Below are 443619 nucleotides of genomic sequence, written 5' to 3'. Positions count from 1 at the left end.
AGCGGTCGCCGAGCCGGCCGAGGCGGAGGCGATCCGGCCGGCGATATCCTGCGCGGCCCGCATCGGGCTTTGTTCGCTCCTCATGCCGCCGGCGAGCTGCTGTGCGATCTTGCGCCCCATCAGCGGCAGGTTGCGCAACGGGCCTATTTTCGCGGGCGACTGCGGAACGCGATCGGCGACCGGCGCGACCAGCGCGGCCGAGGCAGCCGCGGCAACGGTCGGAGCGGCTGCCCGAAGGCCGGCCGCGAACTGCTCGCCCACCTTCAGCCCGGCCGCGAAGGTGGCGATGGCGTTGACGGTGCTCTCGATCTGGCGCGCCGTGGCTTCGATTGCCTGCTCGGCCTTCTTCCCGCCCTGCTCCATGCCCTTGGCAAGGTCGTCGCCGGCTTTCTGCCCGCCGGGGCGGAGCTTGATCCCGAAATTCTCGCGATGGTCGAAGTCCGGATCAGCCGCGGCCCCGAACAGGAAACGCTTCCAGAGCGGCGGGCGCTTCTTCTCGCGCTCGGCCTCCATTGTCGCCGAAGAACTGCCGATGCTTTCCCGGCCGGTGCCCTTGCCGTAGCGGTCCGCGAGCCAGCGGGCAGAGCCCGGCTCGGCGGGCAGGTTGTCGGCACGCCAGTCGGGCGTTGGCAGCCCGCCCCTGGTGATGCCGAGAAAGCCGCTATGGCGGCCGACCGAGGTGCGGCTCTTGCCGGACTGGTAAAGCTCGCGGGCGCGGCGTTGCTGTTCCAGATCGTTGACCGGGTCGAAGATGGTTCCGATCTCGCCCTTACCGTATTTGGTAAGCGCTGCGTCCCACGCCTTTCCGGTAAGAGCATAGCGCTTGGGCATGCCGACGCCGTCCTTCTCCAACTCCGCCTGGTAGCGCTTGAAGAATTCGTCGCGGGTGTTTTTCTCTATCCTGCGATCGCCGTTTGAGACCTTGCCAACGCCCTCGCGCCTCGCATCGCCATCCTCCATGGCCTGCGACACGCCGTTCATGGCCTCGGTGATTTTCGGAAGGAAGGTGCCGGCAATCCGCTCGGCCTTGTCGGCGATATTGCTCGACAGCCGGTTCCAGGCCTCCGTCGCATTGTCCGTCGCGTTCTTGAAGTCGCGCATGACCGTGCCGCCGGCATTACCGTAGCGGCCGATCGCGGCTTCCAGCTGCGGGATCTGGCCGATGAGAGCCGAGAGCGCGGCATTCGCCTGCACGTCCGGCATCAGTTCCTTCAGCTTGAAGGTGTCTCCCTTGGTGACGTCGCGGATCTTCTTGAGGATTTCGAGGACAGGCGATACGCCCTTCTTGTTGGCGTCGGAAAAGACCTTCTCGACGTTGATGCCCATCTTCTTGGCGTTCTTGATGAAGTCGCCGGAGGTGAACTTGTCGAGCATGTTCTCGAAGTTCGTAGCGGCCTCGTCGGAGGTGCCGGCGGTTGAGCGTATGGCCTGGGCCATCGCCGCGAACCCGCGGACGCCGGAAAGGCCCTGCTCGCCGAGCTTGGCCATCTTGGCGAAGATCGACGGCGCATTGCGCGCCATGTCGCGAACTTCGAACTGGCCCTCCTTGCCGGCAAGCGCCATGGCGTCGAACGCCTGCATCATCTCGCCGGCGCTGACCTTCATGTTGTTCTGAAGCGCGACGGCCGTCTTGCCGGCGTCGGTCGTTTCGGCCCGCGTCGCCTTGGCGAAGGTCAGCACGTCATCGGTCATGGCGGCCGCGTCGTCTCCGCCAAGGCCGCCCGCCATCAGCTCGCCGAAGACACCGTAGGCGCCCTTGGTGCCGACGCCGCGGCGCACGCCGGCGGGCTTCAGGATCTTGTCGTAGAGCGCGGCCTTCTCGTCGGAATATTCGCCGAGCACCTGGAGCTGGTCGCGCTCGTATTCGATCGCGGCGGCGAGCTGGAGCGATTCCTTGGCGATCAGGCCCGCGCCGGCCGCGCCGCCGACGCCGAGGCCAAGCCCGCCGATGAAGGCGGCGCCGACGCCGCGCATGCCGGCGAGCCCGCCGCCGGCGACGACCATCGAGCTGGCCGCCGCATGCTGCCTCTGGCTCCTGGCAAGGCGATCGGTCTGGCGCTCCAGCGCCATCGCCTCGACCTTCTGCCGGCGCATCGCCTCCGTCGAACGATGAATGGCGTGGGTGGCGCGCTGCTCGTTGGCGATGATCCGGCCGGAGCTGTTGCCAAGACGCTCGTTCGCGCGGGCAAGGCCGGAGGCCTCCCGCTCGGCGCCGTCTGCCGCGCGCCCGAGATCACGAAGGGAGCGTTCGCTCGCCTTGGCCTTGTCCAGGCCCTTCGCGAGAAACTCGATGATGACGGACGCTTTCATCGGCCCTTAAACACCTCTTCCAAGAACCGTCAAAAGGGCCTTGAGGGAGCCCCCCTGTGCCTCGCGCCGGGCGGCGGCCGTGATGGCGAAGAAGCGGAGCCGATCGAGCGGAAACCGCCTCAGGTCAGCGAAGGAGAACGGATAGACCGACGCGATCTCCTCGATGACCGCTAGGAGGGCTGCCCCGCCGCGCCGGCCGTCGAAGGGTCCTCGACGTCGTCACCGTCGCCTTCGCTCTTCTCGCCCTCCCACTGCCTGTCGTACCAGCGCGAGACCTTGACGATGTCGGCGGGACGAAGCTTGCGGATCAGGGCGAAGGGAACGTCGGCGCAGATCGCCGCGACCTGGGCTTCCAGTTCCGCGCGGCTGGCGTTCTCGCGCACCAGGGCGGCGGCGTCGAAATAGTCGCCCGCCTCCATCTCGCGCAGCGTGATCGCGGTGAACGTCTGGTCGCCGTATTCGACCTTGCGCGAGAACGTAATGGTTTCCGTCGCCATGGTCAGCGCCTCCCGATCGCGCGGCTGCTTTCAGAAAGCAGGTTGCCGGAGCCATCGGCGAAGATGCCGCTCTCCGGATCGTGGTGCAGCTCCAGCACACCGTTGCGGAAACGGCGGTAATTGACGATGAAGAGCGGGATCTTGACGCCCTCCAGGCGCTTGCGGTCCCACTCCGGGAACTCGATGTCCATGGTCGCAAGCATGCGGATGGTGATTGCGGACGTGGTCTGCAACCGCGTGTCGAACAGCTCGCGTCGGAAGATGAAGGACTGCGGCGCCTTGACGCTGAGGCCGAAGGCGCGCATCGCGTCGAGGTCATAGGTGTACATGGTGAGGGTCGCCGTCTGCTCTTCGAGCATCATCGGCGCCGAGATCTCCCCCGACATGCCGCCGCCGGCGATCTTCTCCCGGATCCACTTGAAATCCGGCTCCTTGAAGCTGGCATTCTCGGCGAACTTGCCCTTGCCGTCGATAAATGCCGACCAGGCGCGGCCCAGATCCTTCATGATGGCCCCCTTTAAGCCGCAGCCGCAAGATCGCGGACAACGTCTTCGACAAACACGTCGAAGAACTTCTTATTCCGGCGGCTGCCGGTGATGATCGCGTGCATGGGCGGGGTTTCCTCCGCTTCCATTTCGAAGCGGACGACGCCGCGGCGGAGCTGGCCATTGACGTTGAGCTCCGGCAGGAAGAAGGCGCGGCCGTCGATGATCGCGCCGGCGTTCTTGAACTCCAGCAGCTTGTCATCGAGGGAGGAGATCGCCTCGACGACGGCGTGGGCCTGCATCGGCGCATCGACGACGGGCGCGAACCCGGCCGCGACCATCTCTTCAAGCGCATAACGGGTACGCACGACGTTGGAGAACATCCAGTCGTCGTCGTTGGCGGCGGTGAGCCCGCCCCAGTAGCGCCAGCCGCCCTCGCGCACGATGGTGTTGATGCGGTTCTCGTTGAGAAGGGTCGCCTCCGTGTCCGGGTCGGAATAATCGAAGGTGATCGGCCGCTCTGTGCCGACGATGCCGCCGATGACGGAGTTGGACCAGGAGACCCAGAAGCCGGCCGGCTTCTTCGCCGCGACATCGCCATCGCGCATGATCTTGAGGCCGAGGCCGGCGACGAATGCTTCCGCCGGCTGGATTACATTGAGGCCGGTATCCGGATCGGGCGCAAGAACGCGCGGCGCGATCAGATCGAGGGCCATGGAACTGAAGTCTTCGCGCGCGGCGAGGGCTGCGGTCTTGTCGGTCGGCAGACCGACGAGCATGCGTGAGCGCTGGCGCTCCAGCCACGGGACCATGGCCGCAACGAGCGGGTTTGCCGCACTGCTGATGCGCTGCTGGGTGAAGCCTGGCGCCAGGTAGGTCTTCGGTTTGAAGCCGCATTCGGACTTGGCATGCTTGAAGGCATGCCATCCGGTCGCCGATCCGGCGGAGCCGACCATGTTGGCGATGGTGGCCTCGGCGTCCTCGCCCTCGGTGACGCGAACGACGGCAATGCGCGGCAGATAGGTCCCGCCGGCGGCGGCCACGATGTTGTTGATCTGGTCGCGCAGGGTGCCCGTCGCGCCGAGCGCCTCGATCTGCGCGGGATCGCCGATCAGGCCGATGGGCTGGTTGAGCGGGAACGCCCCGGCGTCGGCGGCGGGCGCCGTGCCGAGCACGCCGAACGTGGCCTGCTCGATGGTGGTGAAGCTGACGGAACCTTCCGGGACGCTCTCGACGAAAGAGCCGTGCTTGTATCCAAGTGCCGTCAACGCGGCCTCCTGCGCTGGATTGCGGTATCACCGCAATCCTTGCAGGCTGGAAAGCCGGAAACTAAGGGTCCGGAACCGGACCTTCAGCCCGCCACGAACGCGCCGGAGTTGACGTACCGCGTGGCTACCCCGAGGCCCGCGTCGCTACGTCTTTGCGCATAGGTGAGGTTGGTCGTCGACCCGATGACCTGGTATTCGAAGACCGTGCCATGCACGATCGATCCAAAAGGCGAGGTGAAGGCGCCGTCAAGGAAATTGCCCGTCAGGATGCTTTGCGTGTTCGACGAACCGGCATCCACGAAAGGACGTGGCACGTTACGGATCGTGTTGCCGGAGCCCCTCGCGGCGCCGGCCTGCCACGTCACCCCCCCCTGGTCGGTGTACGGCTTGACCTTGATCCCGATCTGATCGGTGACTGCCTGGTCAAGCATCTCCAGATAATTGTCGGAGAGTTGAGTGTTGCGCGAGCCATTAAGGACTATGAACGCCCGGTCGAGCCCGAGCGACACAACCGTCCCGGCCCCAATCTCGCTGTATCCGACATCCTCGATTGAGTTGCCGACAAGACGGCCCTTGGTGCCGCCCGTGATCTGGATCGCAGTCTCGCCGCATCGCTTGAAATAGCTTCCCAGCACGTGCAGCCTCTGGCCGGCGCCGGTATCGGCAAGGCCACCCTCCGGGCCTACATCGGCCGTCGCCACACCATAACAGCAATCATAGATGCTGGCGCCCTGGATGGTGGCAAGATAGCCGCGCCGCTTGAAGACAAAACCCACCGCGCAGTGCTCGATAAAGGTTCCGTCGAGCAGATACGTGCCGCCGCCGTCTGGATCGGGGTTGCTCTGATCGTTGCCGCCGCCCGCGTAAATCCCAGCGTCCCCGAAGCCCCGGATGCGACCGCCGCGGCACTGGAAATTCCAGACATTGATCGGCTCGATGCCGCTATCTCCGCCTGTGCCTCCATTCGTGTACAGCTGCCCCCCGTAAAGATCGGGGTCATTTATGATGACGTCGCGATAGTTGCGCAGATTGATCGCGCTCGGCTGCCGGGCGCCGCCACCGCCGGTTTGGTTGCCGCGAGAGCAATCTATGCGCGGAGCGTTGAGGGTGATCCGCCCGTCATGGCGATTGACGCCAGGCCCGCCATAGAGAGAGATCAGCGGATGCTCGAATCCCGGCGTGCCGCGCAGCGTGGCCTCTGGATGCCACTCGATCTCGATGCTGCCGCGGAAAAGCTGTGACGATTGCGGCGTGCCTGACGACATATACATGCCGGCAGGAAACTTTAGCGCACCGCCGCCTTTCTCCGCCACCTCGGTGATTGCGGCCTCCAGCGCCGCCTTGTTGTCGCCCCGGCCGTTGCTGCTTGCGCCGTGCAGCATCTTGCCGAGCGTAATTGTCCTGGATAGATACGCGAAGTTGGTTGCATTGGCGTCTGGCAGGTAACCGGACGCAACAATTCGTCTCAGCGATATGTCATCTACCGAGCCGGCAAACTCACCCGTGCCGTCCCGGAGGGCAAAGAATGTGTTGCCGGCGGCGGCCGTCATGCGCTCTGTGTATGTACCATCTGCGCTGCGCAACGTGCCGGATACGACCGTGCCGCCGCCGAAAACCGGGTACACCCCACCATCCGCCACGCCCGACAGCGTGAACCTGACCTCATACTCGGCGCCCGCCACGAGGGCGACCGTCTGGGCGAGGTCCCGCGGACTGCCCGCGTCGGCGGACGCCTGTTCGCCGGAAATTGTCCAGCCTGGGCCTTTTATCCAGTCATCGTCCCACTCAAAACCGCCATTGAGCAGCAGCTCTCGCTGGTGGATGTCGGAGCGGTGCAAATCGACGGAAATCCCGTCCATATCGTCGCCCGGCGCCGCGTTGCCGGTGGCGGTTACGACGCTCACATTACCTGGAACGTTGATGCCGGCAAGCGCCGCCCTCGTCTTGGGGTACATGTCTGACGGCTGTAGCGCAGTGGCGGCGGCGCCCACGAGGGCAGTTGCTTGATTTGCCGCACTGATAGCAACCCCTGCGGCACCAGCCGCGGCGACCTTGTCGTCATGGACGACGGTCCTGTCCCCGGAAACGGCATCCCTGTCGCTCGCGATCTGATCACGTATCGTGCCGAGTGACGCCAGCATCCCTCCTTCGGCGATCGACGAGAGCAGACCGACCTGGACATAGCTGTCGCCATGCGGACCAACGCTCCCGACATTGCTGACGATCTCGACCGAGAGCACGCTCGTTTCAGGGTCCCAGGCGAGCACGCGGGCGATGGCGATATCATCGACCGATCCGCGATGGCCGATCAGCACGGCCGGGGCTGGCGACCAGCCGACCGGGCCCGAGACGATGAGGTGCAGGGCGACCAGCGGCGCCGGCGCGAAGGCCACCGGGCCGTTGACGTCCGCCGTCGTATAGTCGCCGGCGCGCAACGCCTCGACGATCTCGTTGGCGTCGGTGAAGAGCGCCGAGAAGTTATTCGTGATCTGACCGACAAGGCTGTCCACGGCCTCGATCTGCCCGCTCTGAAGCGCCGAGATCATCTGCGCGGCAGCGGCATTCTGCTCGTACAGCTGGTCGAGCGCCCGCTTGAGGTTGGCGAGCAGCGGCGCATCGCGCTGCTCAAGAAGCTGTGAAGGGCTTGCCATGGCGCTATTCAACCACCTTCGAGAACACCTCGATCAGCGACAGCGGCACGGCGATGTTGTTCGTCGCGCCGGTGATGTGCACCTGGTAGAGGTTGTTGTTCGGATCGACGGTCATCTCCCATTCGAGATCGACCGCGTTGTTGCCGGGCACCGGCGTGACCTTCGCGGGACCATCGGCGGCGACCTCGGTCGTCAGCGCCGTTCCGTGCTTCACGACGGCGGTGAGCGTGTGGCGCGCCGCATCGTAGCCCGCAACCCGCGCCCGGACCTGGACCTTCGACCAGGTCGGGCCGGTCGGAACGCTGCGTGGAACCGAAACGTAACGAAGATCGTCATCGGCGCGGAAGACCGTCAGCTCGGAGTTGCCGAGATCGAGCACCGGCATCACCCACTCGTTCCCCGTGAGATAGACACGGAAGTCGTAGGTCGAGCCTGTGCCATTGCCGAAGATCTGATCGTCCTCTGTCTCCACCATGCCCTCGTCGCCGGGAAGCTGCGCCATGGTCTTCCAGGCGCCGCCCGTGAAGGGCTGGAACTGGGCGACGGCGTTGTCCGGCAGGATCGCCGGGCAGTTGATGTCCGCGCCCTCGATGCCGCCGGAAAGCGACAGGTTGTTGAGGCGGATATCCATGGTCGTGGCGCGGAACTGGCAGTATTCCACGGCATGCGCCATGTCCTGGGTGATGCTACCGATGAAGAAATTACCATCGGTGCTCTCGAAGTAGTTGCCGCCCAAGAACCGATCGCCGCTCGCCATCGCGATCGTCACGTTGCCGGACGTCGACGTCAGGAAGCCGACGCCGCCGCGCGCGACGTGCGCCGGCGCGGGGAAGGCAAACCGCGTCATCGTGTCGGCGTTGCCCTGTGTGTACTTTTTGAAGGCCGTGGCGGCGACCGTGACGGACTGGATGACCTGCGTCGGATCGGGCGAGCCGTCCGCGCGCAGCTTGCAAAGGGCGACGGTAACCTCTGCGCCGGCTGCCCAGTTGAGGATCCCAAGACGGATCGCGGGGATGAACCGCTCCTGCGCCTGGAGCCAGGTCTGCGCCTTGATGACGCCCTGGATCGTCGCCGTCGTCTTCAGCCAGACGTCATAGGCGTGGATGAAGCGGTCGACGATCAGGCGGCGGCGGTAGAAACGCACCCAGTCGCGGTAACGATCCGCATAAAAGCCGTAGGGGTAAGCGAGCGCCTCGCCCTGGCGGGCGAAGACGCGATAGACGATGTCGGCGTCCGACAAAAGCTTGTTGAAAAGCAGCGGCTGGAGGTAGTGGAAATACCGGCCGTAGCGGACGCGAAGGCGCGTGAGCGCGATCTTGGTAAGCGTCATCGTCTGGGTCACTGTCCCGCCGAGCGGTGCGCTCATGCCGGTCGAATGGACGGCATAGCCGACGACGGGATCGTAGGCCGGGAACAGCAAGCCCGCATTGGCATGCATGAGCCGGGTGTCGTTCGGGTTCCAAAGCGACAGGGCGCGCTTGTCCTCGGCGGCATAGGGAAGCTGGAAGCCTTCGCTGACGCGCCCCTTGAAGTCGATATGATCGGCGGCGACCTCCGCCGCGCTGGCGAAGCGGTCGAGCGCATAAGGCGCGCCGGCGTCTCCGATCGAATTGATGTCCTTCAGCGTGGCCACGTCATAGATGACGGCCTCGATCGTGGCGTGACTGACCGAATTGCGAAGGCCCGACTGCAGCGCGACCAGCTCGTTGCGCAGCGCCTGGATTTCCCCGATAAAGATATCCATCAGGGCGGCAAGCGCCTGCTGGTCGATATCGAGCTCGTTGACGGAACGGATGCGCCAGGGCCAGAGCATGGCCGGCTCCCCCACAATACCGTCGACATCGAGGACGATGCGGCAGAAGGGAACGACATTGGCCGGAATGACCGGGTCGAGTTCCTGCGTTGAGAGGCCCGACGCCAGCTTCGCCACCTCGATGACGTTCTGCGCGTACGGAGAGACGGTGACGACGACGTCCTGGGTGACGGAACCGCCGTCGCCATCGGGTACCTCCACGGTCTTGTCGCGCCCGACCGCCGGCGCCGGGCGATCGTCGATACCCTGGGCCGCGAGCACGACCACGCGGCGCTGGCCGGCGACCAGTGGCTTCTCGTCGATGAGGCTGACGTTGCGGGGGTCGGCAAGGACATATTGCCGACCGCCGACATAGGCGGACCCGGCGGCGACCTGGACGGCGTTCTGCCCGTCCTTCACCGTCGTCAGGTTCCGGTAGCGAAGGTCACCGAGCCAGTCGGCAATCACCTTTTCCGCGCCCTTCTGCGGAAACCTGCTCAGGTTGTCGACGTCCTCGACCCGGAAATGTTCGTCCTGGCTGATCGTCACGCGGTTGTACATTGCTATCTCCTTGGAAGGGACTTGAGCGCGCCGATGCGCGTGGATGCAGTGATGGTGTCGAGGTCGGCGACCGTAAGCTCGCGCACGACATTGAAGTTGACGAACACGCGGTCCCGGGCGACCTGTGCGGTCGCGATCGCCGAGAGGACGTCATCGATCTTGCCCTTCGGATCGACGACGATGCGGCGGCCGGAGAAGGGAAAGCCCCTGCGCACGGGCCGGGCAAGGAGAACGGACAGCTCTTTCGTGTAGCGCTCGCGCGGCAGGCGATGGCGGCCGACCGCGCCGGTGCGCGGCCGCGATCCGGACGGCCCGGTGCCATCGGCGACACGCAGCGCCAGATACCAGTCTTCCCGGCCGGGAGATGGCGCGAGGGCGCCGGTGACCGGCGTGCGCCCGACGATCTGCCGCCAGGCGCGATGCGGCCGCGTGATCGCCACCTTGCGTGGAACCGCCTCGACGGGCACGAGAGACGGCACGCCTGGCCGGAGGTGGAAAGGATCGGCGACCGAAGGCCGCCAGTCGAAGGAGAAGACCCGGCGCGAGGACGGCGATGCGGCGATGCGGCATGCGATCGCGCCGTTGGCGGCAAGCACGGGCCGCGCCGCACGCGGGATCGAGATCCGCTCGATCTCGGAGAGAACCACGCCATCCGGCCCCCTGGTCTCGCCGGAGACGACGAGCGGCACGACGCGGGCGCCCCTGCGCAGCTCGGCGCGGCGCGCGCGCTCCATCTGTCCGCCGCGGCAGGCCGGGTGCCGCCCGAGCGCGCCGCCGAGCGGCGGCGTGCGGGAGGGGCGCGGGCCGAGTGGATAAATGCGGATCTCCGGAAGGCTCGTGACCCATCGCTCGTAGGCCTCGCGCGTCGGGCCGGCGCCGATGACGAAGCCATCGCGCGGAACATGCCAGGAGATCAGCTCCGCATCGGCATAGGCGCAGGCCATGCGGTCGGCCGGGATCGAGCCCTTCAGTCGATGGAACGCCGGCTGTTCCAGGGTCACCTGGCGCTGGCGATGCTCGGGCCACTCGTCGCGCCAGTAATCGGCCGACCAGCCCCAGGCGAGGTGCGGCAAGGCATCGACCGGTATCCGTAGCGCATCCGCCATGCGCGCGATCGGATCGTCCAGATCGCCCGCGAGCATCCCGAGGGCGGCGGCGGCGCGCTGCGGAACGGTCGAGGACTGGACGGGCAGAAGATGGAGATCCGGCGGCAAGGGACTCGTCACGGCATCACCTCGACGACGACGTCATCGACGACGAGGCGGATGGCGGCCTCCGGTCGCGGCAGGACATTGTCGGCAAGGCCGACGAGGGACACGGTCACCACCGGCGGCACATGGGCGGCGGCATAGAGGGCGTCGAGATAGAGGCCGGCATTGATCCGGTGCAGGGAGGCGGCGAAGGCGTCGAGCTTGGCACGGGCGGCGGCGCGCACCGGCGCCGGGTCGGGACCGCGCGGAATGGAGAGGCGGACGGTGACGTGGCGCTCCTCGAGCTCAGCCGGCAGGACGGTGAGGATATCTGTCGACTGCGTTGCGCCCTCCGGCTCGAACGCCCGGATGATGGCGGCGAGCACCGCATCCGCGACGGCGCCGGTCTCATTGCGGCCGAGCAGGCGAAGCTCGATGCGCCCGCCGCCGCGGCGGATCGGACGAACGTCCTTTATCGCCTCCTTAAAGGCGGTTCGAACGCGGAAAATATAGCCGCCATGGGTGATGCCGAGATCCGCCATCGCTTCCGGGGCGAGCTGGCCGCGCGCCCGGTATTCGTCGTCGCTCTCTCCTGGAAGGCGAGGCGTGCGATGGTAGGTGGTGAGGATATGGTCGAGGGCCGTGTCATCGGCATAGGCGAGCAGCATGGACTGTGCGTCCTCATTGTGCTCCTGCGCCTTCAGGGTGAGCCGAAGGGCCCAGACCTGGCAGATCTTCTGGAAGCTGTCGCCCTCGAAGACGCCGCGCCAGGCGGGCAAGGCTTCTTTCAGAGCCGCGACGAACCCGGCGATCTCCGCCTCGGCATCGAGGGGACGAACGACCTGCGGCGGCGCAAGGCTGGAAATATCGAGCGTCGTCGTCATGCCGCCGCCCTCAACCGTTCAAGCGCGATCTCGTGGCTTTGCCCGGAGAAGAGATCGTCGAAATGACAAAGGACGCCGTATTGGCCGTCCCGGCCGGCTGTGATCTGCGAGGCATGGGTGAAGCGCACCACCGGCTCGCCCGTCTCAAGATCACGGATCGTGTCCGTAGCCGCGGCGATGTCGGCGAGCAGCGCGAGGATCTCGGCACGGTTGCCCGGGGCGTCGATATAGTTCGGCACGTCGGAGCCGTACCAGCGGCGCAACACGCGAAGCCCGACGCGGGTGCCGAAGACGTCGATCAGCAGGCCCTCGACATAGGGCCAGCCCTCGACGATCTCGAACGTGTCCCGGTCAAGGCCGCGCGGGATCCGCATGGTCAGGCTCCCTCGCCGTCGGCGCCGGCGCCGGGCTTGCCGCGGCGCGTCTTCGGCGTGCCGGCCACGGCAAGACGGATCTCACCGGACAGAAGCGGATACTTCGCCTCCTTGTCGGTGAGGTCGATCGTGGCGCCGGCGCCCTTCGGCTGGCGCGCCGGGAAGGTATCGGTGAGGATCTCGTAGGTCTTCTTTTCCATGGGGCTTCCTTCAGCTTGCGCCCGCGGGCGGACCCGAAAGGCCGCCGCCAGGCATGACATTGGTGTGCTGGTGGTCGTGGCCGACATTGACGCCATTGTTGTAGATGCGGCCGCCATTGACGTTCAGGTCGCCACCGACAAGGTCCAGCCCGCCTGGGTAAAGCCGCACCGCGGTGGCGTTGGCCGTCATGATCAGCTCGCCATCGGCGGCCTGCTCGGGCGACATGTTCTCATTGCTGAAGCCGCCGAGGATCACGCGGGACGCCTGGCTCAGTTCGCCATCCGGTGAAATCACCGTCACGCGCTCGCCGATCGACGGCCGCGAAATCGTCTTCACCGCGCCGGAGCGTTCCGAATACTCGATCCACGGCGTCGCGACAGGCGAGCCTTCCGGCCCGACATCGACCTTCAGCTTGCGCGGATCGTCCGGATGATGCTCGATGACCTTGCCTTCGCGCATCGTGTTGAGCTGGCGGCGCTTCAGTTCGCGGATCTCGATCTGCTGGCGCAGGAGCTGGCGCACGAGGAAAGAATTCGATGCCCGGGCTTCGCTCATGGCAGGATCTCCGCCGGGTCGAAGTCATCGGGAAAGACGACCTCGACGTCCTCTTCGGCGCCGGCGCGGGCGTAGTCCTCGCCGATGATGAGGCGGATCTTGAAGAGGACCGCCCAGAGCGCGATGCCGTCACTGTCCAGTTCGTCGCCATCGGCGATGTCGATCGACAGTTCCTCGGCAAGTCCGACGCCCGGCAGGAGCGGCCAGTCCCTGTCCTCGTCGGGCGCGCCGGGGATGATGCGCGCGAGCGTCGTCTCGACCTTCAGCGCCAGCGCGATCGCCATGTCCTGACTGTCGATCAGCTCGCCCTCGCAGACGATGACCGCCGCCGCGAAGGGCACGACAAGCACGCGCTCGCCGCTCGGCAGGTCTTCGGTCGAAAGCTTGCCGAACAGGCCGATCCGCAGCGCGGGCGAGAAGACGATCAGCTTGCGGATGTCCTCGACGCTCATCCGGCCGCGATGCCGGCCGACGTCGCGGAACTCGGGATGGGCGGCTTCGAGCAGAACGACCAGGCGCTTGTTGATCTCAGCCAGCATCGCCGGCCTCCCGCAGTATGAAGGCTTCGGTGAAGGAGACGATCTCCGCTGCATTGGCGCCGGAAATGCCGACATACGGACGCGCCGGCATCGTCACGCTCTTGGCCATGAAGAACTCGCCGCCGCTACTGAAGGCGAGCGCGTTCTTGTTCTTGGGGATGATCTTGCCGCCGTGCTGGTGGATGCCGGCATAGACGAGGTTGGAACCGACTTCGACGGAGCGGCCCGACACCTCGTGATGAATGCTGTCATCGAGGGCGCCGGACTGGAACAGGATCGACGTGCCTTCCCGGTTCGGCTTCCAGGCCTCGCCGCCGGGCGAGGTCTTTTCGGACCGGATACGCCTCTGGGTCTGCGAGGCGACGATGCCGCCGAGCTCTTCGAGATATTGCGGAACATCCGGATCGGCGATCCTCGCAATGACCTTCGCGGCCTCCTCGAACCCGCTGACGACGATCCTCACGGCCATCTCAGATGATCTCCGTCTTGCGGTTGAAGAACCGCTCGCGGGAAATGACGTAGACATCGTTCGAACCGGAGGCGCCCGGCATGCCGGTATCCGGGTTCGAGGCCGGCTCGTTGCCGGCAAGCGTGACCTCGCCCCGGGCGACCTGCTGGAAGAGTTTCAGCGCGTCCTCGTAGCGCTGGCGCAGTTCCGTCGTGCCGGTCAAGCGGTCGCGCGACAGCATGTAGATCGCCACGTCGATGACGGCCGAGACCAGGAAGTCCGGCGGGTTCGTCAAGGGCACGGCGTATTTCTTGTCGACATAGGAGTTGGCAAGGCTGGTCGCCTTGGTCAGCACGCTGTTGAGGGCAGCGTCATTGCGCACCCGCGTATTGTCCCGATCGGAGAGCTTCAGGACGGAGGCCACCCCGAATGCCAGCTCCATGTCTTCGATCGTCGCATACTGGGTCACGGGGTGGTTCCTCAAGAAGAAGTGCGGGAGGCGGGCTGAGCCCCTACGTTCGAACGTCCCCTATCCGGCGACAGGCCGGGTCGATGGGTGCTGACGGCCTCGCGAGCCGGACCAGGCCTCCCTCTCGGGTATTCCTATCGAACCGGGCGGAGGTCTTTCTCGCCCTCGAGGAGCTTCATCTGGTCCGGCGTCAGATCGTCGACGTCGACCGTGACGGGCTCGCCGGCCGGGAAGCGGATGCCCGCGCGGCGGATGCCGTTGACGGACATGAGCTTGATCGTGCGGCGTTCCTTGCGGTCTTCGCCCGCAGCGCCGGCGTCCGGGTTGGTGTTCGGTTCAGTCGGGGCTTTCGCCATGTCGTTTCTCCTTTGCGGGTCTCGGGAAACGGGTGCGGCACCCGTTTCCGGAAACCCGCCGGCGGCGGGAGGCTGCCGCCAGCGGAATGCACGCCGCTCGCGGCGCCAGGATCACGGCAGCCAGGGCACGACCAGGACTTCGACCTTCTTGTAGTTCGGGTTGTCCGAGCCGTTGGCGAGGCGCTGAAGGTTCAGGATCTCGTCGGCCTTGGTCATGTTGCTCGGGCCACAGACGAGAAGGTCCGGCACGACGCCGAGGGGTTTGCCGCCGTCGCGCTTGAACTGCATCATCGCGAGATACGCCGCTTCGAAGTTGGCCTTGTCGAGCGTGGCCTTCGAACCGAACGCCATCTGCCAGAAGCCGTAGCCGGCCGCGCCGCGGGCACGGGTGCCATAGCGGAACTCGTCGCGGTTGAAGACATCGTCGGATGTCTCCGGGTTATCCTTGATGATCAACTCGGCCTTCTCGCGATCCTGGTAGATGAACGGCTTCAGGCTGCGCTTGGTGCAAAGCAGGTACCAGGGCGCGGAAGAGCCGGACTGCATGTTCGAGACCGACTGCTCGACGCCGTCAGCATCGACGACCGGATGGTCCGTGTCGAAGAAATACTGGCCGTCGTAGCACTTCGACGTGAACCCGCCGGGCAGCGCCTCCTGATAAATCAGTTCCTCGGGCAGGCGCGCGGCATTCTCGCCCATCATGGCAATGGCCGGGGTGTAGGTGCCGTACTGGTCGTCGGAGATGGCATCGCGGATGACGGCGACAGTCTCCTCGTATTTCTTGTTCTTGAGCTGGTAGGCTTCGCTGTCGAGGTTCTTGACGAAGCGCTCGCCGATCCACTCGCGCATGCCCGAGGTCTGCTTCATCCAGCCGTAGGTCTCGATCAGCGTCGAGGACGGAATGACGGTCGTGATGCGCAGATAGGTCTGCTCGACGCCGGCAAAGGCGTTGCGGAACGCCGTCTTGAAGCCGGTGTTGAGGATGGTGAGGTTGGTCTTGTTGATGATCATCGGACGGTTCTCGTGTTGATGGTGAAGGTTCCGGCCGATCAGCCGATGCGGACCCAGACGCCGCCGGCATCGACGTCGTGGCACTTGCCGGCGACGGACTGGGTGTTGCCGCCGGCATTGGTCGCCGAGACGGTTTCGTCGTCGACGATGTAGACGTCCTTGCCGATCGAGGCGGCGGTCACCGGATCGCCGGACGAATTCTTCAGGTAGAAGGTGCCGCGCCGGACCTTGACGCGGATGGCGTTCGCGGCGCCGGCGGAATTGTCGGCGGTCTCCTGGGCAAGGCCGAGCGCCACCAGGCCGGTCGCCGTGCGGCCGGGCGCGGCAACGCCCGCGTCGTTGACGGCGATGGTGCCCTGCCAGATGCGGGTTGCAGCCTTGACGCCGATCTCAAGATCTTCGCCCTGGCGGGTGATGGTGTTGCGCGGTCCTGCGGCGGCCATGCGGAAAGTCCTTTCGAGATGGCGCCGCTATCGACGCCGTTGCGGGTTCGGGCTCGGCGGCGCTCAGGCGCCGTCGCGGGTCTTCTTGGCGTCTTCTTCGGAGATGCCCATCCGGCGGAGCACTTCGACCTCCTCGCTGGAGAAGGCCGCGCCCTTGCCGGTTTCGGCCGCGCGCGCCGTCGCGTCCTCGCCCGGCTTGACGATCGGCGACAGGCGGGACAGGCGCTCCTGGTACTTTTCCACGCCGATCGCGCGGCAAAGCTCCAGCTCGCTCTCCTTCACGGCCGGGATGACCTTGCCTTCGGCAATGGCCGTCTCGACGGCCGAGGTGACGGCGCGGTCGGTGTCGGCCTTCTTCAGCGTCTCGATCTCGGTCTTCTGCTGCGAGCACAGCGCGACGACGGCATCGTGATCCTTGCGCGCGACGAACAGCTCCGGGTCCGGCTTCTCGGCCTTGCGGGTGAGCAGTTCGACACTGGTCTTGTCCGCATTGATCTTCGAGAGGATCTCCGCCTCGGTGGCGTCTTCCTTCAGGCCGAGCGCAAGCGCGATGGTTTTCATGTCCTGGTCCTTTTCGGTTGGGTCACGGCGCAGGAGCGCCGGCAGAAAGAGGGCGGGGTCGTTGGTCAGCGCCACCGACGAGATGCGCACGACGTTGCGGCTGGTGTCCGGATGCACGACCGGTGAGATGTAGCGGTAGGCCTTGCGCTCGACCGCCTCGCGGCCTTCCTGGTTCCAGTCGACCTTGCCCCACAGGGCGCCCTCGCGGACCTCGACATCCTTCACCCAGGCGACGGCCGGCGCGGACAGACCCTCCGGCGCGCGCAGGTGCGTGGCGTGCTCATAGTCGACGGGCATGTCCTTGCGGTCGGCGCGGAAGGCGCTGACCACGACATCGGGCGTGCGGTTGGAAAAGGTGCGGCCGTCGCGGGCGACGATATCGCCGGCCGGGACGAGCAGGATCCAATCCGGCGCGGTGGCGCTGTCCGGCAGGAGCTGCGAGCAGAGAATGGCGGCGAGGGCGTTGTGCATGCCGGCGAGATGACAGCATCGCGCCGCAAATTCTAACGGTCCGAAATCGGACCTTCCAATCGAGGTGAAAGGGAAGGAGATGCCGGGCAATATGAGCGGATCGGCGCAAGGGAAACTAGCCGTCCCGCAAAGCCCATGCAAGTGGCCCCCCTCTCACACGTTCATCATCAAATTTGAAGCCGTTTTGAAGGCCGTGGGCGCGTTTTCGCCCCGTGGTCGCTGTCTCGGGGCGGCGGGGCGTCTCTCGCGCGCCCAGCGCCCGTCCCTGCAACTGTCACTCCGGCCGCGTCTCGTCCGCTTCGTTCAGGCCGACCAGGCGGAGAAGACCGTTCGCCGCCCGACCTATCGACGCCGTCCATGACCGGCCGCGAAGACGGTGCCAGAACCGACGAAGGCCGCCCGGCTGTTTCGTCTCCGCGCCCTCGTCGATCATGCGCTGCACCTCGCCATAGGGGGCAAGCTCGCCGTCGCCGATCGCGTGGTTGCTCACAGCGACGATCGCGCTCGCCGCGTCGAGATCGGCGGCAAGCCGCGGTGCGACCGCGACCGGCAGGTCCACCGCCTCGGCCATGCGGCGATAGGCTTCGGGCGCCCGGCTCTCCCAGAAATCCGCGATCGCCTTGCGGGCGACGGGTTCGGGCGCGTCTTTAAGCCGGCTTTCAAAGCCTTGCATGAGGGTTTGCGCGCGCGCCTTGCCCGGATTGGTGTGCCAGCCCGGATCGACCCCCTCGGGGATCATGGTGATTTCGCCCGTGCGCTTGTTGCGGAATTCCTTCCAAACGATCTCCGGATCGGGCGACACGCCACCCAGCTCGTCGCACTCGAACTGCGTTATCTGCCGGAGCCGGCACTTGCAGCCCCAGCCATTTGGACAGAAGTGCGTATCCCAAAAGGGATGATCGACGGGCAGTTTCGTCCCAGCGAGCGCCACGTGATGGGGCCGGTGGTTCTCGCTGGGGCCTAGCTCATAGATGAAGTAGGGCAAGGCCCGTTTGGTGCGCTGGGCTCGCTCCCATTGCCCGGCCGCATAGGCCGACCTGGTATTAGCCCAATAGATCGTCTGAAGCCGGCGCGGGCTGCCAAGTTGGACGATCTTCTCCTCGCCCGTCACGGGATCGACCATCGGCTTCTTGCCCCACCAGCCGAGCGCGACCAGGCGTGGTGTCAGATCCTGGCGAAACTGCTCGAAAGGAATACCGTCCCGGACCGCGCGCTCGACGTCGTCGCGAATCGCCTTGAGGATGTCCATCTCCGTGGCCTTGGCCACGGTAAAGGCGTGGGCATGCTCCTCGGCCCATACGTCCTGCCAATGAAACGACGGCAGGAAACCTTTGCCCTCAAGGTAGGCCATGGCCTCCGGCGGCGGATTGCGGCGCCGTGGGTTCTCAACCATCGCGCCCGCCGCCCATGATCCGCGCAACGAAGCTGGCTGCGGCAAGGCGGGCTCCGAGACCGGCTTCCCCGATGTTCAGCGTCTCCAATGCCTTCAGGAACGACGGGAAGTCGGAGGCGCCGGCGGCCGCGCGTTGGATCGCGTCCATGAGCGGAGAAAGCTGCTCTTCCCATTCCGCTGTCATCTCCTCGGCAAAGCCTTCGGTGATGTCGTCGGCCGCGATCGAGAGCGGCGAGGCCGCCTTGTCGAACAGCCGGCGCAACGCCTCCGCTGCATCCTTCGGCGCCGGCTCCTTCGGCGGCTCCTCCTTCTTCACGCCGCCCAGCACTTCCTCGCCGTCGACCGGATCTCGCCAGCCGAGCTTCTCGCGCACCGGCCCGGCCGGGACCGTGCCGCCCATGTCGACGAAGGTCTTCGTCGCCTCCATCAGAAGCTTGATATCTTCCGGATCGGGAACCGGAAACGTCACCTGGGGCGCGTCCACGTCGGCGCCGTGGTTGAAGGCAACGAACGGATCGACCACGTCGCGCTGCACCGTCGCTGCCATGTCGTCGCCATCGGCACGCAGGATCAGAAGGCGGATATCGTCATGGACATTCGCCTGGGCTTCGGACGAGCCGTCGTCGGACGTCATCGTCTGGCCGAGGATCAGCTTGGCGAACTGGTCGTCGAGATATTCGGCCATGCCCTTGAAGGCGTTCTCGCCCGCCGCACCGGCCTTGGTCTCGATGAACTCCAGGAGCATGCTCTCCGGAATGATGCAGCCGCCATCGGCCGCGACATTCGCAACGGCCTTCAGCAGCGCCCGCTTGTCCGCATCCGAGGCGTTCGGCCCGTATTTGCCGACGCGGAAGGGCATGCCGTAAATTTCCAGGAAGGACATCCAGTCCTTCAGGCTGAAGCTTTTCAGCATGAAGATCCAGCACGCGGTGCGGGCAAGGCCCTGGCGGATCGGCAGGCCGGAAAGCAGCGTCGGGATATGCACGACATACTTCGCCTGGGGAAGCTCGACGCCTTCGAAGACGCCGTCATGGCGCAGCCGCAATTCCCGCCCGGTGATGCGGTCGAACTGGAAATGCCGCTGGTCGCGCTGGACGATGCGCGGCAACGTCCAGGACGAGCCGTCCATCCGCCAGCGGTTTTCGGCAACGGCGAAGCCCTTCGCGATGCCGTCGGCCAGGTGCATCATCGTGCTGCGAAACGCCGTCGTGCCGAGCATGCGCTGCACGCTGGTGGCGATGTCCTTGTCCCGCGTGCTCTTGCTGGCCGCCTCGACGACGGGGGAAAGGTTGCGGATGGCAAGCTTGCGCTGGGCGAGCGCCATCCGATATTGCGGCTCCCGCTCCTCCATCTCCTCGGCAAGGGTGAGGTAGTCACGGAAGTCGCCGCCCGGATCGCCGCTTTCCTTCAGGATACGGGCAAGCCTGGCCGGCGTGAGGCCGGATGCGACCTGCTCGTTCCAGATCGAGCGGACGCCGGTCAGCGTCGGCGCGCTCTGCTCCTCGAGGAGCACCTGTTTCTGCGGAGCGCGCAGAGGGTTGCCGTAGCGGTCGATAAGCGTCATCACCAAAGTCCTCCGCGGCCGAACGGCGAAGCGTCCTCGCTCCGGTCGCGTTCGGAAAAGTCACCGTCGTCCAGGCTTCCGATACTCTGGTAAGCGTATTCCATCTCTGGCGTGGCCGCCGCGTGTATGCCGAGGAAGGCCGCCCATGTGCGGTCAGCGTGGTCGTCGTCGCGATCGGCGATGAACCGCGGAGCGCCGGTCGCGGAGGCTACCTTGCGCAGCTTGTGGAGATCGGAGCGCAGCGGGAGGTTGCCCTCGGGGATGCGAACCTTCCGATCCTCGAAGGCCTCCTTCCCATCCGTCGCCATGACCAGCTTGTTTGGTCCGGTGAAAAGGACGCCCTCGATGCGCGAGCCGTATCGGCGCTGCGCATCCTCAACGACCTTTTCCCCCATGCCCGTCTGGTCGATGCAGGCGCGGCCGACGCGGTACTTGCGCATGACCTCGTCGAATGCCATGTCCATTTCGAGGAACGTCGCGCGCTTCTGCTCGATGATCTCCCGGCACCACAGGACGTCGCCGATCAACTCCCAGACCCAGATGACGTGCAGGTCGCGCCGGCGGCCGATATCGCGGCCGACAAAACAGGGGTTCCCCTGGTACAATGACGGATCGCCGGCATGTTCGTCTTCGACCGAATTGATGAGATCGTAGGACAGCCAGGCGCTGGCCTCATCGAGCCACTGGAGCTCGAACTCCTGCGCCCAGAGATCATCATCGGCAAGGCCCGCCCGTAGCTCGTCGATATTGCGGGGCAAACCATCAGCAACCGCCTTGTAGATATCGACGACGTGACGCGACCAGGTGTCGTCGTTCGCGGTCATCAGCTCGTAGAACTTGTTGCCCTTGCCTTTCGGGGTCGATGTGACGCGGATTTTCCAGCCCTTTGAAATGACGGGAAACAGGGCGCCCCAGATTTCCTTGCTGTCCTTGTGAATGGCGAACTCGTCAAGGAAGACATTCCGGGAGAAGCCGCGAGCGGTGTCAGGGTTTGCCGGCAACGCCAGGATGCTGTTGCCATGAGGAAGGATCACTTCCATGGCCTTGTGCGTCCCACTCTCGCCTTTCCAGTCGAATTCGTTCTCCTCAAAGACGAGGCCGTACGCCTTGGCATGCGGCTTGATGGCCTCGTTGATCGCCTCGCGCGCCTGGCGCTCGCCGCGAGACAGGATTACCCATGGCGATCGGCGGCCCTGGGCGGCGGCAACATAGCCGTCGTCCACGATCTCCAGGCCGGTCGTGAATGTCTTGCCGGTCTGGCGGGAGAACATGCCGATCTTGAAGCGCGGCCGGTCGAGGAACCACTTGCGCTGATAGGGGTAAAGCGGAACGGCGGGTTTCATTCCTCGAAGATCCCGTAGATTTCTTCGCGGATCTTCTTGATGACGGCGAGGCCGTCCGGCTTCTCACCCTCTACACCGGCGACACCGACAGCAGCATCGACGGCCTTGAGAAGCTTGGTCTTCGCCTCGTCCTCGGCCTTGCGGCGGTGCTCGGCAGAATGCCGCTGGGCGATGATGGTATCCTTGTAGGCGCGCGCCAGCTCCATCGCGCTCTTGCTGTCGGCCTCGTCCCTGTCCAGGAGATCGTCGATAAGCGTTTTCAAAAATTCGCCGAGCACGACATCGTTTCGGCCGATCTCCTCGGGCGTGAGCTTTTCTGCGATGCCGGCATAGATATAGCGGCGTTCCTCCAGCTGCATGGCGCGTTTCGCGAGCCTCGCCGAACGGCGGTAGAACGCCGACTTCGAGATTGGAGGAATGCCCTTCACCTCAAGCCGGTCGTTCAGTTCGAAGAGGATGTCGGCCGTCGAGCGGCGGCGCTCGTTAAGCTGGCCGACCGCCCAGATCACATCGTCCTGTGCCTCCTCGGGCAGCAGCTCCAGACTGTTGAGCCGACCACGGCCACGGCGATCCTCCGCCATGTCACGCCCTCGCGGACGGGGACTGAACGCCCGAAATGGAGGCGAGCCCCTGAAGGAAGAGGTCGCCGCGTTCCGTCAGCCGTGCGATCGCGACCGACCCGGCCGGGATCACATCGACGGCGCCCATATCGCGCAGGAAAATGTACTGGCTTTCGACCCATTCGCGCGGCTTGTCGATGAGGAAGCTGCGAAGGAGATAACGCCGCATCGCCTCGGACGTCAGCGATCGGTTCGGTTGGAGCCTCAGCTCCTTCAGGATGATGAGCCGGGCTTCTTCCTGGATAATGTTCTCGATGCTCATTTCTTGGCCTGCTCCAGCAGATATTCCTGCAAACGATGATTGGTCGCCGCGATCGGCCGGAGCCGTTCGTCCATCGTGTCGAGCCGGCCGGCGATGCGCTCCATGCTGATCTGGAGATTGTGGGCGGTCTCCCGGTCAGGCAGGTGTTTCATCTCGCTCTCGACCGTCTGGATGCGACGATCGTGCTCGACGAGCTTCAGCTCCACCTTGGTGACGCGCTCCTCCAGCTTTCGCTCTCCGGACGAAATGATGGCCTTGAGCTGGGTGCCAAGCGCGATGATGGACAGGGCGGCGCCGATCCACGGCATGAGTATCGACAGGTCCATCAACGGTCTTCTCCGGCAGCATCGACGGCCGCGACCGCAGCCGCCCGCCTCGTTTCACATGTCAAAAGCGCCGCGCGGTCGGCGCCCCATTTAACGGTGACCTCGCCCGAGGTCATGTCCCGGTCGGGCAGCGCCACGGGCTGGGCGCATTTCTGGCGTGCGCTGTCCGGAATAGTCGCCTTGACCTCGACGATTCGCACGACGGGCTTGGGCTCAGTGTGGGAGCAGGCGGACGCGATCACGGCCGAGGCCGCAAGCATCGCCATGAGGCAGGGCCGCATTCGCAGTCTCCAGGCTGGCAAGTTGATCTTCGACCGCCCGGATACGGGCGTTTGCGTTGGTCTCGATGGCGAGCGCCGCTTTCGCCTGGTCGGCGATGCGGCGGTTGGCCTCGGCGTTGCCGCGCTCGATCTCGGCGGTCCAATAGGCGTCCCGCTTCTCGATCGCGGCCTGCTTGGCGCGCTCGATCATCGTGTCGAGCCTGTCCAGAACGAGCCAGGCGGCGATCAGGAGACCGACGAGCAGCGCGAGCCCTACCAGGACCCGCGCTGCCCACCCTTGCAGTGCGGCCATCATTGAACCTCTCCCGCCGGTTCGTCGCGAGCGCGATACGGTGGCTCGACGCTGGCCGGGGCTCGATCCTGCATCGCCCGAAAGTCCATCGACCCCGTGTAGCGATGGATGCCGAGCATGGCGGCAATGAGCAGGATCATCGAAGGGATCGTGATGCCGGCAAGATCCACCGCCTCGCGAGATCCGCGAAGCCCGCCGACGACGAGGAGGAGGATGACCAGCCAGCCGAGGCCGAAGGAAAACCAGATCTGCCGCTTCGTGGTGTTGTAGGCCGGGCCGTCCTTCATGCCTCGTCCTTCGTCACCGGCACGCCTTTTGCCGACAGGTGCACGCGCCCGCCGATCGGGTTGCCGCCGGTCTTCGGATACCGGATCGCGACCAGGCGCGACCGCTCGATGCGCGTGATGGAAACACTGTTGCTCTGGTTGCCGCCGAGCACATGGTAGTGCGTGGCGTCCTCGCCGACATAAAGGCCGACATGCCCGCCACCCGGCCGCTTGAAGACGAGGATCGCGCCGACAGAGGGCGCGGGAAGCGAAATCCCGAAGGTCCGCCAGTTGAGCGCGCCGAGCGGATTGGAGGGCAGCGCCTCCTGGGGCAGGGTCACCGCAACCCAGGCGGCGACGGCGAGGCCGCACCATGGGATGTCGTCGTCGGTATAGAAGCTCGCCACCCAGCCGCCGAGGCGCCGCGCCCAGGACATGATGGTCGAATTCGAACCGCGGCCGGCGATCTCGCGCAGGCCGAGATAGCGGCGGGCCTCGCGCATCCAGATGGGTTCTGCCGGCGGCGCGGGCGCGATCAGCAACGTGGCGTTCGGCGCCGCCGACGTACGGCGCAGGGCAGCGACCGTGGCTTCGTTCGCCGTGCCGGTGATTTTAAGCCCCTCGGCCGCCTGGAAACGCTTGAGGCCCTCGATCATCATGCGGCCGGGCGCATCGTCCGCCTTGCCGGCATAGGCGCCATGGGCGAGCAGGCGCGTGATGACCCACTTGTCGAAGGTGATGGTGCTCAATGGAAACGCCCCCGGATCAGAAGAAAGCGCCGGAAATCGGTCCGGCGATCTGGGGGCACAATGCTGCCGGAGGTGGCGCAGTCGAATGGTCCGATTTCGGACCCTCAGTCCTCGCTCTCGCCGAAAAGGTCAAGTTGCTTCGGCGAGGGGCGTCCGATCTTGCGGCGCTGGTCCGTAACGGTCGACCGGGCAACCCCGAGCGTGCGGGTGATGCGGGCGATCGACCAGCCCTGCATGGTCATCTCCGTGATGGCGCGGCGACGACGGCGCATTTGTCCGCCAAGCGCAGGCGGGATGTCAAGGTAGCTGTCGGCGTAGCGTTTCACCAGTCTCCCTGCCGCTTCTTCACCGACCAGCTCAACGAGCCAATGACCTTCCTTCAGGTTCTTAGGGATGAAGATGCGGTGGCAGGCCTTCTCCCGGCCGAGCAACAACGCCGCACGCTCGCCGGCGACGTCCGCGATCTCGTTGAGAAGCGGAGAAAACCATGCACGTTCGGGAAGCTGCTCGCTCATCCGTCAACGTCTCCCAAGCCGAAGCGCTGTCTCGATCTCGATCTGGCGGGCAGTGAGGACCTTGAGGCGCTCCTCACGCTTGATCCGCGTGTGGGCATCGACACCGCCGCGCTGAAGACGCTTCAAGAGGTCCTCGCGCTCCTCTCGAATGGCGTTCAAGGTTTCCGTCTCGAAGAGGGGAAGGTGCGCGGCCGTGCCCATCACTTCGTGTCCTCCGGCCGGGCGGGCCACCGGGCTTTCAGGACGGTGACGACGACGGTTCCGGCTTCCCGTTCGGCGAGCACGAACTTGACGCGCTCGACGATGACTGTTGTCGCCCGCAGCTCGGCGCCGGTGGCGCACCGGCTGGCGATGTGCCGGCGCACGGCCTCCACGTCGAGGCCATGCGCACGCTCCAGATAGCGCAGGATGGCATGGTCGCTGACGTGGAGGGGCGTGGTCATGGCGTGCCGGCCTTCCTGGCGCCGCGCACGCGCGGGCCGAGCGCCTTCATCACGGCCTGCCAATCCCGGTCTGTCAGTTCGACGAGCATGGTGACGCGCCGCCCGATCGCAGCCGCAACCGCTTCGTCGAACCCCTTACGCACCATCAGGCTCGCGTCGGGCCGGATGATCCGCCACTGCGCCCAAGCCATCTTGGCGACATCGCTGGCCAGCCAATCGCAGCCCAGGTCCGTTCCGAACTGGACGCCGGCATCGCGCTTCATGCGCGCCTTCAGGGCCTCTATCACGGCGCGCGCATCGTCCGCATGGTGGACGAAGCGAATGCCGTCCAGATCCGTCTGGCGCTTCACGAAACCGATCAGCGCGGCGTCATCGCGATCCGGCACCACGCCAAGGTGCCATGCGGCGATCCACATGGCCTGGAGCTTTTTCGCATACCGGCCGGTGAGTTTGGCCGCGCCGTTCGCCCGGCGCTCGGCCGGCCTGAAACCGAGGCGGCGCAGTTCGGTGAGGACGGCGCTCTCCTGGTCGGCCGACATGAGCGACAGGCGGGACTGGCCGGTGACGCGGGCATAGAGCGCGCGCTTGTCGTCATCCTCGGTAATGCCGAGCTCGCGAAAGCCGGCATGGATGGCCTTGACGGACGAGGTCATGTGTCGCTCTCCCTCTGGTCCTCAAGCTGCAGCATCGGGGCCGGCAGGGCGAGCTGCGATTTCCTGGCGGCGGGCCGGGTGGCTTTCGGAGCAGGTTTCGCGGCTTCCCGCTGCTCGCGATCGATCTCGTCGAGCTGGCGCAGCAAGGAGGCCAGGTCGTACCGGTCGGATGCCTCCAGCTCGATCTTGATCGTCGCCTTCGCGCCCTTGGTCACGGCGGAATAGGATATCAGGCGCACGGCACCGTCGAAGTAGATCCCGGTCATCGGCTGTACCTCCCGAGGAGGACGCCAACAGCCACCTGAAGGCGGCGCCAGATACCGGCGCCGGATGGCAAGGAAACCGACATGACGAGCACGCCATCAACCGAGCCGGTCGTGCCGATCGCGCGCAGGTGCGCGGACGCATCCTGGTAATCGGTCGCGTGGACGTTGACGCCATATTCAAGTCCGCGATGGCGATAGGTGCAGACGAACTCCTTTGCGGCCTCAGCCATGATCGCCTCCGGCCTGGAAGGCTCCACTTGTTGCTGTGGTGGCGTTTTCCCGCGCCTCCTCGATCTCCAAGAGGCGTTCGGCCCCCTCGTAGGAGAAATCGGCCTCGATCAAGCGCGCATTGGAGCGCGTGACCATGGCGTCTTCAAAGCAAGGTGTCAGGTCCGCCTCTTCCTTGAGGCGAGAGATGATGCGCAAGCGCTCGGCGAAGATGGCTTTGGCGATGATGATCGTCAGGTTGTCCGAGACAGATGATCTGGCAAAGTTGGCGTGCGCTTCGGATGCCGCCTGCATGATGTCAGCGGGTATCGCGTCACTCATCGGCCTGACCTTTCGATTTGTTGGCGGCGGTATCGCCATAGCGGAAGGTGTCGATCGGGCCTCCGGTGGGCTCGCCGGTTTGCAGGTCGACAGTAGGAGATCCTTCCAGGCAGGCCGCATGGCAGATGCCCATCTCGATATCCGTCGCGCAGATATTGTCATCGAGAAGCGGCTCGGCGCAGATCGGACAGGTGTCTACGTCGGGATGGTCAATCATCGGCCTGACCTTTCGTGGCGCCGGGTCGCCCCTATTGCCAGGGCCTCTTCAATCGCGAGACGCAGGGCCTCACGAATGTCGGTGTGTGTACCGCGCGCCATGATCCACGACCCCGCTGGCCGCTTGAACCGAATTTCGGCGTACTGACCACCACCGAAACCGTAATCAACCCTTACCTCACCTAACTTGCTTGCCTCCTCCCACAGCCCGTCGAGTGTTTCGATTTTGAAGGCGGCACTTCTTGCTTGCATATTGAGAATTTGCATGGCGTTTGCCTCTTTACTGCTGGATCAGATTGTCTTTAACCACCGCACGACCGTCATGCGTCGCCTCCGGATGATTTGATGGGGGAGCCGACCGGTGCGGCCGGCATCGGCTGCCAAAACACGGGCGCTTCGTTGATGTCCTCCACGGGACTATCGCCCCATTCGTCCATCTTCGTTCCCGCCCACCACCATGTGCCGCCGTAAGCGGCAGCGTCGAAGTAGGCGGCGCTGACAACATACTGGTTGAACAGGTCCGCGAGCGGGCAAGCTATAAGGACTTCGCGCCCGTCTTTCGGCGCAGTGTCGATCGGTTGCCACGCTGGTGCGATGACGCCCGCCTTCCAGAGGTTCCACAAGATCGCGATCGCCTTCCCGTCCGCCCGGTTGTTGTAGTTCCCGGTCTCCCCGTGATGGCATTGCGTAAGATCGTTGTAGGTCTCCAGAAAATAGCGACCGTCATCATTCAGGCATTCTTCGGAGACCTTGTCGCGGAGCGCTACAAGAGCAGCGATATGTACATGGACGTCCGTCACAGCCCGGCCTCCTCAAGCAGTTCGGCCGCGCGCTCCGAAAGGTCCGGACGGAAGAAGCCGAGGCGAAGATCAAGGGGAGAGCTATAGCCACCCGGCTCATCCCGGCCGGTCACCAGCGGCGTGTCGACGCACGCCGCAAGGCACTCCGCCAGCCGGCGCTCCAGCGTGGCGACGATGGGAATGTCCGCCCCCATCTCCCCATCGATGGCGCGGTCGAGATCCTCACCGCCGATAATCAGGTTGGCATGGATGATGCCGGCGAAGACACCGCCGGCGGCGATATCGACGGCCCGGAACTGCCGGTTCCGGATATGTCGATAGCGCGCGGCGTCCTTGACGAGCTGCTCGTGCAGTTCGTCATGGCAGCGCGAGCAGATGTCTTCGTCCTGCCAGCAGAGCGGCTGGCCGTCGATTTTGATCCCGGGTTCGATGTTCGTGATGCCGCATTCACGGCAGCGGTAATCGGCTGTCATGTTCATTGCAGCCGCTCCCAAAGACGGTGAGCGATATCGGTCAGGTCGATGTCCGTAAGGGAGTGGCACCCGCATTCGCACGGCATCACCACAACGGCGTAGACCCGGCCCTTGCGCTCCAAGACGGTGCAGCCCTGCCGCTCGGCTTCCTCACGGATGCCGTCAAGCAGGTGCGCTTCGGTTGAAAACTGCCTCATGCTCCACCTGCCTGGCGCACGGCATCGGCGCGCGCCTCCTTGTTGAGCTGCGCAGCGGCGACGTAGGACGCGGCCGGGCAGACGTTCATCGGGATGATTTCGCCGTTGAGGTCGACCTGGAACTCGGCGGAGCACCGGTAGACGCAAATGGCGACCGGCGAGCCCTTGCCGCCGATCGTCTCGACACGGCCGGCGCCACAAACCGGGCACCGGGATTGCGAGAGCAGCTTGTCTGCGCGGACGATGCCGAGGGCGCGGGTCATGCCGCACCTGCCTTCCGCTGCTCGGCGGCGTGCTGTCCGCGCGCAAGCTTCAGGACGGTCGGGCCGATCTCGTTGATCGTCTCGGCATACAGCGTGCCCTCCTGGATCCAGCCCCAGCTACTCTCGTAGCTGGTGACCGGCGAGGGATGATAATGCCGTACGCAAACCTCGTACCGAACGATGAAGCCCGAGCGAGAGCGAAGGATCAGGGCATTCGCCCACTCGGCCGCGTCTTCCACCATGACGCCCTTCAACTCGGGAAGAGCGTCGAAGAGCGGATCGTTCGGATCGTCGGTATCCTCCCAAAGGCTGGTGAACCAATCCGGCGGGCTCTCCGGGTCGCCGATCATGCCGATCGGATAAATCCCGATGACCCGGGCCTCTTCCTCGAAAAGGGCGTGGTTGTAGCTGGCGTGGCTCATAGCTAGCGTCCCTCTTCGAGAGCTTCGTCCAAGGTGCGGCCGAGGGCGGGCAGTTCCTCATCCCGAAGGCGATCGCACTCGGCGACGACGGTCTGATCGACGTCGTCATAGGTCGAGGCGATTTCCTGAAGGATCAGTTCGATCTGGCCCATCCTGGCCATGCAAAAGGCATGAGCACGCTTGGACGTCCATTTGCCGCTCAGACGGCGTGACCCGAGTTTCCTGCGGTGTTTGGCCATCGTCCCGCCCTCACGCCTTCGCCAGGTCGATGGTCACGGCCTGCCAGGGCTCCTCCAGCGAGGAGCGCGTGTAGAACCGGACATATTCCTTTGAGCCGGTCACGCGTATGGAGGCACGGATGGCCTCCATGGCGCGGTTCCACCGGGCATCCTCGATCTCCAGGCGCAGTAACATGAACAGCTCGGCCTTGTTGATCTGGCCTTCCTTGTCGGTGTTGAAGGCCCTCGTGACGATCGACTGGATTTCCGGCCGGCTATCGGCCGACCATTCGTTCAGGCATTCGTCGATGAGGGTCTTGGCGATCTGGAGCTGCGGCCCGAAATCGATCTGGTCGGCTACCTGCACCTGGACGCGCATCAGGCCGTCGAAGGACTGATAGGTCTTGTTACCCTTCTTCCCGCCGATCGACGCGCCGTACTCCTGGGCAAGAAGCGCGTCGAAGCTGGAGATATCGCCCATGGTGTGATCGCGGAAGCGCGTGATCTGCGCGCTGAGATCAACGGCATAGGCGATGACCTTGCGGACCATCTCGTCTTCGAGCTTGTCCGCAGCCTTGATGTTGGCGACAGGCACCAGGTTGCCCTTGGCGTCATGCATGTATTCGCGGCCGTTCACCAGCGTGACGCCGGCTTCGGGCTTCTCTTCAAGGATGACTGTGTCCATGGTCATGGTCCTTCAGATTTTCGGGGAGAGGGCCCGGAAGGCGGTCACGTTGTCGCCACTGGCGACATCCGTGATGTCCGCCGCCGCCTTCCGGTTTCGGAGATCGTCGCGCCCGGCCGACAGGCGATGTTCGAGGATGCGGTTTTCCTCCTCGACTTCCTGGGCGAGCGCGACGGCCGTGTTGATTTTGTCGGTGATCTGCCGGGCCTCGCCGAATGGTACGGCTCGGCCGGTCAGGGAGCTTCGCTGGAGGACCGTGGCGACGGTCCTCCTCAGCTCTTTAAGATGGTCCGAGAGAAGGCGGTCGACGTTCACGACTTCCTCCCCTTGTCGGGATCGAACTTGACCACGGTGCTGGTAACGCCCTGGTCAAGCGCTGCCGCGATCTCGCGTTCCACCATGGTGCGAACGGACATCCCCGCTTCGTCGAACCGGTGAATGGCAAGCTCCTGTTCCATCAGGGTGGCGAGCTTCTGAGTGGCAGCAAGCTGGGTGACGACGGTATGCGCCAGAGAGGAGGGCATCGCCTTTCCCTCGGCCGTGTAGGGAAGGATCACCCTGATCACGTCGAAGATCGCGGTACTCAGTGTGGTGTCGCGCAGGGCAGAGATCATGCCAGCTCTCCCATGTCGCGATTGCGCCATGCGGCTGTCAGGTACTTCAGGGAAATATCCTCACCGGCGCCGAGAGCCTGCATCGCGGCTGCGCGGACAGTTCGGTCGATATTGCGCAAGGCGCCCGGCTTCGATGCGACGCCGATGAGGAACTTGACGCAATCGGCGTCTTCGATCCCCCATGCGTCGATCAGGAGGCGCGCATCTCCAACTGGATCGCGCTCTGAACGCAAACGCCGATCGAAGCGGGTCACGACCTGGGCACGGCTGGCGATCGAACCGCGATCCTTGAGGAACGCGGCGCCGGTGTCCTCGTTGCCGATCAGGGTAATGCCGCAGTTATAGTTGTCGACGAAGTGACGAAGCTGGTTGATCGCGTCGGGCACAAGGTTCTGTGCCTCGTCGATGATCAACAGGGTGCCGTCGCCGATACGTTGCAACTTCCTGCCGATGGCACGAACCAGACGCGCAGGATTATGTTCATGAACATCCAGCTCCGTCGCCAGCTCGACGAGGAGGCCATGAACGGTCTTCGTATGCGGGCTGACCGTCGCCATCCATGTATGAGGGCGGGTCGCGACGAAGTGGCGAGCGGCCGTGGTCTTACCGGCTCCCGATGGAAGCACAACCATGGTGAAGCCGGACGAGAGCTGCGAATAGAGCAGGACGTTGAAGATTTCAGCGCCGGTCGCGGTGCGAATGAACTTCGGCGAAACCGGAAGCGTGGCGGCAATCCCGGCACTCTCCTCCAGGGCATCGAGCCAATTGCTGATGTCATCGTTGGGGTTTTCGAGGAGGCCCGGATAATTCCCGTTCGACCACTGGTTAAAGGTGCCGTCTTTCACTCCGGAGCGCCGGGAGACTTCCGCTTTGTTCCAACCATGCTCTCTGGCCACGTCGATGACGCGGGAGAGGAGCTTGCGCCACCGTTCCACCTCGGCAGGGCCGTGCTTGTCCACGAACGCCTGTGTCGGCGTCGGGAAATTCCATTCGGGAATTGTGTTGATCGGCTTTTTCATCTAGGGTTCCTTTGCTTTGATTGTTGCGGGCCTCGTGCCCGCTATTTTTTTTGGGAACCGAACGCACTACTACTCGGCTCTATGCTTTCGACCGGACGCTGTACTCACCGGTCGATTTCCTTTCGGAAATGGCAGGATGGCGGCATCGCCGCCGGCAAGCCGGGCAAGGCCCCGGCTGAAGTTGTCTTCGAACTGCTGTTCGTCGATTTCGTCGACGGCGGTTGCGGGGGCGGCCTGCTGGCGCGTTATGAGACGCGTCACCTTCGGCCGCGTCGGCTTTGCCTTCGTCGCTTGGTCGCTTTCGCCACGGCCCATCAACTCCTTCAGCTGCAGATCGCTGAGGCGGCGGGCCGCGTCCTTCTGGACCTTGAGGGATTTGGCGAAATCGCTCTTCGCGCGCGCCGTCTCACGCGCCGCTGCCTGGCAATCGAACCCGGTCTTGTCGATGCAGGCCGCCTCGCAGATAAGACGCCCCTGCGGGTCATAGACCTTTACCGTTCCATGCAGATCGGACGGATCGAAGCGCACGGTCAGCTTCTTGCCGACCCACTGGTTCAACTCACGCGACCAGTAACGATTGCCAAAGAGGTGCACGGCACCATTCGGCTTGCGGGCCTTGATCGTTTCGGCCGTGAGCATCCAGAGCGAGCGCTGAATCGGACTTGCGAAACGGGGAGCGTTCAAGGGCTCGGCGAGGCTGGCGGCGAATGTCGCGTCGAAGCTCCGGCCCTTCGCTGTCTCCGTCTTGCGACCCTCGCGCGCATTGTGTTCGGCAATCCGGTCGGCGACATGTGTTTCGAGCTGGTCGAGCGGGACGGCCCATTCGCCGTAGTTTTCCGGCTTGTGCTCCGGGCTGCGACCGGTATAGGCCCCAGCCATGTCAGGATGCTTGGAGATTTCCTCGGCAAGGTCGCCCCAGCCGCGCTCGATCGGCTTCGACTGGCCGGAATAGGGTTTGACGAAGCGACCGTCGATGCCGAGCGTTTTCAAGAGGCCGGCGACCTCGTCTTCCGTGATCTTGAAACGGTTTCGCCGCTTCGCCCTGCCGGAGATTTTCTTGGACGCGAAGGCCTTGCCGTTGTCCATATAGAGGCGCTTGGGGATGCCATGGTCCTCGACCATGCGGCCGATTATGGTGCGAACGGCTTCCCAGGTCTCCGCCTCGGCAAGGGTCCAGGAGAGGATTTTCCGCGAATAGAGGTCCTGTGTCGCCATCAGGTAGACGCGCGTCGGCTTGTCCCGGCCCGGCAGCATGACATGCAGGTCGAGCTTGTGCCCGTCCGTGTTGGCGTATTCCATCGCCGCGAGATGGGCGACGGAGCGCTGTTGCGCGGGCAGGAGCTTCATCGCCTCTTCCTTGCCCTTGCGGGCGAGGATCTGCACGGCACGCGGGACCTTGATGTCCATGTGGCGGCGCAATGTCCGCTCGGCCGGAATGGGTGCCCATCCCTTTTTCTTGGCGACCTCCTTCATGCGACGATAGCAGGAGGAGAACTTGGGACCTTCCGGGCGAAGATAATCCGAAGCCAGCACGTCCCAGGCGTCGGGATGGCATTCCGCGGTCTTGATATCCTCGCCGTTCGCCGTGGCACTATCGGGAGCAAGGGCGGCAAGCCAGTCCTGGCGCGGCTTTCCCTCCACCTTCTGCCGCCATTCGTATAGCGAGCTGCGTGCGACGTCGAACTTGGTCTCGCAATAGCGCGCGGCCTGGGCGGCATTGATGCCTGCCGCTCGCATGCTCTCCCATGTGGTCAAAACATCCAGCCGCTTCTGGCACACGGCACGCTGGTCATCGGTGAGCGCTTCGAACCGCCTCCAAAGCAGGTTCGAAGCAGCCGTCTGCGGGATGTTCGGTGCGGCCTCGATGAAGGCAAGCTTCGATCGAGCGGCATCGGAAAGCAGAGAGACATGGTATTGGAACCCTCCGCCGCCTTCGCGGCCGGTAAGCTTCCGGCATCGCGAGGCATCCATTCGCCATCCCTCGCGGAAAACCACCTTGTCGAAGCCCTTGACGGTCGCGGGCAGGCCGGGCAGCTGCGCGGCGGCAAGCTCGGCGAGGCTGAACCACTCCTTCATGCGCGACCGCCCTTCTTCTCTGCCATCCAGGCGCGAATGTCGGCTTCGTTTTCGCGGCAGAACATCAGCGTGGCGCGCACCGCGTGGATGCGCTCCATCAGCATTTCTGCCTCGGCCTGCTTCATCCGGCCGGACTGCACTTCGCGGGGATAGACCCGTTCGCGCATCGCGATTTCCCGGTCGATCTCGGCGATCTGGCCGATGATGGAGATCTTGCCGGCCATCAGCCTTCACCCCGCCGAATGCGGACGGGCGTCGCCGTCAGTTTGCGGATTTCCGCGCCGATGGCGCGTTGCTCCTGGCGAAGGCGCTCGATTTCGGCAAGGCGCGCTTCGTCGCCCTGCAAGAGCAGGAGGCCGTCTTCCGAAACAATGACGTCCCAAAGCCAGACGGCGCCGGTGGCGCGCACAAAGGCCTTGAAGCGCACAAGGCTGATATCGTGCCCTTCCTTGCTTTCCGCCGTATAGGCGTCGAGCGAGGCCTTCGAGATCGAAGGCAGGCCGAGATAGGTCGCCATGCGCGCGGCGATCGTCGGGCGATCACAAGGGCACTCCCGAATGGCGCGCGCCATTTCGCGGCGAAGGCGGCTGCGAAAGCGGGCAATGTCTATGCGCTCGACGGGCGTCCGGCTCGGGAAGACCGGCTCGGCGAAGAAATCGGCCTGGGCGGGGTCTGGCTTCGTCATGCCGCTTCCGCCTCACGCTTGATGCTGGCCATCAGATTGCCAAGGCCCGCGTCCTGGTCGACACCGATATGGACGAGGAACTCCTGCCGTGTCTGTTCGCTCGCCCCGTCCCAGGCGGCGATCAGCTTGGCCAGCAATGCCGCCTGAGGATCGACGGCGGGCTTTTCCGGCTTCAGCCAGGAGAGCGCCAGCTTCAGATCCGGCTTTTCCTTCAGCGCGGCGGCAATGCGCAACTGGTCGTCGGCGGGCAGCTTCGCCAGCTTCAGGAGCTTCGACTGGTCGGTCTCGGCCTCGGTGCCTCGCACCGCCGCCCGCAGGGTCGGATGCAGGTTCTGGCCGATACGGGTCACATTAAAATATGTGCGCCTGCCGAAGCCGAGCCGCTCTTGGACGTGCTCTGACAGGTCGCGGCCAGGGGCGAAGACAAAAGTGCAATCGTTGCACTTTTCAGCGGAGTATTGTCCACGCTCGATCTTGCCGTGCTGCTTTTCCCAAAGCTCGCGGTATTTCATCACGAAGATTGCGCGGTCGAGCGCACTCAGCTCGTTGCGATAGAGGTTCTCGGCGATCTCCATCATCTGCGCCTCGGGGCCATCTGCCTCGACAACGAGCGCGTCCAGTTCCTCCCACCCGATGATATCGGCCGCGGCGCAGCGATGCCCGCCGACGATCAGGCTGAAGGGTGTCGCGCCCTTGTTCTTCGCCGGCGTGCGGCGCACCGTGATCGGCGATATCTGCCCGCGCGCCTCGAACGACGCGCCGATGGCGGCGGCCATGTCCATGTCCACCGGCCGCAGGCGGTCCCCACGGTAGAGGTCTTTCAGCTTCAGTCGGATAAGTTCGGCCATGCCTATGCGGCCTCCGCGTCTTCGGCGAGCGCCGTCATGAAATTGTCCTTGGCCCGCGCGGAAATCCGCTCGTAGGCCCGTTCGAAGACTGGCTCATACCGCCGCTGGTCGACCGTTCGGATCGACTGCAGCACCATGGCGCGGCCGACGCCGAGCAGCTTGGTCAACCGGCGGCGTGGGATACCGAACTCGTTGTTCAGGATGTGGATCGTGATCTGCCGGGCGAGCTTCGCATCGAACATCTCGACCGGCGGATTGATGAGATACCGGATCGGCAGGTGGTTGAAGTGCGACCGGCTGGCGCGGAAAGCGGCGCTGACCATGGCGGCCAGGCGCTCGTCTTCGGAATAGGGATTACGCATGACAAAAACTCCCTTTGGTTGTGCCGCACGACTCATGACAAGCTGGCGGTGCCAGGCGGGGAGGCAACCCGGCCTGGCACCTGTCATCCCCACGCGCGCGAACCACATGGAGACGATCGAAATGGACGAGGAAACGGACGAGCTGATCCTGGCGACGCAATCCATGTGCGACGGGCAGAACATGGCGATAGCGGCTATTGCTCTCGCGCTCATAGACAAGGGCGCTATTGACCGGGTGAGGCTGTTCGACATCATCGAAAGCCTCCACGGGATTTTGGCGGCTGATTATGTCGGCGCCCTTGGCGATATTGGTGACGCAGAGGTTGGCCTGTCGCGTCTGCGCGCATGGCTAGACGCTTCTGACTGGAAAGAGGGGAAGGTTGTGGAAGAGCTCCACAAACTAGAAGGCGCAGAGTTTCTCCGCAGCCAGCTGAAACTAGCAAATTCGAAACGTAGGAAGCCACCACCGAAGCAGGGAACTGATTGAAGGGGTCGAAATCGGAGACGTTCCCCATCACATCGCCCTCTGCAGCACGATAGCGAGTACCGCGAAGAGTGCCGCAAACGGCACCCCGCAAAGCAGCAACAGTTCCGCGCGCCGGCAGAACGCCGAGTGCGAAGGCACAAAAAGGACCACGTCGATTTTGGACGTGCTTTTCGCCCTATCGGCGCGCGCCGTCATCCGCGATTGTTCGGGTGTGGCGTCGGCGGAGCGGGTCTGACGGCCGGAACCGACGCAGGTTCTGCGGCACAAACCGCGAAAGGCCAGAGCAGCGTTCTTGTTGGCGCCACGCATCATGCCGCTGCCCCGCAGTCGGCCGCCTGCGCCTGGCGGCGCTCCCGCATCGTCGAGCGCTGATAGTTTTCCGCCGGCTGTGGTGATTTGCGGTGGCCGTCCGCATGATAGCGGGAGCGCCAGAGCAGGTGCGGGCGGCTCTGCAGGGCCGCCGCGATGGCACGCTCGCCGGCGGCGTTCGGCTCGCGAAGCGTCGTTCCCGCTGTGCCGCGCGGCAGATTGTAGAGGCGATCGACGTCGAGAAGGGAAAAGCCCGCAAGCGAAAGCTTGCTTTTGACACGATGAGCCTCTTCAAGGCGCGCGGCCGCGGCCTTGTCCGCATGACGGTCAGGGTGCATAAAAGTTCCTCGGTTTGAACGGGGAGGCTCTGCAAAGCCTCCTTTTTCAAGGGTGATTTGGTCCGTATTTATGGGAAAGGAGTATCGCAAAAAATTGCGATGGTAAATAGCTCCATCACAAAATTATGCGATACTGAGATCGCGTGGGAACCTTCGACTACGACGCAGTCTTCAGGCGCATCCTCAGTAAGAATTCCTGGGGAACCGAAGGGGAGTTAGCCAAAAAACTGGGTGTGGCCCCCAATACCTGGACGGCATATAAGAAAGGCAAGACATCGTTCGGGCTTCATGAGATCGCAAAAATTTGCGATACACTAGGAGTGGCGCCGCGTTGGCTTCTATTGGGAGAGGACGAGAAGGGGCAGGCCTCCCTCTACGACCGCGTTGAGCGCATCGTTTTAGAAGAGCATCTCGCGGCCAAGATAAAGCTGCCAGCAACGGCGTTGGCGAAGACCGCTTCCTACTATCTGGCTGGGCTAGAAGAGCGCTTGATCTCTAAGGACGATTGCGAGGAGGTCGATTTGCGATTGCGTCTTCTTCACAAGGAAGTTCGCATTGCTATCGAGAATGCACGTAGCGAGCCGGGCAAAGGGAAACACTCGGCTTGATGCTTGTTCAAGTCGACCACCCTATGCCTGTTCCTTAATGGGACGTTAAATTTGTGCGGCATGTTCTCAACCTGAAACTGTATGTGTGGTAAATCCGATTGATTAACGCGTATCACTGATGGAGGCGGTAAATGGGCTCGGGGGCGGTTTGGCTTGGCTTTGCAATGGTAAACTTCAGCCTATTCGGGGCGGCACTCGCGCGACGCTTCGGTAGGAACCCATGGGGATGGGGAATTCTCTGCCTGCTGCTCGCACTTCCGGGGATTGGGATACTTTGCATAGCGGGTCGCACTCAAGGGGCAAAGGATGCCAAACGCGATGACGCGGATAGCTGGCGCTGGTCCGCTTTGAAACTCGTTGATGAGGATATTAGGGCTGCGGCTGAGACTGCGGCTACCGTTAACCGCGAGCATCTTCTCTCGCAGGTCTACCTCGCTGCCGGGGATCGAAAATACCTGGATGCGGCTTTGCGCTTCGCCTTGGACGACGCCGCCGCCGCGAAGGCTGCGCGGGAGAGCCGACGAGGGCAGAGGAAATACTCCAACCAGATCGCGAACGCGCAATCGTGATCTGGCCGTTCTCCGGGGCCGATGGTAGGAACCTCAAGGCCCCTGAAAATACCGCGATTTTTCAAGGTTCCCCTATTTATTTCAATGATTTGGCATCGTTTGCGGCGCAAGGTTCCGCCTCAGGAGGAACCTCGAATTGGATTTTTCCGCATTTCCGGGGAGCCGCCGCCTTCGCCAGGCGCGCACGCCCCGCCACCGCCACTCTAGATTTTTCAATGGTTTGAAGAGGCTTCGAAGGCTTCTCGGCCGTTTTTGAGGCAGCGCTTGAAGCCAAGCCCGCTTTCACCCATACTTCGCACGCTCAAGGGTGTTTCCACCGAGCCAGCTGTCAAAAACGCTCCGCGCCCTGATCCGCCGTGCTCCCGCCGAAGCCCCTGATTTTTCGGCCTTTCTCGCCAGTTCCCGGCTATTCCCGGATATTCCCGCCTCGTCCGGATATATGTGTCGGACAACAACGGCTTCAATAGGGTCCATGGAAATCTATTGCTGTCCACTGACAGCCGCAATTTTTGGTGGTATCTTTCCGAGAAAATATCCCTATAAATCAATCTGATAGAAAACTTCGAAATTTACGCGGGATTTGAACCCGCAACCGTTGAAAATGCGAAAATCACCGAGGCGGAATGGTCGTCATTGGCTGTGGCCGGAGTTCGGTAGAAGAGTTGACGGGTGTATCAAAGTCAACCGACGGTCCCTGATCTGACAAAACGAGAGCGTCCTCATCTCGTCTTTCCACAGCCAGTTGTAGGGATCGTTTCGTCGAGAACAGCGGGGGCGGAGTATCTCTGATCAGGGAGGTCGCCTGCGTTCTGTCGGCTTGTATGAGGACAGCGACGAGAGTCTGCGAACAGATCATGCAAGGCAGCTTGCAGTTTCAGCTAGCAATACGGATAATGGTGAGACACCTTATCTAGTTGATAAGGCTAATCCGCTGTAGGCATGTCCGCCTTCCCACCGAGACAGGAACGTTGGTTCTGACTCTTTCAAGAGCCTAACCACAACGGCTGACTATCGCTTCGCATTTTCCTGGTTGATGGCGGAGTGTTGCAACGCATACCCGCATGATTGTCGCTAGGGCGATCCAATGAGAAGGCCGGGATCTTGCGATCCCGGCCTTCCGGCAGGCGTCACTTGGATCCCGGGGGAGGGAGACCTAGTGGGCCATGGCGATCTGTCCCTGCATGCTGAGCCCGTTGAGGGCGGCGTTCATGGCGATGGCGGTGACCGCGCCCATGATGACGGGGGAGTGGAACACCACCTGCGACCAGTCCGGCATGAACTGGAAGAAGTCCGGCTTGACGATGGTGATCATCGCCATGGCGACGCTCAAGCCCACCACCATGAAGTTGTTGAAGGTCGTGTCGAAGTCGATCTTCTGCAGGGTCTTCATGCCGACGACGACCAGCGTGCCGAACATCACGAACCCCGCGCCGCCGACCACGGGCTTGGGCAGCGAGGCGATGGCCGTCGCCAGCACCGGCGACAGGCCGAGCACGATGAGGAACCCGCCGGCCAGCGCTACGGTCCAGCGGCTGCGCATGCCCGTGATGTTCACCAGCGCGACGTTTTCCGAGAAGGCGGTATAGGGGAACGAGTTCAGCATGCCGCCGAGCATCGTCGACAGGCCGTCGGCCCGAAGCAGGTCGGCGATGGTGCGCTCCGTCGCGGGCCGGCCGACCATCTCGCCGACGGCGATCGTGTCGCCGACGGATTCCACCCACGTGATGGCGACGACGAGGCACATCGTCAGGACGGGCACGAGATGGAAGGTCGGCATTCCGAAGTGGAAGGGCGTGACGATTGCGACCGGCGCCGCATCCTTGACCGCGCTGAAATCGAGCATGCCCATAACGGCGGCGAAGACGACCCCGACGACCAGGCCGAGGAAGACCGAAATGTTCTTCACGAAGCCGCGGCCGAACATGTTCAGGAGAACGATGACGGCGAGCACGAGGAAGGCGAGGCCGATATAGGCGGGCCGGCCCGCATCCGGCATGAAACCGCCCGCGGCATATTGGATCGCGACCGGCAGCAGGCTGAGCCCCATCACCGTCAGCACCGCGCCGACGACGACGGGCGGGAAGGCCCTGACGATGTAGCGGCCGCGCGGCGCCATGAAGATGGCGAAGAGCCCCGCCGCGATGACCGCGCCGTAGACGGCCTGCAGGCCGGCATTGGGGCCATCCGCAAGGATTGCCGGATTGTTGCCGATGGCGATGACCGGCGAGATCGCGGCGAAGGTGATGCCCTGCATCAGCGGCATGCGCACGCCGAAGCGCCAGAAGCCGACGGTCTGGATCAACGTGGCGAGGCCGCAGGTGATGAGGTCGGCCTGGATCAGATAGGCGATCTGGGCCTGCGTGAGGTTGAGGGCGCCGCCGATGATGAAGGGTACGGCAATGGCGCCGGTATACATGACGAGCACGTGCTGGAGCGCGAACACCGCCATGCGGGCGGCAGGATCTCATCGACGGGATGGACATGCCGTGCAGTCTCGTTGGCGCCGGCCGCAGCCGCGCCATGGTCCGCTTGTCGGGACATGGGCTGAACTCCTGAAGGGAAAGGAAAGGGCGACGGCGTCCGGCGTTTACCAGAAGCCTTCGTGGGCTTTCGCGATCTCTCCTTCAAGCGTCGGAACGGGGCCGACGACCGCCACCCGGCGCTGCCCGGCGTCGAAAATGTGCTCGCAGGGCATGTCCATTGTCAGGTTTTCCGGATTGTCGCCGGTCAGTTCCGCAAGGTGTTTTTCCGTCATGCCGTAGACGAGCCGGCCGATGCCTGCCCAATAGGTGCCGCCCGCGCACATGCGGCACGGCTCCACCGAGGTGACGAGCGTGCATTCGGCGAGGAATTCCGGCGAATAGGCCTTGGCGGCGTCGCGCGCGAGGTTCATCTCCGCGTGGCTGGCGCCCTTGTCGTCCTTGAACGTGTTGTCGGAGATCAGGAGCACCGCTCCATCCGGCCCCGCCAGTAGCACGCCGAATGGGTGGTTGCCCGCCGCCCGGCTTTCCTCCGCGATCTTCATCGTCTCGCGCAGATTGCGCAGGTCGATGTCCGTTGCCTGTCCCTTGTTCTGTCTGTCGAGCATTCGTCACTCCTCCTGAACGCTTAAAACTCCCGGGATCAGAGTGCGCGAGAAGGGGGCTTGCGCCAATTTGAATGAATTGCGCATAGCGTGCGAAAAAACTGCACAGGGAGATTGTTGTGTCAGCGTTTTCGCGGGAGTTCTTCACCTTCGTGGAAGTGGCGCGCGAGCGCTCCATCCGCCGCGCAGCGGAAAAGCTCAATCTTTCGGCCTCCGCCCTCAGCCGCCAGATGTAGATCCTCGAACAGACTTTCGGTGCGCGATTGTTCGTGCGCATGCCGCAGGGCGTGCAATTGACGGAACAGGGGCAGGCGCTGCTGGCGCAGGCCGAGCGTTGGCTGGATGACGAAAGCGCGCTGCAGGCCGGTGGCAACGCGGCCGGCACGCTGCGGCTCGGCGTCATGGAATGCCTTGTGCCCTACATTCTGCCGGGGCTGGAGGCGGAGACGGGGCCGTCCACGCTGAAGGTCTCGGTGGGGGATACCGGCACGCTGGTCAGCCAGCTCTGCCGCAACGAGATCGATGCGCTCCTCGCCTTCAACGTGCCGCGCCTGCCCGAGCTTCGGGTCTATGACGAGCGGAGCTACAACCTCGGAGTGGTCTATGCACTGGCACTTGCGCCCTCGGGCAAGCCGCCGCTCCGCATCGAAAACTGCCTCGGCCGGCCGCTCTGCTTGCCCAATACCAGCCTTTCAGTCTGGCCGCGGCTCGATGCGGAGGTCTACCGCATTCATGCCGAGCCGCATATCGCGCTGAGGAGCAATTCCATCGCCCTCATCATGGAATATGTCGCGGCAGGCAAGGGCATCAGCTTCCTAACCTGACTGGACGCGGCGGCGGGCGTCGCCGAGGGGCGCTTCCTGTTCGCGCGGCTCGCAAACCGCCGCCTGTCGGAAAAGCTCTATCTCTGCGCGGCGGCCAATGCCCCGCCCAGGCCCTTCCAGGCGGCGCGCACCCGCGCGCTCTTCCGCCGCGTTCCTCAGTCCCCGCAAACGGAGTCTGGAAGCAGTGAGAGCTTTCTCGAGGGTGAACATGGCCTTCACCAACGCAACGAGTTGTGACCTATCGGGCTAACCGTCCTTATCCCATCAACGCCTTTAAGGGTATAGATAAGAATCTAGACGTGCGCCGCGTGACGCGGCGCGCATTATGATTAGAGGCTGCTGCCACTTTTTCAGCGACGTCAGTCGGAACCCATTTCGACAAGAGGTCCTTGTTCTCTGCGAGGAAGTGTTTCGCGCCTTCTTCACCCGCAGCTTGGTTTTCCGTTTGCCACGCCAAGAGCTTACTGACAGTTTCGTTGCTCCAGCCGCGCGTGATGAAATACGCCATAACCTCCGGGCTCGTCCAGTCTGCGAACGCCTTTGTCTGTGCGATCGATGTCAGTCGGCACGATGGAGCTTCGCGGAAGCCGCGGATCGTGCCCCTGGCTTCCTCATCCGTTCGAAACCTTTCCGGTCTCGATGGCTCGTGAGGAGGGCCGCATGGAGCGTTCAGATCGACACGGCACTTCCTCCTTCTGATCGACGATAGCGGTGCTGAAGGAGAGGGGTGATCGCGTCGTCTTTCTGTGAACCATCAACATAATCGCTTTTCGCCTGGTTCCTTTCAGCCTAGGTTGCCGGGGAAAGGCCATGGAATCCATGGACTTTCGTGCGATTCTGCCTGGGGAGGACACATGAACCCGACTGAGCCCGTCTACGGGACGGTGACGCTGCTGCTGATCGCGGCGGCCGCCGTTGCGCTGCTTCTTCTGCTCATCCTGCGGTTCCGCCTGCATGCTTTCGTCGCGCTCGTGCTGGTCAGCCTGCTGACCGCGCTGGTCACGGGCATCTCCTTCCAGGACGTGGTTCCGACGCTCTTGCAGGGCTTCGGCTCGACGCTCGCCTCGGTCGCGCTCCTGGTCGGCTTCGGCGCGATGATCGGGCGGATGCTGGAGGTTTCAGGCGGCGCGCAGGTGCTTGCCGACCGGCTGATCGGGCAATTCGGCCATGATCGCGCGCCTTTCGCACTCGGCGTTGCCTCGCTGCTGTTCGGCTTTCCGATCTTCTTCGACGCTGGTCTCGTGGTGATGCTGCCGATCATCTTCAGCGTCGCCCATCGTTTCGGCGGCTCGGTGCTGCTTTATGCTCTGCCATCGGCGGGTGCCTTCGCGGTCATGCACGCCTTCCTGCCGCCCCACCCGGGTCCGGTCGCCGCGGGCGAACTGCTGGGAGCCGATATCGGCCTTCTGGTGCTGGTCGGCCTCGTCGTCGCCCTGCCGACCTGGTATCTGGGCAGCTATCTCTTCGGCCTTTGGGCCGGCAAGCGTTTCGAGCTGCCGGTGCCGGAACTTCTCGGTTCGCTCAGCGAGACGGCGCACGACCGCGAACCGCCGTCCTTCGGCAAGGTGATGCTCGTGCTCCTGCTGCCGCTGGCGCTGATCTTCCTCAATACCGGCCTCGGCACGCTGGTGAGCGCCAAGGTGATCGACGGCGATGCTTTGTGGGTGAGCATCCTGCGCATGGCCGGGCAGACGCCGGTCGCGCTACTCATCACCGTGCTCGTCGGCATGTGGATGCTCAGCGGTCAGCGTACGCTCAAGGACATGGAAAAATTGATGGATGGGGCCCTCGGACCGGTTTGCGCCATCATCCTGGTGACCGGGGCCGGCGGCATGTTCGGCGGCGTGCTGCGCGCAAGCGGCATCGGCCAGGCACTCGCCGGCAGCCTGGAGGCGGTCGGCATGCCGCTGATCGTCGCCGCCTTCCTCATCTCCACCGCGCTGCGCGTGGCGCAGGGCTCGGCCACCGTGGCGTTGACCACGACGGCGGGCTTGCTCGCGCCCACCGTCGCCGCGACGACGGGGCTGAGCTCCTTCGACCTGTGCTTCCTCGTCATCGCCATCGCCTGCGGCGCGACGGTGCTCAGCCATGTCAACGATTCCGGCTTCTGGCTGGTCGGCCGCTTCCTCCAGATGGACGAACGGACCACGCTCCAGACCTGGACGGTGATGGAAACCCTGCTCGGCGTCATCGGCTTCGCCTTCGCCCTTGTCGGATGGTGGATACTATGAGCGGAGAGCTGCACCATATCGTGGTGATGGGCGTTTCCGGCAGCGGCAAGACCACCGTCGGGGAGGCGCTTGCCGAAAGGCTCGGCTGGCGTTTCATCGAGGGCGACAGCTTCCATCCGCCGGAGAACGTGGCCAAGATGTCGGCCGGGATTCCGCTCGACGACAACGATCGTGCTCCATGGCTGAAGGCGCTGGCGGCGGAGATTGCCAGGGATGAGGCGGCCGGCCGGCCCTCCGTGGTCGGATGCTCCGCGCTGAAGCGCGCCTATCGCAATATCCTGCGCAGCGGAGCGCCACGGGTGCGCTTCGTGCATGTCCACGGTGATCGCGCCGTGCTGGCCGATCGGCTTTCGCACCGCGCCGGGCACTTCTTCCCTGCCTCCCTGCTCGACTCGCAGCTTGCTGCGCTCGAACCGCTTGGCCCGGATGAGGACGGCGTGATCGTCGACGTGGCGCTTTCGACCACTGAACAGATCGACCTCGCAATGCGGGAGCTCGGCTACTGACACGGCTTCGGCAGGCTGAGTGAGCGGTGGGGCAACCTTTATATAGAACCCATCTCCACCGCGACACGGCGCAATTGCTCCAGAAACATTGACTGTAGCCCGCTCGGCAACCAGTTCTCGCGCATGGTGATGCCGATCGTGCGCATTCCGAGCCGTTGCCGCACATCTTCGCTGACGGGGATGCAATGCAAGAGCCCCTCCCGTTCTTCGACGGCGATCTGGCGGCGGGAGAGCATGGACAGGCGGTCGCTTTCCATGATGATGGCGCGGGTGAGAACAAGGGAGCTTGTTTCTATGCTGGTTCGCGGGGGTGAGGGGCATTTCTCGAAGAGGGCATCGAATGCGGCGCGAATGGGAGTTCCGGGCCGCTGCGCGACCCATTCCTGCCATGCGAGGTCGTCCAACGATGCGCCTCTCGCGCCGCTGGACAGAAGAGGATGGTTCGTCCGGCCCACGATGGCATACGGATCGTCGAACAGGGCTTCGGTCTTCAGGCCCGAAAGTTCGCTTCCCGAGCGCAGCGCACCGATCAGGATGTCGCTTGCCCCCATCCGCAACTGCTGGGACAGGAGCTCGTAGGAACCGTCCACCACTTCGATCTTCGCGTTCGGATGGGCGGCCAGCAAGGAGTTGATCGCCCGGCCGAGCAGCAGCGTGCGGGCAAGCGGCAGGCTGGCGATCTTGATCCGGCCTTCCATGCGGCCCTCGAGCTCGCGCAGCTCATCGACCGCCTGCTCAAGTTCGGTCAGTGCCACGCGCCAGCGCATCGCGAGGCGGCGGCCGATCGCGTTCGGGGCCACGCCGCTCGGGCCGCGCATGAGGATCGCCCTGCCCACATTGGCCTGCAGCTCGTGAAGCGTCCGGTGCAGCGCCCCCGGCGAGCCGCCTCCGCTGCGGGCCGCTTCGGTGATCGAGCCGCTGGCGGCCAGCGTGATCAGCGCCTCGATCTGGCGAAAGGTGATGCGGACCATGCCCTTCGAGATCAGGGCAGGATCGCGCTGGGAACTCTGGCCCAGTGCCTCGGCCAAGGCCGAGGACAGCTGCTCTTCCATGCGGCGCAGCCGGGCGAGAAGCACCTCGCCCGCGGCCGTCGGCTCGCTGCCGGCGGCGTAACGGTTCAGAAGCCTGGCGCCGAAGCGCTGCTCGATGCCGGCGAGCGCAACGGAGACGGAAGGCTGCGAGACGTTCAGCCCGGCCGCCGCCCTGTTGAGGCTGCCGCTCTCGCAGACCTGCATGAAGAGCCGAAGATGACGGATATTGAGACCTGAAACGTTCATGGCGTTCGGAATCTAATTCAAAAAAAACTATAACACGCTTCGGCTTTGGTATTAGCATCGGAACACCGGTTGATGCCAGTCTCCGCGCTGTAAAGTGGAGGAGCATGGATATGCATCAGAAGACCGGGCTTGTTGTCAGCGCCCATTCCGCCGATTTCGTCTGGCGGGCCGGCGGCGCAATCGCGGCCCACGCAAAGCAGGGTTACGCCGTCACCGTTGTCTGCCTTTCGTTCGGGGAACGGGGCGAATCGGCCAAGCTCTGGCGCAAGCCGGGCATGATGCTCGACGTGGTGAAGGCCGACCGTCGCCGTGAGGCGGAAAACGCTGCAAAGGCGCTCGGTGTCCACGATATCCAGTTCTACGATCTCGGCGATTATCCCATGCAGGTCACGCCGGAGGCATTCGACAGGCTAGTGGATCTCTATCGCGCCGTCCGGCCGGAATTCATGCTGACCCATTCGCGTCAGGATCCCTACAACTTCGATCACCCGATGGCGACCGAGTTTGCGCAGCATGCGCGCGTCATCGCCCAGGCGCATGGCCACAAGTCGGGGGAGCCCGTCCTTGGTGCGCCGCCGGTCTATCTCTTCGAGCCGCACCAGCCGGAACAGTGCAACTGGAAGCCAAATTTCCTTCTCGATATCAGCGATGTCTGGGAGAGGAAGCTGGCGGCGATCAAATGCATGGAAGGGCAGGAGCATCTTTGGGAATATTATACCCGGGTCGCTCTCCAGCGCGGCGTTCAGGCTTCGCGCAACTCCGACTACAAGATCACCTATGGCGAAGCCTATGAGGCCGTCTTCCCGCATGTCACCGGCACGCTGGGGCATGGAGCACTGGCATGAACGTCGTGCACCGGAACATTGATCGGGCGCCGCTCGATGTCGTCAACGCGCTGTCGGAATGCGGTGTCGCGACCGTACACGAGGCCATGGGGCGCGTCGGGCTGATGCAGTCCCATATGCGGCCGATCTGGCGCGGCGCGCGGGTCGCCGGCACGGCGGTGACGGTCTCGATCCCGCCGGCGGACAACTGGATGATCCATGTGGCGGTGGAACAGTGCCGGGAGGGCGACATTCTCGTGGTCGCCCCGACCTCGCTGTGCGATGCCGGCTATTTCGGTGAATTGCTCGCGACATCGCTCAAGGTGCGCGGCGTGCGTGGCCTGGTGATCGAAGCCGGCGTGCGGGACATCGCCGAGCTTGAGGAGATGGGCTTTCCCGTCTGGTCGCGTTTCGTCTCCGCGCAGGGCACGGTCAAGGCGACGCTCGGCTCCGTCAATGTTCCGATCGTGTGCGCCGGCGCCGCCATCGCGCCTGGCGATGTCATCATAGCGGACGATGACGGCGTGATGGTCGTGCCGAAGGCCGAGGCGCAAACCGCGCTTGAGGCATCACGGGCAAGGCTGGACAAGGAGCGGCAGACCCGGGCACGGCTCGCCGCAGGCGAGCTGGGCCTGGATATCTACAGGATGCGGGAGGCTTTGGCCGCAAAGGGGCTGACCTACATCGATTGATCGAAGGCCGGGAAGGTGGAGGAACCTTTCCCGCACGGGAGGACGAATGACCACGATTGCTTTCATCGGCTTCGGCGAGGCGGCACAGTCCATCGCCGGCGGCCTTGGTGGCCGAAATGCCGCGCGGCTTGCCGCCTATGACCTGCGCTTCAAGGATCCGGCAGCCTCTGCCGTCCTGCGCGATATCGCAGCGCAACGCGGCGTGGAGCCGCTTGACGATATTGCCGGCATTGCTTCGGCGGATGTTGTGCTGTCGCTCGTCGTCGGTGCGGCGACCAGGGCCGTTGCCACATCGGCGGCGCCGCATCTTTCGGAGCAGGCGATCTTCATCGATCTCAATTCCGTCGGTCCGGATACCAAGGCGCTCGCCGCCAGGGAAATAGCGGCCGGCAAGGGAAGCTTCGTCGAGGGCGCCGTCATGGCCCGCGTGCCGCCCTATGCGGAGAAGGTGCCGATCCTGGTTGCCGGCAAACGCGCGGGCGAGATCGCCGACCGCCTCAATGCGCTCGGCATGAACCTTGAGGCCGTCGGGGATACGCCCGGCCAGGCCTCGTCGCTCAAGATGATCCGGTCGGTGATGATCAAGGGCGTGGAAGCGCTGCTGATCGAGGCGCTTTCCTCGGCGGAGCGCGCCGGCGTCACCGAGCGCATCCTGGATTCCGTCGGAGAAACCTTTCCCGGGCTCGACTGGCGCCAGGTCGCGGACTACTACCTGTCGCGAACTTTCGAACACGGTGCGCGTCGCGTGACCGAGATGACCGAGGCGGCCGAGACGATCGAATCCTTCGGTCTGAAGGCACCCATGTCGCGGGCCGCCTGCGAGACCATAGCTGCCGCCCATGCGGCGATGAAGGATCAGGGCCTTGCCGTGACGGACGGATATCGCGGTTTCGTGCCCGTGCTGGCACGCCGCCTGGCAGGGGATCTCTGAGATGGACGGCATTCTTCAGTCGCTCGGCGTCATCTTCAGCTTCTCCGGCCTGGCGGTCCTCATCGCCGGGGCGTTGCTCGGCATCGTCATCGGCGCCTTGCCGGGCCTCGGCCCGTCGATCGGGCTGAGCCTTCTCATCCCCTTCACCTACAATCTCGGCCCCGAGCTCAGCATGCTGATGATGATCTCGCTCTACACTTCGGCCGAGTATGGCGGGTCGATCAGCGCGATCCTGCTCTCGACACCCGGCACGGCGGCCGCTGCCGCCACCGCCATCGACGGCTACGCCATGGCGCGCAAGGGCAAGGCGAACGAGGCCATATCGATCTCGCTAACCGCGTCCACGGTGGGCGGTGTCTTCGGTGGTCTGGCCCTGCTGTTGCTGGCGATGCCGCTGGCGGCGCTTGCCCTCAGGTTCGGCCCGGCCGGCTATTTCGCGGTCGGCGTGTTCGGCCTCACGTCGGTTGCCGCGCTGTCCGGCGGCTCGCTGGTCAAGGGTCTCGTCTGCGCGGCCTTCGGCCTCGCGCTTGCGACGATCGGCATCGATCCCATCGCCGGCACGCCGCGTTTCACCTTCGGCCTGTTCGAGCTTTATGAAGGCGTGCCGTTCCTCGCCGCGCTCATCGGTCTCTTCGCCGTGTCGGAGGCGCTGGTGATGATCGAAACCCGCGTGGCGGCAGCCCCTGTCATCAAGGACAAGGTCGGCCACGTCTTCATGTCCGGCGCGCTGTGGAAGGAAACCTGGCGCTCCATGCTGTCGGGTTCGGTCATCGGCACCCTGCTCGGCATCCTGCCCGGCGTCGGTGGCAACATCGCCTGTTGGGTCGCCCGCGATTATGCCCGGGCGCGTGATCCCCACCCCGAGGAATATGGCCACGGCTCCGCAAACGGCATCGCCGCGCCCGAGGCCTCCAACAATGCGACCGTCGGCGGTGCGCTCGTCCCGCTGCTCGCGCTTGGCGTGCCGGGGTCTCCGACGACCGCCATCATGGTCGGCGCCCTCATCATGCACGGCCTTCATCCCGGCCCGCAGCTCTTCACGGAAGCACCCTCGCTGGTCTATGCGATCCTCTTCGGCACGATCATCGCCTCCCTGGTGCAATACGCCGCGGGCTCGCTGTTCCTGCCGCTGATGGCGCGGGTGATGCGCCTGCCGGATGCGGTCATCGCCGTCGGCATCATGGCCTTTGCGGTGCTCGGCGCCTTCGCCATCCGCAACCTGATGTTCGACGTCTATCTGATGCTCGGCTTCGGCGTTGTCGGCTATCTCATGAAGAAGCTGCGTTTCCCGGTCGCCCCGATCATCCTGGCGATGGTGCTCGGCTACCTCGTGGAGTCCAACTATCGCACGGCGCTGGTCTCCTCGCAGGGCGACTACATGATTTTCATCACCGACCCGGTCAGCCTGCTGTTCCTCGTCCTCAGCCTCGTCAGCCTGCTGACGCCGCTTTGGCGCCGGCTCCAGGCCCGGCGCATGCGCCGGATCGAGGAAGCAGAAGGCGACGTCGCCCGCTAGGCAAGAATTCAACTGGAGGAGAAAAAGATATGACGATTAACAGAAGAACATTCGGCGCACGCCTGGCAGGCGCTGCCCTGGGAGTGGCGCTCGCCCTTTCGAGCGTCGCCCTGCCGGCCCCGGCCATGGCGGCGGATTTCCCGGAAAAGACGGTGACGCTGGTGGTCTGGGCGGGTGCTGGAGGCGCGCTCGATACCTATGGCCGCAAGCTTGCGGAACTTCTGGAAAAGGAGTCCGGCTGGACCGTCAAGGTCGACAATCGGCCGGGCGGCAGCGGTGCGGTCGGCGTTTCCCAGATCATGACCCAGCCGGCGGATGGCTACAACATCCTGGTGTTCACCGGCACGCTGACCTTCGGCATCGCCCAGGGCCTCATTCCCTTCGAGCTCAAGGACTTCCGCATGCTGCGCGCCATGCAGTCGGAGCCGTCCTCGCTGGCCGTGCTGTCCGACAGTCCGTTCAAGTCGGTCGACGACTTCGTCAAGTACATGAAGGAGAACCCGAGCGGGCTGAAGGTCGGCGGCCATGCGCCCGGCGGCTTCCACCAGTACATGCTGTACCAGCTGATGAAGGCGGGCGGCTTCGAAAGCGGCTGGATTCCGCACGACGCCTCCGGCAAGGTGACGCTCGCCCTGCTCGGCAAGCATATCGATGCCGCCATGATGACACCGTCGACCGGCCTTGCGCAGGTGAAGAACGGCGAGATCAAGCTGCTCGGCATTTCCACCGACAAGCGCAGCGAATTCCTGCCCGACGTTCCGACCTTCAAGGAACTGGGCTACGACATCGAAGGCGCCGTGTGGCGCGGCATCGCCGTGAAGGCCGGAACGCCCGATGACGTGGCCGCCGCCATTCAGGCTGCGGTGGACAAGGTCACGGCTTCCGAGGACTGGGAGAAGTTCCAGACCGAGCAGTTCCAGGACAGCCCGGACTGGAAGGAGGAGGAGTTCACCAGAAGGGCGGAGAGCGACCTCACCAACCAGCTCGAATTCCTCAAGGCGAACGGACTGGCGCAATGACAGGCCACGCTTCAGCCGTTTCGGGCTCCGGTCTCTCCCCCGCCTCAGGGGGAGGGAAACCCCGCAAACATTTCTGGCAGAACCTCATCGCGGCCTGTGTTTCGCTGGGCTGGAATGCGAGCTTCTTTGCCATGAGCCTCGCGCTTCCGGCCGGGCACTCGCGGGGGGATGTGGGCCCGGGTGCGCTCCCGATGGAGATTGCCATCTTCGGCATGGTCGTTTCGGCGATCTACTTCGTGCAGGTGCTGCGTGGCCATGCTCTCGGTGGCGCGGACGAAAAGGTGGATGTGGCGCGTGTCGCGTGCCTGCTCGGTCTTTTTGTCGCCGTGGCGCTCAGCGCGAACTGGATCGGCCTGGCGCTCGGTCTCGGCGTCGGCTCCGGCGTTGCGACCTTGCTCTTTCCGGGAACGAGGCCGCTGGTGCGCGCGGTCGCAACCGGCATCGGTTTCTGGGCGATTGCCTATGTGCTGTTCGGCATGCTGCTCGAGCTTCCGCTGCCCTGACCTGAAACGCTATCGATTGGAGTGAACGACATGACCGCGGATGGCATCCCGTGCATGATGATGAGGGGCGGCACGTCGAAGGGCGCTTATTTTCTCGCTGACGATCTGCCTGCCGATCCTGCGGAGCGGGACCGGCTGCTGCTGCGTATCATGGGCTCGCCGGATCCGCGCCAGATCGACGGCATCGGCGGGGCCGATCCGCTGACGAGCAAGGTCGCCGTCATACGGGCATCGGCCCGGCCGGGCTTCGACGTAGACTTCCTCTTCCTCCAGGTCTTCGTCGACCAGGCGCTGGTGAGCGATAGCCAGAACTGCGGCAATATCCTTGCCGGGGTCGGAGCCTTTGCGGTCGAGCGGGGTCTCGTCCGGCCGGCCGAAGGCGAAACGTCCATTCGTATCTATATGGAAAACACCGCGCAGTCGGCCGTCGCGCGCATAACGACCCGCAACGGTCGCCCGGTCTATGCGGGCGAGGCGCGTATCGATGGTGTGCCGACACCTGCGGCCCCCGTTTACCTCACCTTCACCGATGCCGCCGGTTCGAGCTGCGGTGCGCTGCTGCCGACCGGGTCTGCGGCAACGGAGATCGAGGGTATCGCCTGCACGCTGATCGACAACGGCATGCCGGTCGTCGTGATGCGCGCGGCGGATTTCGGCCTGACCGGCTATGAAAGCCGCGAGGAGCTGGAGGCGAACGATGCCGTCAAGGCGCGTATCGAACGCATCCGGCTCATTGCCGGTCCATTGATGAACCTCGGTGACGTCGCGAAGAAGTCCGTGCCCAAGATGACGCTCGTCGCCCCGCCGACGGCGAGCGGGGCCATCATGACGCGCAGCTTCATTCCCCACCGCGTCCATGCCTCCATTGGCGTCTTCGGAGCGCTGAGCGTAGCGACCGCGTGCATGTTTCCGGAAAGCCCGGCGGCGTCATTAGCTTCCTTGCCGGCCGGTGAAGACAAGAGCGTCTCCGTCGAGCATCCGACAGGCAGAATGGACATTCTCCTGCGGCTTGACAGCAACGCACCTGACGGGTTGGGGGAGTGCTCTTTCCTGCGAACGGCCAGAAAGCTGTTCGACGGACGGGTATTCACCGAATAAAGCCCACCTTCAGGACGAAACCCCGCTATACAGCTCGGCATAACTCTCGCGCAGCACGTTCTTCTGCACCTTGCCCATCGTGTTGCGCGGCAGGTCCTCGACGAAGAGCACGCGCTTGGGCTGCTTGTAGCGCGCCAGCCGGTCCTTCAGCCCGTCGAGCACCGCCTGCTCGTCGATGGCCGCGCCCTTCTGGCGCACCACGACGGCCGTCACGCCCTCGCCGAAATCGGGATGGGGCACGCCGATGACCGCGCTCTCGACGATGCCGGGCATGCCGTCGATCTCGGTTTCCACCTCCTTCGGATAGATGTTGTAGCCGCCGGAAATGACGAGGTCCTTGCCGCGTCCGACGATGTGCACGTAGCCGCGCGCGTCGATCAGGCCGAGATCGCCGGTGATGAAGAAGCCGTCCGCACGGAACTCCGCCGCCGTCTTCTCCGGCATGCGCCAGTAGCCCTTGAAGACGTTCGGCCCCTTCACCTCGATCATGCCGGTCTCGCCGTCCGGCAGGGGCCTGCCGGTCTCCGGCTCGGTGACGCGCAGCGACACGCCGGGCAGCGGGAAGCCCACCGTGCCGGCAATGCGATCGCCATCATAGGGGTTGGAGGTGTTCATGTTGGTCTCGGTCATGCCATAGCGCTCCAGGATGGCATGGCCGGTCTTTTCCGAGAAGCTGCGATGGGTTTCGGCGAGCAGCGGCGCGGAGCCGGAGACGAAGAGCCGCATGCCGGCCGTTGCCGCCGGCGTCAGGCCGGGATGCTGCACGAGGCGGACATAGAAGGTCGGCACGCCCATCATCACGGTGGCCTCCGCCATCAGGCGCAACACCTCGTCGGCATCGAACTTCGGCAGCAGGTACATCGACGAACCGGACAGCAGCGTGACGTTCGAGGCGACGAACAGGCCGTGCGTGTGGAAGATCGGCAGGGCATGGATCAGCCGGTCGGCGCGGGTGAAGCGCCAGTGGTCGCGAAGGGCGAGCGCGTTGGACAGCAGGTTGTCGTGCGTCAGCATCGCGCCCTTGGAGCGGCCTGTCGTGCCGGAGGTGTAGAGGATCGCTGCAAGATCGTCCGGGCCGCGCTCCGCGTCGAGGAAATCGGTCTCCTCGTCCGCCGCAAGCTCCAGCAGTGAGCCGCCGCCCGCTTCGTCCAACGTTTCGACATGGGCGCCGTATTTGCCGGCGATGAGGCTGACGCCCTCGCGGGCACCCGGCGAGACGACGACGAGGCGAGGTTCGGCATCGCCGATAAAATAGTCGAGTTCCGCCAGCGTATAGGCGGTGTTGAGCGGCAGGTAGACGGCGCCGGCCCTGACGCAGGCGAGATAGAGCATCAGCGCCTCGGGGCTCTTTTCCACCTGCACGGCAACCCGATCGCCGGGGCGTACGCCGAGCGTATCGAGAGCGCCCGCCAGCCGTCCCGATAGCGTCAGCATGTCGCCATAGGTCCATCGACGGCCGTCGCCCGTCTCGATGAAGATCGCCTCCGGCGTCGCCGCCGCGCGGATCGCGTCGAAAAGATGATTGCTCATGCGCTCAACTCCCTGCTCCCCTTCTTCTTCTCGTCGCGGTCCTCCGTGCCGCCGCCGACCAGCGGCACGAGACTGCGGCCGCCGCGGTCGGTCGGCACGAGACGCCGGATGGTAGGGGTCGTCACCACCTCGTTGCGGCCGGCGAAGGCTTCGTGGTTGGTCTCGATGTCGTCGAGCTTGTAAAGGTAGTTCACCATCAGCCCGTGCGCCTGGCGCATCGCGCGACCGGAGCGGTCGGCGAGGAAATTGATGCGCTCCAGCCGGGCGCCGTTGCCGAGATGGAAGCGGGCGACGGGATCGACGATGCGTCCTTTTGCATCGCGTGCCCTGAGAAAGTACCACGCGGCCGCGGCGGTCATGGTCGGCTGGACGGTTGCCGCGATTTCCTCGTCGTCGGCCCAGCCCTCGGTGTCGAGCACGGCAAGCCTGGCCTTTTCCGCATCGCCGAACGCGTCCGACGCCTCCGCGCGCCGTTCACGCGCGAGCCACGCAGCGAAGCCAGGTACCGGGGAAAGCGTGACGAACGTGTCGAGTTTCGGCAGGTCGCGGCGCAGATCCTCCACCACCTGCTTGATGAGGAAGTTGCCGAAGGAGATGCCCCGCAGGCCCTCCTGGCAATTCGAGATGGAATAGAAAACGGCCGTCGTGGCATCGGCGGCCCTGATGGGAGCCCGATCTTCGCGCAGGAGTTCGTCGATGCGTGAAGGCATATCCCGCGTCAGCGCCACTTCCACGAAGATCAGCGGCTCGTCCGGCAATTGCGGGTGGAAGAAGGCGAAGCAGCGCCGGTCCTCCGGCGCGAGACGTCGCCTCAGCTCGTCCCACCCGCCGATATGGTGCACCGCTTCATAGCGGATGATCTTCTCCAGGATGTCCGCCGGCGTCGACCAGCTTATCGGGCGGAGCACGAGGAACCCGCGGTTGAACCAGGAGCCGAAGAGGTGAGCGAAATCGGCATCGACGGCCTCGAGGTCGCGATCCTCCTCCTTGAGCTTGAGGAGCACCTCGCGCATTGCGACGAGCGTCGCGATGCCGTTCGGCGCAAGGTTCAGCCGCCGGATCAGTTCCTGGCGCCGCGGTTCGGCGGCGACATGGAGCTCCAGAAGCGCTTTCGGGCTCTGGCTCGCCCGGTAGGTGTCGATCGCCGCCTCCAGCCGGTCGGTCTTCGGCCCGAAGCGGGCAAGCAGCATCCGCATGAACTCGCGCTGCTTTTCGGTGTCGAAGGTCCGCCAGCGGTCGAGGATGTCCTTGGCGAGCGCCATGCCGGAGGCCTCGCCGCGGCTCGACAGCAGCGTCTCGCAGTGCGCCTCGATCGCGGCGAGCGGATCGAGCGTGTCCTCGCGCGCGCCGAAGGACAGGAAACGCCGTCCCCGCTCGGTGATCGTCTGCAGCATGTCGCTGAACAGGGATGCGGTGTTCATTGGACGGCTCCCAGCATCTGGTTCGGCAGCCAGGTGGCGATGTCGGGGAAGATGCAGAGAATGACGATCGCCAGGAACATGACCAGTACGTATGGAAGCGAGCCCCAGAGGATGTCCTTGGTCGGAATGGTCGGGGCGATCGCATTGATAACGAAGAGGTTGAGCCCGATCGGCGGGGTGATGAGGCCGACCTCCATGTTGATCGTCAGCACGATCGCGAACCAGTAGGGGTCGAAACCGGCCTGGGTGACGATGGGAAAGAGCATCGGCGCGGTCATGACGATGACGGCGACGGGCGGCAGGAACATGCCGCAGACCAAGAGGAAGATGTTGATGATGAACATCAGCACCCAGCGGTTGACCTCAAGGTCGGCGATGGCGGCCGCGACCGTCTGGGTGATGAAGAGGGAGGACAGGGCGAAGGCGAAGAGTTCCGCCGCCGCCATGATCATCATGATCATCACGCTTTCGCGCATGGCCGAGCCGAAGATGCCGGCGACCGGCTTTAGCCGAAACAGGCGATAGGCGACGATCACGACGACAAGCGTAAGGAACGCGCCCGCGCCTGCCGCCTCCGAGGGCGTCGCGATACCGCCGTAAAGCACGTAGAGCGTGCCGGCGATGATCAGGAGGAAGGGCAGGATGCGCGGCAGGCGGGAAAGACGCTCCTGCATCGTGTAGCGGATCGCACGGGCGTCGAATTCGTAGCCTTTCCGCTTGCAGTCGATGACGGCCCAGATCATGAACATGACGGTGAGCATGATGCCGGGGATGACGCCGGCCATGAACAGACGCCCGATCGATGTCTCCGTCGCGATGCCGTAGACGATGAGCGTGACGGAGGGCGGGATCAGGATGCCCAGCGTTCCGCCGGCGGCGATGGACCCGGTGGCGACCGAGGTCGGGTAACCGCGCCGGAGCATCTCCGGAATGCCCATCTTGCCGATGGCCGCGCAGGTGGCCGGCGACGAGCCGGTCATGCCGGAAAAGATGGCGCAGGCGCCGATGTTCGACAGCACCAGCCCGCCCGGAATGCGGTTCAGCCAACGGTCGAGCGCCGTATAGAGATCCGAGCCGGCCGGCGAGGAGGCGACCGCTGCCCCCATCAGCACGAACATCGGTATGGAAACATAGGCAAGGTTGGCGATACCCGAGAACATCGTGTCGCCCAACACGTAGAAGATGGCGGCGCCGCTCTGCAGATAGAGCGCGAGGAAGGCGGCGAGCCCCAGCGCGAAGGCGATCGGCATACCGGTTGCGAGCAGCGCGAAAAGGCAGACGATGATCATCAGGCCGGCGAGGGTAGGGCTCATCGCGGGAACTCCTTGGGAAGGGGCAGGTCGTCGCCGGTGCCGGCCGCCTGTTGCCCGGCAATCGGGGCATGGGTGCCGGCCGGCGCCGCCCCCGTGGTCAGCAGGATGAGGATCTGCGCCACATATTGCAGGCAGAGCACCGCGAAGCCGGCCGGCAATGCCGAGAGCGGTATCCAGAGCGGCGGCGCCCAGACACTCGAATGGCGCCAGTTACCGAGCCATGCCTCGTGGAACTGGACCCAGGTCGCCGCGAGCATGATAATGCAGAAGGCGAGCCCCAGAACGCTCGCCGTCAGGCGCATGCCGGCGCGGGTGCGCTCGCCGACGAGCATCTCCACGACGTCGACACCGACATGACCGCCCTTCATCAGCACATAGGGTGCGCCGAGGAACATCGCGGCCGTGGCGGAGAACACGACGAAGTCGGTCTGCCAGATCGTCGGCATGCGGAAGATGTAGCGCAGCAGGATCATCTGGCAGACTACCAGCATGGCCGCGACGATGAGGAGCGTGGCGATGAGGGCCAGCCCGCGCGACAACGCGCCGACCGCCCGGATATAGGCGTTGACCATCTGAGATCCCCTTGTTGGCCTGAGGAACGGGCAGCAGGTGTCTGACCTGCCGCCCGTTGACAAATCCGGCCTATTCGACGGCCAGTGCCTTCTCGATCAGCTTGTCGCCGTTCGGCACATTGGCGGCAAAGTTCTTGTACGAGGACTGTCTGGCGACTTCGAGCCAGGCATCGTAATCCGCCTTCGACATCTCGACCACCTCGACGCCCGCCTTCTTGTAGGCGTCGATCATGATCTGGTCGCCCTTGCGGACCTCCTCGTTGAAATAGGCCTCCGCCTTTTCTCCCGCCGCAAGGATCGCCTTCTGCTGTGCCTCCGTCAGGCCCTCAAAGACCCGCTTGGAGATGAGCACCGGCTCGTACATGAACCAGAGCGCGTTTTCGCCGGGCGCCGTCAGGCATTTGGCGTGCTCGAACAGGCGGTAGGAAACGAAGCTCGCCGACGAGGTATTTGCCGCGTCGAGCACGCCTGTCTGCATGCCGGTATAGATTTCGGACGAGGGCATGGACGAGATCGAGGCGCCAGCCGCCACCAGCATCTCCTCGAAGGCGGGCCCGGCAGCGCGGATGACCTGCCCCTTGATCGTCTCGGGCGTCGTGATGCAGCCTTGCTTGGAAGCGAAGGCGCCGGACAGCCACGCATCGGCGATCACCATCGCACCGGCATTTTCGATGATCGCCTTGATGTCCTTCATGAAGTCGGAATCGTTGAGGCGCATCGCGCGGTCGAAGTTGCCGACGAGACCCGGCATCAGCGTCGCCGAGAATTCCGGATGCCGGCCGGACGCATAGTCCAGCGGGAAGGATGTCATGTCGAGCAGGCCGCGCGTCACGGCGTTCCACTGGTCGTTCGGCTTGTAGAGCGAAGAGCCGGGAAACACCTGGATCTCAAGGTCGACATTTGCGGCCGCCACATCGCGGGCGATCATCTGCACCATCTCGTCGCGGATGTCGCCCTTGCCGCCGGGAAACTGGTGGGATGCCTTCAGGATCGTCTGCGCGGATGCCGAGCCGGCCAGAAGCGCGGCCGACACGCACAGCATATGTGCGAATCTTCTCATTTTATCCTCCCTGATATTCCGGCCCTCCCGCCGGATTGGTATAGAGTGTGCCTTGGTATTGCACACCATGTCAATATTTTTGTATACAAGATAGGCGAGTTTGCATATCTCGCTCTGCATGAGGGATGAAAATGGCCGGCAACACGTTTCACAAGCTGCGTGACGAAATCGAGAACGGCATCGTCACGGGGGAGTTCGAGCCTGGTGAACGGCTTGACGAGGTGCAGCTTGCGACCCGCTATGGCGTATCGCGCACGCCCATACGCGAGGCGTTGATGCAGCTTGGCGCGATCGGCCTCGTCGAGATCCGCCCGCGGCGCGGCGCGGTGGTGGTCGATCCCGCGCCGGATCGCGTCTTCGAGATGTTCGAGGTCATGGCGGAGATGGAGGGCATGGCAGGCGCGCTGGCCGCGCGCAGGCATACGGAGGACGACCATGTTGCATTGGTCCAGGCCCATGCGCAATGCGAGGAGGCGGCCACCAGCGAGGATACCGATCGCTACTACTACGAGAACGAGACGTTCCACCGGGCGATCTATGCGGCAAGCCATTCCGGCTTTCTGGAGGAGCAATGCGTCGCCCTTCATCGCCGGCTGAGGCCATATCGGCGCCTTCAGTTGCGCGTGCGGAACCGGATGAAGATGTCGCTGAAGGAGCATGGCGAGATCGTTGCCGCGATTCTCGCAGGGGACGCGGAGGCTGCTCGTGCGCTGCTGCGCGGCCATGTCGCCGTGCAGGGAGACCGTTTCAGCGACCTCGTCGCCTCGCTGGGCAAGCGGGAAGGGAAAAGGCTATCGCTCGGATAGGCCGTTATCGTGGTTGCTGGTGGTGAGGGGACGTATTCGCTCGCGAGGATACGGCCGAAGCGCTTGACTTGCCGGAAGCACCACGGCATTGGATTCCCTATCGGCAGCAAGCTTGATGTCATGCGTGATTCGGTCCGGCGACATGGACCGCAGCGCCCGCCGAAACACACCGGAAATCACAAGGCGTTTTGATGGAAACTCGTCTGCGTGGCCGCTTGCGGCCTGAAGGGTCTGTTCGCGTGACGGCGATGGGACTGTTCCTCTTTCTCGGCCTGGCGGGGCCTGGTTTTGCCGCGGGATGCGGCCAGCCCTTGGAACCCGGCCGGATGGATTTCACGGTGAAGACCGGCGGCTTCGAACGGCCGGCACTGGCGCACATCCCGACCGCCTATGACGGCAAGACGAGGCTTGCGGTCGTCTTCGACTTTCACGGCAGCAATTCCGGCCCGGCAGGCCAGTTCCGCCGGAGTGGCTGGAACACCGTCGCCGAGCACGAGGGGTTCGTCGCGATCGCGTTGCAGGGCAGTCTCGACGGTGAGTACGAGGGTACCCATGCCTGGAATGTGCCGGGCGTAACGCATGGCGGAAACCTTGATGACGAGCGCTACATCAAGGATGCGGTCAAGACGGTCAAGGAGACGTTCTGTGTCGACCCGACCCGCATCTACGCCTCCGGCTATTCGGGCGGCGGGCGCATGCTGTCCCAGTACATCTGCAACGGCCATTCGGAATTTGCCGCCGCCGGCTTCGTCATGGGCTTGCGTGCCGGCTATCCCGTCGAGCGTGATGGTGTTTGGCAGCCGGATATCGCAAGCTGCAAGCCCGGCAACCCGATCTCGATCATCGCGTTCTCAGGCATGAAGGATGTCACCAATCCTTTCCTGGGCGGCGGCAAATCCTATTGGCAATATGGCGGCGAGGCGGCGCTGAAGCGCTGGGCGGAACTCGACAAGTGCGAAGGCAAGGGCAACCTCGTCACTGACGCGGCGATGACGGCCTTGTCATTCAAGGCCTGCGCCGGTGGCGCGCGCATTACGTCCTATCTGCTCAAGGATAACACCCATGCCTGGCCGTCGAGCAGCGTGCTGTTCCGAACCTTCGACGCGAACGGCAAGGTGACCTCGGAGCGCGATGCGACGGGCCGCATGTGGGAATTCTTCAAGAACACGCGCTCGCCGGAAGAAACGCCCCTGACGGCAGGGGAGGCGGCGGGACGGGCCGGCTGAGCCGCGAAGCGCCTGAGGCGGTGATGTCGCCATCATCAGACTTCGCAAATTACAAATCCGCTGTCCAAGTCTGAAATCTACAGCCGGACGACACCGACGGTTGGAAAATCACTTCCGGTTTGTTAGAAGGCGCATGGGTGTCTCTCGCATGGTGCGGGAAGGCAGGTTTCTTGCGTTGGTCGGGCCGCCACGCGGAGAGACCGTACCATGAAACGCACCACGCCTGCGCAGAAGCGCCCCCGTGCCCAGATTCTCACCGAACGTGCGCTCGCATCCCTTGAACGCTTCCTGCATATCGAGGCGGTCAGTGGAGCTGTCTTGCTGGTCGCGGCGGCGGTAGCCCTCATCTGGGCGAACTCGCCGCTATCGGAAAGCTATCACCACCTCTGGCACATGTCCCTCTCGGTTGGCGTGGGCGAGCTGGTTTTCGATCGCCCTCTCCATTTCTGGATCAACGACGCGCTGATGACCGTGTTCTTCCTCGTGGTTGGCATGGAGATCCGGCGGGAGATCCACGAGGGCGCGCTGAGCGATCTGCGGCAGGCGTCTCTGCCCATCGGCAGCCATAGGCGGTGTAGTCGTGCCGGCGTTGGTCTATCTGGCCCTGAACGGTTCCGGCCCGCAGGCGCAAGGCTGGGCCATTCCGACGGCCACGGACATCGCCTTCGCCGTCGGCGTTCTGGCGCTGCTCGGCAAATCCATACCGGGCAATGTGCGTGTGTTCCTGCTGACGCTGGCGATCATCGACGACGTCATTGCCGTCCTCATCATTGCCTTCTTCTATTCCGGCGGTTTGGAATATGGCGGCTTTGCCGTAGCCGCCCTCGGCATCGTCATGGTGTTCGCTCTCCAGGGAATGGGCGTTGGGTCGGCTTATGTCTATGTGTTGCCGGGAGCGATCATCTGGTCCGGCCTGCTGATGACCGGCGCACATCCGACGCTGGCAGGGGTCGTACTGGGGTTGATGACGCCGGTTACGTCCGTGCGCCTGCGTGAAAACCCGCTGGATGCCCTGTCGCGCATCGCCACCGAGCTCCTCGGGCTGGAGCAGAATGGAAAAACCGACCATATGAGCGGCCCACTCAAGGAACTGCGCCGCGCCCAGCGCGAACTCCTTCCGCCCGTCGTGCGCGTGCAGGCGGCCCTGCATCCCTGGGTGGCCTACGGGGTGATGCCGCTGTTCGCGCTGGCGAATGCCGGGGTCAGCTTCGCCGGCGTCGATCTCTCGGGCGGTGCCCCGCTATGGGTGATGATCGGCGTCGGCATCGCCCTGATCGCGGGCAAGCCGCTGGGCGTCGCTTCCGTAAGCTGGCTGCTGGTGCGCCTCGGCCTGTGCCGCTTGCCCCCCGGCATGGGTTGGGGCGGCGTCTGGCTCATCGGGTTGCTGGCCGGCATCGGCTTCACCATGTCCATCTTCGTCTCGATGCTGGCCTTCACCGACGAGGATATGCTCGCCGCCGCGAAACTTGGCGTTCTTGCGGGCTCCTTCGTTTCGGCGCTGCTGGGGCTCGGATGGGGCGTCCTCTACGCCCGGGGCATGGCGCCGAAGGATATGGCCGGCAGCGGCAATCCGGCGGGATATCCCTGATCGGCCGTTCACCAGGCGGACACGGCGTCGCCCTTCCATGGGACTTCTTTATATGCGGAAAATCTAATGGATAAGCAGCTAGCGAGAGCGGAGCGCCTGGCAACGATCGCGGCGAACATCGCCTGCGTCATCGTCACGCTTCTTCTCATCTTCCCGCTCGTCGCCCACTTTGTCTGATCGGCCAGCGCGGCCCGGTGTCATGTCCGGGACCAGATCGAATGCTCGATCTTGCCCTTCAGTTCCGGATAGGCTTCGGGATCGAAGCGCGGCTCGCCCGTCTTCTTCTGGTCGAAATAGTCCTTCGTCAGCTTGGCGACGGTGCCGGAAAGCAGCAGGATGGCGATCAGGTTGACCGACGCCATCAGACCCATCGCCGCGTCGGCCATGTTGAACACGACGGCCACTGTCGTATAGGCGCCCCAGATCACCATGAGCAGGACGGCGACCCTGAGACCGCTGATCGCGCCCTTGTTGTCGAGCTTGAGGAAAACCATCGCATTCTCCGAATAGGCGTAGTTGCCGATGATGGAGGTGAAGGCGAAGAAGAAGATGGCGATGGCGATGAAGTAGCGGCCGGCCTCACCGATATGAGCGACCATGGCCTCCTGCGTCAGCGGCGTCCCGGTGAGTTCCGAGCCGGGCGTCATGACGCCGGAAAGCAGGATCATGACGCCTGTCGCCGTGCAGATCAGGATCGTATCGATGAAGACGCCGAGCGCCTGTACGAAACCCTGGCTGGACGGGTGATGCGGGGAGGGGGTGGCGACCGCCGCGATGTTCGGCGCCGACCCCATGCCGGCCTCGTTGGAGAAAAGGCCGCGCTTGACGCCGTTGAGCATGGCTCCGGCGATACCGCCCGCCGCTTGCTCGATGCCGAAGGCGCTCTTGACGATCAGCGCAAGCACAGCGGGCACCTCGGTGATGTTGGCGACGACCACGTAGAGGGCCATGCCGAGATAGGCGACGGCCATGAACGGGACGACATATTCCGCCACCTGGGCGATCTGCCGGATGCCGCCGAAGATCACGATGCCCGTCAGCACCGCGAGCGCAACGCCGACCCAGATCTTGTCGATGCCGAAGGCGCCCTGCATGGCGTCGGCGATGGAGTTCGCCTGGACCGCGTTGAAGACCAGGCCGAAGGCGATGATGAGGCAGACCGAGAAGATCACGCCCGCCCAAGGCGCGTTAAGTCCCCGGGAAATATAGAAGGCCGGACCGCCGCGATATTGGCCATTGTGGTCCGTGATCTTGTAGAGTTGCGCGAGCGTGCTTTCGGAATAGGCGGTCGCCATGCCGACCGCCGCGACGACCCACATCCAGAACAATGCGCCGGGACCGCCAAGGAAGAGGGCGACCGCGACGCCGGCAAGATTGCCTGTGCCGACCCGGGACGCGAGGCTGGTGCACAGCGCCTGGAATGGCGTGATGCCGCTGGCGTCGCTGGCCGGCGCCCGCATCACCGACCGGAACAGTTCGGGGAAATGCCGGAACTGGATGAAGCCCAGCCGCAGCGTGAAATAGATGCCGACGGCGATCAGCCCATAGATGAGGACATAGCCCCAGAAGATCGTGTTCAGGAAGTCGATGACGGCATTCAGAACGGTCACGGCGGCCCTCTTCGATAGGAATGCTCATTGCGTCCGCCGACAACCAAGCGCCGCAGCGCCGTGGTTGTCCCGGTGACCGGATCGTTGCACGGGAGTTGTGAAACCGCAAGTTTGAAGGCGGCGCTTCAGCGCGCCGTGGCCGCCTCTTCCTTGCGCCCCGCGAACCAGTTGGCCAGCAGTGCGCCCGAGATGTTGTGCCAGACGCTGAAGATGGCACTGGGAACGGCGGCGATCGGCGAGAAATACGCGGTCGCCAGCGCCGCGCCGAGACCGGAATTCTGCATGCCGACCTCGATGGCGATCGCCTTGCGCTTGGCAAGCGACAGTCCTGTGGCTTTCGCCGCGAAGAAGCCGAGCAGGTAACCGAGGCCGTTGTGAAGGACGACGACGGCAAAGATCATCAGACCGGACTGGACAATCGACGCCTTCGACGCGCCGACGACGGCAGAAACGATGAGGACGATACCGACGACGCTGACGAGCGGCAGCGCCGGCACCGCCGCCTTGACGACGCCGGGCAGCAGTTTCTGAAGGAGCGCGCCGAGCGCGAGCGGGACAAGAATGACCTTGACGATGCTGAGGAACATGGCCCAGCCGTCGACGGGCAGGTACTGGCTGGCGAACAGCCAGACGAGGAAGGGCGTGATGAGCGGCGCGGCCAGCGTCGTGACCGACGTGCAGGCGACCGACAGCGCGACGTCGCCCTTCGACAGGTACGTCATGACATTCGACGATGTGCCGCCCGGGCAGCAGCCGACGAGGATGACGCCGGCTGCGACCTCGGGCGGCATCGGGATGATCCGCGTCAGCAGGACGGCGAGAAGAGGCATGATGAGGAATTGGCCGAGCACGCCGATGGCGACATCGAAGGGACGCTTCACCACCTCGCGGAAATCGTCCACCGACAACGTCAGGCCCATCCCGAACATGATGATCGCCAGAAGCGTGACGATCCAAGGAGCGAACTGCTTGAAGGTGTCGGGGAAAAAGAAGCCGAGGACCGCGAAGAGGATGACCCAGCCGGCGAAGGTCTTGCCGACGAAGGCCGAAACGGATGCCAGTGCTTTCACTATGCTTGCTCCAACAAAAAATGTCTGCCGCGGGTCTATAGACACCGGCCTTTCTGTCAAGCGGGCAATCGTGGCTTAGACGGAGCCGAATCTCTAAATCCGTTAGTTCGGAAGCTCGTTCGACAGGCGAAAACGATCGCTTACAAAACCGGTTGATCTCTCTTCCCCAGGATGGGAAAGCAGGTATCCGGAACCGGTGAGGAGTGCATGTTCGAACTCAGCCAACTCAGATGCTTTGTTGCCGTCGCGCGCGAGCTCAATTTCCGGCGCGCGGCCGAGCACCTTCATATGACGCAGCCGCCGCTGAGCCGGCAAATCCAGCTGTTGGAAGACGATCTCAATGTCAAATTGTTCGAGCGCACGAGTCGGTCGGTGCGCCTGACGGCTGCTGGCAGGTCGTTCTTCGTCGAGGCGCAGGATTTGCTGAAGCGCGCCGAGGCGGCTTCCCTGACCGCGCGCCAGGCCGAGGCCGGCCAGCATGGCAGCATTTCGTTTGGGTTCATTCCTGTTGCAGCCTTCGACATCATGCCGCGGATCATCAAGGCCATTGGTGCCAAGGCGCCCGGCGTGAATCTTCTGCTGCACGAAATGTTGACGATCGAACAGATCGAGGCACTGACCGCAGGACGGACGGACCTCGGCGTGATTCGCCTGCCGCGCGAGAAAGAGCGTCTGGAGCTGCAATGCATCCAGCGGGAGCGCTTTGTTGTCGCCCTGCATGCAGATCATCCGCTGGAGAAGAGAGCTAAGATCGGGATCGAAGATCTCGATGGGCAGCCTTTCGTGATGTATTCGCCGGCGGACGGCTGGTACACGTACGAGATTCTTGCGCCGCTCTTCACCTATGCACAGGTGCGTCCGAAGTTCGTGCAGTATCTCGGCCAGACCCACACCATTCTCGCCCTCGTGAGCGCCGGTGTCGGCTGTGCGCTTGTGCCGCGCTCTTCCCAGGTCATCCGCCTGCCCAATATCGTCTTCCGGGCGATCGATCTTCCTGAAGAAGCATGCGTCGAAGTGTACCTTGCCTGGCGTCGCGGCAATGACAGCCCCATTGTCGAAATGGCGAGAAACATCATCGCCGAGAATGCGGCGATCGACGTTTAGATCTTGCCGTGGGTTAGCGCTGATCTGATACAAGTTGGGTATCGATCAATCCTCGAATGCGATTGGACGCGTATCGATCAGGGTGAAATGATCCTGCGCAGTCCAGCAGCATTCCAGGGAGAGAGCATGACCAGCCACGTCAAGGAAAGCGATGTCGCCAAGGCATCTTTGACCACCGGCACGATCGACAGGGTCGAAATCACCACGTTTACCGTGGATATCAAGAACTTCGCCCGGAACTACAAATCGAACGTCGTCGGCGGCTCGATGGTCTATACACCTGGCGCCGTCTACACGCGGCCTGTTCTTCTCGTCCGGATCTTCACGTCCGACGGTCTTGTCGGCGAATATGCGAATTTCGCGACGACCGGTACGGTGGACCAGGCTGTTGTCGCCGCCAAGGTCGCGGTGGGCAACCGCTGGCACGAGCGCGAGCTCATCTGGCGTACCGCTCGCCGTGCCGGCCGGCCGTCCAATTCCTACGGCCTCAGCTTCGTCGACAATGCGCTCTGGGATCTTGCCGGCAAGGCCTATAACGCCAGCCTGTCGCAACTCCTCGGCGGTTTCCGCGAGGCGATCCCGGCCTATGCGTCCTGCCACAATGGTGACCGCCTCGACAATCTCCCCGACAAGGAGGCCGTCGCCGACTTCTTCCTCGGCCTGAAGGAGAAGGGCTGGAAGGGCTTCAAGATGCACAGCTGGCACGAGGGCAACAAGTGGGAGGAGGCGGAGAACGTCGCCTATATGCGCGAGAAGCTCGGCGAGCGCACGGAACTGATGCTCGACCCGGCCTGCGTCTTCGATTCCATCAGCGACGCGATCTTCGTCGGCAGGGCCTGCGAGGAGGCGGGCTTCCGCTGGTTCGAGGATCCACTGCGTCCCCTCGGCGTCGGTATCCATCAGCATAGAGCGTTGCGCGAGGCCCTCAACATTCCGATCCTCCAGACGGAGCATGTGACAGGTCCGGAGGCGAAGGCCGACTTTCTGCTGGCCGGCGGCACGGACATCCTGCGCGCTGACGTGCATTACGATCTCGGCGTCACCGGCTGCCTCAAGACGATCCGCTTTGCCGAATCCCTCGGTGTATCGGTCGAAATGCATGGCCCGAGCCCGGTCCACCGTCACCTTGTCGCCGCCATGCAGAGCACGACCATGTATGAATGCGCGAACGTTTCGCCCGCCATGGACGACCCCTCACCGGAGATCTACACCTGCGGCTATAGCGACAATGTCAATTCCATCGGCAAGGACGGTACACTGACAGTGCCGAACCGACCGGGGATCGGCGTCGAATACGATGCCGACTTGATCAAGCGGAATCATCAGGCGACTGAAACAATAGCCGCGGGCTGACCGGGGTGGGCCTCTGCCCCGGCAAACGGGACGGAGGTATCAAACGCATATGTCGCGTGGCGCGGGTCAATATCATGGCCGAGCGGGCGCCGACGGGACGGAGGAGGCGTCCATCATGAACGCAATCAGCAGGCCTTCGAGCCGGATAGTCGAACAGGCTGCGACGTCCCCGCTCGTGGAGGTCAACAACGTTACCCTTCGCTATAAGACACAGGAGATGATGATCACGGCCACCAAGGGCGTGACTTTCAACGTCAATCGTAGCGATCGTTTTATCCTGCTCGGGCCGTCCGGCTGCGGCAAATCCACCTTGCTGAAGGCAGTCGGCGGCTATCTGCAGCCGGACGAGGGCACGATCACCATCAACGGCCGCAAGGTTACCCAGCCCGGCGCCGACCGCATGATGGTCTTCCAGGAGTTCGACCAGCTTCTTCCCTGGAGGACGGTCCTCGGCAATGTGATGTTCCCGTTGCTGAACGCCGCGAAGCTTTCCGCCCGCGAAGCAGAAGAGAAGGCACGTCACTATATCGAAAAGGTCGGTCTCAGCCGCGTCGCCGATGCCTATCCGCACACGCTTTCCGGCGGCATGAAACAGCGCGTTGCGATTGCACGCGGCATGGCGATGGAGCCGGACGTCTTGCTTATGGACGAACCCTTCGCCGCGCTCGACGCCCTGACCCGGCGCACCTGCCAAGACGAGTTGCTGCGGTTGTGGGACGATACGAAGTTCACGGTTCTCTTTGTCACCCACTCGATCGGCGAGGCCATCAAGATCGGTAACCGTATCCTGCTCCTGTCGCCGCATCCGGGCCGCGTGAAGGCGGAGGTCTGCGACGTCGACAAGATCAATGTCTCGGACGGTTCGGCGGCGAAACTCGAAGCCGAAATCCACGAATTGCTGTTTGCCGGGGAGGAACATTGATATGCAGCCGACCATCATCATGCGCCCGGATATCCCTGACGCGACCGGCAAGGTCGACTTGCAGGTGCGCCTTTCCGGCCTGGAACTATTCTGGTCGCACGGCGCCGTGCGCAAGACCTTCATCCTGCTGGTGCTGGCCGCCGTCTGGGAAATCTATGCGCGCGTGCTCGGAAATCCGCTGCTTTTTCCGACCCTGACCGATACGCTCATCTCGCTTTGGTCCTCAGTCCTGAACGGCGTGCTCTTCGAGCGGACCTGGGCCTCCTTGAAGATCCTCGTTCTGGGCTACGGCGTCGGCGTGCTTCTGGCCTCCGCCTTGACGATCCTCGCGATCAACACGCGCCTCGGCACGGACCTCCTGGAGACGCTGACGGCGACGTTCAATCCGCTTCCTGCGATCGCGCTCCTACCGCTCGCCCTTATCTGGTTCGGTCTCGGGATCGGCAGCCTCGTCTTCGTGCTCGTGCATTCCGTCATGTGGGCGGTCGCGCTCAACACGCATTCGGGTTTCCGCAGCGTCTCGCCGACGATCCGCATGGTCGGGTGCAACTATGAGCTCAAGGGACTACGCTACGTCTTCAAGATTCTGGTGCCCGCTGCCTTTCCGACGATCCTGACGGGCTTGAAGATCGGCTGGGCGTTCGCCTGGCGTACCCTGATTGCCGCCGAGCTGGTGTTCGGTGTGTCGTCCGGCCAGGGCGGGCTTGGCTGGTACATTTTCGAGAACCGCAACATTCTCGACATTCCCGCGGTTTTCGCCGGGCTGCTGATGGTCATCGTCATCGGCCTCGTGATCGAAAACCTGATCTTCAAGACCATCGAACGCAGCACCATCCAGAAATGGGGCGTGCAAAACTGACCTGTGGGAAAGAGGCAGGTCCACCAAAGGAGGAAAGACAGTGAAACTCAAGACCGTAGGCGTCATCGCCGGCTTGCTGGCCGCGGTGACCAGCAGCGCTCTGGCCCAGGATGTGCGCTTCGCCAAGCAACTGCAGATGAACAACCTGCCGTCCATGGTGATGGAGGAGCAGAAGCTTTTCGAGAAGCACGCCGCGGAACTCGGCCAGCCCGACCTCAAGGCGCAGTGGATCACCTTCGCGAACGGCGGCGCGACCACGGATGCCCTGATCTCAGGCAATGTTGAGTTCGTCTCGGCGGGCCTGACCAACTTCGGCATCCTGTGGGCGCGCACGAAGGGCAACGTCAAGGGCGTTGCGGGCGTCGCGGGCATCTCGCTGCCGCTCCTGACGCGCAATCCCGATGTGAAATCATTGAAGGATTTCACCGAGAACGACCGTATTGCCGTGCCGACAGTGAAGGTCTCCAACCAGGCGGTAATGCTCTCCATGGCGCTCGAGAAGCTCTACGGCGAGGAAGGGCGCACGAAGCTCGATGCCCAGACGGTGCAGCTTTCCCACTCGGATTCCCTGCAGGCGCTCCTGAACCCGCAACACGAGGTCAATACGCATTTCTCGACACCGCCTTACTCGGTTCTGGAACTGCGCGATCCCAAGGTGCACAAGGTGTTTGACAGCGCCGAGCTGTCCGATACGCCGCTCGTCAGCAACATCATGTTCACGACCACGGCCTTCCACGACGCGAATCCGGTGGCGGTCAAGGCGCTGATCGCGGCGCTGGATGAGGCCAACGACTTCATCAACAAGGACAAGAAGGCCGCGGCCGAGCTTTATCTGCGCGTCAGCGGCGACAAGCTGAGCGTGGAAGAGGTCCTGCAGGTATTGGACGAGAAAGGCTCGGTGTTTTCGGCGACCCCGCAAGGCACGTTGCCGGTGGTCCAGTTCATGCATCGCGCCGGCATCATCCCGATCGGACCCGAAAAGTGGGAAGACCTTTATTTCCCCGAGATCACCGCGCGTCAGGGCAGCTGACGGGCCTTCGATGAAGCTTTTTCCGGGCGGAGCGCAGTCTCCGCCCTTTTTTGTGCGCTCTCGAAATTGATGCAAATTCTGTATTGATCGAGTGGCTTTATGAAATGGACCTTTATCAATCGACCTCCTAGCATCCCCTTCAGTCCAGATTAAATGCAGGAAACAGGGAGGTTTGCATGGGCGTCCAATTCGATCTCGCCAAGGCTCTGACGGGCATATCGGGCATTCTCGTCACGCCGTTCGACGGCGAGGATGAGGTTGCGCCGCAGCGCCTGAAGCCGATCATCGACCGGGCGATCGCGGCCGGCGTGCACATCCTCGTCTCGAACGGCAATACCGGCGAATTCTACGCGCTGACGGCCGACGAGGCCGAAACCATGATTCGGGCGGCCGCAGAGCTGGTCGACGGCCGCATTCCGCTGCTGGCGGGCATCGGCCGCTCGATCAAGGACGCCTGCCGCCTGGCGAAGACCTCGGCCGAAGCGGGCGCCGCCGCGCTGATGATCCACCAGCCGCCGGACCCCTTCGTCGCGCCGCGCGGCATCGTCGACTATGTCCGACGGGTGCACGAGGCGAGCGGCGGCCTGCCGCTCATCCTCTATCTGCGCAACGACCTCATCGGCCTGAGGGCGATCCAGGACATCTGCAATCTCGAAGGTGTCATCGGCGTCAAATGGGCGACGCCAAACCCGATGAAACTGGCCGAGGCGATCCACAACACGCCCTCGCATATCGTCTGGGTCGGCGGGCTTGCAGAAACCTGGGCACCGCCGCTCTACGCGGTCGGCGCGCGCGGCTTCACCTCCGGCCTGATCAACGTCTGGCCGGAGCACTCCGTCGCCATTCACCGGGCGCTCGACGCCGGCCGTTACGACGAGGCCGGGGCGCTGATCCAGCGCATGGGCGCCTTCGAGGAGGTGCGCGCGCAGGAGATGAACGGCACCAATGTCACCGGCGTCAAAACCGCGCTGCAGATGATGGGGCACGACTGCGGCCCGACACGCGCGCCGTCCGCCTGGCCCCTCACGGCCGCGCAAAGCGAGATGCTCTCGTCTCTGCTGACGACGGAAAAGCTGATTGGAACATTCCGCAAGGCGGCCTGACCGCCTGATGCCCGCGCCGGGGAGGGCGCGGGCCTTAATTTCAATCCATGGGAGGAACGCATGCCGAAAGGAAAGACATATCTTGCCGCGGGCATTTCGGGGCTGCTGGCGGTCGCCGGCCTTTTCACGCAGGCGCATGCCGCGAACGACACCGTGACGGTGGTGCTGCCGGAGGAGCCGCCGTCGCTGGAGCCGTGCGAATCCAAGCATTCCAGCGTCGGCCGCGTGCTGGTCCAGAACATCACCGAGCCGCTCACCGTCATCGACCCGCAGACCGGCGAGGTGAAGCCGGAGCTCGCGACCAGTTGGGAGCAGACCGCGCCCGACACATGGCGCTTCCACCTGTGCGAAGGCGTGACGTTCTCCGACGGTGCGCCCTTCGATGCGAAGGCCGTCGCCGCCTCGATCGACCGCCTGCAGCGCGGTGACATGACCTGCAACACCAAGCAGCAGACCCTTGGCGGCGTCGATATCCAGACGACGGTCGTCAGCGACCATGTGGTCGACTTCAAGACCAGCAAGCCGATCCCGATCTTCCCCACGATGATGACCGTGGTGCAGATGAGCTCGCCCAACATGACGCTGGAGGGCGCGAGCCGCAATCCGATCGGCACAGGCCCCTATGTCCTGACGGCCTGGAACGCCGGCACGGACATCACGGTAGAACGGCGGGAAAACTATTGGGGCGAAAATCCGGTCGTGTCCGGGGCGCGCTACGTGTGGCGTTCGGAATCAGCGCTGCGCGCGGCCATGGTCGCGACGAGCGAAGCCGATCTCACGCCCATCATCTCCGTCGCCGATGCCGACAATCCCGAAACGGATCTCGCCTATCCGAACGGCGAGACGACGCGGCTTCGCATCAGCACGACTGTGCCGCCGCTCGACGACAGGCGCGTGCGGCTGGCGCTCAACCTTGCGATCGACCGCGAAGGTCTGAAGGTGCTGTTCGGCGAGGAGGCGAAGCTTGCCGAGCAGCTCGTCGGCCCGAACGTCAACGGGTTCAACCCGGATATCAAGCCCTTCCCCTACGATCCGGAGAAGGCCAGGCAGCTTCTCGCCGAGGCCAAGGCGGACGGCGTGCCGGTCGACAAGGAGATCACCATCATCGGCCGCAACGAAATCTATGTGAATGCCGGCGAGGCGCTCGAGGCCATGCAGGCCATGTGGAGCGAGATCGGCCTCAACACGAAGATCCGCATGTTCGATACGGGCAATTGGCTGCGCTACCAGAACCGGCCCTTCCCGGAGCCGGACATGGCGAACCTCCACCAGGACCAGCACGACAATCTTCTCGGCGACGCCACCTTCACGGCCTTCAACAAGTATCATTCCGAAGGCGTCAATTCGGCGGTCTACGACAAGCGCGTCGACGACCTGATCGCCAAGGCCGAGCCGGCCACCGATGAGACCCGCACGAAAGCCTTCCAGGAGGCCTTCAGGATTCTCCACGACGACATCGTGGCCGACGTCTACATGTACCACATGATCGGCTACACGAGGGTCAATCCGCGCCTTGATTGGCGCCCGTCGCTGGCGACCAACAGCGAGATCGACCTGTCGGAAATCCGCTTCCGGGCCAGCGAATAGCACCTTCATGATGCGGCCCTGCCGGGGCCGCATCCTCACGTACCCTCCAGATCAAGGAAGAGGTCATGAGATTCTTCAAGCGTTCACTCTTCACCCTCCTGTCGATGGCCGGCCTCCTGCTGCTTGTCTTCTTCCTGTCGCGCATGACTGGCGATCCCTCCTACCTGTTCCTGCCGCTCGATGCGTCGCCGGCCGACCGCGAGGCCTTTTCGCGGCTCCACGGCTTTGACGATCCGGTCTACGCCCAGTTCGGGCGCTATGTGGTCGATCTCCTGCATCTCGATTTCGGTAGGTCGCTCAGCCAGCAGCGCTCCGCCATGGACATCGCGCTGGAAGCTTTCCCGCACACGCTGAAGCTCGTATCGATGGCGCTCGCCATCGCCTTTGCCGGGGCGATCCTGTGCGGCTCGCTCGCCGCGCGCAGGCCCGGCGGCGTTTTCGACCGCCTGATCAGCGTGCTCTCCCTGACAGGAGCCAGCACGCCCGATTTCTGGGTGGCGATCATCCTCGTCCTGATTTTCGCCGTCAGCCTCGGCTGGCTGCCGACCTCCGGCGTCGGCGGGCCGGCCTACTGGATCATGCCGCTCTTCGTGCTCGCGCTCCGGCCCTTCGGCCTGCTCGGCCAGGTCGTGCGCGGCTCGATGATCGGCGCGCTCTCCTCGCCCTATATAAAGACTGCTTATGCGAAAGGCGCCAGCCAGGCCAAGATCGTCTTCGTGCATGCGCTGCGCAATTCGATGCTGCCGGTGATCACCGTTGCCGGCGACCTTGCCGCCAATCTCCTGAACGGGGCTGTCATCGTCGAGACCGTGTTCGGCTGGCCGGGCATCGGGCGGCTGATGATCGATGCGATCATGCAGCGCGATTTCGCCGTCATCCAGGCGTCAATCCTCGTCACGGCCTGCGCGATCCTCATCCTGAACATCCTGCTCGACATCGCCTATGTCGTCCTCGATCCTCGCGTGAGGCACGCATGACCTATCTTGCCGAAGGCACCAAGACGATGGACTCCAGCCCGCGCCGTTCGGGACTCGCAACGGTCCTCGCGCTGCTGTGGGCGGACAAGTTCGCGACGCTTGCCGCGCTCTTCCTTCTCCTGCTTACGGTCACCTGCCTCGTCGGGCCGTCGCTGGTGGGGGACGCGGCGGGTGGTATCAACTTTGCCGGCCGCAACACGCCGCCGCAGTTCGGCAAGGGCTTTCTCTACATTCTCGGCGGCGACAATCTCGGCCGCAGCCTGCTCGCCCGCATCATGGTCGGTGCGCAGGCCACGATGGGGGTCGCGGTGGCCGCGGTCGTCACGTCGCTCGCCGTCGGGGCCCTGCTCGGGCTTATCGCCGGCTATCGCGGCGGGCTGGTGAGCGACGTGATCATGCGATTGACCGACATGATCATGAGCTTCCCGTCGCTGCTGACGGCACTGGTCGTTCTCTACGTGCTCGGCCCGAGCGTCGGCAATCTCGTCATCGTGCTCGCAATCACGCGCATTCCCGTCTATCTGCGCACGACGCGCGCCGAGGTCATGGAGGCGCGAAGCCGGGTCTTCGTCACGGCGGCCATCGCCATGGGAGCAAGCCCCGCGCGCGTGCTCTTACGGCATATCGTGCCGATCGTGCTGCCGACGTTGCTGACCATCGCCGCCGTCGACTTCGCCACCGTCATCATCACCGAATCCGGCCTCAGCTTCCTCGGGCTTGGAATCCAGGCTCCTGATTTCACCTGGGGCTCGATGGTTGCGACGGGCCGCAACTATATCGCAAGCGCCTGGTGGCTGTCGTTCTGGCCCGGCCTTGCCATCACGCTCACCGCGCTTTCGCTCAACATCCTGGCGAGCTGGTTGCGCATCGTGACCGATCCGCAGCAGCGCTGGCGGCTGGAAGGAGGACGAAAAGATGACTGAACCGCACACCCCCTTGCTGGCGATCGAAGGCCTCAAGGTGCAGTTCTCCGGCCCGCGCGGCGTGGTGAAGGCCGTCGATGGCATCAGCCTCACGGTCGAGTGCGGCGAGACGCTGGCGATCCTCGGAGAGTCGGGATCCGGCAAGAGCGTCAGCGCCTCGGTCGTGATGAACATCCTCGACATGCCGCCCGGCCGCATCACCGCCGGAAGCGTGCGCTTCGAGGGCAGGGACCTGCTCGCGATGTCCCCGGCGGAGCGGCGCAAGATCAACGGTTCCGAGATCGCCATCATCTTCCAGGATCCGCTTGCCCATCTCAATCCCGTCTACAGCGCCGGCTGGCAGATCGCGGAGGTCTTCCACATTCATGGACGGGCCGGCGATGCCACCGAAGCCAGGGAAAAGGCGATCGCCCTCATGGAGCGCGTCGGTATCCCCAATGCGCGCAGTCGGGCGGACCAATATCCGCACCAGTTCTCGGGCGGCCAGCGCCAGCGCGTGATGATCGCCATGGCGCTGGCGCTCTCGCCGAAGCTTATCATCGCGGACGAGCCGACGACAGCGCTCGACGTCACCGTCCAGCGCCAGATCCTCGACCTCCTGAAGGATCTCCAGCGAGAGATGGGCATGGGCCTCATCCTCATCACCCACGACCTCACCGTCGCCGGTCTCATGGCCGACAGGGTTGCGATCATCAAGGACGGCACGATCGTCGAGAGCGGCGGGATCCGCGACGTCCTCACGGTGCCGAAAGCCGCCTATACGCGCCAGCTTCTCGAAGCGATCCCGCATGTGGAAAAGACGCGGCGGAGCGGCGAGGAGGGCGAGCTGCGCCCGCCGCTTCTCGTCGCCCGCGACCTCACCAAGGAATACCAGCTTTCGAGGGGTCTCGTCGGAGGCTCGGCCGGCACGCTGCGCGCTGTCGACCGCGTCAGTTTCACCCTGCGTGAGAAGCAGACGCTCGGCATCGTCGGCGAATCCGGCTCCGGCAAATCGACCATCGCGCGCCTGCTGATGCGCCTCACCGATCCGAGCTCCGGCTCGGTGCACTACCGCGACAGGAACCTGTTCTCGCTGCGCGGGGCCGAGCTGCGCGCCTTCCGGCGCGACGTGCAGATGGTGTTCCAGGACCCCTACGGCTCGCTCAACCCGAAGATGACGGTCGCCGACATCATCGCCGAGCCCCTGGCCATCCACCGGGATATCCTGCCAAGGGCGCAGTGGCGCGACCGCGTCCGGGAGCTGCTCGGCCTCGTCGGCCTCAAGCCGGAGCATGCGGAGCGCTATCCGCATCAGTTTTCCGGCGGCCAAAGGCAGCGCATCGCCATCGCCCGGGCGCTCGCCTCCGAGCCACGCATCGTCATCTGCGACGAGGCGGTGTCGGCGCTTGACGTCTCCATCCAGGCGCAGATCATCACGCTGCTTGCCGACCTCAGGGACAAGCTCGACCTGTCCTACATCTTCATTACGCACGACCTGCCGGTCGTCCGCAGCTTCGCCGACGAGATCATGGTGATGAAGGCCGGCGCTGTGGTCGAACACGGGCGGACCGACGACCTCTTCCTGCGGCCACGGGACGACTATACCCGCAAGCTGCTCGGCGCAGGCGAGATTCCGGCCTGGATGCAGCGGATCGAGACGGCGGGCCGTCCCGGCGCCCCGCGCGCAGAGACAAGGAATACACCATGAAAATCGTGAACGTGGAAACGGTTCGCGCCGACGTCATACGCCTGCTGACGGCTGCCGGTCTCAGGGCGGATCTTGCCGGGGACATGAGCCACATCATGGTCGAGAGCGACCTCATGGGGCACAGGACCCATGGCCTTGCCATGCTGCCCACTTATCTGGAACGGCTCGAAAAGGACCTCATCCGCAAGGACGGCGACATCACCGTCGTCCGGGAGACCGCCTCGACGCTCAACTGGCAGGCGCATCGCCTGCCGGGAGCGGCCATCGTGTGTAGGGCGCTGCGCTCGCTGTACGACAAGGCGGAACGCGAGCCCGTCGTCACCGCGAGCGTCGCCAATTGCTCGCATATCGGCAGCCTGCAAGCCTATCTGGAGGAGCCGGCGCGACGCGGCTATCTTTGCCTGATGATGGTGACGGATCCCGGCGTCGCTTCCGTCGCGCCCTTCGGCGGGCGCGATCCGGTGCTGACCTCCAACCCGATTGCCGCAGCCATCCCGACGCAGGGCGATCCCATCCTCATCGACCAGTGCACGTCTCTCGTCTCCAACGCCCAGGTCCAGAGCGCGGACAGGAGCAGGCCGCTTCCCGGGCGCTGGGTGGTCGATAACAAGGGCCGCCCGACGGACGACCCGAATGCGCTGACGGCCGACCCGCCGGGTACGATCATGCCGCTCGGCGGCGAGGATTTCGGCTACAAGGGTTTCGGTTTCGGCATCATGGTGGAAGCCTTCGCGTTGGCGCTCTCCGGCCACGGGCGGCTGACGCCGAAGCAACGTGGCGCCCAGGGCGTCTTCCTTCAGCTGATCGATCCGGCCGCCTTCTGCGGCGCGGAGGCATTTCTCGCCGAAACGACCGATTTCGTGCGGCGCTGCAAGACGAGCCGTCCAGCGGAAGGGGCAAAAGGAATCCGGCTCCCCGGCGAGCGCGCCATGTCGGAGAAGCGCCGTCAGCTGCAAGGCGGTCTGGAAATCGCGGACGAGCTGTTCGAGCGCCTTGTCGCATTGGCGAGCGCCCGCGGCATCGACGCCTTTGCGGACGTCCGCTTTTCTGCCTGAACGTCAGCCTTTCAGCGGCCTGAAGATCATTCGAGGACCTTGCATGACGCTCCACCAGAACCTGATTGCCGGCGAATGGGTCGGCACGGACGCGATCCGGAACATCAACCCGTCGAACACGGATGACGTGGTGGGAGAATATGCCCGCGCCTCCGCCGAGGACACCAGGGCGGCGATCGCGGCGGCGAAGGCCGCGTTTCCGGCCTGGTCGCGCTCCGGCATCCTGGAGCGCCATGCGATCCTCAGGAAGACCGCCGACGAGATTTTGGCCCGCAAGGACGAGCTCGGCCGGCTGCTCTCGCGCGAGGAGGGCAAGACGCTGGCCGAAGGCATCGGCGAGACGGTGCGTGCCGGCCAGATCTTCGATTTCTTCGCCGGTGAATGCCTGCGCCTTGCCGGCGAGGTGCTGCCCTCTGTCCGTCCGAACATCGGCGTCGAGATCACCCGCGAGCCGGTCGGCGTCGTCGGCATCATCACGCCCTGGAATTTCCCGATCGCCATCCCGGCCTGGAAGATCGCGCCGGCGCTCGCCTATGGCAACACGGTCGTCTTCAAGCCCGCCGAGCTGGTGCCCGGCTGTTCCTGGGCTATCGTCGACATCCTCGTGCGTGCCGGCCTGCCGAAGGGCGTCCTCAACCTCGTCATGGGCAAGGGCTCCGTCGTCGGCCAGACCATGCTCGACAGTCCCGATGTCAACGCCATCACCTTCACGGGGTCCACCGGCACCGGAAAACGCGTCGCGCTCGCCTCCGTCGAACATAACCGCAAGTACCAGCTCGAAATGGGCGGCAAGAATCCGTTCGTCGTGCTCGATGATGCGGACCTTTCCGTCGCCGTGGAAGCCGCCGTCAACTCGGCCTTCTTCTCCACCGGCCAGCGCTGCACCGCCTCCTCGCGCGTCATCGTGACGGAGGGTATCCACGACAGATTCGTCGCCGCCGTCGGCGAGCGGCTGAAGAGCGTCGTCGTCGATGATGCCCTGAAAGCCGGCACGCATATCGGCCCGGTCGTCGACGAGAGCCAGCTCAAGCAGGACACGGACTATATCGAGATCGGCCGGCAGGAAGGCGCAAGGCTCGCCTTCGGCGGCGAGCGCCTGAAGCGGGACACGCCCGGCTTCTACCTCGCGCCGGCGCTCTTTACCGAGGCGACGAACGACATGCGCATTTCGCGCGAGGAGATCTTCGGCCCGGTCGCCGCGGTCATCCGCGTCAAGGACTATGAGGAAGCGCTCGCCGTCGCCAACGACACGCCTTTCGGCCTGTCCTCCGGCATCGCCACGACGAGCCTCAAGCATGCGACGCATTTCAAGCGCAATGCGGAGGCCGGCATGGTCATGGTCAACCTGCCGACGGCGGGCGTCGATTTCCATGTGCCCTTCGGCGGGCGCAAGGGCTCGTCCCATGGCCCGCGCGAGCAGGGCCGCTATGCCAGCGAATTCTACACAACCGTCAAGACCGCCTACACCCTGGCGTGAGACAAAGGCCGGCCGGCACGGGGGCCAAGTTTTCCCCTGCCTTAAGCCGGGTTGCTGGAAACTGCTGGATGCAGCATTCTCTGCTTCGCCAGCCGGATTTCTCGTTTGTCGGCACTTTCGAACGCATCGTCGTGTTGATGGTTTCCCATCACGAACAGGCTTTGTGTGGTGGAACCTTCGCTTACTATCAAGGCGCGGTCGGAGGAGGAGATCCACCGCCCGGAGGATGTGCAAACAGCCTGCATCTGTCATCAGAGGCCAAGCTCTCGCATGAGACTTGCTGCTTGCTTTCCACGGCGTTGCAAAACAAGGAGGAGCGCATGCTGTATATTCTCAGATATTTTCGCCAGATATGTCGCGCCGGACGAAGCGGCGGGATTGGTGCCGTCCTTTCCCTCCTGCTGCTGGCACTTTTGCCGGCTTCTGCCCTTCAGGCCTCAGCGCAGACGCTGGAGGCCGTCAAGAGCGCCGGCAAGCTCAGGGTCGGCGTGCAGGCCGCGAACATGCCGTGGGGATTTGCGGATGAAAGCGGAGCTCTGGTCGGGTACGATATTGACGTCGCCCGGCTCCTGGCAAACGAGATCGGCGTCGACCTGGAACTCGTCCCCGTAACCGGGCAGAGCCGGATTGCGCAATTGGTCACCGGCAAGGTGGACATCCTCTTCGCTGTGCTGGGGATGTTCCCGGACCGGGCGGAAGTCCTGCAGTTCACGAAGCCCTATGCGGGCCTGTCTTATTGGGTCATCGGTCCGAAAGACAGGGAGATCAAGGATTTTCCCGATCTTTCCGGCCTGAAGATCTCCGCTTCGAAGGCGTCGGCCGAGGAAAAGATCATTACCGAGAAAGCACCGGCCGACGCGTCGATCGTGAGATACGATGACCCGCAGAGCTCCATCCTGGCACTCATGTCGGGCCAAGCGGACGTCATCGTTGGAAACAGCACCTACATAGGCAACTTTACCCGCATGGGACGGACAGAGTTTGAAAACAAGATCAAGCTGGGTTCGCAGTATCAGGGCGGCGGCATCCGCAAGAACGACAAGGAGTTCCTCGATTTCGTGAACGGCTTCCTCGACAAGGCGATGGCGAACGGCGAGCTCGAGAAAATCAGCCAGAAATGGCTGCTCGAACCGCTGCCCGAATTCCCGGAGAGCATCGACGGCATCTCCTGGAAAATCGACTGAGAACGACACGCGACATCGAAGGTGAGGGCATGAATAGCGCTGAAACGACTGCCGTATCGATCCAAGGTCTGAACAAGTACTATGGATACTTTCATGCCCTCAAAGATGTCACCCTTACCGTCAGAAGCGGCGAGCGGATCGTGGTCTGCGGTCCGTCCGGCTCGGGCAAGTCGACGCTCATCCGATGCATCAACTGCTTGGAGGAAATCCAGGGCGGAACCATCACCGTCAACGGCACGCGCCTCGACGGGACCAGCGAGCAGGTGAAGCGCATCCGGTCCGAGGCCGGCATGGTCTTCCAGCAGTTCAACCTTTTCCCCCACATGACCGTCCTGCAGAACTGTACCCTGGCGCCCCGCCGGGTGCGAGGCCTGTCGCGCCAGAGCGCGAATGCGGTCGCGCAGCAATATCTCCAGCGCGTGCGCGTGGCGGACCAGGCAAGCAAATATCCGGCACAGCTTTCCGGCGGCCAGCAGCAGCGGGTGGCAATCGCGCGTGCGCTCTGCATGTCTCCCAAGCTGATCCTGTTCGACGAGCCGACGTCGGCGCTCGATCCGGAAATGGTGAAGGAGGTTCTCGATACGATGACGGAGCTGGCCAGCGAAGGCATGACCATGATCTGCGTGACCCACGAGATGGGCTTCGCCCGCAAGGTCGCCGACCGGGTGATCTTCATGGACGGCGGGCGGATCGTCGAGGAGAAGCCTCCGGCCGCGTTTTTCGACAATCCTGAACATGACAGGACGAAGGCCTTTCTTGCACAGATCCTTTCGTGAGCGAGCAAGCGGATGCAATACGATTTCGATTTCTCGGTTGTCCTCGACCAGGCCGACAGGCTCCTGCTGGGATGTCTTTGGACCCTTGGTCTTTCGTTCCTTGCGATGTGCGTCGGCATCGTCGCCGCCATATTGATCCTCCTGCTCAGGATGTCGAAGGTCGGCGTCCTCGCGTTCCTTGCAGGCGCCTATGTCCAGTTGTTCCGCAACACGCCGTTTCTCGTGCAGATCTACTTCATCTATTTCGGCTTCCCCGCGATGGGCGTGCGCTTCGATTCCAACACCGCGGCGCTGATCGCGCTATCGGCGAACTTCGCCGCCTATTCGTCCGAGATCATTCGAGGCGGCATCACATCGATACCGCGGGGCCAGACCGAGGCCGGTCTGGCTCTGGGTCTCGGGAACCTGGAAACGTTCTTCTACATCGTCCTCAAGCCGGCCGTGCGAAAGGTCTACCCGGCGCTGGTGAGCCAGTTCGTCCTCCTGATGCTGATGACGAGCGTCGCTTCTTCCGTCGGCGCGACCGAGCTGACCTATTTCGGCCAGGAGATCGAGTATTCGACCTATAGAAGCTTCGAGGTCTATTTCACGCTTTCCGCGATATATCTCTCGATGGCATTGCTGTTGTCCTTCGCTCTCTCGCGCGTCGACAAGTTCATTTTCAGATATCCCGTCTAAGGAGAAGGCTGTGGTTCGAGACCTGGTTCTGAACGACCTGTGGCTCATTCTGGAAGGCGCCAAGTGGACGGTGTATATATCGGTCGTTGCCTTCGTCTGCGGAGGGTTGATCGGGGTTGTCGTCGCCGCCTGCCGCGCCTCGAGCATTCCGGCCGTCGCGCGTGCCGCACAGGCCTATATCGAGGTGTTCAGGGGAACGCCTCTCCTGATGCAGCTCTTCATCGCGTTCTACGGGCTTCCAATCATCGGAATGAACCCCAGCCCCTGGACGTCGATCGTCATCGCCTTCACCTTCCATGCCAGCGCCTTTCTCGGCGAGATATGGCGGGGCGCCATCCAGTCCGTTCCGCGCGGCCAGTCGGAGGCCGCGCTCGCCCTGGGTTTGGGCTATGTCGACCGGATGTGGTACGTCATCTTTCCGCAGGCGATCCGGATCTCGCTGCCGGGCACCGTCGGCTTTCTGGTGACGTTCATCAAGGGCACGTCGCTGTGCACCATCGTCGGCTTCACGGAACTCAGCCGCGCAGGCGTCATCGTCTCCAACGCGACCATGCAGCCGCTTCTGGTCTTCGGCGGCGTGGCGGCACTCTATTTCGCGATCTGTTGGCCGTTGTCCATTGCAAGCGCCAGCCTGGAGAAACGGTATCTCGCAGCCGGGTGACCGGCGCCGCAGGCATTCTAGCCGGAAAGGGCCGAACCGACGTTTTCAGGGCTGAAGACCGTGAAGGGGACGATCGTGCTTGCGGGGATCGATCCGATATATCCGAGCTCGCCGAGGATCGTGTCGATCGCTACGCGAAGCTGGAGCTCGGGATTCTGGTCGATCGCCAGCGTCATGATTCCGCGCGCCAGGAGATCGCGCGACTGATCGGTCAATTCATGGCCGATGAAGAGCGTCTTGCCGACGCAGTTGGATTTCGCCAGTTCGCTGCCGAGTTCGCCCGAGCCGCCCCCGGTGCTGTAGACGATGAGCGGCGGGCCTTTCTCGATCAGATAGCGTCCGAACGTGTGCAATATATGCGCCCGTTCGATGGGACCCTCGATCAGGGCCGATACGGCAAGGCGCGGCGCGTGCTGCGCCAGTGCGGTTTCGAAGCCGCGTAGCCGTTGCTGGTGCACGCGATATTCAGGCCCTCTGTAGAGGACGACGACGGATCCAGGTTCGCTGGTCATCCGCGCGGCGAAGTACCCCGCGGTGCGCCCGGCCGCATGGTTGTCGATGCCCGTATGCGCGAGGCGGCCGGAGTCGGGCATGTCGTTCACGAAGGTCACGACGGGACGGCCGCTGTCGGAGGCGCGCCTGACAGCTTCGACCGTCTTGGGCATTTCTGACGCGTAGAGGACAAAGGCGTCCGCCGTGGAGTTCTGGAACTGGGCAGCGACATCCGTCGGGCTGTCCGGATCGGCGAAGATGCGATGCAGCGTCACTTCGCGATCCAGCGTGGATGCGATCTGAAGCACTGCCTCGTTGACGCGGCGGAAGAATTGCGTGACCGGCGGCGGGAAGATAACTGCGATGCGCAGGCTTCGCCGGTAGGGATTGGGCAGCCGGCGGGCAAGGTGAAGCTGCTGGGCCGCGAGAATGACTTTCCGGGCGGTTTCGGGCTTCACGCCTCCCCGTTCGTTCAGCACGCGATCGACCGTTGCGATCCCGACGCCGGCAAGCCGAGCGACGTCGTCCAGTCTGCTCGGCTTGGTCTTTCGCGTTGGCTCGCGCATGCGCATGCTGACCTGGTTCAAGACTAGTCTCAGGCGAAGCCTATGACAGGGTGCACCTTCCTGCCAGCGTTTAATCCGCCATGTGGACCTGGTATTTCACATCGCCGTGCGGCAGGAAGGTCGAGTAATAGCCCATGATTTCCTCGATCCCGCCCTGGTCGGTCGGGCGGGGCCAGAACACGCCGGCCGGCCCGTTACACGGCAACAGCGACACGGCTCCCATCACTTCGGCGGCCTCGCCGCGCGTGAGCGCACGCCCCGACACGCGCAGTTCAACTTCCCTCACGGCGGCGGGATCGGTTCCCCAGTCGAACAACGCGTTGAAACCGATATAGTCGAAGCGAAGGCGATCCTCCGAGAAGCCGTGCCTGTCCATGAGCTGTCTCCGGCAGATCTCGGCCGCGAGCTTCGCCTTTTCCACGGCGCCGACACCGCCGAAGAGAAGGCGGCCGACGCCGATATAGCCTTCGCGCACGGCGAGCCCGACCTTCACCGTATCCGTCTTCGGCTTGCCGCCCGTGCCTTCGATGCGAACGCGATCCGGCCCGACCTGTGTGATCCGCGTGGTGGTGAAGTCGACGATGGCGTCCGCATGAATGTAGCGGGCGGGGTCGCCGATCTCATAGACGAGCTGCTCCCTGCAGGTCTGCTCGTTGATCACGCCCCCGGTGCCCTCCACCTTCGTGATGACGGCGCTGCCATCGGCCTCGACTTCGAGAATGGGAAAGCCGAGGCGGTCGAGGCCCTCGACATCCTTGCGCCCCGGATCGGCATAGCATCCGCCCGATATCTGCGCGGAGCATTCGACGAGATGGCCGAGGCCCAGTCCGCGGCCCATCTTTTCCCAGTCGTCGAAGAACCAGCCGAATTCGTGGATCATCGCCGCCAAGTACTGCTCGGAATCGCCGGCGCGCGGCGTGATGACGATGTCGGCGCCCGCCGCGAGCGCGGCGACGATTTCTCTCGCGCCACCATAGGCGACCGCGCCGAGGAAGGCGTTGCCGAAGGCGGAAAGCGGCGCATTCGTATCGGCGATGGTCGGGTTCTCCTGCCGCAACTGATCGGTGACGTCGCCGCCGCTGACATAAGCCACCTTCAAATGCCCGTATCCCAGCTCGCGGCAGACCTTCATGATGGCGCCGGCGGCACCCTTGGGATCGAGAATGCCCGCATTGGCGATGATCCTGGTTCCGCGGCCCACGCATGCCGGGAGGACCTTCCTGAGCTTTGCTTCGAAGAGGATGTCGTAGCCGGGAATGCCGTTTTCACGGCGCGTATATGCCTTGCTCAGGGCGACCTCGGACTGGCAGTCGAAGACGAGGTAGTCCAGGTCGCCCTTTTCCGCCAGGGTCTGCGCGCCATAAACATCGTCGCCCTCATGTGCGGAGCCTGCTCCGATACGGATGGTTTTCGACGAGCCCATATTTTCCTCCATATGCTCCGGGCGCTCAGACCCGCCCTCGTGACACGGCAAAAGCTATTGCCCGTGCTGCAGGCTTGCACGCCATTTTACGATGGGAATCAATCAAGCAATAAGGGTCAGGCGAGGATGGAAACCCATCAAAACACGAGATGCCAATCCGTCTCGAAGCCCCTATGGATTGCGTCATCAGCAGTGGCGCGACGCCAGAGGAGGAAGAATGAGCCAAGCACCGCATCGCGTTGTCCTTCGCGATATTTGTCATGCCCGCTCCGGCGACAAGGGCAACTCCGCCAATGTGGGAATAGCCTGCTTCGACGCGCGCGATTATGAATGGCTGGAAAGGAACCTCAGCGCGGCCGCGGTCAAGGCCTTCATGAAAAGCATCGTGAAGGGCAGCGTCGAGCGCTACGAGCTTCCGAATGTCGCCGCATTGAATTTCATGCTCCACGACGCCCTTGGCGGCGGCGCGAGCCGCACCTTGCAGCTCGATATCCATGGCAAGGGCTTCAGCTCGATCCTTCTGAGCATGGAGCTGACGGCCGACGACCGTCCCCCCAGCCTTCGCGAGGCTCGCTAGGAACCGCACCAGGCCTCCTCAGGCTGCGGTCCATGAAGAGAGGCGGCTCCCGGCCGCCTCTCTTTTCCTTTCGTGAAACCTCTTGAATGTCCGGGTCGGCGCCAGCTTACCGCGATGCGTATTCCGCCTCGTTGGCTTTGGTCACCAGTTCGAAGGGCACCCAGTATACAGGCTCGACGGCTTCGCCCTTCACCATCCGGGTGACGGCGTCTACCGCCTTTTCACCCTGTCCCTTGGCGTTGTGGAAGACGGTGATGTCGAGGTTCCCCTCGGCCATCTGATGGAGCGCTTCGCCCGTTCCGTCGATGCCGGCGAAGACGATGGACTTCGGATCGGCGCCTGCGGCGATCGTTGCGAGGATCGCGCCGATCGCCATTTCGTCGTTGTTGGCGATCACTCCGTCGACATGCTCACCCGAGGACAGGATGTTGGTCATGATGTCGCTTGCCTGCTGGCGCTGATAGTTCGCGCTCGGCTTCTGGATGACCTCGATGTCGGGATACTTGGCCAGCACCGTGTCGATGCCGCCAGTGCGCACGGTCGTCGTGTTCACGGCGAGTTCGCCCTGGAAGATCACGACGCGCCCCTTGCCGTTGAGTTGCTTTGCGAATTCCTCCGCCTGCATGACGCCGGACGTCCGCTCGTCGGAGCCGACATAGATGACGTTCTGCGGCAGATCCTGGTCCGGCTTGCGGGCGACATAGATCAGCGGGATGCCGGCCGCCTGCGCCGCGGCTGTCATCGGCTGTGTCGCCGACGTATCGACGGGCGAGACGATGAGGGCCTTCACGCCGGAGGCGATGAGGTTGTTCACCTGGTCGGCCTGCTTGCTGACGTCGCCCTGGGCGTCTTCCGCCTGGACGCCGAAGCCGGCCTTCTCGGCATTGGACGCGATGCTGTTGCGAAGGTTGGTGAGCCAGACGTCGTCGAAATAGGGCATCGACACGCCGATGTCGTCGGCGCGCGCAGCAAGGGTGGAACAGAACAGGGTCGTGACGGCCGCGGCAGCGAACGCCACCTTGCGCAGGTTTAGCATTTCTCCTCCTTCGGCAGGCCTCCTCGCCTACCAATTGTCAAAAACAGGATCAGCTAAAGCGCGATCTCGGAGAAAAGCAATCAGTCTGATATTTTTCGTTTCAGGACGTCTCCAATTCACGGGAGAGACTGTATCATGATGTATCAGAAAATGCTCTCCGCGGTGGAAGACACGAAGGGCAGGATGATTTCCGCGCGTCCGCGGTCGGTTCGATCGGCGTCGCTCGCCTCCAGCATGGCGGCGACGAGCTTTTCCGCGAGATCGGCCATGGGATGGCTCAGCGCGACCGCGAGGCTTCCGTCCATGAGGGCCTGCCGTGTTTCGTCGTTCAATTCGCAACTGATGAGGTGCGGTGTCTTCCCGTCCGCTTCCCGGATGGCCCTGATGGCTCCCCGGATGCCCCCGCCCGTCACGTAGATCGCCGTCAGGTTTGGGTGCCGGCGCAGGAGGTCCGAGGTCGCATCGTAGGCGCCGAGGTCGGTCTCGTGGGTCGTGACCGCCTCAAGGACTTTCAGGGACCGCGCGTGTTCGCGCAGATAGGAGCGGAAGCCCATTTCCCGCTGCTCCTGGCACACGTGCCGGTGCGTTCCCATGAGGATCGCGACCTCGTTTCCCTTGCGCTGCAGGTTGTCGGCGAACCAGGCCGCGGCCCTGCCGAATTTCCGGTTGTCCAGTCCGACATAGCCCGCCCGGCCGCTGGAGCTTATGTCCGATACCGCCGTGAATACGGCGACACCCCTGTCCGCCAGTTCGTCGACAGCGCGGTTGACGAGAGGATGATCTGCGGAGGTGATGGCGATGGCGTCGAATGCCTCGCCCAGTTTTCGCAGGGTATTGGCGATGATGAGAGGGTCGAGGTCCTCGATATGCTCGACATGGGCGACGACGCGGCTATCGGCGCGGGCGCCGCTCGCCTCCCGGAAGCGCATGCCGAGTTCCTTGTGAAAGGGCATGCTCTCCTGCTGGACGATCATTCCGAGACGCTTGACCGGAAGGTCCCCCTTCAGATGGCTGCGGATGGTCGCCGTGCCGTAGAAGCCGACATTCTCCGCGACGGAGAGGACATGTTGCATCATGTCGCCGCGGACCTGTCGTCCGGACAGCACGCGGTTGACGGTCGATACGCTGACGCCGGCCTCCCTGGCCAGCTCGGCGATTGTGACGCGCTTCATCTTGAAACTTTCTGAAACAAATAAATCGCGTGTTTGGCATGCATTGAGCCGAAAAGTATCACGCAGGTTGCTCTCTTGGCAATGCGCTGCAAATATTGACCGACATCAATTGGAGGAGCTGCAATCATGCTGTTCAAGAAGCGGCCGGAAAAGTACGGGCTTTCAAGGGCTTTCGACGCCAATTCGGACCTCGAGGTCGCCGATCCGTCTCAAGACGAATGGTGGACATTCGACATCAAGCGGAAGGAGCTGAAGCTTCTGATGAAGCGTGAAGACCGCCGCCCCCTGATCAACTATCTCACCTGGCTGGTGCTCCTTGTCGGTTCCGGCGTGCTGGCCTACCAGACACTCGGCACGTGGTGGGCGATCGGCGCCTTTCTGCTCTACGGCACCATCTACGGCTCGTGCGATCCGCGCTCCCACGATCTCGGGCACGGCGCGACGTTCAAGTCCCGCTGGCTCAACGCGATCTTCTGCAATCTCTGCCTCTTCATGACCATGAAAGAGCCGATCGACTGGCGCTGGCGGCATACGCGCCACCATACCGACACCATCCATGTCGGCCAAGATCCCGAAATCCTGGTGACGCGACCCGCCGACCTCCTGAAGGTAGCGGCCGACTTCTTCTTCCTGGTGCAGGCAAAGGGAGAGCTCAAGGGCATCGTCCTGCACGCGCTCGGCATCGTCACCAGCGATGCGAGGTTCTACGTGCCGCGCAGCGAATGGCGCAAGATGTTCTGGTCGAGCCGCTTCTATCTCGCCTGCATGCTGGGCGTCGCCGGCTATTGCGTCGCGGCGCAGACTATCGTGCCGCTGCTCTTCATCTGGGGGCCGCGCTTCTATGCCAACGGGTTCTATTTCTTCGGCTTCCTGACGCAGCATGCGGGGCTTGCGGAAGATTCCTACGATCATCGCCAGAACACCCGCACGTTCCGGATGAACCCGTTTGCCGAGTTCCTTTACGCCAACCTCAATTTCCATATCGAGCATCACGTCTATCCGTCGATCCCCTACTACAACCTTCCTGTGCTGCACGGCATGGTGAAGGACCAGCTGCCCCATACCTACGGCAGTCTCTTCGAGGTTATGCGCGAGGTTCTGCCGGCGGTCTGGAGACAGGCGCACGATCCCGGCTATTTCGTTGTCCGCAAGGTGCCGGGCGGCGCGCGGCAGGGCGACGACGGGATGTTTGCGAGCGGCGTCGCGGCGGCCGAATGAGATCTCAAGGGAGAGAGTGCATGTCCGAGAGCTGGATCAAAGTCTGCGCGGCCGACGATATCGATGAGGAGGATGTCATCCGCTTCGATGCGGCCGGCCGCACCTATGCCGTCTACCGCAGCCCCGACGACGACTATTTTGCGACCGACGGCCTGTGCACGCATGAGCGCATCCATCTTGCCGATGGGCTTGTCATGGGCGACATCGTCGAATGTCCCAAGCACAACGGCCGCTTCAACTACAAGACGGGCGAGGCGAAGGGCGCGCCGGTCTGTGTCAATCTCAGGACCTATCCGGCAAAGGTCGTCGATGGCGATGTCTATATCGCCGCGGACGAGTAGGGGCGCTTATGATCTTCAAGGAACATGTGCGCTGGGAGATGTTGAGGCCGGAGGAGTTCCTCGCCCGGCAGAACGCCAGGCCTGTCGTCTATCTGCCGATGGGGCTATGCGAGCCGCATGGTCACGTGGCGCCGTTCGGGCTGGACACGATCAAGGCGGACTGGCTTTGCGACATGGCGGCGGAGCGGTTCGGCGGTATCGTCGCCCCCACCATGGCCTATCATGTCCACGAGGTCGGCTATCACGCCCCGTGGCTGCGCGAGGTGATGGGCGGGGTCAATCCGCGGCTGGCGGCCCTGCCGGCGCATCTCCTCCTGGAAACGCTGTTCTACCAGTTTCGCGCTTTCCACAATGCAGGCTTCTCGGGGGTCGTCGTCATCAGCGGGCATCATGGAAGCCAGGAGGATTTGCGCATGGTGGCCGAGGCTTTTTCCGCCGCCTTCCCGATCGATCATTTCGTCCAGACGGATCCGGAACTGGTGGCAGGTGCTTTCACGGGAGACCATGCCGGTCGCTACGAGCTTTCGCAGTTGCTGCATATCCGCCCGGACCTGGTCTCCATGGATCGCGCCGATCGGATTGGGACGAGCCCGCTGGGGCGGTTCGCGCAAAATCCCGATGTGGCGGAGGCGAGTGCCGAGGAGGGCAAGGCCATTCTGGAACTGTCGTTGCAGGCAATCGGCGAGGCGGTGGGCGCTTTCAGCCTGCGGCTATCCGGCGAGTTCATTCCGATGAAGAGGGCCGGGGCGGTATGGGATACCGTCGCCATGCGTTGTGCGGTCTGGGCAACGGCAGGGTAATCCGTGTTCCGTGGCGATCAGGAAGAGGGTGTCTGGTTCGTGGCGGTCGACTTCCTGACGATCAGTTCCGGAACGACGAGGCCGTGCGTCGCGGACGTCTTTTTCCGGTGATGCTCTCGGACGGGGAGAAGAGGGCCTGCGAGGCGACCTGATGCACGGGTTGCCGCACGGTTGTCAGTCGGATGACCGCCATCGCCGAAAGAGCATGTCGTCATAGCCGATGATGGAGGTGTCGTCGGGCGCGCGGTAACCGGTTGTCGAAGTGAGGTGGCCAATACGCTCCACCGATACGGCCTCGTCGCCAATCAGTGGGATTTCCTCGTCGAAGAATTTCGGTGATACAAGGAATGCGTCCTCGCGGACGGGTATTTCCATGAACCCCGCCGTCGATCAACCGATTGATCGCACCGCCGAACTTTCAGCAAGGGGCGGCGGAATGCTGTTACCTCCGCCGACGGTGTCTGTAACCGCCCGGCTTGCATGAAGGATTTCCGGTGCCACCCATGCGGCGACGTCCGGTTTGCGTTCGATGAACCCGTGGCGGGCAAGCCGGTCTATTTGGATTTCCAGGAGTTCGAGCCGGTCAGCGTCGAGACTAGGCGTGATGGCCGCCTCGAGGTTCGCGCCATAGATAGACCTTGCGAATTCTGGAGACGCGCCGGTTTCCTTGCTGACAACAGCGATGATCTTATCCTGGTTCGCACTCGCCCAGGTGGCGGCGCGGAGCGTTTCGGTCATGAACCGAGTGATGATTTCAGGTCGCCTGTCGAGTAGCTCTGCATGAACCGTGATCGGTCGCGGCGTTCCGTTGTTGACGCGGTCGCGGATCGGCAGGGCGTCGATGTCGACAAGGATCGAGAGTCCCAGCCGATACGCCGCTTCGCGTGCCGCTGCACCCTTGACGTAGGCGGCATCGGCGTCGCCGGCGGTCACCTGGTCGAGAGCAGGCCACTCCTTGATCTTGAGGTCGCGTCGTAGCCTGCCGGGCGGAACAGTCTGCGAAAGCGGGGTCTCCACAACCGTGACGTCATCAAAGTCGAGACCGATATGCCGAAAGGCCGCTTCGAAACCGCCGAGCGCCATGGCGCGCGCATGGCTGGCATTCCTGCGAGCGGCAAAGGATGGAATGGCAATGCGCGCGCCACGCAGGTCTTTAGGTCCTTGCAGGCGGGCGGGGTCGGCCACGATGGCCTGGCCCTCGTCGATGAACGTCAGGCCGAGGAGGCGGGTCGGAGCGCCTTCCGCCCGTGCGACGATTGCCGGCACGCTGCCGCCTTCGCGAATGAGCGACGGCAGTGAATGATCGTAGTGGGAGAGCGCGATATCCAGCGGCGCTTCCTGAAGGATGCCGAGCCCGACATCGAGTCCCGCAAGCGTATCGGCAAGCCATCCCTGGTTGAGCGCGATACCGCTGGCGGTCGGCACCTGGCACCGTGTATACCAGATTTTCTCGTGCGCCGTATTCATCGGCGGCCGCCGCCTGAATCGGCGGCGATATGCCAGTGCAGCAGCCTGTTCTCGATCGACAGGAATCCGTAGTTCAACGCATATCCCACCACTGCCACGGTTACGGCGCCGGCATACATTCTCGCAATGTCCAGCGTCTGCTGGGCGTTTAGAATGTAGTAGCCGATGCCGCTGTTTCCAGCGATCATGCCGGCCGCGATGGCAATGACGAAGGAGCCTGCGAGCGCCAGCCGCAGGCCGACAAAAATCTGGGGTGCTGCGGCCGGCAGCACGATCTCGTAGATCGTCCGCCACCAGGAAAGCTTGAAGGTGGAGGCCGTATCGCGAAGTGCGGCTGAGACGCCTCTTGCGCCGGAATAGGTGGCGATCAGAATCGGGATCGTGGCCGAGACGAGAATGGCGATGACGTTCATTTCCCGACCGAGACCGGCATAAAGAATGATGACCGGGATGAAGACGATCGTCGGAACTGGGCGGAGCAGTTCGATGATCGGTTCAACCAGCGCATAAATGAGCTTGATCCGTGCCATCATAACGCCGATTGCAACGCCTAACACGGCAGAAAGCACGTAGCCGTAGACCATCGACGTCATCGTGTCGACGAGCTGGAACCCCAACTGCCCAACTGTCATTTCCGTCCACCAGGCAGCTCCGATCCGCGAAGGAGCGGGGAGGCCGGGTGAGGGGTTTTGGGCGGCGATGATCTCCCAGATGCCGACGAGAATGAGAAGGAGCAGCCAGCCGAGCGCTCGGTTGTCGAGCGGGACCACGCGTTTGTGGCGCTTATTGGGTTTTCCAACACTGTCAGTTGCCGGAAGTGCGATGCTGGTTGGTACCGTCATGCGGCCTCCGCGGATTTTAGCGGCGGCTTCGCGAGAACGCTTTCGAGAAGCGTGCGCCTGTATTCGAGGTAGCGCGGATGTTCCCGTGTCTCGATCTGCCGGCGTGGGCGGGGAAGCGAGACTGGAATCTCGGCAGCTAGCCCCCTTCCGTTTGGGCTGAGTACGAGGATGCGATCCGCCATGTAGATGGCTTCGTCGATATCGTGGGTGACAAGGATCGCCGTGAAGCCGAACTTCTGCCAGAGATCGAGCATCAAATCCTGGAGTGTCGCGCGGCTCAGTGCATCAACGGATCCGAAGGCTTCGTCGAGCAGAATGATCTCGGGTCGCGACGCGATGGCCCGCGCAATGGCAACACGCTGCTGCATGCCGCCCGACAACTCGCGCGGGTAGCGGTCGCGCGCATGGGAGAGGCCGACATCCCCGATGATCTCGTCGACGGATACCTTGAACTTGCGGGAGGATTGAACGGCATGGCGTTCGCCGAACAGCACGTTTTGCCGCACCGTCAGCCAAGGCAACAGCGATTGTGAATAATCCTGGGCGACAAAGCGGACCTGCGCCGGCGGCTCGGAGACGACGCGATTGCCCACGCGGACGGTTCCGGCGCTCGCCACTGTCAGGCCGCCGATGGCGCGCAGCAGCGTTGATTTTCCCGAGCCGGAGCGGCCGACTAGCGCAAGGAACTCTCCGCCTTCTATCCGTGTCGTGATGTCGGCGAGTGCATCGACCGTTCCATGCTTGCCGACATAGCGGACGGAAAGCCCTTTCACCTCTATTGCAGGCGGGGCGATCAGAATGGGCTCAACAATGGAGCTGTCATTGGCCATAGTGGCGCCTTTCAGAGCGTCGGAACGGTTGCCGTCTTGTAGAGAAGCGGCTCGACGTCGATGACCTGCTTGATCACGCCCTTGTCATGGGCGATCGTCAGCCATTCCTTGAGTGCTGCCAGATCGACTGCGCCGGACTGGGCTGCGTTGTTGTCGTCCATGCGCTTGATGACGCCCGGGACTTCCTTCTCCAGGGCGAAGAGATCGACCTTGTCGTATTTGAGCGAGATATTCGCCTTCTCCTCTGCGCTATAAGCATTGTAGCGCTTGGCACCTTCGCGCGCGGCGCGGACGAACTTTTCGGCCAGTTCCGGGTTTGCCGCGATCCACTGGCTGGTCGCGAAGAAGCCGGCGGTACTTGTCTTTTCCGGGATTTGTTGCCACGGGCGGCCTTCCAGCGGCTTGACGCCATATTGCTGCTCCCACTGGGCGACATTCGGATCTGATGCAATGGATGCATCGATTTGGCCCGAAGCGAGTGCCGCGCCGACCGTTTCACGCTGGTTGATTATCACATATTCGACGGATGCCGGATCGACGCCAAAATGCTCCAGATAAAGCCGGACCCGGAGGCGCGACTGCGCATGCGCCGCGGTGCCGATCTTCTTGCCGACGAGGTCAGCCGGTTTCTCGATCCCGCTTTTCGGACCCGCGATGATGTAATCCGAATTCCCTCTGCCATTGGCAGCCTGCAGGAAGGTGAGGTCGAAGCCATTTTCGCGCGCGCCGACCCAAGCGAAAAGATCGGCATAGCCGATCTCAAGTGAACCGCCGACGGTTGCGGCAAGAATGTTCGGACCGCCTGCCAGGGTCACAATCTCGACATCGATGCCGTCCTTCTGAAACAGCCCTTCCTCTATCGCCGTCTTGATGCCGGGGATCGCGCCGAACGGGGCTCCGATGCGCAGCTTGTCGGCGGCAGACGCCGAGACAGGTGCAGTGAAGGTGCTCAGCGCCAGCACCATTGCGGCAAGCATTGCGCGGCGATTGAAAAGAGCCTTGAACATGGTTTGTCTCGAACTTTCCAAATGGGTCAGCCGGCGGCTGCGGCATTGATCCGCGCCTCCGATGGGGTTGAGCTGGTCTGCCATGCATAGGGTGCGCTCTGGGCGTGCGGCTGCTGCCAGCTATTGTCGAGCGGGAGGAGGGGCATGACCTGATCGGCGAACCGGTGGGCCTCCTCGAGGAAGGGGTTTCCTGAGAGGATGAAGGACTCAACGCCGAGGTTTCTGTATTCGATGAGGCGGGCGGCGACTGATTCCGGACCGCCGACCACAGCGATGCCCGGACCGTTGCGCAGCAGGCCGAAGCCGGACCAGAGGTTGGGGTAGATTTCCAGATCCCTAGCATGCCTCGGCCGGGTTCCCTGATGGAAGGCCGCCTGACGGACCTGACCGATGGCGTCCTGTTTGCTATTGCTCGCCTGCACTTTGGCGATGGCGTCGTCGGACGCGCTGTCCAGCATCTCCTGGGCAGCCTGCCAGGCCTTCTCGTCGGTATCGCGCAGGATGACGTTCAGCCGGATGCCGAAACCCAGCTTTCGTCGATATTTCGCGGCGCGAGCCGTGACGTCCTTGACGGTGGCGGCGGTTTCCGGTGGCGGCTCGCCCCAGGTGAGGTATTTGTCGACGTGCTTGGCCGCGACATCCATGGCGATATCGGACGAGCCGCCGAACCAGAGAGGAGGATAAGGCTTCTGCAGCGACGGAAATTCTGCCTTTGCGCCTTTAACCTTCAGGAACTCGCCATCGAAATCCACGGTCTCGCCCGACATGGTCCGGCGATAAATTTCGAGGAACTCGTCGCAGCGGCGATAGCGATCGTCATGGGCGAGGTGGATGCCGGCAGGCGCCAGGCTCGTATGGCCGTTGACGATGTTAAGCAGGAGACGGCCACCGATATTCTGATCGAGCGTCGTCGTCAGCTTGACGAGTTGGCTCGGGGTGAAGACCGATGGGTGGATGGCAAGGAGAAAGCGCATCCGGCGCGTCTGGGCTGCGAGACTTGCCGCCGTGATGAAGGGATCGAGGCCGCCGCTTGGTTGTGTCGCAAAGAGCGCGCCCGAATAGCCGCGCGCATCGATCGACGTGACCAGGGCTCGCAGATAATCGAGATCGACCGGACGCGTCCATTTCGGATCCCAGGGATACCGGCCATCACGGCCGACGACGTACCAGAGAATATCCATCAGATGTCCTTACTTCGACAGGATCGGTTGCGAGCCGCCGAGTGCCGCAGCACGGATGAAGATGCCGGCCGCCTCATCGATCGTGACGGCAAGCTGCGCCGCCTTTTCAGGGGTCTCGTCGAACACGAGCACGCCATGGTTTGCGAGGAGGGCGGCGCGAGTCTCGGGATGCTCGGCCAGGAAACTATCGAGCACGGAAACGAGGCCACCGGAATTCCGGTCGCCATAGGGGCTGACCGGTATCGGCACTGTTTGGCCACGAGTGAGGAGCGGTTCGTAATGGAGCGGAATAGGCTTCTGTGCGACGGCGAACGCCGTGGCATTTAGGGAATGGGTATGGATCACGGAGCCGACGCCCGGCCGCTTATAGGCATGGGTGTGCATGGAGATGACCGATCGCACGCCTTTGCCAAGCTTGCCACTGACGAACTCGCCCTCGAGCGTGACGATGCCGAAATCCTCTTCGGTGATGTCCTTGGGCAGGCCTCGTGCCGTAACCAGGACATGGTCGGGTGTATCCGTCAGTCGGACGCTGGCATTGGCCGAACGTCCATTCGTAAGAATGCCACTGATGTGAAGGAAATGAATGGCGTCGAGAAGCTGCTGGCGCAGCACGCGACCTTGCGGTCCCAACTCTAACCTGCTCCCCTCGATTGATGAAATATCCTTGCCAAATCCGATTGCGCTTACACCCGCCATCATAAATCTCCCATAATATATAAAAAAGGTAGATTTACTATTGTTAAGGCGCAAGGGCGCCGAGTCTAGGATTACAAGCGTCGGGGAAACATCGTTCTAAACTTCGTCGGTAATGAGGATGGAAACAAAGCAAAAACGGATCTCGGACGCAAACACGACATCGCCGTTGGCTGCATTCAACGAGGCTCTGGGCGCTCGGCATGGAGATGGAACAGCGGTCCGACAGTCGCCTGCCGAGCTTTCGGTCGGCCGCACCATGTTCATCATCGCCCCCCACCTCACCAACGTCGTGGCCTGCTAAGGCCATGTGGTAAACCACCGGTCGTTTGGCATCGAACCGGCTCGGATGTGGCATAGGAAAGCGTCATCGATTGCGCCGAGCGTCGCCGTGGCCCCCCAGTTCCAGTTCTCCCCGTCCTTCGCGCGGCATGACAATGCTCATGACCAGCGAGCGAATGACGTTCGCCGCCTCCCGGCGCTCGCTGTCGTCGGTCTGCAAGTGTCGTGCTCCCCTGATTGTCCGCGTTTATAAGTTAGCCCTGTTCGAGTTTGGTCCTGTCTGGACCGGGTTGCGAACTCATAAGAGGTCAAGCCGCTGAGGCTCGTGTGGGGGCGGTTCGGGTTGTAGTCGTTTCTCCAGTCTTCGATAATCTCTCCGGCATGGCGGTAGCTGGTGAAGAGCTGCTCGTTGAGTCATGCAGGGATACCAGTCCTGAGTGCGATCCTGTCCAGTTCACGGCCGACACGCTGGCGGGACAGCGAGTTGTCGACTGTCTCCATCTCCGGAGAACAGACTAACCTCAAACCGAGGACATTTCAGGGGAGCACGTCAGAGCCATTGGCTCAGACGTCCAAGTCCTTGCCCCATAGACAAGAAAATAGCGCAGAAGCGGCCGCCTCTGCGCTGTCTTCAACCGGTTGCGATAATTCTGTCCGGCCTTAGCGACCGTTGCCCGTGACGGCAGAGCGGATGTGGGAGCGGGAGATGCCCAGATCCTGAAGGGCGCGGTCGTCCAGGGCGCCGAGCTCATGGACGGCGCGGCGGTCGGCGGCATATTTCTTGAGCTTTGCGAAGAGGTTCATGATCAACTCCTTTTGTTGAACAATATATAGACGCCTTCCTGACCGATGAACATGCACATGCCTGCAGCGTAGGCATGCCCCAATTGCATGACACTGAAAAAGAACGCGACTCCTAAAGTTTGCTATCGCGAAACGCTATGGCGGCAGAATGGAGTTGTGTTGGCCAAGGCCCCGTGCATGACCCTACTCTGACCGGAGTTGGCGACTGGCTGACCAAAAGAGCCGGGAAAACGGCCTTTGATCGTGCGGTATGGACCGGACGAGGATATCCGAACCAGGAGTGGGAACATGACACACACGCTTACCCGCAGAATGCTTTGCCTTTCCACCGCCCTCCTCACCGTGGCCGCCCTCGCGCCGGGTCTTGCCGGCGAGGCGAAGGCCGATGAGGCGCCGATCAAGCTCGGCATCGTCGCGCCGATGAGCGGTCCGAACGCCCGCTACGGCGCCTTCTCGATGCACGGCGCGGAACTGGCCGTGAAGGAGATCAACGATGCCGGCGGCGTCAACGGCCACAAGATCGAGCTCTACAATGCCGACAGCCAGGGCACGCCCGTCGAGGGTGTCTCGGCGACGCGCCGGCTGATCGACCAGGACGAGGTGGACTTCGTCATCGGTGACGTCTCCAGCTCCGTGACGCTCGCCATGCAGCCGGTCGCGGAAGATGCCGGCGTGCTGCTCTTGAACGCCGCCTCCTCCAACCCGAAGATCACCTACGGCGCCGGCGTCGGCGGCTTCAAGTGGACCTACCGCAACTATCCGACCGACGAGAACCGCGCCTATGTCGTGGCGAAATACGCCGCCGAGGAACGCGGCTTCACCAAGTTCGCCGTACTGTCCGTCGATAGCGACTACGGCCGCTCGGCCATCGAGTTCACCAAGAAATACCTGCCCGAGTTCAAGGGCGAGATCCTTTCGGAAGACTATTACAAGGAAGGCGAGGTCGACTTCCGCAGCGTGCTGGCGAAGATCCGCGACGGCGGGGCTCAGGCGATCATCATGTACGGCCTTGCCGACACGACGCCGATCATCGCCCGCCAGATGGTCGAGCTCGGCCTTGCCGGTAAGGTGACGCTGGTCGGCAACGGCGAGTTCAACACCGAAAAGACCATCGCCTCCGCGCCGACGGCGCTTGAGGGTGCCGTCGAGGCCGCCGCCTGGCTGCCGGCCTGGGATTCGCCGGAAAGCAAGGCCTTCGTCGAAAAGTTCACCACGACTTACAATGAAGCGCCGAACAACCATGCCTATGTCCACTGGGACACGGTGAACCTGCTCGCCGCTGCTGTGCGCGAGGCCGGCAGCGTCGAGCGCGAGGCGGTGCGTGACGCGCTGTCGAAGATCAAGTACAAGAGCCCCGTCGGCGAGGTGACCTTCGACGACCACAACCAGGCCCGCCTGCCGATGATCCTGTTGCAGATCGAGGACGGCAAGCCGAGCATCAAGGGCGCCTTCACGGCCGATATCCAGTATCCTGCCAACTGAGCCGGTCGGGAGGACAGGCCCATGGTCTCGACCCTTATCGAGCAGATCGTCAACGGCATCGTGACCGGTTCGGTCTATGCCATCGTCGCGGTCGGCATGACGATGATCTTCGGCGTGCTCAGGGCGATCAACTTCGCCCACGGCGAATATTACATGCTCGGCACCTTCGGGGCCTGGTTCGCCATCGATTACCTTGGCCTCTCCTACGAGGCCTCGATCGTCGTCGGCATCCTCTCGACCATCGTCATCGCCTATGTGGTGGGGCAGCTCGTGATGCGCCGCATGGTGGGGGCCCCGGCGGAATCCGGGGTGCTCGCCACGCTCGGCATCGCGCTCGTGCTTCAGAACACCGTCATCCTCGTCTTCGGCGGCGGCTACAAGTTCTTCTCCGGCGGCTATATCGAGCCCGTCTCGATCCTCGGCTTCTCGCTCGCCGAGCAGCGCGTGCTCATCCTCGTCGTCTGCCTCCTGGTCTTCATCGGGCTGGAGCTGATGGTGACGCACAGCCGCATGGGCAAGGCGATGCGGGCGGTGTCGCAGAATGTCGAATGCTGCGAGGTGGTCGGCATCGACGTGCCGCAGGTGGTGCTGCGCACCTTCATCCTCGGCGCGGCGCTGGCGGCGCTCTCGGGCGTCCTCACCGCGCCGGTGAACGTCAGCGTCTATGGCGGCATGGGCGAGCTCATCACCTTCAAGACGCTGCCGATCATCATCATGGGGGGCCTCGGCAATGTGCGCGGTACCTTCTTCGCCGCCATGATCCTCGGCATCGCCGAAAGCCTCGTCGCCACCTATGTCGGCCTGCAATACCGCGACACGGTGGGGTTTGCGACGCTGATCCTGATGCTGATGTGGCGGCCGCACGGACTGTTCTCGACGCAGGCGCGCTTCTAGGGGCAGTCAGCCGAAGCGGAAAACGCTTCGGCCGCTCCGGGCGTGAAACTCCTCTCGAACTTTTGGGGACCCGACATGTCTCTCACGCAAACCAGCGAACGGGCGCGCCGGCGCGATTATCGCATCCCGCTCGGCATCCTGCTCTTCTCCGTGGCGCTCGCCGCGCCCTTCATCGGCAGTCGCTATGTCGTCCATGCGCTGATCATCGCGCTCGTCTTCATGCTGCCGGCGCACGGGCTGAACCTGCTCGTCGGCTATACCGGCCTGCTCTCGCTCGCCCAGGCCGCCTTCTTCGGCATCGGCGCCTATGCGGCGGGGCTGCTCGCCATCACCTACGGCACGCCCTTCTACGTCAACGCGATCGTCGCGGGCCTTGCGGCCGGCCTGGTGGCGCTGCCGCTCGGCGTGCCGGCGCTGAGGCTCCGGTCCACCTCCTTCGTCATGTGTACGCTCGGCTTCGTCATCATCGGCCAGGCCATCGCCAAGAACTGGATCTCGGTGACGCGCGGCGACATGGGGCTTTCCGGCATCCCGAAACCCTATTTCGAGCTCGGCCCGCTCTCCTTCACCGTGGGCGGCACCACCGGCTTCTACTACCTGGCGCTCGCCATCGGCATTCTCGCGACGCTCGCGGTCTTCGCCGTCGTCCGCTCGCCGGCGGGCCGCAACATGGTGGCGATCCGCGAGAACGAGACGCTGGCCGAATCCCTCGGCGTGCCGACCTGGCACTACAAGCTGATCGTCTTCATGCTGAGCGCTGTCTTTGCCGGCGTCGGCGGCAGCCTCTATGCGCATTACCTCACGGTGGTGAGCCCGCTCACCTTCCAGATGTACTATTCCACCACCATGCTGATCATCGTGCTCGGCGGCGGGGCGGGCATGATCTCCGGCACCATCTTCGGCAGCCTGCTCTTCGTCGGCCTCACCGAGGCGCTGCGCATCACGCCGGAACTGCGCATGATCGCCTACGGCCTCTGCCTGCTGGTGCTGGTCTTCTGGTTCAAGCAGGGTTTCGCGCCGGTCATCAACCGGGTGTGGAACGCCATCGGAGGCGCGAAATGACGGCCCATCTTCCGCTTCTCGACATCAGGAACCTCACCAAGAGCTACGGCGCGGTGAAAGCCGTCAACGATGTCAGCATGCATATCGACCGCGGCGAGATCGCCGGGCTGATCGGGCCGAACGGTTCGGGCAAGTCGACCTTCTTCGATTGCAGCACGGGCCTTGCCCGGCCGGATTCCGGCACGGTCGTGCTCGACGGGCAGGACATCACCGGCTGGTCGCTGAACCGCATCGCGCGGGAGGGCCGCATGCTGCGCTCCTTCCAGAAGACCGTGACCTTCCGCTCGCTGGACGTCGAGGAGAACCTCATCATCGCCGGCCAGATGTTCACCTTCCCGTCGATCTGGTCGACCTTCAGCCTGGGAAAACTCTCCCGCCAGCGCATCGCCGGCCTGCGCGAGCGCGCCCGGGAACTCATCAAGATGGCCGGCCTCTGGGACGTGCGCCACCAGCCGGCGGGCAACCTGTCCGGCGGCCAGCAGAAGCTGATCCAGTTCGCCTCCATGCTGATGCCGGAGCCCAAGCTCATCCTGCTCGACGAGCCGATGGCCGGCATCAACCCGAAGATCATCGAGCGGGTGGTGGAGACCATCCTTTACGCCAACACCTCGCTCGGCGTCAGCTTCCTCGTCATCGAGCACAATATCGACGTGGTCACCAGCATCTGCCGGCGCGTCATCGTGCTCGACCAAGGGCAGAAGCTGGTCGAGGGACTGCCGCAGGACATCATCCAGGACCAGCGCGTGAGGGAGGCCTATCTTGGCGGCTGAGACGAACCTTTCGATCGCCGGCCTTCGCGCCGGTTACGGCAATCTCGACATCCTCAACGGCGTCGACCTCGACGTGCCGGCCGGCCAGTTCGTCGCGCTGATGGGGCCGAACGGGGCGGGGAAATCGACGCTCCTCAAGACGCTCTACGGCATGACCACCATCAAGGGCGGCAGCATAAACTGGCGCGGCAAGGACATCGCCGGCTACAGGTCGCGGGCGATCCTCGGCGAGGGCATTTCCTTCGTGCCGCAGGGGCGCTGCAATTTTCCGGTGATGACGGTCGACGAGAACCTCCAGATGGCGGCCTACACCATCCGCGACGAGAAGGTGAGGGCCGAGCGGGACTATGTCTACGACCTCTTCCCGATCCTCAAGAAGCGCCGCACCACGCTGGCGGGCAACATGTCCGGCGGCGAGCAGCAGCTTCTCGAAGTGGCGATGGCGGTGCTCCAGCGCCCGAAGGTGCTGCTGGTCGACGAGCCCTCGGTCGGCCTCTCGCCCGCCGCCATCGGCATCGTCTTCGACGAGCTTCTGCGCCTGCACGCCTCCGGCCAGACCATTTTGCTCGTCGAGCAGAACACCAAGAAGGCCATGGAGGTCGCCGAGCGGGCGGTCATCCTGCGGCTCGGCAAGGTGATCTGGGACGGGCGGCCGGCCGACATCACCCATGACGAACTCGGCGAACTCTTCCTGACGGGCAAGATGCGCGGGGAAGCCGAGGCGCCGCACTGATCCACCAATCGAGGTCATTCCCATGAGCACGTTCACCCCCGCCTCCCGCGTTTCGCGCATCAAGGTCTCGCCCAGCTCCGCCGCGTCGGCCCGGGCGCGCGACCTGAAGGCGGCCGGCCGCGACATCGTCGACATGACCGTCGGCGAGCCGGATTTCGACACGCCCGACGACGTGAAGGCCGCCGCCCATGCCGCCATCGACCGCGGCGAGACGAAATACACCGCCGTCAACGGCACGCCCGCCCTGCGCAAGGCGATCATCGGCGACTTCAAGCGCCGCCTCGGCCTCGACTATGCGGAAAACGAGATCTGCGTCGGCGGCGGGGCGAAGCAGATCCTCTTCCTCGCGCTGATGGCGAGCGTCGAGAACGGCGCGGAGGTCGTCGTGCCCGCGCCCTACTGGGTGTCCTATCCGGACATGGTGATCGCCAATGACGGCACGCCGGTCATCGTCGAATGCCCCGAGGCGCAGGGCTTCAAGCTGACGCCCGCGGCGCTGGAGGCGGCGATCACGCCCAAGACGCTCTGGCTGATCCTCAACGCCCCCTCCAATCCGACGGGAGCCGCCTATTCGCGCGCCGAGCTGGAGGCGCTCGGCGCCGTCCTCCTGCGCCATCCCCAGGTGTTCGTCCTGTCGGACGATATCTACGATCAGGTCTGGTTCCGCGACGAGCCGATGACGACGCTCGCCGCCGCCGTCCCCGCCCTGAAGGACCGCGTCCTGCTGACCAACGGCGTCTCCAAATCCTACGCCATGACCGGCTGGCGCATCGGCTACGCCGCCGGCCCCGCACCGCTGATCGCCGCGATCAACAAGCTCCAGTCGCAGATGTCTTCCTGCCCGTCCTCCGTCAGCCAGGCCGCCGCGGCTTATGCGCTGACGGCCGACCAGGCTTTCGTGCGCGACAGCGTCGCGGTCTACAAGGAGCGCCGCGACTATGCCTGCGCCCGGCTTAACGCCATACCGGGCCTCTCCTGCACCGTGCCGGACGGCGCCTTCTACCTCTTCCCCAACTGCGCCGGGGTGATCGGCAAGCGCACGTCCGAGGGCAAGGCCATCGAGACGGACCTCGATTTCGTGCTCTACCTCCTCGATGGCGTCGGCGTCGCCGCCCTGCAAGGCGCCGCCTACGGCCTCTCGCCTCATTTCCGGCTGTCGATCGCCACGTCGATGGAGGCAATCCGGGAGGCGTGCGATCGTATCGAGAGGGCTGTTGCGGCGCTCCGTTGAGGATCGTGCGGGGCAATTGCCCCTCATCCGGCCTGCCGGCCTCCTTCTCCCCGTAAACGGGGAGAAGGGATATGCCACGCCGGTTTCCCTAACTCGATATCCTTGCGTGGGGCACGTCCCCTCTCCCCGCTTGCGGGGAGAGGGTTAGGGTGAGGGGCAAAACGACCTCAAGGCCCGGCAGGGCAGAGGGGGTGATCCCCGAACCACAAGCAACTGGCCCTTGCGCCCCTCCCGCCCGAGCGCTTAGGGTCCGGCAAAGGGAGAGGCCATGAGCGTCGATTTCCGCAAGCTGAAGAGTTTCGTCAAGATCGTCGACACGGGGAGCGTTTCCCGGGCGGCGGCGATCCTGCGCACGGCCCAGCCGGCGCTGTCCCAGCAGATCGCCTCGCTCGAAACCCATTTCAAGCACAAGCTGCTGATCCGCAGCAATGTCGGCATCGCGCCGACCGAGGCGGGGCTGATCCTCTACCGTCACGCCCAGCTCATGCTGAAGCAGTTGGACCAGGCGCAGATCGACATCGACCAGGCGGCGAAATCGGTCGCCGGCCGCGTCTCCATCGGCCTTGCCACCTACTCCACCTCCAGCGCGCTTTCGCTTCCCCTGCTGAAGGAAATGCGGGCGCGCCATCCGCACATCATCTTGCATGTCAACGACAGTTTCGGCCATATCCTCTCCGAGCTGATCATGACCGGCAAGATGGACATGGCGCTGATCTACGCCACCAATCCCATCAAGGGCGTGACGCTCCAGCCGCTGTTCCGCGAGGAGATGTTCCTCGTCTCCCCGCCCGGCACGCAGTTCCCCGCCGAGCCCAGCCGCCCCCTGCCGCTCGCCGCGCTTCAGGACGTGCCCCTGCTGCTCCCCAGCAAGGCGCACCTGCTCCGCCGCCTCATCGACGACGCGCTGGCCCGCGCCCGGGTCTCGCCCGAGGTCATCTCCGAGATCGAATCCGTCCCCGCGCTCAGCGCCGCCGTGCTCGACGGCCTCGGCTCCACCATCCTGCCGGCCTCCGTCGTGACCGAGACCTCCGGCTTTGCCGGCGCGGAGGTGCGGGCGCTGACCAAGCCGGTGATCGACGCCACCATATCGCTCTGCGTCTCCGACCACCTGCCGCTGTCGGAGCCGGCGATCGCCGCCCGCTCGGTGCTGCTTGAGATCGTTTCGCGGCTGATGAGTAGTCATCATCAGGGGATTCGGCCGGTTTAAGCATCGGCCGTCCTGCTCCGCCACACCCCCCTCTGCCCTGCCGGGCATCTCCCCCTCAAGGGGGAGATTGGATGGAGCGCCGTTTCGCCCATCTTTGACGTTGCTGATGGAGCAGGGTTTTCGCTTCTTGCCGATCTCCCCCCTTGAGGGGGAGATGCCCGGCAGGGCAGAGGGGGGTGTGGCGGAGCAGGACGGCCATAACCAAACCCTATGGCGGCAGACGGTAGTTGTGTTGGCCAAGGCGCGCTTCCGTCTCCTACCCTTCGGGGCAGCAACGGGTTCGAAATCCGAACCGTCCGACCGCGCTCCGAGGGAAACATGGCAAAACTGGCTTTCGACACTGGCGGGACCTTCACCGACTTCGCCCTTCTCGACGACAAGGGCGACCTCCATCTCCACAAGGTGCTGAGCACGCCGCACAACCCGGCCGAGGCCGTGGTGCAGGGTGTCACGGAACTGCTCGACCTGCACGGCGGGTCGATCGACATTGCCGGCCTCCAGGTGCTCGGCGCGACCACGGTCGTCACCAATGCCGTCCTGGAGCGCAAGGGCGTCGAGACCGGCTTCGTCACCACCGCCGGTTTCCAGGACATGCTGCGCATCCGCAACGAGGGGCGCTACGACCTCTACGACCTCAACATCAAATATCCCGACCCGCTGGTCGCCCGTGCCAATTGCCATGGCGCGGAGGAGCGCATCGCCGCCGACGGCGCGGTGATGACCGCGCTTTCCGAAGAGAGCGTGCGCGAGATCGCCGGCCGGCTGCGCGAGGGGGGCATCCGCTCCGTCGCCGTCTGCCTGCTGCATGCCTATAAATATCCGCAGCACGAGAAGCGCGTCGCCGCCCTCCTGCGCGAGGAGGACCCAGACATCTTCGTCTCGCTCTCCTCGGAGGTCTGCCCGGAGATGCGCGAGTTCGACCGCGCCTCCACCACCGTCGTCAACGCCTATACCCGCCCGCAGATGGCCGGCCATGTCGCCCATCTCCAGCGCGAATTCGCCGCGAAGGGCATCGACCGGCAGGTGCTGTGGATGACCTCCTCCGGTGGCCTCGTGCCGAGCCGTCGCGCGGCGGAACTCCCCGTCCGCCTGATCGAATCCGGCCCGGCGGCCGGCGCGGTGGCGGCGGCGGAGTTCGGGCGCATCGCCGGGGAGGAAAGCGTCCTCTCCTTCGACATGGGCGGCACGACGGCAAAGCTCTGCCTCATCCCGAACGGCGAGCCGACGGTCGGGACCGACCTTGAGGTCGCGCATTATCACCGCTTCCGCAAGGGCTCCGGCTATCCGCTGAAGATCCAGTCGATCCAGATGATCGAGATCGGCGCGGGCGGCGGCTCGATCGCGGCGAAGAACCCGCTCGGCCTGCTCGATGTCGGTCCGCGCTCGGCGGGCGCCGCGCCCGGCCCCGCCGCCTACCAGCGCGGCGGCACGGAACCGACCGTCACCGATGCCGACATCCTGCTCGGCTACATGGGCACGGGCTCCTTCGTCGGCGGCTCGTTCAAGGTCTCGAGGGAGGCGGCGCAGGAGGCGATGGCCAAGCTCGCGACAGCGCTGAACGTCTCCGTGGAGCGTTGCGCCTGGGGCATCCACGATCTCGTCAACGAATCGATGAGCAAGGCGGCGGCGATGCATGCCACCGACCTCGGCGTCGATCCGCGCTCGCTGCCCATGGTCGCCTTCGGCGGCGCGGGGCCGGTGCATGCCTACGGCATCGCCCGCAAGCTCGGCATCAAGCGGGTGATCTGCCCGACGGGCGCGGGCGTCACCTCGGCCATCGGCCTGCTCATCGCGCCGGTCGCGGTCGATCTTTCGGTCAGCCATCCGATGGCGGTCGATAGCTGGGACATGGACGCGATGAACGCCATCCTCGACGATCTCGCCGGCCAGGGCGCGGAGGTCGTCTCGGCGGCGGGCGTCGAGAAGGCGACGATCAGCAACCGCTATACCGTCGACATGCGCCATGTCGGGCAGGGGCACGAGATCACCGTCGCCCTGCCGGACCGCGGCCTGCCGCTGGACGCGTTCCGCCGCCAGCTCCTCGACAATTTCTTCAAGCTCTATCGCGAGCTGTTCGGCCGCACCGTCGCCGCGCCCGTCGAGGCGATCACCTGGCGGCTGCGCGCGAGCGGCGAGACGGACCAGGTCACGCGCCCGCACCGCACCGAGGTGGCGGACGCACAGAAGGGCAGCCGCCCGGTCTATTTCCCGGAGATCGGGACCTATACGGAAACGCCGGTCTACGACCATTACAAGCTGCCGGTCGGCACGGCGGTCAAGGGACCGGCCATCGTCGAGCAGCGCGAATCGACCGCGGTCGTCGGCCCGGCCGGCACCTTCCACGTGGATGCCAGCGGCAACCTCGTCATCAACATCGATTAAGGGGACGGCAGATGACCAGGACCGCTACCGATTTCAACGATCCGATCAATCTCCAGGTGATGTGGAACCGCCTGATCTTCATCGCCGACCAGGCCGATACCGTGCTCGGCAAGACGGCCTTCTCGCCCATCGTGCGCGAGAACCACGACTATGTGACCGTGCTGATGGACAGCAAGGGCAGGGCACTTGCCCAGTGCACCTGGTCGATCCCCGTCTTCATCACCTCGCTGCCCGTCGCCGCGCAGAAATACTTTTTGCCGAAATTCCCGGTCGAGACCCTGCAGGAAGGCGACGTGCTCGCCACCAACGATCCGGAGATCGGCACGGGCCACCTGCCGGACGTGACGATGATCACGCCGATCTTCAAGAACGGCAAGGTCGTCGCCTATGCCGGTTCCATCGCACATCTCCCCGATATCGGCGGCGCGCCGCTGCATTCGGAGGCGAGCGACATCTTCGAGGAGGGCATCCGCTTCCCCATCGTCAAGCTGCTCAAGGCCGGCGTGCCGAACGAGGATGTCTTCGACATCATCGCAGCCTCCGTGCGCCTGCCGACGGAGGTGAAGGGCGACCTCGAATCGATGATCGCCGCCAACAATGTCATGGGCCGGGAACTGGTGAAGTTCCTCGACGAATACGGGCTCGACGACATCGACGGGCTCGCCGAGGCGATCCATTCCCGCTCCGAGGCGCAGACGCGCAAGGCGATCCGCGAATGGCCGAACGGCACCTATTCGGCCGAGGTGCTGCTCGACGGCTACGATACGGATGTGAAGCTCTGCGCCTCCGTCATCGTCAGGGACGACTCGATCCATGTCGACTACGCCGGCACCTCGGACCAGGTGCTGCATTCGATCAATTGCCGCACCAATTACCGCTATGCCCATTCGGTCTATGCGCTGAAATGCCTGCTCGATCCGGAAACGCCGAACAACGAGGGCTGCATCGTGCCGATCACCGACGAGGCGCCGCTCGGCTCGATCCTCAATCCGCAGCAATGGACGGCGGGCAATTCGCGCAACCTGATCGGCCATGTCATCCCCTCGTTGATCTTCAGGGCTTTGGAGAAGGTCGTGCCGGAAAAGGTGATGGGCGACAGCGGCGGCGCGCCGATCTGGGCGGCCAATTGCGTCGGCCAGCGCGACGACGGCTCGCAATACGGCTCCGTGCAGAATTTCCACGGCGGGCAGGGTGCGCGGGCGGAATTCGACGGGCTCGACACGCTGAGCTTCCCGTCGAACTGCAAGGTGACGGCGGTGGAGATGTTCGAGATCGCCGTGCCGGTGCTGACCGAGCGCAAGGAACTGATCGCCGACTCGGGCGGGGCGGGAAAACATCGCGGCGGGCTCGGCCAGCGCGTCGTGCTGCGCAATATCGGCCGCAACCCGATGAGCATCTACCTCGCCTCCGAGCGCGTGCGCCATCCCTGCTTCGGCGTGGTGGAGGGCGAGAGCGGCACGCCCGGCAAGGTGATGAAGGAAGGCCGGAAGCAGTTTCCCAAGGGCAAGGTCGTGCTGAAGACCGGCGAGCGGCTGGAGGTCGAGACCCCTGGCGGCGGCGGCTGGGGCCGGGCGGCCGAGCGCAGCGCCGATCTCGTCGCGCAGGATCTCGCTGAAGGACTGGTCACGCCGGAAGCGGCGTGCACCCGCTACGGCTATAAGGAACGGGCGGCGGTGGAATAAAGCAATTCCAGCAAAAGTGCGCAGCGGTTTTGCGTCCGGAATTGCGTAAGAACTTCAGGAGGACGACATGGGATTGCTCGACGGAAAGATTGCGCTCGTCACCGGTGCGGGAACGGGCATCGGCAAGGAGACGGCATTGCTGCTGGCCGGCGAGAGCGCCCATGTGGTGCTGACCGGCCGGCGCGCCGGGCCGCTGGAGGACGTGGCGGCCGAGATCGCCGCGCGCGGCGGCAAGACGGCGGTGCGCCCGCTCGACATCGCCTCCCGGGAGGAGATCTTTTCCGCCGTCGAATGGGTGCGCGACACGCTCGGCCCCGTCGATATCCTCGTCAACAATGCCGGCAGCGCCAGTAAGGTGCTGAACGCCCGCTTCCTCAGCGAGGAGGAGTGGAATTCCACGGTCACCGTCAACCTCACCGCCGTCTTCAACCTCACCCAGGCGGTGCTGGAGGACATGATCGCCAGGGGCGGGGGAACGATCATCACCGTCTCCTCGCTCGCCGTGGTCAATCCGAACCTCCTCGGCGGGGCGGCCTATGGCGCGGCCAAGGCAGGCGTGAAGAACTTCATGACCTTCCTGCATAACACTTATCGCAACCAGGGCATCCGCGCGACGACGATCCTGCCCGGCGAGACCGACACGCCGATCATGGACAACCGCGCCCGCCCGCCGCTCGACAGCGAGCGCGCGGTGATGCTGAACCCGCACGATGTCGCCCGCGCCATCCTGCTCTGCGCCAGCCTGCAAAAGGGCGCGATGATCCCCGAGCTGCACATCTGTCCGACATTCATGCGCGACACCTCCGCCGATATCGAGACCGCGCGCTGGGTCGGCGCCCCGGCCGATACGCCGGACCTTCCCAAGGAGAAACGCCGATGAACGGCGCGAAACTGCGCGCGCGGCTTGCCGCCGGCGAGGCCGTCACCATGTATACCCCGCACCACGCCTCCTCGGGCCTTGCCGCCCGGCTGGTGGAGCTCGGGGCGGACAGCGTCTTTGTCGATTGCGAGCACGGCACCTGGAGTTTTGAGGACGTGCGCACGACGGCGCAGATCGTCCGCTCCGTCGGTGGCGCGGCGATCGTGCGCCCGCAGTCGCATGAGCGCCCGCTGATCATCCGCTACCTCAATGCCGGGGCGGACGGCATCATGGTGCCGATGGTCGACACGGCGGAGGAGGCCCTCGCCATCGTGGAGGCGGTGCGCTACGCCCTGCCGGCCGACCATGAAAAGCGCCTCGTGGTCGCGATGATCGAGACGGTGCGCGCCATCGATAGTCTCGAAGCCATGCTCGCCGTCGGGGGCATCGACGTCTTCTTCATCGGACCCGGCGACCTGTCGCAGGACATGGGCTTTGCGCCCGCCCCGCCTTTCGGCGAGCCGCGCCCGGCGGTGGTGACGGAAAAGGTCGCCGAGGCGGTGCAAAAAATCCGCGCCGCCGGCAAGGTGGCCGGCACGCTCGCCACGCTCGATGAAATCCCACACTGGCGCGAGCGAGGAGTGCAGTTCTTCTACGTCCACTCCGATCCGTTCCTGCGCCGCGGCCTGGCCGCGGTAAAGAGCGCCCTTGCCAGCGCCTGATCCTGCGTGAACACGAAATCCGGCGACCACATTCTCTTGAGAATCCCCGTGAGCAAGATCGAGCTGTTGCAGGTTGGGCCGTACCCAGCCTGGGACGAGGAGCGCTTGAATGCCAACTTCATCATACACCGCGTAGCCGATGGGTGTTCGCTGGTACATCAAATGGTGCTCTGTACTCCACCGTCGCGTTGAAAGTGGCACGCGAAAACGTATTGTTGGCAGCTTGGAATGTTATGAATTTCTAATATTTTGAAATATTTACACGAATCGCAGCTGATATGAGCGCTTCCTCCGCCACCAGCCGGCTTTCTGCTTTCCGGCAAGCGTATTCTTCTTATGCAATTTCGCGGTACGAGACATCATTCTTCGTGGACGTCGATGTGGCGACCAGCGCGAGTTCTGCCGGGGCAGTGTTACGGCGTAGCTGTTTCTTCCGATATGGCCTGAAAAGCGCGGCAGCTTCGGAGCGGTGGGTGGACATTGTGGAATGATGTGGTGGTTGTCGGCGGGGTGTCGCCGCACGGCACTTCAGGATTGGCTGGTTTCGCAATGGCGCTCGGCGAGCTTGCCGGAAAGGTGGTAGGCCTCTGTCTGAGCTTCCGCTTGCGCCGTGGTGTATGCGCCGTCAATCATGCTGGCGCGTTGCTTGATACGACAGGGTAAAAATTCCTTTTGGAAGCGGCTGCACGTCGCAAATCGCAATGGCGGTATGTGTATTTTTCGGAATGCCGCCATATATTAGCGATGATTCAAAAAATGTATTTCCCCGATTATTTCAATAAGAATCGCAATCTTCCAAAAAATCCTCCAAGAGAGGACTTATGTTTTCTTGCCAAGTAAATAACTTTTTCAATGTCTGTCTTGTTTGAAAGAAATTTTCCGAAGACCCTGTAATCGTCCCCGTATATCTCTTCCAGCTTTTTTATCAGTTCTCCCGTCAATTCGCTTCTGTCTGCCGGTGGTCCTCCCATTTGCTTGCGCGGGAGTTTTTTCTGCTCGCCTGTAAGGGTCGAAAAGAAAGCCTCTATCTGTTGCGAATCGGAGATATTAAAAATGAGGTTGTAGTATTTTTCATCTTTTCCAAGAAAGTCTGTAAGAGGGTCTGTGTGAATCGAAATGGATTTGCTTACGTTTCTGTATTCTGAAAGTCTATCAACGAATTCCTGAAGTGTTGGCGTCTTTCTGAGACCGAGAGAAGCCATCCTTTCGGCGATATTTTCGCCTTCCAACTCCTTGTGGTGCATCACCCTGTTTCGCCAGGCGGAAACGACCCTGTCCACCGGGTCTCGGACGATCGCTATTCTGAAGAATTTCTGATAGTCGTCGGGATTGATCGTCGAAAATTTGGGCGTCTTATACTCTTTATGAATATGCCGGATAGCCCCGGTCGCCTCATCCTTGATGGTTGTAAATCCCTCTCCAGTCTTGATGCTGTGGAGGAGATGCTTCATTGAAGTATTCGCTGCCTTCGGGACGGGGAAATAAGCAACTTTTATTTTATCCACTGTAACGACCAAGGCAGTCTCCTCAAAACTCAGTATGTCGGCTCGCTCTTTCAAGCGAATGGTCAGGCGCAATTTCCCGTGGCGCTTTCTTGATTCAGGAGAACTGTAGTATGAATCGTTCCCTGTATCCAGAAAGCTTGTGATAATTTTGCGTAGTTGACTAGATTAGTAGAATATTCCTGGTGCAGACTTGGCTGGCGGTGCTGCGAGCTGGCGAGCCTTGCGGTTGCTGTCCGGGGTCCTGAGCGAGGCCGGGGCGGCGTCCTCATATCCTGCTAACCATATCTTTATGAGATCGTCGCACTGTCCGGCCAGGAGACCGGGTATGGCGAAGAAGACGAGCAGGCGGAAAAAGACATCGGCACCACGGCGATCCGCGGCCACGCGGCGCGGCGGCATGGTGCACTGGTATTTGCTGGGCGCGGCGGTGATCGGAGGCATTCTCTACATGGACAACCGCCTGCCGGGGCCCGAAACGTCGGCGACGGGGATCAAGACGGCCTCGATCGAGCGCAAGGAAAAGACGGCCGAGCGCGAGGCGGTGCTGGCGCGGCCGAAGCAGCGGCCGGCCGAAAAGGCCGTGGAGCAGGCGCTGCCGATGCCGGAAAAGCTGCCGGCATTCTCGGGCAAATGGTTCATCTGCACGACGCAGACCGATTATTGCGTGCTCGACGGCAGCACCATCCTCTATGCCGGCCGCAAGGTGCGGCTTGCCGATGTCGACACGCCGGCAATCGCCGGCGCGCGCTGCGATGCGGAGCGCCTGCGCGGGGGCGATGCGAAGCTCCGACTGCGCGAGATCCTCAACGAGGGCGATGTCACGCTGGTGGCCAAGGGCGAGGCGTCCGGCAAGGCTGGCGCGGCGCCGCATCTTGTTATGCGCGGCGGGCAGTCGGTCGGCCAGCGGCTGGTCGCGGAAGGGCTTGCGAGGCCCTGGACGGGCAAGCATCAATCCTGGTGCGGTTGACGGATTTGGCCTTGCGCAACCTGTGCCTTTCCGGCACAAGCCAGACGCAAGCCTGCGTCCCTATGCTTTCCGTTAACCGGGATGGTGCCGGCTGGAAAGGGACAATGACATGTCGAACGACCTTGAGCGCTACAGCGATCCGGACAATGCAACGGTCGCGCTCTTTCTCCTCGAAAACGATGCGGATGAGCTGACGGACATCCTCGTGGCCGCGCTGGACGAAGCTTTCCGCATCCTCGGCGACGAGGCCCCGCCCGCGACGGTGCACTGATCGCCGACACGAAAGAGGGGCCTTTGAGGCCCCTCTCGCTTTTGGGCCATCCGCTACAATACTTACCCTGCGGCGACGACCTGGCGCTGCACGCCGAGGCCGGCAATGGAGACTTCCATGCGGTCGCCGGGCTTCAGGTAACGCGGCGGCTTCATGCCCATGCCGACGCCGGGCGGCGTGCCGGTTGTGATGACGTCGCCGGGCTCCAGCGCCATGAACTGAGAGATGTAATGCACGAGGAAAGGCACCTTGAAGACCATGGTGCTCGATGAGCCGTTCTGCACCAGTTCGCCGTTGACGCTGAGCGTCATGGCAAGATCGGCGGTATCCACCTCGTCCGTGGTGACCAGCCAGGGGCCGATCGGGCCGAAGGTCGGGCACCCCTTGCCCTTGGTCCACTGGCCGCCGCGCTCCAGCTGGTAGGCGCGTTCGGAAATGTCGTTGCAGACACAGTAGCCGGCGACATAGTCGAGGGCATCGGCCTCCGAGACATAGGAGGCGCGCTCGCCGATGACGACGGCAAGCTCCACTTCCCAGTCGGTCTTTTCCGAACCGCGCGGGATGAGGATCGTGTCGTCGGGACCGACGACGCAGGAGGGGGCCTTGTTGAACAGCACCGGCTCGCTCGGCACGGCCATGCCGCTTTCGGCCGCATGGTCCGCATAGTTGAGGCCGACGGCGATGAAATTGCCGACGCGGCCGACGCAGGCGCCGAAGCGGCTGCCTTCCGGCGCGAGCGGCAGGCTCTTCGGATCGACGGCGGCAAGGCGCTTCAGGCCCTCGCGGCCGAGCACGTCGCCGGCGATATCCGGCACCAGGCCGGAAAGGTCGCGGACCTTGCCGTCCGCATCGATCAGTCCGGGCTTTTCCGCGCCCGCCGCGCCAAAGCGTACCAGTTTCATGAGAACCTCCGTTGGATGCCACCGATTTCGGTTGCGCGCACCATTCCCCTGGTTTTACATCAAGTCAATGATTTTCGAAAATCCAGCGATCTTTATAAATTCGGCGAGGCGTGATGGAGCAGAAGAAGGCAGGTGGGCGCACCCTGGCGGGAGACGCCTATGAGGCGATCCGGCAGGCGATCCGCACGGGCGCGGTCAAGCCCGGCGACCGGCTGCGCTTTGCCGATCTCCAGGTGCTGTGCGGCATGAGCGTGACGCCGGTGCGCGAGGCGCTGGCGCGGCTGACGGCGGAGGGGTTCACGGTGCTGGACGACCACCGCGGCTACAGCGTCGCGCGCCTGTCGCTGGAGGAGTTGCGCGACATCACGGCGACGCGGCAGCTCTGCGAGGGGGAGGCGCTGCGGCTTTCGGTGCTGCGGGGGGACGCCGACTGGGAGGGGAGGGTGATCGCCGCCCATCACCTGATGGCGCGCATCCCGCAGGCGCGCGAGGATATCCCGTCGGCGATGCGTGAGGACTGGGAGGCGCGGCATGCCGCCTTCCATGCCGCGCTCATTTCGGCCTGCGGCTCGCCGGCCCTCCTGGAAATCTGCGAGAAGCTGTTTTCGCGCGCCGACCGCTATCGGCGCCTGTCGGTCAGCCTGCTCGGCACCGCTCGGGACGTTGCGGGGGAACATCGCCGGCTGATGGAACTGGCGCTTGCGCGGGATGCCGAGGGCGCGGCCGCGGCATTGCGCGACCATTACGGCCGGACCGCGGCGGCGCTCGAGGGCTTTTTTGCGGTCTAGAACCTTTCTTCTGGTGCGGCCCCGTGTTCAGGACAGCGGAATAAAGACGGGAGCGGCAGGCCTCGGCCTGCCGCTCCCGTTCGTGTCCGACACCGGGTAAGACCCGGATGAAGCGTTTTGCCTTACTTGCTGGCGACGGTCGCCGAGCCGATTTCCGCACCGCCGCCGATCGCCACGTTCAGGGCGACATAGTCGCGGGCGAGCTGGCGGATCGCGGAGGCGAGCGACAGGCGGGCCGAGGCGACGTTGCGCTCGGCATCGAGCACGTCGAGGATGGTGCTGGCGCCGCCGCGATAGCTTTCGCGGGCAAGGTTCAGCGTCTGCTCATAGGAATTGACGACCTTGCGCAGCGCGGCGACCGTCTGGCCGTCGCGGATCAGCGCCGTCTGTGCGTTTTCCACTTCCTCGACGGCGTTGAGAACCGTCGACTTCCAGGTCAGGTACTGCTGCTCGGCTTCCGAACGGGCGATCTTGACCCGTGCCTTCAGCGAGCCGCCGTTGAAGATCGGCAGCGACAGCGTCGGGCCGAAGGACCAGCTCGTCAGGTTGCCGGTGGCGGCGCTGGTGAAGTTGCGCGTCGCGCCGATCGAGCCGCCGAGCTCGATGCTCGGATAGAGATCGGCCTCGGCCACGCCGATCTGCGCGGTTGCCGCCTGCAGGCGCCGCTCGGCCGCGCGGATGTCCGGACGGTTGCGGATGAGGTCCGCCGGAATGCCGGTGCGCGTCGCATAGCGCGGCATCGGCTGGGCCGCGCCCTTGATCAGGCTGGAGGTGATCGTGCTGGCCGGCAGGCCGAGCAGGGTCGCGATATGGTTCGCCGACTGGTGGAAGCCGGTTTCAAGCGCGGGCAGCTCGGCCAGCGTCTGGTTGACGAGGCCTTCGGTCTGCAGCACGTCGAGGCTCGAGGCGGCGCCCGCCTCCTTGATCTCGTTGGTCAGCTTCAGCGTCTCGCGGCGCGATTCCAGGTTCTTTCGGTTGAGCGCCAGCGCTTCCTGGTAGTAGCGCGCATTGACGTAGCTCGACACGAGGTCGGAGAGATAGGCGAGGCGCGCGACGTTGACATCGTCATAGGCGGCGTCGAGCGAGGCGTTGGCGGCTTCCTTCGAGCGGCGGTACTGGCCGAAGAAGTCGAGCAGCCAGGAGGCGCTCGCACCGGCAGTCAGCGACTTCGAGGAAGATGAATCGCGGCCCGAGGTGCGGCGCAGGTAGTCGCCGTCCTGGCCGCTTGCCGAGGCTTCCGCCGAAGCGCCGATGCTCGGCAGCGCGCCGGCGCCGGCGACGATGACATTCGCCTCGGCCGCCGTGATGCGCTCCAGGGCCTGCAGCACGGTGAGGTTTTCGGCCATGCCCTGATGGACGAGATCGTTGAGGCGCTTGTCGCGGAAGGATTCCCACCACGGATTGAGCGTCACGTTCTCGCCGCTCGTGGCCTTGCTTTCGGAAAACTTGGCAGGAAGGGCGGTGTCGGGCTTCTGATAGTCGGGGCCGACGACGCAGCCGGACAGGAGAAGCATGCTCAACGGAAAAAGCGTCCTGGTGAAATTCATGGGCCTACCCTGCCAGCGCTCGTGGCGTACTTATTAACAGAACAAAATCGAGATTCACTCTTTATTCATGTTTGGAGGGAAGATCGAGCCTTCCCCTAAAAAAAGAATGGTCCCACAGCGTTTTTTCCCCGCTTCATTCGGAGGGTGTGTCCGCCAGGCAACTGGAGCATTTGCCCAGGGCTCCCGTCTTTGCTCGTCACGCGCAAGCGGGTGGTTGTGGCTGCGCGATCAGGTTGCGCCACGGCATTTCCCCGGAATCCTCGTCTTCGCGACATATTTTCCTGAAAAATGCTACGAGCGCGAACATTATTTTCTGATTCGAATTGTCACACAAATCCGGCAGTAATTTATTCCAAAATTCTGCGGATTCCATTGACAAGGAAGGAAGAGCCGCTTATGTGTTGGAGCATCGCATGAGGACCGAATGCGTTTTATCCCGGTCCACTCTGACGCGTCCATTTTAGAGCGTCAGCGCCAACAAGAGGGAGTGTGTCATGTACGATATCAACTGCATCGCCTCCGTGCGTGTGGCGTACTCCTGTCGTGAAACGATTACAGGGAAAGCGCATACGGCCCTCTGCCGAATGTGATCTGACGTCCCTCTTCGATTTTAGCGCAAGATTTGAATGAGCTGTGCCTTCGGTGCGGCAGGAGTTGTTATGCAAAAGCAGGTTATCGAAATCGGTGGTGAGGCCGTCGGCGTCGTCGTTCCCGATGAGGATCGGCTGAAGTTCGTGGCTGTCAAATATTCCGTGTGGGATCTGGATTCCCAGCGCTTCTCCTCGGCAGACGAGGCGCGTGTGGCGATCCGCCGTCTCCTCAACGATCCGTCCGCCTCCACGCGGGCGATGTCGCCGGCCCGTATCGCGGCCGCCTGAGCCTAATCCAGATGATCCGGTGTCCCTGGCACCGGGATCCACCGGCCCCGCCCGCCAGCGGGGCCGGTTTCGTTTTGTGGACAGTGCATTCACCGGGCGGCGGCTGGCGCGGGGCGCCGAATGCTGGTTGTGTAGCCCGCGAAAGGAGGTGCCCCATGGTTAGCGGCATCCATCATATCACGGCGATTACCCGGAAGATCCAGGCGAACGTCGATTTCTACGTGGGCTTTCTCGGCCTGCGCCTCGTCAAGCGCACGGCGGGTTACGAGGACGCCGACCAGCTTCACCTCATCTATGGCGATGCGGCGGCCAGCCCCGGCTCGCTGGTCACCTTCCTTGCCTGGGAGGACGGGTCGCCCGGTCGCGTCGGCCTTGGCCAGCCCGCCGAGATCGCCCTTGCCATCAAGCCGGAGGCGATCGGCTTCTGGCTGACGCGCGCGCTGACGCAGAACATCGCGACGAGCGGTCCGGCGCAGGAGTTCGGCGAACCCGTGCTCCGGCTGAAGGATCCGGACGGCATCATCGTCAAGCTCGTCGGCGAGGCCGATGTGGACGGCCCGGCGCCCCATGTCACGAAGGACATTGCGGCGGCCGATGCCGTCCAGCGCATCCGCGGCGCGACGATCTTCTCTGAGAAGCCGGCCGAGACGGCAGCCTTCATCGCCGGTCATTTCGGCTATCGGACGGTGGCGGCGGCGAACGGCATTACCCGGCTCTCGGGCGAAGCGGCCGACGTGCTCGACATTCGCGATGCGAGCGGCTTCTGGACGTCCGCGCCCGGCACCGGCACGATCGACCATGTCGCGCTGCGCGCGCCGGACCGCTCCGCCGTGGAGGCGCTCGCCGACCGGCTTGCCAGCGAAGAGGCGGGCGAGACCAACATGCACGACCGGAAGTACTTCTATTCGCTCTATGTGCGCGAACCCGGTGGGGCGCTGCTCGAATATGCGACGGACGGCCCCGGCATGACGGTGGATGAACCGCTGGAGGCGCTTGGCGAGAAACTGTTCGTGCCCAGGCATTTTCGCGCCGACCCGGAGGATGTCCGGGCGCGGCTTCCCCAGTTCTCCCTGCCGGGAGAAGAGCGCATGAGCGAGCGGGACCTGCCCTTCATCCACCGGGTGCACCGGCCGGAAACCCCTGATGGCGCCGCCATCGTGCTCCTGCACGGCACCGGCGGCAACGAGGCGAGCCTTCTGCCTTTCGGGACGAAGCTCGCGCCCGATGCCGTGCTGCTCAGCCCGCGTGGCCGCAGTCTCGACGAGGGCTATCCGCGCTTCTTTCGCCGGCTGACCGTGACGACCTTCGACCAGAGGGACATTGCGGATGAGGCGGAAGCCTTCGCGGCCTTCATGGAAGGGGCGAACGCGGCCTACGGGCTCGACCCGGACAGGACGCTGTTCGTCGGCTATTCGAACGGCGCGAACATGATCGGCGCGATCATGCTGCTGCATCCCGGCATCATCCGCAACGCGGTACTGCTGCGCGGCATGAACGTGCTGGAAACCGTGCCGGAGGCGGACCTTTCGGGGGCGGACGTGCTGATGCTCACCGGTCGGTCGGATCCCTACGGCGCCTATGCCGGCGAACTCGAGGCACATCTGAAGGCGGCCGGCGCATCGGTCGAGAACCGGCTGCTTGCCGCCGGTCACGACATCGGCCCGGCGGACCTGGAAGCCGCCAAGGCCTACCGGGAACGCATCCTCGGCTGAAGCCGGGGCAAACGAAAAGGGGCGCGTCGCGGGACGCGCCCCTTCTTTCTATCGCTTGTATTCCGTCACGAAGGCCGAGAAGCCGGCGATGAAATCACCGAGCTTCTTTTCCGTTGCCTTGTCGGCGATCCGGCCGTCCTCGATGACGCTGCCGGCGCGCGAGACCAGAAGCTTGGCGCCGAACCAGGGCACGGTGCCGAGCGTGCGCATGACGGGCAGCCAGGCCTCCTGCGACAAAAGCGTGCCGAAATTGCCGGGCGAGGCGCCGGTGATGGCGAAGGGCTTGCCGCCGAAGACGCGGGCGATGTCGGAGGAGGGGCGGCTCATCCAGTCGATGGCGTTCTTGAAGACGCCGGGAATGCCGTTGTTGTATTCCGGCGTGAAGAGAACGACGCCGTCCGCCGCCGCCACGAGGTCCTTCAGCCGCGTCACCGCTTCCGGAAGGCCCGCTTCTGCCTCCACGTCGGCGTCATAAAGGGGAATGCCGTGGATCGAGCCTTCGGTGATCGTCACACCTTCGGGCGCCATGGCGAGGGCGGCGCGCAGCAGCGCCGTGTTGTAGGAACCCTTGCGCAGGCTCCCCGAGATTGCCACCAGTTTCGTCATCCCGACTCTCCTTTCCAAAACATGGGCATAAAAAACCCCGGCGGACGGTTTGTCACGCCGGGGTTTCTTCGGTTTCAGACGAGGGGCTTCAGCCGGGCCTCGATCTGCGCGCGGCGCGGTTCGAGGAAGGGCGGCAGCGACAGGCTCTCGCCCAGCGTTTCAAGCGGCTCGTCCACGGCGAAACCGGGGCCGTCCGTGGCGATCTCGAACAGGATGCCGTTCGGCTCGCGGAAATAGAGCGAGCGGAAGTAGAAGCGCTCGACCTCGCCGCTGGAGGGCAGGCGGAAGCCGCGCAGGCGCTCCGTCCAGGCATGCAGCGCTTCCTCGTCCGGCGCGCGGAAGGCGACGTGGTGCACGGCGCCGGCACCCTGGTGGGCGACCGGCAGGTCCGGTTCGACGGCAACATGCAGTTCGGCCGCCGGGCCGCCTTCGCCCATCGAGAAGACATGCACGTCGCCCGCGCCGTCCGGATTGGGATAGGTCGCGGTTTCCCGCATGTTCATCACCTGGGCCAGCACGGCTTCGGTGTTGCGGATATCCGGCACGCTGAGCGTTATAGGGCCGAGGCCCTTGATCTGGTGCTCGGCCGGAACCGGGCTTCTAGCCCAGGGATTGGCAGGCGCGCCGGCATCGTCGGCGACAAGGCGGAAACGCTGCCCCTCGCCGTCCTCGAAATCGAGGCTGGCGCGGCCGCCGACATCACGGATCTCGCCGGCTTTGACCTTCATCTCGCCGAAGCGGGCCTTCCACCATTCGAGCGTCGCAAGGCTGGCGACGCGCAGGCCGGTGCGCGAGACGCTGTGCGTGCCGCGCCGCTCGTGGCCGACCGGCCAGTCGAAGAAGGTGAGGTCCGTGCCGGGCGAGGCGAGGCCGTCGGCGTAGAAGAGGTGGTAAGCGCTGGTGTCGTCCTGGTTGACGGTCTTCTTGACGAGGCGCAGGCCGAGGACCTGCGTGTAGAAGCGCAGGTTCTCCGGCGCGTTCGCGGTGATCGCCGTCAGATGGTGGATGCCTGTGAGCTGCAGGGTCATGATGAAGCTCCTCTCCCCGAAGACAGTCCGGGATATCTGTGCCGCCCCGTTGCGAGGCCTTGCGTTGAGGCGAATATCGCCCTTCGCGGGCGGTGCGGGAAGATCGGGGCGGACGAACGGATCGTTCACTTATCCTGAACGGCAACCTCCATTGCCGCACCTGCCGGCCGGCGGGCGAGGCCGGGTTCGATCGCTTCGTTCAAATTTTATCCTTTCATAAACCAGCATTCGCTTACGCTGCCGGCCTGCGAAATGACTTCGTCTCTGTTTCGCCGCGTCCGCCGGCATGTTCCGCCATTTGTGATGACTGCCGCTGCGGACTTTCCCGCGCGGATGGGAGGAGACGTCATGCTGCCGAAGACTGCGACTGCCCGAAACATGCTCGCCATCGTGGCGGCCGGCGTTGCCACGACCGTTGCGACGGCGGGCGTTCTGCTCTTTCTGTCCTATCGTGCCGTGGAGGAGCGTTCCATCTCGGAAATGGTCAACGCGGCGGAGGCGAGCGCCGGCGAGGTGGAGACCTATTTCGCACAGGTCAAGGCGCTGAGCTGGAACATGCGCTCGGCGCTCTATGCCGTGAAGGCGACGGACGCCCCGAGCCGCGAGACGATGAACGGCATCTTCGACCGCCTGATGGCCGACAATCCCTTCGCGCTCGGCGTCAGCACCGGCTGGGAGCCGGATGCCTTCGACGGCAAGGATGCGCACTATGTGAACCAGCCCGGACACGACGCCACGGGCCGCTACATTCCCTATTTCGTCCGCAACGAGGGCAAGGTCGACATGGTCGCGCTCGTCGATTACGACAAGCCCGGCCCCGGCGACTACTACCAGGTGCCGAAAGCCACGGGCAAGGACCTGCTGACGGAGCCCTACAGCTATGTCATCGGCGGCAAGAACGTGCTGATGACCTCCTTCATGGTGCCGCTCGCCTTCGACGGCGCCTTCAAGGGCGTCACCGGCGTCGATATCGCGCTCGATGCGCTCGCCGCCGACATGGCGAAGCTGAAGCCGCTCGGCGAAGGCTATGTCGCGCTGCTCAGCCAGGGCGGCAGCATCGTCAGCTACCCGGACGCGGCCTTGCTCGGCAAGGCGCTTGGCGATTCCGGCCTCGACGCGGCGGCCTGGCAGGCGTTGATCGCCAATCCGGAAAAGGCCATGGAAATCACCGATGCCAACGGCCTCACCTCCGTGGCGGTCGCCGTGCCCGTGCCGCTGGTGCCGGGCACGACTTGGTACACGGTGGTCGCGGTGCCGAAATCGGTGCTCTTTGCCAATCTGTCGGCGCTTGCCGTCACCTCGATCATCGTGATCGCCATCGCGGCCGGCCTGATGATCGCCATCGGCTGGCTGCTTGCCGCCCGCTTCCGCAAGCGTCTGGAAACCGTCATCGTCGCGACGAGCGAGATCGCGCAGGGTCGCACGGACGTCGATCTCAGCGAATCCGAGCGCAAGGACGAGATCGGCGAAATGGCCCGTTCGCTTGCCGTGCTGCGCGATGCCACGCTCGCCAAGATCCGGCTCGAAGGCGAGGCAGAGCAGAACCGCGCGCTTTCGGAAGACGAGCGCCGCCAGCGTGCCGAGGAAGCGGACGAGCGCGAGCGCCAGACACGCATCGCCGTCGAGGCGCTCGCCGACGGCCTCCAGAAGCTGGCCGACGGCGACATGACGCATCGCATCGAGCATGCCTTTGCCGGCTCGCTCGATCGCGTCCGCCACGATTTCAACGCCTCGGTGGAAAAGCTGCAATCGGCGCTGCGCTCCGTCGGCAGCAACGCCAATGCCATCCAGGCCGGTTCCGCGGAAATCCGCTCGGCCTCCGACGATCTTGCCAAGCGCACCGAGCAGCAGGCGGCCTCCGTCGAGGAGACCGCGGCGGCGCTGGAGGAGATCACGACCTCGCTCAAGGACGCCACGAAGCGGGCGGAGGATGCCGGCCAGCTCGTCGAGCGGACCCGCCTCGGCGCCGAAAAATCAGGCGAAGTGGTGCAGCGCGCCGTGAATGCGATGAGCGGCATCGAGAATTCCTCGCGGGAAATCTCAAACATCATCGGCGTGATCGACGAGATCGCCTTCCAGACGAACCTTCTGGCGCTGAATGCCGGCGTCGAGGCGGCGCGGGCGGGCGAGGCGGGCAAGGGCTTTGCGGTCGTCGCGCAGGAAGTGCGCGAGCTCGCCCAGCGTTCCGCCAACGCCGCCAAGGAGATCAAGGCGCTCATCACCAAGTCGGGCGAACAGGTGCATCTCGGCGTGGCGCTGGTCGGCGAGACGGGCTCGGCGCTGACGGAGATCGTCGACCAGGTACAGGAGATCGACCAGAACGTCGCGGCGATCGTGCGCTCGGCGCGCGAGCAGTCGACGGGCCTCAACGAGATCAGCGCGGCGGTGAATTCCATTGATCAGGGCACGCAGAAGAACGCGGCCATGGTGGAGGAGCAGACGGCGGCAAGCCATGCGCTGGCGACCGAGGCCGCCGCGCTCAACAGCCTGATCGCGCAGTTCCGCCTCGGCACCGGCACGACCGTTCGCCCGGTGGTCGCCTCGGCTGCCGAACATCGCCCGGCCGCCTCCGGCGCGCGGGCGCTCGGCAACACGCTGGCCCGCGCCTTCGGCGGCGGACAGGCGGCTTCGGCCAATGCGGCGGCGCAGGACTGGGAAGAGTTCTGAGCCTTCCCGATGCACCATCCCGAAAGGCGGCCCGGTAGGACGGGCCGCCTTTTTGTTGGATGAAAAAGGCGCACAACGTTTGTGCGTTGCACACAAATTGGCCATGCCGGCATGGCTGCGCGCCCCTAATTTTAATTAGGTATATCTTTAGTAATATGAAATCATTTTTGTATTTCGCGCGTCTATCGATCTGGCACGCTTTCTGCTTTCTCTTCTGCAGGTCCAGAGGGGGCCGAAAGAGAAGCGTCCAACGAATGACGCTCCGATAAAGCCGCCGTGCAGCCCAGTGGGAACCGGAAAGGTTTCGCGGCCGCCGGCGGCTTTCTTGTCTGCGCGGGGACGGCCGCTGCCGTTAGTGCGCTGAAAAATATGATTTATCATATTCCTCTATCAAGTAATCTTCCCGGGTTGGCTTTTTTGCCGGACTCCGCCACACTCGCCCGCGGCAAGATCGCGTCTCGCAAAGGACGCGGCTTGCCAGTCAGATCTTCGCGATATAATGAGGACCCACACTAAATGGGTTTTCTGCAACGGTGGAGACGGCAATGAACTCAGCGGGAAACAGGGCAGGCGGGGTTCTGCTGGCGGCGTTGGCGTTTTCTGCCGCCGCCTGGCCGGCTTGGGCCGACAGCGCGGCGCGGCCGGTGCACACCGCCGCCGTGCATTTCGAAGAACGCGAGCAGACGGTCACCATAACCGGGGAAGTGGTCGCACGAGTGGAGACGGACCTTTCCTTCCGCGTCGGGGGCCGCATCACCGGCTGGTTCGTCGATGTCGGCGGCGCGGTCAAGGAAGGCCAGGTGCTGGCGCGGCTCGATCCGGAGGAACAGAACGCCGATGTCGAGGCGGCGGAAGCCGGGGTACGCGCGGCGGAAGCGCAGCTCAAGCTCGCCCGCGCCAATTTCGACCGCCAGAAATCCCTTCTGAGCGATGGCATCAGCACCCGCCGCGATTTCGACGACGCCGAAACGGCGCTGCGCACGGCGGAAAGCGCCCGCGAAGCGGCGATCGCCCAGCGCGACACGGCGAAGGAGGTGCTGTCCTATACCGAACTGCGCGCGCCCGCCGATGGCATCGTCACCGCGCGCCTTGCCGAGACGGGGCAGGTGGCGCAGGCGGCGCAGACCATGTTCACCATTGCCGATACCGGCCCGCGCGACGCGGTCTTCGATGTCTACGAATCGCTGTTCTTCGCCCAGCCGGCGGAGGACGGCGTGGTCGTCACCCTACTCAGCGACGACAGGGTGCGCACGACCGGCAATGTGCGCGAGGTCTCGCCGACGATCGATGCGCAGACCGGCACGGTGCGCGTCAAGATCGCCATGGACCGCACGCCGCCGGAAATGACGCTCGGCTCCTCGGTCGTCGGCGTCGGTGCGCTGGCGCCGCGCCGGGTGGCGGTGGTGCCCTGGCAGGCGCTGTCGGCGGGCCTTGACGGCAAGCCGGCGCTGTGGATCGTCGACAAGGCGAACAGCACGGTGGACCTGCGCCCGGTCGAGGTGCTCTCCTTCGAGACGGGCGCCGCGCTGCTTTCGGGCGGCATCGAGGAGGGGGAGACCTACGTCGCCGACGGCACGAAGCTGCTCCGGCCCGGCCAGACCGTCAGCGCGATCGAAGGAACCGCCCGATGAGAAGACCCGTCCTGTTCGCAACGGTCGCCATCGCCGCCGCGGCGCTGGCCGGCTGCAAGAAGGAAGAGGAAGCCGCCGCGCCGCCGCGCCCGGTCCTCTCCATGGTGGTCGCCCCGACGGCGCTGCCCGGCACGCGCTTTGCCGGCACGGTGCAGGCGAAGGTGCAGGCCGCGCTCGGCTCGCGTGTTTCCGGCCGCCTCGTCTCGCGCACCGTCCATGTCGGTGATCTCGTGAAGAAGGGTGACGAACTCGCCGTGCTCGATGCGACGGCCTATGAGCTGGCCGTGCGCTCGGCCCGGGCCGAGCTTTCCAGCGCCGAGGCGACGCTTTCGAGTGCGATCGCCACCGAGGAGCGGCAGAAGACGCTGCTCCAGTCGAACGCCGCGGCGAGGGCCGCCGTCGAGAGCGCCGAGCAATCGCGCGAGGCGGCCGATGCCGGCCTGACGCGGGCGAAGACGGCGCTCGTCAAGGCGGAGGAACAGCTTTCCTATACCCGCATCCTCGCCGAATTCGACGGTGTCGTCGTGGCCACCGGCGCCGAGGTGGGGCAGACCGTCTCGCCCGGCGAGGCGATCGTCACGGTTGCGCGGCCCGACGAGCGCGATGCCGTGGTCGACATTCCGGAGACGGCGGAGGCCATCGCGCTCGGCAGCCGCTTCACCGTGTCCCTGCAGATCAATCCCGACGTCACGGTGAAGGGCGCGGTGCGCGAGGTCGCGCCGTCGGCCGATGCCGTCACGCGCACGCGGCGGGTGAAGATCGCGCTGGAAAACCCGCCGGATACGGTCCGCCTCGGCACGACCATCACCGCCGAGCTCGAGGGGCCGGACCTCACCGCCATCATGATCCCGCAGACCGCCGTGCTTCAGAAGGACGGCAAGCCGCATGTCTGGCGGGTCGATGGGGAGAAGGGCGAGGTGCATCTGGTGCCGATCGAGACCGGTCCTGCCGTGGGCCGCGCCCTTCAGGTCGCGGGCGGGCTGAAAGCCGGCGACCGCATCGCCACCGCCGGGGTGAACAGCCTCGAAGAGGGCCAGAAAATCAAGGTTGAAGACGAGGCAGGCCTATGAAGAAGTTCAACCTTTCGGACTGGGCGCTCGATCACGCATCGCTCGTCTGGTACTTCATGATCGTCTTCGCGCTGCTCGGCTTCTTCACCTACCAGAATCTCGGCCGCGAGGAGGATCCCTCCTTCACCATCAAGACGATGACGATCAGCGCCGCCTGGCCCGGCGCCTCCGTGGAGGAGACGACGCTGCAGGTGACCGAGCGCATCGAGCGCAAGCTGGAGGAGCTGGAATCGCTCGATTTCACCCGCAGCATCACGACGCCCGGCCAGACGCTGATCTTCGTCAACTTGAAGCCGACGACCCGCGCGCGCGACGTCGCCCCCACCTGGGTGACCGTGCGCAACATGATCAACGACATCAGGGGCGAGTTCCCGTCCGGCGTCGTCGGCCCGGCCTTCAACGATCGTTTCGGCGACGTCTTCGGCAATATCTACGCCTTCACCGCCGATGGCCTCTCGCCGCGCCAGCTGCGCGACTATGTCGAGGATGCCCGCCGGCGCATCCTCACCGTGCCCAATATCGGCAAGGTCGACCTCGTCGGCGCGCAGGACGAGGTGATCTATCTCGAATTCTCGACGCGCCAGCTTGCCGCGCTCGGCATTTCCACCCAGCAGGTGGTGTCCACGCTGCAGGCGCAGAATGCCGTGGCGCCCTCCGGCGTGGTGCAGGCCGGCGGCGAGCGCGTCAGCGTGCGTGTCGGCGGGCAGTTCAGCTCGGAGGCGAGCCTGCGCGACGTCAACCTGCGCGTCAACAACCGCTTCTTCCGCCTCAGCGATATCGCCACGATCACCCGCGGCTACGAGGACCCGCCATCGGCGCTCTTCCGCTTCAACGGCGAACAGGCCATAGGCCTTGCCATCGGCATGAAGCAGGGCTCGAACCTTCTCGAATTCGGCGCGGCGGTGGAAAGGGAGATAGAGCTGCTTTCCCATGAACTGCCGGTCGGCGTCGACGTGCACCTCGTCTCCGACCAGCCGAAGGTGGTCGAGGAGGCGGTGTCGGGCTTCACGCGGGCGCTGTTCGAGGCCGTCGTCATCGTGCTCGCGGTCAGTTTCGTCAGCCTCGGCATCCGCGCCGGCCTCGTCGTGGCGCTGTCGATCCCGCTGACGCTCGCGATCACCTTCGTCTTCATGTATTACGACGGCATATCGCTGCAGCGCATCTCGCTCGGCGCGCTCATCATCGCGCTCGGCCTGCTCGTCGACGATGCGATGATTGCCGTCGAGATGATGGTGGCGCGGCTGGAAATGGGCGATTCGCTCAGGAAAGCGGCGACCTATGTCTATACGTCCACCGCCTTCCCCATGCTCACCGGCACGCTGGTGACGGTGGCGGGTTTCATCCCGATCGGCCTCAACAACAGCGCGGCCGGCGAGTTCACCTTCAGCCTCTTCGTCGTCATCGCCATCTCGCTCGTCGTCTCGTGGGTCGTCGCGGTCATCTTCGCGCCGCTGCTCGGCGTGACGATCCTGCCGAAGACGATGAAGAAGCATCACGAGGAAAAGGGCTGGTTCGCCCGCAGCTTCGCGCGCCTGCTCGATGTCTGCATGCACTGGAAATGGACGACCATCGTCGCGACCGTGCTGGTCTTCGGCGTATCGGTATTCGCTATGCGCTTCGTGCAGGAACAGTTCTTCCCGTCTTCAGACCGACCGGAGCTCATCATCGACTGGTCGCTGCCGCAGAATGCCTCGATCGCCGAGACCAATGCGCAGATCGCCAGGCTGGAAGAGGAGAAGCTCAAGGGCAACCCGGATATCGAACGCTGGTCCTCCTATGTCGGGCAGGGCGCGGTGCGCTTCCTCCTGTCCTTCGACGTGCAGCCGCCGTCGCCCGCCTTCGGCCAGACCGTCATCGTCAGCAAGGACCTGGAGGCGCGCGACCGCCTCAGGGCCGATCTCCAGGCCTATCTGCGCGAGACCTTCGTCGGCACGGATGCGCTGGTGAAGCTGCTCGACATCGGCCCGCCGGTCGGTCGGCCGATCCAGTACCGCGTCAGCGGCCCGGATATCCAGGAGGTGCGCAAGCAGGCGCTCGCCTTCGGCGAACTCATCGGCAAGGACACCCGGCTCGGGGATGTCGTCTACGATTGGAACGAGCCGGCCCGCGTGGTGAAAGTCGACGTGCTGCAGGACAAGGCCCGCCAGCTCGGCGTCACCTCGCAGGACATCGCCTCCGCCCTGAACGGCGTCGTCGGCGGCACGACCGTCACCCAGATCCGCGACGACGTCTACCTGATCGACGTCATCGGCCGGGCGCGGGCCGCCGAGCGCGAATCCATCGAGACGCTGCGCCAGCTCCAGCTGCCGACGGCCAACGGCACCTCCGTGCCGCTCGCCGCGGTGGCGAACTTCCGCTACGAGATGGAACAGCCGGTCGTCTGGCGCCGCTCGCGCCAGCCGACCATCACCGTCAAGGCCAGCATCACCGGCGGCGTGCAGCCGGCGACGATCGTCTCGCAGCTGGAAAAGGACGTTGCCGCCTTCCAGGCGCAGATGCCTTCCGGCTACGAGGTCGCGGTCGGCGGAACGGTGGAGGAAAGCGCCGATAGCCAGGCGCCGATCGTCGCGGTCGTGCCGCTCATGCTGTTTGCCATGGCGACGATCCTGATGCTCCAGCTCCAGAGTTTCTCGCGGCTCTTCCTCGTCTTCGCCGTGGCGCCGCTGGCGCTCATCGGGGTGGTCATCGCGTTGCTCGGCAGCGGGGCGCCGCTCGGCTTCGTCGCCATTCTCGGCGTGCTGGCGCTGATCGGCATCCTCATCCGCAACTCGGTCATCCTCGTCGTGCAGATCGAGGACCTGAGGCGCGAGGGCATGCATGCCTGGACGGCCGTGCGCGAGGCGACGGAACACCGCATGCGGCCGATCATGCTGACGGCGGCGGCGGCCAGCCTCGCGCTCATCCCCATTTCGCGCGAGGTGTTCTGGGGGCCGATGGCCTATGCCATGATGGGCGGCATCATCGTCGGCACGGTGCTGACCCTGCTCTTCCTGCCGGCGCTCTATATCGCCTGGTTCCGCATCAAGCCGGAAGAAGCGGAAGAGGCGGCGCCAGCACCCGAGCCGATCGAGGCGGCGTGACGCCGGCCGAGCCTGCGCGGCGGGACCGCCCCGCGCAGGCGCAGGGAAAGGGCTCATATTTTTGCCCGTCTCACCCGCCGCCGCTTTGAGCGACAGGCTGCTTCCGAAGGGCTGGAGCCTTGGCAAGGCGTAGGCAGGCTGGGCGATCGCAGGCCCGTTCGTTGCGGGGCGGATGGAGGAAAGTTGCGTTCTTTTTGCCGCACCCTCCCTGAAAAAAGCTGGTGGAAAAAGTTGATTTTCAATGCCAAAGCGCCAGCCGGCTTTTCAGAGCGTAACGAATGTGCAAGGAACTTGCTCCATGGTGTCGGCGAGGGCCGCAGGGGTGTGCCGGTTTGGGACAAGGTTTGGTCATGGGACTTGACGAGACATTGGAACTGCATGCCTATGGCGCCTTGTCGCAGCAGGCGACCGGCTTTTGCCCCATGCCTTGTGCGGCATGGTCGAAGGGAAATGCTACGTGATGATCGCAATTGAAGATGGGTGCAGGCCGCGCAGGCTTTCGAGCGCATGGGCGCGGGTTCTTGCGGCGGGCACCCTGTTGACGCTGGCCGGCTGCATGGTTCCGAGCGACGGGCCGCTGACCCACGAGGTCCTTTCGGCCGGCGCGGACGGCAAGTCCTACGACATTCCCCAGACCAAGCTGGTCTTCGACGTCGTGAGCATCGACCAGCGCGTCGCCGGCCGCGTCAGCGCGGGCAAGCGCCCCGGTCTTTCCAGCACCTTCGGCTTCGGCGGCGGAGGCGGCACGCCGGTCATCGGCGTCGGTGACCGGCTGGAGGTCACGATCTTCGAGGCGGGCCCGGATGGCCTGTTCTCCACCACCGAGCGCAAGTCGACGTCGATCCCCGTCGTCGTGCAGCCGGACGGCCATGGCCAGATCCCCTATGTCGGCTCCGTGCGCTTTGCCGGCATGACGATCGATTCGGCCCGCGCGACGATCGTCGATGCGCTGAAGGCCAAGGCGGTGGAGCCGGATGTCATCGTCTCGCTTGCGACCAATGCCTCGCGCACGGTGTCGATCCAGGGCGACGTGAACCGGTCTGGCATCCTGCCGCTCGGGCTGAGCGGGCAGCATCTCAGCGAGGTGATCGCCCTTGCCGGCGGCGCGTCCAAGCCGCCCTACGACACCTATGTGAGCCTGAAGCGCGGCGGCCGGACGCGCAGCGTGCTGCTGCAGTCGCTGATCGACAATCCGAAGGACGACATCTACGTCAAGCCGGACGACCAGATCTATGTGAGCTACGACCCGCAGACCTTCGCGGCGCTCGGCCAGACGGGCAAGACGGGCAAGATCCCGTTCAACGCGGCCAGGCTGAGCCTGGTGGAGGCGGCGGCGCTGGCCGGCGGCGGCAATGTGACGACGGCGGACCCGAAGGGCTATTTCGTCTTCCGCTACGAGGACGAGGGCGTCTACCGCAGCGTTGTCGGCGACGACCGGTTCCGTGACCTGATCGCGCGCGGCATGATGCCGGACGGGGAGGGACGCTATCCGATCGTCTACCGGCTCGATCTGGCGGCGACGCAGAGCTATATCGTGGCGCAGACTTTCCCGGTGCGGAACAAGGACGTGGTCTATCTGGCGCGTCATATGGCGACGGACCTTGCGAAGTTCCTGACGATCGTTTCCAGCGGAGCGAGCGCGGCCTACAACATCCAGCGCACCGCGGACCTGCTCTGACAGGTCCCTGGTCCGCTTGACGCGGTGATGCCGGCGCCACTCGCGGCCGGTCTGCCGGCGGCAGACGGTGCGCGGGCTTGCCGGAATTGCTCTCGAGGACTGCATGGCCGGCCAGGCACGCAAAACCTATGCGCTTCTTTCCTTCGGTCTCTGGCAGCAACGGGCGGATATCGCGCGTCTGCTCGATGCCGAGATCGTCGCCTGGCCCTTTGCGCTGCCCGGCCGGATCGACGGGTTCATCGGCTGGGGGCGCCGGTCGTCCGGCCGTCGCGCTGTGCGCCTTGCGGCGCGCAGCGGCAAGGAGGCCATCACCCTTGAGGACGGGTTCCTGCGCGGCTTTGCGGCGGGGCGGGGGGAACCGAGCCATTCCTATGTGATCGACCGGGAGGGCATCTATTTCGATGCGCTCCAGCCGAGCGACCTCGACCGGCTGCTGTCGCAACCGGTGACCGATGCCGCTGCGCTCGGCCGCGCCGGCCGGCTGATGGCGCAACTGCGCGGCGCGCGCCTGTCGAAATACAACAACAGCCCGGTGATGACGCCGACGGCGGCCGGCGTGCCGCACGGCCGGCCTTTCGTCCTGCTTGTCGATCAGGTGGCCGGCGATGCCTCCATTGCCGGGGCCGGGGCGAGCGCGTCAAGCTTCCGCGCCATGCTGGAACATGCGGTCGCCCACCATCCGGGGAAGATGCTGGTCGTGCGCACCCATCCGGCGGCGGGCGACCGCAGCCTCTTGCGGCAGGCGGCAAACGCCATCGGGGCCGAGATCGTGGTGCCCGCGCGCATGAATCCCTGGCCGCTGCTGGAGGAGGCCGACTGCGTCTATACGGTGTCGAGCCAGCTCGGCTTCGAGGCGCTGATGGCGGAGCGGCCCGTCCATTGTTTCGGGACGACCTATTATTCCGGCCGCGGTCTCACCGTCGACCATGGGCGCCTGTCGCCCGCCCGCCCGCCCGCCTCGCTCGAACAGATTTTCCACGCGGCCTATATCGACTATTCGCACTACCTCGACCTGCACACGCGCGCGCCTTGCACGCCGGAGCGGGCGGTGGAACAGGCGATCACGGTGCGCGACCAGCGTGCGCGCATCGAGCGCAAGGTGTTCACCGCCGGCTTCTCGCCGTGGAAGCGCATGGCGATGACCCCCTTCCTGAAGGGCATGGCAGGCGATCCGGTCCATGCCCGCTCGCTCGAGGCCGCGGCGGCGGCGGCACGCGCGGCGAACGGCGTCGTCGCGCTCTGGGGAAGCGATGCGGCGATGCCAGCCGACGTGCCGGCGATACGTCTCGAAGACGGGTTCATCCGCTCCCGCGGGCTGGGGGTCAACCTCGCCATGCCGTCCTCGGTCGCGCTCGACGGGGCGCATGTCTATTACGACGCGCGGGGTGAAAGCCGGCTGGAGGCGCTGATCGCGCATGGCACGGTCGACGAGGGGCTGCGGCGGCGGGCGCGCGATCTCGTGCGCCTGCTGGTCGAGCGCGGCGTGTCCAAATACAATCTCGGGACAGCTGCCGACCTGCCGGCGGTTGCCGGCGGGCGGATGAAAATCCTGGTGCCGGGGCAGGTGGAGAAGGACGCCTCCATTCGCTACGGCTCCCCCGCGGTGCGCTCCAATGCCGATCTCGTGCGCGCCGTGCGCGCGCTCTTTCCCGATGCCTTCGTCGTCTACAAGGCGCATCCGGACGTCGTGTCCGGCGTGCGCGACGGCGGCGCCGAGCCGCAGGAGGCCGATCTCATCGTTCGCAGCGGCGACATCCTGCAATGGATCGGCTGGGCCGACCGGGTCGAGACGATGACCTCGCTGGCCGGCTTCGAGGCGTTGTTGCGCGGCAAGGCCGTAGGCGTGCATGGGGCACCGTTCTATGCCGGCTGGGGTCTGACGGACGATCGCCTGCCCATTCCACGCCGCGTGCGCCGCATCGACCTTGAGTCGCTGGTGGCCGCAAGTCTCATCTGCTATCCGCTTTATATCCATCCCCTCAGTGGCTTACCGTGCCGGCCGGAGGATTTGGTTGAGGAAATTTCGGGTGCCGCCATGAAATCGCCCGGAGTCGGACGGAAGGTCTTTTTGTGTGCGGCGCAACAAATCAACCGTGTTGGGGTGTTGCTTCGCGACTCGCGGTTGCGGTAAAAGGCGGCCAGAAAAATGGGAACGGGGCCGAGTCGCCATCTTGAGCGCAGCGGTCATTCGTGTGCCGGGGGATCGGCGACAAAATCGGGGAGTATGGCAGATGCGGTTGCTAAAACGGCGCCTTTGTGCGAATACCATTCCATCCAGCAGCATAATTTGAGTTGAGCCGACCTGTCATGAGCGTACAGCATGATACCGATTTGAAGGCGGGTCGCTCCGACGCCGAAGGCGCTGCTTCCGCGCGTGGGTCCCGGCTGATCAATCTGGCGTTGCGCCGCAAGCTTTCCAAGCGCTTCCCCTCCAAGAGCGCGCCGCGCGTGCTTTTTCTGCAGGGGCCGGTCGGTCCTTTCTTCCGCAAGGCCCAGGCGCTGCTCAATGACAGCGGTTTCGATGCCTGGCGCATCTGTTTCAACGCCGGCGACCGGCTTTTCGCCCGGGGCGGCAAGATCCTGCATTTCTCCGGCACGGCCGATGTCTGGCGGGACTGGTTCACCGAAATCGTCGGCGAACATGGCTTCGACCATGTCGTGCTCTTCGGCTGCGAGCGCGAGGTCCACAAGATCGCGATCGAGCAATGTGCCACGCTCAATATTCCCGTCCTCAGCCTGGAGGAGGGATATATCCGTCCCGGCTTCGTGACGATGGAGGTCGGCGGCAACAACTGGCGCTCGCCGCTCGCGGGTCTTCTGCCTTCCGGCAATGACGAGGAGAAGCGCCGGGAGCGGCCGCGCGGGACGAATTTCCCGTCGTCCTTCGGTGCCATGGCGACCTATGCCTTCATCTATTTTTCGGTGCGCGGGGTCTTTTCGACGCTGAGCGAACGCAAGCTCTTCCACAAGCACAAGCGTTCGCTGGCACCCGAGGCCTTCTACTGGATCAAGAACTACTACCGGAAGTTCCGCAATCTCGGCAGCAATTACCGCACCATGGAGCGGCTGCTCGAGCACCATGACAAGAAGTACTACATCGTGCCGCTGCAGGTGCACGACGACAGCCAGCTCGGCGCGGCCGCGAGCGGCTGGAACAATCAGAAGCTCATTCTGAAGACCATCGTTTCCTTCGCGCGAAACGCGCCGCCGACGCACCAGCTGGTGTTCAAGATCCATCCCATGGAGCGCGGGCACAGCCAGGACAAGCAGTTCATCCGCCAGGTCGGCGTGCTCAACAATGTCTCCGAGCGCATCCACATCCTCGACAGCGGTTCGCTGGGCCTGATGACGCGGCATGCCGCGGGCATGGTGACGATCAACAGCACCTCCGGCCTCTCGGCGCTCCAGCACGGCATTCCGCTTGCCGTTCTCGGCCAGGCCTTCTACCGGCATCCCTCGCTCGCCTTCTGCGTCAACAAGGGTATCGAGCTGGATAGTTTCTGGTCGTCCGGCCATGTCGCGCCGACGGTGCAGCGACGCGACTACCTGAACTGGATCGCCCGGGAATGCCTGCATCCCGGCGACTACTACGCCTATGAGGGCATCGAGATCGCGGTGAATTCGCTGCTGGAAAAGCTCCGGGCCATGGATGCTGCGGGCCGCGTGGTGGAGCTGCCCGACGTGTCCAACGTCATGCCGCTGCTGGCGCAATCGCAGTAAGGGCGGCACGCCTCTTTCAGGACGGCCCGTGCACTCCCGACGGGCGCGCGGGGCACTGCCCGTACCTTTAGGGGATCAGGCGGACCGGCGCTGGCTGGCGGAGGTGCGAAGGATTTCCTCGTGCACCTCGATCGCTTCCTCGATGTCGTTGTAGAAGGTGAGCTGGCCGTTGTTCATGACGCCGCCGATGTCGCAGAACGAGCGCAACAGGCCGGAGGAGTGGGAGACGAGCAACAGGGTGGCGTTCTCGCGCCGCTCGTCGAAGACGTCCTTGCACTTCTGCTTGAAGGTGGAGTCCCCGACGGCGATCACCTCGTCGATCAGGTAATATTCGAAGCCGATCGCCATGCAGATGCCGAAGGAGAGGCGCGCCTTCATGCCCGCCGAATAGGTCTTCACCGGCATGTCGAGATAGGGGCCGAGTTCGGAGAAATCGGCGACGAAATCCAGAACCTTGTTGCGGTTCTTGCCGTAGATGTCGGCGATGAAGCGGGTGTTCTGCGCGCCCGTCAGCTTGCTGTGCACGCCGCCCCTGAAGCCCAGCGGCCAGGAGATCTTGCCCTCGCGCAGGATGCGTCCGGAATCGGGCATGTCCGCGCCGGAGATCAGGCTCATCAGCGTGGACTTGCCGGCGCCGTTGCGGCCGAGAATGCCGATATTGGTGCCGGGCCGGAAGGCGGCCGTGAACCGGTCGAGAATCACCTTCTTGCCGCCGCCGGGGCGAGGGAAGGCCTTGCTGACATTGTCGAAGATGATCATCAGTCTATGATCTTTCGGCGGAAGAGGCGTTCCAGCACGAGCGCGGCCGTGAGCAGCGCGGTGGAAAGCCCGAGCAGGTAAGACTTGCTCAGCAGCGCGTGATAATCGAGATAGGTCGAGGTGCGGAACCATTCGACGCAGTGCAGGAACGGGTTCCACCACAGCACGGCCTGGAAGCCGGGCGGCATTTCCGCCGGCATGAAGAAGACGCCGGACAACAGCATCAGCGGCATGCTCAGCATGCTGAGGAAGGTGTCGTAGCGCGGCACGAGCGCGCTCATCGTCGCGTTGAACGCGGCGAAGGAGAAGGCGAAGTAGAGGATCGCGGCCATGCCCTCGGCGAATTCGCCGGGATAGACGATGACGTCACGGTCGAGCGAGATCGCAAGCCCGACCATGAACAGGCTGCAGATAATCAGCCAGATCGTCGTCTCCAGCAGGAACGTCGCCACCAGCGTATCGAGCGGCCTGACCAGCGGATAGGTCAGCATCGGCTGGTTGCTGATGATGGCGCGCTCCGTCTTGCGCGATATGCCGCGCGTCATGCGGAAGCCGAAGACACCGGCCAGGATGAACAGCAGCGCATTGTCGCCGAAGGGGACATGGGCCTTCAACTGCGTGTGGATCAGGAGAAAGATGCCGACATAGGCGGCGGGCTCGATGAGGATCCAGATGAAGCCCAGCCGGCTTTCCCCGAAGCGCGTCACCGCGCTGCGCACGACGAGCGCGGAAATGACCCGCGCGTTTTCGCGCAGCGCATAGCTTAGGGGTTTTTCAGCGAGTAGAGCCATTCCGCCACTCTCTCCTCATCGCGATCAGATCGCGTGATCCTTCACGGACCGGAAGGCGAAGTAACCGATGAGCCAAAGGCACGACGCCGCGGCGAGCATGATGAGCGTGTTGATCGCGCCCAGCGGATAGAGGGCGATTTCCGGCTCGCGCGGCTGCACGTAGACGGCGAAGTAACGCTCCTGCTTCTGCGCCTCCTGCATGGCCGTTTCCAATGCGGCGAGGGAGGTCGTATAGGCCTTGACGGCGAACTCCTGCTCGACGCTGAGCTCGGTGAACCGGTCGATCATTTCGGGCAGGGCCCGGCCGGCGTCCAAGCCGCTGCGCGTCGTCTTGTTGCTGGCGTCGTTATCGTTCTCGCCGTCGCCGCTGATACGCTTCTTCTGTTCGACCAGCTGGTTTTCCAGGGCAACGATCTGCCGCTCGATGACGCGGGCGGAGGGCGCGTCCTTGCTGACCGAATCGACCAGCGCCTTGTAGCGGGTGCGAAGCGAGGCCAGCTCCTGTTCGAGCGAGCTGATGATCGTCGCTTCCATGGTCGCGACCGCCGTCGGATCGACGGCCTGTTCGGAGATGCGCAGGTCGGTGATCTGGCCGCGGATGTTGCGCAGCCGCTCTTCCGAGCGTGCGACCTGTACGTTGGCCACCTCGATGAACTGCCGGCGCGACTTTTCCGAAAGCGTGTTGACCAGGTTTTCCGAGACCGTGAGGACCGCGTCGGCCACCTGTTTCGCATCCGACGGCGAGAAGGCGAAGACGCGCATCGTCACGTTGCCGGTCGTGGAGTTGTAGCTGACATTGACCATGTCCCGCCAATAGTCGCGGAACTCGTCGAGCGGGCGGCTCTCGTTCTCGCGATAGAGGAAATCGATGTTCGGGCGGGAATAGACGGTGCGGATGTCGACGCCGGTCTGCTCCTGGATGTCCGGCAGGATCTGGGAAGACTGGATGTAGTCGGCGACCACATAGGAATCACCCGACTGCGCGCTCGATCCGACGAGCGCGGTGAGGCCAAGGGCGTTCAGCGAGGAGGAGTTCGAGCCGCGCACCGAGAATTGCGTCTCGACGACATATTGCGGGCTGGCGATGAAGATATAGTAGAGGCCCGTCAGGATCGTCGGCAGGATCGCCGCCAGCACGAAGGAGATGATCGGCCAGGGAAGCTGCCGCTTCTGCTTGGGCATCGCGGGCAGGGTCAGGACGGTGCTGACGAGGTCGGCGGGCTTGCGCGCGCGTATTTCGGCCCGCGAGCCGAGATTCTCGTCGTCATCGATAGCCGGATTGACGGGGCGCTTGACCGCACCCTGCTTGATCTTCACGACTTTCTGTTCCGCAGCGCGCTGGCGGGCGCGGCGCTTGGCGATTTCGAGCAGGCTGCTCGTATTGTCGGCGACGTGGGTCGGGGTCTCCGCCAGGAGGGGCGCTTTCTCATCTTTCACGTCGGCTCACTCTTTCCAACAGCAAACGGGGTCGTCGCCTAAATGCTTGTCGCCGCAACTTATTCGAAATTGCCTTTACAGACAATAAAAATGCCGCGGCCGGGAAGGCCGCCCGCAGGGCGAACGGGAGCGGAACATCCCGCCCTTTCCGGTCGACGCGCATTCCTCGTCGAGCAATCTGGTCATTTTGTGGTCGTCGCCGGTCCCTTGCTCCAGTCGGTGCTCGAGGCGATGAAGTTCGGGTTGGCGAAATCCGCGTCGTGTGCCTGGCGGGTCTTGCCGTAGAGGAGGGGCGCGCCGTCGAGCGTGCGTGTCTGTCCGCCGGCGGCGCGCAGCACCGCGTCGCCGGCAGCCGTGTCCCATTCCATGGTGCGGCCGAAGCGCGGATAGACGTCTGCAAGTCCTTCTGCCACAAGGCAGAATTTCAGCGAGGAGCCGATCGCCGTGCAGGCGTCGATGCCGTGGTCGTCGAGAAAGCGGGTCGTTTCGGGCGTGGCATGCGAGCGGCTGGCGACGGCCGTCAACGCGCTGCCGCAGCTGCGGCAGCCGATGGACTGCCGCTTTGCGATGGTGGCCTCACGGCTCACCTCGAAGCGTTCCGCCCGCTCGCCGTCCGCGATGAAGCCGGTCGAGAGCGCGGGCGCGTAGACGATGCCCGCGACCGGAGCCCCGTCGCGGATCAGGGCGATGTTGACGGTGAATTCGCTGCGCCCGGCGATGAACTCCTTCGTGCCGTCGAGCGGATCGACGAGGAAGAAGACGCCGCCGGAAATATCCGGCACGCGGCCGGCCGCGACAGCCTCCTCGGCGATGACGGGAACCTCCGGAAAATGGCGCGCAAGCGCGGCGAGGATCAGCCGTTCGGCCTCCTCGTCCGCGGCGGTGACCGGCGACCGGTCCGCCTTGTACTGGACATCGGCCCCTGCCTCGTGGATGGCCATGATGGCGGCGCCGGCGGCCAGTGCCGCGCTCTCCAAGACTTGCCTGAGTTCCATTCCGTTCGCCTGCATGCTGTCGTCGTCCTGCCGTTTCTGCGCATGCCTTAGCCGCGGGACGGCCTGAAAGCAAATGCCCTGCCTGCTCCTGCCGCCACATCATGGCGGCAGCATGTGGAAAGTCGCCGGCCCGGATGCGACAAGATGACGCCGGACTTGCCGTTTGTGCTGCATATGCGAATGTGGGGCGACTGATCCGGGATTTCGCATGCGCTACTCCGCCCTTTCGATCTTCAAGCAAGCCCTTGCCGGCAACCTCGGCTGGAAGCCCGCCTGGCGGGAACCGCAACCGAAGCCGCATTATGACGTGATCATCGTCGGCGGCGGCGGGCATGGCCTTGCGACGGCCTATTACCTTGCCCGGGAATTCGGCATCCGCAACGTCGCCGTGGTGGAGAAGGGCTATCTCGGCTCCGGCAATGTCGGGCGCAACACGACCATCGTGCGCTCCAACTACATGCTGCCCGGCAACGAGCCGTTCTACGAGTTCTCGCTGAAACTGTGGGAAGGACTGGAGCGGGAGCTGAACTACAATGTCATGCTGTCGCAGCGCGGCATCATCAGCCTCTATCACAATGACGGCCAGCGCGATCACTATGTCCGGCGCGGCAATGCCATGATGATGGAGGGCGTGGCGGCCGAGCAGCTCGATCGCGAGACGCTGAAGAAGATGCTGCCCTTCCTCAATTTCGACCATGCGCGCTTCCCGATCATCGGCGGCCTCCTGCAGCGGCGCGCCGGCACGGCGCGGCACGATGCCGTGGCCTGGGGGTTTGCGCGCGGCGCGGACCGGCTCGGCGTCGATCTCATCCAGAACTGCGAGGTCACCGGCATCCGCCGGGAAGACGGCATCGTCACCGGCGTCGAGACGACGAAGGGCTTCATCGGCTGCAACAGGCTGGCGCTCGCGGCGGCCGGCAACACCTCCCGCGTCGGCGAAATGGCGGGGCTGAAGCTGCCGATCGAGAGCCATGTGCTGCAGGCCTTCGTCACCGAAGGGCTGAAACCCTGCATCGATCACGTCATCACCTATGGCGCGGGGCACTTCTACATCTCGCAGTCCGACAAGGGCGGCCTCGTCTTCGGCGCGGAGATCGACGGCTATTCCTCCTATGCCCAGCGCGGCAACCTTGCGACCGCCGAGCATGTCATGGAGGAGGGGGTGACGATGATCCCCGGCCTTTCCCGCGTCAGGGTGCTGCGCGCCTGGGGCGGCGTCATGGACATGTCGATGGACGGCTCGCCGATCATCGACCGCACGCCGATCGACAACCTCTATCTCAACTGCGGCTGGTGCTACGGCGGCTTCAAGGCGACGCCCGCCTCCGGCTTCTGCTTTGCGCATCTCATCGCCAAGGGGGAGAGCCACCATGTGGCGCGCGCGCTCAGGCTCGATCGTTTCGAGCGCGGTTTCCCCATCGACGAGGCGGGTGCCGGCACCCAGCCGAACCTGCATTGAGGATGCCATGGCGAGCCTGATTTCCTGTCCCCATTGCGGGGTGCGGCCCAAGGAAGAGTTTTCGATCCGCGGCGATGCGACGCCGGTCCGTCCGGCGCCCATGGCCTCGGACGAGGCGTGGAACGACTATGTCCATGTCCGTGCCAATCCGCGCGGGCGCATCCGCGAGCACTGGCAGCATGTCGCCGGCTGCCGGCGCTGGCTGGTGGTCGAGCGGGACAACTTTACCCATGAGGTGTTTTCCGTGACGGATGCCGCCACGGCGCGGGGAGGCGTGCGATGACCGCCTATCGCCTTCCCTCCGGCGGCCTCATCGACCGCAGCAACACCATCGGCTTCACCTTCGACGGGGCGAGCCTTTCCGGCCATGCCGGCGATACGCTCGCCTCGGCCTTGCTTGCCAACGACCGGCTGCTCGTCGGACGCAGCTTCAAGTACCATCGCCCGCGCGGCATCGTGACGGCCGGGCCGGCGGAGCCCAACGCGCTGGTCACCATCGGCACGGGCGCGCGGCGCGATCCGAACACGAGGGCGACCGTCGCCGAGCTCTACGACGGCCTTGCCGCCACCAGCCAGAACCGCTGGCCGAGTCTTGCCTTCGATATCGGCGCGGTGAACGATCGCCTGTCGCGCTTCCTGTCCGCCGGCTTCTACTACAAGACCTTCATGTGGCCCGCCGCCTTCTGGGAAAAGGTCTATGAACCGCTGATCCGCCGCGCCGCCGGCCTCGGCCGTACGGACCTTCCGCGCGATCCGGACGCCTATGAGAAGAGCTGGGCGCATTGCGACCTTTTCGTCGTCGGCTCCGGCCCGGCGGGGCTCGCCGCGGCGCTGGTCGCCGCCCGCTCGGGCCTGCGCGTCATCCTCGTCGAACAGGATTTCGCCCTCGGCGGGGCTCTTCTCTCGGAGACGACAAAGCTCGACGGCGAGGCGCCGTACATCTTCTCCCGGCACGCGATCGACGAACTGCACGGCCATCCCGGCGTTACGCTGCTGCCGCGCACCACGGTCTTCGGCTGGTACGACGACAATGTCTTCGGTGCCGTCGAGCGGGTGCAGAAGCACAGTGCCACGATCGATGCGGCACGGCCGGTCGAGCGCCTGTGGCGCATCGTGGCGAAGCACGCGATCCTCGCCACCGGCGCGGAGGAACGGCCGCTGGTCTTCGGCGGTAATGATCGTCCCGGCATAATGATGGCGAGCGCCGCCAGCACCTATGCCAACCGCTTCGGCGTCGCCGCCGGCCGGTCGGTGACGATCTTCACCAACGGCTCGTCCGGCTACCGCACGGCTGCGGACCTTTCCGCCCGGGGCGTGGAGATCGCGGCGCTGATCGACAGTCGCGCGGATGCGTCGGATTTTGCACCCGATGGCGTGCGGGTGGTGCGTGGCGGCGGCATCGTCGATACGAAGGGGCGCCAGCGCGTCCGCGCCGTCATTGCCGATCGCGGCGGCTTCGAGGAGATGATCGCCTGCGATGCCGTGGCCATGTCCGGCGGCTGGAGCCCGGTCATCCACCTTGCCTGCCAGCGCGGCGGCAGGCCGGTCTGGTCGCAGGCCCTGCAGGCGTTCCTCGCGCCGGAGGGCGGCGACGGCCTCGTCATGGCCGGCGCCGCGGCGGGGCACTCCCGGCTTTCCGAATGTCTCGACGATGGCGCGCGCAAGGCTTCGGCCATCGTGGAAGCGCTCGGCCGGCCCGTCGCCGGTTTCGAGCGTCCCGTCGTCGGCGAGGAGGTCGATCCGTCCTTCACGGCGCTCTGGCATGTGCCGGGCGCCAGATCCAAGGCCTTCGTCGACTTCCAGAACGACGTGCACGGCAAGGATCTCGGCCTTGCCCTTCGCGAGGGCTTCGGCCATGTCGAGCATGCCAAGCGCTACACGACGAGCGGCATGGCGACAGACCAGGGCAAGCTCGGCAACGTCAATGCCATCGGCATCCTCGCCGCGATGCGCGGCGTCAGCCCCGCCGAGGTCGGCACCACCACCTTCCGGCCGTTCTATACGCCCGTCTCCTTCGGTGCGCTCGCCGGCTCGTCGCGCGACGAACATGCCATGCCCGTCCGCCGCTCGCCGCTGCACGGCTGGGCGGCGCGGCACGGCGCGGTCTTCATCGATGCCGGGCTCTGGTATCGCTCCTCCTGGTTCCCGAAGGCGGGGGAGAAGACCTGGCGGGAAAGCGTCGACCGCGAGGTCCGCACCGTGCGCGAGCATGCCGGTCTCTGCGATGTCTCGACCCTCGGCAAGATCGAGGTCTTCGGGCCGGATGCCGCCGAGTTCCTGAACCGGCTCTATTGCAATCCCGTGCTGAAGCTTCCCGTCGGCAAGGCCCGCTACGGGCTGATGCTGCGCGAGGACGGCATGGTCTATGACGACGGCACGGTGAGCCGGCTGGGCGAGACGCATTTCCTCGTCACGACCACGACGGCAATGGCCGCCGGCGTGCTCTCCCATATGGAGTTTGCCGCGCAGGCGCTCTGGCCGGAGCTTCGCGTGCGCTTCCTGTCGGTCTCCGACCAATGGGCGCAGATGTCGATCGCCGGGCCGAAGGCGCGCACGATCCTGCAGGCCGTCGTCGAGGACGATCTCTTGAATGCGGCCTTCCCGTTCCTTGCCGCCCGCGAGGTGCGCCTGAAGGGCAGCCTCAAGGCGCGGCTCTTCCGCATCTCCTTCTCGGGCGAGCTTGCCTATGAGCTGGCGGTGCCGGCGGGCTATGGCGAAGCGGTGGCCGACGCGCTGATGCGGGCGGGCGAACCGCAGGGCCTCTGCGCCTATGGCGTCGAGGCGCTGAACGTGCTGCGCATCGAGAAGGGCCATGTCACCCATGCCGAGCTCGATGGCCGCGTGACGCCGGACGATGCCGGCCTCGGCCGCATGATGGGCACCAGCAAGCCGGATTTCATCGGCAAGCGGCTCTCCACCCGCTTCGGCCTGACGGCCGCCGACCGCGCCCAGCTCGTCGGCCTGAAGGCACTGGAGGCGGACAAGGACATGCGCGCCGGCGCGCATCTTCTCAAGGACGGTGCCAAGCCCTCGACGGTCAACGACCAGGGCTGGGTCAGCTCCGTCTGCTTCTCGCCGACGCTCGGCACCCATATCGCCCTTGCCTTCCTGAAGTCGGGCCGCGAGCGCTATGGCGAGAAGATTATCGTGTGGGACCGGTTGCGGGGCGTGGAGACAGTTGCCGAAGTCTGCGATCCGGTCTTCGTCGATCCGGAAAACCGCAGGCTGATGGCGTGAGGTGAAGGCTATGGCTTACGACTATCAGGCAGTGCATGCGCTGGACGGCACGATCGGGGCGGTCCCCGGTCAGCGGGCCAACCACCTCGCCGTCCACCGCGCGACGGCCACTGCCGTGGTGCTGGCGGCGCCCGGCCATGGCGCCGAAGCAGCCGGCATTCTCGTCGCAGACGGCGCGTTCGAGGCCCGCTTCTGCGGCCCGGGCGAATGGCTGGTGCTGTCGGAGGTTCATGCGCCCGAAACGCTCGCCGCCGAACTGGCCATCCGGCTCAGCGCCTTCGCCTTCGTGGTCGACCAGAGCCATGGCCGCGTCGCGCTGACGCTGTCCGGGCCCGACGCGGCGCGCATCCTCGCGAACGGCATCGCCGTCGATCTTCATCCCGAGGCCTTTGCCGTCGGGCGCGCGGCGACCATGCTGTGCAACCATCTTTCGGTCAATCTCGCCCGCACCGGCATCGACCGTTTCGATCTCGTGGTGATGCGCAGCTTTGCCGAGGCGCTGGTCGCCGATCTCAAGGTCATGGCGCGCAGCCATGATCTCTCCGTCGATTTCGCCACCCGCTGACAAAAACCATCCGGAGCGACATGGCGCTTCGCACCTCGGGCTTGCCGGGCGTCGGGGGAACCCAATAGGCTGCATTCCGCGCCGCATCGAATTCCCTTCAACCCGGAAAAGCCGGAGTTTTCATGAAGAGCCATGCAAGGGTCGTCGTTATCGGGGGCGGCGTCGTCGGCTGCTCCGTCCTCTATCACCTCACGAAATTCGGCTGGACCGATGTCGTGCTCGTCGAGCGCTCGGAGCTGACCTCCGGCTCGACCTGGCATGCGGCCGGCGGCATGCACACGATCAACGGCGATCCGAACGTCGCCAAGCTGCAGAAATACACCGTGGAGCTCTATAAAGAGATCCAGGACTATTCCGGCCAGGATATCGGCCTGCACATGACCTCGGGCATGATGCTGGCATCCACCAAGGATCGCTTCGACTGGATGAAGTCGATCCTCGCCAAGGGGCGCTATATGGGCCTCGATGCGCATCTCCTCACGCCGAAGGAGGCGCACGACCTGATGCCGCTGCTCGATCCCGACCAGTTCGTCGGCGCGGTATTCGATCCCGTCGAGGGCCATCTCGATCCCTATGGCACGACGCATGCCTATGCCAAGTCGGCAAAGAGGAACGGCGCGGAGATCTATCTCCACACCAAGGTGGAAGACCTCGTGCAGCGCGAGGACGGCAGCTGGCGCGTCATCACCGACAAGGGCGAGATCGTCGCCGAGCATGTCGTCAATTGCGGCGGCCTCTGGGCGCGCGAGATCGGCCGCATGGTCGGCCTCGAACTGCCTGTCCTTGCCATGGAGCACATGTATCTCATCACCGAGGACATGCCCGAGGTCATCGAATTCAACCGGACGCATGGCAAGGAGCTGATGCACTGCGTCGACTTCGACGGGGAGACCTATCTGCGCCAGGAGCGCAACGGCATGCTGATGGGCACCTATGAAAAGGCCTGCCGGCCCTGGTCGCCGCTCACCACGCCGTGGGATTTCGGCCACGAACTGCTGGAAGAGGACATTGCGCGAATCACCCCGGAGCTGGAGGTCGGTTTCCGGCACTTCCCGGCCTTCAACAGGGCCGGTATCAGGAAGATCATCAACGGCCCCTTCACCTTCTCGCCGGACGGCAACCCGCTCGTCGGGCCCGTGCGCGGCATGACGAACTTCTGGTCCGCCTGCGCCGTCATGGCCGGCTTCAGCCAGGGCGGCGGCGTGGGCCTGGCGCTTGCCAACTGGATGATCGACGGCGATCCCGGCTTCGACGTCTTCGCCATGGATGTCGCGCGCTACGGCGACTACGCGACGCTCGCCTACACCAATGCAAAGGTGCGGGAAAACTACTCGCGCCGCTTCTCCATCCGCTATCCCAACGAGGAGCTGCCGGCCGGCCGGCCGCTGCAGACGACGCCGATCTACGACAGGCTGAAGGCGGCCGGTGCCGTCTTCGGGGCGTCCTATGGCCTGGAGCAGCCGCTGTGGTTCGCGCCTGATGGCGTGGAGGACCGGTTCTCCTGGCGCCGCTCGACGGATTTCGAGACCGTCGGCGCGGAAGCCCGCGCGGTGCGCGAGGGCGTCGGCCTGATGGAGACCTCGGGCTTTGCGAAATATGCGGTGAGGGGCAGGGGCGCGGCGGCCTGGCTCGACCGGCTGCTCGCCTGCCGGCTGCCGGAACCGGGGCGCATGACGCTTGCGCCCATGCTGAAGGACGACGGAAAGCTCATCGGCGATTTCACGCTCGCCAAGCTCGGCGAGGGGGACTTCCTGCTGATCGGCTCGGGCATCGCCGAGGACTACCATATGCGCTGGTTCGAGACGCACCTGCCGCGGGATGGTTCCGTCACGCTGGAGGCGCTGAACCTCTCCCTCGTCGGCCTTGCCATCGCGGGGCCGAAGGCGCGCGAGGTGCTGGCGAAGCTGACGCACCGGGATGTTTCGACCGAGGCCTTCCCCTTCATGGCGGTACGCCGGATGGATCTCGGCATGGCGCCGGCCATCGTCGGGCGCGTCAGCTATACGGGCGATCTCGGCTACGAGATCTGGATGAAGCCGCAGTACCAGCGTTATCTCTACGACCTCATCCTCGAAGCCGGGGCCGAATTCGGCATCCGCCTGTTCGGCCTCAGGGCGCTCAATGCCCTGCGCCTCGAAAAGTCCTACGGCAGCTGGTCGCGCGAATATCGCCCGCTCTATGGTCCGGTCGAGGCGGGGCTGGAGCGATTCGTGGCGGTCGGCAAGGCGGCCGACTTCATCGGCAGGGAAGCGGCAAGGGCAGAGCGGGAAACGGGCGGTGCGCTGCGGCTGCGCACCTTCGTCGTCGCGGCAACGGATGCCGACGTCATCGGCGACGAGCCGATCTATCTCGACGGTGCGGTGCGCGGCTGGGTGACCTCGGGGGGCTATGCCCATGCCGCCGGCCTTTCGGTCGCGGTCGGCTATGTGCCGAAGGAGATCGCCGATCTCGAAACCGGCTGGTCGATCGAGCTTCTCGGCGAGATGCTGCCGGCGCGTCTGCAGGCCGAGCCGCTGTTCGATCCGTCCGGTGCGCGCATGCGCGGCTGATTTGTCCCGGCCCGTTGGGCGGTGCTCCGGATCGGGGCATCGCCGTTTGTGACTTTCGTGCATCTTTCTGGGCAAAAGCGCCGATTTTCCTGCCGATTTTTTGATTTGCGTGGCGTCAAATGCGCCATTTAACCGTCCTTGCTAAAGAAATTGTCGATCCCGGCTTTTTGGGCTTCCCTTTTGTATCGAAAGCGGTATGGAATCCCGACTGTCTAACAAGCTCGAAAAAGAGCGGCAAGAACAAGAGATGCGGCCCTCAGGAACCGCATCCGGGGGATAGCAAATGGAATATTTCGTCCAGCAGCTCGTCAATGGGCTGACGCTTGGATCTATTTATGGTTTGATAGCCATCGGCTACACCATGGTTTACGGCATCATCGGCATGATCAATTTCGCCCACGGCGATATCTTCATGCTGGGTGGATTCGCCGCTCTCATCATCTTCCTCGTCCTCACCAGCGTGTTCGTCGGCCTTCCGGTCGTCCTCCTGCTGCTGGTCATGATCGCCGCGGCCATGCTCACCGCATCGCTGTGGAACTGGACGATCGAGAAGGTGGCCTACCGGCCCTTGCGCGGCTCGTTCCGCCTGGCGCCGCTGATCACCGCAATCGGCATGTCGATCGCGCTGTCGAACTTCATCCAGGTCACGCAGGGTCCGCGCAACAAGCCGATCCCGCCGCTGGTGTCATCGGTCTACAACGTCTTCGGCATCTCGATCTCGTTGAAACAGCTGATCATCATGCTCCTGACGGTCATCCTGCTGACGACCTTCTGGTACATCGTCAACAAGACCTCGCTCGGCCGCGCCCAGCGCGCGACGGAACAGGATCGCAAGATGGCGGCACTGCTCGGCATCGACGTCGACCGGACGATCTCGGTGACCTTCATCATGGGCGCCTCTCTCGCCGCCGTCGCCGGCACCATGTACCTGATGTATTACGGCGTGACCGTCTTCACCGACGGCTTCATTCCGGGCGTCAAGGCCTTCACGGCTGCGGTTCTCGGCGGTATCGGCTCGCTTCCGGGCGCCGTGCTCGGCGGCCTGCTCATCGGCCTCATCGAGAGCCTTTGGTCCGCCTACTTCACCATCGACTACAAGGACGTCGCGACGTTCTCCATCCTCGCCATCGTCCTGATCTTCAAGCCGTCCGGCATTCTCGGACGACCGGAAGTCGAGAAGGTTTGATCCATGTCCAACATTTCGAACACTCATGAGCGCGCCGGCGGGAACCTGACGGCGCAGGCTCTGCGCGAGGGCTTTTTCGCCGGCCTCGTCGCGCTCGGCCTCTTCGTCCTCTTCGTCGGTCTCGAGACCACGCAGAACATCCGCAACGAGCTCGTGCTGAACCAGCGCTGGGGGCTGCTCACGATCTTCGTGATCGTTGCCGCCGTCGGCCGCTTCCTCTCGGTCGCCTATCTGCGGCCCTGGCTTGCCGCCCGCAAGGCAGCCGCCGCGGCCAAGCCGGCGGAAGGCGAGGAAAGCTTCTTCAAGCGCAATTTCAGCAAGATCGCCATCGTCGCGCTGATCTTCTACCCGCCGATCATGGTCATGCTCTTCGGCGTGCAGGGCTCGCTGAAATGGGTCGACAATTTCGGCATCCAGATCCTCATCTACGTGATGCTGGCCTGGGGCCTGAACATCGTCGTCGGCCTTGCCGGCCTGCTCGATCTCGGCTACGTCGCCTTCTATGCGGTCGGCGCCTATTCCTATGCGCTCCTTTCGCAGCAGTTCGGCTTCTCCTTCTGGATCCTGCTGCCGCTCGCCGGCATCCTTGCCGCCTTCTGGGGCATGATCCTCGGCTTCCCGGTGCTGCGCCTGAAGGGCGACTATCTCGCCATCGTGACGCTGGCCTTCGGTGAGATCATCCGTCTTGTCCTCATCAACTGGACGGAAGTGACCCGCGGCACCTTCGGCGTCTCCGGCATTCCCAAGGCCTCGGTCTTCGGCATCTGGTCGTTCGACGTCAGCGCGCCGAACAACTTCGCCAAGGCCTTCGACCTGCCGATGTCCTCGGCCTACTACAAGATCTTCCTCTTCTATCTCATCCTGGCGCTGGCGCTGCTCACCGCCTATGTGACGATCCGCCTGCGCCGCATGCCGATCGGCCGCGCCTGGGAAGCGCTGCGCGAGGACGAGATCGCCTGCCGTTCGCTCGGCATCAACACGGTGACGACCAAGCTGACGGCCTTCTCCATCGGCGCGATGTTCGGCGGCTTCGCCGGCTCCTTCTTTGCCGTGCGCCAGGGCTTCGTCTCGCCGGAAAGCTTCGTCTTCCTCGAATCGGCGATTATCCTCGCCATCGTGGTCCTCGGCGGCATGGGCTCGCTCGTCGGCATCGCCGTCGCGGCGGCTGTGATGGTCGGCGGCACCGAGCTCTTGCGCGAGATGACCTTCCTGAAGCAGATCTTCGGGCCCGACTTCACGCCGGAACTCTACCGCATGCTGATCTTCGGCCTCGCCATGGTCACCGTCATGGTCTGGAAGCCGCGCGGCTTCGTCGGAAGCCGTGAGCCGACCGCCTTCCTCAGGGAGCGCAAGGCGGTCTCCGGCAGCTTCACCAAGGAAGGGCACGGCTGATGGCCCTCGGTGCGAACACGGTAGCGACGAACACGATGACGAACGATCCCATCCTCAAGGTCGAGCATCTGTCGATGCGCTTCGGTGGCCTCATGGCCATCAACGATCTGTCCTTCGAAGCGCAGCGCGGCGAGATCACGGCCCTCATCGGCCCGAACGGCGCCGGCAAGACCACGGTCTTCAACTGCGTCACCGGCTTCTACAAGCCGACCATGGGCATGATCACCATGCGCCAGAAGGCGGGCAAGGAGTTCCTTCTGGAACGCATGGCCGACTTCGAGATCACCCGCGACGCGAAGGTGGCGCGCACCTTCCAGAACATCCGGCTCTTCTCGGGCCTGACGGTGCTGGAAAACCTGCTCGTCGCCCAGCACAACATGCTGATGAAGGCCTCCGGCTATACGATCCTCGGCCTGCTCGGCTTGCCGGCCTACAAGCACGCCTCGGCGGAATCGATCGAGATCGCCAAGCACTGGCTGGAAAAGGCGCATCTCATCGAGCGCGCGGACGATCCGGCCGGCGACCTGCCCTATGGCGCGCAGCGGCGTCTCGAAATCGCCCGCGCCATGTGCACGGGGCCGGAATTCCTGTGCCTCGACGAACCGGCGGCCGGCCTCAACCCGCGCGAGTCGCTCGCGCTCAACGAACTCCTGCGTTCCATCCGCAAGGACAGCGGCACGTCGATCCTGCTCATCGAGCACGACATGTCGGTCGTCATGGAGATCTCCGACCATGTGGTCGTGCTCGAATACGGGCAGAAGATCTCGGACGGCACGCCGGACCATGTGAAGAACGATCCGAAGGTTATCGCGGCCTATCTCGGCGTTGAAGATGATGAGGTCGAAGAGGTGATCGAGGAAATCGAGGTGATCGCGGAGAGCGAAGGCACTGAAGGAGGATCGCACTGATGAGCGATACACTTCTCAGCGTTCAGGGCGTGCAGACCTATTACGGCAATATCCGCGCGCTGGCCGGGGTCGATGTCGAGGTGAAGAAGGGCGAGATCGTCTCGCTGATCGGCGCGAACGGCGCCGGCAAGTCGACCCTGATGATGACGATCTGCGGCAGCCCGCAGGCCCGTACGGGCACCGTCACCTTCGACGGCGAGGACATCACCCGTCTGCCGACGCATCTCATCGCGCGCCGCCGCATCGCGCAGTCGCCGGAAGGACGCCGCATCTTCCCGCGCATGACGGTCTATGAAAATCTCCAGATGGGCGCGAGCCTCGACAATCTGAAGTATTTCAACGAGGACGTGGAAAAGATCTTCACGCTCTTCCCGCGCCTCAAGGAACGCCAGAGCCAGCGCGGCGGCACGCTTTCGGGCGGCGAGCAGCAGATGCTCTCCATCGGCCGCGCGCTGATGGCGCGTCCGAAGCTCCTGCTGCTCGACGAACCCTCGCTCGGCCTTGCGCCGCTGATCGTCAAGGGCATCTTCGACGCGATCAAGAAGCTCAACCAGAACGAGGGCCTCACCGTGTTCCTCGTCGAGCAGAACGCCTTCGCCGCACTCAAACTCTCCGACCGGGCCTATGTGATGGTCAACGGGCAGGTGACGATGAGCGGTTCGGGCAAGGAACTTCTGGCCAACCCGGAAGTGCGTGCCGCCTATCTCGAAGGCGGCCGGCACTGAGGATGGTCCCGCGCAGGACCCGCAAGGATCCTGCGCCGATCCTGGGATTTACGGCGACCGTCGCGCATCCTGAACGACGCACGGTGCTGTAAGGGGAGTATGTGTTATGCAAGGAATTCTCTACGAAGAACCGTCGATCTGGCAGTTCCTGTTCATCACCGTCATCATGGGCGGCTGGACGGCCTGGCGCACCGGCAAGAGCGTTGCCGAGAACTGGCAGAGCTACGCCACGCTGGTCATCTACGTGCTTCTGCTCGGCGGGGCGATCCGCTTCATCCACCATGCGCTGTTCCACGGCACCATGCTGACGGTGCAATACTATGTCGTGGACACGGTCGTGCTTTTGTTGTTTGCTACGCTCGGCTACCGCTACTACCGCACGCGGCAGATGACCAACAACTACTACTGGCTCTATGAAAAGGCATCGCCCTTTTCCTGGAAAGCCAAATAGCCAGAGGGAAGCCCGCGGCCGGCCTCCGGTCGCGGTATAACGATATCGGCGCAATGATGCGGGTGTTGCGACCGGTTGAAACGAGCCCGCTTTTAAATTTGGGAGTAACAATATGAAGAAGTCTCTCATGTCGGCTGTTGCTTTGGCTGCAATGGTCGCCTTCAGCGGCAGCGCCTGGGCCGACATCCTGATCGGCGTCGGCGGCCCGCTGACCGGTCCGAACGCCGCCTTCGGCGCGCAGCTCCAGAAGGGTGCCGAGCAGGCTGCTGCCGACATCAACGCAGCCGGCGGCATCAATGGCGAGCAGGTCAAGATCGTGCTCGGCGACGACGTTTCCGACCCGAAGCAGGGCGTTTCGGTCGCCAACAAGTTCGTTGCCGACGGCGTGAAGTTCGTGGTTGGCCACTTCAACTCGGGCGTCTCCATCCCGGCTTCGGAAATCTATGCCGAAAACGGCGTGCTGCAGGTCTCCCCGGCCTCGACCAACCCGACCTACACGGAGCGCGGCCTGTGGAATACGTTCCGCGTGTGCGGTCGTGACGACCAGCAGGGTGCCGTTGCCGGCGCCTTCATCGCGGCGAACTTCAAGGACGCCAAGGTTGCCGTCCTGCATGACAAGACGCCGTACGGCCAGGGCCTTGCCGACGAAACCAAGAAGGCGACGAACGAAGCCGGCATCACCGAAGCCATCTACGAAGGCGTCAATGTCGGCGACAAGGACTTCTCCGCTCTCATCGCCAAGATGAAGGAAGCCGGCGTAACGGTCGTCTATTGGGGCGGTCTGCACACCGAGTTCGGCCTCATCGAGCGTCAGGCCGCCGACCAGGGCCTGAAGGCCCAGTTCATCTCGGGCGACGGTATCGTCTCGAACGAACTGGCCTCGATCGCCGGCGACGCCGTCGACGGCACGCTGATGACCTTCGCTCCGGATCCGCGCAAGAACCCGGCCGCCAAGGACCTCGTCGAGAAGTTCCGCGCTGCCGGCTTCGAGCCGGAAGCCTACACGCTCTATGCTTACGCAGCCGTTCAGGTTATCGCTGAAGGTGCCAAGGCTGCCGGCGGCGTAGACCCGCAGGCCATTGCCGAAGCCATCAAGTCCAAGGGCCCGTTCCAGACCGCCATCGGCGAACTCGGCTTCGACGAAAAGGGCGACATCACCCGTCCGGACTACGTCCTCTACACCTGGAAGAAGGGTGAAGACGGCAAGTACACCTACGTGCAGAACGAGTAGTCGTTCTGCCGGAACGGGCGGCGCATTGCACGCCGCCCGGCCGCCTGACCTTGAGCCCGGCCTTCGCGCCGGGCTTTTTTGTCGCCGACGGGGCGCGGCGGCGGCGTGGCCCCGGCTGGGGACTTGCGCGGCAAGGCGCCCTGGTGGAACCTGCAGCAAAGGGGATCGGGCGCTGCCTCCCCATGTCCCGACATCCGGTACTGACTGTCATGAACGTCTATGCGAAATCTGGTCATGAAGAGGAGGCGCCTTCCGGGCGCCTTCAGCGCGCGCGCGGGCATGGGCGGCTTGCTGCGAAGGCTTCCGCCGCCGGCACGCGGCTCGACGTGCTCTTCCAGGAGGGCTGCGCCAAGATCCGCCTGCCGAAGACCTTCGACGGCACGATGGAGGCGGTGCTGATCAACACGGCCGGCGGGCTCACTGGCGGGGACCGCATCGCTTGGGAGCTCGAGGCCCGTGGCGGAACGCGCCTGACGGCGACGACACAGGCCTGCGAGCGGGCCTACAAGGCGCAGGCATCCACGGCGACGGTCGAGACCCGCATTGCCGTCGGCGCGGGCGCGCGGGTCGACTGGCTGCCGCAGGAGACAATTCTTTTCGACCAGGCTGCGCTCGAGCGCCGGCTGGAGGTGGACCTTGCCGGAGACGCCACGTTCCTTGCGGTCGAGGCCATCCTCCTCGGCCGCAAGGCGATGGGCGAGCGCATGGAGACGGGCCTTTTCCGCGATCGCTGGCGCATCCGCCGCGCCGGACGGCTGATCCATGCGGAGGAAACGGCGCTTGCCGGCAGCGTCGCGGCGCTGGCGGACGAGGCGGCGGTGCTGGCCGGCGCCCGTGCCTTTGCCACCGTGCTCTTTTGCGGCCGCGCTGCCGAGGCGCATGTGGAGCCGCTGCGCCGGCTGCTGGCGGACGGGGAGGGCGGTGCCAGCCAGTGGCAGGACAAGCTCGTCCTGCGCCTCGTCGCGCCCGACGGCTTTGCGCTGAGAAAAAAGCTCATCCCGATCATTTCGCACTTGCGTGGCGGCGCGGGCGTACCGAAAGTCTGGACTCTCTGATCCGCGCGGTTTCGCGCCGGGTTCCTGTTTTGCGTATGTCGTGCGCGCAAAACCCCTGCTTAGTATCGCACGATAGGAATCAAGCGATGGACCGCCCATGAACCTGACCCCCCGCGAAAAGGACAAACTGCTGATCGCCATGGCGGCGATCGTGGCGCGCAAGCGGCTGGAGCGCGGCGTGAAGCTCAACCATCCCGAGGCGATCGCGCTGATCACCGATTTCGTCGTCGAGGGCGCGCGTGACGGCCGCGCCGTCGCCGAGCTGATGGAGGCGGGTGCCCATGTGCTGACGCGCGACCAGGTGATGGAGGGCATCCCCGAGATGATCCACGACATTCAGGTCGAGGCGACCTTTCCCGACGGCACGAAGCTCGTGACCGTGCACGAACCGATCAGGTGAGACCATGCTGGACCTTCGACCGAACTGCGAATGCTGCGACCGCGACCTGCCGCCGGAAAGCAAGGAGGCGATGGTCTGCACGTTCGAATGCACCTTCTGCGCCGATTGCGTGGCGGGCGTCCTGGGCGGCAGCTGCCCGAATTGCGGCGGTGAATTCGTGCGCCGGCCGGTCCGGCCCGCGGCGCTGCTCGCAAAATATCCGGCATCCACCAGGCGGGTCCTGAAAGCCGAAGGCTGCGGACCGGCCGCGGCAGCATGAGGAAGGCACCATGATCCCCGGTGAAGTCATTGCCGCTCCAGGCGATATCGAACTCAATGCCGGCCTGCCGGTCACCACCCTTGACGTTTCCAATACCGGTGACAGGCCGATCCAGGTCGGCAGCCACTACCATTTCTACGAGACCAATCCGGGCCTCGCCTTCGACCGGGAGAAGACGCGGGGCCTGCGCCTCGATATCCCTGCCGGCACGGCGGTGCGCTTCGAGCCGGGGCAGACCCGCACGGTCCATCTCATCCCCTTTGCGGGCAAGCGCGAAATCTACGGTTTCCGCCAGAACGTTATGGGGAAGCTCTGACATGATGACGCGCTCCCGCCTCATGCTCGCCGCGACGTTTCTTCTGCTTTCCGCCCCGCTGGCCGTCGCGCAGGATGGCGAGCCTGAGGTCGATTGCGAAAACGCACAGGCGCAGATCGAGATGAACATCTGCGCCGACCGCGACTACCAGGCTGCCGACGGCGAGCTGAATGCCGCCTACAAGGCGGCCATGGCCGCGGCGCGCGAGATGGACGAACAGGCCGGGGAGATGGGCGAGCACTATGTCGGCGCTGTCGACGCGCTGAAGCGCGCCCAGCGCGCCTGGATCGGCTACCGGGATGGCCAGTGCGAACTGGCCGGCTTCGAGGCGCGCGGCGGCTCGATGGAGCCGATGCTGGTCTCCGGCTGCCTTGCCGATCTGACGCGCAAGCGCACGGCCGAACTGAAGGCCGTCTCCGCCATCTCCGGAAACTGAGGAGGCTGGCTGTGTCACGCAGGATCATCATCGTCGGAAACGGTCCCGTGCCCGAAGGGGTCGCGGAAGCTATCGATGCCGCCGATGTCGTGATCCGCTTCAACGACTGCCGCTCCATGGGGCGTGGCGGTGAAAGGACCGACATCGTCGCCGTCTGTAACACCGGTCGCCCGGCCCTGGCGATGCTCGGCGGCGGACGGTGGAAGACGAGCGCCGCCGTGCGGCAGGCGCGCGAGATCTGGTGCGTGCGGACGGCGGAGATGTTCGCCGCCATGCGCCCGGCGCTTGCCGCGCGCCATCCCGATCTCGACGATTTCTGTGACGACTACACGCTCGGCTTCGAGACGTTCGCGCGCGCCACCGGCCGGCGGCTCGCTGTGATCCCGGATGCGGTGCATCACGCGCTCGATGCCGCCTTGGCCGCTTTCGATCCGCCGCCCTATGTGGTGCCGAGCTCCGGGCTGATCGTCATTGCCCATGTGCTCGACACCGCCGCGAAGGCGGGCGGGCGCGTTTCCATCGCCGGTTTCGGTCATGAGGGCTGGCAGTGGCACCCCTTTGCCGCGGAACGGCGCTGGGTGGACGCCCAGGTCGCCGCCGGCCGTCTCGATCGCCTGGAGCATGTCCGGTGAACTCCGGTTCGCGGGAAATGCCCGAGGGTTTTTATCGCATTGTCCGGCGCCGGAGCGATGTCGCCCCGGCCGGCAAGGCTCCAGACCATCTGAACAAGACTCCTGCCTCCCGGGGAAGCTGACCATGTCCTACAGAATGTCCCGCGCCGCCTATGCCAACATGTTCGGCCCGACCGTCGGCGACAGGGTGCGCCTTGCCGATACCGAGCTCTTCGCCGAGGTGGAGAAGGACTTCACCACCTATGGCGACGAGGTGAAGTTCGGCGGCGGCAAGGTCATCCGCGACGGCATGGGCCAGAGCCAGGCGACGCGTGTCGAAGGGGCCGTCGATACAGTCATCACCAACGCGCTGGTCATCGACCATGCCGGCATCTTCAAGGCCGATGTGGGCCTGAAGGACGGCCGCATCGCCGCCCTCGGCAAGGCGGGCAACCCGGATACGCAGCCCGGCGTCACCATCGTCGTCGGTCCCTCGACGGAGGTGATCGCGGGCGAAGGCAAGATCCTCACGGCGGGCGGCATGGATGCCCATATCCACTATATCTGCCCGCAGCAGATCGAGGAGGCGCTGGCGGGCGGCATCACCATGATGCTCGGCGGCGGCACCGGCCCGGCGCATGGCACGCTTGCCACCACCTGCACCGGCGCCTGGCATATCGAGCGCATGATCGAGAGCTTCGATGCCTTTCCGATGAACCTGGCACTCGCCGGCAAGGGCAATGCCTCGCTGCCGGCGGCCATCGAGGAAATGGTGAAGGCCGGCGCTTCCGCGCTGAAGCTGCACGAGGACTGGGGCACGACGCCGGCGGCGATCGACTGCTGCCTTTCCGTCGCGGACGACTACGACGTGCAGGTGATGATCCATACGGACACGCTGAACGAAAGCGGCTTCGTCGAGGACACGATGGCCGCCATCAGGGGCCGCACCATCCATGCCTTCCACACCGAGGGAGCAGGCGGCGGGCATGCGCCGGACATCATCAAGGTCTGCGGCCATGCCAACGTCATCCCGTCCTCGACCAACCCGACGCGGCCCTACACGGTCAACACGATCGCCGAGCATCTCGACATGCTGATGGTCTGCCATCACCTGTCGTCGTCGATCCCGGAAGACATCGCCTTTGCCGAGAGCCGCATCCGCAAGGAGACCATCGCGGCGGAGGACATCCTGCACGATATCGGCGCCTTTTCGATCATCTCCTCCGACAGCCAGGCGATGGGCCGTGTCGGCGAGGTGGCAATCCGCACCTGGCAGACAGCCGACAAAATGAAGCGCCAGCGCGGCCGCCTTGCCGGCGAGACGGGAGAGAACGACAACCTGCGCATCCGCCGCTATATCGCGAAATACACGATCAACCCGGCGATCGCCCATGGCCTCAGCCACGAGATCGGCTCGATCGAGGTCGGAAAGCGGGCAGACCTCGTGCTGTGGAACCCGGCCTTCTTCGGCGTGAAGCCGGACATGGTGCTGCTCGGCGGGGTGATCGCGATGGCGCCGATGGGCGATCCGAACGCCTCGATCCCGACACCGCAGCCGGTGCACTACCGCCCGATGTTCGGCGCCTTCGGCAAGATGCGCACCAATTCCTCCGTCACCTTCGTCTCGCAGGCGGCGATCGATCTCGGCCTGCGCGAGCGGCTCGGCGTCGCCAAGCAGCTCCTGCCGGTGCGCAACACGCGGGCCATCTCCAAGGCCTCGATGGTGCTGAACGACCTGACGCCGCATATCGAGGTGGACCCGGAGACCTACGAGGTGCGGGCGGACGGCGAACTGCTGACCTGCGAGCCCGCGACCGTGCTGCCCATGGCGCAGCGCTACTTCCTTTTCTAAGCGGCCGCCCGCCACGCGTCTTTCCGCAAATCCCTTAACGGAAGTTTCAAAACGGGACAGTTAAACTTCTAGCGAAGGCATTAGCTGAATCTGAAAGAAAGTGCCGTAGGGTCTCCTTGTTCATTGTGGAGAGTTTTATGCGTGGCAGGCTGGCCCTTTGGCTGAGGGCCCAGTGGGAGGCGGGTGTCTTCCAGACGCGGGCCGATATTTCGATGTTCGTGCTGAACACCGTGCTGGTGGCCATCACGCTCGCCACCGCGGCCTATCTGATGGTCGCGGCCATCCTCGCGAATTTTCACCTTCTCCCCTATCCCTTTGCCTCCGCCCTCGGTTTCGGCACGTCCACGGCGGTGCTGATCGCGGCGAGCGTATCGGCCCTGATTGCCTGGCTCCTGGGAATAGCGATCCACGGAATGGCTCTGTCGCGCGCCGAGTTCGAGCGGCTCAGCCGGCTGGATTCTCTTTCGGGCCTCCTCAACCGGCGGGCCTTCGTCGAAGACATGGCGGAGAAAAGGGTTAACGGTTTCTTCGTGCTGTTCGATGTCGACCGGTTCAGGCTCGTCAACGATACGCATGGCCATGCGGTGGGGGACGCGGTCATCGTCGCCATCGCGGAGGAGCTGGAGCGGGTGTTCGCGTCCCCGCATCTCGTCGGGCGTTTCGGCGGCGAGGAGTTTGCCGTCTTCATCGAGAACGACGATCGCGGGGATTGCAGCCTTCTGGTGGAGGAGGCACGTCGTTCCGTGGCCGCGCGCCGGGTCGAGACCGACAGGGGGCCGATCGGCGTCACGCTGTCGGCCGGCATTGCCGACCGGCCCGTGGGCCGGCGGTTCGAGGCGGTCTTCGAGGCGGCGGACCGGGCGCTCTATCTCGCCAAGTCGCTCGGCCGCGACCGGACGATCCATGAGGACGAGGGCGAGGGGCTGCTGGAGCCGAGCCGCCGTGTCGCGGCCGGCGGACGCCGGCGCTGATGGCGCCCCTACGTCAAATGACGTAGGGCGGTGCTTCGGCGGTTTCCTTCACGGGACAAACATGCTTTTGTCGGCGGGACTTGATCCACCGAGACCAGAGGCCGCCTCTTGCCCTATCGCTCCACGGAAATCCTGCCGCGCGGAACCGGCGGAATTCGCACGCCCATCGATGCCGTCGTTCTGGCGCACGACCAGCGCCATGTGCGCCGCAAGCTCCTGCACATGCGCAGCGACGATATCGTGATGCTCGATCTCAAGGAGCCGGTGCAGCTTGCCCATGGCGACCTCCTGCTCACCGAAGCGGGCGAGGTGATCGAGGTCATCGCCGCCGAGGAGGAGCTCCATGAGGTGACGCCGAAGGATCGCCTGCATCTCGTCGAGCTTGCCTGGCACCTCGGCAACCGGCACTTGCCGGCGCAGATCGAGGATGCCCGCATCCTCATCCTGCGCGACCATGTCATCCGGGACATGCTGACCGGGCTCGGCGCCGCGGTGCGGGATGTCGTCGAACCCTTCCATCCGCTGCGTGGCGCCTATCACGGCACGGGACACGGCCATCACCATCACGGCCATGGCTGACACGGCGTCGCCCGCGGCCCCGCTGCGCCTGATGACCTGGCTCTCGCCAGCCTTTCCGGTCGGCGCCTTCTCCTATTCCGGCGGCCTGGAACAGGTGGTGAGCGACGGGGATGTCGAGGATGCGCAGACCCTTGGCGCCTGGCTTTCGAGCCTTCTTGCGCATGGCAATCTCTGGAACGACGCGGTGCTTTTTGCCGAGGCACATCGGGCCTGCGGGGATGCGGCGCGGCTGGCGGCGGTCGCTGAACTCGCGGCGGCGCTGTCGGGCTCGGCGGAGCGGCATCGCGAGACCATGCTGCAGGGCGAGGCCTTCCTCGCCGCCGCGGCGAGCTGGCCGCATCCGGTGCTGGCGGCGCTCGGCGGCGCAGCCGCCTATCCGGTGGCCGTCGGCGCCGTTTCGGGCGGCCACGGCATTACGGCCGAGGCGGCGCTCGCCGCTTATCTGCACGCCGTTGCCTCGAACCTCGTCTCGGTCGCCATCCGCTGCGGCGTCATCGGCCAGCGGGACGGCGTGGCGCTGCTGGCGGAGCTGGAAGGATGGGTCCTCACGCTCGCCACGGCCGCGGCCCGCTCGACGCTCGACGATCTCGGTTCGGCCGCCATCCGGGCGGATATCGCCAGCCTGCGGCACGAGACGCTGGCGACGCGGCTGTTCCGCTCATGACGGCGCTTGCGGCTGCGTGCAACGCGGCACAGATTTCCAATAAAGGGGTGGCGGCGTTCCAAGCCGGTCATCCCGGATCTTCCGGAGGCTTCCCATGACATCGAAGAACGGTCCCCTACGCGTCGGCATCGGCGGCCCCGTCGGCTCGGGCAAGACGGCGCTCACCGAAAAGCTCTGCAAGGCGATGCGCGAGCATTTTTCCGTCGCGGTCGTCACCAACGACATCTACACGAAGGAGGACGCCGAGGCGCTGGTGCGCATGCAGGCGCTCTCCTCGGACCGCATCGTCGGCGTGGAGACGGGCGGCTGCCCGCACACGGCGATCCGCGAGGACGCCTCGATCAATCTCCAGGCCATTGCCGACCTCAACCGGCGGTTCCCCGATCTGGATGTTGTCTTCATCGAATCGGGCGGCGACAATCTGGCCGCCACCTTCTCACCGGATCTTGCGGACCTGACGATCTATGTCATCTCGGTCTGCCAGGGGGAGGAAATCCCGCGCAAGGGCGGGCCGGGCATCACGCGCTCAGACCTGCTGGTCATCAACAAGAAGGACCTCGCCCCCCATGTCGGGGCCGATCTCGATGTCATGCAGCGCGATGCCGAACGCATGCGGGCCGCCAGGCCCTTCGTCTTTTCCGATATGAAGCGAGGGGAGGGCGTCGGACGCATCGTCGACTTCCTGCGCGTCGAGGGCGGGCTCTGATCCCGCCCCGGCGAGGGTACGTCAGATCCGGCGCAGGGCCTCCGGGTCGCCGATATGGACGAGGCGGCCGCGGACATTGACGCTGTGGCCCCGCAGCATGGAGAAGGCGCGTGACAGCGCCTCGGGCGCCAGTCCCAGCTTTCCGGCAAGCAGGCTCTTCTGGTAGGGCAGGCGGAAGCTGGTGGCCTTGTCCTCCGCCGGGCACTGGGCGAGCAGGTAGCGCGCCACGCGCTGCGGTGCGGTGTGCAGGCGATCGTCGGCAAGGCTGGCGAAGGCCCGCGCCAACTGGCCGGAAAGCGCGTTGGCGAGCGCCATCGCCAGGTCCGGCCGCCGCCCGGCGATGTCGCGCACGCGCTTCAGGTCGAAACGGGCGATGAGGGAGGGCTCGGCCGCCTGTGCGGTCGCCCCGTAGCGGCCGCCGTCGAGCACGACGCTGGCGCCGATCAGGTCGCCGGGACCGTAGAGCTCCACATCCGCCTCCCGGCCGTCCGGGTCCAGCTTGTAGACGCGCACATAGCCGGAGAGAACGGAATGCAGCATGTCCGCCGGCTCACCCTCGCGAAACAGCATCTGGCGCGCCGGCAGGTTGCCGATGGCCGCTATCTCCATCATCGCCGCCACGCTCTCCACGCCAAGGGCGGACAGGAGGCCGGAATTCAGCAGGGTTTCCCGTTCCCGGGCACCGGGTTTCATCAGCCTGTTCATCGATCTCACTCCATGCTCCCGCAGGCATCATCGGTCTTCGATGGGGAGAACGATAGTCGAGGAAGGGGAAGTCTTATTTGATTTCGATCAATGAACGCGAAAACGGCCGGCTCGACACCTGTCGAGCCGGCCGTTTGTTTCGTCCTGCGGCTATTCCGCGGCCAAGGGCGAGTGGTGCACGACGCTGAACGGCTTTCGCTCGCCGTTTTTCTTCTCGAGCGTCTCGATGCGCTTTTCGAGATCGGCGACATCGCGGCTCGTCTGGTCGGCAAGGCGGGTCAGGGCTTCCGGCTCCATCGCCAGCAACTCATCGTCCTTCTTGCCGACGAAGCGGCCGAACGTCCAGGCGAGCAGGCGGGAAAGGTCGTCCATGATGAGGAAGAAGGACGGCACGACGACGAGCGAGAGCACCGTCGAGACGATGATGCCGCCGATGACGGCGATCGCCATGGGCGAGCGGAAGGAGCCGCCTTCGCCGACGCCGAGCGCCGAGGGCAGCATGCCCGCCGACATGGCGATGGAGGTCATGACGATGGGGCGGGCGCGCTTGCGGCCGGCCTCGATCATCGCATGCACCCGCTCCATGCCGTGGTGCATCATCTCGATGGCGAAGTCGACGAGCAGGATAGCGTTCTTCGTCACGATGCCCATCAGCATCAGGATGCCGATGAGGACGGGCATGGACAGCGCGTTCTGCGTCAGGATCAGCCCGGCCGCCACGCCGCCGATCGCGAGCGGCAGCGAGAAGATGATGGTGAAGGGCTGGATCACGTCCTTGAAGAGCAGAATCAGCACCATCAGCACGAGCAGCAGGCCGAGCAGCATGGCGTTGGCGAAGGACTGCTGCATCTCGCCCTGGATTTCCGTGTCGCCGCTTTCGGCGAGCTGCACGGTCGGCGGCATGTCGATGCCGCTGGCGATCTCCTTGAAGCGGGCTGTCGCCGTGTCCAGCGCGACGCCGGGCTTGAGGTCGGAGCCGATCGAGACGACGCGGTTGCGGTTGTGCCGCTTGATGGAGCTCGGGCCTTCCGAATAGTCGATATCGGCCACGCTCGACAGCGGCACGAACTGTCCGCCCGCCGTCTGGATCTTCAGGTTGCGGATTGCGCCGAGATCGGCACGGAAGTCGCGGTCGACCTGCACGCGGATCGGGATCAGCCGGTCGTCGAGCGAAACCTTGCTGAGCTGGGAATCGATGTCGCCGATGGTGGCGACCCGCACGATCTCCGAGATCTGCGCCGTGGTGATGCCGAGGCGGGCCATCTGTTCGTCGCGCGGGCGGATCTGCAGTTCCGGCCGCGGCAGCGAGCCTTCGGAGCTGACATTGGCCAGAACCGGATCGGCGCGCAGCTTCGATTCCAGCACGGCGACGGTGGCGTTCAGGTCCGCCTCGTTGTTGGAGAGCAGGTTGAAGGCAAGGTCCCGTTCGCCGCGGTCGTTGAGCTTGATGACGCGGACATCAGGGATTTCGCGCATCGTCGCGAAGATGTCCTTCTCGATTTCCCACTGCGGACGCAGGCGCCCGTGCGCCTCCATTTTCGGCAGGTACTGGCCGATCAGCGGAATGCGGCCGGCGACGTCGTTGACCAGCTTGTAGGTGAGCGAATGCTCCAGCTTGTCGAGGATGACGGTCACCGAGGCGCGGCGCAGTTCCAGGTCGCCCTTCGGCGAGGAGCCACCGAGCACGAAGACGCTTTCCACCCCGTCGATGTCCTTGACCCGCTCGAAGATCTGCGTCGTCGTACGGTCGGTATCTTCAAGCATGGCATCCGGCGGCAGTTCCACGGAGAGCACGACGCGGGAAGCGTCTTCCGGCGGAAGGAAGCTGCCGGGCACGGTCGAAAGCAGGGCGACGGAGCCGATCAGGAAGCCGATGGCCGCCAGAAGCGTCGCGTAACGGGCGTACCACTTGCTCGTCGTCTTGCTGACGAGCCAAGTGTAGCCGCGCATGAAGGCGCCTTCCTTCTCCTCGCCGTGGCCGTCCGCATCGCCGGAGCGCATGAGATAGGCTGCCATGACAGGTGTGATGAGGCGCGCCACCGCAAGGGAGAAGAACACCGCCACCGCGACCGTCAGGCCGAACTGGATGAAGTACTGGCCAGGAATGCCGGGCATGAAGGAGACCGGCACGAAGACCGCGATAATGGTGAAGGTCGTGGCGATGACGGCGAGGCCGATTTCATCCGCCGCCTCGATCGCCGCCTTGTAGGGCGATTTGCCCATGCGGATGTGCCGGGCGATGTTCTCGATCTCCACGATCGCGTCGTCGACGAGGATGCCGGTCGCCAGCGTCAGCGCCAGGAATGAGACGAGGTTCAGCGAGAAGCCGAGCATGTCCATGACGAAGAAGGTGGGGATCGCCGAAAGCGGCAGCGCCACCGCCGAGATCAGCGTCGCCCGCCAGTTGCGCAGGAAGAGTAGCACCACGGCGACGGCGAGCAGCGCGCCTTCCAGGAGTGTGTGGAGCGCGGCCTCGTAGTTGCCGTAGGTGAAGTAAACCGCGTCGTCGACGATCTGGATCGAGACGTCCGGATACTGCGCGCGCACTTTTTCCAGCGATTTGGCGACGGACTCGGCGACCGTCACTTCGCTGGCGCCCTTCGAGCGGAAGACGGCGAAGGTGACGACCGGGTTGCCGTTGAAGCGTGAGAAGGAGCGCGGCTCCTGGTAGGTGTCCGTGACGTTGCCGAGTTCGGAAAGCCGCACGAAGCGGCCGTTCGGCAGCGCGATCATCGTGCTGGTCAGCTTTTCGACGGAGCGGGCGTCGCCGAGCGTGCGGATCGCCTGTTCTGCCCCGGCGATCTGGCCGCGGCCGGAGCCGACGTCGGCGTTCATGTTGCGGATCTGGCGGTTCACATCGGCGGCGGAAATGCCGAAAGATTCCAGCTTGTCCGGGTTGAGGTCGATGCGCACCTCGCGATCGGCGCCGCCGAAGCGATCGATCTTGCCGATGCCGGGCTGGCCCTGCAGCGCCCGCTTGATCTTGTCGTCGACGAACCAGGACAGCTCTTCCAGCGTCATGTTCGGCGAGGAGACGGCAAACGTCTGGATCGCCTGGCCTTCCACATCGATCTTTGTGACGACCGGCTCCTCGATGGAGGCCGGCAGGTCGCTGCGGATGCGGTCGATGGCGTCCTTGACGTCCTGGAGCGCTTGGTTTGTCGGCTTCTCGATCTCGAAGAGCACGGATGTGAGGGAATTGCCGTCGGTGACGGTCGACATGATGTCGTCGACGCCCTCGATACCGGCAACCGCGTCCTCGATCTCCTTGGTGACCTGCACCTCAAGCTCGGCCGGGGCGGCGCCGCTCTGGTCGACATTGATGGCGATGACCGGCACGTCGATGTTCGGGAAGCGCGTGATCGGAAGGGCGTAGAAGGATTGGATGCCGACATACATCAGCAGGAAAAACGCGAGCAGCGGCGCAATCGGATTGCGAATGGACCAAGCTGAAAAATTCATGTCCCCAAAGTCCTCGATAAGAGACCAGACGTTTCCGTATGTTTCGGCGCAGTTCCGCGGCGCAAGCCAAGCTGCGCCCTTGCCGATCCTGCTCCAGGCATCCAGCCCAATCCCGGATCGCCCGCCATGCGACCGGGCGCCCCAGCCCGGCATTGCCTCCCGCCTTGCGCGGAAGCGGCCCCGCTGCGGCGGAGCCCTCCTGTCATTTCGTCGCCGAGGCCTGCACGGCATGCACCGGATTGATGCGGTCGCCCTCGCGGACATAGGCACCGGCCTTGGCGACCACCTCGTCGCCGGCCGCAAGGCCGCTGACGATCTCGATCACCTGGCCGTCCTGGATGCCGGTTTCGACCGGCACCAGCTTGACCACGCCGTCCTCGACCTTGCGGGCGACCGTCTTGCCGCCGGCTGTCGTGACGGCGGAGAGCGGCAGCACGACGCCTTCCTTTTCCTCGACGACGATTTGCGCGCTGGCGAACATGCCGGCGCGTGCCTTGCCGGGTTCGTCGAAGCGGATATAGACGCGGCCGAGGCGGCTTTGCGGGTCGAGCGTCGGCTCGACGAGGCGGATCGTGCCGGTAAGCGTGGCGGCCCCGCCGGCGAGCGTGACGGTCGCCTTCTGGTCCGGGGCGAGCTTGAGGATGCCGTCCTCGGAAACGTCGGCCTTCAGCTCGATCTCGCCGTCGCGAATGACGGTGAAGAGCGGTGCTGCCGCGCCGCTCGCGATCGCGCCGATCTTGGCCGTGCGGGCGGAGACGATGCCGGCGACCGGCGACTTCACCGCGGTGCGGGCAAGCTTCAGGTCGATGTCGTCGATCTGCGACTGGGCGACCTTGATGTCGGCCTGCGAAACGGCGATCGCCTGCTCGGCGGAATTGACGCGGGCGAGCGCCGCATCCGCGGCGGCAACGGCCTGGTCGGCGGCGGCCTGCGACTGCGAGCCGGACTTGACGAGCCGCTGGGCCCGGTCGCGGACGCGCACGGCCTCATCGGCATTGGCCTTGGCCTCGACGAGCTGGGCCTCAATCTGGGCGAGGGCGGCATTCGCCTTGGCAAGCGAGGCTTCGGTCTGGCTCTTCTGCAGCACCAGCGCATCGTCGTTCAGCGTGGCGAGCGTGCCGCCCGCCTCGACCCGGTCGCCGACATCGGCGGCAAGCGTGCGGATGGAGAGGCCGTCGACGAGCGGGGTGACATAGACGTCTTCAACCGCCTGGACCGAGCCGGTCGCAACCACGCGATCGACCAGCGTGCGCGTTTCAGCGGCGGTGACGACGATTGCCGGGAGGTTTTGCGCCTGCTGCTTGTCGGCCTCGCCCTCCGCCGGATCGGCGGCAAGAGCGAAAAGCGGCGTCACCGTCAAGAATGTCGCGACGGAAAAAGAGAGAACTTTCCTGCGTCCAGAAGCCATAGGCCGAACTTTCCCAAAAGCATGACTTTATGATCTCGGCCCGGGCGCTGTTCTTGAGGTTCTTGCCGGACCCTATTTCCTAGCAATATGGCGGACACGGAACGGCTCCCCGGCTCCTCCACGCTCCCGCTGTGCGGTCTATGTAGTCGGCGCGCCCTGTCCTTGCAAGAGGCAACGAAATGGTGCCTCATTATTTTATGCGTTTGGCATTTCGATGGCAATCGTGACGGACTGTCGCAACCGGGCCGCGATCTCGCGGCCCTCGAAACGAAACATGCGGGGCCTGAGGCCCCGCATGTCGCGCGATCAGGCGGGAGGACTACTTCAGCGCTTCGTCGGTGATCTCGTGCGTCCAGGCGCCTTCCGGCTCCTTGGAGATGACCGGATCGGAACCGCCGGCGAGCAGCGAGGCGACGGTGCGCTTGTAGTCCGCCTCGTCGAGCGCGCCGTTAGAACCGGCCGTCAGCTTGGCGATCTCGCCCATCATGCGCTTCTGGTGGGCTTCGGTCTGGGCGCCGGTCGAATCGTTTTCGAGAACGATGTCGGCGGCTTCGTCCGGGTTCTCCTCGGCATATTTCCAGCCCTTCATGGAGGCGCGCACGAACTTGACCATCTTCTCCTTGAAGGCGGCGTCCTTGAGCTTGTCCTCCAGCACGTAGAGGCCGTCCTCCAGCGTGGCCACACCCTGGTCCTCGTACTTGAAGGTGACGAGATCCTCCGGCTTGATGCCCGCATCGAGGACCTGGCCGTACTCATTGTAGGTCATGGTGGAGATGCAGGCGGCCTGCTTCTGGATCAGCGGATCGACGTTGAAGCCCTGCTTCAGCACGGTCACGCCGTCCGGTCCGCCGTCGGTCGGGATCTTCAGGTGGCTCATCCAGGAGAGGAAGGGATATTCGTTGCCGAAGAACCAGACGCCAAGCGTCTTGCCCTTGAAGTCCTCCGGCCCCTTGACGCCGGATTCCTTCAAACAGGTCAGCATCATGCCCGAGGACTTGAAGGGCTGGGCGATGTTGACGAGCGGCACGCCCTTTTCGCGGGTGGCAAGGGCGGACGGCATCCAGTCGACGATGACGTCGGCGCCGCCGCCGGCGATCACCTGGGCGGGCGCGATGTCCGGTCCGCCCGGCTTGATTTCCACGTCGAGGCCTTCTTCCTCGTAAAAACCCTTGTCCTTCGCGACGTAGTAGCCGGCGAACTGGGCCTGGGTCACCCATTTCAGCTGGAGCGTCACCTTGTCGGCGGCCTCGGCCTGGAACGCGGCAAGCGAGAAGGCGCTTGCCAAAAGGAGCGATGCGATCTTCGTTTTCATGTCAGTTCCCTCTTTTCTTTATTTTACGCCTGCCCACCGCGGACAGACGGATGCCAGAACGTGACGGCCCGCTCGACGAGCGCGACGATCCCGTAGAAGGCGGAGCCAGCCACCGCGGCGACCGCGATTTCGGCCCAGACCATGTCGACATTCATGCGGCCCACTTCCGTGGAAATCCGGAAGCCCATGCCGACGATGGGCGTTCCGAAGAATTCGGCAACGATCGCACCGATCAGCGCGAGCGTGGAATTGATCTTGAGCGCGTTGAAGATGAAGGGCCAGGCGGCGGGAAGGCGCAGCTTGACGAGTGTCTGGAACCAGTCGGCAGCGTAGGTGCGCATCAGGTCGCGCTCCATGTGGCTCGTCGCGGCAAGGCCGGAGACGGTATTCACCAGCATGGGGAAGAAGGTCATGATGACGACGACGGCGACCTTCGACTGCCAGTCGAAGCCGAACCACATGACCATGATGGGCGCGACGCCGATGACCGGCAGTGCCGAGACGAAATTGCCGAGCGGCAGCAGGCCCTTCTGCAGGAAGGGCGAGCGGTCGATGAGGATCGCGACGAGGAAGCCGAGGCCGCAGCCGAGCGCATAGCCGACGAGCACGGATTTGAGGAACGTCTGGCGGAAATCCGCCCAGAGCGTCGGCACGGAGCTGATCAGCCGTGCCCAGATCGTGCTCGGCGGCGGCAGCAGCACGGAGGGGATGCTGAAGCCCCTGACGATGCCTTCCCAGATGACGAGGATGGTGACGCCGAAGACCAGCGGCACGGCGAGGCGCGCGGCGCGATCCATGGCCGGGCTCGCGAATTTCCGGCGGACGAGCCATTCGTTGAAGGCCCAGGCGGCGAGCCAGAAGACGATGGCGGATATCAGGATCGAAAGGTTCATGCCCGCGCCCCCATGCGTTTGAGGACGAGGCTGTGCGCGAAGCCGACGACGATGACGAGCAGCGCCGCCACTGCCGCCGCCATGAAGAGTGCCGCCCAGATCTGCACCGTCTGGCCGTAATAGGAGCCGGCGAGCAGGCGCGCGCCGAGGCCGGCGACGGCGCCGGTCGGCAGTTCGCCGACAATGGCGCCGACGAGCGAGATGGCGATCGCCACCTTCAGCGAGGTGAAGAGGTATGGCATGGAGGCGGGCCAGCGCAGCTTCCAGAAGGTCTGCGCGGAGGACGCGTTGTAGGTGTGCATGAGATCGAGCTGGATCTGCTCCGGGCTGCGCAGCCCCTTCACCATGCCGACGACCACCGGGAAGAAGGAGAGATAGGTCGAGATCAGCGCCTTAGGCATCAGGCCGGATATGCCGACCGCATTCAGCACGACGATGATCATCGGCGCGATGGCGAGGATGGGAATCGTCTGGCTGGCGATGACCCAGGGCATCAGCGAGCGGTCCATCGCCCGGTTGTGCACGATGGCGATGGCCAGCAGGATGCCGAGCGCCGCACCCATGGCAAAGCCGAGCAGCGTCGCCGACAGCGTGATCCAGGCATGGTAGACGAGGCTGCGCCGGGAGGTGACCGCCTTGTTGACGGTCGTGTCCCAGAGTTCGGCGAAGACCTGGTGCGGCGCGGGCAATACCGGCCGCTCCTGCGCCATTGTCTTCGGCAGCAGCTCCATGAAGCCGATCGTTCCGCCCGCGCGCGCCGCCTGGTCGCGCTCGAAGGGGGCGTTCAGCACGACGACGAAGACGTACCAGACGGCGACGAGCGCGACGAGGACGGTGCCGATCGGCAGCAGGCGGTCGCGAAGGAAGCTGGCCTTGCCCATGGCTCAGCTCCTTGCCGGGGCGGGCATGAGCATCAGCCCCATCGCCAGGATGCCGAGACCGACGCCGGCAAGCTGGGTGCTGTTGAGGCGTTCGCCGAAGAAGAAAAAGGCGATGACGTTGATCAGCAGCAGCTGGGTGATGGCGGACAGCGAAATGGCAATGCCGAGCCCCCCTTCGCGCATCAGCTTCAGCATCATCAGGTTGCCGACGATGTAGAGCGCCATGGAGAAGAGCAGGTAGAGGATGTTCGTCGTGCCGATATAGGCACGCGATGCGGTCGCCGCACCGATGAAGACGGTGGTCGCGCCGAAGAGCCAGAGCATGTAGGAGAGCTTCATCAGGCGTGCTCCTCGTAGCTGTGGCCGGCGCGCAGGCCCTCGCGCACCCGGTGGGCGATCTCGAGGAATTGCGGGGTTTCGCGGATGCCGAGCGGGCGCTCCTTCGGCAGGGGCGATTCGATCACGTCGGTGACGCGGCCGGGGCGGGGGCTCATGACGACGATCTTCGTCGAGAGGTAGACGGCCTCGGGGATCGAGTGGGTGACGAAGCAGATCGTCTTCCGCGTGGCGGCCCAGAGTTTCAGCAACTGTTCGTTGAGATGGTCGCGCACGATCTCGTCGAGGGCGCCGAAGGGCTCGTCCATCAGCAGCAGGTCGGCGTCGAAGGCGAGCGCGCGGGCGATCGATGCGCGCTGCTGCATGCCGCCGGAGAGCTGCCAGGGATATTTCTTGCCGAAGCCGGAAAGATTGACGAGGTCGAGCGTGCGCTCGATGCGCGCCTCTTGGTCCGCCTTCGAATAGCCCATGATCTCCAGCGGCAGGGCGATGTTCTTCTCGATGGTGCGCCAGGGATAGAGTGCGGCGGCCTGGAAGACATAACCGTAGGCGCGGCGCCTGCGCGCCTCTTCCGGCGTCATGCCGTTGACGGTGATGGTGCCGGAGGTCGGCCTCTCCAGATCCGCGATAACGCGCAAGAAGGTCGTCTTGCCGCAGCCGGAAGGGCCGATGAAGGAGACGAAATCGCCCTTTTCGACGGAAAGGTCGACGCCCGTCAGCGCGGTGACCGGGCCATCGGCGGTCTGGAAGGTGAGGCCGAGGCCCTTGGCGGACACGACGGTGCTGGAGGCTGTTGCATGGGACATGGCGGTCATCTTTCGGCGCGGGTTGCGGCAGACTGCATGTCCATTCTCAGCATTGCAATCGGCATTGTCTGCAGTATCACTTTGGGCACGGAATTCTCACGCTGGAACCGGGGGAAGAGACGATGGCGGTGGAGACGAAGGCCGAATGCCGGGTGGTTCGCCCGGGCAGCACCTATGGCGGAAAACAGGGGTTCAGCTATTTCGAGGGCATCGCCCGCGAGAGCGTTGGCGCCTCCGGCATCTGCATGCATCTCCTGACGATCCCGCCGGGCGGGCGGGCGAAGGCGCACATGCACGAGAGCCACGAGACGGCGATCTACATGCTCTCCGGCGAGGCGCATACCTGGTACGGCGCGCGGCTGGAGAATCACGTGATCGTCAAGGCGGGCGAGATGTTCTACATCCCCGCCGGCGTGCCGCACCTGCCGGCCAATCTCTCCGGCGAACCCGCCTCGGCGGTCATCGCCAGGACAGATCCCCACGAGCAGGAGAGCGTGGTGCTTCTGCCGCATCTCGAGGCGCTGGTTGTGATTTAGGCGGCGGGGGAACGCACCTCCCTCTGTCCCGCCGGACGTCTCCCCCTCAAGGGAGGAAATCGAAAGGCCGGTCCGTTTCCCCGGATCGTACAGGCATCGCTCGCGGCAAGAGCGCATCCTGGTTTGAGGTATGATCAGCGCTCCCAGCCGATCTCCCCCCTTGAGGGAGAGATGTCCGGCAGGACAGAGGGGGGTGAATGCTGTTCGCAGGCTCCTCACGTCTTGCACCGCATCAGCGGCCCCCAGCGCGTGCCATCGGGAAAGCTCACGGTGTAGCCGCCGCCGTCGGGCGTCAGCGTCAGCTCGTAGGGCGTGGCCTCCTCGTATCCTTCCTCATGGCATTCGGCGGCGACCTTCGTCGCGCCGCCCACCCGATTGCCTTCGCCCTTGAACGCGCAATAGGAGGCGGCGGTGGTGACGCCATCCTTGTTCAACAGGAAGAAGAAATCGGCGCCGGAGGATTCGCCCGTCTCGGCGTAGCGGCAGCCTTCCGCGTCGCCATAGCTGCCATCGACGATGTCGGCCGCCGCCCCTGCCGGACCGGCGAGAACCATGCCGAGGAGAAGGGCGAGGCGGCCGGCGCGGATCATACGCCGCTCGCCGGAATGCCGCTGCGCTCCACCTTGCGCGGCGCGGTGATCTCCTTCCAGGTCGACAGCGCCTTGTTGACGGCCGCAAACGGCTCGCGCTTGACGAACTGGCCGTGGCCCTCGCGGGTCTTCACGGTGCTCTCCTCGATCGCGACCACGCCGCGCGTCAGGGTATAGCGCGGCAGGCCAGTCACCTCCTTGCCCTCGAAGACGTTGTAGTCGATCGAGGATTGCTGGTTCTTGGCGGAGATGGTCTTGGAACGCTTCGGGTCCCACACGACGATATCCGCATCCGCGCCGACGAGGATCGCGCCCTTCCTCGGATAGACGTTGAGGATCTTGGCGATGTTGGTGGAGGTGACCGCGACGAACTCGTTCATCGTCAGCCGGCCGGTGTTGACGCCGTTGGTCCAGAGCATCGGCATGCGGTCTTCCAGGCCCCCGGTGCCGTTCGGGATCTTGCGGAAATCGCCGGCGCCGGTTCGCTTCTGGTCGGTCGTGAAGGCGCAGTGGTCGGTCGCCACCACCTGCAGCGAGCCCGCGGCGAGGCCGGCCCAGAGCGAATCCTGATGCTGCTTGTTGCGGAAGGGCGGGCTCATGACGCGGCGGGCGGCGTGGTCCCAGTCCTTGTTGAAATATTCGCTCTCGTCCAGCGTCAGGTGCTGGATCAGCGGTTCGCCATAGACGCGCATGCCGCTCTGCCGGGCGCGGCGGATGGCTTCGTGCGCCTGTTCGCAGGAGGTGTGCACGACATAAAGCGGCGCGCCCGCCATGTCGGCGATGATGATGGCGCGGTTCGTCGCCTCGCCCTCGACGGAGGGCGGGCGGGAATAGGCGTGGCCTTCCGGCCCGTTGTTGCCCTCGTCCATCAGCTTCTGCTGCATGGCGGCGACGACATCGCCGTTTTCCGCATGGACGAGCGGCAGCGCGCCGAGCGCGGCGCAGCGCTGGAACGAGGCGAACATCTCGTCGTCGTTCACCATCAGCGCGCCCTTGTAGGCCATGAAATGCTTGAAGGTGTTGATGCCCTTCTCCTCGACGACGGCCTTCATCTCGTCGAAGACCTGTTCGCCCCACCAGGTGACGGACATGTGGAAGGAATAGTCGCAATTGGCGCGGGTCGACTTGTTGTCCCAGCGCTTCAGCGCGTCGAGCAGCGACTGGCCCGGATCGGGCAGGCAGAAATCGACAACCATGGTCGTGCCGCCGGCAAGGCCGGCCCGCGTACCGCTCTCGAAATCATCGGCCGAATAGGTGCCCATGAAGGGCATTTCGAGATGCACATGCGGATCGATGCCGCCCGGCATGACATAACAGCCCGCCGCATCCAGCATCTCGTCGCCGGAAAGGTCCGGGCCGATCTCGACGATCCTGCCACCGTCGATCTTTACGTCGGCCTTGTAGGTGAGGTCCGCGGTAACGACGGTTCCGCCCTTGATGACTGTGCTCATTGCGCTGTCCTCTACTGCTTGGTGGAAATGGTGACAGTGCGTGTGTCGACATCCCATTCGTATTCAGTTTCTCCGACACCCTGCTGAAGCAGGCGCGCTTCGATCTCCTCATCGAGGCCACCATCAAGATATTGCACCCACAATGCTTCTGCGGCGTCCTCAGCTTTGGGGCCGGTGAAGACAAAGGTAACGGACTTGCCTGCCATGCTGATTCTCCCGATGACGTCAGGCTGACCCGAAGAGGGTGCCCGGTTCCTTATATCGCGTCGATTGGCTGGATTCGCAGGTCTTGCCCGCGAACCGGGTTCACTCCGCAATCCCCGCCGTCTCGATCACCGCATGGAGCAAGACATCGGCCCCGGCGGCGGCCCATTCCCTGGAAATGTCCTCCGCCTCGTTGTGCGAAAGGCCGCCCACGCAGGGGCACATGATCATCGTCGCCGGCGCCACCCTGGCGGCCCAGCAGGCGTCGTGGCCGGCGCCGGAGATGATGTCCCTATGGCTGTAGCCGAGGTCCTCGGCCGCCTTGCGGACGGTGGCGACCAGCGTCGGGTCGAAGGTGACGGGGTCGAAATGGCCAACCGGCTCGACGGAACAGCCGACGCCGAGCGCCTCGCAGATCTTCGGCGCCTCCGCCTCGATGCGGGCGCGCATGCCGTCGAGCTTGGCCTGGTCCGGCGAGCGGATGTCGACGGTGAAGACGACCTTGCCGGGCAGCACGTTGCGCGAGTTCGGCGAGAAGAACACCTGGCCGACGCCGCCGACGGCGCCCGGCTGGTTCTCCATCGCGACGGTCTGCACCATTTCGAGGATGCGGGCCATGGCGAGCCCGGCATTGACGCGCATGGTCATCGGCGTCGAGCCGGTATGCGCCTCGCGGCCGGTCAGCGTGAATTCCAGCCACCACAGGCCCTGGCAGTGGGTGACGACGCCGATGTCCTTGCCTTCCGCCTCGAGGATCGGCCCCTGTTCGATGTGATATTCGAAATAGGCGTGCATTTTCCGCGCGCCGACCTCTTCGTCGCCCACCCAGCCGATGCGCTGCAGTTCCTCGCCGAAGGTTTTTCCCTCCGGGTCCTTGCGGCCATAGGCGTAATCCTGCGTATGCACGCCGGCGAAGACGCCGGAGGCGAGCATGGCGGGTGCGAAGCGCGCGCCTTCCTCGTTCGTCCAGTTGGTGACGACGATCGGATGCTTCGTGCGGATGCCGAGATCGTTCAGCGAGCGCACGACCTCCAGGCCCGCCAGCACGCCGAGCACGCCGTCATATTTGCCGCCGGTCGGCTGCGTATCGAGATGCGAGCCGACATAGACGGGCAGGGCGTCGGGATCCGTGCCTTCGCGCGTCATGAACATGTTGCCCATCGTGTCGACGCCCATGGTAAGGCCCGCGCCGTCGCACCAGGCCTGGAACAGGCGGCGGCCCTCGGCGTCCGAATCGGTCAGCGTCTGGCGATTATTGCCGCCGGCAATGCCGGGGCCGATCTTCGCCATGTCCATGAGGGAATCCCACAGGCGGTCCGCGTTGACACGCATGTTCTCGCCGGGTGCGGCCATGTCTATGCTCCCATGTCATCGGGCTTTTGCAGCCCATTTTCGTTCCCGCCGGCTGGCGGCGCCCTTGTTGTTTTGCGCCTTCCGATCAGCAGTTGCCTTTGCGCGATAACTGACTGATAATTTGACCGGTTGGTAAACATTACAGCTTCCGTTGCGGCACTCAAGCCGAAAAACCAAAAACTTGGGCTGCACCCAAGAAAATGGCGGCTGGTTAAACTGGTGAATTTGGCGGCACTTTTCCCGGCGACGGGGAGGCCGAGGGGGCACGATGGCATTACCAAGGGCGGCGAGGACACAGCGGCGCACGCGCATCCAGGAGGCGAAGGAGGAGCAGATCCTCGAGGCGGCGCTGGAGGTCTTCTCGCTGCACGGGTTTCGCGGTGCCACCGTCGACCAGATCGCCGAGGTCGCCGGCATGTCCAAGCCGAACCTGCTCTACTATTTCCGCACCAAGGAGGCGATGCACCGGGCGCTGATCACCCGGGTGCTGGACACCTGGCTCGACCCCTTGCGCGAATTCGATGCGGAGGGCAATCCGGTGTCGGAGATCCGCAGCTATATCCGGCGCAAGCTGGAGATGGCGCGGGATTTTCCGCGCGAGAGCCGGTTGTTCGCCAATGAAATCCTGCAGGGCGCGCCCAACATCGAGGACGAGCTGAAGGGGCCGCTGAAATCGCTCGTCGACGAGAAGGCGGAAGTCATCCGCACCTGGGCGAAGGCGGGCAAGATCGCCAAATGCGACCCGTACCACCTGATCTTCTCGATCTGGTCGACCACCCAGCACTATGCCGATTTCGACGTGCAGGTGCGCGCCGTGCTGGGGCAGAACCAGGCCGGCGAGGGGCGGTTCGAGGATGCGGCGCGTTTCCTTGAGCAGCTTTTCCTAACCGGCCTCAATGTCAGCGAGCAGCCGGCGTAGATTTCGACTTGGCCGGCTCCGCCTTGGGCTGGCCGAAGAGGCTGGCGGCGATCTGCTCGCGTTCGCGCCACAGGGCCGGCAGGGCGAGAAGCGCAATGCAGACGACGGCGATCGACGTCTTGGTGAGCTGCGAGAGTTCCGGCGTGCGCCCGTCCGCATAATAGACCGCGTAGACGATGGCGACGTGCCAGACATAGACCTGCAGCGAATGGCGGCCGAGCAGACGCAGGAAGCGCAGGGTGAAGACGCCGGTAACGATGCCCGCGAGCTTGCGGACCCACAGGTTGTGGTGCTTCGGCCCGGCGATTAGCAGCCAGGCGAGGCCGGTCGCGACGGCCGCGAAGTTCAGGAGGTAGACCGGACCGAAATCGGCGCGGATCTCCATGGTCGCGAACTTGTCGAGCACGGATTGCGGCAACAGGTCCCAGGCCGTGACGATGCGCAGCGGCAGGAAGAACAGGCAGATGGCGAGCGCGACCTTCGGCAGCCGCGTCTTTTCCGGAGAGAAGATGCGGTTCCAGTCGATCCTGTCCTGCGCGGTCAGCGCGCCGATGACCAGGGCCGAGAAGAACACGATCTGCCAGCCCAGCATGTTGAAGCTTGCGCGGATGCCCTGGTCGTCGGAGCCGGTGAACAGCGTGTTCAGGGGATCGGTGACGAAGCGTTGCAGGCCGAGCTGCGCGGCCATCCAGACGATCAGCGAACCGGCCAGCACCTGCGCCCACTTTCCCTTCAGGCAGAGCCAGACGAGCGGCGGGGCGAACAGCATGTAGACGATGTATTGCGGCAGGATGTCCATGAATGTCGGCTGGAACAGGAAGGTGGCGATCGCCGCCAGCCGCAGCGGCTGGTCGAAATTCGTATAGCCGAGCCAGTTGTACCAGAGCCGGTAGGCGTCGGGCAGGAACATCTGCACGACGAGTACTGCCATGACCGTGCCCATGGCGTAGCGGTAGAGCTCGAAGGCGCGGTTGCGAATGAGCTGGCGGCCGGTGTCATAACCGTATTTCAGCATCTTGCGGGCATAGACCATGCCGATGAGCAGGCCGGAGAGGAACACGAAGCCCTGGGCGTCCTCCACGAAGGCGAACTGGCGATGGTTCACTTCCATCATCCAGTAGCCGCCGACAAAGACGAGGTGATTGATCAGCATGAAAACGAGGAAGTAGCCCCGCATGCCGTCGATAATCTCAAATCGCTTCAAAATATGCGCTCCGCCGATACTCAAGATACGCCCCAACGGGATGGCAACGCATGAGGCGGCGGATCGTTCCAGGAAAAATCAATCCGGCAGCCACGCCATCAGCGCCAGGCCGCAGGCGGTGACGAGGGCGCCGGCCAGCACCGGCGGGCTTGCCCAGCCATGGCCGAGAATCCCTTCGAGCAGGATGATGAAGCTCGGCGTCAGGTAGCCGTAGCCGAGCACCTTGGAGGCGGGCAGGCGCATCGAGGCATATTGCAGCAGCAGGAAGGTGCCGGCCGTGGTGACGACAGCGAGATAGGTGACCGCGGCGTAGACGGCGACGGGCAGGGCGGAAAAATCCGTTTCGATGAGGCCGCCTATGCCGGGCGGCACCAGCCAGAGCGTCGCGCCCACCGTCACCCAGAAGCCGAAGGCGACGGCCGGCTCGCCCCGGTCGAAGCGGCGGATCAGCGGCACGTAGAGCGCATGGCAGATGACGCCGACGAAAAAGATCATCTCACCGGCGCCGATGTCGAAGGCGAGGATGGCGTCGATATTGCCGCGGAAGATGACCCAGACCGCGCCGGCGGCGGCGATGAGGAGGCCGGCGAGCACGCCGGGCCGGGTCCTTTGCCCGAGCACCGGCAGCGCGAAGCCGGCGCTCAGGAGCGGCATCAGCGTGAAGACCGCGCCGGTGGCGACGGGGCTGGTGAATTCCAGCGCCATGAACATGGTGAGCATGTAGACGGCGATCAGACCGCCGAGCAGCAGGAAGCGCCAGGCCTGCTTCGGCAGGGCCATCGGAATCCGGAAGGCGCCGAAGGCGAGCGCCGCCATCACGACGACGGTCAGGATATAGCGCCAGAGCATCAGCGGCTCGGCCTCCATGGCGCGCGCCGCAAGCCCCCCGAAGGAGAACGAACCGGCGATCAGCACCGCAAAGAGCAGCATGGCGAGGTGGCCCTTCAGCTTTTCGCGGCCTTTGGCGTGAATGGAAAGGCCTGCCGGGGCCGGCATACGCTTCGTCAAGAAAATCATCCTATTGTCTGCGGCGCGGCATGCTCATAGAGCATTTCCGGCAAGTGTGCGCAGCGGTCTTGTGTCCGCAAGTGCGAAAAATCGGGGTGCGCCGCTCCCACAGGAAAGCCGCAATCGCCGCCCATAGGCCGGCGGCACGTGAGAGGACATTGCATGACGACGGCCATCGGCTTCAAGGACACGGACCGCAAGACGAGCGAACTGCTTGAGGACATCATCCAGTCGATCAAGGGCGAGCACATCACGCTGCGCGACCTGCTTGCGATGATGGGCGAAAGCGGCCTGCTGCTGCTCTGCGCCTTCCTGTCTCTGCCGTTCCTCTTTCCGGTCTCGATCCCCGGCGTCTCCACCGTTTTCGGCGCCGGCATCGTGCTGATCAGCGCGGCGATCACGCTCAACCGGCTGCCCTGGCTGCCCGGCAAGGTTGCCGACCGGCGGCTCGAGAGCGGCAAGCTCCGGCCCGTGCTGGAGCGCGGGGTGACGTTCCTGCGCAAGATCGACCGGTTCTTCAAGCCGCGCATGACGGCGCTCACGACCGGCGCGCTGATGAACCGCGTCAACGGGCTGGTGCTGATGGGGGCGGGGCTGCTGCTCATGGCGCCGCTCGGGCTCATTCCCTTCTCCAACACGCTTCCCGGCGTCGCCATCCTCCTGCTCGCCGCCGGCATTTCGCAGCGCGACGGGCTGGTGGTGCTTGCGGGCTACGTGATGGTGGCGCTGACGATCGTCTATTTCGCCGCGCTTGCGTTTCTGGCCTATAGCGCGGGGCAGAGTTTTCATTTCTTCGGGTGAGATTGGGCTCGGGCGCCGCGCTTTTCTCCGATAATCCGCCACCCTTTCCTCTTCCGTCATCCTCGGGCTTGACCCGAGGATCCACGCGTCACGGCACCGTGTTGCATTGTGGCATTGGATCCTCGGGTCAAGCCCGAGGATGACGGAGAGTGTGGGTCGACCAGAGAGGATGGTCCTCCGGAACGGTCGCGCCAGGAACAGAGGCCGGCAACGCGACGCCGGATATAGAGGCCGGCGCTTCGGGGCTGTTGCCAAGCGCCGGCCATGGCTCAAACCTTCCCTTACTCCGCCGCCTGCCGCGCCATCGGGTTGTTCGGGTGGGTCGTCCAGTTGGCGTAGTTCGGATCGACCGGCTTGCCGGTGCGCTGATCCAGGACGCCGGGCTCCAGGCCCACCATGGTGATGCAGTTCTCCACCGGGCAGACGTTGACGCAGAGGTTGCAGCCGACGCACTCGTCCTCCATCACCTCGAAATGCCTGATGCCGTCGACGAACTGCGTGATCGCCTGGTGCGAGGTGTCCTCGCAGGCGATGTGGCAGCGACCGCACTTGATGCAGGCGTCCTGGTCGATATGGGCTTTGGCGATGTAGTTGAGGTTGAGGTACTGCCAGTCCGTGACGTTGGGCACCGCGCGGGCGATGATGTCGTCGAGGCTGCGGTGGCCCTTGGCATCCATCCAGCTGGAGAGCCCGGTGATCATCTCCTGCACGATCTTGAAGCCGTAGGTCATCGCCGCCGTGCAGACCTGCACGTTGCCGGCGCCGAGCGCCAGGAACTCCGCCGCGTCGCGCCAGGTGGTGATGCCGCCGATGCCCGAGATCGGCAGGCCGTAGGTTTCCGGATCGCGGGCGATCTCGGCGACCATGTTGAGGGCGATGGGTTTGACCGCCGGGCCGCAATAACCGCCATGGGTGCCCTTGCCGCCGACCGTCGGGTTCGGTGCGAAACTGTCGAGGTCGACGGAGACGATCGAGTTGATCGTGTTGATCAGCGATACGGCGTCGGTGCCGCCTGCCTTGGCGGCACGGGCCGGCTTGCGGATGTCGGTGATGTTCGGCGTCAGCTTGGTGATGACCGGCATGCGGGTGTACTGCTTGCACCAGCGCACGACCATCTCGATATATTCCGGCACCTGGCCGACCGCCGCGCCCATGCCGCGCTCGGACATGCCGTGCGGACAGCCGAAATTGAGCTCGATGCCGTCCGCGCCGGTCTCTTCCACCAGCGGCAGGATCGCCTTCCAGCTCTCCTCCTCGCAGGGCACCATGATGGAGGCGATCAGCGCCCGGTCCGGCCAGTTCATCTTGACCTGCTTCATCTCGCGCAGGTTGGTGTAGAGGTCGCGGTCGGTGATCAGTTCGATATTGTTGAGGCCGAGCAGGCGGCGGTCGGCGCCCCAGATCGCGCCGTAGCGCGGGCCGTTGACGTTGACGACCGGCGGGCCTTCCTCGCCGAGCGTCTTCCAGACCACGCCGCCCCAGCCCGCCTTGAAGGCGCGCTCGACATTGTAGGCCTTGTCGGTCGGCGGCGCGGAGGCGAGCCAGAAGGGGTTGGGCGACTTGATGCCGACGAAATTGTTGCGAAGATCAGCCATGTCTCATCCTCCCCTTCAAGCGACGGCAACGGCGGGCTGCGCACCGGCGGCCAGCATGCGGTTGATGGAATCGGCCGCATCGCGCCCTTGCGCGACCGAGGTGACCGTCAGGTCCTCGCCGGCCTTCACGCAGTCGCCTCCCGCCCAGACATTGGCGATGGACGTGCGGCCTTCCGCGTCGATGGCGATGCGGTTGCCGGCCATGGCGAGCGAACCGAGGCCGCCAGCCTCGAAGGTCTGGCCGATGGCCTTGAAGATCTGGTCGGCGGCCAGCACCCCGGTCTCGCCGGTGCCTGTCAGCTTGCCGTCCCGCATCTCGGTATATTCCACCTCGATGCCGGCGACATGGCCGTCTCTTGCGATGACGCGCTTCGGCTGCAGCCAGTGGCGGATCATCACGCCCTTGGAGGCCGCAAGGTCCTGCTCGAATTCCGAGGCGTTCATGTGCTCCTTGCCGCGGCGGTAGCAGATGGTCACCTCTTCCGCGCCGAGCAGCTTTGCCTGCACGGCGGCGTCGATCGCCGTCATGCCGCCGCCGATGACGACGACGCGCCGGCCGACCGGGATGGTCGCCTTGTCCGTCGCCTGGCGCAGCTCGGCGATGAAATCGACCGCGTCGACGACGCCGGGCAGGTTCTCACCCTCCGCGCCGAGCGCGTTGACCCCGGCAAGGCCCATGCCGAGGAAGACGGCGTCGAAATTGGCGGTGAGGTCGGCAAGCGTGAAGTCGCGGCCGAGCTTCAGGCCGTTCTTCACCTCGATGCCGCCGATGGACAGCACGTAGTCGACTTCCGCCTGGGCGAAATCATCGACCGCCTTGTAGGTGGCGATGCCGTATTCGTTGAGGCCGCCGGCCTTTTCGCGTGCCTCGAAGATCACGACGTCATGGCCGTTCATGGCGAGGCGGTGGGCGCAGGCGAGGCCCGCCGGGCCGGCTCCGACGACCGCCACGGCCTTGCCCGTGCGGGCGGCGCGCTCGTAGAAATGCTTGTTTTCCGTCATCGCGACATCGGTCGCGTAGCGCTGCAGGCGGCCGATCTCCACCGGCCGGTGCTCGGCGGTGTTGCGCACGCAGGCCTGCTCGCAGAGCGTCTCGGTGGGACAGACACGGGCGCACATGCCGCCCAGAATGTTCTGGTCGAAGATGGTCTTGGCCGAGCCGATCGGGTTGCCCGTCGAGATCTGGCGGATGAACATCGGAATGTCGATGGAGGTGGGACAGGCCGTCATGCACGGCGCGTCGTAGCAGAAGTAACAGCGGTCGGCGGCGACCAGGGCCTCGTGATCGTCGAGGCGAGGATGAAGGTCGGAAAAGTTCGTCTCGTATTCGGCAGGCGCAAGACGCCCCCGATGGATCCCAGATTGCGTCGTTCCCATAATTATCTCCCATTCGCGTGGGCTTTTTCAATGAGAGAACGGTAACCCAGCTTTATTTTTTTATCAAACGGTAAAATTTCAAAAGAAAGGCTGGTTTTTCAGGGCTTCCAGCGAAAATAAACATGAGAATTATGGTTATGTTTTCCTGCCGCTCTCCGGAGTGCTGTTCCGGCTGCGCCATCAGATGGCGTTTGACAGGTCGCCGGAAAAGATGCAGCAAATCGTCTGGAACAGCAGGGGAAAACCATGGCGAAGCGGGCGGAAACCACCGGGCGGCTGGACGATGCGGCAAGGGCCGGCTGGCTCTACTATGTCGCGGGCCGTACGCAGGACGAGATCGCCGCCGCCATGGGCATCTCCCGCCAGTCGGCGCAGCGCCTCGTCTCGCTCGCCGTCGCCGAGCGGCTGATCAAGGTGCGGCTCGACCACCCGATCGCCGAATGCCTGGAGCTTGGCGAGGAACTGAAGAAGAAGTTCGGCCTCGTGCATGTCGATATCGTGCCGAGCGATCCGGGCTCCACCTCCACGACGATCGGCATTGCGGAGGCAGGTGCGGCGGAGATCGAGCGCTGGCTGAAGAAATCCGAGCCGATCGTGCTCGCCGTCGGCACGGGGCGCACGCTGAAGGCGGCGATCGACCAGCTTCCGGCGATGGAATGTCCGCAGCACCGCATCATGTCGCTGACCGGCAATATCGGGCCGGACGGTTCGGCGGCCTACTACAACGTCATCTTCTCCATGGCCGATGCGGTGAAGGCCCGGCATTATCCGATGCCGCTGCCGGTTCTCGTCTCCTCCACGGAGGAGCGCGACCTCCTGCACAAGCAGAGCCTCGTGCAATCGACGCTGCAACTCGGCCGCGAGGCGGATGTCGCCTTCGTCGGCATCGGCGAGCTCGGCGCGGATGCGCCGCTCTGCCTCGACGGGTTCCTCGATCCGGAGGAGATGGCCCGTCTGATGGAGGAGGGGGCCGCCGGCGAGATCTGCGGCTGGATGTTCGACCGGGACGGCAGGCTGCTCGAAGGCAGCATCAACGAGCGCGTCGCCTCCGTGCCGCTGCCGCCGCGCGAGACCACCACCGTCATCGGCCTTGCCAAGGGCAAGCGCAAGTATGCGGCGCTTCTGGCGGCGCTTCGCGGGCGCATGATCAACGGCGTCATCACCGACGAGGCCACCGCCCGCCACCTGCTTTCGGCCTGATCCGAGCCGCCTTCCCGGTAAAAATTCTCCATGAGATTCAACGGCCGTTGCTCTGCTTTGTGCGGTGCAGCAACGATTGGCCGTTGACTTGTTGCGGCAATATGCGAGTAATTGCCCATGAGCAAAGCAAATGCTCAATACCTTTCTGGGAGGAAGATAATGTATTTGAAGACCCTTTTGCTGGGCACCTGCTCGGCTGCGCTCCTGTGCGGTTTCGCCAATGCCGAAACGCTCACCATCGCCACCGTCAACAATGGCGACATGATCCGCATGCAGGGGCTGACGGACGATTTCACGGCCAAGAACCCCGATATCGAGCTGAACTGGGTGACGCTCGAGGAAAACGTTCTGCGCGAGCGCGTCACGACCGACATCGCGACGAAGGGCGGCCAGTACGACATCATGACGATCGGCACCTATGAGGTTCCGATCTGGACCAAGCAGGGCTGGCTCGTGGCGCTCGACAATCTCGGCGCCGACTACGACGTCGACGACCTGCTGCCGGCCATCCGCGCCGGTCTGACGGGCGAGGACGGCAAGCTCTACGCCGCGCCGTTCTACGGCGAATCCTCCTTCGTCATGTACCGCAAGGACCTGATGGAGAAGGCCGGGCTCACCATGCCCGACGCGCCGACCTGGGAGTTCATCGCCGACGCCGCCCGCAAGATGACCGACCGCACGGCCGGCATCAACGGCATCTGCCTTCGCGGCAAGGCCGGCTGGGGCGAGAACATGGCCTTCCTGACGGCGACGGCGAACGCCTTCGGCGCCCGCTGGTTCGACGAGAACTGGAAGCCGCAGTTCGACCAGCCGGAATGGAAGAACACGCTCGACTTCTACGTCAAGCTGATGAACGATGCCGGCCCGCAGGGCGCGTCCTCGAACGGCTTCAACGAGAACCTGGCGCTGTTCCAGCAGGGCAATTGCGGCATGTGGATCGACGCCACGGTCGCCGCCTCCTTCGTCTCGAACCCGAAGGAATCGACGGTCGCCGACAAGGTCGGTTATGCCCTCGCCCCCGATACGGGCCTCGGCAAGCGCGGCAACTGGCTCTGGGCCTGGAACCTCGCCATTCCCGCAGGCACGCAGAAGGCCGAGGCGGCGGAAAAGTTCATCGCCTGGGCGACCAGCAAGGACTACACCAAGCTCGTCGCGGAGAAGGAAGGCTGGGCGAACGTTCCTCCGGGCACACGCTCCTCGCTCTATGCGAATGCGGACTATGAGGCGGCCGCGCCCTTCGCCAAGATGACGCTCGACTCGATCAACGCCGCCGATCCGAAGAACCCGGCCGTCAAGCCGGTGCCCTATGTCGGCGTGCAGTTCGTGGCGATCCCGGAATTCCAGGGTCTCGGCACGACGGTCGGCCAGCTCTTCTCGGCCGCGCTCGCCGGCCAGATGTCGGTCGACGACGCGCTCGCCCAGGCCCAGCAGGTCACGACACGCGAAATGACCCGCGCCGGCTACATCAAGTAATCATCTCCTCCCCAAGGACAGGCTGCCCGGACGCGCTCCGGGCAGCCGATGAGACGAGTGCTGATCCGGGTCCGCCCCTCATCCCCCTGCCGGGACCTTCTCCCCGCAGGCGGGGAGAAGGAGGAAAACGGCGCGCCCATCGTTCCTCGCCCCGTTTACGGGGAGAGGATGCCGGCAGGCAGGTGAGGGGCGGCTGCGCCATAAATTCGTAAAGCGATTGTACAGGCCGGCCATGCCGGCTTTCGGGAGGATGAAAGCATGGCGACGGAGAACACGCGTGGTTTGGCGCGGTTGATGTTGGCGCCCTCAGTCGGGCTGCTTCTGGTGTGGATGATCGTTCCGCTGGCGATGACGCTGTGGTTCTCGTTCCAGAACTACAACCTGTTGAACCCGGCCAATGTCAGCTGGGCGGGGCTGTTCAACTATCAGTATTTCTACACCGACCCGGCCTTCTTCCAGTCGATCTGGAACACGCTCCTGATCGTCGGCGGGGTGCTGCTGATCACCGTCGTCGGCGGCATCGCGATTGCGCTGCTGCTCGACCAGCCGATGTGGGGCCAGGGCATCGTGCGCATCATGATCATCTCGCCCTTCTTCGTCATGCCGCCGGTGGCCGCGCTGGTGTGGAAGAACATGATCATGCATCCGGGCTACGGCGTGCTGGCGGACATCAACCGCGCCGTCGGCCTGCAGCCGGTCGACTGGTTCGCGCAGTATCCGCTGTTCTCGATCATCATCATCGTCGCCTGGCAATGGCTGCCGTTCGCCACCCTCATCCTCTTGACCGCGCTGCAATCGCTCGACGGCGAGCAGAAGGAGGCGGCGGAGATGGACGGGGCCGGCTTCGTCTCCCGCTTCGTCTACCTGACGCTGCCGCATCTTTCCCGCTCGATCACCGTCGTCATCCTGATCCAGACGATCTTCCTGCTCGGCGTCTATGCGGAGATCCTCGTCACCACCAACGGCGGGCCGGGCTATGCCTCGACCAACCTGCCGTTCCTGATCTACCGCACGGCGCTGCTCGGCTACGACGTCGGCGGCGCCTCGGCCGGCGGCATCATCGCCGTCATCCTCGCCAACATCGTCGCCTTCTTCCTGATGCGCGCCGTCGGCAAGAACCTGGACAAGTAGTTTACCGCCGTTCCGGACGGAACACCGCTCCGCACGGTCCCGGAACAGCCTTTAGGGAGGACAAGACCATGGCCAGAGCCGTCTCGACAAGACGAACCGCCGTCTTCACCATCGCCGCCTGGATCATCGCGCTGATCCTCTTCTTCCCGATCCTCTATACGATCATCACCTCGTTCAAGTCCGAGACCGAGGCGATCCAGGGCTTCGACATCCTGCCGTCGGGCACGGTGGAGAGCTACGCGGCCGTGCAGGCGCAGAGCAACTACTTCAAGTTCTTCCTGAACTCGGTGATCATCTCGGTCGGCTCGACGCTGCTGGCGCTCTTGATCGCCGTGCCGGCGGCCTGGTCGATGGCCTTCTCGCCGACGAGAAGGACCAAGGACATCCTGATGTGGATGCTGTCGACCAAGATGATGCCGGCCGTCGCCGTGCTGGTGCCGATCTACCTGATCTTCCGCGACACGGGCCTGCTCGACAGCCGCGTGGGGCTCACCGTCATGCTGACGCTGATCAACCTGCCGATCGTCATCTGGATGCTCTACACCTATTTCCGCGAGATCCCCGGCGAGATCCTGGAGGCCGCGCGCATGGACGGGGCGTCGCTGTGGGGCGAGATCGTCTACGTGCTGACCCCGATGGCGGTGCCGGGCATTGCGTCCACCATGCTGCTCAACATCATCCTCGCCTGGAACGAGGCCTTCTGGACGATCCGGCTGACGACGACGAACGCCGCGCCGCTGACCGCCTTCATCGCCTCGTTCTCCAGCCCGCAGGGTCTGTTCTGGGCCAAGCTCTCGGCGGCCTCGACGCTCGCCATCGCCCCGATCCTGATCATGGGCTGGTTCAGCCAGAAACAGCTTGTCCGCGGCCTCACCTTCGGCGCCGTGAAGTAACGAAACAGACGGGAGGGACCATCATGGGCAAGATCATCCTTAAAAAGGTCAACAAGAGCTTTGGCGCCACGCAGGTCATTCCGGGCATCGACCTGACGATCGAGGACGGCGAGTTCGTCGTCTTCGTCGGCCCGTCGGGCTGCGGCAAGTCCACGCTGCTGCGCCTCATCGCGGGCCTGGAGGACACGACGAGCGGCACGATCGAGATCGACGGCAAGGACGTGACATCGGCCGCGCCCGCCAGGCGCGGGCTCGCCATGGTGTTCCAGTCCTATGCGCTCTATCCGCACATGACGGTGAAGAACAACATCGCCTTCCCCCTGAAGATGGCCAAGACCGATCCGGCCGTCATCGAGAAGAAGGTGGCGGAAGCGGCGCGCGTCTTGAACCTGACCAACTATCTCGAACGCCGCCCGGGCCAGCTGTCCGGCGGCCAGCGCCAGCGCGTGGCGATCGGCCGGGCGATCGTGCGCGAGCCCTCGGCCTTCCTGTTCGACGAGCCGCTCTCCAACCTCGACGCGGCGCTGCGCGGCACGATGCGGCTGGAGATCTCCGAGCTGCACCACCAGCTGAAGACGACGATGATCTACGTCACCCACGACCAGGTGGAGGCGATGACCATGGCCGACAAGATCGTCGTGCTGAACGCCGGCAACATCGAGCAGGTCGGCTCGCCGCTCGATCTCTACAACAAGCCGGACAACCTGTTCGTCGCCGGCTTCATCGGCTCGCCGCGCATGAACTTCGTCAAGGGCGAGGCGGCCAGGCCCTGGAACGCCCCGACCGTCGGCATAAGGCCGGAGCATATCCGCCTGTCCAAGGAGGGCGGCACCTGGAAGGGCGTCGTCGGCGTCGCCGAGCATCTCGGCTCCGACACCTTCCTGCACGTCAATGCCGAGGCCATCGGCATGGTCACCGTGCGCGCCGGCGGCGACTTCCCCGTAACACACGGCGACACCGTCTTCCTAACGCCAGACGAAACGCGAATCCATCGCTTCGACCAAAACGGGAACGCCAGCCGATGAAACGGCTCGCGGGCAAAAGCGCGCTGATCACCGGGTCGGCGCGCGGCATCGGCCGCAGCTTCGCGGAGGCCTATATGCGCGAGGGCGCGCGGGTCGCCATCGCCGACATCGACATCGGGCGGGCGCAGGCGACGGCAGGCGAGATCGGGCCGGCCGCCTACGCGGTCGAGATGGACGTGACACGGCAGGCGTCGATCGATGCGGCCATCGCGACCTGCGTTAAGGAGGCCGGCGGCATCGACATCCTCGTTAACAACGCCGCGCTGTTCGACCTCGCGCCGATCGTCGAGATCACGCGGGAGAGCTACGACAGGCTGTTCTCGATCAACGTCGCCGGCACGCTCTTCACCCTCCAGGCGGCGGCAAGGCAGATGATCGCGCAAGGGCGCGGCGGCAAGATTATCAACATGGCGAGCCAGGCCGGGCGGCGCGGCGAGGCGCTGGTCGCCGTCTATTGCGCGACGAAGGCGGCGGTCATCAGCCTCACCCAGTCGGCGGGGCTGGACCTCATCAAGCACGGCATCAACGTCAATGCGATCGCGCCCGGCGTGGTCGACGGCGAACACTGGGACGGCGTCGACGCGCTCTTTGCGAAATACGAGAACCGGCCGCTCGGCGAGAAGAAGCGGCTGGTCGGCGCAGAAGTGCCCTTCGGCCGCATGGGAACGGCGGACGACCTGACGGGAATGGCGATCTTCCTCGCCTCGCAGGAGAGCAACTATATCGTCGCGCAGACCTACAATGTCGACGGCGGCAACTGGATGAGCTGAGGCCCGCCACGCGGACCTCGCCTCGCAATAGACCGGACAACCGGAAGGAATGGACCATGACCACGAAACTGTCGCTCGCCACCCTCGATGCGGTCGAAAAGACCGCAGGCGTTCCGGCCTATGGACGCGGCGACCTTGCCGCGGGCATCGTGCATTTCGGCGTCGGCAATTTCCACCGGGCGCACCAGGCGGTCTATCTCGACGACCTCTTCAATCTCGGCCTCGATCATGACTGGGCGATCATCGGCGCCGGCGTGCTGCCGTCCGACGCGGCGATGCGCGACAAGCTGGCCGGCCAGGACTTCTTGACCACCGTCGTCGAGCAGGACAACAACCGCTCCGGCGCGCGCGTCACCGGCGCGATGATCGGCTACCTCGCGCCCGGCAATGCGGCGACGACCATCGCCCAGCTGGCGGACCCGGCGATCCGCATCGTCTCTCTGACCATCACCGAAGGCGGCTATTTCATCAATCCCGCTTCCGGCGTCTTCGATCCGGCCCATCCGGCGATCGCCGCCGATGCCGCCCAGCCGGCGGAACCCAAAACGGTCTTCGGCCTCATCCTCGCCGGCCTCAAGGCACGCAAGGACAAGGGCATTGCGCCCTACACCGTCATGTCCTGCGACAACATTCCGGGCAATGGCGAGGTGACGCATGCGGCGGTCTCCGGCCTCGCCCGTCTTTCCGATCCCGATCTCGCCGACTGGATCGACGCCAATGTGGCCTTCCCGAACGGCATGGTCGACCGCATCACGCCGGCGACGGGCCCGCGCGAGATCGGCATCGTGGCGGAGGAGTACGGCATCGACGATGCCTGGCCGGTCTTCTGCGAGGAGTTCAAGCAGTGGGTGCTGGAGGATCATTTTCCGCAAGGCCGCCCGGCGCTGGAAAAGGTCGGCGTGCAGTTCGTGCCCAATGTCGCGCCCTATGAGCACATGAAGATCCGCATCCTCAATGGCGGCCATGCGGCGATCGCCTATCCGGCGGCGCTGCTCGATATCCATTTCGTGCACGAGGCGATGGAGGATCCCGACATCCGCGCCTTCCTTGCCAAGCTCGAGCGCGAGGAAATCATCCCCGTCATCCCGCCCGTGCCGGATACGAACCTCAACGACTATTTCTCGCTGATCGAACGCCGCTTCTCCAACCCCAAGATCGCCGACACGATCCCGCGGCTCGCGCAGGACGGCTCCAACCGCCAGCCGAAATTCATCCTGCCCTCCACCGCCGACCGGCTGTCGCGCGGCGAGGACGTCATCGGCCTCTCGCTCGTCTCGGCGCTGTGGTGCCACTATCTCGCCGGCACAACGGACAGCGGCAAGGACATCGCCTTCAACGATCCCAATATCGAGCGCGTCCGCGCGGCGGCGACGGCGGCCAAGAGCGACCCGGGCGCCTTCCTCGCCCTGAAGGACATCTTCGGCACGGTTGCCGCGTCCGACCTCTTCGCCGGGCGGTTTGCCCATGCGCTCCGGTCCCTCCAGCAGAAGGGCACGCGGTCGACGCTGAAGGCCTATCTGGACGACAGGCTGGTGAATTGAGGAAATCCCCACACATCCGGGGCTTTCCAACGAAGGGAGCAGACAGTACCACGGGGGCCTGACAATGGAACGGGACGTCATGGCCGCCAAACAGACAGAACTGGTGATCTTCGATTGCGACGGCGTGCTCGTCGACAGCGAGCCGATCTCGATTGCGGTGCTGGTCGAGGCGCTGGCCGCGGCGGGCGTCGCGATGAGCGCAGAGGAGGCCCATGAGCGTTTCCTCGGCCGCAGCCTGAAGAGCATGTCGGAAATCCTGCATGCCGATTACGGCCTGGCGATCGATGCGGCCTTTCTGGAAGCGATGCGAAAAGTGCTCTACGAGCGGTTCCGCACCGAGCTGCAGCCTATCGACGGCATTGCCGAAACGGTGGACGGGCTCGGCATCGCCCATTGCGTGGCCTCCTCCAGCCAGCTCGAGCGTATCCGCCTGTCGCTTTCCGTCACTGGCCTTATCGACAGGTTCGAGCCGAACATCTTCAGCGCCAGCATGGTCGCGCGCGGCAAGCCGGCGCCCGATCTCTTCCTGCATGCCAGCGCGGCCATGGGCGTCGCGCCCGGCCATTGCGTGGTGGTGGAGGACAGCCCGGCCGGTATCACGGCGGCGAAATCCGCCGGCATGCGGGTGGTCGCCTTCACCGGCGGCTCCCATGCGCGCACGCCGCGCCACCGCGACGCGCTGCTGAGCCTCGGCCCCGATGCCCTGTTTGACGACATGCGGGAATTGTTACAGTTTGTCCGCAAGGAAGAGGCCGGCGGGAAAGAGCATTGATGCGCGATCTGATCGTTGCGGTGGACATCGGCACGGGCAGTGCCCGGGCCGGCGTATTCGACCGGAGCGGCACTCTGCTGGGACGCTCCGAACATCCGATCGCCCTGCGCCGGCCCAGCGTGAACCACGCCGAGCATGATTCGGAGAACATCTGGCAGGCGGCCTGCACGGCGATCCGGGCGGCCCGTGCGCTTGCGGGCGTCGAGGCGGACCGTATCGCCGCGCTCGGCATCGACGCGACCTGCTCGCTCGTCGTCAGGGATACGGCGGGGCGGCCGCTGGCCGTCTCCGGCGGCGAGGAGGCCCGCTGGGACACGATCGCCTGGTTCGATCACCGCGCGCTGGAGGAGGCCGACCTCTGCACGGCGACGGAGCATCCGGCGCTGCTCCATTCCGGGCGTATCATGTCGCCGGAAATGGAAATGCCCAAGCTGATGTGGCTGAAGCGCCACCGGCCGGAACAATGGGTGAAAACGGGCCATGTCTTCGATCTCGCCGATTTCATGGCGTGGCGGGCGACGGGCGTGAATGCCCGCTCGCGCTGCACGATGACGGCGAAATGGAACTATCTCTCCCATGAAAAACAGCCGTGGAACGACGGTTTCCTGAAGGCGATCGGCCTTGAGGACCTGCGCGAACGCGGCGCGCTGCCGCAGGAGACGCTGGCGGTCGGCGCGGCTGTCGGGCGCCTTGCGCCGGAAGCGGCCGCGGAGCTTGGCCTTGATACCGGCTGCGTGGCGGCGGCCGGCCTCATCGATGCCTATGCCGGCACGCTCGGCGTGCTCGGGCCCTTTGCCGGCGCACCGGAGGCGCTGGAGCGGCAGCTCGCCCTCATCGGCGGCACGTCGAGCTGCATCGTCGCCTTCTCGCGCGAGAAGCGGTTCGGGTTCGGCATGTGGGGCCCCTACTACGAGGCGGTGCTGCCGGGCTGGTGGCTGGTCGAGGGCGGCCAGTCCGCGACGGGGGCGCTGCTCGACCATATCGTGCGCACGCACAGCGCGGGCGGCGAGCCTTCGGCGGCGAACCATGCGCGCATCGTCGCGCGCATTCGCGAAATGCAGGCGGAGGAGGGCGAGGCGTTCGCCGCGCGGCTGCATGTTCTGCCGGATTTTCACGGCAACCGCTCGCCGCTGGCCGATCCGCATGCGCTCGGCGTGATCAGCGGCCTTTCGCTCGATGCCTCCTTCGATGGGCTCTGCCGCCTCTACTGGCGGACCTCGGTCGCCATCGCGCTCGGCATCCGCCACATCCTCGAAAAGCTCGGCGCCGGCGGCTATCCGCTCGATACGCTGCATGTCACCGGCGGTCATGTGCGCAATCCGCTGCTGATGCAGCTCTACCGGGATGTCACCGGCTGCCGGGTCGTGGTGCCGGAGACCGGCGATGCGGTGCTGCTCGGGACGGCGATGGCGGCGGCAGTTGCCGGCGGGCTCCATGCCGATCTGCCGGCCGCGGGACGGCAGATGTATCCGGGGAGCAGCACCCTTCTTCCCGATCCCGCCCGCAAGGCCGGTTATGACCGGGATTATCGCCGGTTCCTCGCACTCCACCGGCACAGGGCCGAGCTGGAAGCGATCGACTGACGGCGGCGTGAAAAAAATTCCGACCGGCTGGAACCAAATCGTGCGCTGCGGGTTTTCCTTGCGTCACCGGTCAGCGCATATCCCCCAAATGCGAGGCCCTCGACCGGTGATCGACCACGATACCGTGTCCCCCTCCGGTCCGTGGATACTCAAGCAGCCAGTGTCTCCCAGACGCTGGCTGTTTTCTTTGGCGCGTGAGAAGTCCGGGCGAGAAACCCGAGGGTGGCGAGAGTGCGTCCTGCTGCCCCAGAATCCAGATAAATAAAGGCGGCGGTGGGCGTGCCTCCCACCGACCCAGAATCCAGTTAAATAAAGGCGGCGGTGGGCGTGCCTCCCACCGCCGCCGGCCGCGCCGCCGCTGCGGCCGTCCGGGAGCGAGATCAGGCCGCGGCGCGCGCTTGCGGGGTGAAGAGGAGAGCCTGGTTGATGAGTACTTTCACCTGCTCCGGATTGAACGGTTTGGAAACGAGGAAGGCCGGTTCCGGCCGCTCGCCGGTGAGCAGCCGCTCGGGATAGGCGGTGATGAAGATCACGGGAATGTCCGTGCGGGCGAGGATGGAATTGACCGCATCGATGCCGGAGCTTCCGTCGGCGAGCTTCACGTCGGCGAGGACGAGGCCGGGCCGGCTGTCGCTCCAGAGCATTTCGGCCTCGGCCTGCGTGCGGGCGATGCCGGTGACGCGATGGCCCATGCCGTTGACCATGTGGGCAAGGTCGAGGGCGATCAGCGGTTCATCCTCGATGATCATGATGCCGGTCTCCGCCTGTGCCGCGATTTCCGCGAAGGCGGCGTTGAGAAGGGCGCGGATGGCGCTCACCTCCGCGTCGAGGATTTCCGCCGTCTTCTCGACCGTAAAGCCTTCGACCGTCGCCAGCAGCAACGCCTGGCGGCCGAGCGGGGGCACGCCGGAAAGGTCGAACGGGGCCTCGGTGCCGGGCGTGATGGCGACGGTGCTGCGGCTCACCGAAACGGGCAGGGAGGAAATGATGCGGCTGAGAAGGCCGAAGAGCTTCGCCTTGTCGTCCTCGCCCTCCGGCATGACGGAGGGGTCGATGAGAATGGTTTCGAGGGTGGCTGCCACATAGGCGTCGCCGGAAGGCTGCGTTCCGGTGAGGGCGCGGGCATAGCGGCGAAGCGCCGGAAGGTGCGGCCCGATACGGTCGGAAATCGGCATGAGGGTCCCCTGTTTAGAAATTGTTGCAATGGCAGTTGACGGTTTGAACGCGGAAGCCAAATTAAGGTTCCGGTGCCGGGAACTTTTTTTGACGCCGGGCATTTTCACGCCGAATTCGTCGCAAGGCGCAGATGAAAGATGAGAGTGGCACTGTGAACAGCGTGGACAAGAAAAGAGGCGGGAAGCGATCCCCCGCGAGCGAAGACCCTAATGCGCAGATTGCGATGAAGCTTCGCGCCTTCTACCATCAGGTACAGGATGAGGCGCTTCCCCAAAGGTTCCTGGATCTTCTCGAGAAACTGGATGCTGTGGAAAGCCGCGTCCAACGGGCCGAGTGAGGATACGATGGATCAGGAACAGACGACGTTCAAGCGGGAACTGCTGGCAGTCCTGCCGAGCTTGCGTGCCTTCGCCATTTCGCTGATTGGCCGGCACGACCAGGCCGACGATCTCGTGCAGGACACGATCATGAAGGCCTGGGCCAAGCAGGAACAGTTCGAGATGGGCACGAACATGAAGGCCTGGCTCTTCACGATCCTGCGCAACGAGCTTTACAGCAAGATGCGCAAGCGCGGCCGCGAGGTGCAGGATTCGGACGGCCTCTTCACGGAGAACATGGCGCAGCATCCCTCGCAGTACGGCTCGCTCGACATGCAGGATTTCAAGAAGGCGCTGGAAAAGCTGCCGGACGAGCAGCGTGAGGCGATCATTCTCGTCGGCGCTTCCGGTTTTTCCTACGAGGAGGCGGCCGAAATCTGCGGCTGCGCGCTCGGCACGATCAAGAGCCGCGTCAACCGCGCCCGCCAGCGCCTGCAGGAGCTCTTGCAGGTGAGCGGGGAAAGCGACTATGGCCCGGATGCGGTTTCGGCGCCGATCACGTCGCGCGCCTTCGCATCCTGACGGAACACCCGCCGCCCGCGATCCTGCGGGCGGCGGGATAAATTGAGGGGGATTGGGGCGAAGAGCGTCCACCGGCGAAAGCCAAGGGTGAAACCGGGCGCGGAATCGCATACCGAAGGCGCATGAAGGACAACGTTCTGACATTATCGTCCGATGTTGCAGCGGTTCTGGACGCTCCAGGCCGCCTGGCGGCGCTCGACGCCGCGGTGCCGGTCTTTCTCGGCCCCGATCCCGATTTCGACGACATCGCCGGCCTCGCGGCGGGGCTCTTTTCCGCGCCGATCTCTCTTGTCACCATTCTCGGTCGTACGGATCAATGGTTCCTTTCGCGTCAAGGCACGCCGGAAATCCGTGCGCCGTCGGAAGATTCCTTCTGCGCGCGCATGATTGCCGAAAGCGCGTCGGAGCCGCTTGTCATCGCCGACGCATGCAAGGATGCGCGTTTTGCCCGGCTGCCGAGCGTCAATGGCGAGCCGCACCTTCGCTTTTATGCCGGGGCACCGATCATCGTGGACGGCCAGCCGATCGGCACGGTCTGCGTCTTCGACGTCAGGCCGCGCGGACGCACCGCCCCGGACCTCGTGCTGCGGCTGAGGCAACTGGCCTCGCTTGCCGGTTCGCTCATCACGCTGAAGGATGAGGCCCGGCGGCGCATGCTGGCCGCCGAGGCGCTTTCGCGTGACGAGAAGCGCCATGCCCTGGCGCTCGATGCGGCGAATGTCGCAAGCTGGCTGTGGGATCTTTCGACGGGCATGGTCTCCGGCAACGAGACCTTCTATCGCATGCTCGGCGTCAAGCCGGCCAGGCCCATGCGGGCGCGCAAGTTCTTCACCGCCGTGCATCCGGGAGACCGCAAGGTCACCATCGGCCGCCTGCGCGATGCGCTCGCCTCGGGCAAGGAATATGACGGTCTCTTCCGGGCCGCCAAATCCGGCCGCTGGCTGCTCGGACGCGGGCGGGTGCACGAATGGGATTCAGACGGGCGGCCGACGGTGTTCCTCGGAATCAATGTCGATGTCACGGACGGGCAGCTTGCCTCCGAACGCACGCGGCTCCTGCTGCGCGAGCTCAACCACCGGGTCAAGAACACGCTGGCCATGCTGCAGTCGCTCGCCCGACAGACCCTGCGCCAGACGAGCGATCCGGTCGAGTTCATGGATGCCTTCGCCGGCCGCCTGCAATCCCTCTCCGAGGCGCATGGCCTGCTCAGCGACCACGAATGGGGCGTCATCCACCTGAAGATGCTGCTGCAGAAGCAGATCATGCCCTATGCGATCGACTATGACAGCCAGATCGAGATCCACAAGGACGAGGTGGAGCTGGGACCGGACCAGGCGGTCGGCCTCGGCCTCGTCCTGCACGAGCTTGCCACCAATGCCCGCAAATATGGCGCGCTGTCGGTGCGCTCGGGCAAGGTGGTGATCACCGCCCGCGTGGTGAAGGAAGACGACCAGCGCGTGCTCAACATGACCTGGCACGAGGTCGGCGGCCCGCCGGTCAAGCCGGACGGGCGGCGCGGCTTCGGCTCGGTGCTGATCGAGCGCAGCCTCGACAAGGTCCTCGGCAGCAGCGTGCATGTCGAGTATCTGCCGAAGGGCGTGACGGCGGTCATCCGCATGCCGCTCTGAGCGGCATGCCCTTTCGCGAATATCGGGAAGATCAGTCGTCGTCGCGGCGGGATTTCGGCGCGAGCAGGAAGCCGAGGGCGAGCGCGACGGCGGTCGCGGCAAAGGGCTTCTTCATGGCGACGGTTGTGGCTGCCGCCATCAGGTCGCGGCGCGCGGCCAGCTGCTGGCGGCGGATGCGGCGCAGTTCGCGCTCCCGCTTGTTGCGCATGGCGACGACCGCCAGCACGATAAGGGCGAGCAGCAGGAAGCCGCCGGCGAGGCCGAAGAGCGCCGGCACGGTGCCATAGCGCTGGGCGAGCAGCACGGCGGTGGCGACAACGCCGAGACCATAGGCGGTGACCAGCAGAAGGCCGATCGCAGCGCCGGCGATCGCATTGCGCTTGGCGACGTCCATCGTCTCGTCGACACGGTCGGTGACGCGGGTGACGAGGTTTTGCAGGAGAATGGCCCCCAGTGAAAGCATGCCTTTGACGCTCCGCATAGGAAGGGACGCCGGCCGGCGTCCCGGGATCGTGGGAGGATGGGATCAGCGCCGCAGGAGGGCGGCGAGGAGGAATCCGGCAGCGGCTGCGACACCGAGCGTCGCGAGCGGATGCTCCTTCACCGCCTTGCGGGCGCGGCGGCCGGAATCGCGATAGCGTTCCTGGAACTCGGCAAGGATGTCCTCGCCGGCGGCGATCATGTCGCGGATGTCGCCTTCGGCGCGATCCTTCAGGTCGTGCGCGGCTTCGCTCGCCTGGGCCCTTGCGGCGCGGGCCTTCTTGCGGATGCCGCTTGCCCCGCTCGTGGCGTCGTCGGCGAGCAGCTTGGCGAGGGAGGCGATCTCCGCGCGCAGGTCCGCGATCTGCTCCTCGACGGCCTGGGCTTCGTCATGAAGCCCGTTGCGAAGGCTCTTGCTGCGCGATGAAAACAGTCCGGTGGCCATGCCGTTTCTCCTTTTGCGGTCGCCCGCGGATGCGCGGGCCGAACAGCGCTCCACCCCCTTGGCGGAACGGTTTTTCCGTGCAGACAACGGCGACGGGAGCAAAAGGTTCCGTAAGACGCTGGAAAATCAGGCCGAAGCGGTGTGCGGCAGAACGAAGGGCACGCCGGTCGCGGGCACGCCGTTGATGCGCATGCGGCAGCCGAACACCGCCTCCATCGCATCGTCGGTCATCACCTCGGCGGGCCGGCCGGCGCGTTCGATGCGGCCGCTCTTCATCATCACCATGTGGTCGGCGAACATGGCGGTGAGGTTGAGGTCGTGCATGACGGCGATCACGCCGCCGCCGCCTTCGCAGTAGCGCCGGGCGAGGGTCATGATCGTCAGCTGGTGGCGGATGTCGAGGGCGGAGACCGGTTCGTCCAGCATCAGGAAGCAGGGCTCGCCGTCGAGCACGGGTTCCCAGATCTGCGAGAGCACGCGGGCGAGCTGCACGCGCTGCTGCTCGCCGCCGGAAAGCTCCTGGTAGAAGCGGCCGGCAAAGCCCGCGAGATCGACGGCGGCGAGCGCCTCCGCGGTGATCGCGTCGATGCGTTCGGCATGGCGGTTCGGGCCGACGGTGAGGCCGAGGCGGACGATCTCGCGCACGGTGAAGGGAAAGGCGATGGTGGCGGCCTGCGGCAGCACGGCGCGCTTGACGGCGAGCTGCCAGGGCTCCAGCGAGGCCAGCGCGTGGCCGTTGATGCTGATCTCGCCCTTGCTGGGCAGTTCACCGGCGACCGCCTTCATCATGGTCGTCTTGCCGGAACCGTTCGGGCCGACGATGGCGGTCAGCTGGCCGGCCCTGGCCTCCAGCGACACGCCGTGCACGATTGTCTTGCCCGAAAGGCTGACCGTGAGGTTTCTTGCGGTGATCATGATCTTACCAGCCGTTCCTCGTGCGGTCGCGCAGCAGCACCCAGAGGAAGAACGGCGCGCCGGCCAGCGCCGTGATGATGCCGATCGGCAGTTCGGCGGGCGCCACGATGGTGCGGGCCAGCATGTCGGCACCGAGCATCAGCACGCCGCCGAAAAGGGCCGAGGCCGGCAGCAGGTAGCGGTGATCCGGGCCGATGACGATGCGCAGGAGATGCGGCACGACGATGCCGACGAAGCCGATGCCGCCGCTGACGGCGACCGAGGCGCCGACCGCAGCGGCGACGGAGACGACGGCGATGTATTTCAGCCGCTGCACCTTGACGCCCATATGGAAGGCGGCCGCCTCGCCGAGGGTGATGGCATTGAGCCCGCGCGACAGGAACGGCACGACGAGAAGCGCGAGCAGGATGATCGGCCCGGCGGCGAAGAGCTTCGCCCAGGTCATGCCGGAAAGCGAGCCGAGGCTCCAGAAGGTGATGTCGCGCAGCTGCTTGTCGTCGGCCATGTAGATGAGGATGCCGGTGATGGCGGCGGCGAGCGCGGAAATCGCGATGCCGGCGAGCAGCATGGTGGCGACGGAGGTCTGGCCGCCGCGCGTGGCGATGCGGTAGAGCAGCAGCGTCGTCAGAAGACCGCCGGCGAAGGCGGCGAGCGGCAGGGCGAAGGCGCCGAGCGCGATCATCACGCCCGCCGGCAGGCTCGCGCCGAGCACGATCATCAGCACCGCGCCGAGGGCGGAGCCGGAGGAGATGCCGACGAGGGCGGGATCGGCGAGCGGGTTGCGGAAGAGGCCCTGCATGACCGCGCCGGACATGGCGAGCGCCGCGCCGATGAGGAAGCCGAGCAGGGCGCGCGGCATGCGGATGTCGAAGACGATGATGCGGTCGCGCACGCTGAGCGCCGTGTCCTCCGCGCCGCTCAAGAGCGCGCCGATGACGTTGATGGCCGAGGCGTCGGAGGCGCCGGTGGCGATCGACAGGGCGAGCGCGACGGCCGAGACGACGACAAGGGCGACGAGCGTCAGGCGCGCCATCGCCGTGCGGTCGCCGGCCGCCCGGGACTGAACGGAGCGCATCAGGAAGGAACCGCGTGCGTCCTTGCCGCGCACGGCGTCATTGAGAGACATTGCCATAAAGTTCTTTGTTGAGGTCGCGGATGGCCGAGGCGGTGCGCGGGCCGAAGCCGAGCAGATGCAGGCTGTTCGTGCGCAGGACCGCCTTGCTGGCGGCGGCCGGCGTCACCGAGATCGCCGGATGGGCGAGGATTTCCTCGTCGCTGCTGCCGGCGCCGGGGCGCGTCATGACCATGACGACATCGGGCCGCGCCTTGATGATCGCCTCGTCGCTCAGCGGCTTGTAGCCTTCGAAGGCGCCCTCCGTCGCGTTGATCGCGCCGGCAAGACTGATGATGCCGTCGGCTGCCGTGTGGCTGCCGGCCGCCATGACCCTGCCGTTCTGGAAGCTGAGGATGAACAGCACGCGCTTGCGCTCGCTTTCCGGCCGCTTGGCGGCATCGGCAACGGCCGCGTCGAGATCGGCGGCGACCGTCGTCTCCAGCTCCTTCGCCTTGTCCGCCACGCCGAGGAACTTTCCGACGACGTCGATCTTCTTGAGGATCGCCGCGCGGTCATAGCCTTCCGGCACGATCTCGAAGGGGATGCCGGCGCTCTTCAGGACGGCGAGCGCATCCGGCGGGCCGCTGCCCTCGACGGCGAGGATCGCCGTCGGGTTGACGGCGATGACGCCTTCCGGCGACAACTGGCGCATATAGCCGACATCGGGGAGCTTCAGCGCTTCCTCGGGGAAGGTGCTGGTCGAGTCGCGGGCAACGAGGCGGTCGCCTTCGCCGAGCGCGTAGACGATCTCCGTCACCGCGCCGCCGATGGCCACCAGCTTCGAGCTGTCGACCTGCTGCATCTCCTGGGCGACGGCCTTGCGGATGAAGCCGTTCGAGCCCGTCGCCGCGAGCGGCAGGAGCAGGGGGGCGGAGAGGGCGAACACGGTGAGGGCCACTTCCCACGGGCGGGCGCGGCGGAAATCGAAGCTCTTGCTCATGATCGTGGTCCTTCGCGGGTAACCGGCGCGCCCCTGCAAAACACGGGAACGCGCCACTCGTCTTTATCTGCGGCGGTCTCAGGCCGCGACGCTGTCGGGGCGCGGCAGGCTGTCGAGGATCTCGCGCCAGTCGGCGCGCTCCGCCATGCCTTCCTTGCGCTTGCCGAAGAACTGGATGATCATCTCGCCGCTGGCGTCATAGGCCTCCAGCGAGGTGACGTGGCCGTCGACGGTCGGCTTGCGCACCACCCAGCACTCGGCGATGTGGTCCATGCGCAGGTGCATGTGGAAGGTCGGGTCCATGACGTTGAGCCAGGGGCCCATCGGCTGGATGTTCTTCACCGGGCCGGTGTGAATCTGGATCGTGCCGTGATTGCCGACGAAGCACATGATGTCGGCGTCGCGCTCGGCGGCCGCGCGCATCAGGTGGCCGACGGCATCGGCGGCGACCTGCCGGGCGAAATCCTCGCCGACGCTGCGCACCGCGTCCTGGCGGCCGATCTTCAGCTTCTTCAGCATGCCGAAGAACTGGTGGGTGTCGGTCATCGCCGCCCAGTTCTCACGCAGGGCCGCCACGTCCACCGGTCCGGTCTCCTCGACCTTCTCGGACAGGACCTCGACGAAGTCCTGCGACTGGTCTTCCAGGCGGAAGTCGGCGACGATGGCCTCGTAGGCTTGAAGGTTGGAGGCGGGGCGCAGGTGCACCTTGTGCACGGCGACGCCCGCCTTGTCGAAGAACTGGAGGCTGCGGCGCATCTGTTCCCCGTCCGTCTTGGTCACGGCAAAGCCATGCGCCCAGGTGCCGGGGAAGATGCGCAGGTCGATGTTCTCGCCGAGCACGATCGAGGCGTGCTTGCCGGTGTTGATCTTCTCGAAGACGCCGATCTTCTCGTGCACCACGCTCTCGTTGCGGGTCAGCGCCATGACCTCGCCGAGCGCTTCCGAACGCTCGAGGAAGCGGTTGGCGTCGCCGTCGATGCGCACCGCCGTCAGCCCCACCTCGGCCGCGACGAGCGCGGCTTCCGAAATGCCGAGCGTGGCTGCGATATCGCGCTCGCGCATCTTCGGGTTCTCGGCGCGGAAGGCGCGGATTTCGGCGGGGGTCGGTCGGGTCGTGTTGGTCATGGGCTCGGCCTTGATCGAGTTTCCTGTCGCCTGCTCCGGTCCCGGTAAATTTTGTTGGAGGAACAGGGGTTTGACGCGGATTTTGCGTTTACTATCTTGACTTCATTACTCATATTTATCTATGCACGCAATACCGGTACGATAAAGTCATGTTAATTCTGGCACTCACCGGTTAGACTGACCGCGGCCGTCGTTCTCGGCCGACAGCAAATCGATATGAAACAGGCGAGTTCATGACCGTACGCACCCTTCTTCTTTCCGCGATGCTTTCTGCTGCCGCCATCACCAGTGCCGCAGGCCAGGAGGCCGCAGCGTCCAGGGGACTGGACGTGGAACTGAACGCCCTTGCAGGCTCGCAGAAGGGCTGCCTCTTCACCTTCGTCGCCGCCAACGGTTTCGCGCAGGACGTCTCGAAGGTCTCCTTCGAATTCGTCATCTTCAACGACAAGGGCACGGTCGAGCGCCTGGCGCTGCTCGATTTCCGCGACCTGCCGGCGGGCAAGTCCAAGGTGCGCCAGTTCGACGTGCCGGGCATCAAGTGCGAGACGGTGAAGAACCTCCTGATCAACGACGCGCCGGTCTGCGAGGGCGAGGGCATCGAGAAGGGGCGCTGCATGGACGGCATCGTGACGCGCAGCAAGGCAACGGCCGGCCTCGAAGGTTGAGTATCGGGTAACGCGGCGCATGAGGTGCCGCGACGCATGAAACGGAATGACGGGTGATATCATGTCTGGAAGCAAGTGGCTCTGGCTCGGCGCGGGGACCCTTTCCCTGCTGGCGCATGCCACCGCGGCCGCGATCCTCACCATGGCGCCTGCGCCGGAGGAAGATCAGGCGCTGATCGCCGGCGGTGTCGTCGCGGAAGTGGCCATGCTCGGCAACGGCGCCTTCGAGGCGGTGGAATCCGGCAATCCCGAAGACACGATCACGCCCGAGACGATCCAGCCCGACGTTACCGAGCCGGTGCCGCAGGAAGTGGCGGAAATCCAGCCGACCGAAATCGAGCCGGAAGTGACCGAGGTGATGACGCCGACGGATCCGATCACCTCCGAGCCGGTCGAGGAACTCGTCGTGCCGTCGTCCGAAGTGGAGATCGCCGCGATTCCGGTTCCGGAAATCAAGCCGGAGATCCAGCCGGACGAAGAGATCAAGCCGGTTCCGGAAGTGAAGAAGGAAGAGCCGGTCAAGAAGGTCGAGCGCAAGAAGCCGAAGGAAAAGCCGGTCCGCAAGGCCGGCGAGAAGGGCAAGGCGAAGCAGAACGCCACCCGTGGCGAGGTCGACGGCTCGGTGGACGTGAAGTCCGCGGCGGTCGGCGGCCAGAAGAAGGGCAATTCGTCGGTGGCCGGCAACGCGGCCGTCACGAACTATCCGGGCAAGGTGCGCAACAAGATCAACCGCGCCAAGCGGCGCGTCTCGGGCGGCGACCGCGGTAGCGTGGTGGTGAGCTTCACCGTCAGCGCCAGCGGGGCGGCGAGCGGCATCCGCGTCGCGCGCAGCTCGGGCATCGCGGCGCTCGACAGGGCGGCGGTCGATTCGGTGCAGCGCGCGGCGCCCTTCGCCAAGATTCCCGAGGCTGCCGGAAAATCCTCCTGGGCCTTCAACGTGCCGATCGTCTTCAACTGAGGCGCGCATTCCCGTCGTGATCCATCCGGCGGGGATTTTTTGCACGAAAATATGACTTTCATAGTCATGTTTATACTTTACTCTGAAAATCAAGTTTTGTAGGTTGCCCCTCGAACTGAGGCTCCGCCGACGCGGAGTGCCAAAGGGGACCATGCATGAACTATGTGACTGCAGGCCGCGCCGAAGCGGTCTTGAAATCGATGATCGCCGAGCGTGACCGGCGCATTGCGGACCTGGAGCGCCAGGTCGCAGCACTCAAGAAGCAGATTGCGACACCGCAGGAGACGACGGCGGCGGTCGCGCCGGCCGCGGCCCCGCGGGTCGAGATACGGGCGCCGCAGGCGCCCCGCAGCGTGGAAGTCACCAAGATCAAGCGCCGGACCGGCGAAGCGGAGAGGAAGGCGATGCGCGAGAAGCACAGGCAGCAGCAGGCCCGCCAGCAGACGGAAACGGCTGACAAGGCGGATGGCAAGGCGGGCCTCGAGGGGCGCAGCTTCCTCTATGTCGGCGGCCGGGACTGCCAGGTGGCGCATCTGCGCCAGATCGCCAGTTCCTATGGCGCCAACCTCATCCACCATGACGGCGGCCTGCGCGAGGCGGTTTCCCGCATCGACAACGTCCTGCCCTCGGTCGACTGCGTCTTCTGCCCCATCGACTGTATCAGCCATGATGCCTGCATCCGCGTGAAGACGGGCTGCAAGAAGTGGGAGAAGGCCTTCGTGCCGCTGCGCAACGGCAGCAAATCCTCCTTCGAGCGCGCCCTGCAGAGCATGAGCCAGGGAGAGACCACCCAGTGAATGAAGAAAGACCCGACGCCTTCATGATGATCGGCCTGCACAAGCTGGCCGCCCAGAACGGCGACGGCCTTGTGCCGGAACTCTATGCCCTCCTGACGCGCCGGGCGGATATGCTGGAAAGCGAGAATGTCACGGAATTCCCGCTGGCAAGCGCCCGCCCGCCGGCGCGCACTGCAAGCTTCGAGGGCACGCCGGCTCTTGAAGCGCGCAACGACAATGTCGTAGCCTTCCCGCAGCCGCGCCGCCTGCGGCGGGATTCGCTCTGACAGGACGCCTTTCCGGCAAACGTGCAAAGTGGCTTGCATCCGGGATCGCGGTCGAAAAGGATAGGTCTTTCCATGTTCTTTGCCATGAACCGCTTCCGGATCGCCATCGGTCACGAAGAGGCCTTCGAGGCTATCTGGAAGGGGCGCGATTCGAGCCTTGACGAGATGCCGGGCTTCCAGTCCTTCCATCTCCTCAGGGGCGACACCAATGCGGAAGAGGGCTTCACCCTCTTCGCCTCCCATTCGGTCTGGTCGAGCAAGGACGACTTCATCGCCTGGACCAAATCGGAAAACTTCCGGCAGGCGCACAAGAACGCCGCGGCCGACAAGGGCATCTATCTCGGCCCGCCGAAATTCGAAGGCTTCAGCGTCGTCGAGGGCGCATGAGCGGGATCGATGATCCCGACCGCATCGAGGTGCTGCCGGTCCTGCCGTCGCTCGATATCGACGAGACACGGGGCTTCTACACGACGCTGCTGGGCTTCGGCGAGGTCGTGTACCGGGCGGACGACTACCTGATCGTCCGACGCCCCGGCATGGAGCTGCATTTCTGGCGCACCGACGACCGGACGCTCTGCGAGCGCACCTCCGTCTATTTGCGCGGCGGCGGCATTGGCGAGCTTCATCGCGAGTTCAGCGCCCGGAATGTGCCGACGCTGTCGGCGATGACGGTGCGGCCGTGGAACATGGAAGAGTTCCACATCCACGATCCGCACGGCAATCTCCTGCGTTTCGGGCGCATTCCGAAGCGCTGATCTCAGTGTTCCCTGCGCGGCGGCAGGAAGGCGCCGAGCGCCACCGCCAGCCACCCTGCCATCATGGTGACGCCGCCGGTCGGGGCGGACATGGGAAAGAGACCGTGCCCTGCGAAATGACGCAGGACGAGATCGCCGGCAAAGAGCGCGGTGCCGAGCGCAAGCAGCAGGGACGCAAGCGCCGCCGTGCGCAGGCCTGGCCAGGCGGCATGAAGCGCCACCAGCGCCGGGGCATGGGCAAGGCACATGGCGGAGGCGCCGGCCATCAGGCGCGGATCGCTGCCATGCGAGGCTGCGGCGGCGGTGATGACGCCTGTCAGCCCCATCAGGCCGGCAACGAGGAGGCTCGCGGAGCGGAGCGAAAACGACATCGGGCTATTCCTGGTTCTGCATGTGATGGGCGAGCCGCGTGACGGGCTCCAGGATGATGGCGCGCAGGCCTTCGCTCGGCACGGTCTCCTCCAGCGCGCGGATGAAACAGAGCAGCCATTCGTCGCGCTCGGCCGGGCCGATCGGCGCCACGAAATGGCGGCGGCGCAGCATGGGATGGCCGCGCTTTTCCGTGTAGAGCGGCGGCCCGCCGAGCCATCCCGTCAGGTATTCGTAGAGTTTTTCCTCGCTGCCGGAAAGGTCCGGCGGGTGGATCGCGCGGCAGCGCGCGGCTTCCGGCAATGTGTCCATCAGCACGTAGAAGCGGTGCGTCAGCGCCCTGACGGCCGTATCGCCGCCGATCGCCTCGTAAAGGGTGATCGTCTCGCCCTGACGCTGCTGGTTGTCGGTCGTGTCCGTCATGGGTCTCTCCCGTTTCCCCGGTCTTACCGCCCGCATCCGCGGCAGGCAATGCCGGCTATTCGCCTGCGACGAAGCGCGCCGTCCCCCGCATTTTCAGCGTGATTGACAAGAAACCGTCTAGACGGTATGTTTATGGTATGAGCAAGGCCCACCACCGCAAGAAGCACCCGGAAGCCGTCCGCCAGCAATTGCTGGAGGTCGCGGCGAAACTGTCGCTGGAGAAGGGGCCGGCGAGCGTGACGCTCGACGCGGTCTCCCAGGCGGCGGGTGTCAGCAAGGGTGGCCTTTTGCACCATTTCCCGAACAAGCTGTCGCTGCTCGACGGCCTGTTCACCGATCTGACGGACAAGTTCGACCGGGCGATCGCCGACAGGATGCGGGACGACCCGGAGCCGAAGGGCCGCTTTACCCGCGCCTATATCTCGGTCTTCTTCCTGCCGGAGGGGCTGGCCGACGGCGAGAAGTGGAAGGTGCTGACCGTCGCGCTCATTTCCGAGCCGCACCTGCGCGAGCGCTGGCGACAATGGGTGGAGCGATACCTTGCGGAAAATGTCGGCACGGATTCCGCGCTCGACGCCATGCTGGTGCGCTACGCCGTGGACGGTCTCTGGCTTGCCGATCTTCTCGGCTCGCCGACCATGGATGCGCCAACCCGCGCCGCCATGCTGGACCGGCTCTTGGCGCTGACGCGCTCCTGATCCCCGATACGATTTGCGCCCGCGGGCGCCAGAGAAACGCCATGAACCTCACCTCCGTCTACGCCGCCCTCGTCGTCGCCATCGTCTTCGAAGTGCTGGGCACCTCGGCCATGCAGGCCGCGCAGCATTTCACGCGGGTCGTGCCGACCGCCATGATGGTGGTCTGCTACGCCATCGCCTTCTTCTTCCTGTCCTGGAGCCTGCGCTATGTGCCGGTCGGCATCACCTATGCCATCTGGAGCGGGCTCGGCATCGTGCTGATCTCGTTCGTCGGCTATTTCGTCTTCGGCCAGAAGCTCGATCTTGCCGCCGTTCTCGGCCTCGGCCTCATCATTGCCGGCGTGCTTGTGCTGAACCTTTTCTCCAAATCGACATTCCACTGAAAGACGACGGGAATCGACAAGACCCCCGCTTGCCAAGAATCGGGTCTGTCTCTATCGGTTCCGCCGAATTGAAAGCGGTTTCAATTTTTGGCTCAGAGGAACGGCACATGGCAATACGCACCATCGTATGGGGTGAGAACATCCACGAGCAGACCAACGAGATCGTGCGTTCGATCTATCCGCACGGCATGCACACCACCATTGCCGAAGCGCTGAACCGGGACCCGGCGATCAGCGCCGGCACGGCGACGCTGCAGGAAGCCGAGCACGGCCTTGCCGAGGCGCGGCTTGCCGAGACGGATGTGCTCGTCTGGTGGGGGCACAAGGACCATGGCGCCGTCAGCGATGACGTCGTCGAGCGCGTGGCGAGACGGGTCTGGGAAGGCATGGGCCTCATCGTCCTCCATTCCGGCCATTTCTCGAAGATCTTCAAGCGGCTGATGGGCACGCCCTGTGCCCTGAAATGGCGGGAGGCCGGCGAGCGCGAGCGCCTCTGGGTCATCAATCCGCGCCATCCGATCGCCGAGGGTCTCGGCGAGAACTTCGTGCTGGAAAACGAGGAGATGTATGGCGAGCAGTTCTCCGTGCCGGAGCCGCTGGAGACGGTGTTCATCTCCTGGTTCGCCGGCGGCGAGGTTTTCCGGTCCGGCATGACCTGGCGCCGCGGCGCCGGCAACATCTTCTATTTCCGCCCGGGCCACGAGACCTATCCGACCTATCACGATGCCACCGTGCAGAAGGTGCTCGCCAATGGCGTGAAATGGGCCTTCAACCCGCAGGGCACCTACACGGCGATCCATGACGCACCGAACGTGCCGGTCGAAAAGGCGCTGGAGCCGATCGTCGAGCGCGGCCCAAAACTGCATGAAGCCGGCGAAGCCGGATATCGCTGAGGAAACAATGCGCCTGCTCGTTCTTGGAACCGGCGGCATGGCCAATACCCATGCCCAGCACTTTGCCGCGATCGATGGCGTCGACCTGGTCGGCGCCGTCGATGTGGACCCCCTGCGCGCCAAGGCCTTTGCCGACACGCACGGCATTCCCAACGTCTTCACCTCGCTGGAGGACGCCATCGCCTGGAACGGCTTCGATGCCGCCACCAACGTGACGCCCGACCGCGCCCATCACCCGACCACCCTGGCGCTGCTCGCGGCGGGCAAGCATGTGATGTGCGAGAAGCCGCTGGCGGAAAACTATGCCAAGGCGGACGAGATGGCGCGCGCCGCCGAGGCCTCGGGTCTCGTCACCATGGTGAACCTCACCTACCGCAACGTGGCGCCCCTGCAGAAGGCGCGGGCGATGGTGCTGGCCGGCGAACTCGGCCATGTGCGCCATGTCGAGGCCTCCTACCTGCAAAGCTGGCTCGTCTCCAAGGCCTGGGGTAACTGGGCGACGGAAAGCCAGTGGCTCTGGCGGCTTTCCACCCGGCACGGCTCGAACGGCGTGCTCGGGGATGTCGGCATCCACATCCTCGATTTCGCCAGCTATGGCGCGGCGAGCGATGTGGAGCATGTCTTCGCGCGGCTGCGGGCCTTCGACAAGGCGCCGGACAACCGGATCGGCGAATACGACCTCGACGCCAATGACAGCTTCACCATGACCGTCGATTTTTCCAACGGCGCGCTCGGCGTCATCCATGCGAGCCGCTGGGCGACCGGCCACCTCAACGAGCTGCGCCTGCGCATGCATGGCGACAGGGGCGCCCTGGAGGTCATCCACACACCCGCAGGGTCGCGCCTGCGCGGGTGCCTCGGGGAGGATGTCGAGCAGGCCGTCTGGCGCGAGCTCGATGCCGGCACCGTGCCGACCAACTACGAGCGCTTCGCCGCCGCCGTGATGGCGGGCCGGCAGGTCGAGCCCGGCTTCCGCCATGCGGCCGAGCTGCAGAAGGTTCTGGACCTTGCGATCGAGACCGAAAGGGAACGCCGCGAGTTGAAGGTCTGACCTCAGGCCGGGGCGGGGCCGGTCGAGCCGCGAATGCGGAAATCGACGGGCCAGATCTCCTGCAGCGCCTCCGGCGCCTCGCCCTGCAACAGCCGCAGGACCATGTCGCCGATGCGTTCGCCCGCCGCGCGGATCGGCGATTGCGTCGTCGTGACGGATGGCACGAGGTTGTCCGGGCTGAGATAGGGGAAGACGTCGTCATGCGCGATGAGCGAGACATCCGCACCCACGGCAAGCCCCGCAATGCGGATCGCCCGCATGGCGCCCAGCGCCGACATCATCGAACCGGCAATGACCGCCGTCGGCGGCGCGGGGAGGGCGAGGAAAGCCTGCATTAGCCGGAAGCCGGTCTCGTCCGTGAATTCGCCATGGCCGACAAGGGCCGGATCGAGGATGAGGCCGCGTGCCTCGAGCGTCGTCCGGTACCCGCTGCTCCGGTCCTGCGCATAGGTGCTGGTCGTGTCGCCGTTGATGAGCGCGATGCGCCGGTGGCCGAGATCGGCAAGATAGCCCGCCGCCGTCTCGATCGCCCCGAAATTGTCGATGTCGAGAAAGGCGAAGGAGCGTTCCGCCGTGCTGCGCCCGTGCACGATGAAGGGTAGCGCCAAGGTCTGCAAAAGAGCGATGCGGGCATCCGCGCAGGCCGGCGTGTGGACGACCACCGCGTCCACCCGCTTGCTGGCGGCCAGCCGGCGATAGGCGGCGGCCTCTTCCGCCTCCGTCTCGACGGTCGATACGAGAATGTCGATGCCGTCCTCCTGCAGCCGGGTCGAGAGCCCGCCCATGAATTCACTGGAATGCGGCCCGAAGCGCCCGCCGCCCTGGAAGACCATGCCGATCGCGCCGGCCCGGCCGGTCGCCAGTCGCTGCGCGCTGATGTTCGGCCGGTAGCCGAGCTTTTCCGCCGCTTCCAGCACGCGTCGCCGTGTCTCGGGCCGCACCTCCGGATAGCCGCTCATCGCCCGGCTGACGGTGGTCTGCGAAAGGCCGATGCGGGCCGCAAATTCCTTGAGGTTCATCCTTCGTCCCTGGGCGCGGCCGGTCTGTTCCGGGCCTTTATGGCCCCTCCGGCACGCGGCGGCAAGCTGGGGCTTATATCCCGGTGAAGCCGGACCTTGCACGCCGACCGTCCGCTATGGTTGTGGGGTTGGGCTTGAATTCCCAGAATGACACGCTAAAGTGAAAATATTAACGACAGGGTTGTGGCGGGGCGAGCGTCACTCCAGGATTTTGATGTTTCCGTGATGGCGGCCGAGGCGGCCATTGCACTTCTTTCCGGGCGGGACGGTCCGGAAGACATTTGGCGATGATTTTCGGGGGAATGTCATGCAGGCGGGCTCGGACTTGCCGGCTGCAACGGGTTCGTCTGCGCGATTGGATCTGCAGCCTCAAAATCTCGGTGCACAGAATCTCGGCACACCCGCGCGTGGGTGGCTCTGGCGGACGCGGCGGGCGCGGGTCCGGGGACGTACGGGCGCGCCGCTCGTCTATTCCAGGGGGGAGAGCGGTCGCCGCCCGTCCTACCTGCGCGTCCTGGAGCGGCTTTTCGGCGCGCGCCGGGCCGGTTTGCGCGCCGTGCTTCTGTCGCGTGCGCCCGTTCTGTTCCTGATGGTGGAGGAGGCCTTCCTGCTCTATGTCGCGGTCAGCCTGCTGCGGGCCCTCACCGGGCGGCGGACGGCGGGCCTGCTGTTGCGGCCGATGCCGCTGTCGGTCTCGTCCCGCCGGTCCTGTCGCTGGAAACGCGCCGTCCTCCGGTGGCTGAAGCGTTTCCGCGCCATCCATACATTGACCATCCTTCCCTTCAGCGTGTTCCCTGCCTTTTCCACGATCGCGAAAGGCTGGATCTACGATTTCCAGCTCTGGGACCTGACGGACGAGGAGCGGGAGGCGGTGGAACTGCTGCGCAGCGAGCGGCAGCCGGGTGCGCGCCTGGTTCTGACGGCGATCGGCACGCAGAGCCGACGCAAGGGTTTCGACCTTTTCACCGACAGTTATGTGCGCGTTGCCGCCCTCAGGACGCGCTTCCAGTTCATTTCCTGCGGCAGGATCGAGCAGGCTGTCGACGACTATGCGGCGGCCTTCCGCGAGGCGGGCGGCGTTGCGGTGAACCGCAGCGTCTCGGATGCCGAACTGCTCGGAGCCTATGCCGCGAGCGATGCGATCTGGTGCTTCTATCCGCCCATCGGCGACCACGCCTCGGGCGTTCTCGGTCGGGCCGCGCAGCTCGGCATCCCGGCCGTCGTGCGCTACGGTTCCGTTGCCCATCGCCTGTGCATCGTCGAGAACATCCCGCATGTGCCGATGATGGCGGACGGGATCGCGGAGCGGCTGGCCGGCCCGCTGCCGCCGAGGGACGAAGCCCGCGGCCGCCTGGCCGCCGACCGGTTCGCCCGGCAGAGCGAGGCCACGCTGCGCGCCGCCCTCGGCCTTGCGGGCACGGACCCGCCGGCGCAGCCGCAAGCCTGACCCACAGGCGACGGCGAGCGAGGTTTTCGACTGCGGACGCGTCCGTCGGAAGAGATCACATGGACACCCTTCTCGGCGAGGGCAAGACGCACCGGCCGATGGAGCTGGTGCCGATATCGACTGACAAGGGTAGACTTCTGTAGCGTGTCGTCAATTGCAGGGCTTCAGCAGGCAATGCCCCGCAGAACGACGGCAAATACTACAGGTCGGCGCCCGGGATCGCCTGCATGAGCTGGCGCGAATAGGCTTCCTGCGGGTTGTGGAAGATCTGCATCGGCGTGCCGGCCTCGACCACGCGGCCACGGTTCATCACGATCACCTGGTCGCAGATCTGGCTGGCGACGCGCAGGTCATGGGTGATGAAGATCATGGCGAGGTGCTTTTCCGCCTGCACCTCGGCGAGCAGTTGCAGGATCTGCGCCTGGATGGAGACGTCGAGCGCCGAGACGGCCTCGTCGGCGACGATGATCTGCGGATCGAACATCAGGGCACGCGCTATGCCGACGCGCTGGCGCTGGCCGCCGGAGAACTCGTGCGGATAGCGCTCGAAGGCGGCGGCGCCGAGCCCGACACGCTCCAGCAGGCCGAGCGCCCGGCGATGGGCCTCCTTCCGGTCGAGCCCATGGGCGACCGGACCCACCGTCAGGGACGTGCCGATGGTAAGGCGCGGATTGAGCGAGGCGAAGGGATCCTGGAAGATCATCTGGATGCGGGGCCGGAGCTGACGGAACGCGGCCTCGCCCATCGGCCTTATGTCGCGACCGCCGAGCAGGATTTCGCCGGCATCCGCCTCCACGAGCTTCATGAGCACCTTGCCCATCGAGGACTTCCCGGATCCGCTTTCCCCGACGACGCCCAGCGTCTCGCCGCGGTGAAGCGTGAAGGAGACGTCCTCGACGGCCGGAACGACCCGCACCTTGCCGAAAAGGCCGGCATGGCTGCGATAGGTCTTGCTGAGGCCGCGCACCTCCAGAACGGTTTCGCCCGCCTTCACCTCGTTCTCCGCCTCACGCAGGCGGGGTACCGCGGCGATCAGCCGGCGTGTGTAGGGATGCTGCGGATCGCGCAGCACCGCATCGGCGGTGCCTTCCTCCACCACATGCCCTTTTTCCATCACCACGACCCGGTCGGCGATGTCGGCCACCACGCCGAAGTCGTGGGTGATGAACATGACGCTCGTGTTCTTCTTCGCCTGCAGCCGACGGATCAGGTCGAGGATCTGCGCCTGGATGGTCACGTCGAGCGCCGTCGTCGGTTCATCGGCGATCAGGATGTCGGGATCGAGGGCCAGCGCGATGGCGATCATCACGCGCTGACGCTGGCCGCCGGAAAGACGGAAGGGATATTGCTTGCGGATCAGCGGGGGATCGGGAAGCCCGACCTCGGTGACGAGCTCCAGCACGCGACGTTCCCGCTCGGCGCGGTTCGTCACGCCGTGGGCGACGAAAACCTCGTCGATCTGCTCCTCGATGGTCATCAGCGGATTGAGCGCCGAAAGCGGATCCTGGAAGATCATCGAGATCGCCTTGCCGCGCAGTTGGCGGCGCTCTGCCTCCGGCATGGCGATGAGGTCGCGCCCCTTGTAGAGGATTTCCCCGCCTGTCACCCGCATGGCGGGCGGCAGCAGGCCCATGACCGTGCTGGCGGTCACCGACTTGCCGGAGCCGCTTTCGCCGACGACGCAGAGAATCTCGCCCTGCCTGAGATCGAGCGAGACGCCCTCCACCGCATGACTGCGTTCCATGTTCCGCGGAAGGCTCACGTCGAGCGAGCGGACTGCGAGAATCGTTCCGGCCGGATTGCGGTGAAGGTCTGTCATGGGGCTCCCCTTCGTTAGGCGGGTCAGGGCTTGGGTACGACCATCGCGAATTTGCGGAAGGGGGTGAGCACGTCCAGCCAGGCTGTCTCTCCCTTCGGAACGACCACGATCGTACCCGGCCCGATGCGCCGTTTCTCACCGTCGCCGATGCGGCAATCGGCTTCGCCCTCGATCACCACGAAGGTCTCCTCCAGCGCGCGGGCGGGGTAGGGATAGATGCCGGGCTCGGCGATCCAGACGGCAGCCTTGACCGCAGCCGCGCTGTCGCCCTCGTCCTCCCAGATCATGCGCCGATAGGATTGCGCGCCGTTTTCCGCCACGGCCGCCTCAGTGCGGCCGGTATCGTCTTTCACGTTCCAGTAGATCGACATGGTTCGTCCTCCTTCTCAAGAATGCGGCGGCAGCTCCACGCCGCCCCGCTTGCTCATGAAATTGTCGACCGCGCGCATCTCGCGCAGCTTGTAGCTCGGGCCGTAGTCCATCCACCACGGCGCACGATGCAGGGGCTCGACCTTGAGGTCGAGATCCTGTTCCGGCGTGCCGATCGCCCAGTCCGCAAGGATGCCGCCGAGCATGGTGCCTGTCGGCACGCCCCGGCCGGAAAGGCCGGTGAGGGCCACGACGCCCGGCGCAAGGCCGTAGAGCCGGGGAACGGTGCGGTACTGCATGTCCAGCTCGCCGAACCAGAAGTAGTCCCAGCGCACCGCCTCGGTCAGCTGCGGGTGCAGCCATTTCAGCCGGTCGGTCATGACCGTCTTCGAATAGGCGATGTCGCGGCCGCGCGGCCCCCTGAGGAACATGGAGGCGACGATGCGGTTGTCGGCGGTCCATTTGTAGCAGTAGAAGTCGCCGCGTCCGTCGATCATGGTCGTGTTCTGCGGCAGCACCGTTTCGCGGGCACGATCGGACAGCGGATTGGTGGCGCAGACATAGACCGGCATGATGCGGTAGCTCTTGTCGAGATCGGGCCAGCCCTCCACCGTATAGGCGCCGGTGGCGAAGATGACCTTGTCTGCGATGACATGGCCCGCTTCGCCGACCACCTTCCACTTGCCGCCGGTCTTCTCGCAGCGTTTCGCCGGCGACCGGGTATAGAGCGTGGCGCCCTCGCTGATCGCCGCCGCCGCAAGGCCGCGGGCATATTTCAGCGGGTGGATGTGTGCGCCTTCCTCGTGCAGCCAGCCGCCGTAAAGGCGCGGGCTGCCGGTGATGCGCGTTATCTCGTCCCGGTCGAGCATGCGGGTGCGCGCGCCCACGGCGTTGTAGCTTTCGGTCTTGTGTTCGAGGGGCGGCAGGTGGCCGGGGCGCATCGCGCCGATGACGAGGCCGTTCTGCACCCATTCGCAGTCGATGCCGTAGTGCTGGATATAGTCCGCGGCGCGATCGGCGGCGCGCGTCTGGCGGTGGATGAGGCGTTCCGCCCAGGGCTGGCCGAGAAGCGAACGGATCTTGTCCAGCGAATAGTAGGAGAAGGTGGGGCTGCAATGGCCGGCATTACGGCCCGATCCGCCATAGCCGGCTTCCTCGCGCTCGAGGATGGCGACCGAAACGCCCTTGCGCCGAAGCTCTATGGCGGTGGTGAGCCCCGTATAGCCGGCCCCGACGATGCAGACGTCGACGACCTTCTCGCCGGCAAGCCGTTCGGTTTCCGGCGGTGGCGGCGCGGAAGCGAACCAGTAGGATTGGTCGAAGGGGGAAAACTTGGTCATCCTGTCACCCATTGTGTGAACGAACGTCGAGGGCGTCGCGCAGGCCGTCGCCGATGAAGTTGAAACCCGTGACGGCGATGGTGATGGCAAGGCCGGGCACGATGGCGAGCCAAGGAGCGGCCGCCAGATACTGCTGCGCGCCGTTGAGCATGTTGCCCCAGCTCGGCAGCGGCGGCTGGATGCCGTAGCCGAGGAAGGAGATATAGGCCTCCATCAGGATCGACCGCGCCACGGTCAGCGTTGCCGCGACGACGATCGGCCCCATCACGTTCGGCAGGATCTCGCGGAACATGATCCAGCCGTTCGACAGGCCCAGCATGCGCGCGGCCATGACGAATTCCCGCTCGCGCAACGACTTGACCTCCGCCTCCACGATGCGTGCCACCTCCATCCAGCTCGTGAAGGCGATGATGAGCGTGATCGTCATCGGGCTCGGCTTGATGAAGGCGGCGAGCGTCAGCAGCAGGAAGACCGAGGGGAAGGACAAGAAGGCATCGACGAGGCGCATCAGGACCGTTCCCGTCCAGCCGCCGCGATAGCCGGCGACGACGCCGACCACCGTGCCGATGACCGTGGAGATCACCATGGCGAGGAAACCGACCGTCATGGAAACCTGCCCGGCATGGAACAGCCGCGCGGCGATATCGCGGCCAAGCGGGTCCGTTCCGAAGATATGGGCGCCCGTCAGGGGCGGCGCGAAACGGGCGCGCAGGTCGATATAGAGCTCGTCGAAGGGCAGAAGATGCGGTCCGAGGAAGCAGGCGACCGTCAATCCGAGCACCATGAACAGGCCGAGCAGTGCCAGCGGGTTGCGCGCGAAGCGGCGGACGGCACGATTGTCGCGAAAGCGGCGGCGGAGAGTGGGGGATGAAGAAGCGGCTGTCATTTTCACGCCTCCTATTCAAGACGAATGCGCGGATCGACGAAGGCGACCAGCAGATCGGCGAGGAGATTGCCGATAAGAACGAGGATGGCCGAGAACATGAGGAGCCCCATCACGACCGGATAATCGTTGTAGCCGAGGCTATCGAGGAAGAGCCGCCCCATGCCGGGCCATGTGAAGACCGTCTCCGTCACGAGTGCGCCGCCAAGCAGCGTCGGCAATTGCATGCCGGCGAGGGTGATCATCGGCAGAAGGGCGTTGCCGACGATATGCTTCATGAGGATGCGGCGCGGCGGCAGGCCCTTGGCGCGGGCGGTGCGTACGAAATCCTGGTTGATGACCTCCAGCGTGGCCGTCCGCATGTAGCGGGCCCAGATCGCCACGTTGACGAGCGCGAGCACGCAGGCGGGCATCACCAGATGCACGAGGATGTCCGAAAAGGAACCGTCGCCGACGGTGTACATGTTGCCCGCCGGCAGCCAGCCCAGCCTCAGCGAGAAAAGGAAGATCGCCACCAGACCCACCCAGAAGGTCGGGATCGAGAGGGCGACGAAGCACGCGACCGTCATCGCGTAGTCGAAGGCGGAGCCCTGCCGGATCGCGCTGCGGATGCCGATCCAGCCCCCGATCAGCATCGACAGGAAGGTCGAAGCTCCCATGAGCAGCAGTGTGGCGAAGAGATGGCTGTTGATCACCTCCAGGACGGGGCGGTTGTCGCGAAAGCTCCGGCCCCAGTCGCCCTGCACCAGCTTCCACAGCCAGTCGAGATATTGCACCGGCAGCGGCCTGTTGAGTCCCATCTGCTCGGCGATGCGGTCCAGCGCCTCCTTCGTCATGCCGGGTGTCAGCGCGAATTGCGAGAGCGGGCCGCCGGGGGCGAGGTTGAGCACCATGAAGCCGATGAGCGAGACGAGCAGCAGGAGGACGATGCTCTGCCAAAGCCTGCCGATCAGAAATCGGGCCATTTTCCGGTTCCTTGCAGTGAATGCGGGCCCTGGGCGAGATGGACGTCCTTGCTGCAGGGCGGTGCAGACCGGGGTGGGGACACCCACCCCGGATCCGGTGGAAACGGACGTTACGCCCAGCGCCAGCTGCGCACGTTCCAGGTGTCGATGCGGTTGTTGATGTTCGCTTCGACGCCCTGGATGCCGGTCTTGTAGCCGCGGATGTTGGCGTACTGGAAGATCGGCAGGAACGGCAGGTCTTGCCGCATGATCTCCTGGATGCGCTGGTAGATCGGCAGCCGTTCTTCGGGGCTGACGAGCGCGCCGCCCTTCTTGAGCAGCTCGTCCACCTCGGGGTTCTCGTAGACCCAGGTGTTCTGGCCGTTGCCGCCCTTGGCCGGGGAGGAGGTCGAGAGGAAGTAGTCGGACGTGTCCGGGTCGGGACCGGTCAGGCAACTGAGGCCCGCCAGCGCCATGTCGAACTGCGAGAGCATCCAGTGGTCGCCCCACATGACGGCCGGCGGCAGGTTGCCGATCTGCATGTCGACGCCGATCTCGCGGAAGGACTGCTGGAGGAACTGCTGCGCCTGCTCGCGCAGATGGTTGCCCGAGGTCGTCGAGCAGGTAAAGGCAAGCCGGACGCCGTCCTTTTCGCGAATGCCGTCCGAACCCGGCTTCCAGCCGGCCTCGTCGAGCAGCGCCCGCGCCTTGTCGAGGTTGTATTCCTGCACCGGCAGGTTGGCGTTGTAGTAGTAGGATTCGCGCGGCATGTAGCTTTCGGTCGCCTGCGGCACGCCGTAGTAGAGCGCATCGATGATCGTCTGCTTGTCCACGGCGTAATAGAGCGCCTCCCGCACGGCGCGCTCCTTGAACTGCGGCCGCTGGAGATTGAAGCTGAGGCCTTCGAAGAACGGTGCCCCGAAGACCTCCACCACGCGGTCGGGCAGGGTCTTCGCCTCCTCGTAGTTGTCGGGCGAGATCCACTGCAGCGCCAGCACGTCGATGTCGCCGGTCTTGAGCTGCGTATAGAGCACGGTGATATCGGGAATGTATTTCAGCACGAGCCGTTCGAGATAGGGCCCGTCGCCGAAGTAGCCGGGATTGGCCTCCAGCTCGATATGGTCGCCCGCCACGCGCTGCTTCCACTTGTAGGCGCCAGTGCCGATCGGGGCGTTGTTGAAAGGCGCATTGTTCGGGTCGGCGCCCTCGAAGCCGTGCTTGGGCACGATGAAGGTCGAGGCGAGGATCGCGGTATAGGGTGCAAACGCGCTTTCCATGCGCCAGCTGATTTCCGTCGGCGAGACGACGGTTATGTCGCGCACGAGGCTGTGGCCCGTGCGGCGCCAGCTGCGGAAATCCGGATTGACCAGCAGCTCGAGCGTGAACTTCACGTCCTCGGCCGTGAACGGCGTGCCGTCATGCCATGTCACATCGTCGCGCAGCGTCACCTTCCAGGTCAGGCCATCGGCGGAAACACCGCCATTTTCCACCGTCGGCACTTCCTTGGCGAGCAGCGGATAGAAATTGCCCTTGGCATCGACGTCGAACAGCGGATCGAAGATCGCGAAATGCACGCCCTCGTCGACCTCGATATGCAGGAGATGCGGATTGAAGACCGTCGGCTCCTGCGAGAAGCCGACGACGATCTGCCCCTTCGGCGTATCTTGGGCCCTTGCCGCTCCCATGCCGAGAACGGAGGGGGCCATGACGGCGAGACCGGCGGCGCCGAAGAACTTCAGGCTCTGGCGGCGGGTAAACTGGAAATCCCTTTCAGACATGTCATTCTCCCGGTGGTGTGAATGTTGACGTTCCCTTGTCGGCCGTTCCGGCTTCTTGTTGGTTCAGTATCCGGCGAGCAGTTCGATCTTCGAACCGTCGACGAAGCGCTCGATCCTGAATTCCCTGGGGTCCACGACGGGCTTGCGCCCGAGCACGAGATCGGCTGCGAGCCGGCCCGCGCCGGGGCCGATGCCGAAGCCATGGCCGGAAAAGCCCGTCGCGATGAAGAAGCCCGGAATTGCCGCCACGCCCGAAATGACGGGGATGGCGTCGGGCGTGGCGTCGATATAGCCGGCCCAGCGCTGCGCGACCTTTGCCGAGGCGAGAGCCGGGAAGGCCCTGCGCGCCGAGGCCATGGCCATGTCGGCCAGCTTGCGGCTGGGCTTGGGGTCGAGCACGCGGCAATATTCGAAGGGGCTCGGCTCGTCGAGATCCCAGCGACGGGGCATGCGCGCCTCGTCGAAGAAGCGCCAGCCGGCCCGCAGCATCAGCGAGCGCCACTCCGCGCGCAATGCCGGCACGAAGTCGCGCGCATAGCAGAAGGACGCCGGCACGATGTCGACGATGTTGCCGAGGCCCGAGGCGATGGTGTAGCCGCCGTCCTGCCGCTTGCGGATGGCGAAGTCGCCCGCCCACATCGCCTGTTCGGGGCCGGCATCGTGCGGCTCGGTGCGCAGGACCGAGTTCTTCACCTTCAATTGCGGCAGGTGGATGCCGGCATCGAGGCTGCGGGTGAACATCTCCGACCAGGCGCCGCCCGCCAGCACCACGGCGCCGCAGCGGATCGTGCCTCGCTCGGTCACGACCGCCGAGATCGCGCCGCCGGAGGTTTCGATGCCCCGCACGGCGCATTCCGTGAGGATATGGGCGCCGCATTCGCGGGCGCGCTCGGCAATCGCGGGGGCTGCCTTCTGCGGCTCGGCCCGGCCGTCGTCGGCGCAATAGAGCGCGGCCGGCGGGCGAAGGCGCGATTGCGGAAACATCGCCGCGAAGTCCGCGCCGGTGAGCATCCGGCAATCCACGCCGAGGCCATCGAGATGCTTCAGCCATTTCTCGTAGAAGGCCTGCTCGGCCCCGTTCTCGGCATTGAAGATGATCCCGGCCCGCGCATAGCCCGTGTCCCGCCCGGTCCGCGCATTCAGGCCCTGCCAGATGCGCTGGGCTTCCAGCACCAGCGGGATTTCCCGCGGGTCGCGCCGCGCCACGCGCACCCAGCCCCAGTTGCGGCTGGACTGTTCGTGGCCGATGCCGCCTTTTTCGCACAAGGCCACGCGCTGGCCTGCCTCGGCAAGCTCCAGCGCGGTCGAAACGCCGATGATGCCGCCGCCGATGACGACCACATCGACCTCCGCAGGCAGTTCGGTGTCGCCATGGACGGGTACGACGAAGGGACCGGGCATCAGAAGAATTCCTCGGCTTGGCAGTTGACGGCGAATTCGGCAACACTCGCCTCGTTGGGCAGGTCGATCAGCATGGAGACGATGCGGGCAAGGTCTTCGGGCTTCGTCATGGCCTCGGCCGGCCGGCCCGAGAGCGAAAGCCCCATATCGGTGGCGACGAAACCGGGGCAGACCGCGGTGGCGCGGATGCCGACGTCGAAACCCGCATGGCGAATGCCGTGCGCAAGCGCCACGGCCGCGAATTTCGACATGGAATAACTTCCCGAAAGGGCCGATTTCACGCGTTTTCCGGAGAGGGAGGCGACGATGACGACACGTCCCCGTCCACTGGCACGCAAATCCTGCCAGGCGGCCCGCACAAGCCGGCGGGGCGCGAAGGCATTGACCTCCATCATCGCAGCGACCTCGTCGTCCTCGGCTTCGATGACCGATTTCGGCACCATGATGCCCGCATTGGCGACGATGCAGCCGACCGGGCCGAAGCTCGCGCGGGTTTGTGCAAGCCATCGCGCCTCTTCATTGCCGGCCGCCGCATCGTAGGCGCAGGCAAGGACGCTCTCCGCCGGCAGCGACGACGCCCAGTCCGGCATCCTGCCTCCGCGCACGCCGAGGGAAACCTTCCAGCCTTCCGAAACGAGGCGGGACGCGACCGCCGCTCCGATGCCCCGGCTCGCGCCCGAGACCATCGCCACACCCTTGCTCATTCTCCCACCTCGCGCAGCCGGTTGAAGGCTTTCCGGAATATGTTCACGACGATGTCGTGCTCTTCCCGTGTCATCAGGCCGGCGAAGAACTCGTCGGAATGCGCGACGATGAGCGTCTCGACCTTGTTCGCAAGCGCGGCCCCTTCCGGGGTCACGAAAAGCTCCTGGGCGCGCTTGTCGTCCGCCGCGCTGCGACGGGTGACGAGTTTCGCGCGCCGCAGCTCATCAACGGTTTTGACGGTGATCGACTTGTCTATGCCGAGAAGGGTGGAGATCGTGGTCGGCCGGATGCCGGCGTGGCGGGCAATCAGCAGGAGCGAGGAGATCGTGCCCTTTCGCCCCGTAAAGCCAAGGGGCGCGAGCCGGTCGTCGAGATGCCGGCTGACGGCGATCTCAAAGACGCGGACATAGAAGCTCAGCAGGCCGTCGAGCACGCCCAGATCGACCTGGGCCGCCAGTTCCTGACTTTTGCGCGTGCTCATCGACGGCAACCCCGCTGCTTTCCATGCGTGGAATTTCGAGGTCAGGCTAGACATAATGGTTGAATTATTCAACTAATTTTTTCGAACGGCTTCAGCCGGGCCGGTGGAAGGCCTCAATGTCTGCGATGCCTCTGTGATGTCGACCATTCCCCGCGCGAATACCGATCCGCCGACGATCACGAGGCGGAGACGATCGCCGATGGCCGGAAGCGCGGCATGGACGGAATGCCCGCCGCTACCGCAGCACGTTGTCGCGCGGCAGGATCGGTTCGGGCAGGTCCGCATGCCCGAGGACCGATAGCATCTCCCGCTCCACGGTGCGCTGCATCGCCTCCAGCGGCAGGGCATTGGGGTCGAGGCCGAACGGGTCCTCCAGCTGGTGGCCGAGCGCTTCGAGACCGAAGAACGTATAGGCGACGAGAAGCACCGGAAGCAGCGTCCACCAGTCCAGCGAGCCGGCCAGCGCGAAGGGCAGCATCAGGCAGAAGACCAGCGCCGTTCGGTGGAGCAGCAATGAATAGGCGAAGGGAACGGGCGTCAGCGCGATGCGCTCGCATCCCCCCTGGACCTTTGCGAGCGCCGCGAGCTGCCCCTCCAGCACCGAATAGTGGATCTCGCCGATCCGATGCTCGCGCACCAGCGCGAGACAGTGCCGGCCGATGCCGTCGAGGACGTCGTTGGTGGGGTTGGGGCTTTGGTCATCGACGTCGGTATCATGCCAGCGGCGGATGGCGGCCGGCTCGTCCTCGCCGCGGAGCCGTGCGACGAGGCCCGCCGTGAAGGCGCACAGACGATGGAGGAGGAAGCGGCGGTCGTCATCGCCAAGAGCCGCCGTCTGCCGCGCAAAGGACCGGCAGGCGATGATGAGCTCGCCCCAGAGGATCCGGCCCTCCCACCAGCGCGCATAACACGCATTGTTGCGGAAGCTCATGAAGACGGAAAGCGCGATGCCGGTCAGCGTGAAGGGAATGGCGCTGATCCTCGCGAAGATCCCGGGATGTTCCCGCGCGGCGAAGATCGCGATGACCGAGAGGACCGTCATCGCCACGAGGTGCCAGGCGATCCTCGGCAAGATGGAGCCGTTGATCGCGAAAATGATGTCTTTGAAGCTCGGTTTTGAACGCAGGATCATTGGAGTGTCGGCAAGATGGGACAGCGCGGCGGCGTGCACGCCTCTTCCCCCTTAGCAGGATGCGTGCCAGCGGCGAGGGCTGAGCAAACTCAACGGCTTGGCTGTGGCAATTGCGCGGCTTTGGACAGTTTGTCCATGGTGGCTCGGACAAATTGTCTATTGATTTCAATAGTATAACATGGTTTACTTGATTTCTGTCGCATCCGGAGAGTGTCCGCCATGGCCGATGGAAAGCCGCAATACAAGACCTACAACCATCCGGCCGGTGGATGGGGCGCCGCTGCCGCGACCGCCAAGGTGCTGATGGAGCAGAGCGTCATCACCAAGGGGTCGCGCGCGCTCCTGGCGATGAACCAGCCGGGCGGCTTCAAGTGTCCGAGCTGCGCCTTTCCGGATGCCGATTGCAAGAAGACGCTGGAATTCTGCGAGAACGGCGCCAAGGCGCTCGCCTACGAGGCGACGAAGTTCCGCGTCACGCCGGAGTTCTTCCAGAAATACACCGTCACCGAATTGATGGCGCAGTCCGACTACTGGCTGGAGATGCAGGGGCGCCTTACCGAGCCGATGCGCTACGACGGGGCGAGCGACCGGTATGTGCCGTGCAGCTGGGACGAGGCCTTCACGATGATCGGGCGGCACCTCCGGGCATTGTCGAGCCCGCACGAGGCGGAGTTCTACACGTCCGGCCGCACGCCGAACGAGGCGGCCTTCCTCTATTCGATCTTCGTGCGCGCGTTCGGCACCAACAACTTCCCAGACTGTTCCAACATGTGCCACGAGCCGACGAGCCGCGGCCTGCCGCCGGCCATCGGCGTGGGCAAGGGCACGGTCGTGCTGGAGGATTTCGAGCATGCCGAGGCGATCTTCGTCATCGGCCAGAACACCGGCACCAATTCGCCGCGCATGATGACCAACCTGGTCGAGGCCCGCAAGCGCGGCGCGCCCATCGTCGCGGTCAATCCCATGCCGGAGCGCGCGCTGATCCGCTTCACCGAACCGCAGGACGTCGTGCAGATGGCGACCTTCGGCTCGACGCCGATCGCCAGCGAGTTCGTGCATATCAGGATCGGCGGGGACCTTGCCCTCATCAAGGGCATGATGAAGGTGATGTTCGAGCGCGAGGCGGCCGGCGAAAGGGTGCTCGATGCGGATTTCATCGCGAAGCACACGGTTGGCATCGAGGCGATCCGCGCGGACGCGCTGGCGCAGGACTGGGCCGAGATCGTCCGCGTCTCGAGGCTCGACGAGGCGCAGATCCGCCGGTGCGCGGAAATCTACATCCGTTCGCGCGCCACCATCATCTGCTACGGCATGGGCCTCACCCAGCACCAGCAGGGCTCGCGCCTTCTGCAGCAGGTGTCGAACCTGCTGCTCCTGCGCGGCAACTACGGCAAGCCGGGCGCCGGCATCGCGCCGATCCGCGGCCATTCCAATGTGCAGGGCGACCGCACCGTCGGCATCGACGAAAAGCCCTCGCAGGACTATCTGGACCGCGTGCGCGACGTCTTCGGCTTCGAGCCGCCGCGCGGGCACGGGCACCATACGGTCGAATCCGTCGAGGCGATGGAGAACGGCACGGCCAAGGTCTTCATCGGCATGGGCGGCAATTTCGTCCGGGCGATCCCGGATACGGACCGGTCCTACGCCGCCATGCGCAAGCTGGCGCTGACGGTGGGCATCGCCACCAAGCTCAATCGCGGCCATCTGGTGCACGGGCGCGATGCGCTGATCCTACCGGTCGTCGCCCGCTCGGAATGGATCCGCACGGCGGCGGGCGAGCAGTTCGTCACCATCGAGGACGCCATGGCGAACGTCACGGCCTCGCGCGGCGTCTTGACGCCGGCAAGCCCCCATGTGCTGCCGGAGGTCGAGATCGTCTGTCGCATGGCGATGGCCACGCTGCCGGACAGCAAGGTGCCCTGGGCAAGCTACATCGACAACTACGATCTCATCCGTGACAAGATCGCCGAGGTCTATCCCGAAATCTATGCGGGCTTTTCCGAGCGCATCAAGAATCCGAAGGGGTTCCACCTCGACATCCCGCCGCGCCGGCTCGTCTGGCCGACGGAGAACGGCAAGGCGAATTTCCTGCTGCTGCCGGGGCTGGAGGTGAACGATGTCGTCGACGATCCTGCCATGCTGCGGCTCGCCACGGTGCGCTCGCACGACCAGTTCAACACGACCATCTACAGCAACAACGACCGCTATCGCGGCGTCTACAACGACCGCATGGTGCTGTTCATGAACGCCGAGGACCTCGCGGAACGGGGCCTTGCCTCCGGCGCGCGGATCACGCTCGAAACCATCAGCACGGACGGCATGGCGCGGCGCGTCGACGGCCTGACGGCGCTCGACTATCCGATGCCCCGCGGGGCGGTCGCCGGCTACTATCCGGAACTCAACCCCTTGCTGCCGCTCGATTATTACGACCGGATCAGCGGCACGCCGGCGGCAAAGTCCATACCGGTGCGGGTGGTCGCCGGATAGAAGGCGGGTCTGAACGATTATCGAGATGCAGGGCACCGCCCGCCGCCCCGGCGGGCGAGGGCGGAGCCTTGCCGGAAAGAGAGGCAAGGGCAGTGTTCGATGGGCTCGATCCGGTGGTGCTGGCGCGCGCGCAATTCGCGTTCACCGTCTCCTTTCATTTCATCTTCCCGGCCTTTTCCATCGGCCTTGCCAGCTATCTCATGGTGCTGGAGGGCCTTTGGCTGAAGACCGGCAAGGGTGTCTACGCCAACCTCTACCGCTACTGGCTGAAGATTTTCGCCGTCGTCTTCGGCATGGGGGTCGTCTCCGGCGTGGTCATGTCCTACCAGTTCGGCACCAACTGGTCCGTCTTCTCGCACAAGGCGGGGCCGGTGATCGGGCCGCTGATGGCCTATGAGGTGATGACGGCCTTCTTCCTGGAGGCGGGCTTTCTCGGCGTCATGCTCTTCGGCATGAACAAGGTCGGCAAGGGCCTGCATTTCTTCGCGACATCGATGGTGGCCCTCGGCACGCTGATCTCGGCCACCTGGATCATCGCCGTCAACAGCTGGATGCAGACGCCGGCCGGCTTCGCCATCAACGACAAGGGCCAGTTCATTCCGGCGGGCTCGTGGTTCGATATCGTCTTCACGGCCAGCTTTCCGTTCCGCCTCGTCCACACGGTCATCGCCGCATACCTGACCACGGCCTTTGCGGTCGGTGCCGTCGGCGCCTGGCATCTGCTCAGGGATCGGGCCAATCCGGGGGCACGAAAAATGTTCTCGATGGCGATGTGGATGGCCGCGCTCGTCGCGCCGGTCCAGATCCTTGCCGGCGACGCGCACGGCCTCAACACGCTGGAGCACCAGCCTGTCAAGGTGCTGGCGATGGAAGGCGATTATCGCCCGAGCCCGAATGGCGCGCCGCTCATCCTCTTCGGCTGGCCCGACAGCGAGGCCGCGGACGTGCGCTATGAGGTGTCGATCCCCCATCTCGGATCGCTCATCCTCAAGCACGATCCGTTCGCGCCGCTGCCGGGCCTCACGGATTTCCCGCGTGACCAGTGGCCGCCGGTGCCGATCGTCTTCTGGTCGTTCCGGTTGATGGTGGGCCTCGGCTTCGCCATGCTGGGCATCGGCCTGTGGAGCCTTTTCGCGCGCTACCGCCGGCAGCTCTACGACTGGCCGTGGCTGCACCGCGCCGCCGTCCTCATGGGGCCGTCCGGCTTCGTCGCGGTCATCGCCGGCTGGGTGACGACGGAGGTCGGCCGCCAGCCCTTCACCGTCTACGGCCTGTTGCGCACGGCCGAATCCCATTCGCCGCTCGCTGCGCCCGCCGTCGCCGTTTCGCTGATCGCCTTCGTGATCGTCTATTTCGCCGCCTTCGGCGCAGGCACCTACTATCTCCTGCGCCTGATGGCCAAACCGCCGGAGCCGGGCGAGAGCGAACCGCAGAAGGTGCCGCAGCGCGCAGCGGGCATCACGCCCGCTTCGGGTGTCGCCGCCCGCACGGTGGGCAGGGAGTAAGCGCCATGGAAAGCCTCGACCTCACGCTCGTCTGGGCGGGCATCATCGGTTTTGCCGTCATGGCCTATGTGGTCATGGACGGCTTCGACCTCGGCATCGGCATCCTGTTTCCCACGTTCCAGGTGGGCGAGGAGCGTGACCAGGCGATGAATTCCATCGCGCCGGTCTGGGACGGCAACGAGACCTGGCTGGTGATGGGCGGCGGCGGGCTCTTCGCGGCCTTTCCGCTCGCCTATGCCATCGTGCTGCCGGCGACCTATCCGCTGATCATCGCCATGCTGCTCGGCCTGATCTTCCGTGGCGTCGCCTTCGAATTCCGCTGGCGTGATCCGCGCCACCGCCCGGTCTGGGATGTCGCCTTCAGCCTCGGCTCGGTCGTCGCGGCTCTTGCGCAGGGCATGACGCTCGGCGCCATCCTCCAGGGGATAACGGTGGAGAACGACGCCTATGCCGGTGGCTGGCTGGACTGGCTGAGCCCGTTCAGCGTGCTGACCGGCCTTGCCGTGGTTGCCGGCTATGCGCTGCTGGGCGCCACCTGGCTGGTCTGGAAGACGGAGGGGTCGAGCCTTCGCCATGCGCAGACGATGGCGTGGAGGCTCGGCATCATGACGCTGGTTGCGCTTGCCGCCGTCAGCGCCGCCACGCCCTACCTCCACTACGAATACTGGCGGCGCTGGTTCGAGATGCCGGGCGTGTTGCTGACCGCGCAGGTGCCGCTGCTTGTCGTCATCACCGCGGCCACCCTCTTCTGGAGCCTTCGAAGCGGGCATGAGCGGCTTCCCTTCCTGATGGCGCTGGCGCTCTTCCTGCTTGGTTTCGTCGGGCTCGGCATCAGCCTCTACCCCTATGTCGTGCCGCCGGCCGTGACGATCCGCGATGCGGCCGCGCCGACGGAAAGCCTGCGCTTCATGCTGGGCGGCGCGCTTGTCATCATCCCTCTGATCCTGACCTATACCGGTTGGGCCTACTGGGTGTTCCGCGGTAAGGTCGGCACCCACGGATATCACTGATGCCGACCGTGCGGCAGGTCGGCTGGATGCTGTTGATCTGGCTGTCGAGCGTCGCCGTGCTCCGCCTCGTCGCCGCAATCCTGCGGTTCTGGCTACGGGCCTGACGGCCGGCGGCAGAGGAGGAACGGATTTGAACGCAGCACTTTCCGATCCGCGCCCGCCGGCACCGCATGCCGCCCATGCCTCGGTCTATGCGGCACTGGCCGGCAATGTGGCCGTGGCCGTCACCAAGCTCGTCGCCGCCGTGCTCACGGGCAGCGCGGCGATGTTCGGCGAGCCGGCATCCGGCCGGTAGCCATCAACGATGAAGAGCGAGGAGAAGATCATGAGCAAACCCGCAACTCCGAACGACGTGGAAACGGAGACACCCCGCGACGAACCCGGCGAAGCCGCCGTCGAGGCCGCCGTGCGGCTGGAAGCGGAGGTCGCCGACCTCAAGGACCGCCTGCTGCGGGCGCTCGCGGAGACGGAGAACCTGCGCCGCCGCGCCGAGCGCGATGTCAGCGATGCGCGGCAATATGCCGTCAGCAAGTTCGCGGCCGACCTCGTCGGCGTCGCCGACAATCTGGAGCGGGCGCTGGCCAGCGTGCCGGCGGAGGCAAGGCGAGGCTCGGCCGTGCTGAAGACGCTTGCCGATGGCGTCGCGCTGACCGGCAAGGACCTGATGCAGGTTTTCGAGAAACACGGCATTCGCCGGATCGAACCGCTCGGCGAGCGGTTCGATCCCCACCTCCATGAGGCCCTGTTCGAGGTGGCCGATCCCTCGGTGCCGAGCGGCACCGTCAGCACGGTCGTCTCGCCGGGCTATGCCATCGGCTCGCGCCCGTTGCGGGCCGCGAAGGTGGGGGTCGCGCGGGGGCGGTCCGGCGGCGGCGGGTGGCGGCTAGGCATTTCGGGCAAAGTGCGAGGCAGCCTTGGACGATGATCAGGACAGGGCGGTGGAAGCGGCCGCCTACAGGTCGAGCGGCGACGGTTTCGCGCGGAGAGTCGATGCGGGCGAAAAGAGGTTCGGCCAGGATGCGAAAGCCGGCATTGCCGAGCAGAACCCGTTCGGTTCCGGCAGGCTCGGCTTGCGAGCGCAGGATGGTCTGCGCCTCCCTGAGCCCCATCTTGGCTGTGCATGGCGCTGCCGCGCGCCACTTTCCGAGCATCGTCATCTGCTGTCCTTGCTGTCTGCCATGCCGGAAGGTCACCGCACACGGCCCTCCCGGCGAACGGACTGCAACAAACGTGCCATGCGGCCGCGATTGCGAAATCAACGGTTTGTGCGTCGAGGCGGTCCCCACGCCGACAGATTGTCCCGCGAAAGGCGGACAGCTTGTCTGCGATGGTGGCCTTCCTTCTCTTAAATGATTGAATTTTCGCGGCTTGCGAACTGGCATGGGCATTGCTGAGAAAACGGATGGCGACGGCATCCGCCGACCGGAAGAGCAACAGCAAGGAGGAGTTCGCAATGGCAAAGGTCATCGGTATCGATCTGGGGACAACCAATTCCTGCGTGGCGGTCATGGACGGTAAGGCGGCGCGTATCATCGAGAATTCGGAAGGCGCGCGCACGACCCCGTCGATCGTCGCCTTCACCAGCGACGGGGAGCGGCTCGTCGGGCAGCCGGCCCGCCGGCAGGCCGTGACCAATCCAACGAACACGATCTTCGCCGTCAAGCGCCTGATCGGCCGGCGCTATGACGATCCGACCGTGACCAAGGACCAGGGGCTGGTGCCCTACAAGATCGTCAAGGCGGGCAATGGCGATGCCTGGGTGGAGGCGGAAGGCAAGCCCTACTCGCCCTCGCAGATCTCGGCGATGATCCTGCAGAAGATGAAGGAGACCGCGGAAGCCAATCTCGGCGAGGCGGTGACGCAGGCGGTCATCACGGTTCCCGCCTATTTCAACGACGCCCAGCGCCAGGCGACCAAGGATGCGGGGAAGATCGCGGGCCTGGAGGTGCTGCGCATCATCAACGAGCCGACGGCCGCCGCGCTCGCCTATGGCCTCGAGAAGAAGAAGCAGGCCAAGATCGCCGTCTACGACCTCGGCGGCGGCACCTTCGACATTTCCATCCTCGACATCGGCGACGGGGTCTTCGAGGTCAAGTCCACCAATGGCGATACCTTCCTCGGCGGCGAGGATTTCGACATGCGCTTGGTCGAGTACATCGCCGACGAATTCAGGAAGGACCAGGGCATCGACCTCCGCAAGGACAAGCTCGCCCTCCAGCGCCTGAAGGAAGCGGCGGAAAAGGCGAAGATCGAGCTGTCCTCCTCCACGCAGACCGAGGTCAACCTGCCGTTCATCACCGCGGACGCGTCGGGGCCGAAGCACCTTCAGGTGAAGATCACCCGCTCGAAATTCGAAGCGCTGGTGGAGGACCTCGTGCAGCGGACCATCGAGCCCTGCCTCAATGCGCTGAAGGACGCGGGCCTCGACGCCAAGGATGTCGCCGAGGTGGTGCTGGTCGGCGGCATGACGCGTATGCCGAAGATCCAGGAGACCGTGCAGAAGATCTTCGGCAAGGAACCGCACAAGGGCGTCAACCCGGACGAGGTGGTCGCTGTCGGCGCGGCCATCCAGGCGGGCGTGCTCCAGGGCGATGTCAAGGATGTGCTGCTGCTCGACGTGACGCCGCTCTCGCTCGGCCTCGAAACGCTCGGCGGCGTCTTCACCCGTCTCATCGAGCGCAACACCACGGTGCCGGCGAAGAAGAGCCAGACCTTCTCCACCGCCGAGGACAACCAGAGCGCCGTGACGATCCGTGTCTTCCAGGGCGAGCGCGAGATGGCGGCCGACAACAAGATGCTCGGCCAGTTCGACCTGATGGGCATCGCGCCCGCCCCGCGCGGCGTGCCGCAGATCGAGGTGACCTTCGACATCGACGCCAACGGTATCGTCAACGTTTCGGCGAAGGACAAGGGCACCGGCAAGGAGCAGCGCATCCAGATCCAGGCCTCCGGCGGCCTTTCCGAGGCGGATATCGAGCGCATGGTCAAGGATGCCGAGACGCATGCGGCCGAGGATCGCAAGCGCAAGGAGGTCGTCGAGGCGCGGAACGTCGCCGAAGCCGTGCTGCATACGGCCGAAAAGGCGCTTGCCGAAGAGGGGACGGCCGCCGCCCCTGCGGATCGCCAGGCGGTCGAAGCCGCGGCGGTGGCCGTGCGCGATGCGCTGGGCGGCGAGGATGCGGCCGCGATCCGCGAGAAGGCGGAGGCCTTGCAGGAGAAGGTCTCGGCGCTCGCCCAGTTTTCCGCGTCCGCCGGTGCGGCGTCGTCGGCCCCGGCGGAGGACGGCGTCGTCGATGCGGAGTTCAGCGAGGTTCCCGACGACGAGCGCAAATGAGGATGATGGGGGAAATTCGGCGGCGGGGCAGTCTGCCTCGTTGCCGGAAGCCCGCCATGGCCTAATTATGATCGACACAACCCGCATTTGGAGCCGGTCGTGACAAGTCCCTATGATGTTCTCGGCGTTTTGCCCGGCGCGACGGCGGCCGAGATCCAGAGTGCGTATCGCAAGCTTGCCAAGAAGCTGCACCCGGACCTCAATCCGGGCGACAAGGCGGCGGAAGACAAGTTCAAGGAGGTCGCCGCGGCCTATGACCTCTTGGGCGATGCGGACAAGCGCAAGCGCTTCGACGCGGGCGAGATCGACGCCGCCGGCGCCGAGCGCCCGCCGCGCCAGGGCTATTACCGCGACTATGCCGGCGGGCCGGCGGACCATCCCTATGCGGATGCCTCGGCCTATGCCGACTTCATGGACGGCGACGACATCTTCGCCGACCTCCTGCGCCGCAGCCAGAAGGGGCGGGCGAACCGGCGCGGCGCGGACCTGCACTACCGGCTGGAGATCGCCTTCGCCGATTCCATCGCCGGGGCGACGCGGCGCATCACGCTGCCGGACGGCGGCACGCTGGACGTGAAGATCCCGCCGGGCCTGGTCAGCGGCCAGGTGATCCGGCTGAAGGGCAAGGGGGCGCCGGGCGGCGGCGGGGCGGGCGATGCGCTGATCGAGGTGGAGGTGCTGGCCGATCCGCGCTTCACGCGGGAGGGCGACGACATCACGCTCGAGCTGCCGGTCTCGCTGGGCGAGGCGGTTCTGGGCGGCCGGGTGCGGGTTCCGACGGCCACGGGCGCGGTGACGATGACGGTTCCGAAGGGCTCGAACACGGGCACGACGCTGCGGCTGAAGGGCAAGGGGGCGCCGCGCCGGGGCGGGGGCTTCGGCGACCAGCTGGTGCGTCTGAAGGTGGTTCTGCCGAGCCCGCCGGACCCGGCGCTGGAGGCCTTCGTGGCCGGCTGGGCGAAGGGGCAGGCGTTCAATCCGCGTGAGGAGGCGTGATCATGGCGATGAGCAAGGAGGCGTTCCTGGAGAGCGCCGGGCTGAAGGGGCAGGTTGTGGACGTGTGGATCGCGCAGGAATGGCTGGTGCCCGAGCAGACGCCGTCGGGCCCGCGGTTCCGGGAGATCGACATCGCCCGGGCACGTCTGATCCTGGAGCTGCGCGCGGGCCTCGGCGCGAACGATGCCGGCATCGACGTCATCCTGCACCTGATGGACCAGCTGCACGGCATGCGCCAGGCGCTCGACGCCCTGCGAAGGCACGTCGGCGAGACCGGGGACTGACGGCGGAAACGGAAAGGACGGGACGATGGGGCAGAACAGAAGCGCGGCGGAGCCGCCCGGCCTTGCGGAGTTCGGGCCATGGCTGGCCCAGGCCGCGATCCTCATCGTCGACGACGAGCCCGGCATCTGCAACTTCCTGATCAAGACGCTGCGGCCGCGCTGCCGGCTGATCGATGTCGCCGCCAATACGGTGGAGGCGTCCCGCAAGCTCGACGAGCAGAATTTCGACGTCGTGATCATGGACAACATCATGCCCGGCCAGACCGGTCTCGAATGGCTGGCCGAGCAGCGCGCCATCGGCTTCTTCGCCGATGTCATCCTGATGACGGCCTATGCCGACCTCGACACGGCCATCGATGCGCTGCGGGCCGGCGTGGTGGATTTCATCCTGAAGCCTTTCCGCTCGAACCAGCTGCTCAACGCCATTGCCCGCTGCCTGGACCGCAAGCGGCTGCAGCGCGAGAACGACGTGCTGCGCCACGAACTGACCTCGCCGTCGCACCAGCTTCTCCTGCGCAACAAGCTTCTCGGCGGGTCCAAGGCCATCCAGCACATCCGGGAGACGATTGCCCGTATCGCGCCGCTGCCGACATCCGTTCTCCTGACCGGCCAGTCGGGCACCGGCAAGGAGGTGGCGGCGCGCTCGCTGCATATGCTGTCCGACCGGGCCGACAAGCTCTTCGTGCCGATCAACTGCGGCGCGATTCCGGCGGACATGATCGAGAGCGAACTGTTCGGCCACCTCAAGGGCGCCTTCACGGGCGCCAGCCGCAGCCGTGAAGGCCTGATGCTGCATGCGCATGGCGGCACGGTGTTTCTCGACGAGGTCGGGGAGCTGCCCCTGCCGCTGCAGACCAAGCTGCTGCGCGTCCTCGAAGACCGGCGCGTGCGGCCGGTCGGCTCGGAGCGGGAGGTTCCCTTCGATGCCCGCTTCATCTTCGCCACCAACGCCGATCTCGCCAAGCGCGTGGAGGCAGGCACCTTCCGGGCGGACCTCTATTTCCGCATCAATGTCATCCAGATCCATCTTCCGCCCCTGCGCGACCGGGGCGAGGACGTACTGGAACTGGCGGACATGTTCATGCGGGAACTCTCCCAGCAGCTCGGCATGCCGCCCGTTCGCATCGACGAAAAGGCGGAAGCCGCGATGCTCCGCTACGACTGGCCCGGCAATATTCGCGAGCTGCGCAACCTGATCGAGCGCAGCGTCATCCTCGGCGGCTTTCCCGCCAGCATCGGGCCTGTCGCGGCCGATGACGACCAGCCGCGCAGCGAGAACCTTGCCGACATGGAGCGGCGGCATATCCTTGCCGTGCTGCGGGAGGCGCGGGGCGACCGGGAGGAGGCGGCCCGGCGCCTCGGCATTTCGCGCAAGACCATCGATCGAAAATATGCAAGCTGGTATGGCTGAGGCGAGCGAAAAATCAGGCTTCTTCCGGCGGTCGGTGCGCTACCGCCTGCTGGCGATCGCGCTGGTTCCGATGCTGGTCGTCCTGCCGGTCCTGCTCGCCATCGGCATCGACCGGTGGAACGATCGTTTCGACGCGGTGACGATCGCGAAGGTGAACGACGACCTGACGATCGCACGCCAATATCTTTCCCGTATTCTGGAAAACACCGAAAACAGGCTGGTCGCCATCGGAGAATCCGAGCGCTTCCGCCAGCTGCTGCGCGCCGGGAACGAGTCGGACCGGGCGTTTCCGGTCTATCTCGAGGCGACCGCGCAGCGCGGCGGGTTCGATTTCTTGTATGTGGTTGCCGACGATGGCGAGATCCTTGCCGGCGACAAGGCGGCGACGCCCGCAACGCTGCGCTGGGACTGGCCCGTGGTGGTTTCGGCGCTTGCCGGCCGGTCGAGGACGGCGATCGACGTGTTCGCCGGTTCGGAGCTTTCGGCGCTCTCCCCGCAACTGGCGGAGAGGGCGCGCGTCGAGATCGTGCCCGTGGTGCGTGACGGCGCGCCGGGCGGCCTCGTCGAGACGCGCGGGCTCGTTCTCCAATCGGCCGCCACGCTGCTTTTGCCGGACGGGCGGCGCGCCGCGCTCGTCGGCGGCATCCTGCTCAACCGCAACCTCGGTTTCGTCGATGCGATCAACGATCTCATCTATCACGGTTCCACGCAGCCCGACGGCACGCAGGGCACCGCCACGCTCTTTCTCGACGATATACGCGTCAGCACGAATGTACGCCTGTTCGGTGATCGGCGCGCCATCGGCACCCGCGTTTCCGAAGAGGTGCGCAGCACGGTGCTGGACCAGGGCAAGACCTGGCTCGACAGTGCCTTCGTCGTCAACGACTGGTATGTGTCGGCCTATGAGCCGATCGTGGACAGCTACGGCCGCCGGGTGGGCATGCTCTACGCTGGCTTCGTCGAGGCGCCCTTCGCCAAGGTGAAACACGAGACATGGCTGACGATGGGCGTCGCTTTCCTGCCTGCCGTCCTCGCCACGGTGCCGCTCTTCCTCATCTGGGCCCGCACCATCTTCAGGCCGCTCGAACGCATGAAGGAGACCATCGCGCGGGTCGAGGACGGGGACCTTGCGGCGCGGACCGGGGCGGTCGAAAACCGCGACGAGATCGGTCTCGTGGCGAGCGAGCTGGACAGGCTCCTCGACGGCATCCAGACGCGTGACGCGGAGCTTCGCCTGTGGAACGACGAGCTCAGCCAACGGGCGGAGCAGCGGGCGCTCGAACTGCGCGATACCGCCGCGCGCCTGGAGACGACGACGCGCCAGCTCGTCATGTCGGAGAAGCTCGCCGCCATCGGCGAGATCACGGCCGGCGTCGCCCACGAGATCAACAACCCGATCGCCGTCATGCAGGGCAACCTCGAAATCATCCGTGACATGATGGGGCCGGGCGCCGAGGAGGCGAAGACGGAGTTTCGCCTGATCAACCAGCAGATGAACCGCATCACCGAGATCGTCACCAAGCTCTTGCAATTCGCCAAGCCGCAGGAATATGCCGGCTTCACCGAGGACTATGCCCCCGCCGATGTCATTTCCGACACTCTGCCGCTGGTGCAGCACCTCCTGAAGAAGACGATGATCACCGTCGAGCGCGAGGACCGCGCGCTGCGCCTGATCCGGATGAGCCGGACGGAGCTTCAGCAGGTTCTCGTCAACCTGATCGTCAATGCCATCCATGCCATGCCGCGGGGCGGGCGCCTTGGACTGCGCACCGTCGATGCCGCGCATGGCGGCGTGGACGGCGTCGAGATCGAGGTGAGCGATACCGGCGCGGGCATGACGCCGGACGTGATGGGCAGGATCTTCGATCCCTTCTTCACCACCAAATCCCGGGAAGGCACCGGCCTCGGCCTTTCGATCAGCCAGATGCTGATGTCGCAGCACGGCGGCAAGATCACGGTCCGCAGCCAGCCCGGCGAAGGCACGACCTTCAAGGTCTGGCTGCCGGCGACAGAGGATGATTTCTGACGGGAATGCCGGACAGAATGTCCGCGGGCTTTTCGACACTCTGTCTTGAGCGGCTGCCAATCTGCAGCGCAAGCCCTTGATTTCTCTCGTCATGAAGACTGGCATGCCCGTTGCAATTCCTTTCCCGAGGCAGGACGGCGGCAGGCCGGCCCCATGGGAGAGGTGATCGATGGACGTCGAGAAATTTACCGATCGCGCGCGCGGCTTCATTCAGTCGGCACAGTCGCTGGCCACGCGCGAGGGCAACCAGCAATTCACCAGCCTGCATCTGCTCAAGGTTCTTCTGGACGACGAGGAGGGGCTGGTCTCGGGCCTCGTCGAACGGGCCGGCGGCAGCGCGCGCGCCCTTCTTGCGGTGACGGAGACGGAGCTGGCGAAGCTGCCGAAGGTCACGGGCGGCTCGGGCCAGGTCTATCTGGCCTCGGAGGCCGCCCGGCTGCTGTCCGCGGCGGAAAAGCTGGCACAGAAGGCCGGCGACAGCTTCGTCACGGTCGAGCGCCTGTTCCAGGCCATGCTGGAGGACAGGCAGAGCGACGCAGGCAAGCTTCTGGAACGCAGCGGGCTCGACGCGGCGCTCCTCGCCGCCGCCATCGACAAGCTGCGCAAGGGCCGCACCGCCGACAATGCCTCGGCCGAAAACGCCTATGACGCGCTGAAGAAATATGCCCGTGACCTCACGCGCGCCGCCCGCGACGGCAAGCTCGACCCGGTGATCGGCCGCGACGAGGAAATCCGCCGCACCATCCAGGTCCTCTCCCGCCGCACGAAGAACAACCCGGTTCTGATCGGCGAGCCGGGCGTCGGCAAGACGGCCATCGTGGAAGGGCTGGCGCTGCGCATCGTCAACGGTGACGTGCCGGAAAGCCTCAAGGACAAGGCCCTGATGGCGCTCGACATGGGGGCCTTGATCGCCGGCGCGAAATATCGCGGCGAGTTCGAGGAGCGCCTGAAGGCCGTGCTGCAGGAGGTGACCTCCGCGGCCGGCGGCATCATCCTTTTCATCGACGAGATGCATACCCTGATCGGTGCCGGCAAGACGGACGGCGCGATGGACGCCTCCAACCTCCTGAAGCCGGCGCTGGCGCGTGGCGAGCTGCATTGCGTGGGGGCGACGACGCTCGACGAATATCGCAAGCATGTGGAGAAGGATCCGGCGCTCGCCCGCCGTTTCCAGCCGGTCTTCGTGCCCGAGCCAACGGTGGAGGACACGATCTCCATCCTGCGCGGCCTCAAGGAGAAATACGAGCTGCACCACGGCGTGCGCATCGCCGATTCCGCCCTCGTCGCCGCCGCCGCGCTCTCCAACCGCTACATCACCGACCGCTTCCTGCCGGACAAGGCCATCGACCTGATGGACGAGGCGGCGGCGCGGCTGAAGATGCAGGTCGATTCCAAGCCGGACGAGCTGGATTCCCTCGACCGCGAGATCATCCGCGCCAAGATCGAGCAGGAGGCCTTGAAGAAGGAGCACGACGCAGGTTCGAAAAGCCGGCTGAAGGCGCTGGACACGGAACTGGCGGACATGGAGCGCCGCTCGGCCGATCTCACCTCGAAATGGCAGGCGGAAAAGGGCAAGCTGTCCGACGCCCAGAGATTGAAGGGCGAGCTCGAGAACCTGCGCACGGAACTCGCCAACGCCCAGCGCAAGGGCGAATTCCAGCGGGCGGGGGAGCTTGCCTACAGCACGATCCCGGAGATCGAAAAGAAGCTCGCGGCCATCGAGGAGGGCGAACATTCCTCCGCCGGTGAAACGGTGACCGCCGACAATATCGCCGAGGTGGTCTCGCGCTGGACGGGCGTGCCGGTCGACCGGATGCTGGAGGGCGAGAGGGAAAAGCTGCTGCACATGGAAGAGACGCTGCGCAGGCGCGTCGTCGGGCAGGCGCAGGCGGTACGTGCCGTCTCCACCGCCGTGCGCCGGTCGCGCGCCGGCCTCCAGGATCCGAACCGGCCGATCGGATCCTTCATGTTCCTCGGCCCGACGGGCGTCGGCAAGACCGAGCTTGCCAAGGCGCTCGCGGCCTTCCTCTTCGACGACGACACCGCGATGCTGCGCATCGACATGTCGGAATTCATGGAGAAACACTCCGTCGCAAGGCTGATCGGCGCGCCACCCGGCTATGTCGGCTATGACGAAGGCGGCGTGCTGACGGAGGCCGTTCGCCGCCGTCCCTATCAGGTCATCCTCTTCGACGAGATCGAGAAGGCCCATCCCGACACGTTCAACATCCTGCTCCAGGTGCTGGATGACGGCCGGCTGACCGACGGGCAGGGCAGGACGGTCGATTTCCGCAACACGCTCATCATCATGACCTCCAACATCGGCGCGGAATTCCTCCTCAACCAGCCGGAGGGGGAAAAGACCAGCGCCGTGCGCGATGAGGTCATGACGATGGTCCGGGCGCATTTCCGGCCGGAGTTCCTGAACCGCATCGATGCCGTGATCCTCTTTCACCGTCTGCAGAAGAGCGACATGGGCAAGATCGTCGACATCCAGTTCGCGCGCCTCGCCCGCATGCTGGAAGAGCGCAAGATCGCGGTCACCCTCGATGACGCCGGCCGCGACTGGCTGGCGGAAAAGGGCTGGGATCCGGCCTACGGCGCCCGTCCCTTGAAACGGGCGATCCAACGCTATGTACAAGATCCGTTGGCGGAAATGATCCTCGCCGGCGAGGTGCGCGACGGAACGAGCGTTCGCGTTTCCGCCGCCGATGGCGATATCACCTTCAATGGCAGGAAGCCTGAATTCGTCGATGAAGACGAATTCGACATGGTCTGAACATCATCCGAAAGGGAGAAATGGCATGAGCGACAAGGTTCGGGAAAACATGGAAGTCATTGGCGCCGACGGCGTGCATGTGGGCACGGTCGACCGCGTGGAAGGCAACCGCATCAAGCTGAAGAAGAGCGACAGTTTCGGCCATCACGAAGGCCACCACCACTACATCGAGATGGGCTTCGTGGCCGGCGTCGAGGGCGACAAGGTGCGCCTGTCGGCCAATGCCAATATCGCCGTGACGCTGGAAGAGGAAAAATCCGGCCGTCCGGTCGACCTCTGACCAGCTCCGGGGCGGCTTTCCTCCGGCCGCCCCGTTTTCTCCAGCACAGGGCGCCCTCATGGAAAACTACGATCTCTACCTGAATCCTCAAAAGCCGGCGATCGGCCTTTATGTGCGCACCGGCGCCGGCCTGCCCGACATTGCCGATGCGAAGGACTGGATTTTCGATGGCACGGTGGAAAAAGACTCGCTACCTTCCGATGTGGTGAAGGCGGTCGAGGCAAACGGACACGCCTTCCGCGACATGGATTGAGCCGGCTTTCCAGCCGGCTTCGTCTCTTCCCGCCATTGCCGAACAGGTTGCCCATGAATGCAGTCCTCCCTTCCGTCGTCCCGCAGCCGGTCGCGGCGCGGCTGACGCGCGCAGCCATCTTTCTGGTCGTCACGCTCGGGTCCGGCCGGGAGGCCGAGACTGCGGTTCGAGCGCTCTGCGCCGATCTGTCCGGCCTTTTGCGGGCGGTTGGTTTCCGCGATCTGGAGGGCGGGCTCTCCTGCGTCTTCGGCATCGGCTCGGATGCCTGGGACCGGCTGTTCGGCGCGCCGCGCCCGAAGGAGCTGCATCCCTTCCGCGAAATCCGCGGCCAGCACCATGCGGTCGCCACGCCCGGCGATCTTCTGTTCCACATCCGCGCCGCGCGCATGGATCTCTGTTTCGAGCTGGCGAGCCAGATCATGAGCCGCCTGACCGGCTTCGTTTCGACGGAAGACGAGGTGCACGGCTTCAACTATTTTGACGACCGCGACCTGATCGGCTTCGTCGACGGCACGGAAAACCCGGTCGACGGCGCTGCCGTGGCGGCCACGATCATCGGCGACGAGGACCCGGATTTTGCCGGCGGCAGCTATGTGATCGTGCAGAAATACCTGCATGACCTCGCCGCCTGGAACCGTGTGCCCGTTTGCGAACAGGAGAGGATCATCGGCCGGGAAAAGCTTTCTGACATCGAACTCTCCGATGCCGCCAAGCCGAGTTACGCGCACAACGCGCTCACCACGATCGAGGAGAATGGCGAGCAGCTGGAGATCCTCCGCGACAACATGCCGTTCGGCAGCGTCGGCAAGGGCGAGTTCGGCACCTATTTCATCGGCTATGCGCGCTCGCCGCGGCGGATCGAGATGATGCTGGAGAACATGTTCATCGGCCGTCCGCCGGGCAATTACGACCGGCTGCTCGATTTCAGCCGCGCGGTCACCGGCACGCTGTTCTTCATTCCCTCCGCCTCCTTCCTCGACGCGGTCCTGCCCGATGGCGTTGCGGCGCCCGCGGCGGCTGCGCCGGCGGCGGCGGACCCGCCACCCTCGCGCCGCGGCGACGGATCGCTCGGCATCGGCTCTCTCCGGAAAGGGGCTTCTCATGAATAACCTGCACCGTGCACTTGCACCCGTCTCCGAGGCCGCCTGGGCGGAAATCGAGGAAGAGGCGGCGCGCACGCTCAAGCGCCACCTCGCCGCCCGCCGGGTGGTCGACATGGTCGGCCCCTCAGGCTCCGGCCTTTCGGCGGTCGGCACGGGCCATGTGATGCCGATCGCGCCGCCTGCCGAAGGCGTGCAGTCGGTGAAACGCGAGGTCAAGGCGCTGGTCGAGCTTCGCGTGCCCTTCCAGCTTTCGCGCAGCGCCATCGACGACGTGGAGCGCGGCGCGCTCGACAGCGACTGGTCGCCGGTCAAGGAGGCGATGCGCACGATCGCCTTTGCCGAGGACCGCGCCGTGTTCGACGGCTATGCCGCCGCCGGCATCAAGGGTATCCGCGCGGCCGCGAGCAATCCCGCCGTGCCGCTGCCGGCCGGCGTGAAGCGCTATTCCGATGCGGTGGCGCGGGCGGTCGGCCAGCTTCGCCTTGCCGGCGTGCAGGGGCCGTATGCGCTGGTGCTCGGCAGCGACGCCTATATCGCCGCGAGCGGCGGCAGCGACGATGGCTATCCGGTCTTCCACCATATCGAGCGGATCGTCGACGGCGGGATCGTCTGGGCGCCGGCCATCGAAGGCGGCCTCGTCCTGTCGCTGCGCGGCGGCGATTTCGAGCTGACCGTCGGGCAGGATTTCTCCATCGGCTATCTCGGCCATTCGGCCACGACCGTCGACCTCTATGTGCAGGAAAGCCTGATCTTCCGCACGCTGACGACCGAAGCGGCGGTGGCGCTGGTGCCGGAGTGAGGCGGAACGGCAGGAAAGGAGGACGGAGTGAGCAGGCGATTTGCAGTCGGTGACCATGTCACCTGGAATTCGGAGGCCGGCCGGGTGTCGGGCACCATCATCGCCGTCCATACCGAAGACTTCGACTACAAGGGCCACACCCACCGGGCATCGCCCGATGATCCGCAATATGAGATCAAGAGCGACAAGACCGACCACATCGCCGCACACAAGGGCGGCGCTCTCAGTCTCGTCGAGGGCGAATGGAGCACGTCATGACCCTCGTGACGACCCGTCAACTGACGCAGGACATCCAGGCGAAAGCCGGTCTGCTGACCGACCGCGCCGGCCTGGTGCCCCAATCGGCGGACCAGCCGATGGATGCCGGCGACCTCCTGGTCTATCTTTCCGGGACGTCCATGCCCATGGCGGCTTTTCTGAGGGCGCACGGTCTTTTCGCCGACGGGGAGGGGCTGCATTTCGATCCCGCGCAGTTCGCCGAGACCCGTGAGACCGCCGAGACGGTGATCCGCGAATACGAGGCCGGCAACCGGCAAGGCGCGTGGAAACGCTTCGACCTTTCCGAAGACGAGGACGCCGCCGGCAACGGCACCTATCTTCTCATCGTGCTCGCCGCGCTCGATCTTCTCTATGGGCATGCCCCTTGAGGGATGGGCCGGCCATCCCTCACGCCGGCCTGTCGGGGCCATCCCGCTGCCCGTCTCGTGCGATATCGGCGCTGCGGTGGGAGAAAAAGGCGCCGAACATGCCGGCCACGGTCGCGACCACGGTGATCGCATAGATATCGATCAGCAGGCACAGCACCTTTCCGGGCACGGTGACGGGGTTTGCCATGGCGGAGGAGAGCGTCGTCAACTGCGAGGTGGTGAAGAACAACGCATCCCAGAAGGTATGGATGTCCGTTTGCGAATGGTTTCTCTCCAGAAGGAAAAGAAGGCCGCTCGCGACGATGTCGACGAGGAAGGTCAGCGCGAGGGCGGCGCTCAGCCTGTCGCGCAGGTGGGAGTGCGGGATGCTGCTGGCGCGGACCAGCGCCCGGATATCGTCAACGATACGACGCAATGCGCGCATGGGTGGTCTCGCCTTTCCCAGGGGTTTTCGGGATGGTACGGGATCGGTGAAGGGAATGCGACGGGTGGAGGCGCAATATGGTGTTCATGGCCGTGCACATTCTCGTTGTCGCGGTTGCTGCCGCGCATATCCTCTTGCGTCCGCACCGGCAGCCGGAATCGCGCGCCGCCTGGCTCGTCCTCGTCCTGACGCTGCCCTATCTCGGCGCGCTGGCTTATCTTCTCGTCGGGCGGACGAATGTCGGGCGCAAGCGTGTGGAACGGCTGAAGGCGGCGTTCCTTGGCCTGCCGCGGCCACAGGATGCGCCGGGCTGGCATGCTGCGCCGCGGACGCCGGACAGGCACGAGGCGCTCTTCGCCGTCGGCCGGTCGATCAGCGGCTACCTGCCGGTAGGCGGCAACAGTGCCCGCCTGATGGAGGACTCGAACGCCGCCATCGATGCGATGGTCGCGGATATCGACGCGGCGAGCGACCATGTCCATCTCCTGTTCTACATCTGGCTTGCCGACCGCAACGGCACGAAGGTGGCGGAGGCGGTGCAGCGTGCCGCGCGGCGCGGGGTTGCCTGCCGGGTCCTCGTCGACGATCTGGGTTCGCGCGATCTCGTGCGGGGCCCGCTCTGGCGGGACATGGCGGCGGCGGGGGCGGATGTCCGCCGGGCGCTGGTGATCGGCAACCCGCTCCTGCGCGCGCTTACCGGCCGCATCGATCTGCGCAACCACCGCAAGATCGCGGTCATCGACAACCGCATCACCTATTGCGGGAGCCAGAACTGCGCCGATCCCGAGTTCCTGCCCAAGAGGAAATTCGCCCCCTGGGTCGATGTGCTGATGCGGTTCGAGGGTCCGGTGGTGCGGCAGAACCAGCATCTCTTCGCCAGTGACTGGATGGGCAACGGCGGTGGCGATATCAGTGATCTCCTGCGCCGGCCGATGGAAGCGGTGAAGCCCGGTTTCACCGCGCAGGTGATCGCCACCGGCCCCACCTTCCGCAACTCGGCCATGCCGGAAATGTTCGAGACCCTCATCTATGCGGCGAAGCGCTCGCTGTTTATCACGACGCCCTACTATGTGCCGGACGCGGCGATGCAGGCGGCGCTCTGCGCCTGCGCCAACCGGGGTGTCGACACCACCCTCGTTTTCCCCGCGCGCAACGACGACTTCGCCGTGGCGGCGGCAAGCCGCAGCTATTATTCCGACCTTCTCCATGCGGGGGTGAAGATCTTCGAATACGAAGCCGGGCTGCTTCACGCCAAGACGCTGACCATGGACGGGGAAATCACGCTGATCGGTTCGGCCAACATGGACCGGCGCAGCTTCGACCTCAACTACGAGAACAACGTCCTCGTCGAGGACGCGGACCTGACGGCGACGCTGCGTGCCCGGCAGGAGACCTATCTCACGCAATGCCTGCGGATCCTGCCGGAGGAGGTCGGCTCCTGGGGCATCGGGCGGCGCCTGTGGAACAATGCCCTCGCGATCGTCGGGCCGCTACTGTAGCCGTGATCCCCCGCCATGAATAACGTTCCTTCTCCCCCTGCCGTCGGCTTGCGCGGGCGGCTCCATCCTGGGCGAGCATGACGTCGAGGCGATGCGGCTTCGGCTGTAAATGTTCTGGCCGCGATCACGCCTATTGATTATCGGGCAAAACCTGCATAATTTGCTTAGCATGTTAAATATGCTGGTGTGGCGCGGCCGCTTTCAGCATGAAATCAGGCATTCGTCTGCTCGAGGAGGAGCAGGCGGGGAGGCCGGATCCAAGGAGGAGAGAATGGAATTCACCAGGCGAACGTTCATGGCGACCGCGGGGATTGCGCTTGCCGCCCCGGCTGTCCTGAAGTCCACCATCGCACGCGCTCAGGAGGCCGTCACGCTCAGGCTGCACCACTTCCTGCCGCCGGCCGCCAATGTCCACCAGCACCTGCTGATGCCCTGGGCCAAGACGCTGGCCGACGAGAGCGACGGCAAGCTCACGGTCGAGATCTTCCCGGCCATGCAGCTCGGCGGAAAGCCGCCGCAGCTCTATGACCAGGCGGTCAACGGCGTCGTCGACATCGTCTGGACCCTGCCGGGCAACACGCCCGGCCGGTTCCCCTCGACAGAGGTCTTCGAACTGCCGTTCGTCGCCGCGCAGAAGGCGTCGGTCAACGCGCCGGCCTGCGAGGAATATTCCCAGGCCCATGTCGTTCCGGGGGTGACGGATACCAAGATCCTCTGCTTCTGGGCCCATGACCACGGCCTGATCCACAGCAACACGGAAATCAGGACGAAGGAAGACCTTGCCGGACTGAAGCTGCGCAACCCGACCCGCCTGGCCGGCGAAGCGCTTGGCGCGCTCGGCGCAACACCGGTCGGTATGCCGATCCCGCAGATTCCGGACGCGCTGGCGCAGCGCGCCATCGACGGCTGCGTCGTGCCGTGGGAGGTTGTGCCCTCGCTCAAGATCGACGAGTTGACCTCGTATCATCTGGAAATACCGGGCACGCCGACGCTCTATACCGCGACCTTCTTCCTGGCGATGAACAGGGCGCGGTACGAGGGCCTTGCCCCCGAACTGCGCGAGATCCTGGACCGCAACAGCGGCCTTGCCTTCGCAAACGCCGCCGGTGAAATGTGGGACAGGGTTGGCGCCGAGGTTCGCGCCAAGGTCGAGGCCGGCGGCAAGAACAAGGTCACCACGATCAGCGAGGAGGAAAAGGCGCGCTGGCTCGAAGCCACGGCGCCGGTTCGCGACACGTGGGTCGCCGACATGAAGGCGAAGGGGCTCGACGGCGAGGCGCTTCTCAAGGCTGCGCAGGACGCGATCCAGAAATACGCCAAGGCCTGACCAGGACCGCCGGGACGGTGCCCTGGCCGTTCCGGCGCATCTCTCCACGATCGCTATGGAGCCTTTCATGGAAAAGGTCGAACAACCGCGCCCGGATCATCGAGCGGGCTGGGTCGAGCGCCTGGCCGGCATGCTGGCCGTGGCCGGCGGCATTCTCATCTGCTTTGCGGCCGTGCTGGTGACGGTCAGCGTCGCCGGACGCCGGCTGTTCAACAAGCCGATCCCGGGAGACTACGAGCTGGTCGAGATCAGCGTCGGAACCGCCGTTTTCGCCTTTCTGGCCTATACGGCTGCCAAGAGCGGCCACATCGCCGTCGATACCTTCACGCTCAAATTGCGATCGCGCTTGAATGCCGTTGTCGATGGGCTCTGGAACCTCCTGCTGGCGGGTTTCCTCGGCTTCTTCTCCTGGGGGCTCCTGGCCGGAGGGTTGAGCGCACGCGCCTATGGCGAAACGCTGATCCAGATCGCCTGGCCGGTCTGGCCCGTCTATGTCACCTGCTCCCTTCTCGCCGCGCTCGCCTGCCTGATCACGCTCGCGGTCGCCTTTCGCAAGCTTGGAGGCGGCAGATGAGCGGATTCTCCATCGCGCTGCTCGGGTTCGGCGCCATGCTGCTGCTGATCGCGGCGCGCATGCCCATCGCCCTGGCCATGCTGGTGGTCGGCGCTGCCGGCTATGCATGGCTGTCGAGCCCCCACGCCCTGATCTACTATCTGCAGACCAACGCCTACAGCCAGTTCGCCAGCTATACGCTGTCGGTCATTCCGCTGTTCGTGCTGATGGGGGCGCTGGCGGAGCGCTCCGGTATCGCGGCAACGCTCCTGCGCGCGGCGGAACACAGCCTTGGCCGCCTGAGGGGCGGCATGCCGATGGCTGTGATTGCCGCCTGCGCCGGCTTCGGCGCCATCTGCGGTTCGTCGGTCGCCACCACCGCCACGTTCGGAAGGGCGGCATTGCCGGAACTGCGCCGGGCGAACGTGAATCCGGGCTTCGGCACGGGCACCATCGCGGCCGGCGGCACGCTGGGCATCCTCATTCCGCCATCGGTCATCCTCGTCATCTATGCCATTACCGCCGAGCAGAACATCGCCAAGCTTTTCCAGGCGGCCCTGATCCCCGGGCTCATCGCGGTGGCGTTCTACATCGTCGCGATCGCCGTTGCCGTTCGGCGCAATCCCGAGCTGGCGCCGCCGATCGAATTCGCGCCGCCGGCAGCCACTCCGCGCCCCGCATGGACCCGCCCCGCGGGCGCCGTGCTGGTTCTCCTTGCTGCGGGCGCCTGGCTTGCGGGATATCTCGGCGCGGTCGGCGGGGTGCTGCTGGCGATCCTCGGCCTGCTCATGGTCCTTGCCGATTTCGCCGTCGTTCCGGCGGCGGCCATCGCGGTGGTCGTCGTCGGCGGCATCTACGGCCAGGTGTTCACGCCGACCGAGGGAGCGGCCGTCGGAGCCGCCATCATGCTGGCGGTCGGCATTGCGCAGAGGCGCCTCGACCTGGAGGACATCCGGCACAGCTTCCTCCAGACGGCGGAAACGACCGGCATGATCTTCCTCATCCTGCTTGGGGCGGAGGTCTTCGGCGCATTCCTGGCGCTGACCCAGATGCCGATGACGCTCGCTTCGATGATCGGCGAATCGTCCCTGCCGCCCTATGCCGTCATCTGCGGCATGATGCTGGCCTATATCGTCCTCGGCGCGGTGATGGACGAACTGGCCATGATCCTGCTGACCCTGCCGGTCTTCATGCCGGTCGTGCTCTCGCTCGACTTCGGCATGCCGACCGAGGACGTTGCAATCTGGTTCGGCATACTGGTGCTCGTCGTCGTCGGTATCGGCCTCACCGCGCCGCCGATTGGCCTCAACGTCTTCATCATCAACAAAATCGCCCGGGACGTTCCGATCGTGAGCACCTATCGCGGGGTATTCCCCTTCGTCATCGCGGACTCCGTCCGTCTTGTCGTTCTCCTCGCCTTTCCGGCGATCTCACTGTGGCTGGTGCATCTGCTGAACTGACGCGAGGGCGGCCCGCCGCCTTGCCGCCGGCGCCGGTGTATTGTGGCGCCGCTGCCGGCGCCATGACTTCACTCGGCGGCGATTGGCACGGTTGCCGCGCGCAGCGGGGCAAACCGCATCCCCAGCTTGCCGATCAACTCCCGATCCTGCCAGGCCGCCGGATTTTCCGTTGTCAGCAACACGTCGCCGACGAAGATGGAGTTCGCCCCCGCGACGAAACACAACGCCTGGAGTTCCTGGCTCATGCCTGTCCGGCCGGCCGACAGGCGAACTACGCTGCGCGGCATCAGGATCCGTGCCAGGGCGACCGCCCGGACGAGGGCGAACGGGTCCACGGGTTTTGCCCGTTTCTCAACCGGCGTGTTGCGGATCTCGTTCCAGAGATTGATGGGGACGCTGTCGGGATGGACGGGCAAGGTCGCCAGCGTCACGAGCATGGAGATGCGGTCGGCGGCCTCTTCCCCCATGCCGAGGATGCCGCCACAACAAACCTTGATCCCGCCCTTGCGCACGCGATCGACGGTTTCCAGGCGATCTTCCATCGTCCGGGTGGTGGCGATCTCGCCGTAATATTCGGGCGAGGTATCGATATTGTGGTTGTAGAAATCGAGCCCCGCTGCTCTGAGGCGCTCCACCTGTTCGGGCGAAAGCATTCCGAGGGTCATGCAGGTTTGCAGCCCCATCTCCCGGACCCCCTTGATCATGGCGCAGAGCTTGTCCATGTCGCGGTCCTTCGGGCTTCGCCAGGCCGCGCCCATGCAGAATCTCTGTGCCCCGGAAGCCTTGGCCCGCCGGGCCGATCGCAGCACCTTGTCCAGTTCCATCAGCTTGGTCGCCTTGACGCCCGTATCGTTGTGGATGCTTTGTGAACAGTATCCGCAATCTTCCGGGCAGCCTCCCGTCTTGATCGACAACAGGCTTGCGGTCTCGATGGCCGTTGGATCGAAATTGCGTCGGTGCATGTCCTGCGCACGATACATGATCTCGGGGAAGGGCAGGTCGTGGATGGCCTGCGCCTCTTCAATGGTCCAATCGGTGCGGATCATCGCGCAGCCCCGCTGCGCAGGCTGCGCCAGCCGCAGATCATGGCTGTGCCGAGACCGACCTTCAGCAGATCCGCCAGAAGGAAGGGGGCAAGGCCCGTCGCGACGAGGGATTTTGAGGGCACGAACCCGGCAAGCCAGGAAAGCCCGGCCGCGTAGACAAGGCAGAGGCCGGCAAGCATGGCCAGGGCGATGCGGAGAGCGCCGCCATCCCGGGCGAGCCGGCCGGTGAGCCAGCTTGCCGCCAGGTATCCGAGAAGGTAGCCGCCGGTCGGCCCCAGCAGATAGGCCGCTCCAACGCCCCTTGCGGGAGACCCGGAGAACACGGGGAAGCCGGCGAGCCCCGCACCGAGATAGGCCGCCATTGCCGCCAGGCCGAGGCGCGGCCCAAGGATGACCGACAGCGACAGCACCGCGAGCGTGTGCAGCGTCATGGGAACGGGCCAGAACGGAATCTGCACCTTGGCGCTGGCTGCAATCAGGGCTGCCGCCCCGATCACAAGCCCGCAAGCGCGCAGAAGATCGATGGGGACGATATTGGCCGGCGAGGATCGGTGCATGATGTCATTCCTGCTGTTACGGATAATCTATAACAACGAGAAAATTCCACCGGTCGCAATGCAGATTATAGATAATCAGCCAAGAAGCTTTTCAGCGACCTGGGTTTCCACGCTCGGCCGCGCGCCGGCGCCACGCCCCATCCAACCCACATGGCGCGCCAGCACATCGCAGGCGGCGTTCACCTGCCCGCCGCGCAGGGCCGCGAGGATCGCGCGGTGGTCGTAGTCGGTGCGGGCCTCCCAGTCCGAGCGCCAGGCCGCAAACAGGAAACGGGCGCTGGCGAGATGAAGATCGTCGATCGCGGCCATCAATCGCGGCATGCCGCAGGGAGCAAGGATCATGCGGTGGAATGCGCGGTTGGCCTCTTCCCACTGCCGCACATTCTGCGCGTTTTCGGCCCTCACGGTTGCATTTTCCGCCTCCAGCAGCAGTTCCCGGGTCAGTTTCGGGGCGGCATTCTTCAAGGCGAGCGCTTCCAGCGACGCGCGCATCTGCGCGACCTCGCGCAGCTCCGCCACGTCGAAGGAGGTGACGCGGACGCCCTTGTGGGGCTCGCTTGAAGCCAGCCCCCTGGCCTCAAGGCGCCGGAAGGCTTCACGCACCGGCACATGGCTTGCCCCGAATTCTTCGGCAACATGGTCCTGGCGCAGGCGCGATCCGGGTTGTATCCGGCCCGAGATTATCCGCTCGGCAAGCGTTGCCTCGATTGTTATCGCGAGTGTCTTGTCGGTCTTGCTCATGGATTATAGATAATCTGACAATCCATCGGTCGGCAAGGACGCTTCGGTCGCGGTCGGCGGGTGCCGCCTTGCCTTGCCCTCGCTACGCAACTCCATGCTGACCGCGGCAGTGCCGGGTGAGTTCTCATTGCAAATCAACACGATTGCCGTTCGGTGCGTAAGGCGTGCCGGTTTGGCTGTGTTTTGTTGATTTTCTGCATATTGACAATTTCCACAAAACCAACATAAATCCACATAACTGGAGACGAAGGTCGTGGATTTCTCGGTTCTTGCACTCAGATCGGCAATTGCTTCAGGCAGCCTCACCTCCGAGGCGCTCGTGCAGGAAAGCCTGGAGCGCATCCGGCGATTGAACCCGGTCGTCAACGCCTTCAGCCAGGTCTACGAAAGGGAGGCCCTGGAGGAGGCGCGCGCCTGCGACCGGGAGAGGGCGCAAGGGCGCCTGCGCGGCCCGCTGCACGGCATCCCCATGGGGGTGAAGGACCTCTTCTTCGTGGCGGACCGGCTCTGTCAGCGTGGCTCGGCGGCCTACAGGAATTTCGCTCCCAAGGCGACGGCACCGATTGTCCAGCGGATGATCGATGCCGGATCAATCATGATCGGCAAGACGACGACGACGGAGATGGGCTGGTCCGGATCCGGCTGCTCGGAGTTCTACGGGCCGACCCGCAATCCCTGGAACCTGGATTTGACGAGTGGCGGCTCGAGTTCCGGTTCCGGTGCGGCGCTCGCCGCGCGGATGGTTCCCTTCACGCTGGGGTCCGACGGCGGCGGTTCCGTGCGCATCCCGGCAGCCTTTTGTGGAATTTTCGCCATGAAGGGTTCGCTGGGACGCGTACCGGCCTGGCCGTGGAGCGCAACGGAAATGCTCTCCCATGCCGGTCCGATGAGCCTTTCGGCGAAGGATAGCGCCCTCCTGTTCAACATCCTCAAGGGGCCGGATCCGCGCGACCATCAGGCGCTGCCCGATGACGGCGTCGACTACACCGCACCGCGATCCCTCGGGTCGTTGCGCATCGGTTTCGTCCCGAGCCTGTTCGGCTTTTCCGTCGCGCCCGAAGTCGAGCGGGTGGTGCGGGACGCCGTTGCGACCCTCTCCACGGCGCTCGGCATCGACATCCGCCCGGTCGTGCTCGACTGGCAGGACCCGATCGGGATTTTCGAAACGCTTTGGGTCGCCGGCCGTGGCGTCGCCTATGGCGCGCAGGCGGACCTCTCGGCTTTCGGGAGCGGTTTTCGCGGTCTCGTCGAGGCTTCGGCGCGCTACGATCTCGCCGATTATCTTGCGGCCGCAAAGGCGCGCGCCGAATTCGCCGGCAGCGTCCACGCGCTTTTCGAGGATATCGACCTCCTGCTCATGCCAACCGTGCCGGTCGAGCCCTTCGCCGCCGACCGCGAGGCGCCGGAAGGGTTCACGTCGCCGTCCGAGGTACTGGCCTGGACGGGTTGGACGCCTTTTACCTATCCCTTCAACCTGTCGGGCAACCCGGCGGCCTCGCTGCCCTGCGGGCTGACGGCGAATGGCCTGCCGGTCGGCCTTCAGGTCGTTGGCCGGCGGCATGCCGATGCGCTTGTGATGGCCTTCTGCCAGCAGGCCGAAGACCATCTTTTCCAAAATAAAATACCTCCGCTTGTCGTTGCTGGCGGCAAAGCGGGGTGGGGAACACCCAGCAATCCAACTGCGGAGATATCGTCATGCAATTCAACAGGAGAGCATTCCTAAAGAGTTCCGCGCTCGCTGGCGTCGCCGTCGGCCTTCCGGTCCTCAACACCGCCTTTTTCGTCGATCCGGCGCATGCCGCCGAGGGCAAGGTCCTCAATTTCATGTCGGCGGAGAACCTGACCGGCAATTGGGACCCGTCCTCGCACACCACGCTCGCCCAGATCAATCTGGAGAGCTTCGTCTTCGGTTATCTCACCCGCGCGCCGATGCGGCCGGACAATCCGGACGAACTGGTGATGGAACTGGCGACCGACATGAAGCTCGTCGACGAGCATACGCTGGAGTTCACGCTGCGCGAGGGCGTGACCTTCCATGACGGCAAGCCCTTCACCGCCGAAGACGTGAAGGCGACCTTCGAATATGCCAGCCAGCCCGACCGGCCGGCGGCGTGGTATCCCGGCCCCTGCGAGGTCGAGGTGGTGAGCGATCATGTCGCCCGCATCAAGACCGACAAGGCCGGCTACCCGGCGAGCCTCTTCTGGTTCCTGTCGGCCTTCCTGCCGATCATGTCCGCAAAGGATGTCGCCGATCCGAAGACGCTGTCCTCGCGTCCGAATGGCACCGGCGCCTTCAAGTTCGCCCGCCAGGACGGCAACACGACGGTGCTGGAGGCCTTTGACGGCTTCTATCTCGGCAAACCGGCCATTCCCGGCATCAATTTCAGCTTCGTCGGCGATGCGACCACCCGCACGCTGGCGCTGCTCAACGGGGAGGCGGACCTCATCGAGCGTCTTGAGGCCGAGCAGGTCCAGACCATCGAGGAGACCGGCGGCTACACGCTGAACAAGGCTGTGTCCGTCGAGAACAAATATCTCTGGTTCCGCTGCTCCAAGCCGCCCTTCGACGATCCGCGCGTGCGCAAGGCGGCCGCCCATGCCATCGACCGCGCCGTGCTGCTCGACATTCTCGGCGTCTCCGGCCACGCGTCCAAGGCGTGGATATCGCCGGTGAAGTTCGGCTATGTCGATACGCCGAACTATCCGGAATACGATCCGGAGGAAAGCCAGCGGCTTCTGGCCGAAGCCGGCTTCCCAAAGGGCGAGGGCCTGCCCGAACTCGAATACATCACCTCGGTCGGCTTCTATCCGAAGACCAAGGAATATGGCGAGGTCATCACGGCGATGCTCCAGGAACAGGGTTTCCCCGTGAAGCTCAATGTCATGGAGGTCGCGGCCTGGAACGAGCGGCTCTATGACCGGCCGGGCGGCGGGCCGGGTCACATGATCGACTGCGGCTGGTCGACGGGCTCGCCGGAACCGGACCTCGTGCTGCGCACGCATTTCCATTCGAGCTCGAAGCGCATCTGCGGCATCGAGGACAAGGATTTGGATGCGGTTCTCGACAAGGAGCGCAACACGCTCGATCCGGCGGAGCGCAAGGCGGTGATCCAGAACGAGGTGATGCCGATGCTGGCGGACAAGGTGCCGGCGCTATCGCTGTTCACCTCGGTCTTCATCCACGCCATGCGCGACGGGCTGGACGGCATGTACTTCTACCCGAACGGCATGATGGACGCGAACAAGGCGACCCTGGCCTGATGGCAAGCGGCGGCCGCCGTCGAGGGCGGCCGCTTCCATACCGATCAGCGCAAGGGAAACCGCATGTTCGTCCTGTCGTTCCTGTTGAGACGGCTCCTGCAGGGGGCGCTCATTATCCTGCTCGTGACCTTCATCATCTTCACGCTGCTGCGTGTGGTGCCGGGCGATCCGGCACGCCTCATCGTCGGCGGCATGGCGCCCGACGAGGTGGTGGTGATGAAAGCGAAGGAACTCGGCCTCGACCGACCCATTCCCGTGCAGTTCGTCTCCTATCTCGGCGATCTCATGACCGGCGATCTCGGCACCTCCTTCGTGCGCCCGAAAAGCGGCGCCAGCCTTGGCGGCTCGTCTTTCGACGATGCGACGCGCGAGGAGCGCGCCAAGGTGCTGGATCTCATCCTCGCGACCCTGCCGATGACGCTCCAGCTTGCGGCCGTGGCGCTGGCACTCGCCTTGCTCGTGGCCGTGCCGCTCGGCACATTGGGCGGGCTCTATCCGGGGCGATGGCCGGACAAGCTGGCGCTGGCGATCGGCTCCATCTGCGTGTCGACGCCGAATTTCTGGCTCGGCATCGTGCTGACGCTGTTCCTGTCGGTGAAGCTGAAACTGCTTCCGGCCATCGGCTATCGCGGCTTCAGCTACACCATCCTGCCGGCGATCGTGCTCGCGGTGGAGATCGTGCCGTTCATCCTGCGCACGCTCACCGTCTCGGTGGCGCAGGTGATGCGCGAGGATTTCATCCAGCTCGCGCCGATCCGCGGCCTTTCGCGCAGCCGCACGATCTTCTCCCATGCGCTGGGCAATTCGGCGATCCCGCTCATCAACCTGCTCGGCGTGCAGCTTGGCATGCTGCTCGGCGGGGTCCTCGTCATCGAGTTCATCTTCGATTATCCCGGCCTTGGCCTCCTGACGATCAATGCCGTGCTGCAACGCGATTTCCCGCTCATCCAGGGCATCGCGATCTTCATTTCCGTGATGTTCGTGATGATCAACGTTCTCGTCGATCTCATCGCGATGACCATCGATCCGAGACTGGAGTACTGACGTGGCCGATATCGCCCATGAGAATGTCGCCCCGCGCCCCGCGGCCAAACGGGGCGTCACGCCCACCCGGCGCATGCTCCAGATCGCCGCGGCGCGCACGGATTTCCGCATCGGCCTCGTCGGCTTTACCCTGCTCGTCGGCCTTGCGATCCTGCTGCCGCTGGTGAGCCCGGTCGATCCGATCAAGATCGCCTACGGTTCCAAGCTGCTGCCGCCGTTCCCGGCGGAGGGCTGGAAGTGGCCCTACCTGCTCGGCACGGACCAGCTCGGCCGCGACGTGCTGATGCGCTGTCTGGTGGGCCTGCGCTATTCGCTGCTGATCGGCATCACCACCGTCGTCCTGATGTTCGTCGTCGGCTGCAGCCTCGGGCTCTATGCCGGGTTTCGCGGCGGCTGGGTCGATGCCGTCATCATGCGGCTCACCGATGCGCAGCTTTCGATCCCGATGATCATCCTCGCCATCACCATTCTCGGCGTTTCCCGCCCGACGGTGCCGGCGATCATCCTCGTGCTGGGGCTTTCCGGCTGGCCGCTCTATGCCCGCGTCGCCCGCTCCGTGGCGCTCGGCGAGCGCAGCCGCGGCTATGTGCTCGGCGAGCGGGTGCTCGGGGCTTCGGACCTGCGCATCATGCTGCTCTTCGTCGCGCCGGTCGTTCTGCCGCCCATCGCCTTCGTCGCGGTGCTCGACATCGCCCGCATGATGATCTTCGAATCCATTCTCGGCTTTCTCGGCCTCGGCGTGCAGCCGCCGACCCCAACCTTCGGCAATGTCATCGCCGATGCGCGAAAATACCTTCTGAACGCCTGGTGGATCGCCACCATGCCCGGCGTCTTCATGCTGGTTTCGCTCACCTGCCTCAACCTGATGGGATCGGCGCTGGAGCGCGCGCGCAATGCCGTGCTGCGGGGAGAAGCGTGATGGCCGGTCCCATTCTCGCCGTCTCCAATCTCAGCGTCGATCTCGAGCGTGAAGGGCGCAGCCGGCGCGTCGTCGACGATGTCAGCTTCGCCCTGGCACCCGGCGAAGTGCTCGGCCTCGTCGGCGAGGCCGGCTCCGGCAAGTCGGTGCTTGCCCGTGCGCTGGTGCGCGCCGTCTCCACGCCCTTGGAGATAACCGCCGGCAAGGTCGTCTTCGAGGGCAAGGACATCCTGTCGCTGCCGCCGCGCGCGCTCTCCGCCATCCGCGGCAACCGCATCGGTTTCATCGGCGCCAATCCCATGGGGTCGCTCGATCCCCGTCTGCCGATCGGCCAGCAGATCGTCGAGAAGCTGCGCTGCGTGCGGCCCGGGATCGGCCGGGCCGAGGCGCGCGACAAGGTGCTCGACCTGCTCGCCCGCGTGCGCATCCCTTCGCCGGGCGCCCGTTTCCACGAGGCGCCGTTCCAGTTCTCCGGCGGCATGATGCAGCGGGTGATGATCGTCGACGCGCTTGTTTCCGATCCGTCGCTGGTCATCGCCGACAACATCACCCAGCCGCTCGACGTGACGGTGGCCGCGCAGATCATCCGTCTCATCGACGGGCTGCGGCAAAGCCTCGATACCGCTTTCCTCTTCATCTCGTCGTCGCTGCCGGTGGTGGCGCAGATCGCCGAGCGCACGCTCGTCATGCAGCGCGGCCGCATCGTGGAGGAGGGGCGCACGGCGGAGCTCGCCGCACGTCCCCGCCAGTCCTATACGCGTGCCCTCATCTCGCGCATCCCCTCGATCTGGAAGGATGTGACGGCCCCGGCGGCGCAGGAAGGCGAGGCGGTGCTGACCGTCGACAACGTCATGCGCTCCTACCTCGTGCGCCGGCGAGGCTCCTTCAACGCCTATAACGAGGTGAAGGCGGTGCGCGACGTCTCCTTCACCGTGAAGGCCGGCGAGAATTTCGGCATCGTGGGCGAAAGCGGCTGCGGCAAATCCACCTTGACCCGCCTCCTCGCCTGGCTGGAGCAGCCGGACGGCGGCCGCATCGCCTTCCTCGGCAAGGACCTTTCGCACCTTTCCGCCCGCTCGCTGACGGAAATGCGCCGGTCCTTCCAGCTGCTTCTGCAGGACCCCTACGGTTCGCTGCCGTCAGGCATGCCGCTCCAGCGCATGATCGAGGAGCCTTTGCTCATTCACGGCATCGGCCGGGCGGAGGCGGGGAAACGGGCGCAGGAGGCGATGGCCGAGGTGGGGCTCGACATGGAGCTTGCCGACCGGCTGCCGGTGGGTCTGAGCGCCGGCCAGCGCCAGCGCATCAACATCGCCCGCGCGCTGGTGCTGAAGCCGCGCCTCCTCATCCTCGACGAGACGCTGTCGGCGCTCGACCAGGTGGAGCAGGCCGAGCTTCTGGACCTCTTCAACCGGCTTCAGGCAACACACGGATTTTCCTATGTGTTCATTTCGCACGACCTCGCGCTCGTGCGCCGGATGTGCCACCGTATCGCCGTCATGTATCTCGGGCGCATCGTGGAACTGGCAGACAACAGCACGCTTTTCGAACAGCCGCACCACCCCTATACCCGGGCGCTGCTGAGCGCCATGCCGACGCTGGAGGACAACCGTTTTCCGCGCCCGCGCTACCTGCTCGACGGCGAGCCGCCAAGCCCGATCGATCTGCCGCTCGGCTGTTCGTTCCGCTCGCGCTGCCCGCGCGCGCAAGGCGACTGCGCGAAAACCGACCCGCCGCTGCTGGCTCTTGCCGGCGGCAACTACGCCGCCTGCCTGCACCGGCACGCGGCGCCGCATGAGGAGGAAGCCGTTCATGTCGAGTGAGATCCGCAAGGAGGTCATCCTGGAGCGCCTGGACCGCGATCAGCGCGTCAGCGTGCTCGAGCTTTCGGCCGAATTCGGCGTTTCCGGCGAAACGATCCGGCGCGACCTCAAGGATCTGGAGGCCGAGGGCGCCGTGCGGCGCGTGCATGGCGGCGCCATTCCGGCGGGCCGCACCGCCGACACGCCGATCACCGAGCGCATCAAGCTGAATGCGCTGGAGAAGGACGAGGTCGCAGGCCTTGCGCGCGATCTCATCGTCGACGACTGCGTCATCTTCCTCGACACCGGCACGACGACGCTGGCGCTCGCCCGCCGGCTCGTCGGGTTCAAGAAACTCAGGCTCTACACCAACTCCCTGCGCATCGCGCAGGCGGCCTGCGAACATTTCGGCGTTCAGGTGCTGATGACGCCCGGGCACCTGCGCCCGGTGGAGCAGGATCTCGTCGGCTACGACACGATCGCCTATATCCAGCAGTTCCATTTCGACATGGTGTTCATGGGCGCGGCCGCCGTGAATGCCGGTTACGGCTTCATGGACTTCGAGGAGGACGAGGCGCGCATCCGCCAGGTACTGCTGAAGCAGACGTCGCGAAGCGTGATGCTTGCCGATCACTCCAAGTTCGGCAAGGTCGGCAATGTCATCACCGCGCCCTTCGGCCGGGTTCATACGCTGGTGACGGACCGCCGCCCTCCGCCCGCTCTCGTCACGGCTGTCCAGGCCGAGGGACTGGAGATCATCCATGGATAGCGCAGCGGCTATGGCCGGCTCCGATCTGGCGACGATTTTCGACCGGATGTCCGCGATCGGCGCGCGTCCCGGGGCTGGGATCACGCGGCTGGCGGCGAGCGCCGAGGATGGCGCGGCGCGCCGCCTCTTTGCCGACTGGATGTCGAGGGGCGGCGCCCGCATCGCGCAGGATGCGATCGGCAACCAGTTCGCCTGTTTCGACTGGGCGGGTGAGGGGGCTTCCTGGGTCTTCGCCGGGTCGCATCTCGACACCCAGCCGCGCGGCGGCCGCTTCGACGGAACGCTCGGCGTGCTCGCGGCCGGCTGCGCGGCACTCGATCTCGATGCGGAAATCCGTGCTGGCAGCTTTCGTCCAAGCCGCAATCTCGCCGTCGTCAACTGGACGAACGAGGAGGGTGCGCGCTACCAGCCGAGCCTCACCGGCAGCGGCGTCTTTTCGGGTGCCCTGCCGCTGGACGATGCGCTTGCTCTCCAGGACGGGGCCGGCATTGCGCTCCGCGACGCCCTCGACGCGATCGGCGTGGCCTGCGAAACCGGAAGCGTTCCGCCTCGCCCCGAAGCCTATGTCGAATTGCATGTCGAGCAGGGCCGGGTCCTGACGGAGGCCGAGCGGCGGATCGGCGTCGTCGAGGGGACCTGGGCGGCTCGCAAGATCACTGCGGCCTGGATCGGCCGCGCCGCCCACACGGGACCGACACCCATGGCGGACCGGCGCGATGCGCTTCTCGCCGCCGCGCGGGGCATTACGGCCTTCGAGGCCATTGTCGCCGCGCATCATCCCCACCTCCATCGCTCGGCTGCGCGCCTCGTCATCGAGCCGAATTCGCCGAACGTCGTGGTCGAGCGCGCGACGGTCTGGTTCGAACTGCGCGGTATCGACGTCGCCGAACTCGACATCGCTGGCCGGGCGGTGATCGCGGCCTTCGAAAAGGCGGCGCGCGAAACCGGCACACGGCTGGAGATTGCCGCCGATGGGCTGCGCGCGCCCGCCAGCATGGACGACCGTCTGGCGGCGCTTGCCGGCGACATGGCGCGCGCCTGCGGTTTCGAGCCCCTGGCCATGCGCTCGGTCGCCGGGCACGACGCCGTCGCATTGCAAAATGCCGGCATTCCCTCGGCCCTGATCTTCATTCCGAGCGTCGACGGCATCGCGCACCATCCCGACGAACTGACCCATCCGGAGGATATGAAGGCGGGTCTCAAGGTTCTGACAGCACTGTTGCGACGGCTTGCCGAGGGAGGATTTCATGCAGAACGATGAGGCGATCCTGCCCGCACTCGCAGCCGTCGGCCTGTCTGGCGCGGTGCTTTCTCCGCCGGTCGGGGGCGTTGTTTCTCCCATTCACCGGGCCGTCGAGAACATCTGCCTTTTCGCCACGGCGCCCGGCCGGCCGCCGGTCTTCCTCAAGCACCGTCACGACGACATGGCCGATTTCATCGCGCTGGACCGCGTTGCGGAGGCCAGCCGCAAGGCGGGAGAGCTCGGTATCGCGCCCCGGCTGCTGCATGCTGATCCCGCACGCGGTGTCCTCGTCTTCGAGGCGCTGGGCGAGGAATGGGCATGGGGCCGTGCGAATGTGCTTCGCCGTCCCGCGGTGCTCGAAAACCTGCTTGCCGCCAAGCGCCGCTTCCAGGAGGCTGCACCGCTCGCCGAAGACCGCAGCGTGTTCGATCTCGTCGCCGCCTATCGAAGGCTTGCCGAAGCGCCCGGCGTGATCCTGCCCGCGCCGGTGCGGACCGTTGCAGCGGCCGTCGAGCGGATTGGCGCGGCGATCGCGGCGGCCGGCGTCGATCTCGTCGCCTGCCATGCCGATGGCGCGTCTTCGAACGTGATGGTCGGGCCGCAAGACGCTGTCCGGCTGGTCGATTTCGAATGGGCGCGACAGGCGGACCCCGCCCATGATCTTGGAACCGTGCTTGCCGAACTGCTTCCCTTCGATGGCGAGGCGCTGCTGGCGATCGAGATCGCGACCGGAAAGCCGGATGGGCAGACCCTTGCCCGCGCACGCCTCTATGGCGCGGCGGACGATCTGATGTGGGCGCTATGGGGCTTCGTCAGTGCGGCGCGCTCGCCGCGAAAGCACGTCGAGTTCTTCAAATATGCCGAATGGCGGCTGCTCAGGGCGCGGACCGTGATCGAGGGGCCGCGCTTCGAAACGTGGCTGAAACAGGTCTGAGGGAGGGGTGGATGCGACGCAGCCTGGGTGAAGGCGTATCTCCGGCGGAGCGGGCGATCGAGGCCGCCATTCTCGCCGTCGCGGATTGGCGGGAGCGGCCGGTTTCCTACGAGCCGGTGCCCGGCGGCATCAGCAATCCGAACTGGCGGGTGCATGTCGATGGCGCGCCGCACAGCTTCTTCGTCAAGATCCCGGGCGAAGGCACGGAGATGTTCATCGACCGCCGAACGGCGAACGAGGCCGGCCGCAAGGCGCATGCCGCCGGCGTCGGCGCGCGCATCATCGATTTCTTCCCCGAGACCGGCGTGGAGGTCAGCGAGTTCGTCGAGGGGCTGCGCACATCCACCAATGCCGACTTTCTCGATCCGGTCGTGCGCTTCAACGGCCTGCGCGCCCTGAAGGCTTTCAACGACAGCACGCCGCTCTCCCAGCGCAAGACGACCTTCGACATGATCGACGAGCATTTCGAGCAGGCCCTGGCGCTGGGCGGCGAGTTTCCCGGCGATTTCGGCTGGCTCAATGCGCGCTACCGCGAGGCGCGGCAGGCGCTGGAAGCGTCCGGCCTCGATCTCGCCCCCTGCATGAACGATACGCTCGCCGGGAATTTCCTGCTCCATGCCGACCAGCGGGTCATGCTCGTCGATTTCGAATATGCCTCGACCAACGACCGGGCGGCCGAACTTGCCCTGTGGTTCAGCGAAATGTGCTTCTCGCCGGAGGTGGAGGCGGAAATGATCGAGGAATATTACGGCCGCCTCGATCCGGCTCTCCTGGCGCGGGTCTCTTTGTTCAAGGCGCTGGTCGATCTGAAATGGTCGACCTGGGCGATGGTGCAGAACCGGATCTCCCGCCTCGATTTCGATTTCTTCAAATACGGCTTCTGGAAGCACATGCGGGCGCGCTTCGTGATGAGCGATCCGCGTTGGGCGGAATGGTTGAAGGCCGTTTGAGGAAGGCTAGGCGATGTGCTGCCGCCGTTTCGAGTCCGTTCAAGGGCTTTAGGCCGAATGCCGCAGCATCAGTTCCGACTTCAGCAAGATCTGCTCCTTGCCCAATGCAGGGTGGTCCGCTTCGTCAAGTTTGTGCAGCAGGAGCTGGATCGCGAGCCGGCCGATCTCGTCGTAGTTCTGGGCGACGGTGGTGAGCGGGGGGCAGGCGTATTGGGAGAGGGGATGGTCGTCGTGGCCGGCGATGCGCAGGTCATAGTCGGCGCCGTGGCCGACCTTCAGGCCCTTTTGCCAGGCGGCGGCGATGACGCCGAAAGCGAGGCGGTCGTTGGCGCACAGGATGGTGCGGCTCTTGAGCGCGGCCGGCTTTTCGAGCAGGCGGCTCGCTTCCTCGAAGGCGAAGCGTTCGAAATCCCAGCTCGCGGCTTCCGAGACCGGCAGGACATGCGGCTCCATGCCGAGGCGCGCCATGGCTTCGAGATAGGCGGTCTCGCGGGTGAGCGCGTTGGTATTGACATGCGGCATGCCCAGATAGCAGGGCGGCTCGCCGGAGCGGCAGAGGTAGTCGACGATGAGGCCGAAGCTCTGGCGGTTGTCCGTGCCGACGAAGGCGGAGGTCTCGTCGAGCGGGGAGTCGACATAGACGAGGGGGATGGACTGGCCGAGCTGCTCCAGCGTCTTCGGCCGCGCGGCCGATCCGAGCGGAGCTATGATGGCGCCGGCGACGTTCATCGACTTGAACGTCTTGATCGCGTTGTCCTCGATATCGGCGCGGCCATCCGCCGAAAGCACGAAGGCGTGGAAGCCGGCCTCGTTGGCGATGAGCTCGATGCGCCGCGTCAGCGCCATGTAGAAGGGGTCGATCGAGGTCGGCACGACGATGCCGATGATGTTGCTGCGACGGCGGTTGAGGTTGACGGCGAAGATGTTCGGCCGGAAGCCGGACTTTTTCAGCGCCTCCTCGATGGCGTCCCGCGTCTTCTTGCGAACGGAGGAGGGGTCGTTGAAATATTTCGACACCGTGGGCCGGGACAGGCCGACGAACTCGGAAAAATCCTCCATTGTTCTGATCGACTTGGCCAAGCGGTGCTCCTGCGGTTCCGGTGTTCGCCTTCTTAGCCGGCCTCATTTCGCGGGAAAAGCCGAAATCGAGGCCGGCTATCGGCGGTTCGGTGATCAGTCGGCGGCGAACTGCACCTTCATCGTCGCGGGGTCCGTCGGCTTCCTCGTGAAGAAGGGCAGAACCTCTTCCAGCGCCAGCCGATGCGATACGAGCCGCGCCATCCCGCCGTCATCCTTCTTCAGGATATCGAGCGCATCGGGAATGTTGCGGTTCAGCGAATGGGAACCGGCAAGCCTCAGCTGGCGGCGGAAGATCTCGAAGGGCGCCACGGAGATGCGGGCATCCGGGGCGCAGACGCCGAAGACAAGCGCCGTGCCGCCGTCGGCGAGAAGATCGATCATGCCTTCGACGACGCTGGCAATGCCCGTGGCGTCGGCGACGAAGTCGTAGCTTCGCCGTTTGGCTGCAAGCTCGGCGGAGCCGGAGACGATGCCGCCGAGGCCGAGACCGACGGCGAAGGCGAGCCGGCTCTCGTTGATATCGGCGACCGTCACGGTCTCGACGCCCTCCGCTCTCAGCGACAGCGCAAGGAGCAGCCCGATCGGCCCGGCGCCGATGACGAGCGCGTCCTTCGGCAGCGGTGCGCCGCCGCGTATGCCCGCGCTGTTGAGGCCGTTCACCACGCAGGCGAGCGGCTCGGCAAGGGCCGCGACGGAAAAAGGCAGGTCGCCGATGCCGTGCAACTGGTCGGCGCGCACGATGCTGTATTCGGCAAAGCCGCCATTGTGCGAAACGCCATAGGCCTTCAGGTCGCGGCAGAGGTTCGTCAGGCCCTTGCGGCAGGCGGGGCAGGTGCCGCAGGGCAGGTTCGGATCGACGGCGACGCGCGCGCCGACCTGGAGGCCGGTGACGTCAGCGGCGACGGCCTCCACGATGCCGGCATATTCATGGCCCGGCACGAGCGGAAAGGCGCCGTCGCCGTAGCGGGCATGCAGCACGTCGATATCCGTGTGGCAGAGGCCGGCCGCCTTGACCTTGACGAGGGCATGGCCGGCCGGAACATCGCCGACCCCGAGATCGGCGAGCCTTGCCTCGCCCTTGGCGGTGAACTGGATCGCTTTCATGCGGTTCGCCATGGCTCAGCTCATCCAGTTGCCGCCGTCGACATTGTATGTCTGGGCGAGAATGTAGTCGCTGTCGCTGGAGGCGAGGAAGACGGCGAGGCCCTTGATGTCGTCGGGCGTGGCGAAGCGGCCGATCGGCACGGATTTCGCCACGGCAGCCTTCTTCTCGCCGGGCTTCAGGCCTTCCCATTCGGCGAATTTGGCGTCGACGATGTCCCAGTGTTCGCCATCCACCACCCCGGGGGCGATCGCATTGACGTTGATGCCGTATTTGACGAGGGCGAGCGCTGCCGACTGGGTTGCCGAAATGATCGCGGCCTTGGAGGCGCAGTAGAGCGTCACCAGCGCCTCGCCGCGCCGGCCGGCCTGGCTCGCCATGTTGATGATCTTGCCGCCGCGCCCGCGGGCGATCATCACGTTGGCGACGGCCTTCATGGTGAAGAGCGGGCCTTTCAAGTTGACGTCGAAGACACGGTCGTAGCTCTCCTCGGTGATCGCCTGGATCGGCGCCATGTCGAAGATCGCGGCATTGTTGACGAGGATGTCGATGCCGCCGAAATCGGCGTCGATCTTGCCGACGACCGCATCGATGTCCTGAAGGTTGGTGACGTCGATCCTGATGGCTGTCGCGGCCGGGCCGATCGCCGCCGCCGCTTCCTCGGCGCGGGCGAGATTGATGTCGGCGATGACGACCTTGGCGCCCTCGGCCACGAAGGCTTCGGCAAAGCCGAGGCCGATGCCGCGTGCGCCGCCGGTGATGAGCGCGACCTTGTCCTTGAGTTTCATGTCTCTTCTCCATGCGTTGCGGGGCAAAGCCGGTGCCGCGAAATGCGTTCGTTGGAAATGTTCGTCGTGCGGGAAACCCGGCACCGGAGTGCCGGGTCCTCCTGGGAGGGCCTGCGGGCCAAACCCGCAGGCGGGAGCCTTACTTGATGTAGCCGGCGCGGGTCATGTCGCGCTCGACCTGGACCTGGGCGGCATCGAGTGCCGCATCGACCGTCTGCTGGCCGGCAAGGGCCGCGCTGACCTGCTGGCCGACGAAGGTGCCGATCGCCTGGAACTCCGGAATGGCGACGAACTGCACGCCGGTATAGGGCACCGGATCCTTGGTGGGCTTCGACGGGTCGGCCGAGAGGATGGCCTGAAGCACGGTTTCCGCGAAGGGGGCCGCCTTCTGGTACTCCGGCAGCGCGTAGGTCGACTTGCGCGTGCCGGGCGGCACGGCGACCCAGCCTTCGCTCTCGCCGACCAGCTTCACATAGTCCTTGGAGGTCGCCCATTTGAGGAACGACTTGGCGACTTCGGCCTTCTGCGTGGTCGCTGGAATGGCAAGGTTCCATGACCAGGACCAGCTCGATCCGTTCGCTGTCTCGGCGATCGGCGCGCGCGTGAAGGCGATCTTGTCGGCGACCTGGCTCTGCTTGGGGTCGTAGACGCGGCCGGCGGCCGACGTCGCGTCGATCCACATGGCGCAGTGGCCCGTCGCAAAGAGCGTCTGGTTCTCGTTGAAGCCGTTGGCGGTGGCCCCCTGCGGGCCGTAGTCCGAAAGCAGCGCGACATAGTCGGTGATCGCCTTCTTCCACGGCTCGGAATTGAGCTGAGGCTTCCAATCCATGTCGAACCAGCGGCCGCCATAGGCGTTCACCATGGTGCCGACAAACGCCATGTTCTCGCCCCAGCCCGGCTTGCCGCGCAGGCAGATGCCATATTGCTGCTTGGACTTGTCGGTCAGCTTGGCGGCGAATTCCTTGATCTGTTCGTAGGTCGGCTGTTCCGGCATGGTAAGGCCGGCGGCATCGAACAGGTCCTTGCGGTAAAGCGTGAACGAGCTTTCCGTATAGAAGGGGACGGCATAGAGCTTGCCGTCGACCGTCAGGCCCGCCTTGATCGGCTCCAGCAGGTCCGCATAGTCGTAGTCATCGCCGAGGTCGTCGACCGGCGCCAGCCAGCCCTGCCTGCCCCAGATCGGCGCCTCGTAGCCGCCGATGGTCATGATGTCGAACTGGCCGCCCCTGGTGGCGATGTCGGTGGTCACGCGCTCGCGCAGCACGTTCTCCTCGAGCACGATCCAGTTGATCTTGTTTCCGGTTTCCTTTTCCCAGGCGCCGGAAAGCTTCTGCATGATGATCATGTCGCCGTTGTTCACGGTGGCGATGCTGATTTCCTCGGCCTGTGCGAGGCCGGTCAGCAATCCAAGGCCGATGGCGGACGACGATAGAATGCGGGTCATGTTCCTCATGGGTCCGTTCCTCCTTTACGGATGTTTACGCATAAAATGCCATGCGTAAAGTTTTTATGTGGTGAAACAGCCATTGTTGTCAAGCGACAAATTTTGCGATTGCGATGGTGCAATGGCGAGGATTTCCGGTAATGCGCTGTAATAAAAGGGAATTAATATGAAGCTGCAGATTTTCTCTCCAGCCTTCTTGAGGAGTTGCAATCGAATTTCACATAAATAAATTTACGTACGTAAAAAATTGTTGACTTTTGCAGGGCCGATCCGCTATCACCAATGGGAAATGATCGCGGTATGCTTTCGGGCTCCGTCGCAGGGAGGGTGCATTGATGAGAGTGAGCGCAGTGGCGCCGGAAGGCCTGGGGCCGACGGTGACGGTCGGTGAGATCCTGGTGGAGATCATGGCGACGACGGTCGGGGCGGGGTTCCTTGCGCCGCAGCCGCTCGTCGGGCCGTTTGCGAGCGGCGCGCCGGCGATCTTCATCGATCAGGTGGCGCGGTTCGGCGGTGCGGCGGGCATTGTGGCGGCGGTCGGCGCCGATGACTTCGGCACGCTCAACGTGGAGCGGCTGCGCGCCGATGGCGTCGACGTGTCGGCCATCGCGGTCATTCCCGGCAAGCCGACCGGCAGTGCCTTCGTGCGCTATCGGGCGGATGGCTCGCGGGATTTCGTCTACAATATCGCCCATTCCGCGGCCGGCGACACGACGATGACGAACGCGGCGCGCGCGCTCATCGCCCGTGCCGGCCATGTCCACGTCATGGGGTCCGCTTTCGCAATCCGCGGCATCGGCGACCTCCTTCTCGAGGCGGTCGCTTCGGTCAGGGCGCGAGGCGGCTCGGTCTCCTTCGATCCGAACATCCGCAAGGAGCTGGCGCAGGACGGCGAGGGCCGCAAGCTCGTCGATGACATGCTGGCTGTCACCGATCTCCTGCTGCCCTCCGGAGACGAATTGCTCGTCGCGGCCGGCGAGGCGACGGAAGAGGCCGCGGTGGAACGCCTGCTCGGCCTCGGCATCGGCGAGGTCGTGCTGAAGCGCGGCAGCGCCGGTTCCAGCCATTTCAGCCGGGATTCCGGCCGTATCGATTGCCCGGCTTTTGCCGTGGAGGAGATCGATCCGACGGGCGCGGGCGACTGTTTCGGAGCCACCTATCTCACCGGCCGCCGCGCTGGCCTTCTGCCCGCTCACGCGCTGCTTTACGCCAATGCCGCCGGGGCGTGCGCGGTCAACCGGCAGGGGCCGATGGAAGGCGTGTCCAGCCGGCAGGCGCTCGATCAATTCATTGCGGCTGCCGGCCGGGAGGCGGGGGCATGAGCCGCTTCCTCACGGGCCTGGCCGCGGCCCGCCGCGCGGGCCGTCCCTATGGCATCGCCTCTGTCTGCTCCGCGCACCCGACCGTGCTGCGTGCCGCGTTGCGCCGGGCGGCGAAGGGCGAGGGGCCGGTGCTGATCGAAGCGACCTGCAACCAGGTCAACCAGTTCGGCGGCTATACCGGCATGACGCCCGCCGATTTCATCGCTTTCGTAGAAGTGATTGCCGCCGAGGAAGGCGTTGCGCGGGACAAGATCATCTTCGGTGGTGATCATCTCGGGCCCAATCCCTGGCGCAGGGGGCAGGCTTCGGTCGCGCTCGAAAAAGCGGCCGGCATGGTGGAGGCCTATGTCGCGGCCGGCTTCACGAAAATCCATCTCGACGCCTCGATGGGCTGCGCCGGCGAGCCGGCCGCCCTGGACGACCGTACCGTTGCCGAACGTGCCGCGGCTCTTTGCGCCGTCGCGGAGGAAACCGCCCGGCGCGGGAACCTGCCCGCTCCCGTCTATATCCTCGGCACGGAGGTGCCTGTGCCCGGCGGTGCCGACCATGCGCTGGCGACGGTCGAGCCGACCGCGCCCGACGCTGCGCGGGAGACGATCGCCGTGCACCGTGCCGCTTTCGGTAAGGCAGGGCTTTCCGATGCCTTCGCGCGGGTCATCGCCTTCGTCGTGCAGCCCGGCGTGGAGTTCGGCAGCGACAATGTCGTCGCCTACGATCCGCCGCGCGCCGCGGCCCTCAGCACCCTGCTCGACGAGGAGCCGGCGCTGGTCTTCGAGGCGCATTCCACCGATTACCAGACGGAAGAGGCGTTGGCCGCGCTGGTCGGCGATGGTTTTCCCATCCTGAAGGTCGGGCCGGGCCTCACCTTTGCCTACCGCGAGGCGCTCTATGCGCTCGATCTCGTCGCCTCGGACATCGTGCCCGGCTATGGCGACCGACCGCTGGCGCGGGCGATGGAAGCCTTGATGGTCGATGTGCCCGGGTCCTGGAGCGGCTATTACCACGGCGATGAGACTGCGCTCAGGATCCAGCGCCATTTCAGCTACAGCGACCGCATCCGCTACTACTGGACGCGGCCGGAGGCGGAGGCCGCCGTTGCGGCCCTGCTGTCGGCGCTTTCCGGCGTTCGCATTCCCGAAACGGTGCTGCACCAGTATCTGCCCACGATCGTGCCACAGGAGGCCGATCGCGCGGAAGACATCCTGATCGCCGCGGTGGATCGCGTTCTGGCGATCTATGACGGCGCGGCCGCCAATCGGCCGTGACGGAGAAAAGCGCGCGGCAGGAAGAGGCCGCCGCGTGAGGAATGGGAGGAATTTCATGGCGACGGAGAACACGCGTGGTTTGGCGCGGTTGATGTTGGCGCCCTCAGTCGGGCTGCTTCTGGTGTGGATGATCGTTCCGCTGGCGATGACGCTGTGGTTCTCGTTCCAGAACTACAACCTGTTGAACCCGGCCAATGTCAGCTGGGCGGGGCTGTTCAACTATCAGTATTTCTACACCGACCCGGCCTTCTTCCAGTCGATCTGGAACACGCTCCTGATCGTCGGCGGGGTGCTGCTGATCACCGTCGTCGGCGGCATCGCGATTGCGCTGCTGCTCGACCAGCCGATGTGGGGCCAGGGCATCGTGCGCATCATGATCATCTCGCCCTTCTTCGTCATGCCGCCGGTGGCCGCGCTGGTGTGGAAGAACATGATCATGCATCCGGGCTACGGCGTGCTGGCGGACATCAACCGCGCCGTCGGCCTGCAGCCGGTCGACTGGTTCGCGCAGTATCCGCTGTTCTCGATCATCATCATCGTCGCCTGGCAATGGCTGCCGTTCGCCACCCTCATCCTCTTGACCGCGCTGCAATCGCTCGACGGCGAGCAGAAGGAGGCGGCGGAGATGGACGGGGCCGGCTTCGTCTCCCGCTTCGTCTACCTGACGCTGCCGCATCTTTCCCGCTCGATCACCGTCGTCATCCTGATCCAGACGATCTTCCTGCTCGGCGTCTATGCGGAGATCCTCGTCACCACCAACGGCGGGCCGGGCTATGCCTCGACCAACCTGCCGTTCCTGATCTACCGCACGGCGCTGCTCGGCTACGACGTCGGCGGCGCCTCGGCCGGCGGCATCATCGCCGTCATCCTCGCCAACATCGTCGCCTTCTTCCTGATGCGCGCCGTCGGCAAGAACCTGGACAAGTAGTTTACCGCCGTTCCGGACGGAACACCGCTCCGCACGGTCCCGGAACAGCCTTTAGGGAGGACAAGACCATGGCCAGAGCCGTCTCGACAAGACGAACCGCCGTCTTCACCATCGCCGCCTGGATCATCGCGCTGATCCTCTTCTTCCCGATCCTCTATACGATCATCACCTCGTTCAAGTCCGAGACCGAGGCGATCCAGGGCTTCGACATCCTGCCGTCGGGCACGGTGGAGAGCTACGCGGCCGTGCAGGCGCAGAGCAACTACTTCAAGTTCTTCCTGAACTCGGTGATCATCTCGGTCGGCTCGACGCTGCTGGCGCTCTTGATCGCCGTGCCGGCGGCCTGGTCGATGGCCTTCTCGCCGACGAGAAGGACCAAGGACATCCTGATGTGGATGCTGTCGACCAAGATGATGCCGGCCGTCGCCGTGCTGGTGCCGATCTACCTGATCTTCCGCGACACGGGCCTGCTCGACAGCCGCGTGGGGCTCACCGTCATGCTGACGCTGATCAACCTGCCGATCGTCATCTGGATGCTCTACACCTATTTCCGCGAGATCCCCGGCGAGATCCTGGAGGCCGCGCGCATGGACGGGGCGTCGCTGTGGGGCGAGATCGTCTACGTGCTGACCCCGATGGCGGTGCCGGGCATTGCGTCCACCATGCTGCTCAACATCATCCTCGCCTGGAACGAGGCCTTCTGGACGATCCGGCTGACGACGACGAACGCCGCGCCGCTGACCGCCTTCATCGCCTCGTTCTCCAGCCCGCAGGGTCTGTTCTGGGCCAAGCTCTCGGCGGCCTCGACGCTCGCCATCGCCCCGATCCTGATCATGGGCTGGTTCAGCCAGAAACAGCTTGTCCGCGGCCTCACCTTCGGCGCCGTGAAGTAACGAAACAGACGGGAGGGACCATCATGGGCAAGATCATCCTTAAAAAGGTCAACAAGAGCTTTGGCGCCACGCAGGTCATTCCGGGCATCGACCTGACGATCGAGGACGGCGAGTTCGTCGTCTTCGTCGGCCCGTCGGGCTGCGGCAAGTCCACGCTGCTGCGCCTCATCGCGGGCCTGGAGGACACGACGAGCGGCACGATCGAGATCGACGGCAAGGACGTGACATCGGCCGCGCCCGCCAGGCGCGGGCTCGCCATGGTGTTCCAGTCCTATGCGCTCTATCCGCACATGACGGTGAAGAACAACATCGCCTTCCCCCTGAAGATGGCCAAGACCGATCCGGCCGTCATCGAGAAGAAGGTGGCGGAAGCGGCGCGCGTCTTGAACCTGACCAACTATCTCGAACGCCGCCCGGGCCAGCTGTCCGGCGGCCAGCGCCAGCGCGTGGCGATCGGCCGGGCGATCGTGCGCGAGCCCTCGGCCTTCCTGTTCGACGAGCCGCTCTCCAACCTCGACGCGGCGCTGCGCGGCACGATGCGGCTGGAGATCTCCGAGCTGCACCACCAGCTGAAGACGACGATGATCTACGTCACCCACGACCAGGTGGAGGCGATGACCATGGCCGACAAGATCGTCGTGCTGAACGCCGGCAACATCGAGCAGGTCGGCTCGCCGCTCGATCTCTACAACAAGCCGGACAACCTGTTCGTCGCCGGCTTCATCGGCTCGCCGCGCATGAACTTCGTCAAGGGCGAGGCGGCCAGGCCCTGGAACGCCCCGACCGTCGGCATAAGGCCGGAGCATATCCGCCTGTCCAAGGAGGGCGGCACCTGGAAGGGCGTCGTCGGCGTCGCCGAGCATCTCGGCTCCGACACCTTCCTGCACGTCAATGCCGAGGCCATCGGCATGGTCACCGTGCGCGCCGGCGGCGACTTCCCCGTAACACACGGCGACACCGTCTTCCTAACGCCAGACGAAACGCGAATCCATCGCTTCGACCAAAACGGGAACGCCAGCCGATGAAACGGCTGCGCGGCTTGCTCGCTCAGAGGCCGAGGGCGTGGCGCTGCCGTGATCAGCCCTCGGCAACGACGAGTTCGGCGACGGTGCTCTCGAGCGCGGCGAAGCCGGGACGCTCGCGTGCCTTGGAATCGACGACCACGTAGTCGATCTCGCCCGTCGGGCAGACACATTTCCGGCTGGTCACGCCGATTTTCGCATGATCGGCAAGAATGGTGATCTTGGCCGCCTGGCGCGCCATCGCCTCCGCGATCTCGGCTCCGTGAAGCTGATAATAGGTCGCGCCGGAGGCGGCATCGATGCCGAGCGGCGAGAGCAGGGCCATGTCCGCATGATAGCTGTAGATATCGGCAACCGTGGCGCCGCCCCAGGTTTCCAGCGGATCGCGCTTGACCGGTCCGCGCAGGAGCTGCACGCGGATGCCGTTCTCCTGGCTGTTCGGCACCTGTGCAAGTCGCGTGGCCGCCTCCAGGGAGTTGGTGACGACCGTGAGATCCGTGAGGCCGGTCGGGCCCGCCAGGACCTCCGCCATGATCGTCGTCGTCGAGCCGGCGTCCAGGAAGATGGTCTGGTGGCTTTTCAATAGCCGGAGCGCGGCGACGCAGAGCGCGCGCTTTTCATGCAGCCGCTGCGTGATGCGGACGCTGAACTCCATATCCTCGGTTTCGACCGGAACCGCGCCGCCGCGGATGCGACGCAATATTCCAGATTGTTCCATATCGATCAGATCGCGCCGTACAGTTTGACGCGAAACGCCAAAACTCTCTACGATTCGATCGATCGAAACCTGGCCGAACGATGTCAGCATAGCCCGGATCTTCTGGTGTCGTTCCTCTTGCCACATGGTTTTTTCCCGTTGCTGCGCAGACCTGTCGTTTTGTCCATTATCCTCCTTCGTTCATCGCACGCAAATTACAGATTGACGCATTTGCTACATTATGCAACATTCCCCGCTAGAAGAGCGAATGAACGTTCGCGGTGTGGAAAATCGGGAGAAGGAGCCAGGATGTCGACGGGCGGGAATACATTGAACGATGCGGCGCTCGACCGCTTGGCAGCCTTTGCCGGGGTTCTCGCCGACGAAAGCCGGCGGATGCTTCTCGACGTGATGGGGCAGCAGCGCGCCATCGAGATGAAGCCCGACCGCAGCTTCGTGACCGATATGGACCTGGCGATCGAGCGGCGGCTGCGCGAGCTGATCACCGAGGCCTATCCCGACCATGGCGTAATCGGCGAGGAGCAGGGCGGCGCATCGGTCGATTCCGAGTTCGTCTGGGTGCTCGATCCGATCGACGGCACGGCGCCGTTCATCGCCGGCATGCCGGTCTTCGGCACGCTGATCGCGCTGATGCACAATGGCCGTCCCGTCATCGGCATCATCGACCAACCGTCGGGCGGCAATCGCTGGGTCGGCGTCGAAGGGCGGCAGACGCTTTTGAACGGCGCGCCCTGCAGGACGCGCGGCTGCCCCGACCTCGGCAGCGCGATGCTCTCCGTCTGCAATCCGGATTTCTTCCATCTTTCCGAGCACCCGGCGCTCAACGCGCTGCGCGAGGCGACGGCCTGGCGCATCTATGGCGGCGCGTGCCTCAGCTTCGGCCTGCTCGCCTCCGGCCGGACCGACGTGCACATCGACACCCAGTTCAAGATCCACGACCTTGCGCCCTATACGCCGATCATCGCGGGTGCGGGCGGTGTCGTCACCGATTGGGACGGAAAGCCGATCACGCTTGAAAGCGGCCCTCGTATCCTGGCCGCCGGCGATCCGGCCCGCCACCGCGATGCGCTGGCGCTCGTTCAGGCCGCGATGGGCTGACGGACGGAAAAGGGGAGGAGGACGAGATGGGAATCAAGATTGAGAACCTCGGTGTGACCTACGGAAATCACCGGGTCATCGAGGGGCTGTCGCTGGCGATCGAGCCCGGCTCGTTCTTCACGCTGCTCGGCCCGTCCGGTTGCGGCAAGACCACGCTCCTGCGTACCATAGCCGGCTTCATCGACGCTTCCGCCGGGAGGATACTGTTCGGCGGGTCGGATGTGACGCGGCTTCCCGCCCATCGTCGCAACATCGGCATGGTCTTTCAGGATTACGCGCTGTTTCCCGACAAGACCGTCAACGACAACGTCGCCTATGGCCTGCGCGCCCGCGGCGAGGAGGGCGCCACGATGCGGCGCAAGATCGGCGAGGCGCTGGAGCGGGTCGGCCTCGGCCATCTTGGCGAGCGCCATCCGGCGGCCCTTTCCGGCGGCCAGCGCCAGCGCGTGGCGCTTGCCCGCGCGCTGGTCATCCAGCCGCAGGTGCTGCTGATGGACGAGCCGCTGTCGAACCTCGACGCCAAGCTGCGCCTGCAGGTGCGCGGCACGATCACCGAACTGCAGCGCGAGGCCGGCATCACCACCGTCTTCGTCACCCACGACCAGGAGGAGGCGCTCGCCATGTCCGACCGGATCGGCGTGATGAAGAGCGGGAAGCTGGAGCAGGTCGGCACGCCGTCGCAGATCTACCGCGAATCCGTCAGTGCCTATGTTGCCGATTTCGTCGGCGCGGCGAACACGATCGAGATCGACGCGCCGGCCGGAACCGCGGGGCAAGGCACCGCCAGCATCCGCCTTGCCGGCCATGCCATGGCGGCGCGTGTTCCCGCACCGCTCACCGGGCCGAAGGCGATGTTCGTCGCGCGGCCGGAGGATATTTCGCTCGCCCCGCGCGGCGAGGGCGGCGGCAACCGCGTGGCGGGCACCGTCACCGGCCGGCAATATCTCGGCGGCAAGACCAGCTATGTGGTCGAGATCGGCGAGGGCATCACTCTTGCCGTCGAGACCCATGGCGACGGCCACGACCGCCACGTGCCGGGCGCGGCCGTCGACCTCGGCTTCGATCCGCAAAAGACCCTGGTGCTGGCATCATGAGCGGCGCGTCCGGAACCCGCGCGGTCTGGTGGTGGCTGTCGCTTGCCATGCTCGTCGTCATGGCCGTCTTCCTGCTCTATCCGCTGCTCAACATCCTGACCGGCAGCTTCGGCAGCGGCGGGCGCAACGGCTGGGCGCAGCTCCTTGCCGACACGACCTATCTGGAGGCGATCGGCAACACGCTCATCCTCGCCACCGCGGTGACGCTGCTGTCGGTCCTCATCGGCGTGCCGCTCGCCTATCTCGCCTCGCGCTACAGCTTCCCGGGCAAATCGGCGCTTGCCCTGCTGCCGCTGATCACGCTGGTCCTCCCGGAGGTCATCACGGCGCAGACCTGGCTGATGCTGCTCGGCAACAACGGGGTAATCACCCGCGCGCTGCGCGCCTATGACATCGCGCTGCCGAGCTTCTACGGCTGGAACGGGCTGATCGTCTCGCTGACCTTCACCTACTACGCCTATGTCTATATCAGCACGCTCGCCGCCGTGCGCGGCTTCGACGTGCAGCTCGAGGAGGCCGCGCAAAGCCTCGGCACCTCGCCGGTCAAGTCGCGCCTCAAGGTTCTGGTGCCGGTCATCCTGCCCTCGGTCATGGCCGGCGCGCTCCTGGTCTTCACCATGGTCATGGGCAATTTCGGCACCTCGTCGATCCTCGGCGGACCGGTCAAGCTGCTCTCGGTCATGACGTACCAGGCGGCCGTCGCCGAAGGCGGCAGCGACCCGGTCATGCAGAGCACGCTGGCGAGCGTCGCCGTCGGCCTCATCGTCATCGTGCTGTTCTGCCAGCGCTGGATCCTGTCACGCGGCCGCTATCAGGTGGTACAGGGCCGCAGCGCCCGGCCGGTTCCGCTCGCCGGCGGGCAGGCCCTGCTGCTCGGCGGGGCGGCGGGGGCGGTGGTCGTCATCTCGCTGATGCCGCTCGTCATGCTGGTCGCCGGCGCCTTCACCCAGGCCCGCGGCCCGGTCATGGCCTGGGGCGAATGGACCTTCGCCAATTTCGAGCGCCTGCTTCTCACCAATCCCGCGCCGATCCTCAACACGCTTCTCTATGCCGGCACGGCAACGGTCATCGGCATGATGGCAAGCACCATCATCAGCTACATGATCGTCAAGAAGCGCAACACCTTCACGCCGCTGCTCGACTATCTCGGCACCTTGCCGCTGGCCCTTTCGGGCACCGCGATCGGCATCGGCCTCGCCATGTCCTTCAACGGCGGCTGGCTGCCGCTGACGGGGACCGGCGCGATCATCGTGCTCGCCTATGTCATCCGCCGCCTGCCGTTCGCCATGCGCAACGCCTCCTCGACGCTCTACAACATCCCCGATTCCATCGAGGAGGCGTCGATCAGCCTCGGCGTGCCGCCGGTGCCGAGCTTCTTCAAGGTGGTGCTGCCGCTGATGCTGCCGGCCATCGCCTCGGCCATGGTGCTGACCTGGGCTGTCACGGTCTCCGAACTCTCGACGTCGATCATCGTCTATTCCGGCGGCCGCGAGACCATGCCGATCCAGATCTACAAGCTGATCGACAGCAACCTGATGGCCTCGGCCTCGGCGATGGGCGTGCTGCTTCTGGCGGTGATCCTCATCCCGATCGTCATCGCGACGAAGGTGTTCAAGGTGGAGCTGTTCTCGTCTGGCTGAGCCGCGGCCCCGCGCCCGCATACCCGAATTCATGCGCCCGTGGACGACTGCCCCGCGGCCGGAGCCAACCCTAAAGGCAGCCAGAAAGAGGATGGAACGACATGACCTTCACGATTTCCCGACGCGGCGTGCTTGCCGGCCTTGCAGCGGCGATGCTGCCGAAAATCGCCTTCTCCCAGTCGGCCTCCGGCACGGTCGTCGTCTATACGCCCAATCCGGCGCAGGTGGTGGACGCCGTCACCGAGGGCCTGCGCCAGATCGAGCCGGGCATCTCGCTCAGCACCATCACCGGCGGCAGCGGGCAGCTTCTGCGGCGTATCGAGGCCGAGGCGGCCAGCCCGCAGGCCGACGTGTTCTGGAGCTCGAGCGAGAACACGCTCGGTGCCTTCCGCCAGCTGTTCGAGCCCTACCGCTCGAAGGAACTGTCGGCGATCCCCGAGACGCTGCACCAGAAGGAAGACCTGTGGAGCGCGACGATCACCCATGTCGTGGTCGCCATGGTCAACGGCAATCTCCTCGGCGATATCCCGGCGCCGAAGCGCTGGGAGGATTTCCTCGATCCGAAGTGGAAGGGCAAGGTGGCGATCGCCGACCCGAACAACAGCTCGACCGCCTATACGATCCTCTGGGGCATCGAGCAGCTGATGGGCAAGGAATTCTTGGAGAAACTCGCCGGCAACGTGCTGGTCAACAGCTCCGCCTCGTCGATCCTGCGTGGCGTGGCACAGGGCGAGTTCGTCGCCGGCCTTACCTTCGAGGCGAACGCCTATGCCTATGTCGCCGGCGGCCAGGCAGAGATCGCGCTGGTCTATCCGGAGGAAGGCACCTTCACCTCGCCGGAATTCATGGCCCTCATCAAGGGCGCGCCGAATGCCGATCTCGGCCGCCGCACCATGGATGCCCTGCTTTCCAAGGACATGCAGATCGCGCTGCTCGAAAACACCTTCCGCCGCCCGAGCCGCAGCGACATCGTGGTGAGCGACCATGTGGACCTGCCGGCCCTCGACAAGATCAAGATCTTCGCAACCAACGAGGCCGAAGCCGCCGCCGGGCGCAGCGATTTCCTGGCCCGCTGGCAGGGATATGTGCAGGGCGCGAAGTAAAAGCGAACTGGAATGATCAGGATGTCCGCGTACTAGCCCTACCCGGACGGCCGGGCGAGGTCGGTCTTGGACCGCCTCGCCCGGCTTTTTTGGTGTTTTGGCCGGGGCGGGCGCAAAAGCACAGGCTCAGCCGACCTGACCCGCCTTCCGCATGCCGTCGAGGCGCCGCGCCTCCGTCGGGCTGATGCCGAAATGCGCGCGGAAGCGGATGGAGAAGTGCGAAGGCCCGGAAAAGCCGGTGGCGAGCGCGATGTCGATCAGCGGCCGTTTCGGGTCCTCGGCCATCATGCGGCGGGCACTCTCCAGGCGCAGGCGCAGGTAGATGGCGCTGGGCGACGTGCCGAGGCATTCGAGAAAAAGCCGTTCCAGCTGGCGCCGCGAAAGGCCGATGAGCGTCGCAAGCGCGCTGACCGGCAGAATGTCCTCCAGATGCTGCTCCATCAGGCGGAGCGCCTGGTGCACGCGGCGGTCGCCGATCTCGATGCCGAGCGGTTTTCGCGCCTGGGCCTCGGTCGCTTCGCGCCGGTTGGAGATCTGCAGGATTTCCGTGGCGTTCCGTTCGGCGCTCTCGCCGACATGGCGCCGCACGAGCGCGGCGGCGAGGTCGGCCGAGGCGCTTCCCCCCGCGCATGTCGCAATCCTGCCGTCCAGATTGAAGATCTGCTCGCTCGTCGCGTTCAGATGCGGGAAGCGCTGCGTGAACGCCTTGTGGTGCAGCCAGCTGACACAGCTGGTGTGGTTCTTCAAGAGCCCGGCTTCGGCCAGGAGGAAGCTCCCCGTGCACAGGCCGACAAGGCCGACGCCGGCCTGTCCGGCCTTGCGGAGATAGGCGATCGCCGCGGCATCAAGCGGCTCCTCGACCTCGAGCAGGCCGCCGACAACGACGATATGGGTGTATTTGCGCGGATCGATCAGCTCGGTGGTAGACGCGACCTGCACCCCGCAGCTCGATGTCGCAAATCCGCGGGCATGCGAGAGCACGTCCCAGCTGCAACGGATCTTGCGCGAGCCGTCCTCGTCGTCGGCCGCCAGGCGCAAGGTATCGACGAAGAGCGCCATGGCCGACAGGGTGAAGCGCCTCGCAAGGATGAAGCCTATCCGCAAGGCCGGCGGGTTCTGGGCGGCTTTGGTCATCGGTGCGTTTCCTTCGCGGCGGCGGTGCTATTCCCGGCGCGCCTGCCATTCGCGCCATTTGAGATAGAGGTTCGCGCCGATCCCGGCGAAGGGCGGGGGGGCGAGCCTGGCCGGCTCTTCTTCGGCAAGGAAATGGGCCGAGATGTCCGAAGGCCTGCCGGCAACGAGGTCGGCCACGGCGATGCCCATCAGTGTGCTGCGGACCGTTCCAAGGCCGTTGCAGCCGCAGGCCGCGTAGAGGCCCGGCTCCAGCTCGCCCATCACGGAGACGCCGTTCCATGTCAGGCACAGATGCCCGGCCCAGCTGTATTCCATCGGCACGCCGGCAAGGGCGGGGAACCGGTCGGCGAACTTCTTGCGGTGGGTGCGGGCCGTGCGGGCGAGGGCGGCTTCGGACGGCACCATGCCGGGCAGGAATGTGGCGCAGGTGCGCGTGACGATGCGGTTGCCGCCCTGCGCGGTATCGATGCGGCGCATGGTCGTGCCCATCGGGTCGGAGGGCGTGATGCCCCAGCGCGGCTGGCCGCCGAGCCTGGCCAGCGTGCTGCGGTCGAGGTCCGCGGTCATCGAGGCGTAGAGGAAGATATGCATCAGCCGGCCGCGCTTGAAGCCGAAGCTTTCGAGATGGCCGTTGTTGGCAAGGATGACCCTGGCGGCGGAGACCGTGCCGCGGGGCGTCGTCAGCGCCCAGCCTTGCCCGCTCCGGGCGATGCGCGCCACCGGGGACCCCTCGAAAACGCCGACGCCGGCCTTGCGCAGGCCGGCGCCGACGGCGCGGATGTAGCCGGCCGGCTGGATCATGACGGTGCCTGGCGTATAGAGGCCGGAGCGATAGTGCCGGCTGCCGGTCACCTCCAGCATGGCCGTCTCGTCGAGCATCTCGCTCGCTTCGCCGAGGTGCCTGAGATGGGTGGCGTAGCTGGCGTTCAGCGCATGGGCCTTGCTGCTCGCCGCGCCGTTTATCTTGCCGGCCGGATCGAAGAATGCCGGGTCGATGCCGTATTCCTCGACGGCCGAGCGGGCAAAGGCGATGGCCCTGCGGTTGAGCGCGATGGTCTTCTGGTCGGCGCTCATCTCCTTGCCGGAATAGTCCTCCGAGGAGACGTCGTGCGGCAGGTCGATCATGAAGCCGGAATTGCGGCCCGACGCGCCTTCCGCAAGCCGTCCCGCATCGAGGACGGCGATCCGGATTTTCGAGTCGATCTGGCGTAGCCGCCGTGCGGCGGAGAGGCCGGCAAAGCCGCTGCCGACAATGGCGACGTCGACGGCAAGGTCACCCTCGAGCCTTTCCGGTGGCGGCTGGTCGGGAAGGATCGCGCTCCAGGCTGCCGGCCCGCGATGGACCGGCAGCCTTTCGGCCGTAAGATTGATCAAGACACGGCCTCGTCGACGTCGTCGGTGAGGTCGATCCAGATCGTCTTGATGCGCGTGTACTGGTCATGCGCGTGGATGCCGTTGTCGCGGCCGCCGAAACCGGACGACTTGAAGCCGCCGAACGGCGTCGTGATGTCGCCTTCGCCGAAGCAGTTGACCGTCACCGTGCCGGCGCGGATGGCGCGTGCCCCGCGGATCGCCCGCTTGGCATTGGCGGTGTAGATCGAGGCGGCGAGGCCGTACTCGGTGTCGTTGGCAAGCGCGATCGCCTCGTCATAGCTCTCGACGGTCAGCACCGTGAGGACCGGGCCGAAGATTTCCTCGCGCACGACCTTGGCGTCGCGGTCGGCGACGTCGATGATCGTCGGCTCGACGAAACCGTCCCTGGCCTTGCCGCCGAGCACGATCTTCTGGCCCTTTTCGAGATAGGAGGCGACCTTCTCGAAATGTGCCTTGGAGACGAGCGCGCCGACGCGGCTTTCCGGGTCGAGCGGATCGCCCATCGGCCATTCCCGGGCATGCGCCACCATGCGCTTCAACAGTTCGTCCTTGATGCCGCGCTGGACGATCAGGCGCGAGGAGGCCGAGCAGTTCTCGCCCATGTTCCAGAAGGCGCCGTTGACGAGGTGGGCGGCGACGCGGTCGAGGTTCTCCGCATCGTCGAGCACCACGGCCGGGTTCTTGCCGCCCATTTCGAGGGTGACTTCCTTGAGGTTGGACTCGGCCGAATAGCGGGGGAAGCGGCGGCCGGTCTCGGTGGAGCCGGTGAAGGACACCATGTCGACGTCCATGTGCCTGCCGAGCGGTTCGCCCACATCGGCGCCGCCGCCGGGCAGCACGTTGAACACGCCGGCGGGGATGCCGGCCTCCATGGCGAGCTCCGCCACCCGCAGCGCCGTCAGCGGCGTTTCCTTGGCCGGCTTGACGATGACGGAGTTGCCCGCCGCCAGCGCCGGGCCGATCTTCCAGGCGAGCATGAGGAGCGGGAAGTTCCAGGGCAGCACGAGGCCGACCACGCCGACCGGCTCGCGCACCACCATGGCGATATGGTTGTCGGAGGCGGGCGAGACCTGGTCGTAGATCTTGTCGATGAGTTCGGCATGCCAGGTCAGGCAATGGATGGTTTCCGGAACGTCGACATTCTCGCAATCATAGATCGTCTTGCCGCTGTCGAGGCTTTCCAGCACCGCAAGCTCGCGGGCATTGCGCTTCAGGAGCCTGGTGAAGCGGAGGAGGATTTCCTTGCGCGCCGTCGGATGCAGACGCGACCAGCGGCCGTCCTCGAAGGCGTCTCGCGCCTTGGCGACGGCGAAGTCGACATCCTCCGGGCCGCAGGACGCGACCCTGGCCAGTACCGCGCCCGTCGCCGGATTGCTCGTTTCGAAGGTCTTGCCCGAGATCGCCGGCCGGAAGGCGCCGTCGATGAAGGCCTGGGTCGGGAAGTCGAGGCCGGCGGCAATCGCCTTGTATTCGTCGTGTGTCAGAAGATCGCCCATGTTCACGCCTCCGCTTCGATCTGTGCAATCGTGCGCTTTACGACGCGCACCACCTGTTCCAGTTGCCGCATGTCATCCTTGTTCAGGGGTTTGAGCGGCGGGCGCGGCGGGCCGGCGGTAAAGCCGTTCATCTCGCAGCCGTACTTGATGCACTGGATGAACTTGCCGCCCTGTTCGAGCACGCGCATCAGCGGCATCAGCGCCGACATGATGCGCCGGCCCTTCGTGAAGTTTCTTTCGACGACGCAGGCCCTGTAAAGCGCGATATGTTCCGCCGGCAGGAAGTTGGAACCGCCGCAGACCCAGCTCCTCGCGCCCCAGGCGAAGAATTCCAGTGCCTGGTCGTCCATGCCGCAGGACATCTGGATATGCGGGTAGTCGCGGGCCAGCAGGTGCACGCGATTGATGTCGCCGGAGCTTTCCTTGATCGCACAGAAATTCCGGCTGCGGCCGACGCGGTCGAGGAATTCCTCGCCCATGTCGATGCCCATGCGTCCGGGATAGTTGTAGAGCATGATCGGCAGATCGGCGGCGCGGTCGATGGCGAGCGCGTTCAACGCGTTTTCCCGCTCGGTCGGCACGGAGTAGGGCGGTGAGCCGACGAGGATGGCGGCCGCGCCGATCTTCGCCGCGGTCTCGGCCATGGCGATGGAATCCTCCAGTCGGATGGCGACGGTGCCCACCACGAGCGGCACGCGATCGCCGATCACCTCTTTCGCGAACCTGGCCATCTCCACGCGCTCGTCCATCGACTGGGCGTAATACTCGCCCGTCGAGCCGCCATTGATGAGGCCGTGCACGCCGGATGCGATCAGGTGCTCGATCATGCGGGCAAACGCGTCCCGGTCGATCGACCCGTCGTCGCGATGCGGCGTTATCACCGGCGTGTAGATGCCGTCGAATTCCATGAAGTCCTCCTGGGATTGTCGGTTCGATAGCCGAGCCGGAAGTTTCCGTTTTCATCGGCCCCATCGAAGTAGACATACTGTAGCTCAATAGAAGACATAATGTCTACAATAAAAATACTCAGCTTGAGCGCAGCTTCCGGAACCCGCGCGGACGCGTGCGTTCCGGCGCCAAGGCTTTGGACTTTCTGGAGAACCGGTCAGCGCAGGCCGAGTTCGCGATGCGAGCGGCGCAGCTTCGCCGGCGTGATGTGGTAGGTGCGCCGGAACCAGTTCACGAGGTGGGCGCAGTCCGTGAAGCCGCATTCATAGGCGATCTGGGCAATGGAGCGATCGCTGTTCAGCACCATCCATTTCGCCGCCTTCAGCCGCATCTGGCGCCAGTACTGGCTGGGCGCGACCTGCAGGTGTTTCCGGAACAGGCGGGACAGTTCACGCTCCGACGTGCCGACGCTTGCGGCGATCTCGGCGACGGAACAGAGTTCGTACATTTTCTGGCGCATCAGGCCGATGGCGTTGGCCACGCGACGATCCTCGCATTTGAGGCCGATATCCTGCTCCTCGACCGCCGCGTCCTTCTCGAAGCCCTGATCGCCGAGAAGATAATGAAAGGCCTTGTGGGCGCGGGATTCGCCGCAGGCATTGGCGACGAGATACATGGCGAGTCTGATCGAGGCCAGGCCGCCGGGGCAGGTGATGACGCCGCCGTCGACCACGACCGGCCGGTCCGTGACGGGAATGACATCCGGAAAGGTCTGGCGCAGCACGCCCGCCAGCGCGAAATGCACCGCACACCGTTTGCCGGAGAGAAGGCCTGCCTCCGCCAGCACGAAGCTTCCCGAGCAGTTGCCGGCGACGGGAACGCCCATGCGTGCGGCGGAAAGCACGAAGTCGTAGAGCTCCGGCGGGATCCGGTGGTCGCCATGAAGGATGCCGCCATGCACGACGATGACGTCATAGTCGCGCGGGTCGCCATAGGTCCGGCCGGGCGTCAACGCCAGTCCGCAGCTCGCGCGCACGGGATCGAGCGTGTGCGACAACAGATGCCAGTCGCAATAGATCCGTCGGCTGTAGTCGCTTTCGTCCCCGGCCAGCCGCAGGAAATCGGTGAAGCAGCCGAGCGGCATCAGCGTGAAGTTCGGGGTGGCGACGATGCCGATCCGGAGCGGCGCCGTGATGTCCGGTGGCGGCTTGCTCGGTCCCAGAGGGGCGTAATCACGCTGCAAGACGGGTCTCCGCGCCATCGAAATTGTCCTAAACGTACAATACGGCGCCGATGAAGGCAAATAGCATTGATTTGCGTTGGTAAGGGAAGGGGAGGTCCAGTGCCGAAGCACCGGAATGGCCGTTCCCGCCCCGCCGAGCAGATCCATCAAAAAATGCGAACAGGGGAACAGGATGAACAAGCTTCTCGCACTTTCGACGGTCGTTCTGGCCGTCGGTTTCGCCCACGGCGCCCATGCCGACTGCGGCACGGTCACGGTGGCGAACATGAACTGGCAAAGCGGTGAACTTCTCGCACATGTCGACAAATTCATCCTGGAGCAGGGCTTCGGCTGTCAGGTCGAATTCGTGCCCGGCGACACCGTGCCGACGATCACCTCCATGGTCGAAAAAGGCCAGCCCGACATTGCTGGCGAGTCCTGGGTGGACCTCGTTCCGGAAATCGTCAAGCGTGGCGTCGACGAGCGCAGGATTGTAAATATCGGACCGGCACTTTCGGATGGCGGCATCCAGGGCTGGTACATTCCGAAGTTCATCGTCGACGCCCATCCCGACATCAGGACGGTCGACGACGCCTTCGCCCGTCCCGAGCTTTTCCCGGCGCCGGAGAATGCCGCGCGGGGCGCGGTGTTCAACGGCCCGCAGGGCTCCGGCGGCTCGGTCGTCAGCGCGCAGCTTTTCAAGGCCTATGGCGGCGAGGCCAAGGGTTTCGACCTCGTCGATCCCGGCACGCAGGCCGGTCTCGACGGTGCAATGGCCAAGGCCTACGAGCGCAAGGAAGGCTGGATGGGCTATTACTGGTCGCCGACGGCATTGCTCGGGAAATACGAGATGGTGCGCCTCGATGCCGGCGTGGCCCACGATGCGGCCGAATGGAAGCGCTGCAACACCGTCGCCGATTGTCCCGATCCGAAGAAGAACGAATGGCCGAAGGACAATGTCGTGACACTCGTCTCGCAGCGTCTCGTCGATAGTGGAAATGCCGGCGTGATCGATTATCTTCGCAAGAGGTCGTGGGACAACCAGACCGTCAGCGCGGTGATGTCATGGATGACCGATACGCAGGCGAGCGGCGAGGATGGCGCGGCGCATTTCTTCAAGGAGCACCCGGACCTCTGGAAATCCTGGCTGAGCGCCGACGTCGCGGACAAGATTGCCGCCGCCCTCTGAACTTCCGGCGCGGGTCTTTCGAGGCCCGCGCCACTGCATTGTGCCCCGCAGCAGCTTTCCAGGATCCAAGATGACGCCCTCCTTTCCCAAGACCTTTTCCGAAATCAAGCTCGCCGGCCATACGCTGCGCAACAGGATCGTCTTCGGCGCGCACACGGCCAACATGTCCGTCAACGGACTGCCGAGCGAACAGACGATCGCCTACTATGTCGAGCGGGCGATCGGCGGCGCGGCGATGATCGTCGTCGAGCCGATGCCGGTGCATCCGGCGACCGTGCTGACGCGCGGCAATTTCCGCACCTGCGACGATTCCGTCATCCCCGCCTTCAGCAGGCTGACGGAAAGCGTGAAGCGGCATGGTGCGGTCGTGCTCCAGCAGCTCTATCACGTCGGCAGCCATGGTGATTCCGACCTGTCCTTCCATGCGCACTGGTCGCCCTCCGGCGGGCCGAGCTACCACGACAGCGACGGCTCCCATGCGATGACGGAGGCCGAGATCGAAGAGACCATCGAAGCCTTCGTCAGTGCGGCGCGGCGCTGCCAGGCGGCGGGTTTCGACGGCGTGGAGGTCTGGGCGGCCTATGGCGGCCTGCTCGACCAGTTCTGGACGCCGTTCTACAACAGGCGCGAGGACAGATGGGGCGGCAGCCTGGAAAACCGGACGCGGTTCTCGCGCGAGATCCTGAGCCGCATCCGGCGGCTCTGCGGCCCGGATTTCATCGTCGGCCTGACCGTCAGCGACGAGCCGGGCTGTCCCACGGCGCTCACCCGCGACCAGATCACGGAGATCGTCGCCGGTCTGGATGCGGACAGGCTGATCGATTACGTCACCTGCGGGTCCGGCGGCTATTTCGACTATGGCAGCCTGATGCCGACCTTCCTCTATCCCGAACGGCTCGGGATCGAGCTTTCGGCACGCCTGAAGAAGGTCGTCAGCCATGCCCTGGTCACGGCCGAAAGCCATATCCGCACGCCTGACAATGCGGAGATCACGCTGGGCGAGGGATCGGCGGACCTCGTTTCCATCGTGCGCGGCCAGATCGCCGATCCGCATCTCGCCAACAAGGCGCGCAGCGGCACGCCGGAAGATATCCGCGGCTGTCTTTCCTGCAACCAGATGTGCTGGGGGCGGCGGTCGCGGGACTACTGGATCAGCTGTCTCATCAACCCCTCGGTCGGGCGGGAGGCCGAGTGGGGCGGCGATCGCTTCGAGCGCGTGGCGGACCCGCAATCCGTGCTGGTCGTCGGCGGCGGGCCGGCGGGGCTGGAGGCCGCGCGGGCCGCGGCGGAAAAGGGCCATCGCGTCGTGCTGGCGGAAGCCGCCGACAGGCTCGGCGGCGCCTTCCGCCTCGCCGGCGAACAGCCGCGGCGCGCGCAGATCCTCGACCTCATCGGCTGGTACGAGACCCGGTTCGCAAAGCTCGGCGTCGAGGTCCGACTGAACAGCTATCTGGAAGGCGGAGACGTCTCGGCGATCGGCGCCGATGTCGTCATCCTCGCCACCGGCTCCCTGCCGCTTGAGAGCGGCTTCCAGAAAGCCCGGCCGGACCATCCGTCGCTCGCGGGTGTTGAGCGCGGCAACGTGTTCTCCGCCGAAAGCGTCATGGCCCGCCAGGCTCGGCTCGGCCGCCGCGTCGTGGTCCTGGACGAGACCGGTGGCTGGAAGGGCTGCGGTACGGCCTGGAAGCTTGCCGAGCAGGGCCACGCGGTGACGTTCGTGACGCCCGATGCGCTGGTCGGCAAGGAACTCCAGCGCACCGCCGCCGACGTTCCCCTGCGGCGCACGCTGAGCCGGCTCGGCGTTCAGTTCCGCACGGAGACGAGCATCGAGAGCTGGCAGGGCAATGCCGCGACACTCGTCTCGCACCTCACCGGCAGGAACGAGACGATCGAGGCCGACAGCCTCGTCTTCTCCACGACGAATGTCGCGGCGAACTGGCTGGCGCTGGAACTGGCGGAATTGGGCATTCCCTTCGTCGAGATCGGCGACGGTGTCGCGCCGCGCCAGGCGCCCTATGCCTTCTACGAGGGCCGGCGTGCCGGCATGGCGATCCCCTCTGCCGCAGCGGGCGGGCAGGAGGTTCGCGTGGCCTGATCGAACGTATGATGACCGCCCGGCGGGCGGTCATCTCCTTTGCGATTCAGCGCGCCGCATTCACCATGGCGCCGGCGAGCTGCCGGACGGTCACCACGCCGAGCGTTTCGCCGCTCGAGGAGACGACGACGCCCTCGTCGGCAACCTCGCGGGAGAGGACCCGAAGGGTGTCTTCGACCGTCGTTCCGCTCACGACCGTCGGCTTGCCCGATGCCTGTACCGCACCTGGCGTCATCACCGCTTCGACATGCACCACCCGTCCGCGGTTCACTTCCTTGACGAAGTTGGCGACATAGTCGTCGGCGGGACGCAGCACGATATCCTGGCTGGTGCCCTGCTGGATGACCTCGCCGTCGCGCAGGATGGCGATCTGGTCGCCGAGGCGCAGCGCCTCGTCGAGGTCGTGGGTGATGAACACGATGGTCTTCCTGATCTCCTTCTGCAGGTCGAGCAGCACGGTCTGCATGTCCGTCCGGATCAGCGGATCGAGCGCCGAATAGGCCTCGTCCATCAAAAGGACCGGCGCATCGTTGGCGAGCGCCCGGGCAAGGCCCACGCGCTGCTGCATGCCGCCGGAGAGCTGGTTGGGGTATTTTTCCTCGAACCCCCTTAGGCCGACGCGTTCGAGCCAGCGCATGGCCGTGTCGAGGCTCTTCTGGCGCGGCATGCCCTGAATCTCCAGCCCGAAGATCGTGTTGTCGAGCACGGTGCGGTGGGGCAGCAGCGCGAATTTCTGGAACACCATCGCCGTCTGGTGGCGGCGGAATTCCCTGAGTTCGGCCTCCTGCATCGTCACCACGTCCACGCCATCGACCAGGACCTCGCCGGCCGTCGGATCGATCAGCCGGTTGATGTGGCGGATCAGCGTCGACTTGCCGGAGCCGGAGAGGCCCATGATCACCTGGATCGAGCCCGAGGGCATTTCGATGTTGATGTCGCTGAGGCCGAGCACATGGCCGTATCTGGCGTTGAGCTCCGCCTTGGTGAGGCCGTTCTTGACGGCCTCGATATGGGCGCCCGCATTGGGGCCGAAGATCTTGTAGAGGTTGCGGATCTTAATGCCGCCGAAGGCGTGCTCAGCCATGGACGATCTCCCGGTGCTTCTGCAGGCGCTTGCCATAGGCCTGGCTGACGCGATCGAACATGATGGCGATGCCGACGATGGCGAGGCCGTTGAAGATGCCGAGCGTGAAGTACTGGTTGGCGATGGCCTTGAGCACCGGCTGGCCGAGGCCCTGCACGCCGATCATGGAAGCGATGACCACCATGGCGAGCGCCATCATGATCGTCTGGTTGATGCCGGCCATGATGGTGGGAAGGGCCAATGGCAGTTGCACCTTGAAGAGCTTCTGGCGGTTGTCCGCGCCGAAGGCGTCGGCGGCTTCGAGAACATCCTTGTCGACGAGGCGGATGCCGAGGTCGGTGAGGCGGATCATCGGCGGGATGGCGTAGATGACGACGGCGATCAGCCCCGGCACCTTGCCGATGCCGAGCAGCATGACGACGGGGATGAGATAGACGAAGCTCGGCATGGTCTGCATGACGTCGAGGACCGGGTTGACGACGCGCTGCATCCTGTCGGAGCGTGCCATGAGGATGCCGATCGGGATGCCGATGGCGATCGACAGCACCGTGCAGACGAAGATCATGGAGATCGTCCGCATCGTATCGTCCCACATGTCGAAATAGCCGATGATCATGAGGGTCGCGAGACAACCGGCGGTGATGCGCAGGCTGCGCGTCGCAGCATAGGCGATGGCGAGGATCAGCAGCGTGATGATGGGCCAGGGCGTCTTCAGCATGAAGCGCTCCGAGGCGATGAGGAAATGCTGAAGGGGCGAGAAGAAGCCCTCGATGATATCGCCATAGCTGCGGGTGAAGCCGCGAAAGCCATCGTCGATGGCCTTTTTCAGGTCCCGCAGCGAATTGTCGTCCATGTGCGGGAATTTGAAAAACCAGTCCATTCCGTTCCCCTTTTCCAAAGAGCCGACCTCGTGTGTTCTTCTTGTTCTGCCGGCAGGATTGGTGCGACGCGCAGGCCCGCATCGCACCGATTTTCGCGGGGGGCGGCCGTCGCTCGCCCCCAAGGCATGGCCTAGAGCGCAGCTTCGATCTTTTCGGCGGCTTCCGGGGAGACCCAGGCCTTCCACATGTCCTTGTTCTCTTCGAGGAAGTGCTTTGCGCCGTCTTCGCCGCTTGCCTGGTTGTCGGTCATCCAGGCCATCAGCTTGTTGACCGTGTCGTTCGACCAGGAGCGCTTCGCCAGATAGTCCATGACCTCGGGACCGGCCGTTTCGGAGAAGGATTTTGCCACGAGCGTCACGACCTTGTCGGCCGGCCAGTCGTTGGTCTTCGGATCCGGGCAATCGGCGACGGTGTTGCAACGCTTCCACTCGGCCGCGTCATAGGGCACGCCATGGCCGAGCTTCACCATCTCGTATTTGCCGAGGAGGGCGGTCGGCTCCCAGTAATAGCCGGCCCAGCCTTCCTTGCGCTCATAGGCCTTGGCGATCGAGCCGTCGAGGCCGGCGGCCGAGCCGGTATCGACCAGCGTGAAGTTCGCCGCCTCCGCGTCATAGGCCTTGAAAAGCTGTGCGGTGACGACCGTGCCGCCCCAGCCCTGCGGACCGTTGTAGATCGCGCCCTTGCTGGAATCTTCCGGGTCCGGGAAGAGTTCGGGATGCTTCAGCACATCCTGGATCGTCTTGATGTCGGGATGGGCGTCGGCGAGATATTTCGGAATGAACCAGCCCTGGACGCCGCCGTCGGGAAGCGGCGAGCCGACCTGCACGATGCGGCCTTCATCCGTGCCCTTCTTGACCACGTCGGGCAAGAGGTCGATCCAGGCTTCCGGCGCGATATCCGGCTCGCCTTTCTCTGCCATGGAGGTGATGGTCGGGACCGTGTCGCCGATGGTGATCTCGGCATTGCAGCCGTAGCCTTCGTTGAGGATGATCTTGTCGAGGTTGGAGAGCACTTCGGCGCTCTGCCAGTTCATGCTGGCGATGGTGATGTCGCCGCATTCGGCGGCGCTGGCCAGCGATGCGCCGGCGACGGTGCCCAGGAGCAATGCGGTTGATGCAAGCAGAATTTTCATTTGCGTTCCCTTTGTGTTAGCGGCGAAGCTGAGATGCGCCGGAGCGCCGCGACATCCGGCCTGATGGTGAACTTTTTCGATGGATCGCGCCGCGCCCGGCAGGCGCTTCGGGATCACTCCGCGCCGGCCCTCCATTCCTTGAAGGCCAGGTTCGCCTTCGCGCCGATGGTCCTGAACGGCTGCATCGGGAGCGGTCTGGGTGCCTCGAAGCGTGCGAAGATTTCCGTGAGCCGCGATTTCCGGCCGAGCATCAGGTCGGCCGCGGCGATGCCGTTGGCGGTCGCCTTCGTCGCGCCCACGCCGTTGCAGCCGCATGCCGCGAAGATGCCGCGCTCGATCTCGCCGAAGGCGGGCACGGCGTTCCATGTGAGCGCCATCGCCCCGCCCCAGCGATATTCCATCGGGACGTCTGCAAGCGCGGGAAAGCGCGCGCTGTACTTCTGGTCATGCTTCGCGGCGGCACGTCGAAGCGTCCCGTTTCCGGCCTCGATGCCCGCGTGATAGGTGTAGCGGGAGCGCACGAGGATGCGGTCGCCGCGCTCTCCCGCGATACGGCGGACCGTCGTTCCCATCGGCAGCGCCGGCGTGGCCGCCCAGTTCCTCTGTCCGCGAAGGCGGCCGGGATCGAACGCGCGCGTCATCGATGCCCATGTGAACACGTGGAGAAGGCGGCTTTCGAAGAAGCCGAAGCTTTCCGCGTGGCCGTTGTTTGCCAGGATGATCCTGCCCGTGCTGATAGCGCCGTGCGGCGTCGTCACGGTCCATTCGCCACCGCCGCCTTCGATCCGCACCGCGGGCGAATTCTCATAGACCGTGACCGGATCACGCAGGCTGTCGGCCAGTCCGCGAATATAGGCAGCGGGCTGGACCATCACCGTTCCCGGCATGAAGAGGCCGGACGTATAGGTCTCGACACCCGTTATATCGGCGATCCCGCGCGCATCGAGCAGCTGATGCCTTTCTCCGAGCGCCGCCAGGCCTTCCGCGTATTTGACCAGATGCCGATCGCCCTCGTCGCTGATGGCGACGCTGTAGCGTCCGCATGGATCGAAGATCGTGCGTTCCCAGCGCTGCTCCTCGGCGACGGCACTTGCCAGCGCAATCGCGGTGCGGCTGATCTCGATGGCCTCGCGGTTCTTGGCGATCGTGTCGCCACCATAGTCCTCGGAAGAGACGTCGTGCGGCAGGTCGATGATGAAGCCGGAGTTGCGACCGGCGGCCGCGTCCCCGATGACGCCGGCCTCGAGCACCGCGACCCGCAGGGAGCGATCGATATCCCCTACCCTGCGCGCGGCGGAGAGGCCCGCGAAGCCGCCACCGATGATCACCACATCGGCGGTGGAGCGACCCGCGAGCCGGGGCTTCGCCTGGCGGGGAGGGAGCATCGCCACCCATCCGGAGACGCCCGTGTTCGTCGGGAGCCTCGATGCGGCAAAGACCTTTTTCGCGGGACGGCTCACGGCTCAGGCTTCGCGTTCGACGAGGGTGCCGAGCGCCGTGCGGAGAATGTCGATCCGCTCGGGCGACAGGGCCCTGAGCGGCTTGCGCGGTGCGCCCGCGCCATAGCCGGTGAGTTCGGCGGCGGCGTAGACGGACTGCACGTAGTCGCCTTCCCAGATCAGGGACATGGCGGGCTCGAGGACCGTCCAGATCGCGCGTGCCTTCGACCAGTCGCCGGCCATTGCGGCTGCAACGAGGGCAAGTGCGGTGCGCGGCGCGAAGTTCGCACCACCCCAGATCAGGCCGCTCGCGCCGGACCAGAGCGCGAAGGGCACGAGATTGTCGGCGCCGTTCATGACGGGCAGGCCGGTGCGGATGAGGGATGCCTGCCTGCCGAGGTCGCCGCTGCTGTCCTTGACGGCGCAGAAGTTCGGGATCGCGCACAAGTCCGCAAGCAACGACGGCGTGACCGTGACGCCCACCGCATGGGGAACGTTGTAGCCGATGACCGGCAGTCCGGCGGCTGCGACCTCCGTATAGAAATCGATGATGCCCTGGTCGTCGGTCGGCCCCTCGAAGAAGGGCGGAAGCACCATGACGCCGTCAGCGCCGCAATCGGCCGCATGCTTCGTCCGGGCGACGACGTCGTCCGTCAGAAGGGCGGAGGTCTGGACGATGAGCTTTGCACGTCCGTTGATGATCTTCGATCCGCGCCGCACGAGTTCGTCCGACTCTTCCCGCGAAAGATAGACATGCATGCCGGTGCCGGAGCTGAGGACGAAGCCAGGCACGCCCAGCGCCAGGTAGCGTTCGAGGTTCTGTTCCAGCCGCGCATGGTCGATGCGGCCCTCGGCGTCGAAGGGCGTGGCAATGGCAAGGTTCAGGCCCGCAAAGGGGAAGTCGGTCATGGCAGCAGGTCCGCGGTTCGACGGGATCGGATGAGGCCGTCGGTGCGTAACGCACCGACGGCTCCGGGTGTCATGCAGGGCTATCTTTGAAAGACAATAAGTAGACAATTGATAGACTGTCAATAGGCATGATGCTAGCATGCCCGCGCAATTCGCTTCGAATGGCTTGTGAAGGAGGCCGTACGCCGGCTTGCGCCCGGCGAAAACCGCGGTGCCCGCATTGACCCGCCTATCGATTGTAGACAGATTGCCGCTCAAAGGAGTTCGACATGGCCACAGAGCAAATCCCGACCGAGGCAGGCGCCGGGGTCGACCGCAAGACCGCCCTCAGTTCGAGCCTGCGCCATCGCATCCTGACGATGCAGATCGCGCCGGGCTCGGTTCTGGACGAGATCGCGCTCAGCGAGGAATTCGGCCTTTCACGGCCGCCGGTTCGCGAAGCCATGCGGCAGCTTGCCGGCGAGGGCTTCATCGAGCTTGAGGCCAATCGTCCCGCGCGCGTGACCTCCATGAGCTATCAGTCGCTGCGTGACTTCTTCCTGGTGGCGCCGCTCATCTATGCCGCGACCACGCGGCTTGCCGCGGAAACCGCGACGAAAGCGGATATTGCGGGTCTTCGGGAAATCCAGGCCAGTTTCCGCCAGTCCGTCGAAGGCGACGATATCGATGGCCGCGTCTTCTACAACGACCAGTTCCATCTGCGCATCGGCGAGGTCGCGAACAATCCCTACCTGCTGCCGAGCCTGCGCCGGCTGCTGATCGATCACGCGCGGATCGGAAAGATCTTCTACCGTCCCGCCAATGCGCAGATGCAGGACAATCTGGAAGAGGCCTGCCGCCAGCACGACGACATCATCGATGCCATCGCCCATCACGATGCCGACCGCGCCGAAGCGCTGGTGCGCGCCCATCTCGATCTGTCGCGCAAGAACATGGCAATGTATGCCGCCCCGGAAGGCATGCAAGTCGCCATCGGCGTCTAGACAGCCGAGCGTCCTTCGCTGTGTCTGTGCATCAGGCAGAAGTGGCGCACCCGGCAGGATTCGAACCTGCGACCTTTGGAATCGGAAAATTAAGCTAGCGACTTTTCGCGAGTTTTCCAGAATTTTCTATAATGCTCTATAGCATTGATTTTCCGTCATTTTCGCTGATTTTGATTTTTCCTGTCTACTCTCGCCTCTTCCCCACTTTCCCATTTCGTGGTGAGTATTTGGTGAGTAGCAGGAAAAGTACAAAGGTCAAGGCACATGCCGAAGCTCACGAAAACGATGGTCGAGACCGCCGAACCGAAGGCGAAGCAATACAGCTTGTGGTGCGGCGAATTGGCTGGCTTCGGTGTTTATGTGAACCCGACAGGAAGCCGCACGTATTTCGTCGACTATCGCAACGCGGACGGCGAGCGCCGGCGAATGACGATCGGCCGGCACGGCAAGATCACGACGGAAGAAGCCCGCAAGCTTGCGATCGCCTCACTCGGCAGCACGGTTCGCGGTGAGGATCCACAAAAGGACCGGACGACGAGGCGCAAGTCGCTGACCGTGAAACAGCTCTGCGAGCAGTATATGGAAGCCGCCCGAAAGGGGGTGATCCTGGGCAAGGGCGGGAAGCCGAAAAAGGCCACGACGATCTATGTCGATCAGGGCCGCATCAACCGGCATATCGTTCCGCTGCTAGGCTCGAAGCTGGTTATCGACCTGACGACGCCGATGGTCACGAAGATGATGCGGGATGTCACCAACGGCAAAACTGCGACGACAGAGAAAACGGCGAAGCTTAGGGGGAAGGCGGTTGTCGAAGGCGGGCCGGGAACCGCGAGGCAAACCGTGTCGCTTATGAGCGGCATTCTCTCCTACGCCGTTTCGGAAGGCATCATCGACCAAAATCCGGCGCGCGGCATCAAAAAGCCGGCAGTCGGAAAACGCGATCGTCGACTGTCACCTGATGAGTATCGTGCGCTTGGCACGGCGCTGGCGACAGCCGAGGCAGAAGCCGAGTTGCCGCAAGCCATAGCCGGAACTTGGCTGATCGCTCTGACCGGGTGCCGGTTCGGCGAGGTACAGGCGTTGAAATGGTCGGAAGTCGATTTCGACGGCAAGGCATTGCGCCTGGAGGATTCCAAGACCGGCGCGTCGGTTCGGCCGCTGTCGCAAGCAGCTATCGAGGTGCTGGAGAAGATCGATCGAACGTCCGACAATATCTATGTGCTGCCGGCGGCGCGGAAGACAAAAGGGCACTATGGGTCTCTCGACACCGCCGTGGACAGGATTGTCGCGCGGGCGGAATTGACTGGTGTCACGTCACACACCTTGCGGCATTCATTCGCCAGCGTCGGCGACGATCTCGGCTTCACCGAAAACACGATCGGCGCGATCATCGGACACAAAGGCCAGACGGTCACGTCGCGATACATTCACAAGCTCGATAGCGTTCTGATCGCTGCCGCCAACAAGATCGGCGGCGAGGTTCACCGGCAGATGACCGGCATTGAGGCAACCGTTGTCCAAATGCCATTGAAAAAATCGCGAAAACGCTAAGGGGAGGCACCGCCAAAACCCCCAAAAATAGGATCGGGGGTGCTGGCAGTGCGGAAAACGCGAAAAGCCCCACCATAAGGTAGGGCTTTTCCGAACACACGACGGCCCCGCAAGCTTGTTATCGCCGACGCGAGACCCGCTGCTTCATTTAAGAAGCAGTCTCCAAGCCCGATGCCGAAGCAGAGCGGGAACGCGTATTGATATACGCACTCATAGGTGAATCGTCAATGAACCGAGGCCCAAACCATGCAGGACGGCCTTACGAATTTCTATAAGTTGAGCTGCGCTAATTCTGCCGGTTCGAAAGCGCCTGCCGCCGCCGCCAGGCGCGCGGCCGTCCCTAAAGCGATCAAGACGTGAAAGTGAAACAGTCGAGACCATATCGCATTTTGCCCACATGGTCGGTTCATCGAAAGGATACGGCAAAGGCACCGCCAAAGTGAAATTGCAGTGGTGCGGTTCCTCCGGATCGGGCGGCGTGGTGCTGAGAGGGACCACCGCAACCAGATCGGCGCGTCGTCGCAGTCTCGGTGAAACAATAACAACAGGCCGTAGCTTCACCATTTCTGGAGAAACGAAGCCGGTGCCGTAATCACAAAGGACGATCTCACCAGGTGATGGATAGTACGCAAGAGCCATAAAGATGAAACGAATCTCTGCTGCGAAAAATTGCGCGAAGATAGTCACCATCGAGCATCTTTTCCAAGCAGAATCCGGGATCGCGCTTCGGAAAGCGGCAGTTATTGGAGTTTTCCCCTTTTCACCGCATCGGCCATCTGCGCTATAGCTTCATCCAGAGCATCAACGGTTTCCAGCACTTCGCGGCCGGCTGTCGTCAGCTTCGCCCAAAACTGCTTGTCCCATCCTTCATACCATTCTACCCATCCGCGCAATGACATGCGCCGGCAGATGTCCTTATCGCTACCTGGTATATCGTTGATGGGGACACCTACGCTGTCTTCGACCGGCGCATCATTCAAGCTTCGCAGCAAGTCGATCTGCGCGGCAGTGACGCGAACCACGATTTGTTCGGTGCGATAGTTGTCGGCCTGGAGCGCCTTGCCCTCGTCCGTCAGCACGGCTTCTAGCTTCGACCGACCTTTCGGCTTCATGTCGGCGAGGCCGAGCTTTCGCAGCTCTTCGAAAGCAACCAGGTCACGATATTCCAGCTTGGCATAGGGCAATGCTCCGGCGGAGGTGATCTTCTCCATCACCTCGATCTGCGCCGGGGTGAGCTTGTGCCAAGGAAAGGGCTTGCGCGTCATCTCGCCCGGCGCGGAAACCTTCCGCGATCCATGACCTTCCAGCCGAATCCGGTCAGGCGATAGCCCTTCCTCATTCCTATGGACTGGTATCGGTCGGAAGTAGGGCCGCTCTCGGCAAGCCCCATCTTCACCAAGCGTTCGGCTACGACTTCGCCGAGATTGCCACGTTTGGCAAGCGGCTCCAAATCGCGCAAGGCATTGGCGAGTTGACCGACGCCGCGCCATTCGTTGGCATCGAGCGCCGTGTTCGCGAGGAAGTATTCATCGTCTTCCGTCATTAGGCTTCCGCGATTTCTTCAATCTGTTCTGCTGTAAGTTCGTGGCTGCCGCCGCGAAGCTGCCAGGCTTCGTGCATGCGACGATACCGATTCAGCGAGAAACTGCTGTGTGAATTGTCGGGAAGGTCTTTGAGTTCTTCCCATCTTCCAAGTGTGCGTCGAAGAAAGCGAGCGAACCCGTAATGTCCGCCGTCATCATTTCCGTCGAAGCCCGCGAATTCGGCTGAAGAGCTTTTCGGGGTATATCCTAGACGAATGCAAGAATGCTTTATTGCCCGGAACATACTTAGTATGTCGATAACCTCGCCGGAAACCTCCGGTTTGAGGGTTTCCGCGTAAATCGATGGGTTGATCTCAGGATACCACTGCTCATAACCGTGTGAGAGGATTTCTTGATTTGTCTCGTATTCTTTCGTGTCGTCCGGATTGATCCGCTTGAGGATTTCATACTGGTTCCACAAAGTAAGACGTTCAGCCCAAGTAAGCATTCTACCTCCCTTTCTTCAACCGGACGCCCGGCCCTTCGCCATTCTCGTCAACGAATATCACGCCGGCTGTTTCCAGGGCAGCCTTAATCGCGGCAAGGTTGTTGTGTGTAGGCACGCGCCGCCCTTTCTCAAAGTCACGGATTGTCGAGAGCCCAAGATGCGCCGCCTGCGCAAGCTGATCTTGTGACCATTCGATAAGGCCACGTCCGGCCCGAGATTGTGCAGGTGTAATCATGTCCAGCCTTATAACTGCCTCACGCATTTTCGTCCATAGTCAACGAATACTGTTGACTGTTAACCCTAACCAATGATATCCGTCGATTATTGACGATATTCGTTGAAGGAAAAATCATGATGCCGAACAACGTCGTTCAGGCTGCCGCCGAAGGCATGCCTATTCTCACCCGCCGCAAGGCACTTGGACTGATGGCCGCTATATCGGTGCCGCCGGCCGCTGTCGTCGCGGCTGCCGCAACCGAGCCGAAGACGCCGAGTATCGACGAGTTTCTCGCTAAGGCTCTGCCATCGGAGAAGGTGCGCTACCATTCCAATGCACTGTTGGACGCAATGGCTGAAATGCACCCTGATCAAGCCGGCTGGCGGGTTCAGATCGATCACGAATACACATTCGCCATCGTCACTTCCCGCCGTAAGGTTGGGAAAGTCTACGCCGTGGTCGATGATGGTTCACCGCTTCTGGCCGACGACGTTACCGGCACGACCGCTTTCGCGAATTGGGAAAGGGACCGGGTATGACCATCGATCCCTATAAGAAGGGTCCGTTTCGCCAGGTCGCCGACATGGAAGTTCCGCTCGCGACAATCCACGACATGCTGCGCGGCCTGGCCTTGTTGGCCGAGGGCATGGATGAGGACTATGCTAGCGTCGTTCAACGGATTGCCTGGTATGCGCTCGATCAGTGCCGAGCCGCTGAGAAGCTGCGCGGCGAGCTGTTTCACCTCACGCACCCTAACAGAGACCACTTCGAAAAAGAGGGTTGGCCGTCATGACCAGCTCAAGCGTTTACGCATTCCGCCGATTGCAGTTGGAAGCCCGGATCGAGGAAATGATTGCTTTGCTCGATGTTCTCGACGGTGATGCCGATCTTGAAGACGGCGGGGATACAGAACCGAACGGCGACGAACTTGACCATAACGGTGACGAGGCCGACCACGGCGGCGGCGAAGACGAATGGCGCTGACCAGCCGCACAGTGCCCTTGACTTTAAGTTTCATTGAAACTAATTATGGCTTCAATGAAACTTAAAGGGTATTGTTATGAATGATCTAGTTTCCAGAGCGCTCGCGCATTTCAAAGAACATTGGCATATCGGCATGGCCGGTACGTCCGATGCGGCAAACTTGCTAGACATAAATCCAAATACCTTGAAAACACGATTGGCGCGCGGCCAAGCGTTGGTTTTGCGCGACCCCAACGGCCTGCAGCGTTCGACGCTTACATTCACGGGCTTTCACCTAATATACAATCTTCTGTCCGATCGGCTGCTTCGGTACGGCTTCGCCAGTGACCACGACGAGACAACAATGGCGCACCTGCCATACGTCTATGCTGAGTGGGTCCACGAACACGTCTTATCCTCCCCCCATCGAATCGAAGCTATCCTCCGCTTTCGAAAAGAGGCTGACGGGGGAACACAGAACATGGTTTTTGAAGATGGGAACGTGGAGGATTGGACCGGTGATGCCGCACTAATCGTTCCGATAGGGACAATGGTCGTCCGCTTGGCTGCAACCGTTCTAATGCGAACCGGCAACCCTCAAATTTTTGAGCAAAACCGCCCATGACGGCCATCAAATGCGTAAAACACATTAGCTGTTGCGCGCCATGGAAAATCTGATAAATAGAGTCTACTGATTTTTACGCATTAGACTTGGCGGTAAGACAATGGCAAATTCCAAGCAGTTGGCAAAAGCGATCTCAGAGGTGCTCGGCGTCCCCTTAAAGACCATTGAGCAAATCGACCGCGTGCTGTCGGAGGCTGGTCTTCGTCATGTTGGAGGGCGGGGACCTTTTGCCGCAAAAATGCAGGCGAGTGACGCAGCCAATCTTTTGATTGCTGTGGCCGCTGCCCCGGTTTCCGGAGCGTTCGTGAAAGATGCAGCTAGGAACTGCCGGCACTATATGAGCCTTACCGTATCGAGGAATGACGCCAAGCCTTGGTTTAACGGAAACTCCCGCATCCCTCAAATTGCTGCCTTGCCGCCGATGCACTCGGTTGCGGATTTTTTGACGGCTGCGATCGAGGCAGCAATTTCGGGTGATTTGCAGGAAGCGCTTACGATTTCTTACAGCAGTGGAATCAAGCAAATTCTTCCCCGCGCGGTCGAATTCCAGTTTTGGGGGCCGCTCCCTCAAGTTCGGATCAGCCTAAGCCAGCCAGAGGTAGAGCAGGAACCGGAAACGCACGAGCGGAAAATCTATATCGATGATTCGCCGCAGGTCGATACGAAAAATGACCCCGATTGGACGAAGAAAATCCATGCCTGGTCGGATGAGCTTTGCAAGAAGTATGGGCCACATGGAGACCTTGAGCAAATCCGCATTTTGACGGTCACCAGCATCTTGGCCGTAGCCAGGTGTTTGAATGAAGGCAGCGCCCCTAAGCCGGGCACTGAGGAATGAATGCGAGATGGAAGGCCGATCGCCTTTCATAGACTAATAGGAGAATGAGCATGAATAGCGGAATTCAACCTGCTTCGGCGGGAACGGCGGAGCTTTGCCTTCCGACCGCTCTGCGTGCCAAGGTTCGTTATCGTTCGGACGAGGCTTCCACTTATCTCGGCACCGTCCACGGTCTGACTGTCGCGATGCGGACGCTCGACAAATATCGTTCGGTGGGCGGCGGGCCGCGCTTCCAGAAGTTCAATCGCTCGGCGCTCTATCACCGTGACGATCTTGACGCCTGGGCGCTTGAAAAGCTCGGCGACACCAAAGCCAGCACCAGCGAGTAGGCGTCGGAGATGATGGACGCCCCCAGCTTCGAATGGATCGATGCGGATACCCTCATCTGGTTGAGCCGGCAGGGCGTGGATGCTTTGCGCCTTGCCGAAATGCTGCCGATCCGTTCAGCGAAAGGTCGCCGGGCTGTTAATGGTTATTTCGAAGAAGGCGGTGCCGGCAGATCGTTCCTCGTTTTTGAGGAAGCCGAAGATCTGATCTTCTGGCAGCCCGAAACCGGCGAGCTGGCGACCTGGAACAATCGCGCTTTCGCACTTGGCGAAGCTGCGATCGACAATGCGGCGACATATGCCTTTGGCGCCAATCTCAACATTCTTCCCGATCCACTAACTTGGATGCGGTCAGGTCGAGATGGAATTGTTGTTCTCGACTGGCGTTTCGCCTTCGACAAACTTCGCGACGTGCCGCGCATCGCAGTCGCAGAACAGCTTCTCCCGACCTACCGAAAGTTTATGAAGCCGCGCCGGATGCCTTCCGTATCCGTCATTCCGGCGAAAGAAAGGATGGCTGCATGAACGCGCCGACCGCAATTCCATTGGAAGAATTTGAACGGTCGCGTCGGGCCGCGCCTGAATGGAAACGGCCGGTGCCGATCAAGACCAGCTTGCCGGCCGTAGAGCCGTTCGTGCCGGAAATGCTCCCGGAAGTGCTGCGCGCCTATGTCTTCGACGTAGCCGACCGCCAGCAGTCCGTTCCCGATTTTGTCGCCGTAGCCGCGTTGACCGGCATTGCCGCTGTCGTCGGCAACCGCATCCGTGTCGCGCCGAAACAGAATGACGATTGGATCGAGGTGCCTAACCTTTGGGGCGCTATCATCGGCCCGCCGAGCGCTATGAAGTCACCGGCCATGCAATCCGCTCTAGGTCCGATCTATGCCATTCAGGATGACATGCGGAAGGAATGGCAGAGCGATCTCGATGCGGCCGATATCGATGATGTGCTGACCAACCTCGATGCCAAAGAAGCGAAAAAGAAGGCTGAGAAGGCATTGAAGGCCGGAGATCGCGATGCCGCCCGCGCCATCCTTGCAGACGTGACAAAAGGCGATGACGACGAACCGCCATGCCCGCGCATCGTTGTCAACGACGCGACCGTTGAAAAGTTGGGCGAGCTGCTGAACGAAAACCCACGTGGGCTGCTGTTGATCCGTGACGAACTTCCCGGCTTCCTGTCGAGAATGGAAAGTGAGGAATATGCCGGGGAGCGGGCTTTCTATCTCGAAAGTTTCAACGGCTCCGGTCGCTTCACCTATGACCGCATCGGCCGTGGCACCGTCCATATAGAAAACTGCACCTTGAGCATCATAGGCGGCGTCCAGCCTTCACGTATCGCGCCGATCGTGCGCGGTGCTATCACAGGCACCAGCAACGATGGCCTTATTCAGCGCCTTCAGCTCGCCGTCTGGCCCGATCCGCGAGCGTCTTGGAAGTGGGTTGACCGCCATCCTGATCGTGCTGCCCGCGAGGCGTTTGAGAAGGTCTTTCGCGATCTGCACGAACTGGAACTTGGTAGGCCCGACGAACCAGCCGTGTTCCGCTTATCTGACAATGCGCAGGATATCTTCCGCCAGTGGATGGAGGAAATCCAGACGGAAGCGCGTGGCGGTAAGTTGTCGCCGGTTCTGGAAGCGCACCTGCTGAAGATGCCGAAGACTGTCGCCAGCCTGGCGCTTATCTTCGAATTGGTTGACGGCGGACGGTTCGAGGTTCGGGAACACGCCATGCTTCGCGCGCTTGCCTGGGCGGATTATCTTCGCAGCCATGCGAACCGGCTGTATTCGTCGGGCAATACCATGATCGAAGATGGCGCTCGGCTTATCCTCGAACGTCGCCACCAGTTGCCGGAAGAATTCACCGCCCGCGATATTTACAAAAAGGATTGGGCCGGTCTGTCGGATCGGGAAGTTGCCACAATGGCGATCGAGCTTCTTGTTTCCACCCATCATTGCCATGAGGTCGAAAAGTCTTCCGGGTCAAACCGAGGTCGGCCGACCGAGACTTACCGATGGAATCCGATACTCCGGGAGGCGTGAGATGGGTCGATGGCTTCAAGCTCTGCAAAATCACGAAAACGCTGAAAGCGATCACCCCCAAAAACCCCAAAAATCCCCTGAACCTATTATTGGGGGTTTTGGGGGTGCTTGTTCCGGCCATATCGAGAAAATTTCCGAAGACCCCGAAGTATTATTGGGGGTTTTGGGGGTGCCTGTTTCTGGCGAATATGAAAATTTTTCTGGATCAGTCACGCAAGATGCGCAGCCCAAGACCGATGCCGAGTTGTATATCGACGCCCTTCGCATCATCGGCCCATGCGGTTATGGAGGGGTCGGATCATTCCTTGGTTGGGGGATGACGCGGGCGGGACAAGTCGAGGAAGAGGTTCGTAAGGCTGGCCTGATTCGCTACGATCGCACCGGCCGAGCGACTGTTGTCGAGGCTGGCAAGCCGCCATTCTGATCGCGCGAAAATTCGGGAAAACACCCGAAAACACCAGCAAACTTAACTTCTTAGCTGTCGTTCCCCGCGCGCGTAACTTGCCGCATCATGTGTCCGAAAACAAAGCACGGCACACATGTTCAACTGGTTCAAGAAATCCTCGATCGAAGCAAAGTCGCTGACGAACCCGACAGATGACGAGATGGTCATACTGACGGGCGGTGTCGTCGGCGGTGTTTCGCTGTCTATCGCCTTGACGGTGCCGGCGGTGCAGTCGGCGATCAGGATTATCAGCGAGGCGGCGGCTTCCCTCGATATCGCGGTGATGCGGATCAACGATGATGGCAGCGAGGAGAAGGATACCTCGCATCAGGTTTCCCGCCTCTTGGCCGACCAGCCGAACGAATGGACCAGCACTTTCGAATTGATCCGCGATCTTGTCGCCACGGCTCTTACCCAGGATCGTGGCGGTGTCGCTTTCGTGAATCGTGTCGGTGACGAGGTGCGGGAAATCATCCGCTACGAACCGAGCTATGTGACGGTGGACTTCTCTGCCGATGGCCGGCAGGAACCGAGCTACCGGATCGCCAATCGTCCGATCCCCGCCAGCGACATCATTCATCTTCGCTCGCCGTTCGGCCGGTCGCCGCTCGCGCTCGCGGCCGACGCCATCAACACGGCGAAGATCATGGAAACCCATGCTGGCAATCTCTTCCGCAATGGTGCGCGCCCGTCCGGCGTTATCGAGTTTCCGAAGTCCCTTGGTGATGAGGGACTGAAGAAAATGAAGGCCGGCTGGAAGAACGCCCACGAAGGGCCGGAGAACAGCGGTCGAACCGCCATTCTTTGGGATGGAGCGAGCTTCAGGCCGATCACGCTGACCAGCGTTGATGCGCAGTTTCTTGAACTACGCGGCTTCCAGATCCTTGAAATCGCCCGCGCATTTCGCATCCCGCCGCCGATGCTCTACGACTTGAGCCGCGCGACCTGGAGCAATGGCGAACAGCAGGGCAAGGAATTCTTGTCTTATTCGCTGGAACCGTGGCTGAAGGTGCTGGAAGGCGCGATGCGTCGTGCGTTGTTCTCTGCCGAAGACCGTCCCCGCTACCGTATCGTATTCGATCGCGACGACCTGACCCGCGCCGACCTGACCGCACGCGCGACGGCTATTTCCTCGCTGATCTCCGCGAAGGTCATCAATCCGAACGAGGGGCGGGAATGGCTCGGTCTCGCGCCGTACATCGGCGGGGAGGCATTTTCCAATCCACATATCACGACCGGCGACAAGCCATCCGATCCGGTCAAGGAGACCGATAATGGATAGGCTGTATGTCGAGACGAAAATCCTTGCGGACGATGCCGGCGCTATCTCTGGCCTGGCATGGAAGTTTGGCGTTGCCGATCGCATCGGCGACTGGATCGAGCCGGGTGCGTTCAAAAGCGCAAAGCTGCCGATCCCGATGCTGTTCGGTCACGACATGAACGATCCCGTCGGCACCTGGGATATCGCGACCGAAAAGGCTGACGGCCTGCATATCTCCGGCAAGCTGCTGGTCGATGACGTGGCGCGCGCTCGCGAAGTCCGCGCCCTTGTTCAGTCCGGTGCCGTGCGGGGCTTATCGATCGGTTTTATCACCAAGCAGGCCAAGGCCCGTTCCGGTGGTGGCCGCACCATCAAATCCCTTGAACTTCTGGAAGCGTCCCTTGTGACCATTCCCATGCATCCCGGCGCGCGCGTCACCAGCGCGAAGTCGGCAGTCGAGGCGATCCGCATCGCGGAAGCCATCAACCGGGCGGCAGCCCATTTCGCAGCGAGGTAATCATGCGACACGATAAGAACCTGGCGGCGAGCGCTGCCATCATCCTGAAGGGCGAAGAGGACGATCCGGCCGGCATCGTCACCAAGGCGCTCGACGACATGCAGAAGGCGATCGATGATCGTCTGAAGGCGATCGAGACCAAGACGGCCGAAAGCGAAAAGCTCGGCGATCGGATCAAGGCGCTTGAGACGAAGGCGAACCGTCCCAGTGCCGACGACGGCAAGGCTGACAGTGCGGAAGAACTCAAGGCATGGGTTACGTACCTGCGCAAGGGCCAGCAGGCCGATGACGTGACGCTGAAGGCTCTGACCGTCGCCAACGATCAGCAGGCCGGCTATCTCGCACCAGCCGAGGTATCCAGCGAGTTCATTCGCGACCTGACCGAAATCAGCCCGATCCGGCAGCATGCCAGCGTGCGGTCCTCCGCAGCGCCTTCGGTCAAGTATCCGAAGCGCACCGGCATCACCAATGCCAAGTGGGAAGGCGAGATCGAGGAAGCCGAGCAAAGCACGGTCACGTTCGGCCAGACCGAGATCGTGGCGAAGCGGCTGACGACCTATGTCGATATCTCCAACTCCCTGCTGATGGGCAGCGAAGGGGCGGCAGAAACGGAAGTCCGCCTGGCGTTCGCCGAAGACTTCGCTATGAAGGAAGGGCGGGCATTCGTTGCCGGCGATGGCTTCAAGGAACCGGAAGGCATCCTGTCGAGCACGGCCATCCAGCAGGTGCTCAACGGCCACGCGACGAACATCAGCGCCGATGCCCTGATCTCGCTGATGTATGCCCTGCCGGCGGTTTACCGTAATCGCGGTGTCTGGGTGCTCAACGGCACGTCGCTCGCTGCGATCCGCAAGCTCAAGGATGGACAGGGCAATTTCCTGTGGCAGCCGTCCTTCCAGGCAGGCCAGCCGGAAACCATCCTTGGCCGTCCGGTGGCTGAAGCGGTGGACATGCCCGACATCGAGGCGAATGCCTTCCCGATCGCATTCGGCGATCTCGGCACCGGCTATCGCATCATCGATCGCATGCAACTCGGCACCCTCACCGATCCCTACACGCAGGCCACGCGGGCAATCACCCGCATTCACGGCACGCGCTGGGTCGGCGGTGGTGTCGTCCAGCCGAACGCAATCCGCAAGCTCAAGATGGCAACGTCCTAAAGGAGGCAAGACCATGCGAGATATCGTTTCCAACATCGGCCTTGTCACGGCCATCGCTCCGGCGGTCTATACCGCCGACAACACGCCGCCCGCGCTCGATCTTCTCGGCTTCGGCAGCGCCATGCTTTCGATCCATGTCGGTGTGGGTGGCATCACATTCACCGGCACGAACAAGATCGAGTTCGTTCTGACGCATAGCGAGGACGGCACGACCTTCGATCCCGTCACTGACGACGACGTTCAAGGCGTGGCTGGCACGACCGGCGGCATCGTCCTCGCCCTCAAGGCGGCGCATGCCGATCCGAGCGTTACCAAGGTGGGCTATGTCGGCAATCGTCGTTACCTGAAGCTGTTGGCGGATTTTAGCGGCACGCACGGCACCGGCACGCCGATCGCGGCAACGCTGGTCAAGGGCAATCCGTCTCAGGCACCGGTCACGTAATCAGCGGGGCGTTCATTGACGGTGCTGCGGTCCATCGAACAACGGAAAGTCACCTGCCAGCCCCCAGTCGGCAATGCCGGCGAGTGCGAGGTTCAAGGTGGCATAGGTCGCGAACACCAGCCGTCTCCTTTCCGGCCAAGGGTTCATCGGCAGCCGCGCTCGGCACGCCAAGGGAGGGATGCTTCGGCGTCTCTCCCTCAACTCAAGGAAACAATCATGCCTATGAAAGCCCCTCGCATCTGTGGTTGCGGTCATCGGATTGCATCTGGTGCGGCCTGCCCATGCGAACAGAGACGAGCCAAGGAACGCAAGACGCGTCACGACGCCAATCGACCGAGCGCAAGAGCGCGTGGCTATACGGCCGAATGGTATCGGGAGAGCCGAGCATTCTTGACCGTGAACCCACAATGCCGGCGATGCGGCAAGCCTGCGACCCTTGTGCATCATGTCGTCGCGCACCGTGGCGATCAGCGTCTCTTCTGGGATCGATCGAACTGGATGCCATGCTGCCAGCCTTGCCACGATGGACCGATCCAGAGCGCCGAGAAGAAAGGCCGGGGGGTGGCTCAGAACTTTGGTCGATCCACCAGGACCGGCGTGGGTAGGACAACGCGAGATTTGCCCGAAACAGGGTTTTTTACTGACGCGACGGATGAGGACTTCCGATGATTGCCGATTTGACCATCCTGAAGGAACAGCTTCGTGTCGATTTTGACGACGATGACGCCACGATCGGGCGCAAGATTGCCGCTGCGCAAGACCTCATCGAGCGACACCTGGGCTTCAAGATTGAGGATGAGTTCGGCGGTGCCGGCCAAGAGGAAATTCCGCCCGCCCTTGTCGAGGCCGTGTGCCAGCTTGTCGGTCATTGGTTCGAAAATCGGGAAGCGGTGATCGTTGGAGTCAATGCGCAGGAATTGCCGCTGAATGTGCGCGATATCATCCGCGAATATCGAAATTGGAGCTGGTGATGCGCGCCGGGGCAATCGATCGCCGGATTACCATCCAACGCTATTCCGTGGTCGGTGACGACGGTATGGGCAACCAGATCACGGAATGGGCTGATCTGGCGACGGTGTGGGCCAAGGTTCGGCAGGAAGGCGGTCGCGAGTTTTTTGCTCAAGCAGCCATACAGGCCGAACGGCGAGTGATCTTCACCATTCGCTGGATGGAAGTCTGGGTGATCGATCGCATTCAATATGACGGCATCGAATACAACATTAAGGAAGTGCGCGAGCTTGGCCGGCAGGCTGGCGTCGAGCTTCATGCGGTAGGTTGATTATGCGAGGCACGAAACCTCATCTGGTCATCGACAATGACGCCGTGCGGACGGCTCCGGCGGCACCTGCTTGGCTTTCGAAAGAGGCTAAGGCCGAATGGAAGCGCGTCATGCCGATCCTGGTCGAACGGAAAATCCTGACCGTTGCGGACCTCGCCAGCTTCGAAAACTACTGCGTGGCGATCGGCACGGTGCGCGAGATGGAGCGAACGCTTCAGTCTGCCGGCTATACCTATGAGACTGAGGGCGGGGCAATCAAGCGTCACCCGGCCGTCGCGATCCAGTCGGATGCCATGACGCGCGCTCGATTGCTCGCTGCCGAACTTGGTTTAACGCCAGTGTCGCGGTCGCGGCCGGCCATCAGGGATGATGACGATGCTGATTCCCTCTTGGATTGATGACGGCTCCGAGATCCCCGATCCCTTCGGCTATGGCGAGCGTGCCGTTCAATGGCTGCGCCGGCTGAAGCATCCGAAGAACCCGGCACCGGGCCGGCCGTTCCAGCTTGATCCCTGGCAGGAAAGGATCATTCGCAAGCTGTATGGGCCGCGCCACGAAGACGGATCGAGGATCGTGCGCCGCCTGGTGCTGCTCTTGCCACGCGGAAATCGTAAGACAAGCCTTTGCGCCGCAATTACCCTGCTACACCTGATGGGACCGGAGCGGCTTCCCGGCGGCCTGACCGTCTCGGCGGCATCGGCGCACGAACAGGCGATGGAGCTGTTCAACGAAGCCGCAATGATCGTCCAGCACGACAAGCGGCTGGAAAAACACCTTGCAGTGCGGGAATACACATCCTCGATCAGCTTCCGCAAAGAGCGATCCCGCTACATCGCTGTCGCATCTGATGGCAAGGTTCAGCACGGCAAGACGCCGAACGTCGTCATTGCCGACGAACTGCACGCCTGGGAGGGGCGAGCCGGACAGCGCCAATGGGAGGCACTTGATTCGGCGCTGGTGAAGGTGCCGGGAACGCTGTTGATCGTCGCCACGACCAGCGGACGCGGGCAGGAGAACCTTGCGTGGAAGACGGTGGAATACGCGATCAAGGTTCAGAAGGGCGAGATCGATGATCCGGCCACCCTGCCGGTGATTTTTATGGCCGAAGAGGGCGACGACTGGCAGGCGGAAGAAACGTGGTTCGCCACCAATCCCGGTATGCGCCACGGCTATCCCGATCTCGAAAGCTACCGCGACAAGGCACGCAAGGCGATCAACAGCCCATCCGATCGTGACAGCTTCCTGCAATACAATCTCAATCGGTGGCTGGATCACTCGGCATCGCCGTTCGTGGAAATGTCGGTTTACGACGAAGGGCGCGGTGAGGTGCCGCTTGATGACTTTGAAGCCGAACAGACGCCGTGCTGGCTTGGTGTGGACCTGTCGAGCAACTCGGACCTGACGGCCGTCGTTGCTGCCTGGGGCAATGCCGAAGATGGCTATGCGGTCCATCCCTGGTTCTTCTGCCCTGAAGACAATCTGCGGCGCCGCGCCGATCGCGATGGTGTTCCCTATCCGGCATGGGCGGAACAAGGGCTGATCCTGCCGACACCTGGCAACGTGGTGGATTTCCGTCTGGTGGAAGACCAGATCAGGGAACTATGCGCCCGTTTCAATGTGCGCGAGATCGCGTTCGATCCGCATCTGGCGCGCAATACGTTGAACAACCTGCTGGAAGACGGCCTGCCGGCTGTCGAGATGCGGCAAGGCTGGGTGACGATGGCACCAGCTATCAAGGAACTGGAACGCGCAATTGTCGGTCGCCGCTTCAGGCATGGCGGGCATCCGATCTTGCGCTGGCATTTCGACAATATCGCCGTCGAGACCGACAAGGCCGGCAACCGGGCATTCCACAAGGGAAAGTCGAAAGATCGTATCGACGGTGCCGTCGCGTGTGCAATGGCTGTTGCCCGCGCCGCCGCTGGGGAGGGCGCGACCACATACGATCGGGAAGACTGGTCCGACGACATGGCTTACTTCTGATCGCGCTGATGGTGAGTATTTGGTGAGTGAGCGTTGAGCGCTCAGCTTGCGACTTCTACAAGTCATTGAAAAGATTGGCGCACCCGACAGGATTCGAACCTGTGACCTTTGGAATCGGAATCCAACACTCTATCCAGCTGAGCTACGGGTGCTTGCCTAGGCGATGACTCGCCTGTCCGATGAGAGGGTTCTTAGCCTAGCTGGGGGCGGGCTTCAATCGGGAAAATGCAGAAAGGGCAATCTGTTCTGGCGGGCTGTGCGCTTTGGGCCGCCTGGGATAGGAAGCCGCCGGGGGGCCGGCGGCTTTCGGTCGTCCTCGTCAGGCGGTCTGCATGGCGCCGGGGCCGGGGATGGCTTTTTCCGGGACCTTGCCGAGGATGATCATGCCCAGCACCTCGTCCTTCGTCACGTCCTCGGTGCGGGCGTGGCCGACGACCTGGCCGTTCTTCATCACCGAGACGCGGTCGGCGAGGTCGAAGACGTCGTGGATGTCGTGGCTGATCAGGAAGATGCCGATGCCTTCCTTCTTCAACTGCTTGATCAGTTCGCCGACCTGCGCCGTCTCCTGGGGGCCGAGGGCGGCGGTGGGCTCGTCCATGATCAGGATGCGGGCGTTGAAGAGGATCGCCCTTGCGATGGCCACCGACTGGCGCTGGCCGCCGGAAAGCGCCTTCACCGGCTCCTTGAAGCGCTGGAAATTGGGGTTCAGGCGGCCCATCACCTCGCGGGTCTTCGCCTCCATCGCCACGTCGTCGAGGGTGCCCCAGGGGGTCCTGAGCTCGCGGCCGAGATAGAGGTTGGCGGCGGCGTCGACATTGTCGGCGACGGCGAGCGTCTGGTAGATCGTCTCGATGCCGTATTTCTTGGCGTCGCGCGGATTGTTGATGTCGGCGGGCTCGCCGTTGATCAGGATCTCGCCGCCATCGCGCTTGTAGGCGCCGGAGAGGATTTTGATCAGCGTCGACTTGCCGGCGCCGTTGTGGCCGAGCAGGGCGACGACCTCGCCTGGATACAGATCGACCGAGGCATTGTCGACGGCGTGGATGCCGCCGAAGGAGATGGAGATGTTCTTCATCTCCACGAGGGGCGTACGGGTGTCCGTCATTTTATGGGCTCCTCTTACTTGGCGCGGGCGCGGTAGACCGTGTCGAGCCAGACGGCGACGACAAGGACCATGCCGACCACGATGCGCTGGAACGGGGTGTCGATGCCGACCAGCACCATGCCCGATTGCAGCGATTGCATGACGAGGGCGCCGAGCATGGCGCCTGCGATTGTGCCCATGCCGCCGGCAAGCGAGGTGCCGCCGATGACGGCCGCGGCGATGGTGTAAAGTTCGTCGAGTTCGCCCTGCGCGTTGGTCGCGGCGTTGAGGCGGGCGGTGGAGATCGCCGCGGCGATGGCGCAGAGCATGCCCATCAGCGCGAAGATCTTGACCGTCACCCAGCGGGTCTTGATGCCGGCGAGTTCCGCCGCCTCCGGGTTGCCGCCGAGCGCGAAGACATAGCGGCCGAAGCGCAGGCGCGTCGAGATGAAGGTCATGACGATGCCGACCACGATGGCGATCAGCACGGGAATGGCGATGCCGTGCGGGATGAAAAGGCCGCCTTCCGGCCAGGCGATGCCGTTGGCGTCGGCGTATCTGCGGGCGATGGCGACGGGCCAGGGATAGCTGTTGACGACCGCGATGGCGCCGAGCACGAGGGCGCAGCCGACGGTGGTCAGGAAATATTCGGCCCACATGGGGCGCAGCGGAAAGCCGAAGCGCTTGCGCTGCTTGCGGGAGTTGGCGATCGTCGCGACGATGGCGATGCAGGCGATGACGCCGACGATCCAGCTGGCGGTGGCGCCGATCGAGCCTTCCGTGCCGCCGCCCATCAGGCGGAAGGTCGCGTCCATCGGGGCGACCGTGCGCCCGCTCGTCACGAACCAGGTGGCGCCGCGCCAGACGAGCAGGCCGCCGAGCGTGACGATGAAGGAGGGCACGCTGAGGAAGGCGATGATCGCGCCGTGCAGGGCGCCGATGCCCGCGCCGAGCAGGAGGCCGGCGAGAAGGGTGATCATCCAGGTGGCGGGGTGGTTGAAGCCGAGAAGCTGCGGCAGCAGCTCGGCCTGCAGCACGCCCATGATCATGCCGACGAAGCCGAGGATCGAGCCGACGGAGAGGTCGATGTTGCGCGTGACGATGACGAGCACCATGCCGGTCGCCATCACGGCGACGGAGGCGGTCTGGACCGAGAGGTTCCACAGGTTGCGCGGCGTCAGGAACAGGCCGCCCGACAGGATGTTGAAGCCGATCCAGATGATCAGCATGGCGCCGACCATGCCGAGCAGGCGCGTGTCGATCTCGGTGGCGCGGAAGAAGCGCTTCACCGGATTCTCGCTCGCCGATCGCGCGCGATTGGCATGCGTGGTATTCGTGATGTCGGCCATGGCTTTGCCGTCCCCCCACTTTTGTTGAACGTGTCGTTCGGGCGTGGTTTGAGGTTCCAGCGGGATGGAACGGAAAACCGTTTCCCACCGCTCCTCATTCCGCTTCGAGGATTTTCGCCGCCTCATCCTCTGCCCGCTGCCCATCTTGCGCAAGCGCCGCAACGGAAGCCGTTGCGGCGCCTGGTGATGGTCAGGTCAGTACCGGATCATTGCCCGTCAGTTGCAGGCCGCGACCGAGCCGGCGGCGACGCCCTGGCAGGCCGTTTCCTTCGGGATCCAGCCGGCCTCGATGACGACGTTCAGGTTGTCCTTGGTGATCGGCACCGGCGCGAGGAAGACCGACTTCATCTCGACGCCCTTCGGGCCGCCGTTGAAGGTGGTGACGCCCTCGATCTCGTCCATGGTCTTGCCCGAGGCGAGTTCAGCCGCGATTTCCGCGGCGCGCTTGCCGAGGTCGCGCGAGTCCTTCCAGACCGAGACGGTCTGCGTGCCGAGCGCGACGCGGTTGAGCGCGGCGTGGTCGGCGTCCTGGCCGGAGACCGGGACGGAGCCGGCAAGGCCCTGTGCGGCGAGCGCGGCGATCGCGCCGCCGGCCGTGCCGTCGTTCGAGGCGACGACCGCATCGACCTTGTTGTCGTTCGCCGTCAGGAACTGCTCCATGTTCTTCTGGGCATTTTCCGGCTTCCAGCCGTCGGTATAGGCTTCGCCGACATTCTTGATCTTGCCGGCGTCGACGGCTTCCTTCAGCACTTCCTGCTGGCCTGCGAAGAGGAAGTCAGCGTTCGGGTCGGACGAGGAGCCCTTGATGAACACATAGTTGCCTTCGGGCTTCACCTTGAACACTTCGCGGGCCTGCATGCGGCCGACTTCCTTGTTGTCGAAGGTGATGTAGAAGGCGGACGGGTTCTCGATCAGGCGGTCGTAGCCGACGACCGGGATGCCTTCCGCCGCGGCCTTTTCGATGGCCGGGCCGATGGCTTCCGAATCCTGGGCGAGGACGATGATGGCGTTGGCGCCCTGGGCGATCAGCGATTCGACGTCGGTCAGCTGCTTGGCGGCGGACGACTGGGCGTCAGCCGAAATGTACTTGTCGCCGGAGGCTTCGAGTGCTGCCTTGATGGCGGCTTCGTCGGTTTTCCAGCGCTCTTCCTGGAAGTTCGACCAGGAAACGCCGACCACGAGGTCCTTGGCGTGCGCAACGGAATGCAGGGAAACGATGACGGCAGCCCCTGCCATCAGCTTCAGAACGAACTTCATAATATCCTCCCAAGTGAACACCGGCCGCCTGGACGAACCTCCCGTCCAATCAACGACCGGCCACGATCTACTGTCTCGATGCCCCTCCCGACGGTGCCGGGACTTTTTTCTCGACAGTCGAGAAAATAAATGTCAGAAGTTTCGAAGGCTGTCAACACGGCTTGAAAGGCCTTGAACGACGGCGTGACAGATGCTTTGGGAGGGGCATGTGTTGCATCCTGTGAAAGCGAGCGGAAACCGACGATGCTGACCAAGTCGAGCACGGAGCTTGTGCGTCAGCAGAACAGCGCGCTGGTGCTCGCCTCGCTACGCCGGCACGGGCCGCTCGCCCATACCGACATCTCCCATCACACGGGACTCGCCTCGGCGACCGTCTCGGTGATCACGGCGGAACTGGAGAAGGCCGAGGTGCTCGAGCGGCGCGAACAGCAGGCGTCGGCCTCGCGCGGGCGGCCGCGCGTCATCTTCGGCCAGCGGCGCGATGCCGGCTATCTCGCCACCGTGCGCATCTCCTCCGACATGGTGCAATATTCGCTCGCCGATTACGGCGGCACGCTGCTCGATCGCTTCGAGGAGCCGCGCAACCATGCCGATACCGCGACGCGGCCCTTCACGGAAGCCTTCGTCGCCGCGCTCGACAGGCTGGCGGACCGGTCCCGGATCGACCGCGGGCAGGTGCTGGTCGTGTCGATCAGCAGCAAGGGCCTTGTCGATCCCCTGACGGCACGGCTCGTCTGGTCGCCGGTTTTCGGCACGCAGCAGGTGGATTTCGCCGCGCTGCTCCAGCCGCCCTGGCGGGCGAAGATCCTCATCAGCAACGAGACGCTGCTCGTCGCCCATGCCATGGCGCTGCGCATGGAGAAGGCGGGGGTGCGTGACCTGCAGGCTGTGGCCGCGCTGTCGCTCGGCCACAGCATCGGTCTCGGCATCGCACGGTTCGACCGGTCGGGGGAACTCTCGGTCACCGCGCCGAATTTCGGGCACATGCTGAACTCCTCGGACGGCAAGCTGTGTCGCTGCGGCGCGCAGGGCTGCATCGAGGCCTCCGCCGGCTTCTACGGCATCCTGCGCACGGCCTTCGAGGTGCCGCCGGACACGATCCCGGCGAAGTTCGTGCCGCTGGTGGAGATGGACAAGATCGCGCTGCGCGCCCGCCAGGGCCACCGCATGTCGGAATATGCCTTCCGTCAGGCCGGGCTGGCGCTGGGGCAGGGGCTTTCGCGCGTGGTGAGCCTCTACGAGAACATGCCGATCGCCATCACCGGCCCCGGCACGCGCTATTTCGACCTCATCCAGCGGGGCCTGGAGGAGGGCCTGGCGCAATCCCAGCAGGTCCGCCTCTTCGGCGCGCCGCCGATCTCCGTCGTGCCGGAGGAAGCGACGCTGGTGCTGGAGGGCCATCTCGACCGGGCGCTGGCAGAGATGGACCACGATGTCATCGCTGCGAGGGCGGTGGGAGAGTGAGGGGGTAATCGGATGGCCCTGATGCCTGGACGCTCACACCACCCTCCTTCGTCATCCTCGGGCTCGACCCGAGGATCTACGCATCACGGCAGAGCTTGAGTTTGTGGCCTGGATCCTCGGGTCAAGCCCGAGGATGACGGAGGAGGGTGGTGTGGGTGTTCCAAACAAAAAGACCGGGCGAGAAAATCGCCCGGCCAGGTGCTTGGGAGGCGGTTTCCGTCAGGCGACGGAGATCTGGCGCTTTTCCTCGACCGACGTCACGGCCGCATCGGCAAGCGCAAGGGCTGCGAGGCCGTCGGCGCCCGACGGCGAGATGGTCGCGCCCTTCTCGATGGCGGCGATGAAGGCCGCGATCTCGTTGGCATAGGCTTCGGTGTAGCGGGTCATGAAGAAGTCGTGCAGCGGCGGGCGGGTGTAGCCGTCGCCGTTGGCGACCTCGATGGAGACCGGGCGCTGGTTCTCGGCAGACACCATGCCTTTCGAGCCGTGCACCTCGATGCGCTGGTCGTAGCCATAGGTGGCGCGGCGCGAATTGGAGATGACGGCCTGCTTGCCGGACTTGGTCTGCAGGATGACGGAGACGCTGTCATAGTCGCCGGCCTTGCCGATCTCCGGATCGACCAGCACGGCGGCGGTAGCGGAGACCGAGACGACCTCCTCGCCGAGCAGGAAGCGGGCCATGTCGAAGTCGTGGATCGTCATGTCGCGGAAGATGCCGCCGGAGCGCTTGATATAGTCGACCGGCGGGGCGCCGGGGTCGCGGGACGTGATCGTCAGCATCTCGACATCGCCGATGCGGCCGTCGTCGATCGCCTGCCTGACGGCCATGAAGTGCGGGTCGAAGCGGCGGTTGAAGCCGACCATCAGCTTGCCCTTGGTCTCGTCGACCACCTTCATGCAGGCCTTCACGCGCTCGACGTCGAGGTCGATGGGCTTTTCGCAGAAAATGGCTTTTCCACCGCGGGAGAAGCGCTCGATGAGGTCGGCATGGGTGTCGGTCGGTGTGCAGATCACGACGGCGTCGATGTCCTTCGCCGCTTCGATCGCCTCGATGGTGCGGACCTCGCAGCCATATTGCCTGGCGATGGCGTCCGCCGCGGCGGGGAACGCATCGGCGACGGCGACGAGCACGGCATCGGGATTGCCGGTCACGGCCTTGGCGTGAACCTTGCCGATGCGGCCGGCGCCGAGAAGACCAAATCTTACAGTCATGTTGTCCTCGTTATGTGTGGGAGCGAATAGCGAATAGGGAGTAGCGAATAGGGAGAAATTTTTGGCGAACTATTCGCTATTCGCCATTCCCTATTCGCTCTTTTAACTACGTCTTACGCTTCTTCTGCCGGTAGACGTCGACGACGACGGCGGCGACGATGATGATGCCCTTGACGATCTCCTGGTAGAATGCATCGACGCGCAGGAAGGTAAAGCCCGATGTCATGACACCGAGGATGACGGTGCCGATGACCGTGCCGGTGATGCGTCCGACGCCGCCGGCAAGCGAGGTGCCGCCGATGACGGTCGCGGCAATCGCATCGAGTTCGTACATCACGCCCATGCCGGCCTGGGCGGTCTGGGCGCGGGCCGCGGTGACGACGCCAGCAAGGCCGGCGAGCGCCCCGGCAATGGCGTAGACCTTCACGAGATGGGATTCGACATTGATGCCGGAGACGCGGGCGGCCTGCACGTTGGCGCCGATCGCGTAGGTGAACTTGCCGTAGCGGGTATAGCGCAGCGCGATATGGAAGATGATGGCGACGACGAGGAAGATCACGACGGGCCAGATGCCGGTGCCGATGAAGTTGAACTGTTCCGTCAGGCCCGAGACCGGCTGGCCCTTGGTGTACCACTTGGAGATGCCGCGGGCGGAGACCATCATGCCGAGGGTGGCGATGAAGGGCGGGATCTTCGTCTTGGCGATGAGCTGCCCGTTGATGAAGCCGGCGAGCAGGCCGACGCCGATGCCGAGCGCGACGGGCACGATGACGGGCATGTCCGTCAGCGAGGGATAGAGCGCGCGCGGCCAGGTGGAGGCCTGCGCCAGCGAGGCGGTGAACATCGCCGTCATGCCGACGACCGAGCCGGAAGAGAGATCGATGCCGCCGGTGATGATGACCTGCGTGACGCCGACGGCGATGATGCCGATGACCGAGACCTGCAGGATGATGATCGTCAGGCGCTGCGGGTTCATCAGGAAGCTCTGGCCAACGAAGATCCAGCCGAGGATTTCATAGACCAGCGCAATGCCGATCAGGACGAGAAAGATGTTGAGTTCCGGCGGGAGCCGGCGGGCAGATTTCTGCGCAGCGGCCTGGGCCTGCGCGGCGGAATTCGTGCTCATGATTACCTCCCTTGCGGCCGCCCGGCGGCCCTGAATATTCCTTGGGCTGATTTCACTGGGCAGCCAGTTCCATGACCTTGACCTGCGTCGCCTCCGCCCGGTCGAGGATGCCGGTGACGCGGCCCTCGTGCATGACCATGACGCGGTCGCTCATGCCGAGCACTTCCGGCATTTCCGACGAGATCATGATGACGGCGACGCCGTCGCGGGCGAGCTCGGTGACGAAGCGGTGGATTTCCGCCTTGGCGCCGACATCGATGCCGCGGGTCGGCTCGTCGAGGATGAGGATGCGCGGATGGGTAAGCAGCCAGCGGCCGATCAGCACCTTCTGCTGGTTGCCGCCCGACAGGTTCTCGATGCGCTCGTGAAGGTTCGGCGTCTTCACCCGCAGCTTCCGGCTCATCTCCTCGCAGACCTTGGTCAGTTCGCCCTCGGCAACGAAGCCGTTCTTGACGAACTTATCCTGGAGGACGGCGATCTGCATGTTTTCCAGGATGTCGAGGATCAAGAGACAGCCGGTGTCCTTGCGGTCTTCCGTCAGGAACGCCATGCGATGCCGGATCGCCGTGTTCGGACTGTCGATGGTCACCGGCTTGCCGTTGATCTCGATGCTGCCCGAGGTGGCCGGCGTCACGCCGAAGATCGTCTCGGCGACGTTCGAGCGGCCCGAGCCGACGAGGCCGGCAAGGCCGAGGATCTCGCCGGCGCGCACGTCGAAGGACACGTCGTGGAACACGCCCTTGAGGGTGAGGTTCTTCACCGAGAGGACGACGTCGCCGATCGGCACCTCCTCCTTCGGGAACATCTGGGTGATCTCGCGGCCGACCATCATGCGGATGATGTCGTCGCGCGTCACGTCGGTCGAGGCGTGCGTGCCGATATACTTGCCGTCGCGGAACACCGAGAATTCGTCGGCGATCTCGAACAGCTCGTTCATCTTGTGGGTGATGTAGACGATACCGATGCCCTGCGCGCGCAGATCCCGGATGATGGTGAAGAGATGCTCCACCTCGCGCTCGGTCAGCGCCGAGGTCGGCTCGTCCATGATGAGCACGTCGCTCTCGTAGGAGACGGCCTTGGCGATCTCGACCATCTGGCGGTTGGCCACCGAGAGGTCGCGCACTTGGGTTTCCGGGTCCATCACGATGTTGAGGCGCTTGAAGAGCGCGGCCGTCTTTCGGTGCATCTCGCCGTGATCGACGAAGCCGAAGCGGTTCTTCGGCTCGCGGCGGATCCAGATGTTCTCGGCGACCGTCATGAAGGGCATCAGGTTGAGTTCCTGATGGATCATGGCGATGCCGTTCTCCAGCGCGTCGAGCGGCGATTGCAGGCGGATCTTCTGGCCCTTGAGCAGCACCTCGCCCTGGTCGGGCGTGTAGATGCCGGCGAGGATCTTCATCAGCGTGGATTTGCCCGCGCCGTTCTCGCCCATCAGCGCATGCACGGTGCCGCGCTTCAGCTTGAACTCGACGTCGTCAAGCGCGACGACGCCCGGAAATTCCTTGCGGATACCTTCCGCGGACAGCAGATATTCGGCATTCGGAATGGCGCCGCTTGCACGAACCGCGGCCATGGTGGTCGGACTGACCATCGTCCCCTCCCTCCCGGAGCAACCAGAAACGGGTCGGACGCGCGCACGCTTGCGTGCGCGCGTCCACAGCAGTCTAGCGGTTTTCCGCGACCGGTGGGAACCGGTCAGTTCTTCGACTGGAAGTCGGCGATGTTGGCCGGGGTCACGAGCTGGAAGGGGATGTACACCTTGGTGTCGATCTGCTCGCCCCTGGCCAGCTTCAGCGCGGCATCGACCGAGCCCTTGCCCTGGCCGGCGGCATCCTGGAACACCGTCACGTCGAGGTCGCCGGCTGCCATGGCGGCAAGCGCATCCTGCGTGGCGTCGATGCCGGCGACGACGACGCTGTCCATCGAGCGGCCGGCGGCCTTCAGCGCCTGGATGGCGCCGATCGCCATCTCGTCATTGTTGGAGATGACGGCGTCGAACTCCAGGCCGGCGGAGAGCCAGTTGGTCATGAGGTCGGAGCCCTGCGTGCGCGACCAGTTGGCGGTCTGCTCCTCGACGATCTCGAGACCCTTGCACTCGTCGGTGGCGATGACGTCCTTGATGTCCTGGGTGCGCACGCGTGCGGCCTGGTTGGAAAGCTCGCCCATCATGACGACGACCTTGCCCTTGCCGTTCAGCAGGCGGCAGACTTCCTTGGTTTCCAGCGTGCCGGATTCCTTTTCGTCGGAAGCCACGAAGGCCTGCTTTTCCGGCAGCTCGTTGACGTTGACCGGCTCGCGGTTGACATAGACCAGCGGAATGCCCGCATCGGCCGCGGCCTTGGAGAGCGCGGCGGTCGCGTCGGTATCGACCGGGTTCACGATGATAGCGCTGACACCCGAGGCGATGAAGTTCTGCACCTGGCTCTGCTGCTTGGCGACGTCGTTCTGGGCGTCCTCGATCTGCAGCTCGACGCCGTCGAGGGTCTTGGCGTAGTCGGACATGCCGTTGCGCAGGACGGTCAGGAAGTTGTCGTCGAACAGCGCCATGGACACGCCGATCGTCTCGGCATGGGCGGCGGTGGACATCATCACGGCAAGCGCCGAGCTCAGAATGAATTTTTTCATGTCGTTCTCCTCCTCAACGTGGCGTCCGGCAGCGCCACTCGATTGTCCGGACAGCTGGCCCTTGCGGGCAGCCGGCCCCTTGCTCCTCCCGGGAGGCAAGAGGCCAAAACAGAATAAACAAACCGCGAATTCCGTATTGCGGAATGTTTATTCCATTTTCTGCTCGGGACGTCAAGCCCGTTCCATTTTTCAGGACCGGGAATCCCGCAAGGCCCTGGGGAAAAGTGCCGGCGGACAGGCCGCCGGTCCCGCCGGCCCTAGATGTTTTCGCGGATGAAGGCGACGCTCTGCGCCACGGCCGCCCTGGGATCGATGACGTCGTGTACGGACGGCGAAAAGGGCTCGAAGGAGAGCGGCCCCGCATAACCGGCAGCAGCCAGGACCTTGATCTGGCTGATGTTTCCGAGCCGGTCCTGCGGGCCGACCAGGACGCGGTGGCCGTCGCGCATGGCGGGAACGGTGACATCGGCATCCTCGACGCCGGAAATATGGACGAGGCCGGTGAGCGCCGCGAAGAGTTCCGGCTCTCCGGCGAGGTGATGGTGGAACGTGTCGTGCACAAGGCGGAATGTCTGTTCCCCGCCCACGGCCTCGATCGCCTCGGCAGCCTCGCGCTTGGAGCGCAGCGAGCAGATCTCGAAGCCGAGCGGCTCGACGAGGCCGGTGATTCCGGCGGCCTCCAGCATCGGCTTCAGGGCCGCCAGCGCCTCGGCAAGGTTGGCCTGCCGCTCGCCGTCGGCCTGGCCGGTGCCGTCGTTCTTCGGCACGAGCACGAGCGCGCGGGCGCCCGCCGCCGCGGCGTAGTCGATGAGCTCCTTCGCCTCGGCAGCGCGGGCGGGCGTCCATTCGTTGAAGCGCTGGAGCGCATTGATCGAGATGATCGTGACGCCGTGGCGGGCGGCGAGCGCCTTCACCTCGGCTGGCGTGGTGCCGTCCAGGATGGCGTTGCTGTCAAGGTCGTTGCGGATCTCGACCTTCGTGATGCCGAGCGAGACGGCGAGGGCGAAGAAGGCGTCGAGGTTCAGCGCGGGCGCCGTCATGTGGTTGAGGGCGAAATCAAGGGGCGGCATGGAATGGAGGTCCTCCGGTCTTCGGGGGCCGCCGACAGGGCGGCCTCGCATGCACGCATGAGGATCGGGAAGCGCTTGACGGGCGTCAAAGCCGAAGGCGCCGGCCACGCCCTCATTGCTGACAGATTCATCGGGCGGATGATGGAAAGCCATCATCCAGCCTGTCAGATGTTCTCGGGAAGGAAGATATCGAAGGGCAGGAACGTCTGCCCGGGCACGGCAGCCTCGCCCTTCTCGATGGCCGTCACCATCAGCGAGACGAGCTCGCGGCAGAGGGCGGGCAGGGGCGTGCTGATCGCCATGGTGACGACGTTGTCCGCAAGGCCGGCCTTCGATTCGGGCGTGAGTTCGTTGACGATGAGCTGGATCTTCCCGCCGTAACCCTCTTCACGGATGGCGGAAATCGCGCCTTCCATGCCGCCGCCGGCGACATAGAGGCCGACGAGATCGGGGTGCTGGGCGAGCAGGTTGGCGGTCGCCTCGTGGGTGATCTCGCTGGTGTCGAGATTGACGAGCGTGTCCAGCACCTCGAAATCCTGGCCCTTCTCGCGGAAGAAGGAGCGGAAGCCCATCTCGCGCAGCTCGTGGCCGTGGAAGCGGTGGCTGCCGACGAAGATCGCCACCTTGCCGGGCCGGCGGGCGCCGCGGGCGATCATCCAGGCCGCCGTGCGGCCGACCTTCATGTTGTTGAGGCCGATATAGCCCTGGCGCACGTCCATGGCGAAGTCGGAGAGCAGGCAGAAGAGGGGAATGCCCCTGTTCCTCAGGTCCTCCACCATGGCGGTCGTCGCCGGATAGTCGGGGGCGACGACGGCGAGGGCCTGGTTGCGGGCGGAGAGCTGCCGCAGCATGTCCGTCATCGCGGCCGGCGTCTGCGCATTGATGAAGTCGACCTGCGGCACGATGCGCGCCGTGGTGCAGGCATTGCAGGCGATCTCGATCTCGCGCGCGAAATTCTGGTAGAAGGCCTGGCTCGGGCGCTGGAAGCTGAAACCCAGCCGGTATTGCGGCAGGTCCTCGAAAACCCGCTGCCGGATGAGCCCGATCGCGTGATAGCCGATCGTATTGGCGGCATCGTAGACCCGCCGCGCCGTTTCCTCGCGCACCTTGTGGCGCCCGTTCAGCACGCGATCGACCGTCGCCACGCTGACGCCGGCGGCTTTCGCCAGATCCGTAATGGTGGGTCGCGATGCCATGGTCACCTCCCTGAAATCTTTCCATCAAAGCGGAATGATAGATAATGATGGAATTTGATGCATTCTATCATGGCAGGATTGAGAGATGCAAGCAGGGGCGGTATCGTTCGTGCATCAGACGAGGCGGTGCCTGCAAGCGCCACCGCAGGGAGGAGACGAGGGATGAAGCCGACGAAGCGGGATTACAGCCTTCTTGGCCGCGATGCCGAGGCCGCCGTGGCCAATGGCCTGGCCGCGGCCGAATGGTATCACACCGAAATCGCCCGCAAGGACATGAAGGCGCTGATGCAGCGCAGCGACGCGCCGGCGATCCGCGACACCGCGATCTGGCTCGGCACCATGCTGGTCACCGGGGCTGCCGGCATCTGGCTGTGGGGCAGCTGGTGGGCGGTGCCGTTCTTCCTCGTCTATGGCGTGCTCTATGGCTCGGCCTCCGACAGCCGCTGGCACGAATGCGGCCACGGCACGGCCTTCAAGACGATGTGGATGAACGACGCCGTCTACCAGATCGCCTGCTTCATGATCATGCGCAACCCGGTGACCTGGCGCTGGAGCCACACGCGCCACCACACGGATACGGTCATCGTCGGCCGCGATCCGGAGATCGCCGTGATGCGTCCGCCGGACCTCGCCCGTCTCGTGCTCAATTTCTTCGGTCTGCTCGATGCCTGGCATGCCGTCATCGACATGCTGCGCAATGCGGCGGGCGTGATGAGCGCGGCGGAAAAGACCTTCATTCCCGCCTCCGAGCAGCCGAAGGCGATCCGCATCGCCCGCATCTGGCTCGCCATCTACGGTGCGACCATCGCCCTCTGTTTCGCGCTCGGCTCGATCCTGCCGGCCATGCTCATCGGCCTGCCGCGGCTCTACGGCGCCTGGCATCACGTTTTGACGGGACTGCTCCAGCACGGCGGCCTTGCCGACAATGTCATCGACCACCGGCTGAACAGCCGCACCGTCTACATGAACCCGGTCAGCCGCTTCATCTACTGGAACATGAACTACCATGTGGAGCACCACATGTTCCCGATGGTGCCCTACCATGCGCTGCCGCGGCTGCATGCGATGATCAAGCATGACCTGCCGGCGCCGAACCCGTCCATGTGGCACGGCTACCGGGAGATGATCCCCGCCTTCCTGCGCCAGCTCCGCAACGAGGACTACTTCCTCAAGCGCGACCTGCCCGCGACGGCGCGGCCCTACAAGGAAGAATTCCACAGCGAGCCGGCCGTCGCGGCCGCCGAATAAACCAGCACATCATCGGAGAAGAGACCATGAGCGACACCTGGATCGAGGTCTGCGCAGCGGACGAGATCGACGAGGAGGATGTCATCCGCTTCGACCATGCGGGCCGCACCTTCGCGATCTATCGCAGCCCGGAAGACACCTATCACGCGACGGACGGGCTCTGCACCCACGAGAAGATCCACCTTGCCGACGGGCTGGTGATGGATCACATCATCGAATGTCCCAAGCATAACGGCCGCTTCGACTACAAGACCGGCGAGGCCAAGGGCGCACCGGTCTGCGTCGACCTCAGGACCTATCCGGTCAAGGTCGAGGGCGGCACGGTCTTCATCGGGCTCTAGCTTTCTTGTTTTCGCGGTTCCGGCTGCCGGAACCGCCCGGGAGGATCACGCCATGGCGGATTTCGTCATCGTCGGCGCCGGCGAATGCGGCGCGCGCGCAGCCTTCGCGCTCAGGGAAAAGGGTTTTAACGGCACGATCACCCTGATCGGCAGCGAAACGCATCTGCCCTATGAGCGTCCGCCGCTCTCCAAGGAGGCGCTGGTCGCCGGGGCCGGCCCGAAACTCGTCGCGGACGCGGAGCGTTATGCCGCCGCCGGTATCGCGGTGCTTTCCGGCCGCACGGTCCTTGAGATCGACCGGGCCGGCCGGCGGGTACGGCTCGGCGACGGCACGGCGCTTCCCTATGACAAATTGCTGCTGGCGACCGGGGCGCGTCCGCGCACGCTGCCGGGCATGGCCTGCGGCGGGCGCATCGCCGCCCTTCGCAGCCATGACGATGCAACGCGCATTCGCGCCCACCTCGTGGAGGGAAGCCACGTCGCCATTCTCGGCGGCGGCTTCATCGGCCTGGAGCTGGCGGCGAGCGCCCGCAAGCTCGGTGCGAGCGTGACGCTCGTCGAGGGCCTGCCGCGCGTCCTCAGCCGCGGCGTGCCGACGGAGATCGCCGCGATCGTCGCCAGCCGCCATGCGGCCGAAGGCGTCGAGGTGCTGTGCGGCGCGAAGGTTGCCGGCATGGAGGAGCGGCCGGGCGAGGTTCGCCTCACGCTGGAGGACGGCCGCGTCGTCTCGGCCAGCCTGCTGGTCGTCGGCATCGGCGCCGTGCCGAACACGGAACTGGCGGAGGCGGCGGGGCTCGCCGTGGACAACGGCATCGCCGTCGACGGCCTGCTGCGCACCTCCGATCCGGATATCCTCGCGGCCGGCGACTGCACGTCCTATCCACTGCCGCTCTACGGCGACCGGCGCGTCCGGCTCGAATCCTGGCGCAATGCGCAGGAGCAGGGCCAGCTTGCGGCGGCCAACATGCTCGGCGGCGCCGAGGTGCATTGTGCCGTGCCGTGGTTCTGGTCGGATCAGTACGACATGACGCTGCAGATCGCGGGGCTGGCCGACGGCGCGGCGACGACCGTGCGGCGTGACCTCGGCGACGGCGCCTTCCTCCTCTTCCATCTCGATGCCGAGGGCCGGCTGATCGCGGCAAGCGGCATCGGCAAGGGCAATGCGGTCGCCCGCGACATCCGCCTTGCGGAAATGCTGATCGCCGCCCGCCGGCATCCCGATCCGGCCGCGCTCGCCGCGCCGGAAACCAAACTGAAGACATTGCTTGCCGCCTGAAGGGCGGTCCGGAGGACAGGATGAAGACCAAAAGACCAACCGTTGCCGACCTCAAGGCGATGAAGGGCAAGCGGCAGCTCACCATGCTGCGCGTCGTGACGCTGGAGGAGGCGGAGGCCGCCGAGAAGGCGGGCATCGACCTCGTCTCCGTGCCGCCGGCGCTGCTGGGGCCGGCCTTCCGCGAGGCCGCGCCCACGGTCTTTGCCTTTCCGGGACTGGAATACGGCGATTTCGTCACGGCGGACGACTATCTGCGCGGCGCCTTCCAGGCGATGAAGGCGGGGGGCGATGCCGTCTATTGCGCCGCCGGGCTTTCCACCGTCCGGCGCCTGCGCGAGGAGGGCATCCCGGTCTGCGGCCATGTCGGGCTCATCCCCTCCAAGGCCACCTGGACCGGCGGTTTCCGCGCCGTCGGCAAGACGGCCGAGAGCGCGATGGAGATCTTTCGGCAGGTGAAGGCGCTGGAGGAGGCAGGCGCCTTCGCGGCCGAGATCGAGGTGGTGCCCGGCGAGATCGCCGCGGCGATCAGCGCGAGGACGGGGCTCGTCATGCTCTCCATGGGCGCGGGCACGGGCTGCGATGCGCAATATCTCTTCGCCGAGGACGTGCTCGGCCAGAACCGCGGGCACTATCCGCGCCATGTGAAGGTCTACCGCAACTTCGCCGCCGAATACGACCGGCTGCAGCAGGAGCGCATCGCCGCCTTCCGCGAATATGCCGACGACGTGCGCTCGGGCGCCTATCCCGAAAAGGGTCACCTCGTCGGCATCGCGCCGGCCGAGCTTGCGGCGTTCCTGGACCGGGTCGATGCTTGAAAGCCGTTCCCTCGCGCGGGAAAACCGCCTATGTAGGCGCTGAAGCGTGAGGAGACGTTCATGAAATTCATCGATCCCGATCATCCGTTCTACCGTCCGCTCTGGCGGCGGCTGCTTTTGGTCGGGGTCTGCGCTGCCTGGACGGCGGTGGAATTCTACAATGGCGAGCAGACCTGGGGCACGATCTTCCTCGTCGTCTCGGCCTATGCCTTCGCGCAGCTCATCCTCTTCTTCAAGCCCTCCGATCCGGCCGCAAAGCCGCCGGAGCAGGAGCCGAAGGGCTAAGGCGCATCGCGATGGTTTTCGCGACAGGGCTCAGCGCGACAGGCCGAGGCTCCTTTCGACATTGATCCGCCGGATCGTCTCGTCGATCAGCATGTTGGCGATCTTCATGCGCAGGGTCGCATTGGCACGCAGTTCCTCCGGCGCGCGGTCGGGGTGGTTTTCCCGGGCAAAGCCACGCCTACGGGCGAGTAGCTCGTCCACGCTCTCCCTGCCGTCAAGGCCAAGGTCGCTGGCCACCTCCTCCGGCGCGATGCGCAGGAGATGCGGCGGGGGCGGAGGCGGCTCGGCGGGCGCCGGTTGCTCCGGCTCGACCGGGGCGGGCTCCTCGTAGAGATCGAGATAGGCGGCGGCGGCCTGGGAGCCGGAGACGAAGGCGCCGCCCGTGCCGAGGCCGGCGAAGCCGGAGGGCAGGCCGCGCACCTCGGCCTGGACGTCGTCGTCGGGGGCTTCGTCCTCCGCCTCTTCCCCGGCGGCCTGGCGCGCCTCGGCCTTCAGCCGTTCCAGCACGGATTCGAACACGGTCATGCCGAACATGAAAGGCCTCCTCAGTCCGGCGCCAGCATCCGGCTGCGTTGCAGGATCAGATCATAGAGCAGTTTGGCGCTCGGCGGCAGTGCCCTGCCTTTGACGGAGATAAGGCTGTACGGCTTGATGTCGATCTCGAAATCGGTGTTGAGGATGCTGATTTCGCCCGCCTGCGCGCCGACATCGGCGATGAAGACGGCCATGTCGCGGGCGACGGGGGCGATCGCGTTCGAGCCGCAGACGATGGCGGTCGTCAGCAGGATGGACGAGGTGTTGACCACGGTGGACGGCAGCGGCACGCCGGCGGCGAGGAACAGCTCCTCGATGCGCCGGCGCAAAAGCGTGCCGGCCGGCTGGAAGACCCAGTCGTAGTGCGGCAGGTCGGCAAGGCTGGCGACGGGCTTTTCGAGCAGCGGATGGCCCTTGCGCACGATGAGGCAGGCCTTTTCGATGCCGATTTCGGTGACGTTGAAGAGCCGCGGATTGAGATCGTCGGGCACGCGGGCGATGATGAAGTCCTGCCGCGCCGCCAGCAGCTCGCGCGCGAGCACGTTGCTCGTCTCCACGCGCACGTTCACCTCGATGCCGGGATAGGCGGCGCTGACCTGCTGGATCGCCGGCACGGCGAGGCTGATCGCCGGCGCGGTCACCGAGCCGAGGAAAACCGAGCCGCCGGTGCCGGATTTCAGGGCGGACAGCTCGCGGTCGACTTCGCGCAGCTCCAGAAGAATGGTGCGCGCGCGCCGCGCGAAAGCCCTGCCGAAGGCGGTGAGCGCCACGCCGCGCGAGACGCGCTCGCACAGCTGCGCCTTGAGGATGGTCTCCATTTCCGTCAGCATGCGGGAGGCTGCGGGCTGCGAGATGTTCAGCGCATCGGCTGCCGCGCTGACCTGCCTGTGCTCCTCGATGGCGACGATCATGCGCAGATGGCTGAGCTTCAGGCCGCTGCGCAGGAGGCCGACGCTCTGGAGATCGCTACCGCCCTCGCCGGGGAAGAGCTGTTCGTCGACGTCATCGTCCAAACGCATCGTTACCTCGATCGATAAAAATAGTATATATCCGATACTATATACCAATTTTGATATCGAATTAGAAGCTCATTGCATTTGACAGTTATGGCAATTCGGTGGACGTTGCGCCAATGTGCGCTGGGGTCCTTGGGAGTGGGGACCGGCGGGCTTCCTGCCCTCCAGTCCAGGCCGTCGTCTGAATGCGACCCCGCCCGTGCACAGAACAATGCCTGGCTGCAATTTCGGCCAGTGCGCACCAGGGAGAGACCTTTCAATGAAAATGATCACTTCGCTTCTCGCCGCCGCTGCCATCAGCGTCGCGTCGTTCGTGGCGCCGTCCTTCGCCCAGGACAAGGGCATGGTCGGCATTTCCATGCCCACCAAGACCTCGACCCGCTGGATTTCCGACGGCGAGACGATGGAAAAGCTTTTCAAGGAAGCCGGTTACACGCCGGACCTGCAGTTCGCTGACGACGATATCCCGAACCAGCTCGCCCAGATCGAGAACATGGTCACCAAGGGCGCCAAGGTGCTCGTGATCGGCGCCATCGACGGCACGACGCTGTCCGACATCCTCCAGAAGTCGGCCGATGCCGGCGTGAAGGTCATCGCCTACGACCGTCTGATCCGCGATTCGGGCAATGTCGACTACTACGCCACCTTCGACAATTTCCAGGTCGGCGTCCTCCAGGCCACCAGCCTCGTCGACGGCCTGAAGGCGAAGTTCCCGGATACCAAGCCGTGGAACGTCGAGCTTTTCGGCGGTTCGCCGGACGACAACAATGCCTTCTTCTTCTATGACGGCGCGATGTCGGTTCTCCAGCCGCTGATCGACAGCGGCGACATCGTCATCAAGTCGGGCCAGACCGGCATGGAAACCGTCGGCACGCTGCGCTGGGACGGCGCGGTCGCGCAGGCCCGCATGGAGAACCTGCTCTCCTCGACCTACACCGACGGCCGCGTCGATGGCGTGCTCTCGCCCTATGACGGTCTGTCCATCGGCATCCTGTCGGCCCTGAAGGGTGTCGGCTACGGCTCGGGCGACCAGCCGATGGCCGTCGTTACCGGCCAGGACGCCGAGCTGCCTTCCGTCAAGTCGATCCTCGCCGACGAGCAGTATTCGACGGTCTTCAAGGACACGCGCGAACTCGCCAAGGTCACGGTCGGCATGGTCAACGCGATCCTCGACGGCAAGGAGCCGGAAGTGAACGACACCAAGACCTATGACAACGGCGTCAAGGTCGTTCCGTCCTACCTCTTGAAGCCCGTCGCCGTCGACAAGTCCAACGCGGAACAGATCCTCGTCACGGACTCGGGCTACTACACGGCCGATCAGATCAAGAACTGATCGTTTCTTCCCACTCCGGGTTCGCGCCGACCAGCGCGAACCCTCTTTTCTCCGGATCGCAGAGCGAATAGGCTCGCTTTCCCCTCGATGGGGTTGGCCGGCCGCTGGAAACTGGTACATGAGCAAGACCCTTCTCGAAATGCGCGGCATCACGAAGACGTTTCCGGGCGTGAAGGCCCTCGACAACGTCAACCTGAAGGTCCGCGAAGGCGAGATCCACGCCCTTGTCGGCGAGAACGGCGCCGGCAAATCCACCCTCATGAAGGTGCTGAGCGGCGTCTATCCGGCCGGCTCCTACGAGGGCGACATCCATTTCGACGGCGAGGTCCGCCGCTTCTCCACGATCTCCGACAGCGAGCATCTGGGCATCATCATCATCCACCAGGAGCTGGCGCTGGTGCCGCTGCTGTCGATCGCGGAAAACATCTTCCTCGGCAACGAGGTGGCGACGAACGGCGTGATCGACTGGAAGCTCGCCTTCCGCCGCACGCAGGAACTGCTCGACAAGGTCGGCCTCAGGGAGCCGCCGGGCACGCTGATCACCGATATCGGCGTCGGCAAGCAGCAGCTCGTCGAGATCGCCAAGGCGCTCTCCAAGAAGGTGCGCCTGCTCATCCTCGACGAGCCGACCGCCTCGCTGAACGAGAAGGACTCCGACGCGCTTTTGAAGCTGCTCATGGAGTTCCGCAGCCAGGGCATGACCTCGATCATCATCTCGCACAAGCTGAACGAGATCAAAAAGGTCGCCGACCAGATCACCATCCTGCGCGACGGCGGCACGGTCGAGACGCTGGACTGTCATCACGAGGACATTTCCGAGGACCGCATCATCAAGGGCATGGTCGGCCGCGAGATGGAGGACCGCTATCCCCCGCGCGAGCCGAAGATCGGCGAGACGCTGCTCGAGGTGAAGAACTGGAACGTCTTCCACCAGCACCATCGCGACCGGCAGTTCCTGCACGACGTCAGCTTCGCCGTGCGCGCCGGCGAGGTGGTCGGCATCGCCGGCCTGATGGGGGCGGGGCGCACTGAAACGGCGATGAGCCTCTTCGGCAGGAGCTGGGGGCACAAGATCACCGGCGACGTCTTCATGCGCGGCAAGCCGGTGGATGTGAGCACGATCCCGAAGGCGATCGAGGCCGGCCTTGCCTATGTGACCGAGGACCGCAAGCAGCTCGGCCTCGTGCTGATCGACAACATCATGCACAACACGACGCTCGCCAATCTCGGCGGCGTTTCGAAGGCGACGGTCATCGACAACCGGCAGGAGGCCAAGGTCGCCTCCGGCTATCGCCAGAAGCTGCGCATCCGCTCGCACTCGATCTATCAGGAAGCGGTCAATCTTTCGGGCGGCAACCAGCAGAAGGTCGTGCTGTCGAAATGGCTCTTCACCAATCCCGAGGTTCTGATCCTCGATGAACCCACGCGCGGCATCGATGTCGGCGCCAAGTTCGAAATCTATACCATCATCAACCAGCTTGCCGCCGAGGGCAAGGGCATCCTGATGATCTCGTCGGAGATGCCGGAACTGCTCGGGACCTGCGATCGCATCTATGTCATGAACGAAGGACGCATCGTGGCCGAGCTTTCCAAGGCGGAAGCAAGCCAGGAATCCATCATGCGCGCCATCATGCGCTCCGGGGAGAAACACTGATGTCCACCGATACCGCGACCAAGACGACCCAGCCTTCGGTGGGAGACTACCTGCGCCGGAACATCCGCGAATACGGCCTGCTCGTCGCGCTCGTCGTGATCATGATCTTCTTCCAGGTCATTACCCAGGGCGTGCTCTTCCGCCCGGTCAACATCACCAATCTGGTGCTGCAGAACTCGTTCATCGTCATCATGGCGCTGGGCATGCTGCTGATCATCGTGGCGGGGCATATCGACCTCTCGGTCGGCTCGATCGTCGCCTTCATCGGCGCGATCTCGGCGATCATGCTGGTGAAATGGGGGATGCCGGCGATCATCGTCGTGCCGCTCTGCATCTTCGTCGGGGCGCTGATGGGCGCGGCGCAGGGCTATTGGGTCGCCTACCAGAAGATCCCGTCCTTCATCGTCACGCTCGCCGGCATGCTCGTCTTCCGCGGCATGACCTATGTCGTGCTCGGCGGCCGCCCGGTCGGCCCGTTCCCGAAGGAGTTCCAGATCCTCTCCACAGGCTTCGTGCCGGATTTCCTGTCGCTCACCGACCCGGCGACGAGCCTCATCAAGAACTATTTCGCGCTCCTCGTCGTCATCCTGCTGGTCGGCTATGCCATCTATGCCGGGCTTCGCGAGCGCCGCATGAACGCGCTGCACGAGACGGAGAACGAGCCCTTCGCCTTCTTCGCCGTGCAGATGGCGGTCATCAGCGCGGTGGCGATCTTCCTCGGCTTCCAGCTCTCCACCTATCGCGGCCTGCCGAACGTTCTCGTCGTCATGGGCCTGCTCATCGCGCTCTACACCTTCGTGACGACCCGCACGACAATCGGCCGGCGCATCTATGCCATGGGCGGCAACGAGAAGGCGGCGAAGCTCTCGGGCATCAACACCGAGCGGCTGACCTTCTACACCTTCGTCAATATGGGGGCGCTCGCCGCGCTCGCCGGCATGATCATCGCCGCCCGCCTCAATTCGGCGACGCCGAAGGCCGGCGTCGGCTTCGAGCTCGACGTCATCGCGGCCTGCTTCATCGGCGGTGCCTCAGCCTCGGGCGGCGTCGGCAAGATCACCGGCGCGGTCATCGGCGCCTTCATCATGGGCGTCATGAACAACGGCATGTCGATCATGGGCATCGGCATCGACTACCAGCAGCTCATCAAGGGCCTGGTGCTGCTCGCCGCCGTGTTCTTCGACGTCTACAACAAGAACAAGGGCTGACCGGGGAACACCGGTCCGCCCAAGGATTGCAAACGTGTTTGACCGGCTGCGGATGCGGCCAGTGCGGTGACGTCTGTCCCCGCAGGTGCGGAGCTTTGGCCAGGTCCAGGCTTCAGGAAGGAAACGAAAATGCTGATGTCACAGGTCGCAAATGCCGACGGCTCGATCACGGTGGTCGTGCGCGAGGATGGGGGCGAGGGCCGCGCGGTGAAGGGGGCGGACAGCGTCTACGCGCTCGCCATGGAAGCCGCCAACAGCGGGCAGTCCCTGAAGGCCGTCATCGACGCGAAGGGCCTCGGCGAGGTCGTCGATCTGGAAGCGGCCTATGCCGCGGGCCGGCTGCTTTCGCCGATCACCCATCCGGACGCCGCCCATCTCCACCTGACCGGCACGGGCCTCACCCATCTCGGCTCCGCGGCCACGCGCGATTCCATGCACAAGAAGACGACGGAGGCGGCCGAGGAGACCCTGACCGATTCCATGAAGATGTTCCGCATGGGCCTTGAAAACGGCAAGCCGAAGCCCGGCGAGAAGGGCGTGCAGCCGGAATGGTTCTACAAGGGCAACGGCACGCAGGCGGTGGCGCCGGGCAGCCCGCTTACCTCGCCCTCCTTTGCGCTCGATGGCGGCGAAGAGCCGGAAATGGCCGGTATCTATGTCATCGCCGCCGACGGCGCGCCCTTCCGCATCGGCTTTGCCGTGTCGAACGAATTCTCCGATCATGTGACGGAGCGCATCAACTATCTCTACCTCGCCCATTCGAAGCTCCGCCAGGCGAGCTTCGGACCGGAGATCCGCGTCGGCGCCGCGCCGGACGATATCCGCGGTTTCTCGCGCATTGTCCGCGGCGGTAAGGTTCTGTGGGAAAAGCCCTTCGTCTCCGGCGAGGCGAACATGTCCCACACCTTCGCCAACCTCGAATACCACCATTTCAAATACGGCCTGTTCCGTGCCCCGGGTGATATCCATGTTCATATGTTCGGCACGGCGACGCTCTCCTTCGGCGACGGTATCCGCACCGAGGCGGGGGATGTGTTCGAGATCGGGGCCGACGGTTTCGGCCTGCCGCTGCGCAATCCCTTGGCGATTGCCCGGGAAGAAGAGATCGAAATCCGCCAGTTGTAAGGGATGTGCCGCCTTCGTGCGGGACGGGACAGACAGGAGGCCTTGCCCATGACGCTCCACCAGAACCTGATTGCCGGCGAATGGGTCGGCACGGAGGCGATCCGGAACATCAACCCGTCGAACACGGACGACGTGGTGGGCGAATATGCCCGCGCCTCCGCCGAGGACACCAGGGCGGCGATCGGAGCGGCGAAGGCCGCGTTTCCGGCCTGGTCGCGCTCCGGCATCCTGGAGCGCCATGCGATCCTCAGGAAGACCGCCGACGAGATTTTGGCCCGCAAGGACGAGCTCGGCCGGCTGCTCTCGCGCGAGGAGGGCAAGACGCTGGCCGAGGGGATCGGCGAGACGGTGCGCGCCGGCCAGATCTTCGATTTCTTCGCGGGCGAAACCTTGCGCCTTGCCGGCGAGACGCTGCCCTCGGTGCGGCCGAATATCGGCGTCGAGATCACCCGCGAGCCGGTCGGCGTTGTCGGCATCATCACGCCGTGGAACTTCCCGATCGCCATCCCGGCCTGGAAGATCGCGCCGGCGCTCGCCTATGGCAACACGGTTGTCTTCAAGCCCGCCGAACTTGTGCCCGGCTGTTCCTGGGCCATCGTCGACATCCTCGTGCGTGCCGGCCTGCCGAAGGGCGTCCTCAACCTCGTCATGGGCAAGGGCTCCGTCGTCGGCCAGACCATGCTCGACAGTCCCGACGTCAACGCCATCACCTTCACGGGGTCCACCGGCACCGGAAAACGCGTCGCGCTCGCCTCCGTCGAGCATAACCGCAAGTACCAGCTGGAGATGGGCGGCAAGAATCCGTTCGTCGTGCTCGATGACGCGGACCTTTCCGTTGCCGTGGAAGCCGCCGTCAACTCGGCCTTCTTCTCCACCGGCCAGCGCTGCACCGCCTCCTCGCGCGTCATCGTGACGGAAGGCATCCACGACAGATTCGTGGCCGCCGTCGGCGAGCGGCTGAAGGGTGTCGTCGTCGACGATGCCCTGAAGGCCGGCACGCATATCGGTCCGGTCGTCGACGAGAACCAGCTGAAGCAGGACACGGACTATATCGAGATCGGCAAACAGGAAGGCGCGAAGCTCGCCTTCGGCGGTGAGCTCCTGAAGCGCGACACGCCCGGCTTCTATCTCCAGCCGGCGCTCTTCACCGAGGCGACGAACGACATGCGCATTTCGCGCGAGGAGATCTTCGGCCCGGTCGCCGCGGTCATCCGCGTCAAGGACTATGAGGAAGCGCTCGCCGTCGCCAACGACACGCCTTTCGGCCTGTCCTCCGGCATCGCCACGACCAGCCTCAAGCATGCGACGCATTTCAAGTGCAATGCGGAGGCCGGCATGGTCATGGTCAACCTGCCGACGGCGGGCGTCGATTTCCACGTGCCCTTCGGCGGGCGCAAGGGCTCGTCCCACGGCCCGCGCGAGCAGGGCCGCTATGCCAGCGAATTCTACACAACCGTCAAGACCGCCTACACCCTGGCGTGAGACAAAGGCCGGCCGGTGCCCTGTGCCGGACGGCCCCTTCAAGGACTGGAAAGATGAAGAAGAAAGCCGAATGGCCGCGCAGGCTGAGATCGCAGGAATGGTACGGCGGCACCAGCCGCGACGTGATCTACCATCGCGGCTGGATGAAGAACCAGGGCTACCCGCACGACCTGTTCGACGGGCGCCCCGTCATCGGCATCCTCAACACCTGGTCGGACATGACGCCGTGCAACGGCCACCTGCGCGAGCTCGCCGAGAAGGTGAAGGCCGGCGTCTGGGAGGCGGGCGGCTTCCCGCTCGAAGTGCCGGTGTTCTCGGCCTCTGAAAACACCTTCCGCCCCACGGCGATGATGTACCGCAACCTCGCCGCGCTCGCGGTGGAGGAGGCGATCCGCGGCCAGCCGATGGATGGCTGCGTGCTGATGGTCGGCTGCGACAAGACCACGCCGTCGCTCCTGATGGGCGCGGCCTCGGTGGACCTGCCGTCGATCGTCGTCACCGGCGGTCCCATGCTGAACGGTTATTTCCGCGGCGAGCGCGTCGGCTCGGGCACGCATCTGTGGAAATTCTCCGAGATGGTGAAGGCCGGCGAGATGACGCAGGCCGAGTTCCTCGAGGCCGAGGCGTCGATGAGCCGTTCGTCCGGCACCTGCAACACGATGGGCACGGCCTCCACCATGGCCTCGATGGCCGAGGCGCTGGGCATGGCACTGTCCGGCAATGCCGCCATCCCGGCGGTCGATTCGCGTCGCAGGGTGATGGCGCAGCTTACCGGCCGGCGCATCGTCCAGATGGTCAAGGACGACCTGAAGCCATCGGACGTCCTGACGAAGGACGCCTTCGAGAACGCCATCCGCACCAATGCGGCCATCGGCGGCTCGACCAATGCGGTGATCCATCTGCTCGCCATCGCCGGCCGGGTCGGCGTCGACCTGACGCTGGACGACTGGGACCGCTGCGGCCGCGATGTGCCGACCGTCGTCAACCTGATGCCCTCTGGCAAGTACCTGATGGAGGAGTTCTTCTATGCCGGCGGCCTGCCGGTGGTGCTGAAGCGCCTCGGCGAGGCCGGCCTTCTGCACAAGGACGCGCTGACGGTATCGGGCGAGACGATGTGGGACGAGGTCAAGGACGTCGTCAACTGGAACGAGGACGTGATCCTGCCGGCGGAGAAGGCGCTGACGCAATCGGGCGGCATCGTCGTGCTGCGCGGCAATCTCGCGCCGAAGGGGGCGGTGCTGAAACCCTCGGCCGCCTCGCCGCATCTTCTGACGCACCGGGGCAGGGCGGTCGTGTTCGAGGACATCGACGACTACAAGGCCAAGATCAACGATGACGCTCTCGACATTGACGAGACCTGCGTCATGGTCATGAAGAACTGTGGGCCGAAGGGCTATCCGGGCATGGCCGAGGTAGGCAATATGGGCCTGCCGCCGAAAGTGCTGAAAAAGGGCATCACCGACATGGTGCGCATCTCCGACGCGCGCATGTCGGGCACGGCCTATGGCACCGTCGTCCTGCACACCTCGCCGGAAGCGGCCGTCGGCGGGCCGCTTGCGGTCGTCAGAAACGGCGACATGATCGAGCTCGACGTGCCGAACCGGCGCCTGCATCTCGACATTCCCGAGGAGGAACTGGCGCGCCGGCTCGCCGCATGGACGCCGAACCACGACCTGCCCACCTCCGGTTATGCCTGGCTGCACCAGCAGCACGTCCAGGGTGCCGATACCGGCGCCGACCTCGATTTCCTCAAGGGCTGCCGCGGCAGCGCGGTCGGCAAGGACAGCCATTGAGTTTTTTCGGGCGCGGTCCTCGGATCGCGCCCTCTTTGTTTCATTTCGGCACGCCTGGGCGTGTTTTCCCGCCTGTCGCAAGGTTTCCTTTCCCTTTGCACCGCGTCGGTTGCATCCGTGCGGAACTGCCCGCGGTCATTCGACCTTCGTTTCGCAAGGCCGGTCCACTCCCGGGCCGGTCACGGAAAGGGAGGTTCCCATGTCTGGAACGTCAAATCGCAAATCGCTTCTCCGCCTCTCGGCCGGTGTGCTGGTCGCGGCGGTTCTTGCCCTGCCGGCGCAGGCGGCCGATCGCGGCAAGCGGGATGGCCTCGGGCTCGGCGTCGGTGTCAGCGTCGGCGGCATAAAGGCCGGTGCTGATGCCCGGGTCGGAGGCAGCAGGGGGCTCGTCGACGCGGATGTCCGGGCGCGGGCCGGCGGCCGGGACGGCCTCAAGGCCGACGCCAAGGCGAATGTCGGCGGCAGCCGGGGGCTTGCCGATGCAGATGTGAAAGCGGGCCTTGGCGGGCGGGACGGCGTGAATGCGCGTGCCAAAGCCAATGTCGGCGGCTCGGACAGCCTTGCCGATGCGGATATCCGGGCAACGGTCGGCGGGCGTGACGGTCTTGCGGCCGGGGTCGGTGCGACGGTGGGCGGGCGCGGCCTCGTCGATGCGGATGTCGATGTCAGCCTCGGCGACGACGACGTGTTCACCCGGCCGGATCGCCGCGACCCGCGCACGCCCGGTGACGACGACCGGTGGCGCACCGATCCGGATGACCGCACCGTCGTGCGCGAATTCTCGCGGCTTTCCGGCGGCGAGCGTATACAGCTCATCAAGCGCTGCCGCGGCGTCACCAGCGATGGTTACGATGCGGCGCTGGTGAAACTCTGCCGCCTGCTCGAAACGGCAGCGCGTTAAAGCATCGGCACAGGCCCTTAAAGCGATTTCGATTTAAGGGCCTGTGAATCGATTCAGGAGTTTACGGTACGTTTTGCGCATCCTGATTCAAGTCCGGCCGGTCAGCTCTGGCTCTGCGACTGGCTCTGTCCGGCGGGCGCCACCGTGATGGCGACGCTCATCGTTTCGGCCGAGTGCCCGAGCACCATGCCGGAAACGGGAGCGGCGTCCTTGTAGTCGAGGCCGGTCGACAGGCGCACATAGCGTGCATCCGGGCAGATCTTGTTGGCCGCGTCGAAGCCGACCCAGCCGAGCCCCTGAAGGTGCACCTCCGCCCAGGCATGGCTTGCTGTCTGCTCGGGCGTTTCCATCAGCAGGTAGCCCGAGACATAGCGGGCCGGCAGGCCGAGATGGCGCGCGGCGGAAAGGAAGACATGGGCGTGGTCCTGGCAGACGCCCTGCTTCTTTTCCAGGGCCTGCTCGGCCGTGGTGTCGGAGGCGGTTTCTCCCGGCTTGTAGGCGACGGTCTCGTGGATGGCGGCCATCAGCGCGTGCATGTGCGCGAGCTCATTCTCGCCGCTGGCAGATTTGGCAAGGTCGCGGACCAGCTTGCCGGGCCTGGTCAGCGGCGTTTCGCGCAGATAGAGCCAGAGCGGCACGAAGCCCTGGTGCGGGCCGAAGACGCCGGCGCGGTCTTCCGTCTCCACCTCGCCTTCCGCGACGATGCGGATCGCCACCTGCTCGGCATTGGTGCTGACGAGATCGACATGATTGCCGAAGTGATCGGTATAGCCGGCCTCCAGCCGCGCGCCGTGCACGGTGGTCGCCCACGTGCGCACGATCTGGCCCGGCTGCGTCTTCGGCGTCAGGCGAAGCCGCTGCAGGGAATACTGCACCGGATCTTCATAGTGATATTCGGTCGTGTGGCTGATCTTCAGTCGCATCGCTCGCCAGCCCTATCGATAGAAGCGGTAGCCTTCGGAGATTTCCTCTCCGAGGCGGTTGTTGTGCACGATGAACTCTTCGATGAACTCATGGAGCCCCTGTTCCATGATGTCGTCGATGGTGCGGCTTCTCAGCAGCATCAGCGTGGCGGAGGCCGTTTCGTGCGCCGCGTGGTTGTCGCCGTAGAGCTTTGCGAGATAGCCGAGATTGCTGACGATCTTGTCGTAGCTGTAGGCGAGCGAGCGCGGCATGCGGTCGTTGAGGATCAGGAAGTCGGAAATGTTGGTCGAGGAATAGTCGCCGTCATAGACCCAGCTGTAGGAGCGGTGTGCGGAGACCGAGCGCAGGATCGATTCCCATTGCATGTTGTCGAGCGAGGAGCCGACCTTCGCGATCGCCGGCAGGAGCACATAATATTTGACGTCGAGGATACGCGCGGTGTTGTCCGCCCGCTCGATGAAGGTGCCGATGCGCGAGAAGTTGTAGATGTCGTCGCGCAGCATGGTGCCGTGGAAGGCGCCGCGGATGAGGCCGGTGCGCCGCTTGATCGTGTCGATCACCTCGGGCATTTCCGCCGCGCGGATGCGCTTGGCGAGCATGTCCTTGAACTCGATCCAGCACTCGTTCGTCGCTTCCCAGGTTTCCCGCGTCAGCGCGGTGCGGACCATACGCGCATTGTTGCGGGCCGATTCGACGCAGGACATCACGCTCGACGGGTTGGAGCGGTCGCGCAGCAGGTAGTCGATCGCGTCGGTGCTGGTGAGCTTGCCGTGTGCCGCGTCGAAGTCCTCGCGCACGCCGGCGCTTTGCAGCACGCCGTCCCAGTCCTCGTCGGAGGAGCCGGTGCGCGTAAGCGCCATGCGCAGGCCCGCATCGATGAGGCGGGCGATGTTCTCGCCCCGCTCGATATAGCGGAACATCCAGTAGAGGCCGTTTGCAGTTCGTCCCAGCATCGGCTCAGTCCTCCAGTACCCAGGTGTCCTTCGTGCCGCCGCCCTGGCTGGAGTTGACCACCAGCGAGCCTTCCTTCAGCGCCACGCGGGTGAGCCCGCCGGGAATGATCTGCACCTTGTCGGAAACGAGCACGTAGGGCCGGAGGTCGACGTGCCGCGGCGCGATGCCCTTGTTGACGAGGATCGGGACTGTGGAGAGCGACAGCGTCGGCTGGGCGATATAGTTCGCCGGCCGGGCCTTCAGCTTTTCGGCGAAGGCCGCGCACTCCTTCTTCGAGGCGGTGGGGCCGACGAGCATGCCGTAGCCGCCCGAGCCATGCACCTCCTTCACCACCAGTTCGCTCAGGTGCTCGAGCACGTATTTCAGGCTGTCCTCTTCCGAGCAGCGCCAGGTCGGCACGTTCTCGAGCATCGCCTTGCGGCCCGTATAGAACTCGACGATCTCGGGCATGTAGGAATAGATCGCCTTGTCGTCGGAAATGCCGGTGCCGGGGGCGTTGGCGATGGTGATGTTGCCGGCCTTGTAGACATCCATGATGCCGGGAATGCCGAGGGCGGAATCCGGCCGGAAGGTGAGGGGATCGAGGAAATCGTCGTCGACGCGGCGATAGAGCACGTCGATCGCCTCGTAGCCGCGGGTGGTGCGCATCTTCACCTTGCCGTCGACGACGCGCAGGTCCGAGCCCTCGACCAGTTCCACGCCCATCATGTCGGCGAGGAAGGCGTGTTCGTAATAGGCCGAGTTGAAGATGCCGGGGGTCAGCACCGCGACACGCGGCTTGCCCGAACAGCCGGGCGGGGCGAGCGAGGCGAGGCTCTGGCGCAGGAGCTTCGGGTAGTCCTCGACCGGCCGCACCTTGTTGATGTGGAACAGCTCCGGGAACATCTGCATCATGGTTTCCCGGTTCTCCAGCATGTAGCTGACACCGGACGGGGTGCGGGCATTGTCCTCAAGCACGTAGAACTGGTCTTCGCCGGTGCGCACGATATCGGTGCCGACGATGTGGGTATAGACGCCGCCCGGCGGCTTGAAGCCGATCATCTGCGGCAGGAAGGCTTCGTTGCGCTCGATCAGTTCGCGCGGCACGCGGCCGGCCTTGATGATCTCCTGCTTGTGGTAGATGTCGTCGAGGAAGGCGTTGAGGGCGATGACCCGCTGTTCGATGCCCTGGGCGAGCCTGCGCCATTCTCGGCCGGAAATGATGCGGGGGATGATGTCGAAGGGGATGAGTTTCTCGGAACTGTCCTCGTGTCCGTAGACCGCGAAGGTGATGCCGGTCTTTCGAAAGAGGTTCTCGGCGTCCCTTGATTTGGCGATCAGGCGAGCCCGATCCTGTCCTTCGTACCAGTCATGGTAGTTTTCGTATGGCTGCCGCGGACTTTGGTCCGCATTCATCATTTCATCAAATGCCAAAGGCGTGTTCCCCATTTCTCGCCATTTGAGTACAACATCCCGGGCAATGCAAGAACCATGCTCAATTAGCAGGAAAGAATTCTCACACCGCTTTGAAGGCGGCTAAACCGGCCGGCAAGACGGTTTTTCTGCAAGGGAAACATGCCGCTGCCCGCGCCGTGCCGAACCGCGGGACGCCGCCGGGGCCGGTTCTGCCGAAAACATGGGCAGATGCCGAAAAGCCGTTCCGCCCGATCTTTCGTTGAACCTAATCATCAAGGAAATTCCTTTGACCATCGCGGAGGCCGCGCCTATCGCTCGCGCACCGATTGTCCTTTCGCCGGAAGTCCCATGTCCCTCGATCGCCTGGCTCCGGCCATCTTCGTCCTGCTCTGGTCGACCGGCTGGGTCGTCGCGAAGTTCGGTGCCATCGTCTCCGAGCCGCTGACGTTTCTGAGCATCCGCTATGCCGCAGCCGCCATTCTGTTCGCCGGCCTGTGCCTTGCGTCCGGCGTCGCCTGGCCGCGCGACCGGCGCACGATCGCGCATGCCGTCGTCTCCGGCGCCTTCCTGCACGGTCTCTATCTCGGGGCGGTCTGGTGGGCGATCGGCGAGGGCGTGCCGGCCGCGCTTTCCTCCATCATCGCGGCGCTCCAGCCGCTGATGACGGCGCTGGCCGCCCCCTTCTTCATCGGCGAGCGGCTGAGCCCGACGCAGAAGGCCGGCCTCTGTCTCGGCTTTCTCGGCGTGCTGCTGGCGGTGCTGCCGAAATTCTTCGGCCAGGGGGCCGCGGCAATCCCGGCCTTTGCCATCGTCGTCAACATGCTCGGCATGGCCGCCGTCACCTACGGCACGATCTACCAGAAGCAGCACCTCCAGGCCGGCGACATCCGGGCCATCGCGACGCTGCAATATGTCGGGGCGCTCATCGTTACCGTGCCTTTCGCGCTTTGCCTGGAAAGCCTGCATGTCGATGTCGGCTTGGCCTTCGTGGCGCTGCTCGCCTGGTCGGTGCTCGGCATCTCCATGGGGGCGGTCCTGCTGCTCCTCTACCTTCTCCGCCGCGGGCAGGTCTCCCGCGCAGCCTCTCTCATCTACCTCGTGCCGCCGATCGCCGCCGTCCAGGCCGCCGCCGTCTTCGGCGAGGAATTGACGGTGCCGATGATCCTCGGCACGGCGATCGTCGTTGTCGGGGTCTATCTCACCAACCGCAAGGATGTCGCTCCGGCGGAGTAGGTGGCGGTCGGTGGGTGTCGCGTGGATCCTCGGCTCGCAGGCCGAGGATGACGGAGGGGGGGTGAGGCTGCCCGCTCGTCAAACCGTGCGGCATGCGGCTTCGTTGCCTTGAGCCTGCAAACCTCCCTTCTTTCGTCATCCTCGGCCTCCGAGCCGAGGATCCACGCGACACCCGCGACGCCGGTGGTTGGCCCAAACGAAAACGGCGGGCCGAAGCCCGCCGTTTGCTCATCTTCTGATCAACCTGCTTACGCCTGCTCGCGGCGCTGGCCTTCCGGCCGGCGCGGCTTGCCGTGGTGGTTCGGGCGGCCCTGGCCGTTGCCGCCACCGTGGTTGCGGTTCTGGCGCTCGCCCTGCTTCTGCTGCGGGCGGCCGCCATGGGCGCGCTTGCCGGCAGCCGGGGCGCCGCCCTCGGAGGCGGCCTGCGTGCCATCGCCGAAGGGCTTGCGCTGCGGGCGCTGGGCGGCGCGGCCGTTGCCGGAACGCTGGCCGCCGCCATTGTTGCGGCCCTTGCGCGACTTGCCGCCGGGGCCGGCCGTCACGATGGCCGGGGCCTCGCCGCTGGCGACCGTGATCTTGATGCCCATCAGCTTCTCGATGTCGCGCAGGAGATGCGCTTCGTCCGGCGCGCAGAAGGCGATGGCGATGCCGTCGCGGCCGTTGCGCGCCGTGCGGCCGATGCGGTGGACATAGGCGTCCGGCACTTCCGGCAGGTCGTAGTTGTAGACGTGGGTGACGCCCGGGATGTCGATGCCGCGGGCGGCGACGTCGGTGGCGACCAGCACGCGGATCTCGCCGTCACGGAAGGCCTTGAGGGCGCGCTCGCGCTGGCCCTGGCTCTTGTTGCCGTGGATGGAGGCGGCCTTGAAGCCGATATGGTCGAGATGCTTCATCAGCTTTTCCGCACCATGCTTGGTGCGCGAGAAGACGAGCGACAGGCCATCTGGATTGTCAGTGAGCGTCTTCTTGAGGATCTGCGTCTTCTGGTCCTTGCCGGGCACGAAGTGCACATACTGCTCCACCTTGTCGGCGGCCTTGCCGGGCGGGGTGACCTCGACCTTCTTCGGGTTGACGAGGTATTCGCCGGCAAGCTCGGCGATCAGCTTGGGCATGGTGGCCGAGAAGAGCAGCGTCTGGCGGTTCTTCGGCACGAGCTTGGAGATCTTGCGCAGGTCGTGGATGAAGCCGAGGTCGAGCATCTGGTCGGCCTCGTCGAGCACAAGGTAGCGGGCCTGCGTCAGCGTCACGGCCTTGCGGGCGACAAGGTCGAGCAGGCGGCCGGGGGTGGCGACGAGAATGTCGGTGCCGCGCGAGAGCATTTCCGACTGCTTGTTGATGGAGGCGCCGCCGACGACGGTGACGACGCGCAGCGGCGTCTTCTTCACGAAGTCGCGCAGGTTGTCGGCGATCTGGTTCACCAGTTCGCGGGTCGGGGCGAGGATGAGGGCGCGGATATTGCGCGGGTCGGGGCGACGGGCCTCGGCGAGAAGCTTTTCGATCATCGGCAGGCCGAAGGCGGCCGTCTTGCCGGTGCCGGTCTGGGCAAGGCCGATCAGGTCGCTGCCTTCGAGGACGAGCGGGATGGCCTTTTCCTGGATCGGCGTTGCCTTTTCAAAGCCGAGGGCGGAGAGCGTGGCGACGATGGTCTTCGAGAGGCCGAGGTCGTGGAACGTGGTCAAGTCTGATACCTTTCGGGGCGCCAGGCGACTGTCCCGACCGCAGTTCCGGACGCAAGACCGCGTCACGCTTTTGCTCGAACTGCATCAGGCCGGAACCGCACCATGCGCTTCCGGTTTCGTCTGGCGTCAAGAACCCCGCGTGAATTGGGAACTTGTGGGTTGGTTGGCAGTCGTCTGCGCAATCATCCGCAAATGGGAGGCGGATCGTTCTCTTGCGCTTGTCCTTCTTCGTATCCCGTTGCGGGGAAATCTCAGGCTCGCTCACGCGGCGGCCGAAGGGCGACGCTGCGGCTCATGTCGTTGTTTTGTGGTGAAAAGTCAAGCCTTAGTTTTCGCAGATGCGAAAAGAGTTGCCCCTACGCCATGTGCAGGTCGAAGTCGGCCGCGGCGCAGACCGTGCCGTTGATCAGGATCTCGATGCGGTGTTTTCCGGGATAGTAGCGCCGCGTGGTGATCGCCCGGATCGCATGATCCTTCCCGATCGTCTGGCTGGCGCCGGCCGGCAGGTCGAGCTGCTTCCACTTGAAGACCTTGGGCGCCAGCGTGCCGTTCGCCTTCACATGGTGGATCGCATAGTCGATCATCAGCCGCTGTGGCGCCGCATCCGCGTTCGTCACCACGATGGAAAAGCCGAGCTTGTCGCCGAAGACGATAGCGGGGGCAGCAAGGGTGAGGGCCGCGCCGATGCCCCTGGCCGCCGCAAAGCCGAAATTGGCGAGCGCCTTCGCATCACCCTTCTTCAGGAGCGTGCGCGAGGCATGGCGCAGCAACTGCCGGCGCTCGGCGGAGGCGCCCTCGATGTGCCGCTCGACGAAATCGGCGACGAGGGCCGGATGGTCCTTGGCGATATCGTTGAGGTTGTTGGCGACGGAGCGGCGGACATAGTCTTCCGGATCGTCGAGGAGGGAGACAAGGATGGGCAGGACCGGTGCCGGGTTCCTGACCAGCGCCGGTAGGCGCATCGCCCAGGGCAGGCGCGGGCGGGTGCCTTCGCTGGCAAGCCGGCGGACGTGATGATCGGGATCGGTCGTCCAGCCCGAGATTTCCGCAAGCGCCCGGTCCTGCTCGGCGTGGATGAAGCAGCGGATGCCGAATTCCGCCGTGAAATGCGGCGTCAATGCCTTGAGGAGGGCGAGCGACAGGTCGAAATGCTGCAGGCCCTGTTGCGCGACGAACTGGTTGACCGGCAGCAGGGCCCAGCCGGAAAGCCCCGGGCCCTCCTCCTGCGGCAGTGCCCTTCGAAGGATCTTCGCAGCGGCCGCATAGTCGGCGGGCAGCGTCTGCACCAGCGCGTCCTTGATCCGTTCGGCGCGCTGCATCAGCTCCAGCGCCGCCATGCCGTCCGTGGCAAGCCGCGTGAAGCGGTCCGCGTCGAAATCCGGCGCGGCCCGGGAGACGTGCTCCGCCATCTCCTTCACCAGTCCGGGATGCAGCAGGTTCTTCAGCGGTTCGGCCACGGGGTTCTCCTGTCCTCTGCCGTACCCTAGCGAACCATGGCGGCGCGGGGATAGGGGACGGACACCGCTTTCCAACAGGTTCGTTATCGATGCCACCCGGAACATGCGCCCGGCCGTTGCGTTGGATCAACGCGCATCCTGCCACAATCCTGTTGGATGTTGCGCAGGGCGGATTCGTCTGCCTGTCCATGAACCTCGCTACGGGAGTGAAACATGACCGCTACGACTTGGATTCTCGCCGCTGACGGCAACCAGGCCCGCCTGCTCAAAGGGGTGAACCTGTTGAAGGATGGCCAGCAGAGCCCGGAGCAGGAGGTCTTTCGCTGGGAGCCGAAGAAGGCGCAGGACATCATGGCCGACAAGCCCGGCCGCAGCCATTCCTCGGTCGGTCCTGGCCGTTCCGCCATGGAATATTCGAGCGATCCCGTGCGGGAGGAACAGTTGAAGTTCACAGCGGAAGTCGCCGGCCGCATCGACGACTACGCCGCCGAAGGCGCCTTCGACCGGCTCGTGGTCTGCGCAGCGCCGCAGACGCTCGGCGACCTGCGCAACAAGCTCTCCGACAAGTCGCGCACGCTGACCATGGCCGAGATCGACAAGAACTTTTCCAACCTGCCGACGGAGAAGCTGATCTCCTCCGTCCGCTCCATCATGTTCGATGCCTGAGGTCGTACGAGAAAAGCCTTAGAAATCCGTGGGAACGCCGCCCTCTTCCTTGCGCTTTGCGACGAACGCCTCCAGTTCGTCCTCGATCGCCGGGTCGAGCGGCGGCTTCTCGTAGGTGTTTAGCTTTTCCTTGAAGACCCGGTTGGCATGATCGTAGGTGGTCGGCCGGCCGGCTTCCGTCCATGTCTCGAAATTGCGCCAGTCCGACAGGATCGGGGCGTAGAACGCCGTCTCGTAGCGGGCGAGCGTGTGCGGCGTGCCAAAGAAGTGGCCGCCCGGGCCGACGTCCCGCACGGCCTCAATGCCCAGCGCGTCCGGGCTGACATCGAGCGGCGCCAGATATTCGGCCACCATCTGCAGCATGTCCACGTCGAGGATGAACTTCTCGAAGGAGGCCGTCAGGCCGCCCTCGCTCCAGCCGGCCGAATGCATGATGAAGTTGCCGCCGCCCTGCGTCAGCGCCCAGAGGGAAAAGGCGGATTCATAGGCGGCCTGTGCATCCAGCGTGTTGGAGGCATTGGTGTTCGAGGTGCGATAGGGGATGTTGTACTTGCGGGCGAGCTGGCCGCCGGCGATCACCGCCTTCATGTATTCCGGCGTGCCGAAGGCGGGCGCGCCCGTCTTCATGTCGACATTGGAGGTGAAGCCGCCATACATGACCGGCGCGCCGCGCCGCACCATCTGCGTGAAGGCGATGCCGGCCAGCGCCTCGGCATTCTGCTGCACGACGGCGCCCGCGATCGTCACCGGCGCCATGGCGCCGGCCAGCGTGAAGGGCGTCACCACCACGACCTGGCCCCGCGACGACATCTCGATGATGCCCTGCAGCATCGGCCCGTCGAGCCGCAGCGGCGAGGAGGTGTTGATGATGGTGAAGAGCGAGGGCTCGCGCTCCATCTGCTCCATCGAGATGCCGCGGCCGATGCGGGCGATCTCGATGCCGTCGAGATTGCGCTGCCTGCCGAGCGAATAGACGTGGAACACCTTGTCGGTCAGCGTCACCAGGTCCGACAGGCAGTCGAGATGGCGGACGGAGGCGTGGATGTCGACCGGCTCGACCGGATAGCCGCCCGTCGTGTGGATGACGTCGTAGGACTGGGCGAGCTTCACCAGCTTGCGGAAATCCTCCTGGTTGCCGGCGCGCCGGCCGCCGTCGCGGTCGGCGACGAAGGGGGCGGAGGCAACCTGCGCGAAGACGAGGTTGTTGCCGCCGATCTCGACATTGCGCAGGGGATTGCGCGCATGCATCGTGAAGGCGGGCGGGACGGAGGCCATCATGTCCAGGATGAGCCCGCGGTCGAAGCGCACGCGGTCCGTGCCGGGCGTCACCTCGGCGCCGGCCGCCTTCATGCGCTCGCGCGCCTCCGGCAGGATGATGTCCATGCCGATCTCTTCGAGGATGGTGAGCGATGCCTGGTGCACGGCCTCCAGCGCATCCTCGGAAAGCACCTCGGAGGAAGCCGTCGTGTTGACGAGATTGAGGTATCTGGAGGTGGCCGTCGGCCGGCGGATGCGCTCTGCGCTGCGCCCGCCGCTGCGGCGCCGGCGCTCGACGGGCGTCTCGGACGCCTCCGGTTGTTCGAGGTGACTTTCGAGTTTGATCACGTCGCCCATGTGCAGCGCAGCCCCGGTCTGGTTTGCCTCGCGCTTTTGTCGCATGTCCTGCAACGGCATGCTCCGCCATTTGCGACAGCCAAATGCCCTGGTGGATAAGCGGTTTCGGGACGCGCCTTCCTGGATGCGTCACTTCCGGCAACGAAAGGTTAACCATCCGTTCAAGGATTAGTGGTACCCCCGAGGGGTATGAATCTCTCCCTCCGTCCTGCTTCGGGGAGCGCGTGGCGTGGCTGAAACTCAAGACGAATTGCTGGTGGCGGCCTGTGCGCGCGTTCGCGAACACCCGTATCCGGCATATGTCAAAAGCAGCGAGTTGCGCTATCTGGCGGTGAACGAGGCCTATGCGCGCCTCTTCGGCCACGGTCCCGCGGAGATGATCGGCCTTACCAGCGACGAAAGCGGCGAGGCGCCGGGCCATGGCGACCGCGACGATCCGGAACGCCGCTGCCTGATCTTCGGAAACCCCGAGCGGGCCCGTTATCTGCACCCCTTCGGCGGCGGCAGCTTCGATATCGCCATGAAGCGCGAGCGAATCTCCCCGACTCTCTCGGTGCTCGTCGGCCTTTTCACGCCCTCGGTCGAGGTGCCGGCCGCCACGATCTGTGCCGCCGCCAATCTGAATGGCGTTGCGGCGCGGCTGGCGGATGCTGCGGCCGGGGAGCGCGGCGATGCCGCGTCTGGCGAGCCTGTGGAGGATGCGCTCGATGCGCTCGGGGCGGGCGTCGCCGTCTTCGGTGCCGACAACCGGTTGCGATACGCCAATCGCAGCATGCGGGAGTTCTACCGGCTGCTCGTCGGCACGCTTGCGGACGGCCCCGTCAACCTCGCCGCGCTCACGCGCGCGCTGCACGATATCGAAGTGGGACACACGTCCGAAGACGAGCGCGAGCACTGGGTCGCCGCGCGGCTTGCCTGCTATGACCTGCCGCTGCACGAATGCGTCGTCCGCCTTGCCGGCGGCTGGATCCGCCTCGTCACGCAGCGCCGGCCGGATGGCACCTTCGTTGCGTTGCGCCTCGACGTGACGGCGCTGAAGGAGAGCGAAGGGCGGCTGAAGCAGCATTCGCAGGAGATCAGCCTCTACCGGGCGCTGCTCGACGAGCTGCCGGTCGCAAGCTTCATGCGCGACGAGAACCAGCGCATGATCTTCGCCAACCGCGCCTATGTCGCGCTGACGGGCCGCCAGCCGGAAGAACTGCTCGGCCTCACCACGCTCGACATGTTTCCGGGGCAGGGCGAGAAGTTCCACGCGCAGAACCAGCTCGTGCTCGATACCGGCGAACTGCTTGAAGCCGAGATCGATCATGTCCGGCCGGACGGCTCGGTGCTGCCGACGATCTCGCGTCTCTGCCGCGTCACGACGCTGGACGAAAAACGCTATCTCATCGGCTCGATCACCGACACCACGGTGCTGAAGAAGCGCGAAGGCCAGCTGATCGAGGCCCAACGCGAGGCGGAGGGCGCCAAGGCGGATCTCGAAAGCATCGTCGAATCGTTGCCTGTCGGCATCGTCGTCGTCGATGTGGCCGGCAATATCGAACTGGTGAACGGCGCCTTCGAGGAGCTGTGGGACGGCGCGCTGCCGCCGATGAAAGGCCGCCCGCTGGGCGATCTCCTGCGCTTCCAGCAGGCGCAGGGCGGCGCCTACGGGGAAGAGGGGACGCTTGCCGAGGCCTACGAGGCGTGCATTTCCGGTATCCGGGCCGGCGAGACGCCGGCGCGCGAGGTCGCCTATGCCAGCGGCCGGACGGTGATCGAGGCCGGCTGTGCGATCTCCGGCGGCCGCTGCCTCCTGACCTATATCGACATCACCGAGCGGCGCGAGCGCGAGCGCGAGGTGCTGGAGACCCGCAGCGCCCTCGAGGAGGTCGGCAGCCTCGTCAAGGACGCGGTCTCCTCGATGAGCCAGGGCCTCCTCATCATCGAGGACGGCGTGGTGGTGCTCTCCAACGAGGCGCTGTCCGCGATGATCGCCATGCCGCGCGAGTTGCTGCAGCCGGGCGCGCTCGTCAAGGACGTGCTGCAAAGCTGCATCGACCGTGACATCGCCGGCTTCCTCGGCGAGGAGCCCGTCGATGCCAGCCGGTTCGGGGAAATCCTCTTCACCGGCAAGCCGGCGTCGCTGACGGTCTTCAGCGGCTACCAGCGCTGGCTGCGTCTCGACGTGACCCCGACGAGCCGCGGCCGCGACGTCATCGTCTTTTCCGATATCACGGACCTCAAGAGCCGCGAGGACGAGCTGCGCCGCCTCGTTACCCGCGCCGAGACGGCCGACAAGGCGAAGTCGGAATTCCTCGCCAATATGAGCCATGAAATCCGCACGCCGATGAACGGCGTGCTCGGCATGGCGGAGCTGCTCGCCAAATCGAACCTCGATACGCGGCAGAAGACCTTCATCGACATCATGGTGAAGTCCGGCAATGCGCTGCTCACCATCATCAACGACATCCTCGACTTCTCGAAGATCGATGCCGGCCAGATGACGCTGCGTGCCACCGCCTTCAATCCGGTGGAGGCGATCGAGGACGTCGCGACGCTGCTGTCGGCGAAGGCGGCGGAGAAGGACATCGAGCTCGTCGTGCGCGGCGCGGCCAACATGCCGGCCGTGGTGATGGGCGACGCGGGCCGTTTCCGCCAGATCGTCACCAATCTCGTGGGCAACGCCGTCAAGTTCACCGACCGCGGGCATGTCCTCATCGATCTTTCCGCGCAGACGGGCGGGGATGGCGGCGTGGAGATCATCATCCGCGTCGAGGACACGGGGGCGGGCATTCCGGCCGAGAAGATGGAATCGATCTTCGAGAAGTTCTCGCAGGTCGACGCCTCCTCGACCCGCCGCCACGAGGGAACCGGCCTCGGCCTCGCCATCACCGACGGGCTGACGCGCCTGTTCGGCGGCACGCTCACGGCGACCAGCGAGGTCGGCAGCGGTTCGGCCTTCACCGTGCGCCTGCCGATGGCGCTCGCCGTCGCCGCCCTGCCGGCCCGCATCGTGCCGGCCAGGGCGCCGGGCGCGCGCATCCTCGTCGTCGACGGGCACGACCTCTCCCGCAAGGCCGCGCACGACATGCTGCTCGACTGGGGTTTCGACGCGACCGCCGTCGGCTCCGAGACGGAGGCGCTTGCCGTCCTCGCCGCGGCAGGCGACATGGGCGTCTCGGTGGATGCCGTCCTGCTCGACTACCACCCGGAGCGTGCCTTCGATTTCGTGCGGGCATTACGGGAAGGGCCCCGAACCGCCGGCATCGCCGTGATCATGCTCACATCCATGACCCTGCCGGCCGATGACAGGCTGCTCGCCTCGCCGGATATCCAGGCCCATCTCATGAAGCCCGTGCGGGCCGACCTGCTGCGCGAGACGGTGTCCGAGGTGCTGCGGGCGATGCGCGGGACGAAGGCTCCGGCGCAAGGCGCAGGCGAGGGCAAGGTCCTGCCGCTGCGCCCGCATGCGGCCACCTCCGGGGTCGCGGCCGCCGAAGGCGAAATCCTCGATGTCCTCGTGGCCGAGGACAACGAGGTCAACCAGATCCTCTTCACCCAGATGCTGATGGCCTCCGGCCTGCGCTTCCGGCTGGTGGAAAACGGGCAGGAGGCGGTGGAGGTTTTCCGCGCGTCCCGCCCCGGCATGATCCTGATGGACATCTCCATGCCGGTGATGGACGGCCTGCAGGCGAGCCGTGCGATCCGCGCGATCGAAAGCGGCTCCGGCCGCCGGGTGCCGATCGTCGCCGTCACCGCCCATGTGCTCGATGGCGATCGCGAGGACTGCCTGACCGCGGGCATGGACGATTACCTGACGAAGCCGATCAGCATCGAGAAGCTCGAAGAAAAGCTCGACCGCTGGCTGAAGCGCAGCGGCAGGGACGCCGTGACCGGCACGCTGTCGTGAGCGTTCAGCCGACCGGTCTTTCCCCGCACAGCATTTCCCGTTTTCCCGCAAAACCCGGCCGGCGTTCCACGACGAAACCGGCGGCCGCAAGGTTGCGCCGCACGAAGCCGGCCGCCGCATAGGTGCCGAAGCGCCCGCCGGGAACGGTCAGCCGGAAGACCGCCGCCATCAGCTCGGCCGACCACATGTCCGGATTGCGCGCAGGCGCGAAACCGTCGAGAAACCAGGCGTCGAAGGGTGTCGTCTCGTTCCCGAGGCTTTCCAGCGCCGCGCCGCAGACCACGGTGAGGCGGACACCGGGCGCAAGGTCGATCTCGACGCGCCCGGCCGGTGCATCCGGCCATTTGTCGGCCAGGATCGTGCGTTCGTGCTCGATTTCCGGCCAGTGCGCGAGTGCCCGGGCGATATCGGCACGCGCCATGGGGAAACGCTCGAAGGAGGTGAAGTGGAGGCTTGCGCCTTCCGGCGCGGTTCCGCGCCATTGCCGCCAGGTCTCGCAGAGGTTGAGGCCGGTGCCGAAGCCGAGTTCGGCGATGCGGAAAGGTGCTTTCCGTTGCCAGCGGTCCGGCAGCCCATTGCCGGCGAGGAAGACATGGCCGCATTCCAGCCGGCCGTCGCTGCGGCAATAAAAGTGGTCGTCAAAGGCCCGGGAATAGGGCATATCGCCGTCGTGCCAATCGAGGACGGCTTCGGTCTGCGGCGTGTTTTCAGGATTGTGGTCAGCCATGGCGAATGCCGATAATCGCGGGAAGGCCGCCGGTCAACCGGCCGTGGACCTCATCGTCGCCGGCGGCGGGGTGATGGGCCTGTGGACCGCGCTTCTTGCCGCCCGGCAGGGCCTGTCCGTGCACCTTGCCGAGCGGCGGGCGATCGGCGCAGGCGCCAGCGGCGGCGTGCTCGGCGCGCTGATGCCGCATCTGCCGGATCGCTGGAACGCCAAGAAGGCCTTCCAGTTCGCCGCGCTGGTTTCGCTCGAGGCGGAGATCGCAGCGCTGGAGGCCGAAACCGGGCTTTCCGCGGGCTATCGCCGCTCCGGCCGCCTCATCCCCCTTCCGAAGCCCCACAACCGCGCCATCGCGCTCCGCCATGCGCAGGATGCGCTTTCCGTCTGGACGATGCCCGGCCGCACCTTCGCCTTCGAGGTACTGGACGCGTCCCCCGTCGCGGGATGGCCGGCGGAAACGGCGATGGCTTCGGGGCTCGTCCATGATCATCTCGCCGCCCGCCTTGCGCCCCGCGCGCTGCTCGCCGCCTTGCGGGCCGCGCTCGCGCGCCTGCCGAATGTCACGATCCGCGAAGGCGCGGGGCTTTCCGCGCTGGACCCGGCGAATGGCATCGCCCGGTTCGAGGATGGCGCCAGCCTGGCCTTCGGCCATTGCGTGCTGGCGGCCGGCGTCGAGACCTTCGCCTTGCTCGCGCCGCTCGTTCCCCCGCCGGCAAGGCGGGTGGGGAGCGCGGTGAAGGGGCAGGCGGCGCTGCTTCGGGCGCCCGTCGATCCGGCATTGCCGGTGATCTTTGCCGACGGGCTTTACATCGTGCCGCATGAGGACGGCCTCGTCGCTATCGGCAGCACCAGCGAAAACAGCTTTGCCGATCCCTCCGGCACTGACGGGCTTCTCGACGCGCTGATCGCCAGGGCACGGCAGATGGCGCCGGTTCTGGCGGAAGCGCCGGTCGTGGAGCGCTGGGCAGGGCTGCGGCCCAAGGCGATCGGCCGCGAGCCGATGGTCGGCCGCCATCCCGATCACCCGACCGTCAGCCTGATGACCGGCGGCTTCAAGGTGAGCTTCGGCCTGGCGCATGAACTGGCGCGCGCGGTGCTGGACGAAATCAAGGGCGGCACGCTTGGCGTACCGCCCTCCTTCACCGTCGCGGCCCACTTCGAGGAAGCCGGACGGGTGTGACCCGTGCTTACATCCAGTAGGGCGGCACGCCGTAATAGTCGTGGATCACCTTGCCGTTGCGGTGGTTCCAGTCGTATTCGGCATCGCTTTCATAGTGCGGTGCGCGCTCGACCTGCTCCTTCGTCACGTCGACGCGATAGCCGCCGAGGCCTTCGTCATAGCTCAGCTTCGCCCAAGGCAAGGGATAGTGGTCCTGGCCGAGGCCGAGGAAGCCGCCGAAGCTGAGCACCGCGTAGGAGACGTGACCGCTGCGCTTGTCGAGGATCAGACGCTCCACCGAGCCGATATGCTTGCCGTCGGCCCCGTAGACACTCGTGCCCTCCACCTTGTCGCTGGCGATCAGATCCTGGGTTTCGCGAATGTTTGCATCCTGCATGGCCATAGGTGTTTCTCCTTGCTTGTGATGGACAGGAAACGGGCCGAGGCGGTAATGGTTCCTTTCATGAGGGTATGCATCGGATTCAATTCGGCTTCCGGCCGTCCGCTGCACCGGTTCCGCCCATTGTCGAGGTGATCGAATGACTGAGAAGACCTATCCGCGCGACCTGATTGGCTACGGCCGCACGCCCCCCAAGGTGCGCTGGCCGGGCGATGCCAACATCGCCGTGCAGTTCGTCATCAACTATGAGGAGGGCGGCGAAAGCTGCATCCTCGACGGTGACGGGGCGTCGGAGTGCCTGCTCTCGGAAATCGTCGGCGCGCAGCCCTGGCCGGGCCAGCGCAACCTCAACATGGAATCGATCTACGAATACGGCTCGCGCGCAGGCTTCTGGCGCCTGCATCGCCTGTTCACCAGCCGCAACGTCACGACCACCGTCTACGGCGTGACGCTCGCCATGGCGCGCAACCCGGAAGCCGTCGCCGCCATGAAGGAAGCCGGCTGGGAAATCGCCAGCCACGGCTACCGCTGGCTGGAATACAAGGATTTTTCCGAGGAGAAGGAGCGCGAGCACATCCGCGAGGCCGTGCGCCTGCACAAGGAGCTGACCGGCTCCCATCCGCTCGGCATGTACCAGGGCAAGCCCTCCGGCAACACGCTGCGCCTGGTCATGGAGGAGGGCGGCTTCGTCTATTCCTCCGATTCCTATGCGGACGACCTGCCCTTCTGGGTGCCGGGCCTCGACGGCCAGCCCTTCCTGATCATCCCCTATACGCTCGAAACCAACGACATGCGGTTTGCGACGCCCCAGGGCTTCAACACCGGCGACCAGTTCTTCACCTACCTGAAGGACGCCTTCGACGTGCTCTACCAGGAGGGCGCCGAAGGCAGCCCGAAGATGCTGAACATCGGCCTGCACTGCCGCCTCGTCGGCCGGCCCGGCCGCGCCGCCGCGCTCGCCCGCTTCGTCGATTACGTGCTCGGCCATGAGAAGATCTGGATCCCGCGGCGCATCGACATCGCGCGCCACTGGATCGAGAACCACCACCCGTCGAAGGGGAAGGGCGCATGATCGACCGGGCCGATTTCCTCGCCCGTTTCGGCGGCGTCTTCGAGCATTCGCCCTTCATCGCCGAGCGCGCGTTCGATGCCGGCGCCGTCGCCCTGCCGCTGACGGCAGCCGGCGTGCATGCCGCGCTCGTCGAGGCCTTCCGCACGGCGAGCGAGGCCGAGCAGCTTGGCGTGCTGCGTGCCCATCCGGACCTTGCCGGCAGGCTGGCGATCGCCGGCGAGCTGACGGAGGACAGCCGCAACGAGCAGGCCGGTGCCGGCCTCGACCGGCTCTCTCCGGCCGAGCACGCCCGCTTCACCGAGCTCAACACCGCCTATACGGAAAAGTTCGGCTTCCCCTTCATCATTGCGGTGAAAGGGCTTACCAAGGATGACATCCTCGCCGCCTTCGAGGCCCGCATCGGCAACACGGCGGCGGCGGAGTTCGAAACCGCGAAAACCCAGGTGGAGCGCATCGCGCTCCTCAGATTGACCGCTGCTCTCCCCGGAGAATGAACATGCCCGACCACCGAAGACCGCCCTTCCTCTCCCCGGGAGGGCTGTCTCATGGCTGAGAAACTGACGATCCGGCCGCTGACCCAGGAAGCCTTCGCCCCCTTCGGCACGGTGATCGAGGCCGATCCCGCCACGATGCGCCATATCAACGGCGGCAATACCGAGCGCTACCATGCGCTCGCCGAGGCCGAGGCCGTCGGCGAGGATGCGAAGGTCATCATCAACCTCTTCCGCGGCAGCCCAAGGGCCTTCCCCTATGCCGTCGACATGATGGAGCGCCATCCCTTCGGCAGCCAGAGCTTCTCGCCAATCGACGACCGGCCCTGGCTGGTCGTGGTGGCGGAGGACGAGGGCGGTAGGCCGGGCAGGCCGCAGGTCTTCCGCGCCGGGGGGCGTCAGGGCGTCAACTATCGCCGCAACGTCTGGCACCATCCGCTGATGACCCTCGACGCGGTGAGCGATTTCCTCGTGGTCGACCGCCTCGGCGGCGGCGTCAACCTGGAGGAGTTCTTCTTCGACGAACCCTTCATCATCGAACATCCCTGAGGAACCCATGAACAAGCCCGGCCGCCTCACGACCCATGTCCTCGACACCGCGCTCGGCAAGCCCGCGGCCGGCCTGACGATCGATCTCTTCTGGATCGAGAACGGCGAGCACCAGCACATCGTGACCAGGGTGACGAACGGCGATGGGCGCGTCGACGCTCCGCTGGTGGAGGGCGTCGGCTTCATGGCCGGCACCTATGAGCTGGTGTTCCACGCCGGCGACTATCTGCGCGCGACGGGGGCGGTCACCACCGAACCCGCCTTCCTCGACCGCATACCCCTGCGCTTCGGCGTCGCCGATCCGTCGAGCCACTACCACGTCCCGCTGCTGCTTACGGCCTACGGCTACTCCACCTATCGCGGCAGTTAGAGCGCCGCCTTCATGGGCTTGCCGGCCACGTAGGTCTCGCGCACGGCCCGGTCGTCGCCGAGCGTCTGGAGCAGGAAGAGTTCGTCCGTCAGCGAGCGCACCACTTCCATCTTCAGCGCCATGGCAGGTGTCGCGGCGGCATCCAGCACCACGAAGTCGGCGTCCGTGCCGGCATCCAGCGTGCCGATGCGGTCCTCGAGCGACAGCGCCTCGGCATTGCCGAGCGTCATATGGTAGAAGCTCTCGAACGGGTTCAGCCGCTCGCCGAGCAATTGCTGGATCTTGTAGGCCTCGTCCATCGTCTTCAGCATCGAATAGCTCGTGCCGCCGCCGACATCCGTCGCGACGGCGATGCGCACCGGCCTCTCCCGGCGCGACAGCGCCTTGAGGGGGAAGAGGCCGGAGCCGAGGAAGAGGTTGGAGGTGGGGCAGTGCACCGCGACGGCGCCCGCCTCGCTCATCGCATCCGCTTCCCGCTCGGAGAGGTGGATGCAATGGCCGAACAGGCTTTTCGGGCCCAGCAGGCCGTATTTCGCATAGACGTCCGTATAGTCGAGCGCATCGGGATAGAGCTCGCTGGTGAAGCGGATCTCGTCGTGGTTTTCGGAAAGGTGCGTCTGGATGTGGAGGTCCGGGAATTCGCGGGCGAGCGCGGCCGTCATTTCCATCTGCGCCGGCGTCGAGGTGATGGCGAAGCGCGGGGTGATGGCGACATGGTTGCGGCCCCTGCCGTGCCATTCGGCGATCACGGCGCGCGTCTCGTCACAGCCCGTTTCGGGCGTGTCCAGCAGGCCTTGCGGCGCGTTGCGGTCCATCATCACCTTGCCGCCCACCATGCACATGCCGCGCTTCAGCGCCTCGGCGAAATAGGCGTCGGCGGATGTCTTGTGCACGGAGCAATAGGCGACGGCGGTCGTCGTGCCGTGGCGGATCATCTCGTCGTAGAAGTGGCGGGCGATGCGGGCGGCATGCTCGCTCTCCACGAAGCGGCATTCCTCCGGGAAGGTATAGGTGTTCAGCCATTCCAAGAGGTTGGCGGCATAGGAGCCGATCACCTGCATCTGCGGGAAATGCAGATGCGTGTCGATGAGGCCGGGCAGGATGAGGTGCGGGCGATGGTCGATCTCCTCCACCTCGGCGGGCGCAGCCGCGCGCATGTCCGCATAGGGGCCGACGGCGGCGATCTTCCCGTCCTCGACCAGCAGGCCGCCGTCCTCCTCGTAGCGATAGCTTGCCGTATCGTTGATCGCGACCGGGCGGCGGAAGAAGGAGAGCAGGCGTCCGCGGATGAGGGTTGTCGTCATAGCGGTCAGCGTCCTTCTGCTGCGGTTTCGAACCAGGCGGTGATCAGGGCGCGCTCTTGCCTCGTCATGCCGGTGACATTGCCCGGCGGCATGGCATGGCTGCGCCCGGCCTGCAGATAGATCTCGCGGGCATGGAGGGCAATCGCCGTTTCGCTTTCGAGCACCACGTCCTTCGGCGCCGCGCGAAGCCCTTCCCAGACGGGTTCGGCGGCATGGCACATCGAACAGCGGGTGGAGACGAGATCGCGCACCGCCGGGAAATGGCCGTTCGATGCGAACCGCTGCGCGGAGGGGGGAAGACCGGCATTCGCGCTTTCGCCGGTCAGCACCTTCGGCACGGTGGAAAGCCACATGATGAGGAGGAAGAGGAGCGCGGTGACGAGCCAGGTCCAGGTGGGCTTGCCCTTGCGGGCATGGGTCGTGTTGAACCAGTGCCGGATCGTCACGCCCATCAGGAAGACCAGTGCGGCGATGATCCAGTTGAAGGCCGTCGCGAAGGCGAGGGGATAGTGGTTCGACAGCATGAAGAAGATGACGGGCAGCGTCAGGTAGTTGTTGTGCGTGGAACGCTGCTTGGCGATGACGCCGTATTTCGGATCGGGCGTGCGGCCGGCGATGAGGTCGGCGACGACGACGCGCTGGTTCGGCATGATAATGAAGAAGACGTTGGCCGACATGATCGTCGCCGTGAAGGCGCCGAGATGGAGGAACGCGGCCCGGCCGGTGAAGACCTGCGTGTAGCCCCAGGCCATGGCGACGAGGATGCAATAGAGGACGAGCATCAGCCCCCAGGTGTTCCTGCCGAGCGGCGACTTGCAGAGAAGGTCGTAGAGGATCCAGCCGAGTGCCAGCGAGGCGAGCGAGATGAGGACGGCGACCGGCGTCGAGACGTCGAGCACCGAGCGATCGATGAGGAAGAGGTCGGCGCCGCCGTAATAGACGAGACAGAGCAGCGCGAAGCCGGAAAGCCAGGTCATGTAGCTTTCCCATTTGAACCAGGTGAGATGCTCGGGCATCGAGGCCGGCGCCACCAGGTATTTCTGGATGTGGTAGAAGCCGCCGCCGTGCACCTGCCACTCCTCGCCATAGGCGCCGGCCGGCAGATGCGGCCGCTTCACGAGGCCGAGATCGAGCGCGATGAAATAGAAGGACGAGCCGATCCAGGCGATGGCGGTGATGACATGCAGCCAGCGGACCGCAAAGGTCAGCCATTCCCAGGCGATGGCATATTCATACATCGGCGCGTCCCCTCATGCTCTTTCCGCACCGCGCACATTGCGCAATAATCGGCGGTGAGGGAAGGGCGGGCCGGCCGGCTATCCCTCTGATTTCGATTGCGGTGCGCCCGAAAATTCGCCCCGGGCGGAACCGCCGCCCGGCCAAGGGTGTTTTGCGCCATGACCTACGAACTCTACTATTGGACCGGCATCCAGGGGCGCGGGGAATATATCCGCCTCGCGCTGGAGGCGGCCGGTGCGCCCTATCGCGACGTCGCGCGCGAGGAGGGCGACGGCATCCTGTCGAAGGTAAGCCGGGAGGTGGCCACGCCCTCCTTCGCGCCGCCCTTCCTGAGGGACGGCGACGTGGTCGTCGGGCAGGTGGCGGCCATCCTGCTCTATCTCGGCGACAAGCTCGACCTTGCGCCCCGCGAGCCGCGGCTGCGGCTCTGGACGCATCAGATCCAGCTGACCATCGCCGACTTCGTCCTGGAGGGCCATGACGTCCACCATCCCATCGGGGCGGGGGAGTACTACGAGAACCAGAAGCCCGAGTCGCTGCGGCGGGCGGCGGAATTCCGCGCGCAGCGCGTTCCGAAATTCCTCGACTGGTTCGAGGGCATCCTTGCGCGAAACCCGGACAGTCAAACGCATCTTGTCGGCGACAGGCTCAGCTATGCGGATCTCTCGCTGTTCCAGGTCATGGACGGCCTAGCCTACGCCTTCCCTGTGCTGATGGACGGGCTCTATCCGCGCTATCCGAAGATCAAGGCGCTCTGCGCCGCGGTCGCCGGGCACTCGCGGATCAGCGCCTATCTCGCCAGCGATCGCCGGCTTCCCGGTAACGAAAGCGACCTTTTCCGCCATTATCCCGAACTGGACGCCAAGGCCTAACGGTTACACCGCCGCCGGCATCGTCGCCAGGATCCAGTCGCGAAAGGCACGGATCTTCAGGATGTTGCGGCGGTTTTCCGGATAGGCGAGCCAGTAGTCGCGGCCATCGTTGCAGGTCAGCTCGAAGGGCTGGTAGAGCTGGCCGGCGGCGACCTCCGCCCGGAAGTGGCCGGGATTGAGGATCGCGACGCCCTGGCCGGCCATCGCCACCTGGGCGTCGATCGTCTGCACGCCGAGTTCGTTCGGGGGAAACCGTTCGAGGCCCGGATCGTCGATGCCCGCGGCGGAAAACCAGGTGCGCCACCAGATGTCCAGCGGGCTGATGATCGGCAGTTTCAGGAGGTCTGCCGGCTCCCCTATGCCGCCGATCGTCTCGGCCAGCGCCGGGCTCAGCATGGGGGCGAAGTCCATCCGCATGACGCGGTGGCAGGTGAGGCCCGGCCAGTCGCCCTTGCCCCAGCGGATCGAGACATCCGCCTCTTCCCGGGCAAAGTCGATCAGCTCCTGCGAGGTGGAAAGCCGGACGGCGATGGTCGGGTGCTTGAGCTGGAAGTCGCCGAGCGTGCGGCTCAGCCACTGCGTGGCGAAGGTGGGCGTCGAATGGATGTGCAGCTTCTGTTCGGCCGCCCCGCGCAGGTCCGCCACCGCTTCGGCCAGTTTCGTCAGCCCCTCGGCCACCTTGGGCGCCAGCCGCTCGCCGGCCTCGCTCAGCATCACCTGCCGCGGCTGGCGCAGGAACAGCGTCTCGCCGAGCGTCTCCTCCAGAAGCTTGATCTGGTAGCTGACGGCGGTCTGCGTCATGCCGAGCTCGTCGCCGGCGCGGGTGAAGCTGGCATGCCGCGCGGCCGCCTCGAAGACGCGAAGCGCATTGAGCGGGAAGTTGCGCGACATCTTCAAGGCCAAGTTCTCTTTATGGATACAGACGAAGCTTCGATTGGAATTCCATCATCTTTCGGCGCATCCTGCAAGCCAATGAATGGAATTTACGAGGTTTTACCATGACATGTATCGTCGATCAGGCGCCGGCGGCCCGCCTGCCGTTTCGCAAGGAAAGCCTTTGGCATAAGCTCTCCCGCGTCTTCTTGAGGCGGCAGCGCAAGCGCGTCCCCCGCCTCGATCCGAGCGAGCTTTCCGACTACATGAAGCGCGATCTCGGCTTTCTCGACGGTCGCGGCTAGCCTGCCGCCGTGGGGGCGTCCCCCTTCTGCCGCCAGGCGGCGAAGGCGAGCAGCACTTCCGACGCGGTCATCGCGGCGATGACCGCCGGGCGCTTGTCGTCCACCGCCGTGCCGCCGATCGGCAGGACCAGCCGGTCGGCCGCGCTGCGGTCGATGCCCTGCCGTTCCAGATGGTGCAGGAAGGAGGCGCGTTTCGACGTCGAGCCGACCATGCCGACATAGGCAAGGTCGGTACGGGCAAGCGCTTCCTGCCCGATCAGGAAATCCAGCGCATGGTCGTGGGTGACGATGACGACGGCAGAGCCCGGCGGAATGTCGGCGACCAGCGCCTCCGGCAGGGCGGCAAGGCGGTGGTGCACCTCGGAGGTGAGCTGGTCGAGTTCGCTCTGGCGCGCCTCCACCACGAAGATGTTGAGCGGCAGCATGGTCAGCGCATCCGCCAGCGCCCGGCCGACATGGCCGGCGCCGAAGACCCAGACCTGCGGCTTGCGCCGTTCCTCTTCGGCAAGGCGTGCCTCGAGCGCCTCGCGGGCCTGCGCGTCGGCAAAGGTGAAGGTGAGCTCGACGCGCCCGCCGCAACACTGGCCGATCTCGGGGCCGAGCGGAATGTCGAGCCTCGCCTCGCCGCCGGTATCCGCCAGCATCTTTCGCGCATTCTCGATGGCATCGTATTCGAGCTGGCCGCCGCCGACGGTGCCGTGGATTTCCGTCGGCGCCACCAGCATGAACGTGCCTTCGTCGCGCGGGGTCGAACCCTTGGCGGCGGTGACCTCGACGATGACGACGCGGTGTTCCCGGGCGAGAAAGCCCTCCAGACTGTCCTGCAGAAAGTTCATGTCATCCTTCTTTGACGGCCCTCAGCCGTCCGATGGCCGACACGCGCCTGGGCGTGGGGCGGTTTGGCCGCCGCCGGGAAGGGGCGGCCTGTGGCGGAGCACGGTGCCCAGCCATCGCGAACACGCGGATACACAGGGTGCCCGCGCGTCCGTTTCTACTGGGCGGTCCAGCCGCCATCCACCGATATATGGGTGCCGTTGATCGACTTTGCCGCATCGGAGGCGAGGAAGAGCGCGATGGCCGCGACCTCGTCGACCCCGACGAACTCCTTGGTCGGCTGGAACTTCAGCATGACGTCGGACTTCACCTCAGCCTCGCTGATGCCGCGGGCCCTGGCCGTGTCGGGGATCTGCTTTTCGACGAGCGGCGTCAGCACGTAGCCGGGGCAGATGGCGTTGACGGTGATGCCGTTCTCGGCGACTTCCAGCGCGACGGTCTTCGTCAGGCCCATGATGCCGTGTTTCGCGGCCACATAGGCGGACTTGAACGGCGAGGCGACGAGGCCATGCGCCGAGGCGACGTTGATGACGCGGCCCCAGCCCTTGCGCTTCATGTGCGGAATGGCGGCGCGGATCGTGTGGAAGGAACTGGAGAGGTTGATCGCGATGATCTGGTCCCACTTCTCCACCGGGAAATCCTCGATCTTCTCGACGTGCTGGATGCCGGCATTGTTGACGAGGATGTCGACGCCGTCGAATGCTTCCACCGCCGTCTCGACGAGGTCGGAAATCTCGTGCGGCTTCGTCATGTCGGCGGGGTGATAGAGCACGCGTCCCTTGCCGAGGCCGTCGAGCCTTGCGCGGATCGCCTCGATCTCGTCCGCCGCGCCGAACCCGTTGATGACGACATTGGCGCCGCTTTCGGCGAAGGCGGTGGCGATGGCAAGGCCGATGCCGCTGGTGGAGCCCGTTACGACGACGCTTTTCATGCTTGCTGTCTCCCGATCATGCTGCGTTGCGGTAGCCTACGCCCAAAACTCGCGCGATGACAATTGCGTTTTCCGCGCGGTACAGTCCCGCTGAGGGCAGAGCGCGACTTGCGTTTTATTTTCCTTTGACATTCGTTTTAGTATCGTATTGAAGATTCCGAAGGGTCTGGGAGCGACCCGCAGCTGGGAGGAAGAGATGGGCGGATATGTTCTCGCGATCGATCAGGGCACCACATCGAGCCGGGCGATCGTCTTCGACGGCAAGCAGAAGGTCGTCGGTTCCGGCCAGAAGGAATTCACGCAGCATTTTCCGCAGTCCGGCTGGGTCGAGCACGATCCGGAGGAAATCTGGGACAGCGTCGTCTGGTCCGTCAAGGCCGCGCTGAAGAAGGCGGGCCTTGCCGCCTCCGACATTTCCGCCATCGGCATCACCAACCAGCGCGAGACGGTCGTCGTCTGGGAGCGCGAGAGCGGCAGGCCGATCCACAATGCCATCGTCTGGCAGGACCGCCGCACCGCCTCCTATTGCGAGAAGCTGAAGAAGCAGGACCTCGAAAAGACCTTCACCAGGAAGACGGGCCTGCTGCTCGATCCCTATTTCTCCGGCACTAAACTCTCCTGGATGCTCTCCAACGTGAAGGGCGCGCGGGCGCGGGCTGCCCACGGGCACCTCTGCTTCGGCACGATCGACACGTTCCTGATCTGGCGGCTGACGGGCGGCAAGTCCCATGTCACCGATGCCACCAATGCCAGCCGCACGCTGATGTACAACATCGCCTCCAACGCCTGGGACGACGAGCTGCTCGACATCCTGCGCGTGCCGAAGGCGATGCTGCCCGACGTGCTCGACTGCGCCGCCGATTTCGGCGTGACGGAAAAGGGCCTGTTCGGCGCGGAAATCCCGATCCTCGGCGTTGCCGGCGACCAGCAGGCGGCGACCATCGGCCAGGCCTGCTTCGAATCCGGCATGATGAAGTCCACCTACGGCACCGGCTGCTTCGCGCTGCTCAACACCGGCACCGACATGGTGCGCTCGAAGAACCGGCTGCTCACCACCATCGCCTACCGGCTCGACGGCGAGACGACCTATGCGCTGGAAGGCTCGATCTTCATCGCCGGGGCGGCCGTGCAATGGCTGCGCGACGGGCTGAAGGTCATCAAGGCCGCGCCCGACACAGGCGACCTTGCCGCCAAGGCCGATCCGACGCAGAACGTCTACCTCGTGCCCGCCTTCACCGGCCTCGGCGCGCCGCACTGGGACCCCGACGCCCGCGCCGCCATCTACGGCATGACGCGCAATACGGGGCCGGCGGAATTCGCCCGCGCCGCGCTGGAGGCCGTTTGCTACCAGACGCGCGACCTGCTCGACGCCATGCACAAGGACTGGAAGGCGAACGGCAAGGAAACGGTGCTGCGCGTCGACGGCGGCATGGTCGCCTCCGACTGGACCATGCAGCGCCTTTCCGACATCCTCGACGCGCCCGTCGACCGTCCGACCATCCTGGAAACGACCGCGCTGGGCGCCGCATGGCTCGCCGGCCAGCGCGCGGGCGTCTGGCCGGACCGCAAGGGGTTCGCCAAGTCCTGGGCGCGGGATACGCGCTTCGAGCCCAAGATGGATGAGAAGACCCGTGCGGTGAAGATCAAGGGCTGGAAGGACGCGGTGCGGCGCACGCTGAGCAACGGATAGGCTACCGGCAACTGCCTGTGCGGCTGATGGTGACGGGGAGAGCGTGATGCCTGAAGCGGCGGTGATTTTCGATTGCGAGTTTCTCTCGGCCGAAGGCGCTCAGCGGCGGCTCTGGTGCGGGCCTTACGATCCTGATCCGCTGGTGGTGCAGATCGGGGCGGTCAAGCTTCGGCTGGCCGGCGATTTCGAAATCGAAGACGCGTTCAACGTTTATGTGGAGCCGCGCGACAGGTATGGCCGCCGCTGCGCGATCGATCCCTTCCTCACGGCGCTGATAGGTATTGGCGACGGCATGATCGATGCTTCCGGAATCGACCTGAAAACGGCGCTCGCACGGTTCGCCGACTATGCGCGCGGCCTGGTGCTCTGGTCGTGGGGCAAGGACGAACTCGGCATGTTGGCGACGAGTTGCTATGTCGCCGGGATTACGCCGCCCATCGCCGCGAACCGATTCGACAATGCGTGCAAGTTGCTGCTGCACGGCGGCATGGCGTATGAGGATATGCAGAAGACGCCCAGCAGCGGGCTCATGGCGTTATACGGTCTCGACCAGGGTTCGCTCCGCGCCCACGATGCCGTCGACGATGCCCGATCGGTCGCTTTTGTCCTGCAGCACCTGCTGCGTTCCGGCCGGCTGACGCCCGCGGATTTCGATCTTTCCTAGGCTCTCATCACCCGCCTTCATCCCTATCATCAAAAATATTCCGGTGCGCCCTGTCGGCTGAGACGCTACTCCTACGTCTTTCAACCAACGGGAGTTCACCATGCTGTATGCCGTTCTTTGTTACGACGCCGAAAGTGAAGTCAACGCCTGGAGCAAGGAGCTCGACGCGAAGGTCATGGCCGATCTCGGGGCGGTCAACCAGCGTTATGCCGAGGCGGGCAAGCTCGGTCCGGTCGCGCGGCTGATGCCGACGACGGCGGCGGTCACCGTGCGCAAGGGCGCGACGGACGATATCGTCATGGACGGCCCCTTCGCCGAAACCAAGGAACAGTTCCTCGGCTTCTTCGTGCTCGACGTGGAGACGCTGGAGGAGGCGATCACCTTTGCCCGCGAGCTTTCGGCGGTCAATCCGGCCAACGGCACCTATGAGGTTCGGCCGCTGCAGTATTTCAATCCGGGAGTACCCATCACATGACAGAGCTTGCCTGGATCGATCTGGCGCTGACCTCGGCGCGGCCGCAGGCCATGGGGGCGCTGTTGCGCTACTTCCGCGACCTCGACATGGCGGAGGAGGCCTATCAGGAGGCTTGCCTGCGTGCGCTGAAGACCTGGCCCGACAAGGGCCCGCCGCGCGATCCGGCAGCCTGGCTCATCTTCGTCGGCCGCAACAGCGGCATCGACCAGGTGCGCAAGCGCGCCAGGCACCAGCCGCTGCCGCCGGAGGAGGTGCTGTCCGACCTGGAGGACACGGAAAGCGACCTTGCGGACCGGCTGGACGGCGCGCATTACCGGGACGACATTCTCCGCCTGCTCTTCGTCTGCTGCCACAGGGACCTGCCGGCGACCCAGCAGATCGCGCTGGCGCTGCGCATCGTCTCGGGCCTGTCGGTCCGGCAGATCGCCCGCGCCTTCCTCGTCTCGGAGGCGGCGATGGAGCAGCGCATCACCCGGGCGAAAGCGAAGGTGGGCGCGGCCGGCATTCCCTTCGAGACGCCGGATGCGGTGGCCCGGGCCGAGCGGCTCGGTCTCGTCGCGGCGATGATCTATCTCGTCTTCAACGAGGGCTATTCGGCGGGCGTTCCCGACAAGGCGGATACGCCGTTCTGCGCGGAGGCGATCCGGCTGGCGCGGCTGCTCCTGAAACTCTTTCCGGCCGAGCCGGAGATCATGGGCCTGACGGCGCTGCTGCTGCTCCAGCATTCGCGGCTTGCGGCCCGCTTCGACAAGGACGGGCAGATCGTGCTCCTGGAGGACCAGGACCGTTCGCTCTGGGACCGCAGCCTGATCGACGAGGCGCTGGTGCTGATCGACAAGGCGATCCGCCACCGCGCGCCCGGCGCCTTCCAGATCCAGGCGGCGATCGCCGCGCTGCATGCCCGCGCGAAAACGGCGGCGGAGACGGACTGGCTCGAGATCGACCTGCTCTACCAGACGCTGGAGCGCCTGCAGCCCTCGCCGGTGGTGCGGCTCAACCGCGCCGTCGCCGTCTCGAAGCGCGAAGGGCCGGAGGCGGCGCTGGCGCTGATCGAGCCGCTTGCCGACAAGCTGAACGGCTATTTCTATTTCCACGGGCTGCGCGGCGGCCTGCTCAAGCAGCTCGGCCGCTATGGCGAGGCGCACGAAGCCTTCGACCGCGCCATTGCGCTCGCCACGAGTTCGGCGGAGGCGGCCCATATCCGCCAGCATCTCGACAGCATGCAGCGCGAAAGGGCCGCAGCCGAAAAATAACCCCTTTTCGGTGTCGGACTGGCCGTCCGCCGGGCGTCCTTGCGATGAACCGCCGAACATATTCAACGAGGAGCCAGACATGACCGACGCCGAGATCAAGCCCGCCAACAACCGCGAACTGGTGCTGACCCGCGTGCTGAACGCAACGCCCGCCCAGCTCTTCAAGGCCTGGACGACGCCGGAGCTGATGAAGGAATGGTTCGCGCCGAAACCCTACGAGACGCCGGTCATCGAGATCGAGCCGCGCGACGGCGGCAAGTTCCGCACGGTCATGACCGGCCCGGACGGTTTCCACATGGACAACACCGGCATCTTCCTGAAGGTGGAGAAGGACAGGCGCATCATCACGACCGATGCCTTCGGCCCCGACTGGAAGCCCACCGAAAAGGCCTTCTTCAGCGCCGAGATTCTCTTCGACGACCTCGGCGACGGCAAGACCCGCTACACCGCCATCGCCCGCCACTGGACCGTCGAGGACTGCGAGATGCACGAGAAGATGGGTTTCCACGAGGGCTGGGGCCAGGTGGCGACGCAGCTGGAAGCAGTGGCTTCGCGGCTCTGATGAAGACGCTTTGCATCGCCCTCCATGTGTAGTAATGTTGCTACATATGGAGGGCGCCATGGCGGTCATGTCCAGCCGGGAATTCAATCAGGATACGGGCAAGGCCAAGAGGGCCGCTGAAAATGGCCCCGTCTTCATCACGGATCGTGGCCGGCCGGGCCACGTCCTGCTCTCCATCGAGGATTACAGGCGGTTGATCAGCGGCGAGAAGACGCTTGCCGACCTGCTGGCCATGCCGTCCGGCGAGGACGTTGAGTTCGATCCACCGAAGCTCTCCGATATCGGCGTGAAGCCGGCGGATCTCGGCTGATGTATCTGCTCGACACGAATGTCGTGTCCGAACTGCGGAAAACCTCGTCCGGCCGTGTCGATGCCCATGTCTTGCGCTGGTCGCAATCTGTGCCGCCGCCGCTCTGCCATATCTCGGCAATGTCGATGCTCGAACTGGAGATCGGCGTGCGCCAGATGGAACGCCGGGACGAGCCGCAAGGACTGGCTCTCCGCCGCTGGCTGGACGAGGTGGTGCTGCCGTTCTTCGCCGGGCGTGTCCTTCCGGTCGATCTTGCCGTGGCGCTGCGCTGCGCGGAACTGTCGGTTCCCGATCGGCGGCCGGAGCGGGATGGCTTGATCGGCGCGACGGCTCACGTTCACAACATGATTCTCGTTACGCGCAATGTGGCGGATTTCGCGGACATGGATATCCGCTTGCTGAACCCCTGGCTCGCCGGGTGAACACACTGTTTCCCGAACGGCCCTTTCAACCCGCCTGCGCCGGCCATATCTCTGGGTAAATCCCTCTTGCCTGGAATATCCCATGGAACTTGGCCTCTATACATTTGCCGACGTCGATCCCAACGCCGCCGACAAGGGGCGGGAAGGGGAGCGGCGGCTGAAGGACCTTCTGGAGGAGATCGCGCTTGCCGACCAGGTCGGGCTCGATGTCTTCGGGCTCGGCGAGCATCACCGGGCGGACTATGCCGCCTCGGCGCCGGCTGTCGTGCTGGCCGCCGCCGCCGCGCGGACCAGGACCATCCGGCTGACGAGCGCGGTGACGGTGCTTTCCTCGGACGACCCGGTGCGCGTCTTCCAGCAGTTCTCGACGGTCGCCCTTCTTTCCGGCGGCCGGGCGGAGATCATGGCCGGGCGCGGCTCCTTCATCGAATCCTTCCCGCTCTTCGGCTATGCGCTCGATGATTACGACCGGCTCTTCGAGGAGAAGCTGGACCTGCTGCTGGCGCTCAACGAGAGCGAGACCGTGTCGTGGAACGGCACGATGCGCCCGCCGCTGCCGGGGCTCGGCGTCTATCCGCGCCCCGCGCATGGCCGCCTTCCGATCTGGATCGCCGTCGGGGGCACGCCGCAATCGGTGGCGCGGGCGGGGGCCTACGGGCTGCCGCTGGCGCTTGCCATCATCGGCGGCACGCCGTCGCGCTATGCGCCACTCTTCGATCTCTACCGCGAGGCCGCGCGCCGCGCCGGGCAGGATGCGGGCGGGCTGAAGACGAGCATCAACGTGCACGGTTTCATCGCCGACACCACCGCGGCCGCGGCCGACACCTTCTACGGCCCGCAGGCCGAGGTGATGAACCGCATCGGCCGCGAGCGCGGCTGGGGGCCGACGAGCCGGGTGCAGTTCGACCAGTCGATCGGGCCGACCGGCCATCTCTTCCTCGGCGATCCGGAAACGGTGGCGAAGAAGATCGTCGCCCACCACCGGATCTTCCGCAACGACCGCTTCCTGCTGCAGATGGCGATCGGCCCGATGCCGCACGGGGCGGTGCTGCGCGGCATCGAGCTCTACGGCACGAAGGTCGCCCCGCTGGTGCGCGAGATGCTGGCGGACGACGCGAAGGGCGACGTGGCCGCTTCCGCCTGACAAGGGCGCGCGGGCATGGTAAGAGGCCCGCGAAAGAGAGACGCGATGACCCTGGAAAACGATGAAGACCTCAACGGCCTGAAGGCCATCGGCCGGATTTGCGCCAATGTGCTGCAACACATGTCGACCGCCATCCGGCCGGGCATGACGACCGCCGAGCTCGACCTGATCGGCCGGCGCATGCTGGAGGCGGCAGGGGCGCGCTCGGCGCCGGAAAGCTGTTATGCCTTTCCGGGCGCGACCTGCATCAGCGTCAACGAAGAGGTGGCGCACGGCATTCCGGGCGAGCGGGTGATCCGCGACGGCGACCTCGTCAATATCGATGTCTCCGCCGAGCTCGACGGCTATTTCGCCGATACCGGCGCCTCGTTCACGGTCGGGCGGTCGACGCCGGCCGTCGAGCGCCTGTGCCGCGACGGCAAGCGCGCGCTCTGGGTCGGGCTGAAATCGGTGCGGGCCGGCAGGCCGCTCGCCGAGGTCGGCAATGCCATCGGCGAATTCGCCCGCAAGAACCGATATACGCTGATCGCCAACCTCGCCAGCCACGGCGTCGGCCGCTCGCTGCACGAGGAGCCGACGGAAATCGCCACCTGGCCGGATCCGCAGGAAAAGCGCCGCATGACGGAAGGCCTCGTCTTCACCGTCGAGCCGTTCCTCTCGCTCGGCGCCAACTGGGCGGAAGGCGGCAGCAACGACGAGTGGACGCTCTACAGCGAGCCGAGCGCGCCGACGGTGCAGTTCGAGCACACGGTCGTCGCCACCCGCAACGGGCCGCTCGTGGTGACGCTGCCGGGCTGAACCGGGAACAGGAACCGTCTTTACCAGCCTTGTCGTTCAACGGACCATCGCGGCTCGGGGTGTTACAACGGTGCCCCGTTGTCCGGGCCGGCGTAAAGGGACATTCGCGTTGAACATCACCGTTCTTGGCGGCGCGCCTTCCATTAAATCTCGGTAATCCGGGCGCTTGGCGATTGTTGCGATGCGTAAACTCCTCTAGGTTCTGCGCGAACCGGCGGCATTGCTGCCCCATGCAAACGAGAGTTTCGCACCTTGTTCCACTCCTTCTTCCCGCAGCCGAAGCTGTTCTTTTCCTCCCTTGTTGTCTGGACGCTGCTTTCGATCGCGGCCTGGTACACGGTCGGCGCCAATTTCGGTGCGCTGATCGGCCTGCCGCCGCTGCCGGCCGGCACGGAGCCGCCGGTCGGCCTCGGTTACTTCGTGACGCCGGACAACATCTGGTTCTATCTCTATTTCCTGATCTGCACCGGCCTCTTCGGCCTGTTCTGGCAGATCCGGGCGAAGGATCACCCCTGGACCAACTGGTCGATATGGGGTTCGGCCTTCATCATCTTCTCGACCTATTTCAGCGTGCAGGTCTCGCTCGCCATCAACAACTGGCGCCGCCCCTTCGGCGATACCCTGCAGAACGCGCTGCAGGGCACGGGCGGTGTCACCACGCAGAACTTCTTCGACCTGATGCTGATCTTCTGCCAGATCGCCTTCATCAGCGTCTTCGTCTACGTCATCACGCGCTTCTTCGTCAGCCACTATGTCTTCCGCTGGCGCACGGCGATGAACAACTACTACATGTCGCTCTGGCCGCGCGTGCGGCATATCGAGGGCGCCTCGCAGCGCGTGCAGGAAGACACGATGCGCTTCGCGACGATCACCGAAGGCCTCGGCGTCAGCCTGATCGACGCGGTGATGACGCTGATCGCGTTCCTGCCGGTGCTCTTCGCCCTCTCCGTGCATATCGGCCCGCTGCCGGTCATCGGCGAAGTGCCGCATGCGCTGTTCTGGGCGGCGATCCTCTGGTCGGCTTTTGGCACCTTCCTGCTCGCCTTCGTGGGGATCAAGCTGCCGGGGTTGGAATTCCGCAACCAGCGTGTCGAGGCCGCCTACCGCAAGGAGCTGGTCTATGGCGAGGACGACGAGACCAAGGCCCAGCCCCCGACGGTGCGCGAGCTGTTCGACAACGTCCGGATGAACTATTTCCGGCTCTATTTCCACTATCTCTATTTCAACGTCGCCCGCATGTTCTATCTGCAGGCCGACAACCTCTTCGTCTACTTCATCCTCGTGCCGACCATCGTCACCGGCAAGATCACCTACGGCATCCTGCAGCAGATCCTGACGGCCTTCGGCCAGGTCTCCAGCTCGTTCCAGTATCTTGTGAACTCGTGGTCGACGATCATCGAGCTGCAGTCGATCCACAAGCGCCTCAAGGCTTTCGAAGCGGCGATCGATGGGCAGGAGCTGCCGAGCATCGACCAGCAGTTCATCGCGGCCGGTGGCAACGAGGAACTGGCGCGGTAGGCTTGGCCGTCAGAGGGCGGCTCCGGCCGCCTTCTTTTCTTTCGCGAGAATGTCCATCGCCTCGGCATAGCTGACGCAGGCGACGTCCTGTTTGCCGCAGGTCTCCGTCAGGAAGCGGTCGAGCGCGCGCCAGTAGGCGCCGGCGTTCATCTCCACGAAATGGAAGCCGAGCTGGAGGGGGATGCGCTCGCCGTCATATTGCTTCGTGAAGGCGTCGCGATAGGCCTGAAGCGTGCTTTCCTCGAAGGCGGCGCTCTTTTCCGGCACCTCCTTGCCCTTGGAATGGCGGACATAGAGGTTGTAGTCCATGGCGATGACCGGGCGCCGGGCGGCGCCTTCCGGCACGAGGGGCAGGGCGAAGCGGGCGATCTCGCCGCTTGCGACCGGCATGGCGGGTCCCTTCGAGACGAGGCTGGCATCATAGGTGAAGCCGTGTGCCTCCAGCGCCTTGATCAGCCCGCTGCCGGCGGAAAGATAGGGCGCGCGGAACCCCTTGATATCCTCCTTGACGAAGCGCTGCCAGTCCGCCGGCTCCCGCTCGCCGACGCCGGCATTCTGCCAGGCGTTCTTCAGCGTCTCGTGGAAGAAGGTGAACTCGCCCTTCCAGTCCTCCGCGCTCCATTTGCCCCCGTCGAAATGGCCGCAGGCGTGGCTGCCGATATCGTGGCCCTCGAGCTTTGCCAGCCAGATCTCGCCGAGGCGCAGGATCGTGTCCTCCCGGTCCGGGGAGAAGCCGACATTGGAGCGTCCTCGCTTTTCGTGCGGCGCCTGGTATCGGGCGCGCTCGTCCTTGGGGAAGAGGAAGGTGCAGGAGAGGAAATAGGTGAAATGCGCGCCGGTGCGTTTCGCCATGGCGCGGCTCTTCTCCCACAGGAGGTTGTCGTGTGCCCCGTCGAAGGAGACGATGACGAGCTGCTTGCGCTTAGCGGTCTCGATCGTGTCGTCCTTGGCAAGGGCCGGGCCGGCGGCGAGCGCGGCGGCGAGGGGAAGGAGGACGATCCGGAACGAGACTGAAGACGACATGGCTACCCGCGACAATTTGCAAAGGGGTTTTCATGGTTCGCGAATGCGGCAATCCTTTGATCGGGCTGGAATTGTCGCCGTGCGAGGGCTATTCCAGAGGAAACGGCCGCGGGCCGTCTTTTCTTCAAGGGGCATTTTCATGACGTTGCTCATCGCCGGTCTTGTTCTTTTCATCGTCACCCATCTTCTGCGCCCCTTCGCGCCGGGCCTGCGCAATGCGGGCATCGCCGCTCTCGGCAAGCCGGGCTGGATGGCGCTGCATGGCATCGTCTCGCTGCTCAGCCTCGCGCTCATCGCCTACGGTTTCGTCGATGCGCGCGAGAATGGCGGCGAGATGCTCTATTTCCCGCCGACCTTCCTGTCGCATATCGCGCTGACGCTGATGCTGATCGCCTCGATCTGTCTCGTCGCCGGCTTTCTGCCGGCCGGGCATATCCGCACGAAGCTGAAGTTCCCGCTGCTCGTCGCCATCAAGATCTGGGCGCTGGCCCATCTCCTGGCGAATGGCGAGAGCTATTCGGTGCTGCTCTTCGTGACGATCCTCGCCTGGGCGGTCATCCTGCGCATCACGCTGAAGAAGCGCATCGCGGCCGGGGAGACGAGGCTGCCGGTCTTCGTTTCGGCGAAATACGATCTGATTTCCGTCGTCGTCGGCCTTGCGCTCTATGCGGCGATCGTCCTCAAGCTTCACGAATGGGTGATCGGTGTTCCACCCCTGCCGTGATCATCGCCTGATCCCCGGCTTTTCGCGCCTGCCCCCTTACAACGCCGCCAAAATGGGGTAGAAGGCGCTAACTTTAAGCGTGAATTCGAGCCGGGCAGAACATGGCAAATCAGGACGACAGCTTTATCCGCGAGGTGAACGAGGAACTGCGCTCCGACCAGATGCGTCTGGTCTGGAAACGTTTCGGTCGCATCTTCATCGGCGCCGCCGTCCTGGTCGTCCTCGGCACGATCGGCAAGGTGAGCTACGACTACTGGCGCGACAGCGAGGCCTCGGCCGCCGGCGACAGTTTCCTGGCCGCCCTGACGCTTGCCCGCGAGGGCAAGAATGAGGAGGCGCTCGCCGCGCTGACCGCGCTGGAGAAGGACGGCTTCGGCTCCTATCCGGTGCTGGCGCGCATGCGCTCTGCCTCGCTGCTGGCGACGACGGACGCGCAGGGCGCCGTCAATGCCTTCACGGCGATCGCCAAGGATGGTTCCGTGCCACAGGCGCTGCGCGATGCCGCGCGCCTGCGCGCCGCCTATCTGCTCGTCGACACCGGCACCTACGACCAGGTTTCCGCCGAAGCCGAGCAGCTTGCGACGCCGCAAAGCGCGCTGCGCCATTCCGCGCGCGAGGTTCTCGGTCTCTCCGCCTACAAGCACGAGGATTATGCGCGCGCCAAGGAATGGTTCGACGCGATCCTTTCCGACAACGAGAGCCCGCGCAACGTCGCCAACCGGGCGCAGATGCTGCTTGACCTGATCGCCGCAAGCGGCAAGCTGTCCTCCTGATCTCGTATCATTTTTGACGCAGTTCCGGATGAAAGACCGCTTCGCCCTTTTACCGGAATTGCTTTAGCCGGCCACCGAAACGGAACACATCCATGAGCTTCACCGTCGCCATTGTCGGACGCCCCAATGTCGGCAAGTCCACCCTGTTCAACAGGCTCGTGGGCAAGAAGCTCGCGCTTGTCGACGATACGCCCGGTGTCACCCGCGACCGCCGCCCCGGCGATGCGCGGCTCGTCGACCTGAAATTCCGCATCATCGACACGGCCGGCCTCGAGGAGGCCGCGCCCGATACCCTGCTGGGCCGCATGCGCGCCCAGACGGAGGCGGCGATCGACGAGGCGGACCTCTCGCTCTTCGTCGTCGATGCCAAGATGGGCCTGACGCCGGTCGACCAGGCGCTTGCCGACATGCTGCGCCGCAAGGGCAAGCCGGTGGTGCTCGTCGCCAACAAGTCGGAGGCCCGCGGCTCCGACGGCGGTTTCTACGATGCCTTCACGCTCGGCCTTGGCGAGCCGACGCCGATTTCCGCCGAGCACGGCCAGGGCATGCTGGACCTGCGCGACGCCATCGTCGCGGCGATCGGCGAGGACCGTGCCTTTCCCGAGGACGACGAGGCCGTCACCGATGTCGACGTGCGCGCCGAGGCGGCTGCCGAGGGCGCCGGAGAGGACGAGGATTTCGAGCCGGAATATGACGAGACGAAGCCGTTGCGCGTCGCCATCGTCGGCCGCCCGAATGCCGGCAAGTCCACGCTGATCAACCGCTTCCTCGGCGAGGACCGGCTCCTGACCGGCCCGGAGGCCGGCATCACGCGCGATTCGATCTCCGTCGAATGGGACTGGAAGGGCCGCACGATCAAGATGTTCGATACGGCCGGCATGCGCCGCAAGGCCAAGGTGCAGGAGAAGCTGGAAAAGCTCTCCGTCGCCGACGGCCTGCGTGCCATCCGCTTTGCCGAGACGGTCGTCATCGTTTTCGATTCGACCATCCCCTTCGAGAAGCAGGACCTCCAGATCGTCGACCTCGTGCTGCGCGAGGGCCGCGCCGCCGTGCTCGCCTTCAACAAGTGGGACCTGATCGACGACCCGCAGGCCGTTCTTGCGGATCTGCGCGAAAAGACCGATCGCCTCCTGCCGCAGGCGCGCGGCATCCGCGCCGTGCCGGTTTCCGGCCAGACGGGCCGCGGCCTCGACAAGCTGATGCAGGCCGTCATCGACACGGACCGCACCTGGAACCGCCGCATTTCCACCGCCAAGCTGAACCGCTGGCTGGATGCGCAGCAGACGCAGCATCCGCCGCCGGCCGTTTCCGGCCGCCGCCTGAAGCTGAAATACATGACGCAGGTGAAGGCCCGTCCGCCGGGCTTCATGATCTCCTGCACGCGCCCCGATGCGCTGCCCGAATCCTACATCCGCTACCTGACGAACGGCCTGCGCAACGACTTCAACCTGCCGGGCGTGCCGATCCGCATCCACTTCCGCGCATCGGACAATCCGTTCGCGAACAAGGCGAAGAAGAAGCGCTGAGCGCCCTTTTGCCTTTCGGCGGATATGGCGTTTGCCCCTCACCCTAACCCTCTCCCCGCAAGCGGGGAGAGGGGACTTGCCCCGCGAACGGGTATTAGTTGGGGAAACCGGCGCGGCATATCCCCTTCGCCCCGTTTACGGGGAGAAGGTGGCCGGCAGGCCGGATGAGGGGCCGGAGTCGTTGCCCGGGTGACCTCAGCCCTCCGGCAGCTTGTCCTTCGCCACCAGCGCGCCGTGATGCTGGATGACCGCGGCCGCGACATCGGCGGCGAAGCGGGCGGCCTCTTCCGGTGCGGCGCCTGTCGCGAGGCGGGCGAGGAAGGCGCCGTTGAAGCTGTCACCGGCGCTGGTCGTGTCGACGATCTTCTCCACCCTGGCGGACGGCGCATGGCTGCGTTTCTCGCCGAAGACGAGGGTCGCGCCTTCGGCGCCGTCCTTCACGACAAGCCCGTCGACGCCGAGCGCGCGGTAGCGGGCAATGGTTTCCTCCAGCCCGGCATCGCCGAAATGCGTCGTCTCGTCGTCGAGGCTCGGCATGACCAGCGTCGCGGCGCGCGCGCCCGCGGTGATCGTCGCGCGCATGCGCTCGGCATCGTCCCAAAGACGCGGGCGGATGTTGGGGTCGAAGACGACGCGTTTTCCCGCGGCCTTGGCGCGGCGCAGCTCGGCGAGCAGCGTCTCGACATCCTCGGCCGGCAGGATCGCCAGCGTGATGCCGGAAAAGGCCACGATGTCGGACGCGTCGATGGCCGCGCGCAGCCGGTCGCCGTCGCGTGCCAGCAGCTTTGCCGCCGAAACGGAGCGCCAGTAGGAGAAGCTGCGCTCGCCGTCCTTCAGGTGGATCATGTAAAGGCCCGGCGAGCGGCCCTCGATGCGCGCGACATATCCGGTGCCGATGCCGTGGCCATCCATGAAGGCAAGCATCTCGTCGGAGATCATGTCGGTGCCGACGGCCGAGAAATAGTCGACGTTCCAGTCGTCGGGCAGGTACTGGCGGGCATAATAGGCGGTGTTGAACGTGTCGCCGGCAAAGCTCTTGCGCAGGAGGCCGCCCTCGGCCTGCATCAGTTCCACCATGCATTCACCGATCGTGAGCAATCGTGCCGTCATGTTCCAAGGTCCTCCCGGCTAGTTCCGCCGGAAAGAGGAAATACTGTCAAAGAGTTGCTGCGGCAAGCGGATGCCTGCGCTTTCGGCCTCGCGCTGACGTTTCACCCGGTCGAGGCCGGGAACGTGCACGTTGTGGTCTGTCGACAGCCTGTCCGCCTGCCGCGCCAGCCGCACTGGAAAATTGTCGGCGAAGAGCTGCGGCGAGAGCGCCAGGACGAACAGCCCGACACCCGGTGAGGTGTCGCCGGCCTGGAAATCGGCGGCGTCGAGCGACCAGTTGCCGCCGGTAAGGCCCGCGGCTAGGACTTCGACCATGAGGGCGATGTTGGCGCCGCGGCTGCCGCCGAAGGCGGTCAGCGCGCCCTGCATGGCGGCGAAGGGATCGGTCGTCGGCCGCCCATCCTGATCGACCGCCCAGGTGTCCGGGATGGGCTCGCTGCGTGCGGCGGCGGCGCGGATATTGACCAGTGCGGTCGCGCTCGACGACTGGTCGATCAGCAGGATCCCGCCGTCATCGCGCGGCGCGGCGAAGGCGAGGGGATTGGTGCCGTAGACCGGATGGCGGCTGCCGGCGCCGGCCAGCACGGCATGGCTGTTGGTCGCGACGAGGGCGACGAGGCCTTCGCTCGCGAGATTTGCCGCATACCAGCCGAGTTCCCCGGTCGTGTAACTGTTGCAAACGGTGAAGACGGCGATGCCGAAGGTCTTCGCCTTCGACGCAAGCTCTTCGCGCGCAATCGAGAAGCCGTGCTGCGCCACGCCGCCCATCGCGTCGCATTTCAGGATGGCCGGCACGGGTGAGGTGATGAGCGGTTCGGCCTTGCCGGCGATCCTGCCGTCCACGAGACTTCTGAGATAGTCCGTCAGATGGCTGAAGCCGACGGCCGGCTTGCCCGCCAGTTCCGCCTCCACGGTCGCCTCGGCGAGGGCCGCCGCCGCGGCCTCCACCATGCCGACGCGCATCAGCGCCGTTCGGGCAAGGTCGCGCGCTTCCTGCGGGGAAAGGGTGACGGCATCGGTCATGGGGTCAACCTTCTCTATGGAATTTGCCGGCATCATCCCGATCGACCGGCCCCGCGTCAACCTTCGAAAAATCGCGGCCCGGGCCGTTTACGCTCCGCCGGGGCCGCGTTACATCTTGCCGGAGACAACCGAAAACCGGAGCGAAAAAAGCATGGCGAAGCCCCGCAAGAAGGCTGATGACTGGTGGCGCGGGGCGGTGATCTATCAGGTCTATCCCCGTTCGTTCCAGGACACGACCGGCGACGGCATGGGAGACCTGCGGGGCATCACGAAGCGGCTCGGACACATCGCCTCGCTCGGCGTCGACGCCATCTGGCTCTCGCCCTTCTTCAAGTCGCCGATGGCCGACATGGGCTACGACGTCTCGGACTATTGCGACGTCGATCCGATGTTCGGAACGCTCGCCGATTTCGACGCCATGCTGGCGGAGGCCCATCGCCTCGGCCTCAAGGTCATCATCGACCAGGTCATCTCGCACACGTCCGACCAGCATCCCTGGTTCGTCGAGAGCCGTTCCAACCGGAGCAACCCCAAGGCGGACTGGTATGTCTGGGCCGATCCCAAGCCCGATGGCACGGCGCCCAACAACTGGCTGTCGATCTTCGGCGGGCCGGGCTGGGAATGGGACGGCGTGCGCAAGCAATATTACATGCACAACTTCCTGATCTCGCAGCCCGACCTCAATTTCCACAATCCGGATGTGCAGGAGGCGCTTTTGAAGACCGTGCGCTTCTGGCTCGATCGCGGCGTGGACGGCTTCCGCCTCGACACGGTGAACTTCTACTTCCATGACAGGAAGTTGCGCGACAACCCGCCCCACGAGCCCGATCCCGAGGCGGTCGGCCTCGATGCGCCGGACGTCAATCCCTACGGCATGCAGACCCATCGCTACGACAAGACGCAGCCGGAGAACGTCGCTTTCCTCAAGCGGTTCCGCGCGCTGCTCGACGAATACGAGGGGCGCGCGACGGTGGGGGAGGTGGGCGACGGCGCCCGCTCGCTGAAGACCGTTGCCGACTATACGAGCGGCGGCGACAAGCTGCACATGTGCTACACGTTCGATCTTCTCGGGCCGGACTTCACCGCCGACCATGTGCGCAAATGCGTGCAGAGCTTCCAGCGCGCGGTGACGGACGGCTGGGTCTGCTGGGCCTTTTCCAACCACGACGTCAACCGCCATGTCAGCCGCTTCATCCGCGCGCCGGAGGAGCGCGAGCGCATCGCCAAGCTCGCCATCACCCTCTTGTCGACCCTGCGCGGCTCGATCTGCCTCTACCAGGGCGAGGAACTCGGCCTCACCGAAGCCGACCTCGCCTTCGAGGACCTGCGCGATCCCTACGGCATCCGCTTCTGGCCGGCCTTCAAGGGGCGCGACGGATGCCGCACGCCGATGCCCTGGCAGCACGGCGAGGCCCATGCCGGCTTCAGCACCGGCAAGCCCTGGCTGCCGGTGCCGCAGGACCACGCCCGGCTTGCCGTCGACGTGCAGGAGAAGATCGCCGGCTCGGTGCTCAACCACTACCGGGCCACGCTCGCCTTCCGCAGGGAACACGAGACGCTGCACGACGGCGACATGTCCTTCCTGCACTCCAACCACGACATCCTCGCCTTCACCCGCGAGAAGGGCGGCGAGAAACTGCTTTTCGTCTTCAACCTGACGCATGAAAAGGCCGAATTCGTGCCGGCCAAGTCGCTGAAACTCGGCGCACCGCTGTCGGTGCCCGGCTTCGGGGCGAAGCTGAAGGACGGAACGATCGAGCTGGACGGGCTGGATATGGCCTGCGTGCGGCTGTAGGGGTTTCCGGCAATTCCTGACCGTGCGGAAGCACGGTCTGCCAGTATTTCCCCCTCTGGGAGCGTTCTACCGTTTTCGTCCGACGAGCCGGTCGTAGTCGGCATGTGAGCCGATCCAGAACCAGACGAGAGTGTCGGTCTCCGCATCCCTGACGGCGAGGGCGCGCCAGGAAAGGCCCACCCGGGCCGACCAAAAGCGGCCAACGGGTTTGAGCTGCAGGGATGGGTGTGCGGGGTTAGCTTTCAGGAGGGCGAAATTCCTGTCGGCCTGTTCGCGTATATGAGAAGGCACCGCCGCGTAACACGTTCAGAACGTGTCCGTGGCATGATGCTTCAAAGCGGGCGTGTCCGATTGTTGCGGAATTCAGCCAAAGCGAGTTCGGCGAGCTCGTCCAGAGTGCCGTTTGCGGTGTCTTCGGCAAGGTCCCGATCCCACCGCTCCGCCTGAAGCGCTTCAAACCATGCGGAAAACCGGTCGAACTCTTCTGGGCTGAGTTCAGACACGCTTTTCTCAATCTGCTCCAGTTTCGTCATGTCGCGCTCCTTTCATGTCTATTCTATGCGAAGGAGCCGAACGCGGAAAGGCAAACCTCACCCCATCAGCATGAACCGGTCCACGTCCACCATCCCCCGGTCGGAGATCTTCAGGTGCGGGATCACCGGCAGCGGCAGGAAGGCGAGTTGGAGGAAGGGTTCCTCCAGCGTCGCGCCCAGCGCGAAGGCGGCCTGGCGCAGGTGGTGCAGCGTGTCGCGGACGGTCTCGTAGGGTTCGAGGCTCATCAGGCCGGCGACGGGGAGCGCGATCTCGCCGGTAACCCTGCCGCCATCCACCACGACGAAGCCGCCCTTGATCTCGCCGAGGCGGTTGGCGGCGAGCGCCATGTCGTCCTCGTCGACGCCGACGACGCAGATGTTGTGGCTGTCATGGCCGACCGTCGAGGCGATGGCGCCCTTCTTCAGCCCGAAGCCCTGCACGAAGCCGTTGGCATGGTTGCCGTTCCTACCGTGACGCTCGATGACGGCGACCTTGACGATGTCCTGCGCGAGATCGACGGTCGTCTGGTTGCCCTTGGTGGGCAGCCGGTAGCGGCGGTGCTCGGTGATGATCTTGCCCGGCAGGACGCCGATGACCGGCGTTTCGCCATCGGTGACGGGCACGGCGAAGTGGGCGGCGTTGACCGGGCGCGCCTTGACGCTGTCGAGCCCGACCGGCGCGACGGGTCGGCGCGTCGCAAAGAGCGCATCGCCCACCCTGCGGCCGGCGGAGAAGACCATCTCGGCCTTGCAGGTCTCCAGCGTGTCGACGATGACGAGGTCGGCGCGCCAGCCGGGCGCGACAAGGCCGCGGTCGCGCAGTCCGAAGGCCCTGGCCGCCGAGATCGAGGCGGCACGGTAGACGGCGAGCGGTGCGCGCCCATGGCTGATGGCGGTGCGGATCATGTAGTCGAGATGGCCCTGCTCGGCGATGTCGAGCGGATTGCGGTCGTCCGTGCACAGCGCGATGAAGGGCGAAAGGCGCTCGGTGATGATCGGCAGCAGCGCCAAGAGATCCTTGGAGACGGAGCCTTCGCGCACGAGGATGTGCATGCCCTTGCGGATCTTCTCCAGCGCTTCCTCGGCGGTGGTGCATTCGTGCTCGGTGCGGATGCCGGCGGCAAGATAGCCGTTGAGGTCCTTGCCCGAGAGCAGCGGTGCATGGCCGTCGATATGGCCGCCCTGGAAGGCCTCCAGCTTGGCAAGACAGACGGGATCCTTGTGGATGACGCCGGGGAAGTTCATGAATTCCGCAAGGCCGATCACCTTGGGATGGTCGCGGAAGGGCAGCAGGCGCTCGATCGGCAGGTCCGCGCCCGATGTTTCCAGATGCGTCGCCGGCACGCAGCTCGACAGCTGCACGCGGATGTCCATGATCGTCTCCAGCGCGCTGTCGAGGAAGAACGCGATGCCCTCCGTGCCGAGCACGTTGGCGATCTCGTGCGGGTCGCAGATCGCTGTCGTCACGCCATAGGGCAGCACGCAGCGGTCGAATTCGTGCGGGGTGACGAGCGAGGATTCGATGTGCAGATGCGTGTCGATGAAGCCGGGCACGACGATGCGGCCGGAAATGTCGATCTCCTCGCGGCCCTCGTAGTCGCCGCAGGTGCCGACGATGCGATCGCCCGAGATGGCGATGTCGGAGGCGACGAGGTCGCCTGTCACGAGATCGAAGAACTGCCCGCCCTTCAGCACGATGTCGGCAGGCTCCCGGCCGGTCCCCTGATCGATGAAGCGTTCCAAGTCGGTCATGGCGAAGTCTCCCGATTCCATTGGGGAGACTCTAGCGGTGCGGCGGGAAGAGGGAAGGGCCGGCGCGTCGAATTGCGCGTTCAGGCGGGAAAGGTGACGGTGAAGGCGAAGCGGGCGCGCGCTCCCGCGGCAAGCACGGTCGTGTAGGGACGGTCTCTCAATTCGCGCGAGCCGCCGAGTTCCGCAGCCGTGCCGTGCCAGGGCTCGACGCAGAGGAAGGGCGCGCCGGGCTTGGTCCACAGCGCGAGGTTCGGCAGATTCTCGAAGCGGAAGGCCAGCGCCGGCCCGCCTTCGGCGCCGTAGGCGAGGTCGTCGTCCGCGCCTTCGGGGAAGACGAGCGCGTCGTTCTCGAAGAGATCGGGGGAGAGGCGGAGCCGGCCCGCGGCAAAGGGCGAGGGCGTGCGGCCTTGCGACAGCAGGCCCTTCTCCAGCGGCTGGCGCCGCGGCTCCCCGGCATTGCCGAGCGTCACGGCATGCGGCCTTCCCGCCGCGCCGGGCAGAGGCCAGAGGAAGGCCGGGTGGAAGCCGAGACCGAAGGGCATGGCGGTCCTGCCGCGGTTTTCGACTTCGGCGGCGACGGTGAGGGTCGGGCCGTCCAGGCTGTGCTCGACGGAGAGCAGGAAGTCGAACGGATAGACGGCGCGGGTTTCGTCCGAGGCCTCCAGGCTGTAGCGGCACAGCGTGTCGCTTGCGGCGGCCAGCGAGAACTCCCGTCGCCTGGCGAAACCGTGCTGCGCCATCGCATGGGGCTCGCCGTCGATGAGGAGCGTATCGTCAGGCGCCTTGCCGACGATCGGGAAGAGCACCGGCGAGCGCCCCGTCCAGAAGGTGGCGTCGCCGTTCCACAGCCATTCCGCCCCGTCCCGGGTGGTGACCGACTGCATTTCGGCACCGAGCGAGGAGACATCAATCGACAGGAAGCCGTTCGCTATGCGGGTGGTGGTCGGCATGGGCTCGCCCTTAAGGTTTCTGGCGCGCAGAATAGCCCTCAAACGGGCCGGACTTGCAAGGCCCATCCGGCCACGGTTAAAGCATGCCGTGCGAAAGAACGCAGCGGACTTGCGACAATGGCATGCACTGAAAGATCGCGGCGTGCCATTCAGGGAGAAGCGGATGCAGCCGGCATGGACCACGAGGACACCGGGACCGTCGGAGATCGCGGCGCTGGCGCAGCTCTGGTTTGACGGATGGCAGGATGCGCATGCGGCGGTGCTTCCAGCGGCGCTTGCCAGCCTGCGCACGCGGCAGAGTTTTGCCGATCGCCTGTCGGCCATGCTGGCGGATGTGCGCGTGATCGGCGATCCGGACGCACCGCTCGGCTTCTGCGCCATCCGGCATGACGAGCTCGACCAGCTTTTCGTGGCGCCGGCAGGGCGCGGCAGGGGCGTTGCCGCCGCGCTCGTGGCGGATGCCGAAGGACGCCTTGCCGCCCGTGGCGTGGCGACCGCCTGGCTCGCCTGCGCGATCGGCAACCACCGCGCCGCCCGCTTCTACGAGAAATGCGGCTGGCACCTTGCCGCGACCGTCGTCCACCGGCTGGACACGACGGAGGGGGCTTTCGATCTGGAGGTCTGGCGCTATGAAAAGCGGCTTTCTCCGGCGGTTGCGGATTGATGGCGCATCGCCGCCATCCTATGTTGAGGACATGACCCGGAACGACGCGGCAGGCCCGATCATCGTCTTCGATGCGGAGTGCATTCTCTGCTCGGCCAATGCGCAATTCGTGCTCCGGCACGATCGCGCCCGGCGGTTCCGTCTTGCCTCCATGCAGAATGCGGTCGGCGCAGCGCTCTATCGCCGCTTCGGCATCGATCCGGCCGATCCCGAATCGATGATCGTCGTGGATGGCGACCGGCTGCTCAAGGACAGTGATGCGGTGCTGGCGATCTATGCCGGGCTCGGCTGGCCGTGGAAGGCGCTGTCCGCGCTGCGGTTCATCCCGCGCTTCCTGCGCGATCCCGCCTATCGCTGGCTGGCGCGCAACCGCTACCGGGTGTTCGGGCGACGGGACGCGTGCTGGATCCCCGCGCCGGAGGATGCGGACCGGGTGTTGTGAAGCGGGTCATCGTTCTCGGCGGATATGGCGGTTTCGGCGCCCGGCTGTCCCGGCTGTCCCGGCGGCTGGCGGCGGATGGCTGGGCGGTGCTGGTCGCGGGCCGCGACAGGGCAGCGGCGGCGCGGCTCGCCGAAGGCTTGCCCAATGCAGCGGCGCTTGCCGTCGATCGCAACGGCGATCTCGGCCCCGTGCTCGAGGCGCATCGTCCCTTCCTGCTGATCGATGCGGCCGGACCCTTTCAGGGCAGCGGCTACCATGTTGCGGAAGCCTGCATCGCGCGCGGGGTGCATTATGTCGACCTTGCGGATGCGCGGGACTTCGTCTGCGGCGTCGGACGGCTGGATGCGGCGGCGCGGGCGGCCGGAGTCGTGGTGGTCTCGGGCGGCTCCAGCGTGCCGGCGCTTTCGGGCGCGGTCATTGCCGAGCTGGCACGGGACATGGAGCGGGTGTGCTCGGTCGAGATGTCGATCAGCGCCTCGAACCGCGCGACGGCCGGCGCTTCCGTGGCGGCCGCGATCCTCAGCTATGTCGGAAAGCCGGTGCGCCTCTGGCGCGGCGGGCGCTGGCGGCAGGAGACGGGCTGGCACCGGTTGCGCCGGCAGGACTACGCTGTTGCCGGCCGGCCGCCCATCCGGCGGCTGGTGGCGCTTGCGGATGTGCCGGATCACGATATCGTTCCGGCGGCGCTGCCCGGCCGGCCGGCGAGCATTTTCCGCGCGGGACCGGAATTCTCCTTTCAGCTGCTGACGCTCTGGCTCTTGAGCTGGCCGGTGAAATGGGGATGGCCGGGCTCGCTTTCGCCCTTCGCTCGATGGCTGCTGCCGCTGCAGAAGCTGAGCGCCCGTTTCGGCACGGATCGTTCCGCCATGGTGATCGAGGTGAAGGGATTTTTCGAGGGGGCGCCGGTCCTCCGCCGCTGGACGCTGATCGCGGAAAATGGCGACGGCCCGGAGATCCCGACGATCGCCGCCCATGTCGCGGCCGATGCCATCGCGGCGGGACGCCTTGCGCCGGGCGCGCGACCGGCGGCGGGCGAGATGAGCCTTGCGCAATTCGCTCCCCACTTCGAAAGGCTCGCCCTCCATCGGGCGATCGAGAGCCTGCCCTATGTGCCGCTTTACCGCCGTGTCATCGGTGCGGTCTACGGCACGATGCCGCAGCCGGTGCGGGACATGCACGACCTTGTCGGCGATGCCGGGGCCGCGGGCTGGGGACGCGTGCGGCGGGGACGGTCGCGTCTGGCGCGGCTTGTCTGTGCCGTCATGCGCTTTCCGCCGGAGGGCGAGCACGACCTGCACGTTTCCTTCGAGGAGAGGGATGGCGTCGAGTGCTGGACGCGGGATTTTTCCGGCCATGTCTTTTCAAGCGAACTCAGCCAGAGCGGCGCACGCCTTGTCGAGCGGTTCGGGCCGATGCGCTTTTCCTTCGACCTGCCGGTGGATGCCTCCGGCCTGGCGATGGTGATGCGTGGATGGTCCGTCTTCGGCCTTCCGATGCCGCTGGCGCTGGCGCCGCGCAGCACGGCGCGCGAATGGGCCGAAGGCGAGGATTTCTGCTTCGACGTGCCGATCGGGCTGCCGGTCATCGGCGAGGTCGTGCACTATTCCGGACGGCTGCGGCGGCTCTGACGCGAACGGAAATGGCGGCCGAAGCCGCCATACCGCCGCCGGATCGTCCGGATCAGATGTTGTTCTGCAGCACCTCGCGCAGCTTGCCGAACAGTTCGTCGATCTCGCGCTTCTCGATGATGAGCGGCGGGGAGAGCGCGATGATGTCGCCCGTCGTGCGGATGAGAAGGCCCTTCTCATAGGCCTTGAGGAAGGCATTGAAGGCCCGCTTGGTCGGTTCGCCGGCGATGGAGGCGAGCTCGACGGCGCCGATCAGGCCGACATTCCGGATGTCGATGACGTTCGGGCAATCCTTCAGCGAATGCAGGCCTTCCTCCCAATAGGAGGCGAGTTCCGTGGCACGGGTCAGGAGACCCTCTTCCTTGTAGGTGTCGAGCGTGCCGAGCGCGGCGGCGCAGGCGATCGGGTTGCCGGAATAGGTGTAGCCGTGGAAGAACTCGATCATGTGCTCCGGGCCGTTCATGAAGGCGTCATGGATCTCGGAGGTCACGAAGACGGCGCCCATCGGGATCACGCCGTTGGTGAGGCCCTTCGCGGTGGTGATGATATCGGGCTTCACGTCGAAATACTGCGCGGCGAAGGGTGCGCCGAGGCGGCCGAAGCCGGTGATGACCTCGTCGAAGATCAGCAGGATGCCGTGCTGCGTGCAGATCTCGCGCAGCTTCTGGAGGTAGCCCTTCGGCGGGATGAGCACGCCCGTGGAGCCGGCGACCGGCTCGACGATGACCGCGGCGATGGTGGAGGCGTCATGCAGGGTGATGATGCGCTGCAATTCGCTGGCGATGTCGCCGCCGTGTTCCGGCTCGCCGCGCGAGAAGGCGTTCCTGTCGGGGAAATGGGTGTGCGGCATGTGGTCGACGCCCGTCAGCAGCGTGCCGAACATCTTGCGGTTGGCGACGATGCCGCCGACGGAGATGCCGCCGAAATTGACGCCGTGATAGCCGCGCTCGCGGCCGATCAGGCGGAAGCGCGCGCCGTCGCCCTTGGCGCGGTGATAGGCGAGCGCCACCTTCAGCGCGGTCTCGACCGATTCGGAGCCGGAATTGGTGTAGAGGACATGGTCCATGCCCTCGGGCGCGATGTCGACGAGGCGGTTGGCGAGCTCGAAGGCCTTCGGATGGCCGAGCTGGAAGGCGGGCGCATAGTCCAGCTCGCCGGCCTGTTCGCGGATCGCCTCGGTGATCTTCGGGCGACAATGGCCGGCATTGACGCACCAAAGGCCCGCCGTGCCGTCGAGCACCTGGCGGCCGTCATGGGTGGTGTAATACATGTCCTTGGCGCCGACGAAGAGGCGCGGTTCCTTCTTGAACTGCCGGTTTGCCGTGAACGGCATCCAGAAGGCACGCAGGTCGTTGGGGGTGTTGAGGCGGTTGGACATGCGGTCTCTCCGTGATCCTTGAAATGCTGGGCCTTTAATGCGGGGGCCGTCCCGGCGGGCACTGCGGATGGAATTTTTACCCGCTGGTCAAAGTATCAAGGCGCCCGGGGCCGTCAAGCGGATGATTCCATGCAAAACGCCCCGGATTCCGGCCGGGGCGTCGCGATCGGGATAGGCGGGGAGGCGATCAGGCGATGCGAAGCTTCTTTTCCGACGCCCCGTTGCCGGGGGCTCTGTAGATGCGCTCAAGCGCGTCGAGAATGGTCAGCACGGCATCGGACTTGCTGGAATAATAGATGGTCTGGGCATCGCGGCGCGTGGTGACGAGATTCTGCGCCCGCAGCTTCGACAGGTGCTGCGATAGGGCCGACTGGCTGAGACCGACCTGGTTTGCGAGGGCGCCGACGGCGATTTCGCCTTCGACCAGGACCTTCAGGATGAGCAGGCGCTTCGGGTTGGCCATGGCGGACAGAAAGTCGGATGCAACCTCGGCCTGCGCGTGCTCTGCGTCTGAAATCTTGTCCATCTGAAACTCCTTTGGGCGTTTCCGCTTCAAATTAAGTAATTTTTTGAATCCGCTTGTTAGCATATAAACAAAATACCCCTCATCAAGTGCCAGAAATGGGGGTATCCTGCACGTATAGCGATAGGCGCCTTCCCTATCGAAAAAGGCGCGGCAAGCGGATTTCGCGCAAATGCAGACGGTTCAGCCCGCCGCCCTTGCTTCCCGAAGCAAACGCGCAAGCTCCCCGCGAAGTTCCGTGGCCTGATCAAGTTCGCGTGAAAATTCCAGCCGCTTCAGTTTGTCGCCGCTGGCAAGGTCGATGCCTGCGGCGTCGAGCCCCACGATGATCCAGTCGCCGTCCTGCGCGCCGCAATAGTGGCGGGCATAGATGCCGGCCGCTTCCGCATGGTCGCTGTTCATGTGCTCGACGGCGCCGGTTTCCATCTCGGCAAGCGCGCCGCGGGCCGGGGAGCGAATCATGAGGTCGTCCGCCGTCAGAACGAAGGCCTTGCCGAAGCCGCCGTTGAGATGGGCGCGCAGCGGCACGAGGCGGAAGAAGGCGAAATCGGGGAAATCGACATAGAGTTTCGCCTTTGGGTGGCGGCGGACGAAGCGTTCGCGCAGCGCGGCATGCGCGGCGCTGTCGCGGGCCACTTCCTCCGCCTCGCAGAGCACCGTCAGGCGGGGATGGGCGAGGGGATCGCCCTTGCCGGGTTCGCCCGCCAGCAGCGAGGCGCGCGGGTCGCGCCGGAGCGCCTGGGTGTGGACGGAAAGGGCGGAGACGAGGATGACCGGCGTGCCGTCCGTGTCGGTGCCCGTCAGCGTGCGGCTGGCGAAGGGCGCGCCGCTTTCCGGCTCGATGACGGCAAGCGCGCAGCTCCGGGCGGAGCGCAGCAGCGTGCGGGCGAGGCGCCGCGCGTCATCATCGGTTTCGCGCAGGACGCTCGGCCTGTCCTTCTCGGTCATGGTCTTGCTCCCGTCCTTCCATGAAAAAGCAGCGCCCGTTGCGGGCGCTGCTCTATCTAATCCGTTCGGGGCGAACCGTCACCCCCGCCGGCGGTGCCGCGTCAATCCGTTCACGATATCCTGCGCGTTGATCGTGCCGACGACCGTGCCGTTGTCGACGACGCCGACATTGCCCGGCGTGCGGGCCATGGCGTCGAGGATGTCGACGAGCGGGGTCTGCGGTGCCGCGGTCGCCGTCACGCCGCCATTGCTTGAAGCGCCGTGCTGCATCACGTCGCCGGCCGTCAGCATGTTGATCGGGTTCATGTTCTGCACGAAGTCCGCGACATACTGGTTGGCCGGGTTCTTGACGATCTCCTGCGGCGTGCCGCACTGGATGATGCGCCCGCCTTCCATGATGGCGATGCGGTTGCCGATGCGGAAGGCCTCGTCGAGGTCGTGGCTGACGAAGAGGATGGTCTTCTTCAGCCGACGCTGGAACTCCAGCAGCTCGTCCTGCAGGCGCGTGCGGATCAGCGGGTCGAGCGCGGAGAACGGCTCGTCCATGAGCAGGATCGGCGCGCCGGTGGCGAAGGCGCGGGCAAGGCCGACGCGCTGCTGCATGCCGCCCGACAGCTCGTTCACCTTGCGGTCCGCCCATTTGGCGAGGTTGACGAGCTCGAGCTGTTCGGCGACGCGCGCCTTGCGCTCGCGATCCGGCACGCCGGCAAGCTCCAGGCCGAAGCCGACATTGTCGGCAACGCTGCGCCAGGGCAGCAGCGCGAACTGCTGGAACACCATCGAGACCGTGTGCATGCGGAAATCGCGCAGCGCCTTGGGCGTTGCCGTATAGGGGTTCACCGAACCGCTTGCGGCCTTTACCTGCACGTCGCCGCGCACCACGGGGGCAAGCCCGTTGACGGCGCGCAGCAGCGTCGACTTGCCGGAGCCCGAAAGGCCCATCAGCACGAGGATCTCGCCCTCCGTGATCGACAGCGTGGCATCGGCCACGCCGAGCACCAGGCCGGTCTCCGCGCCGATCTCGTCGCGGGTCTTGCCCGCATCGACCATGGCGAGGGCCTTCTGCGGGCTGTCGCCGAAGATGATGGAGACATTCTTGAAGACGACGGTTTCGGTCATTTGGCGTCTCCCTCATCGGCGGCGCGGAAGAGACGGTCGAGGATGATCGCGAGGATCACGATGCACAGGCCCGCCTCGAAGCCCATGGAGATGTTCACGGTGTTGAGCGCGCGCACCACGGGAACGCCGAGGCCCTTGGCGCCGACGAGCGCGGCGATGACCACCATCGACAGGGAGAGCATGATGGTCTGGGTGAGGCCCGCCATGATCTGCGGCGTCGCATAGGGCAGCTCGACCTTGCGCAGCACCTGGCCGGGCGTCGCGCCGAAGGCCTGCGCGGCCTCCACCAGCGAAGGCGGCGTCGAGATGATGCCGAGGCGGGTGAGGCGGATCGGGGCGGGGATGGCGAAGATCACCGTGGCGATGAGGCCCGGCACCATGCCGAGGCCGAAGAGGATCAGCGCCGGGATGAGATAGACGAAGGTCGGGATCGTCTGCATGAGATCGAGGATCGGCCGGAGGATCGAATAGAACCACGGCCGGCGCGCGGCGGCGATGCCGAGCGGCACGCCGACGACCATGCTGACGCCGGTCGCCGCCAGCACGAGCGCCAGCGTCTCCGTCGTCTCCTTCCAGTAGCCCTGGTTCACGATGAGCAGGAGGCCGAGGAAGGTGAAGGCGGCGACGCCGATCGAGCGGCGGAACCACCAGCTGAGACCCGTCACGAGCACGATGAGGAACAGCGCATAGCCGAACCTGCCGCCGGCGCTGGAGAACGGACCCTGCAGCAGGAAGAGCACGGCGTCGATGCCGGCCTGCAGGAAGACCTTCAGGAAGTCGAACAGTCCCTTGCCGTTGGTCGTCAGCCAGTTGACGACTTCCTTGGCGATCGGGCCGATCGGAATTTTGGAGACGGTGAGCCAATCCACGGCAGCAAGCCTTAGTCTGGAGGTTGACGATGCAACGACTATCGGCGGGAAGTAAGGGCGGGAAAGTTTCCTTCTCGCCCACAGAGCGCTGACAAAGTTCCGAAAACCTCTCCGCCGTCATGCTCGGGCTTGACCCGAGCATCCATCGCCGTCGTGGTATGTGGATCCTCGGCTCAAGGCCGAGGATGACGGCAGCGGGAGAGGTGAGGTCTGTCAACAACCTGAGGAGGGGGGAGGTCTCCTCCCCGCTCCCCTTCTTCCCTGTTAGAGACCGAGTGCCGTTTTCGCGGCCGGCAGGGCCTCGCCGCTGCCGTCCTTGGTCGTGACGCCGGCAAGCCACGGCTCGACGGCGGCCGGGTTGGCCTTCAGCCAGTCGGTGGCGGCCGTTTCCGGATCCTGGCCGTCGTTCAGGATCTTGCCCATGATCTGGTTTTCCATTTCCAGCGTGAACTTGAGGTTCTGCAGGAACTTGCCGACATTCGGGCATTCGGCGACATAACCCTGGCGCACGTTCGTGTAGACCGTCGCGCCGCCGAAATCCGGACCGAAGACGTCGTCGCCGCCGGTGAGATAAGTCAGCTTGAAGTTGGCGTTCATCGGGTGCGGCTCCCAGCCGAGGAAGACGACCGGGGTGCCTTCCTGCTCGGCGCGGGCGACTTCGGCCAGCATGCCCTGCTCGGAGGATTCGACCACTTCGAAGCCCGACAGATCGAACTTGTTGTTGGTGACCATGTCGATGATCAGGCGGTTGCCGTCATTGCCCGGCTCGATGCCGTAGATCTTGGCGCCGAGCGCATCCTTCTGCTTGGCGATGTCGGCGAAGTCCTTGATGCCGAGTTCGGCGCCCTTGGCATTGGTCGCGAGCGTGTATTTCGCGCCCTCCAGGTTCTCGCGCACGGTCTCGACCGAGCCGTCCTCGCGGAACGGCTTGATGTCGGCTTCCATGGTGGGCATCCAGTTTCCGAGGAAGACATCGATGTCCTTGTTCTTCAGCGATGTATAGGTCACCGGAACGGACAGGACCGTCACCTCGGTCTCGTAGCCGAGGCTCTTCAGCAGAACGGTCGCGGTGGCGGTCGTGGCGGTGATGTCCGTCCAGCCCACGTCCGAGAAGCGAACCTTGCCACAGCTTTCGGCTTCGGCGGCCGAGACGTTGGCGGCGCCAAGCGCGAGGACGGAGACGGCTGCGGCAAGAAGGGTCTTGAATGGCGATGCAGACTTCATTTTATTGCTCCCCTTATAACTGATGGTTTAGCCAATCATCAAAACGATATGCTTTCAAGCATCTTGGCGTAGCCGGAAGCCCCTGAAACGTCCAATAAATTTCGGACCTGTTCGCAATTTTGCACATGGATGTCGCAGAAGGCGGGCCGCGCGGTTTTCTGTGGTTTTCCGGCCTTTTCGACTGGAAAATCGCGCCCTGCCGGGCCATGAGGCGGGGACGGAGAAAATCATGGCTAAGCTCTATTTCAGTTACGCGACGATGAACGCGGGAAAGTCGACGCTGCTCCTGCAGGCGTCCTACAACTACCGCGAACGCGGCATGCGCACGGCGATCCTGATCGCCTCCTTCGACGATCGCGCGGGCCAGGGCCGCATCTCCTCGCGCATCGGCCTGACCTCGGAAGCCATCGCCTTCGACCATGCCGACGACCTCTACAAGCATGTCGAGGAACTGAATGGCGACGGCGGCGGCGAGATCGCCTGCGTCTTCGTCGACGAGGCTCAGTTCCTCTCCGAGGAGCAGGTCTGGCAGCTCGCCCGCGTCGCCGACCGGCTGCACATCCCCGTCATGGCCTACGGCCTGCGCACCGATTTCCAGGGCAAGCTCTTTCCCGGCTCGCAAGCGCTGCTCGCCATCGCCGACGAGCTGCGCGAGGTGCGCACCATCTGCCATTGCGGCCGCAAGGCGACGATGGTCGTCCGGCTCGGCGCCGACGGCAAGGTGGCGCGGGAAGGCGCGCAGGTGGAAATCGGCGGCAATGACAAGTACGTTTCCTATTGCCGCCGCCACTGGGACGACATCATGAACGCCGATTGACGGCCGTCGGGCGGCGAGGGGACAAATGATGAAACGACTTCCTGCCGCCGCCGCCGCGTTCCTCTGTCTCGCCGCCCCCGCCCTGGCGGAGGGCGACGCCGTCGCGGGAAAGACGGTCTTCAAGAAATGCGCGCCCTGCCATTCGACCGAGCCGGTCAACCGCGTCGGGCCGACGCTCGCCGGCATCGTCGGCCGGCCGGTCGCCTCCGTCGGCGACTACCGCTATTCCGCCGCCATGACGGCCTTCGCCGAGGGCGGCAAGATGTGGAACGAGGCCTTGATCGCCGAGTATCTGATGTCGCCCAAGGCCATGGTGCCGGGCACCGCCATGGCCTTTGCGGGACTGAGGAAGATCGAGGATATCGCCAACCTCATCGCCTATCTGAAAGCGCCGGCGGGCCATTAGCCGCCACCGAAATTTTCGGCACCGCTCTTGTGGGCGGTCCGTGCCGTCCCACATCTTGTTCGGTAGAGGCGGCGGGCAGGTTCCTATCTGCCTGAAATCGTATAGTGTTGCCGCGATGGAATAAATCGGGCGGCGCAGACGTCTGCCGTGGAGAGTTTCAAGGGGACAAGCATGGCCACACTTCAGAACTTCGATGCGGAAATCGAGAAGACTCGCAGCGTCGTCAACCAGATGCGCAGCAAGCTGGAGCAGTCGAGCACCGTGCTCGACCAGTTCGCCAAGGCGGACACCAAGCTCGGCGATGTCAATTTCGACATCGAGAACGCCCGCATCCAGGACGTCATCGCCCAGCAGCGCGTGATGGAAGGCAATATCGCCGACCTCATTATCGGCCTCGAAGATGCGACGAACATCTTCGGCACCGAATTCGAGAGCATGAAGAGCTATACGGGCTACGAGAAGTTCATCGGCATCTTCTCCAAGCAGAAGATGCAGCGCATGCGCACCGACCGCGTGCGCAACATGTCGCTCGCCGGCAACCTGCAGGAACTTCTCTCCAAGTCCGACACGATCGTCGGCATCCTGAAGGAGCAGAAGTCGATCCTCGACCAGCGCTACAAGACCTCCGAGGCGAGCCTCGTGCAGGTGATCGAGCGGCGCAAGGGCACGATGACCAATCTCGAGGCCACCCAGAAGCGCATCGAGGAACTGAACCCGCTGCTGATGGATCTCGAGAACCGCATCGCCGCTTCGACGGACCAGAAGACCCGCACGGACCTTGAAGGCGAGCGCTCGGCGCTGGCGACGGAATACAACCAGATGCAGGCGAAGGAGCAGGAGCTGCTTGCCGAGAGCCAGACGCTGGAACGCTACACCTCGATGTTCCAGACCTTCGTCGATTCGCTCAACAACCAGATCGCCGCGCAGAACACGCTGATCAACAAGCTGACCATCGATACCGAGCAGCGCATCGTGCTCTACAAGGCGCTGGAGGATTCGTTGAAGACCGCCGCGCAGCAGGATGTGGCGCACAAGATCAACACGCTCGGCTCGCAGGTCGACACGGCCGCGGAAGAGACCATGGCCGGCATCGGCTCGGCCGCCCAGCGCCATATCGGCGATCTCCTCGAAATGCACGAGAAGAACATGCTGGCGACACAGGACATCCAGCGCCGCAAGAAGCTCGCCGACGACGCCTTCGCCCGGCGCTTCCAGGCTGTCATGGACAAGCACAACACCGCGAACTACGTGAAGCAGTGATGGTCGCAGGCATGCCATTGCCCCTCGCCCTAACCCTCTCCCCGCAAGCGGGGAGAGGGGACTTGCCCCACGAATGGGTATTGGCTGAGGAAACCAGCGCGGCATATCTCCTTCGCCCCGTTCACGGGGAGAAGGTGGCCGGCAGGCCGGATGAGGGGCAGTCTTGGAGTGCCAGTGAGGATGCGCCATGAACGCCCCCGCCGACAGCGCCGTCGCACAATATTTCTCCACCATCCGCGCCGCCCTCGGCGGCCTTGAGATCTTCCTTGCCGACCGCAACTCGCCGCTCTACCGCAACAGCGTGGTGGGCGAGATCGTCGTGCCCTACCTTGCCCGGCTGAAGGCCTCCTTCGCCTGCTGGGAGAACCGCATCGGCTTCGTCCAGCAGTTCCGCGTCTCACGCGCCGAGAGCGGCTTTCCGGTGTTCCAGAACGTGCTGGAACTGGAGAACGACCGGCAGAGCGCGGAAAAGCGGCTTGCCGCGATCCCGAATGCCGACCAGCTGCGCGGCGAGATGGCGGATTTCATCCTGCGTCACAAGGCGTTCCCGGGCGATCTCCAGGCGCGCATGGCCGAGCGGCTCTACCTGGAGCAGATCGGCAAGGGCGACATCTTCTCGCCCTTCGTGCTGCCGGAGACGATCCGCGTCGCCGTCAACCCGAAGACCATGCGGCCCTATTACGTCGTGTGCTGGGGCGCCTTCGACGGCACGGCGACGTTGCCGATGGTCTACATGGCGACGATCGAGGATTCGAGCGAGAACGTCATCAAGATGCTGGTGACGAAGGACGGCAAGCTCAATCCGGAGGTGGACATCCCGCTGCCGGTCGGCGGCCTGCTCAATCCCGAGCTCGCCAGCCGCTTCGACGATTTCGCGCTGAAGAACAGCGCCTATTCGCTTACCCCCGCGACGATCGCCACCAATCTCGACCGGGATTTTCCGACGCTGCATCCCAAGCAGCTGCGCCGCATCGTGCTGGGGCCGTTCTATTCGGCCGGCATCACCGAGAACAATGAGCGGGTCAACGAGATCCTTTCCAAGGTGCGGAAGCCGGAAAACGCCTGGCTGCTGACCTGGACCGTGCAGGAGGTCTTCTCCAAGGCCGAGCGCCCGGCGAAGAAGGGTTTCTGGAGTTCCACCCCGGCGCAGGAGGAGTTCCATATCGAGACCGACGATCTCGAGGCCGCCCGCATGGGCGTCAGCGCCTATGAGAAACACGCGCTGGTGCCGCACGATGCCTATCAGGCGCTCTATGCCGCGGGCGAGACCGCCGGCATTTTCGGCGCCTACAAGGTGCATGTGATCTCGGGAAACCAGGTGATCAGCGAAGGGTGAACATCCGCCCGGCCAGGCGGGCGCCGATCCGCCGGCCGCTTTCACGCTCCACCCGTCGCGTTCTCGCGGATGCTTCGGGGAGACCGGCGGCAAACCGCTCCTGACGGAGCCCAAATCCCTCGGTGGCTTTTGCCGCCGAGCCATCAGAAGGACTGAGACCGATGAGCCTCAATGCCGGACTGACGACGATCCACGAAGACGATATCGCCAAGCACCAGGCGACGGCGCAGAGCCTCGTCACCAAACTCGTCATCCTCGAAAGCGACGACGGCAGGCAGGGCACCGCGCTTGCCGGCACCGGCCGGCGTTTTGTGTCGACGGTCTCGACCGCCGGCGCGCGGCGCACGCGCGAGGTGGAACTGGCAAGGACCATCCAGTCCGTGCGCGCCGCCGACCCGCTGCTCTCGCCGCAGCAGCATGCCGTGCTCTTCCGCTCCCGCCGTGGTCTTCAGGTCGCCCTGGCGGTGACGGATGCCTTTTCCCGCCAGACCAATCTCGAAGGCCTGCAATCGCGCAATCTCGCCTCGCCCCTGGCGGGTGACGAGGCGAACCAGTTCAAGGCGCTGCTTTCCGCCTCCGCCTATATCGCCGCCTTCACCTTCGCCGCCTATCTCGGCGCGACGCTGCCGGGCGAGGGCGAACCGGTGGAGGACGGCGGCGAGCCGGACTATCTCTTCGACACGCTGCAGGACGCGCTGAAGAGCATGGTCGCCGGCCTCGACCGGACGATTGCCGGCGCGCCGGACGATGCGGCGCTCGTTTCCCGCGCCCGGGCCTTCGCTCGCGTCGCCATCGAGGGGCTGATCAGCCGCCGCGCCCGCTTCACCGGCCTTGCCGGCTTCGAGAATGCCCATATCCGCATCGAGCAGGACGATTTCACCCTCTCCGGCTTCGACGTCGCGCCCGGCCAGAAGCGCAAGCCGCTCACGATGACCTTCAAGAAGCCGGAAGAGATCATCGGCAACCACATCGCCAAATACCAGGCGATGAAGCTCGCCAAGATGCTCGTCGCCTATGATTTCGAGCGCCAGCTCAACCCCTTCGTTGAACTCGGGGGCTTCCTCTTCACCTTCATCGGCGACGGTATGCCGGGCACCGGCAAGACGATCCTCATCCAAATGCTCGCCGGCCTCGTCAACGACTACTGCCAGACCGCCGGCTACGCCTTCCACTATGAGAATTTCGGCGTCGACCAGATTTCCTCCTACCAGGGCAAATCCGGCCAGAACTGCAAGGAATTCGTCAACAACGTCATCAACCCGAAGGCGATCGGCTTCGGCACGATCGACGACGTCGATCAGGTCGCCGCGAAACGTTCGGACGACCGGGCCTCGGCCGGCCAGCACGAGGTGACCGCGGTGCTGATGGAAAGCTTTGCCGGTGCCTCGACCGTGGTGCGCGGCAACTGCACCTTCGGCATGTTCTCCAACTATCCGGAAAATGTCGACGATGCGCTGCGCCAGCGCGCCGGCGCCCGCTGGCTGGTCGACGGACCGCAGACCGAGGACGACTATATCGACATCTTCGCCATGCTGGTCGGCAAGAACCACTCGATCCCACTCGGCGCGCACACGCTCTTCGAGGGCCAGGAGATCAAGCGTGCCGTCTCCACCTCCTACGGACAACATGCAAAACCACAGGAAGAGGGCCTTCTCGCCGTCTGGGAGATGCACGAGAAGGAGCACGGCGCCATCAAGTCGCTCGCCGATGTCGGCGCCTATCTCCATCGCATCAAGATCGCCGAGCCCCGCTTCACCGGCCGCGCCATCAAGAACATCACCGACGCGATTAAGATGCGCGCCATGGACGTGGACCTGCCGGACGACTGGTTCGCCACTGCCGGCGCCTTCATGCACAAGGGCTACGACGAGAAAAAGGCGATGATCGAGGAACTGCGCGGCCCGATCACCATGGAAATGGTCCTCCAGGAGATCAACCGCTACGCCGACAGCGAATTCCGTTACACGGACAAATCCGACGACGCGGCGGTTTCCGACATCATCCGCCGCGAACGCCAGCGCGAGAAGGCGATCCGCGAGATCGAGACGATGAAGGCGGAGGGACGGTGGTAAAAATTAGCTGTTAGCGAATTTTATTGCCTGTTTCCCGGGTGAGGTTTAGTGTCCATGAAACAGGTCGTCTTTCATGCACCGGCTTTAAGGACGCTGGCCCGGATACCGAGAAACGAAGCCGACAAGATCAGACGGAAGATTTACCAATATGCTGCCGATCCTGCAGCGCAGAAAGCAAATGTCAAAAAGCTGCAGGGACGTGCGGGCTTTAGATTGCGGGTCGGTAACTGGCGTGTGATCTTCGATGCAAATGGCGACGTTCTTGATGTGCTTGAAGTCGATAGCCGCGGAAGCATCTACTGAAGGAAGCGGGCGATGAACAAGGTGACCAGATTTACCACGCCGGGCGGCGAAGAGATGGTCGTGCTCGCGCGGGCCGAATACGAGGCGCTCGTCGAGATGGCGGAAATGCTGGAGGACGTCGCCGCCTACGACGAAGCCAAACGGCGCATCGCGGAGGGCGACGATCTCAAGGTTCCGTCCGAATTCGTCGACCGGCTGATCGACGGAGAGAGCCCGATCCGCGTCTGGCGCGATTTCCGCGGCATGACAAGCAAGGACCTGGCGAAGGCCATCGGCATCAGCGCGGCCTATCTTTCCGAGATCGAAACCGGCAAGAAGGAGGGCAGCATTTCGGTTTTCAGGAGCATTGCCAAGGCCTTGCGTGTTGATCTCGATGATCTTTTCTGGGGTGAAGACAATAAAAGGCCGGTAAGCGAGTGATTCAAGACGCATGAAACGCCTCCTCGAAGCCGAATTGATCTATGGCCGGCTGCTGCCGGTCGATGAGCCGCATCTGGTGGAGCGCTACAACAAGGCGCTCGACGGGTTTGGCATGCGCCGTACGGCGCTTCCCAGCTTCCGCATCGACATGACGGGGTTTTCGCCGGAGATCGCCGACGAACTCGGCGATCGGGACTATCTCGATCCGAACCGCGTCAACCGTCGCTTCATCATCATGACGCCGGAGCAGGTGAACCTGCCGGTCGTGCATACAAGCTTTTCCAACACCGCGGCGCTGATGCACGAGTTCTTCTCGGCCAACGCCCGGGCGATCAACGCCATCACCATCCGCGATGCGCTCTATGGCGAGATCGAGGACTCCGTTTCCGTCGTCAACGACATCGACGACCTGCTCTCGATCAACGAGGTGCGCTTCAAGGTCCTGTCGGCCGAGGACATGCTCGGCAAGGCGGGGGAGCTGCGCGGCCTCGTCGACCGGCTGAAGACCGTGCCGAATGCCTGGGCGGACGATGCCATGCTCAACCGCATGGTGGAACTGGCGAAACAGACCGGCGACATCCGCCAGAACGCGCTGGTGCCCGACCAGCTCGTCTTCCGCCACGAGGCCTATTGGGCGAACCATTTCGGCGGCGTCTACGTCTTCCTCGACGACAAGACGACGACGGTCATCTGCGACCCGACCGTGCCGGGCTTCCGCCGTTCCCGGCCCTGGCAGGTGAGCTATATCGCGCTCGACGACCACAAGCGTATCTTCGATTTCCTGGCCTCCACGAAGCGGCTGGAACTGCCGCGCGCCTCCTGGGTGGAGCCGTCGGGCCTCTTCCAGCACCGGGCGGAGATGACGGTGGTCGGCCTCGTCAACCGGGGTGATCCGACCGCCGATCTCGAAAAGGCAGACCGCATCTGGCTGCAGACCTGGATGCATCGCAATGCCGAGCTCATGGCGCGCGACGGCACCTATCCCTTCCTGCAGGAGGCGATCCGAACGCTCGCATCGACGGGGGAGATCAAGATCGCCGAAGTGCCGCCGCAGCGGCGCTTCATGCTGGTGCGCGCAGCGCCGGAGCATCCGGACCAGTGGCTGGTCAACCGCCTGATTTCACAGATGGTTCCTTATGATTTCGTCTCCCGCTTCGTCTTCGACAAGCAGGGGTTCTACGCCGCCTACGAACACTACAGCGAAAAGTTCCGCGCCTATGTTGTGGCGACGTTGACGCGGACCTATCTGCAGGACAAGGCTGCCTTCCGCAGGAAACTTTTCGGCATCAGAGAGGACGACCCTAATGCTTGACCCGATCGTCGCGTTTTTCCAACGCATCTTCGCGGCCATCGGCCGGGGCATCGGCCTCGTGATCGCCTGGATCCTCTGGCCGTTCATGACGGTGACGAACTGGTATCGGGCGCGCGGCTGGATCATCAAGGGGCCGATCGGCATCGGCCTGCTCCTGCTTGTCGGCTTCTACGCCTATTTCATCTGGCAGACCCAGATGTGGACCGGCTTCAGCCCGGACTACGTGAACGCCTACAATCTCGCCCAGCGCAAGCAGGATGCCGGCAGCGCATCGGGCGGGCAGGCGACCACGCCGGCAGCGGGCGAGGTCGCCGAGCCGGAGCCGAAGACCTGCGTGCGCTCGGCCATCGTCGATGTGACGGCCGACCTCATCGACTACAACGTCAACCAGAATGCCTGGATTTCGTCCATGCTGCTCTACAAGCTCGGCCTTTTCGGGCTCGACTGGGACCGTACGCCCTGGTTCGACAACAAGGCCTCGTTCCAGCGCGGCATCAACCAGGCGGTCCGCCGCACGGCGGTCGAGCTCGTCGATTCGCTCGGCCGCGTACGCGGCACCTCTGGCATCAATGCCGACCTCCAGCGGGCCCGCGGCAATATCCAGTTCGATGAGGAGACCTGGTATTTCGGCTCGGATTCGCTGCTGCCGAAGACGCCGACGCCGACCTATTACCGCACGGCGATGGCGGACCTGCGCAAGTTCAACGCCGCGCTGGAATCCTGCGAGGCGATCTTCGACGGCCGTTCGGACAACCTGATCGAATTCCTCGACCGCATCGCCAACGACATCGGCTCGACCTCCGCGATCATTCGCGAACGGTCGGAGTTCCACAATGGCGGCTGGTTCGATACGCGTGCGGACGACCGCTACTGGTTCGCCTATGGCCAGCTCTACGGCTATTACGGCATCCTTTCGGCCGCCGGCGCGGATTTCGATGCGGTCATCAGGCTGCGTGGCATCGAGCCGCTCTGGACGGAAAGCATCAAGCAGCTGCGATCCGCCCTCAACATCCAGCCGGCGATCATCTCCAACGGCCGCGAGGACGGCTGGATCATGCCGACGCATCTTGCTACGATGGGCTTCTATGTCCTGCGCGTGCGGTCCAATCTCGTCGAGATGCGCGACGTGCTGGCGCGGTAGGGAGCGAATAGGGAGTTGCGAATAGCGAATAGGGGCGCGATCTCTTTCGCTATTCGCTATTCGCTATTCGCTATTCGCTATTCGCTATTCGCTATTCGCTATTCGCTATTCGCTATTCGCCGCAAATTTATCCCCCCATGTCGTTTCTGGTCTAGCAAGCGGCAAAACCCGGTGTGGCATTGCCCCCGGCTTCACGATGAAATGGCGCGGCAGATAATGAAGGAAGCACCGCCGTCAGGGGAGGAGACCCGGTTGCGGTAGCTGTGCCGAGAGGGAGCGACACCGCATGGCCGACGTGAAATCCGATATCGAAATTGCCCGCGCCGCCAAGAAAAGACCGATCCTGGAGATCGGTGAGAAGCTCGGCATTCCGCCCGAGCACCTGCTGCCCTACGGCCATGACAAGGCGAAGATCAGTGCCGAATTCATCGCCGCGCAGAAAGGCAGGAAGAACGGCAAGCTGATCCTCGTCACCGCGATCAACCCGACGCCGGCAGGCGAGGGCAAGACGACGACGACGGTCGGCCTCGGCGACGGCCTCAATCGCATCGGCAGGAAGGCGATCACCTGTATCCGCGAAGCCTCGCTCGGGCCCTGCTTCGGCGTGAAGGGCGGGGCGGCCGGCGGCGGCTATGCGCAGGTCGTGCCGATGGAGGACATGAACCTTCACTTCACCGGCGATTTCCACGCCATCACCTCGGCGCACAACCTGCTTTCCGCGCTTATCGACAATCATATCTACTGGGGCAACGAGCAGAACATCGACATCCGCCGCATCGCCTGGCGGCGCGTCATGGACATGAACGACCGCGCGCTGCGCCACATCGTCGCCTCGCTTGGCGGCGTCGCCAACGGCTATCCGCGCGAAACGGGTTTCGATATCACGGTCGCCTCGGAGGTCATGGCGATCCTCTGCCTTGCGACCGACCTGAAGGACCTCGAAAAGCGCCTCGGCAGCATCATCGTCGGCTATCGCCGCGACAAGTCGCCGGTCTTCGCCCGCGACATCAAGGCGGACGGCGCGATGACCGTGCTTTTGAAGGACGCCATGCAGCCGAACCTCGTGCAGACGCTGGAGAACAATCCCGCCTTCGTGCATGGCGGTCCCTTTGCCAACATCGCGCATGGCTGCAACTCGGTCGTCGCCACCACGACGGCGCTGAGGCTTGCCGACTATGTGGTGACGGAGGCCGGCTTCGGCGCCGATCTCGGTGCGGAGAAGTTCTTCGACATCAAGTGCCGCAAGGCCGGGCTCAAGCCGGATGCGGCGGTCATCGTCGCCACCGTGCGCGCCATGAAGATGAACGGCGGGGTGAAGAAGGACGATCTCGGCCGGGAGAATATCGACGCGGTCAAGAAGGGCTGCGCCAACCTCGGCCGCCATGTGCAGAACGTCAAGAAGTTCGGCGTGCCCGTCGTGGTCGCCATCAACCATTTCATTTCGGACACGGATGCGGAAATCCAGGCGGTGAAGGACTATGTCGCGACGCTCGGGGCCGAGGCGATCCTCTGCCGTCACTGGGCGCTCGGCTCGGCCGGCATCGAGGACCTGGCACGCAAGGTGGTGGAACTTGCCGAATCCGGCCTGTCGCAGTTCTCGCCGCTCTATCCGGACGAGATGCCGCTCTTCCAGAAGATCGAGACCATCGCCAAGGATATCTATCACGCCGGCGAGGTGATCGCGGACAAGTCGGTGCGCGACCAGCTGCGCATCTGGGAGGAGCAGGGCTACGGCAACCTGCCGGTCTGCATGGCCAAGACGCAATATTCCTTCTCGACCGATCCGAACCTGCGCGGCGCGCCCTCCGGCCATACGGTGCCGGTGCGCGAGGTGCGCCTCTCGGCCGGCGCCGGCTTCGTCGTCGTCATCACCGGCGAGATCATGACCATGCCCGGCCTGCCGAAGGTGCCGTCGTCGGAGAAGATCTTCCTCAACGAGGAGGGGTTCATCGAGGGGTTGTTCTGAGGCGAGGCAAGACCCTTTCGGGCGCTTGGTCGCTTCGTCGTATCGGGCCTTGGACACCCAAGCCGCGCCTTCTCCTTCGTCATCCTCGGGCTTGACCCGCGGATCCACCCGTCCAATCCAGGGCGTGCCGTGTGACATGGATCCTCGGGTCAAGCCCGAGGATGACGGTGGTGGTTGGGGGGAGGTTTTTAACAACGAGGTCCGAGGAACAGTACGCCGCTCGGCCCGTTCAGGTCCGGCCGAGATAATCCAGCTTGCCGACGGGAACGCCGTTGTGGCGCAGGATCGCGTAGGCGGTGGTCAGGTGGAAATAGAAGTTCGGCAGGGCGAAGGTGAGGAGATAGTCCTTGCCGGCATAGCTCGTCTCGCCGCCGCGCGTCTTCACCACGACGGTGCGTTCCGCCGCGCCCTTAAAGGCGGATTCCGGCACGGTGGCAAGATAGGACACGGTGTTCGCGATACGGACGCGCAGGTCGGCGAGCGTCGTCTCGTCGTCGGCAAAGCTTGGCGCCTCCGTGCCGGTCAGGCGGGCGGCCGCACCCTTGGCGGTGTCGCTCATGCGCTGGATCTGGCCGGCGAGCGGCAGCATGTCCGGCGCAAGGCGGGCGTTGACCAGGATCTCCGGCTTGATCTTCCTTTCCTCGGCGAAGGCCTCGGCCTTGTCGAGCAGCTTGGAAAGCACGGCGAAACCGCGCTGGAAGGCGGGGATGGAGAGGTCGTAGGGGGTGATGGACATGGCGGGAACCTTGTTGGGCGGGAATGGCGGATGGCCACAAATGGCCATGCCTGACATAGGCGCTGCCGCCCGGCCTTTTCAGGAGCGGGGCGAAATATAATCGCATCTACCAGCAATAGCGGTAGCCGCCGCGCCGCTCCTTCACGTCGAGATGCAGGTGGTTCTGGTGCGCGGCGTCGCTGCCGGGGTCGAGCACCGTGGTGAAGTAGAGGCACGCCGCCTCCGTGATCGCGCGCTGGAAGGCGCCTTCCAGCGTCGGCTCCTTGTCCGCCGGGCGGATCGTGACGGTCTTGCCGCTCTTCAGCGCAAAGCCGGCAATGTCGACGGCATTGCCGAAGGCATGCTCGGAAATCCTGCCCTCGTCCGCACCATTGCGGTTGCGGCAGACATAGGCCGAGGCCTGGGAGAGCACGGTGATGGCCTCGCCCGGCATGGCGGCCTCAAGGGACGGTTTCACCGATCCCTCCATCCAGCGGGCAAGCTGCAGCGCGGTCTCGCAGCGGATCGTCGCCGCGGGCTCGACCTTGATGCCGCCCGGCAGGCCCTCGAGCAGGACGGGCCTGTCGATGCCGCAGGCCTTGCCGTCGTCGACGGCGGGTGCCTCCTCGAAAAGGGCGCCGATGGCCTTCAGCGCCACCCGGCAGGCAGCCTCCTGCCCGTCGTCCTCCCGGGGGCGTTCCTTTGCTTTCTCCGCATCGTCCTTCATCTTCTGCCCGGATTCGATCGTTTCCGGCGGCGCCTTTCCGGCATCGTCGCCGGCCGTCTGCTCCGGCCGTGTGACGGGAAGTGGGCCTTCCTCCGGCAGGTCGGCAGCGCCGGCCAGGATGAGGGCGGCGGCGAAGAGGGCCAGGACAATCCCAGCGAAAATGCGCAGCGGTTTTGCATGAAAACCGGGAGCGGGCCTGTTTCCACGGGGCGAAGGAACGCGGAAGCGGTCTGGGCGAGGCAGCGTGGCGATGGTTCCGTCTCCCGGCTGACAAGATCAGCGAGGAAACGCCGGAAAACCGATTTGGTTGCCGGTTGAGCGGTCAGATGCCCGCGCCGTGGGTGATTTCCATTGCCGGCGGACAGCGGCCGGCGCAGTCGTTTATGATCGTGCGCACGCGCTGGATGAGATGGATGCTGTCGCCGCTGTCATTGTCCTCGATGATGTCGAGGAAGAAACGCACCATGGTGCAGGCTTCGGCGGCATCGCGCGGGTCGTGCCGATAGATGGTGTCGAAGGCGCGGGCGATCCTGCCGTCCAGTCCCTTGAACTCCGGCGTTTCATAATCCGCGATCGTTTCCGCGAGCAGGACCTGCATTTCGCGGAACTGTTCCACCATGATGGAGACCATGGGTTTCATGCCTTGATGTCGATGTCTGGGGCGCTGCCATTAGCATGCGCTCACAAAAGGAGCAAACTTCCGAACATGGCGAAAATTCGCCATATTGACAGATTGTTTCACCGTGCCGTTTCCTCGCGCAGCAAGCGCAACGGCCGGTGATGCGGAGGCGCAACATCCGGAAAGCGGTATCGGGGCGATCGCAATCGGTCTTGCGCACGCCCGCACTTCACGCTAACACTCCGCTCATGGAAAAGATGATCATCATCGCTGGCTGGTGGTGGGCTCGCTGAGGCGGCCTTGACCAGTCATGCGTGATTGAGACGACAAGCCGCCCGAAACCTTCGAGGCGGCTTTTTCTTTTGGGCCGTCTTGAGCGAAGCGGGCCTGAAACGGAGCTGGGGAATGGCCACGAAAATCCTGGAAGACGGCGCCGAAGCCTACGAGACGAAGGGCGGGGTGACCGTCACGCGCCGCCGCCGCGCCGCCGATTATGCGCATGCGATTTCCGCCTATGTCGACAAGCTCGACGAACGGCGCGGGGCGGTCTTCTCGTCGAACTACGAATATCCCGGCCGCTATACCCGTTGGGACACCGCCGTCGTCGATTCGCCGCTCGCCATTTCCTCCTTCGGCCGCGCCGTCTGGATCGAGGCCTATAATGCCCGCGGCACGGTGCTGCTTTCCCTCATCGCCGACCGCCTGGCGGACGTGCCGGAACTCGCGCTCGGCGCCCGCACGGAAAACCGTCTCGATCTCGAGGTGAAGCTGCCCGACCGGGTCTTCACCGAGGAAGAGCGCTCCAAGATGCCGACGGTCTTTACGGTGCTGCGCGCCGTCACCGACCTCTTTCATTCGGACCAGGATGCCAGCCTCGGCCTCTACGGCGCCTTCGGCTACGACCTTGCCTTCCAGTTCGATGCGATCGACCTGAAGCTGACGCGGCCGGACGACCAGCGCGACATGGTGCTGTTCCTGCCGGACGAGATCCTCGTCGTCGACCACTATGCCGCCAAGGCCTGGATCGACCGCTACGATTTCGCCAAGGACGGGCTTTCGACGGAGGGCAAGGGCGAGGCGATCGCGCCGGAGCCGTTCCAGACCGTCGACGTGATCCCGCCGCATGGCGACCATCGTCCCGGCGAATATGCCGAGCTGGTGGTCAAGGCCAAGGAGAGTTTTCGCCGCGGCGACCTCTTCGAGGTGGTGCCCGGCCAGAAGTTCTTCGAGCGCTGCGAGAGCAAGCCGTCGGAAATCTCCCGCCGCCTCAAGGCGATCAACCCGTCGCCCTATTCCTTCTTCATCAATCTCGGCAACCAAGAATATCTCGTCGGCGCCTCGCCGGAAATGTTCGTGCGCGTCTCCGGCCGGCGCATCGAGACCTGCCCGATCTCCGGCACGATCAAGCGGGGCGACGATCCGATCGCCGATTCGGAACAGATCCTGAAGCTGCTGAATTCCAAGAAGGACGAATCCGAGCTCACGATGTGCTCGGATGTCGACCGCAACGACAAGAGCCGCGTCTGCGAGCCGGGGTCGGTCAAGGTCATCGGCCGCCGGCAGATCGAGATGTATTCGCGCCTCATCCACACGGTCGACCATATCGAGGGGCGCCTGCGCGACGACATGGACGCCTTCGACGGCTTCCTCTCGCATGCCTGGGCCGTCACCGTCACCGGCGCGCCGAAACTCTGGGCGATGCGCTTCATCGAGGCGCATGAGAAGAGCCCGCGCGCATGGTATGGTGGGGCGATCGGCATGGTCGGCTTCAATGGCGACATGAACACGGGCCTCACGCTGCGCACCATCCGCATCAAGGACGGTATCGCGGAGGTGCGCGCCGGGGCGACGCTGCTCTATGATTCCAATCCGCAGGAAGAAGAAGCCGAAACAGAACTGAAGGCCTCCGCCATGATCGCAGCCATCCGCGACGCCAAGTCCGGCAACTCCGCCAAGGTGCAGCGCGACGTCGCGGCCGTGGGCGCGGGCGTGAACATCCTGCTCGTCGACCACGAGGACAGTTTCGTCCACACGCTCGCCAACTATTTCCGCCAGACGGGCGCGAATGTGACGACCGTGCGCACGCCGGTTCCCGAAGAGGTGTTCGACCGCATCAAGCCGGATCTCGTCGTGCTCTCGCCCGGCCCGGGCAGCCCGAAGGATTTCGACTGCAAGGCGACGATCAAGAAGGCGCGGGCGCGCAGCCTGCCGATCTTCGGCGTCTGCCTCGGCCTGCAGGCGCTCGCCGAGGCTTATGGCGGGGAACTGCGCCAGCTTGCCATTCCCATGCACGGCAAGCCTTCGCGCATCCGCGTGCTGGAGCCGGGCGTCGTCTTCTCCGGCCTTGGCCGCGAGGTGACGGTCGGGCGCTACCACTCGATCTTCGCCGACCCCGCCACGCTGCCGCGCGATTTCATCATCACGGCGGAGAGCGAGGACGGCACGATCATGGGCATCGAGCATGCCAGCGAGCCGGTCGCCGCCGTGCAGTTCCATCCCGAATCGATCATGACGCTCGGCCAGGACGCCGGCATACGGATGATCGAGAACGTGGTCGCCCACCTTTCCAAGAAAGCGAAGATAAAGGCCGCCTGAGGCTTTGACAAAACGGCCGAACTGGCCGATACCGACGCCAAGAGAAAACCGCGTGCACGTCCCCGTGCGCGCGGTTTTGCGTTGATGGACCAGGCTTTTTGCAACTCGGTTGCATGCGCATGGAGAATGGCATGGAAAATTCGGATCGGGTCAAGCGGCTGGCGCTCTGGGGCATTCCGCTCTCGCTTTTCGTGATGGGGCTGAAGCTCATCGCCTGGTGGGTGACGGGCTCCGTGGCGCTCCTCTCCGACGGGCTGGAATCGAGCGTCAACGTGGTCGCCGCCATCGTCGCCTTCGCGGCGATCACCTATGCGGCAAAACCCGCGGACAAGACGCATCCCTTCGGCCACCACAAGGCGGAATATCTCTCGGCGGTCCTGGAGGGCGTGCTGATCGTGGTCGCGGCGCTGCTGATCGTCGCGGAGGCGGCGCCGGCGGTGCTTGCGCCCGCGCCGATGGAGGCGCCGGCACTGGGTCTTGCCATCAACTTCCTTGCGGGCGTCATCAACGCGGCCTGGGCCTTCACGCTCATTCGCGCGGGAAAACGCTATCGCTCGCCGGCGCTGTCGGCGGATGGGCAGCATATCCTGTCGGATGTGGTCACGTCGGCGGGCGTGCTCGTCGGCCTCCTTCTCGCCATCGCCACCGGCTATGCGGTGCTCGATCCGCTGCTTGCGGTGCTCGTCGCGCTCAACATCCTCTACCAGGGCTGGAGGGTCATCGCCCATTCGGTCGATGGCCTGATGGATCATGCGGTCGAGCCGGAGGAGGCCGAGGCCATCCAGGCGGCGATCGCCGCGCATGGCGCGGGCTCCCTCGGCGTTCACGACCTGAAGACGCGCAGGGCAGGGGCGGCGACCTTCGTCGACTTCCATCTCGTCGTGCCGGCGCGAATGCCCGTGGGCGAGGCGCATGACATCTGCGACCGGCTCGAGGATGCCATCCGTGCCGTGCAGCCCGGCGCGCAGATCGCCATCCACGTCGAGCCGGAGACGGAAAAGGCGCATGGAATCAAGGTGAAGATCGAAGAGGTTCACAATGAGCAAGACTGACGTATCGGGACTGTCGCAGCTCGGCCAGGCGGTCGACCTGCCGTCCAACCCGGAGACTGCCGTTCTGGAGAAGGTGCCGAGCAACCATGGAGGCACGGATTTCGTCGTGCGCTTCACGGCGCCGGAATTTACCTCGCTCTGCCCGATGACCGGCCAGCCGGATTTCGCGCATATCGTCATCGACTACATCCCGGACGGCTGGCTGGTCGAATCGAAATCGCTGAAGCTCTACCTGCACTCCTTCCGCAACCACGGTGCCTTCCACGAGGACTGCACCATCGACATCGCCAAGCGGCTCGTCGGGCTGCTGGAGCCGAAATGGCTGCGCATCGGCGCCTACTGGTATCCGCGCGGCGGCATTCCGATCGATGTGTTCTGGCAGACGGGCGATGCACCGAAGGGCGTGTGGATCCCCGAGCAGGGCGTGCAGCCCTATCGCGGGCGGGGGTGAAGGCGGCGGTTCTTCCGCCGCCCCCGGATGTCAGCCGAAGGCGAGCACGAGGCCGGCGAGCGCCGTGACGGCCCCGAGGATGCGCGCCGCTGCGCCGCCGCCCGAAAGGCGCGCGATGCCGAGGCCAAGGCCGATGCCGGCGACGTGCAGCAGCGCCGTCGCGACGACGAAGCCGGCGCCGAATTCGAGGGCGCCGGCGCTGCCGAGCTCGCCGCCATGGGCATGGCCGTGGAAGAGCGCGAAGACGGCGACGATCGCGGCCGAGGCCGCCGTGTCGAGTTTCACCGCCATGGCCACGAGCAGGCCGAGGGCGACGACCGAGGCGAGGATCGCCGGCTCGACGAAGGGCAGATCGAAGCCCGCAAGCGCAAGGCCGAAGCCGATCGCCATGGTGGCGACGAAGGCGGCCGGCACACCCCAGAGCGCCTTGCCGCCGATCTGCGCCGCCCAGAGGCCGACGGCGACCATGACGAGGATATGGTCGAGGCCGAAGAGCGGATGCGAGAACCCGGCCATGAAGGAGCCGTGCTCGTCCGGATTGAGGTGGGCGAAGGCCGGTGCGGCCGTGGCGGCGAGCGCGGCCAGCGCCAGCGGGATGCGTCTGATCATGATGTCCCCTGTTCCGCCGGCCTTGGGGAGCAGCCGGCGCCTTTGTCGATAAGGCCGGCATCGTAGGAGCGGTGCCGGCGCCAAGTCCATACGCAAAGTGCGCAACGCGCCGGGCGCATTTACCCTGTTTTCCGGTGGCGCGGCGAGGCTCTATCGCCCCTTATCGGTTTTGTTGCATTGTCTTGGCCAGTGAGTCGCATTATCTGACAGCGACAGGACTATTGACGAGCAATCCGGAGACTTTGGATGAGCGACGAAGACGACAAGAAGACGGAACTGCCCCTGGGCAAGGAAACGGAGGCGAATCTTTTCAAGTCGCGTTCGATCTTCATCTACGGGCCGATCAACCAGGAACTGGCGCAGAAGGTCTGCTCGCAGCTCGTGGCGCTCGCCGCCGCCAGCGACGAGGACATCCGCATCTACGTGAATTCGCCGGGCGGCCATGTCGAATCGGGCGATTCGATCCACGACATGATCAAGTTCATCAAGCCGAAGGTCTGGATGATCGGCACGGGCTGGGTCGCCTCGGCCGGTGCGCTGATCTATGTCGCCGCGCCGAAGGAACAGCGCCTTTGCCTGCCGAACACCCGCTTCCTCCTGCACCAACCGTCGGGCGGCACCCGTGGCATGGCGTCGGACATCGAGATCCAGGCCCGCGAGATCATCAAGATGAACGAGCGCCTGAACAAGATCTTCGCCGACGCCACCGGCCAGCCGATCGAGAAGATCGCCAAGGACACGGACCGTGACTACTGGCTCTCGGCCGAGGAAGCCAAGGGCTACGGCCTCGTTTCGCGCATCGTGACCTCGCAGGCGGATATCTGAGGTTTTCCAGCCGCTTGCCCCACCCTCTCCGTCATCCTCGGGCCTGACCCGAGGATCCACAAGGCGGGTGTGGTGTGGATGCTCGGGTCAGGCCCGAGCATGACGAAAGAGAGGTTTGCGGACCTCGCAGAAAAGCGAAGCCCTCCCGTTGCGGAGGGCTTTTTCTTTGGAGGTGCTTGCGCTTTCTCCCGCCCGCCGGTATAGACGCCTCATGTTGAAGACCAGCGCACAGATCATCGAACGAGTTTCCCGCGGCAGCGCAGCTGTCCGCGAGCGTTCGCGCGGCTTCTCCTCGCTTCTTCTTCTCGGCCTTACGCGCGGTTGCCGGGTTCGCTGAGGAGCGCCCGGCGGCCGAAAAGCCCGTCCGGCGATAGCTCCTCGTTTCACCCCTACGCATGAATTCCGGTGCATTCGCCCTCGTTAGGCGCTATGACGCATTTCGCGAATGCCGGGACGACGAAGAGACGAAGACGATGATTTTGAAGACCCATTCCCCCAAGCAGGGCATGCCCGAGGCGCCCGTCAAGTACCAGGCCTATCCGACGATCAACATTGCGGACCGGACCTGGCCCAGCAAGACGATCACCAAGGCGCCGATCTGGTGTTCGGTGGACCTGCGCGACGGCAACCAGTCGCTGATCAACCCGATGGGCCACGACCGCAAGGCCCGCATGTTCCAGCTGCTGCTCGACATGGGGTTCAAGGAAATCGAGATCGGTTTTCCCTCCGCCTCGCAGACCGACTTCGACTTCGCCCGCTGGTGCGTCGAGGAGGGCAACGTGCCGCAGGACGTGTCCCTGCAGGTGCTGGTGCAGTGCCGGCCGGAGCTGATCACCCGCACCTTCGAGGCCCTGGAAGGTGCGCACAAGCCGATCATCCACTTCTATAACTCCACCAGCGAATTGCAGCGCCGCGTGGTGTTCGGCAAGGACGTCGCCGGCATCAAGCAGATCGCCACCGATGCCGCCAAGATGATCACCGACATGGCCGCCAAGGCCGGCGGCGGCTACCGTTTCGAATATTCGCCGGAGAGCTTCACCGGCACCGAGCTGGAAGTGGCGCTGGAGATCTGCAACGCGGTCGTCGAGATCGTCAGGCCGACGGCGGACAACAAGCTGATCCTCAACCTGCCGTCCACCGTCGAGATGGCGACGCCAAACATCTATGCCGACCAGATCGAATGGATGTGCCGCAACATCGACAACCGCGAGAACGTCATCATCTCGCTGCACCCGCACAATGACCGCGGCACCGGCATCGCCGCCACGGAACTGGCGCTGATGGCCGGCGCGGACCGCGTCGAGGGCACGCTGTTCGGCAATGGCGAGCGCACGGGCAATGTCGACGTCGTGACGCTGGCCTTGAACATGTACACGCAGGGCGTCGATCCCAAGCTCGACTGCTCCGACATCGAGCGCATCAAGGCGGTCTACGAATATTCCAACGAGATGGCCATTCCCGAGCGCCACCCCTATGTCGGCGAACTGGTCTATACCGCCTTCTCCGGCTCGCACCAGGACGCCATCAACAAGGGCATGAAGGCCATCAGGCAAGCCAACAAGCCGATCTGGGAAGTGCCCTACCTGCCGATCGACCCGCAGGACGTCGGCCGCTCCTACGAGGCGATCATCCGCATCAACTCGCAGTCCGGCAAGGGCGGCATCGCCTATATCCTGCAGGAGGACTACGGCATCAACCTGCCGCGGAGCCTCCAGGTGGAGTTCCGCGAGGAGATCCAGCGCATCACCGACGAAGAGGGCGTGGAGCTGCCGTCGAAGCGCATCCATGAAAGCTTCATGCAGCGCTACGTCACGCAGCCCGGAACGCGCCTGCGCTTCGTCGACCACCACACCTATCCGGACGACGCAGGCCAGAAGGGCACGCGCATCGTTGCCGCCGAGATCACCGATGGCGGCGAGATGAAGCGCATCGAAGGCAAGGGGACCGGTCCGATCGACGGCTTCATCAATGCCCTGTCGATCTATCTCGGCATCCCGATGTCGGTGGCGGACTATTCCGAGCACTCGCTCCAGCACGGCTCCAACGCGGCGGCCATCGCCTATGTGGAAGTCGAGCATCCGGGCGGCAAGCTGTTCGGCGTCGGCATCAACACGAACATCGTGACGGCCTCGCTCGAAGCCATCGTCTCGGCCGCCAACCGCGTGCTCGCCGTCCGCGGCTGAGCCGCGACGATCCCGGAACAGAAAAAGCCCGGCAGCGATGCTGTCGGGCTTTTGGGTGTCCGTGATCTGCGGCGCCTGTTGCGCGGATGCTCAGATCGTCGAGGAAACCGTCTCGGCGATGCGCTCGAGGGCCGGATCGGCAGAGGGGCCGACCACGACATAGGACGCGCTGCCCTTCTGCCAGGAGACGAGGCCGATATCGTTGCGCATGCTTTCGGCAAGGGCCGTGACGGTTTCGACCGGATCGCTCTGGACGAAACAGATGGCGAAGACCTCGTTCTGCGCATTGCGATAGAGAAGCTGGGCGGCCGGCTTGCCGCCGGCGACCAGCAGGCGCGCGCCCTCGAAGGTCAGGTTCTGGTCGGAAAGGTCGGGCAGCGTGAAGGGCACGCCCGTGCTGGCCGTCAGCCATTCGACGATATGCTCCTTCTCGCTTGCCGGCACTTCCACGAGATGGCGTGTCTGGCGGGCATAGATGCGATGGTAGTCGGCAATATCATCCAGCCAGGTGCGGGCAGGAGCGAACTGGTTGGAGGCGAGCCGGGACACGCCGTGCTGCCGTTCGCCGACGAGATAGCCGGCGGCGCCGCCGGCAAGGAACAATACGAGCGAGGCGGCGAGTGCCTTCGGCCAGAAGGCCGAGGGACGGCGCGGGGCGGCAGCGGCGACCGGAATGGCGGCGAAACCTGCCGGCGACGGCTCGTCGTCCTTCTTGCCGGCCTCCTTGATGTTGCGTACCAGATCGAGCGGGATCGGCTCCTGCAGCAGCTTGTCGAAGGCGCGGGCGCCGAACTCGCTGCCGAGCTTCAGCTTCTCGAAGACCATGCGCGCATCGTCGTTCTCGGCGAGGATCGCGTTGATCTCGTCCATTTCCGCTTCCGGCAGCTGGCCGTCGAGATAGGCCGACAGGCGGACTTCGAGCGGAAGACCCTGTGTGCTCTCCACCATCAGGCCCTCCTTTCCATCTGTTCGGAGATCATGGCCGCAAGGCGGATGCGGGCGGCCGAGAGCCGGCTCATCACGGTGCCGATCGGTATGCCCAGAATATCCGCCGCCTCCCGATAGCTGTGGCCTTCGACATTGACGAGGAGAAAGACGCTCGAAAGACCTTCCGGCATGGTCATGATCAACTTGTGCAACTGCTTGGCATAGACCGCCTTGTCGGCTGACGCTTCGATATGCAGGCTATCCTGCTCGGCGACATCTACCGTGCCGGACCCTGTGCGGACCTTTCGCTTGCGGATCTCGTCCACCCAGAGATTGCGCGTCATGGCATAAACCCAGCTTTCCAGCCGGCCTTCCCCGTTCCACAGATGGCTCCGCGTGATGGCCCTTTCGCATGCCTCCTGTACGAGGTCGTCGGCATCGCTGCCGTTGCGCGTCAGCGTCATGGCGAAACGGCGCAACTTTGGCAGCAAATTGACCAGTTCTCGCCGGAACTCATTCGATTCTGCCGTCGGACGCATTGCTTTTCCAAGGAAACGTTCGGGATCAAAACTCTATTCGCTGCCGGGCGGGCGGCGACCGTCTGATATGAAACATTCTTCCTAGTGTCTGCAAGCATGAACGGCATCCGGGAGCGCAGTTTCCCGCGTTCCCTCCAAGATTGATCCCCTGTTGGCCCGCGCCGTGCCGTTTTGGCACGGCGTCGCCAACCATGTGTCAGTAAGTGGTGCGCTCGCCGCCGAGCGACTGAAGCAGCGCACGGTAGGCCCAGGTATTCTCGCCGCCGCGGTCGCGGATCTCGACGAGCTGGACGCGGGCGCCTTCGACATCGCCCTGTTCGAGCAGGGCCTGGCCCATATAGGAGCGGGCGAGGATGTAGTTCTCGTCCTTCTGCAGCGCCCGCTCGTAGTAGGTCATGCCCAGCGCCATGTCGCCGAGCTTGCGGGTGTTGTAGCCCATATAGTTGAGGATGCGCGGGTCCTCCTGGTCATAGGCCGCGCGCAGCGCCCGCAGCGCGTTCTCATGCTGGCCCGCATAGGCGAATTCGCGCGCCGCCTCGTAGAGCTTGTCGTCGATCGTGCGCTCGGTCTTCTTCTGTTCTTCCTCCTTGGCCTCGTCCTCGGGCGCCGTGCCCTCGGCCGGCTTCAGGTCCTCCGGCGCGACGCATTCCTTCTTCTCGTCGTTCCAGATCTTGCCGTCGGTGCAGGTCGTCGTCGTCTCGGTCGCGACCGGTGGCGTCGTCGTGTCGGAATCGGCGGCACGCGCGGCCGAAAGCGCCGTCAGCGAGACGGCGGCGCAGAATGAAAGCAGCATGGTGTGGCGGAGCATGGTCATGGGTTCCCTCTCGATCGTTCGCCTGCCTGGCGCTGGCCGTCCGGGAGCGGGCCGGCCCTCTGGTGACCCTGGAGGGCGGGCCGCTCTAAGAAGATGATACGGGCGAAGGAGGGGTTTTATTCGCGCTTTTCAGAACCGCGTGGTTTCCGCGAGAGACAGGGCCAGGCCGTCCTGCGTCAGGGCGTATCGCTCGCGCATCACGTTCCAGTTCCCCGGCGCGCCGGAGATCGAGAACAGGTTGTAGCCGGCGGGCGGCTTGTGGCCGCCCGGCCCCTGCGAGGCGGAGGCGATGCCGACGACCGGGATCTGCTTTGCCTGTCCGGGCAGCCAGTGCACGGTGTTGAGGTGGGTGTGGCCGTGCAGCACGAGATCCGCCCCGCCGGTCGAGACGGTCGCGGCGAAGCGGCGGATGCCGATCATGCGCTTGTGGAACGAGGTCGCGCCGCGAATCGGCGGATGATGGATCAGCACGACGCGGAAGAGGCCGGCCTCCTCGGCTGCCCGCAGGAGATTGACGGTCTCGCGGGCCTGGCGGCTGCCGAAATAGCCGGATGCGGCAAAGGGCGGCGTCGCGACCGCCGTCGAGCAGCCGATGATCGCCACCTGGTCGCGCACCCGCATATAGGGAAAGACGTGGAAGTCGTCATGCCATTCGGCCGGCCCGTTGTCGCCGCGCATGTAGGGATACCAGGCCCTGGTCGATTTTTCGTAGGCGCCCGGCACATAGGCGTCGTGGTTGCCCGGAACCACCGAGACGTTTTCCGGCGTGCCCGCCTCTGCCAGCCAGTGCTTGACGGCCGCGATTTCCAGCGAAGAGGCGAGGTTCACGAGGTCACCGGTGATCGCCAGATGATCCGGATCGCGCCGCTCGATATCGTCGAGCACGATGTCCAGCGTGTTGGCGAAGAGGTGCCGGCGGCGGTTGCGATGCCAGTTGACGAAGCCGGTGATGCGTTTGGAAAAAAGCTCCAGGAAGGTGAGGGCGGGGAGCGGGCCGAGATGGACGTCCGATATATGGGCAAGTCTGAACATATCCTTCCTTAGAGCATAAGATGCGCAAGGGGAACGCAAGGCGTGGATATTCCCTGGGCTTTGGCGCGGTGAGACTTGATTTGGCCGAACGCTTCCGGCGAAGTGCCGCCATGGACCAGCACAAGCCCGCCGCCCCGCCGACCCGCAGCCGCCTCACGCGGCTCGCGACGCGCGTGCTGCACGGCTATTTCGCGCTTTCGCGCGGCATGACGATGGGCGTGCGCGCCGCCTGTTTCGACGAGGCCGGCCGCCTCTTCCTCGTGCGCCACAGCTACGTGCCCGGCTGGCACCTGCCGGGCGGCGGCATCGAGCGCGGCGAGACGGCGCTGGAGGCGCTGGCCAAGGAGATGCGGGAGGAGGGTAACCTCGTCCTGGGGGCGCCGCCGCGGCTCCTGCACGTCTATTTCAACCGGCAGACCAGCAGGCGCGACCATGTCCTCCTCTATCGCTGCGAGGGCGTCACCCAGTCGGCGCCGCGCCTGAAGGACCGGGAGATCGTCGAGGCCGGCTTCTTCGCGCTCGACGCGCTGCCGGCCGACACGACCGCCGCCACCCGAAGGCGGCTGGAGGAGCTTGCCGGCCGGGCACCGTTTTCGGACGTCTGGTAGGTTCAGGCCGCTTTCAGCCGATCCCGGCCATGCGGCACGGTCAGGTCGAGCTCCGGGCCGACCGGCACGATGCCCGTCGGGTTGATGGTCGTGTGGCTGCGGTAATAATGCTCCTTGATGTGGCGCATGTTCACCGTGCCGGCGACGCCCGGCACCTGGTACAGGTCGCGCAGGTAGCCGGAAAGGTTCGGATAGTCGGCGATGCGGCGGATATTGCACTTGAAGTGGCCGACATAGACCGGATCGAAACGCACCAGCGTGGTGAAGAGCCGCCAGTCGGCCTCCGTCAGGCGGCCGCCGGTGAGATAGCGCCTCTTCGAAAGCCGTTCTTCGAGCTGGTCCAGCATCTCGAAGAGCCTTTGCACGGCGGCCTCGTAGGCCTCCTGCGTCGTCGCGAAGCCGGCCTTGTAGACGCCGTTGTTGACGCTGTCGTAGATCGCCTCGTTGAGGGCGTCGATCTCGGCGCGCAGCGGCTCGGGATAGTAGTCGTCGCGCGAGCCGGTGAGGCCGTCGAAGGCGGAATTGAACATGCGGATGATCTCGGCCGATTCGTTCGAGACCAGCCGGTTCTGCTTCTTGTCCCACAGGACGGGCACGGTGACGCGGCCGGAATAGTGCGGATCGGCCTTCTGGTAGATTTCGTGGAGCGCGGCGGCGCCGAACAGCGGATCGAGCGTGCCGCCGTTCTCGCCCTTGAATTCCCAGCCCTTCGACAGCATCAGCGGATCGACGACGGAGACGGTGATCAGGTCCTCCAGCCTCTTCAGCCTGCGGAAGATCAGCGTGCGATGCGCCCAGGGACAGGCATAGGAGACATAGAGGTGGTAGCGCCCCGCCTCCGCGGCAAAGCCGCCTTCGCCCGAAGGCCCCGGGGCGCCATCCGGCGTGATCCAGTTGCGGAACTGCGAGGCGGCGCGCTTGAAATGGCCCTTCGTCGATTTCGTGTCATACCAGACGTCATGCCAGACGCCGTCCACGAGCATGCCCATGATGGTCTCCTTCTGCGGCCTTCGCGGCCAAAACGTACGGCCATAGTGAGCGTATGGGCCGGACGTGGATAGGTGCATTTTGATGAACAGTGCGTTTTGCTCTTTGACAGACACGAAATTTCTGCTATCCGCGCAGACCAGCACCGGCGCTCACGCTGGCAGGGAAGACGAAACGCGCATGTTCTACACCGGAACCCCACGACGACGCTGATGCTCCTGCTGCGCCCCCTGGCGGCGGCGCGATCCCCCGCATCCCTCGTTTCGTCTCCGGTTCCCCGATCCATGAACATGCTCAAGCACGACCTCGTCTACCTGACGGAAGATGCCTCCCACGACGCGGCCATCGAACATATCAACGAAGAAGCCTTCGGCCCCGGCCGGCATGTCCGCGCGGCTGCGCGCATCCGCGAGCAGGGGCCGCACGACCTGTCGCTGTCCTTCATCTGTACCGATGACGGCGAGACGATCGCCTCGGTGCGCATGACGCCGGTCCTGGCGGGCGGCGTGAAGGGACATCTTCTCGGCCCGCTCGCCGTCAGGCCCTCGCACAAGAACCGGGGCATCGGCCGGGAGCTCCTGCGCATCGCCTGCGCCGCCGCAAAACGCAAGGGCTCGGAAGCCGTCGTGCTCGTCGGCGATCCGCCCTATTACGGCCCGCTCGGCTTCGAGAAGGTCGCCTGGAACGCGCTGACCTTTCCCGGCCCCGTCGATCCCGCCCGCGTGCTGGTCATGCCCTTTGCGGTCGATACGCATGAGCGGCTGAAGGGGGTGATTGCGTGGCGGTGTGACGAGGGGACTGCTGCCGGCATTTAAGAAGCGCCCCTCATCCGGCTGCCGGCACCTTCTCCCCGCAAGCGGGGAGAAGGAGAGGCTTGGCAACGTCTCCTGTCCATCGAGCTACCCTTTTCAGGAAAGCGGCGCGGCATTTTCCTTCTCCCCGCTTGCGGGGAGAAGGTGCCGGCAGTCGGATGAGGGGCTTTCTCAGTCCTTCAACTCCATGAAGCGGATGTGGTTGTTGAACGGGTCCGTCACCGTCACCTCCAACCGCGAACCCTCGTCCTCCAGCCCCGGCTTCATGTAGCGGTAGTCCTTGCCGATCAGTTCCTTCTGGAAGGCGCGGATGCCCTTCATGTAGACGACCATGTTGCCGCCGGGCGTCGCATCGCCCGCATGTTCGGAAAGGTGCAGCCTGAGGCCGCCGCGCGAGACCTGCGTATAGAGCGGAAAGTTCTCGCCGTAGCGATGCTCCCAATCGACGGTAAAGCCGAGGAAGCCGAGATAGAATTCGTGCGCCTTCGGCACATCGAAGATGCGCACGATCGGCACCGCCTGCTCGAATTCGATACCGTTCGCCGGCTTGGCCTCGATCCTGGCGGACAGGATATTCCATGTCTCGACGCCGAACTGGCGGGCGACGATTTCGAGGGCTTCGCTGTGGGTGATCTCGATGGTGCGGGCGGCGAGCGCCTCTCGCAGGGTTTTCGCCATGGTTTTTGCGTCGCGAAAATCGCGCATGTCCGTTCCTCGTCTCAAGGCGAAGTCTTCGTCAGTGCCCGCATTGCCGACGCCTTCGCCAACGATGAACGGTGGTGAAAGGTTTTCAGGGAGGCGTTCGCCATGCCTTGAAAAGGCGCGGGTCTGCCGGCCGCCTCCGGCCGTGCGGGCAGACTAGCCGAACGGCGGGCGCGACGCCAGAGGGACTATCGCCCTTCGCGATACCACATGGCCGAGAAGGCGAGCAGCAGGAGGCCGACGCCGGCGAAACCGGCGAAGAGCGGCAGCGAGTTGATGCCCTTCAGCACCGTCTCGTCCGTCATGCGCAGCGACAGGCGGTTCTCGTCGACCGTGCGCACCTGGCCCGACACCGGCAGCAGAGGCGGCAGGGAAACCGTCTCGCCTTCCGCATCGACCAGCCGGCGCACCGTGCCCTTGGTGGCGTCGGCGAGCGGCTTCAGGCTCTCGGTGGTCGAGATCGTCGCCTTGAATTCCGGCGCGTCGACCGCGCCGACATGCACCAGAGCGGAGAGATCGTCGTTGGTGATCTCGTAGAGGCCGGTCTCCGCCGTCGGCACCTCGGCGCGGTAGAGGCCGGGCTCGGCCTCGCTCAGCGTCACCTGCTGCGTCGCGCCGGAGGGCAGCTTCAGCGTCGCCTCGCCGGGTGCGTCGCCGATCGTCTGGCGGTTGATCTGGAGCGTGCGGCCGAAGGTGCGCGCGGTCAGCGCCTCCTCTTCCAGCGCCGGCTCCTGCATCAGCCAGTGGGCGGTGCGCCGGTAGAGCGAGACATGCGGGCCGCCGCCCTCGAAGCCGCGCGCCCAGAGCCAGCCCTGGTCGGAAAGCAGCATGGCGACGCGGCCCTTGCCGGCGCGGTTCAGCACGAGGAGCGGCTTGCCGTCATTGGCCTCCATCACGACATTGCCGTCCGGGCGCTGCACGTCGACGGTGCGGAACCAGCGGCCCCAATGGGGCGGCTCCTCGTTCGCGCCTTCGAGGCCTCGGGTGACGGGGTGCTTCTTGCCCTCGTCCGAAAGGCGGGGATAGAAGGCGGCTTCGTTCATCGCGCCGGTCGGGTTTGCCGGCAGCACGACGGAGAGCGGCGTGCCGGCGATGGAATCGTTGCCGGCATGTTCCGGTCCCGCGGCGATCAGCAGCGCGCCGCCGTTTTCGACATATTGCGCGATGTTGTCGTAATAGAGGATCGGCAGCACGCCGCGGTGCTGGTAGCGGTCGAAGATTATGAGGTCGAACTCGTTGATCTTGTCGACGAACAGTTCGCGCGTCGGGAAGGCGATCAGCGAGAGTTCGTTGATCGGCGTGCCATCCTGCTTTTCCGGCGGGCGCAGGATGGTGAAGTGCACGAGGTCGATGGCGGTGTCGGACTTCAAAAGGTTGCGCCAGGCGCGCTCGCCGGCATGCGGCTCGCCGGAGACCAGCAGCACGCGCAGGTTCTCGCGGATACCCTCGATGACATGGACGGCGCGGTTGTTCGCCGTGGTGATCTCGCCTTCGACCGGCTCGACCTCGAATTCCAGGATGTTGTTGCCGCCGCGCGGCACGGTGAAGCGGAGCGGCTGCTCGGTGCCCGGCTGCGCGATTTCCGAGGCGATCTCGTTGCCGTTGAGGCGCACGGTCACGCGGGCGGTGTCGCCGGGCCCGGCGCCGTCGTCCACCACACGGAATTTCAGCTCCTGCGGCTCGCCGACGATGCCGAAGCGCGGCGCGCTGACGATCTCGATGCGGCGGTCGAACTCGTCCGGCCGGCCGGTGACGAGCGCGTGCACCGGCGCCTCGAAGCTGGAGAAGGCGGAAGCCTCCGGAATGTCATGCACCTGGCCGTCGGTGAGGAGGATCGCGCCGCCGACGCGCGAGCGCGGCACATCGGCGATCGCCGCGTTGAGGGCGTCGAAGAGACGGGTGGAGGGCGTGTCCGACGTGCCGTCGTCGCCCGCTTCGACGATGCGCGGCTCGATGCGGGGATAGCGGGCGAAGCGTTCTTTTAGGCCTTCCAGTGCGGCGTTGGTCTGGGCGGTGCGCTGCTCGTTGTCCTGGCTCTGGCTGCGGTCGACGATGACGGGCACGACGGTCGACAGCGCCTCGCGGTCCTCCTGCAGGAAGACCGGATTGGCGAGCGCGAAGACCAGGAGGGCGAGCGCCAGCGCGCGGATGACGGCGCCGCGCAGGCCGCGCCAGAAGCCGAGGGCGGCAAGCGCAAGGCCGACAAGGCCGATCGCGGCTATGGCGAGCCAGGGCAGGAAGGGGGAGAATTGCAGGGTCATGTCACTGCCCCAGCCGTTCGAGGAGGGCGGGTACGTGCACCTGGTCCGCCTTGTAGTTGCCGGTGAGCATGTACATCATGATGTTGACGCCGGCGCGGAAGGCGTGGTCGCGCTGGATCTCGTCCGGCGGCACGGTCGGCAGCAGCGCCATGCCGTTGGCGTCGACCGCCCAGGCGCCGGCGAAATCGTTGCCGGTGATCATGATCGGCGAGACGCCGTCGCCCGCGCGGGCCGGGCGGCTCGGGTCCTCGGCACGATCCAGCTCCGCCTCGATCCAGAGCGGGCTTCCGGCATAGCGGCCGGGGAAATTCGCGAGCAGGTAGAAGGCCTTGGTCAGGACGTGATCGGTGGGCACGGGCTCGAGCGGGGGAATGTCGAGGCTGGCGAGGATCGCCTGGAGGCGTTCGGTGTTCGGGCTCGTCGAACTGCCGTCGAGCGAGACGAACTGGTCGCGCGTGTCGAAGAGCACCGTACCGCCATTGCGCATATAGGCGTCGATGCGGCTGATCGCGGCGCTGGAGGGCATTTCGGCGCTGGCGCTCACCGGCCAGTAGATGATCGGGTAGAGCGACAGCTCGTCCCTGGAGATGTCGATGCCGACCGGCTCGCCAGGCTCCAGCGTGGTGCGGTAGGTGAGGAATTCCGTGAGGCCGGCTAGGCCGCGCTCGGAAATGCGGTCCACCTCGCCCTCGCCGGTGACGACATAGGCAAGATGCGTGGTGTCGAGCCGCGACAGGATATTTTCGTCGCCCGGTTTTGCGTCATCCGCCCGGCTTTCGAACGGCAGCGCCGCCAGCGCGCCGGCCATGAGGGCCAGCAGCAGGGCGGCGGTGGCGCCGCGCTTCGGCACGCTTCGGGCAGCGGCGGCGAAGGCCCCGCCCATGAAGAGCACAATGGCGCAGTCGGCGAGCAGCAAGAGGGCGGCAAGCGTGAAGAGGTGCGGTTTCAGCGACCAGGTCTCCTTGCCGGCGAGCGGCTCGCGGACGGCGGCGCCTTCGGCGACGGCGAGCGGGCGGATTTCGTGACCCGGCGGGAAGAGGTTGTGGGCGACATAGCCGTCCTCCGTGCCGTAGAGGCCGGGCGGGTTGTCGAAGCTGGCGATCGCCCTCGTGGCGTTGCCGGCGGCAAGGGGTTTGGCCTCGCCGGTGGCGGCGGCGAGCGTGCCGTTCGCCGTCATCAGCCGGTAGGGCGGCAGGCCCTGCGTCTCGGCGCCGTTGCCGGTGGAGACGCCGCCGCCGCGCGAAAGCTGCACGGTGCGGCGGAGCATTTCGACGAAATCGCCGGAGAGCGGCAGGTTGGACCAGCCGGTTTCCGCGCTGACATGGAAGAGCACGAGGCGGCCGGAGCCGAGCGGGCCGGTCGTCACCAGCGGCGTGCCGTCGGCAAGGCTCGCCCAGGTCCGCTCGGCAAGGTCCGGCGTCGGCTCGGCGAGCACCTGGCGCTTGACAAGGATGCCTTCCGGCGCGCGCATGCCGGCAAAGGGGCTGTTCGCCGGATAGGCGGAGAGCGGCTGCGGCTCGGACCACGAAAGAGCGCCGCCGAGCGCGCGTTCGCCCTTGCGCAGCATGACCGGCACGAGCGGATCGTCCGCCGGAGCGGCGGCAAGGCGCGGGCCGGCAAAGCGGATCAGCATGCCGCCGGCCTCGATCCAGCGCTGAACTTCGGCCTGTACGTCCTCCGGCAGGCGGCCGATATCGGCCATGATCAGCACGGAGGGGTTCTGTTCCAGCAGTTCGGGGATGGCGACGGAGAGGTCGGCGACGCTCGGCTCGATCAGGTCGGCATAGGGGGCGAGCGCGCGGTTGATGTAGTGCAGCGGCGAGAGCAGCGGCTGGCTGGCATCCACCACCTCGCCGGAGAGGAAGGCGACGCGGCGGCGGCGGAAGCCGTCGTCGAGCAGATACGTGCCGCCGGCATTGGCGAGGCCGTCGATGGTGATGCGGGCGAAATCGTTGCGCAGCTCGAAAGGCGCGGTGATCGTGCCGGTCGTCGTGGTGCTGCCTGCGGCGAAATCGGCGGTGCCCGTCGCGATGGGACGGCCGCGCGAATCGTGCGCCGTCAGCGGCAGGCTGCGCGCCGGGCCGCCGTCGAGGCGGCTGAGGGTGACGGACAGCGCGTCGGCGCCGTTGCTGGCCGCGGTGATGGCGACGGCGGGGGCGCCGTCGCCGGCGATCAGGCGGAAATCGGCCGGTGAAAGTGCTTGCAGCGCGGAGATCGTCTCGTCCGTCTCGCCGCCCGCCATGCCGTCGCTGATGAAGGCGAGGGTGCCCGGCGCGGTTCCGTCGAGCGCGGTGCGCAGCGAAGCGACGGCCGACGCGCGGTCGGCCGGGAGCGGGCGGACTTCGGCGGCGGCGAGGCGGTTGCGCGCCGTCGCGGCATCGACCGGCACGGCGTCGTGCTGGCGGTCGGCGGTCAGCACCAATGAGATTGGCACGTCGCGGCTTTCCGCGTCGTCGATCAGCGTCGAGGCCGTGTCGATGCGCTGCTGCCAGTCGGTGGCCGAGGCCCAGCTGTTGTCGATGACGAGGGCGAGGGGGCCGCTGCTTGCCAGCGTATTGGTGCGCGGGTTGAAGACCGGGTCGGCGATGGCGAAGATGATCGCGGCGGCCATCAGCATGCGCAGCAGCGTCAGCCACCAGGGGCTTTGCGCCGGCGTCTCCTCGCGCTTCATGATCGAGGCGAGGATGGCGAAGGGCGGGAAGACTTCGGTCAGCGGCTTTGGCGGCGTCAGGCGCAGCAGCCACCAGATGACCGGCAGCAGCACCAGCGCGGTGAGGACGGCGGGAAAGGCGAAGGCAAAGGCGCTCATCGGCCGCGGCCCTCCGTCCTCATCGCCGGCATGCCGGAGAGATACATGTGCACGGCGACCAGCGCCTCGGAGGCGAGGCGGTCGGTGCGGTGGGGCACGAAGCTCCAGCCAAGATGGCGCAGATTGTCGGCCAGCGTCTCGCGCCGCGCGACATAGGCGCGGGCATAGTCGTCCTTCAGCGTCTCGGCGCGGCCGGCGGTGAGCTTCTGGCCGCTTTCGGGATCGGTGAACTCGGTGCGGCCGACATAGGGGAAGGTCTCTTCCGCCGGGTCGGCGATCTCGACGACATGGCCTCTGAGACCCCGGCGGGCGAGGGGGGCGAGGCGTTGCATGACATCCTCGACGGGATCGAGGAAGTCGCCGATCAGCACGATATCGCTGTTGCCGCGGATCATGCTCGTCTCCGGCAGACCGCCGGTCATGCCGGCGTGCATCAGCGCGGTGGCGAGGCGTTCGGCGGCGTTACGCGCGGCGATCGGCTCCATGATGCCGGGGCAGCCGATGCGCTCGCCGGAGCGGGCGAGGATTTCGGCGAGCGCCAGCATGAGCACGAGCGCGCGGCTTTCCTTCGAGACGCTGCCGAAGGTCGATTTGTACATCATCGACGGAGAAAGATCGGCCCAGACCCAGACGGTGTGCGCGGCTTCCCATTCGCGGTCGCGCACATAGGTATGGTCGTCGCGGGCCGAGCGCCGCCAGTCGATGCGCGACAGGCTCTCGCCGTCGACATAGGGGCGGAACTGCCAGAAGTTCTCGCCGATGCCGCGCTTGCGGCGACCGTGCCAGCCGGCGATCACGGTGTTGGCGAGGCGCTGGGCCTCCACCATGCAATCGGGGATGAGAGCGGCGCGGGCCTGCGCCCGCGAAAGAACCTCGCGGGTCGGGGTCGGTTGGACGATCTGGCCGACGGTCGCCATGTGATCGGCCCCGCTCAGCCGCCGGCCTGGCGGACGAGGCCTGCAATGACGTCACGAACCGACATGCCTTCGGCGCGCGCGCCGAAGGTGAGGGCCATGCGGTGCTGCAGCACGGGTTCGGCAAGGGCGAGAACGTCGTCGACGGAAGGCGCGAGGCGGCCTTCATAGAGCGCGCGGGCTCTCGCGCAGAGCATCATGGCCTGGCCGGCGCGCGGGCCGGGGCCCCAGGCGACGTGCTTGTCGGTGGAGGCGATGCCGTTGCCGGGGCGGGCGGAGCGCACGAGAGACAGGATGGCGTCGAGCACCTTTTCGCTGACCGGCATCTGGCGGATGAGGTTCTGGATCTCCATCAGGCGCGCGGCCGAGATGGCGGCGCTCGCCTGTGCCTCGTGCACGCCGGTCGTTTCGAGCAGGATCTGGCGTTCGGCGGCAAGTTCCGGATAGTCGACGTCGACCTGCAGCAGGAAGCGGTCGAGCTGCGCCTCGGGCAGCGGATAGGTGCCTTCCTGCTCCAGCGGGTTCTGCGTCGCCAGCACATGGAAGGGCTTCGGCAGGTCGTTCGGCCGGCCGGCGACCGTCACGTGATATTCCTGCATGGCCTGCAGCAGGGCGGACTGGGTGCGCGGCGAGGCGCGGTTGATCTCGTCGGCCATCAGGAGCTGGGTGAAGATCGGGCCGGGCACGAAGCGGAAGGAGCGCTTGCCGTTCTCATCCTGGTCCATCACCTCCGAGCCGAGGATGTCGGAGGGCATCAGGTCCGGCGTGAACTGGATGCGGCTGGAGGAAAGGCCGAGCACGGTGCCGAGGGTGACCACCAGCTTGGTCTTGGCAAGGCCGGGCACGCCGACGAGCAGGGCATGACCGCCCGAGAGCACCGCCAGCATCGTCTGCTCGACCACGCTTTCCTGGCCGAAGATGACCTTGGCCACCTCCTTGCGGATGATCGCGATGTCGGAGAGCGCCCGTTCCGCGGCGGCGATCACCGCCTTTTCGTCCAGGCCTGCCTCGGGGGAATTCTGAACGCCCATGGGTCTCTCCACTACCGGTCCTAAAATCTTCGGCGAATCGTGGTCTTGCCGCGTCCGCTTCATAGATAGAAAGCTTATTAGCTCACCCGTGGCTGACAAGCGGCCACGAAATGACTATCTCGTGAGTGTATCCACCCTTTCCTCTTCGTGAAGAAGGGCCTCTCGCGGAGATAGGGTTCAACCGGGACGGAACAATGGCAACGGGCGAAATTCGCGAAAGCAGCGATGCGGCGGGACTGGCCGCGCTGATCGCACGGGCCGGCGCGGAAACCGGCGGGCGCGGCCTGCCGCCGGTCGAGCGCTGGAACCCGCCGTTCTGCGGCGACATCGACATGGAGATCCGCGCCGACGGCACCTGGTTCTACCTGGGAACGCCGATCGGCCGCGCGCCGCTGGTGCGGCTGTTCTCGACCGTCCTGCGCAAGGACGAGGACGGCAGGACCTATCTGGTGACGCCGGTCGAGAAGGTCGGCATCCGGGTCGTCGACGCGCCGTTCCTCGCCGTCGAGATGAATGCGTCGGGCGAGGGGGAGGCGCAAAAGCTCACCTTCCGCACCAATGTCGGCGATGTGGTGGAGGCGGGGCCGGAGCACCCGCTGCGCTTCGTCATCGCGGGCGGGAATAGCGAGCTGAAGCCCTATCTCCTCGTGCGCGGGCGGCTGGAGGCCCTGGTCTCGCGGGCGATGATGTACGAGCTGGTCGCGCTTGGCGAGACGGTCGAGATCGACGGGACGGACATGTTCGCGGTGCGCTCCGGCGGCGTGGTCTTCCCGATCATGCCGGCCGCCGAGCTGGATGCGCTCACCCGATGAGTTTTCCGCCCTACAGCGCCGCCGAGTTCCGCCGCCGGGCATTGGAACAGATGCTGACGCTCGGCGAGGGGACCTGGCGCGAGCATGGCGACAGCCTGCTCAATCCGGGCGTCATTCCGCATCTCGAAGACATGAAGCTGCGCGATGCGGCGGTGCTGATCCCCGTCGTCGACGATGGCGACGAGGCGCGGGTCATCTTCACCCAGCGCACCGCCACCATGCGGAAACATTCCGGCCAGATCGCCTTTCCGGGCGGCGCGGTCGATGACGAGGACGAGAACGTCGAGGCTGCGGCGATGCGCGAGGCGGAGGAGGAGATCAGCCTCGACCGCCGCTTCGTCGAGCCGGTCGGGCGTCTGCCGCAATACAAGGCGCTGTCGGGTTTTTCCATCACGCCCGTCCTTGCCGTGGTGCAGCCGGGGTTCGAGCTGACGCCCAATCCGGCGGAGGTCGAGAAGGTCTTCGACGTGCCGCTGTCGTTCCTGATGGATCCGCGCAACCACGAGCAGGGCAGCGGCATCTGGCTCGGCGGCGAGCGGCATTATTATCGCATGCCCTATGAGGGGCATAATATCTGGGGCATCACCGCCGGCATCGTGCGGGTGATCTATGAAAGGCTTTATGCATGACGTCTGTTTCGGGCGAGGCGTGGTTTGCCGATCCGGCGCTCGTTCGCGTGCTGGCGCTGCTCAACAGCGACGGCGGGGAGGCGCGCATCGCCGGCGGGGCCGTGCGCAACAGCCTGATGGGCCTGCCGGTCGCCGATATCGACATCGCGACGACGTTGCGGCCGGAAGCGGTGGTCGAGCGGGCGAAGGCGGCCGGCATCAAGGCGGTGCCGACGGGCATCGAGCACGGCACGGTGACCCTGGTCCTCGACGGCAAGCCGTTCGAGGTGACGACGCTGCGCCGCGACGTCGCCACCGATGGCCGCCGCGCGGATGTCGCCTTCGGCACGGACTGGCGGGCGGATGCCGAGCGGCGCGACCTGACGATCAATGCGCTCTACGCCACCGACGACGGCACGGTCATCGATCTCGTGAACGGCCTGCCGGATATCGAGAGCCGCACGGTGCGCTTCATCGGCGATGCGGCGACGCGCATTGCGGAGGATCACCTGCGCATCCTGCGCTTCTTCCGCTTCTTCGCGCTTTACGGCAGCGGCCGGCCGGATGCGGAGGGGCTGAAGGCCTGCGCGCGGGCGAAGGATACGCTGGGGAAACTCTCGGCGGAACGGGTCTGGTCCGAGACGAAGAAGCTGCTGGGCGCGCCCGATCCCGGCCGGGCGCTGTTGTGGATGCGGCAGGCGGGCGTGCTTACCGCGATCCTGCCCGAAACGGAGAAATGGGGCATCGATGCGATCCCCGGCCTGATCGATGCCGAGACGGCGTTCGGCTGGACGCCGGACGCGCTGCTGCGCCTTGCCGCCATGGTGCCGCCGGACCGCGCGCGCCTGAAGGCGCTTGCCGGGCGCCTGCGCCTTTCCAGGGCCGAGGCGGCCACTCTCGACCATTGGGCAGGCGCGCCGGAAATCGCGCAGAAACTCGCCGAGACGGCGTTCGAGCGGCTGCTCTACCGCAACGGCGCTGAGGGGCTGACCATGCGTTTGAAGCTGGCGCTCGCGTCCGCCCGGGCCCGCGGGCTCGCCGATCCGCAGGCGCTCGCCTTTGCCGGGCTTTGCCAGCGGCTCCTCGCAAAGGCGGAGACATGGCACAAGCCGACCTTCCCGCTGAATGGCGCGGATGTGCTGGCCGCCGGCATTCCCGCCGGCCCGAAGGTCGGCGCGGTACTCGGCGCGATCGAAGACGCGTGGGTGGCGGGCAATTTTCATGACGGCCGCACCAAGCTGCTTGCCCGCCTGGAAGCACTGGCCAGGCAGGAGGGAGAGCCTTCGAAGGCCTAGAAGCAGGAACGTCCAGTCACACCGACAATTTCCTTCTCCCCGGCGGGGAGAAGGTGGGGCAGATCGACAAGGGGCTTGCGGGGCGCTGCCCGTCAGGCGGCGTCGGCCGCCTTCTCGTCGACGATGCGTTCCTTGATGTGGTCGACCATGCTTTCCCGGATGATCGCCTCACCATGGACGGCGCGCATGTGCTCGACCGCGCGGCGGACGACTTCGGCGTCGTCATTGGCCCGCGTATGCCAGTCGCATCCGGGGACGAGTGAACCGCATTCAAAAAGTCTCATGACCTATCTCCTGTCGTTTCAACGGAACCAGTGTAGCAGATGAGGCCCCGCCGGCCAAATCGCGGCCGGGCCGGCGGCTCGGTTGGCCGTCCCGAGAAACGGCGAAAGCGGCCCGGGGTTCCGCCCCGGGCGCGGATTCATCGCCGCTTTTGCGGGCGGCCATTGTCAGGCCGCGTCGTCCTTCGCCCAGGCGTCGAAGCAGCAGGACGACTGGAACTGGGCCGGGGTCGTGTGGTGATCGACGAGATGGTGAACCACGCCGCTGGCAAGCCGCAGCCGGGCTTCCTCGACGAAATAGGCGTGCGGCAGGTCGAGGCCGCTCTCGGCACGGATGGTTTCGGCGAAACGATCGAGAAATTCGGGGGATTTCGGGTCGGGACCCGCCTGCATTGCCTCTTGTGCTGCAATCTTCATGACTGCTTCCTCCATGGACTCATGCAGGCGGCATCATACCATGGACAGTGCGGATCTGTAATCACAAGGCGGCGAGGGCCGGCCTTCAGGGCCAGCGCACCACCGGGGGCAGCGAGGAGAGGATCGATTCGACATTGCCGCCGGTCTTGAGGCCGAAGATGGTGCCGCGGTCGTAGAGCAGGTTGAACTCGACATAGCGGCCGCGCCGCACGAGCTGCTCGTCTCGGTCCTCTTCCGTCCAGCCCTTGTTGAAGTTCGCGCGCACGATCTTCGGATAGACCATGGCGAAGGCCCGGCCGACATCCTGCGTGAAGGCGAAGTCGGCGTCCCAGCCGCCGAGTTCCTCCGGCGAATGCAGCCAGTCGTAGAAGATGCCGCCGGTGCCGCGCGGTTCGCCCCGGTGCTTGAGGAAGAAATAGTCGTCGCACCATTCCTTGAATTTCCGGTGGTCGGCGACGGGATGGCGGTTGCAGGCGATCTCCATCGCCTTGTGGAAGAGCGTGGTGTCGGGGTCGTCCATCACGCGGCGGCGGTCGAGCACCGGCGTCAGGTCCGCCCCGCCGCCGAACCAGCGGCTGGTGGTCACGACCATGCGCGTGTTCATGTGCACGGCGGGCACGTTGGGGTTCACCGGATGGGCGATGAGCGAGATGCCGGAGGCCCAGAAGCGCGGGTCCTCGCTGGCGCCGGGGATCTGGCCGCGGAACTCCGGCGAGAATTCGCCGTGGACGGTGGACGTGTGCACGCCGACCTTCTCGAAGACGCGGCCTTCCATCATCGACATGCGTCCGCCGCCGCCTTCGCCCCCCTCGCGCAGCCAGTCCTTGCCGACGAAGCGGCCGGGCCGCATGTCGGAGAGCGGCCCCTGCAGGTCGTCCTCGATCGCCTCGAAGCTGGCGCAGATCGCGTCGCGCAGCCGCTCGAACCAGGCGCGGGCGGCATTCTTCTTCTCTTCGATGTCCTCGGGCAGGCCCTTCGGCAGGTCTGGTCGTTCCATGGTGCTTCCCGCTGGCGGGCAGCCCGCCGAATCGCATTTTCGCCACAGTCCAAAACTTTGCGCCGTTTGGCAACCGCGGGCGGGGCATCGGCTGGGGACGGCGGGACTCGCAAAATGCGCGGGGGCGGCTTATGTTTCTTCCGTCGAATGTGCTGCCAGGAGGAAATCTGCATGGCGCGTGTTCCCGGTCCGCCCCCTCTCGAAGGGCTCCGGCGCCATATCGAGCGTCGCCGTCGTGAAAAACCCGCCGGCGAGGGCCATTTCGTCCGCGAGACCTTCTGCCTCGACCGGCAGGCGGCGCGGGAGAAGGCGCGCGAATGGTTCGACCTCTGGCCGAAGGCCGCCTACTGGACCGAGGTCGAGAGCTGGCGCGCCATGGAGGGCGACCGCATCGAGTTCACCATGCGCCGCCTGCCGAGCGCCGACTGACGCTTCATGCCGCAACGGCAACGCGCCGGCTTTCCTGCGTTTGGCCGCCATAGCCCCAGCTGTCCGTCGCGATATCGCGGATGACCACATAGGTCACCGGATTGAGATGCGCGCCCAGCGCTTCTTCCAGCAGGGCATAGGCGGCGGCGATGAAGCGGGCCTTCTCCTCCGCCGTGTTCGTGCCCTCGCTGATCAGGATCTCGAAATGGCCGGCCACCTTCTGCCGGCGCGCGCCGATGGCCCAGTCGGCGATCGGCGTTCCCTCTATAAGGACGGCGGTCGCTTCGGCGCGCTTGCCGAGCAGCGTGACGGCAAGGCGGGTGGCCTCGTCCTGGAGGTGCAGGCGCTCGCCGTCGGTCAGGTTCCTGCCGGCGAGGCGGATATGGAGGAAGGGCATGGTCGTCTCCTGTCTCTTGTTGACGGGATGAGCCTATTGCGCGACTATCGTTTTTAAAATTGAGAAGCATTGCAGATATGGTTTTGGAAAACTGAATGGTTTCGCCCCGCAACTTCGACATGGACGTGCTGCGCACCTTCGTCACGGGGGTGCGGCTCGGCAGCTTTGCGAAAGCCGCGGAGGCACTGGGGCGAACGCCGCCGGCCGTCAGCCTGCAACTGAAGAAGCTTGCCGATCTCAGCGGCCAGACGCTTTTCACCAAACAGGGCCGGGGCCTTGCGCTCACCGATGCCGGCGCGGCGCTGCATGATTATGCGGTGCGTATCCTCGACTTGAACGACGAGGCGATGATGATGCTCGGCTCCAGCCGGGCGCTCGACGGCTGGCTGCGGCTCGGCATTCCGCAGGACTTTGCCGAGACGTCGCTGCCGCCGGTGCTCGGCCGCTTTTCCCGGGCGCATCCGAAGCTGCGCGTCGAGGCGCGGGTCGATCGCGGCGCCAGGCTGGTGGCGGCGGTGGAACGCGGCGACCTCGACATGGCCGTCACCTGGGGCGGGCAGAAAAGCGCGCATTGCCGGCACATCGCCACCCATCCGATCGTCTGGATCGCGGCGGCGGACTACGACGTCTCCGCCGGGGAACCGGTGCCGCTCATCGCCTTCGATCCGCCCTGTTCGTTCCGGGCCGCCGCCGTCGATGCGCTTTCGGCGGCCGGGCGGGAGTGGCGGCAGGTCTTTTCCAGCCCCGGCCTTGCCGGGCTCTGGGCGGCGGTGACGGCCGGGCTCGGCGTGACGATCCGCACCACCACCGGCATGCCCGCGCATCTGCGCGTGCTCGACCCGCAACGGGCCGGATTGCCGGCGCTCGGCAGCGTCGACCTGATGCTGCACACGGCCGAGGCGGCGCCGTCCGCGCCGGTCGGGCGGCTGCGCGACATCCTCCTCGAAATGCTCGTGATCCCCACCTGACGCGACCGTGATCGGCAAGTTCGATTGACGGCGGCCCGCCGCGCCCCTATCTTGCGGCCATCGTCATCAACAGAAAGGCGCCGTTGCGGTTCAGAAGCACGGCTCACAGTCCTTGTTCGAACTCGCGATTGCTGTCTTCCTCATCCTCTTCAACGGGGTCTTTGCCCTTTCCGAACTTTCCATCGTCTCCGCGCGAAAACCACGCCTGAAGACCATGGCCGCGCAGGGCTCGCGCGGCGCCGCCGCCGCGCTGAAGCTGGCGGACCACCCCGGAAAATTCCTCTCCACCGTCCAGATCGGCATTACCCTCATCGGCATTCTCGCCGGTGCCTTTTCGGGTGCCGCGCTCGGCGGGCGCCTGCGTGACATCCTCTATGCCGAGGGTGTGCCGGACTGGCTGGCCGATCCGCTCGGCTACGGTATCGTCATCTTCATCATCACCTATCTTTCGGTGGTGGTCGGCGAGCTGGTGCCCAAGCAGATCGCGCTGAAGAACCCGGAGCGTTTCGCCGCGCTCGTCGCGCCGGCCATGTCGCTGCTCTCCAAGATCGGCGCCCCGGCGGTCTGGATCCTCGATGCCTCGACGCGGCTGATCTTCCGCCTCACCGGCCAGCACGAGGTTGCCGAGAGCGTCGTCACCGACGAGGAAATCAAGACCATCGTCGCCGAAGCGGAGGCTGCCGGCGTCATCGAGGGCGGCGAAAAGCTGATGATCGCCGGCGTCATGCGCTTTTCCGACCGCGAGGCGCGCGGTCTCATGACGCCGCGCAACGATGTCGACTGGATCGACCTTGGCGACACGATGGAGGAAATCCACCAGACTCTCAACGAGAGCCAGCATTCCCGTCTGCCGGTCGCCGACGGCGGGCCGGAGACGATCGTCGGCATCGTGCAGAAGCGCGAGCTGCTCTCGGCCGTGCTGGCCGGCCAGCCGCTCGATATCCGCGCCTTCATCCGCCCTGCGCCGATCGTGCCGGACACGATGGATGCGATGCGCGTGCTCGACAAGCTGCGTACTTCCGAAGTGCCGATGATGCTGGTCCACGATGAATACGGCCACTTCGAGGGCGTCATCACGCCTGCCGACGTGCTGGAGGCGATTGCCGGCGTGTTCCGCGCCGATATCGAGGAAGGCGACGACGACTATGCCGTGCAGCGCGAGGACGGCTCCTGGCTGATCGCCGGCGCCATGCCGATCGACGAGATGGCCGATCGCCTCGGCCTGCAGCTGCCGGCCCGCCGCAGCTACCAGACCGCCGCCGGCCTCGTCATCGAATCGCTGCAGAAGCTGCCGAAGACCGGTGAGGTCACGGAAACGCAGGGCTGGCGCTTCGAGGTCGTCGACATGGACGGCCGCCGCGTCGACAAGCTGCTCGCCACGCGGCTGGACTGAGCCGATCCCATCAAGACGCGGTCGTGCGTTCCTGAAGGTCAGGGCTCGAGCAGCCTCGGGCCCGGCCCTTCGGCGGCCAGTTCGTCCAGCGGGTTGCGCAGCGGGCATTCCTGCATCGACAGGCAGCCGCAGCCGATGCAGCCGTCGAGCTGGTTGCGCAGCTTCGTCAGGCGCGCGATGCGCTCGTCGAGCTGGCGGCGCCAGGTCTCCGAGAGCTTGCGCCAGTCGAGGCTCGTCAGCGGCCGGTCGTGCGGCAGGACCGACAGGGCGTCGGCGATCTCCGAAAGCGGAATGCCGGTGCGCTGCGCCACCTTGATCACCGCCACCCGGCGCAGGATGCTGCGCGGATAGCGCCTCTGGTTGCCGCGGTTGCGCTGGCTGTGGATGAGCCCCTTCGTCTCGTAGAAATGCAGGGTGGAGACCGCGATGCCGCTACGCTCGGCAACCTCGCCGACGCTGAGTTCCCGGGGCATGCCGGTCCTTGGACATTTTTCCGTCATGGCTGTTGACCTCAACTTAAGTTGAGGTTTTATACCAGCGGCTCCTCGCATTTCCAAGACGGAGCCGCCGCATGACTGACAGACTGACGATCGCCCTCATCTATGGCAGCGGTCGCGAAGGGCGCTTTGCCGATACGATCGCGGGATGGCTGGAGCCTGAACTCGCCGGTTTCGGCCAGTTCAACATCGTGCGCATCGACCCGATGGAGCTGGCCTTCACGCCCGGCGGCCTCGACGAGGCCTCGGCGGAGCTGGTCGAAAGCCGGATTTCGCAGGCGGATGCCTTCCTGATCGTCACGCCGGAATACAACCATGCCTATCCGGCGGCGTTGAAGGCGATCATCGACAGCTGCTTCCGCCCCTGGCATGCCAAGCCGATCGCCTTCATCGCCTATGGCGGCGTCTCCGGCGGCCTGCGCGCCGTCGAGCAGCTTCGGCTGGTCTTTGCCGAGCTGCATGCGGTGGCGATCCGCGAGACGGTGAGCCTTGCCCATGCCTGGACGCATTTCGACCCGGTCGGCAACCCCTTCCGACAAGGCCAGCTCAACGGCCAGCTTGCCGTCCTGATGAAGCGCCTGACCTGGTGGGCGAACGCGCTGAAGGCGGCGCGCATCGCGACGCGCTATGACGAGGCCGCAGCATGAAGCCGGAACACTATGCGGCAGCGGAGGTCGCCCGCTCCCCGGCAGATCTCCGGCGCAATTCGACGCTGCTCTTCATCAGCACGCTCACCATCATGTCCGGCGCGACGATTTCCGCCTCGCTGCCGGGCATCGCGGCGCGGTTCGCCGATGTGGAGAATGTCGCGCTGCTCAGCCGGCTGGTGCTGACGCTGCCTGCGGTCTTAATCGCGCTGTTCTCTCCGGCGGCCGGCTTCCTGGTCGATCGTTTCGGCCGCAAGCCGCTGCTCACGGTCTCGCTCGCGCTGTTCGCCATTGCGGGGGCGTCCGGCCTCGTCCTCGATACGCTGCCCGGCCTTCTGGTCGGGCGTGCCGCGCTCGGCATTGCCGTCGGCGGCATCATGACGGCGACGACGGCGCTGGTCGGCGATTTCTTCCAGGGCGCGGCGCGCGATCGCTACATGGGCCTGCAACAGGCCTTCGTCGGCGTCGGCGGCACGATTTTCCTCACCGGCGGCGGTTTCCTTGCGGAGGTCCACTGGCGCGGGCCGTTCCTCATCTACACGGTGGCGGTCCTGCTGGTGCCGGCGGCGCTCGCCTTCCTGCCGGAGCCGCGCCGCGCGCGGCCGGCCGGCCCCGCCACCGGGGCGGACCGGCTCGGCGGTCGCGCCACCGCATTGCTCGCCTTGCTGTTCCTCGCCGCCGCGGTCAACATGATCGCCTTCTACATGATCCCGACGCAGCTTCCCTTCTACCTCGAAACGCTCGGCTTTGCCGCCCCGAGCCTTGCCGGCACGGCGATCGGCGCGGGCCAGTTCGTCGGCGTGGTGAGCGCGCTTGCCTTCGCGCCCTTCCGGCGCCTTGCCGGCATCATGGGCGTCTTCGGCCTCGGCTTCGTCTCGGCCGGCTTTTCGTTCCTGCTGCTCTCGGGGGCGGAAAGCTATGCCGGCGTGCTCGCGGCCATGGCCGTCTCCGGTGTCTGCATGGGCACGATCATGCCGAATTTCGCGGCCGCCGCGATGCTGCTCGCTCCGCCGGCCCGGCGTGGCCGCGTCTCGGGCCTCCTGGTGTCCAGCATCTTTGCCGGCCAGTTCCTCTCGCCCGTCGTCTCGCAGCCGCTGATCGCCGTATCGGGTTACGACGGCGCCTACGCCATTGTCGGCGCCATCGTGCTCGCCTTCGGCGTCGTGGCCTTCGCGTTGCGCTGGTTGTGGCCGGGTGATGGCTAGGGCGATTCCCGTAGCCGCGCGAGGCCGGAAAGGCGGAGCGCTTTTGCGATTCGGGACGGAGCGGAAATGCGTGCGGTCAGGCAAAACCCGTCTGGCGCAGGGCCTCGCCGCCGATCATCGCGGCGGCGAGCGCGACATTGATGGAGCGCTGCCCCTCGACCATGGGAATGAGCACCCGGCCGTCCGCCCTGTCATGCACGTGGTCCGGCACGCCGGCGCTTTCGCGGCCGAAGAGCAGGATGTCGGTCGGCCGGTAGGCGAAATCCGTGTAGCGTTGGGCGGCCTTGGTCGAGGCGAGCACGAGGCGGCAGCCGCTTTCCCGCCGCCACGCCTCGTATCGCTCCCAGTTGACATGTCGCGTCAGCGTCACGGCGGCAAGGTAATCCATGCCGGCCCGCTTGAGGCTGCGGTCGGAAATATCGAAGCCGGCCGGCTCGATGATGTCGACGGAAAGGCCGAGGCAGGCGGCGAAACGCAGGATCGTGCCGGTATTGCCGGCAATGTCGGGCTGGTAGAGGGCGATGCGAAGTGCGGACATACGGCCTCGCCTACAGCAATTCCGGCCAAGGTGCGAAGCGGTTTTGTCTTAAAAATTGCGGAAAGACAAAAAGATGGTGCCGACCCGCCTTTCGGCGAAAAGCGGCGGGATGCCATCGCGGATGTGGCGGCAGGGCAACAGAATTGGCCGGAAAGACGAAATTGCGACAAAGCGGCTGGCAAATTGCGTCGTTTCGCGCTAACCAAGGCGCATCTTCAACGCGAGAAAAGGGAGGATCATTATGGATACCATGTATCGACCGCGCCTCCCGGCTGGATTGACGCCTCTTCTCGCGTAGGCGTTTCGCCACCAAGATTCCCACCGTTTCTTCATTTTACTTCGTCGTGTGACGCTTTTCGTCGCCCCACGGCAATCCTGCCGGAACCCCGTTCCCGACCGCGCCCGTTTTGCGCCGTCCGTGCCGGTTCCGTCTTTCTATTACGGAGAAAGCCATGTTCGGCTGGTTCGAAAGACGTTTGAATCCCTATCCTTCCGAGGCGCCCTCGCTGCCCCCGAAGGGCCTTTTCGCCTTCCTGTGGCACTATACGCGCCCGGCCGCCCCTTGGCTGGCCCTGCTCGGTTTCTGCTCCATGGTGCTCGGCATCGCCGAGGTCGTGCTGTTCCAGTTCCTCGGCAGCATCGTCGACTGGCTTTCGGCCGGTGATCCCGGCACGTTCCTCGCCCGCGAGGGCGACACGCTCGTGTGGATGGCGGCGCTGCTGCTCTTGATCATCCCCGGTTTCGGCGCGCTGCACACCATGACCATGCACCAGGCGCTCGCGGGCAATTTCCCGATGATCGCCCGCTGGCAGATGCACCGTTACCTCATCCGCCAGAGCATGACCTTCTTCTCCAACGAGTTCGCCGGCCGCGTCTCGACGAAGGTGATGCAGACGGCGCTTGCCGTGCGCGAGGCGGTGATGAAGATCATCGACGTCTTCATCTACGTGGTGAGCTACTTCATCTCGATGATCGCGATCATCGCCTCGGCGGAGATGCGGCTCGTCGTGCCGCTGCTCGTCTGGCTGGTGATCTATCTCGGCATCCTGCGCTACTTCGTGCCCAAGCTCATGGTCATCTCCCGCGAGCAGGCCGATGCGCGCTCGATGATGACGGGCCGCATCGTCGACAGCTACACCAACATCGCGACGGTGAAGCTGTTCTCGCATGCCGGCCGGGAGGAGAGCTATGCCCGCGAAGGCATGGACGCGTTCCTGCAGACCGTGCACAAGCAGATGCGGCTCATCACCCTGTTCAACATCGTGATCGACATCAACAATGTCATCGCGCTGTTCGGTACGACGGCGATCGGCATCTATTTCTGGATGTCCGGCGACGTGTCCGTCGGCGCCGTGGCGGTGGCGGTCGGCCTTGCCATGCGCATCAACGGCATGTCGCAATGGGTGATGTGGGAAGTGACCGCGCTCTTCGAGAACATCGGCACGGTCTATGACGGCATGGGCATGATGACCAAGCCGCACGACATCATGGATGCGCCGCAGGCACCGGCCCTGCCGGCCGCCAAGGGCGCGATCGACTTCGATCATGTCCGCTTCCACTACGGCAAGAACAAGGGCGTGATCGAGGACCTGTCGCTCAGGATCGGGGCAGGGGAGAAGGTCGGCCTCGTCGGCCGCTCCGGCGCCGGCAAGACGACGCTGATGAACGTGCTGCTCCGGTTCTACGACCTCGAATCCGGCAAGATAACCATCGACGGCAAGGATATCGCGACGGTGACGCAGGACAGCCTGCGCTCGCAGATCGGCGTGGTCACGCAGGACACCTCCCTGCTGCACCGCTCGATCCGCGACAACATCGCCTACGGCAAGCCGGAGGCGAGCGATGCGGAGATCATCGAGGCGGCGAAGCGCGCCAATGCCTGGGACTTCATCGAAGGTCTCGTCGACCAGCACGGTCGCACGGGCCTCGATGCCCAGGTCGGCGAGCGCGGTGTCAAGCTCTCCGGCGGCCAGCGCCAGCGCATCGCGATCGCCCGTGTCTTCCTCAAGGACGCGCCGATCCTGGTGCTGGACGAGGCGACCTCGGCGCTCGATTCGGAGGTCGAGGCGGCGATCCAGGAAAACCTCTTCGCCCTGATGCAGGGCAAGACGGTGATCGCGATCGCCCACCGCCTCTCGACGCTGACCGAGATGGACCGTCTCGTCGTTCTCGACAAGGGTCGTCTCCACGAGACCGGCACCCATGCCGAACTGGTCGCCAAAGGCGGCATCTACGCCGACCTCTGGACCCGCCAGTCCGGCGGCTTCATCGCCGACGACGCCGAGGCGGAAGCGGCGGCGGAGTAACTGGTAAGAGGGCGCCCTTTCCAGCGGAAGGGGCGCCTTCAATCCGTGCCGGTGCGTTTGGAGGTGAGCTCCAGCCCGAGGGCGCGCATGACCGCCAGCATGGACTTGAGGGTTGGATTGCCGTCGCTGGCAAGCGAACGATAGAGCGCTTCCCGGGCAAGGCCGGTCTCTTCCGCAACCTTTCCCATGCCCTTGGCCCGCGCAACGACGCCGAGCGCCTGTGCGATATAGCCCGCATCCCCCGTCTCGAACGCGTCCTTCATGAAGACGTCGATCGCCTCGTCGGAACCGAGGGCCTCGGCCGGGTCGTAACTGTGCAGTGTCTCGTTCATGTCATTCATCCACTTGGGCCGCCAAGGTCTTGGCTTTGGCGATATCCCGTCTCTGTGAACCCTTGTCGCCGCCGCAGAGCAGCACGATGATCTCGTCGCCCCGCCGCGTGAAATAGATGCGATATCCGGGGCCATAGTGGACGCGGATTTCGCTGATGCCGTCTCCCACGGATTTTACATCGCCGATGAGGCCGTAGGCGATCCGGTTCAGCCGGGCGGCGATCAGTGCGCGCGCTTTCCGGTCGTCGAGCGCCCGCTCCCATTTGCGAAAGGTGTCGGTCTGCTTGATCAGGAGCGTCATCTAATCTGTAACTTTAATATTACAATCCTCGAAAATCAAGAGAATTGCCGACCGTTGTCAGATCCCTCCACCTTTCCAATCTTTAATTTGTCCCCCGTCAAAAACCGCCTATATCGGAGGCATGATCTTCCGCCCGCTCTTCTCCTGGTTCGAGAACTGGATTCAGCCCTTCGCGCGGCGGGATGACCTTCGCCCGCCGCAGGGTCTCTTCGCCTTCATCTGGTTCTATGTCGGGCAGGCGAAGGCGCCGTTTGCGGCGATGCTGGTGCTCGGCGGCGTCACGGCGGGCATCGAGGCGGCGACCTTCTGGTTCGTCGGGCGGCTGGTCGATATCCTGGCGACGGTCAAGCCTGCGGACGGGTGGAGCGGCCTCATGGCCGCCCACGGGCCGGAGCTCCTGATGATGCTGGGCCTGATCGGCCTCGCGCGCTTCGTCGTCACGTTCCTCACGGCGCTCGTCGACCAGCAGGTCATCACGCCCGGCTTCTACAATCTGGTGCGCTGGCAGTCCTATGTGCATGTCGCGCGCCAGTCGCTCTCCTTCTTCCAGAACGATTTCTCCGGCCGCATCGTCACGAAGGTCTGGTCGGCGGGGCAGGCGACGGGCGACGTCATCACCTCCTTCATGGAAAGCGTCTGGTTCGTGACGATCTACACGGCCTCGACGCTGGTGCTGCTCGGCGGGCTCGACTGGCGGCTTGCCGCCGTGCTCGGCGTGTGGCTCGTGGTCTTCTCCGTGCTGGCGCGCTACTTCGTGCCGCGCATCCGCGAACATTCGCGCCAGACCGCCGAAGCCGCGTCCATGCTCAGCGGCCGCATGGTCGATGCCTATTCCAACATCCAGACGCTGAAGCTCTTCGGCCGCGACGAGGCGAACGACCGCTACATGCGCAGCGGCTTCGACATCTTCCAGAAGACCACGCTCGATTTCACCCGCTTCCTGACGGGCGTGCGCGCCTCCATGGCCTTCGTCTCCGGGCTGATGATCGTCGCCATGGCGGTGCTCTCCATCCATCTGTGGCTCGGCGGCATCGCCAGTTCCGGCGCGGTCGCCTTCACCATGGCGCTGGTGCTCAGGCTGAATTTCCTGCTCAACCGGCTGATGACGCAGCTCAACAGCATCATGCGCAACATCGGCACGATCCAGAATTCCGCCGACCTGATCTCCCAGCCGATCGGCCTCGTCGACACGCCGGACGCGGTCGAGATGAAGGTCGCCCGCCCCGAAATCCGCTTCGAAGCCATCCGCTTCCACTACGGCCGTCCGTCCGGCGTCATCGACGACCTGACGCTGTCGATCCGTCCCGGCGAGAAGGTCGGTATCGTCGGCCGCTCCGGCGCCGGCAAGTCGACGCTGGTCAACCTGCTGTTGCGTTTCTACGACCTTGAAGGCGGGCGGATTCTCGTCGGCGGGCAGGATATCGCCGCCGTCACGCAGGAGAGCCTGCGCGCCAATATCGGCATGGTCAGCCAGGATACCGCGCTGCTGCACCGCTCGATCCGCGACAACATCCTCTTCGGCAATCCGGACGCCAGCGAGGCCGAGATGATCGAGGCCGCAAGGAAGGCCGAGGCGCACGACTTCATCCTCGCCCTGGAGGACCAGCGCGGCCGGAAGGGCTATGACGCCCATGTCGGCGAGCGCGGGGTCAAGCTGTCGGGCGGCCAGCGCCAGCGCATCGCCATTGCCCGCGTCATGCTGAAGGACGCGCCGATCCTCGTGCTCGACGAGGCGACCTCGGCGCTCGATTCGGAGGTAGAGGCGGCGATCCAGTCGAACCTCGAGCGCCTGATGCGCGGCAAGACCGTGCTCGCCATCGCCCATCGCCTGTCCACCATCGCCGCGCTCGACCGGCTGATCGTCATGGATCGCGGCCATATCGTGGAGGAGGGGACCCATGCGGAACTCGTCGCGCGCGGCGGGCTCTATGCGGATCTCTGGTCGCGCCAGTCGGGCGGGTTCCTCGGCCACGAGGAAGCGGCGCAATAGGACCGCAAAGCGTCGTTTCCCACGCCCTTTCCAAGCCCGGAAGCGCTGGATGTTCAAGGCGATGCCTGCGCCTTGTCAAGATGCCCCGTTTTTCCCGCGACAATGTGCCCACCTCCCCTTGCCAAGGCTGGACATAATTTGCGATCAAGCATAGAACGCGCCGGATTGACGGGGAATCTATGGCCGTATTGTGTCCGGATCTTGCCGGTTTCCAAAGGGGCGTTGCGGTTTTCCGCAGACTTTGCGTGAGAGGATGGTTTAGCCGTGAGCGAACACGAGACAACAAGCGAATCCCTGGGCGAGCCCACTCGCCGCGATTTTCTTTACCTGACCACCGGTATGGCGGGCGTCGTGGGCGGCGTTGCGGTTGCCTGGCCGTTCATCGACCAGATGCGTCCGGACGCGTCCACGCTGGCGCTCGCCTCCATCGAGGTCGATGTCTCCAGCCTGCAGCCGGGCATGTCGCTGACCGCCAAGTGGCGCGGCAAGCCGGTCTTCATCCGCAACCGCACCGACAAGGAAGTCGAGGAGGCCAAGGCCGTCCAGCTTTCCGACCTCAAGGACCCGGTCGCCCGTAACGCCAACATCGCTTCCGACGCCCAGGCGACGGATCTCGACCGCTCCGCCGGCGAGGGCAAGGAGAACTGGATCGTCATGATCGGCTCCTGCACCCATCTCGGCTGTGTTCCGCTCGGCCAGGCCGGCGATTTCGGCGGATGGTTCTGTCCCTGCCATGGTTCTCACTACGATACCGCCGGTCGTATTCGTAAGGGTCCGGCCCCCGAGAACCTGCCCGTGCCGACCTTCTCGTTCGTATCCGACACAGTCATCAAGATCGGTTGAGGGGACTACTGATAATGAGTGCTGAACATTCAACCTACCAGCCGACGACTGGCATCGAAAAATGGGTCGATTCGCGGCTGCCTCTGCCGCGCATGATCCATGACAGCTTCGTGTCCTACCCGGTCCCGCGCAACCTGAACTATGCCTATACCTTCGGCGCCATGCTGTCGGTGATGCTGATCGTGCAGATCCTGACCGGCATCGTGCTGGCCATGCATTATGCCGCCGAAACCACCGTCGCGTTCAACTCGGTCGAGAAGATCATGCGCGACGTGAACCACGGCTGGCTCCTGCGCTACATGCACGCCAACGGCGCGTCCTTCTTCTTCATCGCGGTCTATCTCCACATCGCCCGCGGCCTCTACTACGGCTCCTACAAGGCGCCGCGTGAAATCCTCTGGATCCTCGGCGTCGTCATCTACCTCCTGATGATGGCGACGGGCTTCATGGGCTACGTTCTGCCCTGGGGCCAGATGTCCTTCTGGGGCGCGACCGTCATCACCGGCTTCTTCTCGGCCTTCCCGTGGGTCGGCGAGTGGATCCAGCAGTTCCTGCTCGGCGGCTTCGCGGTCGACAACCCGACGCTGAACCGCTTCTTCGCGCTGCACTACCTGCTGCCGTTCATGATCGCCGGCGTCGTCGTCCTGCACGTCTGGGCGCTGCACGTCACCGGCCAGACGAACCCGACGGGCGTCGAGGTGAAGTCCAAGACCGACACGGTCGCCTTCACGCCCTACGCGACGCTGAAGGACGCCCTCGGCGTCTCGGTCTTCCTGATCGTCTTCGCCTGGTTCATCTTCTACATGCCGAACTACCTCGGCCACCCGGACAACTACATCCCGGCCGACCCGCTGAAGACCCCCGCCCACATCGTTCCGGAATGGTACTACCTGCCGTTCTACGCGATGCTGCGCGCCATCACCTTCAACATCGGCCCGATCGACTCCAAGCTGGGCGGCGTTCTGGTGATGTTCGGCTCGATCATCATCCTCTTCTTCCTGCCGTGGCTCGACACCTCCAAGGTTCGCTCCGCCGTCTACCGTCCGTGGTACAAGCTGTTCTTCTGGATCTTCGTGGCCAATGCCATCATGCTCGGCTGGCTCGGCGCCATGCCCGCCGAAGGCATCTACGTCATCCTCTCGCAGCTCGGCACGGTCTACTACTTTGGCTTCTTCATCGTCCTCATGCCGATCCTCGGCCTGATCGAGACCCCGAAGCGCATTCCGAATTCGATCACGGAAGCGGTTCTGGAAAAGAAGAACGCCAAGGCGGCCAGAGCCTGATAGCGAGCGACGAAAGGAACCATGACAATGAAAAAGCTTGTTGCAGGCATTCTGTCGCTCGCCCTCGTCGCCGGTATCGGCGTCTCCTTCGCGACCGCGCAGGACGAGCATGCCGCCGGTGGCGCCGAAGCGGAGCACGCCACGCCCCACTACCCGATCCACAAGCCCAAGCAGCAGGACTGGAGCTTCGCCGGCCCGTTCGGCAAGTATGACAAGGGCCAGCTCCAGCGCGGCCTGAAGGTCTATACCGAAGTCTGTTCTGCCTGCCACTCGATGAGCCTCGTCTCCTTCCGCACGCTGGAAGGTCTCGGCTACTCGGAAGCCCAGGTGAAGGCATTCGCGGCGAACTACGAGGTCGAGGACGGCCCGAACAGCGACGGTGAGATGTTCACCCGCAAGGCCGTTCCGTCCGACTACTTCCCGTCGCCCTACGCCAACCACGAGGCGGCCGCCGCTTCGAACAATGGCGCGGCCCCGCCGGACTTCTCGCTGATCGCCAAGGCGCGCGGCATCACCCGCGGCTTCCCGCAATTCGTCTTCGACATCTTCACCCAGTACCAGGAAGGCGGCCCGGACTACATCTACTCGCTGCTGACCGGCTATGACGAAGAGCCGCCGGCGCATGTCGAGGTGGCCGAAGGCACGCACTACAACCCGTATTTCGCAAACGCCGCGGCGCTCGCCATGGCCAAGCCGATCTCCGACGACCAGGTCACCTATGACGACGGTTCGCCGCAGACGGTGGATCAGTATGCGCATGACGTTTCCGCCTTCCTGATGTGGGCCGCCGAGCCGCACCTGGAGGACCGCAAGCGCACCGGCTTCATGGTCATGGTCTTTTTGGTGATCTTCACCGGCCTGATCTACCTGACGAAGAAGTCGGTCTATGCGAACAAGGAACACTGAGCGGTCCTGCCGCTCTGTCGAAAGGCGGCCTTCGGGCCGCCTTTTTTGTTGTGGGGCGATGCCGCACCTGCAATAACCGGAAAAAGCCCTCCGCAGTTGGAATTCCCATGTCCGCACTCGAAAATGAACTCGTCGCCGCAATCCGCAACATCCCGGATTACCCCAAGCCCGGCGTCATGTTCCGCGACATCACCACGCTGCTCGGCAATCCGCGCGCCTTCCGCCGCGCGGTGGACGAGCTGGTGCATCCCTATGCGGGCATCGGCGTTGCCAAGGTCGCCGGGATCGAGGCGCGCGGCTTCATCCTCGGCGGCGCCATGGCACACCAGCTGTCGACCGGCTTCGTGCCGATCCGCAAGAAGGGCAAGCTGCCGCACGAGACCGTGCGCATCGCCTATAGCCTGGAATACGGCGTGGACGAGATGGAGATGCACAAGGATGCCATCAGGCCGGGCGAGAAGGTCATCCTCGTCGACGACCTGATCGCCACCGGCGGCACGGCGGAGGCGGCGGTGAAGCTGCTGCGCCAGATGGGGGCGGATATCGTCGCGGCCTGTTTCGTCATCGACCTGCCGGAACTCGGCGGGCGGAAGAAGCTTGAAGCGCTCGACGTGGAAGTGCGCACGCTGGTGGCGTTCGACGGGCATTGAGCATAGCTGCCCGCGATCTGCCGTGTCGCCCCTCATCCGGCCTGCCGGCCACCTTCTCCCCGCAAGCGGGGCGAAAGGATAGGCCGCGCCGGTTTCCCCAGCCCATACTGTTCATGGGGCAAGTTCCCTCTCCCCGCTTGCGGGGAGAGGGTTAGGGTGAGGGGCAAACCGAACGTGCGGTTCAGACGAATTCCAGAACCGTGCTCTCGAACCGGATGACCGGCTCGCCATTCTGGTTCCTTCCCGCACACAAAATCGTATTGATCAGCCGGCCCGGCCGCGAGGCGAGTTCGCGCGAGGCCGTCAGCGTCACCGAATAGGTGATCGTGTCGCCGGCGAAGACCGGCTTCAGCCAGCGCAGGTTCGTGAAGCCCGGGGAGGGGCCGAGCTTCGGAGGCGCGATCCCCTCGGCGGCGAGCCGCCGGCATTCGCCCGTCCAGAAGGGCACGAAGCATTTCATCCACCCTGCGCTGGAATGCCAGCCGGAGGCGCAGAGGCCGCCGAACAGCGCGTGCCTGGCCAGTTCCGCATCGAGATGGAAGGGCTGCGGGTCGAAATCCCTGGCGAAGCGGATGATGTCTTCGGCGGTGAAGGTGAGGCTGCCGATCTCGACGGCCTCGCCGAAGGCGTAGAGCTCAGCCATGCGCATGGTCGGCTCCCTTTTCGGCAAGGCGCATCATGTTGATATATTCGCAGAGCGCGACCGTTTCCCCGCGCTGGTTCGTCACCGTGGCGCGCATGCGCACGATGCCGATCTCAGGCCGCGAGCGCGAGACGCGCGCATCCAGCACCTCGCAATGGCCGCCGAGCGTGTCGCCGGCGAGCACCGGGCGCTTCCATTCCATGGCATCGACACCCGGCGAGCCCTCCGAGGTGGAGCCGCGGATATAGGCCTCGTAGAGCATGCGCATCATGACGGCGCTGGTGTGCCAGCCGGACGCGGCGAGCCCGCCGAGGATGCTGGTGCGGCCGGCTTCCTCGTCGAGATGCATGGGCTGGGGATCGAATTCCCGCGCGAAGGCGATGATCTCGTCCGCCGTCAGCGTCCGCTCCGCGAAATCGAAGCGGCGGCCGGGCGTGAAATCCTCGAAGGTCAGCTGCGCGTCCGTCATGGGTGTTTACGTATTGAAGCGGAAGTGGATGACGTCGCCATCCTGCACCACATATTCCTTGCCTTCGTCGCGGCCCTTGCCGGCTTCCTTGGCGCCGACTTCGCCCTTGTAGGCGATGTAGTCGTCATAGGAGATGGTGAAGGCGCGGATGAAGCCGCGCTCGAAATCCGTGTGGATGACGCCGGCGGCCTGCGGGGCCTTGGTGCCGCGCACGATGGTCCAGGCGCGGGTCTCCTTCGGGCCGACCGTGAAATAGGTGATGAGGTCGAGCAGGTGGTAGCCGGCGCGGATGAGCCGGTCGAGGCCCGCTTCCTCGAGGCCGAGCGCGGAGAGGAATTCGGCCGCTTCCTCTTCCGGAAGCTGGGCGACCTCGGATTCGATCGCCGCCGAGATGATGACGCATTCGGCGCCCTGTTCCTTCGCCATGGCGGCAACGGCCTCGGTGTGCTCGTTGCCTGTCGAGGCGTCGGCCTCCGCGACGTTGCAGACATAGAGGACCGGGTGCGAGGTGAGGAGGTTGAGGCCCTTCAGGACCTCGATCTCCTCGGGCGCCAGCGTCTTCAGGAGAAGGCGGGCCGGCTTGCCCTCGTTCAGCAGCTTCACCACGGCTTCCATGATCGGCAGCTGCGCGATGGACTCCTTGTCCTTGCCGGTGGCGCGTTTGCGCGTCTGCTCGACGCGGCGCTCCAGGCTTTCGAGGTCGGCGAGCATCAGCTCGGTCTCGATCGTGTCGGCGTCGCCCACCGGGTTGATGCGGCCCTCGACATGGGTGATGTCATCGTCCTCGAAGCAGCGCAGCACATGCACGACCGCATCGACTTCGCGGATGTTGGCGAGGAACTTGTTGCCGAGGCCTTCGCCCTTCGAGGCGCCGCGCACAAGGCCGGCGATGTCGACGAAGGAGATGCGGGTCGGGATGATCTCCTTGGAGCCGGCGATGGCGGCGAGCGCCTTCATGCGCGGATCGGGAACCGCCACTTCGCCGGTGTTCGGCTCGATGGTGCAGAAGGGATAGTTGGCCGCTTGCGCCGCCGCCGTCTTGGTCAGCGCGTTGAAGAGGGTCGACTTGCCGACATTCGGCAGACCGACGATACCGCATTTGAAGCCCATGGAAGGTGGTCCATTCGTCTTAGAAAATCGTTGCCATCGCTATGGGGGATGGCGGGGGCAGGGTCAAGGGCTTCGGGCCGCGCGGGCCTTGAAGTCGCCTCTCCTGCGGTGCACAATGGGCCGCACACCGCTCGAAGCCGGAATACGAGGAGCTTCCCATGAGCAATGGTGACACGACCCTGACCCCGAAAACCGTGACGAAGCCGAAGCTGGAACGGCCGAGGCTCTACAAGGTCATTCTCGTCAACGACGACTATACGCCGCGCGAATTCGTCGTGCTGGTGCTGAAAGCCGTCTTCCGCATGGCGGAGGAGACGAGCTACCGGGTGATGATGACCGCGCACAAGATGGGCACGTCCGTCGTGGTCGTCTGCGCCCGCGACATCGCCGAGACCAAGGCGAAGGAGGCGACGGACCTGGCGAAGGAGGCGGGTTTCCCGCTGCTCTTCCAGACCGAGCCGGAGGAATAGGCTTCATCCGATATTAGCGGTCTTCGCCCATGCTGCGGCCATGATCGAAGAAGCCGCCACCTGGCACTATGCCGTCGCCTTCGTGTTCTTCCTTCTTGTGGGGGCGATCGGGCACGTCTGCCGCGCCGTCTTCAATGTCTTTCCCGACCGGCTTTCCGACCGGACGACGCTCGATCTCGTCGTCAGCGACGGCTACGACTGGAACGACCGGATCTTCGGCACCGAATATGACGATGCGGGTTACTACCGGCTCGATTCCTGGCGGAATTTCCGGAACGCGACGGTCGGCTGCGGCCTTGCCGGCCTCGCCGTCATGCTGTTTTCCGACGGCGCCTCCGGCCTTGTCGCCCAAGGCATCGAGACGGCGCTTGCCTGGCTGTGGGACCTTTTCCTCTACCGGCTCGAAACGATCCGCTGGCTGTAGGTCCTACTCGCCCTTGTTGCCGAGCAGCTTTTTCAGCATCTCCGCCATCGGCCCCGTCGTCGGCAGGATTTTCGGTTGGGCGTGGTTGCGCGCCTGGCGGATGTGCGACTGGCCGGCCGGCTTCTGCGCGGGTGCCTTTTCCGCTTCCGGTTTGCTGCCGGTAGCGAGCGCGAGCTTGTTCATCAGCTGCGAATCCTCTCCCCGCACCAGCATGTCGGCATTGAGGGCGAGCTCGTCGAGCAGCGGATCGAGCCAGCCATGGTCGGCCTTGGCGAAATCGCCGAGCACATGGTGGGTGACGAGTTCCTTTGCGCCCGGATGGCCGATGCCGAGGCGCAGGCGCCGGTAGTCCTTGCCGCAATGGGCGTCGATCGACTTGATGCCGTTGTGCCCGCCATGGCCGCCGCCGACCTTGATGCGCGCCTTGCCGGGGGCAAGGTCCAGCTCGTCGTAGATCGCGACGATGTCCTTGGGGGCGAGCTTGTAGAAGCGCATCGCCTCGCCGACGGATTCGCCGGACAGGTTCATGAAGGTCTGCGGCTTGACGAGCAGCACCTTCTCGCCGGCAAGCTCGCCCTCGGAGATTTCCGCCTTGAACTTCTTCGACCAGGGCGAGAACGGGTTCTTGCGGTGGATCGCATCCAGCGCCATGAAGCCGATATTGTGGCGGTTGCCCGCATATTTTGCGCCCGGATTACCGAGCCCCGCGATGATCTGCATGGAATGGTCCGCCAAAAGGATCTGTCCCGCCTTCACCACCGCGAAAGCGGCCGGAAGTCAACCGCCCGCGATCATTTCTTCGCGCCGCCATCGGCCGTGCGCGTGTTCGGCGGCAGGCCGTAGGCGGCGAAGATGCGATCCTGCTCGCCGCTGACGATGAGCTGGTCGAGCGCCGCCTGCAGCCGCGTGATGAGGTCGGGCGGCGTGTCCTTGTGGCAGGCGAGGCCGTAGATCTGGCCGGCCATCAGCATGGCCTTCTCGACCGGCTGGCCCTGGTTGACCAGGTTCTCATAGGTCTTGATCGAGGTCGGCATCAGGTCGATGCGGCCGGAGAGCAGCTTGCGCACCGAGATGTCGATGTCGACGGCAAGGTCGATATCCTTGAAGCCGAGATCCTCCAGCGCCTCGACGGCGAAGTCGCCGCGCTGCGAGCCGACCTTCATGGTGAGCGCCTCCTGCATGCTGTCCGGCCCCTTGCTGCCGTCCTTGCGCTTCAGGAGCACCATCTCGTCCTTCAGAAGGGGATTGACCCAGGCGAAGCGGCCGGCGCGTTCACGGTTGTAGCCGGCCGTGAAGACGCAGTTCATCGGCTGGTTCTCCGCCAAAGCGAAGGCGCGGGCCCAGGGCATGATCTCGATCGTGTAGTCGATGCCCGCCGCCTTGGTGATCGCGGCGACCTGCTCGACGGCGATGCCGGTGATCCTGCCGTCCCTGGAATAGTTGAACGGGGCGTATTCCTCCGTCACGAAATGCAGGGTTTCGGCAAGCGGTGCGGAAAGAGGGGCGAGCGACAGGCAAAGCGTCAAGAGCAGCGTCTTCATCGTCTCGTCCTTGTCCTTCGTCAGGAGGCGGCGGCCCGGCGTTCGGGTCTCTCCGTCACCGTGAATTCGTCCAGCTTCTCCAGCAATGCGTCAAGCGGCAGGGGGCGGCTCAGGAGGTAGCCCTGGCCGAATTCCACCTGCATGGCCTGCAGGATATCCCACTGTTCCGTCGTCTCGATGCCTTCCGCCACGACGGCGCAGCCCATCTGGTGCGAGATGGTGCGTATGCCTTCCACCAGCATGCGGCTCTTGCGGCGCACGTCCGGCTGGTCGGAGGAAAG

General features: G+C 64.9%; 449 protein-coding genes, 1 tRNA gene and 4 pseudogenes (2 of these 454 only partly in view). 240 read left to right on the top strand and 214 right to left on the bottom strand.

The genetic code is table 11. The features are described from left to right. The 51 genes from AABF56_RS14150 to AABF56_RS13900 form a co-directional block, all read right to left on the bottom strand. Window positions 1-2310, bottom strand: the 5' portion of a protein-coding gene (locus AABF56_RS14150; protein ID WP_272806417.1) for a phage tail tape measure protein. It extends 156 nt beyond the left edge of the window; 2310 of the gene's 2466 nt are visible here — the first part of the coding sequence; the start codon lies at window positions 2308-2310; its stop codon lies beyond the left edge, outside the window. Between the two features lie 170 nt (window positions 2311-2480). Then, window positions 2481-2807, bottom strand: coding sequence for a phage tail assembly protein (locus AABF56_RS14145; protein ID WP_272806416.1), 327 nt, complete (start codon window positions 2805-2807; stop codon window positions 2481-2483). A gap of 2 nt (window positions 2808-2809) precedes the next feature. Next, complete coding sequence (locus AABF56_RS14140) at window positions 2810-3313, bottom strand: phage major tail tube protein (RefSeq protein WP_272806415.1); 504 nt, start codon at window positions 3311-3313, stop codon at window positions 2810-2812. An 11-nt stretch (window positions 3314-3324) separates the two neighbouring features. Further along, on the bottom strand, window positions 3325-4560 hold the full coding sequence (locus tag AABF56_RS14135) for a hypothetical protein (RefSeq protein ID WP_272806414.1): 1236 nt from the start codon (window positions 4558-4560) through the stop codon (window positions 3325-3327). A gap of 83 nt (window positions 4561-4643) precedes the next feature. Further along, window positions 4644-7211, bottom strand: coding sequence for a hypothetical protein (locus AABF56_RS14130; RefSeq protein ID WP_272806413.1), 2568 nt, complete (start codon window positions 7209-7211; stop codon window positions 4644-4646). A 4-nt stretch (window positions 7212-7215) separates the two neighbouring features. Further along, a complete protein-coding gene (locus AABF56_RS14125; protein WP_272806412.1) occupies window positions 7216-9564 on the bottom strand; it encodes a hypothetical protein in 2349 nt (782 codons plus the stop codon). Between the two features lie 2 nt (window positions 9565-9566). Further along, window positions 9567-10790 carry a phage tail protein I gene (locus tag AABF56_RS14120; protein ID WP_272806411.1) on the bottom strand — a complete coding sequence of 408 codons (1224 nt, stop codon included), beginning with the start codon at window positions 10788-10790 and terminating at the stop codon, window positions 9567-9569. Then, a complete protein-coding gene (locus tag AABF56_RS14115; RefSeq protein WP_272806410.1) occupies window positions 10787-11638 on the bottom strand; it encodes a baseplate J/gp47 family protein in 852 nt (283 codons plus the stop codon). The genes AABF56_RS14120 and AABF56_RS14115 overlap by 4 nt, the downstream gene beginning before the upstream one ends. After that, window positions 11635-12012 (bottom strand): hypothetical protein, encoded by a 378-nt coding sequence (locus tag AABF56_RS14110; protein ID WP_272806409.1) that lies wholly within the window; start codon window positions 12010-12012, stop codon window positions 11635-11637. The genes AABF56_RS14115 and AABF56_RS14110 overlap by 4 nt, the downstream gene beginning before the upstream one ends. 2 nt (window positions 12013-12014) lie before the next feature. Further along, window positions 12015-12212 carry a hypothetical protein gene (locus AABF56_RS14105; RefSeq protein WP_272806408.1) on the bottom strand — a complete coding sequence of 66 codons (198 nt, stop codon included), beginning with the start codon at window positions 12210-12212 and terminating at the stop codon, window positions 12015-12017. Between the two features lie 10 nt (window positions 12213-12222). Further along, window positions 12223-12768, bottom strand: a complete 546-nt coding sequence (locus AABF56_RS14100) for a phage baseplate assembly protein V (RefSeq protein WP_272806407.1) — start codon at window positions 12766-12768, stop codon at window positions 12223-12225. Further along, window positions 12765-13307 carry a hypothetical protein gene (locus AABF56_RS14095; protein WP_272806406.1) on the bottom strand — a complete coding sequence of 181 codons (543 nt, stop codon included), beginning with the start codon at window positions 13305-13307 and terminating at the stop codon, window positions 12765-12767. Before AABF56_RS14095 ends, AABF56_RS14100 begins: the two co-directional genes overlap by 4 nt. Next, window positions 13297-13776 carry a phage virion morphogenesis protein gene (locus tag AABF56_RS14090; protein WP_272806405.1) on the bottom strand — a complete coding sequence of 160 codons (480 nt, stop codon included), beginning with the start codon at window positions 13774-13776 and terminating at the stop codon, window positions 13297-13299. The genes AABF56_RS14095 and AABF56_RS14090 overlap by 11 nt, the downstream gene beginning before the upstream one ends. 1 nt (window position 13777) lies before the next feature. Further along, window positions 13778-14224: a gp436 family protein gene (locus AABF56_RS14085; RefSeq protein ID WP_272806404.1), complete on the bottom strand. Its 447-nt coding sequence runs from the start codon at window positions 14222-14224 to the stop codon at window positions 13778-13780. 134 nt (window positions 14225-14358) lie between these two features. Then, window positions 14359-14580, bottom strand: coding sequence for a hypothetical protein (locus tag AABF56_RS14080; RefSeq protein ID WP_272806403.1), 222 nt, complete (start codon window positions 14578-14580; stop codon window positions 14359-14361). Between the two features lie 111 nt (window positions 14581-14691). Then, a complete protein-coding gene (locus AABF56_RS14075) occupies window positions 14692-15591 on the bottom strand; it encodes a Mu-like prophage major head subunit gpT family protein (RefSeq protein ID WP_272806402.1) in 900 nt (299 codons plus the stop codon). Window positions 15592-15629: 38 nt separating this feature from the next. Next, the gene (locus AABF56_RS14070) at window positions 15630-16034 is read right to left on the bottom strand and encodes a hypothetical protein (protein ID WP_272806401.1); all 405 of its coding nucleotides are present in this window, start codon (window positions 16032-16034) and stop codon (window positions 15630-15632) included. Window positions 16035-16097: 63 nt separating this feature from the next. Further along, window positions 16098-17066 (bottom strand): phage protease, encoded by a 969-nt coding sequence (locus AABF56_RS14065; protein ID WP_272806400.1) that lies wholly within the window; start codon window positions 17064-17066, stop codon window positions 16098-16100. A gap of 274 nt (window positions 17067-17340) precedes the next feature. Next, on the bottom strand, window positions 17341-18459 hold the full coding sequence (locus tag AABF56_RS14060; RefSeq protein ID WP_272806399.1) for a phage head morphogenesis protein: 1119 nt from the start codon (window positions 18457-18459) through the stop codon (window positions 17341-17343). Then, complete coding sequence (locus AABF56_RS14055; protein ID WP_272806398.1) at window positions 18452-20023, bottom strand: DUF935 domain-containing protein; 1572 nt, start codon at window positions 20021-20023, stop codon at window positions 18452-18454. The genes AABF56_RS14060 and AABF56_RS14055 overlap by 8 nt, the downstream gene beginning before the upstream one ends. Beyond that, window positions 20023-21294, bottom strand: a complete 1272-nt coding sequence (locus AABF56_RS14050) for a terminase large subunit domain-containing protein (RefSeq protein WP_272806397.1) — start codon at window positions 21292-21294, stop codon at window positions 20023-20025. The genes AABF56_RS14055 and AABF56_RS14050 overlap by 1 nt, the downstream gene beginning before the upstream one ends. A gap of 68 nt (window positions 21295-21362) precedes the next feature. Beyond that, window positions 21363-21947 (bottom strand): phage protein Gp27 family protein, encoded by a 585-nt coding sequence (locus AABF56_RS14045; RefSeq protein WP_272806396.1) that lies wholly within the window; start codon window positions 21945-21947, stop codon window positions 21363-21365. 1 nt (window position 21948) lies between these two features. After that, window positions 21949-22248 (bottom strand): hypothetical protein, encoded by a 300-nt coding sequence (locus AABF56_RS14040; RefSeq protein WP_272806395.1) that lies wholly within the window; start codon window positions 22246-22248, stop codon window positions 21949-21951. Then, the gene (locus AABF56_RS14035) at window positions 22245-22574 is read right to left on the bottom strand and encodes a DUF2730 family protein (RefSeq protein WP_272806394.1); all 330 of its coding nucleotides are present in this window, start codon (window positions 22572-22574) and stop codon (window positions 22245-22247) included. Before AABF56_RS14035 ends, AABF56_RS14040 begins: the two co-directional genes overlap by 4 nt. Window positions 22575-22787: 213 nt before the next feature. Next, entirely contained in the window at window positions 22788-23150 is a 363-nt protein-coding gene (locus AABF56_RS14030; protein WP_272806393.1) for a hypothetical protein, read from the bottom strand. Beyond that, on the bottom strand, window positions 23147-23434 hold the full coding sequence (locus AABF56_RS14025; protein ID WP_272806392.1) for an NAD(P)+ transhydrogenase beta chain: 288 nt from the start codon (window positions 23432-23434) through the stop codon (window positions 23147-23149). The genes AABF56_RS14030 and AABF56_RS14025 overlap by 4 nt, the downstream gene beginning before the upstream one ends. Further along, complete coding sequence (locus AABF56_RS14020) at window positions 23431-24162, bottom strand: TIGR02594 family protein (protein WP_272806391.1); 732 nt, start codon at window positions 24160-24162, stop codon at window positions 23431-23433. Before AABF56_RS14020 ends, AABF56_RS14025 begins: the two co-directional genes overlap by 4 nt. Window positions 24163-24266: 104 nt before the next feature. Further along, the gene (locus AABF56_RS14015; RefSeq protein ID WP_272806390.1) at window positions 24267-24677 is read right to left on the bottom strand and encodes a hypothetical protein; all 411 of its coding nucleotides are present in this window, start codon (window positions 24675-24677) and stop codon (window positions 24267-24269) included. Window positions 24678-24680: 3 nt separating this feature from the next. Continuing rightward, complete coding sequence (locus AABF56_RS14010) at window positions 24681-24878, bottom strand: hypothetical protein (protein WP_272806389.1); 198 nt, start codon at window positions 24876-24878, stop codon at window positions 24681-24683. Next, a complete protein-coding gene (locus AABF56_RS14005; RefSeq protein ID WP_272806388.1) occupies window positions 24878-25120 on the bottom strand; it encodes a hypothetical protein in 243 nt (80 codons plus the stop codon). Before AABF56_RS14005 ends, AABF56_RS14010 begins: the two co-directional genes overlap by 1 nt. Beyond that, window positions 25117-25773: a regulatory protein GemA gene (locus AABF56_RS14000; RefSeq protein WP_272806387.1), complete on the bottom strand. Its 657-nt coding sequence runs from the start codon at window positions 25771-25773 to the stop codon at window positions 25117-25119. Before AABF56_RS14000 ends, AABF56_RS14005 begins: the two co-directional genes overlap by 4 nt. Next, window positions 25770-26039 carry a hypothetical protein gene (locus AABF56_RS13995; RefSeq protein ID WP_272806386.1) on the bottom strand — a complete coding sequence of 90 codons (270 nt, stop codon included), beginning with the start codon at window positions 26037-26039 and terminating at the stop codon, window positions 25770-25772. The genes AABF56_RS14000 and AABF56_RS13995 overlap by 4 nt, the downstream gene beginning before the upstream one ends. Beyond that, the gene (locus AABF56_RS13990) at window positions 26036-26269 is read right to left on the bottom strand and encodes a hypothetical protein (protein WP_272806385.1); all 234 of its coding nucleotides are present in this window, start codon (window positions 26267-26269) and stop codon (window positions 26036-26038) included. The genes AABF56_RS13995 and AABF56_RS13990 overlap by 4 nt, the downstream gene beginning before the upstream one ends. Then, window positions 26262-26588, bottom strand: coding sequence for a hypothetical protein (locus tag AABF56_RS13985; protein WP_272806384.1), 327 nt, complete (start codon window positions 26586-26588; stop codon window positions 26262-26264). The genes AABF56_RS13990 and AABF56_RS13985 overlap by 8 nt, the downstream gene beginning before the upstream one ends. After that, entirely contained in the window at window positions 26581-26805 is a 225-nt protein-coding gene (locus AABF56_RS13980; RefSeq protein WP_272806383.1) for a hypothetical protein, read from the bottom strand. Before AABF56_RS13980 ends, AABF56_RS13985 begins: the two co-directional genes overlap by 8 nt. After that, window positions 26802-27071 (bottom strand): hypothetical protein, encoded by a 270-nt coding sequence (locus tag AABF56_RS13975; protein WP_272806382.1) that lies wholly within the window; start codon window positions 27069-27071, stop codon window positions 26802-26804. Before AABF56_RS13975 ends, AABF56_RS13980 begins: the two co-directional genes overlap by 4 nt. A gap of 53 nt (window positions 27072-27124) precedes the next feature. Next, window positions 27125-27604: a hypothetical protein gene (locus AABF56_RS13970; RefSeq protein ID WP_272806381.1), complete on the bottom strand. Its 480-nt coding sequence runs from the start codon at window positions 27602-27604 to the stop codon at window positions 27125-27127. Then, window positions 27601-28083 (bottom strand): hypothetical protein, encoded by a 483-nt coding sequence (locus tag AABF56_RS13965; RefSeq protein ID WP_272806380.1) that lies wholly within the window; start codon window positions 28081-28083, stop codon window positions 27601-27603. Before AABF56_RS13965 ends, AABF56_RS13970 begins: the two co-directional genes overlap by 4 nt. Further along, window positions 28080-28274 (bottom strand): hypothetical protein, encoded by a 195-nt coding sequence (locus AABF56_RS13960; protein WP_272806379.1) that lies wholly within the window; start codon window positions 28272-28274, stop codon window positions 28080-28082. The genes AABF56_RS13965 and AABF56_RS13960 overlap by 4 nt, the downstream gene beginning before the upstream one ends. Beyond that, window positions 28271-28537: a hypothetical protein gene (locus AABF56_RS13955; protein ID WP_272806378.1), complete on the bottom strand. Its 267-nt coding sequence runs from the start codon at window positions 28535-28537 to the stop codon at window positions 28271-28273. The genes AABF56_RS13960 and AABF56_RS13955 overlap by 4 nt, the downstream gene beginning before the upstream one ends. Further along, entirely contained in the window at window positions 28534-28959 is a 426-nt protein-coding gene (locus tag AABF56_RS13950) for a hypothetical protein (RefSeq protein WP_272806377.1), read from the bottom strand. Before AABF56_RS13950 ends, AABF56_RS13955 begins: the two co-directional genes overlap by 4 nt. A gap of 2 nt (window positions 28960-28961) precedes the next feature. Next, window positions 28962-29198, bottom strand: a complete 237-nt coding sequence (locus AABF56_RS13945; protein ID WP_272806376.1) for a hypothetical protein — start codon at window positions 29196-29198, stop codon at window positions 28962-28964. A 10-nt stretch (window positions 29199-29208) separates the two neighbouring features. Further along, window positions 29209-29862: a DUF3164 family protein gene (locus tag AABF56_RS13940; protein ID WP_272806375.1), complete on the bottom strand. Its 654-nt coding sequence runs from the start codon at window positions 29860-29862 to the stop codon at window positions 29209-29211. Between the two features lie 12 nt (window positions 29863-29874). Then, the gene (locus tag AABF56_RS13935; RefSeq protein ID WP_272806374.1) at window positions 29875-30177 is read right to left on the bottom strand and encodes a hypothetical protein; all 303 of its coding nucleotides are present in this window, start codon (window positions 30175-30177) and stop codon (window positions 29875-29877) included. After that, window positions 30174-30476, bottom strand: coding sequence for a hypothetical protein (locus tag AABF56_RS13930; RefSeq protein WP_272806373.1), 303 nt, complete (start codon window positions 30474-30476; stop codon window positions 30174-30176). Before AABF56_RS13930 ends, AABF56_RS13935 begins: the two co-directional genes overlap by 4 nt. Then, window positions 30473-31495, bottom strand: a complete 1023-nt coding sequence (locus AABF56_RS13925) for an AAA family ATPase (protein ID WP_272806372.1) — start codon at window positions 31493-31495, stop codon at window positions 30473-30475. The genes AABF56_RS13930 and AABF56_RS13925 overlap by 4 nt, the downstream gene beginning before the upstream one ends. A gap of 69 nt (window positions 31496-31564) precedes the next feature. Then, complete coding sequence (locus tag AABF56_RS13920; protein ID WP_272806371.1) at window positions 31565-33571, bottom strand: transposase domain-containing protein; 2007 nt, start codon at window positions 33569-33571, stop codon at window positions 31565-31567. After that, a complete protein-coding gene (locus tag AABF56_RS13915; protein WP_272806370.1) occupies window positions 33568-33795 on the bottom strand; it encodes a hypothetical protein in 228 nt (75 codons plus the stop codon). The genes AABF56_RS13920 and AABF56_RS13915 overlap by 4 nt, the downstream gene beginning before the upstream one ends. Next, window positions 33795-34256 carry a hypothetical protein gene (locus AABF56_RS13910; protein ID WP_272806369.1) on the bottom strand — a complete coding sequence of 154 codons (462 nt, stop codon included), beginning with the start codon at window positions 34254-34256 and terminating at the stop codon, window positions 33795-33797. Before AABF56_RS13910 ends, AABF56_RS13915 begins: the two co-directional genes overlap by 1 nt. Further along, a complete protein-coding gene (locus AABF56_RS13905) occupies window positions 34253-35032 on the bottom strand; it encodes a ParB/RepB/Spo0J family partition protein (RefSeq protein ID WP_338341840.1) in 780 nt (259 codons plus the stop codon). The genes AABF56_RS13910 and AABF56_RS13905 overlap by 4 nt, the downstream gene beginning before the upstream one ends. Window positions 35033-35106: 74 nt before the next feature. Then, window positions 35107-35466 (bottom strand): hypothetical protein, encoded by a 360-nt coding sequence (locus AABF56_RS13900; protein ID WP_272806367.1) that lies wholly within the window; start codon window positions 35464-35466, stop codon window positions 35107-35109. Between the two features lie 106 nt (window positions 35467-35572). Here AABF56_RS13900 and AABF56_RS13895 point away from each other — a divergent pair, with 106 nt between their 5' ends. Beyond that, the gene (locus tag AABF56_RS13895) at window positions 35573-35953 is read left to right on the top strand and encodes a hypothetical protein (protein ID WP_272806366.1); all 381 of its coding nucleotides are present in this window, start codon (window positions 35573-35575) and stop codon (window positions 35951-35953) included. A 27-nt stretch (window positions 35954-35980) separates the two neighbouring features. On the opposite strand, the gene AABF56_RS13890 is transcribed toward AABF56_RS13895, so the two are convergent. Further along, window positions 35981-36265: a hypothetical protein gene (locus AABF56_RS13890; RefSeq protein WP_272806365.1), complete on the bottom strand. Its 285-nt coding sequence runs from the start codon at window positions 36263-36265 to the stop codon at window positions 35981-35983. Then, a complete protein-coding gene (locus tag AABF56_RS13885; protein ID WP_272806364.1) occupies window positions 36262-36600 on the bottom strand; it encodes a helix-turn-helix domain-containing protein in 339 nt (112 codons plus the stop codon). The genes AABF56_RS13890 and AABF56_RS13885 overlap by 4 nt, the downstream gene beginning before the upstream one ends. A 143-nt stretch (window positions 36601-36743) precedes the next feature. Between AABF56_RS13885 and AABF56_RS13880 the strand changes: the two genes are divergently transcribed. After that, complete coding sequence (locus AABF56_RS13880; protein WP_272806363.1) at window positions 36744-37208, top strand: helix-turn-helix domain-containing protein; 465 nt, start codon at window positions 36744-36746, stop codon at window positions 37206-37208. A 1722-nt stretch (window positions 37209-38930) separates the two neighbouring features. Here AABF56_RS13880 and AABF56_RS13875 read toward each other — a convergent pair. Next, a complete protein-coding gene (locus AABF56_RS13875) occupies window positions 38931-40226 on the bottom strand; it encodes a nucleobase:cation symporter-2 family protein (RefSeq protein ID WP_272806362.1) in 1296 nt (431 codons plus the stop codon). A 138-nt stretch (window positions 40227-40364) separates the two neighbouring features. Beyond that, on the bottom strand, window positions 40365-40865 hold the full coding sequence (locus tag AABF56_RS13870; RefSeq protein ID WP_272806361.1) for a nucleoside deaminase: 501 nt from the start codon (window positions 40863-40865) through the stop codon (window positions 40365-40367). A gap of 116 nt (window positions 40866-40981) precedes the next feature. On the opposite strand from AABF56_RS13870, the gene AABF56_RS13865 reads away from it, so the two are divergent. Continuing rightward, window positions 40982-41098: a helix-turn-helix domain-containing protein gene (locus tag AABF56_RS13865; RefSeq protein WP_272806360.1), complete on the top strand. Its 117-nt coding sequence runs from the start codon at window positions 40982-40984 to the stop codon at window positions 41096-41098. 39 nt (window positions 41099-41137) lie between these two features. Continuing rightward, a complete protein-coding gene (locus AABF56_RS13860) occupies window positions 41138-41686 on the top strand; it encodes a LysR family transcriptional regulator substrate-binding protein (RefSeq protein ID WP_272807510.1) in 549 nt (182 codons plus the stop codon). Between the two features lie 334 nt (window positions 41687-42020). Here the strand turns inward: AABF56_RS13860 and AABF56_RS13855 are convergent. Then, a pseudogene (locus tag AABF56_RS13855) lies at window positions 42021-42206 on the bottom strand (ABC transporter substrate-binding protein); the annotation flags it as partial. Window positions 42207-42540: 334 nt separating this feature from the next. Between AABF56_RS13855 and AABF56_RS13850 the strand changes: the two are divergent. Both AABF56_RS13850 and AABF56_RS13845 read left to right on the top strand, forming a co-directional pair. Beyond that, complete coding sequence (locus tag AABF56_RS13850; protein ID WP_272806359.1) at window positions 42541-43917, top strand: GntP family permease; 1377 nt, start codon at window positions 42541-42543, stop codon at window positions 43915-43917. Then, window positions 43914-44423 (top strand): gluconokinase, encoded by a 510-nt coding sequence (locus AABF56_RS13845; protein ID WP_272806358.1) that lies wholly within the window; start codon window positions 43914-43916, stop codon window positions 44421-44423. The genes AABF56_RS13850 and AABF56_RS13845 overlap by 4 nt, the downstream gene beginning before the upstream one ends. 38 nt (window positions 44424-44461) lie before the next feature. Here the strand turns inward: AABF56_RS13845 and AABF56_RS13840 are convergent, their stop codons facing one another. Further along, complete coding sequence (locus AABF56_RS13840) at window positions 44462-45700, bottom strand: LysR family transcriptional regulator (protein ID WP_272806357.1); 1239 nt, start codon at window positions 45698-45700, stop codon at window positions 44462-44464. Between the two features lie 110 nt (window positions 45701-45810). Between AABF56_RS13840 and AABF56_RS13835 the strand changes: the two genes are divergently transcribed. Genes AABF56_RS13835 through AABF56_RS13805 form a run of 7 tightly spaced genes read left to right on the top strand, consistent with a single transcriptional unit; the run spans window position 45811 to window position 52283 of the window. After that, window positions 45811-46545, top strand: coding sequence for a PIG-L deacetylase family protein (locus AABF56_RS13835; protein ID WP_272806356.1), 735 nt, complete (start codon window positions 45811-45813; stop codon window positions 46543-46545). After that, entirely contained in the window at window positions 46542-47216 is a 675-nt protein-coding gene (locus AABF56_RS13830; RefSeq protein WP_272806355.1) for a 4-carboxy-4-hydroxy-2-oxoadipate aldolase/oxaloacetate decarboxylase, read from the top strand. Before AABF56_RS13835 ends, AABF56_RS13830 begins: the two co-directional genes overlap by 4 nt. 46 nt (window positions 47217-47262) lie before the next feature. Then, window positions 47263-48147 carry an NAD(P)-dependent oxidoreductase gene (locus AABF56_RS13825; RefSeq protein ID WP_272806354.1) on the top strand — a complete coding sequence of 295 codons (885 nt, stop codon included), beginning with the start codon at window positions 47263-47265 and terminating at the stop codon, window positions 48145-48147. A gap of 1 nt (window position 48148) precedes the next feature. Next, window positions 48149-49663, top strand: coding sequence for a tripartite tricarboxylate transporter permease (locus AABF56_RS13820; RefSeq protein ID WP_272806353.1), 1515 nt, complete (start codon window positions 48149-48151; stop codon window positions 49661-49663). Window positions 49664-49692: 29 nt separating this feature from the next. Then, complete coding sequence (locus tag AABF56_RS13815) at window positions 49693-50682, top strand: tripartite tricarboxylate transporter substrate binding protein (RefSeq protein WP_272806352.1); 990 nt, start codon at window positions 49693-49695, stop codon at window positions 50680-50682. After that, on the top strand, window positions 50679-51185 hold the full coding sequence (locus AABF56_RS13810) for a tripartite tricarboxylate transporter TctB family protein (RefSeq protein ID WP_272806351.1): 507 nt from the start codon (window positions 50679-50681) through the stop codon (window positions 51183-51185). The genes AABF56_RS13815 and AABF56_RS13810 overlap by 4 nt, the downstream gene beginning before the upstream one ends. Window positions 51186-51215: 30 nt before the next feature. Then, on the top strand, window positions 51216-52283 hold the full coding sequence (locus tag AABF56_RS13805; protein WP_272806350.1) for a 4-oxalomesaconate tautomerase: 1068 nt from the start codon (window positions 51216-51218) through the stop codon (window positions 52281-52283). Window positions 52284-52292: 9 nt separating this feature from the next. Here AABF56_RS13805 and AABF56_RS13800 read toward each other — a convergent pair whose 3' ends face one another. From AABF56_RS13800 to AABF56_RS13780, 5 genes are all read right to left on the bottom strand, one after another. Next, entirely contained in the window at window positions 52293-53813 is a 1521-nt protein-coding gene (locus tag AABF56_RS13800) for a malonate--CoA ligase (protein ID WP_272806349.1), read from the bottom strand. Beyond that, window positions 53810-55234 carry a malonyl-CoA decarboxylase gene (locus AABF56_RS13795; RefSeq protein ID WP_272806348.1) on the bottom strand — a complete coding sequence of 475 codons (1425 nt, stop codon included), beginning with the start codon at window positions 55232-55234 and terminating at the stop codon, window positions 53810-53812. Before AABF56_RS13795 ends, AABF56_RS13800 begins: the two co-directional genes overlap by 4 nt. Next, entirely contained in the window at window positions 55231-56547 is a 1317-nt protein-coding gene (locus AABF56_RS13790) for a TRAP transporter large permease (protein ID WP_272806347.1), read from the bottom strand. The genes AABF56_RS13795 and AABF56_RS13790 overlap by 4 nt, the downstream gene beginning before the upstream one ends. Further along, a complete protein-coding gene (locus AABF56_RS13785; protein ID WP_272806346.1) occupies window positions 56544-57119 on the bottom strand; it encodes a TRAP transporter small permease subunit in 576 nt (191 codons plus the stop codon). Before AABF56_RS13785 ends, AABF56_RS13790 begins: the two co-directional genes overlap by 4 nt. Window positions 57120-57189: 70 nt before the next feature. Beyond that, window positions 57190-58179 carry a TRAP transporter substrate-binding protein gene (locus AABF56_RS13780; RefSeq protein ID WP_272806345.1) on the bottom strand — a complete coding sequence of 330 codons (990 nt, stop codon included), beginning with the start codon at window positions 58177-58179 and terminating at the stop codon, window positions 57190-57192. Window positions 58180-58310: 131 nt separating this feature from the next. On the opposite strand from AABF56_RS13780, the gene AABF56_RS13775 reads away from it, so the two are divergent. The 3 genes and pseudogenes from AABF56_RS13775 to nhaA all read left to right on the top strand — a co-directional run bounded on the left by AABF56_RS13775 (window position 58311) and on the right by nhaA (window position 61799). Further along, the gene (locus AABF56_RS13775; RefSeq protein WP_245083374.1) at window positions 58311-58985 is read left to right on the top strand and encodes a GntR family transcriptional regulator; all 675 of its coding nucleotides are present in this window, start codon (window positions 58311-58313) and stop codon (window positions 58983-58985) included. Between the two features lie 239 nt (window positions 58986-59224). Then, a complete protein-coding gene (locus tag AABF56_RS13770) occupies window positions 59225-60211 on the top strand; it encodes an alpha/beta hydrolase family esterase (RefSeq protein WP_272806344.1) in 987 nt (328 codons plus the stop codon). Between the two features lie 175 nt (window positions 60212-60386). Further along, window positions 60387-61799 (top strand): annotated as a pseudogene (gene nhaA, locus AABF56_RS13765) (Na+/H+ antiporter NhaA). A gap of 197 nt (window positions 61800-61996) precedes the next feature. On the opposite strand, the gene AABF56_RS13760 reads toward nhaA, so the two are convergent. Then, window positions 61997-63400, bottom strand: a complete 1404-nt coding sequence (locus AABF56_RS13760; RefSeq protein ID WP_272807509.1) for an alanine/glycine:cation symporter family protein — start codon at window positions 63398-63400, stop codon at window positions 61997-61999. Window positions 63401-63534: 134 nt separating this feature from the next. Further along, complete coding sequence (locus tag AABF56_RS13755; RefSeq protein ID WP_272806343.1) at window positions 63535-64479, bottom strand: bile acid:sodium symporter family protein; 945 nt, start codon at window positions 64477-64479, stop codon at window positions 63535-63537. A 207-nt stretch (window positions 64480-64686) separates the two neighbouring features. Here AABF56_RS13755 and AABF56_RS13750 point away from each other — a divergent pair, with 207 nt between their 5' ends. The 16 genes from AABF56_RS13750 to AABF56_RS13675 all read left to right on the top strand — a co-directional run bounded on the left by AABF56_RS13750 (window position 64687) and on the right by AABF56_RS13675 (window position 81855). Beyond that, entirely contained in the window at window positions 64687-65583 is an 897-nt protein-coding gene (locus AABF56_RS13750; RefSeq protein ID WP_272806342.1) for a LysR family transcriptional regulator, read from the top strand. Window positions 65584-65709: 126 nt separating this feature from the next. Beyond that, window positions 65710-66936 (top strand): enolase C-terminal domain-like protein, encoded by a 1227-nt coding sequence (locus tag AABF56_RS13745; protein WP_272806341.1) that lies wholly within the window; start codon window positions 65710-65712, stop codon window positions 66934-66936. A 115-nt stretch (window positions 66937-67051) separates the two neighbouring features. Then, window positions 67052-67858 (top strand): ABC transporter ATP-binding protein, encoded by an 807-nt coding sequence (locus tag AABF56_RS13740; protein WP_272807508.1) that lies wholly within the window; start codon window positions 67052-67054, stop codon window positions 67856-67858. 19 nt (window positions 67859-67877) lie between these two features. Beyond that, the gene (locus tag AABF56_RS13735) at window positions 67878-68717 is read left to right on the top strand and encodes an ABC transporter permease (RefSeq protein WP_443021161.1); all 840 of its coding nucleotides are present in this window, start codon (window positions 67878-67880) and stop codon (window positions 68715-68717) included. A gap of 40 nt (window positions 68718-68757) precedes the next feature. After that, window positions 68758-69747: an ABC transporter substrate-binding protein gene (locus AABF56_RS13730; RefSeq protein ID WP_272806339.1), complete on the top strand. Its 990-nt coding sequence runs from the start codon at window positions 68758-68760 to the stop codon at window positions 69745-69747. Window positions 69748-69923: 176 nt separating this feature from the next. Then, entirely contained in the window at window positions 69924-70850 is a 927-nt protein-coding gene (locus tag AABF56_RS13725; RefSeq protein ID WP_272806338.1) for a dihydrodipicolinate synthase family protein, read from the top strand. Between the two features lie 60 nt (window positions 70851-70910). Continuing rightward, on the top strand, window positions 70911-72437 hold the full coding sequence (locus tag AABF56_RS13720; RefSeq protein WP_272806337.1) for an ABC transporter substrate-binding protein: 1527 nt from the start codon (window positions 70911-70913) through the stop codon (window positions 72435-72437). A gap of 65 nt (window positions 72438-72502) precedes the next feature. After that, a complete protein-coding gene (locus AABF56_RS13715) occupies window positions 72503-73414 on the top strand; it encodes an ABC transporter permease (RefSeq protein WP_272806336.1) in 912 nt (303 codons plus the stop codon). 26 nt (window positions 73415-73440) lie between these two features. Next, complete coding sequence (locus tag AABF56_RS13710; RefSeq protein WP_272807507.1) at window positions 73441-74337, top strand: ABC transporter permease; 897 nt, start codon at window positions 73441-73443, stop codon at window positions 74335-74337. After that, a complete protein-coding gene (locus AABF56_RS13705) occupies window positions 74330-76024 on the top strand; it encodes an ABC transporter ATP-binding protein (protein ID WP_272806335.1) in 1695 nt (564 codons plus the stop codon). Before AABF56_RS13710 ends, AABF56_RS13705 begins: the two co-directional genes overlap by 8 nt. Next, a complete protein-coding gene (locus AABF56_RS13700; protein WP_272806334.1) occupies window positions 76021-77079 on the top strand; it encodes an Ldh family oxidoreductase in 1059 nt (352 codons plus the stop codon). The genes AABF56_RS13705 and AABF56_RS13700 overlap by 4 nt, the downstream gene beginning before the upstream one ends. Window positions 77080-77122: 43 nt before the next feature. Beyond that, the gene (locus AABF56_RS13695) at window positions 77123-78556 is read left to right on the top strand and encodes an aldehyde dehydrogenase family protein (RefSeq protein ID WP_272806333.1); all 1434 of its coding nucleotides are present in this window, start codon (window positions 77123-77125) and stop codon (window positions 78554-78556) included. A gap of 68 nt (window positions 78557-78624) precedes the next feature. Beyond that, a complete protein-coding gene (locus tag AABF56_RS13690; protein WP_272806332.1) occupies window positions 78625-79740 on the top strand; it encodes a transporter substrate-binding domain-containing protein in 1116 nt (371 codons plus the stop codon). A 29-nt stretch (window positions 79741-79769) separates the two neighbouring features. Next, window positions 79770-80516 (top strand): amino acid ABC transporter ATP-binding protein, encoded by a 747-nt coding sequence (locus tag AABF56_RS13685; protein ID WP_272806331.1) that lies wholly within the window; start codon window positions 79770-79772, stop codon window positions 80514-80516. A gap of 12 nt (window positions 80517-80528) precedes the next feature. Continuing rightward, window positions 80529-81194 (top strand): amino acid ABC transporter permease, encoded by a 666-nt coding sequence (locus AABF56_RS13680; RefSeq protein WP_272806330.1) that lies wholly within the window; start codon window positions 80529-80531, stop codon window positions 81192-81194. A gap of 10 nt (window positions 81195-81204) precedes the next feature. Beyond that, the gene (locus AABF56_RS13675; RefSeq protein ID WP_272806329.1) at window positions 81205-81855 is read left to right on the top strand and encodes an amino acid ABC transporter permease; all 651 of its coding nucleotides are present in this window, start codon (window positions 81205-81207) and stop codon (window positions 81853-81855) included. Between the two features lie 17 nt (window positions 81856-81872). On the opposite strand, the gene AABF56_RS13670 is transcribed toward AABF56_RS13675, so the two are convergent. After that, window positions 81873-82934 (bottom strand): LacI family DNA-binding transcriptional regulator, encoded by a 1062-nt coding sequence (locus AABF56_RS13670; RefSeq protein ID WP_272806328.1) that lies wholly within the window; start codon window positions 82932-82934, stop codon window positions 81873-81875. Window positions 82935-82983: 49 nt separating this feature from the next. Continuing rightward, window positions 82984-84336, bottom strand: coding sequence for an acyclic terpene utilization AtuA family protein (locus tag AABF56_RS13665; protein ID WP_272806327.1), 1353 nt, complete (start codon window positions 84334-84336; stop codon window positions 82984-82986). A gap of 217 nt (window positions 84337-84553) precedes the next feature. On the opposite strand from AABF56_RS13665, the gene AABF56_RS13660 reads away from it, so the two are divergent. After that, window positions 84554-84913, top strand: coding sequence for an AtuA-related protein (locus AABF56_RS13660; protein ID WP_272806326.1), 360 nt, complete (start codon window positions 84554-84556; stop codon window positions 84911-84913). A 106-nt stretch (window positions 84914-85019) separates the two neighbouring features. Here AABF56_RS13660 and AABF56_RS13655 read toward each other — a convergent pair whose 3' ends face one another. Both AABF56_RS13655 and AABF56_RS13650 read right to left on the bottom strand, forming a co-directional pair. Next, on the bottom strand, window positions 85020-85949 hold the full coding sequence (locus AABF56_RS13655; protein WP_272806325.1) for a substrate-binding domain-containing protein: 930 nt from the start codon (window positions 85947-85949) through the stop codon (window positions 85020-85022). Between the two features lie 143 nt (window positions 85950-86092). Next, window positions 86093-87121, bottom strand: a complete 1029-nt coding sequence (locus tag AABF56_RS13650; protein ID WP_272806324.1) for a LacI family DNA-binding transcriptional regulator — start codon at window positions 87119-87121, stop codon at window positions 86093-86095. Window positions 87122-87247: 126 nt separating this feature from the next. Here AABF56_RS13650 and AABF56_RS13645 point away from each other — a divergent pair, with 126 nt between their 5' ends. Genes AABF56_RS13645 through AABF56_RS13635 form a run of 3 tightly spaced genes read left to right on the top strand, consistent with a single transcriptional unit; the run spans window position 87248 to window position 89480 of the window. Beyond that, complete coding sequence (locus tag AABF56_RS13645) at window positions 87248-88339, top strand: fatty acid desaturase (protein ID WP_272806323.1); 1092 nt, start codon at window positions 87248-87250, stop codon at window positions 88337-88339. A 20-nt stretch (window positions 88340-88359) separates the two neighbouring features. Continuing rightward, window positions 88360-88680 (top strand): MocE family 2Fe-2S type ferredoxin, encoded by a 321-nt coding sequence (locus AABF56_RS13640; protein ID WP_272806322.1) that lies wholly within the window; start codon window positions 88360-88362, stop codon window positions 88678-88680. An 8-nt stretch (window positions 88681-88688) separates the two neighbouring features. Further along, complete coding sequence (locus AABF56_RS13635; RefSeq protein WP_272806321.1) at window positions 88689-89480, top strand: creatininase family protein; 792 nt, start codon at window positions 88689-88691, stop codon at window positions 89478-89480. Between the two features lie 174 nt (window positions 89481-89654). On the opposite strand, the gene AABF56_RS13630 is transcribed toward AABF56_RS13635, so the two are convergent. The 10 genes and pseudogenes from AABF56_RS13630 to AABF56_RS13585 form a co-directional block, all read right to left on the bottom strand. After that, entirely contained in the window at window positions 89655-89855 is a 201-nt protein-coding gene (locus AABF56_RS13630; protein ID WP_272806320.1) for a hypothetical protein, read from the bottom strand. A gap of 15 nt (window positions 89856-89870) precedes the next feature. After that, window positions 89871-90947, bottom strand: coding sequence for an ABC transporter substrate-binding protein (locus tag AABF56_RS13625; protein ID WP_272806319.1), 1077 nt, complete (start codon window positions 90945-90947; stop codon window positions 89871-89873). After that, the gene (locus tag AABF56_RS13620; RefSeq protein WP_272806318.1) at window positions 90944-91789 is read right to left on the bottom strand and encodes an ABC transporter permease; all 846 of its coding nucleotides are present in this window, start codon (window positions 91787-91789) and stop codon (window positions 90944-90946) included. Before AABF56_RS13620 ends, AABF56_RS13625 begins: the two co-directional genes overlap by 4 nt. Next, window positions 91786-92619 carry an ABC transporter ATP-binding protein gene (locus AABF56_RS13615; protein WP_272806317.1) on the bottom strand — a complete coding sequence of 278 codons (834 nt, stop codon included), beginning with the start codon at window positions 92617-92619 and terminating at the stop codon, window positions 91786-91788. The genes AABF56_RS13620 and AABF56_RS13615 overlap by 4 nt, the downstream gene beginning before the upstream one ends. 11 nt (window positions 92620-92630) lie before the next feature. After that, entirely contained in the window at window positions 92631-93626 is a 996-nt protein-coding gene (locus tag AABF56_RS13610; protein ID WP_272806316.1) for an ABC transporter substrate-binding protein, read from the bottom strand. 26 nt (window positions 93627-93652) lie between these two features. Further along, window positions 93653-94807 carry an LLM class flavin-dependent oxidoreductase gene (locus tag AABF56_RS13605; RefSeq protein ID WP_272806315.1) on the bottom strand — a complete coding sequence of 385 codons (1155 nt, stop codon included), beginning with the start codon at window positions 94805-94807 and terminating at the stop codon, window positions 93653-93655. A 9-nt stretch (window positions 94808-94816) separates the two neighbouring features. Then, window positions 94817-95506, bottom strand: coding sequence for a class II aldolase/adducin family protein (locus AABF56_RS13600; RefSeq protein WP_272806314.1), 690 nt, complete (start codon window positions 95504-95506; stop codon window positions 94817-94819). A 364-nt stretch (window positions 95507-95870) separates the two neighbouring features. Continuing rightward, a complete protein-coding gene (locus AABF56_RS13595) occupies window positions 95871-96005 on the bottom strand; it encodes a hypothetical protein (RefSeq protein ID WP_272807546.1) in 135 nt (44 codons plus the stop codon). Window positions 96006-96032: 27 nt separating this feature from the next. After that, window positions 96033-96199 (bottom strand): annotated as a pseudogene (locus AABF56_RS37770) (integrase core domain-containing protein); the annotation flags it as partial. Window positions 96200-96445: 246 nt separating this feature from the next. Beyond that, window positions 96446-96589 (bottom strand): DUF1127 domain-containing protein, encoded by a 144-nt coding sequence (locus AABF56_RS13585; protein WP_244768424.1) that lies wholly within the window; start codon window positions 96587-96589, stop codon window positions 96446-96448. A 288-nt stretch (window positions 96590-96877) separates the two neighbouring features. Here AABF56_RS13585 and AABF56_RS13580 point away from each other — a divergent pair, with 288 nt between their 5' ends. The 11 genes from AABF56_RS13580 (at window position 96878) to AABF56_RS13525 (ending at window position 109613) form a co-directional block, all read left to right on the top strand. Then, window positions 96878-98071 (top strand): ABC transporter substrate-binding protein, encoded by a 1194-nt coding sequence (locus tag AABF56_RS13580; protein WP_244768425.1) that lies wholly within the window; start codon window positions 96878-96880, stop codon window positions 98069-98071. Window positions 98072-98092: 21 nt separating this feature from the next. Next, a complete protein-coding gene (locus tag AABF56_RS13575; RefSeq protein ID WP_244768426.1) occupies window positions 98093-98965 on the top strand; it encodes a branched-chain amino acid ABC transporter permease in 873 nt (290 codons plus the stop codon). Between the two features lie 75 nt (window positions 98966-99040). Beyond that, entirely contained in the window at window positions 99041-100027 is a 987-nt protein-coding gene (locus AABF56_RS13570; protein WP_272806313.1) for a branched-chain amino acid ABC transporter permease, read from the top strand. After that, on the top strand, window positions 100024-100797 hold the full coding sequence (locus AABF56_RS13565) for an ABC transporter ATP-binding protein (RefSeq protein WP_272806312.1): 774 nt from the start codon (window positions 100024-100026) through the stop codon (window positions 100795-100797). Before AABF56_RS13570 ends, AABF56_RS13565 begins: the two co-directional genes overlap by 4 nt. After that, a complete protein-coding gene (locus AABF56_RS13560) occupies window positions 100787-101530 on the top strand; it encodes a branched-chain amino acid ABC transporter ATP-binding protein (protein ID WP_272806311.1) in 744 nt (247 codons plus the stop codon). Before AABF56_RS13565 ends, AABF56_RS13560 begins: the two co-directional genes overlap by 11 nt. A 22-nt stretch (window positions 101531-101552) precedes the next feature. Then, a complete protein-coding gene (locus AABF56_RS13555) occupies window positions 101553-102761 on the top strand; it encodes an aspartate transaminase (RefSeq protein WP_272806310.1) in 1209 nt (402 codons plus the stop codon). A 268-nt stretch (window positions 102762-103029) separates the two neighbouring features. Then, window positions 103030-103968, top strand: a complete 939-nt coding sequence (nac, locus tag AABF56_RS13550; RefSeq protein ID WP_272806309.1) for a nitrogen assimilation transcriptional regulator NAC — start codon at window positions 103030-103032, stop codon at window positions 103966-103968. A gap of 318 nt (window positions 103969-104286) precedes the next feature. After that, complete coding sequence (locus tag AABF56_RS13540; protein ID WP_272806308.1) at window positions 104287-106350, top strand: hydantoinase/oxoprolinase family protein; 2064 nt, start codon at window positions 104287-104289, stop codon at window positions 106348-106350. Between the two features lie 11 nt (window positions 106351-106361). Next, window positions 106362-108032 (top strand): hydantoinase B/oxoprolinase family protein, encoded by a 1671-nt coding sequence (locus AABF56_RS13535; protein WP_272806307.1) that lies wholly within the window; start codon window positions 106362-106364, stop codon window positions 108030-108032. Window positions 108033-108099: 67 nt separating this feature from the next. After that, a complete protein-coding gene (locus AABF56_RS13530; RefSeq protein WP_272806306.1) occupies window positions 108100-108912 on the top strand; it encodes an SDR family NAD(P)-dependent oxidoreductase in 813 nt (270 codons plus the stop codon). Next, window positions 108909-109613, top strand: coding sequence for an HpcH/HpaI aldolase family protein (locus AABF56_RS13525; protein ID WP_272806305.1), 705 nt, complete (start codon window positions 108909-108911; stop codon window positions 109611-109613). Before AABF56_RS13530 ends, AABF56_RS13525 begins: the two co-directional genes overlap by 4 nt. A 770-nt stretch (window positions 109614-110383) precedes the next feature. Here the strand turns inward: AABF56_RS13525 and AABF56_RS13520 are convergent. Further along, window positions 110384-111130: a sulfotransferase family 2 domain-containing protein gene (locus tag AABF56_RS13520; RefSeq protein WP_272806304.1), complete on the bottom strand. Its 747-nt coding sequence runs from the start codon at window positions 111128-111130 to the stop codon at window positions 110384-110386. A 313-nt stretch (window positions 111131-111443) separates the two neighbouring features. Between AABF56_RS13520 and AABF56_RS13515 the strand changes: the two genes are divergently transcribed. Together AABF56_RS13515 and AABF56_RS13510 are read left to right on the top strand one after the other, a co-directional pair. Beyond that, window positions 111444-112085, top strand: a complete 642-nt coding sequence (locus tag AABF56_RS13515) for a thermonuclease family protein (RefSeq protein ID WP_272806303.1) — start codon at window positions 111444-111446, stop codon at window positions 112083-112085. Window positions 112086-112194: 109 nt separating this feature from the next. Further along, window positions 112195-112356 (top strand): hypothetical protein, encoded by a 162-nt coding sequence (locus AABF56_RS13510; RefSeq protein WP_244768438.1) that lies wholly within the window; start codon window positions 112195-112197, stop codon window positions 112354-112356. Between the two features lie 62 nt (window positions 112357-112418). Here AABF56_RS13510 and AABF56_RS13505 read toward each other — a convergent pair whose 3' ends face one another. Further along, complete coding sequence (locus AABF56_RS13505; protein ID WP_272806302.1) at window positions 112419-113258, bottom strand: fumarylacetoacetate hydrolase family protein; 840 nt, start codon at window positions 113256-113258, stop codon at window positions 112419-112421. A 113-nt stretch (window positions 113259-113371) separates the two neighbouring features. On the opposite strand from AABF56_RS13505, the gene AABF56_RS13500 reads away from it, so the two are divergent. Beyond that, window positions 113372-114046 carry a GntR family transcriptional regulator gene (locus tag AABF56_RS13500; RefSeq protein ID WP_272806301.1) on the top strand — a complete coding sequence of 225 codons (675 nt, stop codon included), beginning with the start codon at window positions 113372-113374 and terminating at the stop codon, window positions 114044-114046. A gap of 122 nt (window positions 114047-114168) precedes the next feature. Here AABF56_RS13500 and AABF56_RS13495 read toward each other — a convergent pair whose 3' ends face one another. Then, window positions 114169-115560 (bottom strand): efflux transporter outer membrane subunit, encoded by a 1392-nt coding sequence (locus AABF56_RS13495; RefSeq protein WP_244768507.1) that lies wholly within the window; start codon window positions 115558-115560, stop codon window positions 114169-114171. 692 nt (window positions 115561-116252) lie between these two features. Here AABF56_RS13495 and AABF56_RS13490 point away from each other — a divergent pair. After that, the gene (locus AABF56_RS13490; protein ID WP_272806300.1) at window positions 116253-116471 is read left to right on the top strand and encodes a hypothetical protein; all 219 of its coding nucleotides are present in this window, start codon (window positions 116253-116255) and stop codon (window positions 116469-116471) included. Window positions 116472-116626: 155 nt separating this feature from the next. Next, window positions 116627-118183 carry a VOC family protein gene (locus AABF56_RS13485; protein WP_272806299.1) on the top strand — a complete coding sequence of 519 codons (1557 nt, stop codon included), beginning with the start codon at window positions 116627-116629 and terminating at the stop codon, window positions 118181-118183. 48 nt (window positions 118184-118231) lie between these two features. Here the strand turns inward: AABF56_RS13485 and AABF56_RS13480 are convergent, their stop codons facing one another. Together AABF56_RS13480 and AABF56_RS13475 are read right to left on the bottom strand one after the other, a co-directional pair. Then, window positions 118232-118789, bottom strand: coding sequence for an NADPH-dependent FMN reductase (locus tag AABF56_RS13480; protein ID WP_272806298.1), 558 nt, complete (start codon window positions 118787-118789; stop codon window positions 118232-118234). Between the two features lie 74 nt (window positions 118790-118863). Further along, entirely contained in the window at window positions 118864-119817 is a 954-nt protein-coding gene (locus AABF56_RS13475) for a ring-cleaving dioxygenase (protein WP_272806297.1), read from the bottom strand. A 348-nt stretch (window positions 119818-120165) separates the two neighbouring features. Between AABF56_RS13475 and AABF56_RS13470 the strand changes: the two genes are divergently transcribed. The 7 genes from AABF56_RS13470 (at window position 120166) to AABF56_RS13440 (ending at window position 133663) form a co-directional block, all read left to right on the top strand. After that, complete coding sequence (locus AABF56_RS13470) at window positions 120166-122484, top strand: methyl-accepting chemotaxis protein (RefSeq protein WP_272806296.1); 2319 nt, start codon at window positions 120166-120168, stop codon at window positions 122482-122484. Between the two features lie 545 nt (window positions 122485-123029). Further along, window positions 123030-124115: an efflux RND transporter periplasmic adaptor subunit gene (locus AABF56_RS13465; protein ID WP_272806295.1), complete on the top strand. Its 1086-nt coding sequence runs from the start codon at window positions 123030-123032 to the stop codon at window positions 124113-124115. Then, window positions 124112-125185 (top strand): efflux RND transporter periplasmic adaptor subunit, encoded by a 1074-nt coding sequence (locus AABF56_RS13460; RefSeq protein WP_272806294.1) that lies wholly within the window; start codon window positions 124112-124114, stop codon window positions 125183-125185. Before AABF56_RS13465 ends, AABF56_RS13460 begins: the two co-directional genes overlap by 4 nt. Continuing rightward, entirely contained in the window at window positions 125182-128265 is a 3084-nt protein-coding gene (locus tag AABF56_RS13455) for an efflux RND transporter permease subunit (RefSeq protein WP_244768448.1), read from the top strand. The genes AABF56_RS13460 and AABF56_RS13455 overlap by 4 nt, the downstream gene beginning before the upstream one ends. Window positions 128266-128725: 460 nt before the next feature. After that, complete coding sequence (locus tag AABF56_RS13450) at window positions 128726-129943, top strand: polysaccharide biosynthesis/export family protein (RefSeq protein ID WP_272806293.1); 1218 nt, start codon at window positions 128726-128728, stop codon at window positions 129941-129943. A 103-nt stretch (window positions 129944-130046) separates the two neighbouring features. Continuing rightward, window positions 130047-132074, top strand: a complete 2028-nt coding sequence (locus AABF56_RS13445) for a capsular polysaccharide biosynthesis protein (RefSeq protein WP_272806292.1) — start codon at window positions 130047-130049, stop codon at window positions 132072-132074. Window positions 132075-132250: 176 nt separating this feature from the next. Next, window positions 132251-133663, top strand: coding sequence for a capsular biosynthesis protein (locus AABF56_RS13440; RefSeq protein WP_272806291.1), 1413 nt, complete (start codon window positions 132251-132253; stop codon window positions 133661-133663). A gap of 75 nt (window positions 133664-133738) precedes the next feature. Here AABF56_RS13440 and AABF56_RS13435 read toward each other — a convergent pair whose 3' ends face one another. From AABF56_RS13435 to cysQ, 4 genes are all read right to left on the bottom strand, one after another. Continuing rightward, window positions 133739-134422 (bottom strand): ABC transporter ATP-binding protein, encoded by a 684-nt coding sequence (locus AABF56_RS13435; RefSeq protein ID WP_244768452.1) that lies wholly within the window; start codon window positions 134420-134422, stop codon window positions 133739-133741. Further along, complete coding sequence (locus tag AABF56_RS13430; protein ID WP_244768453.1) at window positions 134422-135213, bottom strand: ABC transporter permease; 792 nt, start codon at window positions 135211-135213, stop codon at window positions 134422-134424. Before AABF56_RS13430 ends, AABF56_RS13435 begins: the two co-directional genes overlap by 1 nt. A 24-nt stretch (window positions 135214-135237) precedes the next feature. Next, on the bottom strand, window positions 135238-136650 hold the full coding sequence (locus AABF56_RS13425; protein ID WP_244768454.1) for a hypothetical protein: 1413 nt from the start codon (window positions 136648-136650) through the stop codon (window positions 135238-135240). 182 nt (window positions 136651-136832) lie between these two features. Next, window positions 136833-137645 (bottom strand): 3'(2'),5'-bisphosphate nucleotidase CysQ, encoded by an 813-nt coding sequence (gene cysQ, locus AABF56_RS13420; protein ID WP_272806290.1) that lies wholly within the window; start codon window positions 137643-137645, stop codon window positions 136833-136835. A 208-nt stretch (window positions 137646-137853) separates the two neighbouring features. Between cysQ and AABF56_RS13415 the strand changes: the two genes are divergently transcribed. The 22 genes from AABF56_RS13415 (at window position 137854) to ureG (ending at window position 159197) form a co-directional block, all read left to right on the top strand. Next, the gene (locus AABF56_RS13415) at window positions 137854-139104 is read left to right on the top strand and encodes a sarcosine oxidase subunit beta family protein (protein WP_244768456.1); all 1251 of its coding nucleotides are present in this window, start codon (window positions 137854-137856) and stop codon (window positions 139102-139104) included. A 7-nt stretch (window positions 139105-139111) separates the two neighbouring features. Beyond that, entirely contained in the window at window positions 139112-139387 is a 276-nt protein-coding gene (locus tag AABF56_RS13410; protein ID WP_272806289.1) for a sarcosine oxidase subunit delta, read from the top strand. Beyond that, window positions 139384-142341 carry a sarcosine oxidase subunit alpha family protein gene (locus AABF56_RS13405; RefSeq protein WP_272806288.1) on the top strand — a complete coding sequence of 986 codons (2958 nt, stop codon included), beginning with the start codon at window positions 139384-139386 and terminating at the stop codon, window positions 142339-142341. The genes AABF56_RS13410 and AABF56_RS13405 overlap by 4 nt, the downstream gene beginning before the upstream one ends. A 10-nt stretch (window positions 142342-142351) precedes the next feature. Beyond that, complete coding sequence (locus tag AABF56_RS13400) at window positions 142352-142906, top strand: sarcosine oxidase subunit gamma (RefSeq protein WP_272806287.1); 555 nt, start codon at window positions 142352-142354, stop codon at window positions 142904-142906. A 122-nt stretch (window positions 142907-143028) separates the two neighbouring features. After that, window positions 143029-145455, top strand: a complete 2427-nt coding sequence (locus AABF56_RS13395) for a GcvT family protein (RefSeq protein WP_272806286.1) — start codon at window positions 143029-143031, stop codon at window positions 145453-145455. Window positions 145456-145738: 283 nt separating this feature from the next. Continuing rightward, window positions 145739-146641, top strand: coding sequence for a branched-chain amino acid ABC transporter permease (locus AABF56_RS13390; RefSeq protein ID WP_244768461.1), 903 nt, complete (start codon window positions 145739-145741; stop codon window positions 146639-146641). Between the two features lie 3 nt (window positions 146642-146644). Next, window positions 146645-148033 carry a high-affinity branched-chain amino acid ABC transporter permease LivM gene (livM, locus tag AABF56_RS13385; RefSeq protein ID WP_272806285.1) on the top strand — a complete coding sequence of 463 codons (1389 nt, stop codon included), beginning with the start codon at window positions 146645-146647 and terminating at the stop codon, window positions 148031-148033. Continuing rightward, entirely contained in the window at window positions 148033-148941 is a 909-nt protein-coding gene (locus AABF56_RS13380) for an ABC transporter ATP-binding protein (protein WP_244768463.1), read from the top strand. The genes livM and AABF56_RS13380 overlap by 1 nt, the downstream gene beginning before the upstream one ends. After that, entirely contained in the window at window positions 148941-149666 is a 726-nt protein-coding gene (locus tag AABF56_RS13375; protein ID WP_398433110.1) for an ABC transporter ATP-binding protein, read from the top strand. The genes AABF56_RS13380 and AABF56_RS13375 overlap by 1 nt, the downstream gene beginning before the upstream one ends. A gap of 106 nt (window positions 149667-149772) precedes the next feature. Further along, window positions 149773-150117, top strand: a complete 345-nt coding sequence (locus tag AABF56_RS13370; RefSeq protein ID WP_272806284.1) for a DUF6867 family protein — start codon at window positions 149773-149775, stop codon at window positions 150115-150117. Window positions 150118-150229: 112 nt separating this feature from the next. After that, complete coding sequence (locus AABF56_RS13365; RefSeq protein ID WP_244768465.1) at window positions 150230-151348, top strand: branched-chain amino acid ABC transporter substrate-binding protein; 1119 nt, start codon at window positions 150230-150232, stop codon at window positions 151346-151348. Window positions 151349-151557: 209 nt separating this feature from the next. Then, a complete protein-coding gene (locus tag AABF56_RS13360; protein ID WP_272806283.1) occupies window positions 151558-152403 on the top strand; it encodes an urease accessory protein UreD in 846 nt (281 codons plus the stop codon). 97 nt (window positions 152404-152500) lie between these two features. Then, window positions 152501-152803 (top strand): urease subunit gamma, encoded by a 303-nt coding sequence (locus AABF56_RS13355; RefSeq protein ID WP_064331014.1) that lies wholly within the window; start codon window positions 152501-152503, stop codon window positions 152801-152803. A gap of 4 nt (window positions 152804-152807) precedes the next feature. Further along, a complete protein-coding gene (locus AABF56_RS13350) occupies window positions 152808-153062 on the top strand; it encodes a DUF1272 domain-containing protein (protein ID WP_272806282.1) in 255 nt (84 codons plus the stop codon). 10 nt (window positions 153063-153072) lie between these two features. After that, window positions 153073-153378, top strand: a complete 306-nt coding sequence (locus tag AABF56_RS13345; protein ID WP_244768468.1) for an urease subunit beta — start codon at window positions 153073-153075, stop codon at window positions 153376-153378. Between the two features lie 22 nt (window positions 153379-153400). Next, complete coding sequence (locus AABF56_RS13340) at window positions 153401-153814, top strand: lysozyme inhibitor LprI family protein (RefSeq protein ID WP_272807506.1); 414 nt, start codon at window positions 153401-153403, stop codon at window positions 153812-153814. Window positions 153815-153819: 5 nt separating this feature from the next. After that, window positions 153820-154446, top strand: coding sequence for a Urease operon accessory protein (locus AABF56_RS13335; protein ID WP_443021160.1), 627 nt, complete (start codon window positions 153820-153822; stop codon window positions 154444-154446). 124 nt (window positions 154447-154570) lie between these two features. Beyond that, complete coding sequence (ureC, locus tag AABF56_RS13330; protein WP_272806280.1) at window positions 154571-156277, top strand: urease subunit alpha; 1707 nt, start codon at window positions 154571-154573, stop codon at window positions 156275-156277. Between the two features lie 137 nt (window positions 156278-156414). Then, entirely contained in the window at window positions 156415-157248 is an 834-nt protein-coding gene (locus AABF56_RS13325) for a GGDEF domain-containing protein (protein ID WP_272806279.1), read from the top strand. Window positions 157249-157356: 108 nt separating this feature from the next. Continuing rightward, complete coding sequence (gene ureE, locus AABF56_RS13320) at window positions 157357-157827, top strand: urease accessory protein UreE (protein ID WP_443021106.1); 471 nt, start codon at window positions 157357-157359, stop codon at window positions 157825-157827. Next, window positions 157820-158491: an urease accessory protein UreF gene (locus AABF56_RS13315; protein WP_272806278.1), complete on the top strand. Its 672-nt coding sequence runs from the start codon at window positions 157820-157822 to the stop codon at window positions 158489-158491. Before ureE ends, AABF56_RS13315 begins: the two co-directional genes overlap by 8 nt. A 94-nt stretch (window positions 158492-158585) precedes the next feature. Then, window positions 158586-159197 carry an urease accessory protein UreG gene (ureG, locus tag AABF56_RS13310; RefSeq protein WP_050744079.1) on the top strand — a complete coding sequence of 204 codons (612 nt, stop codon included), beginning with the start codon at window positions 158586-158588 and terminating at the stop codon, window positions 159195-159197. A 21-nt stretch (window positions 159198-159218) separates the two neighbouring features. Here ureG and AABF56_RS13305 read toward each other — a convergent pair whose 3' ends face one another. From AABF56_RS13305 to AABF56_RS13270, 8 genes are all read right to left on the bottom strand, one after another. Further along, the gene (locus AABF56_RS13305) at window positions 159219-159902 is read right to left on the bottom strand and encodes a Crp/Fnr family transcriptional regulator (RefSeq protein WP_244768474.1); all 684 of its coding nucleotides are present in this window, start codon (window positions 159900-159902) and stop codon (window positions 159219-159221) included. Between the two features lie 150 nt (window positions 159903-160052). Next, window positions 160053-163364: an efflux RND transporter permease subunit gene (locus AABF56_RS13300; RefSeq protein ID WP_272806277.1), complete on the bottom strand. Its 3312-nt coding sequence runs from the start codon at window positions 163362-163364 to the stop codon at window positions 160053-160055. 202 nt (window positions 163365-163566) lie between these two features. After that, a complete protein-coding gene (locus tag AABF56_RS13295) occupies window positions 163567-164718 on the bottom strand; it encodes an efflux RND transporter periplasmic adaptor subunit (protein ID WP_272806276.1) in 1152 nt (383 codons plus the stop codon). Window positions 164719-165091: 373 nt separating this feature from the next. After that, complete coding sequence (locus AABF56_RS13290; RefSeq protein ID WP_244768477.1) at window positions 165092-166084, bottom strand: ABC transporter substrate-binding protein; 993 nt, start codon at window positions 166082-166084, stop codon at window positions 165092-165094. Window positions 166085-166107: 23 nt separating this feature from the next. Next, on the bottom strand, window positions 166108-166977 hold the full coding sequence (locus tag AABF56_RS13285; RefSeq protein WP_244768478.1) for an ABC transporter permease: 870 nt from the start codon (window positions 166975-166977) through the stop codon (window positions 166108-166110). Continuing rightward, the gene (locus AABF56_RS13280; protein ID WP_244768479.1) at window positions 166974-167858 is read right to left on the bottom strand and encodes an ABC transporter permease; all 885 of its coding nucleotides are present in this window, start codon (window positions 167856-167858) and stop codon (window positions 166974-166976) included. Before AABF56_RS13280 ends, AABF56_RS13285 begins: the two co-directional genes overlap by 4 nt. 3 nt (window positions 167859-167861) lie before the next feature. Next, the gene (locus AABF56_RS13275; RefSeq protein ID WP_272806275.1) at window positions 167862-168197 is read right to left on the bottom strand and encodes a hypothetical protein; all 336 of its coding nucleotides are present in this window, start codon (window positions 168195-168197) and stop codon (window positions 167862-167864) included. Further along, on the bottom strand, window positions 168197-169000 hold the full coding sequence (locus AABF56_RS13270) for an ABC transporter ATP-binding protein (protein ID WP_272806274.1): 804 nt from the start codon (window positions 168998-169000) through the stop codon (window positions 168197-168199). The genes AABF56_RS13275 and AABF56_RS13270 overlap by 1 nt, the downstream gene beginning before the upstream one ends. Before the next feature lie 122 nt (window positions 169001-169122). Between AABF56_RS13270 and AABF56_RS13265 the strand changes: the two genes are divergently transcribed. After that, on the top strand, window positions 169123-169536 hold the full coding sequence (locus AABF56_RS13265; RefSeq protein WP_272806273.1) for a cupin domain-containing protein: 414 nt from the start codon (window positions 169123-169125) through the stop codon (window positions 169534-169536). 215 nt (window positions 169537-169751) lie between these two features. Here the strand turns inward: AABF56_RS13265 and AABF56_RS13260 are convergent, their stop codons facing one another. From AABF56_RS13260 to AABF56_RS13245, 4 genes are all read right to left on the bottom strand, one after another. Further along, window positions 169752-170126: a hypothetical protein gene (locus AABF56_RS13260; RefSeq protein WP_272806272.1), complete on the bottom strand. Its 375-nt coding sequence runs from the start codon at window positions 170124-170126 to the stop codon at window positions 169752-169754. Continuing rightward, the gene (hydA, locus tag AABF56_RS13255; RefSeq protein ID WP_272806271.1) at window positions 170123-171577 is read right to left on the bottom strand and encodes a dihydropyrimidinase; all 1455 of its coding nucleotides are present in this window, start codon (window positions 171575-171577) and stop codon (window positions 170123-170125) included. Before hydA ends, AABF56_RS13260 begins: the two co-directional genes overlap by 4 nt. A gap of 11 nt (window positions 171578-171588) precedes the next feature. Beyond that, window positions 171589-171783, bottom strand: coding sequence for a hypothetical protein (locus AABF56_RS13250; RefSeq protein ID WP_272806270.1), 195 nt, complete (start codon window positions 171781-171783; stop codon window positions 171589-171591). 100 nt (window positions 171784-171883) lie between these two features. Then, complete coding sequence (locus AABF56_RS13245) at window positions 171884-173134, bottom strand: Zn-dependent hydrolase (RefSeq protein ID WP_272806269.1); 1251 nt, start codon at window positions 173132-173134, stop codon at window positions 171884-171886. A 268-nt stretch (window positions 173135-173402) separates the two neighbouring features. Here AABF56_RS13245 and AABF56_RS13240 point away from each other — a divergent pair, with 268 nt between their 5' ends. Next, window positions 173403-174053: a TetR family transcriptional regulator C-terminal domain-containing protein gene (locus tag AABF56_RS13240; RefSeq protein ID WP_064330994.1), complete on the top strand. Its 651-nt coding sequence runs from the start codon at window positions 173403-173405 to the stop codon at window positions 174051-174053. Here the strand turns inward: AABF56_RS13240 and AABF56_RS13235 are convergent. Both AABF56_RS13235 and AABF56_RS13230 read right to left on the bottom strand, forming a co-directional pair. Beyond that, entirely contained in the window at window positions 174034-175257 is a 1224-nt protein-coding gene (locus AABF56_RS13235) for an OpgC family protein (protein ID WP_272806268.1), read from the bottom strand. The genes AABF56_RS13240 and AABF56_RS13235 overlap by 20 nt on opposite strands. 78 nt (window positions 175258-175335) lie before the next feature. Beyond that, window positions 175336-176265 (bottom strand): DMT family transporter, encoded by a 930-nt coding sequence (locus AABF56_RS13230; RefSeq protein WP_272806267.1) that lies wholly within the window; start codon window positions 176263-176265, stop codon window positions 175336-175338. 162 nt (window positions 176266-176427) lie between these two features. Between AABF56_RS13230 and AABF56_RS13225 the strand changes: the two genes are divergently transcribed. Beyond that, window positions 176428-177066 carry an exopolysaccharide biosynthesis protein gene (locus tag AABF56_RS13225; protein ID WP_064330992.1) on the top strand — a complete coding sequence of 213 codons (639 nt, stop codon included), beginning with the start codon at window positions 176428-176430 and terminating at the stop codon, window positions 177064-177066. Between the two features lie 281 nt (window positions 177067-177347). Here the strand turns inward: AABF56_RS13225 and preA are convergent, their stop codons facing one another. Together preA and AABF56_RS13215 are read right to left on the bottom strand one after the other, a co-directional pair. Further along, the gene (gene preA / locus AABF56_RS13220) at window positions 177348-178661 is read right to left on the bottom strand and encodes an NAD-dependent dihydropyrimidine dehydrogenase subunit PreA (protein WP_272806266.1); all 1314 of its coding nucleotides are present in this window, start codon (window positions 178659-178661) and stop codon (window positions 177348-177350) included. Between the two features lie 15 nt (window positions 178662-178676). Further along, window positions 178677-180038, bottom strand: a complete 1362-nt coding sequence (locus tag AABF56_RS13215; RefSeq protein ID WP_272806265.1) for an NAD(P)-dependent oxidoreductase — start codon at window positions 180036-180038, stop codon at window positions 178677-178679. 246 nt (window positions 180039-180284) lie between these two features. Between AABF56_RS13215 and AABF56_RS13210 the strand changes: the two genes are divergently transcribed. From AABF56_RS13210 to AABF56_RS13170, 9 genes are all read left to right on the top strand, one after another. Next, window positions 180285-181238, top strand: coding sequence for a sugar-binding transcriptional regulator (locus tag AABF56_RS13210; protein WP_272806264.1), 954 nt, complete (start codon window positions 180285-180287; stop codon window positions 181236-181238). 159 nt (window positions 181239-181397) lie between these two features. Next, complete coding sequence (locus AABF56_RS13205) at window positions 181398-182711, top strand: ABC transporter substrate-binding protein (RefSeq protein ID WP_272806263.1); 1314 nt, start codon at window positions 181398-181400, stop codon at window positions 182709-182711. Between the two features lie 258 nt (window positions 182712-182969). Next, window positions 182970-183842, top strand: coding sequence for a carbohydrate ABC transporter permease (locus AABF56_RS13200; protein WP_272806198.1), 873 nt, complete (start codon window positions 182970-182972; stop codon window positions 183840-183842). 68 nt (window positions 183843-183910) lie between these two features. Next, window positions 183911-184735 carry a carbohydrate ABC transporter permease gene (locus tag AABF56_RS13195; protein ID WP_245083430.1) on the top strand — a complete coding sequence of 275 codons (825 nt, stop codon included), beginning with the start codon at window positions 183911-183913 and terminating at the stop codon, window positions 184733-184735. A 23-nt stretch (window positions 184736-184758) separates the two neighbouring features. Then, entirely contained in the window at window positions 184759-185760 is a 1002-nt protein-coding gene (locus tag AABF56_RS13190) for an ABC transporter ATP-binding protein (RefSeq protein WP_272806197.1), read from the top strand. Beyond that, on the top strand, window positions 185757-186530 hold the full coding sequence (locus tag AABF56_RS13185; protein WP_272806262.1) for an L-iditol 2-dehydrogenase: 774 nt from the start codon (window positions 185757-185759) through the stop codon (window positions 186528-186530). The genes AABF56_RS13190 and AABF56_RS13185 overlap by 4 nt, the downstream gene beginning before the upstream one ends. A 56-nt stretch (window positions 186531-186586) precedes the next feature. After that, entirely contained in the window at window positions 186587-188071 is a 1485-nt protein-coding gene (locus AABF56_RS13180; protein WP_272806261.1) for a mannitol dehydrogenase family protein, read from the top strand. Between the two features lie 79 nt (window positions 188072-188150). Beyond that, window positions 188151-188843: an HAD family hydrolase gene (locus tag AABF56_RS13175; protein WP_272806260.1), complete on the top strand. Its 693-nt coding sequence runs from the start codon at window positions 188151-188153 to the stop codon at window positions 188841-188843. Then, window positions 188843-190426 carry an FGGY-family carbohydrate kinase gene (locus AABF56_RS13170; RefSeq protein WP_272806259.1) on the top strand — a complete coding sequence of 528 codons (1584 nt, stop codon included), beginning with the start codon at window positions 188843-188845 and terminating at the stop codon, window positions 190424-190426. Before AABF56_RS13175 ends, AABF56_RS13170 begins: the two co-directional genes overlap by 1 nt. Window positions 190427-190806: 380 nt before the next feature. Here AABF56_RS13170 and AABF56_RS13165 read toward each other — a convergent pair whose 3' ends face one another. Beyond that, the gene (locus AABF56_RS13165; protein WP_272806258.1) at window positions 190807-191601 is read right to left on the bottom strand and encodes a response regulator; all 795 of its coding nucleotides are present in this window, start codon (window positions 191599-191601) and stop codon (window positions 190807-190809) included. A gap of 131 nt (window positions 191602-191732) precedes the next feature. On the opposite strand from AABF56_RS13165, the gene AABF56_RS13160 reads away from it, so the two are divergent. From AABF56_RS13160 to AABF56_RS13150, 3 genes are all read left to right on the top strand, one after another. Next, on the top strand, window positions 191733-191939 hold the full coding sequence (locus AABF56_RS13160) for a NepR family anti-sigma factor (RefSeq protein ID WP_272806257.1): 207 nt from the start codon (window positions 191733-191735) through the stop codon (window positions 191937-191939). A gap of 7 nt (window positions 191940-191946) precedes the next feature. Continuing rightward, window positions 191947-192501, top strand: a complete 555-nt coding sequence (locus tag AABF56_RS13155) for an RNA polymerase sigma factor (RefSeq protein WP_024270843.1) — start codon at window positions 191947-191949, stop codon at window positions 192499-192501. Between the two features lie 122 nt (window positions 192502-192623). Beyond that, window positions 192624-194129 (top strand): sensor histidine kinase, encoded by a 1506-nt coding sequence (locus AABF56_RS13150; protein WP_272806256.1) that lies wholly within the window; start codon window positions 192624-192626, stop codon window positions 194127-194129. A 31-nt stretch (window positions 194130-194160) separates the two neighbouring features. Here AABF56_RS13150 and AABF56_RS13145 read toward each other — a convergent pair whose 3' ends face one another. From AABF56_RS13145 to AABF56_RS13120, 6 genes are all read right to left on the bottom strand, one after another. Further along, a complete protein-coding gene (locus AABF56_RS13145) occupies window positions 194161-194592 on the bottom strand; it encodes a hypothetical protein (protein WP_245082223.1) in 432 nt (143 codons plus the stop codon). Window positions 194593-194655: 63 nt separating this feature from the next. Next, window positions 194656-195054, bottom strand: a complete 399-nt coding sequence (locus AABF56_RS13140) for a glycine zipper domain-containing protein (protein WP_245082221.1) — start codon at window positions 195052-195054, stop codon at window positions 194656-194658. 126 nt (window positions 195055-195180) lie between these two features. Further along, on the bottom strand, window positions 195181-195969 hold the full coding sequence (locus AABF56_RS13135) for a heme ABC transporter ATP-binding protein (protein ID WP_245082219.1): 789 nt from the start codon (window positions 195967-195969) through the stop codon (window positions 195181-195183). A gap of 4 nt (window positions 195970-195973) precedes the next feature. After that, window positions 195974-197095 (bottom strand): FecCD family ABC transporter permease, encoded by a 1122-nt coding sequence (locus AABF56_RS13130; RefSeq protein ID WP_272806255.1) that lies wholly within the window; start codon window positions 197093-197095, stop codon window positions 195974-195976. Further along, entirely contained in the window at window positions 197082-198023 is a 942-nt protein-coding gene (locus AABF56_RS13125) for a heme/hemin ABC transporter substrate-binding protein (RefSeq protein WP_272806254.1), read from the bottom strand. Before AABF56_RS13125 ends, AABF56_RS13130 begins: the two co-directional genes overlap by 14 nt. A 78-nt stretch (window positions 198024-198101) precedes the next feature. Continuing rightward, window positions 198102-199148 (bottom strand): hemin-degrading factor, encoded by a 1047-nt coding sequence (locus AABF56_RS13120; protein WP_272806253.1) that lies wholly within the window; start codon window positions 199146-199148, stop codon window positions 198102-198104. 233 nt (window positions 199149-199381) lie between these two features. Between AABF56_RS13120 and AABF56_RS13115 the strand changes: the two genes are divergently transcribed. The 6 genes from AABF56_RS13115 to AABF56_RS13090 all read left to right on the top strand — a co-directional run bounded on the left by AABF56_RS13115 (window position 199382) and on the right by AABF56_RS13090 (window position 202589). Next, a complete protein-coding gene (locus tag AABF56_RS13115; RefSeq protein WP_272806252.1) occupies window positions 199382-199813 on the top strand; it encodes a hypothetical protein in 432 nt (143 codons plus the stop codon). 61 nt (window positions 199814-199874) lie between these two features. After that, a complete protein-coding gene (locus AABF56_RS13110) occupies window positions 199875-200771 on the top strand; it encodes an energy transducer TonB family protein (RefSeq protein WP_272806251.1) in 897 nt (298 codons plus the stop codon). 404 nt (window positions 200772-201175) lie between these two features. Further along, the gene (locus AABF56_RS13105; RefSeq protein WP_443021159.1) at window positions 201176-201568 is read left to right on the top strand and encodes a DUF2325 domain-containing protein; all 393 of its coding nucleotides are present in this window, start codon (window positions 201176-201178) and stop codon (window positions 201566-201568) included. After that, entirely contained in the window at window positions 201565-201834 is a 270-nt protein-coding gene (locus tag AABF56_RS13100) for a hypothetical protein (protein ID WP_245082203.1), read from the top strand. Before AABF56_RS13105 ends, AABF56_RS13100 begins: the two co-directional genes overlap by 4 nt. Window positions 201835-201906: 72 nt before the next feature. Beyond that, on the top strand, window positions 201907-202221 hold the full coding sequence (locus tag AABF56_RS13095; protein WP_272806250.1) for an antibiotic biosynthesis monooxygenase family protein: 315 nt from the start codon (window positions 201907-201909) through the stop codon (window positions 202219-202221). Beyond that, on the top strand, window positions 202218-202589 hold the full coding sequence (locus AABF56_RS13090) for a bleomycin resistance protein (protein ID WP_272806249.1): 372 nt from the start codon (window positions 202218-202220) through the stop codon (window positions 202587-202589). The genes AABF56_RS13095 and AABF56_RS13090 overlap by 4 nt, the downstream gene beginning before the upstream one ends. A 2-nt stretch (window positions 202590-202591) precedes the next feature. Here AABF56_RS13090 and AABF56_RS13085 read toward each other — a convergent pair whose 3' ends face one another. Both AABF56_RS13085 and AABF56_RS13080 read right to left on the bottom strand, forming a co-directional pair. Next, complete coding sequence (locus tag AABF56_RS13085) at window positions 202592-202960, bottom strand: DUF423 domain-containing protein (RefSeq protein WP_272806248.1); 369 nt, start codon at window positions 202958-202960, stop codon at window positions 202592-202594. A gap of 4 nt (window positions 202961-202964) precedes the next feature. Continuing rightward, entirely contained in the window at window positions 202965-203381 is a 417-nt protein-coding gene (locus AABF56_RS13080; RefSeq protein WP_245082195.1) for a group II truncated hemoglobin, read from the bottom strand. A 137-nt stretch (window positions 203382-203518) separates the two neighbouring features. On the opposite strand from AABF56_RS13080, the gene AABF56_RS13075 reads away from it, so the two are divergent. The 4 genes from AABF56_RS13075 (at window position 203519) to AABF56_RS13060 (ending at window position 206406) form a co-directional block, all read left to right on the top strand. Continuing rightward, a complete protein-coding gene (locus AABF56_RS13075; RefSeq protein WP_272806247.1) occupies window positions 203519-204079 on the top strand; it encodes a TetR/AcrR family transcriptional regulator in 561 nt (186 codons plus the stop codon). 41 nt (window positions 204080-204120) lie between these two features. Continuing rightward, window positions 204121-204462: an SMR family transporter gene (locus AABF56_RS13070; RefSeq protein WP_272806246.1), complete on the top strand. Its 342-nt coding sequence runs from the start codon at window positions 204121-204123 to the stop codon at window positions 204460-204462. A gap of 107 nt (window positions 204463-204569) precedes the next feature. Then, window positions 204570-205355, top strand: a complete 786-nt coding sequence (locus tag AABF56_RS13065; RefSeq protein ID WP_272806245.1) for a ThuA domain-containing protein — start codon at window positions 204570-204572, stop codon at window positions 205353-205355. 7 nt (window positions 205356-205362) lie between these two features. Beyond that, window positions 205363-206406, top strand: a complete 1044-nt coding sequence (locus tag AABF56_RS13060; RefSeq protein ID WP_272806244.1) for a Gfo/Idh/MocA family protein — start codon at window positions 205363-205365, stop codon at window positions 206404-206406. Window positions 206407-206408: 2 nt separating this feature from the next. Here the strand turns inward: AABF56_RS13060 and AABF56_RS13055 are convergent, their stop codons facing one another. Continuing rightward, window positions 206409-207425, bottom strand: coding sequence for a LacI family DNA-binding transcriptional regulator (locus AABF56_RS13055; RefSeq protein WP_245082181.1), 1017 nt, complete (start codon window positions 207423-207425; stop codon window positions 206409-206411). 355 nt (window positions 207426-207780) lie between these two features. On the opposite strand from AABF56_RS13055, the gene AABF56_RS13050 reads away from it, so the two are divergent. Next, on the top strand, window positions 207781-208872 hold the full coding sequence (locus tag AABF56_RS13050; protein WP_272806243.1) for a hypothetical protein: 1092 nt from the start codon (window positions 207781-207783) through the stop codon (window positions 208870-208872). A 199-nt stretch (window positions 208873-209071) separates the two neighbouring features. Here AABF56_RS13050 and AABF56_RS13045 read toward each other — a convergent pair whose 3' ends face one another. The 10 genes from AABF56_RS13045 to AABF56_RS13000 all read right to left on the bottom strand — a co-directional run bounded on the left by AABF56_RS13045 (window position 209072) and on the right by AABF56_RS13000 (window position 219724). Beyond that, window positions 209072-210691 (bottom strand): ABC transporter ATP-binding protein, encoded by a 1620-nt coding sequence (locus AABF56_RS13045; protein WP_272806242.1) that lies wholly within the window; start codon window positions 210689-210691, stop codon window positions 209072-209074. A gap of 23 nt (window positions 210692-210714) precedes the next feature. Then, entirely contained in the window at window positions 210715-211062 is a 348-nt protein-coding gene (locus AABF56_RS13040; RefSeq protein ID WP_272806241.1) for a cupin domain-containing protein, read from the bottom strand. 15 nt (window positions 211063-211077) lie between these two features. After that, window positions 211078-212400, bottom strand: a complete 1323-nt coding sequence (locus tag AABF56_RS13035) for an NAD(P)/FAD-dependent oxidoreductase (protein WP_272806240.1) — start codon at window positions 212398-212400, stop codon at window positions 211078-211080. A gap of 4 nt (window positions 212401-212404) precedes the next feature. Next, window positions 212405-213286, bottom strand: a complete 882-nt coding sequence (locus tag AABF56_RS13030; protein WP_272806239.1) for an ABC transporter permease — start codon at window positions 213284-213286, stop codon at window positions 212405-212407. An 11-nt stretch (window positions 213287-213297) separates the two neighbouring features. Beyond that, window positions 213298-214248: an ABC transporter permease gene (locus tag AABF56_RS13025; protein ID WP_272806238.1), complete on the bottom strand. Its 951-nt coding sequence runs from the start codon at window positions 214246-214248 to the stop codon at window positions 213298-213300. Between the two features lie 110 nt (window positions 214249-214358). Continuing rightward, a complete protein-coding gene (locus tag AABF56_RS13020) occupies window positions 214359-216005 on the bottom strand; it encodes a peptide ABC transporter substrate-binding protein (protein ID WP_272806237.1) in 1647 nt (548 codons plus the stop codon). A gap of 63 nt (window positions 216006-216068) precedes the next feature. After that, window positions 216069-217406 (bottom strand): NAD(P)/FAD-dependent oxidoreductase, encoded by a 1338-nt coding sequence (locus tag AABF56_RS13015; protein ID WP_272806236.1) that lies wholly within the window; start codon window positions 217404-217406, stop codon window positions 216069-216071. After that, window positions 217406-218110 carry an SDR family NAD(P)-dependent oxidoreductase gene (locus AABF56_RS13010; protein WP_272806235.1) on the bottom strand — a complete coding sequence of 235 codons (705 nt, stop codon included), beginning with the start codon at window positions 218108-218110 and terminating at the stop codon, window positions 217406-217408. Before AABF56_RS13010 ends, AABF56_RS13015 begins: the two co-directional genes overlap by 1 nt. Continuing rightward, window positions 218107-218592 carry a MarR family winged helix-turn-helix transcriptional regulator gene (locus AABF56_RS13005; protein WP_272806234.1) on the bottom strand — a complete coding sequence of 162 codons (486 nt, stop codon included), beginning with the start codon at window positions 218590-218592 and terminating at the stop codon, window positions 218107-218109. The genes AABF56_RS13010 and AABF56_RS13005 overlap by 4 nt, the downstream gene beginning before the upstream one ends. A 235-nt stretch (window positions 218593-218827) precedes the next feature. After that, a complete protein-coding gene (locus tag AABF56_RS13000) occupies window positions 218828-219724 on the bottom strand; it encodes a bestrophin family protein (RefSeq protein ID WP_272806233.1) in 897 nt (298 codons plus the stop codon). A gap of 219 nt (window positions 219725-219943) precedes the next feature. Here AABF56_RS13000 and AABF56_RS12995 point away from each other — a divergent pair, with 219 nt between their 5' ends. The 17 genes from AABF56_RS12995 to AABF56_RS12915 all read left to right on the top strand — a co-directional run bounded on the left by AABF56_RS12995 (window position 219944) and on the right by AABF56_RS12915 (window position 238638). After that, window positions 219944-222211: an FdhF/YdeP family oxidoreductase gene (locus AABF56_RS12995; protein ID WP_272806232.1), complete on the top strand. Its 2268-nt coding sequence runs from the start codon at window positions 219944-219946 to the stop codon at window positions 222209-222211. A 92-nt stretch (window positions 222212-222303) separates the two neighbouring features. Then, on the top strand, window positions 222304-223716 hold the full coding sequence (locus tag AABF56_RS12990) for a cytochrome ubiquinol oxidase subunit I (RefSeq protein WP_245082148.1): 1413 nt from the start codon (window positions 222304-222306) through the stop codon (window positions 223714-223716). Between the two features lie 5 nt (window positions 223717-223721). After that, window positions 223722-224726 (top strand): cytochrome d ubiquinol oxidase subunit II, encoded by a 1005-nt coding sequence (gene cydB / locus AABF56_RS12985; RefSeq protein ID WP_272806231.1) that lies wholly within the window; start codon window positions 223722-223724, stop codon window positions 224724-224726. Window positions 224727-224856: 130 nt separating this feature from the next. After that, window positions 224857-225021 (top strand): hypothetical protein, encoded by a 165-nt coding sequence (locus AABF56_RS12980; RefSeq protein ID WP_272806230.1) that lies wholly within the window; start codon window positions 224857-224859, stop codon window positions 225019-225021. A 30-nt stretch (window positions 225022-225051) separates the two neighbouring features. Next, window positions 225052-225651 (top strand): nucleotide exchange factor GrpE, encoded by a 600-nt coding sequence (gene grpE / locus AABF56_RS12975; RefSeq protein WP_272806229.1) that lies wholly within the window; start codon window positions 225052-225054, stop codon window positions 225649-225651. A 528-nt stretch (window positions 225652-226179) separates the two neighbouring features. After that, on the top strand, window positions 226180-228060 hold the full coding sequence (dnaK, locus tag AABF56_RS12970) for a molecular chaperone DnaK (RefSeq protein WP_272806228.1): 1881 nt from the start codon (window positions 226180-226182) through the stop codon (window positions 228058-228060). 99 nt (window positions 228061-228159) lie between these two features. Continuing rightward, a complete protein-coding gene (locus AABF56_RS12965; protein WP_272806227.1) occupies window positions 228160-229056 on the top strand; it encodes a J domain-containing protein in 897 nt (298 codons plus the stop codon). Window positions 229057-229058: 2 nt separating this feature from the next. Further along, complete coding sequence (locus AABF56_RS12960) at window positions 229059-229340, top strand: chaperone modulator CbpM (RefSeq protein ID WP_272806226.1); 282 nt, start codon at window positions 229059-229061, stop codon at window positions 229338-229340. Between the two features lie 25 nt (window positions 229341-229365). After that, window positions 229366-230751, top strand: coding sequence for a sigma-54-dependent transcriptional regulator (locus AABF56_RS12955; protein WP_272806225.1), 1386 nt, complete (start codon window positions 229366-229368; stop codon window positions 230749-230751). Next, window positions 230744-232777, top strand: coding sequence for a sensor histidine kinase (locus AABF56_RS12950; RefSeq protein WP_272806224.1), 2034 nt, complete (start codon window positions 230744-230746; stop codon window positions 232775-232777). Before AABF56_RS12955 ends, AABF56_RS12950 begins: the two co-directional genes overlap by 8 nt. Before the next feature lie 169 nt (window positions 232778-232946). Continuing rightward, window positions 232947-235556 carry an ATP-dependent chaperone ClpB gene (gene clpB / locus AABF56_RS12945; protein WP_272806223.1) on the top strand — a complete coding sequence of 870 codons (2610 nt, stop codon included), beginning with the start codon at window positions 232947-232949 and terminating at the stop codon, window positions 235554-235556. Between the two features lie 25 nt (window positions 235557-235581). After that, entirely contained in the window at window positions 235582-235836 is a 255-nt protein-coding gene (locus AABF56_RS12940) for a DUF2171 domain-containing protein (protein ID WP_245082102.1), read from the top strand. 58 nt (window positions 235837-235894) lie between these two features. Continuing rightward, window positions 235895-236089: a hypothetical protein gene (locus AABF56_RS12935; RefSeq protein ID WP_272806222.1), complete on the top strand. Its 195-nt coding sequence runs from the start codon at window positions 235895-235897 to the stop codon at window positions 236087-236089. Window positions 236090-236142: 53 nt separating this feature from the next. Then, window positions 236143-237198 carry a Dyp-type peroxidase gene (locus AABF56_RS12930; RefSeq protein WP_272806221.1) on the top strand — a complete coding sequence of 352 codons (1056 nt, stop codon included), beginning with the start codon at window positions 236143-236145 and terminating at the stop codon, window positions 237196-237198. Continuing rightward, window positions 237191-237991 (top strand): family 1 encapsulin nanocompartment shell protein, encoded by an 801-nt coding sequence (locus AABF56_RS12925; protein ID WP_272806220.1) that lies wholly within the window; start codon window positions 237191-237193, stop codon window positions 237989-237991. The genes AABF56_RS12930 and AABF56_RS12925 overlap by 8 nt, the downstream gene beginning before the upstream one ends. 27 nt (window positions 237992-238018) lie before the next feature. Further along, window positions 238019-238249, top strand: a complete 231-nt coding sequence (locus AABF56_RS12920; RefSeq protein WP_272806219.1) for a DUF2945 domain-containing protein — start codon at window positions 238019-238021, stop codon at window positions 238247-238249. Further along, window positions 238246-238638, top strand: coding sequence for a hypothetical protein (locus tag AABF56_RS12915; protein ID WP_272806218.1), 393 nt, complete (start codon window positions 238246-238248; stop codon window positions 238636-238638). Before AABF56_RS12920 ends, AABF56_RS12915 begins: the two co-directional genes overlap by 4 nt. Before the next feature lie 19 nt (window positions 238639-238657). On the opposite strand, the gene AABF56_RS12910 is transcribed toward AABF56_RS12915, so the two are convergent. Then, window positions 238658-239062 carry a hypothetical protein gene (locus AABF56_RS12910; protein ID WP_245082087.1) on the bottom strand — a complete coding sequence of 135 codons (405 nt, stop codon included), beginning with the start codon at window positions 239060-239062 and terminating at the stop codon, window positions 238658-238660. A gap of 77 nt (window positions 239063-239139) precedes the next feature. Here AABF56_RS12910 and cls point away from each other — a divergent pair, with 77 nt between their 5' ends. From cls to AABF56_RS12890, 4 genes are all read left to right on the top strand, one after another. After that, complete coding sequence (gene cls, locus AABF56_RS12905) at window positions 239140-240561, top strand: cardiolipin synthase (protein WP_272806217.1); 1422 nt, start codon at window positions 239140-239142, stop codon at window positions 240559-240561. Between the two features lie 271 nt (window positions 240562-240832). Next, complete coding sequence (locus AABF56_RS12900) at window positions 240833-241888, top strand: TRAP transporter substrate-binding protein (protein WP_272806216.1); 1056 nt, start codon at window positions 240833-240835, stop codon at window positions 241886-241888. A 67-nt stretch (window positions 241889-241955) separates the two neighbouring features. Next, the gene (locus tag AABF56_RS12895; RefSeq protein WP_272806215.1) at window positions 241956-242462 is read left to right on the top strand and encodes a TRAP transporter small permease; all 507 of its coding nucleotides are present in this window, start codon (window positions 241956-241958) and stop codon (window positions 242460-242462) included. Continuing rightward, window positions 242459-243901: a TRAP transporter large permease gene (locus AABF56_RS12890; RefSeq protein ID WP_272806214.1), complete on the top strand. Its 1443-nt coding sequence runs from the start codon at window positions 242459-242461 to the stop codon at window positions 243899-243901. The genes AABF56_RS12895 and AABF56_RS12890 overlap by 4 nt, the downstream gene beginning before the upstream one ends. A gap of 68 nt (window positions 243902-243969) precedes the next feature. Here AABF56_RS12890 and bioB read toward each other — a convergent pair whose 3' ends face one another. The 3 genes from bioB to AABF56_RS12875 all read right to left on the bottom strand — a co-directional run bounded on the left by bioB (window position 243970) and on the right by AABF56_RS12875 (window position 246245). Then, the gene (gene bioB / locus AABF56_RS12885; RefSeq protein WP_272806213.1) at window positions 243970-244947 is read right to left on the bottom strand and encodes a biotin synthase BioB; all 978 of its coding nucleotides are present in this window, start codon (window positions 244945-244947) and stop codon (window positions 243970-243972) included. Further along, window positions 244944-245504 carry a biotin transporter BioY gene (locus AABF56_RS12880; RefSeq protein ID WP_272806212.1) on the bottom strand — a complete coding sequence of 187 codons (561 nt, stop codon included), beginning with the start codon at window positions 245502-245504 and terminating at the stop codon, window positions 244944-244946. Before AABF56_RS12880 ends, bioB begins: the two co-directional genes overlap by 4 nt. A 75-nt stretch (window positions 245505-245579) precedes the next feature. Next, window positions 245580-246245: a GntR family transcriptional regulator gene (locus AABF56_RS12875; protein ID WP_272806211.1), complete on the bottom strand. Its 666-nt coding sequence runs from the start codon at window positions 246243-246245 to the stop codon at window positions 245580-245582. Between the two features lie 253 nt (window positions 246246-246498). Here AABF56_RS12875 and AABF56_RS12870 point away from each other — a divergent pair, with 253 nt between their 5' ends. From AABF56_RS12870 to AABF56_RS12830, 9 genes are all read left to right on the top strand, one after another. Continuing rightward, entirely contained in the window at window positions 246499-247968 is a 1470-nt protein-coding gene (locus tag AABF56_RS12870) for an amidase (protein ID WP_272806210.1), read from the top strand. After that, window positions 247941-249506, top strand: coding sequence for an ABC transporter substrate-binding protein (locus AABF56_RS12865; RefSeq protein WP_272806209.1), 1566 nt, complete (start codon window positions 247941-247943; stop codon window positions 249504-249506). Before AABF56_RS12870 ends, AABF56_RS12865 begins: the two co-directional genes overlap by 28 nt. 63 nt (window positions 249507-249569) lie before the next feature. Further along, window positions 249570-250550, top strand: coding sequence for an ABC transporter permease (locus tag AABF56_RS12860; protein WP_272806208.1), 981 nt, complete (start codon window positions 249570-249572; stop codon window positions 250548-250550). Window positions 250551-250560: 10 nt separating this feature from the next. Beyond that, the gene (locus AABF56_RS12855; protein WP_272807504.1) at window positions 250561-251469 is read left to right on the top strand and encodes an ABC transporter permease; all 909 of its coding nucleotides are present in this window, start codon (window positions 250561-250563) and stop codon (window positions 251467-251469) included. Further along, the gene (locus AABF56_RS12850; RefSeq protein WP_272806207.1) at window positions 251469-253292 is read left to right on the top strand and encodes a dipeptide ABC transporter ATP-binding protein; all 1824 of its coding nucleotides are present in this window, start codon (window positions 251469-251471) and stop codon (window positions 253290-253292) included. The genes AABF56_RS12855 and AABF56_RS12850 overlap by 1 nt, the downstream gene beginning before the upstream one ends. After that, the gene (locus AABF56_RS12845; RefSeq protein WP_245082040.1) at window positions 253282-254040 is read left to right on the top strand and encodes a DeoR/GlpR family DNA-binding transcription regulator; all 759 of its coding nucleotides are present in this window, start codon (window positions 253282-253284) and stop codon (window positions 254038-254040) included. Before AABF56_RS12850 ends, AABF56_RS12845 begins: the two co-directional genes overlap by 11 nt. Continuing rightward, window positions 254033-255301, top strand: a complete 1269-nt coding sequence (locus AABF56_RS12840; RefSeq protein WP_272806206.1) for a Zn-dependent hydrolase — start codon at window positions 254033-254035, stop codon at window positions 255299-255301. Before AABF56_RS12845 ends, AABF56_RS12840 begins: the two co-directional genes overlap by 8 nt. Next, entirely contained in the window at window positions 255288-256217 is a 930-nt protein-coding gene (locus AABF56_RS12835; RefSeq protein ID WP_272806205.1) for a phosphotransferase, read from the top strand. The genes AABF56_RS12840 and AABF56_RS12835 overlap by 14 nt, the downstream gene beginning before the upstream one ends. Window positions 256218-256228: 11 nt before the next feature. After that, window positions 256229-257167, top strand: coding sequence for a choline/ethanolamine kinase family protein (locus AABF56_RS12830; RefSeq protein WP_272806204.1), 939 nt, complete (start codon window positions 256229-256231; stop codon window positions 257165-257167). Between the two features lie 48 nt (window positions 257168-257215). On the opposite strand, the gene AABF56_RS12825 is transcribed toward AABF56_RS12830, so the two are convergent. The 4 genes from AABF56_RS12825 to AABF56_RS12810 form a co-directional block, all read right to left on the bottom strand. Further along, the gene (locus tag AABF56_RS12825) at window positions 257216-258226 is read right to left on the bottom strand and encodes a LacI family DNA-binding transcriptional regulator (RefSeq protein ID WP_245082237.1); all 1011 of its coding nucleotides are present in this window, start codon (window positions 258224-258226) and stop codon (window positions 257216-257218) included. Between the two features lie 114 nt (window positions 258227-258340). Further along, window positions 258341-259351 carry a zinc-dependent alcohol dehydrogenase family protein gene (locus AABF56_RS12820; protein ID WP_272806203.1) on the bottom strand — a complete coding sequence of 337 codons (1011 nt, stop codon included), beginning with the start codon at window positions 259349-259351 and terminating at the stop codon, window positions 258341-258343. A 15-nt stretch (window positions 259352-259366) separates the two neighbouring features. Then, on the bottom strand, window positions 259367-260137 hold the full coding sequence (locus tag AABF56_RS12815) for an L-iditol 2-dehydrogenase (protein ID WP_272806202.1): 771 nt from the start codon (window positions 260135-260137) through the stop codon (window positions 259367-259369). Between the two features lie 139 nt (window positions 260138-260276). Continuing rightward, a complete protein-coding gene (locus AABF56_RS12810) occupies window positions 260277-261581 on the bottom strand; it encodes an ABC transporter substrate-binding protein (protein ID WP_443021158.1) in 1305 nt (434 codons plus the stop codon). 335 nt (window positions 261582-261916) lie between these two features. Here AABF56_RS12810 and AABF56_RS12805 point away from each other — a divergent pair, with 335 nt between their 5' ends. The 5 genes from AABF56_RS12805 (at window position 261917) to AABF56_RS12785 (ending at window position 267014) form a co-directional block, all read left to right on the top strand. Then, the gene (locus tag AABF56_RS12805; protein WP_272806200.1) at window positions 261917-262903 is read left to right on the top strand and encodes a tagatose kinase; all 987 of its coding nucleotides are present in this window, start codon (window positions 261917-261919) and stop codon (window positions 262901-262903) included. Further along, window positions 262900-264168, top strand: coding sequence for a D-tagatose-bisphosphate aldolase, class II, non-catalytic subunit (locus AABF56_RS12800; RefSeq protein WP_272806199.1), 1269 nt, complete (start codon window positions 262900-262902; stop codon window positions 264166-264168). Before AABF56_RS12805 ends, AABF56_RS12800 begins: the two co-directional genes overlap by 4 nt. Window positions 264169-264223: 55 nt before the next feature. Continuing rightward, on the top strand, window positions 264224-265096 hold the full coding sequence (locus tag AABF56_RS12795) for a carbohydrate ABC transporter permease (protein ID WP_272806198.1): 873 nt from the start codon (window positions 264224-264226) through the stop codon (window positions 265094-265096). Window positions 265097-265164: 68 nt separating this feature from the next. Further along, window positions 265165-265989, top strand: coding sequence for a carbohydrate ABC transporter permease (locus AABF56_RS12790; RefSeq protein ID WP_245083430.1), 825 nt, complete (start codon window positions 265165-265167; stop codon window positions 265987-265989). 23 nt (window positions 265990-266012) lie between these two features. Beyond that, window positions 266013-267014, top strand: a complete 1002-nt coding sequence (locus AABF56_RS12785) for an ABC transporter ATP-binding protein (protein ID WP_272806197.1) — start codon at window positions 266013-266015, stop codon at window positions 267012-267014. A gap of 52 nt (window positions 267015-267066) precedes the next feature. Here the strand turns inward: AABF56_RS12785 and AABF56_RS12780 are convergent, their stop codons facing one another. After that, window positions 267067-267666: a DeoR/GlpR family DNA-binding transcription regulator gene (locus AABF56_RS12780; RefSeq protein WP_245082617.1), complete on the bottom strand. Its 600-nt coding sequence runs from the start codon at window positions 267664-267666 to the stop codon at window positions 267067-267069. Between the two features lie 21 nt (window positions 267667-267687). After that, window positions 267688-267855: pseudogene (locus AABF56_RS37765) on the bottom strand (DeoR family transcriptional regulator); the annotation flags it as partial. A gap of 162 nt (window positions 267856-268017) precedes the next feature. On the opposite strand from AABF56_RS37765, the gene AABF56_RS12775 reads away from it, so the two are divergent. The 4 genes from AABF56_RS12775 to AABF56_RS12760 all read left to right on the top strand — a co-directional run bounded on the left by AABF56_RS12775 (window position 268018) and on the right by AABF56_RS12760 (window position 272664). Continuing rightward, window positions 268018-268827 (top strand): inositol monophosphatase family protein, encoded by an 810-nt coding sequence (locus tag AABF56_RS12775; protein ID WP_272806196.1) that lies wholly within the window; start codon window positions 268018-268020, stop codon window positions 268825-268827. Window positions 268828-268853: 26 nt separating this feature from the next. Further along, window positions 268854-269921, top strand: coding sequence for an ABC transporter ATP-binding protein (locus AABF56_RS12770; RefSeq protein WP_272806195.1), 1068 nt, complete (start codon window positions 268854-268856; stop codon window positions 269919-269921). Then, window positions 269918-271561, top strand: coding sequence for an ABC transporter permease (locus AABF56_RS12765; RefSeq protein ID WP_272806194.1), 1644 nt, complete (start codon window positions 269918-269920; stop codon window positions 271559-271561). The genes AABF56_RS12770 and AABF56_RS12765 overlap by 4 nt, the downstream gene beginning before the upstream one ends. A gap of 101 nt (window positions 271562-271662) precedes the next feature. Beyond that, on the top strand, window positions 271663-272664 hold the full coding sequence (locus tag AABF56_RS12760) for an ABC transporter substrate-binding protein (protein ID WP_272806193.1): 1002 nt from the start codon (window positions 271663-271665) through the stop codon (window positions 272662-272664). 126 nt (window positions 272665-272790) lie between these two features. On the opposite strand, the gene AABF56_RS12755 is transcribed toward AABF56_RS12760, so the two are convergent. The 5 genes from AABF56_RS12755 to AABF56_RS12735 all read right to left on the bottom strand — a co-directional run bounded on the left by AABF56_RS12755 (window position 272791) and on the right by AABF56_RS12735 (window position 278799). After that, window positions 272791-273798: a GlxA family transcriptional regulator gene (locus AABF56_RS12755; RefSeq protein WP_272806192.1), complete on the bottom strand. Its 1008-nt coding sequence runs from the start codon at window positions 273796-273798 to the stop codon at window positions 272791-272793. Between the two features lie 27 nt (window positions 273799-273825). Next, window positions 273826-275172: an NAD(P)/FAD-dependent oxidoreductase gene (locus AABF56_RS12750; protein ID WP_272806191.1), complete on the bottom strand. Its 1347-nt coding sequence runs from the start codon at window positions 275170-275172 to the stop codon at window positions 273826-273828. Beyond that, on the bottom strand, window positions 275169-276668 hold the full coding sequence (locus AABF56_RS12745) for an aldehyde dehydrogenase (RefSeq protein WP_272806190.1): 1500 nt from the start codon (window positions 276666-276668) through the stop codon (window positions 275169-275171). Before AABF56_RS12745 ends, AABF56_RS12750 begins: the two co-directional genes overlap by 4 nt. A gap of 2 nt (window positions 276669-276670) precedes the next feature. Further along, window positions 276671-277576: a dihydrodipicolinate synthase family protein gene (locus AABF56_RS12740; RefSeq protein ID WP_272806189.1), complete on the bottom strand. Its 906-nt coding sequence runs from the start codon at window positions 277574-277576 to the stop codon at window positions 276671-276673. A gap of 197 nt (window positions 277577-277773) precedes the next feature. Continuing rightward, complete coding sequence (locus AABF56_RS12735; RefSeq protein WP_272806188.1) at window positions 277774-278799, bottom strand: GlxA family transcriptional regulator; 1026 nt, start codon at window positions 278797-278799, stop codon at window positions 277774-277776. Window positions 278800-278971: 172 nt separating this feature from the next. On the opposite strand from AABF56_RS12735, the gene AABF56_RS12730 reads away from it, so the two are divergent. Together AABF56_RS12730 and AABF56_RS12725 are read left to right on the top strand one after the other, a co-directional pair. Continuing rightward, window positions 278972-279967, top strand: a complete 996-nt coding sequence (locus tag AABF56_RS12730; protein WP_272806187.1) for an ABC transporter substrate-binding protein — start codon at window positions 278972-278974, stop codon at window positions 279965-279967. A gap of 70 nt (window positions 279968-280037) precedes the next feature. Then, window positions 280038-282062, top strand: coding sequence for an oxidoreductase (locus AABF56_RS12725; RefSeq protein ID WP_272806186.1), 2025 nt, complete (start codon window positions 280038-280040; stop codon window positions 282060-282062). 46 nt (window positions 282063-282108) lie between these two features. On the opposite strand, the gene AABF56_RS12720 is transcribed toward AABF56_RS12725, so the two are convergent. The 5 genes from AABF56_RS12720 to AABF56_RS12700 form a co-directional block, all read right to left on the bottom strand. After that, entirely contained in the window at window positions 282109-283146 is a 1038-nt protein-coding gene (locus AABF56_RS12720) for a quaternary amine ABC transporter ATP-binding protein (RefSeq protein ID WP_272806185.1), read from the bottom strand. Continuing rightward, complete coding sequence (locus AABF56_RS12715) at window positions 283139-284026, bottom strand: ABC transporter permease (RefSeq protein ID WP_245082656.1); 888 nt, start codon at window positions 284024-284026, stop codon at window positions 283139-283141. Before AABF56_RS12715 ends, AABF56_RS12720 begins: the two co-directional genes overlap by 8 nt. Before the next feature lie 131 nt (window positions 284027-284157). Beyond that, window positions 284158-285159, bottom strand: coding sequence for an ABC transporter substrate-binding protein (locus AABF56_RS12710; RefSeq protein WP_245082659.1), 1002 nt, complete (start codon window positions 285157-285159; stop codon window positions 284158-284160). A gap of 113 nt (window positions 285160-285272) precedes the next feature. Then, window positions 285273-286619: an NAD(P)/FAD-dependent oxidoreductase gene (locus tag AABF56_RS12705; protein WP_272806184.1), complete on the bottom strand. Its 1347-nt coding sequence runs from the start codon at window positions 286617-286619 to the stop codon at window positions 285273-285275. A gap of 3 nt (window positions 286620-286622) precedes the next feature. Then, window positions 286623-287507 (bottom strand): dihydrodipicolinate synthase family protein, encoded by an 885-nt coding sequence (locus AABF56_RS12700; RefSeq protein ID WP_272806183.1) that lies wholly within the window; start codon window positions 287505-287507, stop codon window positions 286623-286625. A gap of 269 nt (window positions 287508-287776) precedes the next feature. Between AABF56_RS12700 and AABF56_RS12695 the strand changes: the two genes are divergently transcribed. Both AABF56_RS12695 and AABF56_RS12690 read left to right on the top strand, forming a co-directional pair. After that, window positions 287777-288490 (top strand): GntR family transcriptional regulator, encoded by a 714-nt coding sequence (locus tag AABF56_RS12695; RefSeq protein ID WP_245082670.1) that lies wholly within the window; start codon window positions 287777-287779, stop codon window positions 288488-288490. Between the two features lie 264 nt (window positions 288491-288754). After that, window positions 288755-290041, top strand: coding sequence for a tyrosine-type recombinase/integrase (locus tag AABF56_RS12690; protein WP_272806182.1), 1287 nt, complete (start codon window positions 288755-288757; stop codon window positions 290039-290041). A 210-nt stretch (window positions 290042-290251) separates the two neighbouring features. Here AABF56_RS12690 and AABF56_RS12685 read toward each other — a convergent pair whose 3' ends face one another. From AABF56_RS12685 to AABF56_RS12665, 5 genes are read right to left on the bottom strand one after another with little or no spacing between them, the layout of a single operon-like run. Then, window positions 290252-290731 carry a type II toxin-antitoxin system PemK/MazF family toxin gene (locus AABF56_RS12685; protein WP_272806181.1) on the bottom strand — a complete coding sequence of 160 codons (480 nt, stop codon included), beginning with the start codon at window positions 290729-290731 and terminating at the stop codon, window positions 290252-290254. A 50-nt stretch (window positions 290732-290781) separates the two neighbouring features. Continuing rightward, complete coding sequence (locus AABF56_RS12680; protein WP_272806180.1) at window positions 290782-291306, bottom strand: hypothetical protein; 525 nt, start codon at window positions 291304-291306, stop codon at window positions 290782-290784. Then, window positions 291303-291584 (bottom strand): hypothetical protein, encoded by a 282-nt coding sequence (locus AABF56_RS12675; protein WP_272806179.1) that lies wholly within the window; start codon window positions 291582-291584, stop codon window positions 291303-291305. Before AABF56_RS12675 ends, AABF56_RS12680 begins: the two co-directional genes overlap by 4 nt. Beyond that, on the bottom strand, window positions 291584-292072 hold the full coding sequence (locus AABF56_RS12670) for a YfbU family protein (RefSeq protein WP_272806178.1): 489 nt from the start codon (window positions 292070-292072) through the stop codon (window positions 291584-291586). Before AABF56_RS12670 ends, AABF56_RS12675 begins: the two co-directional genes overlap by 1 nt. A 1-nt stretch (window position 292073) precedes the next feature. Continuing rightward, on the bottom strand, window positions 292074-292307 hold the full coding sequence (locus AABF56_RS12665; protein ID WP_272807503.1) for a helix-turn-helix domain-containing protein: 234 nt from the start codon (window positions 292305-292307) through the stop codon (window positions 292074-292076). Window positions 292308-292423: 116 nt separating this feature from the next. Here AABF56_RS12665 and AABF56_RS12660 point away from each other — a divergent pair, with 116 nt between their 5' ends. The 17 genes from AABF56_RS12660 (at window position 292424) to AABF56_RS12580 (ending at window position 304170) form a co-directional block, all read left to right on the top strand. Next, entirely contained in the window at window positions 292424-292828 is a 405-nt protein-coding gene (locus AABF56_RS12660; RefSeq protein ID WP_272806177.1) for a hypothetical protein, read from the top strand. Further along, entirely contained in the window at window positions 292825-293082 is a 258-nt protein-coding gene (locus tag AABF56_RS12655) for a hypothetical protein (RefSeq protein WP_272806176.1), read from the top strand. Before AABF56_RS12660 ends, AABF56_RS12655 begins: the two co-directional genes overlap by 4 nt. Continuing rightward, on the top strand, window positions 293079-293273 hold the full coding sequence (locus tag AABF56_RS12650; RefSeq protein ID WP_272806175.1) for a hypothetical protein: 195 nt from the start codon (window positions 293079-293081) through the stop codon (window positions 293271-293273). Before AABF56_RS12655 ends, AABF56_RS12650 begins: the two co-directional genes overlap by 4 nt. A 76-nt stretch (window positions 293274-293349) precedes the next feature. Further along, entirely contained in the window at window positions 293350-293877 is a 528-nt protein-coding gene (locus tag AABF56_RS12645) for a hypothetical protein (RefSeq protein WP_272806174.1), read from the top strand. A 100-nt stretch (window positions 293878-293977) separates the two neighbouring features. After that, on the top strand, window positions 293978-294715 hold the full coding sequence (locus AABF56_RS12640) for a hypothetical protein (RefSeq protein ID WP_272806173.1): 738 nt from the start codon (window positions 293978-293980) through the stop codon (window positions 294713-294715). A gap of 50 nt (window positions 294716-294765) precedes the next feature. Then, the gene (locus AABF56_RS12635; RefSeq protein ID WP_272806172.1) at window positions 294766-295044 is read left to right on the top strand and encodes a hypothetical protein; all 279 of its coding nucleotides are present in this window, start codon (window positions 294766-294768) and stop codon (window positions 295042-295044) included. A gap of 9 nt (window positions 295045-295053) precedes the next feature. Then, entirely contained in the window at window positions 295054-295566 is a 513-nt protein-coding gene (locus AABF56_RS12630) for a hypothetical protein (RefSeq protein ID WP_272806171.1), read from the top strand. Beyond that, window positions 295563-297083, top strand: a complete 1521-nt coding sequence (locus AABF56_RS12625; RefSeq protein WP_336314388.1) for a YfjI family protein — start codon at window positions 295563-295565, stop codon at window positions 297081-297083. The genes AABF56_RS12630 and AABF56_RS12625 overlap by 4 nt, the downstream gene beginning before the upstream one ends. A gap of 1 nt (window position 297084) precedes the next feature. Further along, window positions 297085-297507 (top strand): hypothetical protein, encoded by a 423-nt coding sequence (locus AABF56_RS12620; protein WP_272806170.1) that lies wholly within the window; start codon window positions 297085-297087, stop codon window positions 297505-297507. A 115-nt stretch (window positions 297508-297622) separates the two neighbouring features. Beyond that, window positions 297623-298810: a phage portal protein gene (locus tag AABF56_RS12615; RefSeq protein WP_272806169.1), complete on the top strand. Its 1188-nt coding sequence runs from the start codon at window positions 297623-297625 to the stop codon at window positions 298808-298810. Next, window positions 298803-299306 carry an HK97 family phage prohead protease gene (locus AABF56_RS12610; RefSeq protein ID WP_272806168.1) on the top strand — a complete coding sequence of 168 codons (504 nt, stop codon included), beginning with the start codon at window positions 298803-298805 and terminating at the stop codon, window positions 299304-299306. Before AABF56_RS12615 ends, AABF56_RS12610 begins: the two co-directional genes overlap by 8 nt. 2 nt (window positions 299307-299308) lie before the next feature. Further along, window positions 299309-300466, top strand: a complete 1158-nt coding sequence (locus AABF56_RS12605; protein WP_272806167.1) for a phage major capsid protein — start codon at window positions 299309-299311, stop codon at window positions 300464-300466. Window positions 300467-300479: 13 nt separating this feature from the next. Continuing rightward, the gene (locus tag AABF56_RS12600; protein ID WP_272806166.1) at window positions 300480-300908 is read left to right on the top strand and encodes a hypothetical protein; all 429 of its coding nucleotides are present in this window, start codon (window positions 300480-300482) and stop codon (window positions 300906-300908) included. A gap of 665 nt (window positions 300909-301573) precedes the next feature. Further along, complete coding sequence (locus AABF56_RS12595) at window positions 301574-301879, top strand: head-tail connector protein (protein WP_272806165.1); 306 nt, start codon at window positions 301574-301576, stop codon at window positions 301877-301879. Then, a complete protein-coding gene (locus tag AABF56_RS12590) occupies window positions 301879-302187 on the top strand; it encodes a phage head closure protein (RefSeq protein ID WP_272806164.1) in 309 nt (102 codons plus the stop codon). The genes AABF56_RS12595 and AABF56_RS12590 overlap by 1 nt, the downstream gene beginning before the upstream one ends. A 110-nt stretch (window positions 302188-302297) precedes the next feature. Then, a complete protein-coding gene (locus tag AABF56_RS12585; RefSeq protein WP_336314387.1) occupies window positions 302298-302585 on the top strand; it encodes a phage terminase small subunit P27 family in 288 nt (95 codons plus the stop codon). Next, window positions 302554-304170: a terminase large subunit gene (locus AABF56_RS12580; RefSeq protein ID WP_443021104.1), complete on the top strand. Its 1617-nt coding sequence runs from the start codon at window positions 302554-302556 to the stop codon at window positions 304168-304170. Before AABF56_RS12585 ends, AABF56_RS12580 begins: the two co-directional genes overlap by 32 nt. Before the next feature lie 75 nt (window positions 304171-304245). On the opposite strand, the gene AABF56_RS12575 is transcribed toward AABF56_RS12580, so the two are convergent. The 4 genes from AABF56_RS12575 to xylF form a co-directional block, all read right to left on the bottom strand. After that, a tRNA-Arg gene (locus tag AABF56_RS12575) sits at window positions 304246-304322 on the bottom strand. A gap of 167 nt (window positions 304323-304489) precedes the next feature. Then, window positions 304490-305275 carry an ATP-binding cassette domain-containing protein gene (locus AABF56_RS12570; RefSeq protein ID WP_245082686.1) on the bottom strand — a complete coding sequence of 262 codons (786 nt, stop codon included), beginning with the start codon at window positions 305273-305275 and terminating at the stop codon, window positions 304490-304492. A 14-nt stretch (window positions 305276-305289) separates the two neighbouring features. Then, window positions 305290-306603, bottom strand: coding sequence for a sugar ABC transporter permease (locus tag AABF56_RS12565; protein ID WP_245082688.1), 1314 nt, complete (start codon window positions 306601-306603; stop codon window positions 305290-305292). A 216-nt stretch (window positions 306604-306819) separates the two neighbouring features. Further along, a complete protein-coding gene (gene xylF / locus AABF56_RS12560) occupies window positions 306820-307860 on the bottom strand; it encodes a D-xylose ABC transporter substrate-binding protein (RefSeq protein WP_245082689.1) in 1041 nt (346 codons plus the stop codon). A 243-nt stretch (window positions 307861-308103) separates the two neighbouring features. Between xylF and AABF56_RS12555 the strand changes: the two genes are divergently transcribed. Beyond that, the gene (locus AABF56_RS12555) at window positions 308104-309324 is read left to right on the top strand and encodes an ROK family transcriptional regulator (RefSeq protein ID WP_272806162.1); all 1221 of its coding nucleotides are present in this window, start codon (window positions 308104-308106) and stop codon (window positions 309322-309324) included. A 219-nt stretch (window positions 309325-309543) separates the two neighbouring features. Here AABF56_RS12555 and iolG read toward each other — a convergent pair whose 3' ends face one another. The 6 genes from iolG to AABF56_RS12525 form a co-directional block, all read right to left on the bottom strand. Next, a complete protein-coding gene (gene iolG, locus AABF56_RS12550) occupies window positions 309544-310536 on the bottom strand; it encodes an inositol 2-dehydrogenase (protein ID WP_272806161.1) in 993 nt (330 codons plus the stop codon). A 106-nt stretch (window positions 310537-310642) separates the two neighbouring features. Then, on the bottom strand, window positions 310643-311662 hold the full coding sequence (locus AABF56_RS12545; RefSeq protein ID WP_272806160.1) for an ABC transporter permease: 1020 nt from the start codon (window positions 311660-311662) through the stop codon (window positions 310643-310645). 52 nt (window positions 311663-311714) lie between these two features. Continuing rightward, a complete protein-coding gene (locus AABF56_RS12540) occupies window positions 311715-313253 on the bottom strand; it encodes a sugar ABC transporter ATP-binding protein (RefSeq protein ID WP_272806159.1) in 1539 nt (512 codons plus the stop codon). Between the two features lie 104 nt (window positions 313254-313357). After that, on the bottom strand, window positions 313358-314287 hold the full coding sequence (locus AABF56_RS12535; protein WP_272806158.1) for a sugar ABC transporter substrate-binding protein: 930 nt from the start codon (window positions 314285-314287) through the stop codon (window positions 313358-313360). 257 nt (window positions 314288-314544) lie between these two features. Continuing rightward, a complete protein-coding gene (locus AABF56_RS12530; RefSeq protein WP_272806157.1) occupies window positions 314545-315357 on the bottom strand; it encodes a TIM barrel protein in 813 nt (270 codons plus the stop codon). Between the two features lie 164 nt (window positions 315358-315521). Further along, window positions 315522-316553, bottom strand: a complete 1032-nt coding sequence (locus tag AABF56_RS12525; protein ID WP_272806156.1) for a LacI family DNA-binding transcriptional regulator — start codon at window positions 316551-316553, stop codon at window positions 315522-315524. A 162-nt stretch (window positions 316554-316715) separates the two neighbouring features. Here AABF56_RS12525 and AABF56_RS12520 point away from each other — a divergent pair, with 162 nt between their 5' ends. Genes AABF56_RS12520 through AABF56_RS12500 form a run of 5 tightly spaced genes read left to right on the top strand, consistent with a single transcriptional unit; the run spans window position 316716 to window position 320518 of the window. Then, the gene (locus AABF56_RS12520; RefSeq protein WP_272806155.1) at window positions 316716-317801 is read left to right on the top strand and encodes a fatty acid desaturase family protein; all 1086 of its coding nucleotides are present in this window, start codon (window positions 316716-316718) and stop codon (window positions 317799-317801) included. 26 nt (window positions 317802-317827) lie between these two features. Next, window positions 317828-318142 carry a MocE family 2Fe-2S type ferredoxin gene (locus tag AABF56_RS12515; RefSeq protein ID WP_133032655.1) on the top strand — a complete coding sequence of 105 codons (315 nt, stop codon included), beginning with the start codon at window positions 317828-317830 and terminating at the stop codon, window positions 318140-318142. Window positions 318143-318194: 52 nt separating this feature from the next. After that, window positions 318195-319418, top strand: coding sequence for an NAD(P)/FAD-dependent oxidoreductase (locus AABF56_RS12510; protein ID WP_272806154.1), 1224 nt, complete (start codon window positions 318195-318197; stop codon window positions 319416-319418). Between the two features lie 20 nt (window positions 319419-319438). Then, window positions 319439-320233, top strand: coding sequence for a 3-methyl-2-oxobutanoate hydroxymethyltransferase (locus AABF56_RS12505; RefSeq protein ID WP_272806153.1), 795 nt, complete (start codon window positions 319439-319441; stop codon window positions 320231-320233). 60 nt (window positions 320234-320293) lie between these two features. Next, on the top strand, window positions 320294-320518 hold the full coding sequence (locus AABF56_RS12500; protein WP_244767130.1) for a hypothetical protein: 225 nt from the start codon (window positions 320294-320296) through the stop codon (window positions 320516-320518). 30 nt (window positions 320519-320548) lie between these two features. Here the strand turns inward: AABF56_RS12500 and AABF56_RS12495 are convergent, their stop codons facing one another. Together AABF56_RS12495 and AABF56_RS12490 are read right to left on the bottom strand one after the other, a co-directional pair. Further along, window positions 320549-321052, bottom strand: coding sequence for a hypothetical protein (locus tag AABF56_RS12495; protein WP_244767129.1), 504 nt, complete (start codon window positions 321050-321052; stop codon window positions 320549-320551). 11 nt (window positions 321053-321063) lie between these two features. Further along, window positions 321064-322071 (bottom strand): LysR family transcriptional regulator, encoded by a 1008-nt coding sequence (locus tag AABF56_RS12490; RefSeq protein ID WP_244767128.1) that lies wholly within the window; start codon window positions 322069-322071, stop codon window positions 321064-321066. A 256-nt stretch (window positions 322072-322327) separates the two neighbouring features. On the opposite strand from AABF56_RS12490, the gene chvE reads away from it, so the two are divergent. From chvE to AABF56_RS12455, 7 genes are all read left to right on the top strand, one after another. Then, window positions 322328-323401: a multiple monosaccharide ABC transporter substrate-binding protein gene (chvE, locus tag AABF56_RS12485; protein ID WP_244767127.1), complete on the top strand. Its 1074-nt coding sequence runs from the start codon at window positions 322328-322330 to the stop codon at window positions 323399-323401. Between the two features lie 118 nt (window positions 323402-323519). Continuing rightward, window positions 323520-325055 carry a multiple monosaccharide ABC transporter ATP-binding protein gene (gene mmsA, locus AABF56_RS12480; RefSeq protein WP_244767126.1) on the top strand — a complete coding sequence of 512 codons (1536 nt, stop codon included), beginning with the start codon at window positions 323520-323522 and terminating at the stop codon, window positions 325053-325055. Beyond that, on the top strand, window positions 325055-326263 hold the full coding sequence (gene mmsB / locus AABF56_RS12475) for a multiple monosaccharide ABC transporter permease (RefSeq protein WP_272806152.1): 1209 nt from the start codon (window positions 325055-325057) through the stop codon (window positions 326261-326263). The genes mmsA and mmsB overlap by 1 nt, the downstream gene beginning before the upstream one ends. A 129-nt stretch (window positions 326264-326392) precedes the next feature. Further along, window positions 326393-327388, top strand: coding sequence for an AraD1 family protein (araD1, locus tag AABF56_RS12470; protein ID WP_272806151.1), 996 nt, complete (start codon window positions 326393-326395; stop codon window positions 327386-327388). Window positions 327389-327436: 48 nt separating this feature from the next. Continuing rightward, window positions 327437-328870 (top strand): aldehyde dehydrogenase family protein, encoded by a 1434-nt coding sequence (locus tag AABF56_RS12465; RefSeq protein WP_272806150.1) that lies wholly within the window; start codon window positions 327437-327439, stop codon window positions 328868-328870. A 53-nt stretch (window positions 328871-328923) separates the two neighbouring features. Continuing rightward, window positions 328924-330663, top strand: a complete 1740-nt coding sequence (gene araD / locus AABF56_RS12460; protein ID WP_272806149.1) for an L-arabinonate dehydratase — start codon at window positions 328924-328926, stop codon at window positions 330661-330663. Between the two features lie 199 nt (window positions 330664-330862). Continuing rightward, entirely contained in the window at window positions 330863-331564 is a 702-nt protein-coding gene (locus AABF56_RS12455; protein WP_272806148.1) for a hypothetical protein, read from the top strand. 101 nt (window positions 331565-331665) lie between these two features. Here the strand turns inward: AABF56_RS12455 and AABF56_RS12450 are convergent, their stop codons facing one another. Genes AABF56_RS12450 through AABF56_RS12440 form a run of 3 tightly spaced genes read right to left on the bottom strand, consistent with a single transcriptional unit; the run spans window position 331666 to window position 334840 of the window. Beyond that, window positions 331666-332487 (bottom strand): transglutaminase family protein, encoded by an 822-nt coding sequence (locus AABF56_RS12450; protein WP_272806147.1) that lies wholly within the window; start codon window positions 332485-332487, stop codon window positions 331666-331668. Window positions 332488-332499: 12 nt separating this feature from the next. Beyond that, a complete protein-coding gene (locus AABF56_RS12445) occupies window positions 332500-333441 on the bottom strand; it encodes an alpha-E domain-containing protein (RefSeq protein WP_272806146.1) in 942 nt (313 codons plus the stop codon). A 4-nt stretch (window positions 333442-333445) separates the two neighbouring features. After that, window positions 333446-334840 carry a circularly permuted type 2 ATP-grasp protein gene (locus AABF56_RS12440; RefSeq protein ID WP_272807500.1) on the bottom strand — a complete coding sequence of 465 codons (1395 nt, stop codon included), beginning with the start codon at window positions 334838-334840 and terminating at the stop codon, window positions 333446-333448. A gap of 345 nt (window positions 334841-335185) precedes the next feature. Here AABF56_RS12440 and AABF56_RS12435 point away from each other — a divergent pair, with 345 nt between their 5' ends. Next, on the top strand, window positions 335186-336070 hold the full coding sequence (locus AABF56_RS12435) for a DMT family transporter (RefSeq protein WP_272806145.1): 885 nt from the start codon (window positions 335186-335188) through the stop codon (window positions 336068-336070). Window positions 336071-336318: 248 nt separating this feature from the next. On the opposite strand, the gene AABF56_RS12430 is transcribed toward AABF56_RS12435, so the two are convergent. Both AABF56_RS12430 and AABF56_RS12425 read right to left on the bottom strand, forming a co-directional pair. After that, window positions 336319-337749: a DEAD/DEAH box helicase gene (locus AABF56_RS12430; protein WP_272806144.1), complete on the bottom strand. Its 1431-nt coding sequence runs from the start codon at window positions 337747-337749 to the stop codon at window positions 336319-336321. 356 nt (window positions 337750-338105) lie between these two features. Then, a complete protein-coding gene (locus tag AABF56_RS12425) occupies window positions 338106-339206 on the bottom strand; it encodes a DNA alkylation repair protein (RefSeq protein ID WP_272806143.1) in 1101 nt (366 codons plus the stop codon). 213 nt (window positions 339207-339419) lie between these two features. Here AABF56_RS12425 and AABF56_RS12420 point away from each other — a divergent pair, with 213 nt between their 5' ends. Further along, the gene (locus AABF56_RS12420) at window positions 339420-339872 is read left to right on the top strand and encodes a host attachment protein (protein WP_244767115.1); all 453 of its coding nucleotides are present in this window, start codon (window positions 339420-339422) and stop codon (window positions 339870-339872) included. An 18-nt stretch (window positions 339873-339890) separates the two neighbouring features. Here the strand turns inward: AABF56_RS12420 and AABF56_RS12415 are convergent, their stop codons facing one another. Continuing rightward, complete coding sequence (locus AABF56_RS12415) at window positions 339891-341486, bottom strand: trimethylamine methyltransferase family protein (protein ID WP_272807499.1); 1596 nt, start codon at window positions 341484-341486, stop codon at window positions 339891-339893. Between the two features lie 229 nt (window positions 341487-341715). Here AABF56_RS12415 and AABF56_RS12410 point away from each other — a divergent pair, with 229 nt between their 5' ends. After that, window positions 341716-345378: a PAS-domain containing protein gene (locus AABF56_RS12410; protein WP_272806142.1), complete on the top strand. Its 3663-nt coding sequence runs from the start codon at window positions 341716-341718 to the stop codon at window positions 345376-345378. Window positions 345379-345382: 4 nt separating this feature from the next. On the opposite strand, the gene mnmD is transcribed toward AABF56_RS12410, so the two are convergent. Next, window positions 345383-346105 (bottom strand): tRNA (5-methylaminomethyl-2-thiouridine)(34)-methyltransferase MnmD, encoded by a 723-nt coding sequence (gene mnmD, locus AABF56_RS12405; RefSeq protein WP_244767113.1) that lies wholly within the window; start codon window positions 346103-346105, stop codon window positions 345383-345385. On the opposite strand from mnmD, the gene AABF56_RS12400 reads away from it, so the two are divergent. Further along, entirely contained in the window at window positions 346104-347282 is a 1179-nt protein-coding gene (locus AABF56_RS12400) for an NAD(P)/FAD-dependent oxidoreductase (RefSeq protein WP_272806141.1), read from the top strand. The genes mnmD and AABF56_RS12400 overlap by 2 nt on opposite strands. 7 nt (window positions 347283-347289) lie before the next feature. On the opposite strand, the gene AABF56_RS12395 is transcribed toward AABF56_RS12400, so the two are convergent. Beyond that, on the bottom strand, window positions 347290-347664 hold the full coding sequence (locus tag AABF56_RS12395) for a PRC-barrel domain-containing protein (RefSeq protein ID WP_272806140.1): 375 nt from the start codon (window positions 347662-347664) through the stop codon (window positions 347290-347292). A 136-nt stretch (window positions 347665-347800) separates the two neighbouring features. Between AABF56_RS12395 and puuE the strand changes: the two genes are divergently transcribed. The 4 genes from puuE to uraH are packed head-to-tail and all read left to right on the top strand — an operon-like array spanning window position 347801 to window position 350143. Beyond that, window positions 347801-348733, top strand: coding sequence for an allantoinase PuuE (gene puuE, locus AABF56_RS12390; RefSeq protein WP_272806139.1), 933 nt, complete (start codon window positions 347801-347803; stop codon window positions 348731-348733). After that, window positions 348730-349227, top strand: coding sequence for a 2-oxo-4-hydroxy-4-carboxy-5-ureidoimidazoline decarboxylase (gene uraD / locus AABF56_RS12385; protein ID WP_272806138.1), 498 nt, complete (start codon window positions 348730-348732; stop codon window positions 349225-349227). The genes puuE and uraD overlap by 4 nt, the downstream gene beginning before the upstream one ends. A 51-nt stretch (window positions 349228-349278) precedes the next feature. After that, window positions 349279-349773 (top strand): ureidoglycolate lyase, encoded by a 495-nt coding sequence (locus AABF56_RS12380; protein ID WP_272806137.1) that lies wholly within the window; start codon window positions 349279-349281, stop codon window positions 349771-349773. A gap of 7 nt (window positions 349774-349780) precedes the next feature. After that, window positions 349781-350143 (top strand): hydroxyisourate hydrolase, encoded by a 363-nt coding sequence (gene uraH, locus AABF56_RS12375; protein ID WP_272806136.1) that lies wholly within the window; start codon window positions 349781-349783, stop codon window positions 350141-350143. Here the strand turns inward: uraH and guaD are convergent. Further along, window positions 350140-351447, bottom strand: a complete 1308-nt coding sequence (gene guaD / locus AABF56_RS12370) for a guanine deaminase (protein ID WP_272806135.1) — start codon at window positions 351445-351447, stop codon at window positions 350140-350142. The two genes, uraH and guaD, sit on opposite strands and share 4 nt — an antisense overlap. Window positions 351448-351452: 5 nt before the next feature. After that, complete coding sequence (gene puuD / locus AABF56_RS12365) at window positions 351453-352685, bottom strand: urate hydroxylase PuuD (RefSeq protein WP_244767106.1); 1233 nt, start codon at window positions 352683-352685, stop codon at window positions 351453-351455. A 159-nt stretch (window positions 352686-352844) separates the two neighbouring features. Between puuD and AABF56_RS12360 the strand changes: the two genes are divergently transcribed. Then, complete coding sequence (locus AABF56_RS12360; RefSeq protein ID WP_272806134.1) at window positions 352845-353558, top strand: glutathione S-transferase; 714 nt, start codon at window positions 352845-352847, stop codon at window positions 353556-353558. Window positions 353559-353561: 3 nt separating this feature from the next. Here the strand turns inward: AABF56_RS12360 and AABF56_RS12355 are convergent, their stop codons facing one another. Continuing rightward, window positions 353562-354455 (bottom strand): LysR substrate-binding domain-containing protein, encoded by an 894-nt coding sequence (locus AABF56_RS12355; protein WP_244767104.1) that lies wholly within the window; start codon window positions 354453-354455, stop codon window positions 353562-353564. Between the two features lie 101 nt (window positions 354456-354556). Here AABF56_RS12355 and AABF56_RS12350 point away from each other — a divergent pair, with 101 nt between their 5' ends. Then, a complete protein-coding gene (locus tag AABF56_RS12350) occupies window positions 354557-354736 on the top strand; it encodes a hypothetical protein (protein ID WP_244767103.1) in 180 nt (59 codons plus the stop codon). Here the strand turns inward: AABF56_RS12350 and xdhC are convergent. Together xdhC and AABF56_RS12340 are read right to left on the bottom strand one after the other, a co-directional pair. Then, on the bottom strand, window positions 354733-355572 hold the full coding sequence (xdhC, locus tag AABF56_RS12345) for a xanthine dehydrogenase accessory protein XdhC (protein WP_272806133.1): 840 nt from the start codon (window positions 355570-355572) through the stop codon (window positions 354733-354735). The two genes, AABF56_RS12350 and xdhC, sit on opposite strands and share 4 nt — an antisense overlap. A 155-nt stretch (window positions 355573-355727) precedes the next feature. After that, window positions 355728-356501, bottom strand: a complete 774-nt coding sequence (locus tag AABF56_RS12340) for a 3-hydroxybutyrate dehydrogenase (RefSeq protein ID WP_272806132.1) — start codon at window positions 356499-356501, stop codon at window positions 355728-355730. Between the two features lie 196 nt (window positions 356502-356697). Here AABF56_RS12340 and glpK point away from each other — a divergent pair, with 196 nt between their 5' ends. From glpK to sbmA, 10 genes are all read left to right on the top strand, one after another. Next, the gene (gene glpK, locus AABF56_RS12335) at window positions 356698-358191 is read left to right on the top strand and encodes a glycerol kinase GlpK (protein WP_272806131.1); all 1494 of its coding nucleotides are present in this window, start codon (window positions 356698-356700) and stop codon (window positions 358189-358191) included. Window positions 358192-358237: 46 nt separating this feature from the next. Then, the gene (locus AABF56_RS12330) at window positions 358238-358855 is read left to right on the top strand and encodes an exonuclease (RefSeq protein WP_272806130.1); all 618 of its coding nucleotides are present in this window, start codon (window positions 358238-358240) and stop codon (window positions 358853-358855) included. A gap of 100 nt (window positions 358856-358955) precedes the next feature. Beyond that, on the top strand, window positions 358956-359330 hold the full coding sequence (locus AABF56_RS12325) for a YciI family protein (protein WP_272806129.1): 375 nt from the start codon (window positions 358956-358958) through the stop codon (window positions 359328-359330). After that, window positions 359327-360583: an RNA polymerase sigma factor gene (locus AABF56_RS12320; protein ID WP_272806128.1), complete on the top strand. Its 1257-nt coding sequence runs from the start codon at window positions 359327-359329 to the stop codon at window positions 360581-360583. The genes AABF56_RS12325 and AABF56_RS12320 overlap by 4 nt, the downstream gene beginning before the upstream one ends. A gap of 79 nt (window positions 360584-360662) precedes the next feature. Next, on the top strand, window positions 360663-361145 hold the full coding sequence (locus tag AABF56_RS12315; RefSeq protein ID WP_272806127.1) for an SRPBCC family protein: 483 nt from the start codon (window positions 360663-360665) through the stop codon (window positions 361143-361145). 58 nt (window positions 361146-361203) lie between these two features. Next, a complete protein-coding gene (locus AABF56_RS12310; protein WP_272806126.1) occupies window positions 361204-361455 on the top strand; it encodes a type II toxin-antitoxin system Phd/YefM family antitoxin in 252 nt (83 codons plus the stop codon). Then, window positions 361455-361877, top strand: a complete 423-nt coding sequence (locus AABF56_RS12305) for a type II toxin-antitoxin system VapC family toxin (RefSeq protein WP_317633297.1) — start codon at window positions 361455-361457, stop codon at window positions 361875-361877. Before AABF56_RS12310 ends, AABF56_RS12305 begins: the two co-directional genes overlap by 1 nt. 82 nt (window positions 361878-361959) lie before the next feature. Next, entirely contained in the window at window positions 361960-363021 is a 1062-nt protein-coding gene (locus AABF56_RS12300) for an LLM class flavin-dependent oxidoreductase (protein WP_272806125.1), read from the top strand. A 45-nt stretch (window positions 363022-363066) separates the two neighbouring features. Continuing rightward, window positions 363067-363819 (top strand): type I methionyl aminopeptidase, encoded by a 753-nt coding sequence (map, locus tag AABF56_RS12295; RefSeq protein ID WP_064330835.1) that lies wholly within the window; start codon window positions 363067-363069, stop codon window positions 363817-363819. A gap of 252 nt (window positions 363820-364071) precedes the next feature. Further along, window positions 364072-365337: a peptide antibiotic transporter SbmA gene (gene sbmA / locus AABF56_RS12290; protein ID WP_244767092.1), complete on the top strand. Its 1266-nt coding sequence runs from the start codon at window positions 364072-364074 to the stop codon at window positions 365335-365337. 9 nt (window positions 365338-365346) lie between these two features. On the opposite strand, the gene AABF56_RS12285 is transcribed toward sbmA, so the two are convergent. Next, window positions 365347-366360: a polysaccharide deacetylase gene (locus AABF56_RS12285; protein WP_443021103.1), complete on the bottom strand. Its 1014-nt coding sequence runs from the start codon at window positions 366358-366360 to the stop codon at window positions 365347-365349. Between the two features lie 139 nt (window positions 366361-366499). Between AABF56_RS12285 and AABF56_RS12280 the strand changes: the two genes are divergently transcribed. The 3 genes from AABF56_RS12280 (at window position 366500) to der (ending at window position 369383) form a co-directional block, all read left to right on the top strand. After that, a complete protein-coding gene (locus tag AABF56_RS12280; RefSeq protein WP_272806124.1) occupies window positions 366500-367084 on the top strand; it encodes an NnrU family protein in 585 nt (194 codons plus the stop codon). A 101-nt stretch (window positions 367085-367185) separates the two neighbouring features. After that, the gene (locus AABF56_RS12275; RefSeq protein WP_272806123.1) at window positions 367186-367857 is read left to right on the top strand and encodes a tetratricopeptide repeat protein; all 672 of its coding nucleotides are present in this window, start codon (window positions 367186-367188) and stop codon (window positions 367855-367857) included. A 92-nt stretch (window positions 367858-367949) separates the two neighbouring features. After that, window positions 367950-369383, top strand: a complete 1434-nt coding sequence (gene der, locus AABF56_RS12270) for a ribosome biogenesis GTPase Der (protein WP_272806122.1) — start codon at window positions 367950-367952, stop codon at window positions 369381-369383. Window positions 369384-369578: 195 nt separating this feature from the next. On the opposite strand, the gene AABF56_RS12265 is transcribed toward der, so the two are convergent. Beyond that, entirely contained in the window at window positions 369579-370493 is a 915-nt protein-coding gene (locus tag AABF56_RS12265) for a sugar kinase (protein ID WP_272806121.1), read from the bottom strand. 18 nt (window positions 370494-370511) lie between these two features. Then, window positions 370512-371516: an Ldh family oxidoreductase gene (locus tag AABF56_RS12260; RefSeq protein WP_272806120.1), complete on the bottom strand. Its 1005-nt coding sequence runs from the start codon at window positions 371514-371516 to the stop codon at window positions 370512-370514. A 151-nt stretch (window positions 371517-371667) separates the two neighbouring features. Here AABF56_RS12260 and bglA point away from each other — a divergent pair, with 151 nt between their 5' ends. After that, window positions 371668-373311, top strand: coding sequence for a beta-galactosidase BglA (bglA, locus tag AABF56_RS12255; protein WP_272806119.1), 1644 nt, complete (start codon window positions 371668-371670; stop codon window positions 373309-373311). A gap of 66 nt (window positions 373312-373377) precedes the next feature. Here bglA and AABF56_RS12250 read toward each other — a convergent pair whose 3' ends face one another. The 4 genes from AABF56_RS12250 to AABF56_RS12235 form a co-directional block, all read right to left on the bottom strand. Continuing rightward, entirely contained in the window at window positions 373378-373602 is a 225-nt protein-coding gene (locus AABF56_RS12250) for a ParE family toxin-like protein (protein ID WP_272806118.1), read from the bottom strand. Window positions 373603-373643: 41 nt separating this feature from the next. Continuing rightward, window positions 373644-373844 (bottom strand): hypothetical protein, encoded by a 201-nt coding sequence (locus AABF56_RS12245; protein ID WP_244767084.1) that lies wholly within the window; start codon window positions 373842-373844, stop codon window positions 373644-373646. 57 nt (window positions 373845-373901) lie between these two features. Then, complete coding sequence (ade, locus tag AABF56_RS12240; protein ID WP_272806117.1) at window positions 373902-375596, bottom strand: adenine deaminase; 1695 nt, start codon at window positions 375594-375596, stop codon at window positions 373902-373904. 80 nt (window positions 375597-375676) lie between these two features. Next, the gene (locus AABF56_RS12235; RefSeq protein WP_272806116.1) at window positions 375677-376546 is read right to left on the bottom strand and encodes an aldose 1-epimerase family protein; all 870 of its coding nucleotides are present in this window, start codon (window positions 376544-376546) and stop codon (window positions 375677-375679) included. 163 nt (window positions 376547-376709) lie between these two features. Between AABF56_RS12235 and AABF56_RS12230 the strand changes: the two genes are divergently transcribed. From AABF56_RS12230 to AABF56_RS12220, 3 genes are read left to right on the top strand one after another with little or no spacing between them, the layout of a single operon-like run. Then, window positions 376710-377210 carry a GNAT family N-acetyltransferase gene (locus tag AABF56_RS12230; RefSeq protein WP_272806115.1) on the top strand — a complete coding sequence of 167 codons (501 nt, stop codon included), beginning with the start codon at window positions 376710-376712 and terminating at the stop codon, window positions 377208-377210. A gap of 31 nt (window positions 377211-377241) precedes the next feature. Next, window positions 377242-377652 carry a thiol-disulfide oxidoreductase DCC family protein gene (locus AABF56_RS12225; protein WP_272806114.1) on the top strand — a complete coding sequence of 137 codons (411 nt, stop codon included), beginning with the start codon at window positions 377242-377244 and terminating at the stop codon, window positions 377650-377652. Then, on the top strand, window positions 377649-379280 hold the full coding sequence (locus tag AABF56_RS12220) for an SDR family oxidoreductase (RefSeq protein ID WP_272806113.1): 1632 nt from the start codon (window positions 377649-377651) through the stop codon (window positions 379278-379280). Before AABF56_RS12225 ends, AABF56_RS12220 begins: the two co-directional genes overlap by 4 nt. Window positions 379281-379332: 52 nt before the next feature. Here the strand turns inward: AABF56_RS12220 and AABF56_RS12215 are convergent, their stop codons facing one another. From AABF56_RS12215 to AABF56_RS12190, 6 genes are all read right to left on the bottom strand, one after another. Continuing rightward, window positions 379333-380658: an aspartate aminotransferase family protein gene (locus AABF56_RS12215; protein WP_272806112.1), complete on the bottom strand. Its 1326-nt coding sequence runs from the start codon at window positions 380656-380658 to the stop codon at window positions 379333-379335. Window positions 380659-380845: 187 nt separating this feature from the next. Continuing rightward, window positions 380846-381184: an ArsR/SmtB family transcription factor gene (locus AABF56_RS12210; RefSeq protein ID WP_244767077.1), complete on the bottom strand. Its 339-nt coding sequence runs from the start codon at window positions 381182-381184 to the stop codon at window positions 380846-380848. 180 nt (window positions 381185-381364) lie between these two features. Next, the gene (locus AABF56_RS12205; RefSeq protein WP_272806111.1) at window positions 381365-382129 is read right to left on the bottom strand and encodes a HugZ family pyridoxamine 5'-phosphate oxidase; all 765 of its coding nucleotides are present in this window, start codon (window positions 382127-382129) and stop codon (window positions 381365-381367) included. A 78-nt stretch (window positions 382130-382207) separates the two neighbouring features. After that, window positions 382208-383248 (bottom strand): choline ABC transporter ATP-binding protein, encoded by a 1041-nt coding sequence (gene choV / locus AABF56_RS12200; RefSeq protein WP_244767075.1) that lies wholly within the window; start codon window positions 383246-383248, stop codon window positions 382208-382210. Further along, a complete protein-coding gene (gene choW / locus AABF56_RS12195) occupies window positions 383245-384117 on the bottom strand; it encodes a choline ABC transporter permease subunit (RefSeq protein WP_244767074.1) in 873 nt (290 codons plus the stop codon). Before choW ends, choV begins: the two co-directional genes overlap by 4 nt. A 264-nt stretch (window positions 384118-384381) precedes the next feature. Further along, window positions 384382-385341 carry a choline ABC transporter substrate-binding protein gene (locus AABF56_RS12190; protein WP_244767073.1) on the bottom strand — a complete coding sequence of 320 codons (960 nt, stop codon included), beginning with the start codon at window positions 385339-385341 and terminating at the stop codon, window positions 384382-384384. 229 nt (window positions 385342-385570) lie between these two features. On the opposite strand from AABF56_RS12190, the gene AABF56_RS12185 reads away from it, so the two are divergent. The 10 genes from AABF56_RS12185 (at window position 385571) to AABF56_RS12140 (ending at window position 396374) form a co-directional block, all read left to right on the top strand. Next, window positions 385571-386158: a thymidine kinase gene (locus AABF56_RS12185; protein WP_272806110.1), complete on the top strand. Its 588-nt coding sequence runs from the start codon at window positions 385571-385573 to the stop codon at window positions 386156-386158. A 28-nt stretch (window positions 386159-386186) separates the two neighbouring features. Further along, a complete protein-coding gene (locus AABF56_RS12180) occupies window positions 386187-386564 on the top strand; it encodes a c-type cytochrome (protein WP_244767071.1) in 378 nt (125 codons plus the stop codon). Window positions 386565-386735: 171 nt separating this feature from the next. After that, window positions 386736-387824 (top strand): hypothetical protein, encoded by a 1089-nt coding sequence (locus AABF56_RS12175; RefSeq protein WP_244767070.1) that lies wholly within the window; start codon window positions 386736-386738, stop codon window positions 387822-387824. A gap of 187 nt (window positions 387825-388011) precedes the next feature. Then, complete coding sequence (locus tag AABF56_RS12170) at window positions 388012-389160, top strand: hypothetical protein (protein ID WP_244767069.1); 1149 nt, start codon at window positions 388012-388014, stop codon at window positions 389158-389160. Window positions 389161-389321: 161 nt separating this feature from the next. After that, window positions 389322-391232, top strand: a complete 1911-nt coding sequence (locus tag AABF56_RS12165; RefSeq protein ID WP_272806109.1) for an AAA family ATPase — start codon at window positions 389322-389324, stop codon at window positions 391230-391232. Between the two features lie 54 nt (window positions 391233-391286). Then, on the top strand, window positions 391287-391535 hold the full coding sequence (locus tag AABF56_RS12160) for a type II toxin-antitoxin system RelE family toxin (protein WP_272806108.1): 249 nt from the start codon (window positions 391287-391289) through the stop codon (window positions 391533-391535). A gap of 12 nt (window positions 391536-391547) precedes the next feature. After that, a complete protein-coding gene (locus AABF56_RS12155; RefSeq protein WP_280530988.1) occupies window positions 391548-391955 on the top strand; it encodes a helix-turn-helix domain-containing protein in 408 nt (135 codons plus the stop codon). Between the two features lie 10 nt (window positions 391956-391965). After that, window positions 391966-393267: a DUF6638 family protein gene (locus AABF56_RS12150; RefSeq protein ID WP_244767066.1), complete on the top strand. Its 1302-nt coding sequence runs from the start codon at window positions 391966-391968 to the stop codon at window positions 393265-393267. Continuing rightward, window positions 393260-394408 (top strand): DUF2333 family protein, encoded by a 1149-nt coding sequence (locus tag AABF56_RS12145; protein WP_244767065.1) that lies wholly within the window; start codon window positions 393260-393262, stop codon window positions 394406-394408. Before AABF56_RS12150 ends, AABF56_RS12145 begins: the two co-directional genes overlap by 8 nt. Before the next feature lie 286 nt (window positions 394409-394694). After that, entirely contained in the window at window positions 394695-396374 is a 1680-nt protein-coding gene (locus tag AABF56_RS12140) for a formate--tetrahydrofolate ligase (RefSeq protein ID WP_272806107.1), read from the top strand. A 229-nt stretch (window positions 396375-396603) separates the two neighbouring features. Here AABF56_RS12140 and AABF56_RS12135 read toward each other — a convergent pair whose 3' ends face one another. The 3 genes from AABF56_RS12135 to AABF56_RS12125 form a co-directional block, all read right to left on the bottom strand. Continuing rightward, window positions 396604-397110, bottom strand: a complete 507-nt coding sequence (locus tag AABF56_RS12135) for a DUF1993 domain-containing protein (RefSeq protein WP_272806106.1) — start codon at window positions 397108-397110, stop codon at window positions 396604-396606. A gap of 106 nt (window positions 397111-397216) precedes the next feature. Continuing rightward, entirely contained in the window at window positions 397217-397816 is a 600-nt protein-coding gene (locus AABF56_RS12130) for an extensin-like domain-containing protein (protein WP_336314385.1), read from the bottom strand. Window positions 397817-398138: 322 nt separating this feature from the next. Continuing rightward, the gene (locus AABF56_RS12125; protein WP_244767062.1) at window positions 398139-398456 is read right to left on the bottom strand and encodes a hypothetical protein; all 318 of its coding nucleotides are present in this window, start codon (window positions 398454-398456) and stop codon (window positions 398139-398141) included. A 384-nt stretch (window positions 398457-398840) separates the two neighbouring features. On the opposite strand from AABF56_RS12125, the gene AABF56_RS12120 reads away from it, so the two are divergent. The 3 genes from AABF56_RS12120 (at window position 398841) to queF (ending at window position 402533) form a co-directional block, all read left to right on the top strand. Further along, a complete protein-coding gene (locus tag AABF56_RS12120) occupies window positions 398841-401030 on the top strand; it encodes an anthranilate synthase (RefSeq protein WP_272806105.1) in 2190 nt (729 codons plus the stop codon). Window positions 401031-401161: 131 nt separating this feature from the next. Beyond that, the gene (locus AABF56_RS12115; RefSeq protein ID WP_272806104.1) at window positions 401162-402082 is read left to right on the top strand and encodes a cation diffusion facilitator family transporter; all 921 of its coding nucleotides are present in this window, start codon (window positions 401162-401164) and stop codon (window positions 402080-402082) included. Continuing rightward, window positions 402069-402533 (top strand): preQ(1) synthase, encoded by a 465-nt coding sequence (gene queF / locus AABF56_RS12110; RefSeq protein WP_272806103.1) that lies wholly within the window; start codon window positions 402069-402071, stop codon window positions 402531-402533. Before AABF56_RS12115 ends, queF begins: the two co-directional genes overlap by 14 nt. A gap of 30 nt (window positions 402534-402563) precedes the next feature. Here queF and AABF56_RS12105 read toward each other — a convergent pair whose 3' ends face one another. Further along, a complete protein-coding gene (locus AABF56_RS12105) occupies window positions 402564-403142 on the bottom strand; it encodes a HupE/UreJ family protein (protein WP_272806102.1) in 579 nt (192 codons plus the stop codon). Between the two features lie 246 nt (window positions 403143-403388). On the opposite strand from AABF56_RS12105, the gene AABF56_RS12100 reads away from it, so the two are divergent. Together AABF56_RS12100 and leuA are read left to right on the top strand one after the other, a co-directional pair. Continuing rightward, window positions 403389-403967 (top strand): ATP-dependent Clp protease proteolytic subunit, encoded by a 579-nt coding sequence (locus AABF56_RS12100; RefSeq protein ID WP_117366840.1) that lies wholly within the window; start codon window positions 403389-403391, stop codon window positions 403965-403967. Window positions 403968-404440: 473 nt separating this feature from the next. After that, window positions 404441-406150 carry a 2-isopropylmalate synthase gene (leuA, locus tag AABF56_RS12095; protein ID WP_272806101.1) on the top strand — a complete coding sequence of 570 codons (1710 nt, stop codon included), beginning with the start codon at window positions 404441-404443 and terminating at the stop codon, window positions 406148-406150. 90 nt (window positions 406151-406240) lie between these two features. On the opposite strand, the gene AABF56_RS12090 is transcribed toward leuA, so the two are convergent. From AABF56_RS12090 to AABF56_RS12075, 4 genes are all read right to left on the bottom strand, one after another. Next, the gene (locus tag AABF56_RS12090; protein ID WP_272806100.1) at window positions 406241-407098 is read right to left on the bottom strand and encodes an anti-sigma factor family protein; all 858 of its coding nucleotides are present in this window, start codon (window positions 407096-407098) and stop codon (window positions 406241-406243) included. Next, window positions 407098-407616, bottom strand: coding sequence for an RNA polymerase sigma factor (locus tag AABF56_RS12085; protein ID WP_024270476.1), 519 nt, complete (start codon window positions 407614-407616; stop codon window positions 407098-407100). Before AABF56_RS12085 ends, AABF56_RS12090 begins: the two co-directional genes overlap by 1 nt. Window positions 407617-407812: 196 nt before the next feature. Further along, window positions 407813-408430 (bottom strand): hypothetical protein, encoded by a 618-nt coding sequence (locus AABF56_RS12080; protein ID WP_398431075.1) that lies wholly within the window; start codon window positions 408428-408430, stop codon window positions 407813-407815. A 129-nt stretch (window positions 408431-408559) separates the two neighbouring features. After that, entirely contained in the window at window positions 408560-409462 is a 903-nt protein-coding gene (locus AABF56_RS12075) for a metallophosphoesterase family protein (RefSeq protein WP_244767055.1), read from the bottom strand. Between the two features lie 110 nt (window positions 409463-409572). Here AABF56_RS12075 and AABF56_RS12070 point away from each other — a divergent pair, with 110 nt between their 5' ends. Next, entirely contained in the window at window positions 409573-410070 is a 498-nt protein-coding gene (locus tag AABF56_RS12070) for an NUDIX domain-containing protein (protein ID WP_272806099.1), read from the top strand. 2 nt (window positions 410071-410072) lie between these two features. Here the strand turns inward: AABF56_RS12070 and AABF56_RS12065 are convergent, their stop codons facing one another. After that, on the bottom strand, window positions 410073-411059 hold the full coding sequence (locus AABF56_RS12065; RefSeq protein ID WP_272806098.1) for a glutathione S-transferase family protein: 987 nt from the start codon (window positions 411057-411059) through the stop codon (window positions 410073-410075). Between the two features lie 210 nt (window positions 411060-411269). On the opposite strand from AABF56_RS12065, the gene AABF56_RS12060 reads away from it, so the two are divergent. Then, window positions 411270-411872, top strand: coding sequence for a GNAT family N-acetyltransferase (locus tag AABF56_RS12060; protein ID WP_443021102.1), 603 nt, complete (start codon window positions 411270-411272; stop codon window positions 411870-411872). A gap of 168 nt (window positions 411873-412040) precedes the next feature. On the opposite strand, the gene AABF56_RS12055 is transcribed toward AABF56_RS12060, so the two are convergent. From AABF56_RS12055 to AABF56_RS12035, 5 genes are all read right to left on the bottom strand, one after another. Beyond that, window positions 412041-412574, bottom strand: a complete 534-nt coding sequence (locus AABF56_RS12055) for a glyoxalase superfamily protein (RefSeq protein ID WP_272806096.1) — start codon at window positions 412572-412574, stop codon at window positions 412041-412043. A 185-nt stretch (window positions 412575-412759) separates the two neighbouring features. Further along, the gene (locus AABF56_RS12050; protein WP_272806095.1) at window positions 412760-414832 is read right to left on the bottom strand and encodes a hypothetical protein; all 2073 of its coding nucleotides are present in this window, start codon (window positions 414830-414832) and stop codon (window positions 412760-412762) included. A gap of 1 nt (window position 414833) precedes the next feature. Beyond that, complete coding sequence (locus AABF56_RS12045; RefSeq protein ID WP_272806094.1) at window positions 414834-417641, bottom strand: DUF4159 domain-containing protein; 2808 nt, start codon at window positions 417639-417641, stop codon at window positions 414834-414836. After that, a complete protein-coding gene (locus tag AABF56_RS12040) occupies window positions 417638-418558 on the bottom strand; it encodes a DUF58 domain-containing protein (RefSeq protein ID WP_244767048.1) in 921 nt (306 codons plus the stop codon). Before AABF56_RS12040 ends, AABF56_RS12045 begins: the two co-directional genes overlap by 4 nt. Before the next feature lie 14 nt (window positions 418559-418572). Then, window positions 418573-419586: an AAA family ATPase gene (locus AABF56_RS12035; protein WP_272806093.1), complete on the bottom strand. Its 1014-nt coding sequence runs from the start codon at window positions 419584-419586 to the stop codon at window positions 418573-418575. Window positions 419587-419780: 194 nt separating this feature from the next. Between AABF56_RS12035 and AABF56_RS12030 the strand changes: the two genes are divergently transcribed. From AABF56_RS12030 to AABF56_RS12020, 3 genes are read left to right on the top strand one after another with little or no spacing between them, the layout of a single operon-like run. Continuing rightward, complete coding sequence (locus tag AABF56_RS12030) at window positions 419781-420398, top strand: DUF1285 domain-containing protein (protein ID WP_244767046.1); 618 nt, start codon at window positions 419781-419783, stop codon at window positions 420396-420398. Continuing rightward, on the top strand, window positions 420395-421027 hold the full coding sequence (locus tag AABF56_RS12025; RefSeq protein WP_244767045.1) for a CoA pyrophosphatase: 633 nt from the start codon (window positions 420395-420397) through the stop codon (window positions 421025-421027). Before AABF56_RS12030 ends, AABF56_RS12025 begins: the two co-directional genes overlap by 4 nt. After that, window positions 421024-422301 (top strand): CCA tRNA nucleotidyltransferase, encoded by a 1278-nt coding sequence (locus tag AABF56_RS12020; RefSeq protein WP_272806092.1) that lies wholly within the window; start codon window positions 421024-421026, stop codon window positions 422299-422301. Before AABF56_RS12025 ends, AABF56_RS12020 begins: the two co-directional genes overlap by 4 nt. Before the next feature lie 92 nt (window positions 422302-422393). On the opposite strand, the gene AABF56_RS12015 is transcribed toward AABF56_RS12020, so the two are convergent. From AABF56_RS12015 to hemF, 3 genes are all read right to left on the bottom strand, one after another. After that, window positions 422394-422585 (bottom strand): DUF1059 domain-containing protein, encoded by a 192-nt coding sequence (locus tag AABF56_RS12015; protein WP_244767043.1) that lies wholly within the window; start codon window positions 422583-422585, stop codon window positions 422394-422396. Window positions 422586-422750: 165 nt separating this feature from the next. Beyond that, on the bottom strand, window positions 422751-422999 hold the full coding sequence (locus AABF56_RS12010) for a hypothetical protein (protein WP_244767042.1): 249 nt from the start codon (window positions 422997-422999) through the stop codon (window positions 422751-422753). An 85-nt stretch (window positions 423000-423084) separates the two neighbouring features. Beyond that, entirely contained in the window at window positions 423085-423996 is a 912-nt protein-coding gene (gene hemF, locus AABF56_RS12005; protein WP_272806091.1) for an oxygen-dependent coproporphyrinogen oxidase, read from the bottom strand. Window positions 423997-424167: 171 nt separating this feature from the next. Between hemF and AABF56_RS12000 the strand changes: the two genes are divergently transcribed. Further along, window positions 424168-424425 carry a hypothetical protein gene (locus tag AABF56_RS12000; RefSeq protein WP_244767040.1) on the top strand — a complete coding sequence of 86 codons (258 nt, stop codon included), beginning with the start codon at window positions 424168-424170 and terminating at the stop codon, window positions 424423-424425. A gap of 4 nt (window positions 424426-424429) precedes the next feature. Here the strand turns inward: AABF56_RS12000 and AABF56_RS11995 are convergent, their stop codons facing one another. Beyond that, window positions 424430-424822, bottom strand: coding sequence for a tautomerase family protein (locus tag AABF56_RS11995; RefSeq protein ID WP_272806090.1), 393 nt, complete (start codon window positions 424820-424822; stop codon window positions 424430-424432). A 95-nt stretch (window positions 424823-424917) separates the two neighbouring features. Between AABF56_RS11995 and AABF56_RS11990 the strand changes: the two genes are divergently transcribed. Both AABF56_RS11990 and AABF56_RS11985 read left to right on the top strand, forming a co-directional pair. After that, window positions 424918-425790, top strand: coding sequence for a LysR substrate-binding domain-containing protein (locus tag AABF56_RS11990; RefSeq protein WP_272806089.1), 873 nt, complete (start codon window positions 424918-424920; stop codon window positions 425788-425790). A gap of 112 nt (window positions 425791-425902) precedes the next feature. Beyond that, complete coding sequence (locus AABF56_RS11985; protein ID WP_244767037.1) at window positions 425903-427183, top strand: hemolysin family protein; 1281 nt, start codon at window positions 425903-425905, stop codon at window positions 427181-427183. A 38-nt stretch (window positions 427184-427221) separates the two neighbouring features. On the opposite strand, the gene soxR is transcribed toward AABF56_RS11985, so the two are convergent. Beyond that, window positions 427222-427656 carry a redox-sensitive transcriptional activator SoxR gene (gene soxR / locus AABF56_RS11980; RefSeq protein WP_317633299.1) on the bottom strand — a complete coding sequence of 145 codons (435 nt, stop codon included), beginning with the start codon at window positions 427654-427656 and terminating at the stop codon, window positions 427222-427224. Window positions 427657-427754: 98 nt separating this feature from the next. Here soxR and AABF56_RS11975 point away from each other — a divergent pair, with 98 nt between their 5' ends. Beyond that, complete coding sequence (locus tag AABF56_RS11975) at window positions 427755-428327, top strand: NADPH-dependent FMN reductase (protein ID WP_272806088.1); 573 nt, start codon at window positions 427755-427757, stop codon at window positions 428325-428327. Next, window positions 428324-429532 (top strand): MFS transporter, encoded by a 1209-nt coding sequence (locus AABF56_RS11970; RefSeq protein ID WP_272806087.1) that lies wholly within the window; start codon window positions 428324-428326, stop codon window positions 429530-429532. Before AABF56_RS11975 ends, AABF56_RS11970 begins: the two co-directional genes overlap by 4 nt. 76 nt (window positions 429533-429608) lie before the next feature. Here AABF56_RS11970 and AABF56_RS11965 read toward each other — a convergent pair whose 3' ends face one another. Then, window positions 429609-430070, bottom strand: a complete 462-nt coding sequence (locus AABF56_RS11965) for a tRNA (cytidine(34)-2'-O)-methyltransferase (protein WP_272806086.1) — start codon at window positions 430068-430070, stop codon at window positions 429609-429611. Between the two features lie 452 nt (window positions 430071-430522). Here AABF56_RS11965 and AABF56_RS11960 point away from each other — a divergent pair, with 452 nt between their 5' ends. Then, window positions 430523-432376: an ABC transporter ATP-binding protein gene (locus AABF56_RS11960; RefSeq protein ID WP_244767032.1), complete on the top strand. Its 1854-nt coding sequence runs from the start codon at window positions 430523-430525 to the stop codon at window positions 432374-432376. Window positions 432377-432414: 38 nt separating this feature from the next. Here the strand turns inward: AABF56_RS11960 and AABF56_RS11955 are convergent, their stop codons facing one another. Both AABF56_RS11955 and AABF56_RS11950 read right to left on the bottom strand, forming a co-directional pair. Further along, a complete protein-coding gene (locus tag AABF56_RS11955; protein WP_272806085.1) occupies window positions 432415-432708 on the bottom strand; it encodes an addiction module antidote protein in 294 nt (97 codons plus the stop codon). Window position 432709: 1 nt separating this feature from the next. Beyond that, window positions 432710-433009 (bottom strand): type II toxin-antitoxin system RelE/ParE family toxin, encoded by a 300-nt coding sequence (locus tag AABF56_RS11950; protein WP_272806084.1) that lies wholly within the window; start codon window positions 433007-433009, stop codon window positions 432710-432712. Between the two features lie 121 nt (window positions 433010-433130). On the opposite strand from AABF56_RS11950, the gene AABF56_RS11945 reads away from it, so the two are divergent. The 5 genes from AABF56_RS11945 to AABF56_RS11925 all read left to right on the top strand — a co-directional run bounded on the left by AABF56_RS11945 (window position 433131) and on the right by AABF56_RS11925 (window position 438681). Further along, window positions 433131-434999 carry an ABC transporter ATP-binding protein gene (locus AABF56_RS11945; protein ID WP_272806083.1) on the top strand — a complete coding sequence of 623 codons (1869 nt, stop codon included), beginning with the start codon at window positions 433131-433133 and terminating at the stop codon, window positions 434997-434999. 264 nt (window positions 435000-435263) lie between these two features. Continuing rightward, complete coding sequence (gene petA / locus AABF56_RS11940) at window positions 435264-435842, top strand: ubiquinol-cytochrome c reductase iron-sulfur subunit (protein ID WP_244767028.1); 579 nt, start codon at window positions 435264-435266, stop codon at window positions 435840-435842. A 14-nt stretch (window positions 435843-435856) separates the two neighbouring features. Then, window positions 435857-437125: a cytochrome b gene (locus AABF56_RS11935; RefSeq protein ID WP_244767027.1), complete on the top strand. Its 1269-nt coding sequence runs from the start codon at window positions 435857-435859 to the stop codon at window positions 437123-437125. A 27-nt stretch (window positions 437126-437152) separates the two neighbouring features. Next, window positions 437153-438031 (top strand): cytochrome c1, encoded by an 879-nt coding sequence (locus tag AABF56_RS11930; protein ID WP_272806082.1) that lies wholly within the window; start codon window positions 437153-437155, stop codon window positions 438029-438031. Window positions 438032-438138: 107 nt separating this feature from the next. Beyond that, the gene (locus AABF56_RS11925; RefSeq protein WP_272806081.1) at window positions 438139-438681 is read left to right on the top strand and encodes an adenine phosphoribosyltransferase; all 543 of its coding nucleotides are present in this window, start codon (window positions 438139-438141) and stop codon (window positions 438679-438681) included. 181 nt (window positions 438682-438862) lie between these two features. Here the strand turns inward: AABF56_RS11925 and AABF56_RS11920 are convergent, their stop codons facing one another. The 3 genes from AABF56_RS11920 to ychF are packed head-to-tail and all read right to left on the bottom strand — an operon-like array spanning window position 438863 to window position 440903. After that, window positions 438863-439330: a MaoC family dehydratase gene (locus tag AABF56_RS11920; protein ID WP_272806080.1), complete on the bottom strand. Its 468-nt coding sequence runs from the start codon at window positions 439328-439330 to the stop codon at window positions 438863-438865. After that, a complete protein-coding gene (locus tag AABF56_RS11915; protein ID WP_244767023.1) occupies window positions 439317-439793 on the bottom strand; it encodes a MaoC family dehydratase in 477 nt (158 codons plus the stop codon). The genes AABF56_RS11920 and AABF56_RS11915 overlap by 14 nt, the downstream gene beginning before the upstream one ends. A 6-nt stretch (window positions 439794-439799) precedes the next feature. Next, complete coding sequence (gene ychF / locus AABF56_RS11910; protein WP_272806079.1) at window positions 439800-440903, bottom strand: redox-regulated ATPase YchF; 1104 nt, start codon at window positions 440901-440903, stop codon at window positions 439800-439802. A gap of 158 nt (window positions 440904-441061) precedes the next feature. Here ychF and clpS point away from each other — a divergent pair, with 158 nt between their 5' ends. Both clpS and AABF56_RS11900 read left to right on the top strand, forming a co-directional pair. Next, window positions 441062-441373 (top strand): ATP-dependent Clp protease adapter ClpS, encoded by a 312-nt coding sequence (gene clpS, locus AABF56_RS11905; protein WP_244767021.1) that lies wholly within the window; start codon window positions 441062-441064, stop codon window positions 441371-441373. 40 nt (window positions 441374-441413) lie between these two features. Beyond that, a complete protein-coding gene (locus tag AABF56_RS11900) occupies window positions 441414-441797 on the top strand; it encodes a hypothetical protein (protein ID WP_272806078.1) in 384 nt (127 codons plus the stop codon). A 3-nt stretch (window positions 441798-441800) separates the two neighbouring features. Here the strand turns inward: AABF56_RS11900 and pth are convergent, their stop codons facing one another. The 3 genes from pth to AABF56_RS11885 all read right to left on the bottom strand — a co-directional run. Then, window positions 441801-442517 (bottom strand): aminoacyl-tRNA hydrolase, encoded by a 717-nt coding sequence (gene pth, locus AABF56_RS11895; RefSeq protein ID WP_272806077.1) that lies wholly within the window; start codon window positions 442515-442517, stop codon window positions 441801-441803. Window positions 442518-442588: 71 nt separating this feature from the next. Continuing rightward, on the bottom strand, window positions 442589-443338 hold the full coding sequence (locus AABF56_RS11890; RefSeq protein ID WP_272806076.1) for a substrate-binding periplasmic protein: 750 nt from the start codon (window positions 443336-443338) through the stop codon (window positions 442589-442591). 20 nt (window positions 443339-443358) lie between these two features. Further along, window positions 443359-443619, bottom strand: the 3' end of a protein-coding gene (locus tag AABF56_RS11885) for an EAL domain-containing protein (RefSeq protein WP_272807496.1). It continues 2127 nt past the right edge of the window; 261 of the gene's 2388 nt are visible here — the last part of the coding sequence; its start codon lies off the right edge, out of view; the stop codon is at window positions 443359-443361.

Origin of the sequence: Shinella sp. WSC3-e (genome assembly GCF_945994535.1) — a bacterium.
In the GTDB taxonomy this organism is placed as follows: domain Bacteria; phylum Pseudomonadota; class Alphaproteobacteria; order Rhizobiales; family Rhizobiaceae; genus Shinella; species Shinella yambaruensis.
This window is presented reverse-complemented; position numbering and strand designations above follow the sequence as displayed.

Excerpts from the sequence above, each read along its gene's own strand:
- AABF56_RS12055 (WP_272806096.1), bottom strand. The coding sequence starts at position 412,574 with ATGCGCGATTTTCGCGACGCAAAAACCATGGCGAAAACCCTGCGAGAG.
- AABF56_RS13620 (WP_272806318.1), bottom strand. The coding sequence starts at position 91,789 with ATGACGGTACCAACCAGCATCGCACTTCCGGCAACTGACAGTGTTGGA.
- AABF56_RS12105 (WP_272806102.1), bottom strand. The coding sequence starts at position 403,142 with ATGATCAGACGCATCCCGCTGGCGCTGGCCGCGCTCGCCGCCACGGCC.
- AABF56_RS14070 (WP_272806401.1), bottom strand. The coding sequence starts at position 16,034 with ATGGCCGCCGCAGGACCGCGCAACACCATCACCCGCCAGGGCGAAGAT.
- AABF56_RS12330 (WP_272806130.1), top strand. The coding sequence starts at position 358,238 with ATGCCTGAAGCGGCGGTGATTTTCGATTGCGAGTTTCTCTCGGCCGAA.
- AABF56_RS13140 (WP_245082221.1), bottom strand. The coding sequence starts at position 195,054 with ATGGCCACCGGACTGTTTTCATCGCGCAGCAAGAGCCTTCGCAACGGG.
- AABF56_RS13875 (WP_272806362.1), bottom strand. The coding sequence starts at position 40,226 with ATGGCGGTGTTCGCGCTCCAGCACGTGCTCGTCATGTATACCGGCGCC.
- AABF56_RS13315 (WP_272806278.1), top strand. The coding sequence starts at position 157,820 with ATGGCTGACACGGCGTCGCCCGCGGCCCCGCTGCGCCTGATGACCTGG.
- AABF56_RS13300 (WP_272806277.1), bottom strand. The coding sequence starts at position 163,364 with ATGAATTTTTCAGCTTGGTCCATTCGCAATCCGATTGCGCCGCTGCTC.
- AABF56_RS12670 (WP_272806178.1), bottom strand. The coding sequence starts at position 292,072 with ATGCTTACTTGGGCTGAACGTCTTACTTTGTGGAACCAGTATGAAATC.
- AABF56_RS12915 (WP_272806218.1), top strand. The coding sequence starts at position 238,246 with ATGACCCTCGTGACGACCCGTCAACTGACGCAGGACATCCAGGCGAAA.
- AABF56_RS13435 (WP_244768452.1), bottom strand. The coding sequence starts at position 134,422 with ATGATCATCTTCGACAATGTCAGCAAGGCCTTCCCTCGCCCCGGCGGC.
- AABF56_RS12175 (WP_244767070.1), top strand. The coding sequence starts at position 386,736 with ATGGCCACACTTCAGAACTTCGATGCGGAAATCGAGAAGACTCGCAGC.
- AABF56_RS13705 (WP_272806335.1), top strand. The coding sequence starts at position 74,330 with ATGACTGAACCGCACACCCCCTTGCTGGCGATCGAAGGCCTCAAGGTG.
- AABF56_RS13430 (WP_244768453.1), bottom strand. The coding sequence starts at position 135,213 with ATGGCTCTACTCGCTGAAAAACCCCTAAGCTATGCGCTGCGCGAAAAC.
- AABF56_RS13710 (WP_272807507.1), top strand. The coding sequence starts at position 73,441 with ATGGACTCCAGCCCGCGCCGTTCGGGACTCGCAACGGTCCTCGCGCTG.
- soxR (WP_317633299.1), bottom strand. The coding sequence starts at position 427,656 with ATGCCCCGGGAACTCAGCGTCGGCGAGGTTGCCGAGCGTAGCGGCATC.
- AABF56_RS14050 (WP_272806397.1), bottom strand. The coding sequence starts at position 21,294 with ATGTTCTCCCGCCAGACCGGCAAGACATTCACGACCGGCCTGGAGATC.
- AABF56_RS13005 (WP_272806234.1), bottom strand. The coding sequence starts at position 218,592 with ATGAGCACGCGCAAAAGTCAGGAACTGGCGGCCCAGGTCGATCTGGGC.
- AABF56_RS12310 (WP_272806126.1), top strand. The coding sequence starts at position 361,204 with ATGGCGGTCATGTCCAGCCGGGAATTCAATCAGGATACGGGCAAGGCC.
- AABF56_RS12960 (WP_272806226.1), top strand. The coding sequence starts at position 229,059 with ATGGCGATGAGCAAGGAGGCGTTCCTGGAGAGCGCCGGGCTGAAGGGG.
- AABF56_RS13630 (WP_272806320.1), bottom strand. The coding sequence starts at position 89,855 with ATGGAAATACCCGTCCGCGAGGACGCATTCCTTGTATCACCGAAATTC.
- AABF56_RS13640 (WP_272806322.1), top strand. The coding sequence starts at position 88,360 with ATGTCCGAGAGCTGGATCAAAGTCTGCGCGGCCGACGATATCGATGAG.
- AABF56_RS12245 (WP_244767084.1), bottom strand. The coding sequence starts at position 373,844 with ATGACGAAACTGGAGCAGATTGAGAAAAGCGTGTCTGAACTCAGCCCA.
- cydB (WP_272806231.1), top strand. The coding sequence starts at position 223,722 with ATGGAAAGCCTCGACCTCACGCTCGTCTGGGCGGGCATCATCGGTTTT.
- AABF56_RS12695 (WP_245082670.1), top strand. The coding sequence starts at position 287,777 with ATGGCCACAGAGCAAATCCCGACCGAGGCAGGCGCCGGGGTCGACCGC.
- AABF56_RS13940 (WP_272806375.1), bottom strand. The coding sequence starts at position 29,862 with ATGGACACAGTCATCCTTGAAGAGAAGCCCGAAGCCGGCGTCACGCTG.
- AABF56_RS11955 (WP_272806085.1), bottom strand. The coding sequence starts at position 432,708 with ATGAACGAGACACTGCACAGTTACGACCCGGCCGAGGCCCTCGGTTCC.
- AABF56_RS13225 (WP_064330992.1), top strand. The coding sequence starts at position 176,428 with ATGACGACGGCCATCGGCTTCAAGGACACGGACCGCAAGACGAGCGAA.
- AABF56_RS12760 (WP_272806193.1), top strand. The coding sequence starts at position 271,663 with ATGACCTTCACGATTTCCCGACGCGGCGTGCTTGCCGGCCTTGCAGCG.
- AABF56_RS12420 (WP_244767115.1), top strand. The coding sequence starts at position 339,420 with ATGACCGCTACGACTTGGATTCTCGCCGCTGACGGCAACCAGGCCCGC.
- AABF56_RS13795 (WP_272806348.1), bottom strand. The coding sequence starts at position 55,234 with ATGAACACCGCATCCCTGTTCAGCGACATGCTGCAGACGATCACCGAG.
- AABF56_RS12040 (WP_244767048.1), bottom strand. The coding sequence starts at position 418,558 with ATGGCGACCGTCGGCCAGATCGTCCAACCGACCCCGACCCGCGAGGTT.
- AABF56_RS12305 (WP_317633297.1), top strand. The coding sequence starts at position 361,455 with ATGTATCTGCTCGACACGAATGTCGTGTCCGAACTGCGGAAAACCTCG.
- AABF56_RS12935 (WP_272806222.1), top strand. The coding sequence starts at position 235,895 with ATGGAAAACTACGATCTCTACCTGAATCCTCAAAAGCCGGCGATCGGC.
- AABF56_RS13945 (WP_272806376.1), bottom strand. The coding sequence starts at position 29,198 with ATGGCCAAACACCGCAGGAAACTCGGGTCACGCCGTCTGAGCGGCAAA.
- AABF56_RS13530 (WP_272806306.1), top strand. The coding sequence starts at position 108,100 with ATGGGATTGCTCGACGGAAAGATTGCGCTCGTCACCGGTGCGGGAACG.
- AABF56_RS13690 (WP_272806332.1), top strand. The coding sequence starts at position 78,625 with ATGCAGCATTCTCTGCTTCGCCAGCCGGATTTCTCGTTTGTCGGCACT.
- AABF56_RS13415 (WP_244768456.1), top strand. The coding sequence starts at position 137,854 with ATGCGCTACTCCGCCCTTTCGATCTTCAAGCAAGCCCTTGCCGGCAAC.
- AABF56_RS12810 (WP_443021158.1), bottom strand. The coding sequence starts at position 261,581 with ATGACCCGCATTCTATCGTCGTCCGCCATCGGCCTTGGATTGCTGACC.
- AABF56_RS13195 (WP_245083430.1), top strand. The coding sequence starts at position 183,911 with ATGGCCAGAGCCGTCTCGACAAGACGAACCGCCGTCTTCACCATCGCC.
- AABF56_RS13890 (WP_272806365.1), bottom strand. The coding sequence starts at position 36,265 with ATGATGCGTGGCGCCAACAAGAACGCTGCTCTGGCCTTTCGCGGTTTG.
- AABF56_RS12665 (WP_272807503.1), bottom strand. The coding sequence starts at position 292,307 with ATGATTACACCTGCACAATCTCGGGCCGGACGTGGCCTTATCGAATGG.
- AABF56_RS13820 (WP_272806353.1), top strand. The coding sequence starts at position 48,149 with ATGGACGGCATTCTTCAGTCGCTCGGCGTCATCTTCAGCTTCTCCGGC.
- AABF56_RS12135 (WP_272806106.1), bottom strand. The coding sequence starts at position 397,110 with ATGTCCATCACCCCCTACGACCTCTCCATCCCCGCCTTCCAGCGCGGT.
- AABF56_RS14095 (WP_272806406.1), bottom strand. The coding sequence starts at position 13,307 with ATGCTGGCTGAGATCAACAAGCGCCTGGTCGTTCTGCTCGAAGCCGCC.
- AABF56_RS13065 (WP_272806245.1), top strand. The coding sequence starts at position 204,570 with ATGGCAATACGCACCATCGTATGGGGTGAGAACATCCACGAGCAGACC.
- AABF56_RS13750 (WP_272806342.1), top strand. The coding sequence starts at position 64,687 with ATGTTCGAACTCAGCCAACTCAGATGCTTTGTTGCCGTCGCGCGCGAG.
- AABF56_RS14115 (WP_272806410.1), bottom strand. The coding sequence starts at position 11,638 with ATGACGACGACGCTCGATATTTCCAGCCTTGCGCCGCCGCAGGTCGTT.
- AABF56_RS12415 (WP_272807499.1), bottom strand. The coding sequence starts at position 341,486 with ATGGGCGACGTGATCAAACTCGAAAGTCACCTCGAACAACCGGAGGCG.
- AABF56_RS12880 (WP_272806212.1), bottom strand. The coding sequence starts at position 245,504 with ATGCACCGATCCTCGCCGGCCAATATCGTCCCCATCGATCTTCTGCGC.
- AABF56_RS12900 (WP_272806216.1), top strand. The coding sequence starts at position 240,833 with ATGGAATTCACCAGGCGAACGTTCATGGCGACCGCGGGGATTGCGCTT.
- AABF56_RS12725 (WP_272806186.1), top strand. The coding sequence starts at position 280,038 with ATGACGCCCTCCTTTCCCAAGACCTTTTCCGAAATCAAGCTCGCCGGC.
- AABF56_RS13575 (WP_244768426.1), top strand. The coding sequence starts at position 98,093 with ATGGTCTCGACCCTTATCGAGCAGATCGTCAACGGCATCGTGACCGGT.
- AABF56_RS14060 (WP_272806399.1), bottom strand. The coding sequence starts at position 18,459 with ATGGTTGAGAACCCACGGCGCCGCAATCCGCCGCCGGAGGCCATGGCC.
- puuD (WP_244767106.1), bottom strand. The coding sequence starts at position 352,685 with ATGTATGAATATGCCATCGCCTGGGAATGGCTGACCTTTGCGGTCCGC.
- AABF56_RS12875 (WP_272806211.1), bottom strand. The coding sequence starts at position 246,245 with ATGAGCAAGACCGACAAGACACTCGCGATAACAATCGAGGCAACGCTT.
- AABF56_RS13895 (WP_272806366.1), top strand. The coding sequence starts at position 35,573 with ATGGAGACGATCGAAATGGACGAGGAAACGGACGAGCTGATCCTGGCG.
- AABF56_RS13990 (WP_272806385.1), bottom strand. The coding sequence starts at position 26,269 with ATGGCTGAGGCCGCAAAGGAGTTCGTCTGCACCTATCGCCATCGCGGA.
- AABF56_RS12795 (WP_272806198.1), top strand. The coding sequence starts at position 264,224 with ATGGCGACGGAGAACACGCGTGGTTTGGCGCGGTTGATGTTGGCGCCC.
- AABF56_RS13905 (WP_338341840.1), bottom strand. The coding sequence starts at position 35,032 with ATGGCCGCCGCCATCGGCGCGTCGTTCGAGGCGCGCGGGCAGATATCG.
- AABF56_RS12065 (WP_272806098.1), bottom strand. The coding sequence starts at position 411,059 with ATGGGCATGCTCGTGGACGGCGTCTGGCATGACGTCTGGTATGACACG.
- AABF56_RS12140 (WP_272806107.1), top strand. The coding sequence starts at position 394,695 with ATGGCCGACGTGAAATCCGATATCGAAATTGCCCGCGCCGCCAAGAAA.
- AABF56_RS12540 (WP_272806159.1), bottom strand. The coding sequence starts at position 313,253 with ATGGTCAGTCCGACCACCATGGCCGCGGTTCGTGCAAGCGGCGCCATT.
- AABF56_RS12070 (WP_272806099.1), top strand. The coding sequence starts at position 409,573 with ATGGACCAGCACAAGCCCGCCGCCCCGCCGACCCGCAGCCGCCTCACG.
- AABF56_RS13450 (WP_272806293.1), top strand. The coding sequence starts at position 128,726 with ATGATCGCAATTGAAGATGGGTGCAGGCCGCGCAGGCTTTCGAGCGCA.
- AABF56_RS12685 (WP_272806181.1), bottom strand. The coding sequence starts at position 290,731 with ATGGTGACTATCTTCGCGCAATTTTTCGCAGCAGAGATTCGTTTCATC.
- AABF56_RS14005 (WP_272806388.1), bottom strand. The coding sequence starts at position 25,120 with ATGACCACGCCCCTCCACGTCAGCGACCATGCCATCCTGCGCTATCTG.
- AABF56_RS12580 (WP_443021104.1), top strand. The coding sequence starts at position 302,554 with ATGATGACGATGCTGATTCCCTCTTGGATTGATGACGGCTCCGAGATC.
- AABF56_RS12635 (WP_272806172.1), top strand. The coding sequence starts at position 294,766 with ATGAATAGCGGAATTCAACCTGCTTCGGCGGGAACGGCGGAGCTTTGC.
- AABF56_RS12860 (WP_272806208.1), top strand. The coding sequence starts at position 249,570 with ATGTTCGTCCTGTCGTTCCTGTTGAGACGGCTCCTGCAGGGGGCGCTC.
- AABF56_RS14100 (WP_272806407.1), bottom strand. The coding sequence starts at position 12,768 with ATGAGCGAAGCCCGGGCATCGAATTCTTTCCTCGTGCGCCAGCTCCTG.
- AABF56_RS12645 (WP_272806174.1), top strand. The coding sequence starts at position 293,350 with ATGAATGATCTAGTTTCCAGAGCGCTCGCGCATTTCAAAGAACATTGG.
- AABF56_RS12265 (WP_272806121.1), bottom strand. The coding sequence starts at position 370,493 with ATGACGGCACGATTGCTCACGATCGGTGAATGCATGGTGGAACTGATG.
- AABF56_RS12570 (WP_245082686.1), bottom strand. The coding sequence starts at position 305,275 with ATGACGGACACCCGTACGCCCCTCGTGGAGATGAAGAACATCTCCATC.
- AABF56_RS13525 (WP_272806305.1), top strand. The coding sequence starts at position 108,909 with ATGAACGGCGCGAAACTGCGCGCGCGGCTTGCCGCCGGCGAGGCCGTC.
- AABF56_RS12235 (WP_272806116.1), bottom strand. The coding sequence starts at position 376,546 with ATGCCGACCACCACCCGCATAGCGAACGGCTTCCTGTCGATTGATGTC.
- AABF56_RS12565 (WP_245082688.1), bottom strand. The coding sequence starts at position 306,603 with ATGGCCGACATCACGAATACCACGCATGCCAATCGCGCGCGATCGGCG.
- AABF56_RS12100 (WP_117366840.1), top strand. The coding sequence starts at position 403,389 with ATGAGCGACGAAGACGACAAGAAGACGGAACTGCCCCTGGGCAAGGAA.
- clpB (WP_272806223.1), top strand. The coding sequence starts at position 232,947 with ATGGACGTCGAGAAATTTACCGATCGCGCGCGCGGCTTCATTCAGTCG.
- AABF56_RS12165 (WP_272806109.1), top strand. The coding sequence starts at position 389,322 with ATGAGCCTCAATGCCGGACTGACGACGATCCACGAAGACGATATCGCC.
- nac (WP_272806309.1), top strand. The coding sequence starts at position 103,030 with ATGAGCGTCGATTTCCGCAAGCTGAAGAGTTTCGTCAAGATCGTCGAC.
- AABF56_RS13960 (WP_272806379.1), bottom strand. The coding sequence starts at position 28,274 with ATGAGGCAGTTTTCAACCGAAGCGCACCTGCTTGACGGCATCCGTGAG.
- AABF56_RS12865 (WP_272806209.1), top strand. The coding sequence starts at position 247,941 with ATGCAATTCAACAGGAGAGCATTCCTAAAGAGTTCCGCGCTCGCTGGC.
- AABF56_RS13680 (WP_272806330.1), top strand. The coding sequence starts at position 80,529 with ATGCAATACGATTTCGATTTCTCGGTTGTCCTCGACCAGGCCGACAGG.
- AABF56_RS12340 (WP_272806132.1), bottom strand. The coding sequence starts at position 356,501 with ATGAAAAGCGTCGTCGTAACGGGCTCCACCAGCGGCATCGGCCTTGCC.
- AABF56_RS12890 (WP_272806214.1), top strand. The coding sequence starts at position 242,459 with ATGAGCGGATTCTCCATCGCGCTGCTCGGGTTCGGCGCCATGCTGCTG.
- AABF56_RS12585 (WP_336314387.1), top strand. The coding sequence starts at position 302,298 with ATGCCGATCCTGGTCGAACGGAAAATCCTGACCGTTGCGGACCTCGCC.
- pth (WP_272806077.1), bottom strand. The coding sequence starts at position 442,517 with ATGCAGATCATCGCGGGGCTCGGTAATCCGGGCGCAAAATATGCGGGC.
- AABF56_RS11925 (WP_272806081.1), top strand. The coding sequence starts at position 438,139 with ATGTCCGCACTCGAAAATGAACTCGTCGCCGCAATCCGCAACATCCCG.
- AABF56_RS14075 (WP_272806402.1), bottom strand. The coding sequence starts at position 15,591 with ATGATCATCAACAAGACCAACCTCACCATCCTCAACACCGGCTTCAAG.
- hydA (WP_272806271.1), bottom strand. The coding sequence starts at position 171,577 with ATGAGCACAGTCATCAAGGGCGGAACCGTCGTTACCGCGGACCTCACC.
- AABF56_RS13660 (WP_272806326.1), top strand. The coding sequence starts at position 84,554 with ATGAGCCAAGCACCGCATCGCGTTGTCCTTCGCGATATTTGTCATGCC.
- AABF56_RS13925 (WP_272806372.1), bottom strand. The coding sequence starts at position 31,495 with ATGAAAAAGCCGATCAACACAATTCCCGAATGGAATTTCCCGACGCCG.
- queF (WP_272806103.1), top strand. The coding sequence starts at position 402,069 with ATGAGCAAGACTGACGTATCGGGACTGTCGCAGCTCGGCCAGGCGGTC.
- ychF (WP_272806079.1), bottom strand. The coding sequence starts at position 440,903 with ATGGGCTTCAAATGCGGTATCGTCGGTCTGCCGAATGTCGGCAAGTCG.
- AABF56_RS11930 (WP_272806082.1), top strand. The coding sequence starts at position 437,153 with ATGAAAAAGCTTGTTGCAGGCATTCTGTCGCTCGCCCTCGTCGCCGGT.
- AABF56_RS13920 (WP_272806371.1), bottom strand. The coding sequence starts at position 33,571 with ATGAAGGAGTGGTTCAGCCTCGCCGAGCTTGCCGCCGCGCAGCTGCCC.
- AABF56_RS13460 (WP_272806294.1), top strand. The coding sequence starts at position 124,112 with ATGAGAAGACCCGTCCTGTTCGCAACGGTCGCCATCGCCGCCGCGGCG.
- AABF56_RS12360 (WP_272806134.1), top strand. The coding sequence starts at position 352,845 with ATGACCTACGAACTCTACTATTGGACCGGCATCCAGGGGCGCGGGGAA.
- AABF56_RS13015 (WP_272806236.1), bottom strand. The coding sequence starts at position 217,406 with ATGCCCGGTCCCTTCGTCGTACCCGTCCATGGCGACACCGAACTGCCT.
- AABF56_RS12445 (WP_272806146.1), bottom strand. The coding sequence starts at position 333,441 with ATGCTGGGACGAACTGCAAACGGCCTCTACTGGATGTTCCGCTATATC.
- AABF56_RS13860 (WP_272807510.1), top strand. The coding sequence starts at position 41,138 with ATGCCGCAGGGCGTGCAATTGACGGAACAGGGGCAGGCGCTGCTGGCG.
- AABF56_RS12115 (WP_272806104.1), top strand. The coding sequence starts at position 401,162 with ATGGAAAATTCGGATCGGGTCAAGCGGCTGGCGCTCTGGGGCATTCCG.
- AABF56_RS13735 (WP_443021161.1), top strand. The coding sequence starts at position 67,878 with ATGCGCCCGGATATCCCTGACGCGACCGGCAAGGTCGACTTGCAGGTG.
- AABF56_RS12045 (WP_272806094.1), bottom strand. The coding sequence starts at position 417,641 with ATGAGCGCCTTTGCCTTCGCCTTTCCCGCCGTCCTCACCGCGCTGGTG.
- AABF56_RS13115 (WP_272806252.1), top strand. The coding sequence starts at position 199,382 with ATGACCGTACGCACCCTTCTTCTTTCCGCGATGCTTTCTGCTGCCGCC.
- AABF56_RS12180 (WP_244767071.1), top strand. The coding sequence starts at position 386,187 with ATGAAACGACTTCCTGCCGCCGCCGCCGCGTTCCTCTGTCTCGCCGCC.
- AABF56_RS13020 (WP_272806237.1), bottom strand. The coding sequence starts at position 216,005 with ATGTCTGAAAGGGATTTCCAGTTTACCCGCCGCCAGAGCCTGAAGTTC.
- AABF56_RS12300 (WP_272806125.1), top strand. The coding sequence starts at position 361,960 with ATGGAACTTGGCCTCTATACATTTGCCGACGTCGATCCCAACGCCGCC.
- AABF56_RS14080 (WP_272806403.1), bottom strand. The coding sequence starts at position 14,580 with ATGGCGAAAGCCCCGACTGAACCGAACACCAACCCGGACGCCGGCGCT.
- AABF56_RS13845 (WP_272806358.1), top strand. The coding sequence starts at position 43,914 with ATGAGCGGAGAGCTGCACCATATCGTGGTGATGGGCGTTTCCGGCAGC.
- AABF56_RS13025 (WP_272806238.1), bottom strand. The coding sequence starts at position 214,248 with ATGGCCCGATTTCTGATCGGCAGGCTTTGGCAGAGCATCGTCCTCCTG.
- AABF56_RS13480 (WP_272806298.1), bottom strand. The coding sequence starts at position 118,789 with ATGACGAAACTGGTGGCAATCTCGGGGAGCCTGCGCAAGGGTTCCTAC.
- AABF56_RS13105 (WP_443021159.1), top strand. The coding sequence starts at position 201,176 with ATGCGCGAGAAGCACAGGCAGCAGCAGGCCCGCCAGCAGACGGAAACG.
- AABF56_RS12515 (WP_133032655.1), top strand. The coding sequence starts at position 317,828 with ATGAGCGACACCTGGATCGAGGTCTGCGCAGCGGACGAGATCGACGAG.
- AABF56_RS12035 (WP_272806093.1), bottom strand. The coding sequence starts at position 419,586 with ATGGGCGTTCAGAATTCCCCCGAGGCAGGCCTGGACGAAAAGGCGGTG.
- AABF56_RS13975 (WP_272806382.1), bottom strand. The coding sequence starts at position 27,071 with ATGCAAATTCTCAATATGCAAGCAAGAAGTGCCGCCTTCAAAATCGAA.
- AABF56_RS13805 (WP_272806350.1), top strand. The coding sequence starts at position 51,216 with ATGACCGCGGATGGCATCCCGTGCATGATGATGAGGGGCGGCACGTCG.
- AABF56_RS13280 (WP_244768479.1), bottom strand. The coding sequence starts at position 167,858 with ATGGGCAAGGCCAGCTTCCTTCGCGACCGCCTGCTGCCGATCGGCACC.
- AABF56_RS12350 (WP_244767103.1), top strand. The coding sequence starts at position 354,557 with ATGACATGTATCGTCGATCAGGCGCCGGCGGCCCGCCTGCCGTTTCGC.
- AABF56_RS12780 (WP_245082617.1), bottom strand. The coding sequence starts at position 267,666 with ATGGAGTTCAGCGTCCGCATCACGCAGCGGCTGCATGAAAAGCGCGCG.
- AABF56_RS13290 (WP_244768477.1), bottom strand. The coding sequence starts at position 166,084 with ATGAAAACGAAGATCGCATCGCTCCTTTTGGCAAGCGCCTTCTCGCTT.
- AABF56_RS13740 (WP_272807508.1), top strand. The coding sequence starts at position 67,052 with ATGAACGCAATCAGCAGGCCTTCGAGCCGGATAGTCGAACAGGCTGCG.
- grpE (WP_272806229.1), top strand. The coding sequence starts at position 225,052 with ATGAGCAAACCCGCAACTCCGAACGACGTGGAAACGGAGACACCCCGC.
- AABF56_RS12995 (WP_272806232.1), top strand. The coding sequence starts at position 219,944 with ATGGCCGATGGAAAGCCGCAATACAAGACCTACAACCATCCGGCCGGT.
- AABF56_RS12080 (WP_398431075.1), bottom strand. The coding sequence starts at position 408,430 with ATGACCATGCTCCGCCACACCATGCTGCTTTCATTCTGCGCCGCCGTC.
- livM (WP_272806285.1), top strand. The coding sequence starts at position 146,645 with ATGTCCAACATTTCGAACACTCATGAGCGCGCCGGCGGGAACCTGACG.
- AABF56_RS12145 (WP_244767065.1), top strand. The coding sequence starts at position 393,260 with ATGCTTGACCCGATCGTCGCGTTTTTCCAACGCATCTTCGCGGCCATC.
- iolG (WP_272806161.1), bottom strand. The coding sequence starts at position 310,536 with ATGACTGTAAGATTTGGTCTTCTCGGCGCCGGCCGCATCGGCAAGGTT.
- hemF (WP_272806091.1), bottom strand. The coding sequence starts at position 423,996 with ATGGAACGACCAGACCTGCCGAAGGGCCTGCCCGAGGACATCGAAGAG.
- AABF56_RS12650 (WP_272806175.1), top strand. The coding sequence starts at position 293,079 with ATGACCAGCTCAAGCGTTTACGCATTCCGCCGATTGCAGTTGGAAGCC.
- AABF56_RS13000 (WP_272806233.1), bottom strand. The coding sequence starts at position 219,724 with ATGATCCTGCGTTCAAAACCGAGCTTCAAAGACATCATTTTCGCGATC.
- map (WP_064330835.1), top strand. The coding sequence starts at position 363,067 with ATGACCCTGGAAAACGATGAAGACCTCAACGGCCTGAAGGCCATCGGC.
- AABF56_RS12835 (WP_272806205.1), top strand. The coding sequence starts at position 255,288 with ATGCAGAACGATGAGGCGATCCTGCCCGCACTCGCAGCCGTCGGCCTG.
- AABF56_RS14045 (WP_272806396.1), bottom strand. The coding sequence starts at position 21,947 with ATGGCGGAGGATCGCCGTGGCCGTGGTCGGCTCAACAGTCTGGAGCTG.
- AABF56_RS13685 (WP_272806331.1), top strand. The coding sequence starts at position 79,770 with ATGAATAGCGCTGAAACGACTGCCGTATCGATCCAAGGTCTGAACAAG.
- AABF56_RS13485 (WP_272806299.1), top strand. The coding sequence starts at position 116,627 with ATGGTTAGCGGCATCCATCATATCACGGCGATTACCCGGAAGATCCAG.
- AABF56_RS12620 (WP_272806170.1), top strand. The coding sequence starts at position 297,085 with ATGGGTCGATGGCTTCAAGCTCTGCAAAATCACGAAAACGCTGAAAGC.
- AABF56_RS13995 (WP_272806386.1), bottom strand. The coding sequence starts at position 26,039 with ATGACCGGGATCTACTTCGACGGTGCCGTGCGCCTGATATCCTATTCC.
- AABF56_RS13080 (WP_245082195.1), bottom strand. The coding sequence starts at position 203,381 with ATGACGGACACGACCGACAACCAGCAGCGTCAGGGCGAGACGATCACC.
- AABF56_RS13305 (WP_244768474.1), bottom strand. The coding sequence starts at position 159,902 with ATGAACAGGCTGATGAAACCCGGTGCCCGGGAACGGGAAACCCTGCTG.
- AABF56_RS12925 (WP_272806220.1), top strand. The coding sequence starts at position 237,191 with ATGAATAACCTGCACCGTGCACTTGCACCCGTCTCCGAGGCCGCCTGG.
- AABF56_RS12630 (WP_272806171.1), top strand. The coding sequence starts at position 295,054 with ATGATGGACGCCCCCAGCTTCGAATGGATCGATGCGGATACCCTCATC.
- AABF56_RS12955 (WP_272806225.1), top strand. The coding sequence starts at position 229,366 with ATGGGGCAGAACAGAAGCGCGGCGGAGCCGCCCGGCCTTGCGGAGTTC.
- AABF56_RS12030 (WP_244767046.1), top strand. The coding sequence starts at position 419,781 with ATGGCAACGGGCGAAATTCGCGAAAGCAGCGATGCGGCGGGACTGGCC.
- AABF56_RS13900 (WP_272806367.1), bottom strand. The coding sequence starts at position 35,466 with ATGCGTAATCCCTATTCCGAAGACGAGCGCCTGGCCGCCATGGTCAGC.
- AABF56_RS13445 (WP_272806292.1), top strand. The coding sequence starts at position 130,047 with ATGGCCGGCCAGGCACGCAAAACCTATGCGCTTCTTTCCTTCGGTCTC.
- AABF56_RS12680 (WP_272806180.1), bottom strand. The coding sequence starts at position 291,306 with ATGACGCGCAAGCCCTTTCCTTGGCACAAGCTCACCCCGGCGCAGATC.
- AABF56_RS13555 (WP_272806310.1), top strand. The coding sequence starts at position 101,553 with ATGAGCACGTTCACCCCCGCCTCCCGCGTTTCGCGCATCAAGGTCTCG.
- AABF56_RS14055 (WP_272806398.1), bottom strand. The coding sequence starts at position 20,023 with ATGACGCTTATCGACCGCTACGGCAACCCTCTGCGCGCTCCGCAGAAA.
- AABF56_RS14140 (WP_272806415.1), bottom strand. The coding sequence starts at position 3,313 with ATGAAGGATCTGGGCCGCGCCTGGTCGGCATTTATCGACGGCAAGGGC.
- AABF56_RS13060 (WP_272806244.1), top strand. The coding sequence starts at position 205,363 with ATGCGCCTGCTCGTTCTTGGAACCGGCGGCATGGCCAATACCCATGCC.
- ureG (WP_050744079.1), top strand. The coding sequence starts at position 158,586 with ATGACATCGAAGAACGGTCCCCTACGCGTCGGCATCGGCGGCCCCGTC.
- AABF56_RS13380 (WP_244768463.1), top strand. The coding sequence starts at position 148,033 with ATGGCCCTCGGTGCGAACACGGTAGCGACGAACACGATGACGAACGAT.
- AABF56_RS13370 (WP_272806284.1), top strand. The coding sequence starts at position 149,773 with ATGCAAGGAATTCTCTACGAAGAACCGTCGATCTGGCAGTTCCTGTTC.
- AABF56_RS12050 (WP_272806095.1), bottom strand. The coding sequence starts at position 414,832 with ATGACCCTGCAATTCTCCCCCTTCCTGCCCTGGCTCGCCATAGCCGCG.
- AABF56_RS13215 (WP_272806265.1), bottom strand. The coding sequence starts at position 180,038 with ATGGGAACGACGCAATCTGGGATCCATCGGGGGCGTCTTGCGCCTGCC.
- AABF56_RS12555 (WP_272806162.1), top strand. The coding sequence starts at position 308,104 with ATGCTGACCAAGTCGAGCACGGAGCTTGTGCGTCAGCAGAACAGCGCG.
- AABF56_RS14105 (WP_272806408.1), bottom strand. The coding sequence starts at position 12,212 with ATGGAAAAGAAGACCTACGAGATCCTCACCGATACCTTCCCGGCGCGC.
- AABF56_RS13375 (WP_398433110.1), top strand. The coding sequence starts at position 148,941 with ATGAGCGATACACTTCTCAGCGTTCAGGGCGTGCAGACCTATTACGGC.
- araD (WP_272806149.1), top strand. The coding sequence starts at position 328,924 with ATGAAGAAGAAAGCCGAATGGCCGCGCAGGCTGAGATCGCAGGAATGG.
- AABF56_RS11935 (WP_244767027.1), top strand. The coding sequence starts at position 435,857 with ATGAGTGCTGAACATTCAACCTACCAGCCGACGACTGGCATCGAAAAA.
- AABF56_RS13470 (WP_272806296.1), top strand. The coding sequence starts at position 120,166 with ATGCTGCCGAAGACTGCGACTGCCCGAAACATGCTCGCCATCGTGGCG.
- AABF56_RS12535 (WP_272806158.1), bottom strand. The coding sequence starts at position 314,287 with ATGAAAAAATTCATTCTGAGCTCGGCGCTTGCCGTGATGATGTCCACC.
- AABF56_RS13745 (WP_272806341.1), top strand. The coding sequence starts at position 65,710 with ATGACCAGCCACGTCAAGGAAAGCGATGTCGCCAAGGCATCTTTGACC.
- AABF56_RS13395 (WP_272806286.1), top strand. The coding sequence starts at position 143,029 with ATGAAGAGCCATGCAAGGGTCGTCGTTATCGGGGGCGGCGTCGTCGGC.
- AABF56_RS13490 (WP_272806300.1), top strand. The coding sequence starts at position 116,253 with ATGCAAAAGCAGGTTATCGAAATCGGTGGTGAGGCCGTCGGCGTCGTC.
- AABF56_RS12545 (WP_272806160.1), bottom strand. The coding sequence starts at position 311,662 with ATGAGCACGAATTCCGCCGCGCAGGCCCAGGCCGCTGCGCAGAAATCT.
- AABF56_RS13570 (WP_272806313.1), top strand. The coding sequence starts at position 99,041 with ATGTCTCTCACGCAAACCAGCGAACGGGCGCGCCGGCGCGATTATCGC.
- AABF56_RS12700 (WP_272806183.1), bottom strand. The coding sequence starts at position 287,507 with ATGACCGACTTCCCCTTTGCGGGCCTGAACCTTGCCATTGCCACGCCC.
- AABF56_RS13605 (WP_272806315.1), bottom strand. The coding sequence starts at position 94,807 with ATGGATATTCTCTGGTACGTCGTCGGCCGTGATGGCCGGTATCCCTGG.
- AABF56_RS13010 (WP_272806235.1), bottom strand. The coding sequence starts at position 218,110 with ATGAGCAAGGGTGTGGCGATGGTCTCGGGCGCGAGCCGGGGCATCGGA.
- AABF56_RS12850 (WP_272806207.1), top strand. The coding sequence starts at position 251,469 with ATGGCCGGTCCCATTCTCGCCGTCTCCAATCTCAGCGTCGATCTCGAG.
- AABF56_RS12495 (WP_244767129.1), bottom strand. The coding sequence starts at position 321,052 with ATGTTCGGCATGACCGTGTTCGAATCCGTGCTGGAACGGCTGAAGGCC.
- uraD (WP_272806138.1), top strand. The coding sequence starts at position 348,730 with ATGATCGACCGGGCCGATTTCCTCGCCCGTTTCGGCGGCGTCTTCGAG.
- AABF56_RS12655 (WP_272806176.1), top strand. The coding sequence starts at position 292,825 with ATGACCATCGATCCCTATAAGAAGGGTCCGTTTCGCCAGGTCGCCGAC.
- AABF56_RS13720 (WP_272806337.1), top strand. The coding sequence starts at position 70,911 with ATGCCGAAAGGAAAGACATATCTTGCCGCGGGCATTTCGGGGCTGCTG.
- AABF56_RS12500 (WP_244767130.1), top strand. The coding sequence starts at position 320,294 with ATGAAATTCATCGATCCCGATCATCCGTTCTACCGTCCGCTCTGGCGG.
- AABF56_RS13130 (WP_272806255.1), bottom strand. The coding sequence starts at position 197,095 with ATGTCTCTCAATGACGCCGTGCGCGGCAAGGACGCACGCGGTTCCTTC.
- AABF56_RS12400 (WP_272806141.1), top strand. The coding sequence starts at position 346,104 with ATGGCGAATGCCGATAATCGCGGGAAGGCCGCCGGTCAACCGGCCGTG.
- AABF56_RS12745 (WP_272806190.1), bottom strand. The coding sequence starts at position 276,668 with ATGGGCGATCTTCTGACACACGACGAATACAAGGCGATTGCCGCCGGC.
- AABF56_RS13365 (WP_244768465.1), top strand. The coding sequence starts at position 150,230 with ATGAAGAAGTCTCTCATGTCGGCTGTTGCTTTGGCTGCAATGGTCGCC.
- AABF56_RS13650 (WP_272806324.1), bottom strand. The coding sequence starts at position 87,121 with ATGAAGCGCGTCACAATCGCCGAGCTGGCCAGGGAGGCCGGCGTCAGC.
- AABF56_RS13615 (WP_272806317.1), bottom strand. The coding sequence starts at position 92,619 with ATGGCCAATGACAGCTCCATTGTTGAGCCCATTCTGATCGCCCCGCCT.
- AABF56_RS12765 (WP_272806194.1), top strand. The coding sequence starts at position 269,918 with ATGAGCGGCGCGTCCGGAACCCGCGCGGTCTGGTGGTGGCTGTCGCTT.
- clpS (WP_244767021.1), top strand. The coding sequence starts at position 441,062 with ATGAGCAATGGTGACACGACCCTGACCCCGAAAACCGTGACGAAGCCG.
- AABF56_RS14035 (WP_272806394.1), bottom strand. The coding sequence starts at position 22,574 with ATGGACCTGTCGATACTCATGCCGTGGATCGGCGCCGCCCTGTCCATC.
- AABF56_RS13260 (WP_272806272.1), bottom strand. The coding sequence starts at position 170,126 with ATGATCCGCGCCGGCCGCCTCGCCCTTCTCCTCGGCATGGTTCTCGCC.
- AABF56_RS11915 (WP_244767023.1), bottom strand. The coding sequence starts at position 439,793 with ATGACGGACGCGCAGCTGACCTTCGAGGATTTCACGCCCGGCCGCCGC.
- AABF56_RS13495 (WP_244768507.1), bottom strand. The coding sequence starts at position 115,560 with ATGCTTCTCCTGTCCGGCTGCGTCGTCGGCCCCGACTATCAGAAGCCC.
- AABF56_RS13155 (WP_024270843.1), top strand. The coding sequence starts at position 191,947 with ATGGATCAGGAACAGACGACGTTCAAGCGGGAACTGCTGGCAGTCCTG.
- AABF56_RS12120 (WP_272806105.1), top strand. The coding sequence starts at position 398,841 with ATGGCCACGAAAATCCTGGAAGACGGCGCCGAAGCCTACGAGACGAAG.
- leuA (WP_272806101.1), top strand. The coding sequence starts at position 404,441 with ATGATTTTGAAGACCCATTCCCCCAAGCAGGGCATGCCCGAGGCGCCC.
- AABF56_RS13390 (WP_244768461.1), top strand. The coding sequence starts at position 145,739 with ATGGAATATTTCGTCCAGCAGCTCGTCAATGGGCTGACGCTTGGATCT.
- AABF56_RS12225 (WP_272806114.1), top strand. The coding sequence starts at position 377,242 with ATGACCCGGAACGACGCGGCAGGCCCGATCATCGTCTTCGATGCGGAG.
- mmsA (WP_244767126.1), top strand. The coding sequence starts at position 323,520 with ATGAGCAAGACCCTTCTCGAAATGCGCGGCATCACGAAGACGTTTCCG.
- AABF56_RS12015 (WP_244767043.1), bottom strand. The coding sequence starts at position 422,585 with ATGAGACTTTTTGAATGCGGTTCACTCGTCCCCGGATGCGACTGGCAT.
- AABF56_RS12590 (WP_272806164.1), top strand. The coding sequence starts at position 301,879 with ATGCGCGCCGGGGCAATCGATCGCCGGATTACCATCCAACGCTATTCC.
- AABF56_RS12020 (WP_272806092.1), top strand. The coding sequence starts at position 421,024 with ATGACGTCTGTTTCGGGCGAGGCGTGGTTTGCCGATCCGGCGCTCGTT.
- AABF56_RS13175 (WP_272806260.1), top strand. The coding sequence starts at position 188,151 with ATGGCCGCCAAACAGACAGAACTGGTGATCTTCGATTGCGACGGCGTG.
- mnmD (WP_244767113.1), bottom strand. The coding sequence starts at position 346,105 with ATGGCTGACCACAATCCTGAAAACACGCCGCAGACCGAAGCCGTCCTC.
- AABF56_RS13625 (WP_272806319.1), bottom strand. The coding sequence starts at position 90,947 with ATGAATACGGCGCACGAGAAAATCTGGTATACACGGTGCCAGGTGCCG.
- AABF56_RS13135 (WP_245082219.1), bottom strand. The coding sequence starts at position 195,969 with ATGATCACCGCAAGAAACCTCACGGTCAGCCTTTCGGGCAAGACAATC.
- AABF56_RS13510 (WP_244768438.1), top strand. The coding sequence starts at position 112,195 with ATGTCGAACGACCTTGAGCGCTACAGCGATCCGGACAATGCAACGGTC.
- AABF56_RS13035 (WP_272806240.1), bottom strand. The coding sequence starts at position 212,400 with ATGACCAAGTTTTCCCCCTTCGACCAATCCTACTGGTTCGCTTCCGCG.
- AABF56_RS12435 (WP_272806145.1), top strand. The coding sequence starts at position 335,186 with ATGTCCCTCGATCGCCTGGCTCCGGCCATCTTCGTCCTGCTCTGGTCG.
- AABF56_RS12125 (WP_244767062.1), bottom strand. The coding sequence starts at position 398,456 with ATGAAACCCATGGTCTCCATCATGGTGGAACAGTTCCGCGAAATGCAG.
- xdhC (WP_272806133.1), bottom strand. The coding sequence starts at position 355,572 with ATGAACTTTCTGCAGGACAGTCTGGAGGGCTTTCTCGCCCGGGAACAC.
- AABF56_RS11975 (WP_272806088.1), top strand. The coding sequence starts at position 427,755 with ATGACTGACAGACTGACGATCGCCCTCATCTATGGCAGCGGTCGCGAA.
- AABF56_RS12690 (WP_272806182.1), top strand. The coding sequence starts at position 288,755 with ATGCCGAAGCTCACGAAAACGATGGTCGAGACCGCCGAACCGAAGGCG.
- bioB (WP_272806213.1), bottom strand. The coding sequence starts at position 244,947 with ATGATCCGCACCGATTGGACCATTGAAGAGGCGCAGGCCATCCACGAC.
- AABF56_RS13635 (WP_272806321.1), top strand. The coding sequence starts at position 88,689 with ATGATCTTCAAGGAACATGTGCGCTGGGAGATGTTGAGGCCGGAGGAG.
- AABF56_RS13275 (WP_272806275.1), bottom strand. The coding sequence starts at position 168,197 with ATGAAGCTCTCCTACATGCTCTGGCTCTTCGGCGCGACCACCGTCTTC.
- AABF56_RS12625 (WP_336314388.1), top strand. The coding sequence starts at position 295,563 with ATGAACGCGCCGACCGCAATTCCATTGGAAGAATTTGAACGGTCGCGT.
- AABF56_RS13800 (WP_272806349.1), bottom strand. The coding sequence starts at position 53,813 with ATGAGCAATCATCTTTTCGACGCGATCCGCGCGGCGGCGACGCCGGAG.
- choV (WP_244767075.1), bottom strand. The coding sequence starts at position 383,248 with ATGACCGAAACCGTCGTCTTCAAGAATGTCTCCATCATCTTCGGCGAC.
- AABF56_RS12930 (WP_272806221.1), top strand. The coding sequence starts at position 236,143 with ATGAATGCAGTCCTCCCTTCCGTCGTCCCGCAGCCGGTCGCGGCGCGG.
- AABF56_RS14065 (WP_272806400.1), bottom strand. The coding sequence starts at position 17,066 with ATGCACAACGCCCTCGCCGCCATTCTCTGCTCGCAGCTCCTGCCGGAC.
- AABF56_RS13850 (WP_272806359.1), top strand. The coding sequence starts at position 42,541 with ATGAACCCGACTGAGCCCGTCTACGGGACGGTGACGCTGCTGCTGATC.
- AABF56_RS12185 (WP_272806110.1), top strand. The coding sequence starts at position 385,571 with ATGGCTAAGCTCTATTTCAGTTACGCGACGATGAACGCGGGAAAGTCG.
- AABF56_RS12315 (WP_272806127.1), top strand. The coding sequence starts at position 360,663 with ATGACCGACGCCGAGATCAAGCCCGCCAACAACCGCGAACTGGTGCTG.
- AABF56_RS13090 (WP_272806249.1), top strand. The coding sequence starts at position 202,218 with ATGAGCGGGATCGATGATCCCGACCGCATCGAGGTGCTGCCGGTCCTG.
- AABF56_RS11945 (WP_272806083.1), top strand. The coding sequence starts at position 433,131 with ATGATCTTCCGCCCGCTCTTCTCCTGGTTCGAGAACTGGATTCAGCCC.
- glpK (WP_272806131.1), top strand. The coding sequence starts at position 356,698 with ATGGGCGGATATGTTCTCGCGATCGATCAGGGCACCACATCGAGCCGG.
- AABF56_RS12395 (WP_272806140.1), bottom strand. The coding sequence starts at position 347,664 with ATGGCCATGCAGGATGCAAACATTCGCGAAACCCAGGATCTGATCGCC.
- AABF56_RS13585 (WP_244768424.1), bottom strand. The coding sequence starts at position 96,589 with ATGAACCTCTTCGCAAAGCTCAAGAAATATGCCGCCGACCGCCGCGCC.
- AABF56_RS13830 (WP_272806355.1), top strand. The coding sequence starts at position 46,542 with ATGAACGTCGTGCACCGGAACATTGATCGGGCGCCGCTCGATGTCGTC.
- AABF56_RS12615 (WP_272806169.1), top strand. The coding sequence starts at position 297,623 with ATGTTCAACTGGTTCAAGAAATCCTCGATCGAAGCAAAGTCGCTGACG.
- AABF56_RS12510 (WP_272806154.1), top strand. The coding sequence starts at position 318,195 with ATGGCGGATTTCGTCATCGTCGGCGCCGGCGAATGCGGCGCGCGCGCA.
- AABF56_RS12840 (WP_272806206.1), top strand. The coding sequence starts at position 254,033 with ATGGATAGCGCAGCGGCTATGGCCGGCTCCGATCTGGCGACGATTTTC.
- AABF56_RS12060 (WP_443021102.1), top strand. The coding sequence starts at position 411,270 with ATGCTCCTGCTGCGCCCCCTGGCGGCGGCGCGATCCCCCGCATCCCTC.
- AABF56_RS13400 (WP_272806287.1), top strand. The coding sequence starts at position 142,352 with ATGGCTTACGACTATCAGGCAGTGCATGCGCTGGACGGCACGATCGGG.
- AABF56_RS12170 (WP_244767069.1), top strand. The coding sequence starts at position 388,012 with ATGAACGCCCCCGCCGACAGCGCCGTCGCACAATATTTCTCCACCATC.
- AABF56_RS13150 (WP_272806256.1), top strand. The coding sequence starts at position 192,624 with ATGAAGGACAACGTTCTGACATTATCGTCCGATGTTGCAGCGGTTCTG.
- AABF56_RS13245 (WP_272806269.1), bottom strand. The coding sequence starts at position 173,134 with ATGGCCGCACCCGGCGAGAACATGCGTGTCAACGCGGACCGCCTGTGG.
- AABF56_RS13580 (WP_244768425.1), top strand. The coding sequence starts at position 96,878 with ATGACACACACGCTTACCCGCAGAATGCTTTGCCTTTCCACCGCCCTC.
- AABF56_RS12720 (WP_272806185.1), bottom strand. The coding sequence starts at position 283,146 with ATGGCTGAGCACGCCTTCGGCGGCATTAAGATCCGCAACCTCTACAAG.
- AABF56_RS12815 (WP_272806202.1), bottom strand. The coding sequence starts at position 260,137 with ATGAAACTCAAGGACAAGGTCGCGCTCATCACCGGCGGCGCACGCGGC.
- AABF56_RS13355 (WP_064331014.1), top strand. The coding sequence starts at position 152,501 with ATGAACCTGACCCCCCGCGAAAAGGACAAACTGCTGATCGCCATGGCG.
- AABF56_RS13085 (WP_272806248.1), bottom strand. The coding sequence starts at position 202,960 with ATGTCGTTTTCGCTCCGCTCCGCGAGCCTCCTCGTTGCCGGCCTGATG.
- AABF56_RS13210 (WP_272806264.1), top strand. The coding sequence starts at position 180,285 with ATGGCGAAGCGGGCGGAAACCACCGGGCGGCTGGACGATGCGGCAAGG.
- AABF56_RS11900 (WP_272806078.1), top strand. The coding sequence starts at position 441,414 with ATGATCGAAGAAGCCGCCACCTGGCACTATGCCGTCGCCTTCGTGTTC.
- AABF56_RS12490 (WP_244767128.1), bottom strand. The coding sequence starts at position 322,071 with ATGCGTTTGGACGATGACGTCGACGAACAGCTCTTCCCCGGCGAGGGC.
- AABF56_RS13350 (WP_272806282.1), top strand. The coding sequence starts at position 152,808 with ATGCTGGACCTTCGACCGAACTGCGAATGCTGCGACCGCGACCTGCCG.
- AABF56_RS13985 (WP_272806384.1), bottom strand. The coding sequence starts at position 26,588 with ATGAGTGACGCGATACCCGCTGACATCATGCAGGCGGCATCCGAAGCG.
- dnaK (WP_272806228.1), top strand. The coding sequence starts at position 226,180 with ATGGCAAAGGTCATCGGTATCGATCTGGGGACAACCAATTCCTGCGTG.
- AABF56_RS13980 (WP_272806383.1), bottom strand. The coding sequence starts at position 26,805 with ATGATTGACCATCCCGACGTAGACACCTGTCCGATCTGCGCCGAGCCG.
- AABF56_RS14040 (WP_272806395.1), bottom strand. The coding sequence starts at position 22,248 with ATGAGCATCGAGAACATTATCCAGGAAGAAGCCCGGCTCATCATCCTG.
- AABF56_RS13955 (WP_272806378.1), bottom strand. The coding sequence starts at position 28,537 with ATGACCCGCGCCCTCGGCATCGTCCGCGCAGACAAGCTGCTCTCGCAA.
- bglA (WP_272806119.1), top strand. The coding sequence starts at position 371,668 with ATGGCGAAGCCCCGCAAGAAGGCTGATGACTGGTGGCGCGGGGCGGTG.
- AABF56_RS12320 (WP_272806128.1), top strand. The coding sequence starts at position 359,327 with ATGACAGAGCTTGCCTGGATCGATCTGGCGCTGACCTCGGCGCGGCCG.
- AABF56_RS12825 (WP_245082237.1), bottom strand. The coding sequence starts at position 258,226 with ATGGAGGATTTTTCCGAGTTCGTCGGCCTGTCCCGGCCCACGGTGTCG.
- AABF56_RS11965 (WP_272806086.1), bottom strand. The coding sequence starts at position 430,070 with ATGTCCGCACTTCGCATCGCCCTCTACCAGCCCGACATTGCCGGCAAT.
- AABF56_RS12025 (WP_244767045.1), top strand. The coding sequence starts at position 420,395 with ATGAGTTTTCCGCCCTACAGCGCCGCCGAGTTCCGCCGCCGGGCATTG.
- AABF56_RS13250 (WP_272806270.1), bottom strand. The coding sequence starts at position 171,783 with ATGGCAGGCAAGTCCGTTACCTTTGTCTTCACCGGCCCCAAAGCTGAG.
- AABF56_RS12230 (WP_272806115.1), top strand. The coding sequence starts at position 376,710 with ATGCAGCCGGCATGGACCACGAGGACACCGGGACCGTCGGAGATCGCG.
- AABF56_RS12820 (WP_272806203.1), bottom strand. The coding sequence starts at position 259,351 with ATGAAAGCGATCCAGTTCACCGCCAAGGGCGAGGCAAGGCTCGCCGAT.
- AABF56_RS13040 (WP_272806241.1), bottom strand. The coding sequence starts at position 211,062 with ATGTCGATCTACTGGAACGTGAAAGACGATACCGGCCGCACTGAGGCG.
- araD1 (WP_272806151.1), top strand. The coding sequence starts at position 326,393 with ATGCTGATGTCACAGGTCGCAAATGCCGACGGCTCGATCACGGTGGTC.
- AABF56_RS13340 (WP_272807506.1), top strand. The coding sequence starts at position 153,401 with ATGCTCGCCGCGACGTTTCTTCTGCTTTCCGCCCCGCTGGCCGTCGCG.
- AABF56_RS14130 (WP_272806413.1), bottom strand. The coding sequence starts at position 7,211 with ATGGCAAGCCCTTCACAGCTTCTTGAGCAGCGCGATGCGCCGCTGCTC.
- AABF56_RS13915 (WP_272806370.1), bottom strand. The coding sequence starts at position 33,795 with ATGGCCGGCAAGATCTCCATCATCGGCCAGATCGCCGAGATCGACCGG.
- AABF56_RS13475 (WP_272806297.1), bottom strand. The coding sequence starts at position 119,817 with ATGACCCTGCAGCTCACAGGCATCCACCATCTGACGGCGATCACCGCG.
- AABF56_RS13160 (WP_272806257.1), top strand. The coding sequence starts at position 191,733 with ATGAAAGATGAGAGTGGCACTGTGAACAGCGTGGACAAGAAAAGAGGC.
- AABF56_RS12440 (WP_272807500.1), bottom strand. The coding sequence starts at position 334,840 with ATGATGAATGCGGACCAAAGTCCGCGGCAGCCATACGAAAACTACCAT.
- AABF56_RS13950 (WP_272806377.1), bottom strand. The coding sequence starts at position 28,959 with ATGAGCCACGCCAGCTACAACCACGCCCTTTTCGAGGAAGAGGCCCGG.
- AABF56_RS12280 (WP_272806124.1), top strand. The coding sequence starts at position 366,500 with ATGACGTTGCTCATCGCCGGTCTTGTTCTTTTCATCGTCACCCATCTT.
- xylF (WP_245082689.1), bottom strand. The coding sequence starts at position 307,860 with ATGAAGTTCGTTCTGAAGCTGATGGCAGGGGCTGCCGTCATCGTTTCC.
- AABF56_RS13715 (WP_272806336.1), top strand. The coding sequence starts at position 72,503 with ATGAGATTCTTCAAGCGTTCACTCTTCACCCTCCTGTCGATGGCCGGC.
- AABF56_RS12210 (WP_244767077.1), bottom strand. The coding sequence starts at position 381,184 with ATGGACAAGATTTCAGACGCAGAGCACGCGCAGGCCGAGGTTGCATCC.
- AABF56_RS12465 (WP_272806150.1), top strand. The coding sequence starts at position 327,437 with ATGACGCTCCACCAGAACCTGATTGCCGGCGAATGGGTCGGCACGGAG.
- AABF56_RS12610 (WP_272806168.1), top strand. The coding sequence starts at position 298,803 with ATGGATAGGCTGTATGTCGAGACGAAAATCCTTGCGGACGATGCCGGC.
- AABF56_RS13205 (WP_272806263.1), top strand. The coding sequence starts at position 181,398 with ATGTATTTGAAGACCCTTTTGCTGGGCACCTGCTCGGCTGCGCTCCTG.
- AABF56_RS12710 (WP_245082659.1), bottom strand. The coding sequence starts at position 285,159 with ATGAAAATTCTGCTTGCATCAACCGCATTGCTCCTGGGCACCGTCGCC.
- AABF56_RS14090 (WP_272806405.1), bottom strand. The coding sequence starts at position 13,776 with ATGGCCGTGAGGATCGTCGTCAGCGGGTTCGAGGAGGCCGCGAAGGTC.
- AABF56_RS12520 (WP_272806155.1), top strand. The coding sequence starts at position 316,716 with ATGAAGCCGACGAAGCGGGATTACAGCCTTCTTGGCCGCGATGCCGAG.
- AABF56_RS12600 (WP_272806166.1), top strand. The coding sequence starts at position 300,480 with ATGCGAGATATCGTTTCCAACATCGGCCTTGTCACGGCCATCGCTCCG.
- AABF56_RS12755 (WP_272806192.1), bottom strand. The coding sequence starts at position 273,798 with ATGACCAAAGCCGCCCAGAACCCGCCGGCCTTGCGGATAGGCTTCATC.
- AABF56_RS13910 (WP_272806369.1), bottom strand. The coding sequence starts at position 34,256 with ATGACGAAGCCAGACCCCGCCCAGGCCGATTTCTTCGCCGAGCCGGTC.
- AABF56_RS13125 (WP_272806254.1), bottom strand. The coding sequence starts at position 198,023 with ATGAGCAAGAGCTTCGATTTCCGCCGCGCCCGCCCGTGGGAAGTGGCC.
- AABF56_RS13600 (WP_272806314.1), bottom strand. The coding sequence starts at position 95,506 with ATGGCGGGTGTAAGCGCAATCGGATTTGGCAAGGATATTTCATCAATC.
- AABF56_RS12215 (WP_272806112.1), bottom strand. The coding sequence starts at position 380,658 with ATGTCCAACCGCCTCAACACCCCCAACGACCTGCGTGCCTTCTGGATG.
- AABF56_RS13095 (WP_272806250.1), top strand. The coding sequence starts at position 201,907 with ATGTTCTTTGCCATGAACCGCTTCCGGATCGCCATCGGTCACGAAGAG.
- AABF56_RS13565 (WP_272806312.1), top strand. The coding sequence starts at position 100,024 with ATGACGGCCCATCTTCCGCTTCTCGACATCAGGAACCTCACCAAGAGC.
- AABF56_RS11970 (WP_272806087.1), top strand. The coding sequence starts at position 428,324 with ATGAAGCCGGAACACTATGCGGCAGCGGAGGTCGCCCGCTCCCCGGCA.
- AABF56_RS12775 (WP_272806196.1), top strand. The coding sequence starts at position 268,018 with ATGTCGACGGGCGGGAATACATTGAACGATGCGGCGCTCGACCGCTTG.
- AABF56_RS12130 (WP_336314385.1), bottom strand. The coding sequence starts at position 397,816 with ATGAAGGACGATGCGGAGAAAGCAAAGGAACGCCCCCGGGAGGACGAC.
- AABF56_RS13240 (WP_064330994.1), top strand. The coding sequence starts at position 173,403 with ATGGCATTACCAAGGGCGGCGAGGACACAGCGGCGCACGCGCATCCAG.
- AABF56_RS12740 (WP_272806189.1), bottom strand. The coding sequence starts at position 277,576 with ATGGAATTCGACGGCATCTACACGCCGGTGATAACGCCGCATCGCGAC.
- AABF56_RS13930 (WP_272806373.1), bottom strand. The coding sequence starts at position 30,476 with ATGATCTCTGCCCTGCGCGACACCACACTGAGTACCGCGATCTTCGAC.
- AABF56_RS13835 (WP_272806356.1), top strand. The coding sequence starts at position 45,811 with ATGCATCAGAAGACCGGGCTTGTTGTCAGCGCCCATTCCGCCGATTTC.
- AABF56_RS12090 (WP_272806100.1), bottom strand. The coding sequence starts at position 407,098 with ATGGTGGAGAGCACACAGGGTCTTCCGCTCGAAGTCCGCCTGTCGGCC.
- AABF56_RS12785 (WP_272806197.1), top strand. The coding sequence starts at position 266,013 with ATGGGCAAGATCATCCTTAAAAAGGTCAACAAGAGCTTTGGCGCCACG.
- AABF56_RS13505 (WP_272806302.1), bottom strand. The coding sequence starts at position 113,258 with ATGAAACTGGTACGCTTTGGCGCGGCGGGCGCGGAAAAGCCCGGACTG.
- AABF56_RS12800 (WP_272806199.1), top strand. The coding sequence starts at position 262,900 with ATGAGCCGCTTCCTCACGGGCCTGGCCGCGGCCCGCCGCGCGGGCCGT.
- AABF56_RS12285 (WP_443021103.1), bottom strand. The coding sequence starts at position 366,360 with ATGTCGTCTTCAGTCTCGTTCCGGATCGTCCTCCTTCCCCTCGCCGCC.
- AABF56_RS12730 (WP_272806187.1), top strand. The coding sequence starts at position 278,972 with ATGAACAAGCTTCTCGCACTTTCGACGGTCGTTCTGGCCGTCGGTTTC.
- AABF56_RS11990 (WP_272806089.1), top strand. The coding sequence starts at position 424,918 with ATGGTTTCGCCCCGCAACTTCGACATGGACGTGCTGCGCACCTTCGTC.
- AABF56_RS13120 (WP_272806253.1), bottom strand. The coding sequence starts at position 199,148 with ATGACCAACACGACCCGACCGACCCCCGCCGAAATCCGCGCCTTCCGC.
- der (WP_272806122.1), top strand. The coding sequence starts at position 367,950 with ATGAGCTTCACCGTCGCCATTGTCGGACGCCCCAATGTCGGCAAGTCC.
- AABF56_RS13965 (WP_272806380.1), bottom strand. The coding sequence starts at position 28,083 with ATGAACATGACAGCCGATTACCGCTGCCGTGAATGCGGCATCACGAAC.
- AABF56_RS13405 (WP_272806288.1), top strand. The coding sequence starts at position 139,384 with ATGACCGCCTATCGCCTTCCCTCCGGCGGCCTCATCGACCGCAGCAAC.
- cysQ (WP_272806290.1), bottom strand. The coding sequence starts at position 137,645 with ATGGAACTCAGGCAAGTCTTGGAGAGCGCGGCACTGGCCGCCGGCGCC.
- AABF56_RS13180 (WP_272806261.1), top strand. The coding sequence starts at position 186,587 with ATGACCACGAAACTGTCGCTCGCCACCCTCGATGCGGTCGAAAAGACC.
- AABF56_RS12075 (WP_244767055.1), bottom strand. The coding sequence starts at position 409,462 with ATGTTCAGACTTGCCCATATATCGGACGTCCATCTCGGCCCGCTCCCC.
- AABF56_RS12190 (WP_244767073.1), bottom strand. The coding sequence starts at position 385,341 with ATGAAGTCTGCATCGCCATTCAAGACCCTTCTTGCCGCAGCCGTCTCC.
- AABF56_RS13540 (WP_272806308.1), top strand. The coding sequence starts at position 104,287 with ATGGCAAAACTGGCTTTCGACACTGGCGGGACCTTCACCGACTTCGCC.
- AABF56_RS14025 (WP_272806392.1), bottom strand. The coding sequence starts at position 23,434 with ATGAAGGACGGCCCGGCCTACAACACCACGAAGCGGCAGATCTGGTTT.
- AABF56_RS13815 (WP_272806352.1), top strand. The coding sequence starts at position 49,693 with ATGACGATTAACAGAAGAACATTCGGCGCACGCCTGGCAGGCGCTGCC.
- AABF56_RS11920 (WP_272806080.1), bottom strand. The coding sequence starts at position 439,330 with ATGCGCATGGCTGAGCTCTACGCCTTCGGCGAGGCCGTCGAGATCGGC.
- AABF56_RS11960 (WP_244767032.1), top strand. The coding sequence starts at position 430,523 with ATGTTCGGCTGGTTCGAAAGACGTTTGAATCCCTATCCTTCCGAGGCG.
- AABF56_RS13645 (WP_272806323.1), top strand. The coding sequence starts at position 87,248 with ATGCTGTTCAAGAAGCGGCCGGAAAAGTACGGGCTTTCAAGGGCTTTC.
- AABF56_RS13265 (WP_272806273.1), top strand. The coding sequence starts at position 169,123 with ATGGCGGTGGAGACGAAGGCCGAATGCCGGGTGGTTCGCCCGGGCAGC.
- AABF56_RS14110 (WP_272806409.1), bottom strand. The coding sequence starts at position 12,012 with ATGCGGATCCCGCGCGGCCTTGACCGGGACACGTTCGAGATCGTCGAG.
- AABF56_RS13780 (WP_272806345.1), bottom strand. The coding sequence starts at position 58,179 with ATGAGAAGATTCGCACATATGCTGTGCGTGTCGGCCGCGCTTCTGGCC.
- AABF56_RS12845 (WP_245082040.1), top strand. The coding sequence starts at position 253,282 with ATGTCGAGTGAGATCCGCAAGGAGGTCATCCTGGAGCGCCTGGACCGC.
- AABF56_RS13045 (WP_272806242.1), bottom strand. The coding sequence starts at position 210,691 with ATGACAGACCTTCACCGCAATCCGGCCGGAACGATTCTCGCAGTCCGC.
- ureC (WP_272806280.1), top strand. The coding sequence starts at position 154,571 with ATGTCCTACAGAATGTCCCGCGCCGCCTATGCCAACATGTTCGGCCCG.
- AABF56_RS11950 (WP_272806084.1), bottom strand. The coding sequence starts at position 433,009 with ATGACGCTCCTGATCAAGCAGACCGACACCTTTCGCAAATGGGAGCGG.
- uraH (WP_272806136.1), top strand. The coding sequence starts at position 349,781 with ATGAACAAGCCCGGCCGCCTCACGACCCATGTCCTCGACACCGCGCTC.
- AABF56_RS12455 (WP_272806148.1), top strand. The coding sequence starts at position 330,863 with ATGTCTGGAACGTCAAATCGCAAATCGCTTCTCCGCCTCTCGGCCGGT.
- AABF56_RS13840 (WP_272806357.1), bottom strand. The coding sequence starts at position 45,700 with ATGAACGTTTCAGGTCTCAATATCCGTCATCTTCGGCTCTTCATGCAG.
- puuE (WP_272806139.1), top strand. The coding sequence starts at position 347,801 with ATGACTGAGAAGACCTATCCGCGCGACCTGATTGGCTACGGCCGCACG.
- AABF56_RS13075 (WP_272806247.1), top strand. The coding sequence starts at position 203,519 with ATGAGCAAGGCCCACCACCGCAAGAAGCACCCGGAAGCCGTCCGCCAG.
- AABF56_RS13535 (WP_272806307.1), top strand. The coding sequence starts at position 106,362 with ATGACCAGGACCGCTACCGATTTCAACGATCCGATCAATCTCCAGGTG.
- AABF56_RS12155 (WP_280530988.1), top strand. The coding sequence starts at position 391,548 with ATGAACAAGGTGACCAGATTTACCACGCCGGGCGGCGAAGAGATGGTC.
- AABF56_RS14000 (WP_272806387.1), bottom strand. The coding sequence starts at position 25,773 with ATGACCTCGTCCGTCAAGGCCATCCATGCCGGCTTTCGCGAGCTCGGC.
- AABF56_RS12830 (WP_272806204.1), top strand. The coding sequence starts at position 256,229 with ATGCGACGCAGCCTGGGTGAAGGCGTATCTCCGGCGGAGCGGGCGATC.
- AABF56_RS12595 (WP_272806165.1), top strand. The coding sequence starts at position 301,574 with ATGATTGCCGATTTGACCATCCTGAAGGAACAGCTTCGTGTCGATTTT.
- AABF56_RS11890 (WP_272806076.1), bottom strand. The coding sequence starts at position 443,338 with ATGAAGACGCTGCTCTTGACGCTTTGCCTGTCGCTCGCCCCTCTTTCC.
- AABF56_RS12660 (WP_272806177.1), top strand. The coding sequence starts at position 292,424 with ATGATGCCGAACAACGTCGTTCAGGCTGCCGCCGAAGGCATGCCTATT.
- AABF56_RS13185 (WP_272806262.1), top strand. The coding sequence starts at position 185,757 with ATGAAACGGCTCGCGGGCAAAAGCGCGCTGATCACCGGGTCGGCGCGC.
- AABF56_RS13070 (WP_272806246.1), top strand. The coding sequence starts at position 204,121 with ATGAACCTCACCTCCGTCTACGCCGCCCTCGTCGTCGCCATCGTCTTC.
- AABF56_RS13700 (WP_272806334.1), top strand. The coding sequence starts at position 76,021 with ATGAAAATCGTGAACGTGGAAACGGTTCGCGCCGACGTCATACGCCTG.
- guaD (WP_272806135.1), bottom strand. The coding sequence starts at position 351,447 with ATGACGACAACCCTCATCCGCGGACGCCTGCTCTCCTTCTTCCGCCGC.
- AABF56_RS12675 (WP_272806179.1), bottom strand. The coding sequence starts at position 291,584 with ATGACGGAAGACGATGAATACTTCCTCGCGAACACGGCGCTCGATGCC.
- AABF56_RS13170 (WP_272806259.1), top strand. The coding sequence starts at position 188,843 with ATGCGCGATCTGATCGTTGCGGTGGACATCGGCACGGGCAGTGCCCGG.
- AABF56_RS12160 (WP_272806108.1), top strand. The coding sequence starts at position 391,287 with ATGAAACAGGTCGTCTTTCATGCACCGGCTTTAAGGACGCTGGCCCGG.
- AABF56_RS13345 (WP_244768468.1), top strand. The coding sequence starts at position 153,073 with ATGATCCCCGGTGAAGTCATTGCCGCTCCAGGCGATATCGAACTCAAT.
- AABF56_RS13610 (WP_272806316.1), bottom strand. The coding sequence starts at position 93,626 with ATGTTCAAGGCTCTTTTCAATCGCCGCGCAATGCTTGCCGCAATGGTG.
- AABF56_RS13870 (WP_272806361.1), bottom strand. The coding sequence starts at position 40,865 with ATGCTCGACAGACAGAACAAGGGACAGGCAACGGACATCGACCTGCGC.
- AABF56_RS12940 (WP_245082102.1), top strand. The coding sequence starts at position 235,582 with ATGAGCGACAAGGTTCGGGAAAACATGGAAGTCATTGGCGCCGACGGC.
- AABF56_RS13440 (WP_272806291.1), top strand. The coding sequence starts at position 132,251 with ATGAGCGTACAGCATGATACCGATTTGAAGGCGGGTCGCTCCGACGCC.
- AABF56_RS13810 (WP_272806351.1), top strand. The coding sequence starts at position 50,679 with ATGACAGGCCACGCTTCAGCCGTTTCGGGCTCCGGTCTCTCCCCCGCC.
- AABF56_RS13665 (WP_272806327.1), bottom strand. The coding sequence starts at position 84,336 with ATGGGCTCGTCGAAAACCATCCGTATCGGAGCAGGCTCCGCACATGAG.
- AABF56_RS12260 (WP_272806120.1), bottom strand. The coding sequence starts at position 371,516 with ATGACCGATGCCGTCACCCTTTCCCCGCAGGAAGCGCGCGACCTTGCC.
- AABF56_RS12380 (WP_272806137.1), top strand. The coding sequence starts at position 349,279 with ATGGCTGAGAAACTGACGATCCGGCCGCTGACCCAGGAAGCCTTCGCC.
- mmsB (WP_272806152.1), top strand. The coding sequence starts at position 325,055 with ATGTCCACCGATACCGCGACCAAGACGACCCAGCCTTCGGTGGGAGAC.
- AABF56_RS13885 (WP_272806364.1), bottom strand. The coding sequence starts at position 36,600 with ATGCACCCTGACCGTCATGCGGACAAGGCCGCGGCCGCGCGCCTTGAA.
- AABF56_RS12150 (WP_244767066.1), top strand. The coding sequence starts at position 391,966 with ATGAAACGCCTCCTCGAAGCCGAATTGATCTATGGCCGGCTGCTGCCG.
- AABF56_RS13410 (WP_272806289.1), top strand. The coding sequence starts at position 139,112 with ATGGCGAGCCTGATTTCCTGTCCCCATTGCGGGGTGCGGCCCAAGGAA.
- AABF56_RS12525 (WP_272806156.1), bottom strand. The coding sequence starts at position 316,553 with ATGGCATCGCGACCCACCATTACGGATCTGGCGAAAGCCGCCGGCGTC.
- AABF56_RS14015 (WP_272806390.1), bottom strand. The coding sequence starts at position 24,677 with ATGAGCGAGCAGCTTCCCGAACGTGCATGGTTTTCTCCGCTTCTCAAC.
- AABF56_RS13165 (WP_272806258.1), bottom strand. The coding sequence starts at position 191,601 with ATGCCGATTTCCGACCGTATCGGGCCGCACCTTCCGGCGCTTCGCCGC.
- AABF56_RS12450 (WP_272806147.1), bottom strand. The coding sequence starts at position 332,487 with ATGCGACTGAAGATCAGCCACACGACCGAATATCACTATGAAGATCCG.
- AABF56_RS12085 (WP_024270476.1), bottom strand. The coding sequence starts at position 407,616 with ATGCGTCCGACGGCAGAATCGAATGAGTTCCGGCGAGAACTGGTCAAT.
- preA (WP_272806266.1), bottom strand. The coding sequence starts at position 178,661 with ATGGCTGATCTTCGCAACAATTTCGTCGGCATCAAGTCGCCCAACCCC.
- AABF56_RS14030 (WP_272806393.1), bottom strand. The coding sequence starts at position 23,150 with ATGATGGCCGCACTGCAAGGGTGGGCAGCGCGGGTCCTGGTAGGGCTC.
- AABF56_RS12530 (WP_272806157.1), bottom strand. The coding sequence starts at position 315,357 with ATGCCGCCCCTTGATTTCGCCCTCAACCACATGACGGCGCCCGCGCTG.
- AABF56_RS12805 (WP_272806200.1), top strand. The coding sequence starts at position 261,917 with ATGAGAGTGAGCGCAGTGGCGCCGGAAGGCCTGGGGCCGACGGTGACG.
- AABF56_RS13695 (WP_272806333.1), top strand. The coding sequence starts at position 77,123 with ATGACGCTCCACCAGAACCTGATTGCCGGCGAATGGGTCGGCACGGAC.
- AABF56_RS13500 (WP_272806301.1), top strand. The coding sequence starts at position 113,372 with ATGGAGCAGAAGAAGGCAGGTGGGCGCACCCTGGCGGGAGACGCCTAT.
- AABF56_RS13270 (WP_272806274.1), bottom strand. The coding sequence starts at position 169,000 with ATGTCCCATGCAACAGCCTCCAGCACCGTCGTGTCCGCCAAGGGCCTC.
- AABF56_RS14125 (WP_272806412.1), bottom strand. The coding sequence starts at position 9,564 with ATGTACAACCGCGTGACGATCAGCCAGGACGAACATTTCCGGGTCGAG.
- AABF56_RS13515 (WP_272806303.1), top strand. The coding sequence starts at position 111,444 with ATGGCGAAGAAGACGAGCAGGCGGAAAAAGACATCGGCACCACGGCGA.
- AABF56_RS13825 (WP_272806354.1), top strand. The coding sequence starts at position 47,263 with ATGACCACGATTGCTTTCATCGGCTTCGGCGAGGCGGCACAGTCCATC.
- AABF56_RS13055 (WP_245082181.1), bottom strand. The coding sequence starts at position 207,425 with ATGAACCTCAAGGAATTTGCGGCCCGCATCGGCCTTTCGCAGACCACC.
- AABF56_RS12640 (WP_272806173.1), top strand. The coding sequence starts at position 293,978 with ATGGCAAATTCCAAGCAGTTGGCAAAAGCGATCTCAGAGGTGCTCGGC.
- AABF56_RS12605 (WP_272806167.1), top strand. The coding sequence starts at position 299,309 with ATGCGACACGATAAGAACCTGGCGGCGAGCGCTGCCATCATCCTGAAG.
- AABF56_RS13790 (WP_272806347.1), bottom strand. The coding sequence starts at position 56,547 with ATGAGCCCTACCCTCGCCGGCCTGATGATCATCGTCTGCCTTTTCGCG.
- AABF56_RS13455 (WP_244768448.1), top strand. The coding sequence starts at position 125,182 with ATGAAGAAGTTCAACCTTTCGGACTGGGCGCTCGATCACGCATCGCTC.
- chvE (WP_244767127.1), top strand. The coding sequence starts at position 322,328 with ATGAAAATGATCACTTCGCTTCTCGCCGCCGCTGCCATCAGCGTCGCG.
- AABF56_RS12205 (WP_272806111.1), bottom strand. The coding sequence starts at position 382,129 with ATGACCGAGAAGGACAGGCCGAGCGTCCTGCGCGAAACCGATGATGAC.
- AABF56_RS13465 (WP_272806295.1), top strand. The coding sequence starts at position 123,030 with ATGAACTCAGCGGGAAACAGGGCAGGCGGGGTTCTGCTGGCGGCGTTG.
- AABF56_RS13030 (WP_272806239.1), bottom strand. The coding sequence starts at position 213,286 with ATGACAGCCGCTTCTTCATCCCCCACTCTCCGCCGCCGCTTTCGCGAC.
- AABF56_RS12000 (WP_244767040.1), top strand. The coding sequence starts at position 424,168 with ATGGCGCGTGTTCCCGGTCCGCCCCCTCTCGAAGGGCTCCGGCGCCAT.
- AABF56_RS12505 (WP_272806153.1), top strand. The coding sequence starts at position 319,439 with ATGAAGACCAAAAGACCAACCGTTGCCGACCTCAAGGCGATGAAGGGC.
- AABF56_RS13145 (WP_245082223.1), bottom strand. The coding sequence starts at position 194,592 with ATGCTTTCACTGGGGGCCATTCTCCTGCAAAACCTCGTCACCCGCGTC.
- AABF56_RS12910 (WP_245082087.1), bottom strand. The coding sequence starts at position 239,062 with ATGCGCGCATTGCGTCGTATCGTTGACGATATCCGGGCGCTGGTCCGC.
- AABF56_RS12895 (WP_272806215.1), top strand. The coding sequence starts at position 241,956 with ATGGAAAAGGTCGAACAACCGCGCCCGGATCATCGAGCGGGCTGGGTC.
- AABF56_RS13110 (WP_272806251.1), top strand. The coding sequence starts at position 199,875 with ATGTCTGGAAGCAAGTGGCTCTGGCTCGGCGCGGGGACCCTTTCCCTG.
- AABF56_RS13190 (WP_272806197.1), top strand. The coding sequence starts at position 184,759 with ATGGGCAAGATCATCCTTAAAAAGGTCAACAAGAGCTTTGGCGCCACG.
- AABF56_RS13285 (WP_244768478.1), bottom strand. The coding sequence starts at position 166,977 with ATGAACCTTTCGATCCTGATATCCGCCATCGTCTTCTGGCTCGCCGCC.
- AABF56_RS13360 (WP_272806283.1), top strand. The coding sequence starts at position 151,558 with ATGAACGTCTATGCGAAATCTGGTCATGAAGAGGAGGCGCCTTCCGGG.
- AABF56_RS12790 (WP_245083430.1), top strand. The coding sequence starts at position 265,165 with ATGGCCAGAGCCGTCTCGACAAGACGAACCGCCGTCTTCACCATCGCC.
- AABF56_RS12325 (WP_272806129.1), top strand. The coding sequence starts at position 358,956 with ATGCTGTATGCCGTTCTTTGTTACGACGCCGAAAGTGAAGTCAACGCC.
- AABF56_RS14145 (WP_272806416.1), bottom strand. The coding sequence starts at position 2,807 with ATGGCGACGGAAACCATTACGTTCTCGCGCAAGGTCGAATACGGCGAC.
- AABF56_RS12275 (WP_272806123.1), top strand. The coding sequence starts at position 367,186 with ATGGCAAATCAGGACGACAGCTTTATCCGCGAGGTGAACGAGGAACTG.
- AABF56_RS12950 (WP_272806224.1), top strand. The coding sequence starts at position 230,744 with ATGGCTGAGGCGAGCGAAAAATCAGGCTTCTTCCGGCGGTCGGTGCGC.
- AABF56_RS13785 (WP_272806346.1), bottom strand. The coding sequence starts at position 57,119 with ATGGTCAACGCCTATATCCGGGCGGTCGGCGCGTTGTCGCGCGGGCTG.
- AABF56_RS12770 (WP_272806195.1), top strand. The coding sequence starts at position 268,854 with ATGGGAATCAAGATTGAGAACCTCGGTGTGACCTACGGAAATCACCGG.
- AABF56_RS13325 (WP_272806279.1), top strand. The coding sequence starts at position 156,415 with ATGCGTGGCAGGCTGGCCCTTTGGCTGAGGGCCCAGTGGGAGGCGGGT.
- AABF56_RS13655 (WP_272806325.1), bottom strand. The coding sequence starts at position 85,949 with ATGCTAAACCTGCGCAAGGTGGCGTTCGCTGCCGCGGCCGTCACGACC.
- ade (WP_272806117.1), bottom strand. The coding sequence starts at position 375,596 with ATGACCGACTTGGAACGCTTCATCGATCAGGGGACCGGCCGGGAGCCT.
- AABF56_RS12715 (WP_245082656.1), bottom strand. The coding sequence starts at position 284,026 with ATGGACTGGTTTTTCAAATTCCCGCACATGGACGACAATTCGCTGCGG.
- AABF56_RS14010 (WP_272806389.1), bottom strand. The coding sequence starts at position 24,878 with ATGGGCACGGCCGCGCACCTTCCCCTCTTCGAGACGGAAACCTTGAAC.
- AABF56_RS13725 (WP_272806338.1), top strand. The coding sequence starts at position 69,924 with ATGGGCGTCCAATTCGATCTCGCCAAGGCTCTGACGGGCATATCGGGC.
- AABF56_RS11995 (WP_272806090.1), bottom strand. The coding sequence starts at position 424,822 with ATGCCCTTCCTCCATATCCGCCTCGCCGGCAGGAACCTGACCGACGGC.
- AABF56_RS12010 (WP_244767042.1), bottom strand. The coding sequence starts at position 422,999 with ATGAAGATTGCAGCACAAGAGGCAATGCAGGCGGGTCCCGACCCGAAA.
- cls (WP_272806217.1), top strand. The coding sequence starts at position 239,140 with ATGGTGTTCATGGCCGTGCACATTCTCGTTGTCGCGGTTGCTGCCGCG.
- AABF56_RS13200 (WP_272806198.1), top strand. The coding sequence starts at position 182,970 with ATGGCGACGGAGAACACGCGTGGTTTGGCGCGGTTGATGTTGGCGCCC.
- AABF56_RS13775 (WP_245083374.1), top strand. The coding sequence starts at position 58,311 with ATGGCCGGCAACACGTTTCACAAGCTGCGTGACGAAATCGAGAACGGC.